Source organism: Pseudoduganella rivuli, from assembly GCF_009674485.1.
GTDB lineage: Bacteria > Pseudomonadota > Gammaproteobacteria > Burkholderiales > Burkholderiaceae_D > Rugamonas > Rugamonas rivuli_B.
In genome coordinates, this window is record NZ_WKJJ01000004.1 from 56,442 (window position 1) to 443,566 (window position 387,125).

The window sequence follows — 387,125 nt, forward strand, 5'->3', positions numbered from 1 at the left end:
ACTTGCGCGAAGTGGGCGGTGAATTCGCCCGTGAATACCCGAAGATCGCCGGCCGCCTGGGCCTGGAAGGCTTCGAATGCGCGGACCCGTACGTCGAGCGCCTGCTGGAAGGCTTCAGCTTCCTGGCCGCCCGCGTGCAAATGAAGCTCGATGCGGAATTTCCCCGGTTTACCCAGCATTTGTCGGAACTGGTGTACCCGCATTTCCTCGCGCCGACGCCATCGATGGCGGTGGTGCAGTTGCAGCCGGATTTGTCGAATCCGTCGCTGAAGCAGGGTTACCTGGTGCCGCGCGGCACCGCCATGCGCAGCGTGCTGGGCAAGGGCGACAGCACGCCGTGCGAGTACCGCACTGCGCACGATCTGACCATGTGGCCGGTGGAATTGCTTGAGGCCCGCTTCTTTACGCAGGCGGGACTGGACATGCAATTGCCGCCCGCCGTGAAAGCGGGCATCCGCCTGAAGCTGCGCACCACGGGCGGCGTGAACTTCAGCGCACTGCCGCTGGATCACCTGGACTTGCACGTGCGGGGCAGCGATGAACTGCCCGTGAAAATCGTCGAGAAAATCCTCGGCAATATCGAAGGCGTGCTGGTGACGTGTCCCGACGGCACGCAAACACTGCTGCCGAAAAGCGCGGTATCGCAACGCGGCTACGCCGAAGAGGAAGCGCTGCTGCCCAGCGGGCGCCGCACGTTCCAGGGTTACCGCCTGCTGCAGGAATACTTTGCATTCCCGGCGCGCTTCCTGTTCGTGCGCGTGGCGGGCTTGCAGCAGGCGCTGGCGCGCTGCAACGGCGGCGAAATCGACATCGTGCTGTTGCTGAACAAGGGCGACAGCCAGCTGGAGCAGGTACTCGATGCATCGAACTTCGCGCTGAACTGCACGCCCGCCATCAACCTGTTCCAGCGCCGCGCCGACCGTATCAACGTCAGCGGCGAACAGTTCGAATACCACGTGCTGGTGGATCGCACCCGGCCCATGGATTTCGAAGTGTTCCAGGTCGATGAAGTGACGGGCTATGGTTCCGGACCGAATGCGGAACAGGTATTCCGGCCGTTTTACACGGCGCGCGATATCGGCAGCCTGCACCAGGAAAAAGCGTTTTACCATTTGCGGCGCGAGCCGCGCCTGGTGTCGCAGCGCCAGCGCAGGGTGGGGCCGCGCTCCAGCTACATCGGCAGCGAAGCGTTCATTTCCATCGTCGACGCCAACGAAGCGCCGTACAGCGAGGACTTGCGCCAGCTGGGCTTGACGGTGTGGTGCACCAACCGCGATTTGCCGCTGTCGATGCCGCTGGGCGTGGGCAAGACGGATTTCATCCTGGATTCCGGCGCACCCGTCACCGCGGTGCGCTGCGTGGCCGGCCCCAGCCAGCCGCACGCATCGTTCGCCGAAGGTTCCGTGGCGTGGCGGCTGCTGAACCACTTGTCGCTGAATTACCTGTCGCTGACCGACAGCGATCCGCGCCAGGGCGCCGTGGCCCTGCGTGAAATGCTGTCGCTGTATTGCCACGCGGGCGACATGAATGGCCAGCGCCAGGTCGAAGGCGTGCAGTCGATCGCCACCTCGCCCGTGACGCGGCGCATGCCGTCGCCGGGGCCGATTGCCTTTGCGCGGGGCCTGCAACTGACCGTCACGCTGGACGACGCGGCCTTCGAAGGCACCGGCGCCTTCCTGCTGGGCGGCGTGCTGGCGCACTTCTTCGCGCAATACGTGTCGATCAATTCGTTCACGGAAACCGTGGTGCGCACGGTGTCCCGGGGCGACATCATGCGCTGGCCGGCCAGGGGAGGCGTATGCGCGATCCTGTAGAAGTCGAATTGGCGCTGGAGCGCGATGCGGCGCGCATGGATTTCACGCAGGTGTTGCGCATGATTGAAAATGCACACCCGCAGTTACCCCGTATCGGCGCATCGCTGCGACCGCGCGACGACGCCGTGCGCTTCGGCCAGGATGCGTCGCTGACGTTTCACCCCACCATGCTGGGGCAATTCAGGCGCGCCAGTGGCGACGCGAAAGCGCGGCTGGCGGTGAATTTCTTCGGCCTGCTGGGCGCCAACGGCCCCATGCCCACGCACATCACGGAATACGTGCGCGACCGCCTGCGCAATGGCGGCGACGGCACCATGCTGGCCTTTCTCGACGTGTTCCACCACCGGCTGCTGTCGCTGTTTTACCGCGCCCGCGCGCAAAACGAGCCGGCCATCAGCCTGGACCGGCCGGATGCGGACCGCTTCGGCGAATTCGTCGGTTCGCTGTTCGGCATCGGTTCGCCCGCCATGCGCCAGCGCGACGCCATCGGCGACTTCGCCAAGCTGCACTTCGCGGGACTGCTGGCCAACAATGCGCGGCCCGCGAGCGGGCTGGAAGTGATCCTGTCCGCGTATTTCAACCTGCCCGTGAAAATCGAGCAATTCGTCGGGCACTGGATGCGCCTGCCCACGGAAATCCAGTCGCGCCTGGGCCGCCACGAAGAGGGCGCGCGGTTGGGCATGACGACGGTGCTGGGCAAGAGCGTGTGGGATTGCCAGAACAAATTCCGCATCGTCATCGGTCCCATGGGGTTTGCCGATTACGAGCGGCTGCTGCCCGGCGGCGACAGCATGCGGCGCCTGGTTGCGTGGGTGCGCAGCTATGCCGGGATGGCGCTGGAGTGGGATGTCAAGCTGGTTTTAAAGAAGGAAGAAACGCCCGCCTTGCGGCTGGGCGGGCGGGGCGGACAAGGGCCCCGTCTCGGCTGGACCACGTGGCCGGCCGGCAGGCCGCCCGGACGCAATCCGGATCAACTGATCGTCAACCCTTGCGTACTTAACTCAGTCTCATCAACCAAGATCAACTAAGCGCCCTCGCGGGCTAAGGAAAACATCATGGCAGAAATCAGCCGCGTCGCCCTGTTTGGCAAACTGAATTCCCTTTGCTACCGCGCCATTGAAAGCAGCACCGTGTTTTGCAAATTGCGCGGCAATCCGTACGTGGAACTGGCGCACTGGATGCACCAGATCCTGCAATTGCAGGATTCCGACCTGCTGCGCCTGATCAAGCACTATGAAATCGATGCGGCCGCGCTGGCGCGCGACCTGACCGCCGCGCTGGACCGCCTGCCGCGCGGCTCCACGTCGTCGATCGACCTTTCGTCGCAGCTGGAAGAAACCGTCGAGCGCGCGTGGGTGTATGGCACGCTGATGTTCGGCGAATCGCAAGTGCGTTCCGGCCACCTGCTGGTGGGCATGCTGAAGACGTCCGGCCTGCGCAATGCGCTGTACGGCATGTCGCAGCAATTCCAGAAAATCAAGGCCGACGACTTGAGCGAAAAATTCGCGGCCCTGCTGAAGGATTCGCCGGAGTCCAGCATGGCGGCAACGGACGGCTTCCAGGCCACGGGCGGCGGCGCCGCGCCGGGCGAAGCGTCCGGCGCCATCGCACCGGCCGCCATGGGCAAGCAGGAAGCGCTGAAGAAATTCACGGTGGACCTGACGGAACAGGCGCGCAGCGGCAAGATGGACCCGATCGTGGGCCGCGACGATGAAATCCGCCAGGTGGTGGACATCCTGATGCGCCGCCGCCAGAACAACCCGATCCTCGTCGGCGAAGCCGGCGTCGGCAAGACCGCCGTGGTGGAAGGCTTTGCGCAGCGTATCGCGCGGGGCGACGTGCCGCCGACCCTGAAGGACGTGCAATTGCTGGTGCTGGACGTGGGCTTGCTGCAGGCCGGCGCCAGCATGAAAGGCGAATTCGAACAGCGCCTGCGCTCCGTCATCGATGAAGTGCAGGGCAGCGCCAAGCCCATCATCCTGTTCATCGATGAAACCCATACGCTGGTGGGCGCGGGCGGCGCGGCCGGTACCGGCGACGCCGCCAACCTGCTGAAACCGGCGCTGGCCCGTGGCCAGTTGCGCACCATCGGCGCCACCACGTTTGCCGAGTACAAGAAGCACATTGAAAAAGACCCGGCGCTGACCCGCCGTTTCCAGACCGTGCAGGTGGACGAGCCGAGCGAAGAGCGGGCCATCCTGATGATGCGCGGCGTGGCGTCGACCATGGAAAAACACCACAAGGTGCAAATCCTCGACGAAGCGCTGGAAGCGGCCGTCAAGCTGTCGCACCGCTACATTCCCGCCCGCCAGTTGCCGGACAAATCCGTCAGCCTGCTCGATACCGCTTGCGCGCGCGTGGCCGTCAGCCTGCATGCCACGCCTGCCGAGGTGGACGACAGCCGCAAGCGCATCGAAGCGCTGAAGACGGAACTGGGCATCATTGCCCGCGAAAACGCCATCGGCGTCGATACGCTCAAGCGCGAAGCCGATGCCACCAGCTTGCTGGCGGCCGAGGAAGAGCGCCTGGCGGGCCTGGAGTCGCGCTGGAATGCCGAGCGCGGGCTGGTCGACGAGTTGCTGGCGCTGCGCGCAAAACTGCGCGACGGCGCGCAACCGGTCGAAGGCACGGGCAGCACGCTGGAAGCGGCGGCGCAGCAGGAAGGTGGCGAGGTCGGCAACGGCAATGCCGTGCAGGATCCGGCCGAACGCGCCGCGCTGATGGACCAGTTGAAGGACGTGCAGACCAGACTGGCGGAATTGCAGGGCGAATCGCCGCTGATCTTGCCGACCGTGGATTACCAGGCAGTGGCTTCCGTGGTGGGCGACTGGACCGGCATCCCGGTCGGCCGCATGGCCCGCAATGAAATGGAAACCATCATGAAGGTCGCGTCCATCCTGGGCCAGCGCGTGATCGGCCAGGACCATGCGATGGAAATGATCGCCAAGCGCATCCAGACGTCCCGCGCGGGGCTGGACAACCCGAGCAAGCCGATCGGCGTGTTCATGCTCGCCGGCACCTCCGGCGTCGGCAAGACAGAAACCGCGCTGGCGCTGGCCGAAGCGCTGTATGGCGGCGAGCAAAACCTCATCACCATCAACATGAGCGAATACCAGGAAGCGCACACGGTATCGACGTTGAAAGGCGCGCCACCGGGCTACGTGGGTTATGGCGAAGGCGGCGTGCTGACGGAAGCCGTGCGCCGCCGCCCGTACTCCGTCGTGTTGCTGGATGAAGTGGAAAAAGCCCACCCGGACGTGCATGAAATGTTCTTCCAGGTGTTCGACAAGGGCTTCATGGAAGATGGCGAAGGCCGCTTCATCGACTTCAAGAACACGCTGATCATCCTCACCACCAATGCGGGTACGGACCTGATCGCGGGCCTGTGCAAGGATCCGGACTTGATGCCCGATCCGGAAGGCATGGCCAAGGCGCTGCGCGCGCCGATGCTGAAAGTGTTTCCGCCGGCGCTGCTGGGCCGTATCGTGACGATCCCGTACTACCCGCTGTCCGACCAGATGCTGGGCCAGATCGTGCGCCTGCAACTGAACCGCATCAAGAAACGCGTGGAAGCGCGCTACAAGATCCCGTTCGAATATGGCGACGACGTGGTGAAGCTGGTGGTGTCGCGCTGCACGGAAGGCGAATCGGGCGGCCGCATGATCGATGCGATCCTCACCAACACCATGCTGCCCGATATCAGCCGCGAATTCCTGAACCGCATGATCGAGGGACGGGAAATCAACGGGGTGAACGTGACGGTGGAGGGGGGCGAGTTCGCTTACGGATTCGCCTGATACGGCAGGCACGCCGCGCGGGATTTTTGCCGCAGGCGAAGCCGCCGTGCGTGCGTCAACGTGGCGCATGCATGGCGGCTTGATGAAACCAAGCCGCCCTACGGAATTTGTGTTCCGTTGCTAACGCTTGCGTGCCCCTGCCAGCAGTCCTGCAACCGGCTTGCCCGCCTCCTGCCGCAACGTGATGTGCTGCAACTCGCGCACCTCGAATCCCGCCTGTTCCAGCGCCGCGCGCACATAATGCTCCGCATGGCTGTAGCGCCCATGCGGGTGCAGCAGCGACATGGCGTCCGGCGCCGCATCGACCGTCTGCTCCACGGTAAAGACCAGGTGTCCGTCGCCGCGCAAGGCCCCCGCGGCGGCGGCAAACACGGCGTCCAGCGAACCGAAATAGCACAGCGTATCGGCTGACACGATCATGTCCCACGCCTGCCGCTGTTGCTGCAGCCAGGCCGTCAGTTCGCCTTCATGCAGCGCATCGTAGCCGCCCCGTTCCCTGGCTTTGGCCAGCATGCCGGCCGACAGGTCGACGCCGTCCAGCCGGCGGGCAAAGGGGCGCAGCAGCGGGCCGCACAGGCCGGTGCCGCAACCGGCGTCGAGGATGTCGAGCGCGGCCTGCGGCGCGCCCAGCAACTGGGCCGCCATGTCGCCGCACAGCGACGGCGCCCGGTAGCCCAGCTTTTCCAGCACGCCGTCAAACGAGCCGGCAAAGCGGTCGAACACGGTTTGCACATAGGCGTCCGAGGCGCGCTCCGGCGCGGCCGCGCCAGCGCCTTCGCAAGCCGCGATATGGTGCCGCACCACGGGATTGTCCGGTTCGAACTTTTCCCACTGGCGGTAAATTTCCAGCGCTTCCTCGCGGCGTCCCTGCGATACCAGCGCGCGGGCCAGGTTACGGTACGCTTCCGGGTTTTCCGGCGAGTGCAGGATCGCGTTGCGGTAGGCGGACAGCGCTTCCTTTTCCTCGCCGTTTTTCTTCAGCACGTGGCCCAGGTTGATCCAGCCCTGCGCGAACGTGGGGGCAATCGCCAGCGCGGCGCGGTAGCATTCCGCCGCTTCCGGCAAGCGGTCCTGCGCGCGCAGCACCACGCCCAGGTTGTTGTGGGCCAGTGCGAAGTCGGGGCGGGCCGCCAGCACTTGGCGGTATGACTGTTCCGCTTCCGCAAACAGCCCCATTTCCTTCTGGACGTTGCCCAGGTTGTTGCGGGCGTCGACGTAATCGGGCGCGATTTCCAGCGCGTTGCCGATCAGGCGCAGCGCCGCGTCGTGGTGGCCCAGCTGGTGCTGCGCCACGCCCATGTAGTGCAGCGCGTCCGGGTGGCGCGGCGCCACCTCGAGGATGGCGGCATAGTGCTGCGACGCGAGGCGGGGCTGGCCCTGGCGGTGCGTGTCGATGGCCAGTTGCAGCGCGTCGTTCAGTGAAATCTTTTGGCGTTCGGTCTTGCGCGCCATTTTTGTGTTGGATTTTCTCATCGGGTCATTGTCAAAAAATCAGGTATTCCAAGGCCCGGACAGTTCCGCGGCGGGATCGGCGATGGACTGGCTGCGCGCCAGGCGCACGGCCGCGCGCTGTTTATGGCTGAGCAGCGGCATCACGCCCTGCCGCAACAGCGCATCGCGCGCGGATTCGTCCAGCAGCATTTCCGCACATGGCTGCAAATGCGACTCGCCGTCGCGGCGCACCACGTGGGCCGGCAAGTCGTCCAGGTCCAGCACGTCGCTGGCCGTCATGTCCCAGCCGTTTTCCTGGAACGCGCGGCCCAGCATGGCGGTGCAGGCCAGCGAACCGGCGCCCCACAGGTAGTGTTCATGTTCGAACCCGCCATCGGTTTCTTCAAAGGCAAACGCGGTGACGGGATCGGTGGCTTTGCCATAGGGCAGCCGCAGCAGGATGCGCGGGCAAGCCAGGGCAATCCATTTTGCCTGCTGGCTGGCGCGCAGCGCGTTCCAATCCGCCGCGGTTTCGGCGTCGCCGCCGCCGGGCGTGCCGGCGGCCAGCAGCGGGGCTTGCGCCTGCGCGGCCAGTGCGCCCAGTACCGACAGCGTATGGATATCGGTGGCGCCGGTATCGAACCCATGCAGGCAGCACAGCAGCGACCACGGCTCGCTGTCCGCGCCGGCACGCTCGGTCAGTACGCGGTGCAGCGCCTGCGGGTCGGCGCGCAACTCGTCCGCGCCGACGTCGAGCACATGCAATTGCAATTCGTCGCCCAGTTCCAGGCTGGTGGTCAGCAAATGCGCGCCGCGCCATGTCGCTTCCATCCGCTGGAACGCCGGATCGTGCAACAGGGCGCGCATGCGCGACGCGATCACGGCATCGGCGGCCGCCACGTAATCGGCCTGGCGCGGGTCAGGGCCGGAAGGCAACTGGCCCACCAGTTGCCGCACCAGCCGGTCCAGCGGGGTGTGCGCCGCCGCTTGCGGCGCCGGGGCGGCAGGCGCATGCGCCTGTCCCGTCAAGTCCTGCGCCGCCTGCGCGAACGTGGCGGGATTGCGCAGGCGCTCGCGCTGGGCGCGCAAGTCCGTGAAGGCGTGGGATTTTTGATACAGCTGGTCGGGATGGAAATCGTCCAGTTCCCGTACCTCCACCGCGATGGCGTCGCCGTCCACGGTGGCGCCGATGGCGGGCGCCAGCCGCGCCAGTTCGCGGTCGAAGTTGTCAATGTCGAGGCGGCGCGCGGCGCGTTGCGCCAGCGCCTGCGGCTTGTTCGTCCCGCTGAAGTCGCCCAGCAGCAGGATGCGGAACGGCTGGCCCGGCGCGGCAGGTTGCGCGTCCGGCAAGGCGAAGCCCAATTCGAATATCAGCGAAGCGGCCATGGCAGTCTCCCCGTATGGTTGTGGCGCTATAGGTCGTGCGCGCAGCTTACTCTAAAACCTTACCTTTAAGACAGCTTTATCAGTCATAATAGGTTATTCGGCAAGATTGCCGTTGTAGTGTGGGGGAACTATGCCGAACCAGGTATCGATGGGCGCCATGATGACGTGCACGTTTGGCGCCGCACCGTCATCGCTGGTGGTGCTGCCAAAGAATAAAGTGCTGGCCGAAGGCCCGCCGGCGGCCAATATCATGGACCATGTGCCGATGCTGAACATTATGCCGTTCGGCATGTGCAATTCGCCGGCCAATCCCACGGTGGCTGCCGCCACCGCCGCCGCCATGGGCGTGCTGACGCCGATGCCGTGCATCCCGATGACGTCCGCGCCTTGGGTGCCGGGCGCGCCCACTGTATTGATCGCCAATATGCCGGCGCTCGACAACGTCGCCAAGTGCATGTGCAACTGGGGCGGCGTGATCGGCTTCACCAATGCCGGCACCGTCAAGACCATGATTCCGTAAGTTTCCATAAGCGCGTTCGTCCCATGCCAGTTACGCAAGCCAACCGTCAAGTATCCGTTACCACCAAGGCCGGCGCCGATGTGCTGCTGTTCGACCGCATGACGGGCAGCGAACAGCTGGGCCGCCTGTCCGAATTCCGCGTGCAACTGTTGTCCGCCAAGCCGGACGTGAAAATCGCCGACGTGCTGGGCAAGCCGCTGGGCGTGCACGTGCGGCTGGCCGATGGCTCCAAGCGCCATTTCCACGGCATCGTGACCCGGTTTGCCAGCCAGGGTTGGCGCGACGGCTTTTCCCGTTATGAAGCGACCGTGCATCCGTGGCTGTGGCTGCTGACGCGGGCGTCGAATTGCCGGATTTTCCAGGAAAAGTCCGTGGTCGATATCGTCAAGGCCGTGTGCCAGGACGCGTCGTACGGTGGCGTGGTCAACCTCGATGTCAATTCACTGTCCGGCACCTACGAGGCGCTGCCATATTGCGTGCAATACCGCGAGACGGACTTTCATTTCGTGTGCCGCCTGCTGGAAGAAGCGGGCATTTATTACTACTTCACGCACGACGAGGATAAGCACACCATGGTGCTGGCCGATTCGTATGGCGCTCATGCGACGATTCCCGGCTATGGCACGGTGGAGTTCTCCGGGGAGGAAGGGCGCCGTATCGTCGACCAGGAAGCGGTCTATGGCTGGGAAGCGAATGGCGAAATCCAGTCCAGCGCCTACGTGCTGAACGACTTCGACTTTGAAAAAGCCGCCTCCAGCACCAGCGGCGGCCTTGTGGTGAAATCCACGATTGCCGCGGCCTTCGGCCAGCAATCGTTCGAGCAGTACGATTATCCCGGCAACTACACGGTGGCCGGCACCGGCACCAGCCTGGCGCGGGGGCGCATGGAAAGCCTGCATGGCCAGTGCGAGGAAATCGCCGGCAACGGCAATGTGCGGGGCCTGACGCCGGGCGGCCTGTTCAAGCTGGCCAATCATCCGCGCGACGACCAGAACCGCGAATTCCTCGTCACGGCCGCGCAATATGAGGTCACAGGAGACGAATATGCCAGCGGCGGCGCGGAACCGCTGGATTTCCAGTGCCAATTCAAGGCCGTGGGCAAGGAACATAATTACCGGCCGCCGCGCATTCACAACAAGCCGTTCGTGCAGGGGCCGCAGACCGCCATGGTGGTCGGCAAATCCGGCGAGGAAATCTGGACCGACAAATATGGCCGTATCAAGGTGCAGTTCCACTGGGACCGCGATGGCAAGGACGATGAAAAAAGTTCGTGCTGGGTGCGCGTGCAGCAAACGTGGGCCGGCAAGGGTTGGGGCAGCATCTTCATTCCCCGCATCGGCATGGAAGTGGTGGTCAGTTTCCTCGAGGGCGACCCGGACCGGCCGCTGGTGACAGGCTGCGTCTATAACGGCGATGCGATGCCGCCCTATGCGCTGCCGGGCGAGCAGACCAAATCCACCGTCAAGACCAATACGTCCAAGGGCGGCGGCGGGTTCAATGAACTGCGCTTCGAAGACAAGAAGGACAGCGAGGAAATCTTCATCCAGGCGGAAAAGGATTTCAACCGCGTGGTCAAGAACAACGACACCCTGAAAGTCGGTTTCGAAAAGAAGGACAAGGGTGACCAGACCATCCAGATCAAGAACGACCGCAGCCTCGATGTCGGCCACGACCACAAGGAACATGTGGTCAACGACCATACGGTGGCGATCGACCATGACCAGAAAACCACGGTGAAGAACGACCAGACGGTCACCGTCAATAACAACCAGACGGTAGGCGTGGACAAGGACCGCAAGCTGACGGTGGGTGGTGACCAGACCACCACCATTACCGGTGCACATACGGTGAAGGTGGACGGCGACGAGAAGATCACCGTGGCCGGCGCGCAGAAAACCGCCGTCACGGGCGATATCAAGACCACCGGCAGCAAGACCATCGTGATCGAAGCCACGACGTCGATAGAATTGAAAGTGGGCGGCAGCAGCATCAAGATCGAGCCGGCCAAGATCACGGTCAAGTCGCCGGAACTGCTGTTGCAGGCCGATGCCAATGCGACCGTGAAGTCCGGGGCGATGATGTCCGTGAAGTCCGGCGCCATCATGACGATTGAAGGCGCACTGGTGAAGATTAACTGACGTAGCCTTTGAGAGCGGCAAGGGCGCCTTTATAATTGCCGCTGCGACTAACAGAATAGAACCAATGTCTTTAACCCTGCGAGTGCAGACCTACCGAAAACAGGCGCCCGCCGCGCCGGTCGAGCGCCGTTTCGACCAGCTGGGCGGGACCATCGGCCGTGCGGCCGGCAATGACCTGGAATTGCCCGATCCGGGCAAATACATTTCGCGCAACCACAGCAAGATCGATTTTGCCGACGGCCGCTATACGCTGATGGACCTGGGCGCGAATCCCAGCTGGATCAACGACCGTCCAGTCGGCGCCGGCAAGGTGGCCAGCCTGGAACACGGCGACCGCCTGATGATCGGCGATTACGTGCTGGAAGTGCTGGTGGAACAGCCGTCCGGCCTCGCGCCGCCCGTGTTCAGTACGGAAACGTCCGAAGCATTGCCATTCCAGGCGCAACCGGTTGCGCCGGGCGGGTCCGCGCCACCCCAGTTCGAGCCGGTGGCCGATACCCTGGCCGGCATGAAAGTGCTGGACGTGGCGGGCCATTTCGATGGCCTGGCCGCGCCGTCGGCCAACGACCCGCTGGGCCTGGGCCGGCAGGGCGAGGCGCAGGTGCCGACGCCGCAGCAGATCGCCGCTTATCGAGGTTCGGAAGCGGACCACGCGGCGCCGCAATTCATGCCGATGCACGGTGGATTGCTGCCGGGGCAGCAGCCCGCGATCGCCACGCCGGAGGGAGTGCCGGCGCAGCCTTATGTCCCGCCGCCGCAACCACCGCAGCAAGCGCAAGGCTGGCCGGCGCCATTCCAGGCAACGGGCCAGGCGCCCGCCGCACAGGCATGGCCTGCGGCATTCCCGGCGGCCGGTTCGCCGCAACCGTCGCCGCTGGCGCCTTCGCCCTACGCGCCGGAACCGACGGTCCTGGTGATGCGCACGCCAACCGCCGCGCCGACCGCGCCGCCGCCACCGGCGGTCTTCATTCCCGACGATTACGATCCGCTGGCGGATTTGATGGCGCCGCGCGCCCCGTCCGCCGTGCAGGCCGCCGGCGCTGCGCCGGTTGCGGTGCAAGCCGGCTGGCCGGCGCCGCAGGCGGCCATGCACACCATGCCGGGTATTCCCGGTATGTCGGCGCAGCCGGTGCCGCCGCAGGCCCACGTGCAGCATCACATACAGCAACCACAGTCCATGCCGGGCTGGCCTGCCGCGTCCGGTGCGGGTCCGCACGGCGCATGGCCGGAATCCGCGCCGCAGCAACCGGCGGCCCAGCCGGGCTGGCCTCAGCCGGGACACGGCATTGCGCCACCGCCGTATCCGGGCGGCGCGGCTTACCCGTATCCGCCGCAGCCGGCAATGCAGGGAGGGCAGGGTGATGCCGTGCTGCAGGCGCTGTTGCGCGGCATGGGCTTGTCGGCGTTGCAACTGAACCGCAGTCCCGTGGAAACAGCGGAACTGGCGGGCGCCATGCTGCGCGAAGCCGTTTCCGGCACCATGGCGGTGCTGATGGCGCGCGCCATGACCAAGCGCGAAAGCCGGCTGGACATGACGGTGCTGGGGGCGCAGGCGAACAACCCGCTGAAATTCTTCCCGGACGCGGAAAGCGCGCTGGCGCAAATGCTGACCAACGCCATGAGCGGCTACATGCCGCCCGTGAAAGCCATCGGCAGCGCCTACGACGACTTGAAGGCGCACGAACTGGCCGTGATTGCCGGCATGCGCGCCGCGCTGAAAGGCGTGATGGTGCGCTTCGACCCGGCGCAGATCGAGGCGCAGGAGCCGGAAGGCGTGATGGACAAGATGATGACCACGGCGCGCAAGGCCCGTATGTGGGACAGCATGTGCGCGCTGTACGACGATATCGTGCGCGAAGCGGACGACGATTTCCAGCACCTGTTCGGCGAAAAATTCTCGGCGGCCTACGAAGACCAGATCGGCCGCCTGCACCGTAATCCGTGAACAGAGATGAATTGAGAAAACCCTATGTCGTGGAACCGTAAAGTAATCTGGTCTGAAGGCATGCTGCTGCAGCCGCAGCACTTGCAGCAGCACGACCGCTACCTGCAAACCCAGCTGGAAAGCCGTGTCGGCCGCCTGCGCCCCTATGCGTGGGGTTTTTCATCGCTGAAGATCGACGAACAGCAACTGGCGCTGGGCCGCCTGGCGATCCTGTCGTGCAGCGGCGTGCTGCCGGACGGCACGCCGTTCTCGCTGCCGCAGGACGATGATTTGCCGCTGCCGTTCGACATCCCGGAAGATGCGCGCAATGCGCTGGTGGTGCTGGCGCTGCCGCTGCGCCGCCCCGGGGTTCCGGAAACCAATGACAGCCCGGCCGCCGACAATTATGCGCGGCACGGCGCGGTCGACCATGAAGCGTGGGACAGCAACGGCCTCGATAACAGTGCGCTGATGCAGGTCGGGCGCATGCGCGTAAAACTGGCGCTGGAAACCGACGTGGCCAACGCCTATGCCTGCATCGGCGTGGCGCGTGTGATCGAGCGCCGCCCGGACAACCGCGTGGTGCTCGACACCGAATACTGCCCGCCATGCCTGGATTTCCGCGTCGCGCACCGGCTGGGCAGCTTTGCCGACGAAGTGGTGGGATTGCTGCACCAGCGCGGCGACGCGCTGGGTAACCGGCTGTCGCAACCCGGTTCGGCCGGCGCGGCGGAAATCGCCGACTTCCTGCTGCTGCAAGTGATCAACCGCGCGGAACCGCTGTTCGGCCACCTGGCCACGATGACGGGCCTGCATCCCGAAGAGTATTACCGCGCCGCCGTGCAATTGGCGGGGGAACTGGCCACGTTTTCGCCCGGGACCAAGCGCGCCGTCCAGTATCCGGTGTACCGGCATGAACAGTTGCGCGAAACCTTCCTGCCCGTGATGGAAGACTTGCGCCAGGCGCTGTCGATGGTGATGGATACGCACGCCGTGCCGATCCCGCTGGAAGAACGCCAGTTCGGCATCCGCGTGGCGGTCATGCGCGACCCGGAACTGGTGAAATCCGCGTCCTTCATCCTGATGGTCAATGCGCACATGCCGCCGGAAGCCGTGCGCACCAGCTTCCCGCGCCAGGTCAAGATCGGGTCAGTGGAAAAGATCCGCGACCTCGTCAACCTGCAATTGCCGGGTATCGCGCTGCGTCCATTGCCGGTGGCGCCGCGCCAGTTGCCGTTCCACGCGGGCTTTGTCTACTTTGAACTGGACCGCAACAGCGAATACTGGCAACAGCTGACGAGTTCCGCTGGCTTTGCCATGCACGTGGCGGGCGAATTCCCCGGGCTGCAAATGGAGTTCTGGGCCATCCGGAAATAAGCAATGAGCCAGGAAGACTTGCCCGCGCCGCAGCCCGACACGGAGCGGACCATCCTCGTGCCCCGTCCCGGCGGCGGGCGCCGCGCCGCGCCGGGCGCCGTGCCCGGCGTTCCGGGCAATGCCGCGCCGGCGCCGGCATGGGGCGCCGGCCCGCAAGGCGATTCCGCACCGGCTGCCATGGCAGGGGAAGGCGCCGGCGGAGCGCCATTCGCTGCAACACCGGCCGCCAAGCCCGCGCCCTATGCCGCCCCTGCGGGACAGGATGGTGTCGCGGCAGCCAATTACGACGCCGTGCTGGCGCCGCTGGCGGCCGGCCCGCGCGCCCACATGAATGGCGTCAATCCGCTGGTGGGCGCCGCCAATCCGCTGCTGGACCTGGTGGTGCCGCTGCGCGTGATGGCCACGCATCCGAACATCGAAGGCTTACGCAGCCAGCTGGTGTCCGCCATCAAGAAATTCGAAACCGACGCGAAGGCGGCCGGTTGTGCGCAGGAAGCCATTGCCGTGGCCCGCTATTCGCTGTGCACCTTCCTTGACGAAACGATTTCCAGCACGCCCTGGGGCGGCAGTGGCGCGTGGGCCAGCCGCTCGTTGCTGGTGGCCTTCCACAATGAAGCCTTCGGCGGCGAAAAATTCTTTGTCATCCTGCAGCGCCTGTGCCAGCAACCGTCCGTCAACCTGCATGTGCTGGAGCTGATGTACATCTGCCTGGCGCTGGGACTGGAGGGACGCTACCGTGTGTTGGACGGCGGCCGTGGCCAGCTGGATTTGCTGCGCGAACGCTTGCAGCAACTGATCCAGAAGGAGCGGGGGCAGACCGAGCCCGCGCTGTCGCTGCGCTGGCGCGGTACCAATGAAAAGCGCCCGGGCTTGCTGCGGCTGGTGCCGCTGTGGGTGATCGCCGCCGTGGCGGGCATCGTGCTGCTGGCCATTCACCTGGGCTTTTCCTTTTTGCTGAACCGCCAGTCCGACCCCGTCTATGCGGCGCTGCAGCGCATCCGGCTGGTGGCGCCCAATCCTGACTTGCCGGCGCCGGTCGCCAATCCGCCCGTGCGGGTGGCGAAATTCCTGGCGCCGGAAATCGAACGGGGCCTGGTCAGCGTGACGGAAACGCCGGATCGCTCCACCATCGTGCTGCATGGCGACGGCGTGTTCCGTTCCGGCAGCGCCGAGGTGGAAACCGCCTACGAAGGGCTGCTGAACCGCATCGGCGAAGCGCTGCGTCCCGTGCCGGGCAAGGTCATCGTGATCGGCCACACGGATGACGTGCCGAGCACGTCGGCCCGCTATCCGTCCAATTGGGCCCTGTCGAAAGGCCGCGCCGCCCAGGTGGTGCGCATGCTGGAGCGTCAGGCGGGACCGCCATCGCGCTACAGCGTCGAAGGGCGGGGCGAGACGGAGCCGCTGGTGCCGAATGACAGTCCGGCCAACCGCGCGCGCAACCGGCGCGTGGTCATCATTGTCTTAACTCCCGCACCCGGTCCGGCGTCCAAATGATCAAGCGTTTCTTTACCTGGCTGTTCAAACCGCCCGTGCTGGCGTTCATCGGCGTGTTCCTGCTGTCGCTGATCGTCTGGTTCGAAGCGCCGCTGCTGGCCTTCGACGGCGCCGAACCGTTCGCCTCCAGCACGGTGCGCTGGTGGATCATCGGCCTGCTGTTTGCCGCCTGGGCCCTGTGGTTCGGCTGGAAGATGGTGGCCGTGCGCCTGAAGGAGCGCCGCCTCGTGAAAAGCGTGGCCGGTCCCGAGCAGCCCGCGCCCGTGCCCGGCCAACGCGAATCGGCCGCCGAAGTGGCGTTGCTGGCCAAGCGCCTGCACGACGCGCTGGCCGTGCTGCGCAAGGCCGGCAAGGGCGGCCTGTGGGGTTCGGGCAATCTGTACCAGCTGCCGTGGTACATGTTCGTCGGCGCGCCGGGCAGCGGCAAGACCACGGCGCTGGTGCACTCCGGCCTGAAATTCCCGCTGGCCGAGACGCACGGCAAGGGCGCCATCGGCGGCGTGGGCGGCACCCGCAATTGCGACTGGTGGTTTACCGACGAAGCAGTGCTGATCGATACGGCCGGCCGCTACACCACGCAAGACAGTTATTCGGAAGTGGACAAGGCGGCATGGGCCGGCTTCCTGCAATTGCTGCGCAAGCACCGCTCGCGCCGGCCCATCAACGGCGTCATCGTGGCGCTGTCGGTGGCGGACCTGTTGCAGCAGGGCGAAGCGGCGCGCCGCGCGCAGGCGCTGGCGATCCGGGGCCGCATCCAGGAATTGCACGAACAGCTGGGCATCCGTTTCCCCGTGTACGTGATCGTCACCAAGTGTGACTTGCTGGCCGGTTTCGTCGAATTCTTCGACAACCTGGGCCGCGACGAACGCACGCAGGTGTGGGGCGTGACGTTCCCGCTGGGGACGATGGAACAGCCGGACGCCGTGCTGAAAGCGTTCCCGGCCGAATTCGACGCGCTGCACGCGCAACTGGAAGCGCGGCTGTTCGACCGCATGCAGCAGGAACGCGATATCCAGCGCCGCGCGCTGATGTACAACTTCCCCCAGCAATTTGCCGCCATCGGCGATTTGCTGGAAACGTTCATCACCGACGTGTTCGAATCGACCACGTATGAACAGCCGGCGCTGGTACGGGGTGTGTATTTCACCAGCGGCACGCAGGAAGGCAGTCCGATCGACCGCGTGATGGCCACGCTGGCCGCCAGTTTCGGTCTGGACCGCCGCGTGCTGCCGGCCAACGCGTTTGGCGGGCGCAGTTACTTCATCACGCGCCTGTTGCGTGAAGTGATCTTCCAGGAAAAAGAACTGGCGGGCGCCAACCTGAAGCTGGAACGCAACCGCCGCCTGCTGCAATGGGGCGCGATGGTGGCGACGGCCGTGGTGGTGGTAGTGGTGACGGGCGCGCTGGTGGGCAGCTATGCGGGCAACCGCATCTACGTCGATGACGTGGCGGCGCGCACGCGCGAAGCGGACAGGCTGGCGCGCGCCTTGCCGAAAGACCCGTCGCCGCTGGCGGCGCTGCCGCTGCTGAATAGCTTGCGCGACATCCCGGCCGGCTGGATCGAGCGCGATGCGGACGTGCCATGGTCGATGGGGCTGGGCCTGTACCAGGGCGGCAAGCTGGGCGAAGGCGCCATCGGCGCCTACCAGCGTGTGCTGCGCGAAGCGCTGATGCCGCGCATCCTGGACCAGATGGAAACCCAGCTGCGGCGCGGTACAGCCAACAATGCCGAATACCTGTATGAATTGCTGCGCGTGTACCTGATGCTGGGCGACCGCAGCCACCTGGACCCGGAAGCGGTGCGGGCCTGGCTCGATTACGACTGGGCGCGCAACCTGCCCGACGCCGACGAGGGGCAGCGGCGCGACTTGTCCGGCCACGTGGCCGCCATGCTGGACCCGTCGTACGACGGCGGCCCGCCGCCGCAGCTGGACGTGGCGCTGGTGTCGAAAGTGCGGCTGGCGCTGGCGTCCATGCCGATGGGGGAACGGGTCTACACCCGCCTGCGGCGCGACCTGACACGTTCCGGGCTGGCCGATTTCGACGTCGCGGCCAGCGCGGGGCGCGACGCTGCCGTGGTGCTGACGCGCCAGAGCGGCCAGCCGCTGACGCGCGGCATCCCGGGCGCCTTCACCCTGGCGGGTTTCCAGGCGTTCAATGACCGCATCGACGCGGCCATCGCGGACGTCGTCAAGGATAATTGGGTGCTGGACAAGCGCGAAGCCGTGACGGGACCGTCCGATGCCGCGCAAGTGAAAGCCTCCGTGCAGCAAATGTATTACGAGGAATACATCCGCCAGTGGGACGCGCTGCTGGCCGACGTTACCCTGGTGCCGTTCACCACGCTGGACCAGGCCGCCCGCATTTTGAACAGCGTGGCAAGCCAGGATTCGCCATTGCGCAAGTTCCTGCAGGCCGCGGCGAAGCAGACCCGCCTCGACAAGGTGAAGACCGGCATTTCCGCCGTTGACGCGGCGGCCGGCAAGGTCAAGCAACTGGGCGACGCGGCCCGCAAGCGGCTGGAATCCGCGCTGGGGTCGGGCACGGAAGAAGTGCTGCCGGCCGAAGCGCCGCCATCGAACCCGGTCGACCTGCATTTCGCGCCGCTGCACCGTATGGTGGAAGCGGGCGGCGGCAGCCCCGGCGCGCCGGCCACGGGACCGTCGGGGCTGGACGGCTTGCTGCTGAAATTGAAGGACGTCGCGCTCTACCTGGATGCCGCCAATGCGGCCCGCGCGGCGGGCCAGCCGGCGCCGCCGTCCGATGCGCTGGCGCGCCTGAAACGGGAAGCGGACGGCTTGCCGGTGCCGCTGGCCAACCTGGTGCGCGCCGTCGATACGGCCGGCGCCGGCCTGACCCTGGGCACGGAGCGCGACCGCCTCGACGCGTTGTGGAAGACGGGGCCGGCGCTGTTCTGCCGCGCCGCCATTGCCGGCCGCTATCCGCTGGTGCGCAAGGCCGCGCTGGAATCCACGCCGGACGATTTCGGCCGTTTCTTCGGGCCCGGCGGCCTGGCCGACGAATTTTTCCAGAAGCACCTGGCCAATTACGTCGACACCAGCGGTGCGCAATGGCGCTGGCGCACCGTCAACAACGTGGCGCTGGGCATGAGCCAGGAAACCCTCAACGAATTCCAGCGCGCCGCGCTGGTGCGCGATAAATTCTTCGGCAGCGGTGGCAAGCAGGCTTCCGTGCGCTTCGACCTGAAGCCGGTGGCGGCCGATCCCGCGCTGACCAAAGTGGTGCTCGATATCGAAGGCCAGCAGGTGGTGTATGCGCCCAAGGCGCCGTTGCTGGCTTCGCCCGTGCAAGTCCCGGGCGGCAAGGGCGCCAGCGTGGTGCGCTTCGACGTGTCGCCCGCCACGCCGGCCGAGTTGCGCACGGAAGGGCCGTGGGCGTGGTTCCGCATGCTGGACAAGGGCATGCTGGAAGGAACCGCGCAGGGGGAACGCTACCGTTTGACGTTCGACCTCGATGGCCGCCGCATGGTGTACGAATTGACGGCGTCCAGCGTCAACAATCCGTTCCGCCGCGACGGTCTGGACCAGTTCCGCTGCCTGGAGTCGCTGTAATGGAAGAACCGGAACTGGCGCCGGGCTTTTTCGGCAAATTCCCCAGCCATGGCGACTTCGTGTCGCGCCGCCTGCCGCAAGGCATGCTGGCGGTATGGGATGGCTGGCTGCAGGCTTCAATGCAGGCCAGCCGTGGCGTGCTGGGCCCGCGCTGGCTCGATACCTACCTGACCAGCCCGATCTGGCGTTTCGCGCTGGCGCCCGGCGTCTGCGACAGCAATGCGTGGGCCGGCGTGCTGATGCCCAGTGTCGACCGCGTCGGGCGGCATTTCCCGCTGACGTTGGCCGCCGGCGCACCCGGCGGGGCGGCCGTGCTGGACTGGGTCGCCAATGGCGGCGCGTGGTTTGCGCAGCTGGAGGCGCTGGCGCTGTCGTCGCTGGAACACCATTTCGCCATCGACAGCTTCGACCAGCAATTGCAGGCGATGGCGCCGCTCAGCGATGCGCCGCTGGCGGGGATATCGGGGCCGGCCGGCGCCCGCCTGCCGCTGGACAATGTGGATGGCGCGGCCGCCATGGCGCCGCATATCGCGGCGGCCGCGCTGCGGGGCCAGAGTGTGTGGTGGACCGACGGCTCCGCCCACGTCGAGCCGGGCATGCTGATGTGCCGGGGCTTGCCGGCGCCAGCCGCCTTTGGGGCGATGTTGGCGGGGAACTGGAAAGAAGCGGGCTGGGGCTGAGCCCCGGCGATATTCAATCGTTGCAGCGCACCAGCACGGCCGTGATGTTATCCCGGCTGCCGTCCCGTTTTGCCATTGCCACCAGTTCGGCGCAGCATTGCGGCAAATTGTCCCTGCTGGCGAGCGACAGGATGTTGGCGATGGATTCCGGCGTGGAATTGCCATACAAGCCGTCGCTGCACAGCAAATACACGTCGCCGGGCGCCATGGCCTGCGTCTGCAAATCCGGTTTGACGCCCGGCGCCGGGCCCAGCGCCTGCAGCAGCAGGTTACGGGCCGGCAGCGGTTCGCGCATGCCCGCTTCCAGCGCCTGCTGGTACAAGGTCTGGTCGCGCGTCAGCTGGGTCAGGCGGCCGTGGCGGAAACAATACAGGCGGCTGTCGCCCACGTGGAAAATAAACACGGGGCCGTGCGGCGCCACCTGCCACATGCCGGTCAAGGTCGTGCCCATGCCGGCGCCATCGGCCTGGTTGTTGGCGCGGTTGGTCTGGTACATGCGGTCGTTGGCGAATTCCACCGCGTCGTGCAAGGTGATCATGGCGCGCATGGTGGCGTCGGTCCACGTGGCGTCCGGGTCGGCCTGGACGGGATCGAAGGCGCTGGCATGGAATGCGGGGACGGTGGCGTCCGACGGTGCCGGCGGCGCTTCCGATTGCGCCGCCTGGATAAAGCTGTGCAGCAGCGTGATGGCGTCGGCGCTGGCGATTTCGCCCGCTTCGTGACCGCCCATGCCGTCGGCGACGACGACAAGACCCATGTCGGGCGCAATGAAGAAATTATCCTGGTTGGCGTCGCGTACCGTGCCCACATCCGTCAGGCCATAGGCGACGCCCATGTCAAGGTAGTGCAGCGTCGACGGGGATAATTGCTTCCAGTTGCCCAAGGTGTCTCCTGTCATTGAAAATATCACAAAGCCCAGAACCGCATGCTAGCATGCGCAGTGACGCAATGGGAGAACTGGCTGCATGGAAGAGAAGCAACAACAGACTGGCACGGACGGCGCTGCGGAAGCGCAGGGTGCGGGCGAATCGGGTGACATGGCCGGGCGCAATGCGGCGGCCGAGGCCCGCGCCGCCATCCTGGCGCGCCGCGTGGCCGCGCTGGAAGCCGTGGTGGCGGTCGAGCGGCGCATGCGCGACGTGCAGGAAATGACGGCGCGCGCCGCGACGGACCAGTTGGCGGCGCGCGACGGCCAGGCTGACATCACCGTGCCGCGCCACCATGTGCGTCCTGTTGACGACGATGCGACGATTCCCGTTCCCCATTACCGCCCGGATGGCGCGGCGCCGCGCGCGCCAGAACCGCAGGAGCAGCCGACGCAGGCGCTGACCCAGCCACTAAGCCAGCCCGTTCACCGCGAAGCAACGTCGTATACGCAGCCATCCGGCCCGTTGACGGGCCACAGCCGCCCGCAGCCGATGCCCGGCGCGTTGCCGGGCCGGATGGCGGTGCCGCCGCTGCCGGCCATCCACAACCGCTCGTTCCAGCCCGGCACGCCCAGCCCGCTGGCGCTGGCGCCCGGCTTCGAACTGTTTGAATACCGCATCGACGCGGTGCTGGGGCAGGGCGGATTCGGCATCACGTACCTGGCCACCGACATCAACCTGAACGTCAAGGTCGCGATCAAGGAATACCTGCCGGCGGAATTCGCCACCCGCGCCAGCGACAAATCCGTGTCGCCCCGCTGGCCGGAAGATAACGACTTCTACATGAACGGCCTGGAATGCTTCCTGGTCGAAGCGCGCACCCTGGCCACGTTCCGTCATTCGAACATCGTGCGCGTGGCGCGCTTTTTCGAAGCGCACCGCACCGCATACATGGTGCTGGAATATGAACGGGGCGAGGCGCTGAAACAGTGGTGGGACGGCCACAAGAACATGCCGGAGCAGCAATTGCTGTCGCTGGTCCAGCCGCTGATGGATGGCCTGTCGCTGATCCATGACGCGGGCTTCCTGCACCGCGACATCAAGCCGGACAATATTTACGTGCGCAAGGAAGACGGCAGCTGGGTGCTGCTGGATTTCGGCGCGGCGCGCCAGACGGTGGGCGGCATGCAAGCCATGGCCGACGTCGTGACGCCGGGCTATGCGCCGCTGGAACAATACCAGGGCGGCGCGCAAGGGCCGTGGACCGATATTTACGCGCTGGGCGCCACGCTGTACTGGATGATCACGGGCGCCAAGCCGGCGCCCGCGCCGGAACGCGACAATGGCATGGCGGAGTACGTGCCGGCGCTGACGGCGGGCAAGGGCCGCTACAGCGATGAATTCCTGGGCGCCGTGGACTGGGCGCTGGCAGTGCGGCCGGAAGAGCGGCCGCAAAGCATCGCGGAATTTTCGCAGCGGCTGTTCGCGTCGCACGCCGGATCGCTGGGCTTGCAGGAAGCCCTGCGCGCCAGCGAGCAGGAAGGCAAGCGCAAGGTCAAGCAGGGCGTGCGCCGGCTGGGCAAGGCGCTTTGGCGTCCCGCGTCGTGGCCGCTGGCGGTCAAGATGACGATCGCGATGGTGCTGGCGGCGCTGCTGCCGATGACGATCACCGCGTATTACAACTTGAACGGCAGCGTGTCGGCGGTCTCCTCCAGCGAATTGCGCAACCTGGAAAGCCTGGCGCAAGCCACGGCGGGACGGATTTCGCAGCTGATTTCCGACAGCCGCTACCTGGCCAATTACCTGGCCACGGACCGCGATTTCATCGATTACCTGCGGGCGCCGACGGAAGCGAAAAAGGCCGTTGTCAGCGACAAGCTGGCCAACCTGATCAAGACCAATCCCGATGCGCACCTGATGTTCCTGATGGATAAGGAAGGGACGGCGCTGGTATCGAGCGAACCGGGCGTGGCGGGCGTGAATTTCAAGTTCCGGCAGTACTTCCAGGAAGCCATGAAGGGGCAGCCTTTCATGACGGGGGTGATCATCGGTTCCACGGCCGGCAAGCCGGGCGTGTATTACGCCAATCCGGTGTTCGACGACCTGGGCAAGGTGATCGGCGTGGTGGTGTTGCGCATCAAGGGCGCGACGATTTCCTCGATCCTGACCGACGTCAGCGCCGGCAGTACGCGCGTGCCGTTCATGATCGATGGCGACGGCATCATCGTCCACCATCCGGACCAGAACCAGCTCTATCGCAGCCTGGCGCCGCTGCCGAAGGCCACGTTGCAGAAAATCGTCGCGGACCAGCGATTCCGCCGCCACCGCATCGAAAGCGTGGACATGCCGGACCTGGCGCAGGTGCTGATCGGGGCGAAAAAGACCGGCAATATCAGCTATCACTCGACGCTGTCCGGCGTCGACGAACACGCCGGCTACGCGCCGGTGCAGGGCCACAACTGGGTGGTGGGCGTGACGGAATCGCGCACGCGCTTCGAGGAACCGTTGAAGCGCCTGTTCAGCCACGTGCTGTACAGCGTGGCGCTGGTCGGGCTGGTGTTCCTGATCCTGGCCGCCATGTTCGCCCGCAGCATCACGCGCCCCGTGGTGCGCCTGACGGAAGCGGCCAATGCGCTGAAGGACGGTGACTTCGACCGCGCCAATATCCAGGTCACCAGCACCGATGAAATCGGCCGCCTGGCGCGCACGTTCAACGTGATGATCGACGTGTTGCGCCAGCGCGAACGGGAGCGGCAGCGGGGCAAGCTGGGACACCAGCGCGATGAGGGGTGATGAGCGGGTGTGAGTTTTGGTGAGATTGTTGCATTTGAGGAAATGATAAGATTGCGGGTTTTGGTTTTATTTCTTTTCATGTCCCATGCCTGTTACCACCCCGAATGATGACTTTGCCGCTAATTCCACCACGACGGGCGCCCTGATCGCCGGCACGCTGCAAGGCGGTGAATTGGACTGGGATGACCACGATTGGTTCAAGTTGGACCTGGTTGCCGGCGTACCGTACCGCTTCAAACTCAATCCGGTGGCATTGCAAGGCTATAGCCAGTGGCAGGTGTTCCCGAAGCTGACGTTGCGCGACGCCGATGGCGCCGTTCTGGCCGAAACTGTCACGGCTGGAAAATATTCCTGGGCGTACGTGCAATACACGCCGGTTGCCGGTGGAACATATTACCTCGATGTCAGCGCTTCCGGTGGTGTCGGCAATTACGGCGTGACGATGGAGCAGATGGAACCGGATGCGGTACCGTCGCAGCCGGCCGGTGCGCCGCTGCTGTCGCTGGGAACCAGGCTGGAAGGCGTATTCGAATACGGGGGCGACAGCGACTGGTATCGCTTCCATGCGGAAGCGGGACAGCACCTGCAATTCAGCACGCCGAAAGGGCCTGCCGCCGACGCGGTGTACGCGGCGGGAATGGCTGTATATGACGCGTCGGGCAAGCTGGTCACGTCGAATTTCCCATTTGAGCCGAGCATGTCCGGCGACTATTACGTTGCCGTGCTGGGCAACGGAAAAGGCAGCTACAGCTTGCAGATGACTGCATTGGCCGACGATTTTTCCGCCAATGCCAGTACCACCGGCAGGTTTGCGCCCGGCAGCGCGGCGGTTTCCGGCAAGCTTGACTACGCCGGCGACCGGGACGCGTTCCGCATGGCTGTGGAGGCCGGCAAAATATACACGGTCAAGATTGCCGGTATCTCTGGCGATTTGGGCTATGCCCAGGGCAGCGTCAGCAATGGTGACGGCGCCTACGTGGCATCCGGCTACCAGCGTTCGGACGGCCAGTACGCCTACAGTTTCAAGGCGGTCAACAGCGGCGACTATTTCATCACGGTCAATTCGACGGCACAGACGCAAGCGACGGCGGAGCTTTCTTATTCCGTACAAGCCGATGGCGGCGTGGTGGACGATCACGGCGACGACGCCGCCCATGCCACTACCGCCGCGCCCGGCCAGGCGATGCAGGGGACGCTGCAGGGCTTGCAGGATACCGATGTTTTCGGTGTTCAATTGCAGGCCGGCGTCACCTATGAACTGGAGGCGGCGGCCGTGCAGGATGGCGCCAGTCCGGCGGGGCAGAAAGCCGTGCTGAACCTGCTGGATGGCGGCGGCAATCAAATTGCCGGTGGCGACTACTTTACCGCGCTGTCAAAGTTTGTCGTCACCCCCACCGTATCGGGTACCTATTTCGCGCAAGTCAAGGGCGCCGGACTTGCCTACACGTTCAAAGCCGTGGCTGCGCAAGACGATTATGCCGCCAATACCAGCAAGCCAGGCAGCCTGTCTGTCGGCGGAAGCGCCAGGGGCACGCTGGAAAGCCGGGCCGACGTCGACTGGTTTGCCGTGGATCTGGTTGCCGGCGTGACGTACTGGTTTGGCAGCGAGTCCACCAACACCACGGCGTTCACGAAATATCCCGGCCCGGACATCGCCCTGGTCGACGGCCTGGGCCAGACGCTGGCAGCCATGCCGACCGGGCTGTCGTCCAGCGTGATGCCGCGCATTCCCTACGTGCCGCAGACGTCGGGCACATACTATGTCAGCACCGTCAGGACCCTGTCGGATTATCCGGCGCCCTATGTGGTGACGGCGCAAATCGGCGAGCGCGACGACTATGGCGTGACCCGTTCCACTGCGGGGACGCTGGCCGCGAATGTCGCGGCCGGCGGCAAGCTGGAGCTGGCGCAGGACAAGGACATGTTCCACTTCGTCGCGACTGCGGGAACGGCCTACGTGGTGGAGCTGACTGCCGGCAAGGGAATGGAGTGGAATGCCGGTTTGTCGGTGTCGGTCGAAAGCGATCTTGCCGCATCCGGCATGATGCGGGAATTTAAACGCTTCACTCCATCGGTAAAGGTGTTCGAACCGCAGGCCAGCGGCGACTATTATTTCACGGTGAATGGCGACGGGAGCAACTCCGGCGAATATGGGCTGCGCCTGCGGCCGGTCGCGGGCGACAGCATTGCCGCGAACACGAACACCACTGCCGTTTTGCCATCCGGGCAGGCGGTGTCCAGCGTGCTGGAATCCAAATATGACGGCGACTGGTACAAGGTGGCGGTGCAAAAGGACCATTCCTACGTGGTCGAATTGTTGGGCGCCGTGAGTGGCAACGGCACGCTTGTTGCGTCGTCGGCCACGCTGAGCCTGACGAACGAGCGGGGTTATACCGACAGCGTGCGGGCCTATACTTACGCGCCATATTCCGAACCGCTGACGACGTTCAAGCCGGAACAGGACGGCAATTATTACGTGGGCGTGGATGGCGATACCGCCGCCGAGGGCAGCTACGTGTTGCAGGTCACGGACATCACCAATGACAGGAAAGGCCCTGCGCTGGCCGGCACGTCACTGAGTCCGAATGTCCCTGTCGACTTGTATGGCACGGTGGTGCTGACGTTCGACGAGCGCATCAAGGCCAGCGGCGGCGTTTCGCTGACGGGACCGCATGGCGCCGTCAGCGTCGACAGTGTCACCGGGAAGTACGACGGGCCGCTGGTCGCCGGCAACCAGCTGATACTCAACCCGTCCAGGCACCTGGAACCTGGCGCCACCTACACGGTGGAATTGAAGCCGGGCAGTATCACCGATGTGGCGGGCAATCCGTACAGCGGCACGACATCGTTCACGTTTACCACGTCGCCGCTTCTGGAAACAGGAACCGCGGGCAACGATTACCTGAAGGTGGGAGCCAATGCCACGGAAGTGCATGGCGGCGCCGGCACGGATACGCTGGTATATGGCAACCGCGAGTATTATCACTTCACCATCACCGCGGCCGGCGCCGGGCAATTCACGATCCTGTCCCGCTATGACGCACCGGCAACGCCTGTAAAACTCGATGGCGTGGAACGCTTGCTGTTTGAAGGCGGTGGCGGCATCGCGCTGGACGTGGATGGCATCGCCGGCCAGGCGTACCGCCTGTACCAGGCCGCGTTCAACCGTACACCGGATCCGAGCGGTGTCGGTTACTGGATCGCGCAGATGGACAAGGGGATGGCGCTGACGGATGTGGCGCGCTCGTTTGTCGCCAGCGCGGAATTCCAGCAGCGGTATGGCGCCAATCCGACCGACGCGGCGTTTGTCGACATGTTGTACAGCAACGTGCTGCATCGCGCGCCGGATGCCGCTGGCGCGGCGTACTGGAATGGGGCGCTGCGCGATGGACTGGCGCGCGAACAGGCGCTGGCTTACTTCAGCGAGGGCAAGGAAAATCATGATGCGGTGGCCACGCTGATCGCCAATGGCTTCGGCTATAACCCGTACGGCTGACCGATCACGTGTAATCGATAAACCACTGCTGCGCGGCATCCTGCCAGCAGTGCATTCCCTGCAGTCCTTCTTCCAGCGCGCGCTGGTGGCCGATATGGTCACTGGCCGCGACCTGGATCCTGGCTGGCGCTGGCGGCGCCGGCGGCAGCAGCAAGTCGCGCTGCACCACCAGCCGCGCCAGGCCCCCATAGACGATGGCATAGCGCCGCACCACAAATCCTTCTTTCAGCAGGCCGCGCAGGCTGCGCATGTTTTCCGGCGCCACCGTGGCCGACACCAGGGTGCGCCCCAGTTCCCGCCCCAGCGCCATGCGCTCCTCGATGCCGGCGCAATGCAGGCGGCGTCCGCGCCATTCCGGCAGCGACGCGGCGCCGTCCAGCACGCACAGGCGGGCGCGGTCTGCCGCGCCGAGGCCCAGCAAATCCGCCAGATGGTCGACCGTGGGGGAGTCCAGCCCCAGGACGCCGTAGGCGACCAGGTCGCCGTCGGCAAAGCAGCCCAGGATGCGGCCGCATTGCGCCACATGCCGCTCGAAATGGTCGAGGCGGTCGGGCCGCACCATGCCGGCCGGCGTCAGCGCGGCCACCTGGGTGTGCAGCGCATGGATCGCCTGCGCCTCGTCGGCGCGCATCATGCGCCACGTGAATACCACGTCGTCTTCACAGCAGTTCATTTGAGGAGCTCCGCGTAATTGATGACTTTTAATGGCGGATAGAGATCCAGTTCGGCGGCCACCGACATGTTGACCAGGTAGGAAAAGCGCGCCAGCGTTTCCACCGGGATCGATGCCGGAAGGCGGCCCTGGGCAAGGATTTGCGCGGCCTTGTGCGCCGTCAGCCGGCCCACGTTCTCATAGCCGGACACCAGCCCGAACAGGGCTTTGCCATCGCGCAGAGCGACTTCCGTGGCGGAGAAAGTGGGCAATCGGTGCGCCAGCGCCGCTTCCGTCAGCACCTTGCGGTTGGCCGCCAGGAAGCTGTCGGGACCGATGTACAGCAGTTGCACGCCCGCCGAAGGCAATTGTTCCACCATGCCGGGCAGGGCGGATGCCACAGGCTGGCCTTTGGCATCGAGAGGAACGGGACGCTCGATCAGCTGGAAGTGTTCCTGCGCCGCCACGGCGCGCAATTCCTTCACGTTTTGCACGGAATTCGGTTCGGCCGGGTTATAGATGATGGCCAGCCGGTCGAAGCGGCGGTAGGCGCGCACCGCGCTCAATTGCTGCACGGCGGGCACCACGTGACAGGCGCCGGTCAGGTTGCGGCCGGACGAGGCCAGCGATTTCACGAGGCCGGAGCCGACGGGCGACGCCACCATGGTGAAGACGATGGGAATGTCCGTCACATGTTTGGCTGGATCGACGTCCCCCTGCTTACCGGCCACCGCCAGCGTGATAGGCGTGCCCCACGTATAAATCAGGTCGGCCTTCAGCGCGCGCGCTTCCGCCACCAGGCCTGGTACCTTGGCCACATCCAGCGCCACGTCGCGCACGATCAGTTCGACCGGGATGCGGTTGACGTCGAAGTAGTTGCGGAATCCTTTTTCCACGGCGGTCTCGCCGCGGAACAGGATCATGTAAATGCGGAACGGCCTGGCCGGCGCCGGGGTAACGGCCCACGCACGGGGTGCGATGCACCCGGCAAGCGCCGCCGTCTCAATGAACGCACGCCGTTTCATGCCGCCGCTCCTTCGGGGCCTGCCGGCGTGGCGCGGTTGGCCGCCATGAACACCAGTGCGAACGCCAGCGATGACATCAGCGCAAACGCGCCAAGGGTCAGCATGGCTTGCGGCGCGCCGTTGCGGGCGACCAGCATGCCGGTCACCAGCGGCCCGGCCGCCGCACCTAGCCGCTCCAGCAGGCGGAACATGCCGACGATCGGCCCGGTCCCCGCGTCGCGCGCCTCGTTGCGCGTGACGCGCGCCACCAGCACCAGTTGCGCGGAAATGCTCATCGACTGGCCGATGCCCAGCGCGCCGATGCCCAGCATGACCATGTCGCCGCTGGCGCCGAAATACACGGGCAGCATGCCCAGCCCCGTCAGGATGCCGCCGGCGGCCACCAGCCTCGCGTAGGCGTTATAGCGGTCCGCGACATGCGCGAACAGCGGCGCCAGCGCCAGCGATGCAAAGCCGTACAGCATCGTGTAACGGCCGATTTCCGATTTCGAATGGCCCAGCGACGACAGCAGCACCGGCACCAGGAAGATCAGAAAGCCCGAGTACAGGAATTTCGCGGGGATGCCGGACAAGATGGACAGCGCGACGAAACGGCGGTTGCGCACCAGCCGGCCCAGCAGGGTCAGGCTGGCGCCGGGCGGCGGCGCGGCCGTGGGACGTGCGCTGGCGGTGGCAGGCTCCGCGTCGAGCGCGTGGCGCTGGGCGCCGCGCAGCACCACGGCCGCCAGCAGCGCCGCGCCCAGGGCCACCAGGGCGCCCAGCAGGAACACCAGGCGGTAACCCAGCCGGTCGGCCAGGATGCCGCCGACGGCGGGCGCGCAGATTTCCGCCACCATGATGGCGCCCACGAACAGCGCCATGCCCTTGGCGCGGTTGCCGGAATCGGTATGGTCGAACACGTAGCCCTGGCACGCCATGAACATCACGGCATAGCCGGCGCCCGTGACGGCGCGCGCCACCACCAGCGCCAGGTAATCCGGCACCAGGCCCGTCACGGCCAGTCCCGCCATCACCGTCAAGGCGCCGGCGATATAGCTGCTGCGCCGCCCCAGCCGGTCCGACCAGCCGCCCGCGAACGGCATGGTCAGCGCCACGCCCAGCAGGAAAGCGGTGATCGGCAGGCTCGCGTGCAGGCCGCTGTCCAGCCCCGGCGCCGGCAGCGACGCCGCGTACACGGGCAGGAAGGGCCGCGACAGCATTTCCGCGAACATGAACAGGAAGCTCAGTACCCGCACCAGCACGATGCGGTGCGTCACCAGGTCGCCCTCGGTGGTGGCGCCGAACGTATACAGTGACTTCAGCCGGCGCAACAGCGGTTCGGCCCGCGCCACTTGCAGCGGCGCCTGGCGCCGCCGGCTTTCCGCATCGCGCAACAGCGCGTCGTATTCGCGGTTGGCGTTTTCCGCCAGGCCGTGCAAGTGCGCGGCAATCGGCGCATCGGATGGCGGGGGCGGGCGCTGGCGGAAGTCGCCGCCGGCGATGCGCGCCATCATGGTGACGATGTGGCGCATCGGCGCCGTGAAATTCAGCGTGACGACGAACCACAGGATTTCAAAGGCGATCAGCAGGCTGGTGACCAGCACGATGCCGATGTCGTAGCGCAGTTCGCGGATGCGGGCCGCCACGTAGCGCTGGTCGACGCCCACGTGCAAATGCCCCACGGTTTTCCCGTCCAACACCAGCGGCAGCGCCGTGTCGAGGAAGCGTTCCGGCGCGCTGGTGTCGGCCGTCGTGCTGCCATACAGGACGGTGCCGGAACGGTCCGTCACGCGCAGGTAAGCCAGGTCCCGGTTATCTTTCAGCACATCGGAAAAATACTCGGGCACGCCTTCCAGCCGCTGCAGCGGGATGCCGTAACCCAGCGCCCGCACCATCTGCGCCGACAGTTCCACGCCCGTGGTATGGGCCTTGCGCCCCAGTTCCGGCAGCAGCCTTTGTTCAGACAGCGACCACGCGTACAGCGACAGGGCGGTTTGCACCACCACCAGCAGCGCCAGCACGAACGCGAACAATTGCCGCACCGGGCGCCCGTACAGGCGCTCGGTGCGATGGGAAGTCTGGCTCATAACCGTGCTCCGGCGGCGTCGGGGCCGGACAGCGCGGCGCGCGCTTCCTGCAAGTCGCGCCCGGCCTGGCCGGCGGTGCGGTTGACTTCCAGGGCCAGTTCGGCGGCCTGGCGGTCGGGCTTTTCCACGGCGGGCGCACGCGGGTCGAACGCTTGTTCGATCGTGCCCAGCGTGCGGTGGATGCGGCGCACCCAAAGGCGGATGCCCAGCGCGGCCAGCACGCCCGTCAACAGCGTGGCAAGGGCGGCGGCTTCCAGCAACTGGCCCGTGATGCCGGACATGAAGGCGTCGTGCGCACGGCGCGAATAATGCAGTTCGACGGATCCGGCCGTCACGCCCAGGTCGTTGGACAGCGGCGACGCGACGCGGATATCCTGCTTGTCCGGCGTACGGCCGGTGGCGTAGACGGGTACGCCCGCCGGGTCGCGCACGATGATGGCGACGATGCCGGCATCCTGCGCCGCTTCGAAATCAATGGCCGCTTGCGCGTTGCCCAGGCCGTTGACGGGCAAGCCCAGGTCCAGCCCGGTTTCCAGGTTGTCGCGCAGCGCGTTGACGGTAAAGCGCAGGCGCGAATCCTCCAGTTCGGTCAGCGTGCGGTCCAGCTTGCCGATGTTGAGGAAAACCGTCAGCGCGACCGCCAGCACCGATATCAAAATGATCGGGGCGGTAATTGTTACGCTGAGCCGGGACATCGCCATTGCCAATACACCAGTACCACTTGAGAGATTGCAAAAATTGTAGCACTGTTGAGTTTGCTCAATATTGCTTATCTACTACTGTGCATGTCTGGTGTGGCAATAGCGCAATAATTTACTCGTAGGCCCCCAATCGGCGTTGTTCTTCCGGCGAAAAATGTGCATTGCGCAGCGATTGTTCCGCGTCGGCGCCGCCCGCGTGCGCCAATAGTTGCTTGCGTTCTGCAAGGTACGATTGCATGCGGCGCTGCCATGCGGCTTCTTCGCGGTCGACATCAGCCATGCGGGCGGCGGCATTGCTGTCCAGCGCGGCGGCGCGCAAGCGGTAAATGTCATTGTCATCCGCGCCCTGGGCGCGGCGTTGCGCCACCTGTTCTTCCAGGCGCACGATGCGCAGCGGCGCATCGCGCTGTTCGCGCAGCGTGTCCGGCAGGCGTGCATCGAGTTCTGCCACCTTGCGCGCCCGCTCGGCGGCGGACAGGCGCAAGTCGCTGTCGATTTCCAGGCGGGCGATGGTGTCTTGCGCGTAGGCGTCGGCGTCGCCGAACAGGCCGGCGCTTTCCTGCGGCGAGAAATACTGACGGCGCAGCGCCAGCATGCCTTCATGCCGCGCACGCGCGTCCTTTGCCAGGTTGCCGCTGGGGCGCAGGGCTTTTTCCACCGAGGCCAGCGCGCGCTTGTAGTCGATATAACTGGCCAGCAGGCGGCGCGCCTGCGCGGCGGCGGCCGGGCGCAAGCGCCGCGCCAGTTCCCGTTCGGCCTCGGCCCGCACGGATTCCAGGCTGGTCTCGCCCAGGCCCGCCAGGTAGTAGTCGAACAGGTGGCCCAGCTCCGCGTCGACCACCAGTGCATCGGCCGCATCCTGTTTCACGTTGCCATCGGGCGCCGTGCCTTCCATCGAGCGCACGAACGCGAAATAGCGTTCACCGGTGGCGTTCGGGGCCGCCGGTGGCGCGGCATCGGACGGCGCATACAGCCAGCCGCCCAGCATGGCCGCGCCGATAATGCCGGCCAGCACCGCGGCCCGGTTCACACGGGGTTCGTTGTGGTTCGCGTTCATGCGCCGCACTCCTTACAGGCCCAGACCTTGCAGGCGGTTGGCCTGCTGGCGGTAAATCGTCACCGGGTCCGTCTCGAACAGGTTGCCGATGCCGACCAGCTGGTTGATTTCATCGGCGTGGTTCAGCGCATAGTCGTCGCGGATCACGCGGCCCAGATGGCTGGAGCAGCTGGCCACCAGGCCGTCGTTTTTCTCGCCGCCGAAAGCCAGCGACGTCACGGCGAGGAAGGGATCGAGCGCATCGAACACGTTGGTGTAGGCGCGCGCGCCGCTCCACGAGAAGTACTGCACGCCATTGACCTGGTAGGCGCCTTCGCCGCACGCGGTGGTGGGCACGCCTTGCGGGTGTTTCGCGTTGAACGCCAGCGAACCGGCGGTGGACAGCGATTCGGCCGCGCCGCGCGAACTTTGCGGCAAGGTCGGGCTGCCGGAAATCAGGCTGATCAGACCGCTCAGCGCGTTGGCGATCTCGTACGACACGCCCGGCGCCGCGCCGATCAGGATGTCGGCCACCTTGGAGCCCTTGTTGACGCCGCCCACGCTGGTGACGGACGCCACCAGGTCGGGACGCACCGAGGCGACATAGCGGGCGGTCGGGCCGCCGTGGCTGTGGCCCACCAGGTTGACCTTGGCGGCGCCGGTGGCGGCCAGGATTTGCTTCACTTGCAGCAGCAATTGTTCGCCGCGCACTTCGGTTTTATTGGCGGCCGAGACCGACGTCACGTACACGGTGGCGCCGCCGCTGCGCAGGCCGGAGGCAATGCCGTAGAAGTAATCGACCGGGCCCAGGCTGTCGAAGCCGAACAGGCCGTGCACCAGCACGATCGGGTATTTGGTCTGCGTGTAGCCGGCAGCCCACGACGGGGCGGGCAGGGCGGTGATGGCGATCAGGAACAGCGCCAGGGTCTTCCAGAAGCGGTTTTTCATGCGGTCTCCATTCGTTGATGTTGTATGCCCGGCTTGGCGCAGGGCTGAAACGAATGTAGCACCGCAAGAAAACCGCACGATCGTGCTGGCTTGCCGCGCCATGCGGTTGGCTCGCCAGGCAAGCCAACCGTTGTATCCGGCGCGGAACGGTGGATTTATTGATGCGGCGGGTTGACTTCACCCTGCGGCGGCGACGTGCCCGCCGTTGCTGCCTCGCCGGCCGGCGCGGCTTGCAAGTCGAGATCGATGGCGCGCACGGTCGGGTCTTCCAGGTATTCGCTGTACAGCCATTCGCCGTCGCGCTGCGCCAGGCCTTGCGGCGCGGGCAACTCTTGCGGCGGACGTTTTTGCAGAGCGACTTTCATGTAATCGACCCAGATCGGCAGCGCCAGGGTCGCGCCGAATTCGCGGCCGCCCAGCGATTTCGGATCGTCATAGCCCATCCACGCGACGCCGACCACGCCGCCGCCATACCCGGCGAACCAGCCGTCGACGGCGTCGCTGGTGGTGCCGGTCTTACCGGCCAGGTCGAGCCGGCCGATGCGCTGGTATGCCTGTGCGCCGGTGCCGCTGCGCACCACTTCGCGCATCATCTGGTCGGCCAGGAACACGTTGCGCGGGTCCAGCACGCGGTTGCTTTCCTGCGCCACCACGGGCGGCTTGGTCTCGGAAATGATCTTGCCGTCGCCATCGACGATCTTCGCGATCAAATATGGCTGCACCTGGTAGCCGCCGTTGGCGAAGACGGCATAGGCGCCCGCCATCTGCTGCGGCGTGACGGCGCCGGTGCCGAGCGCCATGGTCAGGTTTTTCGGGTGCTTGGCCAGGTCGAAGCCGAATTTTTCCAGGTAGTTGTGCGCGTACGGCACGGAGACGGCGCGCAGCAGGCGCACCGTGGTGACGTTTTTCGACTTGGCCAGCGACGTGCGCATGGAAATCGGGCCGTCATAGACGCCGTCGTCGTTTTGCGGGTTCCACGCGCTGTCGCCGCCATCGAGCGACAGCGGGCTGTCGTTGATCAGGGTGGCGGGGAAGTACCCTTTTTCCAGCGCCGCGGAATAAATGAACGGCTTGATGGACGAACCGGGCTGGCGCCACGCCTGCGTCACGTGGTTGAACTTTTGCAGGTTGAAGTCGAAACCGCCCACCATTGCGTGCAGGCCGCCCGTGTTGGCGTCGATCGAGACAAACGCGGCGGCCACCTGCGGCACCTGGGTAATGGCCCAGCGGGTTTTCTCTGGTTTTCCCTCGGATTTGATGACACGGATGACGGCGCCCGGGCGGATCTTGAATTCCGGCTTGGCGCTGGCCGACAGCGCCGGCGCGGCCAGTTTCAGGCCATCGCCCGTGATCTCGATGTCTTCGCCATCGATGGTTTCCGCCTGCACGGATTTCGCGTTCACGGCCGTCACCACGGCAGGGATCAGGCGGTCGCTGCTGCGGCGCTTTTGCAGCACCTGGTCGATCGCGTCTTCACGGTCTTCCTCGTCATCCGGCAAATCGATGAACGCTTCCGGGCCCCGGTAGCCGTGGCGCTGGTCATAGGCCAGCACGTTGCGGCGCACGGATTCATAGGCGGCGTCCTGGTCGGCTTTCAGGATGGTCGTATACACGCTGATGCCGCGCGTGTACGACTCTTCCTTGAATTGCGCATACACCTGCTGGCGCGCCAGTTCGGCCACGTATTCCGCGTGGGTGTCGAATTCCTGGCCCTTGGTCGACACGTGCAGCACTTCCTTCAGCGCGTCCTGGTACTGTTTTTCCGTGATGATGTCCTGCTCGCGCATGGCTTTTAATATCAAGTGCTGGCGCTTGCGGGCCGCCTTGGGATTGACGGCCGGATTGTTGCGCGCGGGGTTTTGCGGCAAGCCGGCCAGCATGGCGAATTCGGCCACCGACAATTCCTTCAGCGGCTTGCTGAAATAGGCCTGCGACGCGCTGGCGAAGCCGAACGAGCGCTGGCCCAGGTAAATCTGGTTCAGGTACAGTTCCAGGATCTGGTCCTTGGTCAGGGCCGCCTCGATGCGGTAGGCCAGCAACACTTCGGCCAGCTTGCGGCCCGGTTTCTTGTCGCGGCTGAGGAAGAAGTTCTTCGCCACCTGCATGGTGATGGTGGAGCCGCCCTGGCGCAGGCTCATATGGCGCAAATCGGCCTTGACGGCGCCCAATGCGCGGATCCAGTCGATCCCGCCATGGTCATAAAAGCGCTTGTCTTCGATCGCCAGGATGGCTTTCTTCATCATGTCCGGCACGTCCTTGACCGGCACGAAATTGCGGTGCTCCTCGCCGAATTCGCCGATCAGCGCATTGTCCGCCGTATAGATGCGCAGCGGGATCTTGGGGCGGTAATCGGACACGGCATCGATGGCAGGCAAATCCGGCGCAATCACGAACAGCATGTAGCCGGCCACCAAAGCGGCGCCGGCGCCGGCGGCGATGCCGCCGATGGTCAAAGCACGTTTCAGCAAGGAGGAATTCAAGTCAGACACCTGTATTTGCAAAGAGCGGCCATTATAGACTACGCGCCGAGCGGAAAAACTGCGTTACAAAGCCGCCCTTTTAGGCCGGATACGCCCGTGCTATTCTTTATTTCTTTGCAAAGGAGAAACAATGCGTGCGATGTCCGCCCTGGGCTTGTTGTTGATGTTGGGAAGTGCCCATGCCGCTGTACAAACGGTCGATTGCGGCCGCCTGCTGGATGTGAAAGCCGGCGTGTGGCGCGATAAAGTCACGGTCAGCGTGGAAAACGGGACCATCAAGTCCGTGGCGCCGACGGGGGCGGGCAAGGGCGATATCGACTTGTCGTCGCAAGCCTGCCTGCCGGGACTGATCGACATGCACGTGCACCTGACGTCGGAAACCCAGCGCCAGGTCGATGCGCTGCGCGGCGCGTTGTCGCTGGACGTGGCCGATGAAGCCTACCGTTCGGTGCCGTTCGCAGAGCGCACCTTGAAGGCCGGTTTCACCACCGTGCGCGACCTGGGCGCGTCCGATGGCGTCAACATTGCGCTCAAGCGCGCCATTGCGGCCGGCCACATTCCCGGTCCCCGCGTGTTCACGGCCGGCACCATGATCGCCACCACGGGCGGGCATGGCGACCATTCGAACGGCTTGTCGCGCGAACTGGGCAAGGCCAAAGGGCACCCGACGCCGTACGACGGCATCATCAACGGCCCGGACGAGGCGCGCGAAGCGGTGCGGGCCCGTTACAAGGAAGGCGCTGACCTGATCAAGATCACCGCCACCGGCGGCGTGCTGAGCCAGGCCAACAGCGGCCAGAATTCCCAGTTCACGGACGAGGAACTGAAGGCCATCGCGGCCACCGCGAAGGATTATGGTTTCCGTGTCGCCGTGCACGCGCACGGACTGGAAGGCATCAAGCGCGCGCTGCGCGCGGGCCTCGATTCCATCGAACACGGCACCTACATGGATGACGAAGCCATCGCGCTGTTCAGGAAGTCGGGCGCGTACTACGTGCCGACCATCAGCGCGGGCCGCTACGTGGCGGACAAGGCGAAGGAAGCGGATTACTACACGCCGCAAGTGCGCCCGAAAGCCGCGGCGATCGGACCATTGATCCAGTCCACCTTTGCCAGGGCGTATAAAGCGGGCGTGAAAATCGCGTTCGGCACGGATGCGGGCGTGTTCCCCCATGGCGACAATGCCAGGGAATTCGCGTACATGGTGGAAGGGGGCATGCCGGCGCTGGAAGCGATCCGCGCCGCGACGCTGAACGCGGCGGCGCTGCTGGACCAGGGCAGCCGCCTCGGTTCCGTGGAAGCAGGCTATGCCGCCGACCTGATCGCGGTCGGCGGCGACCCGTTAAAGGACGTCAGCGTATTGCAACAAGTGTCATTCGTGATGAAGGACGGCGTGGTGTACAAGCGCTGAGCAACGCCACTGGCACCTGTGCCGCCACCTGTTCCGCGGCGGCTTCCGGTTCCGGCACGTTGCCCGGAGCGCTGACCAGGTCCGGCTGGTACTGGTGGATCAGCATGTCGAGCCAGCCGTCGAGCCGGTTGAAACGGTAGCCCAGTTGCGCGGCGCGCCCGGTATCGAGCACCAGCGGGTGCGGCAAGTCGAACGGACTCAGGTTGCCCTGCGTGGACAGCGGCAGCGCACGCGCTGTCACGCCCAGCACGTCGCCGACGCGGCGCTGCAAGCCCAGCGCCGACAACTGGCCGCCACTGGCCGCGTTGACCGGTCCCGTGAATTCCTGCATCGCGCTCCAGTGCAGGAAGGCCGCGGCGCCCGCCAGGTCGATGAACGACGTGGTGGCTTTGCCATTGGTGTACAACAGCGCCTGGTCCGTTTGCACCAGGCCCACGTAGTACGCCAGCGGGTCCTGCGGCGATGCCGTATCGCTTAGCACGTGGGCCAGCCGCACGGAGACCGCCGGCAGGGCGCCATCCTGGTGGATCACCGCTTCGGCCTGGCGCAGGCCCGGCCCGAAGTTTTCACGGGCGTCGACGGGATCGCGCCAGTCGCGCTGCATATCGACGGGTTCGCGGGCCAGGTCCAGCGCCTGTTCGTCAAACGGGCCGGTGTGGCCGGCGATCAGCTCGCGGTACACGGCAAGCGACGACGCCATCACGTAGCGTGGCGTTTTACCCTTGAAGACGTCCAGCGCAATTTGCGCATCGAGCGGCGAGCGGTTCAGCAAATCAATCACCACGTCGAAGGCTGAATGGGCAAAGGCGGCGCGCATGGCGGCGCGGTCCTGGCGGTCGACGCGGACGCGGCGCACAGCGCTGCCGAAGCCATCCGGGGTGCGGCCGCGGCTGGCGATGGCCACGGCATGGCCTGCGTTCACCAGTTGCTGCACCAGGATGGCGCCGAGCGTGCCCGTACCGCCGATAACCAAGATATTCTTGCCCATGTTAATCTCCTTGTTGAGTGCGACGAATGACGGAACCATTCTGCTCTTGCGTGGCGCACTGCACAAACGAGAAAATTGCCAGTCTTAGCATAAGAAAATCTAAATCACCATGGCCAAACCCTTGCGCAGCCTGTCCGGGCTGATCGACCTCGAAGCCGCTGCCCGGCTGGGCAGTTTCAAACTGGCGGCGGATGAATTGCACAAGACGCCCGCCGCCGTCAGCCAGCAAATCCGCCACCTGGAGGAAGAACTGGGATTCCTGCTGTTCCTGCGCCATCCCCGTAACGTGGAACTGACGGAAAAGGGCCGCGATTTCGCCGCCACCGTGACGCGCGTGCTGGCCGACTTGCGGCTGAAGGCCGCCGCGCTGCAGAACTCGTGCGAAGAAAAAGTGCTGCGCATCTCCAGCACCCATTCATTCGCGCTGAAATGGCTGGCGCCCCGGCTGACGCACTTTACGCGGCTGCACCCGGAACTCGATATCCGCCTCGACGCCAGCGACCGCGTGGTCAGCCTGGAAGACGATTCGGTCGACGTGGCGATCCGCTATGGCGGTTACGAGGCGGGCGATCCGGGCGTGCTGTTTCCCGAGCGGCTGGTGGCCGTGTACAGCCCGGACATGCTGCCGCCGGACCGCACGGAATTCACGCTGGACGATTTACGTACGCTGCCGCTGCTGGACGAAGGCAGCAACCTGTACTGGCACCGCTACATGGCGGCCAACGGCTTGCCGGCCGGCTGCTACGACATTTCCAAGGGCTACAGCCACTGGGGCGTGCTGACGCAGGCGGCGGTGGCCGGGCAGGGCGTGGCGCTGGCCGCCTGGAGCATCGTCTACGAAGACGTGCGCAAGGGCGCCCTGCGGCTGATCCACGGCCGGCCGATCCCCTACAAATCCGGCTACCGGCTGCTGACCAACATTAACAAACAGGGCTTGTCGAAGATCGACGCGTTCAAGTGCTGGCTGGTGGACGAGGTGGCGCAGATGTCGCGGGCGCTGGAAGCGTTCGAAGCGGAGTTCGCCGAGCTGTAGCTTCCTTGTCACGTCAATCCGGACAGCTGGAGGCACAGCGGCAGCCGTGGTCTCAGCGTCACATTCATCACGGGCTGCGGCGCCGCCATGCCCGGTTGCGGCGCCAGCGCAAACCGCTGCAAGACCATGGCGGCCACCACCGTCATTTCCGCCATCACCAGATGCTGCCCCAGGCAGATACGCGGTCCCGTCCCGAACGGCATGAACGCGCCGCGCGGCGCCTGTTGCGCATCGTTCGCAAAACGTTCGGGGCGGAAGGCTTGCGGTTCGGGGAACCACCGTTCGTCATGTTGCATCAACTGCACCGGTACCGTAAAAATGGTGCGGGCCGGAAGTTGCCAGCCGCCCAGCGTGATGGGCGCGGTGGAGCGGCGGCTCAGCAGCACCGGCGCGGCGGGATACAGCCGCATGGTCTCCTGCAACGTGGCCGTCAGGTACGGCAGCGCGGCGATATCCTGCGCCGTGGGGGCGCGGCCCGCCAGTTGCGCCCCTACTTCGTCGCGGGCGCGCTGCTGCGCCGCCGGGTTGGCCGCCATGCACCAGGCCCACCACGTCAAAGTCGCGGCGGCCGTTTCATGGCCGGCCAGGAAGGTCGTCATGCACTCGTCCCGCACGGCCGACAGCGGCCATGCGGCGGGATCGGCGTCGTGCAAGACCAGCAGGCGGGCCAGCAGGTCGTCCGGCCATGCGGAGCGGGGCGCCTGCATGCGGGCGTCGATATGGCGGGCGATCAAGCCATCGAGGACTGCCAGCTCCCTGCGCTTGGCGCGCTGCGATGGCAGCCAGCGCGGCAAGTTGAAAGGCCAGAAGAATTCGCTGTTGGCGGCCACCGACAGGTTGTGCAACGCCTGCGCCGCCGCCGGCGCGTCGGCGGCGATATCGCCTGAAAACGCCATGCCCGCGATGACTTCCATGGTCAGCGCCGTCAGCGCCTGCTCCACCGGCCATGGACCGTCCCGCCAGGCGGACAATGCGCGCGCGGTGCGATCGGCAATCGCCGGGACCAGCGCGGCGGACGGCCTGGGCGCAAAATTCGGCTGCAGCGCATGGCGTTTCATGCGCCACGGCTCCCCTTCGGCGATCAGTACGCTATGCCCGTGCAACTCTGAAAACACGGCGATACCCCGTTCCCAGCGGATCAGCGCATGGTGGTGGTGCACCAGCAGCTCGCGCGCCAGCGCCGGGTCGGTGACGACGACCTGGTGTTCGGGCCAGATACGCAGATGCACGAGGTCGCCATGATCGCGTTGCCAGCGGCGCAGCGTGCCCAGCATGTCGCGCGACATCTGGCGCAGCAAATCCCATCCCGTGATACCGGGTTGGGGGCCGGGCGGCCACGCGCCGGGCGGGTTCAGGGGAACGGCAGGCGCAGCGCCTGGCTGGTGATAGGGGCATCCGGTCTCGGTTTTCATGGGCTTATTTTCGACCCGGGAGTGAACCGGGTATTGAACGGAAACGACATGGCGGCGGCGCCGGCGCTTGCTATACTTCACACTCATGATGCCTGTGACCTGTCCCGCCCCGGGGGAGCGCGCGCCGCGCGCCGCGCATACGAGCGGCGGTGCGCCGCACGAACGCCTGTATCCCGCGCCGCCGGCGCTGCAAGGCGTGCTGGCCGCGCTGGTCAGCCGCGACACCAGCCGGCTGGCGCTGTCCAGCGCGCAGCGGCTATCGCACTTTCCCGCTTCGCCACTGATTACGCTGTCCTGGTACCACGGCCTGGAGGCCGGGCTGGTCACGGACGGCGAACAGGGAGCGCAATGGCAGCCGTTCGGCGCGCGGGTGGTGATGTCGGGCAGCCAGTCGCGCCCCCTCGTCAGCTGGGCGCCCACCACCGGGCGCGGTTACATCGCCTGCTTTCCCGCCGATGTGGCGCAGGCGCTGTTTGGCGTCGATTTGCCGGCGCTGCATGACCGCTTCGTGCCGGCGCGGGACGTGCTCGATGCCGGCTGGACGCCGCTGTTCGACGCCTTGCTGGGAGCGCCCGACGATGCCGCCACCATGGCGGCGCTGGAACAGCACCTGCTGCCGCGCTGGCGCGCCGTCAATGGTGACGTATCGCCGCTGGCGTCGGTGCGCCAGCTGGGCCGCCACTGGGTCGAGCGGCTGGCGCTCAAGGCGCACGGCTGGCAGCGCGATGTCAGCCCGCGCCACGTGGAACGGCGCATCAAGTCATACAGCGGCCGGTCGCTGCGCGAGTGGCAGGCGCTGGTGCGCACGGAAAGCCTGTTCTTTGCCGCCCGCGACCGCTATGAAACGGGCGCCGCCTTCGACTGGGCCGACCTGGCGCAGCAGGAAGGCTTTTCCGACCAGGCGCACATGAGCCGCGTGGCCCGCCAGATCACGGGTTTCCCGCCGGGGGAATTCGCGCAGCGTTTTATCGGAGATGAATCGTTCTGGATGTACCGCCTCTGGGTCTGACGATGGCGCCTTGTTCGCGACATATCGCAATATTTGCCAGCCATCGCCACATCGCGTATCTTTAATCCAGAGCAACACATCTATGGATGGCAGCATGGCGGCGGGGCACGACATCGAATGCGATTTACTGGTGGTGGGAGGCGGCATCAATGGCGTGGGCATCGCGCGCGATGCGGCGGGGCGGGGCCTGTGCGTGGTGCTGTGCGAGAAGGATGACCTGGCGTCGCACACGTCGTCCGCCTCCAGCAAATTGATCCACGGCGGCTTGCGCTACCTCGAATATTACGAATTCGCGCTGGTGCGCAAGGCGCTGATCGAGCGGGAAGTGCTGCTGCGCAGCGCACCGCACATCATGCGTCCGCTGCGTTTCGTCATGCCGCACCGTGAAGGGTTGCGTCCCGCGTGGATGATCCGTGCCGGCCTGTACCTGTATGACTTGCTGGCGCGCCGCGAAATCCTGCCCGGCTCGAAGGGCGTGAATTTGCGCTGCCACCCGGCCGGACGGCCGCTGAAGCCGGAATTCAAGCGGGGCTTCGTGTATTCCGATGGCTGGGTCGACGATGCGCGGCTGGTGGTATTGAATGCGATGGATGCGTGCCGCAAAGGCGCGGCGATCCGTACGCGTACGGCGTGTACCGCCTTGCGGCGCGAATCAGGCAGCTGGCTCGCCACCCTGCGCGACAGCGACGGTGGCGAGCAGGTCGTCAAGGCCCGCTGCGTGGTTAACGCGGCGGGGCCATGGACCATGGACTTGCTGGGCATGGCGCTGCCGGAGCGGGAATCGCGGCCGCTGCGGCTGGTCAAGGGCAGCCATATCGTCGTACCCCGCCTGTTCGAACATGACCACGCGTACATCTTCCAGCATCCGGATGGCCGCATCGTGTTTTCCATCCCGTACGAACACGATTACACGCTGATCGGCACCACCGATCTCGATTACAAGGGCGACCCGGACCAGGTGGCCATCGATGCCGGCGAAGTCGATTACCTGTGCCGCCTGGCTGGCGAATATTTTGCGCAGCCGATCGCGCCGTCCGACGTGGTGTGGACCTATTCCGGCGTGCGCCCGTTGCTGGAAGATCCGTCCCGCTCCGCCAAGGCGCTGACGCGCGATTACCGCTTTTCCGTGGACGACAATGGTGCGCCGCTGGTGAATATTTTCGGCGGCAAGATCACGACGTTCCGCAAGCTGTCGGAGGAAGCGGTGGACCTGGTGTGCAAGGCGCTGGGCAGTCCGCTGCCGCGGTGGACGGAAAAGGCTTGCCTGCCGGGCGGCGACCTGTATGGCGACACGCCGCAAAATTGCGCGGTGAAGCGTTACGGCGAGTGGGAGCAGAAGATCAGGGAGATGTACCCGTGGCTGCCGCCGATGCTGGCGGCGCGCTATTGCCGCGCTTATGGCACGCGCATCCATACCCTGCTGGATGGCCGCGCGTCGCTGCCGGAGCTGGGCGGGGAATTCGCTCCCGGCCTGTACATGGCGGAAATCGCCTACCTGCGGCGCTACGAGTGGGCCGTGACGGCTGAAGACATCCTGTGGCGGCGCACCAAGCTGGGCTTGCACACGCCGCCCGACACGGCGGCGCGCCTGGACGCCTGGCTGGCCGCCAATGCACTCAGCGCGCCCGCATCCGTGTAATCAGCGACCGGGTGGCGAACTGCACGGCCAGTGCGCAGGCAAAGGCCGTGCCGAACGCCTGCAACTCCGTGCCTGCCTGCAACTGCAGCGACAGCACCAGGCAAAATACGGCAAACGAATAATAGCCGGGCACCATGCCGCGCAACAGCGCGATGGCGAACGCGTTGCCCTGGCGTGCATGGGAAAAGCCCACCAATACGGTGCTCATGGTCGGGAACATGGCGAAGATGCCGGACAGGCGCGGGCCCATGGCGGCGGCGCCGTAACTCACTGTCAGCACCAGCGCGGCGGCGGCCGCCATGCGCCACGGCAGGTCGCCGCCGTTGGCGGGCTTGCCGGCCGGGGCGGGCGCCGCGGTTTTTGGAAACAGCGCGGGTGTGATCCCCAGCGCCGCCAGGACCAGCGCAAAACATACCGGCACCGGCAGCCGCAGCGTGTTCAGTCCGGCGACGGCCAGCCCATACACGGCCAGCGCCGCCAGCATGGAGGCCGCGATGCCGGCCCGCATGGCAACGTGCGCATAGGCGACGCTGAACGCCAGCACGGCCAGCACGGCGCTCAGCGTGCCTTGCGCGGCGCTGGCGGCAAACGCCGGCCCCTGTTCGACCGTCATGGTCAACAGCACGGGACCGGCCACGATGGGGAAGGCCGACAGCCAGCCCGCCACCGTGGGCCCCCAGCGGCGCCCGGCCAGCGTGACGCCGCCGATCAGCGCCGGCGCAAGGAAGAGTTTCAACAGCAGTGCAGGCGCCATCGCGTATCCCGGAAAAAGGCGCCAGTGTATGCCTGTCTATACAGGATCGCAATGAAAAACGGCGGCGGGGTATTCACCCGGCCGCCGTTAGCTATGCAATGACTGAATTACTTCACGCCGTGCATCAACTTGTTGATCAGCGGTGCGATCAGGAACAGCAGGCCGCCGCCGATCATCAGGATCCAGAAGCCCGACGTGTACGCATTCAGCGCGGTGGCCACCGACATGCCGCTTTCGCCGGAAGCGTGCGACGCGAAGATGCCGGACAGGTTGTTGCCGATACCGGTCGACAAGAACCAGCCGCCCATGCCCAGGCCCACCAGGCGGGTCGGGGCCAGCTTGGTCACCATCGACAGGCCGATCGGCGACAGGCACAGTTCACCGATCGATTGCAGCGTATACACCATGACCAGGGTCCAGAACGGGATCTTGCTGTCGGCGCCAACCAGCGCGGACAGCGCGAACCACAGCAGCGCGAAGGCGCTGCCGTTGAGCAGGATGCCCAGGCCGAATTTACGGGGGATCGACGGATTGGCGTTGCGCTTGGCCAGCATCACCCAGACGGCGGCAACCAGCGGCGCGCAGAAGATGATGGCCAGCGAGTTGAAGATCTGGAACCACGCGGTCGGGAAGGTCCAGCCGTCGAAGTCGCGCCGCACGATATATTCCGCCAGGAAGGTGAACGACGAGCCTGCCTGTTCGAAGAACATCCAGAACATGATGTTGAAGGTGAAGATCACCATCATGGCGATGACCTTGTCGCGCGCGACTTTGCCGTTGCGGAAGCCTTCCAGCAGCAGCATGCCGGCCAGGATCAGGAACAGCACGGTCAGCACCATTTGCAGCTTCTGGCCGCCCAGCGACAGCAGCAAATAGACCAGCGGGATCACGGCAAAGCAGCCCAGCACCACGTAGATCACGCGGGCCATGCCCTGTGCCTGCGGATCAGGTGCGCCGATGCCTTTCAGGCCGCCACGGCCGATCTGGAACCAGATCAGGCTGATGATCATGCCGACGCCGGCGGCCAGGAACACCACCTTGTACGACGGCATTCCGTCCACGCCGAACACTTTTTCAGCCAGCACCTGGGTCAGCACGGGGGCGATCAGCGCGCCCGTGTTGATGCCCATGTAGAAGATGGTGAAGCCCGAATCGCGGCGTGTGTCGGACACGCTGTACAGCTTGCCAACCATGGTCGAGATATTCGGTTTGAACAGGCCGTTACCCGCGATGATGGTGGCCAGGCCCAGTTTGAAGATGGTCGGGTCGGGAATCGCGATCATGAACAGGCCGGCGGCCATGAATACGGCGCCCACCAGGATGGAGCGCTGGTACCCGATCACGCGGTCGGCCACGTAACCGCCAAACAGCGCGGCCGCATACACGAGTGCAAGGTAGGAACCATAGGTCAGATTGGCGTCTGCCTGGCCGGCGGCACTGCCGCCGTGGAATTGGGCGACGATATACAGCACCAGCGCCCAGCGAATACCATAGAACGCGAAGCGTTCCCAGAATTCGGTCATGAAAAGCATCCACAGTGGGGCGGGGTGGCCCAGCACCTGTTTATACTCAGGCGGCTGGATCTCCGCCGCCTTCTGCATCGTTGCACCGCTCATATGCGGCTCTCCTAATTTTCTGTTTGATAATAAAAAAATATGGGACCAGGCCCAGAAAACGCGCTTGTAGCACGCCTCCAAAAGTCCCGTATCCCAACAGGTGCGCCATTGTAATCTACCTTACGCCCATGTCCAGAAAATCGCTCGCTGCAATGCAACATTGTGGATATGCTTGCAACAGAATAGCCAACGCTGATAGGCGCACGCTATCAATCTGCGGCCCCAAACAACGTTACTTGGCGTATATTGGTGTCGCAGGGTCAACAGTTGCAAAAGGGCACATTCGTCCTGCGATCGGACACGCCCTTTACAGTGAATTTGAATAAAGGATGCTCGTATCATGGAACATGACGTTGTCGATACCCTGATTTCCCCGGAAGGCATGCTGGAGGTGCTGACCAAGGCGGAAGTCTCCAAGTTGCTCGATTCCGGCAAGGGCGGGCTTTATAACATCTTCCGTAATTGCGCCCTCGCGGTGCTCAATTGCGGCAGCACTATCGACGATGGAAAGGAATTACTGGACCGTTATAAATCGTTTGAAATCGACATCAAGCAGCGTGAGCGCGGCATCAAGCTGGAAATCCGCGGCGCGCCGTCGATTGCCTTTGTCGATGGCAAAATGATTAAAGGCATCCACGAACATTTGTTTTCCGTGCTGCGCGATATCGTGTTTGTTTCCAATGAAGTCACGGACAACACGAAATTCGATTTGACGCGCACCGACGGCATTACCGACGCGGTATTCCACATCTTGCGCAACGCGGGCGTGCTGAGACCCCATTTGAATCCGAATCTCGTGGTGTGCTGGGGCGGCCACTCGATCAACCGCACGGAATATAACTATTCGAAGGAAGTGGGTTACCAGCTGGGCCTGCGCGCGCTGGACATCTGCACCGGCTGCGGCCCGGGCGCCATGAAGGGGCCGATGAAGGGCGCCACCATCGGCCACGCCAAGCAGCGCACGCACCAGGGGCGCTACCTGGGCATTTCCGAGCCGGGCATCATCGCGGCGGAATCGCCGAACCCGATCGTCAATAGCCTGGTCATCATGCCGGACATCGAAAAGCGCCTGGAAGCGTTTGTCCGCACCGGCCACGGCATCATCGTGTTCCCCGGCGGCGCCGGCACGGCGGAGGAAATCCTGTATATCCTGGGCATCCTGCTGCACCCGGACAACGCGGGCACGCCATTCCCGCTGATCTTCACGGGGCCCGAATCGTCGCGCGACTACTTTGCGCAGATCAACCGCTTCATCGGCACCACCTTGGGCGAGGAAGCGCAGCAGCGCTACAAGATCATCGTTGACGATCCGGAACTGGTGGCGCGTGAAATGCAGGCGGGGATCAAGGAAGTGCGCGAATTCCGCAAGGCGCGCAGCGATGCGTATTACTTCAACTGGGCGTTGCGCATCGACGAGGAATTCCAGCGTCCGTTCGCGCCGACGCACGAAAACATGCGCAACCTGAACCTGCACAAGAACCAGCCGGTGCATTTGCTGGCGGCGAACCTGCGGCGCGCGTTTTCCGGCGTGGTGGCGGGCAACGTGAAGGAAGACGGCATCCGCGCGATCGAGCAGTATGGCCACTTCGAGCTGCACGGCGAGACGGAAATCATGGGGCCGATGGATGCGCTGCTGGCGTCGTTCGTGGCGCAGAGCCGCATGAAGCTGGCGGGCAAGGCGTATACGCCTTGCTACAAGGTGATCCAATAAGGCGCTGGCCTGCATGGCGGCTTTGTAAAAGCCGCCCTACGAAAAACGCCGCCAGGCTTCGCAGCCGGCGGCGTTTTTTTTCGTGGCCAACCTTGCGGCTTAGTCTTCCTTGCGCAAGTGCGGGAACAGCAGTACGTCGCGGATGTTCGGCGAGTCCGTGATGATCATCATCAGGCGGTCGATGCCGATGCCGCAGCCGCCGGCCGGCGGCATGCCGTATTCCAGCGCGCGGATGTAGTCGGCGTCGTAGTACATCGCTTCCTCATCGCCGGCATCCTTGGCTTCGACTTGCGCCAGGAAGCGGGCCGACTGGTCTTCCGCGTCGTTCAGCTCCGAGAAGCCGTTGGCGATTTCGCGGCCCACCATGAACAGCTCGAAACGCTCGGTGATGCCCGGACGGGTGTCCGATGCGCGCGCCAGCGGCGATACTTCGACCGGGTAGTCGATGATGTACGTCGGTTCCCACAGCTGGGCTTCGGCGGTTTCCTCGAACAGCGCCAGTTGCAGCGCGCCCAGGCCCGAGTGCGCGTGCGGCTTGACGCCGAACTTCAGCAATTCGGCCTTGATGAATTCCGCATCGTTCAGTTGCGCGTCGGTATAGCCGGGCGCGTACTTGTTGATGGCCTGGACGATGGTCAGGCGGTGGAACGGTTTAGCGAGATCCAGTTCGCGGCCGCCATAGGTCAGCGTTGCGGTGCCGTGGGCGTCGATGGCGGCCTGGCGGATCACGGCTTCCGTGAAGTCCATCAGCCACTGGTAGTCGGTGTAGGCCGCATAGAACTCCATCATCGTGAATTCCGGATTGTGGCGGATCGACACGCCCTCATTGCGGAAGTTACGGTTGATTTCAAACACGCGGTCAAAGCCGCCCACCACCAGGCGCTTCAGGTACAGCTCGGGCGCGATACGCAGGAACATTTGCATGTCCAGCGCGTTGTGGTGGGTAATGAATGGTTTCGCAGCAGCGCCGCCCGGGATCGGGTGCAGCATCGGCGTTTCCACTTCCATGAAGTCGTTCTTTTCCATGAAGCGGCGGATCGACGACATGGCGGCGGTACGGGCCTTGAACGTGCGGCGCGTTTCCTCGCTGGTGATCAGGTCCACGTAGCGCTGGCGGTACTTGGTTTCCTGGTCGGCCAGGCCGTGGAACTTGTCCGGCAGCGGGCGCAGCGACTTGGTGATCAGGCGCAGTTCCGTGACCTTGATGGTCAGTTCGTCGGTCTTGGTCTTGAACAGCGTGCCCTTGACGCCCAGGATGTCGCCCAGGTCGTAGGTGCGCAGGGCGGCCATGGCTTCTTCGCCGGTGCTGTCCAGCGTGGCGTAGATCTGGATGCGGCCGTCGCAGCGCGGGCCGGAAGCGTCCTGCAAGGTGGCGAAGGCGGCTTTCTTGCCGGCTTCGCGTTTGAGCATCATGCGGCCGGCCAGCACCACTTCCACGGGAGTGGCTTCCAGTTCTTCGCGGGTCTTGTCGCCGTATTGTGCGGCCAGGTCGGCAGCCTTGTGTTCAGGCCTGAAGTCGTTCGGGAATGCCACGCCTTTTTCGCGGATCGCGGCCAGCTTGGCGCGGCGCTCGGCGATGATCTTGTTTTCTTCCTGCGGGATCGCAGGCGCGTCGTTCTGTTCCAGGTTTTCCGTAGTCATTGTGGGTCCAAATAGTTTTAATTCGTTTGCAGTTCGGCGGCAAACAGTGCAGCGATGTCAAGTTCGCTGAAATCGCGGGCAATCGCGATCACGTTGTCGAATTCGGCAAAGGCGCTGGCGGGCAGCGTGGTGGTCAGCACCACCGCGCGCATGCCGGCGCGGCGCGCCGCTTCCACGCCCAGCGGCGCGTCTTCGAACACGATGGCGTTGGCCGGCGCCACGCCGCAGCGCTCGGCCGCCAGCAGGAACACGTCCGGATTCGGCTTGCCGCGCGCCACGTCGGCCGCGCCGACCACGGCGTTGAAATGCTTGCGCAAATCCAGGCCGTCCAGCGTGAACGTGATGTTGTCGTTCGGCGCGGCGGTGGCCACGGCCAGCGCGACACCTTGCTGCTTTGCCTTGGCGATCAGTTCCATGAAACCTTCGACGGTCTTCAGGTGCGGCGCGTACAGTTCGCGGTACAGCGATTCTTTTTCCTCGTCGAGGTGCTTCGCTTCTTCCTTCGTGTACGGCTTGCCGAAGTACGTGCTCATGATTTCATGGCTCTGGCGGCCGGCCGTATCACGGAAGAACGCGTCCGCGTCCAGCACCATGTCGCGGCGGGCAAAGAATTCCAGCCAGGACTTCATGTGGAAGTCCATGTTGTCGACAATGGTGCCGTCCATGTCGAAGATAAAGGCGCGGCGGCCGTTCTGTTCGCTCATTGCTTATACGCCCTGTTTCAGCGAAGCGGAAATGAAGTCGTCCAGGTCGCCGTCCAGCACGTTTTTCGTGTTGCCCGTCTCGAAGCCGGTACGCAAGTCCTTGATGCGGGACTGGTCCAGCACGTACGAGCGGATCTGGTGGCCCCAGCCCACGTCGGTCTTCGAATCTTCCAGCTTTTGCTGCTCGCTCATGCGCTTGCGCAGTTCCAGTTCGTACAGCTTGGCCTTCAGCATTTCCATCGCTTCGGCCTTGTTGCGGTGCTGCGAGCGGTCGTTCTGGCACTGCACGACAATCCCGGACGGGCCGTGCGTCAGGCGCACCGCGGAGTCGGTCTTGTTAATGTGCTGGCCGCCGGCGCCCGATGCGCGGTACGTGTCGATGCGCAGGTCGGCCGGGTTGATTTCGATATCGATCGAATCGTCGACTTCCGGATACACGAACAGCGACGTGAACGACGTGTGGCGGCCGTTGGCCGAGTCGAACGGCGATTTGCGGACCAGGCGGTGCACGCCGGTCTCGGTGCGCAGGAAACCGTACGCGTGGTCGCCCTCGACCTTGATGGTGGCGGTCTTGATGCCGGCCACCTCGCCGTCGGACTGTTCCAGCACTTCGGCCTTGAAGCCCTTGCGCTCGCAATAGCGCAGGTATTGGCGCAACAGCATCGACGCCCAGTCCTGCGCCTCGGTACCGCCGGCGCCGGCCTGGATATCGATGAAGCAGTTGTTCGGGTCCATCGGATTGTTGAACATCCGGCGGAATTCCATGCCTTCGATGACTTTTTTGGTTTCTTCCGCGTCCAGGACCAGCGCTTCCAGCGTATCGTGGTCGCCTTCTTCCTTGGCCATGGCGAACAGGTCGCTCATGTCGCGCAAGTCCTGGTCGGCCTTCTCCAGGGTCAGCACGATGGCTTCCAGCGCTTTCTTTTCGCGGCCCAGGTCCTGGGCGCGTTTGGGGTCATTCCAGACGTTGGGGTCTTCCAGTTCCCCGTTTACCTGCTCGAGTTTCTCCGACTTGACAGTGAAGTCAAAGATACCTCCGAAGTTCGGCTTCGCGGGTCGTCAGATCGGCGAGCAGGGCGGAGAGGGCATTGATGCGTTCGGCTTCCATCTTATGGTCTTCTTCGTTGTGAAATCAAACCTTGGATTATACCTCACGCGGGGCGTATCCCGGGAGCGAACCGGCATCTTCCTGGCATGTTTTCGCTTGAACGGCGGTTAACTTGGCCGTATCATCGCGCTCAACCTTTTGCCAAGTGGACAAACCCATGCGCCTAGCCTGCCTTCCCGTCTCTGTTGCCACGCTGTTGCTGGGCGGTTGCGCCGGGATGCCCATGCAAAATACTGTGCCGGAGGGGGCCCGCGCCACGCTGGCGCTGCTGGAAACGTCGGACTTGCACGCGGCCGTGCTGGGTTACGATTATTACAAGCTGGCGGCCGACCCGACGTCGGGGCTGGAGCGCACGGCCACGTTGATTGCGCAGGCCCGCGCCGAATTTCCCGATAATTTACTGATCGATAACGGCGATACCATCCAGGGCAATGCGCTGGCCGATTACCAGGCCGGGGCAGGTGTCCTGCCGTGCACGCAGTCGCTGGCCATCCACAAGGCCATGAATGCGCTGCGCTACGATGCGGGCACGGTGGGCAACCATGATTTCGACTATGGCTTGCCGTTCCTGGCGCGCGCCACGGGAAAGGGATGCGCCGGCGCCGCCTTCCCCATCGTGCTGGCCAATGTGTATGACAGCGCAAGCGGCAAGCCGTTATTTAAACCCTACATCCTCATCGACAAGCGGATCATGGCGGCAGGCCCGGATGGCAAGCTTGTCGCCGCCACCGTCAGGGTTGGCATCGTGGGCTTGACCACGCCCGTCGTCAACAGCTGGAACCGCAAGGCGCTGGCGGGGCGCGCGGTGGCGGAGGGCATCGTGGAAACCGCCCGCAAGGTGATTCCGCGGATGCGGGCGGACGGCGCCGATATCATCGTCGCCGTATCGCACGGCGGACTCGATGACGCGCCCTATGCGCCGGACATGGAACATGGCAGTTGGCATTTGGCGCAAGTGCCGGGTATCGACGCCATGCTGACGGGGCACGCGCACCAGGTCTTTCCGAACGCCACCGGCACCGCGCCGCAATACCGTTTGCCCGGTGTCGACAAGGTCAACGGCACCGTGCATGGCGTGCCCACCGTGATGGCGGGCCAGTGGGGCAAGCAGCTCGGGGTGATCGGCCTGGCGCTGAAGCGCGAGCAGGGGCGCTGGGTGGTGGAGCGCGGCCGCACGGTGGCGCAGGTGCGTAGTGTCACGGCGCAGACCGCGCCGGATCCCGCCATTGCCGCGCTGGTGCGGGACGAACATTCAGCCGCCGTGCGCTACGTGCAGGCGCCGTTGGGTCGCACGGATTTCCGCATGACGACGTACTTCGCCGACCTGGGCGACGCCAGCGCCATCCAGCCCGTCAACCAGGCGCAGGCCGCCTACCTGTCGGCCTATGTGCAGGCCAATTTGCCGCAGTATGCCGGCTTGCCCGTGCTGTCGATGTCGGCCCCGTTCAAGAGCGGCATGGCGGGACCTGGCGACTATACGGACGTGCGGGCCGGCAGCCTGGCGCTCAATAATGCGGCGGACTTGTACCTGTATCCGAATGCGCTGCATGGCGTGAAGATCACGGGCGCCGGGCTCAAAGCGTGGCTGGAAAAAGCCGCGGAGCGCTTCAATACCATCGACCCCGCGAAGGAAACGGAGCAGGAATTGATCAATGAAGCTTTCGCCGGCTACAACTTCGACATGGTGACCGACAGCGACCTGCAATACCGCATCGATGTCACGCAACCGCCCGGACGCCGCATCAAGGGGCTGGCGTACCGGGGCAAGCCGGTGGCCGATGACGCGCCGTTCCTGGTTGCCACCAACAGCTATCGGGCCAGCGGCGGCGGCAATTTCCCTGGCCTCGATGGCAGCAAGACGATCTTTGCCTCGCCGGACGCCAGCCGCGACGTGCTGATCGGCTATATCCGCCAGGCGCATACTCTGACCCGCGCCACCCATGGCGCTGCCCGCAGCTGGCGCTTCGAGCCGGTGCGCACCAAAGGCGCGGTGGTGCTGCATTCCGCGCCTGGCATGCTGCAGGCGGCGCGCGACGCGGGGCTCGGCATGGTGCGGGAAGTGCGGGCCGACGACGGCAAGGGGTATGCCGTGTATGCCGTGGATCTCGCGGCCCATTAGACTGGTCTATATTTGGTATCAATTTTCTTGATGCAACAGGTGTTGTGCCGGTGTTAAAATCCGCTTTCCCTGAACGGACCGCCGCCATGACCTTACGCCACCTCGCCATTGCCCTGCTGGGCGCCGCCTGCGCCACGCGAGCGCCAGCCGCCGTACTGAACAGTATCGATTTCGGCGTGGCGTCCGGTTACAGCGCTTTTATTTACGGCAATGTCAGCAAGGTGACGGACATCGAAGGCCGCGTCGCCGTGGGCGGCAACCTGCAGGCCGACGCGTATTCGTTCGGCTACCGTACGCCGTATGGCAATAACGGTCCCAGCGTGGTGGTGGGTGGCAATATTCAACTGGGCAATGGCGGGATCTATAACGGCCCGACCACCAACGTGAACACCAACGCCAGCATCGGCCCCGTTACGGAATACACGAAGAAGGAAGGCTACGCGGTGTATGCCGGCGCCAACAATTCGACGGTGAATTACCTGGACTTGCGCAAGGGCCCCACGGGCATCGATTTCAACGCCGCGAAAACCCGGTTGCTGGATTTGAGTTCGTCGTTGGCGGCCATGGCCGCCAACGGCACCGTCACGCAGCAGGGCGACAATACCTTGCTGAAGGGTGACGGCCAATCCGACCTGCAAATCTTCAACCTGAATTCGGCGCAGGTGCGTAATCTGCAATTAACGAACGTCAAAGCCGGTGCGCACGTCGTCGTCAATGTGCTCAGCGGCGGCACGGTCGAGTTTTCGGGCGGGCAGAGCGGCCTGGAAGCGTTGCGCGACCGCGTGCTGTTCAATGTCATGAACGCCACGTCCGTCAACGTCAACACGTTCAGCTGGGGTTCGCTGCTGGCCAACAAGGCTGACATCAAGGGCACCGGCCACCTGGAAGGCAATGTCATCGCGAACTCGCTGTCATCGGCGCTGGAAATCGGCTATGAAAGCTTTGCGTCGTATGACTTGACTGGCCAGAATCCGGGCGGCAAGACGCCGGAACCGTCGTCGGTCGTGCTGCTGGCGGCGGGGGGCGCCGCCATGGGATTGCTGGCGCGCCGCCGGCGCCGGGCGCGGGCAATAACCGCATAAGGCGCCGAAACCGGAAACCGCGGACGGTACCGCTTTTTTTGATACATTAAATTTGCAATTAACGAACAGTGTGTTTCCAGCCACCTGAAAGGCGCCGCCAGCGGCGCGGCGACAGCCGCCAGGGTGGGGCAGGCAGCGCCCCGGCGTCCGGCAGGTATCGGTGGTGCGTTTCACACAGGGTTTGCGCGGGGCGGGCTAGCATGGTACTGGTGTCGTTGTCCGGGAGGTTGTCATGCCACCGCTTGTATTGCCCCGTGTCCGTGCGCTGGCGTTGCTGCTGGCTGCCGTGCCGGTGGCAGTGGCTGCACCGCCGTTCAAGATGCTGTCGCGCGCCGCCACACTGGCGGTACCTGGCGGCCAGTTACAGGGCGCCCTCACATTCCCGGCCCAGCCGGATTGCCCGCCTCTCGTGCTGATGCTGGCCGGTTCCGGCCCCACGGACCGTGACGGCAACAGCGCCTTGCTGCCTGGGCGCAGCGACAGCCTGAAACAGTTGGCGCAGGCGCTGGCGGCACTGGGTATTGCCACGCTGCGCTACGATAAACGGGGCGTTGCTGCCAGCCGCCAGGCTGCGCCGGATGAAAGCGTGCTGCGTCCGGCCACCCATGCGGCCGATGCGGCTGCATGGGTGCGGCAATTGCGGGGGCAGCGGCGTTACGCGTCGGTGACGATATTGGGGCACAGCGAAGGTTCGCTGATCGGCATGCTGGCCGCCCGCGATGCGGGCGCGGATGCGTTCATTTCCGTGGCGGGACCCGCGCAAACGGCGTCCATGCTGCTGCGCCGCCAGTGGCTGCCGAAGCTGGCGCCGGACCTGGCGCGGGCGACCGGCAGCATGCTGGCGTCGCTGGAACAGGGCAAGCCCCGCGCGCCGGGGCGCCCCGAATTACAGGCGGTGTTCAGGCCATCGATTCAGCCGTACATGATGTCGTGGTTCCGCTATGTTCCGGCCGATGAATTCGCGAAGTTGCGCATACCAATGCTGATTGTGCAGGGCACGGCCGATATGCAGGTCGGCGTGGATCAGGCCTGGCGCCTGAAGCGCGCGCAGCCGGATGCGCAAATGGCGCTGGTGTCGGGCATGGATCACGTGCTAAAAATCGCGCCGGCGGACAGGGCCCAAAGCATGGCGTCCTACACCAACCCGTCGTGGCCGCTGGCGCCATCGCTGGTGCAGGCTGTGGCGGGGTTCGTGCACCAGGCGCCAACGCGCCATGCGTGCAAGGTCAGTGGCGCTGGCCTTTTTGCTGCTGCACCAGGATAAACGGGCTGACCACGCTGGCCCACAATTGCGCGTTGGTTTCGGTCCAGCGCTGCGCCTGTTCGTCGGACACTTTGGCCAGCTGGCCCGCCGTCATCCAGGCGCCGACGCTGACTTTGTCGTCATGCGCAATCCGTACCGCCACGTCGATCAGGTCGAGTTCATCCGCGACCCAGATCACGGTGCCGGCCGCGAAGTGTTTGATCAGTTCAGACCAGGCCACGCGTGCGGTTTCACGGTTGACCTTGGTGTGAAGTTCGATGTCTTTTTCAGGTTTCGTTTGCATGGGCGACATGATAACCGATCCCGCCGCAACGCTGCCGCTTGCGGCCGATATGCGGCACGGCGTAGTATCGGATTTCCATCCATAGCCGACGGGAGAATCGATGCGTCACACCCACTTAGTTTCAGTCGTTGCCGCGCTGGCGTTCGCCTTGCCGGGCGTGCAGGCCGCGCCCTCCAACGCCGAGTTGAAACAGCAGGTGGCCGATACGGAGCGCGCCTTCGCCGCCACCATGAAAGCGCGCGACCTGGCCGCCTTTACCGGTTTCCTGTCGGAAGAGACCGTGTTTTACTCAGGGCCCGTGCCGTTGCGGGGGCCGGCGCAGGTGACGCAATTCTGGAAGAAGTTCTATGACGGCAAGGATGCGCCGTTTTCGTGGGAACCCGACCAGGTTGACGTCATCGATTCAGGCGCGCTGGCGCATTCGTCCGGTCCTGTCTATGACCCGAAAGGCAAGTTGATTGGCCGCTTTAATTCCGTGTGGCGACAGGAAGCCCCGGGGAAATGGCGCATTGTGTTCGATAAGGGACAGGATATCTGCGACTGTAAAAAGTAAAGCGTGCGGGCGCGCACAGATGCCAGGCGGGGTCAGCTGCACCATGGAGCTATCAGCAAGAGGAGGCAGCCATGGACCGCTATACAGCCACCCGAATCGCGCTACGTATTTGCCTGTTGGCCATCTCGGTGGCCCCCGCGCGGGGCCAGGAACAGCAACAGGAACAGGAGCCGGTGCAAGTCGGCGAATTGATGGTGACACCCGCCCCGGATGGGGTGACCGTCACCCTGGCGCGGGACGGGGACACGTCGGCCATGCCGGACCGCCCCGCCCAATTGCCGAAATCCACGATTACCCGCATCACGCTGGTATCGGACGAATTGCCGCCGGTACACCAGCCTTCTGCGCAGCAATCGCCCCAGCCTTACATGCAGCCCGCAGCGCGCTGGCGTCCATTGCCGCCGCTGCCGGCGCCGCGCACGCACGATATGGAGCGCGACGTGCAGACATTGAAAGCGGCGCGGGCCGCCATGCAACTCGACGACCAGATGCACGGGCGCAGGATCGCCGCATTGCGTTGATGCGGCATGGCCCACTGACTTTAGCTTTTCTTCAGGTCGGCATGCTTTAATAGCGCCGATGAAGATATTGCTGATTGAAGACGACCTGGACCTCGGCAACGGTGTGCGCATTGCGCTGGCCAACCAGGGCATGGAGGCGGTCTGGGTGCGCACGCTCGACGATGCGCGCCGCCAGCTGGAGACGGCCGGTTGCGACCTCGTGTTGCTGGACCTGGGGCTGCCCGATGGCGACGGCCTGACCTTGCTGTCCCATATCCGCCGCGCGCGGCAGGCCATGCCGGTATTGATCCTGTCGGCGCGCGATGCGCTGAGCGACCGCTTGCGCGGCCTCGATAGCGGCGCCGACGATTACCTTGTGAAACCGTTCGAACTGGCGGAGCTGTTGTCGCGCGTGCGCGCGCTGGCGCGCCGCAGTTTCGGCTTCGACGGCGAAGCGCTGGCGATCCGGGGCTTGTCGCTGCATGCCCCCACGCGGCGCGTGACGGTGCACGGCAATCCGGTCGAACTGACCGCCAGTGAGTATGAACTGCTGAAAATGCTGATGATGCGCGCGGACCGCGTGGTGACGCGGCGCAGCCTGGAAGAGCAGGCGCTGCCCGGTTCGCAATCGGGCAGCAATACGCTGGACGTGCACATGGCGAATTTGCGCCGCAAGATTGGAGAAGGTTACGTGCGCACCGTGCGCGGCGTCGGTTATGTCATCGACCAGCAGGGGAGCGCCTGATGCAGGCGGCGGCCGGCACACGCCGGCAGGGCGCTTCCTGGTTGTCGATGGCATGGCGGGCCGTCACGGAGCCCAGCCTGGTGCGGCGCCTGCTGGTGGCGCAAATGGGCTTGCTGGCGCTGCTATGGACCGTCGTATTCATTTACGCGGCCACGGAAAACGGTACCGATTCCCCGGTATTGAAGGAAACCAGCGTATATCACGCGGTGGCGGCGGTGGCCGATGACCTGGCCGATGCGCCTGCGCGCCAGTACCACAGCCTGGCCGCGCTCGATGCCGCCATCCACCAGCGCTATGCCGATGCGGAAGGCGTGGCGGAACTGGCGCCGGGACTGCTGGTGTTGCAGCGCAGCGCCGTGGTATACCGTTCACCGCATTTGCCGCGCGGCGCCGATGCGGAAAGCTTTGTCGCATCGGCCGTCAGCGACGCCAGGCGCACTTTTGACGATGGCCGCCAGAAGTGGCGCGTGCGCGTCGTCACCGGCACCAGCGGCGCCCGTGTCGCCATCTTCGTGCCGCGCGGCGGCTGGCACGTCCTCATTACACTGGCGTCGCACGGCTATTACCTGGCGCCGATGGTGATTTCGCTGCCATTTTTGCTGTTGCCGGCATGGCTGTCGATCCGCCTCGCATTGCGGCCCTGGCGGCGGGTGGCGCAGGAAGTGGCGTCGCGGGGACCGCAGGACCTGGCGCCGCTGTCGTACCGGGGCCAGCACCAGGAACTGGCCGCGATGGTTGACAGTGTCGATGCGCTGATGGCGAGGGTGTCGGAAGCCAGCGCCCGCGAGCGCAGCTTTATCGCCGACGCGGCGCACGAATTGCGTACGCCGCTGGCCGCCATGCGCATCAACGTCGAAGCGCTGCACGGGCAGACGGCGGACTGGCGCCAGCGCGAACTGCTGGAAGGAATTTTATCGAGCGGTAACCGGGCGGCGCGTCTGGTGTCGCAATTGCTGGTGCTGATGCGCAGCGATGCGGCGGCCAGCCTGGGCGATGCGGGGGCGCTGCTGTCGCTGGACGAATTGCTGCAAGACCGCATGGCGGTGATGTCCGGACTGGCCGGTGCGCGCGGCGTGGAACTGGAATTGCAGAGCGTGGCCGGCGTGGCCATCGTCGGCTGGCGCGAAAGCCTGGTATCGCTGGCCGATAACCTGGTCGACAATGCCATCAAATACAGCCCGCGCGGCGGCGTGGTGCGCGTCGGCCTGTGGCACGTGGAAGGCTGGGCCGTGCTGTCGGTGGAAGACCAGGGGCCGGGCATCGCGCCGGAATTGCGGTCGCGCGTATTCGACCGTTTTTTCCGGGCGCCGAAACAGGAGCAGGGAGGCAGTGGCCTGGGACTGGCGATTGCGCTGGGCGCCGCGCGGCGGCACGGCGGACGGATTGAATTGACGGACGGGGAGCAGGGCGGGCTGAAAGTCGAAGTATGGCTGCCGGCCGCGTGAGCCGGCGCCTTTCAGCGCTTCATGCGCGAATTGAGCTTGTCGATCTGCCGCGCCAGTTCTTCCTGCATCATCGGCGACAGGTTGAGGAACTGGCAGCCGATCTGCACCTGTTCGCCCAGCAGGAAGGAACGGTAAGTCCGGGACAGCCTGATTTCCAGGTCGGCGATGATGACGGTGTCTTCGCCCAGTTCGATCCGCACGCGCTGCAGCTTGCGGCCCACGTGCAAGCCCTGCGCGTCGCGCGGTGCGCAGCGCATGCCGACGCCGCCCAGTGAAAAGTCATACAACTGCAATTCGTGCGGCTTGCCGTTCATGACGAACGATGCCGTGAAATACACGCCGAGCGGCGTTTCCAGGCGGGCCGACGAGCGGCGGTTCAACACCAGGCATTTATCCGGGAAAATCAGCGGGATCAAATGCGGCTGTTCCGGCTGCGCGGTCCACGCTTCCTGCGACAGTTTGAATTGCAGTTTCGCGCTGCGCAGCCACGTGACGAACGTGGCTTCCCCTGGCGGGATTTGCATGCCTTCGTTCAGTTCCAGCACGAAGTGCGGCAATTCCGGGTCGACCGACAGGATGCGGCCCAGCAGCACCTCGGTACTGGCGGCCGGATAAATCGTAATGGCGTCGCCGTTTTCCGCGAGGATCGTCAACGAGTCGCCGATATCGTCCGGGTCCGTCATTTCGTGCGGCTTGGCGCCTGCGGCGATGGGCTCCACGGAATCCTGCAGCCGTGGCGGCCCTTTGCGCATTTCATTAGGAATGGGATCGTTCACAAGCCTGTTTCTCGCTGTCGCTGGTATCTCTTTGATAAGGAACGGATTTTCACCTTAGTTTACAGTTTAGTCCAGCGCTTGGCTTGCTAAACAGAAAGTTACAGCCGATGCCCTGGACAAAGTGTGGTTAAAAGGTTTCTTCGGGCAGCAGATAGCGCCACTGGCCTTCCGGTAAGTTGCCTAAGCGGACTTTGCCGATACGAACCCGTTTCAATCCGATCACTTTCAAACCCACCATTTCGCACATGCGGCGGATTTGCCGCTTTTTCCCTTCGCGCAACGTAAAGCTTAATTGATCGTCATTTTGCCAGTAAACCTTGGCCGGGCGCAGTGGTTTGCCATCCATCCACAAACCATGGTTGAGCTTGCGCAAATCCGCTTCCGGTAATTTATCGCCTTTCGTGTACTGTACGCGCACCAGATATTCCTTGTCGATGTCCGTGTGCTCGCCGATCAATTGTTTCGCCACGCGGCCATCCTGCGTCAGCACCAGCAATCCCACTGAATCGATGTCGAGGCGGCCGGCCGGAACCAGGCTGCGCAGTTGGGTCGGATGGAAGCGTTCGGTGGAACGGTCTTCATCCCAGCGGTTTTCCGGCTTGATCAGCGTGACAGCGGGCTTGTAGCCATCCTCGGCCTGGCCACTGACGAAACCGACGGGTTTGTTGATGAGGATGGTGACGCGCTTCGACTGCTCGGCGGCGGCTTGCCGTTCCACGGTGACGCGCTGGCTCGGATAGACCTTGGTGCCCAGTTCGCTGACGACTTTGCCGTCCACGCGGACCCAGCCCTTGGCGATCCATTCATCGGCTTCGCGGCGCGAGCACAGGCCCAGTTCGGACATGCGTTTGGATAGGCGTAATAGTTCTTCTGACATCTTTAAATCTTCAATGCTTCTAATAAATCGGTTTCCAGCTGCAATTGCGTGCGCTGGTTGGACAAGGCGTTGCCGTCGACGAGGAACACGTCTTCGACCCGCTCGCCCAGGGTCATGACTTTCGCCGTGTGCAGGTTGATGCGGTATTTCGTCAATACATTGGCAATCGCGTACAGCAGGCCGGTACGGTCGTTGGCGGCAATCGACAGCAGGTAATACTGGCCTTTTTCGTCGGGCCGCAAATCCACGGTCGGCTGGATCGGGAACGTGCGCGACTGGCGCGACAGGCGGCCTTTCACGGGCGCCGGCAGCGGCGACTGGTTGGTCAGCAGTTCGCACAGTTCATGTTCGATCAGGCTGATGATGTCGCGGTAACTGTTGGCAAAGCTTTGCTCCGTCACGAGGAAAGTGTCGAGCGCGTAGCCGTGCCGGGTCGTGTGGATCTTGGCGTCCAGAATGGAGAAATTCTTGCGGTCGAAGTACGAGCAGATGCGGGCAAACAAGTCCGGCTGGTCTTTGACGTAGACGGCGATCTGCAAGCCTTCGCCGATGGGCGCCAGCCGGCACTTGACCACCGGCGTGTCGCTGTTGAATTTCTCGTACAGCGCGCGCGTCTGCCACGCGATATCGGATGAATCGTGGCGCAGGAAGTAAGCCATGTCGAGCTGCTTCCACAGCGCCTCGTGCGCTTGCGGATGCAGGCCGTACAGGCGCAACGTGGCCAGCGCCTCCTGCTGGCGGTTCTTCAGTTCGCGGTCGGCCGAATGGGGTTCGCCGCCCAGCACGCGCAGCGTGACTTTGTATAAATCTTCCAGCAGCTTGGCTTTCCACGCATTCCACACTTTCGGGCTGGTGCCGCGGATGTCGGCCACCGTCAACAGGTACAGGGCCGTCAGGTGGCGTTCGTCGCGCACGGTCTTCGCGAACGCTTCGATCACGTCGGGATCGGACATGTCCTGCTTTTGCGCGACATGCGACATGGTCAGGTGCTGCTCGACCAGGAAGGCCACCAGTTCCGTGTCTTCCTGCGAAATGCCGTGGTCCTGGCAGAATTGCACCACGTCCGCCACGCCCAGCTTCGAATGGTCGCCGCCACGGCCCTTGGCGATGTCGTGGAACAGCGCCGCCACGTACAGCAGCCAGTGGTTCGGGAAGTTCGCCATCAACTGGCTGCAGAACGGGTATTCGTGCGCGTGTTCCGTCATCGTGAAGCGGCGCATGTTACGCACCACCATCAGGATGTGCTGGTCGACCGTGTAGACGTGGAACAGGTCGTGCTGCATCTGGCCGACGATCTTGCGGAAGTTCGGCAAGTAGCGGCCCAGGATCGACATTTCATTCATGCGGCGCAACGCATGCAGCATGCCGACCGGCGCCTGCAGGATGCGCAGGAAGTAGGCGCGGTTGACCGGGTCGCGCCGGAACGCGGAATCGATCTTGAAGCGCTCGTGCCACAGCGCGCGCTGCGTGCGCGCCGTCATGCCCTTGATTTCCGGGTGCTCCGTCATGCGCAGGAAGACTTCCAGCATGGCCGACGGCGTTTTTTCAAACGTATCGTCGGCCACGATGTCGATGAAGCCGTTGACTTCATTGAAGCGCTCATTGATCGGGATGGGCGCACCTTCCTGCGGGAACAGTTGCGCTTCGATGTTTTGCAGCAGGATGGTGTTCAGTTGCGTGACGGTTTTCGCGGCCCAGTAATAGCGCTGCATCAAGTGCTCGCTGGCGCGGCGGATGTGATTGCCGCTGCCGGTCGCATGCAGGCCGATGGATTCGGCAATCGCGGTCTGCACGTCGAACACGAGGCGGTCTTCGCGCCGTCCCGCGTGCAAGTGCAGGCGCACGCGGATATCCTTGAACGCGCGCTCCTTTTCCATCAATTGCTTGGCTTCGGTCGGCGTGATCAAGCCGTGGGTCGACAGGGTGCGCCACGAACTGGCCAGGCCCGCCGCCTTCACCATCCACAGGATCACGTGCAGGTCGCGCAAACCGCCCGGGCTTTCCTTGCAATTCGGTTCCAGCGAAAACGGCGTGTCTTCGTATTTCGCATGGCGCTGCTTCATTTCCAGCATTTTCGCGTGGAAGAACGCTTGCGGATCCATGGCCGCGTCATAGCGTTCGCGCATCTCGTCGAACAGCGCCTGGTTGCCGCAGATGAGGCGCGATTCCAGCAGGCTGGTCTGGACGGTAATATCGGCCCGCGACTCTTCCATGCACTCGTCGACCGTGCGGATCGACGAGCCGATTTCCAGTCCCAGGTCCCACAGCAGTTGCACCAGCTCTTCCAGGCGGCCACGGGTGGCTTCGTCCGGCGCCTGGTGCAGCAGGATCAGCAAATCGACGTCGGAGTAGGGGAACAGTTCGCCCCGGCCGAAACCGCCCACCGCCACCAGCGCGGATTCGGGCGGCAGCGCCGCCTCGTTCCACGCGGTGACGAGGACTTCGTCGACCACCTGGCGCAGGCGGCGCAGCAGCTTTTCAGGCATGCCATCCTGGCGGAATCCTTCGATAACCATCTGGCGGCCAGTTTTCAGCTGGCCCTTGAGTTGCTCGCGCAACTCCTTCTTCATGGCGGCGTGCGGCATCGGTCTAAAGGGAAAAGATTAAGCGGCGCGGGCGGATTGCGTGATGAAGGCGGGCGGCTGCGGCGAACCGGCCGACAGGGTCAGCACTTCATAACCGGTGTCCGTCACCAGTACCGTGTGTTCCCATTGGGCCGACAGGCTGCGGTCCTTGGTTTTGATGGTCCAGCCATCGCTCATTTCGCGGATTTCGCGGCGGCCCGCATTGATCATCGGCTCGATGGTGAAGATCATGCCCGGCTTCAGCTCATCCAGCGTGCCGGGGCGGCCGTAATGCAGCACTTGCGGCTCTTCGTGGAACACCTTGCCGATGCCGTGGCCGCAGAATTCGCGCACCACGCTGTAGCCGGCTTTTTCCGCGTGCTGCTGGATCGCGTGGCCGATATCGCCCAGGTGCGCGCCCGGACGTACCTGGGCGATGCCCAGCCACATGCATTCATAGGTGATGTCCGACAGGCGTTTCGCCAGGATCGACGGTTCGCCGATAAAGAACATGCGGCTATTGTCACCGTGATAACCATCCTTGATCACCGTGATGTCGAGATTGACCACGTCGCCATTCTTCAGCACCTTGTCGCCGGGAATGCCGTGGCAAATCACGTCGTTGACCGACGTGCAGATGGCTTTCGGATAGGGCGTGTAGCCGGGCGGGCAATAATTCAGCGGAGCAGGGATCGTGCCTTGCACATTGGTCATGTATTCGTGGCACAGGCGGTCCAGTTCGCCGGTGGTAACGCCAGCCTTGACGAAAGGCGTGATGTAATCCAGGACTTCGGAGCCGAGGCGGCCGGCCAGGCGCATGCCGTCGATGTCGGCCTGGGAATGGATGGTGATGGGCATGTTTTGCTTAGTTAAAAGGGAATGTTTATGAATGAGATTATAGCCGACGGCCCATAGTAGAGCGGACTTGGCGTCGGTGGAGAATGGACTGAGCGTGGATGTTGCCGTGAACGTCACTCTGACGTATAATCTCGGGTTGCTTGAATTCGGTTTTAAGCAATGTTGTAAAAATCATTTTTCTTTAAACGCGAATCCGTTCAAAAAGGGTGCCCAATCGGTCAATCTCATGGCTGATGCAAGGGTGGCTGAGCGGATTCCAGACATAACCCTGGAGTATAAAATGTCCGTAACTATGCGTGAAATGCTGGAAGCCGGTGTCCACTTCGGTCACCAGACCCGTTTCTGGAACCCAAAGATGGCTCCGTTCATCTTCGGTCACCGCAACAAGATCCACATCATCAACCTGGAAAAAACCATGGGCATGTACCAGGAGGCGATGAAGCACGTTCGCCAACTGTCGTCCAACCGTGGCACCATCCTGATGGTGGGCACCAAGCGTCAAGCCCGCGACATCATCGCTGCTGAAGCGCAACGTGCTGGCGTTCCTTACGTTGACCAGCGCTGGCTGGGCGGCATGCTGACCAACTTCAAAACGATCAAGACCTCGATCAAGCGCCTGAAAGACATGGAAGCTGCCATCGAAGACGGTTCCGTTGAGAAGCTGTCGAAAAAAGAAGCGCTGATGTTCACCCGCGAAATGGCCAAGCTGCAGAAATCCATCGGCGGCATCAAGGACATGGGCGGCGTACCTGACGCGATCTTCGTGGTCGACGTTGGCTACCACAAAGGCGCGATCACCGAAGCCGCTAAACTGGGCATCCCAGTGATCGGCGTGGTCGACACCAACCACTCCCCAGAAGGCGTTACCTACGTCATTCCAGGCAACGATGACTCCTCGAAAGCGATCACGCTGTACGCTCGTGGTGTTGCCGATGCAATCCTCGAAGGCCGTGCAAACTCGACCGCCGAAGTCCTGGAAACGATCAAGTCCGCTTCGGGCGACGAGTTCGTCGAAGTCAGCGAACAGGCTTAATTGCTTAGTTTCCAATACATCTAGTCGTCAGACTGACATATTGGCTAAGTAAAATCAGCAGTTTAAAAGGGGTGGCTTCAGCTCCCCCTTTTTTTTAACGACAGCGTATGGCGTGGCCTGGACAAATCCGTGGCCCCATACCCCCTCACAGAATGACAGGAGAAATACATGGCAGCGATTACTGCAGCGATGGTAGGCGAACTGCGTGCGAAAACCGACGCACCAATGATGGAATGCAAAAAAGCTCTGACCGAAGCTGAAGGCGACATGAACAAAGCAGAAGAAATTCTGCGTGTAAAACTGGGCGGCAAAGCTGCCAAGGCATCGGCACGTATCACCGCCGAAGGCGTGGTATCGGCTTACATCGCCGGCGGCGTTGGCGCCCTGGTGGAAGTGAACTCGGAAACCGACTTCGTTGCGAAAAACGACGAATTCCTGGCCCTGGCTCAAACCGCCGCCAAACTGGCAGCGGAAAAGAACCCGGCCGACGTGGCTGCCCTGTTGGCCCTGCCAACCGAATCCGGCCAGACCCTGGACGAAGTGCGTTCGGCACTGGTCGGTAAAATCGGCGAAAACATGTCGATCCGCCGCTTCCAGCGTTTCGAAACCACCGCCAAGCTGGCTTCGTACCTGCACGGCACGAAGATCGGCGTGGTCGTTGAATTCGACGCCGCTGACGAACAAGTGGGTAAAGACGTGGCAATGCACATTGCTGCAATGAAACCAGTTTCGCTGTCGGCCGACCAGGTTCCAGCTGAACTGATCGAAAAAGAGCGTTCGGTTGCCCAGGCTAAAGCCGACGAAGATGCGGCCAAAGCTGCTGCCGAAGGCAAGCCAGCCCAGTCGCCGGAAATCGTCGCCAAGCGTCTGGAAGGTTCGGTACAGAAGTACCTGAAAGAAGTGTCGCTGCTGAACCAGGCTTTCGTGAAAAACGACAAGCAATCCGTTGAGCAAATGCTGAAAGCCGCCAACGCATCCGTGAAATCGTTCACGATGTACGTGGTTGGTGAAGGCATTGAAAAGAAAGTCGACGACTTCGCTGCTGAAGTGGCAGCGCAAATGGCCGCTAACAAGGGCTGATGCGTTGAAAAGAAAGCGGGCCGCAAGGCCCGTTTTTTTAAGCAGGACCCATCCGCCGTCGCCCGCGACATGTGCGCGAATGGCGGCGGATGTTGCAGTATAGTCTCACCCGAATAAAAACCAACTTAGGAGCCCAGCTCATGTCAAAACCAGCCTACAAGCGCGTCCTCCTCAAATTGTCCGGCGAAGCCCTGATGGGTGATGATCCTTACGGCATCAACCGCGGCACGATCGAACGCATGGTCGCCGACGTGGCCGAGGTCGCGAAAATGGGCGTGGAACTGGCAGTGGTGATCGGCGGCGGCAATATTTTCCGTGGCGTGGCCCCTGGCGCCCAGGGTATGGACCGCGCCACCGCGGACTACATGGGTATGCTGGCCACCGTGATGAATGCGCTGGCGCTGGCCGACGCCATGCGCCACGTGGGCGTGACCGCCCGCGTGATGTCCGCGATTTCCATTGAACAGGTGGTTGAGCCGTATGTGCGCCCGAAAGCGCTGCAATACCTGGAAGAGGGCAAGGTCGTGATTTTCGCCGCAGGCACCGGCAACCCCTTCTTCACCACCGATACCGCCGCAGCCCTGCGCGGTTCCGAAGTCAGCGCGGAAATCGTGCTGAAAGCCACCAAGGTGGACGGTATTTACACCGCCGACCCGAAAAAAGATCCAAACGCGACGCTGTTCTCCACGATCAGCTTCGATGAAGCCATCGCCAAACACCTGCAAGTGATGGATGCGACCGCCTTTGCGCTGTGCCGCGACCAGAAACTGCCAATTAAAGTGTTTTCCATCACCAAACCCGGCGCGCTGATGCGCGTGATCATGGGCGAGGATGAGGGTACACTGGTTCACGTTTAATTTATTACAATTGCTAGATCACAGGAGCAAGCAATGTCCGTAGCTGACGTTAAGAAGAACGCCCAGGACCGTATGGCCAAGTCCATCGAGACCCTGAAGGCCGACCTGGCCAAGGTCCGTACCGGCCGCGCCCACACCGGCCTGCTGGACCACGTCATGGTCGAGTATTACGGCAACCCGACCCCGATCAACCAGGTGGCCAACCTGACGCTGATCGACGCGCGCACCATCGGCGTGGCCCCGTTTGAAAAGAAAATGGGCGCCACCATCGAGAAAGCCATCCGCGACTCCGACCTGGGCCTGAATCCGTCGACCCAGGGCGACATGATCCGCGTGCCGACCCCGGCCCTGACGGAAGAGCGCCGCAAGGAAATGGTCAAGCTGGTCAAGAGCGAAGGCGAAGATGCGAAAATCGCCGTGCGCAACATCCGCCGCGACAGCAACGAATCGCTGAAAAAGCTGGTGAAAGACAAGGCCATCTCGGAAGACGACGAACGCCGCGGCGGCGACGACATCCAGAAGCTGACCGACAAGGCCATCGTCGACATCGACAAGCTGCTGGTGGAAAAAGAGAAGGAAATCATGACGGTTTGACCCGTCGGGTTCCGTAGGGCGGTTTCTGCAAAACCGCCATGCATGCTGGACGGCGGCGCAAAACGCGGGCTGGTAAATCCCGCCCAACGTGGCCGCCGTTTTCATTGAGTGTCACCCTTTTTGGCTGTATTTGAGTTCATGAAATATACGAGTTCGACGACTGCGGTGCCGGAAGCGAACAAGGTGCCCCGCCACGTTGCCATCATCATGGATGGCAACGGGCGTTGGGCCACCAAGCGTTTCCTGCCGCGCGTCGCCGGCCACGTCAAAGGCGTGGAAACGGTGCGTACCGTGGTGGAGGCTTGCGTTACGCGCGGCGTGGAATACGTCACGCTGTTTGCCTTCAGTTCGGAAAACTGGCGCCGTCCCGAAGAAGAAGTCTCGCTGCTGATGCGCCTGTTCGTGACCGCGCTGGAGCGCGAAGTCGCGAAAATGCACGCCAATAACATCCGCCTGAAAGTCGTGGGCGACCTGACGCGCTTCAATGACAAGCTGCGCCAGATGATTGCCCAGGCCGAACGCAAGACCGCCAACAACACGGGCCTGACGGTGACCGTGTGCGCCAACTATGGCGGCCGCTGGGACATCATGCAAGCCATCGGCAAAATGGTGGCGGCCCATCCGGGCGCGACCGACTTTTCCGAAGAACAGCTGGCGCCGCACCTGGCCATGGCCTATGCCCCCGAGCCGGACCTGTTCATCCGCACCGGCGGCGAAGAGCGCATTTCCAATTTCCTGCTGTGGCAGCTCGCCTATACGGAGCTGTACTTCACCGATACTTTCTGGCCCGATTTCTCTGACGAACAGTTCGACAAGGCGATCGCGTCGTACCAACACCGTGAACGCCGCTTCGGCCGCACCGGCGATCAATTGGCGGAAAAGACCAACTAAATGCTGAAAACCCGGATCATCACCGCTGTCATCTTGCTGGCGGTATTGCTGCCCGTACTGTTTTTCAATTATGCGCCGGCGTTTATCGCCGTCGTGCTGGCCTTCCTCGGCGCCGCCGTATGGGAAGCCTCGCGCCTGTTCAACTCCCCCCGTCCGTGGCTCAACGCCATCGCGCTGACGGCGGCATTCGGCTATACCTTTTTCGGCCGCGAATTGAACGCCTCCGCCAACTTCTGGATGGCGCTGGGCGTCATGTTCTGGGTGATGCGCTTTGCGCCGGCACTGAAACTGGGCTTGCCGCCGATCGACAGCAAGGGCAGCCACATGCTGGGCTTCCTGTACTGCATCTCGCTGATTTCGTGCTTTGCCGCCATCGTCGTGCTGTTCCGCCATTCCGCCATGTATCTGCTGTCGGCCATGGCGATCGTCTGGGTGGCTGACATTGGCGCGTATTTCTCCGGCAAGGCCTTTGGCAAGCGCAAGCTGGCGCCATCGATTTCGCCCGGTAAATCGTGGGAAGGCGCCATTGGCGGCGGCATTGCCGTGCTGGTGCTGTCGGTGCTGTCGATCGTCTTCAGCGCCGGCGCCCCGTGGCTGCAGGATACGTTCGCCGTACAGCTGCAAGCCCATAAAGGCTGGTTCGTCACGGTATTAATGCTGGTGCTGATCACGGCCGCCAGCATTATCGGCGACCTGTTTGAATCGATGTTGAAGCGCCGCGCCGGCATGAAGGACAGCAGCAACCTGCTGCCTGGCCACGGCGGCGTGCTGGACCGCATCGATGCGCTGGTGCCGGTGCTGCCAATGGCGGCGCTGATCACCGCGTGGATGTCTTGAAGGAATACCCCATGCAACGCATTACCATACTTGGCGCCACCGGCTCGATAGGCGTTTCCACCCTGGACGTGCTGGCGCGCCATCCGGACCGCTATTCTGTTTACGCGCTGTCCGCGCACAGCCGCGTGGAAGAACTGGCCGCGCAGTGCGCGCAATTCAAGCCGGCGCGCGCCGTGGTCGGCACGGCGGAAGCGGCGGCCAGATTGCAGGAATTGCTGCGCGCCCAGGGCTTGCGCACGGAAGTCGAATATGGCGAAGCTGCGCTGTGCGCGATTGCCGGCGCGGCGGAAACCGATACCGTGATGGCCGCCATTGTCGGGGCGGCCGGGCTGGCGCCAACCCTGGCCGCCGCCCGCGCGGGTAAAAAGGTGCTGCTGGCGAACAAGGAAGCGCTGGTCATGTCGGGCCAGCTGTTCATGGACGCCGTGCGCGACCATGGCGCGACCTTGCTGCCGATCGATTCAGAACACAATGCGATCTTCCAGTGCCTGCCGCACGGTTACGGACGTGTGCCGGCGGCGGCCGGCGTCACCAAGATCCTGCTGACCGCATCCGGCGGCCCGTTCCTCAAGCGCGATGTCGCATCGCTGGAGCAGGTAACGCCGGACGAGGCGTGCAAGCATCCGAAATGGGTGATGGGCCGCAAGATCTCGGTGGATTCCGCCACCATGATGAACAAGGGCCTGGAAGTCATCGAGGCGCACTGGCTGTTCGGCACGCCCGCGGAGCAGATCGAAGTGGTGATCCACCCGCAATCGGTGATCCACTCGATGGTGTCGTACAACGACGGCTCGGTGCTGGCCGAACTGGGCAACCCGGACATGCGCACACCGATCGCGCACGCGCTGGCATACCCGGAGCGCATCGCGTCCGGCGTGGCGCAACTCGATATCGCGCAAATCGGCACGTTGCAATTCGAGCGTCCCGATTTCAACCGTTTCCCGTGCCTGGCGCTGGCGTTCGATGCGCTGCGCGCGGGCGGCACCGCGCCGGCGCTGCTCAATGCCGCCAACGAAGCGGCGGTGGCGGCCTTCCTTGACTTGCGCATTGGCTTCCGCCAGATCGACCGCGTGATTGCGCACGTGATGGACACCTTGCCGCATGGCGCGGCCGACAGCATCGCGCAAGTGATGGCGCAGGATGCGGCGGCCCGTGCCGCGGCGGAGCGCGTCATTGCCGGCCTGACGAAACCTTAACTTTCGGGGCGGCCGCGGCACCGCGGCCGTTCGATATCATGAACCTGCTGCAAACCATCGTCGCCTTCGCCGTTGCCCTGGGCACCCTGATCATCTTCCATGAACTGGGCCATTACCTGGTGGCGCGCTGGTGCGGCGTGAAGGTGCTGCGCTTTTCCGTCGGCATGGGCAAGGTGGTGTGGTCGCGCAGGGTAGGGGCGGACCAGACCGAATGGGCCGTGTCGGCCCTGCCGCTGGGCGGCTACGTGAAAATGCTCGATGGCCGCGACTGCGACCTGAAAGGGCTGTCTGAAAAGGACCTGGCCCGCGAATTCACGCGCCAGAGCGTATGGAAACGCATCGCCATCGTGGCGGCGGGCCCGATCGCCAACTTCCTGCTGGCCATTGCCCTGTTTGCGGGCCTGTACATGGTGGGCGTGGCCGAACCCGCCGCCAAGGTGGCGCCGCCGGCCGTGACTTCACCGGCCGGCGTCGCGGGCCTGCGCGGCGGCGACCTGATTACCGCCATCAATGGCGAAAAAGTCCGCGTCTGGTCGGAAGTGCGCTGGCACCTGATCCAGGCCGTGATCGACAAGCGCGGCGCCACCATGGAAGTCGAGAGCCCTGGCAGCGGCCGCCATACGGTGACGCTGCACGCCGATGCGTTGACGGGCCTGGACATGGAATCGGACGTGGCGGCCAAGCTGGGCGTCGCGCTGGCGCGTCCTCCTGCGCGGCTGGGCGACATCATGCCTGGTAGCGCCGCCGCCAAGGCGGGATTGCGCAGCGGCGACCTGGTGGTGGCCATCGATGGCCAGCCGGTGACGGACTGGGTGGCGTTCACCACGGCGGTGCGCGCCTCGGGCGGCAAGCTGCTGCTGTTCTCCGTGGAGCGCGACGGGCGCGTCATCGACGTGCCTGTGACGCCCGATGTGGAAAGCAAAGGATCTGTAACAGTCGGTAAGATCGGCGCTTATGTCGCCGCGCCGACGGATATGATCGAAGTCCAGGCCGGCCCGATCGAGGCGGTGGTCAAGGGCGCGGTGAAGGTGTGGGAAACCAGCGTCATGACGGTGAAAATGATCGGCAAGATGCTGGTGGGCGAAGTTTCGTGGAAAAACGTGACGGGCCCGATCACCATTGCCGATTATGCGGGACAGACCGCCCGCATCGGCATGGCCAGCTATATTGGCTTTATCGCGTTCATCAGTATCAGCCTGGGTGTTATGAATTTGCTGCCGATTCCCGTTCTGGACGGGGGACTTTTACTGTATTATTCGCTGGAAGTTTTGACCGGACGCCCATTGCCGGAACGCGTAGGCGATATAGCGCAGCGCATAGGCGTGGGATTATTGGTCACACTAATGGCGCTGGCGGTATTTAACGACGTCGTGCGGCTGCTCTAAATACGAGGTATTTAGCGCGGCGCGTACGGCGTTATTACTTTTTGCGACGTCAACCGAAGAATTTGAATCACTGATTTTTGCCGATGAAATTACATTCCGAACGTTTTGCTTTGCCATCCTTTCGCCGCAGCTTGATCGGCGCCGCTGTTCTGGCGGCATGCTCCGGCAGTGCCTTTGCCATCAACCCGTTTACCGTCAAGGACATCCGTGTCGAAGGCATCCAGCGTACGGAAGCGGGCACCGTGTTCAGCTACCTGCCGGTGCGCGTGGGCGAAACCTTCGATGACAGCAAGAGCGTTTCCACCATCAAGGCCCTGTACGCGACGGGCATCTTCAAGGACGTGCGCCTGGAAAAAGATGGCGACGTGCTGGTGGTGATCGTGGAAGAACGTCCGGCCATCGCCAAGGTGGACTTCACGGGCACCAAGGAATTCGAAAAAGACACGCTGATCAAGGCGCTGAAAGACATCGGCGTGGGCGAAGCCAAAACCTTCGACAAGGCGTCGGTCGACCGCGCCGAGCAGGAATTGAAGCGCCAGTACCTGTCGCGCGGCCTGTATGGCGTCAAGGTCACCACCACGGTCACGCCGATCGAGCGTAACCGCGTCAACATCGTGTTCGCGGTGGACGAGGGCGACGTCGCCAAGATCAAGCAGATCAACTTCGTCGGCAACAAGGTGTTCTCCGACAGCGAATTGCGCGAACAGATCGCGCTCAATACCGGCGGCTGGTTCAGCTGGTACACCAAGGCCAACCAGTATTCCAAGACCAAATTGACGGGTGACCTGGAATCGCTGAAATCGTATTACCTGAACCGCGGCTACATTGAAATGCAGGTCGATTCGACCCAGGTTTCCATCACGCCGGACAAGAAAGACATCTACATCACCATCAATATCACCGAGGGTGAGAAGTACAAGGTCTCGGACATCAAGTTCGAAGGCGAAATGTTCGGCCGCGAAGACGAACTGCGCCAGCTGGTATTGCTGCGCAAGGGCGAAACCTATTCGGGCGAGCGCCTGACGGCCACGAATAAACTGATTTCGGACCGCCTCGGCACGTTCGGCTACGCTTTTGCCAACGTCAATGCGAATCCGGAAATCGACCGCGACAAGCGCGAAGTCGCGTTCACGTTCTTTATCGATCCGGGCAAGCGCGTCTACGTGCGCCACATGAATATCGCCGGTAATACCACCACCCGCGATGAAGTGATCCGCCGCGAATTCCGCCAGTTCGAATCGTCGTGGTACGACGCCAACAAGATCAAATTGACGCGCGACCGCGTCGACCGTACGGGCTTCTTCAAGGAAGTGACGATCGATACGCCGGAAGCGCAGGGCACGTCCGACCAGGTCGACGTGCAGCTGACCGTGACGGAAAAACCGACCGGTAACTTCCAGATCGGCGGCGCGTTCTCGCAGGCGGAGAAATTCACGTTCAACGCGTCGATCCAGCAAGCCAACTTTGCCGGTTCCGGCAATACGGTCGGCATCAACCTGAATACCAGCAAGTACAGCCGCACCATCGAGTTCTCGAACACCAATCCGTATTACACGGATGATGGCGTGAGCCGTTCGTTCGACCTGTACCTGCGCACGATGAACCCGCCGGCGCTGAACCAGGGCTTCTACTCGATCAAGCAGCAGGGCGGCCGTATCAGCTGGGGTGTGCCGTTCTCGGAACTGGATACCGTGTACTTCGGCGCCGGCCTGGAACGCTCGCGCATCACCACCGATTATTCGTCGCCGGTGCTGTACAAGACCTACGTGACCAACGTCACGGGCAATGTCGACGGCGTCGGCACCGCCACCACCACCGCCGTGCCCCTGACGGCGGCGTGGGCGCGCGATTCGCGTGACTCGGCCATCACGCCGACCATCGGTATGTACCAGCGTATCAACCTGGAAACCGACTTTGTCGGCCGTTCCAAGTACTACCGCGCCGTGTACGAGCACCAGTGGTACAAGCCGCTGCATCCGAAAGTCACGCTGGCGCTGCGCGGTGAAATCGACTACGGCCACGGCCTGGGCAACAGCGCCTATCCGGTCTTCAAGAACTTCTACGCCGGCGGTATCGGTTCCGTGCGTGGCTACCTGAGCTCGTCGCTGGGTATTGTCGACCCGCGCTTCGGCGACGCCCAGGGCGGCGCGTCGCGCCTGATCGGTAACGCGGAATTGCAGATGCCGTTCCCGGGTTCCGGCCAGGACCGCAGCCTGCGCTGGTTCGGCTTCCTCGATGGCGGCCAGGTGTTCCAGGAAGGCCAGAAGATGCGCGCGTCCGAGCTGCGCTTCTCGACCGGCCTGGGCTTGTCCTGGATTTCCCCGGTCGGTCCGCTGAAGTTGAGTTATGCTAAGCCTTTGAACGCCAAGCCGGGCGACCGCCTGGAACGCTTCCAGTTCCAGATGGGCACGGGCTTCTAATATTTACTCGGAGAAATACGTTGAAGACTGCATCCGTACCCGCTCTGGCTGCCAATGCCATGCGCGCAGTGTCCGTCACTGCCGCCGCTGCACTGGCGATCGGCATGTGTGTGCTGTCGCCGGCGCACGCGCAGTCCAAGATCGCCTGGCTCAGCACGGAGCGAATCTATAACGAATCGCGCCTGGCCCGGCTGGCCGGCGACAAGCTGGCCGAGGAATTCAAGTCGCGCGAGCGCGCCGTGCAAGACCTGGCCATCCGCCTGAAAGGCGCGTCGGAAAAGCTGGAAAAGGAATTGCCGACATTGCCGGAAGCGGAGCGCATCAAGCGCCAGCGCGAGTATTTCGAACTGGACAAGGAATTCCAGCGCCGCCAGCGCGAATTCCGCGAAGACCTGAACCAGCGCACCAACGAGGAGCGCGCCGTCATTTCCGACAAGGCCACGCAAATCATCAAGCAGCTGGCGGCCGCCGAAGGCTATGACATTGTGCTGCAGGACGCGGTGTGGGCCAGCCCCCGCATCGACATCACGGACAAGGTGTTGTCGGCGCTGGATAAGGGCAAATGATCGGCAGCGGCATTTAATAAGCTGCAAATATAACAACTAAGGATTACCCGATGGGCACTCGACTAGGAGAATTGGTCGAACGCCTGGGCGGACAGCTGGTAGGCGATGCGAACCTGGAAGTTTCCGGGATCGCGCCGTTGGCTGACGCCGGCGTTTCGCACATCAGCTTTCTCAGCAATAGCAAATTCCGCACGCAGGCGGGCCAATCGCAGGCTGCCGCACTGATCGTGTCGGAAAAGGACGATGAATTCATCGCCGCCCATTACCAGGGCGCGCGCATCGTCTGTAAAAACCCCTATGCCTACTTTGCCCGTGCGGCGCAGTATTTCGAATCGCTGACGGCCATCGTCAAGCCGGCCGGCATTCATCCGTCCGCGTTCATCGATCCCACGGCGACAATCGACCCGACCGCCCATATCGGCCCGTTCGTGTCGGTGGAGGCGGGCGCCGTGATCGGCGCCAACGTGGTGATTGAACATGGCTGCTTCATCGGCCGCGACGCGGAAATCGGCGCCGGCACGCATTTCTTTGCCAACGTGACGTTCCAGGCCCGCTGCAGGATCGGCCAGCGCGGCATCATCCATTCCGGCGCCATCATCGGCACCGACGGTTTCGGCTTTGCCAATGAAGGCGGCGTCTACATCCGTATCCCGCAAACGGGCCGCGTGATCATCGGCGACGACGTCGATATCGGCGCCTCGACCACGATCGACCGCGGCGCGCTGGCGGACACGGTGATCGAGGACGGCGTCAAACTGGACAACCAGATCCAGATCGGCCACAACTGCCGCATTGGCGCCCATACCGCAATGGCGGGCTGCGTCGGCGTGGCCGGGTCCGCGATTATCGGCAAGCATTGCACGTTCGGCGGCGCCGCCATGGTGCTGGGCCATTTGACCATTGTCGACGGCGTGCACGTGTCGTCCGGCTCGATGGTGTCCCGTTCCATCATGGAGCCGGGCCAGTACACCGGCTTTTACCCGCTGGCGAAGAATGCGGACTGGGAGAAATCCGCCGCGATTGTTCGCAATTTGCCGGGGATGCGCGATAAAATCCGCGCGCTGGAAAAAAATAGTAAATCAAAAGCAGACGACTAATACAGTAAAACGAGTAAATACGATGACCACTACCGAAAACAAGACGATGGACATTTGCGAGATCAAAGCTTACCTGCCGCACCGCTATCCGCTGCTGCTGGTCGACCGCGTGATCAGCTACGAGGAAAACAAGTCCATCACGGCCATCAAGAACGTCACCGTCAACGAAGAATTCTTCAACGGCCACTTCCCGCACAAGCCAGTCATGCCGGGCGTGCTGATGATCGAAGCGATGGCGCAAACCGCCGCGCTGCTGTCGTTCAAGACCATGGGCATCAAGCCTGATGAAAACTCGGTGGTGTATTTCGTCGGTATCGACAACACCCGCTTCAAGCGCCCGGTCGGTCCTGGCGACCAGTTGCGCATGGACGTGGAAATCCTGCGCGTGGCGCGCGGCATCTGGAAATACAAGGCCGTGGCCACCGTGGATGGCCAGGTTGCCGTCGAAACGGAACTGATGTGCACCATCCGTAACGCAGCCGACGCGAGCAAACCAGCGGGGCAGTAATGACGAATATCCATCCCACCGCGATCGTCGACCCGAAAGCGCAGCTTGACAGCAGCGTGACGGTCGGCCCGTATTCCGTTATCGGCCCGAACGTGTCGATTGCGGCCGGCACCAAAGTCGGTCCGCATGTGGTGATCGATGGCTACACGACCATCGGCCGCGACAATGAACTGTTCCAGTTCTCGTCGATCGGCGCGCAGCCGCAGGACAAGAAGTGGAAGGGCGAGCCGACCCGCCTGGAAATCGGCGACCGCAACACGATCCGTGAATTCTGCACGTTCAACACCGGCACGGTGCAGGACAAGGGCGTCACGAAACTGGGCAACGACAACTGGATTTCCGCCTACGTGCACCTGGCGCATGACTGCGTCGTGGGCAACAACACGATCTTCTCGAACAATGCGCAGATCGCGGGCCACGTGGAAATCGGCGATTACGTGATCATGAGCGGCTTTGCCAATGTGCACCAGTTCTGCAAGATCGGCGCCCACGCATTTGTCGGCATGAGCACCAGCCTGACGCAGGACGTGCCGCCGTTCGTGCTGTTGAACGGCAATCCGGCCGCCGCCCACGGCGTCAATATCGAAGGCCTGAAGCGCCGGGGATTCAGCCGCGAGCAGATCAACGCGATCCGCTCCGCCTACAAAACCCTGTACCGTTCCGGCCTGACGCTGGAAGAAGCAAAAGCCGCGATGCTGGCGCAGGAACAGGCGCTGCCCGACGAGGTGGCGCTGCACGCGCGCGCCATGCGTGAATTCCTCGATACGTCGACCCGTGGCATCGTCCGATAATTCCGCCCAACTCGCGATTGCGCTGGCAGCAGGCGAGCCGTCCGGTGACGTGCTGGCCGCGCGCCTGCTGTCCGGCCTGCGCCCGCATTTGCCGGAAGCGCGCTTCCACGGCATCGGCGGACCCGCGATGGCGCAATATGGCTTCGAGTCGCACTGGCCGATGGACAAGCTGACCGTGCGCGGTCTGCTGGCCGTGATTCCCCGCTACCGTGAAATCAAGGGTATCCAGAATGCGCTGCGCGACCAGTTGCTGGCCGAGCGGCCCGCCTGCTTTATCGGCGCCGATTACCCGGGGTTCAATCTCGGGCTGGAAATGCAGTTGAAGGCGGCGGGCATCCCCACCGTCCATTACATTGGCCCGCAAATCTGGGCATGGCGCGGCGGGCGCATCAAGAAAATCATCAAGGCCGTGTCCCACATGCTGGTGGTGTTTCCGTTTGAAGAGGAAATCTACCGCAAGGCCGGCGTGCCGGTCAGCTATGTCGGCCACCCGATGGCGGAACTGGTGCCGCTGACCATCGACGAGGGCGCCGCGCGCCGCCAGTTGGGGTTGCCGGAAGACGCCAACGTCGTCACGCTGATGCCGGGCAGCCGCCTGTCGGAATTGAAGTACAACACGGCAGCCTTTGTCGGCGCCGCGAAACTGCTGCAAAAACGCGACCGCTCGCTGCGTTTCATTGCGCCGATGGCGGGCGAGCGCCAGCGCCAGGCATTCCTGCAAATGGTCGAGCAGGCCGGCTTGCAGGACGTGGAAATCACGCTGCTGGACGGCCAGTCGCATACCGCGATTGCCGCGGCCGACGCGGTGCTGGTGGCCTCCGGCACGGCGACCCTGGAAGTGGCGCTGCACAAGAAGCCGATGGTGATCGCATACAAGATGATGGCGTTGGAATGGCAGATTTTGCGCCATTTCGGCTACCAGCCATGGATCGGCCTGCCGAATATCCTGGAGCGCGCGTTTGTCGTGCCGGAATTGCTGCAAGACGACGCCAGTCCGGAAAACCTGGCCGAGGCCATGTGGAAGCAACTGTCCGACGCGCCGCACCGCCTGCAATTGGCGGAGCGTTTCACGGCCATGCACCACAGCCTGTTGCGCAACAGCGCGCAGGAAAGCGCCGCCGCTGTACTGAAAGTGATTTCAAAATGAAAACCCCGCAGCCGGGCTTGTTCGACGACTTGCCGTATTCGCCCGATGAAATCATTTGCGGCGTCGACGAGGCCGGGCGCGGGCCGCTGGCCGGTCCCGTGTTCGCGGCCGCCGTGATCCTCGATCCGGGCAAGCCGATCCCGGGTTTGCGCGACTCGAAGAAACTCACGGAAGCCAAGCGCGACGAACTGGCGCCGCTGATCCGCGCCCATGCGCTGGCGTGGGCCGTGTCGCAGGCGTCGGAAGCGGAAATCGACAAGATCAATATCCTGCAAGCGTCGATGCTGGCCATGCGCCGCGCGGTCGAAGCGTTGGCGGTGGCGCCAACCCTGGCGCTGATCGATGGCAACCGCTGCCCGGTCATGAAAATACAAACCATTGCCATCATCGGCGGCGACGACAAGGAAGAAGCGATTTCCGCCGCGTCGATCCTGGCGAAAACCGCGCGTGACGCGGCGCTGGTGGAATTGCATACGCTGTACCCGGAATATGCGTTCGACCAGCACAAGGGCTATGGCACCGCGCTGCACCTGGAACGATTGAAATTGCACGGCCCGTCGCCGGTCCACCGCCGCTCGTTCGCACCGGTGCGGGAAGCGCTGCTGATGCGCGACTTATTATCATGAAAACAATCACATCGCGCGATAACGCGCAGTACAAAGACTTAAAGCACCTTGCCACGAGTTCGCAGGCCCGCAAGAAAGCGGGGCGCACCTTGCTGGACGGCGTGCACCTGGCGCAGGCATGGCTGGATTTGCGGGGCTTGCCGGAACAGTGCATCGTTGCCGAATCCGCATTGAACAACGCGGAAGTGGCCGATATCGTCGCCAAAGTGCAGCACGCGCAAGGCCATATCCTGTGCCTGCCGGATGCGCTGTACCACGCGCTGTCGCAGGTGGAGCACGGTGTCGGCATCATGTTTTTGGTCGATACGCCGCACAAGTCGCTGCCGTCGCAGCTGGCCGTCAACGCGGTCTTGCTCGACAACGTGCAAGACCCGGGCAACGTGGGGTCGATCCTGCGCAGCGCCGCGGCGGCGGGCATCAAACAAGTGTTTTGCAGCGCCGGGACGGCGTTTTGCTGGTCGCCGAAAGTGCTGCGGGCCGCCATGGGGGCGCACTTTGTGCTGGACATCTTTGAAAATGTGGACTTGCCGGCACTGGTTGCCGCGTCGAAGATTCCCGTGCTGGCCACCAGCGGTTATGCTGAAAAGCAACTGTATGAAGTGGACTTGAAGCGTCCCGTCGCGTGGGTATTCGGGCACGAAGGGCAGGGCGTATCCGATGCGCTGCTGTCGGCCGCCACGCAGACCGTGGTGATCCCGCACCTGGGCAAGGTCGAATCGCTGAATGTGGCGGCGTGTGCGGCAGTATGCTTTTTCGAGCAAGTCAGGCAGAATCAAGCCTGATTGATATTTTCTCTTCGGAAATATTCCGGCTGCGGAGCGCGTATGGAACTATCGGAATTGCATTTCCTGGTCGCGGAAGGCGATGCCGCACAACGCGAAGCCTTAGTTGCAATGTTGCAACGGTTAGGCGCCGCCCACGTGGCGGACGCGCCGGACGGCCACGCGGTACTGCGCCACCTGTCGTCCGGTATGGCGCCGCCGATCGACATCGCCGTGCTGGACCTCGCATTGCCCGGCATCGACGCGCTGGAATTGATCCGCCGCCTGGCGGAAATGGGATCGCAAGCGGGCGTCATTGTTGCAGGTGCGCAAAAGGCGGATGTGCTGTTTTCCATCGAAACCATGGCGCAAGCGTATGGCGTGAACTTGCTTGGCGCCATTGCGAAGCCTGCCGGCGAGCAGCGCATCCACGCCTTGATCGACAATTATGCGCCGCCCGAACTGCGGGCGCAGGTGCCGCCGGCACAGCAATTTTCCTTTGCGGAAGTGGGACGCGGATTACAGGCACGCGAATTCGATCCATTCTTCCAGCCTAAAATCGAACTGGAAACCGGCCAGGTAAAAGGCTTGGAAATGTTTGCCCGCTGGCGCCATCCACAGCATGGAATTTTAGGCCCCGCCGCATTTATGGGGGCGCTGGAAGAAAATAACCGGATCGATTTTCTCGACTGGTCCATGATTGAAAAAACCGTGGCCGCGTGCCGAACGCTGCATGACCAGGGTATTCCCATTTCATTTTCCATTAATGTCGACCAGGCGACGTTGGCGCACCCGCAATTCATTGCGCAAATGAATGCATGTCTGCAGCGGCACCGTATTCTCGCCGATTACATTACATTTGAAATGACGGAATCGGCCGTCTTGTCGGCGGAGCCGCATTTCCTCGAACGGCTATTAAGATTGCGGATGCAGGGATTTGGATTAGCCATTGACGATTACGGTACGGGCCGCTCCAACCTGCAATTGCTGGCCGCTGTGCCATTTACGGAATTAAAAATCGACCGCAGTTTTGTCGATGGCGCGTCGAGAAAACGCGCCATCAGCACGGTATTAAAATCCTGCCTCGGTCTGGCGCGTAGCCTGGACCGTAAATCCGTCGCCGTTGGCGTGGAAACCAAACAAGACTGGGATTTCCTGCAAGGCCTGGGTTGCACGTATGCGCAAGGCTATTACATCGCCAAACCCATGCCTGTTGACGAGTTTCCCGCCTGGCTGAACGACTGGCGCCAATTCTTCTGACAAATTCCTCCTCACCCGAAACGCCGGCCGCCAAAAACCGCCGGCGTTTTTCTTTCCCCGTTTCAAAAAGGTCCCTGGCACTTTTTTGAATTACGGAAAAAAAGTCCCTGGCACCTTTTTTCTAAACGTTAATCCTGTCTATACATATAATGCGGCAGAGCGGGTTTTTGGTGACTTTTATGCCAATATTTGGCTTGAACATGCCAGTTTCTACTATAAGTTGTCCCCATTCCTATGGGCAATCCGATGCGCAGGCGTAAAAAAGCCCGCCTGCTTGCGCAAGGCGGGCTGTTACTGTCTTGAAGACTGATCAGTATTCGCGGCGGTTGGGTTTGATCTCTTGCAAGATCGTGGTCGAGATTTCCTCGATGGATTTCGTGGTCGACGACAACCAGCGGATGCCTTCGCGCTTCATCATGATTTCCGCTTCATTGACCTCATAGCGGCAATTCTCAATCGACGCATATTTGCTGCCGGCGCGGCGCTCATGGCGGATTTCCGACAAGCGTTCCGGCGAAATGCTCAAGCCGAAAATCTTGTTTTTAAATGCATACAGTGCCGACGGCAATTTACCCCGTTCAAAATCATCCGGAATCAACGGGTAATTGGCCGCCTTGATTCCATATTGCATGGCCAGATACAAACTGGTCGGTGTTTTGCCGGAGCGCGATACGCCGACCAGAATCACATCGGCTGACGACAGGTTTTTATGCGATTGCCCGTCATCGTGCGCCAGCGAAAAGTTAATCGCTTCGATCCTATTCTTGTATTCTTCGCTGTCGACGATATTATGCGAGCGGCCAATCGTGTGAGTGGATTTAACGCCTAATTCCTGTTCCAGTGGCGCCACGAAAGTTTGAATCAAATCCATGTGCATGGCGTGCGCACGCTGAATCACTTCCGATAATTCGGTTTTCACCAGCGTGGAAAAAACAATAGGGCGCTGGCCATCGGCAATGGCCGCCTCGTTGATTTTCCGGACCGCGTCATACGCTTTATCGAGGGTATCGATAAAAGGCAAGCGGACCTGGCGGAAGCGTAAATCGAACTGGGTCAGCACGGAATGGCCAAAGGTTTCGGCCGTGATGCCGGTACCGTCCGAAACAAAGAAAACCGTGCGGGCAGCTTCTGGAAGGGGAGCGGGGCGTTGCTCTGGCGTCATAGTAGTATTACTCAATTTAATAATTGTGAATCGTCAATTTGCGCAACAGGCTGTAGAATGGCACGCAACGGTACGATTGTGCTGCACAGCGTCAAGAATAACAAGGAACAAGCTTCGTGCGGCCGCCAACAAGTTTCTATCATCAGTAAGGGTGTCTCCATGACCAACTTGTCTAACGTAGCAACTTTGAAGGAGCAGCAGGATGGACAGGCCACATACGTGGCCTCGTTCGAACACTTGCGCATGACGGACGTCGAATCCGTCGGTGGCAAGAATGCATCGCTGGGTGAAATGATTTCCCAGCTGGCTGGCGCCGGGGTGCGCGTGCCTGGCGGTTTCGCCACCACGGCACAGGCATTCCGCGATTTCCTGTCGCATGCGGTGGACGGCGGTAAATCGCTGGCCGACCGTATCGCCGACCGCCTGGCAGGCCTGGACATCGATGATGTCCGTTCGCTGGCCCAGGCCGGCGCGGAAATCCGCCAGTGGATCGTCGACACGCCATTCCAGCCACGCCTGGAAGCGGAAATCAAATCCTTCTATGAAAAGCTGGTGGCCGACTCGTCGACCGAAGTGTCGTTCGCCGTGCGTTCGTCCGCCACCGCGGAAGACTTGCCGGACGCGTCGTTCGCGGGCCAGCAGGAAACCTTCCTGAACGTGGTCGGCATTGAAAATGTCCTGGACGCGATGAAACACGTGTTCGCGTCGCTGTACAACGACCGCGCCATCTCGTACCGCGTCCACAAAGGCTTCACCCACGCGGAAGTGGCCCTGTCGGCCGGCGTGCAGCGCATGGTGCGTTCCGACGTCGGCGCGGCCGGCGTGATGTTCACCATCGATACCGAATCGGGCTTCAAGGACGTCGTGTTCGTCACGTCGTCGTACGGCCTGGGCGAAACCGTGGTGCAGGGCGCCGTCAACCCGGACGAATTCTATGTGCACAAGCCGATGCTGGAGCAGGGCAAGTCGCCTGTGATCCGCCGTAACATCGGCTCCAAGCTGATCAAGATGGAATTCACCAACGAAGCCAAGGCTGGCCGTTCCGTGAAAACCGTCGACGTTCCGGTCGAACTGCGCAACCGTTATTCGCTGACCGACGCCGAAGTCGTCGAACTGGCGAAATACGCTGTCATCATCGAACGCCACTATGGCCGTCCGATGGACATCGAATGGGGCAAGGATGGCCGCGACGGCAAGTTGTACATCCTGCAAGCGCGTCCGGAAACCGTCAAATCGCAGCAAAAATCCAATGAAGCACAACAGCGCTTCAAGCTGAAGTCGACCGGCACCGTGCTGACATCCGGCCGTGCGATCGGCCAGAAGATCGGCGCCGGTCCCGTGCGCGTGATTTCCGACCCGTCGGAAATGGAACGCGTGCAGCCGGGCGACGTGCTGGTGGCCGACATGACGGACCCGAACTGGGAACCCGTGATGAAGCGCGCATCGGCCATCGTCACCAACCGTGGCGGCCGCACCTGCCACGCGGCGATTATCGCCCGTGAACTGGGCGTGCCGGCGGTGGTTGGCTGCGGCGACGCGACCGACGTGCTGAAAGATGGCACGTTCGTTACCGTGTCGTGCGCGGAAGGCGACGAAGGCAAGATCTATGACGGCCTGCTGGAAACGGAAGTCACGGAAGTGTCGCGCGGCGCGCTGCCGGAACTGAAGACCAAGATCATGCTGAACGTGGGTAATCCGCAGCTGGCCTTCGACTTCCAGTCGGTGCCGAACGCCGGTGTGGGCCTGGCCCGCCTGGAGTTCATCATCAACAACAACATCGGCGTGCACCCGAAAGCCATCCTGGAATACCCGCACATCGATGCCGACCTGAAAAAGGCAGTGGAATCGGTGGCCCGTGGCCACGCGTCGCCGAAAGCGTTCTACGTCGACAAGCTGGCCGAAGGCATTGCGACGATTGCCGCCGCGTTCTGGCCTAAGAAAGTCATTGTGCGCATGTCCGACTTCAAGTCGAACGAGTACAAGAAGCTGATCGGCGGTTCCCGCTACGAGCCGGACGAGGAAAACCCGATGCTGGGCTTCCGCGGCGCGGCGCGCTACCTGTCGGCCGACTTCGCCGGCGCGTTCGAAATGGAATGTGCGGCCATGAAGCGCGTGCGCAACGACATGGGCCTGACCAACGTGGAAATCATGGTGCCGTTCGTCCGCACCCTGGGCCAGGCTGAAAAGGTCATCAACCTGCTGGCGGCCAATGGCCTCAAACGCGGCGAAAACGGCCTGCGCGTCATCATGATGTGCGAAGTACCGTCCAACGCCGTGCTGGCCGACCGCTTCCTCGAGCATTTCGACGGCTTCTCGATCGGTTCCAACGACCTGACCCAGCTGACCCTGGGCCTGGACCGCGATTCCGGCATGGAATTGCTGGCGGCCGACTTCGACGAGCGCGATCCTGCCGTGCAGGAATTGCTGAAAATGGCGATCCAGGCTTGCCGCAAGCAGGGCAAGTACATCGGCATCTGCGGCCAGGGCCCATCGGACCACCCGGAACTGGCGGTGTGGCTGATGCAGCAAGGGATCGAATCGATGTCGCTGAACCCGGACTCGGTGATCGACACGTGGCAAAAACTGGCGTCGATGCAATAAGCACTGACGCAGAGTTAACCCCGAACCCCGCTGCCGTCAAGGTGGCGGGGTTTTTTTTTATGGTGCGCGCCGCATGGCCCCCATCCTGGAAAAAAACACTCCATGCCGACCGGCATGGAGTGTGAAAGTGCTCAGAATCGAGCAAGGGAGACTAGATCGGGATAGATATCGATAACATCTCGACTGTATGCATCACGAGCAGGCATGTCAATCGTGCATCAGTGTTTCTTATCGTAGGTCGGCCGCCGATATTGCCGCGTTTCTGATCCCTTCGCGAATGCCGCTGGGTGGACCAGCTTCCCGCGTTGCGGCATATGAGGCCATTTTCAAGGGCGATTGCCATGCGGCGGCGTCTTTTCGGCTCCAAATCAACTCTGGTTCCCATCCTATAAAACTTACTTATGCGACGTTGACAGGCATAAATGCGAATCCTATAGTCCGAGAATTGTTATCGATAACCATCCGTGCCGCGCGTATTCGCCCCCGACAGCTGGATGAACCAAAAAGGCGTGAAAAGTAGATGAAACCGAAGCTGACGATGTTCCTGAACGTATGGCGTATTGTGGGGCCAATTTGCGCAGGTTGCGCCATGAGCGCGCTCGTTCTCAGCGCCCTGGCCGCAACTTCTCCGGCTGCTCCGACCCAGGGGGCGCAGGCCACCGCGCCTGAGTGGGAGCAGCCGGAAGTGGTGGCGGTCAACCGCGAGCCCATGAAGACGACGTTCTTCAACTTCGAGACGCGCGACAAAGCTGTTGCCGGTGATAAGACTGCATCAGCGCGTTACCGTTCGCTCGACGGTGATTGGCGATTTGCTTATGCGCCCACGCCGGAGGCCCGCCAGCATGACTTTTACCGGCAGGATTACGACATTCGCGATTGGGCCACAGTCACCGTGCCGGGCATACTGCAGGCGCAGGGTTATGGCAAGCCGATTTTCTCCGCGTGGCGCTATCCATTTCCCGCCAACCAACCGTGGATCGAGCATGCGATGAACGAAGTCGGCTCATACCGGCGCGATTTCGATATCCCTGCCGAATGGGCCGGTAATGACGTCCTGTTACACGTCGGCGCCGCTGGCGCGGCTTATTACATATGGGTCAACGGCCATTATGTCGGCTACTCGGAGGACTCCAAACTGCCGTCTGAATTCAACCTAAGCCCTTATATCAAGCCCGGGCGCAATATGATTGCGATGGAAGTTTACCGCTGGGCGGACGGTTCGTACCTTGAAGACCAGGATTTCTGGCGGGTCAACGGGATTGAGCGCAGCGTTTACGTGTACGCGGAGCCCAAGGCGCGGCTGCGCGACTATGTGGTCACCAGTTTGCTCGACAAGGCCACTTACCGCGACGGCGAATTTGGTTTGACCGCCGAATTTGCGGGCCAGCCCGCGCAGGGCAGCGTGGTGGCGGCGATTTACGATGGCGACAAGGAAGTCTTTAAGGAACAGGCGTCCATCCGGGATGGCAAGACGGCGGCGATCAATGGCAAGATTTGGCAGGTCAAGGGCTGGAGCGCAGAGACGCCAAACCTGTACCGCCTGGTGATCGAATACCGTGATGCGAATGGCGTGCTGGTGTCAGCCACGTCGCGCAAAATCGGATTCCGGACAGTCGAACTGATCGACGGCGAGGTGCGTGTCAATGGTAAGCGGGTCATGTTCAAAGGCGTCAATCGCCATGAGCACGACCCCGACACTTACCGTGTGTTGTCGCTCGAAACCATGCGCAAGGACATCGAGCTGATGAAGCGAGCCAATGTCAATGCCGTGCGTACATCGCATTATCCGAACGATCCACGCTGGTATGACCTGGCCGACGAGTACGGCCTGTATGTCTGGGACGAGGCTAACATCGAATCCCATGAGTACTGGGCCAAGGGCGACGCGGCGTTCAACAGGACGGGAGACCCCAAACAGCGCGAAGCCTTGCAGCTGGGTTATCTGCCGATATGGAAAAACGCGCATATGGACCGGGTGACGCGCATGGTTGGGCGTGACCGCAACCATCCATCCGTGGTCTTTTGGTCGCTTGGAAACGAAACCGGCCTGGGGCCGACTTTTGAGGGCGCGGCCCAGTGGATCAGGCTGAACGATCCCACCCGCCTGATCAGTTTCCTGGGACATAGCCTGCTGGGTGAGCAACATCTGCCCAACGACTTCGTTGATGTGTATGCACCCATGTACGACAGCGCGGCAAAAATGGCCGACTATGCCGAAGATCCGCGCTACAAGCAGCCGATGATCCAGTGTGAATATTCACATGCCCAAGGCAATTCGCTGGGTGACCTGGAGGATTATTGGAAGGTCATCCGCAAGTACAAGAAATTGCAGGGCGGCTTCATCTGGGACTGGGTTGACCAGAGTGTCCACGCGACGGACGAGAAAGGCCGCTCGTATTGGGCTTCCGGCTACGATCTCAATCCCGGGCACTGGGACAAGAGTTTTGTCGGCAAGGGAGTCGTGGGAGCTGACCGCGTGCCTGATCCGGAATATTACGAGCTGCAAAAGGTTTATTCGCCGGTCGTGTTCGAGGGGCAGCCCGCAGCGGGGCGGATCGCCGTGGTCAACCGCTACGATTTCCGCGACTTGTCGGGGATGGACTTCGATTGGCTGCTGACGCGCGATGGTGTCGAGGTGGAACGCGGGAAGCTGTCCGGCGTGAACGCCGCCGCCGGTACGACGCAATACCTCCCGTTCAAGCTACCGCCAGTCGCGAAGTACAGGGGGAGCGAACTGATCTTGACTGTGCGGGCGAAAGCGAAAGACGGCAGCATGCCCGGCGTGTCTGCCGGCAGCGTGGTGGGGTGGTCCCAGTTCGTGTTGGCGAAGGCGGCGCCGCATGCCGTGGCTCAGCAGACTTTTGTGAAGCCGGTGCGCGATGGCGACGAGATCGTGCTGTTGTCGGGGGCTTCCTCGCTGCGTGTTAATGCCACGACCGGCCTGGTCAAGTACGTGATCGACGGAAAAGTGCTGCTGCAGGGGGGCGCTCCCAATTTTTGGCGCGCCCTGACCGACAACGATCTCGGAATCGGCCTCGATAAGAGCCATTTGGTGTGGCGACGTTTGACCGAACAGCGCGCTGTTCGCGCCATCCATGTGGACTCCGATACTGTCGCCGTGCTTTACAGTGTTGGCACGGGCGCGGCCCATTGGGAAAACCGATACCGGATGGCGCGGGATGGTGTGGTCCAGGTCGATGCGCGCTTTATTCCGCTCGTCTATACGCTTCCCGATCCCTTACGGCTGGGTCTTCGCTTTGACAGCAATCCTGGACTGGACAACATGAGCTGGTACGGCCGCGGTCCGCACGAGTCTTATGCGGACCGCCAGACTGGCGCGGCCATCGGTGTCTACCACGGCCAACTCGCAGACCAGTATCACGACTACATCCGGCCGCAAGAAAGCGGCAACAAGACCGACGTGCGCTGGATCGCGCTGACCAACAGCGATGGCCACGGATTGAAAGTGACGGGCAACAAGCCGCTGTCGGTGAATGCCCTGGCATTTCCGTATGAAGACCTGTACCCGCGTGCCAAAGGTGAATGGAAGAGCTCGGAGATCCATCCGCATGGTGATGGAACGCTGCTGGTGGACCTGGTCCAAAGCGGCGTTGGCGGCGATACCAGCTGGAAGCCGGCGGAAGGCAGCTGGAATCAGGACGGTCGCCCGCTAATGCCGTACCGCGTCAAGCTGGAGCCGGCTTCCTACAGTTTCACGATTGCGCCTGTGACGGTAAAAGATTAATGGGTCGCCAGGCATACGGCATGGCGCCTGTTGCCAAGTACCCGCTCAAGCGTGGCGCACGTCCGACGCCGGCGTTGCCGGGTGGGGCGGCAGTAGCGTCTGCGGGTGGTTGCAAACGGCGTTATTTTTTTCAGGATACATCGGATGAACCGGCGTGATTTTTTAATGCTCAGTGCCAGCGCCGTCGGTGCGCCTGAACTGGTCCTTCCAGCCGGCGCCGTGCAGCCGGATTGGTCCCATCTGGAGGCGCGCCTGGCGCAGCGTGTACGGCTCGGCTATTTCGATGGCATGGGACTGATCATTGGCTCCGGCGATACCGTGTTGCACGAGTCTTACTTCGGCAACGCGGGGCCGGCCACTGTCATGCATGTGGCCTCCGCAGGTAAATGGACCGCTGCCGCCGCCATTGCCGCCGTGGTGGACAGCGGCGCTCTGAGCTGGGAAGATCGGGCCGCCCGGTTTTTGCCGCGGTTGGGCGGGGATAAAGGGCAGGCGACGTTAAGGCAATTGCTGTCCCACACGGCGGGCTATCCGGACTACCAGCCGGCCGGAGCGCCGCGTGACAGTTACCAGACGCTGGAAGAAGCGGTCAGCCATATCGCTGCACTGCCTGCGGTAGCTGCACCAGGCGCCATCTTTCAGTATGGCGGCCTTGCCATGCAGGTGGCGGGACGCATCGCCGAAATCGCCGATGGCCGGAACTTTCCCGCCATCTTCGAGTCCCGCCTGGCGGCGCCGCTGGGTATGGAGCGCAGCGGCTACGCGCCGGTGTCGCAGGAACCAGGCTTCAGTCCCATGCTGGGTGGCGGTCTTTACACCAGCACGGCTGACTTTGCGCGGTTCCTGGCCATGCTTGCGCTGAACGGGGCATATCGCGGCAAACGGATACTCAGTGCCCATGCCGTGTCGGTGTTGCATGCGGACCAGGTGCGTGGCGCCATGGTCAAACCCATGGAATATGTCGAGCAGGCGCGTGCCACGCTGCACAAGGACATCTATGGCCTCGGAAACTGGCGCGAAGAAGTAGCGCCGAATGGCGCGGCGAACCTGCTGTCGTCACCGGGCTGGGCTGGCGCCTATCCATGGATTGACCGGGTTTATGGGATCTGGGGCTTTGTGCTGGCCAAGGCCAACGTGGATATTGCGGTTGCCGACGGCTACAGCACATTCATGGGTTCCAGCATTTATGCCCCGATGGCGCGGGCTGCACTGGACGACGCCGCGGAAATCGGGGTGCATCGAGGCCGGGCAGGGCAGCTGTACTACGAGGAAAGTGGCAAAGGGCAGGCGGTGATCTTGCTTCATGGCCACAGTTTTGACCGCCGGCAATGGGGGCCACAGGTCGCTGTCCTGGAAAAACAATACCGCGTCATCCGCTACGATTTGCGCGGCTATGGCCGCTCCCCAATGCCTCAGGAGGACACGGCGTTCCTGCACGCGGAGGACTTGCGCGCCCTGATGGACGCACTGGACGTGCATCAGGCGCATCTTGTTGGCCTGTCGCTCGGCGGGTTTGTCGTAACGGACTTCCTGGCGTTGTATCCAGAGCGGGTCAGCAGCGCCGTACTGGCGGGAGGCGACCTGTTCGACGCGCCGGGACCGCATGATCCGTGGACTGCAAGGGAGATCGCGGCGCGCCGGGCTGAAATTGGCGCCCTGAAGCGCCATGGCGTATCGCGTTTCAAGCGCAAGTGGTTTGATGATCTGATCGCCAATTCCGGCAGCGGCAGCGATGGTTTGCGGGCCATACTTTGGCAAATGATCGACGAATGGCCCTGCTGGCAGCCGTTGCATCTCGAGCCGCGATGCCTGCTGGGGCGCACCGCGCCGGGCTTGCTGAAAAAGGTACGGCCGGCCGTGCCGGTCCACATCATTCGGGGCGACAAGGAGAAGATGGGATTCCGTATAACCGAATGGTTGCCGCAGGCAAACGTCACGATTATTCCTGACTGCGGGCACGTTTCGAATCTGGAGCAAGTCGCATTGTTCAACGACGCATTGGAAAAATTCCTGCGGGACGCGCGCCGTCCCACGAGCAGCCGTGCCAGATTCCCTGCCGGTGAAATTGCGAACTGAAGAGGAAGTCGATGTCCGAAAAACAAAATGAGCAGCGCGTGGAGCACGGCTTTTCCACAGCGACCATCCACGATGTCGCGCGCGCTGCCAATGTGTCGCCCATGACGGTGTCGCGGGTGGTCAATGGCCGGGTGCGGGTTGGCGAGGAGACGCGGGTCAAAGTGATGGCCGCAGTGGAAGCCTTGGGATATAAGGTCAACGTTGCGGCGCGCGCGGCGCGGATCGGCACCTTGCGGATCGGGTTGCTGTTCAGTAACCCTAGTGCGGCATTCATGAGCGAGTTCCTGGTGGGCGCGCTGGATCAAAGCAGTCAGCGCGGCGCGCAGCTGATCCTCGAGAACTGCAAGACGGCCGATGGCCAGCGGGCGGCGATCGACAAACTGATCGCCGACGGCGCTGACGGCATTCTGGTGCCGCCGCCATTATGCGACTGTACTTCCACGCTCAGTCATCTGGACGATATCAGCATGCCCATGGTTGCCATTGCCACAGCATGTCCAGCCCGCCACACGTCGGCCGTGCGTATCGATGACTATGAAGGCGCTGGTGCCATGACACGCCATCTGTTGGCGCTTGGCCATCGCGACATTGCCTTCATCAAGGGCGATCCCGCGCATACGCCGACGCAGTTGCGGTTTCAGGCCTTTATGGACGTATGCATCGCGGCCGGGGTGCCGGTGCCGCCGGGACGAATTGCCGAAGGCATGTTCACCTACCGGTCCGGCTTGATGGCGGCCAGGAAGCTGCTCGCCAGACGGCCCTGGCCGACCGCCATCTTTGCCAGCAACGATGACATGGCCGCCGCCGTTATTGCTGTAGCACATGGGCTGCGGTTGCGCGTGCCGGAAGATTTGGCCGTGTGCGGTTTTGACGATACGCCCATCGCCACCGCAGTATGGCCCGAACTCACTACGGTCCGCCAACCGATTGGCGACATGGCGCGGACCGCCATCGATCTGGTAATCGAGCAAATCCGGTATCGCGCCGACGGCACGCGCCTGGTGCAACACCGGTTGTTGCCTTATAAGCTGATCAAGCGGGACTCGACCGGAACGCTTGCCTGATGTCGAACCGGCTGTGCACCCGCTGGCGAGGGTGCCGGTACGATGCCTTATACTGGAAGTGGTATTGGACGTACATGTTGGCAGCCTTGCCAGAATTGTGGAGATATCAACATGCGCCTTGATGACCCGTTGGGTTGGCAAGCGGACCGATTGCCATCGCGCTATCAGACGTTCCTCGACACGCCGCATGTCCATCAGGCGACCGGGTTTCTGGAAAGCTCGCTGTTGCGACGGCAGACCATGGAAATTCAGGAAGCGGCCGCGGCGCGGGTTTTGCTGGGTGGTTTTACCGTCGGCAGGCTGACCATATGCAGCGTACAGTTCGGTGTCCCGGCAATCGCCTGGATGGAGTCCTCCTCGCCCTCCTGGATATTCTCGAGTCTGTTGCAAGGCCACGCCGCGCTTGGTGCAGACGCCCCCTATGAGCCGGGGCGCGTTGCCGTGGCATATGGACCCGGAAATATGCAAGAGGTGCGCATGGACGCCGACGCGCGCGTGTTGAATTTCGGTGTTGATGAAACAGACCTGAACAATAGCTGCCGATCCCTGCTTGGGTCGGATCTCCTGCACCCGCTCCATTTCCCTGCCGTGAGTACCGGTCCCAGTCCTCAGCTGGCGGCATTTGAAAGGGTGGTTTCCCGGCTCGCCACGACGCCCAGATATGAGCATCCGGCGAACCAGCGCCTCGAAGCGGCCCTGCAGGAAGCGGCCCTGTTCGAATTGCTGCTGGCCTGGCCGAACTCATACCGGTCTTATTTTGATTGCGGCGCCGCGTTGCCGCGGTCGACATTACGCGCCAGGGATTACATTCGCGCCCATGCGGCCGAGCTGCCGACGCTGGGGCAAATTGCCAACGCGGCCGGGGTTGGTGCGCGGGCGTTGACAATGAGTTTCAATAAACATTTGAAAGTATCTCCCATGCGCTACTTGTTGCAGTGCCGGCTGGATGGCGCGCGCGCCGATCTGTTGCTGCACCGGGAGCAGGGCATGGTGGGCAATACGGCCTGCAAGTGGGGCTTCTTCAACCTTGGACATTTCGCCGGGCGCTATCGGGAACGGTTTGGCGAGCTTCCTCATCAAACTTTACGCCGTGTGACACGTTGAACGGCAAACGGCTTCTTTTCCATGTTCAAGAACTTCCTTTTTCGAATAGCGCCCTGCCATGCCTTCCAAGAAAATAGGGGCGTCGGGCGGAGCAGCCCTTGGTACTTTTTGCGTTAACGGCCAGGCAGTATGAAGAACTTGACTTTGCGTGCCCTCCAGGTTTTCGAAGCAACCGCCACCGTCGGGAGTTTTTCGAAGGCGGCGTTGATGCTCAATCTGACGCAACCGGCCGTATCGATGCAGATCAAGCAGCTGGAGGGGGAGATCGGGGCTCACCTCTTCGTCAAGCAGTCGCGCAGCGCGACGCTGACTGACTCCGGGCGTGTTCTGCTGACGCATGCGCGCGATATCCTGGGGCGGGTTCAGGTGGCCGAGGCCGCATTGGCTACACTGTCCGGCAAGGTGGGCAAGACCTTGCATATCGGCGCCATCTCGTCGGCCCACTATTTTGCTCCATGGCTGATGCAGGCGTTCCAGCACCAGTACCCACAGGTCCGCATGAAACTCAGCGTCGGCGAGCGCAGCGATATGTTGAACGCATTGAGCGAGTCGCGGCTCGACCTTGTGATTGCCGGTTTCCCGCCGGCGCATACGGCCGTTGACGCGGAACCGTTTGCAGCGCATCCGCATTGCATGATTGCCGCGCCAGGCCATCGGCTGGTCGCGTTGCGCAACATCGACTGGGCGGATTTGAAAGGCGAGCCGTTCGTGAATCGCGAGGCCGGTTCGATGACGCGTCATTTTTTTGACTACCTGGTGCAGATGCATAAATTGGAAGTCGACGCGCGGGTCGAATTCCAGGGTAACGAGGCAGTGAAACAGGCGGTGATGGCGGGCATGGGGATCAGCTTCATGTCGGCGCATGCGTTTCAGATTGAACTGGAGGCCGGGCGTCTGGTGGTTCTCAAGATTAGAAACATTCCGAAGATGCTCGACTGGTGTATCCTGCGCCGCCGCAGCGGGGCACCGTCCGGCGCCGCCGCCTTATTCCGCTCCTTTGTGCTTGAGCGGGGCGCCGAACTGGCTACGTGCCGCACCGCCTGAGCGGCGCGGCGGAGGGAGCAGGACCGAAGCCGGCCCAGCTCCTAAAGGAAACCGTGTTACGCCGACGGATTAGAAGTCGTGCCTCACGGTGAGCCAGAACGAACGCGAGGTATTTACCTTGATCCAGGTGCTGATTTCGGCAACTGGTTATAGATATCGGCTTAGGTGACGCCCGTCACGGTAGGGGCGAAGGTGTCTGAGGCCGAGACGTACATTTTGTTCCTCAGTATCCGCATTATGCCGCTCAAGTCGGAATCCGGCGGCGCCGGACGCAAACCCGAACTGCCAATGAGCGCGTGGTATCGCGGCAAGGGCTGAGCGCTCATGCGGACCTCGTGGAAAGACAATCCGACGCTGCTGACGGTACGCTCAGGCTATACAAACTACCCCCGGCCAGAGTACGACGCCTTTTACCGGTAAAGCATCGCGCACAATATTGTCACGTTCGATGGACACGCCGAGCCTGCGGAAGACACCTATCTTGGGTCGCATACGCCTGGCCAAATTCCGAACATGATGGATGGGGCCGGTATTCGCTACGTGTTTGCCGAGGCGACGGGGCCGACCTCCTCCACTTATTTCGCCCGCAATTTCGGGCATTTCCTGTGGTCAGTCTGTCGGGCCCGGACATGATCGGTGTCCGCAATCGTCAGGTCGGCCGGGTGACGGACGTCTACTTCAACCTCAAGGCGGACGGCAGCATTAGCCATCGGAACGCCAATGCGAACCTGATGATGGGCTGGGAAACCGACGCCTAGATGATCGCGTTGACCAACTTGGCTGGAAGCGCGCAGTCGTCGGCCCGGCAACTGTCGAGTGCATGTTTGTCGGTGACGGCAGCTATCTGCGGCGCAATGGAATGCTGCTGCTCGATAGTCTGTCGCAGCGTTTCCTGGTTGCCGACTATGGCCATACTCCGCGCTTCTGGACGCAAGGACAGGCCGGCAGCCAGGTCACCCTGTGGCTGCTTCGATGTTGACATCGCGGCAGGCCGGGAAACGGCGAACGACGCATTCCGTTGGCCTGCCGCCGCTGGCATTACTTGCCGAACTTGTAGCGCAGCGCCAGACCGAAAGTGCGGCCGTTGAGATAGTGCTGGCGCTCGATGCCGGTCTGGAGCCCGGCGCCCGATTCGCCGATAAAGCGGTCCAGCCCCTTGTTGGTGAGGTTGGAAGCGGAGAACGACAAGGTCAGCTTGTCATCCAGATTGTAATTGACCGAGCCATCCAGGATACCGTAGGCGCCGATGTAGCGGCCGTCGATTGGATTGGTCGACACGCCGAACAGGATCGACTCCGAACGCCAGGTGTAGACCAGGCGTGCCGACAGCTTGTTGTCCTCATACATGCCGGACACGCTGAAGTTGTTCTTCGATTGCATCGGTTGCGGCGTGTCGACCAGCCGCGGCGCGGCCGGGGTGCCGAAGTTGACCGGATTGGACGTGTCGACATAGCTATATGAAGCGCCGACGCCGAAGTTCTTCAGCAGGCTTTGGCTACCGTCGAAGAACCACTGGCCAGCCAGCTCCACGCCGCGGGCGTAGCCGTCTTCCGTGTTGATCGACCTGGTGACCAGATACTGGCCGTTGCCGCAGCCATTGGGTAAGCTACCCGTGTAAGGCTGCGCCGTTTCCACTGTCCGGCATTCTGCAATGCCGTTGACGAAGCCCTTGATCTGCTTATTGAACACCGCTGCGGAGACGTAGTTGGTCTTGCTAAAGTATTTTTCGAGAGAGAGATCGATGCTGTTAGCGGTCAACGGTCTCAGGTCGGCATTGCCCTGGGAGGCCGTACCGTTGCCGAAATTAACCGACACGCTCGGGTTGAGCGCGTCCAGAGGCGCGCGTGTCATGCCCCGGCCATATGCAAAACGCACCAGCGTGTCGGCAGTGATGTCAGCGCTCACGTTCAACGAAGGCAAGGCATTGGTATAGCTGGTCCTCTTCTCGTTAGCCACGTAGCCACCGGCCGCCGTCAGCGTGTTGGCGACCTGGGCGATCGCGCGGCTGTTGGTGCGGACCACGCGCAGGCCGAGATTACCTTTGATACGGTCGTCCAGGGCGGAAAAATCACCCATCAGGTAAGCCGCGGAAGTCTTTTCCTCGATAAAGCGGCGGGCAGGGACGTTTTCGATATAAGCGCCTTGCAGCGGAATGCCGGCCTTAGGGAAGGTATTGGCATACGTATTACCCGTCAACTGGTCGGCGGAAACCACCGCGAAGCCGCCGGCATAGCCCCCTTGGCCACCGAGGAAATTGGGCGGTGACTGCATCAACATATTCGCTACCGTGGTGGCGGGGACGCCGTTTGATTTTGTCGCGTTGAGCGGCAGATTATCGGTGGTCAGGAATTTTTCCGGGAAGGTGAAATTCGAAAATGCGCTCTGTTGCTGGGCGAACCGAGTCCCGAATTTCAAGCGGGTGAACATGCTGTCGTCAAGCACGTATGCGCCGCTCAGGGCGCTTGCATAACCGCTGTCGTCCGTGGTGCTTTTGGCGCTGGCGAAGGAGCGCAGTACAAAATTCTTCGGATCGCCCAGGCTAGGTCCCGTGAACGTCATCTGATGCGGCGCGCCGTCGGCAACCCGGTTGACCGACCACGTCAGCCCTGGCGCGGAATCGATGGTGGCGGCCGGTCCCTCATCGGTCAAGTCCGACTTGATGTAATTGAAGTCGGCCTTCAGGCTCAGTTGCGGCGTCGGGCTCCATTCGACGCCGCCGGCGCCGATCCAGGTGGTGTAGGGGCGGCGCGCATTGTTGCCGGTGGTGTTGATGGCGGAATCCAGGAATGAACCGCTGACCAGGCGCTTACCGGCCAACACGTCATTGCTGCCGCCGTTGCTGTTTCGGTTGGCCAGCGCTTCAGTGAAGGAGAAGGGCGCCGTTTGCAAGTTCTGAATGTTGGCGCCATCGACGGTGTTGAGGAAGCGCCCTTGCTGGTTATATTGATAATACGTGTAGTTGAATTCGCTGTAGGCGCGCAAGGTGTTGTTGACGCGATAGTCGGCGGCCAGGTTCAGGCCCTTGCGCGTGCGCAGGATCGTTTCTTCCTGAATATTGTGCGAGGTGCCGGTCGACGTCATCACGTTGCCGATCTGCTCCGCACTCAGTCCAGCCAGATTGGGCGTGTTGGCGCCGACCGTGGCCGACACTGGCAGCAGTGGTACGCTGGCGAGGTAATTGATATCCGAGCGGCCGACATAAGCGGCCATCGGCTGCGCCGGACTGTTGGACTTGTTGGCCGCCGCCAGGGCCGCATACTCGGCGCTGTCGGCGCGGACGGCGCGCTTGAGGCTGGCGCCGCCATTGGCTGGCGTGGCGTCCGAACGGCCGGTGCTGGTCTGGTATGTGGCGGCCGCCATCACGCCGAAGCGGCTGCCGCCGCCCAGATCCCATTTGTTGGCAATCAGGCCGAATAGTTCAGGATTGGCTTTTTTTGCCAGGGTGTTTTCGCGCCCGCCCACACCCAGCGAGACCGTCAGACCCTTGAAATCGCTTGGGTTGCGGGTACGGACATTGACCAGCCCACCGATGCCGCCCTCGATATGTTCGGCCGTTGGATTCTTGTAGACGTCGATACCGGCGATCATGCTTGGAATCGCGTCCTCGATATTGAATTCACGGTTGCCTGCGGTGAAGTAGGACCGACCGTTGACCTGCGAGCCGGTTTGCCCGGACAGGCCGCGAATAGTGATGCCGGAGCCCATACCGACTGGCGAGGCGCCTTCGCCTCCGTATCGGTAGCCCTGCACACCCGGAATCCGGGTTAGCGTCTCGGACACGTTTGGATCGGGCAGCTTGCCGATATCTTCGGCGGTGATGGAATCGACGACTTCCATGGCGTCGCGCTTGATCGCGACTGCCGAACGCGCGCTGGCGCGGATACCGCTGACGACGACGGTGTTGTCCTTAGCTTCCTGTGCCACGGCGGTCCCGGCGAAAGCGTGGCTGACCGCCAGTGCAATGGTTGAAATACGCAAGGACATGATGGTTTTATTCTTCATTTCACTCTCTTCCTTCATTTGATTCCATAAGGTCGCTGGACAGTCCGGCAAGGACACCTTGTGCGTTGTTTGCTTGCCTGCCATGCCGCCAACGACGGGCAACAATCTGATTTTTTATGCGTCTCTTCCTGAGTCTTCTCCCTTTCTCTTGTCATCCTCTTACGCTTTGGCGGTGCATGGCCGATGGCGGCCAGAGGCAGCGCCGCGAGGCCATCGCAAAACGTGGAATGCAAATGTCCGAATAGCGCGACAATCAGCGTTTGCCTTGCACGCGCTACCGGCAATTGGCTTGTGAGCCCGGCGACGAGTTATCGATAACAGTCGGGAAAACTATATGGTTCCCCGTTTGTCGGTGTCAAACGCATATAAGTTTTGCTGATGAGTAAATCGGCGGGCAGGATGGGCGGGATCCGAGCGCACGGTGGGCCGTGTGTATTTGTCAGGGTATAAGTATCGATTATGAGGATTTGACGTAAACCACACATTAATCCAGTATCTCAGCGCTGACTGGTATCGATAACACCTCTCATTAAATGGCGGTGGTGGTATCGGCATCAAGCATGGCACACCGGACCACCACGACGTGGTTCCCCTGACTAATTAAGAAAAACTGAGGATTGGAGAAAATTGATGAAGACCAGGAAACGCTTTCGCGCGACGGTTTCTGCCCCTGCCTGGCTGTTTGTGTTGGGCAACGTGAGCCTTTCTCATGCGCAGGTGGTCGGCAACAGTGCAGCGGCGGCGCTCACCGGCCAGGATGGCGATGCCGCCGTCGTGGTTGTGGCTGGCCTGCGGGCCAGCCTGGAAGGTGCGCGCAATATGAAACGGAACAACGACGCCATTTCCGATTCCATTGTTGCGCAAGACATTGGTAAATTGCCGGACCAAAACATTGCGGAAGCCGCCCAGCGCATTCCCGGCGTCCAGTTATCGCGCTACAAGGAGGAGGGGGGCAGCATCGCCATCCGTGGCCTGTCGCAGAACAAGGTGGTACTCAACGGCCTGGAAGTGTTTGGTGCCAGTGCGCATGCGGGAGAATACAACGGGCGCAACTTTGACCTGGAAGATCTGCCGGCGGAAGTCCTGGCTGGGGTGGATATTTACAAGAGTTCATCGGCCCATGAAATCGAAGGTGGTTTGGGCGGCTACGTCAATATCCGTACCCGTCAGCCGTTTGACTTCAAGGAACCGACCGCAACCGTGTCGGTCAAGGCGACCAATTTTCAGATGGCGCCAGGCTTCGGGAACAAGACCCGTGCGCAGGCGTCGGCCCTGTTGACCAAACGGTGGCAAACGGGCGTAGGCGAAATGGGGCTACTGGCCAACATCGCGCACACCGACAGCGTGTTTGGGGCGGGCGAAGACGAAGTCACCCCGCCGCAAAGAATTGCCAATTACGCAGGTTCCGGCAAAGACGTCATCCTTCCTACCGGTATGTTCACAGGAAATGGACATCACGGCGATCGCCACCGCACGACCACCATTGTTTCGTACCAGTGGCGGCCGGGTGACCAATTGAACCTGTACGCCAACTATATCGGCATCGATTATCTGGTACGCGACAATTTCCAGACAGCCCGTTTTTATCCTGGCAAGCCGGTATCGCCTTTTACGCTCTGGGGCGATAAGAATGCTGATGGCAGCGATAATTTGAAATCAGGGACCTTTGCCGACAACGCGATGACCGACACCTCCGTCTACGGCGACGAGGGGCGCAAAGGAAAACTGTTTGACGTGGGTGGCAAATGGGGCAATGGCGGCCCCCTTACCGTCAAGGCCAGAGTAGCCCATAACGAAACCGCTGTGGTCAATACATTGTACGAATGGGGCCTCAACGCTGGCATTCCCGGGATGACCCTGACGATGAACGACGGCTCGGCGTCGCATGTCTCCGTGTCCGGCGCCGACCTGAATAATCCAGCGATTTATCATCCGAACTATCTGCTTGCGATTCATTTGGACGGCAAGCAGAGGAACACCGCGGCGACCGCGGATGCGACTTACAAGTTCGATAACGACGTCGTGCGTTCGGTGGACCTCGGCCTGCGAATCAATGACTACACACGCCACTCGTATGGCTTCGTTAAATACTATTGCATCGACAGCTGCAACAGCAGTAAGACCCTGGCAAGCGTGGATCCGTCGCTGTTGCGGCACGTCCCGGCCGCCGAAGCGCGGGACGTCGGTTCGTACTGGACCTATTCAAGCGAAGCGATCCGGCAGCAGCGGGCGTTGCGGTCCTTGTATGGCCTTCCGGCTACGGAAGCCAATATGCCGGAACAGGACCAGTTCAATAACGAGAAAACGCGCGCGCTGTACGCCAAGCTGAATTATGACTTCGAGCTTGCCGGTATTCCCATCAGTGGCAATGCAGGGACCCGCTATGTTCAGACCCGGCTGTACGGAGAGTCGTACGGCGCGGACGCTTCAGGCAATCTGGTAAAGCAGTCGCGAGATTCGGCGCGTACCGACGTGCTGCCGTCGTTTAACGCCAATATTGGTTTACGCGACGACCTTGCGCTGCGGCTTGCAGCGTCCAAAACGCTGGGCCAGGTGAACTTTGGCTACCTTGGCGCCGCAGTCAATATTACCAACCAGGTGCAACACGCGGCGCAGGCGGGCAACCCGGATCTGAAACCGTACAAATCGAAAAATTATGATTTGTCGCTGGAGCACTATTTCGGCAACCATGGGATGGCCAGCCTTGGCGTATTCGATAAGACGGTGAATGGTTTCATCCAGACCGTTACCGAACAACGGCAGATCAATGGCGAGACGTACAACGTCTCAACCTATCTTTCCCGCGGGACGTCCACCGTGAAAGGCATCGAGGCCGCCTATCAGCAATTCTTCGACAAATTGCCGGCACCGTTCGACGGCCTGGGCATGCAGGCGAACTACACATACGTACAATCGCACGCCCCATCGGTGGTGGCCGGCCAGACTGTGTCGTTGGAAGGTTTATCCAAGAACAGCTACAACGTCATCGGCATGTATGAGAAGGGCAAAATCAAGGCGCGCCTGGCTTACAACTGGCGCAGCGGTTATGTCGTGGCGACCAGTTCGGGATCGTTGGGAATACCTGCATATGCCAAGGCACTGGGCACGCTGGACTTCTCGATTGGCTATGACTTCAGCAAACAGTTATCCGTGGTCCTGGATGGCGTGAATATCAATGGCGCACACAGTGAAAATTATTATGGCAATCCACACGTCCAAAATAACTATCTGCCGCTGAACAAGCGCTTTGGTTTGCAAGCGCGGTACACGTTCTGATCTGTTCTTTGCCTCTTTATGCCGGCTTGTCCGGCACGGCCAGCATTACCGCCCAGGCGGTTATACTGGCCACTCTGCGCTGTTTGACGAGAGAGGCATGACAGACTTACTGAAAAAACTGAACCGAAACCCGCTGACCGGCTGGCTGGTGCGCGCGCTGGGCTTGCCGGACCCGGTGGATCTGGCGCGCCATACCGGCGGCTATCAGGCGCAGCCGCTGTCTGGCAAGCGCGCCTTGCTGTGCCGCTCGCCGGAAGGCTACGCGGCAGGTCAGTTGGCTTGCGCGCTGGCAGCCGATGGCGCCACCGTACTCCATGCATTGCATGCGGCCGAACAGGAGCGGATCGATATCGTCGTCATGGACGCGACCGGCTGCTCCACGCCGGCCCAGTTGCGCGCGCTGTACGATGCGTTCCACCCGGCGATACGCCGGATTGCGCGCAATGGCCGGGTCTTGATCGCCGCCGCCGATCCTGCCGAGGCGGCCGGCGCCGGCGCGGTGGCCGCCGCCACGGCCCGTGGCGTGGAAGGCTTTTGCCGTTCGCTCGGCAAGGAACTGGGCCGCAAGGGGATCACGGCCAACCTGGCTTACGTGCAGCGCGAAGCGGCGGACCGGCTCGACGGCCTGGTGCACTTCTTTTGCGGCAAACAGGCGACCTATGTATCCGGCCAGACCGTGACGGTGACGATGCAGGTGAAGGCGCCGAACGCCGCGCCATTCGCGCCCACGCTGCCAGGCAAGGTGGCGCTGGTGACGGGGGCGGCGCGCGGTATCGGGGCGGCCACGGCCGAACGGCTCGCGCAGGATGGCGCCACGGTGATCTGTGTTGATGTGCCGGCCGCGTCGGCCGACCTGGATGCGCTGTGCATGCGCATCGGCGGCATGCCGCTGGAACTCGATATCGCGGCGCCGGACGCCGCGCCGCAGCTGGCGGCATTGCTGGTGGAGCGCTTCGGCGGCGTCGATATCGTCGTGCACAACGCGGGGATCACGCGCGATAAAACCCTGGGCAAGATGGATGGCGCCACATGGGACACGGTGTTGAACGTGAACTTCGCGGCGATTGCCGCCATCGACGAAGCGCTGCTGTCGGGACGGGTGCTGCGCGATGATGGGCGCATTGTCTGCCTGTCGTCGATCAGCGGCGTGGCGGGCAATTTCGGCCAGACCAATTACGCCACCACCAAGGCCGCTTTGATCGGTTACGTGGCGGCGCTGGCGCCCGTGGTGGCGTCGCGCGGCATCTGCGTCAATGCGGTGGCGCCCGGCTTTATTGAAACCGCCATGGTCGCGAAAATGCCGTTCATGACGCGCGAGCTGGGCCGGCGCCTGAATTCCGTGCAGCAGGGCGGTTTGCCGCGCGACGTGGCGGAGTTGATCACGTTCCTGTGTACGCCCGGTGCGCACGGCATCACGGGCAATACGATCCGCGTTTGCGGGCAAGGGCTCATCGGGGCCTGACATTGGTGCTTGAATAAGAAATTAGCTACAATGCAAGTAAGGCGGGCGGCACGGCTGGCAGCCTGAAAATTGAAACCTGCCGCCTGACCGGGCCGCAGGTTTTATTTTTTCGGGAGGCGTGTATGTCTGACTGGTCGTTCTGGTTGTGGGCAGCAGGCGTGACAGTGGTGCTGGAACTGCTGACGGGAACCTTTTATTTGCTGATGATCGCCATCGGATTGGCCGCCGGTGCGCTGGCTGCGGTGGCGGGCGGCGGACTGCCCGCGCAAACGCTGGTGGCCGCCGTCGTTGGCGTGCTGGCGACGGGACTGCTGTGGCGCAGCAAGGCGGGCCGGCCGCAGACGGTCGACGCGTCCATCGATCCCAATGTGAACATGGATATCGGCCAGACCGTCACGGTGCCGGGCTGGCAAAACGGCACGGCGCGCGTGATGTACCGTGGCGCGCTGTGGGATGTCGAACTGGCGGCGGGCAGCGCGTCCGCTGCGGGCGTGTACACGATACGCGAAGTGCGCGGCAGCCGGCTGATCGTGGCGGCTTAATTTAACTACCGGAGAGTTATATGGAAATTGGAATCGGCAACGTCACCTTCGTGCTGTTCATCCTGGCGCTGGTCTTTGTCTTCAAGACCATCAACGTGGTGCCGCAGCAGCATGCGTGGGTGGTGGAACGGCTGGGCAAATACCATGCGACGCTGGGCCCCGGCCTGAATATCGTGGTGCCGTTCGTCGACCGTATCGCCTACAAGCACGTGCTGAAGGAAATCCCCCTCGATGTGCCGCCGCAGGTGTGCATCACCAAGGACAATACGCAATTGCAGGTGGACGGCATCCTGTATTTCCAGGTCACGGACGCCATGCGCGCATCGTACGGTTCATCGAATTACATCGCCGCCATTACGCAGCTGGCGCAAACCACCTTGCGCTCCGTGATCGGCCGCATGGAACTGGACAAGACGTTTGAAGAGCGCGACCACATCAACACCACGGTGGTCAATGCCATTGACGAGTCGGCGTCGAACTGGGGCGTGAAGGTGCTGCGCTACGAAATCAAGGATTTGACGCCGCCGGCGGAAATCCTGCACGCGATGCAGGCGCAAATCACGGCCGAGCGCAGCAAGCGCGCACTGATCGCCGCATCGGAAGGCCGCAAGCAGGAACAGATCAATATCGCCAACGGCGAACGGGAAGCGGCGATTGCCCGTTCCGAGGGCGACAAGCAATCGGCCATCAACCGCGCCCAGGGTGATGCGGCAGCGATCATTGCGATTGCCGATGCGACGGCGGCCGCGCTGCGCGAAGTGGGCGGCGCCATACAGTCACCCGGCGGCGAAGCGGCGATGCAGCTGAAGGTAGCGGAGCAATACGTGGGCGCGTTTGAAAAACTGGCCAAGACCAACAACTCGCTGATCGTCCCGGCCAACGTGGGCGACATGAGCAGCCTGATCGCCACGGCGCTGCAAGTGGTCAAGACACAGCAAAAGACTTCATGAGGGGAATGCAATGAGCGTATGGGATATCGGTCCGTTCGACAACGACCTGGCGCTGGACTGGGTGCAGGATTTGCAGGAATCGAATGACCTGTACTACATCGAGGACACGCTGAACAACGTGCTGGAAGAGGGTGACACCTTCATCCCGATGCCGTTCGCGTGCGAAGCGCTGGCCGCCATCGATGTGCTGGCGCGCCTGCAGGGACAGCCGGGCGCGGAAGCAGTGGAGGATGTCGACGCGTGGGTGGAAGCATCACGCAAGAAATTCAAGCGCCGCGCGGACCTGGTGGAGAAATCGCTGAAGGCGCTGGAGTTGATCGTGTCGGACAAGTCGGAGCTGGCCAACGAGTGGGCGCAGACGGATGAACACGTGGCGTGGCGCGGCATGGTCGAACAATTGCGCGCCCGCGTGGCGGCATAGGGGGGAGTCATGACCGAGGAAAAGAAATACTGGTTCCCCGCGAAGAAATACGGCTGGGGTTGGGGCACGCCGGTGACGTGGCAGGGCTGGCTGGTGTTGCTGGTGTTCCTGGCGGCGTTGACGGGCGGGGCGCTGTACATCGATCCCAAGGTGTCGCCGGTGGGGTATTTTGTTTATGTGACGGTGCTGGGGGCGGCGTTTATCTGCGTTTGCTACAAGACGGGGGAGCCGCCTCGGTGGCGTTGGGGTGACAAGAAGAAATAACGTGTGGTGATTCAGACTTGGCTTGGCTGTCGGATGGAGTCGTGTTCTCCGTGACTGCCTCCGGTCAAGAGCGGACCGCCAGATCCGGTGGACGCGGAAGTGTTTCCAAGAACAATTCGGAGTGATTCGATGGCAGCAGATGTTGAGACGATGCTGTTCCCATGCCAGGGAGCATTTGCGCAGTGGCTGGCAGCCCACCACGATGGCTCTGACGGGGTGTGGCTGCAGCACGCGAAGAAAGGGGCTCCAATTCCTAGCGTGAGCTATCAGGAGGCATTGGAAGTCGCTTTGTGCTTCGGCTGGATCGACGGCCAGAAGCGTTCGCTCGACCAGCATCACTATTTGCAGCGCTGGACACCGCGTCGCCCACGCAGTCTATGGTCCAAGGTCAATCGTGAGAAGGCGCTTAAGTATATTGAAGAAGGTAAGATGCAGCCGAGTGGCCTGGCTGAAATCGAGCGAGCGAAAAAGGATGGTCGGTGGGATGCTGCGTACGATTCGTCCAGCATGGCGAGCGTGCCGCAGGAACTTCAGGCCGCGTTCGCCGAGCACCCCGGGGCAGCCGAATTTTTCGCCACACTTAATTCACAAAACCGCTATGCAGTGTTGTTCCGGATACAGACAGCAATAAAGCCTGAGACCAAGGTACGTAAGGCACAGGAATATGCAGCCATGCTGGCTCGGCAAGAGACGCTTCATCCGATCATGGCGAAGAAGCTGAGCAAGTCGGTCGAGGACGCTAAATAAGTGGAAAGAGGCGACTCGTCGCGGTGACGAAAGCAAACGGCCAATAGCTGACAGTCGTTTAAAGGGAGCGGCTCGTGGTGATACGGTATGGCAAATGATGGAAGCGTGATTAGCGTCAGCATGAAAGCGATCGCTCTCGGCCAGAGGTGTTCCTACAACGGCAAAGGTCCAAAGGCGCAAATGAAGAATCTCATCTTGGAAAAGACTGATCAGGTTCGCTGGTATACCAACATGCGCGACGTATTTGACGCCGCCAACATTGCGCCGCAAGACTACGACTGGTACGTCAGCGACATCGAAACGAACTGGAGGCCACCGGAGTTCTCGCCGGATGATCAATGGTTCACCGGAGACGAACTCGCGGCCTTCCTGCGTGCCCATGAGGTTCAGTTTATCTGGGCGGTATTCAGCGCAGTACCCAAGGGGCTTCGTCCGAAACCTGATCCGGCGCCATACGTTGAGGACAATCCGCGGTATTGGGACGGTACCGAACCGGAGCCGCAGCTAGAAGGCGCTTTGTTCGAAATCGCATGTTGGGACAGCAGTGGAACGATTCTGATCAACCTGCCTGAACAGGCCATCCATTCGTTCTTGATGCGATATCCAGACGCCAAGCCATTGGCGACCGCGCGTTCCTGAGGACCGCTGAGAGGTCCGCTATGGGGCGCAAGCCGTCCAGCCTACGACCGCGAATACGTCCCCGCCACCTTCGCAGCCGCCGCCATCGCCGCCATCGCCTTGCGCTACCCAACACTCGGGGGGCGTGTTCCTTACCTCAATCTCCGACCGGCTGGGCCGCAAGATATGCACGGGCCGCCGCAATTGACTCGACCGCCGCCAGGCGATCGTCTAGGGTGACGGCTTTCGTACCTCTGGACGTTCCATGCGTGTATTGGTTTCTATTCGTTGTGTGACTGAAACGCTAGAATTGCAGAATTGTACTTCTGGAAACTTCGCGTGAAAGTCGAAACCCCTTTGCTCGTTCCCGTGCTGGCCGCACTGCCGGTGTCAGCCTGCATGGTCATTCTGGGCCTGCCCGCCGTCAGTGATCACTATATTGTCGCCTTTCGTACGCTGTTCCTGGTCGCCTGCCTGCTTTGGCTTATTCCGCTGACGCTGCTTCAGCGGGCCATGTGGCGTCGCGATTGGTCCTTGCTGCGCATGGGATTGGTACTGCTGGTCATCACCTATGCCATGGCCATCACGAACGCCCTGCTGGGGCAGCGGTTCGGAATCGCGCTCGGCATGGAAACAGGCTATCAATGGGACAAGCTGGCACGTGGACTGGATAGCTGCTGGCTGGCGCTGATCGCCTTTTGTGCGGTCCATGCGGTCGCGGCCTATTACCTGTCGCTGCAACAGGTGCGATTGCATCTGGCCCAGGCGCAAGGCGCCGCGCGCGATGCCGAGTTGCGCGCGCTGCGCCTGCAGGTCAATCCACACTTCCTGTTCAACTCCCTTAACGCCGTGTCCGCGCTGGTGTCGGCCCAGTCCAACCGGGAGGCCAACCGCATGCTGGCGTCGCTGTCCGACTTTCTGCGCGCCACCCTGGCGCACGACGGCCGCCACGAGCATTCGCTGGCGGATGAACTGGCCCTGCTTGACGCCTACCTCGCCATCGAAAAAGCGCGGCTTGGCGAGCGCCTGCGCTTGACGATGAAGGCCGGCCCCGACCTGCTGGACAGTGTCGTGCCCTACCTCATGCTGCAGCCACTGGTCGAGAATGCGATCCGGCACGGCATTGCACCGCTGTCCACGCCGGGGCGGCTCGACATTCTGGTCGAGCGTGAGGGCGAGCGCCTGCTGATCGACGTGCGGAACGACGGCCAGAAGCATCCGCACTCGGGCACTGGCATCGGCCTGGCCAACGTCAGGGAGCGCTTGCGCCACCTGTATGGGACCGAGCAGCAGGTGGATGCCGGCTGGGGTATGGGAGGCCGCTTCCAGGTTCGCATCGCCATGCCACTGCGCGCCATGGAGGTGGGGGCATGAAGATCCGCGTCATGATTATCGATGACGAGCCGCTGGCCAGGCTGGCAGTCAAGGTCAGGCTGGCGCGGCGCGACGCCTTCGAGCTGGTGGGCGAATTCGGTGACGGCGCCAGCGCTGTTGAAGGTATTGTGGCGCTGCAGCCCGACCTGGTGTTCGTCGACGTTGAAATGCCAGGCAAGTCCGGCCTCGAGGTGCTGGCCGCGCTGCCGCCGGCGCAGCGGCCGATGGCGATCCTGCTCACTGCCTACGACAGCTTTGCTCTGTAAGCCTTCGAACTGGCCGCCCTCGATTATCTGCTGAAGCCGGTCGATGACGAACGCTTCGACGAATCGCTTGACCGCGCACAGCAGGCTTTTCCCTACCGCAGCCAGGGCCGTGCCGCCGCAGCGGCCGCAGAACCGGCGCTGAAAAGTTTCAGCGTGCGTGTCGGAGCGCGCACGGTGCTGGTGCCGGTTGCGGAGGTTGAGCGCATCGAGGCCGACGGCGACTATGCTTCCCTGCATGCGAATGGGACCACCTGGCTGGTGCGCGAACGCCTGCACTGCCTGGCCAGGCAGCTCGATCCGCGCCAGTTCCACCGCGTACACCGCTCGACGATCGTGCGGCTGGACATGATCGCCGAGCTGCGCTCGCTCACCAACCGGGATGCGTTGCTGCGCATGCGCGACGGCAGTGTCCTGCGCGCCAGCCGCACCTACATGCCCGCCCTGGCGGCAGCGCTGCAACAGCGCAGACCCGATTCGCAGTCCAACTTGGAGAATGTATGTTAGGTAAAAAGAAGCTTGTCGCTGGCGCCGTGTTGAGCATGCTGTTGTCGTTGCCCGCGCTCGCGGCGGATGACGCCCCGATGAATGCGTCCGATCGCACTGCGATCGTACAGACGCTGGTCGTGAAAATGAACGCAAATTACATCGAGCCTGCCGTTGCCGAACGGGTTGGCCGTGCGATTGCAAGCAAGAATGCCAAGGGAGGCTATGCGTCCGCCGCCAGCGCGAAAGCGTTGAGTGAGGCGCTGGCCAAGGACTTGCGCGAATTCAGTGGTGACAAGCACTTCGGCGCCAGGGTGTACGAAGGATTCAGTGAGTCCAGCGGTGTTGCCGACCTGCCCAGCCGTGCCCAGATCGAGGAATGGCGCGAGCAGGCCGCGCGGCGCGGGTATGGCATCGAGAAGATCGAACGCCTTCCCGGTAACGTTGGCTACATCGAGCTGCGCAATTTCGGCGGCCCGGAATTCGTGGGCCAGGCCTACACCGCGGCAATGACGCTCATGGCGGGAACGGATGCGCTGATCCTCGACCTGCGCCGCAACGGTGGCGGCAGCCCGGACAGTGTGGCTTACCTGATGAGCCACTTTTTCCCGGTCGGCGATCATCGGCACCTGATCGACATGTACAATCGCCCGGACAATACGACGCAGCAGTTCTGGACTGTGCCGACCGTCGCACAGCGTTACGACAAGCCGGTGTACGTGTTGACCTCCGCACGGACCTTTTCCGGTGGGGAGGATTTCTCCTACGGCATCCAGGCGCATAAGCGCGGGACTCTGGTAGGGGAGGTTACCGGCGGCGGCTCCAATCCCGTGGGGTGGTACAGCGTGGGACATGACATTGCTGTTGCGATCCCGACCTCGCGCACGACCAATTTCGTCACTAAAACCAACTGGGAGCATGTCGGCGTGAAACCGGACATCGCGGCGCCTGCGGCACAGGCGCTGCAAACGGCGCATGCCGCCATCCTGCGTAATCTGGTCGCTTCCGCAAAGGAAGACAAAGGGCGCACCGAGCTGCAACGCCTGCTCACCATGGTCGAGAAGGGAGAAACCGACAAGCCAATCTATACCCTCAGGGGTGAGCGTTAATCGATCAACCTTGCTCTCTTCGAAGCCGTCACGAATGACGGCTTCCGACACCACTTTTCTTTTCGCTGTCAGCATCGACCAAGGTCCACCATGGGCTCATCAACATAGCGCCCGGTCTCCTTCCTGCAGCCAGAAGCCCCAGCGCGGAAAACCGCCGTCTTCCTGAGACAGCATCAGCCACGTGACGCCGCTGTTTTTCACGCCGGCCACTTCGGACGCCAGTTCGTCCAGCGCCAGCGCGGAAGCCGTGAAACCGGCTGTGTCTTCCTTTTTGATAGCCTCAAACAGGGCGCCGGACGTCACCCGGCGGAGGACCGGCGCCTTGCCGGGACCCATAGGCGCGCCAGCATTTGTGCTTCGTGGTTGATAATCACCGGGGACAAAACCCCCAGTTCTGCTGCATTTGCAGCGCTTGCCGCGCCCAGCGCGCAGGCCAACATCAGGTATTGCGGGAACTGCATGCCGTCTCCAGTGCGGCATGAAGAAAACGCCATACCAGGCCGGTTGCCAATGCACGGTCAAAGTGGCATTGTGTAGCTTGGCATCAACAATTCGGGACTATCGTGAGTACTACGCTGTATTCGGCCTTTGTGCCCGTATTTATTCATTATCTGCAACAACTGCACTCAACGTTGGGTGTTGCAGAAAACCACGAGCGCCGCACGGGCAGGGCGCTGGTCGGCGCCGCGCTGGCGGAGGGCATGTTCCCGTTTGCGCAGCAAGTGACCACCGCGTGCGGCTTCACCGTGCGTGCCGTTTGCCCGTTGCTGGGCGCCGATTTGCCGGTGCTGGCTGGCGGCGACCAGGACTGGAACGCGCTGCGCTTGCGCATCCAGTCGACCGTCAGCTTCCTCGAACAAGTGCCTGCCGATAAGATCAATGCGGCGGAGGATCGCCAGATCGTGACGACGGCCGGGTTGGTCTCGCCCGTGTTTTCCGGCAGCGACTATGCGCTGTCCTATGCGTTGCCCAACTTCTTCTTCCACCTGGTTACCGCGCATTCGATCTTGCGCAGCCACGGCGTCCCGGTGGGCAAGGAAGACTTCGACGGTTACCACCAATATCAGGCGGGTTTCAACTTCCCGCAATCGAAATAAGGAATCCCATGCTGCAAATGCGACCCGGCTGCGAATGCTGCGACAAGAACTTGCCCCCGGATGCGGCAGGCGCCCGCATCTGTACCTTTGAGTGTACGTTCTGCGCCGACTGTGCCGACACGGTATTGAAGGGTATCTGCCCGAACTGTGGCGGCGAACTGGTGGCCCGTCCGCGCCGTCCCGCCGAAAAACTGGCAAAATATCCCGCTTCCACCGAACGTATTGTCAAACCCGCCGGGTGCGGCAAGACCCCCTGAATTTAACGCTATGAGCCTGCAATCCGTCCGCGAATTTTTCGCAGCACGTCAACTCGACATCCCCATCATTGAACTGGAAACCAGCACCGCCACGGTGGCGCTGGCCGCCGAAGCGCACGGCGTGGAGCCGGGCCGCATCGCCAAGACGCTGGCCTTCCGCCTGGCCGAAGGCCGCGTGATCCTGCTGGTGGCGGCGGGCGACGCCCGCATCGACAACCGCAAATTCAAGGAAGTCTTTGGCAAGGGCAAGATGTTGCCGGCCGAAGATGTGGTGGCGTTGACCGGCCACCCGGTCGGCGGCGTGTGCCCGTTCGGCCTGGCGCATCCGCTGCCCGTGTACCTGGACCAGTCGCTGCAAGCCTATGACGTGGTGTTGCCGGCGGCGGGCGACGTGCATACGGCCGTGCGCATCGCGGTCGCGCAACTGGCGGACATCACTGCCGGCACGTGGACCGACGTCTGCCAGGTGCCCGTCGCCGAAGCGGCTTGACGGCGAGGCCGGCCGCTTGCCATGCGTTATTACCCGGAAGATGACACGGAAGGCGGCACGGCCGCGCTGGCGGAATTTCTCGCCGCGCACGGCAATGTGCTGGTGCTGACCGGCGCCGGCCTCTCGACCGCGTCCGGCATTCCCGACTACCGCGACAAGGATGGCGTGCGGCGCGGCAGGGCGCCGATCCAGGGCCCGGATTTCCGGCGCTCGGACGCCGTGCGCCGCCGCTACTGGGCGCGCAGCCTGCTGGGCTGGCCGACCCTGTCTGGCGCGGCGCCGAACCCCGGCCATCTGGCGCTGGCGGCAATGGAGCAGAGCGGCAATATCGGACACGTCATCACGCAAAACGTCGACGGTCTGCACCAGCGCGCCGGCAGCCAGCGATTAATCGAATTGCACGGCAACATCCACCACGTGGTGTGCCTGGCGTGCCAGGCGCGCTATGCCCGCGCCGACATCCAGCAACGGCTGCTGGACGACAATCCCCACTTGCACCGCGCGGAGCAAGAGGTCAAGGCGCTGCCGGATGGCGATGCGCAGGTCGAGCCGGAAGCGCTGGAGCAGTTCAATATTCCCCACTGCGACCGGTGCGCCGGCGTGCTGCAACCGGACGTGGTGTTCTTTGGCGATAACATTCCCGCCGAACGCACGCAAGCCGCGCTGCAGGCCATGGAACAGGCCGATGCGCTGCTGGTCGTGGGGTCGTCGCTGATGGTGTTTTCAGGGTTCCGCTTTTGCCGCCTGGCGGCGCAGGCGGGCAAGCCGATTGCCGCAATCAATGCGGGCGTGACGCGGGCCGATGAACTGATCGGATTGAAAGTCGCGGCGGCGGCGCAGGTGGTGCTGCCGCGCCTCGCCGAAAATTACTGCATCAGCATCGAACGCACGATGCCTTCCTTGGCCAGCGCGTAGTCGTGGGCGGCCAGCACGAAATTCGTGTTCGGCTGGATGACTTTCACGTTGACGAACACCATGTCGCTGGTCTCCGCATAGGAACCGACGACCACCGCTTGCGCCTTGTGTGCCTGCGCCATGTCGTTGACTTCGCGCGTCAGCATCATTTCACCCTGGTTGCGCTTCATGTAGACGCTGTTGCGCAGCTTCATTTCCAGCATGTTCATCTTGCCCTGCGCCAGGCGGGTGGAAATCTGTTCGGAAATCAAGCGGCCCAGGGTCGTGGTCTGCTCCAGCGCGTCGATATTGACGACGGTTGCCATGATCAGTGGCTTGTCCGCGACAAGCTTGCCGTTCAGCTGCGCCATCAGCGCATCGGCAGCCTTGTAATTCGATGCGATGAACTGGTTCGACGACACCGTCGCATAATTGGTTTCTTCTTTCGGCTGCGGCAGGATCGAAGAGCACGCGGCCAGCAACAGCGGCACGGAAAGCAAGGTTGCGGTTGCCAGCTTGCGCATTATTTGTCACCCCGGATCGTGAAAGTTTTAAAGGCTTTGTCGTCTTCTTCCGGCAAACCGTACAGCGAGCGGTCGCTGTCCGCCACATAGTACGCCGAGCTGTTGCGGGCGTAAAAACGGTACTGGTCGGAAACGGAAACGGTGACGATCAATTCGGTTTTCGGAATCGGACCGGTGCCGAACTGCCCATAGTTGTAGTTATAGACTTCGTGCGCCGCCACGCCGCCCGCTGTTGCCAGGATGGGATCGGACGTGGCTGCCAGCATCCAGACGCCGACGGCGATCGCGGTCGGCATCGCGCCCGGCAGTTTTTGCGCGCGTTGCGGTGAGAACGTCAGCGCCTGCACGTCGACATCGACTTTCAGCGAACCGGCCGGCACGCGCGACACGACATAGCCGGATTTCACCAGCGCCGACGTGATGTGTTCCGTCAGCGCGCGCTGGAATTGCGATGCTTCCGGCGGTGGTTCCGATACGTAATACGGACGCTGCGGCGCCTTGCGCAAGTCTTCCGTCAAGCGCTGTTCGATGGTGCCGGCAATCGCGCCCCAGTGCGCCGCCGCTTGCAGCTTGGGCTGCGCCGACGTGGGGAAATTGGTGGGCGTGGGCGCCGGTGCATAGCGGTTGGCGCATCCGGCCAGCAGCGCGGTGGCCGCCAGTGCGGCCACGACGGCCATGGTGGCAGGCACGCCTGCAGTTGATTTCGCCTGATTCACTTTTGCCATGTCGTCCTCGCCTGGGTTGATGCGCATACTTGCCACCCCAGTTTATCACGTATGTTTCTAGGGAGAAAATCGACGCTAACAAAAAGCCCGGCGCGAGGCCGGGCTTCATGCCAATTCGTGGCGCATTAACGACGATGCTGTTTCATCGCGGACGCGACTTCGCGCGACGCGTCGCGATCTTTCTCCGAAGCACGCTTGTCATGCTGCTTCTTGCCCTTGGCCAGGCCGATTTCGCATTTGATGCGGCCGCCCTTGTAGTGCAGGTTCAGCGGCACCAGCGTGTAGCCGGAGCGGGTGGCTTTGCCAATCAGTTTATCCAGTTCGTGACGGTGCAGCAGCAGCTTGCGGGTGCGCACGGCATCGGGGCGGATGTGCGTGGAGGCGGTCGGCAGTGCGCTGATGTGGGCGCCAAACAGGTAAAGTTCGTCACCTTTGATGGTGACGTAGGCTTCCTTGATCTGGACCTTGTTGTCGCGGATTGCCTTCACTTCCCAGCCTTCGAGCATGATTCCCGCTTCGAAGCGGTCCTCAATGAAGTAATCGTGAAAGGCTTTTTTGTTATCGGCAATAGTCATGGGTGGGTAAATACAAGCTTGTTTGTTAAACTACGGTCTCTGCAGACCAACATCATAACAACGGTAACACAATGGCAGTAGTGCATAAGTCGGTTATTCTTGGCTTTTCAGCCGAACAAATGTTCGAACTGGTGGCCAAGGTCGAAGATTATCCCAAATTTCTGCCATGGTGTGGCGGCGTCGAGGTGCGGGACCGTAGCGAACACGGTGTCGTGGCCAGTGTCGCTATCCATTACCACGGCATTCACCAGAGCTTTACCACGTCCAACGTGAACACGCGGCCGACCAGCATCCGCATGATCCTGGTCGATGGTCCCTTTAAAACCCTCGATGGCACGTGGACGTTCAAGCCGCTGCGGGAAGATGCGTGCAAGGTGGAACTGGACTTGCACTATGAATTTTCGAGCCGTATCCTGGAACAGGTGATCGGGCCGGTGTTCAGCATGATCGCCAACAGCTTTGTCGATTCCTTCTGCAAACGGGCGGAGACCGTGTATGGCAGCTGAGCAAATTAATGTGTCCGTTTGCTATGCCACGGACACCATTGAATTCCTGCGCGAACTACGGCTGGAGGCCGGCGCCACCATTGCCGATGCGCTGAAGGTCAGCGGCCTCGCATATGAAGTGCCGGGTATCGATTTACCGTCGATGACGGTGGGGATTTACGGCAAGAAGAAAACGCTGAAGACGGTGTTGCGCGAGCATGACCGCGTCGAAGTGTACCGATCCCTGATTGCCGATCCAAAGAACGCGCGCCGCCGCAAGCCCGCAAAAAAACAGGATTGATACGCCTCCCCGTAGGGCGGTTTGCGCGCAGCGCAAGCCGCCGTGCGTGCGCCAACGCGGCGCCAGCAGGCGGCATTGTAAATGCCGCCCTACGGGGACATAGCACCTCAACTGCAGACCGAGTGGCCTGGCAAATGTTCAGAACCGGTGGCGCAATCCAATCGCCAGTTGCCGGTTCCCCGTCCCCGGTTCCTCGCTGTTCCCCGCCGTATGTCCCGCGCCATTGCGGTTATGAATCAGCACATGCGCCGCATACACATCGGTACGCCTGGAAAACGCATACGCCGCATAGAGCGCCGTTTGCAGCGCATCCTGGTCGAACCGCGTGCGGTCATCCTTGTGCACCACGGTGGCGATATATGTCCACGCGCCGCGCGGCACCGACACACCGACCAAGACATCATTGCTGGATGAAGAAGCGACCGGCGCCACCCCGCCAAACGGCGCGCCCGCACTATTCAATGGCGACGAATTCGGCCCCCGGTTGACGCCGTAACCCGCGTACAGCTTCACCACCTGCCAGTCAACATTCGCGCCCAGCAGCCAGTTGCGCGCCGACGGTGCGTCCGGCGCCGTGGCTGTCACGTTGCTGCGGTTGTGCAGCGCCAGCCGCACATTCAGCGGGCCGTTGCTGTAGCCAAACGAGCCGCCGAACTGGCGCCCGATGCTGCTGTTGCCGGCAGCTTCGCCGGCCACCACCATGGCGTCGCCGCTGAAACCGTTCCAGCTATTGCTGCGATAGAGGATGGAATTGCCGGCGCGGAAGCCGCCCGGCGGCATCAGGTTGTTCGAGCGGCCGATGCCGTTGCGCAGCGGGTCGATCACCGTGTTCAATGTGGTGAACAGCGGCGTATCCTGCAAGCCGACGCTGACCGCGCCAGCCTTGCCGCGCAAGCCGACGATGCTGGTGCGGCCGAACAAGGTGCCGTTCTGGGTGGGAACGCCGGTATCGGCATGGATGCCGCCTTCGATGACGAAGAATGCGGACAAGCCGTCGCCCAGGTCTTCGCTGCCTTTGAAACCCCAGCGGCTTTGCGTGGCCATGCCGCTGGTGACGCGGGTCGATACACCGTTGATGCCGCCACGGTCCTGGGAAATGCCGACGTCCATCACGCCATAAAAGGCGATATCGGACGCGGCGCTGCTGCCGGCCGCGCACAGGGCGGCCAGCGCGATGATGCGCTTCATATTGTTGTCTCCGGAATGCGGGAAGCGGCGGGCCAGGGTGCCCAGCCGTGAAGGAAGAGTTACTGGGCAGTGGCAGGCACGGCGCTGGCAGGTTCGGGATCGGGAATCGGCTCGATCTTGCCCAACACGAACACGAACGATACGATGCCGACAATCAGGATCACACCGGCCACCAGGAAGGCATTGGCGAACGAGTTGGTGGCGCCGACGATCATGCCGGTGACGATCGGGGCGGCCGCGCCCATCAGGTTGTTGGCGAAATTCATGATGCCGCCAATGGTGCCCGCGCCGCCTTTCGGGGCGATCAGCGAAGGCAGCGACCAGCCCACCGGCGCCGCGGCAGCCAGGCCGCCCAGTGCGATGGAAATCCAGAAGATGGCCCAGGCCGGGTTGGTGGTTTGCGTGGCGCCGAACACGGCCAGGCCAAACAGCATGCCCGTCACCAGCACGCCCTTGCGCACCACGGATTCATTCTTGCCCTTGGCGATCAGGTGGTCGATCAGCCAGCCGCCCACGATCAAGTCCGTCACCGTGGCCACCATCCATGGAATCGCGGCATAGCCGGCCGACTTCAGGATGCTCATGTGCATGGTCTGCACCAGGTAGCCGGGCAGCCACGTGAGGAACAGGTAAAACGTGTAGCCATAGGCGGCAAAGCCAATGGTCAGGCCCCAGATCTTGGTTTTCGTCAGCAGGTAGCCCAGCATGTTCAGCGCGCCCGTGTCGGACGGGCCTTCAGGTGCGGCGCCGCCCTGGCGGATGTAGTGCAGTTCTTCCTTGCTGAGGTTTTTGTCCGCGCTCGGATCACGGTAAAACACGTAGAACGCGATGAAGTACGCGAAGCTGAGGAAGGCGGACAGCGCGAAGCCGTAGCGCCAGCCATAGGCCACGATGGTGACCGCCACCAGCGGCACGCCGATCACGTTGGAAAACTTGGCGGCCGCGTCGAAGATCGCCGTGGCCATGCCCCGTTCCTTGCGGGGGAACCAGTAGCCGGTGGCTTTCGAGCTGACCGGAAAGGCCGGCGCTTCGGCGATGCCCAGCAGGATGCGGGCAATGAAGATGCCGGCGAAGCCGCTGGACAGGGCCGTGATGGTGGAAGCCAGGCCCCACAGGAACGCGCCCCAGCGGCCGACAGTGGTGGGGCCGAAGCGGTCCAGCACCATGCCGACGGGGATTTGCAGCAGCGAGTAGGACCAGGCGAAGGCGGAAAACAGGATGCCCATGTCGACCGGCGACAGGTTGAAGGCGGCCTGGATCTGCGGCGCCGCGACGGACAGGCCGATGCGGTCGATGTAGTTGATCAGCACACCGATGCCGAGCAGGGCGCCGATGCCCCAGCGCCGCTTGGGAATGTTCTTGGTGATGGCGGTATTCATTGTGTCTCCTTGGGAATGTGGGGTGCTAGCGCTGCGCTATCTCGAGGATGGCTTCGGCCAGTTGTTGCGGTGCGGCAGTGATGTCCAGCGTGACGCCGGTCTCGTCGGCTTGCAGGGGTTGCAGCGCCTGTAACTGGCTGTCGAGCAGGGCCGGAGGCATGTAGTGGTCCTTGCGGGCGGCCAGGCGCTGTGCGATCACGTTGCGTTCGCCCTTCAGGTGGGCAAAGCGCAGCGCGGGATCGCCTTCGCGCAGCAGGTCGCGGTAACGCCGTTTCAGCGCCGAGCACGAGACGACCAGGCTGGCGCCGGTTCCCCGCGCGGTGGCGATTTCCTGGCGCAGGCATTGCAGCCACGCGGCGCGGTCGGCGTCATCGAGGGGGATGCCGGATGCCATCTTCGCGACATTGGCGGGCGAATGGTAATCGTCGCCTTCGATGAAACGGGCGCCGAGGGCTTGCGCCACCCGCCGTCCCACTTCGCTTTTGCCGCTGCCGCAGACACCCATCACGACCCATCGGCTTGCTTGTTTTATGTGGTTCATTTCCGTTGAATTATGAGTTTGACATCAAAATGATAGCGCTATCAGTGATGCGAAGTGTCGGCCATCGTGAACGCTTGGTCAAGAAATTTGTATGCTGCGGCGCAGCATGCATGCGGATTTCGCATGGCATGCCGGCGTGGGGGAGGGTGTTTGACTGGGTGGCTGGCGCTTACGCGCTTTCCCGCGCCATCACCGTGAAACCGAGGTCGATATGCTGCTGTTCAGGCGCTTCGCCCCTGATCAGCGTTTGCAGCAGGGTGGCGGCTTCGAAGCCGACTTTATAGCGCGGCGTGGCGATCGTGGTGCATGACGGATGCATCAGCGCCGATGCGGGTAAATCATTGAAGCCGCAAATTGCCAGTTGCTGTGGCACGACAATGCCGCGCCGCTGGCACTGGAATATCGCGCCGTGCGCCAGGTCGTCGTTGCAGCAAAAGATCGCGTCGAGGCCCGGCATGGTGGCGTGCATGCGCTCGACCAGTTCCGCGCCCAGTGCAATGGTGGACGGATCGGGCACCATCATTTCCAGCGTCGGATCGAGCTTGCCCGCTTCCGCCATGGCCATCCGATAACCTTCCTGGCGCTTGATGGTGCGCTCGTCCAGTTGGGCACCCATGAAGCCGATGCGCTGATACCCCTTGTCGAGCAGGTAGCGCGTCATCTGGTAGCCGGCCTGGATTTGCGAAAAGCCGACGGAGACGCGGTCCGGATCGGTGGAAATGTCCATCATCGACACCACCGGCACGCGCGACGTCGCCAGTGTCTTTTCCACGCCCTTGCTGTGCGACAGGCCGGACAGCAGGATGCCGTCCGGGTTCGATTGCATGTAGACGTTCAGCAGCTTTTCCTCTTCGGCGTCGGAATAGCGCGTGTTACCGATCAGGATCTGGTAGCCATACGGATCCAGCGCATCCTGGATGCCCGCCAGCACGGCGGTAAACACGGCGTTCGACAGCGACGGCACCAGCACCACGATCACGTTGGATTTCGACGACGCCAAGGCGCGCGCGGCGCGGTTGGGCACATAGCCGAGTTCTTCGACCGCCTTTTCCACCCGTTCGCGCAGCAGCGACGACACGAGTTCCGGCTGGCTGATGGCACGCGACGCGGTCATCGTCGCCACGCCGGCATGGGCGGCCACCGCCGCCAGGGTTACACGGCCGCTGGCGCGGCTCTTGCCATTCGAAGTTCTGCTCATTGGTTCTTGTTCTTGTCTGCTAAAAAACTGAGTGTACGGTCAGCGCGCGCATCCCGCCAGTACTGCTTTGTTTTGCTTGCTGCGTTCGGCCCGCTGCGCATCGGTCAGGTAGCCGCGCTGGCCATCCTTGTCGAATGTGCTCATGCGGACGCCGGATTCGAGCGCCAACTGGTTGCTGCGCGCATTCTCGCAGTTGGCCGACTCCGACGATTTCTGCGCCGCTTCCTGCGCCGCCTTCTGGCTGGCGGCGGCTGCTTCGGCCTGCCGCTTGGCGAAGTCCGCATTGCGTTCGGCCAGCGTGGGCGGGCGTTTTGCCTTGTCCTCCGCACTTGCCTTGCCGCTGTCGGCCGTGGGCGCGGCTGCGTTGGCGGCAGGATTGTCGGCCGCTGCCGGTGCGGGCGCGATTTGCGCATTGCGCGGCTGGCGCAGGATGCGGTTCAGCGGCACCGAGGGCGGCGGCGGCTGGTCCGACAACTGCTTCATGCCCTTGTCGTCGATCCAGATGTACGGCGCCTGGGCGTGCGCCACCGGCGCGGTGCAGGCAACGGCCAGCAGGGCGCCTGCCAGCAGTCGGAGTTGTGAGAGTTTCATCATGGCAACCTTTTTCATGTCGGCCTGATTCTCCATGAAATACCTTTGAAGTCAACCGTAAGCACCGAATTTCCACCGGGTAAAGACTAAATGGCTGATTTTCTGTATAATCTACTTTTGCGCCAATAGGAAATGTACTATGCGTTTACTCCAAAAAGCACTCACCTTCGATGACGTGCTGCTCGTTCCAGCGTATTCGAATATCCTCCCTGCGGATACGTCCCTCAAGACTCGCCTGACCCGCAATATCTCGCTGAACATCCCGCTGCTGTCCGCCGCGATGGACACCGTGACGGAAGCCCGCCTGGCGATCGCCATGGCACAGGAAGGCGGCATCGGCATCATCCACAAGAACCTGAAACCGAAAGACCAGGCCCGCGAAGTGGCCCGCGTCAAGCGTTTCGAGGCGGGTGTGCTGCGCGATCCGATCACGATTCCGCCGGATATGAAAATCCGCGAAGTCATCAAGCTGACGGAGCAGTATGGCATTTCCGGCTTCCCGGTGATAGAGGGTAAACAAGTAGTTGGTATTATCACCAACCGCGATTTGCGCTTCGAGCAGGAACTGGACGCGGAAGTGCGCGCCAAGATGACGCCGCGCGACAAGCTGGTGTACGTGAAGGAAGGTGCGGACACCAACGAAGCCAAGCGCCTGATGAACAAGCACCGCCTGGAGCGCGTGCTGGTGGTCGATGACCAGTTCGAACTGCGCGGCCTGATCACGGTAAAAGACATTCAAAAGTCGACCGAACACCCGAACGCATCGAAAGACAAGCACGGCAAGCTGCTGGTTGGCGCGGCAGTGGGCGTGGGCGCGAAAGATGAAGAGCGGATCGAACTGCTGGTTGCCGCCGGCGTGGACGTGCTGGTGGTCGACACCGCCCACGGCCACTCGCAAGGCATCCTGGACCGCGTGAAATGGATCAAGGAACGCTTCCCGCAAGTGGACGTCATCGGCGGCAACATCGCCACGGCAGCCGCCGCCAAAGCGCTGGTCGAATACGGCGCCGATGCGGTGAAAGTGGGTATCGGTCCTGGCTCGATCTGCACCACCCGTATCGTGGCCGGTGTCGGCGTGCCGCAGATCACCGCGATCTCGAACGTGGCGCAGGCACTGGAAGGCACGGGCGTGCCATGTATCGCTGACGGCGGCATCCGCTTCTCGGGCGATATCTCGAAAGCGCTGGCAGCCGGCGCCTCGACCGTCATGATGGGTTCGATGTTTGCCGGTACCGAAGAAGCGCCGGGCGAAGTGATCCTGTACCAGGGCCGTTCGTACAAATCGTACCGTGGCATGGGTTCGCTGGGCGCGATGTCCGATGGTTCGGCCGACCGCTACTTCCAGGACGCCGCCATGAAGCAGGACAAGTTCGTGCCGGAAGGTATCGAAGGCCGCGTCGCCTACAAGGGCTCCGTGCTGGCCATCATCTTCCAGCTGGTGGGCGGCGTGCGCCAGTCCATGGGCTACTGCGGCTGCGCCACCATCGACGAACTGCGCGAAAAAGCGGAATTCGTTGAAATCACGTCGGCCGGCATGCGCGAATCGCACGTGCACGACGTGCAAATCACCAAGGAAGCGCCGAACTACCGTTCGGAATAAGCTCCACGAACGCTGGCACCTGCGCAACGCGGTGCCGGCGTTGTTTCACCAGAATTACCCTTGGTTGTACCCATTTCCCAAAGCTTTTACCCACATCCATGCACTCTAAAATCCTCATCCTCGATTTCGGTTCCCAGGTCACCCAGCTGATCGCCCGCCGCGTGCGCGATTCCGGCGTGTTCTCCGAAGTTTATCCATACGATATCGGCGACGACTTCGTGCGCAACTATGGCGCGTCCGGCGTGATCCTGTCCGGCAGCCATAACTCGACGCTGGAAGGCGATTCGCCGCGCGCGCCGCAAGCCGTGTTCGAGCTGGGCGTGCCGGTGCTGGGCATTTGCTACGGCATGCAAACCATGGCCGCGCAACTGGGCGGCAAAGTGGAAAACGGCCTGGTGCGCGAATTCGGCTACGCCGAAGTGCGCGCCCGCAGCCATACCAAACTGCTGGACGGCATCAACGACTTCGTGACGCCGGAAGGCCACGGCATGCTGAAAGTGTGGATGAGCCACGGCGACAAAGTGCTGGAAATGCCGCCAGGGTTCAAGCTGATGGGCGACACCCCGAGCTGCCCGATCGCCGCCATGGCCGACGAAGACCGCCGCTTCTACGCCGTGCAATTCCACCCGGAAGTCACGCACACCGAGCAGGGCAAGGCCATCCTGGGCCGCTTCGTGCACGAGATCTGCGGCATCAAGGCCGACTGGAACATGCCGGACTACATCTCCGAAGCCGTGGAAAAAATCCGCGCGCAAGTGGGTACCGATGAAGTGATCCTGGGCCTGTCGGGCGGCGTGGATTCGTCCGTGGCCGCCGCGCTGATCCATCGCGCCATCGGCGACCAGCTGACCTGCGTGTTCGTCGACCACGGTTTGCTGCGCCTGAACGAAGGCCAGATGGTGATGGATATGTTCGCCAAGAACCTGGGCGTGAAAGTCATCCGCATCGATGCGGAAGACCAGTTCATGGGCCACCTGGCCGGCGTCACCGACCCGGAACAGAAGCGCAAGATCATCGGCCGCGAATTCGTTGAAGTGTTCCAGGCTGAATCGGCCAAGCTGGTCAACGCGAAATGGCTGGCGCAAGGCACGATCTATCCGGACGTCATCGAGTCGGCCGGCAAGGGCAAGAAAGGCCAGACCATCAAGTCGCACCACAACGTGGGCGGCCTGCCGGACACCATGAAGCTGCAATTGCTGGAACCGCTGCGCGAACTGTTCAAGGACGAAGTGCGCAAGCTGGGCGTGGCGCTGGGCCTGCCGCATGACATGGTCTACCGCCATCCGTTCCCGGGCCCGGGCCTGGGCGTGCGCATCCTGGGTGAAGTGAAAAAGGAATACGCCGATCTGCTGCGCCAGGCTGACGCGATCTTCATCGAAGAGCTGCGCAACACGCCATACGAAGCCACGGTGGTGCCGGGCTTCGACCAGGACAGCGTGCCGAAGAACTGGTATGAAGCGACGTCGCAAGCGTTTGCCGTGTTCCTGCCGGTGAAATCGGTCGGCGTGATGGGCGATGGCCGCACCTATGAATACGTGGTGGCGTTGCGTGCGGTGCAGACGCAGGACTTCATGACGGCGCATTGGGCGCATTTGCCGCACTCGTTGCTGGGTAAGGTGTCGAATCGCATCATCAATGAGGTACGCGGGCTCAACCGGGTGGTTTATGACATTAGCGGTAAGCCACCTGCGACCATTGAGTGGGAGTGACAGCGTATTAACTGTCGTTGCGGTTTGTAATTAAATAATGGCTCCGCTCGGGGCCATTATTTTTTCTGAACGCGGCCGGCGCCAACACCGCCCACGAGAGCATCGCGGAACCAAATAAGCGCTGCGGCGATGCAGGGACCGCGTCATTGCCCGCGGCGCCGGAACTGCGTCGGCGTCAAGCCACTCCAGCGATAAAACGCGCGGCCAAATGCCTGTGGTTCGCTATAGGCAAGCTGATTGCTGATTTTCTTCACCGAATCTGTCGAATGGACTAACAGGTAGGCGGCGCGGTCAAACCTGACCTTGTCGATCAGTTCGGAATACTGGACCCCTTCGTTATTGAAATGCCGGCGCAGGCTGCGTTCCGAGCAATTCAACTTGGCCGCCATGGCTTCGGCGCTCGGATAGTAGTCGAGGCTGGCCAGGATATTGAGCGTCCTTTCGCGCCACGACGTGGGGCCGAAGCGGAATGCGGAGGCGCGGCACTGTTGGTGAAAAACCTGATAGCTGAAGTTGCTGTGCCCGGTGTTGGGCATCTTGCCGATCTCGTTGTCGAAGCTGACCAGCGTATACTCGTTGCCGAAATTGACCGGACAGCCAAGCTCAGCCGCATAACGCTGCGCATCGCCGGGGGCGGCATAACCGAACGTGACTTCACTGACATAGGCCCCGGCCGCCGGCCCGAAAATTTCGACCAGCAATTGTTGCGTCCCGCGGATGCTGAGGTCGATCAGCAAGCGATAGAGTCTCCCCAAATCGGTGACCGGACGATAGCGCACGACGGTTTTTCCAGGTGACACGGCGCCGATCAGCTCCGACGTAAACCAGCGGTTGGTCAATGGATGGAAGCGTCTTAGCAAATAGCCGGCATGCCCCACATTGCGCGAATTTCTCAGCAATCCTCCCATCATGCCGATCGCATTGACGTTGATACGGGAGCCGAGTTCAAGTCCGGCCGCGCCCGGCTGTAACAGACGCTCGATATTCGCGTAGATGGCCAGTTCCTGCGCTGCGCTTAACACGCTCTCGGGCCGGTCCCAGGTCTTGCTGTCCAGGTGCGTTCCCGCCAACACGTCGCCCAAATCATACCCCTGCGCAATCATGTCTTGAATGCAAAAGGGCAGCAGTACATGGATGGGTAAGGCGGGGCCGGAAGAATTCATTATTGGGCAGATTTTCAGGTGATGGCCGGAATTGTTACGAAAGTGGCCGTTTCGAGCCTCGGAACAGCCGCGTGGCCCCGGTATATTTTGCTGACCCGACGCTTGAGCGTCCAGCATTAAAGCAGTTTTTATATGTTGGCAGCGCGATATTTTTTCTAAAGAAGCGGGAAATAATTCTTATTAACAGGAGACGACATCATGACCAAAGTAGCCAGCAGCAAGACATCCGGCAAGTCCACAGACGCGGTATGCACGGACGTGTCCGCCGCCCCGTTTGAAGCGGGCGGGGCGCACCGGCAGGCATTCCCGACGGTCGGCGGGCGCGTCCAGGAACGCCTGACGCAACCGGGCAAGCCGGCATGAGAACGGGCAATTCCCGCGCAGCCGTGCAGGAGGACCTGACACAGGCTGGCCCGGCTGGACCGGGTTGTTCCATCGATAGCGGAACGGTCGGCAAGGCCCCGGTCCCGGCAGTCGCCTCCGGCGCGAAGGCCGCCCTGTTCACGCTGTTTCTGATTAACTTCCTGAACTTCTTTGACCGCACGATTCCCGCCGTCGTGCTCGAACCGATCCGCAGGGAGTTCGCGCTCGACGACATGATGCTGGGCCTGATGGGCACCACATTTACGCTCATCTATGCGCTCGCCGGCTTGCCGCTGGGGCGCCTGTCGGACCGGGTCAGGCGCACCCGCGTGCTGGCCGGCGGCGTCTTCGTGTGGAGCCTGATGACCGCAGCTTCCGGCCTGGCGTGGAATTTCGCCTCTTTCCTGCTGATACGCCTTGGTGTGGGAATAGGCGAGGCAAGCTGCGCGCCGGCGTCCAATTCGATGATCGGCGATCTGTATCCATCGAAGCAGCGGGCGCGGGCGCTCGGCCTGTTCATGCTCGTTCTGCCCCTGGGCAGCCTGGCCTGCTTCATGCTCGTCGGATATCTGGCGCAAAACTATGGCTGGCGCGCGCCGTTTTACCTCGCGGCCGTGCCCGGCTTCGTCGTGGCCTTGCTGGTGCTCCGAGTGCGCGAGCCGGTGCGCGGCTCCCAGGAGGGCCATATGGCGGGCAAACTCGCGCCGGTAGCCCGGCCATACCGCAGCGTGCTGGCGATTCCGACGCTGTGGTGGATCATCGCGTCGGGGGCCGCGGTCAATTTCGCCTCGTACGCCTTGAGCACGTTCCTGCCGTCCCTGATGGTGCGTTACCACCACGTCAACGTGGCGCAGGCGGGCATGGTGGCGGCCATCGTGTTAGGCGTGACGGGCCTGGTCGGCTTGACGGCTGGCGGATGGATTGCCGACCGGGTGCACCAGGCTTTCGTGCGCGGGCGCCTGATGCTCGGCGCGATCTGCCTGCTGGCCTCGGCGCCTTTGCTTTGGCTCGGCCTGACGCGCGCCGCCGGCGACGTGGTCGCGGTGACGGCGCTGCTGTCACTTGGCTGGCTGTTGTACTTCATGTATTTCGTGACCGTGTATGCGTCGATCCAGGACGTGGTGGAGGCGCGTTTGCGCGCGACGGCGATGTCCGTGTATTTCTTCTTCCAGTACATACTCGGTGCGGGCTTCGGCACCATCGTCACCGGGGCGTTGTCGGACTGGCTTGCCGCACGGGCCATGCAGGCAGTACATGCGCCGGCCATGACCGACGGGTTCCGCGCCATCGGCCTGCAAGGTGCGCTGAGCCTGGCCGTGCCGGGTGCGATTTTCATCACCGGCCTCGCATTGTGTTTCGCGGCGCGCAGCTTCGCCGCCGACGCGGCGCGGGTCGCCCCGCTTAACCGCCCCTCGTCGTCAGTATCGGGGCTTTGAAAACTATTCTGGAGAATTGAAATGCGAAATGTATTACGGGCAATGTTATTCAGCGTTGCGCTGGCCGTGACCGGGACCGCCGGCGCGACCGAGCATGCCACCAAGGATGACGCGGTAGCGATGGTGCACAAGGTCGTCGCCTATATCAAGGCCAACGGCAAGGATAAGGCGATTGCGGAAGTCAATATACCGAAAGGCCGGTTCGTGGACCGCGACCTCTATGTGACCATTGGCGACGGAGTCGGAACGGTATTGGCGCACGGCGGCAATCCGAGGTTGGTTGGCAAGAATCTGACCGAAGTGAAGGATGTCGATGGCAAGGCATTCGTCAAGGAAGGCGGTGAAATCCTCAAGACGAAAAACAGTGGTTGGGTTGACTATAAGTGGCCAAATCCCGTGTCCGGCAAGATCGAATCGAAGTCCTTGTATTCTGAAAAGTTCAACGACCTTGTCATCAGTGTCGGTGTTTATCAGGATTGACGCGATAAAGCCCTGTTTTTACGGGGCTTTATCTTTTGAGATGTCGCATTGACAGGTCAACGCGGCGCGCTGGCAGTCCCGTCGGCCCGCCAGTCCATCAGGAAGGAGGCCTTCGGTCATTTTTGACACGCGTGGCAAAATCTCGCACGGATTTTGAAGTTTTAAGACATTGCCGGCAAGCCGCGCGCTCCTTATATTTGGGAATCCCCTCTCATTTCCCCAGGAAGCGCCATGACCGACTTGTCCGATGCCAGCAAACTGAACGGGTACAGCGTCACCAACAAGGTGCGCTTTGTCACCGCGGCCTCGCTGTTCGACGGGCACGATGCATCGATTAATATCATGCGCCGCATCCTGATGGCCAACGGCGTCGAGGTGATCCACCTAGGCCACAACCGCTCGGTGGACGACATCGTCACCGCGGCATTGCAGGAAGATGTGCAAGGTATCGCCATTTCCAGTTACCAGGGCGGGCACGTCGAGTATTTCAAATACATGATCGACCTGCTGAAACAGCGCGGCGGCGCACATATCAAGGTGTACGGCGGCGGTGGCGGGGTGATCGTCCCAAGCGAAATCGCGGACTTGCACGCGTATGGCGTGGCGCGCATCTTCAGCCCCGAGGATGGCCAGCGCCTGGGCCTGGTCGGCATGATCCTGTCGATGATCCAGTCCTGCGACATCGACCTGTGCGGCCACGCGCCCACCGCGCTCGATGCGCTGGCGACGGGCACCATGGAACAGCGCCAGCGGCCGCTGGCGCAACTGATCACGGCGCTGGAAAACGGCCAGGCCGCGCCGGAACTGGTGCAGGCGGTGCGCCAACGCAGCAAGGAAACGGCGACTCCCGTGCTCGGCATCACCGGCACCGGCGGGGCCGGCAAGTCGTCGCTGACCGATGAACTGGTGCGGCGCCTGCGGCTGGACCAGGGCGACGCGCTGCAACTGGCCATCATTTCGATCGACCCTTCGCGCCGGAAATCCGGCGGCGCCTTGCTGGGCGACAGGATCCGGATGAACGCCATCGGGCCGTGGGGAGGCCGGTCGCGGGTCTTCATGCGCTCGCTGGCAACGCGCGAGGCCGGCTCGGAAATCTCGGCGGCCTTGCCCGATGTGATTGCCGCCTGCAAGGTGGCGGGATTCGACCTGGTCATCGTCGAGACATCGGGTATCGGCCAGGGCGACGCGGCGATCGTGCCCCATGTCGACCTGTCGATGTATGTCATGACGCCGGAGTTCGGCGCCGCCTCTCAGCTCGAGAAAATCGACATGCTCGATTTTGCCGACGTCGTCGCCATCAACAAGTTCGACCGCAAGGGCGCGCTGGACGCCCTGCGCGACGTGGCCAAGCAATACCAGCGCAACCGCGAACTGTGGAGCCAGCCCACCGATACCATGCCGGTGTTCGGCACCCAGGCTTCGCGCTTCAACGATGACGGCGTCACCGCGCTGTACCAGGCCTTGCTGCCGAAACTGGGCGCGCTGGGTTTGAAGACGTCGCCCGGCACGCTGGCGCCGGTGGCGCGCCGCTTTTCATCGGGCAAGAACGCGATCGTGCCGCCGGCCCGCACCCGCTACCTGGCCGAGATCGCCGACACCGTGCGCGGTTATCACGCCTTCGTGCGCAAGCAGGTGGCGCTGGCGCGGGAACGCCAGCATTTGCTGGAAACCCGGCGCATGCTGGCCGAGGCCGGGCAGGCCGCCGATCTCGATGGCTTGATCGACGAGCGCGAATCCCGGCTAGATCCGCAAGCCCGCAAACTGATCGCCGGCTGGCCGGCGCTGCAGGAAGCCTATGCCGGCGACGACTATGTCGTCACCGTGCGTGGCAAGGAGAGCCGCACCCGCCTGGTGGCGACGACGCTGTCCGGCACCCGGATCCGCAAGGTGGCGCTGCCGCGCTACCAGGACCACGGCGAGATCCTGCGTTTCCTGATGCTGGAAAACGTACCCGGCGCCTTCCCATATAGCGCAGGCGTGTTCCCATTCAAGCGGGAGAACGAGGACCCGACCCGCATGTTCGCCGGCGAGGGCGACGCCTTCCGCACCAACCGGCGCTTCAAGCTGGTCTCGACCGGGATGGACGCCAAGCGCCTGTCGACCGCGTTTGATTCCGTGACCTTGTATGGCGCCGATCCCGCGCTGCGGCCGGACATTTATGGCAAGGTCGGCAACTCGGGCGTGTCGATCGCCACGCTCGACGACATGAAGGTGCTGTATGACGGCTTCGCGCTGTGCGATCCGACCACGTCGGTCTCGATGACCATCAACGGCCCGGCGCCGACCATCCTGGCCATGTTCATGAACACCGCGATCGACCAGCAGATCGACAAGTTTATCGAAGAAAACAAGCGCCAGCCGGGCGCCGACGAAGCGGAGAAGATCCGCGCCTGGGTGCTCAGCAATGTGCGCGGCACCGTGCAGGCCGATATCCTGAAGGAAGACCAGGGGCAAAACACCTGCATCTTCTCGACCGAGTTTTCGCTGAAAGTCATGGGCGACATCCAGCAGTATTTCGTCGATCACGAGGTGCGCAATTTTTATTCGGTATCGATCTCCGGCTACCACATCGCCGAAGCGGGCGCGAACCCGATTTCCCAGCTGGCTTTCACGCTGTCGAACGGTTTTACCTTTGTCGAAGCGTACCTGGCGCGCGGCATGCGCATCGACGATTTCGCGCCCAACCTGTCGTTCTTCTTCTCGAACGGCATGGACCCGGAATACACGGTGCTGGGCCGCGTGGCGCGCCGCATCTGGGCGGTCGCCATGCGCGACAAATACGGCGCCAACGAACGGGCGCAAAAGCTCAAGTACCACATCCAGACCTCAGGGCGCTCGCTGCACGCGCAGGAAATCGACTTCAACGACATCCGCACCACGTTGCAGGCGCTGATCGCGATCTACGACAACTGCAACAGCCTGCACACCAATGCCTACGACGAGGCGATCACCACGCCCACCGACGAATCGGTGCGGCGCGCACTGGCGATTCAACTGATCATCAACCGCGAGTGGGGCCTGGCGAAAAATGAAAACCCGAACCAGGGCAGCTTTATCATGGACGAACTGACCGACCTGGTCGAGGAAGCCGTGCTGCAGGAATTCGAACGGATTGCCGAACGCGGCGGCGTGCTGGGCGCGATGGAAACGGGCTACCAGCGCGGCAAGATCCAGGAAGAGTCGATGTTGTACGAACAGCAGAAACACGACGGCACGCTGCCCATCATCGGCGTCAATACTTTCCGCAACCCGAACGCCGGCGGAGCGCCGGCCACGATAGAACTGGCCCGTTCCAGCGAGCAGGAAAAACAATCGCAATTGCAGCGCCTGGCGCAGTTCCAGGAACGCAACGCGGCGCTGGCGCCCGCCATGCTGTCCCGGCTGCAACAAGTGGTGATTGACGATGGCAATGTGTTTGCCGTCCTGATGGATGCAGTGCGGGTCTGCTCGCTGGGGCAGATCACCGAAGCCCTGTTTGCCGTGGGCGGGCAGTACCGGAGAAGCATGTGATGGCGGCCGCGCCGCAGGCCGGGCGCGGGCCGATGGCAGACAGGGGAGGGACAGACGATGCGGACTAAACGAGACCAAGTGCGGCGCATACGCCTGGTCACCGAATGTGAACTGGACGGTAATTGCAAGGGCTGGGACGGCAGCACCACGTTCCGGTTGTGCAATGGCGAAGTGTGGCAGCAATCGGCGGTCCGGGTCCGGCGCCTGCATCTTGCCAGCCCCGCGGTGCGGATATGGCGCATCGGTGACGCCACGCTGCTGGAATTCGAAGGCGCGCGCGAACTGTTGCCTGTCAAACGGCGGTTCGATCCGGCGGCGGAATGACATGCGCCAAGAAAAAAGCGATCATGGATGTTTTTATTGACCGGTCGTTGCCCTTGGTCCAAGATGCGGGAATGTGTGACTCATGGACCAGGCGACGATGAAAGACGCTGAAACAGTAAAACCGGCCGGGGCGGCCAAATCCGTGGCCAAATCCGTGGCCAAATCCGCAGCCGGGACCAGGAGCAGGGCCAGGGCGGAGTCCTGGCAAGCCGAGAAAAGCCAGATGACGCGCGACGCGATACTCGAGGCCACGGTGCAATGCCTGGTCGAGATCGGCTATGCGCAAACTACGACAGAAAAGATCGCCAGGCAGGCCGGCCTGTCGCGCGGCGCGATGACCCATCATTTCAAGTCGCGCGCGATGGTGTTCAATGCGGCGGCCAAATACATCATCGAAAAACGCGCGGAAGAGTACGAGCGATTGATCGGGGGCATCGTCGTGGCGCCTGGAACCTTGCCTACCGAAAAGCATATGCGCGAGACGATGACAGTTTGCCATCAGTACTATGCTTCCCCAACGTTTGTCGCCCTGCATGAACTGCTGCGCGGCGCCCGCACCGATAAAGGCCTCAAACGCGCGATGACGGCGCTGGAAAAGTCGCTCGACCAGAAAATCTCGGACGCCATGCTCAGGCGCTTTCCCTACCTCGCGGCGGTCGAAGAGACGCGCGAGATGCTGATGGACCTGATCATGTCGTCGATGCAGGGCGTGGCGGTGGACATGGCGCCGCACCTGAAAAAGGGCAAGCGGCTCGAACGCCTGCTCGACTTGCTCGCCGCCATCGCGATGCGCGAGTTTTCCGCAGCCTACGCGGCATCCGATACCGCATCCCTTACCCTCGCGTAGGCAAACGCCTGCCCGTCCCACAGCGCCGGCCTGGCCGGCGTTCGTGTCTCCAATTACAAACAATTCAGAATGTTTGTATTTCAATGCTCCCGCTGCAAGGCCCGCCGGACCGCCGTTGCGAACCGCGCGCCGTGAATAGAATTATCTTGCCGCGCCATTTTGCTTGTGGCATATTCATTTGAAAATTGACACGCGTTGCAAAATTAGCGGCGCGGCCAAGCAAGGTTCCCGCCAGAGGAACCTCCCGCCCAGCCCAACAATGGAGACCAGCATGTTGAACGAAAAAGACGTCCTGACCGACGTGGTCAAGCGCGCCCTGAAGCACGTGGACGCCGGCACCACCGACAGCGCTGACGCGCCGTACCGCCACCCCACGTGGACCTATACCGACCCCGACCTGTTCGAAGAGGAAAAAGTCAAAATTTTCAGGGCAAGTCCGCAAATGGTGGGTTTCAGCTGCGACTTGCCGGGGCCCGGAACGTACGCCACCTTTGACGACCTGGGCGTGCCGGTGTTGCTGGTGCGTGATAACGACGGCAAGGTCAACGCCTACCTGAATGCCTGCTCGCACCGCGGCGCGCGCCTGAAGGAAGGTTGCGGCAAGGCCAATTCCATCAGTTGCCCGTACCATGCGTGGGGCTTCGATTTGAAGGGCAAGCTGCGCACGATTTTCAAGGAAGACAGCTTCGGCTGTGTCGAGAAATCCTATTACGACCTGGTGCGCCTGCCGGTCGAGGAAAAGTATGGCGTGATTTACGTGGGCCTGGACCCCGATATGAAGTTCAGTATCGACGACCACCTGGGCGACCTCGCGCCATACTTTGCCATGTGGAACCTGGGCGACATGAGCTTCGTCAACATGCACGAATTCCACATGGATACCAACTGGAAGCTGGCGCTCGATACCTTCTGTGAAGGCTACCATTTCGGGCCCCTGCACAAGGACAGCGTTGGCGACTACACCATGGGCAACCTGTCGCTGTACGACCGCTTCGGGCCGGAACAGCGCCATCACCGGATGACGTTCGTCCATGTCTCGATTGCCAGCCTGAAGGAAATCCCGCCGGAGCAGTGGACCACGGGGATTTTCGACCACTTCGCCTTTGTCCACTTCATCTATCCGAACATCTCGCTGCTGGTGTCGCCCACCGCGGTGGAATTCTTCCAGCTGTATCCCGGCGCCACGGTCGGTGAACACCTGACACGCTACCGCTGCTACTGGCGCGGCGACCTGAACCGCCCGAACGAGGGGCTCGACCCGCAGTCGCACTTCCAGTTCATCCGCGACGTCGTCGCCAAGGAAGATTACTGGGTCAGCGCCAACGTGCAAAAAAGCCTGAACGCCAACATCAAGCCGTTCAACACGTTCGGCAAGAACGAACCGTCCTTGATCAACATGCACAAGACCTTCCTGCGCGCGGTCGGCAGGACGCCGGCCGAGGCGCCGCTGGAAAAAGTCGGCGCGGACTGAAGCGCCGACACATAGACCCGGCGCCGGGCGCCAACCAATACCACGAGGGAGGGCAGGGTATGAGCATTTTTCTGCAGGCGACACTTGAAATCGACGGCGCCGGTTACCAGCGTTTCATCCAGACCATGGCGGAGTGGGTGCCGATCATCGAATCATCGGGGTGGAAACTGAGCGCCGCTTACATGCATCGCACCGGGCGTCTCAATACCGTGATCGACATCTGGGAACTCGACGACCTGGCCCATATGGACCGCGGCTTCCAGCACCTGATGGCGCATCCGCGTTTCGGGGAATTCAAGCAGGTGCTGGACGCCACCGTCAAAAGCGAGACGTTGGTTATCCTGCAAAAGTTTTCTTACGCGTCCTGACACATGGGCGCCGTGAACATGGGCCTCAGAATGCCCGCAGGACAGGCGCTGTGGCAGGCCAAACTCAATCCACCGTCAGTCAGCGCATCGCAGGTCGAGCGCGCGGCGATCCATGCCCGTGTCGGTGGTGCGCCGGCGGCCCGGCTGGTGCTGGTGCGGGGCCCGGCCGGATTCGGCAAGACCACGGCGATGATCCAGATGCGCCGGAAAATGGAAGACAAGGGCGTCGCCACCGCGTGGCTGACGCTGGACCAGGCCGACAACGACGCTTCCCGCTTCCTGTCCTGCCTTGATACCGCTGTCGCGCACCTGGTGGCAGGCGAGCCGCCGGGCGCGGCGGCGGCCCGCCCGCCAGCGTCGCCGCGCGACGTGGTGCTGCGCCTGGCCGACGCGCTGGCGGATTTCGAGTCGCCGTTTGCGCTGTTTTTCGACGATTTCGAACACGTGCTGGACCGTGTCGTGCTGGGACTGGTGCGTGAAATCCTGCTCCAGCTGCCGCGCAACGGACACATGGTGATTGGCTCGCGCACGCTGCCGGCGCTTGGCCTGGGCCAGTTGCGGGCACGCGGCCAGGTACTCGATATCGATGCGTCGCACCTGCGCTTTTCACTGCCCGAGACCGGGGAATTCCTGCAGCAGCGGCGGCATTTGCCATTGCAGCCCGAGCAGCTGTCGACCTTGCACCAGAAAACCGAGGGCTGGGTTGCCGCGTTGTGGCTGGCGTCGGTCGCGCTGGAGCGGCGCAGCAGTTATGGCGATTTCATCGGGCATTTCTCCGGCTCCAACCAGGCGGTGACCCAGTACCTGGCGGACGACGTGCTGGCCCAGCAACCGCCGGCGCTGCGCGACTTCCTGCTGCGCACCAGCATCCTGCGCTACCTCGACGCACCGTTGTGCGACGCGTTGACCGGCCGCACCGACAGTGCCGCGTTGTTGCGCGAGCTCGACAGCGCCAACCTGTTCCTGACGCCGATCGACGGCGAACAGGCGGCGTACCGCTACCACGGCTTGTTCGCCGATTTCCTGCAAGGCCAGCTGGCCAGCGAACGTCCGGGCCAGGCCGCGCAGCTGCACCTGGCCGCGTCGCGCTGGTTCGCCTCGCAGGGGCGGCCGGTGCCGGCCATCGACCATGCTGTCGCCGCCGGAGATGCGGCGCAGGCGGTATGCCTGCTGGCCCGCCACGCGCAGGCGCTGCTGGCGCAAGGGCGGATCCGCCTGCTGACGCGCTGGTTCGATGCGCTGCCCGAAGCGGCGCTGCATCCCCATCCCGACCTGCAGGCCGTGCGGGCCTGGGCCTTGTGCATGATGCGCGGGCCGGGAGAGGCGCTGGCGCTGCTGGAACGCTACGCATGCGGCCGGCCCGACGGTCCTGGTCCTGCGGTGTCGTTTGTCGCCCTGCGGCCGGTATTGCTGGCGATGATGGACGACTACGAGCAGGCCAGCGCCATCGGCGGCGACGCGCTTGCCGCCGTGCCGGCCGGCGACACCTTCGCCCACACGGTGCTGACCAACGCAATGGCCGATGTCTATTCCGTGCTTGGCCAGTACCAGCAGGCGCGCAAGCTGCTGGGCGCGGCGCGCCTGCGCCAGGGCGAGTCCGGCGCGTTCAACGCGATGTACTCGGAAGCGGTGGAAGGCATTATCGACCTGCATGAAGGACGCATCAGGCAGGCCGGTGCGCGCTTTCGCATGGCCTTGCGGGCCTCGCACCAGGGCAGCTACAGCCAAGCGCATGGCAATGCCTGGGCCGGCGTGCTGCACGCGAATGCCCTGTACGAGGCGGACGATTGCGCGCAGGCCGAACACTTGCTGAACATTTACCTGCCGCTGGCCATCAGTGCCGGCATCCAGGACCACATGATCAGCGCCCACGTGACGCTGTCGCGCATCGCGTTCCAGCGCGGCGACGTGGACCTCGCGTTCCAGACCCTGACGGAACTTGAATACCTCGGGCATTGCCGCAGCCTGCCCCGGCTGGTCGCCGGCGCCCGGCTGGAGCGGGCCCGCGTGTATGTGCTGCAAGGCCATTTCGATGCGGCAGGGGCCGAACTGGAACGGGCCGACGACCGTGCCCTGTGGTTGCGTCTGAAGGGTCTGCGCCTGCTGGCCCACGATATTGAATACCTTGAGTTGGGACGCTTGCGCTGGGAAGTCGCGGCCGGGCGGTACGCGGCGGCGCTGCCACTGCTGGAGCGCGAAATCGCGGCGGCGCAGGACGGCGCGCGCCACCGGCGTGCGCTGGCGTTGTCCCTGTTGCGGGCGGTGGCCCTGTTCCGCAATGGCGACCAGCGCGCCGCCCACGCGGCATTCGGCACGTTGCTGCGCGCGACGTGCAATGAGGGTGCGGTCCACCTGATCCTCGACGAGGGGCCGCAAGCCGGCGCGCTGCTGCGCAGCTACGTCGCGGCCCAGTGCCAGGGCCGGCCGGAGCAGGGCGATCCGCTGTTCGCCGAATATCTACAACGGCTGCTGCAGGGCTTTGGTCCCGCCGCCGAACCCGACGGAGCGGAAGGGGCGGGCGCGCCGGCGGTCAAGCTGGCCGAACCGTTGACGCGCCAGGAATTGCGCGTGCTGGCGCTGCTTGCAGAAGGCTATTCGAACATTGCGATCGGCGAAAAAATGTTCGTGTCGGCCAATACCGTGCGCACCCACCTGCGCGGCATCAACGCCAAGCTGGGCGCCACCAGCCGCACCCAGGCCGTCGCCGTCGCGCGGCGGCTCGGCGTGATCGGCTGAACCTCCGATTCAGCGCCCGGTGCGCCGGCGGCGCATCGGCCTGCGGATTGAAGCGCTTATCGGTCAAACGCCGCCGCGCCCGCTGCCAGCCGCTGGCGGCATTCCGCGACCATGCGCTGGATCAGTTCGTCGCACGTGGGAATGTCGTCGATCAATCCCACCACCTGGCCGGCCCACACCAGGCCGGCCTCCGGTTCGCCCGATTCCAGCGCGGCGCGCCCGCGCTGCCCGGACACCAGCGGCTGCACATCCTGGAATTCACATCCGCCCGGGCGCCGTTCGAGGGCCACGACCTGGTCGGAAATGCTGTTCTTCAACACGCGCCCGGTGTTGTGCAAGGTGCGGAAGATCAGGTTGGTGTCGCGCTCGCCGGCACGCACCAGGGCCTGCTTGATGCCATCGTGGATCGGCGCCTCGCGCGTGGCGCAAAAGCGCGTGCCCATGTTGACGCCCTCGGCTCCCAGCACCAGCGCCGCGGCCAGGCCGCGGCCGTCGGCAATGCCGCCCGAAGCCAGCAGCGGCACTTTGACCTGGCGCGCGGCCGCCGGAAAGAGCACCAGGCCACCGACATCGTCTTCACCGGGATGGCCCGCGCACTCCAGACCGTCGATGGAGATGATATCCACGCCGTGCCGCTCGGCCGACAAGGCGTGCCGTACCGCCGTGCACTTGTGGATCGACATCAGGCCGGCAGCCTTGGCCATGGTAATGAATTCCTTCGGGCTGCTGCCGGCGGTCTCCAGTATTTTCACGCCGCTGTCGATGATGGCCTGCAGATAGGCCTTGTAGGGCGGCGGGTTGGAGGTGGGCAGGATCGTCAGGTTGACGCCGAACGGTGCGCTGGTCAGCGAACGGCAGCGCTCGATTTCGTCGCGCAGCGCCTGTGGCGTGGGCTGGGTCAGCGCGGTCAGGATGCCCAGGCCGCCGGCATTGGACACGGCGGCGGCCAGTTCCGCGCGGCCGATCCACATCATGCCGCCCTGCACGATCGGGTAGTCGATGCCCAGCATGCGGGTCACCCTGGTCCGCATGGCGGGTTGGCGTAACGGTGCGCGGGGCGCTTGGTGATCTGCGGAAGGGTGGTCCATGGCGTTTCCTTGTGGCGTTGAGAGTAAAGGCAAGCGTAGCGGCATGCAGTTCGCGCATCAATCGTCTGAACAGACGAAGTCGCGCCGGCCGTATCTGGATATCATCGGCTTCGATCCTGACCCATTACGTACCCATCAAGCAAACACCATGGCCATTGATTTCCAACCCTGCTGGACCGACACCGAGCTTGAACTGTACCGGGATATGGTGGTGCGCTTCATTGAACAGGAAATGCAGCCCGACGACGGCGCGGCGCGCCATCGCGGCCACGTCGGCCATGCGATCTGGCGCCGCGCGGGAGAAGTCGGCCTGCTTTGTTCCGACATCCCCGAGGCCTGGGGCGGCGGCGGTGGCGATTTCCGCCACGAAGCGGTGCTGTATGAGGAAATGGCGCGCCGCAGCCTGACCGGCATGAGCGTCTCGGTGCACAGCATCGTCGCCCATTACATCCTGAACCACGGCACCGAGGCGCAAAAGGCGCGTTACCTGCCACGCATGGCGCGCGGCGAACTGGTCGGCGCAATCGCCATGACCGAGCCCGGCGCCGGTTCGGACTTGCAGGGCATCCGCACCCGCGCCATCCGCAGCGGCGACGACTACGTCATCAACGGCGCCAAGACATTCATCACCAATGGCTTGCTGGCCGGCCTGGTGCTGGTGGTGGCGCGCACCGCGCCGGAACAGGGTTCGCGCGGCATCTCGATCCTGATCGTTGAAACCGCGGATTGCCGGGGCTACCGGGTTGGCCAGCCGCTGGACAAGATCGGCCTGAAGGCGCAGGACACGTCGGAGCTGTTTTTCGACGACGTGCGGGTGCCGGCCGACAGGCTGCTGGGCGGCGAGGAAGGCAGGGGATTCGCGCAGCTGATGGCGGACTTGCCTTACGAACGCCTGATCATCGCCGTGATGGCGGTCGCGATGATGGAGGGCGCGTACCACGAGACACTTGCCTATGTGCGCGAACGCACGGCATTCGGCAAGCCGGTCGCGGAATTCCAGAACACGCGCTTCAAGCTGGCCGGCATCGCGACCCATGTCAAAGCCGCGCGTACCTTCATCGACCGCTGCGTGCAGGACATGGTGGCCGGAAAGCTCGATACCGTCACCGCGTCGATGGCCAAGGCCTGGGCCACGGACTTGCAGGGCAAGGTGATCGACGAATGCCTGCAACTGTTCGGCGGCTATGGCTATACCAACGATTATGTGATCGGCCGCATGTACGTCGATGCGCGCGTCCAGCGCATCTATGGCGGCACCAATGAAATCATGATGGAAGTGATTGCGCGGGCGCTGTAGGTTTCCCGTGCGTTCCAGAGGAGAAGCAAACCATGTCAGAAGATCCATATGTCATGTTCGAGGTGGACGGTGCGGTGGCCATCGTCACGTTGAACCAGCCGGCCAGGCGCAATCCGCTGTCGCCGAAACAGGCGGCGGAACTGCTCGCGATCCTGGCGCGCGTGCGGGACGACCGCTCGCTGCGTGCGCTGGTGCTGACCGGCGCCGGCAAGTCCTTTTGCGCCGGCGCCAACCTGGACGACATGGCGGCGCACGCGCTGCCGGGCAAGTCGCTGGGAGAGGCGACGTTCGGCACCATGGAGGCCTTGTCGAATCCCGTGATCCTGGCCTTGCAGGAATTGCCGGTGCCGGTGCTGACGGCCTTGAACGGCGGCGCGGTCGGCGGCGGCGCCGGCCTGGCGCTGGCGGCCGACGTGGTGATCGCGGCGCGCTCGGCCTACTTTTACCTGCCGTCGATGCCGCGCCTGGGCCTGGTGCCCGACCTGGGCGCCAGCTGGTTCCTGCGCCAGCAGGTCGGCCGGGCGCGGGCGATGGGCCTGACCTTGCTGGGCGACCGCCTGGACGCCGAACAGGCGGCGCAATGGGGCCTGATCTGGAAGTGCGTCGACGATGCCGACCTGCATGCCGAGGCGCTGGCGCTGGCGCGGCGGCTGGCCGCGCTGCCGGCCCATGCGGCGCTGGAAACGCGGCGCGCCGACCGGGCGGCGGGCAGCGCGTCCCTGGCGCAGCAGCTGGCCTACGAAGCGGCGCGCCAGCGCGAACTGATCGACAGTGAATGCTTCGCCGAAGGTGTGCGCGCGTTTGGCGGCCGGCGCGATCCGGTGTTCCCGGGCCGTTGATGCAACGCCAACCGGACATCGCATGAATACGCCGACGGAGATGGGCGGGAGTCCAGGATTCGCGCCGCAACGGATCGAAGCACACTTGCGTGACATGCTGCCTGGCCTGCGCGGACCGATGCGCATCGCGCCGCTGGGAGGGGATGACGCGTGCTACCGCATCGGTTTCGACGGCCGCTCGCTGCTGCTGCGTATGGCGCCGCTGCCGGTATTGCGGCGCGAATACCGGATCCTTGCGGCGCTGGCGGCCAACGGTGTGCCCGCGCCGAAGACGTTGCTGGTGTGCGACGATCCGCTGGTGGCTGGCGCGCCGTTCCATGTCGCCGCGCTGCCCGGGGGACGGGTGTTTTCCAGCGATGGCTTGCCCGAGCTGGCGCCGGCACAGCGGCGCGGCCTGTATTTCGCGCTGGCCGAAACGCTGGCGCGCCTGCACCGGGTCGACTGGGCCGCGGCCGGCCTGGCCGACTACGCGCGGCCGGGACATTTTTTTGCGCGCGAAGTGGCGTATTGGCGCGACCAGCCCGGTGTGCGGCGACGGCCCGACCTGGCGCGCGTGGCGGACTGGCTGGCGGCGCATGTGCCCGATGATGATGAAAGCGCCATCCTGCATGGCGATGTCCGGCTGGGCAACTTCGTTTTCGATCCGGGCGGCACGCAAGTGCTGGCGCTGTGCGGCTGGCAGCGCGCCGCGCTTGGCCACCCGCTGGCCGATGCCGCACACAGTTGCCTGCCGTGGCAGCTGACCCGGGCAGCGTCGGGCATCCGCGATCTCGACCTGGCGCGGCACGGCATACCGACGCAGGCGGAATACCTGACGCATTACCGGCGTTGCGGCGGCCACGCCGAGGGCGTGACCAACTTCCACCTGGTGTTCGCGCTGTTCCGCGCGGTGCAGGAGCCGCCCGGTGGCGATGCGCGGCATGGCGTTGCGCTGGTGCGCCGCGCGCTCGAACTGATCGACGGCGCCAGCCCTTGACGACGATCACCGGCAAAGCCGCCACATGGCGTTTTTTAAGACTATCGAACAGGAGTGGAACAATGACACACAACATGGTGGCGCCGGGACTGGTCGCCGGCGCGGGCGCGGATGCCAGGCTACTTGGCGGCAAAGGCCGGAGCGACGGCAGGATCGTGTTTCCCATGCCGACCGGGCCGGAAGCGGAACGCTACGAGCAGGTGGAACTCGCCGCCGAGGGCGCCTTGTGGTCGTTCACGGTGCAGCGCTTCGCACCGAAGCGGCCCTATGACGGCCCGTCCGGCGAGGCCGAATTCAAACCCTATGCGGTCGGCTACGTCGAGCTGGCGGGCCAGTTGATCGTCGAAGCCCGCCTCGACACGGAGGACTTCGCAGGCCTGCGCATCGGCATGCCGATGCGCCTGACCCTGCTGCCATACCGGCGCGGCGCGGACGGCGCCGAGGTCCTGACCTATGCTTTCCGCCCTGTTGGCCCCATCCCTGAGGAGAAACCATGAGTAACCATGTACGTGTGATCGGGACCGGCATTCATCCGTTCGGCCGCCACGACGGCAAGACGGGCCTGGACCTGGGCGTGTTTGCCATCCGCGAAGCGCTGGCCGACGCCGGCATCGGCTGGAACGATGTGCAATTCGCCTTTGGCGGCTCGGCCGCCTCCGGCGACGCCGACGCGGTGCTGCCGCGCATGGGGCTGACCGGGGTGCAATTCATTAACGTGGCCAACGGTTGCGCCACTGGCGGTTCGGCGCTGCTGGCCGGCTACTGGGCCATCAAATCGGGCGAATTCGACCTCGGCGTGATCGTCGGCTTCGATAAGCACCCGCGCGGCGCATTCAATGCCGACCCGGCGGCGGCGGGGTTGCCGATGTGGTACGGACAAACCGGCATGATGCTGACCACGCAGTTCTTTGCCATGAAAATCCAGCGCTACATGGCCCTGCATGGCATTTCCGCCGATGCGCTCGGGCTGGTGGCCGAGAAAGCCTATCAGAACGGCGCGCTGGCCCCGCATGCGTGGCGCCGCGAGCCGGTCAGCTTTGACGCCATCATGGGCAGCCAGATGGTGTCGGATCCGTTGACGAAATTCATGTTCTGCTCGCCCGCGGAAGGGGGCGCCGCACTGATCCTGGCGTCGGAACGCAAGGCGCGCGAACTGGGCCTGGACGGCCCGCTATTGCGCGGCGCGGCGGTGCGGACCCGCCTGGCCGGCTCGTTCGAAGTATTCGCGCCCTCGCTGGAAATCGAACGGGCGCCATCTCCGACGCAAATCGCCTCCAAAGCAGCCTACGACATGGCCGGCGTCGATCCGGCGGACATCGATGTCGCGCAAATCCAGGACACGGAATCCGGCGCGGAAATCATGCACATGGCGGAAAACGGCTTCTGCGCCGACGGCGAACAGGAAAAGCTGCTGCGGGAAGGCGCGACCAGACTGGGCGGGCGCTTGCCGGTCAATACCGATGGCGGTTGCCTCGCGTGCGGCGAGCCGATCGGCGCCTCCGGCCTGCGGCAAGTGGTCGAGAACGTGCAGCAACTGCGCGGGCGCGCGGGCAAGCGCCAGGTCGAAGGGGCCCGGCTGGCCTATACGCAGGTGTATGGCGCACCGGGCATGTCGGCCGTCACGATCCTGGAAGCCTGACATGGCTGGCGGCCCTTACTCCACGCCCGCCATATCAGCCATCCCGGCCGCTTCAACCGCCGTGGCCGGCCCGGCGGCGCGGCGCTTGCGCAGCGCCAGTGTGCGCAGGGCGCGCGCCTGCGCTTCGCCGGTGGTCGCGCCGGCCGCCAGCACGAGGAAACCGCGCACCGCTTCATCCGCCATGCGCGCCACGCCGATGTCGCCGATGGCCCATTTGCGCATCACGGAAAATGCCAAGTCGGTCATGTCCCCCTCGATCTGTTCGCGCGACAGGAAGGGGCTGATTTCCCGGCGCTGCTCGAGTTGCAGCAGCCACGGCCGGGAGTTCCCATATGACAATTCCCGCATCATGGTGATGGTGTCCCGGTGTACCGTCGGTGCGAAATACAGGTCCATCACCGCCTTCAGGTAATTGCGCTTGCGCCCGAAATGCATGCACACGCGCGCCAGCCGTTCAATCACACCTTCCATGGTATCGGGCGCGGTCGCGAACTTCATGCGGGAAAGCTGCGTCAGGTAGGTTTCCTGGATTACCAGTCCGACCAAGCGGTCCTTGCTGCCGAACGCGTTGTACAGCGTGCGCTGCGCAACATTGGCGCGCTTGCTCAGCTCGCGCATGCTCAGGCTCTCGATGCCGTTCTCTTCAATGACGCGCCTGGTTTCATCGAGGATGCGCTGGCGCCGCTCCTGCATCAGGGCGCTGTCGTAGACCGGTATCACGCCGGTGGGAGCGGCGACAGCTGGTTTATTGCCGGACTTGCTGCGCGGATTGCGCGGGGTAGTTGCCATGGTTATTGACCTTTTGTGGTACAGGCTGCGCGGTCGGCACGGCACAATTCGTCGCTTCGGACGAAGCCGGAAATCCGCTGCAACCGTAGACTGGTTGTCATGTTGCAGCGGTTCCCATCGGCGTCCATCCATTTTTGAAAAATATAACATGAATCAATATTTGCACCAAGGGCAAACCGTGCAGGCCATGCGGCTGGATAACGGTATTGCCGAGCTGTGTTTCGACCGCGACAGCGAGGCGATCAATAAGCTCGACCGGCTGGCGCTGGCCGAGCTGCGTGCGGCGCTCGCGGCCATCGCCGCGGCGCCCGGCCTGCGTGGCGTGCTGGTCACCAGCGCCAAGGAAGTGTTCATCGCTGGCGCCGACATCACCGAATTCGGCGCGCTGTTCAAGCGCCCGGAAGCCGATATGCTGGCGCACTTCCGCAATGGCAATGACGTGCTGTGCGGCCTGGAACAGTTGGCGGTTCCCGTGGTGGCCGCGATCAACGGCTTCGCGCTGGGCGGCGGGCTGGAACTGGCGCTGTGCTGCGATTACCGCGTGATGGCGGCAAGCGCCCAGGTTGGTTTGCCAGAGGTGGGGCTGGGCCTGTTCCCCGGCCTGGGCGGCACCGTGCGGCTGCCCCGTATCGCCGGCCTGGACGTCGCCATCGAATGGATTGCCGGCGGCAAGCCGAGCCGGGCCGATGCGGCATTGCGTGCCGGCGTGGTCGACCAGGTGGCGGCGCCGGACCAGTTGCGCGCCGCCGCACTGGCACTGCTGGAACATGCGGCCACGCATGCACCGGAGTGGCAGGCAAAACGTGCCGCCCGCCAGGCGCCGATGGCGCTGAGCGCCGCCGCCGCGCGCGAAGTGTTTCAGCAGGCCCGGGCGCGCATAGCCAAAGCCAGCCCGAAACACCAGCCGGCCGCGATGATGGCGCTGGCAGCGATGGAAGACAACTGGCCGCTGGCGCGCGATGCGGCGCTCGACGTGGAAGTGCGCCAGTTCACCCGCGTCGCCAAGACCCAGGCCGCGGCCAGCCTGGTGCAGGCGTTTCTCAGCGAACAGGCGGTCAAGAAACTGTGCCGGGCCCATGCCCGTGCCGACGGCGCGCGCACGGTCAAAGCGGCGGCCGTGCTGGGCGCCGGGATCATGGGCGGCGGCATCGCGTTCGCCAGCGCGCTCAAAGGCGTGCCGGCGCGCATGAAAGATATCGCGCAAGGCCAGCTCGACCTGGGCTGCGGCGAAGCCGACAAGCTGCTGGCGCGCCAGGTCAGGCTGGGCCGGCTGGCCCAGGACAAGGCGGACGCCGTGCGGCGCGGCATCGTGGCGCAGCTCGACTATGCCGGCTTCGGCCAGGTCGACCTGGTAGTCGAGGCGGTGGTGGAAAACATCAAGGTCAAGCATGCCGTGCTGGCCGAGCTGGAGAGCAGGATCGCCGACGACGCCATCATCGCCACCAATACATCGTCACTGCGCATCGACGACCTGGCGGTCCCGTTGGCCCGGCCGCACAACTTCGTCGGCATGCATTTCTTTAATCCGGTGCCGGTGATGCCATTGGTGGAAATCGTCAAAGGTGAAAAGACCAGCATGGCGGCGGTGTCCACCGCGGTCGGCTATGCGGTGGCGATGGGCAAGACGCCGATCGTCGTCAAGGATTGCCCGGGCTTCCTCGTCAACCGCATCCTGATTGCCAACAACCGCGCGTTCAGCCAGCTGGTGGCCGATGGCGCCGACTTTGAACAGGTCGACCGCGCGATGGAGGATTTCGGCTGGCCGATGGGGCCGGCCTACCTGATGGACGTGGTGGGCATGGATACCGGCAGCCATGTCAGCAACGTGATCGCGGCCGGCTATCCGGAGCGCATGACCCGTAGCTGGGACGACGTGCTGGAACTGATGGTCGAACAGAAGCGCTTTGGCCAGAAGACCGGGATCGGCTTTTACCGCTACGAAGCCGATCCTGCCGGCAAGCCAGTCAAGCACCACGCCGCCGACAGCCATGCGCTGATCGCCCGCGTGCAGCCGAACGGCCGGCGCGCATTCACCGACCAGGAAATCGTCGAGCGCCTGATGCTGCCGATGGTGATCGAGGCCGCGATTGCGCTGGAAGAGGGCGTGGTTGCCACCCCGGCGGAACTGGACATGGCGCTGCTGCTCGGTATCGGCTTCCCGCGCCATGCGGGCGGGATATTGAAATATGCCGACTGGCTCGGCATGGAACACGTGCTGGCGCTGAGCGACAAATACGCCCACCTCGGTCCACCGTATGTCGCCACGGCGGGCATGCGCCGGATGGCCGCGCAAGGCACCGGTTTTTACGCAGATTGAAAAGGGGAATCAATATGGCAGAAGCATACATCGTCGCCGCCGCGCGCACCGCCGGCGGCCGGCGCAACGGCAGGCTGTCCGGCTGGCACCCGGTCGACCTGGCGGCGCAAGTCATCAATGCGCTGGTCGACCGCAGCGGCATCGATCCGGCCCGGATCGACGACGTGCTGATGGGCTGCGTGAGCCAGGTCGGCGAACAGTCGACCAACGTGGCGCGCAACGCGGTGCTGGCGTCGAAGCTGCCCGAGAGCGTGCCGGGCACGTCGATCGACCGCCAGTGCGGTTCGTCGCAGCAGGCGCTGCATTTCGCGGCGCAGGCGGTGATGTCGGGCACCATGGATTTCGTGATCGCGTCCGGCGTCGAGAGCATGAGCCGGGTGCCGATGTTTACGCCATCGGATTTGCCGCGCAGCAATGGCATGGGCTATTACATGGGGCCCGAGATCAGCCGGCGCTATCCGCAGGGCGATTTCAGCCAGTTTGTCGGCGTCGAGATGATCGTGCAAAAGTATGGCTATACGCGCGCCGAACTCGATGCTTATGCGTTGCTGAGCCACCAGCGCGCCGAGGCTGCGATCGCGGCCGACGCGTTCAAGGATGAAATCGTGCCGGTCGAGGTGACGCTGGCCGATGGCGCCCGCACGCTGCACACCGTCGACGAAGGGGTGCGCTTTGGCGCCACGCTGGAGGGCATTGGTGGCGTCAAGCTGTTGCGGGAGGCCGGCACGATTTCGGCCGCGAACGCCAGCCAGGTGTGCGACGGCGCCTCCGGCGTGCTGGTGGTGAGCGAACGCGGCCTGAAGGAACTGGGCGTTGCGCCGCTGGCGCGCATCCACCATATGAGCGTGCTGGGGCACGATCCGGTGATCATGCTGGAAGCGCCGATACCGGCCACCCGGCACGCGCTGAAAAAAGCCGGCATGGCGATCGGCCAGATCGACCTGTATGAAGTCAACGAGGCGTTCGCGCCCATCCCGCTGGCGTGGTGCCGCGAGCTGGACGCCGACCCGGCCCGCGTGAATGTCCACGGCGGCGCGATCTCGCTGGGCCATCCGCTGGGCGCATCGGGCACCAAGCTGATGACGACCCTGATCCACGCGTTGCGGCGCCACAACAAGCGCTACGGCCTGCAAACCATGTGCGAAGGCGGCGGCATGGCCAACGTCACGATTATCGAACGCCTGTGAGGCGGGGACTGCGATGAAACTCGATTCCACCATTGCCGCCGTGGTCACCGGCGGCGCCTCCGGCCTGGGCGAAGCCACCGCGCGCGCGCTGGCGGCGCACGGCGCCAGGGTCGCCATCTTCGACCTGGACGCGGTGCGCGGCGAGGCGCTGGCGGGCGAACTGGGCGGCGTGTTTTGCCAGGCCGACGTGCGCTGCGACGAGCAAGTCGATGCGGCTTTCGCGAAAGCGCGCGCGGTCCACGGCCAGGAACGCATCCTGGTCAACTGCGCCGGCACCAGCAGCGTGGCCAAGACCGCCGGCCGGGATAAGGCCAGCGGTGAAGCAAAACACTTTCCGCTGGACGCTTTTGACCGCGTGATCCAGGTCAACCTTGTCGGGACCTTCCGCTGCATCGCCAAGGCCGCGGCCGGGATGCTGTCGCTGGCGCCGATGGCGGACGGCGAACGCGGCGTGGTGGTCAACACCGCGTCGGTGGCGGCCCAGGATGGCCAGGCCGGGCAGGCGGCGTACGCGGCTTCCAAGGCTGCCATCGTGGGCATGACCTTGCCGATCGCGCGCGACCTGATGAACGAGGGTATCCGCGTCAACACCATCATGCCGGGGCTGTTCGATACGCCGCTGCTGAACGGGTTGCCGCAGCACGTGCATGCCGCGCTGAGCGCGTCGGTGCCGTTCCCGAAACGCCTGGGGGCGCCGCCGGAGTACGCCGAACTGGTCGCGCTGATGGTTACCAACGGCTATTTCAACGGCGAGAGCGTGCGGCTGGACGGCGCGATTCGCATGGCGGCGCGCTAGAAATTGATGCGCGTATCAAAATTGATTGACACACTGCCGCCGTTCAAGCGAGGATGAGGCATGTTGATAACAGGCGGAAAATAGCCTGGCGCCTGTGTTGCGGCGCAATATTGGCGGTCTTTTCCGGTTGCCGGCTGCTTTTCTCGGGGAGATGAAATACGTACGCGATTAAATAAAAACATGTGTGTTTGTATTTTTGACGAAAAACAGAAAACAAGAAAAATGTGGCGACGCCGCCAATCGCAGAGAGGCGGCCGCTACCAACCTGGAGGAGACAAGAATGAAATATGGGCGCGAAAAGGCATTGGGTCGCAGGGCAACGGGCCGCGGTTCAATGCGTCATAAAGTGGCGGCGGGTTTTGCCGTGGCGTTGGCGGCGGTTTCCGGCCAGGCAACCGCCGGCAAGATCGATACCGGCAATCCCGACGGCGAACTGCGCTGGGATAACACGGTCAAGTACAACGCCGGCTGGCGCATGCAGCAACGCGACAACGCGATCGGCGACGCCTGGGGCTACCAGGCCGGCGATTATAAATTCGACAAAGGTGACATGGTGACCAACCGCGTCGACCTGTTCACCGAGATCGATTACGTCTACAAGAGCCACTACGGTTTCCGCGTATCCGGCGCGGCCTGGTACGACGCCGCTTACGACAGCGACGTACGGGGCAACCCGGCCTTTGCCGGCCCGCTGGCCGGCACCGCCTACCCGAACAACAAGTTCACCCCGTTCGCGCGGCGCTACAACACGCATTCGGGCGAATTGCTGGACGCTTTCGTGTTCGGCCGCGTCGACCTGGGCGACATGCCGCTCAGTGTGAAGGCCGGGCGCCACACCGTGTACTGGGGCGAATCGCTGTTTACGCCGATCCACGGCGTGTCGTTTGCACAAAGCCCGGCCGACTTCCGCAAGGCCCTGAATACGCCCGGCATCGAAGTCAAGGAATTGTTCCTGCCGCTGAGCCAGGTCTCGGCGCACCTGCAAGTGAGCGACAGCGTCTCGGTCGCGGCCCAGTACATGCTGGAGTGGAAACCGTTCCGCTTGCCGGACGGGGGGACTTACCTGTCGCAGGGCGACATCATCGGCAACGGCGGCACCAGCTTCCTGGGTATTCCCGTGAGCGGCAACCTGCGCACCGGCCGCGACGCGGTGCCGAAAAACAGCGGCAACTGGGGCGTCATGATGAAGGCGGCGCCCGACTGGCTGGAAGGCACGGTGGGCCTGTACTACCGTCAGTTCGACGACAAGGTGCCGGCCGTGCTGTCGCCGGGCGGCACCTTCAGCGAACTGCATAACGCGTACGCCAAGGACGTCAAGCTGGTCGGCGTGAGCCTGGCCAAATCGGTGGCCGGTGTCTCGATCGGCGCCGAACTGGTGCACCGCCGGAACACCGCGCTGGCCACCTATTTCGGCGCCGCCGACATCGCGCGCGGCGATACCTGGCACGCGCTGGTGAACGCCCTGGCCTATGTCGGTCAGACGCCCGTCTTCGATTCCGCCACCGTGCTGGCCGAATTGACCTATAGCCGGCTGGACAAGCTCTACAGCGGCAGCGCGGCCAACTACAACGGCGTCGACTACGCGCACTGCAAGCTGGGCGAGGCCGGCTACGGCGCCTACAAGCGCATCGACGGCTGCTCGACCAAGGATGCGCTGGGCCTGTCGCTGGCCTTCACGCCGACCTGGTTCCAGGCCTTGCCGAGCGTCGACCTGAGCTTGCCGATGAGCTACAGCGTCGGCCTGGCGGGCAATTCCCCGGTGCCGGCAGGCGGCAACAAGGGCAGCGGTTCGTGGAGTATCGGGCTGGGCGCCGATTACCAGGCCAAGTACCGCATCAACCTCGCCTATAACGCGTACTTCGGCGATTTCGGCACCAACACCAGCTTCCTGGGCACCCGGGCAATCAATGGCGCCACCAACGCCGGCAACGGCACGCTCAAGGACCGCGGCTGGCTGTCCTTGACGCTCAAGACCTCATTCTAAGAATCCAAGAATCGACAGGAGACATCAACATGTTCGACAAGATCAAAATCATGACCGCTCTCGCCGGGATCGCCGGACTTGCCGGGTTGGCCATGTCCGGTGCGGCCCTGGCCAGCGCCGAGGAAGACGCCGCCAAACTGGGCACCACGCTCACGCCATGGGGCGCGGAAAAGGAAGGCAACAAGGACGGCACCATCCCCGCGTACACGGGGCCGATCAAGCCGCCCGCCAGCTATGACCCGAAAAAGCCGGGCGTGCGGCCCGACCCGTTCGCCGGTGAAAAACCCCTGTTCTCCATCGACGCGAGAAACGTCGACAAGTACGCGGACAAGGTCAGCGAAGGCAACAAGGCCATGATGAAGAAATATCCGACCTACCGCATGGATATCTACCCGAGCCACCGCACGGTGAACTATCCGAAGTACGTGCTGGACAACACGAAGAAAAATGTCGGCCAGTGCAAGACCGTGGCCGACGGCCTGCAAGTGGAAAACTGCTATGCCGGCTTCCCGTTCCCGTTTCCGAAGACCGGCAGTGAAGTGATGTGGAACCGGCTGTGGAAGTTCGACGCCTACATGATGGAATCGGCGGGCATGACGGGCACCGTCGTCGATACCCAGGGCAACCGTACCGTCACCGGCGTTGGCAAGATGTGGATCGATTATCCGATCTACAACCCGGCCAAGACCACTCCAGTCGCCCTCAACGAGACTTATGGACGGATCCGCATCGATTACACCGACCCTGCGCGCAAGGCCGGCGAGAAGCTGATCGTGCTCGACGGCGTCGACATGGTCGGCGTGGGCCGCAAGGCGTTTTCGTATTTACCCGGCCAGCGCCGCGTCAAGCTGGCGCCGGACATCGCCTACGATACGCCCAGCCCGACCGGCGGTGGCGCCGGCACGGTCGACGAGGCCGCGGTCTGGTACGGTTCGCTGGACCGCTACAACTTCAAGCTGATCGGCAAGAAGGAAATGTACATTCCGTACAACGCCTACAAGATCCGCGATCCGCAGCAATGCCCGAGTTCGGTGGCGATGAAGACCAAGAACCACCTGAATCCGGATTGCATGCGCTGGGAACTGCACCGCGTCTGGGTGGTCGAGGCCACGCTCAAGCCCGGCAAGCGCAATGTGTACGCCAAGCGCACGCTGTACTGGGACGAAGACATGCCGGGCATCGGCATCTCCGACAACTACGATTCCACCGGCCAGATCTACCGCACCACGCACTCGCTGCCGATCTCGCTGTATGAAACGCAGGGCCATTCCACCGACGAATGGGTGACCTACGACCTGGCGACCGGCAACTACGCGCGCCAGGAAGATGTCACCGACACCGGCGGCTGGATCGTCACTCCGCCCAAGCCATCGTCCTTCTTCACGCCGGAGGCGCTGGCCGGCGAAGGCGTGCGCTGACGCCCGGAGCGCGAACCCCGGCCGGGGCCACCCGTTCCCGGCCGGTATCGAGTCAATCTTGCAGGAGTCGCCATGCGCTTTGTTCAGTCATTTATTTTTCGCGGCCTGGCCTGTGCGCTTCAGGCCATCGTGCTGGCCGTTGCGCCGGCTGCGCCATCCGCCGCCGCGCCGGCCTTCCAGCCGCCGCAAGACCAGGGCGCGATGCCCAGCCGCCTGGCCGCCACCAGTCCCATCCTGGCGCTGGCCAGGGCCGGCAGCCGCATCGTCGGGGTCGGCCTGCGTGGCCATATCGTGATCTCGGACGACGGCGGCCGCCAGTGGACGCAGGCCGCGTCGCCGGTCAGCAGCGACTTGCTGGCGGTGTCCTTCCCCACGGCCAGGCTGGGCTGGGCGGTTGGCCACGGCGGCGTCGTGCTGCACAGCGCCGATGGCGGCGCCACCTGGACCTGCCAGCTCGATGGCCGCGAGGCCTCGGCCCTGGCGATACGCCACTACCAGGCGCAACTGGACGCAGGCAACAACGTCGGGCAGTTCCTCAAGCGCGAGCAAAGCCTGGCCGTCGACGGCACGCAACCCTTCCTCGACGTGTACTTCGACAGCGCCACCAGCGGCTACGTGGTCGGCACCTTCAACCGGTTGTTCCGCACGCAGGATGGCGGCAAGACCTGGACGCCATGGATGGAACGCAGCGACAACCCCGATGAATTGCATTTCTATGCGATACGCGGCGGCGCCCATGGCCTCTACCTGGCGGGCGAGCAGGGCATGGTGTGGCGGCTCGATGCCGCGTCCCAGCGCTTCGTCGCCATGCGCACGCCGTACAAGGGCACGCTGTTCGGCGTGGTCAGCACCGGGCCGGGCGGCCTGCTGGTATTCGGCATGCGCGGCAGCCTGCTGCGCACGGAAGACGAGGGCAAGACCTGGCAAACGCTTTCCACCGGCACCCCGGCCGGCATCACGTCGGGCGCGGTGTTGCAGGATGGCGCCATCGTGCTGGTCAACCAGGCCGGCGGCATCGATCTCAGCCGCGATAACGGCAAATCGTTCACCACGTACAAGAGTGCGCGGCCGATGTCGTATTTTGGCGTCGCCGCGCTGGGCGGCAACCAGATCGCCCTGGCGGGTTCCGAAGGCGTGCGCCTGGAATCCGTCAAGTAATTGAAAAAGTCACGGGAAGACAACATGACAGACTTAGATAAGCTGCAAGGCAAGCTGCAAGCCATGGAAGTGGTTTCAGATCCGGCGGCGTTCAACAATGCGTCGGGCAATCTGCTCGAGCGCCTGATCTTCAACCATCGCCGCCTGCTGATCGCCGCCTGCCTGGTCCTCACGGCACTGTTCGCGTTCCAGCTGCGCGGCCTGGTGGTAAGCGCCAGTTTCGACAAGATGCTGCCGCACGGCCATGCCTACATCAAGAACTACGTGGAAAACCGCGACCAGCTGCGCGGCCTCGGCGACGCGGTGCGGGTGGTGATTGAAAATCCACGGGGCGACATCTTCGACCCGGAATACCTCGCCACGCTGGCAAAAATCAACGATGAGATTTTCATCCTGCCGGGTGTCGACCGCTCGTGGATGAAATCGATTTTTACGCCGGTGGTGCGCTGGGTCGAGGTGACGGAGGAGGGCTTTACGGGCGGCCCGGTGTTGCCCAACGATTATGACGGCAGTGCGAAGTCCATCAATGACTTGCGCATCAACATCGCACGCGCCGGTGTGGTCGGCAGCCTGGTCGCCAACGACTACAAGTCCAGCATGATCGTGATCCCGCTGCTGGCCGCCGATGCGCAGGGCAAGCCGGTCGACTACCACCAATTGTCGATGGCGCTGGAAAAAATCCGCGCGCAATATGGCAGCGGGCCGCAGCCCCGGGTCAAGGTCTATGTCATCGGCTTCGCCAAGCTGGCCGGCGACCTGATCGAAGGCTTGCGCAAGGTGATGTTTTTCTTCCTTGCCGCCGCCGCCATCGCCACCCTGATCATCTATTTATTCACGCGCTGCCTGCGCAGCACCACGCTGGTGGTGGCCTGCTCGATTGTCGCTGTGATCTGGCAACTCGGCATCGTCGTCATGCTGGGCTACGGGCTCGATCCGTTTTCGATGCTGGTGCCGTTCCTGGTGTTCGCCATTGGCGTCAGCCACGGCGCGCAAAAAATGAACGGCATCATGCAGGACATCGGGCGCGGCACGCACAAATGGGTGGCGGCGCGGTATACCTTCCGCCGCCTGTTTTTGGCCGGTATCACGGCGCTGCTGGCCGATGCCGTCGGTTTCGCGGTACTGATGGTGATCGACATCCCCGTGATCCGCGAGCTGGCGCTGACCGCCAGCCTCGGTGTGGCGGTGCTGATCGGCACCAACCTGATCCTGCTGCCGGTGCTGCTGTCGTATGTCGGCGTCAGCCCGCGGGCCGCGCAACGCAGCCTGCGCGAAGAGCAGGACGGCGCCCGGGGCTTCGGCCAGGCGTGGGCGCTGCTGGTGCGGTTCACCGAACGGCGTTGGGCCGCCGGCGCGATCGGCCTGGCGGTGTTGCTGGGCGGCGTCGGCTACCTGCACAGTGAAAAGTTGCAGGTCGGCGACCTCGATAGCGGCGCATCGGAATTGCGGCCCGATTCGCGCTACAACCTCGATAACGCCTTCATTACCGCCCACTACGGCATTTCCAGCGACGTCTTCGCCGTGATGGTGAAAACCCCGCCGGACCAGTGCCGCTCCTTTGAAACGCTGACCGAAGCCGACCGGCTGAGCTGGACCCTGGCGCAGGTGCCCGGCGTGCAGCGCACCGTGTCGCTGGCCGATACCGTGCGCGCCTACACGTCGGGCGGCATGGAAGGCAACCCGAAATGGATGACGGTCAGCGACAACCAGGCCCTGATCGATCCGCAGATTAACAATGCGCTGAACTGGAATTCGGAATTCATCAATGCGCAGTGCTCGCTGCTGCCGGTATTGGCGTTCCTGTCCGACCACAAGGCGGAAACCCTGGACCGGGTGGTGCAGGCGGCGCGCACCTTTGCCGCCGGCCACGATACCAAGGACCGCCAGTTCCTGCTGGCGGCCGGCAGCGCCGGCGTCGACGCGGCCACCAACATCGTGGTCAGGGAGGCCAACCGCACCATGCTGTTCTACGTGTATGGCGCGGTGATCCTGCTGTGCGCGGTGACCTTTCGCAACTGGCGCGCGGTGGTCGTCGCCGTGCTGCCGCTGGTGCTGACGTCGATCCTGGCTGAAGCGTTGATGGTGCAGCTGGGGATCGGCGTCAAGGTGGCGACCCTGCCGGTGGTGGCGCTGGGCGTCGGCATTGGCGTCGACTACGCGCTCTACCTGCTGAGCGTACAACTGACCTTGCAGCGCCAGGGGTTGCCGCTGGCGCTGGCCTACCAGCGCGCGGTGGCGTTTACCGGCAAGGTGGTGGGGCTGGTCGGCGTGACCCTGGCGGCCGGTGTGGTTACCTGGGCCTGGTCGCCAATCAAGTTCCAGGCCGACATGGGCATCCTGCTGACCTTCATGTTCGTCTGGAACATGCTGGGCGCGCTGATCCTGATTCCCGCGCTGTCGCATTTCCTGCTGCGCGGGGTTCGGCCGCAGACCGAACCGGCGGCCGAACCTGGCGCGGCATCGATTTCCGCACCGGCTACAGATTCGGCTACGGATTCGCCCGCCCAGGCGATGGCGCACGGACGATGATGTCATGCCCGGTTCCGCCGGGCCAACCTTTCAATTAAAAACAAACATGTTTTTATCTTTAAACCATCACGAGGTAAGCTGCCATGAGTGAGAACATACAACCGGATGCATCGGTGCTGCGCGAGATCTACCGCCTGGCGACGCTGATCAAGCAGACCGATGACCGTTTCATCGAACTGATCAAGGCCGGCCAGATCGCCTCGCCGTACTACTCGACGCGCGGGCAGGAAATCATCCCGGCGGCGGTGTCGGTGAACCTGCGTCCCAGCGATATCGTGGTGACCACCTACCGCGGCATCCACGACCAGCTGGCCAAGGGCATTCCCTTGAAACCGTTCATGGCCGAGTTCATGGGTCGCGCCACTGGTACCTGCAAGGGCAAGGGCGGGCCGATGCACATCACCCACCTCGACTCGGGCTTGCCCGTGACCACCGGCATCGTCGGCGCCGGGCTGCCGATCGCCAACGGCCTGGCGTGGGCGGCGCAACTGAAAAAGAGCGGGCAGGTGGTGGTCTGCAATTTCGGCGATGGCGCCTCCAACATCGGCGCCTTCCACGAGGCATTGAATCTGGCCTCGGTGTGGAAGCTGCCCGTGGTGTTTGTGTGCCAGAACAATGGCTATGCCGAACACACGAAGTATGAAGACGGCACGTCGTCCCGCACCATCGCCGACCGTGGCATTGCCTACGGCATGCCCGGCATCGCGGTCGACGGCAACGATGCGCTGGCCATGTGGGACGCGGCAAGGACCGCAATCGAGCGCGCCCGCGCCGGGCAGGGGCCGACCTTGCTGGATGCGAAAACCTTCCGCTTCCGTGGCCACCTGCTGGGCGACGACAGCCATTACATCCCGAAGGAAGAGATGGCGGCCGCCATCGCGGCCGATCCGGTGCCGCGCCTGCGCAGCTGGCTGATCGACAACGGCCACGCGTCCGACGCTGAGCTGGCGTCCATCGAAGCCGCCAACGCGCAAGCCATAGCCGAAGCGGCCCAGTACGGGCTGGCCAGCCCCTATCCCGATGTGTCCGAATTGCAGAAAGATGTCTACGCGATGGAGAACGCAGCATGAACACGAACGCCAACCAACAAAAAGTCACGATGGCGCAAGCCATCAATATGGCACTGGACGATGCGCTGGCGCTCGACCCTTCCGTGCTGGTGCTGGGCGAAGACGTGGCGGACCCGCAGGGCGGCGGCGTCTTCAAGTGCACCAGTGGCTTGTCGACCCGGCACGGCAATGAACGGGTGCGCTCGACGCCGATCGCCGAGCAAGCCATCATCGGCGCGGCGGTCGGCGCGGCACTGGCCGGCATGCGGCCGGTGGCCGAGATCATGCTGATGAACTTCATGACGGTGGCCATGGACCAGATCGTCAACCACGCCGCCAAGCTGCGCTTCATGACCGGCGGCCAGACCCATGTGCCCTTGACCATCCGCACCGCCACCGGGGCCGGCTTCGGCACCGGCGGCCAGCATGGCGATTACCTGGAAGCGTGGTTCGCGCACACCGCCGGCCTGAAGGTGGTGGCGCCATCGAGCCCGGCCGACGCGTATGGCTTGCTGCTGTCGTGCATTTTTGACGATGATCCGTGCATCTTCATTGAAAACATGCCGATGTATTTCGCGCCCGGCATCGCGCCGGTCAGGGGCGAACGGATCCCGCTCGGCAAAGCCAGCGTGGTGCGCGAAGGCACCGATGCGACGGTGATCAGCTATAGCCGCACCGTGAACGACGCCGTCGCCGTGGCCAATAAACTCGCCAAGGACAATATTTCCATCGAAGTGGTCGACCTTCGCACCATTGCACCGCTCGACTTCGACTCGGTTTGCAGGTCGGTGGCAAAAACCGGGCGCGCGCTGGTGGTGCACGAGGCGCAGAGCGAATTCGGCGTCGGCGCCGAGATCGCGGCGCGCCTGCACCAGGACCTGTTTGGCCGCCTCAAGGCGCCGGTCGCGCGGCTGGGGGCGGTGCGTTCGCCGGTGCCATTCTCGAAGCCGCTCGAGATGGCGTACATGCCTGGCCAGGACCGCATTCTTGACGCAATCCTGCACGTACTCAAATAAAAGGAGAAACACATCATGGCTACCGAAATCCTGTTGCCCAAGCTGGGCTTTTCTATGAACGAAGCGTTGCTGGTGGAATGGATGGTGCCGGACGGCGCCGCGGTGAAGAAAGGGCAGGCGATCTACGGCCTGGAAAGCGAAAAGGCGGTGCAGGAAATCGAAGCGATCGAGGACGGCATCTTAAAAATCATCAAGCCCGCCGGCGAGACCTATGAAGTCGGCACCGTGATCGGCGAGATCGCGTAATGGACGCCGCCGTCCTCCCTACCGCGCCGGCGCCGGCCGCCTGGCCCGCCACGCTGCCGCCGATGCCGGTGATGGACTTCGCCCAGTTCGGCGAGGTGGAAACCGTGGCGCTGCCGCGCAACCAGAAGCTGGTGGCGTCCTTCCTGTCGCGCAACTGGGCCCAGATTCCCCATGTGACGCACAACGACGAAGCCTGTGTCGACGCCCTGGAAGCGTTCCGCAGGAAACTCGCGGCGGGCGGCATCAGGCTGACGCCGGTGCCGTTCCTGGTCAAGGCCGCAGCCAGGGCGCTGGCGGCATTCCCGCGCTTTAACGCCTCGCTGTCGCCCGACGGCAATGCGCTGGTCATGAAACGCTACGTCCACATCGGCGTCGCGGTGGAAACGCCGAACGGGCTGATGGTGCCGGTGATCCGCGACTGCGACAAAAAGTCGGTGGTCGAGATTGCCGCCGAACTGGCGGACAAGACCACCCGGGCGCGCAGCAAGGGCTTGCCGATGGCGGACATGTCGGGCGGCTGTTTTTCCGTCAGTTCGCTGGGCGCCATCGGTGGCACGTCCTTTACACCCATCATCAATGCGCCGGAAGTGGCGATCCTGGGCGTGACACGCACCGTCGAAAGGCTGGCGCTGGCCGACGGCAAGGTGGTGGCCACGCTGGCCATGCCGCTGTCGCTCAGCTACGACCACCGCGTCATCAACGGCGCCGACGCGGCGCGTTTTGTCCGCTTCATTGCAGGTCAGCTGGCCGCTCCCGCTGAACTTGCCAACTGAACTTGCGAGGTAAGAAAATGAAAACCATCGAACAGCGATTTTCACTGGAGGGCCGGGTCGCGCTGGTGACCGGCGCCAGCAGCGGCTTTGGCGCGCATTTTGCGGCGGTGCTGGCGCAGGCCGGCGCCAAGGTGGCGGTGGTGGCGCGCCGTATCGACCGGCTTGGCGAGGTGGTGCAAGGCATCGCCGACCGGGGCGGTGTGGCGTACGCCTGCGAAATCGACGTGGCCAGCCGCGCGTCGATCAACCGCGCTTTCGACCAGGTCCAGGAAAAACTTGGCGTGGTCGATATCGTCATCAATAACGCGGGCCTGTCGGCGCCGGCGCCGTTCCCCGAGATGAGCGAGGCGCAGTGGAGCTCGGTCCTGGACGTGAACCTGTCCGGCCCCTATCACGTGTCGCAGGAAATGGCGCGCCGGCTGATCGCGCGCGGGCAGCCCGGCGCCATCGTCAATATCGCTTCCATCCTCGGCAAGCAGGCCAAGGAGAATTTCATCAACTACGGCGTGACCAAGGGTGCGCTGATTAACCTGACCGAATACATGGCGCTCGACCTGCTGCCGCACGGCATCCGGGTCAATGCGATCGCGCCCGGCTATTTCCCGTCGGAGATGACCAATCCCTTTTTCGAATCCGACGCGGGCAAGAAGGAGATCGCGAACCTGCCGCCCAAACGGCTGGGACGCCTGGAGGAGCTCGATGGCGCGCTGTTGCTGCTGGCGAGCGAAGCCTCGTCCTACATCAACGGCAGCACGCTGACGGTGGACTACGCGCATTCGGTGCGCCTGTCCTAGAACGGGGTATGCGATGAGAAGCCTTGCGCTCGAACCTGCCGACCTGCCGCGCACGCGCCGGACGCGTCGCGGCGCCATGGCCGGGGGCAGCCCGTGGCAATCTGAAAAGAGCGGCCAGACCCGCATCGCGATCCTCGAGGCGACGCTGGACTGCCTGGTCGACGTCGGCTATGCGCAAACCACGGCGGAAAAGATCGCCAGGCGGGCCGGCGTGTCGCGCGGCGCGATGACCCATCACTTCAAGGCGCGTGCCGACGTGTTCGAGGCGGCGGCGCAGTTCGTGATCGAACGCCGCGCCGACGAATACGACCGGATGATCGGCCGTATCCGCGTGCATCCGGCGGGCATGCCGGGCCTGGACGACATGCGCGACACGATGGCGGTGCTGCAGCGTTACTTCGCCTTGCCCTCGTTCCTGGCGCTGAACGAACTGCAGCGCGGCGCCCGTACCGACGTGGCATTCCGGCGCGCCATGTACCCGCTGGAAAAGGCGCTCGACAAGAAGCTGTCGGACAGCATGGTCAAGCACTTCCCGTTCCTGTCCGGCGTGGAAGCAACCCGCCAGGTCTTGATGGACCTGATCCTGTCGTCGATGCGGCCGGTCGCCATCGGCATGGCGCCGGCCCTGACAGGCGCGCGGCTGCAGCGCCTGCTCGACCAGCTGGCCGCGGTGGCCCTGCGGGAAATCAACGATGCAAGAAACAACAACATTCAATCAACAGGAGACGCGACATGAACAAACCCGTGGACATCAAATTCACCGTCAATCCGCCGGAAACCGCGGGCGATCCGCTGGTGTTCCAGCGTCTTCTCAAGGAAGAGACGGTGCCGGTGCCCGAGTACCTGAAATCGGTGCCGCCCAACTTCGGCAACGAAGACCTCGATGCGTCGCGCTATACGTCGCGTGATTTCCACCGCCTCGAAGCGCAGCGCCTGTGGCCGAAAACCTGGCAATTCGTGGTGCGCGAAGAGGAAATTCCCAAGCCCGGCGACCATGTCCTGTACGACATCATCGACAAGTCGATCATCGTCATGCGCGGCGACGATGGCGTGATCCGCGGCTTCTATAACTCGTGCCTGCACCGCGGACGCGCGCTGCGCACCCAGAACGGCTGCGCCGGGCAACTGAAGTGTCCGTTCCACGGTTTCACGTGGGATCTGCAAGGCCGCTTCAAGAGCAAACCCTGTGAATGGGACTTCCAGCATGTCGACAACGCCAAGATGGAATTGCCGCAGGTGCGCTGCGAGAGCTGGGGCGGTTTTGTCTTCATTCACTTCGACTTGGATGCGCCGCCGCTGATCGAGTTCCTGGGCGTGCTGCCCGACCATTTTAAAAATTACATGATGGACCGTTCGTGCTCGATCGCCCACGTGCAGCGGCGCCTGGCCTGCAACTGGAAAGTCGGGCAGGAAGCCTTTTTTGAAGCGATGCACACCAAGGCCACCCATCCCGGCATCATGACGTTCACGTCCGACGTCGACAGCCAGTACGACGTGTTTGACGACCATATCGCACGCGCCATCACGCCGATGGGGGTGCCGAGCGCGAACCTGTCCGGCGTCGACCAGGCCACGGTGATGCGCGACATGCTGATCCTGTCGGGCCGCATGTCCAGTACCGACGGCGACGGCCACGTGCTGCCCGAAGGCGTCACCGCGCGCCAGTATGTCGGTGAACTCAACCGGCAAATGTTTTCCGCGATTTCCGGCCAGGACCTGTCGCAAGCCACGCTGGCCGAACTGGAAGACGCGATCCTGTATTCGGTATTCCCGAATTTCCAGGTCTGGTCCGGCTACTTCGGCAACATTGTCTACCGCTTCATCCCCGACGGCGACGACCACGAGCACTGCCTGTTCGACGTGTATCTGCTGGGACGCTATCCGGAAGGCGCCGCCTGCCCGCCGGCCGCGCCGCTGCGCCGCCTGGGCGACGACGAGACCTTTGACAAGGCGCCCGAGATCGGCGCGCTGGGCGACGTGTTCGAAGAAGACATGCGCAACCTGCCGCACATGATGAAGGGGCTCAAGGCGTCCAGGAGCGGCAAGCTGAAACTGGCCAGCTACCAGGAGAGCCGCATCCGCCACCACCACCTGACGCTCGACAAGTATCTCGGCCTTGGTAACCAGAACGCCGGTAAGGAGGCCAAGTGAGCGGCAATATCGAATGGCGTTTGCGCGCGCGGCCCCAGGGCGAAGTCACGCGCGAAGACTTCGACGTCCGCAGCGCCGCGCGCCCAATGCCCGGCCCGGGGCAGGCGCTGGTGCGCAACATCTATTTGTTCGTGCCGCCGTCGATGCGCCTGTGGATGGATGAAAAGGAGAGCTACCTGCCGCCGCAGCCGCTGGGCGAGGTGATGACCGGCATCACGCTGGGCGTGGTGGAAGCGTCGAACCATCCGGCGCTGGCGGTTGGGACCTATGTGAACGGCATGGGCGGCTGCCAGCAATGGTACGTGGCGCCGGCCGAACGGCTGCAGTCGGTGACGGCGCACCCCGGCCTGCCGCTGGCCGCCTACCGCACGGTGCTCGATGTGCAGGGTCTGACCGCCTATTGCGGGCTGACGGAAATCTGCCGGCCGCAGGCCGGCGAGACGCTGGTGGTGACGGCGGCCGCCGGCAGTGTCGGCTCGCTGGTGTGCCAGATCGGCAAGAAGCTGGGATTGCGCGTGGTCGGCGTGGCCGGCGGGCCGGATAAATGCGGCTGGCTGCTCGATCAGTGCGGGGTCGACGCGGCCATCGATTACAAGGCTGATGATGTCGGCCGGCGCCTTGATGAAGCCTGTCCGGACGGCGTGGACATACTGTTCGAGAACGTCGGCGGCCCGGTGCTGGACCAGGTGCTCGACCGTATCAACCGGCGTGCCCGGATCGCGCTGTGCGGCCTGGTGTCGAGCTACAACGGCGGCGGGACGCAGCGCAGCAGTGCCCTGATGCAATTGGTCAACAAGAGCGCCCGCATGGAAGGCTTCCTGCTCACCGACCATTACAGCCGCTATGCCGAAGTGGTCCAGATGCTGGAACAGTGGATCCTGGACGGCAGCATCCGCTACCAGATCGACATACTCGACGGCCTGGAACGATTGCCTGAAGCGATGGGCAGGGTGTTCCACGGCCGCAACCGCGGCGCACAGTTGCTGCGCCTGTCACCCGAGGAAAAAGCATGACTGAAGACATACAAGCCCGGGCCGAGCGCCTGCGCCAGGACATCCGCCGGTTTTGCCGCGATTTGCCGGCGGACCTGCGCAGCAAGTCGCAGCGGCACCAGGTGCTGGACAAGGACGATTATTTACAGTGGATGCGCCTGCTGCAGGCGCAGGGCTGGGCGGTGGGCCACTGGCCGCGCGAACATGGCGGCCTGGCCTGGTCGCCGCTGGAGCGCTTTGTCTTCGAAGACGAACTGGCGCGCCATGGCTGCCCGTGGGTGATTCCGTTCGGCGTGAAATACGTCGGGCCGGTGATCTATGCCTTCGGGTCGGCGGCGCAACAGCAGCGCTTCCTGCCGAAAATCGTCAACAATGAAGAGTTTTGGGCGCAGGGTTATTCGGAACCGGAAGCCGGTTCCGACCTGGCCGCGCTGCGCACCACCGCCGTGCGCGATGGCGACCATTACATCGTCAACGGCCAGAAGGTCTGGACCACGTACGCGCACTGGGCCGACTGGCTGTTCTGCCTGGTCCGCACCGGCCGCGAGGCACGCCCGCAAGACAGCATTTCCTTCCTGCTGATCGACATGAAGAGCCCGGGCGTGACGGTCAAGGAAATCCGCACCATGGACGGCTACCACCATGTCAACGAAGTGTGGCTGGAAGACGTGCGGGTACCCGTCGCGAACCTGGTGGGCGAGGAGGGCGGCGGCTGGACCTACGCCAAGTACCTGCTGAAAAATGAACGCACGGCCGGCGCCAGCATCGGCATGGCGTGGCACGCGCTGCACCGCCTGCGCGAGCTGGCGCAGGAACAGGGGCCCGACGGCGGGCGGCCGATCGACAGTCCGCTGCTGAGCAACCGCATCGGCTCGCTGGAATTGCGCTATCTGGCGCTGGAAAAGGCCGCTTACCGCGCGGTCGGCGCCATGATGGACGGTACCGAGAACGGCGGCGAAGCGTCGCTGATCAAGCTGCGCGGCACCGAGCTGTACCAGGATATCGCCGAGAGCCTGGTCGACCTGCTGGGCGCGGCGGGCATCGCCTACGACCCGGCCGCGCTGCACAGCGCCGGGCTGCCGCCGCTTGGGCCGGACGATGCCGGCGGCATCATCAAAGACCACTTCTACAATCGCGCGGCGACGGTTTTCGGCGGCTCGTCGGAAATCCAGCGCAACATCATCGCGAAGGCTGTGCTGGGACTATGAGTACCGACCACGACACCATTTCCATGCTGCGCGACGCCGTGCAGCGCTATACCAATGACCATTACGGCTTTCTCGACCGCGCCGGCGTGCTTGGGCGCGCGCCCGGTTTCAGTCCCCGGGCCTGGCGCGATTACGCCGATTTCGGCTGGCTGGCATTGCGCCTGCCGGAAGACGACGGCGGCATCGACGCCGATGCCGCCGCGATCGGCGTGCTGATGGAAGCGGCCGGCAGGCGTTTGCTGCTCGAGCCGCTGCTGGCCAGCGCGGTGCTGGGCACCGGCCTGCTGCTGCGGACGGGCAGCGCCGCGCAGCGCCAGGCGTGGCTGCCGCAACTGGCCGACGGTTCGGTTAAACTCGCGTTCGCCCATCAGGACGATGCCAACGCTCCCTGCGTGTGGCGCGACGGGTTGCTGGACGGCGTCAAGACCGGCGTGCTGCACGGCGATGTCGCCGACCGCGTGATCGTCGCGGCGCGCAACCCGGCAGGCGACGCGGTGCTGTGCATGGTGGCCGCCGGCGACCTGGCGGCCAGCAGCTACCGCCTGGTCGATGGCCGTGGCGCCGCCAACCTGCGTTTCGACGGCGCCCGGGCTGAAATGCTGGGCCAGCCCGGCCAGCCGGCGCAAGACGCGATAGCCCTGGCGCTCGACGAGGCGGCGGTGGCGCTGTGCGCGGAAGCGTATGGGGTGATTGCCAGCCTGGTGGCCATCAGCGGCGCCTACCTGAAAATGCGCAAGCAGTTCGGCAAGCCGATCGGGACCAACCAAGCCTTGCAGCACCGCATGGTCGACATGTATTTGCTTCAGGAGGAAAGCCGCGCGCTGGTCAATGCCGCGCAACAGGTGCTGGCGCTGCCGCGGGCCGAACGCGAACGCGTCGTCAGCGGCGCGCGCGCCTATGTTGGCGCGGCCGTGCGGCGGGTGGCCAACGAGGCCGTGCAGATGCACGGCGGGCTCGGTATCACCGAGGAACTCGATGTCAGCCATTATTTCAGACGTGCGATGACGATCGACAGCCTGTTTGGCGGCCGCGACCTGCACATGGCGCGCTTTACCGCACATAGCCTGACGGCGGATCAACCGGGAGAACAGCCATGCGTACCGATGTAAGCGGCTGGCAAGTGCGCCTCGACGACGCGCTGATCGCCGGCCACGTGAACAGCGGCGCATGGCGCAACCGGACCATCGGCGAGATGGCGCGCGAGATGGCGGAACGCGATCCAGAGCGCGTCACGCACGTGTTCGAAGGGCGCGCCTGGACCATCGCCGAACTGGTGCGCGACGCCGATGCGCTGGCGGGCAGCCTGCGCGCGAAGGGCTTGCGGCCCGGCGACGTGGTCAGCTTCCAGTTGCCGAACTGGGTGGAGGCGCTTGTGATCGATATCGCCGCCGCCATGCTGGGCCTGGTGGTGGCGCCGATCGTGCCGATCTACCGCGACGCGGAACTGGCTTACATGCTGGCCGATGCCGGCGTCAAGGCCGCGTTCGTGCCGGGGGAATACCGGGGCGTCGACTACATGGCGATGATGCGCCGCCTGGCGCCGCAATTGCCAGCGCTGCAAATGATCTGTCCGGTGCGCATGGCGCCGGACCAACGCGATGCCTGCAGTTACGAAGTCCTGACCGCCGCGGGCAACCGGCTGGGCAGCGCGCCGGCGGTCGATCCGAACGCCGTCAAACTGATTTTATATACGTCGGGCACCACCGGGCGGCCCAAGGGCGTGCTGCATTCGCATAACAGCATGGAATACGCGGTGCGCCGCGCGATCGAACACTGGGGGCAGGACGAGGGCGACACCATGCTGATGGCGTCCCCGGTGACGCACATCACCGGTTACGGGTCCGGGCTGGAGTTGCCGATCCAGTCGGGCATGCGCGCCGTGTTCATGGAACGGTGGAATGCCGCCGAAGGCGTGGCGCTGATCGAGCGCGAACAGGTCACCATGAGCATGGGGGCGACGCCATTCCTGCAAGAGCTGCTGGCCGAAGCGGCGCTACAGGGCAAACGCCTGCCGTCGCTGCGCAGCTATGCCTGCGGCGGCGCCGCCGTGCCGCCCGCGCTGATCCGCAAGGCGCGTGAAGTGTTCGAGAACTGCAAGGCGTTCCGGGTATTCGGGGCCAGCGAAGTGCCGCTGACGACGCTGGGCTTCGTCGGCGACGGCCAGGTCGATCTGGCCGCCGAGACCGACGGCGAAATCGTCCATTACGCCGTGCGCGTGGTGGACGACGATGGCCGCGAGGTGCCCGACGGCGTCGAAGGCGAAATCTGCGCGCGTGGACCGGCCATGATGCTGGGCTATGCCGATCCGCAGCAAACCCTGGACAGTTTCGACGACGACGGCTTCTTCCACACCGGCGACCTGGGGCACGTGACGCCGCAGCGGGCCATCGTCATCACCGGCCGCAAGAAGGACTTGATCAACCGCGGCGGCGAAAAGATCAGCGCCAAGGAAGTCGAAGACATCCTGCACCGGCATCCCGCCATCGACGAGGCGGCGGTCGTCGCCATGCCGCACGAACGGCTGGGCGAGACGGTGTGCGCCTTCGTCACGCTTAAGGCGGGCAAGATGCTCGACTTTGCGCAACTGGTCGCCCATGTCGGCGCGTGCGGCGTGGCAAGGCAAAAATATCCCGAGCGCCTGGTCGTGCTGGAAGCGCTGCCGCGCACGCCGACCGGCAAGATCCGCAAGGACCGCTTGCGCGAAATTATCCGTGAACGGCTGCTGGCCGAAAGGAGCGCGGCATGAATGCGATGTTGAACCCGCCATTGATCGATACCGCGCCGCAGTTGCGCACGCCGGCTGACAGCGTGCCGCAGGACTGGCCGCGGCTGGCCGCGCACCTGGCGCAACACGGCATGGCATTGTCGCTGGCCGAGCCGCCGCGCCAGTTTTCAGGCGGCCTGGCCAACCTGAATTACCTGGTGCTGGTCGACGGCCGCGAGGCGGTGCTGCGCCGGCCGCCTCCCGGGGAATTGCCGCCCGGCGCCTTCGACATGGCGCGCGAATTCGGCATCCTGGCGCGTGTGTCGAAGGGCCTGGACCTGGCGCCCCGGCCTTTGTACCTGGGTGCCGATCCGGCCGTGCTGGGGGCGCCGTTCCAGATCATCGAATTCCGGCGCGGCTTTGCCGTGCGCGGCGCCATGCCGGACGCGCTGTCGGCGCTGCCGGACATCGGCGCCCGCCTGGGCGCGACCATGATCGACGTGCTGGCGAGGCTGCACGCGCTCGATACCGGGGCGCTTGGCCTGGGCGACCTGGGCCGGCCGCAGGGATTCCTGGAGCGGGCGGTGGAGGGCTGGAGCAAGCGCGCGTTGCTTGCCACCGAAGGGACCACATCGCCGCTGATCCCGGCGCTGAGCGCCTGGTTGCGCGCCAACCGGGTGCCGGACGGTCCGTTCGCGCTGCTGCATAACGACCTCAAACTCGACAATATCCTGCTCGATGGCGGCACGCTGGCGCCGGTCGCCGTGCTGGACTGGGACCAGTGCACACGCGGCGACGCGTTGTTCGACCTGGCCACCACGCTCAGTTACTGGACCGAGGCAGGCGACCCGCCCGCCATGCAGGCGCTGCGCCAGATGCCGACCGCGCACCCCGGTTTTCCGACCCGCGAACAGGCGGCGCTGGCCTATGCGCGGGCGACCGGCCGTGACCTGTCGGACTTCCGTTTTTACCGCGTGCTGGCCATGTTCAAGCTGGCCGTGATTTTTCACCAACTTCATGCGCGCTACCGGCAAGGCGGGACCCAGGACCCGCGTTACGCGGCCTTCGGCACGCTGGCCGACGGCATCCTCGAATTCACCCAAACCGTCGCCCAGGGCGACATTTTTTAAACCATGGACTTTTCCCTCTCTCCCGCACTCCTGGCGCTACAGGAACGCACCCGCAGCTTTATCGCGCGGGAAGTCATGCCATACGAGCATGACGAACGCAACACCCGGCACGGCCCGACCGAGGCGTTGCGGATCGAACTGACCGCGAAAGCCCGCGCCGCCGGCCTGTTGACACCGCATGCATCGGCCGACATGGGAGGACTCGGCCTGTCCCACGTGGCCAAGGCGATCGTCTTCGAAGAGGCCGGCTATTCGCCGCTGGGCCCGGTTGCCATGAATATCCATGCGCCGGACGAGGGCAACATCCACTTGATGGAAGCGGTTGCCACCGAGGCGCAGAAGGAACGCTGGCTGCGGCCGCTGGCGGCCGGCCACATCCGCTCCTGCTTTGCCATGACCGAACCGGCTCCCGGCGCCGGGGCCGACCCGTCGATGATGACCACCACCGCGGTGCGCGACGGCGACCATTACGTCATCAACGGCACCAAGTGGTTCATTACCGGCGCGCAGGGCGCATCGTTCGCCATCGTCATGGCGAAAATGGAGGATGGCTCGGCAACCATGTTCCTGACCGACATGGACCGGCCCGGTATCCGCCTGGAACGCCTGATGGATTCGCTCGATTCCTGTTTTGCCGGCGGCCATGGCGTGCTGGTGTTCGAGAACCTGCGGGTGCCGGCCACCGACGTGCTGGGAGAAATAGGCAAGGGTTTCCGCTACGCGCAAGTACGGCTCGCGCCCGCCAGGCTGACTCACTGCATGCGCTGGCTGGGGCAGGCGCGCCGTGCGCACGACGTGGCGCTGGCCTATGCGCGCGAGCGGCACGCCTTTGGCAAGGCGCTGGGCGAACACGAAGGCGTCGGCTTCATGCTGGCGGACAACGAGATCGACTTGCTGGGCGCCCGGCTGGCGATCTGGCATACCGCCTGGCAGCTCGACCAGGGCAGCCCGGGCAATATCGAATCGAGCATGACGAAGGTGGCGTGCTCGGAAGCGCAATGGCGCGTCGTCGACCGCTGCGTGCAGATACTGGGCGGGCGCGGCGTGACCGGCGAAAGCATCGTCATGCGCATCTTCCAGGACTTGCGCGCATTCCGCATCTACGACGGCCCCAGCGAGGTGCACCGCTGGAGCATCGCGAAAAAACTGATGGCGCCGCAACAGCGGCAGGGGAACGCATCATGACTGGACTGTCTGTCAAGGTTGCCAGGAGAACCGAGGAAGCGCTCGATATCGCCAGCTTCGAACTGGTCTCGCTGGACGGCGCGCCGCTGCCGCCATTTTCCGCCGGCGCCCATATCGACGTGCAGGTAAAAGAGGGCCTGGTGCGCCAGTATTCGCTGTGTAATGACGCCCGGGAAACGCAGCGCTACGTGATCGGGGTGCTGCGCGATCCCAAGTCGCGCGGCGGCTCCGTCGCCATGCATGACGGCGTGCGTGAAGGCGATGTCCTGCGCATCAGCGCGCCGAAAAACCATTTTCCGCTGGCGCCGTCACGGCGCACACTGCTGTTCGCCGGCGGCATCGGTATCACGCCCATCCTGTGCATGGCCGAACAGCTGGCGCACAGCGGCGCGGATTTCGAACTGCATTACTGTACCCGTGAGCCAGCGCGCGCGGCGTTTCACGGGCGCCTCCTGGCGCCGCGGTTTGGCGCCAGCGTGCACCTTCACTTCGATTGCGGCGCGCCGGCGCAAAAGCTCGACTTGCCCACGCTGTTGGCAACGCCGGACCCGGACACGCACATCTATGTCTGCGGTCCGGGCGGCTTTATTGACCACGTGGTCAATAGCGGCAGGGCGCAGGGCTGGAACAGTGCGCAAGTCCACCTCGAGCATTTTTCCGCCAAGGCGCAGGACAAATCCGCCGACACGGCTTTCAATGTCAAAATCGCCAGCAGCGGCAAGACGTATTGCGTACCGGCCGGCAGGACGGTCGCCTCGGTGCTGGCCGACAACGGCGTCACAGTCCCGACCTCGTGCGAGGAAGGGGTGTGCGGCACCTGTATCACGCGCGTGCTCGATGGCGTGCCGGCCCACCGCGACGCGTATTTCACCGACGACGAGCGGGCCAGGAACGACCAGTTCACACCCTGCGTGTCACGCGCGCTGAGCAACTGCCTGGTGCTGGATTTGTAGCAAGCGTTGGTGTTACATTACCAGTACGGCACGCAGATGCCGGGGGAGGGGATATGGGAAACACGTGGGATGAACGCTTTCGCGAAAAGCTGTCGGCACAGACCAGCCTGAACTCGGCGGCGCTGCTGCTGGCGGAAACCGCCTCCGAACTTGGCTGGAACCTGGCCGCGTTCCAACTCGACCGTGAACAATTGGCGCTGCCGCGCTGCAGCGACGGCCAGTTCATCGGCACTGCCATGGGCTGGCCGTCCGACTGCGTGCACGCGTGGGTCGAGCGGGAACTTGGCCGCGATTGCCCGGTGACGCAGCAGTGCGGCCGCACGGCCGACGCCATCGTGTGGGAGTGCGATCCGGCCGGCGTGGCCTGGCGCGGCCGCAAGCTCGGCCCCGGGCAAACCGAGGTGTTGCGGTACTACCGCAATTACTTTGAAGGCGCGGTGACGGTGCCGGTGCACCGCCCGGGCGGAAAATCCGGCTACGTGACGTGGTGCATCAGCGACCGCGACCAGCTGCTGCAGCGGGCCCGCGAAACGTATGGCGCCACCTACCTGATTTCCCATGCCTTCATCCGCCATATCGACAGCCTCGACGCCCTGCGCCGCGAAGCGTTCAATACCGCCAACCCGAATGCGCTGACGGCGCGTGAAATCGAATGCCTGCACTGGGCGGCCTGTGGCAAGACCGAGGATGAAATCGCGCAGATCATCCAGCGCTCGCACGATACGGCGCGCTTCCACCTGCGCAATGCCGTGGCCAAGCTCAATGCGAGCAACCGCACGCATGCGGTGGCGATCGCCTGTTCGCGCGGCCTGATCACGGTGCGCTAGGCGCAGTGGCAATCAGGCGGACGGCTTTCAGCTGTCCATGCCGCCCACCGAACTGACGCGGTATTTCTTGACGTCGAACCCCAGCATGGTCATCGATTGCGTTTTTCGCAGGAAGTCCGTGATATGGGGCGACTTCAAATGGTCGAGCAGCGCCTGCTCGCTGGCCCATTCCTCGCTGATCAGGATCACGTTGGACTCTTCGAGGTCGCGTCCGAACGCATAGTAATTGCAGCCGGCCTCCTTGCGGGTCGGCGCGATGATGGCCGCCGCGGCATCGCTGAAGGCGTCGGTGAACTCGGGGGCGAGGGTAATGCGGGCGGAAATGGCGATCATCGTTGTCTCTCTTTCTCAATGGTTCTTGATGTTATCTCGGGTGATGTTGGCCGGTGATGCGGCGAAATCATCTTAGCAAAACACCCCCCTGGCCGAGACCTCCCTAAAAGGGTAGTTGTGGCCAATCCGTGCTTGGTCGACACTCATCGACATACAACGAGATCAATCACGGAGACACCATGCTCGATGAAAAAGCAGTCTTGCACGCCATCGTCAAACGCGTGCTCAAGCACCTTGACGCCGGCACCACGGACAGCGCGGAAGCGCCTTACCGCCATCCCACCTGGACTTACACCGATCCGGCGCTGTTCGAGGTGGAACGGCTTAAAATCTTCAAGGAAAACCCGCAACTGGTGGGTTTTTCGCCGGACTTGCCGCATCCCGGTTCGTTTTTCACCTTCGACGATCTCGGCGTGCCGGTACTGGTGGTGCGCGACAACGACGGCAAGGTCAACGCTTTCCTGAACGCCTGCTCGCACCGCGGCGCGCGCTTGAAAGAAGGCTGCGGCAAGGCCGCTTCGCTCAGCTGCCCGTATCACGCCTGGGGCTTTGATTTGAAAGGCAAGCTGCGCACGATCTACAAGGAAGAGAGCTTCGGCTGCGTCGACAAGGCCTATTACAACCTGGTCAAGCTGCCGGCCGAAGAGAAGTACGGCATGATTTACGTCGGCCTCGACCCTGACATGAAATTTTCCATCGACGACCACCTGGGCGACCTGGCGCAGTACTTCGCCATGTGGGATTTCTCGAAGATGGCGCTGGTCAACACGCATGAATGGCGCATGCAGACCAACTGGAAGCTGGCGCTCGACACGTTTTGCGAGGGTTATCATTTCGGCCCGCTGCACAAGGACAGCGTGGGCGATTACGCGATCGGCAATTTGTCGCTGTTCGACCGCTTCGGCCCCGGCCAGCGCCATCACCGGATCGCCTTCCCGAACACGTCGATCGGCACGCTCAGGGACGTGCCGGAAGAACAGTGGACCGATGTGTTCAGCCACTTCCAGCTGGTGCATTTCATTTATCCGAACATATCGCTGCTGGTGTCGCCCACCGCGGTGGAATTCTTCCAGCTGTATCCCGGCGCCACCGTCGACAGCCATCTGACGCGCTACCGCTGCTACTGGCGCTCCGACCTGGACCGGCCCGACCAGGGACGGGATCCTCAGGCCCACTTTGAATTCATCCGCGAGGTGGTCGACAAGGAAGACTACTGGGTCAGCGCCAACGTGCAAAAGTCGCTGAGCGCCAACATCAAGCCGTTCTCGACCTTTGGACGCAACGAACCGGCGCTGATCAATATGCACCAGGCCTTCCTGCGTGGCGCCGGCATGACGCCCGAACAGGCGCAACTCGAAAAAGTGGGCGCCTGACATGAAGCGCGTCGACGGCAAAGTCGTGCTGGTCACGGGCGCGGCTTCCGGGCTGGGCCGGGCCGATGCCCTGCTGCTGGCCCGCGAAGGGGCGCACATCGTGGTGAGCGACATCAACGAAGAAGCGGGACGCCAGGTGGCGCTGGAATGCGGCGGCGTGTTCGTGCGCCACGACGTGACCAGCGAAGCCGACTGGCGGCGTGTGGTCGCTGTGGCGGTGGAACGGTACGGCCGGCTCGACGTGCTGGTCAACAATGCCGGCATCGTGATTCCCGCCAATATCGAGACCACGACGCTGGAGCAATACCGGCTGCTCAACGCGATCCACGCCGAAGGCACGTTTCTCGGCTGCCAGGCCGCACTCGGGGCCATGAAGGAACGCGGCGGCGCGATCATCAATATCGCTTCGATCACGGCGTTGCGCGGCTCGCCCCAGGTGCTGGCCTATGCGGCGGCCAAGGGCGCGATCCGGTCGCTGAGCCAGTCGGTGGCGGCGCACTGTATCGATAAAGGCTACCCGGTCCGTTGCAACGCGATCTTTCCCGGCGTGATGGCGACCCCGCTGGTGATCGCGGTGGTGGGCGAGAACTACCCCGGTGCGGGGCAGCCGGACGACGTGGCGAACATGGTGCTGTTCCTGGCGTCGGATGAGTCGCGCTTCGTCAATGGCGCTGAATTCGTGGTCGACAACGGCGCCTCGATGCGGCTGTAAAACTATACCGGCGGGCCGCCACGCGCAGGCCACGTCGAACCAGGAGACAGAGATGACTGAAGCACCGCAGCACAAGGGCGCCATCGACGGCGTGTTGATCGCCTCCGGCAAGTACCACGATATCGATTTCGCACGGCTTGAACTGCTTAAATTGTTCGCCGAGGATGAACACGTTCGCATCCGCGTGTTTGAAGACTACGCCAACCTCGATGCGATCCGCAACGCCAGTTTCCTCGTCACGTACACGTGCGACGTCGTGCCCAGCCTGGAACAGCAGGAAGCCTTGCGCAACTGGGTCGAAGCGGGCGGGCGCTGGTATGCGCTGCACGGCACCAGTTCCATCCTGCGCTTTCTCTCCAACGGCCTGGTCGATTCGCCGGACTGGGCGCCGCACCTGATGGAGACGCTGGGTTCGCAATTCATAGCGCACCCGCCGATTGCGCCATACCGGGTCGAGGTGGCCGACGCGGATCACCCGCTGGTGCGCGGCATTGAACCGTTCGAAGTGACGGACGAACTGTACTTGTCCGACATCCACGCCGACTTGCACGTGCTGCTCGATGCGCGATTCGAGGGCGAGGCGACGGGCTTTGCGCGCGCCGACTGGCCCAAGGCCCGCCATCCTGTGTTTTACCTGCGCACCATCGGCCGGGGCGCGGTGCTGTACCTGACGCTCGGCCATTGCCGCGGCCACCACGACATGCGCCCGCTGATGGCGCACTGGCCCGAAGTCCAGCGCTGCGCATGGGAATTGCCTGTGTTTTATGAGCTGTTGCGGCGCGGTATTTCATGGTCGAAAGCAGCCGAACCATCCCCGAAGTAAGCACCCAATCATAACGATAGCAATCAATTACAAAAGGAGAATGAAATGGAACTGGGACTGCGTGGCAAGAAAGTCATCATCAACGGCGGCAGCCGCGGCATCGGCCGGGCGGCGCTCGAGCTGTTCGCGCAGGAAGGCTGCGACGTCGCCTTCTTTTCACGCGACGCCAAGCGCGTCGACGAGACCGTGACGCAATTGACGGCGGCGGGCGGCAAGGTGTTCGGCGAAGCCTTCGACATGAACGACATCGCGGCCTACCAGGCCTGGCTGGCCAAGGCCGCGGAAAAGCTCGGCGGCTGCGACATCTTCATCCACAACGCCAGCTCGTCCGGCGCGCAGGGCACCACCGACTGGGATTTGACTTATAAACTCGACATGCTGGGCGCGGTGCGCGGCTGCGAAACGCTGGAACCATTCCTGGAAGCGTCCGGCGCCGGATCGGTGATCCTGATGTCGAGCACGGCCGCGTTGGAAACGTTCATCTATCCGCAGGCGTTCAATGCCATCAAGTCCGCCATCATCACGTATGGCAAGCAACTGTCGCAATTGTGGGCGGCCAAGAACATCCGCGTCAACATGCTGTCGCCGGGACCGGTCGCGTATCCGGGCGGCAACTGGTCGATGATCAAGGAGGCGGTGCCGGAGCTGTACAACAAGACGCTGTCGGAAATGCCGCTGGGCCGTTTCGGCGCGGTGGAGGATGTGGCGAACGCCATGGTATTCCTGTCGAGTTCGGCGGCTTCCTACATCACCGGCGCCAACCTGGTGATCGACGGCGGCTATACCAAGCGCGTGCAGTTCTAAGCGGGAGCGCGCCATGAAGCTGCATACCTCGATCGGGCCCAATCCGCGCCTGGTCAACTTGTTCATCGCGGAAAAGGGCTTGTCGCTGCCGACCGTCATGGTCGACATCATCGCCGGCGAGAACCGGCGCCTGCCATTCCTGGCCATGAATCCGGCCGGCGGCACGCCGGTGCTGGAACTCGATGACGGCACCGCGCTGGCCGAGACCGTCGCGATCTGCGAATGGCTCGAGGAAGCGCATCCGGCGCCGGCGCTGATTGGCGCGACGGCGCGGGAAAGGGCCATTACGCGCATGTGGACGCGGCGGGTCGATTTGCTGGTGGTGCAGCCCATGACCGCCGGTTTTCGCGGCGCCGAGGGCTTGCCGCTGTTCAAGGACAGGCTGCGCTGCCTGCCGCAGGCGGCGGACGACCTGAAACTGGCGGCGCGCGAAGGGCTGGCGTGGCTGGACCGGCAACTGGGCGAGCGGCGCTACATTGCGGGCGATACCGTGTCGCTGGCCGACCTGCTGCTGTTCAGTTTTGTCGAGTTTGGCGCGCAAGTCGGGCAGCCGCTCGATGCCGGTAACCGGCGCCTGGCCGCCTGGCACGACCGGATGGCGTCGCGTCCCAGCGCAGTGGCGACCGCCTGAGCGCGACCGGGAGGAAGCCCATGCCATCGCTCTCGATTGCCAACAAGTTGCTGGCCGCGTTCGCCGCCATGCTTGCCATTGCGACCATATTGGGGATGTTTTCCATCAGCCAGCTGGGCACGGTCAACGGTACCGCCAAAGAACTGGGGCTGCTGTGGATGCCCAAGGTGCGTGCACTGCTCGAAGTCAAGGCCGACCTGGGAGACCTTCATGCAACGGAACTGAACTATCTGTTGTCGCAGCAGCCGGCGTCGAAGGCTGCCTACAAGACCCGCATCGGCGTCATCCTTGCCCGGCTCGGCGGCACCGCCAAGCAGTACCGCGACTTGATGTCGACCCCCGACGAAATCACCATCTTCAAGGCGTCGGCCGTGACGTTCCAGGCATTCATGGCGGAGCATGAGAAGTTGATGGCGCTGGTGGAAAAGGACCAGGGCGAGACGGCATTGACGCTGATCCGGGGCGACTATGCGCGCCTGCTGGAGGAATTGAATGGGCAGATCGATACCGTGGTCCGGCTCGATGTCGATGGCGCGGCCCAGGCCAGCCGCGATGGCGAAGCCCGCTTTGAGGCGGCACGGCTGTCGATAGGCTTGATGCTGGCAGGCGCGCTGGCGCTCGGGCTGCTGCTGGCGCTGTTGATTTCGCGCGCCATCGGCCGGCCGCTGCGCGCGGCCGCCAGTGTGGCCCGGCGTGTCGCCGATGGCGACCTGGGCGCCCATATCGAAGCGAAATCGGCTGACGAGACGGGCCAGATGCTGGACGCCCTGCGCGACATGAATGGCAGTCTGGTGCGGCTGGTGCGGCGGGTCCGTGCCGGCACCGAGACCATTGCGGGCGGCTCGGAGAGAATTGCCGCAGGCAACCTCGACTTGTCGCAGCGCACGCGGGCCCAGGCCGGCACGCTGGAGCAGACCGCCACGGCGATGGAGGCGCTGACGGCCGCGGTGAAAACCAATGCGGCCAGCGCGCTGCAGGCCAATCAACTGGCGGTCGCCGCCGCCGACGTGGCGAACCAGGGCGGCGCGGCCATGGCGCGCGTGATCGGCACGATGGGCGAGATCGATGCGTCGGCGCGGCGCGTGATCGACATCATTGCGGTCATCGACGGGATTGCATTCCAGACCAACATCCTGGCGTTGAACGCCGCGGTCGAAGCGGCGCGCGCCGGCGAGCAGGGCCGGGGATTCGCGGTGGTGGCCAGCGAGGTGCGCCACCTGGCGCAGCGCGCGGCCAGCGCCGCCAAAGAGATCAAGACGCTGACCGGCGATTCGGTGCAGCGGATCGACGACGGCAGCAGGATGGTGGGCGAGGCGGCGTCCACCATGCAGGAAGTGGTCGACAGCATCAGCCGTGTGACCGACTGCATGCGCAGCATCACATTGGCCAGCCAGGAACAGTCCACCGGCATCGAGCGGGTCAACCGCGCCATCGGCGACATGGACCACGCCACGCAGCAGAACGCCGCGCTGGTACAGGAAACCGCGGCGGCCGCCCAGTCGCTGCAGGAGCAGGCCGGCGAACTGGTGACATTGGTGCGCGTGTTCCGGCTCGGGGCCGGCGACGCGCCGCCGGCAACGGCCGACTCGGCGCCAGCCGCCGATCCGGTGCGGCGGGGACTGCCGGCGGACCGCAGGATAGCCGCCGGCCACGTCTGAGATAACATTTCACGGAGAATACGATGGAAGTCAACGCGGTCGGCGTCATTGGCGCCGGCATCATGGGTAGTGGCATCGCGCAGATTTGCGCAGTCTCCGGCAGGCAGGTGGTGCTGGTCGATACGTCCGACGCCGCGGTGGCGCGCGGCATGGCCGGCATCAGCGGCACGCTGGACCGCGCGGTCGGCAAGGGCTTGCTCGATGCGCCGGGCAAGGCCGCGGCGCTGGCGCGGATCAGCGGGACCACGGATTACCAGCGCCTGGCGCAATGCGACCTGGTGATCGAGGCGGCCACCGAGAACGAAGCCATCAAGTTGCAGGTACTTAAGCAGGTGGACGAAGTGTTGCGGCCCGAGGCGATCATCGCCACCAACACCTCGTCGATTTCCATCACCAGGCTGGCGGCAGCCACGTCCCGGCCCGAGCGTGTGATCGGCATGCATTTCTTTAATCCGGTGCCGTTGATGGCGCTGGTGGAACTGATCCGCGGCCTGCAAACGTCGGACCGGACCCATGAGACAGCCGAAATCCTCGCGCTGGCCATCGGCAAGACCCCGGTCGCGGTCGGCAACAGCCCTGGCTTCGCGGTGAACCGGATTCTTTGCCCGATGATCAATGAAGCGATCTTCGTGCTGCAGGAAGGCCTGGCCAAGGCGAAAGACATCGACGACGGCATGAAGCTCGGCTGCAGCCACCCGATCGGCCCGTTGGCGCTGGCTGACCTGATCGGCCTCGACACGCTGCTGGCGGTGATGGACACCCTGCACCAGGGTTTCAATGACCCCAAGTACCGGCCCGCGCCGCTGCTCCGGGAAATGGTCGACGCCGGGCGGCTGGGGCGCAAGAGCGGCCGCGGATTTTACGAGTACTGACCATGGACAGCACGAACAACCCGATTTTGTACTCCTGCCGCGATGGCATCGCGCGCATCCGCTTCAATCGTCCGGCGGCGCTGAATGCGATCGACGAGACGATGGCGAAGGCCCTGTGCGGCATCGCCTTCGAACTGGAACACAGCCGCGATGTGCGCGTGGTGGTGATGAGCGGCGAGGGCGCGGCCTTCATGGCGGGCGGCGACCTGGTGAGTTTTCACCAGGACAAGGCGCGCATGGCGTGCACCGCCGATGCGATCATCAAGCCGGTCAATGTGGCGTTGGCGCGCCTGGCGGCGCTGCCGCAACCGCTCGTCGCCAGCGTCCACGGCGCGGTGGCCGGCGCCGGCGTGAGCATGGCGCTGGCCTGCGACCTGTGCATCGCCGCAGACGATACCCAGTTCAATCTGGCGTATGCCCGTATCGCCACCAGTCCCGACGCCGGCAGCACCTGGGCGCTGCCGCGCGTGGTCGGCACCCGCAAGGCGCTGGAACTGATGTTGTTGTCCGAATCGTTCGGCGCCGAGGAAGCGCTGCGGCTGGGCATCGTCAACCGGGTGGTCACGCGCGAAGGGCTGGCGGACGCCACGGAAACCCTGGCGCGCCGCCTGGCCGCAGGGCCGACCCATGCCTATGGCCAGATCAAACGCCTGGTCCAGGCCTCGTTCGACACCCGCTTTGAAGAACAGCTCGACGCCGAGCGCAAGGCCTTCTGTGCCTGTACCGCCACGGCGGATTTTGCCGAGGGACTCGATGCGTTCTTCGAAAAGCGGCGTCCGGTTTTCAGTGGTGGTTGATGTCATTGGCGCAGGTGCGCGACAGGAGCCGTTATGGATACGTTCAGGAAGAAAAGCTGGAAATGGCTGTTGATATTGGCGGGCGGACTGGCTGCTGCCGCGGCGGGCGGTGTTTTCGATGACCCGGCGCCGGCAGGGCAAATCCAGGCCGTGATGCCGGACGGCTATCCGGGCATACCGCCGGCGTTCAGCTGGGACGATATCTTCAGGGCGCCGCATTAGTATTGCGTTCCAACCGGCCGTCAATCTCGTCACGACTGCCTGCTGGAATCCATGGGGGCGAGGTATATGCGAATGCGTTCAATTGAAATCTCGATGCCGTCAGGAAGCTCGTGATGAGGGTGTATGGAGACCTGAAACTGAGCATCCGGCGGCAGCGCCTGCCCGAAGAGTTGATTGGCTTGGGACGTGAAGTCGAGGTAGCTTGTCAATCCGGCATTCGTTCCACCTGGATGAGACACACTGGCCTTCCTGAGGCCGAAAAGGGCGATACTTCCAAGATAAACCTCGCCGGCAGTGCCGCCCCCGTTCGGGCTGCGGGCCCGTATCTGCACGCGAAGCACCGTAGCGTCGAAAGTGCCACGCATGTTTTCGAGCGCAATGTAGACGCGGGAGGTTGAACCGATGCTGCTCATGGTCGCGGCATCGGAGAGGACCGCGCCCTGTAAGCGCACTGTCACTTCGACGCCAGCGGATCGGACGGATGTGACGTTGTCACACGAGGCGATTACCAGAGGCGCCGAGGTTGTCCTCGATTTGTCACTCTTTTGTATCATATAGGTGCCTGTGCAACGTCTGATTTGCTATTGGGACCGTTTGAGTAAAGGCGCGAGCCAGCCAGGAGCATTTAAGCAAGCGGTGCGGCGAAGGCGTAAAGCGGCAGTGCGACCCCCCCTCAGTTTCCAGCCGGGTGTCGTCGGCGGATCCATACGCTCGCAGTACATGAGCAATGCCACCAGGGCCATGCCTTCAATATGCCACTGTGAGAGCGAATCGGCAAACAGCATCAGCGCCCAGCAAGAACCCATGCACCAGAATCCATGGTCCAAGCCGAAGCGAAGCGCGTCCATGTCGGCCGCCAGCCCAAATGCGGATAGCGGACGGTGAAAATGGCATTGATTCAGGCATCGCTGTTTCAGGGGGGAGACCTGCCAAAGACCGGCCGTCAGCGCCGTTACGCCAACGAGGAAAGACTCATCCTGGACACCCCGGCTGATCACCAGTTCAAGCAGCTTCGTGGCCCAGCCTGCGACCAGCCAAATCGCAATGTACCCCACCCAGAAAAGCGCATTGCTGCGCCGTCGCCGGTCGCTAAACGAACTGATCCGAATGTGCAATAACGGCTGGATGTTCAGGGGCGTCATCATTGCGGCAACCATCAACAGCCATCCGGCGCTTGCCGACAGCATCCAGTCAGCCGTTGATCCAGGAATCCAGCCTGAGCCACAAATGGATGTTATCTGCACAGGCCCTGACCAAAGAGCCTGTGCAATGATGGGAGCCCACGCGGCACAGCTGATGAAAAAAAGGCAGCGCTGGATACGGTGGGCTTCGCTTCTGCTATAGAACATCGTCGCGACGGATCAAATCGGCTGGCGATAAATGCTTACCCGGCCGACTTCGATCGGGCTGGCTTGCGGCGCGCTGCCGGCGCTTTCGACATCGACTTTGATCTGGTTGGCGGACAGCTTGTCTTTGACAAACAAGGTATCCACGAAGCGCGAAATATCAAGTATGAATGTCAGGCCTGAACCGCCGTGTGCACCATCCTTGATGCTTGCGCGCCGCAGCCCGAAAAGGCCGACACTGCCAACGAACTGCTTGCGCTGGGTGGCCTGGTCTGGCTGCGGCGGCAGATCGATGTAGACGCGGAGGACAGCTGCATCCTGCGTGCCCCGTACGTTTTCCAGTTTCAGGTACAGCTGGTCGGGAAGCTGGGTGACGGATGCAAATCCCAAGCTCTTCACCACATTCTTTTGAACCGCCTGGTGCAGCCCCACGTTGACAGAGGTGAAGCCCGCTTTCGAGATCTGAAGTGGACCTGTGTTCGCGCCGAGAAGCTCGGCAGGCTGCGCCGGACTCGCTTTGTGGGTCAACGGTACAAACTCATTCGCAGCGCCGATAGCCCCCAACTTGACCAGCCGCTGCGCCAAAAGGTTTGCTGCCGGCTTTTGAGGCATTGCAGCGTCTTGATAGGCATAGTTCAAGGTCGAAAGGCTTTGTACTTCACCTGGCGTATAGACCCATGGCTCGCTGTCAGGCATCGGCATCACAAATTGCTGTGCCGGCCCGTCGAGCCAGGCGCTCTCGGTAGGGTTGGCATTTCCGGCATCGTTCCAGGAGGCCCACATCCGGTCGATATTGCAATGATGAAGGTAGAAGACCGGGTCCAGTGCGGCCGTGCCTGGATCGGCCATGATGCCGTAGTCAGGACTGCTGAGGTTTCCGCCGACGTAGACGTGAACCAGGTCATGCGGATTACTTTCCATATTCCCGTGCGGGCTGCCGTTGTGGGCGAATCCGGACTCTGGTCCGCCGAATCCTGGTGCCGGCGTGGCTGGATCCGATCCGGTATAGAGATCATTGTGCATGCAAATATCGGTCACATCACCATATTGCGGTTTGGGCGCTTGACCGTGTCCTTCTACCCAGGCGGGGGTCGGAATGTAGATATTGCCGTCATCTTGCGGGCCGAAGCGCATGGTGACAAACAAGGGGTTGGGGGTGCCGTCCGGGAGTTTCTCGGTGGTGAATGCCGGCGGAATTGCCGCATCGGCTCCTTGTGCGCCACCAAAGTAATTCCAGTACGGAAGCGCCCAGGTATCCGGTCCGCCGAGACTGACGATGTCAGCGCGCAGCTGCGCCTCCAGCGCCAGAAGGTAGCCGCGATGCCATGGCAGGAAGTACCAGGTGCCGTGTTGGCATTGATTCCAGAATTTGTCTTGTGTCGTCTGGCTTGGAAGCGGCGAGGTCGGCACGGCAGGCTGGCCGCTCACGTATCCCCAGGCGGGGAATGCGGGTGGATTGGGGTACCAGGCTGTGTCGGGATTCACATATTCGCCATGGATCGCAGCGAAGAACCACCAGCTGGCCGGATCATTGAGCTCGCGCTGCATCATCTTGCCAACGCCCTTCGCATACCAGAGAAGGTCGGGATTACTGAGGGTACCGCCTTGGTTCCATGCATTCTGGCGCGTAAAAGTAGTCATCTTCGTCTCACTTTCTTGATATTGGTTGCGAATGGGGGCAAGTCAACTGGCTTGCTCTACCAGGAGAACATGCATTTCTCAGGCTCTACGATGTCGCTTTCAAATGGAGGTTGCGGGTAATACTGAAGGTTGCGTTGCACTTTCCGCGCTGTCTCATCGCCAAATAGCTGACGGACCAGGTGCAGCGATTCATCCAGGCAGGACGAAATGCCGCCGCCGGTGAGCCGATTTCGGTCGTGGACGAAGCGCGGGAAGCCGTCTGCGACGTCGATGAGGGGGAACTGTCGCAAGCAGGGCAGAAATGCCCAGTGCGTGGTCGCCTTGTAGCCGTCCAGCAGGCCCGCCCTGGCTATAAGGAGCGCACCTTCGCATACTGAACAAACCCAGGTGGCCTGCTCGCCGATACGGCGCAGATAATCAAGAAAGACGCCACCGTCCTGGCGATCCATCAGCATTGCCAACGCCTTGGGATCGCCGCCAGGCACCCACAGAATGTCCAATTTGTCGACGTCCGATAATCGTTTCGACGCGAGAAATCGGAAACCATCCCGGGTGACGACAGGTTGGTCAATCGAGGTGGCCAACAGCTGCACTTCCACCTTGTCGCCAAGCCAACTGAAGACCTCGTGGGGGCCGGTGACGTCAAGCAGGTCGACGCCCTGGTAGACTGGAATGCCGATAATCATGAGCCCCTCTTATTGGCCGCCAGTGTGCGAAGTGTCCGCCAACATGATGAAGCTCGCCGTAACGCCTGCCGGCGCACCGTTGTGCGGAACGGCTCTTAGGACGGTCCCGACGAATGCCGGCACTTGATTGACGCTTGTCGGCCATACCGGGCAGAGAAATGCCTGATAGTCGTATTCCCAGCCTTCAGTTGGCGTACCTGGGCGGCCTTTGCCCACGAACGCCAATTTGGTCGCAGATTCCGTGTCCGTCAGTTGGCCGCGTACGTCAAGAATGTAGTCGCTCGACATCACGAATTCGCCGGAGATCGTTTGTTCGTCTTGCGTCAGGGTGAACACGCCTTCGCCGAAGATTAAGGCCAGCGCTTTGGTTGGATCGCCGTCCACAAGCCCAATATTGTTGCGATAACTTCGATAGACCCAGGTGGAAGATTGAAGGGTTTGGTGCGCATTCAGCGCCTCTGGCGTGACGTTTGAATTCATGATGACGACCTCGCTTCGATAGCAAAAGTTGGGTACGGATACCGGCCGATTTCAGGAAACGTTCGTGTGGATTGCGCTACTCCGTTTGGGGCAGAGATTTCTGAGTCGCGTAGGAGGAATCTTACTGAGTATAAAAACGGCAATACTATCCAATTGTTGCAATTTGTTTTTTTGCAACAGCTAACAACATGTGGGAGAGGGTACGGAGATGCGACGTTACGTTCCGGCTGCGGATGGTCGATATCCCGCCTCGATCACCTGCGCCCCGCACGCCGGGCCATCGAAACGACGTACATCGCGTTGCATGGCCGCCAGCGCGGCGTGCACGTCCCGGTCGCCCAGCAGGCGGTCGGCATGGGCGCGCAACATCGCCGGCGTGTGGCGCACGCGCGATACGCGCACGCCCACGCCGAGTTGTTCGAGGCGCTGCGCGACCCAGGTCTGGTCGAACACAAAAGGAAAGGCAATCACCGGTACGCCGTGATACAGGCACTCGGCAGCCGTGTTGTAGCCGCCATGTGCAAAGACCAGGTCGAACTGCTCGATCAGGTAAAACTGGTTGACGAAGGGCCTGCCGAGGATGGTGGCCACGAGCGGCAAGTCCGCGAGCGCTTCGCTGAGCAGATCGGGCGGCGCCGAAAACAGGAACAGGCAATCTGCCTCATTGTGGGATAACACGATATGGCGGAATATGCGCAATGCCGCCGCACGGTTGTGTTCCATGCCGGCCAACACCGAGCCCAGCGAAACGAAGAACTTCCTGCCCTTGAATCGGGCTATCCGGACCGCCAGGTCCAGGTCGTCGGCGCTCGGCTCGCGCCGCACGAAGGCCGGGCCGACAAAGGACACCGGCACCGCGCCGGTGGTGCCGATGGCGCTGGCCGCGCGCTGGTCACCCGGCGCCGCCGCGCAAAAGGTGGGTGTGGCAAAGCAGAGGTAATGCGCTGGCAAGGCCAGTGCGTTTGCGCCGTGTGGCAAGCTGCGCTCCAGACTCGCACACAGTTCGCTGAACAGCGTATTGAACGCGGTCGCCATGCCTTTGCCGACGCAGGACGGCAGCTCGTCTTTCGGCAGGAACTCCAGCGGCGAGCTGATCGTGTAGGCAAAGCGGCAGTCCAGTTCACCGGCCAGCAGTGGCGCCAGCGGCAGCAACTGGTCGAACAACAGCAGGTCCGGCGCAAACTCGCGGCAATGCCGCAAGGTGTCGGCATGGACCGCCAGGCAGAATTGTTGCAAGGCCTGCAGCGCTTCCGTCACCAGGCCGCCATCGGCCACGTGACCGATCGCCTGCTCGATGTTAAACGAGGGAACCACCACACGCCGCAGGCCCGAGGGCAGCCAGAACGGCCGGCTGAAATAGTCGATCACCAGCACGTCGTGGCCACGCGCGCGCAAGCCCTCCGCCAGCGCCACCAGGGGCGTCATGTGGCCGAACAGCGGCGGCGCCGCGCAGACGATCCGCGCCATCGCTAGCTCTCCACCGGCGCTGGAGCGGCCGTATGACGCCAGGCCGTGTCGGGCAGTCCCGCCAGGAACGCTTGCAGGGCCGCGGCAACGGCATCGGCGCGCTGGATGACGAAATCGTGCTCGCCTTCCAGGATGGCCAGGCCGCAGTCCCTGATCAGCGCCTGCTGCCGCCGCGCATAGGCATGGTGCCCGGCGCGGCTCGAGTAGATCAGGGTGGTCTTGCAGGCGATGCTCTGGAATGCCGCGTCGCTGTATGGCTGGTCGCTCAACACCTCTTGCCGGAAGCGCGTCTGCTTCAACACGTCAAGGCGCGCCTTGACGTTCATGAGCGCGCGCCGGCGCCGTTGTATGTCGCCGCGCAAGCTGTCCTTGAGCGGATCAAGGAAGCCGCCGCTCGGCGAGAAATCGCCGCCCAGCACCGCGCTCACGCCATCGAGCATGGCATCGATATCGGGCGCCGCCACCGGTAGCGGCGGCGTGTCGACGATCACCAGTCCCGCTGCCGACTGTGGATAGCGCATCGCCCACTGCGTGGCAATGTGGCCGCCGTAGCTATAGCCGACCACCACCACCGGGCCGTCGGTGTGGCGGCGCCGCATCCGTTCCAGGTCGTCGGCGTGGTCGGCCAGGCGGTAGCCGCACGGCGGCGCCGGCGACAAGCCGTGGCCGCGCTGGTCGTAGGCCACGACGTGATAATTCTTCACCAGCCCGAAGGCATAGCCAAGCACCCACAGACCGGCCGTGCCGGCCATGCCGTGCACGAACAGGACGGTGCGCCGATTGGCGCCGCCCAGCGAAACCGCATTGAGCTCGGGCACTGCACCGGCCGTCACGCCGCCAGCTCCGGGTGGGAGGATGCAATGAATCCGGCGATATCGCCCACCGTCAGGCCGGCGATCCGCTCCATCGTCATTTGCGCGAACCAGGACTCGAAATCGACTGCGGGAAAGCGTTTGAGCATGATTTCGATCACCCTGGCGATTTCGATGCTGTCGAGCTCAAGTCCCCCGCTCAAGCTGGTGTCGTCGTCGACCACCATTTCCTGCGCCCATTCCTCGCCCACGACCTGGTGGACCGCGTCGCGGATCGCCTGCATGGCCAGTACTTTTGTCATTACCATCGTTGTTCCCTTGTTAGTGTTGTATTTGCTGCTGTTCGCGCACCCAGCTGATCACGTGGCCGTCCTTGTGGCGGCGCGCGTTGAACGCGGTCCCTTCGACCCGTCCGCTCCATCCGGTGCCGGTGCGGCACACCTCGCGCACCCTGATCCGGCGTGGCGCGCCGGCCAGGCCGCGGCCGTTGTATTTGCCCCAGGCTTCCTTCGCGGTCCAGAACATCGTCTGCCAGAAGGCCCGCTCGGCGTCGGGCTGCGCCGCGAAAAAGGCGATCTCGTCGGCGTCATAATTGAGCCGCTCGAAGGCTTCGCCGCGCGTCTCGATGGACTCGACGTCGATGCCGACACGCTGCGCGCCACCGACGATGACGGCCGCGATGTCGGGCTTGTGGCTGATCGACAGCGCGAGCGGCGCGTCTTGCCCGGCCACGATGCCAATCGGCGCGCCATGCTCGTCGTGGCCGATCTCGATCTCGGACGGGAACAGCGTGTCGACGCCGCGATGCCGCGCCAGCCACTGCTTGAGGCCGTCCTTCGCCGCCACCACGCCGCGCAATATCGCGTTGCGGTGGCCCATCGTCTTGCTGCCGTCGACCCGGGCGATTTCCCGCCCGGTCAGATAGCTATTGGTCAGCATCACCCGGGTCCAGTTGGAGCGGAACGGCAGGTCGAACACGAACAGGCCGTCCTCCAGTTGTTCGCTGATCGCATTCAGGCGCTCCGGCGTGCGGAAGATGGCGAACAGCGACGGATCACCGCTGAAGCGGCGGCCGGTGAACTCGCTGACCCGCACCTGCAAGCGTCCGGCGCGGCTCAGTTCGAGGTCATAGACGAACTCGGTCTCGCTGATACGGCGGGTGAAGACATGGCAGTCGTAACGGTCCGACGGATCGCGCAGCGCCGCCAGCGGTGCGAAAAATTCGAGCTTGCCTACCTTCAGCGGCAATACCACATTGTCTTCATCATAGTGCGAGCAGAACCACACGCCGGCGACCTGGAAAGCGCTGTCGACCAGCGCGCCCAACCCGCCGGCGGCCGCCACCACGCCGGCCATGCCGCTGGCATCCATCGCTCCCAACTGCTTGATGCCCTGGTACTGCGGGCCGTGGAACAGCCAGCGGTCGCGGTAAATGCACTCGAGCTGCAGGGGGAAGGGCGGCACATGGCCGGGATCCAGCCGGCGCCCGGCGCCTGCCGGCGGGGGCGCCACCGGCAGGCTGTCGGCCACCTCCACCTGGCAGGAAAAGTGGTCTTCGACCACGACCGCATACAGGTTGCGCCCCTTGCGATAGAGGCGCGCCTCCAGCGCGAGCGGGCCACGCACTTCCAGGAAACGGAATGAAAATACCTTGTGGACGGCGCTGATGCCGCAGCCCGGCAGATAGCCCGACACCAGCGCGCACGCCAGTTCGATCATCATCGTCATCGGCACCACGGCGGAGCGTTCGGCGATGGGCCTGCCCGCGTGGGACTGGTAGATCTCGTGATCGTACAGTTCCGGGTAGCGCGCATGGTCGATCTCGATGGTCTGCCGGTGGATGACCACGTGCGGGTCGATCGCCGCCCCGGCCTGGTGCAGCGGCGCGGACGCCGGAGCCAGGGCCAGTGCTGGCGCCAATGGCCGGCTGGCAGCCGCGCCAAAGGCGACCATGACGTCGTGCTGCGCGCGCTGGAACGTGCCCATGCTGAGCGCGTGCAGGTCTGCGCAGCCCTCGGCACCTGCCGGCAGCAATCCGGCCGTCGCCAGTGGCGCCAGCCCTGCCGACGTTCCCGCCACGAACGGCAGTGCGGGCATGGCATGCAGCTCATCGAGGTTGGCGTCAAGTGACATCGGCGTGGTGCGTAGCGCCGGCGCTGGCGCGGCTGCTTCGGCCTGCTGCCGGCAAAGCCCGAACCGCTCAAAATCGATCGCTTTGCCTTCGGCGTACAGGCCGGCCGCCGCGCGCCGCAACATCTGTTCGCTGCTCTTGTCGGCGCTGCTGGCGTCGAGCGTCATGCATTCGCTGCCCTTGAGGGTGTCGGCGACGAAGCCGCTCAAGCCGGCATTACCGACCTGCAGGAAGACACGGAAGCCGTCCTGGTAGAGCCGTGTGACCAGTTCGCGGAAGCGCACCGGCGTTGCCATGTTGTCGACAATGACTTCCTTGATCCCGTCGGCGTCGCACGGATAAGGCCCGGCCAGGCTCGAGGACCAGATCGGCACGGCCGGTTCCGACAGCACGATCTGTTCCACCAGCGGACGGATGCTCTGCAAGCCGGCGCGGATGAACGGTGTATGCGACGCCGCCTCGATCCCCATGTTGACCGACAACAGCCCTTGCGCGCGCAGGCGCTGCCGGGCAATTTCCAGCGCGGCGGCGCTGCCGCAGATGACGCAATGACCGGGACAATTGTCGACCGCGACCGCGACGCCATCGATGTCAGCCAGCAGTGCGCGCACGCTTTCCGCGCCGCCCCAGACCGCCATCAGGAAATAACCCTTGCCCATCACACCATCCTGCAGGGCGAGCAGGCGCTCGACCAGGATTTCCAACTGCGCCGCGCCAATCATGCCGCTTGATACGCAGGCGATCCATTCGCCCAGCGAGTGGCCGGCGATGGCATCGGGCGAGACGCCGAGCGCGCCGAACACGTGGTACAGGGTATCGGCGGAAAACACCGTCTGCAGGCTGCTGCTCACCAGGACGTCATCGCCCCTGGCCGACAGTTGCGTGAGGTCGAGGCCGAAGCGCAGCGCCAGTTCGCGGAAATCGGGATTGACCTGGTTGCCCAGCCCGGGAAACAGGAACGCCAGTTTTCCGCCCGCCCCGAGCAGGCCCCCGGGCGTGAAGAAGATGTCCTGCTTGCCGCGCCAGGGCAGTCCGCGCGCGACGATGCGCCTTGCCTTGGCCAGGCGTTCCTGCGTGGGATCGAACAGCACCAGCCGGCACGGCCCGGCGCCCGCATGCAGCGCGCCGCTATCGAGGTCCGCCAACAGGCTGCCCGGATCGGGCCGCGCCAGCGCCAGCACGTTTTCCTGCGTGGCCAGCCGGCGAGGTTCCTGCCCCAGCGCCAGCGCCACCGGCGCGCTCACCTTGGTCGGCGCCGGCGGCGCGCTCATGACCAGGTGGGCGTTGATGCCGCCAAAACCGAAGGCGCTCACGCCGGCCACCCGGTCCGTGCCCTCCGCCCACGGCGCGCTGTGGCTCGGCACGTGAAAACCCTGTGCGGCCAGGTCGCCTCGCAGTTCGCGGCAGTGCAGCGAAGGGGGCAGCACGCCATCCCGCAGTGCGCAGGCGGTCTTGATGACGCTGGCGATGCCGGCCGCGCCCAGCGTATGGCCGATCATCGACTTGACCGAGCCCAGCGCCACCTGCCGCCCCTGCATATGCGGCCCGAAGAAACGCAGCAGCGAGCCGCTTTCCACCTCGTCGCCGCGCGGCATGCCGGTGCCGTGGCATTCGATGTAGCCGGCGCGGCCGGGGTCGATGCCGGCGTTGCGCCAGGCGGTGTCGAAAGCCTGGACCTGGCCGTCCGAGGACGGCGCCAGCAGGCTTTCCGCGCGCCCGTCGCTGCAACTGCCGACGCCTTCGATCACGGCATGGATGCGGTCGCCCGCCGCCAGCGCCTTTGCGAGCGGCTTGAGCACCACCAGGCCCGCGCCTTCGCCCAGCAACAGGCCGTCGGCGCCGCGATCGAAGGGCCGGATCTGTTCCTGCCGCGACAGTGCGCCGATATTGGTAAACATCGACCAGTAACCCTGGGTCAGCGGCACATGCACGCCCCCCGCCAGCATCACATCGCAGCGTCCCAGTTGCAGCTGCATGATGGCGTTTTCGATCGCCACCAGAGACGACGCGCAGGCGGCATCGAGGATGTAGCTCGGTCCGCACAGGTTGAGGCGGTTGGCCAGGCGGGAAGCGGCAAAACCCGGCACCAGGTTGCGCGTCAGGCTGTTGTCGAAGCCGGCCTTGCGTTCGGCCACGAAACGCTCGGCGAAGGCGTCGAGCCGGGCCTGGTCCAGCCCGGGAAAACTGTCGCGCAAGCCCTGGCGCAACTGCGGCAGCAGCTTGATGCGGTCGAGGAAGCGTATCGTCACCGGTCCGATCGGCATGGTACGCCCCAGGATCACGCCCACCGGCAGCGCCGGCTGTTCGCGCCCGCTGCGCACGATGCCGGCGTCGGCCAGCGCGCTGCGGGCCAGGTCGAGCATGAGGAACTGGTCGGCCTCGGCCTCCTCGACTTCGCGCGGCACGATGCCATATGCGAGCGGATCGAAACTCAGGTCGTCCACCACGCCGGCGCGGTGGCAATAGGTTTGCTCCAGGCCGGGCGCGCTGCCCGGCGTGTAATAGCCGTCCTGCCGGCCCCAGCGCTGCGCCATCGGATAGGCGCTGATGGCGTCGACGCCGCCCTGTATGTTGCTCCAGAACGTGGCGAGATCCGGCGCCCGGGGAAAGCGGCATGACATGCCGATGATGGCGACTTTAAATCCCATGCTCATGCGATTTCCCCGCTCCAGAACAGCGCCTCATCCTTGACGCAGGTGGCGATCAGGCGGCTGGCCCGCTTGCCGGCGCCCAGTTCGTCGAACAGGAAATCGACGCCCTGGCGGCGGCTGATGGCGTGGATGCCCATGCCTTCCAGGTGTTTCTGCAGCGTCTCGTCGATCATGCCGGCGCCTTCCCACGGCCCCCAGTTGACCGACAGGTAGTGGCCGTTGCGGCTGGCGTTCAACGCCATGGCGCGCTTGTCGAGGTAGGCGTTGGCGGCCGAATAGTCGGTCTGGCCGCGGTTGCCCAGCGTGGCCGAAATGCTCGAGAAGAACACCACGAAGCTCGGCTCGGTCAGGCGGTCCAGGCTGTCGAGCACGTTTTCCACGCCGCTGGCCTTGGTGTGGTAGACCCGCGCCAGCGAGGCTTCCTGCTTGTCCTTGAGGAAGCGGTCGTCCAGGATGCCGGCGCCGAACAGCACGCCATCGATGCGGTCGTACCGCGCCATTACCTCGCGCAACGCGCCATCGACCTGGCCAGGCTCGGTGACGTCGGCCTGCAAATACAGGATTTCACTGCCGAAGCCATCGAGTTCCTCCATCGTGCGGCGCATCTGCTTGTCGGCCAGGATGGCGTTCACCGTCGCCTCGATGTCCCTGGCGCGCGCGGCGCCGTCCTGCCGCGCCAGCAATGCCTGGCGCAGCGCGGGCGCCGTGTCGACGCCGGGGAAGGGTTCGGCGCCGGCCGGCAGCGGCGAGCGCCCCAGCAGCACCAGGCGGCAGCGGTATCGCTCGGCAAAGGCCGAGGCAAACCAGCTGGTGATGCCCCTGGCGCCGCCGACGATCACCACCACCGCCTCCGGTTCCAGCCGCAGCGCCTCGGTCGAAGCCACGTACGAAGGGCGCGGCAACGCCTTGCGCACATGGCGGACGCCGTCGCAGTAGGCGACCGGCTGGGCCAGTATCTCGGGCTGGCTGAGGATTTCGCCGAGAATGCGCGCGGCCAGCGCTTCGCAATCGAGCCGCGCCGCGTCGTGCAGGATCAGCGGACGGATCATCGGCACCTTGGGCCATTCCCAGCGCAGGCTCACCAGCATGCCGCTGGCGCCGCTGCCGCACGAGGGCGCGTGGTAGCTGCCGTCCGGATGACGCAATGGTGCCGGATCGTCCTGGATCGTCATTACGGTGTCCATGTCGCGCGCATCGCAGGCGCGTAACGCATGGAACAGGCCCAGCACGTCCTGATAAGCATCGTCATCGCGGTTGAAGTACAGGATGCCATTGGTGTCGAGCTGCAGCCCGGTCTGCAGCGCGCCGCGTTGCAGCGGCTCCAGCCTGGCGCCGAGCGCGTCCAATTGCCGGCGCAGCGCGTCGTACAGGGCCGCAGACGCGCCGACGCAATGCAGTGTCTTGCCGGCCAGCCGCGCTGGCGCCGAAGGCTGTAATGGCTGCGCCGAGTACAGCACATCGAGCACCCTGAGCGGCACCGCCGGGGAAGGCGAGGGCGCCCCGGATTCGGGTTCCGGCGCCACTGCCGGCCCTTGCTCGGGCTTGCTGTAATCGGCCAGCCAGGCGCTGATGCCGCGCAGCGTCTTAATCTTCGATACCTGTTCCAGGAATTGCGCGGCGTCGTCGCCCAGTTCATCGCCTGCGCCAGTGCCGGCCAGGCCCAGTTCCTTGCCGATCTCGGACAGCAATTCGACCCGCTTGATCGAATCGATACCCAGGTCTGCCTCGAGATCGAGATCGGCATCGATCATTTCGTCCGGATAGCCGGTGCGGGCGCAAATCAGCGCCTTGAGCCGGGCTTCGATGGCGCTGCGGTCATACGTCACGGGCGCGGCCGGTTCCGGCGCTACCGATTCCGCGTTCCGGCCCACGTAGTCGGCCAGCCAGGCGCTGATGCCGCGCAGCGTCTTGATCCTGGAGACTTCTTCGAGGAACTGCGCCGCGTCGTCGCCCAATTGATCGGGCGTGCCGGCATCGGCCACGCCCAGGTCCTTGCCGATCTCCGACAGCAACTCGACGCGCTTGATCGAGTCGATGCCGAGATCCGCTTCCAGGTCGAGATCGAGCTCGATCATTTCCTCGGGATAGCCGGTGCGTTGGCAAATCAACACCCTGAGCTTGCGCTCGATCGCCGCGCGGTCCGCCAACGGTACAGCTGGGATGGCAGGTATGGCAGGTACTGCCGCGACCGGCAGGGCCGCAGGCAGTGGCGTCGCCACTGTCAGCGGCATGGCCAGCGGCGCCGGCGCCGCGCCCAGGTAGCCCAGCATGACATCGCGCTGCTGCTGGACGAAATGATTGACGCTGTCGAAATAACTGCGCATCACCGCCGCACGCGGGCCGTCGTCGAGCGGCGCCGGCCGGGCCGTCACCGGCGCCAGCGCGAGCTTTTTGCCCGGCGCGGGATCGTAGGCATGTGCAGGCAGCTTGCCATGCAGCGGCCGCGCGTGGTGGCCGTTGACGCTCCACATCGTCGGCGCCAGCGCCTTGGGATGGGCCAGGTCGAGCCGGCGCAGGCGGCGGTTGGCGTACAGCGCGCCCGGCGCCATAGGCGCGCCCAGGGTGGCCAGCCGGGCCAGCGTGTTCATCAGGCCTTTCAGCGGCGGCGCGTCGCGCAACAGCAGCGGCAGCGCCTGGACCTCCTCGCCATCGAGGATATTGTTCACCAACGAGCACAGCGCGCCGCCCGCGCCGACTTCGACAAACGTGCGCACGCCATGCGCGTGCATGGCGCGTATCATGGCTTCGAAACGCACGGGCGCGGCGATCTGGCGGCCCAGGCAATCGGCCAGCGCGTCGGCGGACATGCCGTCCGGGTAGGGCGCGGCGTGCTGGTTCGACCAGACCGTCGTGGCCGTTGGCGTTGGGGCCAGCGGCACCTGGCGCAGGAAGGCGCCGAAATGCGCGGCCGCGGGGGCCAGGGCCCGGCTGTGGAAGGCGCAGGCGACCGGCAGGATGCGCGCACGCACGCCGCCCTGCTTGCATTTCTGCAGGGCCGCCGCGATGGCCCCGCCGGGGCCGGCCAGCACGGTCTGGCGCGGCGCGTTCATGTTGGAGATGTCGAGCTCACCCAACTCACCCAGCACGGCATGCACCAGCGCCGCGTCGCCCTCGACTGCCAGCATGGCGCCGCGCTCCTCGCCGTCGAAACTGCCCAGGATGCAGTCTGCGCGCTGGCGGCTGACCGGCACCAGCGAGCCGGCCGGGATACTGCCCGCGTGGCACAAGGCGCTCAGTTCGCCGAAACTGTGGCCGGCCAGGTGGCTGGCTTCGATGCCGAGCTCACGCAGCACCTGCGCCGCCGCCTGGCTGACCACGGCCAGCGCGGGCTGCGCCATACGGGTGTCGGTCAGCGCGGCTTGCTGCGCGGCGTGCTGCTGGTCCGAGAAGGCGCCGGACGGGAACATCGCCGCGCACAGCGCCGGCTCGCCCGCCAGGTGCGCCCGGGTGGCCGGGAAGTAGGTGAACAAGTCGGCGCCCATGCCGGGGAACTGGCTGCCCTGGCCAGGGAACAGGAAGGCCACCTGGCCCTCCAGTGGCTGGCCGTCGCCGACGTGGACGCCGAGCGGATCGGCCTGGCCCTGGGCCGCGCGCGCCAGCCTGGCGCCGAGTTCTTCCACGCTGGCGGCGACCACCGCGAGCCGCACCGGGCCTTCGCCCTCATTGCCCAGATGGTGGCTGTAGGCGATGTCGCACAGGCGGTCCTGGTGACCGGCGGCCAGCCATGCTTGCAGGCGTTCGACCTGCTGGCGGGCCTGATCAAAGCTGTGGCCACGGAACAGCAGCAATTCGCACGGCCAGACCTGGGGCGCGGACGGGATGGCTGCGACTTTGTCGGCGTCGCCGCGGTCGAGCACCAGATGGTAATTGGTGCCGCCGAAGCCGAATGCGCTGACGCCGGCCTTGCGCTCCTGCTCCAGCCACGGCATGGTGCGGGCGGGGAAATAGAAGGCGCTGCGTTCCTGCCGGTAGTAGGCGTTGGGCTGCTCCAAGTGCAGGGTCGGGGGCAGCAGGCCCTGTTCGACGGCGTAGGCTGATTTGATCAGGCTGGCGATACCGGCGGCGCACTTGGTGTGGCCGATCTGGGTCTTGACCGAACCCAGCGCGCAGGCGGCGCGGGCGCTGCCGGCGTTGGAAAACACGGTTTCCATGGTCGCCAGTTCGGTACGGTCGCCCACCACGGTGCCGGTGCCATGCGCCTCCAGCAGGCCGATTTCGGCCGGCGAGATACCGGCGCGCCGGTAGGCCCGGTTGAGCGCGCGCTGCTGCCCTTGCCGGCGCGGCGCGGTCAGCCCCAGCGACTTGCCGTCGCTGGCGCCGCCGATGCCGCGGATCACCGCGTAGACATGGTCGCCGTCGCACAACGCGTCTTCGTAGCGCTTGAGCACCACGGCGCCGGCGCCTTCGCCCAGCGCGATGCCGTCGGCCGTCTCGGAAAAACTGCGGCACCTGCCGCTCCCCGACAGGGCGTGGGTACTGGAAAACATCAGGTAGTCATGGATGCCGTTGTGGAAATCGACGCCGCCGGCAATGGTCACGTCGCTTTCGCCATAGCGCAATTCCTTGATCGCCGCGTCGATCGCCGCCAGCGACGAGGCGCAGGCGGCATCGACAGTGAAGTTCTGGCCGCCGAGATCGAGCCGGTTGCTGATCCGGCCCGAGACGACGTTGCCCAGCACGCCGGAAAAGCTGTCTTCCGTCAGGCGCGGCAAGCCGTCCAGCGCCTGGCCCAGCGCCGGTTCATCGAGCAATTGCGGCAGCATGATGCGCAGGCCATAGGCGCCGGAAATGTCGGCGCCCGGCTCGATGCCGAAGATGACGGAAGTGCGTTCGCGGTTGAAGCCGCGCTCGAGGTAGCCGGCATCCTGCAAGGCCTGGTAGGCCACCAGCAGGCCGGCGATCTGGGCCGGGTCGATCGAGCCCAGGCTTTGCGGCGGGATGCCGAACAGGCCGGGATCGAAATGGAAATCGGGCACGAAGCCGCCCCACTTGGAATTGGTTTTTTCGCCGCGCGCGCCGGCCGCCTTTGGATCGTAATACAGCGCCTTGCTCCAGCGCGTGTCGGGCACCTCCGTGACGCTGTCCTTGCCTTCGATGATATTGGCCCAGAATTGCTGCGCCGTCAGCGCGCCGGGGAAGATGCCGGCCATGCCGACGATGGCGATGTCGCATGGCGCGCCCCTTTGCTGTGCGCGCGCTGCGCGATCGTCCCGATACTGGCGCAGCAGCTGCGCGCTGGCAGCCAGTTCCTCGTGCAGGCCGGCGATGCTGAGTACCTGCTGGCGCAGGCAGGCGACGTCGCCGATCATGTACATGCCTTCGCTCAGCTGCGTGCCGGCGTCGACCTGGGTGGCGACCCCGTCGATTCGCTTGCTGCCCTTGGAGGCGATGCGCAAATGGCCGGCGTTCATCTGTTCGAGCGCGAGGAAGATCTCATCGCGGCTCTTGCCTTCGTTGCGCAGCCGCAGCCGTTCCTGCTCCAGGAAATCGACATACGGGGTGCGCAGGCAGCGCGTGACGTGGCCCGGCCGGGTCTGCACCAGCGCGGTCTCGTTGCTGGCCACGGCCAGTTCCTGGTAGGCCGCGACGATCGCGCCCTCGCGCACGGCTTCCCCGGTAAACAAATAGGCCGTTCCCATCGAGATGCCGATTTTCGCGCCCAGCGCTGCCAGCGGCGCACACATGGCGGCCAGCAGCGCGCCGGACAAGCGGTCGTGCAAGCCGCCGGCAAACAGCAGCGACAACTCGGCGCACGCCTCGGATTCGAGCGCGCGCGCGATCTGGCCTTCCCACAGCGTCATCGACGACAGGGGACCGACGTGGCCGCCGCACTCGCGCCCTTCAAACACGAAGCGGCGCGCGCCGTCGGCCAGGAAACGCTCGAACAAACCGGTGGTGGGGCAGTGCAGGAAGGCTTTGACGCCGTGCTGCTCGAAAATCCTGGCCTGGTCGGGCCGGCCGCCGGCCAGGATCACGTGCGACGGCGCCATGGCCAGCACCAGTTCGGCCTGCGCCTTGTACAGCTCGGGCGGCAGGAATCCCAGCAAGCCGACGCACCAGGGTTTGCCGCCGACATGCTCGCGGGTCTGTTCCAGGATCGGCCGGGCCCGCTCAGGCGGGAGCAGGGCCAGCGCGATCGACGGCATGGCGCCGGCGTCGGCCACTGCGGCCGCGAAGCCGGGCCGGTCCGACACCTGCGCCATCGGTCCCTGTACCAGCGGATAGCGCAAGCCATACTCCTTGGCGAACGCGGTATCGGCGCCGAACAGTGGCGCGCGCGCGGCCTGGCGCAGGTGACCGGCGATGGCTTCCTCGGTCGCGTGCACCAGTCCGGCAACGTCGCCGTAGAGGGCGTGGAACAGCTGCGCCAGCGCCAGGTCCTCGCCGGCCAGCAGCGGTGCGTCGGCGCCTTTCATCCGCGCCAGCAATTGTTCGCGGCCGGTCTCGTCGTCCACGTCGGGCAACAGCTTGTGGCGCAGGAAGCGGTAGCCACCTGCGACGGCCGTCTCGGAACCATTGATCGCCCTGAACACGGGGTGCAGGCTGGACCGGTTTTGCGCGGCCGGCATCAGCGCCAGTTGCGAGTCGTACAGCACGCCCTGGGCGCCGGCCAGCACCGCCGCCGCCGCCCCGTGGGGCCCCATGCCGCCCTGGGCCCAGTACGGCAGGGTCAGGCGGCCATGGGTCTGCTGCAGCAAGATGAAACTGTTGAAGGCGCCGACCCGGCCGCCGCTCTCGGCGCCCTTGAGGATCAGGCCGTCGGCCCCCAGGCGCTGCGCTTCCAGCGCTTCTTCCAGCGACACCACCTGCACCAGGTGGAAGAAGCCGGGCAACGCCTGGAACCCGGCCGGCGCGGCGTGCATCAGCACGTTGACGCGTCCGCGCAGCGGCGCCAGCGCTGACTCGTCCAGGTGCACACCTTCTGGAAGCCGCAGGCCAAAGCCGCCCGGCGCCGCCGCCTGGACCCGCTCGATCGCGGCGCGCGCCTGCGGCCAGTCGCGCCCGACGTCGAGGAAGGCGAAAGCGCCCGCGCGCATGGCGTCGGCCACCAGGCGGTGGTCGGGTGTCTCGAAGGGCGACACGATCAGGACACGGTTCAGGGTGTCGGGCAAACCAGCCTCAGTTTTCATACGTTTTATCCGAACTACATAATTTTTAATCGGAAAAGTATGGAGGGCGGACTGGGGCCAGTCTTGATTGTTTTACATGGTAAACGTTGCTAAATCGGCACAATTGCCTGTCGTCCCGCCGATTCTTGTTGATCGGGGCGGGTACTTTTCAGTGGAATAAACCTGATTTCACATGATGGGATTCGGGCTGCGGTTCCCCACGCCGAAATTTCTCAATCTACAGAAATTCATTCCGCATTGCGGAATCGCGCTGTAAGTCCTTCTTTTTATGGGAAATATCCCTGTCCGTTTTGCTTTCGTGTCGCCGGGTTCAGGTCAGGATGAGCCTTATGATGAAGTGAATGATTTGCGATCCACCGCAAGCGGGTGCTGGCAAACGCAACATGTTTCTATTCAATTTCTATTCACTTACTATCCAAGGAGTCTCACATGGAACTGCATTCTGGCGATAACCGATCAATCCCTGGCATGGCTGTTTTTTCCCGATATGGAACGGCCGGCATGGAAGCTTTCAGCCGTGTTGGCATCATGGGTGCGGGCGCGACGGGCATGGGCATTGCCGACAGCCTGCTGGAGTCCGATATTCCGGTCACCATCTATGAACTTGATCGGGAACCGCTCGATCTGGCCACCGCGGCTATGCGGTCGACGTATCAGAACGCGGTGTGCGACGGCGAGCTGACAGTGGCCCAGCGCGACCGGCGCGTGGCGTTGCTGGCAGCCACCATCAACCTGCATCACTTGAAGGATTGCGATGTGATCGTCGACGCTCTGCACACGAGCGCCGCTGTCAGGGACGGTGTGCTGCGACGGCTCAATGAACTGGCCAAGCCCGGCGCGGTCCTGATTGCTTGCGTCAGTGACGCCGACGAAGACGCCGATGCCGAGGTCAACCGGATTGCCGCACTGATGCGGTTTCCCGAGAACGTGCTGGGTATGCGTCGTACGAACGGCGCGGGCTCGGAGCAGTGGGAGCTCGTGCCTGCCAAGGCGACGTCGGAACGCGCCCTGGCGACGGCAACCAGGGTAGTGCAGAATTTCGGCATGTCGCCGGTCGTTGAGTTGCCACCTGTCTTGTTGTAAGTCTGAACGTTGCCGTTTGCAGCGAGCCCGCCACCAGAGCGGGTCTATGCATATCGGCGCTGCGCCCGCCGCCGGGCACTGAAGTGAGATCCATCAACTGCGCGTATCAGTCGTCGCGGAACCCCCAAGCCAGTGCCGCCTAGACGGACCGCAGCCTCCCGGCGAATATCCGTTCGTCCGCCGTCATCTGGCAGTCATGCATACGACTGCCAGATGACGGCGCGCTGTTTAGCCGGCTCGTCAAGCAAGCCAGTCGTCACCAAGTACAAGCTGGCGGCGACGCCCATCTAGGCATGCACATGCTCGTGTTCGGCTTCAGCTCCACTACCTGTCGTCCCTTACAACTACGTGTAACAGTTCCAGAGTGCGAACATTGGCTCGTAATGTGACCGCGGGATGGCTTGTCCGATATACAATTGTGGCAACGAAAACGCCGCGTCCAGAATACTTTGGATGCATTCGAACCTGCCTACGGTCTATTTCAAGGCCTATTAGCTTCAGAAACCGCGCTGACCGGACGTTAGCTTGTTGAGACAAGGTAATGGAAATGAAAAAAATGCTAATCGAGGCATCTGTTCTTGTTAAAGCAGTTATTTTTTTCAGTATTATGATTTTTTCCGGAACTTATGGAGTTAGATCAGCAAGTGCTTCAACCGCAGGAAGTGACGTTGCTTGGCAACAGTTGAACGGGGAGATCAACGTCTGTTGGGAAAATTTTGACGATAGATACAGCACTGAAGCTGGCTGGGTTAAAAATTCTATTTTTGAAACGTGGCAGAAGTATGGAAACGTGAAATTCGTAGGTTGGGGCCCATGCAGGTCCGAGTCGCGGGGTGTTCGCATTAAAATAGATGATTCCAACCCGCTTGTTCGCGAACTCGGCCGAAAGCTGGATGGTATGAAAAATGGCATGGTACTGAACTTTGACTTTGTCAAATGGGGAAATAGCTCGTGCACTAGCAGACGCGAGGACTGTGTCAGAAATCATGCGGTGCATGAGTTTGGTCATGCATTGGGTTTGGCCCATGAGCACAATACAGCCGGACCGGAGGTTTGCCGGTCGGAAAACCAAGGCTCCAGCGGTGACTGGCCTCTAACTATTTATGATCCTGACTCCATAATGAATTATTGCCGCTCCGGTTCTACCCTTGGTGGGTGGAATCTTAGTCGGGGCGACGTTGATGGAATAAAAACAATCTATCCAAAATATATTCCGGCAGACATTCCCGACGGGCGAAACGGTCAATTAATTACCCAACAATCTGCGCAATGCCTTCACGTGCAGGGAGCTGATGGGCAGAGACGTAGGTTGCTTATGCAATGGCCTTGCCAGAGGACTGCAGAATTCTACTTTTCGTTTCATAAACTTGGTCCGGGCGAATATCAATTACGTTCACCCTACAGCGGCAATTGCTTCCATTACAGTACCAATGGCAACGAACTACGCGCGCCGTTAATGCAATGGGAATGTGCTGAAACTGAAGAATTTAGGTTTAAGATCGACAGTGCTGGCACGGACAGTTGGGGCCAAGAATGGTTTCGTATCCGGGGGAGCAGAAAAGGTAGCGAAGCCTGTTTTCATGTACTGGAAGGGCCCACAAAGGAGCCACGTAAGCCCATGGCCGCTTGGACCTGCCTGAATGGCCCTGAATACTTATTTACGATCAAGTAATTTTCTGCGTTGGCGGCGCCCGTCAATTCAGCATGCGCAACTAACTGGTGCACAGCGTAGCGCGCAACTACGAATTGCGCGCTACGCGCCTTGGCCACTTGCGCGCGTTCCAGTCTCAATCGAGAGTAATACGATTGTTTGAAAAGGCGACACGACCAGCCGCGCCCGGGACCTACCTTCCCTCGCACGGCTGTCACATTGCCTACTTCAACCGGTCCCAAAGAAAGCTGTACACCATCCCATAAAGCCGGGCCTGCTGTTCCCCGTTCACCGCACCGCCGTGCCCGCCATCCATGTTTTCCCAATACAGGACCGGATGGCCCTGTTCCTGCATGCGGGCCACCATCTTGCGCGCATGGGCCGGGTGCACCCGATCGTCCCGGGTCGAACTGGTGAAGAACACCGGCGGGTACGTCCGCGTCTTGTCGAGCAGGTGGTAGGGCGAATAGCGCGAGATGTAGGCCCATTCGTCGGGACGGTCCGGGTCGCCATATTCGTCGATCCACGACGCGCCGGCCAGCATGCGGTGGTAGCGCTTCATGTCGGCAAGCGGGACCTGGCTGACGACCGCGTTGAACAGCTCGGGGCGCTGCAGCGCGGCGACGGAAACCAGCATGCCGCCCAGGCTTCCGCCCATGATGCCGAGATGCGGCGGCGACGTGATCTTCCTCGTGATCAGGTCTTCGGCGACCGCGATAAAGTCGTCGTACGAAACCTGGCGCTTTTCCTTTAGCGCCGCTTCGTGCCAGCGTGGACCGAACTCGCCGCCGCCGCGTATGTTCGACAGCACGTAGACGCCGCCTTTTTCCAGCCAGGCACGGCCAAGGATGCCGCTGTACGACGGTTTCATCGACAGCTCGAATCCGCCATACCCGTACAGCAGCGTCGGATTGTTGCCGTCGAATTTGACGTCCTTGCGCATCACGGCGAAATACGGAATCCGCGTGCCGTCGCTGGCAATGGCAAAGTGCTGCTCCACCTTGAGGCCCGCTGCGTCGAAGAAGGATGGCTGCGATTTCAGTTGCCGCCGCTGATCGCTGCCGACCTGGCCCAGATGCAGCGAGGCCGGGGTCAGGAAGTCGTTCTGGATCAGGAAATAGTCATCCGATTCCAGGTAGTCGAGCGGCGAGATGGACACATTGGCATAGGCCGGCGTGGATACCGTCCGGCGCTCCCATTTCCCTTTCGGCATGCGCCACTCTTGCACCTGGCTGCGAACGTTGACCAGCTCGGTCAGCAGCACGGCGTTCTTCGTGGTGGACACCGATTGCAGCGAGCGGGTGGCATCGGGCTCGTACAGCACGGTGAAATCGCGCTTGCCCGCCATGAAGCCGGAAAAGGCAATCGACAGGAGCGAGCCCTGCAGGTACCGGCGGTTCCCGGCCTGCCAGTCCGCGCGCAGGCGGATCAACAGCTGGTCCTTGAACGTGAAGGCCGTCGCGCTGTTCGGCTTGTCCAGCTTGACCAGCTTACCCCCATGGCGGTAGTACATGTCGTTCGTGAAGAACGATGTCGACCGCACGATAAATTCGCGGTTAAAGCCCGGATACTGGTCGGCGTAGCCGGAGGCGCTGATATCGGCCGGCTGTCCCTCGAACACCAGCTTCGCGGCCTGCAATGGCGTTCCCCGCTGCCATTCCTTGACGATGCGGGGATAGCCCGAACTGGTCAGCGAGCCGGGTCCGAAGTCGGTGGCCACCAGCAAGCGGTCCCGGCTCACCCAGTTCACGTCGCTCTTCGCTTCGGGAAGGGAAAAGCCTCCCGCGACAAAGTGCAGGCCCCGGGTGTCGAACTCGCGCACGACGTGCGCGTCGCCGCCGCCCCGGGTGAGCGAGAACAGGCACCGCTCGGCTTGCGGCTTGAGGCAGTCCATGCCGTGCCATACCCAGTTCTCGTTTTCATCGCGCGCCAGGCGGTCGACGTCCAGCACCACTTCCCAATGCGCCCCCTGCGGGGCGTCGGTCATGTAGCGTTCCGGTGTCGTGCGCCGCAGGACGCCGCGGGGGTGGTCGGCGTCTTTCCAGAAGTTATAGAAGTACTTCCCTTGCTTCTCGACGTAAGGAATCCGCTCGCGCGAGTCGACCACTTCGCGGATCGCGTCCGTGGTTTGCCGGAAGCCGGGCAGCGCGCCCAGCTGGCTGGTCGTGCGGCTGTTCCACTGCCTGACCCAGTCCAGCGCCCGCTCCGAGCTCACGTCCTCGAGCCACAAATAGGGATCGCTTTCCGATACCGGTGCGGGCGCCGGCGGCTGGGCATGCGCAGCCGCGCCGAACAACAGCGCGGCCGCCATTCCAAGGCCCATAGTCCTGATTGGAATCATGTGTCGCATTTCCTTCAGAACTTGTGCTCGACGGTCAGCATTACGGTACGCGCACGCAGCGGCAGCGAACCGCCCGGATACAGTTTGACGGGGTCCTTGCGGTCGAACAGGTTGAACACATTCGCCGACACCGTGGTGCCAGGGCGGAACGCGTAGCGGGTCCACAGGTCGACCGTCGTGTCCGAGGCAATACGGCACTCGTCCTTGCTCACGCCACGGCTGGCGCAGCCTTCAATGCTGCTGGTCGAATCGAGGTCACCCCAGGCGAGTTTGGTGCCGTTCGTATAGTTCGCGCGCAGGCCGGCGACGAGCGAGCCCAGTTCCCACGACATCTTGGCGACGGCGCGCGTGCGCGGGACACCGCGGTAGCCGACATAGTTCACCGTGTAGGCGTTGGCGAAGCTGTCCCATTGCTGGTATTCGAACTGGTGGTTGAGTTCCAGGCCCACGTTGAGCGTGCCCGAATCGCCCAGGTTCCAGCGTCCCTTGGCGTCGAGATCGAGGCCGGAGACGCGCGACTTGCCGTAGTTCTCGTACTGCGCCGCGATGGTCCGGATCGGACCGATCGGGTAAGCCACGGTCTTGCCCGACAGTTCGGCGGCCCGGCGGGCAATGTCCAGGTCGTGCGCGGTCAGCGGATCGCGCTGCACCAGTCCGCCCAACCGGTCTTCGTTGGCGAGGGTCTGGTCGATGCTCTTGACGGCAATTTCGTCACGGCGCTTGATGTTGTAATAGTCGATGGTAAAACTGAACGCGCGCATCGGCTGGATCACCAGGCCCGCCGTGAAGCTGTTGGTGTATTCGGGCTTCAGGTCGGGATTCGGGGTGACCGCCGACGGGAAACTGACCGAGCATCCCAGCGCGTAGGCGGTCAGGGCCATGTTCTTGTCCGCCGCGTTGCCGGTATTGAGGATATTCCTGAGTTCCGTGGCGGCCGCGCAGCGTTTCGGGTCGGTGTAGCCGTTGTTGAACCAGGAGGCGCCGCCATTGCCGGTTTCCGGCAGGCTCGGGGCCCGGAAGCCCTTGGAGGCGGTGCCGCGCACCATCAGCATGTCGTTGGCTTTATAGCGCAGCCCGACTTTCGGTACGACAGCGCCGGCTTGTCCGATCACCTTGTCGCCACGGACCGCGAAGCTGCCTTCCAGTTGATTGGTGAACGGCGCGGCAAGTTCGGCGAAGGCCGCTGCGACCGTGCGCGAGCCGTCGATCTTCACGCCGCTGAACTGGACGATGCGCGCCGCCAGCACGTTATCGCTGCTCATGTGTTCAAACGATTCGCGCCGCAGGTCGACGCCGGTTGCCACTTGCAGTGGGCCTCCCGGCAGCATGTACAGCTCGCGGTTGGCCTTGAAATCCACGAAGGTTTGGCGGTATTCACCATGCGAACCCATTTCCGGGAACATCTTTTCCAGCAGCGCGCGGTCATTGGTCTGGCCGAACTTGTAGGCGCCGCTGACGATGGCGTCGTAGTACGCGTAGCGGTCCCGGTACAGGTGCTGTTGCTGGCGGGCCTTGGAGCCCATGTGCCCGATCGCGCCATCCCACTCCCAGCCCAGGCCCGCGCCCTGGAGCCCGGCCATCGCACGGAACTGTTCCGACGAGCCGACGTTCTTGAACATGTCGCGATCGTCGGCGAAGCGGTAATTCAGGCCGATCGGGAAGTCATACGGATTTTTCGGATGGCCTACCGGCAATTGAGGATCGGTAAAGTACTGCATCTTGCCGCTGATCGAGTCATACCACGACAGGGGAACGCCGTTGACGTTGCTGCGCGGCGGCGCCGTGTTGTAGTTGTTGCGCGTTTTTGCCAGCTGCAGCTCGCCGTAGGCGGTCATCTCGCCGGACAGCTTGAGCCGGCCCGAGCCAAGGAAGGTGGCCCGCTCGGCAGGCGCGCGGGCCAGGCTGTCCTGCCAATAATCGTAGAAGCATAAGCCGCCTTTCAGGTTCTCCGGCGCGCAGCCGGGCGCCGCGACATTGATGGATTTGCCAGCCAGTGCAGGGTCGCGGTAGTTGGCCGGATAGCGGCCCACGTAGTTGCCGGGCACCGAGCCGGTGGACATGGCGTCGCGGTCCGGGTTCATGCGGATAAACCAGTCGGGCAGCAGCGGCCGGGCCTGGCGATCCGTAAATTTCCCGCGCGAATAGACTTCCAGGTGGGCAAAGGCGTTATAGCCATCCGCATCGAAGTCGCCGGCGCCCCCGACGATCGACGCCTTGCGCTCATGGTCGAGGAATGCATGCTTCAGCGATTGCTGGGCCGACGCTTTCACGCCGACGCCGCGGAAATTCTTGCGCGTGATGATGTTGACGACACCGGCCACCGCGTCGGAACCATAGACCGCGGAAGCGCCGTCCTTGAGGATCTCGACGCGTTCGATGACGTCGCTTGGGATGGAGTCGATGTTGACGAAGTTGGCTTGCAGCCCGTCCGCGAAGCCGTAGGACGACAGGCGCCGGCCATTGAGCAGCACCAGCGTCGCGCCCGTGCCGAGGTTGCGCAGCGAGACGCCGGTGGCGCCGCTGGCCCAGGAATTCGTGCCGCCCAGGTCGCTGATCGCACCCCGGTCATTGCTGGTCAGGTTATCCAGGATTTGCGCCACGGTCTGTGCGCCGCTTTGCTCGATTTCCTGGCGCGACAGGACCTGGACCGGGGAGGCGGTTTCCGAGTCAACGCGCTTGAGGTTGGAACCCGTTACCACGACGCGCTGGGGAGTCTTGTCGTCCGCATTCTGCGCCAGGGCGATTCCCGGAAAGGCTGCGACGATCGATGCGACCAGGACGGTGTACTGCAACTTACTGCTGTGCTTCACGTGTGTCTCCTTGTTATTCATGGACGATTTGCTCGTTCTACATGTTGTCGCAAGGATAATTTTGGAAGGCGGGCACTGTCTTGAGGGTTTTCCAGCACTTTCACGATGAAATCGGCACAAGAAAAAAACCCGCCAAATCAGGTCATGCTACGATCCAGGTGCATTGTTTTAAATGCAAACTTACATATTTGTTCATTTCACTTCACTTGATATTGAGGACGCTATGCTGAAAACATGGATGGCAGGGGCAATGATGGTTGCGAGCGTGGGTGCGCACGCGGAACAGAAGGCGTTTGATATCGTCTACAAGGGCTTTTATGCGTTGCATGCGGATGAATTTCAGCCGGACGCATCGTTGACTGTTTCGATCGTCGTCGATGACCTTGATGGAAATGGCGCATATTCCAAGGATGAACTCTGGGAACTGACGGCCAGCAATATCCATTACACGAATGGGGCGTGCAACTACCTCAGCTGCATCGATTACTTCAACTGGACGCCAGGCCAGTTGCCCAACTACAGTGCGCGTTTCCAGCGGCAAGACTTGTTCAACTACACGTTGACGGGGATCGTCACCGGTGTCGCCTACAGGGAATTCTATTCGGACGGCGGCGGGTTCAGCTCCAGCCAGACCTGGGAGTGGACTCCCGCGACGCAGACCTCGATCATACCCACCAGCCCGGTTCCGGAACCGTCGGGTTATGCCATGCTGGGCGTCGGGCTGGCCGCGCTGGCTGCGCTGGGGCGCCGCCGGCACGGTGTCAGCGCATAGAAGGCTGGGGACGTGGCCTAGGATGCAATCTGTCGCAGGGGCGATTGTGGCGGGGGTTCTCTCAGCCCGCTGCCCCGAACCAGATTGGGCGCACCGGGCCCAAGACTGCCGCCCGGCGTTAAGCGTGATATTGCCGACCGCCGCGCGCCGTTAGCGAGGTCGCTGGGCCGGTTCAATCCGGTGGCGACCACGGTCACGCGCATGGCGTCACCCAGCGCATCGTCAAAGACCGCGCCGAATTTGATGATGGCGTCATCGCTGACCTGCGCGCAAATCACGTTCATCACCTGCTTGGTTTCGCGCAGTTTCAGTGTTTCCTCGGAAGCGGTGATGTTGACCAGCAACCCGCGCGCCGCGTGCAGGTTGGAGCCATCGAGCAGCGGGCAGGAGATGGCCTCTTCGGCCGCCTTGACGGCGCGGTCGTCGCCGGAATGCTGGGCCGAACCCATCATCGCGATGCCGGTCTGGCGCATGACGGTGCGGACGTCTTCGAAGTCGACGTTGATCATGCCGGGCACGGTGATGATTTCCGCGATGCCGGAAACCGCCTTGCTCAACACTTCATCGGCGGCGGCAAACGCCTGCTTTTGCGTGATGTCGTCGCCCAATACTTCCTCGAGGCGGCTGTTGAGAACGATGACGAGCGAATCGACACATTTCGCCAGCAAGGCAATCCCTTCCTCGGCGACCCGCATGCGCCGCGGTCCCTCGAATTCGAACGGTTTCGATACGACGCCCACCGTCAGGATGCCCATCTCGCGGGCCACCTCGGCGACCACGGGCGCCGCGCCGGTGCCGGTGCCGCCCCCCATGCCGGCCGTCAGGAACACCATGTTGGCGCCCTTGAGCGCGTCGGCAATGATGGTGCGTTCGCGCAGCGCGTTTTCCCGGCCGACAACCGGGTCGCTGCCGGCGCCAAGGCCGCTCTCGCCAAGCTGGATGCGCCGTTCCACGCGCGTAAACGACAGTGCCTGCGCGTCCGTATTGGCGCAGATAAATTCGAAGCCGGACAGTCCGGAGGCGGCCATGTGGTTGACAGCGTTGCCGCCGGCGCCGCCAATGCCGATGATCTTGATGACTGTCTCATGTTGGGAATGTTTAAGGTCTAACAAAGGAGGCTCCTTCTGATGGAATTGCGCCCGGCCACCCGTGCCGTAAGACGATGCATCAAGTTGCTTCCATGCATCTGCCGACCGTCCAGGGCGACCGTCAGCGGTACTGGCCAGTGCCGAGTCCAATAGCCTACTTGCTGAAGCGCGCACGATACAGCCCATAAACGATTCTTTCGCAAGCATTTGTAATACTGCGTGCAAATGCGGGGAAACACTGGCTATCAGGATTCACCCAGCTGTCTTTCCATATACAAACAGTTGTGCCAGCCGATTGTTTCACCGAGGCGCATGTATTCGCTTTTTTATAGCGGCCGTACGCCGGCTTTCGGCAATTTCTTCTTCAGGCGGACTGTTACATTTTGAGTCTTGTGGCGCGCCCGTTGTGGGCGCGCATTTTTTCTGAAGAGACTCACATGATCAAAGTTGGCATCGTCGGCGGGACAGGGTATACCGGCGTGGAATTGTTGCGGTTGCTGTCTGGCCATCCGCATGTGCAATTAACCGCGATTACGTCGCGCAAGGAAGATGGATTACCGGTGGCCGACCTGTTCCCGTCGCTGCGGGGCAAAGTCAACCTGGCGTTTTCCGCGCCCGACAAGGCTGACTTGACGCGGTGCGACGTGCTGTTCTTTGCCACGCCGCACGGCGTTGCGATGGAACAGGCGCCCGCGCTGCTGGCGGCCGGCGTCATGGTGATCGACCTGGCGGCCGATTTCCGCCTGAAAAACCCGGCCACCTTCGAGCAGTGGTACAAGATGCCGCACGCCTGTCCGGAATTGCTGCCGGAGGCGGTGTATGGTTTGCCGGAGCTGAACCGGGAAGCGATCCGCTCGGCGCGCCTGATCGCCAATCCGGGCTGTTATCCGACCACCATGTTGTTGGGGTTTTATCCGCTGCTGAACGCCAACCTGATTGACGCCGGAACATTGATCGCCGACGCCAAGACGGGCGTGTCCGGCGCCGGCCGCAAGACCGAGATTGCCACGCTGTTTGCCGAGGCAAGCGACAACTTCAAGGCCTACGGCGTTTCAGGCCACCGCCATGCGCCGGAAACCGTGGCGCAGTTGCAGCGCTTCAGCAGCCAGCCGGTGTCGCTGATTTTTACGCCACACCTGGTGCCGATGATCCGGGGCATGCACGCGACGCTGTATGCGCGCCTGACTTCCGACGTGACCAACGAGCAGTTGCAGGCACTGTTTGAAGAACAGTACAAGGATGCGCCGTTTATCGATGTGATGCCGTTCGGCGCGCATCCGGAAACCCGTTCCACCCGGGGTTCCAATATGCTGCGCCTGGCGCTGCACCGTCCCGGCAATGGCGATACGGTGGTGATCCTGGTGGTGCAGGACAATCTGATGAAAGGCGCTGCCGGCCAGGCGGTGCAATGCATGAACCTGATGTTCGGCTGCCCGGAAACGGAGGGGCTGCAGCATACCGCGTTGCTGCCATAACGGTTCGCGCTGAAGCGCGGCCTGGTGTTCCGGCCGCGCTTCATGCGCCATCACGCGAGCAATTGCCCCAGCCGCACCACCGTCACCCCTGGCCGCAGTTGCCGCAGCGACGGCATCACCAGCACGCAGTTCGGGTAGGGCGTCGTCACCGGTTCGCCATCGCGCCACGCAATGGTGGTGCCCTGCTCAGGGAAGATTTCCAGCCCCGTGAAATTGCCGGCGAACCGGAAATCCATGCTGGTGGCCACGACCGGTTCCGTCACGCGCACCACGTGCGTGGCGGCTGGAATACGGCGGCGCCAATCCGGCGGGACATCTTCCAGGCCGATGGTCCCGTGCATGGCAAGGAAGCGCGCCGTGACATCGCGCGCCACCACCGCTGCCGACGCTTCCCAGTGCTGCCCGCATTCGACCAGTAATGCATTTTTCGGGCTGGCAGGGTCACCAAAGCCGCCGTAATCGCGCATGCGGCAGCCTTCCGGATGGCCCTCGTCGCTGACGATGCACGATGGCGTCTGCAACTGGCGCGCCATGGCGATGCCTTTGTCCAGCGGACCGGACACCGCCAGCGGTTCGCTGCGCTCATGCATGGAATGCAGGTCCAGCAAGTAGTCGACGCTGTCGACCAACGGCCGCAATTGCCGCGCGCGGCGCAGTTCGGAGGAGTCGCGCGACAGGTCGTCCAGGATGGCCGCGGTCCATACGCGGTTCATGTCCTGGTCGACAAAGCGGGCGGCGTCCGGCTGCGCCGGATCGAACGCCAGGTAGGCGTCGACATTGGCAAACGCCAGCGTCAGCCTGCCCTGGCGCGGGCGTACGCCCAGGTCGAGCAAGTTTTTCAGGGCAATGGCGCCGCATACTTCATTGCCATGGGTGAGGGCGCAGACCATCACGTGCGGGCCCGGCACACCGCTGTCAAACGTGTAGACATACGGTATGCCGCAGTTGCCGGCGGCATACGGCCGGATATCCGGGAAATCGATTTCGATCGGATACACGTCGGGGAGTTCGTTGATCGGATACATGGCTGGATTCACGCGGCGCCGCCCTGGCACATGTACTTGGTCTGCATGTAATCGTCCAGGCCGTGGCGCGAACCTTCGCGGCCATAACCGGACTCCTTGACGCCGCCGAATGGCGCCGCTTCCGACGCCAGCACGCCTTCATTGATGCCGACCAGGCCCGATTGCAGCTGGTCCGCCACGCGCCAGGCACGCGCTATGTCGCGGGTGTAGAAATACGTGGCCAGGCCATACGGCGTATCGTTAGCCAGGCGCACCACTTCACTTTCGTCGCGGAAGCGGAACAGTGGCGCCACCGGGCCGAAGGTTTCCTCGCCGGCCAGTTCCATCTCGGGACTGGCGTCGCCCAGCACCGTCGGGGCGTAATAGTTGGGGCCATCGGCGATGTCGTTGCGTACGCGGTGACCACCGGCCAGCGGATGGGCGCCGCGCGCAATCGCGTCCTGTACGTGGCTTTCGATCTTCTCCACCGCGCGGGAATTGATCATTGGGCCGATCTGCGAATCTTCCTGCGTCGCCGGTCCCACGCGCAGCGCTTGCACGCGCGCCACCAGTTTTTCCGCGAACTCGTAATACACGCCATCCTGCACGTAAATACGGTTGGGCGAAACACAGGTCTGGCCGCCGTTGCGGAATTTTGCCGCCATCAAGCCATTCACGGCGGCATCGATGTCGGCATCGTCGAACACGATGAATGGCGCATTGCCGCCCAATTCGAGTGACAAGCGCTTCAAGGTGGCGGCCGATTCCCGCGCCAGGTGCTTGCCGACCGCGGTCGAGCCTGTGAACGTGATTTTGCGTACGCGCGGATCGACCAGCCAGGCGTCGACCACTTCCTTGACGGCTTCGCGCGACGATGTGACGATATTCAGCACGCCGGGTGGCACACCCGCTTCTTCGGCCAGCTTGACCAGCGCCAGCGCCGTCAGCGGCGTATCTTCGGCCGGCTTGGCCACTACCGTGCAGCCGGCTGCCAGGGCCGGGGCGATCTTGCGGGCAATCATCGCCAGCGGGAAGTTCCACGGTGTGATGGCTGCCACCACGCCCACCGGTTCCTTTACCACCATCAGCTTGCGGCCGCGCACCTGCTCTGGAATGATGTCGCCATACGTGCGTACGGCTTCTTCGGCAAACCATTCCACGTAGGTCGCGCCATAGCCGACTTCGCCGCGTGCTTCGGCCAGCGGCTTGCCCTGTTCGCGAGAAATGATCTTCGCCAGGTCATCGGTATTGGCGAGGATCAGCGCGTGCCAGCGTTTGATGATGCGGGCGCGGTCGCGCGCCGGCGTGGTGCGCCAGCCTTCGAACGCCTTATGGGCGGCGACGGCGGCCATGCGGGCATCGACAGCGCTGCTGTCGGGCACCGTGGCAAAGGTGGCGCCGGTGGCGGGATCGGTCACGTCGTAGCGGCGTTCGCCGATGCTGTCGCACCATTTGCCATCGATGAAATTACGCTGCAGCAGCAGGTCGGTACGGGTCAGTGTCAGAGGCATGATATGGGTTCCTTAAGGGATTCCTGTCGGGGTCAATAAAAGTCAGGCGGCGCGTTCGACGGCGGCGGCAATGGCTTTGCCCAGCTCCGTGGTCGAGGCCTTGCCGCCCAGGTCCGCCGTGTGCGGACCGTCATGCAATACTTGCTGGATCGCGGCCAGGATCGCATCGTGGGCCTGGCGGCCCGCCGTGCCGCTCTGGTCGAGGAAGTCCAGCATCAGCGCGCCGGACCAGATCATGCCGATCGGGTTGGCGATGTTCCTGCCATAGATGTCGGGCGCGGAACCGTGCACCGGCTCGAACAGCGACGGGAACTTGCGCTCGGGGTTCAGGTTGGCCGATGGCGCCAGACCCAGCGTGCCGGTGCAGGCCGGACCCAGGTCGGACAGGATGTCGCCGAACAAATTGGACGCCACCACCACGTCGAAGCGTTGCGGCTGCAGCACGAAGCGCGCCGTCAGCGCGTCGATATGCTGCTTGTCCCAGGTGACGTCCTTGAAGCCCGCCGCGATCTCCGCGGCGCGGCCGTCCCACCATGGCATGCTGACGGCAATGCCATTGCTCTTGGTGGCCACCGTCACATGCTTGCGCTCGCGCTGCCGCGCCAGGTCGAACGCGAATTTCAGCACGCGGTCGGTACCATGGCGGGAAAACACGGCCTGCTGCAACACCACTTCGCGCTCCGTGCCTTCGTACATCACGCCGCCCACGGCCGTGTATTCGCCTTCCGTGTTTTCGCGCACGATCATGAAGTCGATGTCGCCCGCCTTGCGGTTGGCCAGAGGGCATGGCACGCCTTCAAACAGGCGGGCCGGGCGCAGGTTGATGTACTGGTCGAATTCGCGGCGGAATTTCAGCAGCGAACCCCACAGCGAGATGTGGTCCGGCACCTTGTCCGGCCAGCCGATGGCACCGAAATAAATCGCGTCCATGCGGGACAGTTGCGCCTTCCAGTCGTCCGGCATCATCTTGCCGTGGGCCGCGTAATAGTCGCAGCTGGCCCATTCGATGTGGGTGTATTGGAGCGCGATGCCAAAGCGTTTCGCTGCGGCGTCCAGCACGCGCAAGCCTTCCGGCATGACTTCCTTGCCGATGCCGTCGCCTGCGATGACGGCGATATTGAATGTTTTCTTCGTCATGAAGATGGGTCCTTGACTATGAATTGCGGACATGGTGTCCGTCGGATGGATGTACCCCATGGTAGTTGCTGAGCGCTGGCGGGAAGATGCGTTCCACTGGGGTGATACGGTAGAAATGGTGTTTTTTTCCAGCTCTTTTGCGATTTTCTGCGGCAGGCCCGGTGCCATACTGCCTGCACGCCAGCCGGGCTGTTACTACGTGGGAGATGCAATATATATGACCATTAAATTCCGCCTGATCATCGTGATCACGTCACTGTCGGTCCTGGCTGCAGGCTTGGGCGTGCTGGGGCTGCAAGGCATGAAATACGCCAACGAAGGGTTAAAGACCGTCTATGAAGACCGCGCGCTGGTGCTGGAACGTATTTCGCGCATCGATGCGCTGATGCTGCAAAGCCGGCTGTCGCTGTCGCTGGCGATCACCGATCCGATGGTGGACATTAAGGCCGAGTCGGGGCAAGTCGAAAAAAACATTGCTGAAATCAACCAGGCATGGAGCGCGTATCTGGCTGTGGTGGGCGCGGCGGCAGAACGGCAACTCGCGGATAAGTTCGGCGCCGCCTGGTCGAAAATGCACACCGATGGCTTGCAGCCGGCGGTCGCCGCCCTGCGCAATGGCGATATCGAGGGGGCCAAGGCGGCGCAAGACCGCATGCGCGGCATGGCGGCCGACGTGGTCAACGGCATCGCTGCCGTGCGCAAGTTGCAGGTGGCGGGGGCCAAGAGCGAATACGATAATGCGGTGGTGCGCTATACGTGGCTGCGCAACAGCGCTGCCGTGGCCATTTTGCTGGGCACGTTTGCCGCCGCGCTGTTTGGCTACTACCTGATCCGAAATATTTACCGCGACCTGGGTGGAGAGCCGGGTTATGCCGCCGATATCGTGCGGCGGATTGCGGCCGGCGACCTGAGTACGGGTGTGACCGTGCGGCCGGGCAGCGAAGGCAGCCTGCTGGCTGCGATGGACGCCATGCAGCGCAACTTGACACAGACCATCGGCGAGATCAACCAGGCGACACATACCATCAGCAGTGCTTCCACCCAGGTGGCCAGCGGCAGCCAGGACTTGCACGCGCAAACCGGGCAGCAAGTGGTGTCGCTGAAGCAGACCGCCAGGGCGATGGAAGACATGGCGTCGACCGTCAAGCAAAACGCGGACAATGCGCGTGACGCGAACCAGCTGGTCGCGTCGGCGTCGGAAACCGCCCAGCAAGGCGGCGCCGTGGTGGCCGAGGTGGTCAACAAGATGGAATCGATCAACGCGTCGGCGAAGAAAATCGTCGACATCATAGGCGTGATCGATGGCATTGCATTCCAGACCAATATCCTTGCGCTGAATGCGGCGGTGGAGGCGGCGCGCGCCGGTGAACAGGGGCGCGGCTTTGCCGTGGTGGCGGGCGAAGTGCGCAACCTGGCGCAGCGCGCGGCCGGCGCGGCGCGGGAAATCAAAGCATTGATTGACGATTCCGTCGGCAAGATCGGCGCCGGTGCGCAGCTGGTCAACCAGGCGGGCAACACCATGCACGAGATCATGGCCAGCGTTAACCGCGTCACGCATATTGTCAGCGGCATCGCCGCCGCCAGCGAGCGGCAAGCGCTCGACATCGGCCAGATCAGCCTTGCCATCAGCCGTATCGACCAGGTCACGCAAAGCAATGCGGAACTGGTCGACGATGTGGCCGGCGCTTCCGAATCACTGCGCGACCAGGCTTTGAGGCTGGACCAACTGGTGACCATATTCAAACTGGAGCCGGAACCGTCTACCGCTGTTGCACTGTTGCCGTCGCCCTGAAAGGCTTGAACGATTACCTATTTTGAAAGGAAACCCATGGCTGAATCTGACGCGTTGAAGCATGAACATCGCCTTATCCCTCCAACGCTGCAATTCGCGCAGCATGCGCGTGTCTCGGGGATGGAGGCCTACCAGGCACTGTGCGCCGAAGCCGAGCAGGATTTCGAAGGCTTCTGGGCCCGCCTGGCCCGGGAAAACGTGGACTGGAAAGTGCCGTTCACGAAAACGCTGAACGAAGACAACGCGCCATTCTTCAAATGGTTCGAAGACGGCAAGCTGAATGTGTCGTACAACTGCCTGGACCGCAATCTGGCCAACGGCAACGCCGACAAGACCGCCATCATCTTCGAAGCGGATGACGGCGCCGTGACCAACGTCACCTATAAGGAATTGCACGCCAAGGTCTGCCAGTTCGCCAACGGCCTGAAATCGCGCGGCATCAGGAAGGGCGACCGCGTGATTATTTACATGTCGATGTCGGTGGAAGGGGTGGCCGCGATGCAGGCGTGCGCCCGTATCGGCGCGACGCACTCGGTGGTGTTCGGCGGCTTCTCCGCCAAATCGCTGCAAGAGCGCATCATTGACGCGGGCGCCGTGGCGGTCATCACAGCCGACGAGCAGCGGCGGGGTGGCAAGTGTCTGCCGCTGAAATCCATCGTCGATGACGCGCTGGCGCTGGGCGGCTGCGATTCTGTGCGGGACGTGATTGTTTACCAGCGCACCGGCAACCCGATCGCCTTCAAGGAAGGCCGCGATATCTGGTTGCAGGACCTGGTCGACAAGCAGCCGCTTGACTGCGAACCGGAATGGGTGGAAGCGGAACATCCGCTGTTCATCCTGTACACGTCCGGTTCCACCGGCACCCCGAAAGGCGTGCAGCACGCGACGGGCGGCTACCTGCTGTGGGCCAACCTGACGATGCAGTGGACTTTCGACATCAAGCCGACCGACGTGTTCTGGTGCACCGCCGATATCGGCTGGGTCACGGGTCACACGTATATCGCGTACGGCCCGACGTCGGTGGGCGCGACCCAGATCGTGTTCGAAGGCATTCCGACCTTCCCGCACGCGGGCCGCTTCTGGGAAACTATCGGCAAACACAAGGTCAGTATTTTCTACACGGCGCCAACCGCGATCCGTTCGCTGATCAAGGCATCCGACCTTGACGCCAACGTGCATCCGAAGAGCTTCGACCTGTCGTCGCTGCGCCTGCTGGGTTCCGTCGGCGAGCCGATCAATCCGGAAGCATGGATGTGGTACTACAAGAACGTGGGCAAAGAACAGTGCCCGATCGTCGACACCTTCTGGCAAACCGAAACGGGCGGCCACATGATCACGCCGCTGCCGGGCGCCACGCCGATGACGCCGGGTTCGTGCACGTTGCCGCTGCCGGGCATCATGACCGCCATCGTCGACGAAGCGGGTCACGACGTGCCGAACGGCCAGGGCGGCATCCTGGTGGTGAAACGCCCATGGCCATCGATGATCCGCACCATCTGGGGCAATCCGGAACGCTTCAAGACCAGCTACTTCCCGGAAGAATTCGGCGGCAAATACTACCTGGCCGGCGACGGCGCGATCCGCCACAAGGACACCGGTTACTTCACCATCACCGGCCGGATCGACGACGTGCTGAACGTGTCGGGCCACCGCATGGGCACGATGGAAATCGAATCGGCGCTGGTGGCCAATCCGCTGGTGGCGGAAGCTGCCGTGGTCGGCAAGCCGGATGAAACCACGGGTGAGTCGATCTGCGCGTTCGTCGTGTTGAAACAAGCCCGTCCGACCGGCGACGATGCGAAAAAGCTGGCGCTGGAACTGCGCAACTGGGTCGCCAGGGAAATCGGTCCGATCGCGAAACCGAAGGAAATCCGCTTCGGCGACAACTTGCCGAAGACCCGCTCCGGCAAGATCATGCGCCGACTATTACGTGTGCTGGCCAGGGGCGAGGCGATCACGCAGGATGTGTCGACGCTGGAAAATCCGGCGATTCTGGAACAGCTGAAGCAGGCACAATAAGCTGCTGGTGCAAGTCGCCTGCTACAGGCCAGGGGCGCGACGCCCCTGGCCTGTACCGGTTTTACATCATCAGCACAGCGCCTGGTTAATGATGGCGAATTGGCGCAGCGCGGGATCGGCTTCCGGCGCGCCGTTGCGGCTCATGGCCACGCCGCTGTCGACCTGCGCCAGTCCGGCCTGGGCCAGCCAGTCGCCCAGGCCGCTATCGCCGCTGACATCGAGCCGGACAAAGGCGCCGGCGCAGGCGTCCGACCAGTGTGCAATCAGTGCCTTGGCGCTGTCCGTGTCCGGCGCCACCAGCGGACCAATGACCTGGCCACGCCCGAAGCGGCGCAGCAAGGCAAAGCCGGCAAGTTGGCCGTCCCGTTCCAGTACCGCGCCTTCGGCCACGGTAACGAGCTGCTTCAGCACATCGCCGCGCGACATCCCGGCGCCACGGTCCGCCAGTGCGATGATGGCGGCGAGGTCGCCTGGCTCGGCCAGGCGCACGCTGGCGCCGGCGGGAAGCTGCGTGGCCGGAAACCCTGTCAGCGTCCCCTGGTGCTGGCAGATCGTACCGGTGGGTTGGAAGCCCAGGCGTTCATACAACGGCTGGCCGGCTTGAGTGGCGATCAAATGCGTGCAACGCTCCCCCAATTGGTCCAGGACCCGCTGCATCAATTCACGGCCGATGCCTTTACCCTGGTGCTGCGCTGAAACAATGATCATTCCCACCGTTCCGTGGCGTTCCCGCTGCTGCCAGCACAGGGCGGTGCCGATCACGGTCCCATCGGCCTCCGCAACAAAACCGGCGCCCAGGCGCAGCACGAATTGCCAGTCTTCCAGGCGGTGCGGCCAGCGCAAGGCTTGCGACAGTGCATGCGCCGCCGGCAAATCGTTTTCTGTGATGGGACGGTAAATAATGGTGGTATTGCTTGGTTCGATGAGCATGATGTTTTCCTTCGGCTTCTCCCTGAATGAGGACTATCTTGCCACACGCATTTGCCGCTGGCGACAGGGGGAATGCAATTCAATATGATCGCCCGAATGCGGCGCCAGAACGGCAGCTTGTGCCTGCCAGGTCGTTCGCAACCGCACAATATGCTTGCAGGGCAAACCTAAAATACAACCATACTCTTGCGGGCCGGACGCATCGCCGAACCGGTCCAGTTGACGTTCACGAAAGGACGAATGATGGAAGGTTTTAACCCGGATCACATTGAAGTGCGCAGCGCACATTTTATTGGCGGACGTTATGTGGAAGGCGGCGCCAGCGCGCTCGACGTCAGCCGGCCATCGGATGGCAAAATTTATGCAGGCGTGCCGGTGGCCGATGCAGGCCTGGTGGACCAGGCCGTGCAAGGCTCCTGGCATGCCTTTAAGACCAGTGACTGGGCCGGCTGCGCACCGCGCGAACGTGCCCGCATCCTGCGCCGCTGGGCTGACTTGATCGATGCCGATGTGACCACGCTGGCGCGGCTGGAAGCGGTGGGTTCGACCCGTCCCGTCAAGGATGCGGCCAGCTGGGACGTGCCATTCACAGCCGACGGCATCCGCTTCTTTGCCGAGTGGGCAGACAAGATCGGCGGCGACGTGGCGCCGACCCGCGGCGACCACCTGGGCATGACGCTTGCGGAACCCTATGGCGTCATCGGCGCCATCGCGCCGTGGAACCTGCCGCTGGTGATGGCGTCGTGGAAGGTGGCGCCTGCGCTGGCGGCCGGCAACGCCGTCGTGCTGAAGCCGTCGGAGATGACGCCGTTCAGCGTGCTGCGCATGGCGGAACTGGCGATTGCCGCCGGCATGCCGGAAGGGATCTTCAATATCGTGCAGGGCGATGGCCGTGTCACCGGCGATGCGCTGTGCCGCCATCCGCGCGTGTCGAAAGTCAGCTTTACGGGCTCGACCCGGACCGGCGCCGCCATCATGGCGGCCTGCGCGGAAAGCGGCACCAAGCCGGTGACCCTGGAGTTGGGCGGCAAGAGCCCGCAAGTGGTGTTTGCCGACGTGCCCGACCTGGAGAAGACGGTACGCACCATTGCCCGGGCCATCACCATCAATGCCGGCCAGGTGTGCGTGGCCGGCTCGCGCCTGGTGGTGCAGCGCGCCATCGCCGGCCGCTTTATTGAACGCCTGGCCGCCGTGTTTGCCGAGCTGAAGGCGGGGAATACGTGGGATGCCGGCACGTCCCTCAGTCCGATCATTTCAATGCGGGAAATGGAGCGCATCGATGGCATCGTGCAGCGCACGGTGGCGGGCGGCGCTCGGGTTGCCGCCGGCGGCCAGCGCATCGCGATGGGTAACGACGGCGCGTTTTACCAGCCGACCATCCTTACCGATGTCAGTGGCGACATGGAAGCGGTGAAAAATGAAATTTTCGGCCCGGTCATCACGGTGCAGGTGTTTGATGACGAAGACGAAGCGCTGGCGTTGGCGGACCATGCGGATTATGGCCTGGCGGCCGGCATCCACACGGCCGATATCGGCCGCGCACTGCGCGTGGCGCGCGGCATCGAGGCGGGCACGGTGTGGATCAACCGCTACGGCCGCAGCGCCGATTATGTGATACCAACCGGTGGCTACAAGCGTTCGGGCATCGGCAAGGACCTGGGGCGCCAGGCTTATGAAGCCAACCTGCACTTCAAGAGCGTGCTGGTGGACTTTGCGCGTTAAGCGCTGAAGGCAAGGCGCGTCCGGGGCGGAGTGCCGCCGGGCGCGCCGGAGAGGATGCCAGGCTAGTCCTGGCCGCTGAACAGCTTTTCGATCGGATAGTGGCTCTTGATGCAAGGCGACTTGATGACGATGTAACTGAAGTACTTCTCGATATTCACGCTCTCCCTGAGCACGTCCTCCGCGATGCTGTGGTAGTGGGCCACGCTGCGGGTGACGAACTTGAGCAGGTAATCGAAGCCGCCACTGACGAGGTGGCATTCGACGATTTCATCGATGTCGCGGATGGTGGCTTCGAATTTCGCGAAATCTTCGCGCCGGTGATCCGACAAGGTCACCTGGGTGAATACCACTTGCATGTCCCCCAGCTTTTCCATTTGCACATGGGCGCCATAGCCGGTGATGTAGCCGGCCTTTTCCAGGCGCTTTACCCGGATCAGGCAAGGGCTGGGCGACAGGCCGACCGCATCGGCCAGGTCCACGTTGGTGACCCGGCCGTTGCGCTGCAAATGGCTCAATATGCGAATGTCGATCCGATCCAGCTTGAGGGCGTCAGGAATCATTGTTGTCTGCCATGTCGAATTGAACCTTGGTTACCTGCTTTTATCATACTATGGTAGCAGGCAAATTCTGATATGACCCATCAGAATTTCCTGATATTGGGTCAAGATTTGCCGGCGGCACGGTAGACGTCGGGCTGGTCCAGCACCTCATCCAGGGTTTTCTTCAGGCGCGCGAACAGCAATTCAAAATCGGCCTGCGTGTAGCACAGCGCCGGCGCGAAGCCCAGGACGTTGTCGCCAAACGCGCGGAAGATCACTTGATTGCGGTAGGCTGCATCGGCAATCCGTTCGTGCAGCTTGAGCGCCGGATCGAAGCGCGCTTTGGTTGATTTATCGGCAACCAGTTCCAGTGCGCCCAGCAAGCCGCGGCTGCGCGCATCGCCCACCAGCGGATGTTCCAGCAAATCGCGCAAGCCCTGTTCGAAGAGCGGCGCCTGGGCGATGCCGTTGGCCAGTAATCCGCCTTCCGTATACAGGCGCAGCACTTCCAGGCCGATGGCGGCGCTGACCGGGTGCGCGGAATAGGTGTAGCCGTGGCCGACCGGAACGCCGGGTGCCACGCCGTCGGCGATGCCCTGGTAGACGCGGTCCGACATCAATACCGCGCCCATCGGCGCATAGCCGGCCGTCAAGCCTTTGGCCAGCATCATCAAGTCGGGCTCGGCGCCCTCCGCTTCACAGGCAAACATCGGGCCGGTGCGGCCAAAGCCGGTAATGACTTCATCCACCACGAACAGGATATCGAGTTCACGGCAGGCGTCACCCATGGCCTTGAGCCAGCCTTTCGGCGGCACGATCACGCCGCCGGAACCCTGGATCGGTTCGCAGAAGAAGGCCGCCACGTTATCGCGGCCGAGTTCCTGTACTTTGGCGCGCAGCGCGGCCACCGAGGCGCGGATGATGGCATCCGCATCGGAACCGGCTGGATTACGGTAGGGATATGGCGATGGAATCTTGTGCTGGCTGGGCAGCGGCAAGTCGAAATTTTGATGGAACACGGCCAGCGCCGTCAGGCCGGCACTCTGGCTGGACGAGCCGTGGTAGCCGCGCTCGATGGAAATGAAGTGTTTCTTTTGCGGGCGGCCCGTCGAGTTGTAATAGTGCGTGATGAAGCGGATCGCGGAATCGTTGGCGTCGGAGCCGCCCAGCGTGAAGTACACGTGGCGCAGCGAGGCCGGCGCCAGTTCCACCAGGCGCGCGGCCAGGCGGATCGCCGGCTCCGAACCGTAATGGAAGTAGCCGGTGGCGTACGGCAGTTTGGCCATTTGTTCGGCAGCGGCTTGCACCACACTTTGCTGGCCATAGCCGACATTGACGCACCACAGGCCGGAAAATGCGTCCAGCAATTCCGTGCCCTGCGTATCGCGCAGGTAGGCGCCATGCCCGGACTCGAGGATGGTGACGCCGCGCTGTTCGTGGGCGCGGTAGTTGACGACAGGGTGGATCAGGTGGTCGCGGTCGAGCGCGACGAGCGGATTGGTAGGCATAGTGGTTCCGTATCGGTTGATCAGTGATTAACAGGCTACATGCACCGGGGAGACAGAACAGCGATGTGATGACCCGCGGCGCGCCAGTGTAGGCAGGGTCATTCTAGTCAGGAGCGGGCAACGTTAGCTGTTGCCCGCTGCCGTTGAAAGTGGGTGGAAATTGCGTATTTGCCGCCGTTTCGGCATATTCTGCGGAGCGCCTGGCGGCCGGCGGCGGACAGGGCGGCGAAGGGAGGGGAGATCAGCCGAGCGATTGGCTGAGCAATGCGTAGCGCGTAACGGATGCTTCCGGCCGCGGCGGTTCGCCGCGCACCATTACCGTGACCGTTTCATCGACCTGCACCAGTCCCATTTCCGTGAGCCAGGGTCCGAGGCCGCTGCTGCCTGGAACGTCGATGCGCACGAAGTTCCCTGCGCGTACCCCAGCCCAGTGGGCGATCAGTGCCTTGGCGCGATCGATATCCGGCGCCACCACCGGACCGATGACATAGCCCAGGCCGAATTTACGCAACGCCGCGAAGGCAATCAGTTCGCCATAGTGGTCGATGGCGACCGCCTGGGCCACGGTCATCAACTGCTTGATCACGGTGGAGCGCGGCATGCCGGTGGAACGGGCCGCCAGTTCAGCCAGCGCGCCTTCGTCGCGGGGGCTGACCGGGCGGATCCGTTCGCCCTCCGCCAGCGCCACAAACGGCGTACGGAACACGGTGCCCTGGTGCCGGTGTATCGTGCCGAATGGCGCGAAGCCAAATTGTTCATACATGGCGATGGCATTGCTGTTGGTGTGCAGCAAGGTGGTGCGGCTGCCGACTTCCCTGAGGATGCGGGTCATCAGTTCCGATGCGATGCCGAGATGGCGGTGATCCGGCGCGACGATGTTCATGCCGATCGATGCGTAGCGCGCGCCATGCAGCCAGCACATGATGGTGCCGACGATGCCCGACTTGTTTTCCGCGACGATCCCCTCGCCCAATTCGTGGATGAATTTCCAGTCTTCCAGGCGGTGTGGCCACAACGCCGCCTGCGAAAGTTGATGTGCAGCGGGCAGGTCGTCTACCGTCATCCTGCGGTAGCGGACTGCCCCTTGCGGCTTCTGCGCATTCATTTTGTGCTCCCGGTGGCTAGTCTTGATTGGCCTTTATCTTGCCACAGGCGGCGGCCCGTGACGACAGGGTGGATGCAATCCGAAATGAAGCGCTGTTTGCGGGGACAAAACAGCAGATTGTATCGTCACAGCCAGATGCGCCGGCATGAAATGCTGTTATGCGAAAGCCGTGAAAGCGCTTGCGCGGTCCGCAGTAATTTATGCTGGCTGGCGCCATCAATTCCAAGGATTCCGCTCATTTGGTCCGGTCAAAACAAGATATTCGTGCGGGGCAGGGGTGATGTAATGCTGATCAGGAAACGACGTGGACAGTGCATGGATCTGCAGCGCGAACGTATTACCTGATGTACCACCTAAGGCATGAACATTCTCAATAAAGGAACCCACTATATGACTACCAACCTGAGGCCGAAATACATTTCTTTCGATTGCTACGGCACATTGATCAATTTCCAGATGGCGGACGTGGCGCGTGAATTGTTTGCCGACCGCATCAAGCCGGAAGACATGGAGCAGTTCACCACCGACTTCGCGCGCTACCGCCTGGATGAAGTGATGGGCGACTGGCGTCCATATGACCAGATCCTGTGCAATTCCGTGCGCCGCACTTGCCAGCGCTGGGGTATCGAATACCGCGACAACGAAGGCATGAAATTTTATCATGCCGTGCCGACCTGGCAGCCGCACGCGGACGTGCCGAACGCGCTGGCGCGCCTGGCCAAGGAATACAAGCTGGTGATTTTCTCGAACGCGATGAACGACCAGATTCCGTACAGCGTGGAAAAGCTCGGCGCGCCGTTCCACCGCGTGTACACGGCCGAGCAGGCGCAAGCCTACAAGCCGCGCCTGCGCGCCTTTGAATACATGATCGAACAGCTTGGCTGCAGCGCGGATGACATCCTGCACGTGTCGTCCAGCATGCGTTACGACCACCTGTCGGCCGATGATATGGGCATCAAGAACAAGGTGTTCGTCAATCGTGGCCACGAACCGGCATGGCCGGTGTGGGGCAGCCATGAAATCAAGGACTTGAGCGGCTTGCCGGCGCTGGTCGGCCTGTAATACCGGTGTCCCAGCTTCCCCGCTTCCGGGGATGCGGTCTTTTGCCGCGGGCCGTGTGCCTGCGGTTTTTTTTGGGTGCAAGAATGAGTAACAATTTGCTGCAACACGGCGCGGTGCTGCGGGTCGACCTGGCCGCGGTGCGCGCCAATTACCGGCTGCTCAAGGGCATGCTCAAGGAAGGGGGCGGCGGCACGGAATGCGCCGCCGTGGTCAAGGCCGACGCCTACGGGCTGGGAGCGGCGCAGGTCGCCAGCGCTTTGCTGAAAGAGGGATGCCGCCACTACTTTGTCGCCCACCTGGATGAGGGTGTCCGGCTGCGCTCGGTATTGCCCGGCAGTGCGCAGATCTATGTGCTGCACGGCCCGCCGCCGGGGACCGAATCCATGTTCCACGTCCATCGCCTGGTCCCGGTGCTGAGCACCATGGAACAGATTGCGGGCTGGCGCCGCCTGGCGCGGCAATTGAATGCCGCGTTGCCTGCCGTGATCCAGTTCGACACCGGCAAGTCCGGGCTGGGCCTGTCCAGTGCGGATCTGGCCTGCCTGCACCAGGAGAGCCACCTGGTGTGCGGAATCGATGTGCGCTATGCGATGAGCCAGTTGGCGTGCGCCGATGACCCGGAACATCCGGCCAACCAGGCGCAGCTGGACGAGTTCCAGCGCTTACGCGCGATGTTTCCGAAGTGGAAGGCCAGCCTTGCCAACTCGTCCGGGATCTTCCTGGGCGCGCGTTTCCATGGCGACCTGGCGCGGCCCGGCGCGGCGTTGTACGGCCTGGCGCCGGTCCATGGCGCCGCCAACCCGCTGCGTCAGCCGGTCCAGCTCAAGGCCCGCATCATCCAGGTCCGCCAGCTCGCTGCCGGCGCCGGCGTGGGCAATGGACTGACGTACAAGGCCACTGGTCCGCGCCGCATCGCGACCCTGTCGATCGGCTATGCCGACGGCTGGGGGCGCGGCATGGGCAACCGTGGCGTGGTCTGGTTCGATGGGGTGCCGGCGCCGATGGCCGGCATGGTATCGATGGATACCTGCTCGGTCGACGTGACCGGTATTGCCGAGGATAAGTCGGGCCCGGGCCAGTTCGCCGACCTGGTGACGGCACATTACACCATTGACGATATCGCCCGGGCGACCGGCACCGTCGGCGATGAGATTTTGACGGGGCTGGGACCGCGGATTTACCGCGACTATGTGGATGAAAACTGAGCCCGTGGCCGGGGCTGGGGGCGGGGCGGCAGATTATGCTGCGCAGCACTGATAATTCCGCCATTTCAGCCGTCCCGCCCCCGTCAGAACAGGACATTCCTCCATTCCACGCATGGTGTAATGCTTACTGTGAGATAACCTTGCGGCGCCTGCCCGCAACGAACGAGGAACCTGAGACATGACTACCTACTTGAAGCCGAAATACATTTCTTTCGATTGCTACGGCACCCTGATCAACTTCCAGATGGCGGACGTGGCGCGCGAATTGTTTGCCGACCGCATCAAGCCGGAAGACATGGCGCAATTCACCACCGACTTCGCGCAATACCGCCTGGACGAAGTGATGGGCGACTGGCGTCCGTATGACCAGATCCTGTGCAATTCCGTGCGCCGCACCTGCCAGCGCTGGGGTATCGAGTACCGCGACAACGAAGGCATGAAGTTTTACCAGGCCGTGCCGACCTGGCAGCCGCATGCGGACGTGCCGGACGCGCTGGCGCGCCTGGCCACGGAATACAAGCTGGTGATTTTCTCGAACGCGATGAACGACCAGATTCCGTACAGCGTGGAAAAGCTGGGCGCGCCGTTCCACCGCGTGTATACGGCGCAGCAGGCGCAAGCGTACAAGCCGCGCCTGCGCGCCTTTGAATACATGATCGAACAGCTCGGCTGCAACCCGGAAGACATCTTGCACGTGTCGTCCAGCATGCGTTACGACCACCTGTCGGCCGATGATATGGGCATCAAGAACAAGGTATTCGTCAACCGTGGCCATGAGCCGGCCTGGCCGGTCTGGGGCTGCCATGAAATCAAAGACTTGAGTGGCTTGCCGGCCCTCGTTGGCTTGTAATTCCAGGACGACGCGATGAAGCTCGAATCGTATTGGCTCGATACCGCACCCGCCTTTACGGCCGGGGCACAGGGACCGGTGGCCGGACGCGCCGACGTGGTGGTGGTCGGCGGCGGCTTTACCGGCTTGTCGGCGGCGCTGGCGCTGGCCAGGCGCGGCGCTTCCGTGGTGGTGCTGGAAGCCGGCCGGGTGGTGGGGGAGGCATCCGGGCGCAATGGCGGGCATTGCAACAGCGGCCTGGCGCATGATTTTGGCACGCTGGCCGCGCGCCTGGGCGTGGACCAGGCGCGTGCGTTTTACCAGGCGTATGACGCGGCGGTCGACACGGTGGCGTCCATCGTGCGGCAGGAAGAGATCGCCTGCGATTTTGCCCGCGTGGGCAAGTTGAAACTGGCCGCCAAGCCGGAACACTACGGGAAGCTGGAGCGCGCCTGCGAATTGCTGCGGCGCGAAGTCGACCCCCACGTGGAGATGGTGCCGGCGGAGCGGATTGGCACGGAAGTGGGCTCCGGGCAATTCTATGGCGGCTTGCTGCAAACAACCAGCGCACAAATGCATATGGGCAAGTTTGGTGTGGGACTGGCGCACGCCGCCGCCCGTGCCGGCGCACAGGTGTATGAACAGGCGCCCGTGACCAAGCTGGAGCGCCGTTCCGATGGCGGATTCCGTGTGACCTGCGGGCGCGGCGCCGTCGATGCGGGACAGGTGTTGTTGGCGACGGGTAATTCCCGTACCGGCCCGTTTTTCCACTTCCGCCGCCGCATGCTGTCGGTGGGCAGCTTTATTATTGCCACGGAGCAACTGGATACGGCGCTGCTGAACAAGCTGGTGCCGCAGCGCCGCAATTATGTGACATCGAAAAACATCGGTAACTATTTCCGCGTGTCGCCGGATAACCGCCTGCTGTTTGGCGGCCGCGCACGCTTTGCCATGTCGAATCCCCGCTCCGATCAGAAAAGCGGAGACATTCTGCGCGCGACGATGGAAGACCTATTCCCTGAACTGAGCGGGGTGGACATCGATTACTGCTGGGGCGGTCTGGTGGATATGACGGCGGACCGCCTGCCCCGTGCCGGCGAGCACCGCGGCATGTATTTCGCGACCGGCTACAGCGGCCACGGCGTACAGATGTCGGTACACATGGGCCAGGTGATGGCCGATGTGATGGCCGGCAAGCCGGAACGCAATCCGTGGCGTGGCCTGGCGTGGCCCGCCATCCCCGGACACTTTGGCAAACCATGGTTCTTGCCCATCGTCGGGGCGTATTACCGGTTACAGGACTGGCTGCACTGAACGGGTGCGCAGCGCGAAAAAATTCATTGAAGACTATGGAGGAGGGAACCCATGAACGGAACTAACACTGACATCCTGCTGCGGGAGGCCGGACCCGGCGTGACCCGCCGTGATGCCATGCGCACACTGCTCGCTGGCGGCATGCTGACTGCCACGGCCGGCGGTTTGCTGACGTTTGCCAGCCCCGCCCAGGCCGAAGTCCCGCGGAAAGGCGGGCGCATCCGCGTCGCCATGGCGGCCGGGTCGACTGCTGACACGCTCGATCCCGCCAAGGGCGGCAATATTGCCGACTATGTACGGCATTTCATGTTTTATAACTGCCTGACGACGATCGACACCAAACTGGCGCCGCAAATGGAATTGGCCGAGTCCTTCAACAGCAAGGATAACGTGACGTGGACCGTCAAGCTGCGCAAGGACGTGCGCTTCCACGATGGCAAGTCTCTGACGCCGGCCGACGTCGTGTATTCGCTGATGCGCCACAAGAATCCCGCGACGGCGTCCAAGGTCAAGGCCGTGGCGGAGGAAATTGTCGAAGTGAAAGCCACCGGCCCGAACGAAGTGCAAATCAAGCTGGATTCCGCCAATGCCGATTTGCCTGCGCTGCTGGGCACGTCGAACTTTGCCATCGTCCGCGACGGCGCCACGGATTTCACCACGGCCAATGGCACCGGCCCCTACAAATGCAAGGAATTCCGTCCCGGTGTGCGTTCCATCAGCGTGCGCAACGACAATTACTGGAAACCTGGCAAGCCTTACCTCGACGAGATTGAATATTTCGCCATTCCCGACGAAGCGGCGCGCGTCAATGCGCTGCTGTCGGGCGACGTGCACCTGATCAACGCCATCAATCCCCGCTCGGTGCCGACCGTGACGGCCGCCGCCGGTTACACGGTGTTTGAATCGAAGACCGGTCATTACACCGACATCATCATGCGCGACAACCTGGGCCCGGTGAAGAATCCGGATTTCGTGCTGGCGATGAAGTACATGATGGACCGCGAACAAATCCGCAAGGTGTCGATGCGCGGTTTTGCCACGGTCGGCAACGACCAGCCGATTCAGCCCAACAACAAGTATTACTTTGCAGGCTTGCCGCAGCGCGGCATGGACCTGGACAAGGCGAAATTCCATCTGAAGAAGTCCGGCATGGCGGGCAGCACGTTGCCGCTGGTGGCGTCCACGGCCGCCAACGGTTCCGTCGACACGGCGCAAATTCTGCAATTGTCGGCACAAAAAATCGGCTTGAACCTCGAACTCAAACGCATGCCGGCGGACGGCTACTGGACCAACCACTGGGCCAGGCACCCTATGTCCTTTGGCAACATCAGTCCGCGCCCGACCACGGATTTGATGTTCACGGTGTTTTACAAATCCAATGCTGCGTGGAATGTATCAGGCTGGAAGAATGAAAAATTCGACCAGTTGCTGGAACTGGCGCGTGGCGAAACCAACGAAGCCAAGCGCAAGCAAATGTATGCTGACATGCAGGTGATCGTGCACGACAATTGCGGTGTCGGCATCCCTATCTTTAACCACTCGCTCGACGGTTTCACGAAAAAGCTGAAGGGATATGGGGCGCATCCGCTGGCAGGCCTGATGGGCTATATGTTTGCCGAAAACGTTTGGCTGGAGAGCTGACGCATCATGAACAGCCAATCCTTGCGACTCATCCTGAACCGCCTCGGCGCTGGCCTGCTGACGCTGGCGGCGGTGTCCGTGGTGATTTTCACGATCACCAACCTGCTGCCGGGCGACGCTGCCCAGGCAATGCTGGGCCAGGAATCCACGCCGGAACTGCTGGCGGCCCTGCGTGAAAAATTCGGGCTGGACAAGCCCGCTTACATCCGTTATTTCCACTGGCTGGGCGGCCTGCTGCAGGGCGATCCCGGCGTTGCGCTGGCCAATGGCTTGCCGGTGGCGGAACTGATCGGCTCGCGCCTGCCCAATTCCCTGACCCTGGCGGCCGCCACCGCCGCCGTGTCGGTACCGCTGGCGCTGGCGATCGGCATCGGCACCGCCATGGTGCGCGGTTCGCTGTTTGACCGCGTGGTCAACGTGGCCACCGTGTGGGTGGTGTCGGTACCGGAATTTCTGATCGCCACGGTCGCCGTGCTGATCTTTGCCGTCAAGCTGCGCTGGCTGTCGGCATTGTCGCGCGCCGATGACATCGCGACCTTTGGCGAGTTCCTGCGCGTGTATGCGATGCCGGTGATGACTCTGTGCTGCGTGATCGTGGCGCAAATGGCGCGCATGACGCGCGCCGCCGTGATCGACCAGCTCAATTCATCGTACGTGGAAATGGCGCGCCTGAAAGGTGTGCGGCCGGTGCGCATGGTGCTGATCCATGCGCTGCCCAATGCCGTCGGCCCGATCGCCAACGCCGTGGCGCTGTCGCTGTCGTATCTGATCGGCGGCGTCATCATCGTCGAATCGATTTTCAATTACCCCGGTATCGCCAGCCTGATGGTCGATTCCGTCACCATGCGCGATATGCCGGTGGTGCAGGCGTGCGCCATGCTGTTCTGCGCCGGCTACCTGGTGCTGCTGACCATTGCCGACTTGGCCGCCATTGTTTCCAATCCGAGGTTGCGTAAATGAAGCCCACTATGATTTCTTCCACTGTCCGGCGCAAGCCACGCGCGCGCCTGCCGCTGGCCGGCGTAATCGGCGGCGTCATCGTCACCTTCTGGCTCGTGATGGCCGTCATCGGCCCCTACATCGCGCCGCACGATGTCGGCGGCGTGGCCGGGGACGCCGTGTTTGCGCCGATCAGCGCGCAATACCCGCTGGGCACCGATTACCTGGGCCGCGACATGCTGTCGCGCGTGCTGCACGGCGCGCCGTACACCATCGGCGTGGCGCTGGCGGCCGTGATCATTGCCAGCTTTGGCGGCACCGCGCTGGCCCTGTTCGCGGCGGCGTCCGGCGGCTGGTTCGACACCATCGTCAGCCGCATCGTCGACGTCAAGCTCAGCATCCCGAGCAAGTTGCTGGCGCTGATCATGATTGCCGCGTTCGGCTCGTCCGTCCCGGTGCTGATCCTGACGGCCGGCGTCGGCTATATGCCGGGCGCCTACCGTATTTCGCGCGCGCTGGCCGTCAATGTGCAGGCCATGGATTATGTGCAGGCGGCCCGCTCGCGCGGCGAGGGCCTCGCTTACATCATGTTTTATGAAATGCTGCCCAACATGCTGCGGCCGGTGCTGGCCGACCTGGGCTTGCGCTTCCTGTTCATCGTGCTGCTGCTGAGCGGGATGAGTTTCCTGGGCCTGGGCGTGCAGCCGCCGGAAGCGGACTGGGGCTCGCTGGTGCGGGAAAACATTATCGGGCTGAGCGAAGGCGCCCCGGCCGTGATCGTGCCGGCCCTGGCGATCGCCACGCTCACCATCGCCGTCAATATGGTCATCGATGGTTTTGCCGGCCGCAAGCGCCGTGGAGGCTGAGAATTCTATGAATGAAATTGTTAACGTATCCGGCCTGCGGGTCACGGCGCGCAACGACCTGGATGAAGAAATCACCATTGTCCACGGTGCGGAGTTTTCCATTAACAAAGGCGAAGTGCTGGCGCTGATCGGTGAGTCCGGTTCCGGCAAGAGCACCATCGCGCTGGCCCTGATGGGTTATGCGCGCGCCGGCTGCAAGCTGGCCGGCGGTTCGGTCACGGTGGCCGGCAACGCCATGCTGTCGCTCAGCGAGCGGCAACTGGCCGGCCTGCGCGGGCGCACGGTGGCGTATATCGCGCAAAGCGCGGCCGCGTCCTTTAACCCGTCCAAGCGCATCATGGACCAGGTCATCGAAAGCGCGCTGATCCACCAGCTGATGCCGCGCGCGGCGGCCGAAGCCAAGGCCGTGCAACTGTTCCGTGAACTGGCGCTGCCGGATCCGGAGAACATCGGCAAGCGCTACCCGCACCAGGTGTCGGGCGGCCAGCTGCAGCGCCTGATGGCGGCCATGGCGTTGATCACGGACCCGGACCTGGTGATCCTCGATGAACCGACCACGGCGCTGGATGTGACGACGCAGATCGAGGTGCTGCGCGCCTTCAAGAAAGTCGTGCAGGAGCGGGGCAGCACCGCCGTCTACGTATCGCACGACCTGGCCGTGGTGGCGCAGATGGCGGACCGCATCGTGGTGTTGCGCGACGGACAGATCCAGGAAAACGGCGCCACGGCGCAAATCCTGTCGGCGCCTGGCCACCCGTACACGAAAAGCCTGCTGGCAGCCATCGCGCCGAAAGGACGTCCGGCCGTGGCGGCCGAGCCCAAGCTGGCGCAGGAACACCCGCTGCTGGAAGTGCGGGGCCTGTTTGCGTCGTATGGCACGGCGAAAGGCGGCGCGCCCGTTAAATGCGTGCTGGATGATATCAACCTGGTGATTCCGCGCGGCGCCACCATCGGCGTGATCGGCGAATCGGGTTGCGGCAAGACCACGCTGGCGCGCACCATCGCCGGCATGGTGGCGCCGTCCGATGGCGAAATCCTGCTCGACGGCAAACGCCTGGCGCCCACGCTGGACGGCCGCACGCGCGAACAGTTCCGCCGCATCCAGTTCGTGTTCCAGAACGCCGACACGGCATTGAATCCGCAGCACAGCATTGCCCGCATCCTGGGCCGCCCGCTGGCGTTTTATCACGACATCCAGGGCCAGGCGCAGCGCAAGCGCGTGCTGCAATTGCTGGACCTGGTGAAATTGCCGGCCACGGTGGCGGACCGCCTGCCGGGCGAATTGTCGGGCGGCCAGAAGCAGCGCATCAACCTGGCGCGCGCACTGGCGGCGCAGCCGGATTTGATCCTGTGCGACGAAGTCACGTCGGCGCTCGATACCGTGGTGGGCGCGGCGATCCTGGAATTGATGGCGGAATTGCGCAAGGAATTGAACGTGTCGTACATGTTCATCAGCCACGACATCAATACCGTGCGTACCATCTGCGATGAAATCGTCGTGCTGTACGCGGGCCGCAAAGTGGAGGCGCGCAAACGCGAAGCGCATTCGATGCCGCCGTTCCACCCATATTCGCACTTGCTGATTTCGTCGGTGCCGGCGTTGCGCCGGGGTTGGCTGGAAGAAGTCGAGGGCCGCACGCCGTCATCGCTGCCGCCGCTGGCGGCGCCGGGTCAGACCGGGGGCGTGTGCGCATTCCTGGACCGCTGCGCATTGCGTATTGACGGTGTTTGCAACCGGCTGCCGCCGCCGCGTCAACAGCTCGACAACGGCGGCAGCATCCTGTGCCATCACAGCGACTCCGCACTGCGCGACATACAGACGCCGCTGCGCCTGGTGGAAGGAGACGTCGCATGAACCACCGTTTTGTGCGCCTTGCGGAAACCAACCGCCAACGTGTGCGGATTGTCATCGATGGCCATGAGGCCGATGCGCTGGCCGGCGATACGCTGATGGTGGCGGTACTCAACAATGCCCGCCAATTGCGCGAATCCGAATTCGGCGACGGCAAGCGCGCCGGCTTTTGCCTGATGGGGGCATGCCAGGATTGCTGGGTATGGACGGCGGACGGCGCACGGCTGCGCGCCTGCACCACCGTGGTGGAAGAGGGCATGCACATCATCACCAAACAACCGGAGGCGACATGGCCCAACCTCGCGTAATCATCATTGGCGCCGGACCTTCCGGCGTGCGCTGTGCGGAAGCGCTGGTGGCGGCCGGTTTGCGACCCACTGTGATCGATGAAAACCGCCGCGACGGCGGCCAAATCTACCGCCGCCAGCCGGACAATTTCACGCGTCCGTATGCCAAGCTGTATGGCACCGAAGCGGCCAGCGCGCAGGCGCTGCACGAGAGCTTTGATGCACTGCGGGACAAGATCGACTACCTGCCTGAGACGCTGGCCTGGAATATCTTCGACGGCCACGTGCATGTCGTGTGCAACCAGCGCGCGCGCAGCCTGCCGTACGATGCGCTGGTCATCTGTTCCGGCGCCACCGACCGCCTGATGCCCGTCAAGGGCTGGCATTACGCCGGCACCTACAGCCTGGGCGCGTCGCAGATCGCGTTGAAGGCGCAGGCTTGCGCGATCGGCCGCCAGATCGTGTTCATGGGCACGGGGCCGCTGCTGTACCTGGTGGCGTCGCAATACGTGAAGGCCGGCGCGCAAGTGGCGGCGGTGCTCGACACATCGCCTTTCATGCGCCGCGTGGCGGCATTGCCGAAACTGCTGGCGCGCCCCAAGGTGCTGCGCAACGGCCTGACACTGGTAATGGGCCTGAAGCGGGCCGGCGTGTCCGTGCTGACGGGGATTACCCCGCTGGAAATCAAGGGGTCGCCGGAAACCGGCGTGCAGGGCGTGGTGTTCCACGATGCGCGGGGCCGCACGCAAACACTGGAATGCGATGCGGTGGGGATGGGTTACCACTTGCGTCCAGAAACGCAACTGGCCGACCTGGCGCGCTGCGCGTTCCGCTTTGACCAGGAGACGCGCCAGTGGCTGCCGGAAGTCGGCGAAGATGGCCGCACCTCGGTGCCGGGCGTCTACCTGGCCGGCGACGGTATGCGCGTGCTGGGCGCGGACGCGGCGGAAATCGGCGGCAGGCTGGCCGCCATGGCCGTGCTGAAGGACTTCAAATTCGACGTGCCGGAAGACCAGTTGCAGCGCTTGCGCGCGGAACAGGCCAGTATGGAGCGCTTCCGCCAGGGGCTGGTGCAGGCCTTTCCATGGCCGGCGGAGCAGGCCGCGCAATTGCCGGACGACGCCATTGTGTGCCGCTGCGAAGCGATTACCGCCGGCGAACTGCGCCACGTGGTGTGCGACATGGGAGCGCGCGAAGCGAACCGCGCCAAGGCCTTCAGCCGGGTCGGTATGGGCCGCTGCCAGGGCCGCTATTGTGGCAATGCGGGGGCGGAAGTGATTGCCCATGCCGCTGGCGTACCCGTCGAGATGGTCGGGCGCCTGCGCGGCCAGGCGCCGGTGAAACCGCTGGCGATTGCGGTGTTGGAGGAGAAACAATGAGTGTACAAAGAGCGGATGTGGTGATCGTTGGCGGCGGCATCATGGGGGCCTCCTCGGCCTTCTTCTTGCGCAAGCGCGGGATGTCGGTGATCTTGCTCGAACGCGGACTGATCGGCCAGCAGGCCAGCGGCGTCAACTTCGGCAATACGCGCCGCATGGGCCGTTCTGTCGAAGAGCTGCCGTTGTCCAACCGTTCGCGGGAAATCTGGCTGAAGTTCCGGGAATTGTTCGGCGACGATGCTGAACTGCTGTTGAACGGCCACCTGCGCCTCGGCTTCAAGCCTGAACACGAGGAACGGATGGTGCGCTATGCGCGGGATGCGGATGGCTTTGGCCTGGACATGCAAATGATGAGCGGGAAAGCACTGCGCGAACGTTTTCCCTACCTGGGACGGGACGTCACGTCGGGTTGCTACGCGCCGCATGACGGCCACGCCAATCCGCGCCTGGCGGCCCCGGCAATCGGCCGCGCGGCTGTGCGCGAAGGGGCGCAAGTGTTTGAAAACACGGACATCGTCAGTGTGGAAAAGGAAGGGGAAGAATTCCGCGTCACGGCCGCCGATGGCCGCGTCTTCCGCGCACCGGTGGCGCTGATCACCGCCGGCGCCTGGGGTGACCGCATCAGCGCCAGCTTTGGCGAGCCGGTGCCGATGATCGTCAAGGGGCCGCAAATGGCGGTCACCGAACCGGTGCCTTATGCGATCGGGCCGACCATCGGTGCGATTGCCGACTCGTTCGAGCAATCCGTGTATTTCCGCCAGGTCGCACGCGGCAATATCGTGATTGGCGGCGGCGGCCATGAACCGGTGGACATGGTGAACCGGCGCGCTTACGTGAACCCGCTGCGGACGCTGATGAAGCTGGCGGCGGCGCCACGCGTGGTGCCGGCGCTGGCCAACCTGAGCATCATCCGCGTCTGGAGCGGCATCGAGGGTTACATGAAGGACAGCCATGCCGCCATGGGACCGAGCGGGCGCGTACGCGGTTTGTATTACGCGTTCGGCTTTTCTGGCGAAGGCTTCCAGCTGGGCCCGGGCGTGGGCGACGTCATGGCGGAATTGATCGCCACGGGCGCCACCAGTACGCCGATCGGGCATATGGACATCCGGCGTTTTGCCAAGGCCGAAGTGGCGGCGTGAGATGTTGAACATGCAGTCAGCGGCGAAGCGTCACGCGCCGCGCAGTTTTATCGATTTACGCACGTTTGCGCGCGACGCCAGCCAGGGCGTCGCCTTCGGCAACTGGGCGATGGAAGATGCATTCCTGTCCAGCCGCCGGGTACTGGAGTTCCCATGCGGTCCGGCGACCGCCGGCGTCATCGTGCTGGCGGCCGGCAGCGGCGCCGTGGCTTCCATGCCGGCCGATGAATTCATTATTGCCTGCGACGGATTCATCACGCTGGCGCAGGACGGCCGCAAGTTGACACTGGAAGAGGGCGGGTGTGCCGTGATCCGGCATGGTGCGGCGGTGACGTGGTCGGCCCACGGGCCGGTAACGCTGATCTTTATGCGTTACAACCACAGTTGGCCGGGCGATGGCGGGATCGTGCCGATGGCGGAAAACCCCGACATGGGGCCGTCGGGCGGCCCGCTGGCCGAGCTGTTGCTGACGCCTGCGCCGGTATGCCGCAACCACGTCGATTATCAGTCCGCCGACCGTGCATTCGCGTGCGGCACCTGGGACGCCACGCCTTACCGCCGCCGTTCCATGGTGTACCAGATGGTTGAACTGATGTACCTGCTGAAAGGCAGCGTGACGTTGGCCGATGAAACCGGCCGCACCCGCACCTTTGCAAGGGGCGATATAGTCATTGTTGAACAGGATGCGCAGTGCAGCTGGGAGAGCCGCGAACACGTCGTGAAAGTGTATGCGACCTGCCGCGCGGCATAGCGGGCATCCCAGTCCGGCACGCAAATAGTTTGTGTCTCCCGGTCCGTTATCCGGACCATTTATCCGCAGGCAGCGATGCCTGCGGATTTTTTTTTGCTGTCCACGGCGGACGTTGCGATAGGCGTAGCATATTCATCTTTCGCCTGCTATTAATTCGCTTGATTGTGCTGTGCACACCCTGTGTTACGAGGGCATGTGCCAGCGGGCTGCCCTTAAAGTTGCTGTGTGGTGCAGATAAAAGCAGTTGCATGTTAAGGACCAATTTTCTGATCCGCATAAGAGCTATCCATACAACCTAGGGGGAGTCCTGAATGAATAAATCCTTATTAAAGCAGGCGGTAACGGGCGCGGTATTGGCCATGGCGGCCGGCGCCGCCTGCGCGCAGTCGAATGTCACTGTCTACGGCATCGTCAATATCGGCGCAACGTACACGAAATCGGATGTGGCGCCAACCCGCTGGGGCATCGATCCGGGCGGCTGGTGGGCGTCGCGCCTGGGCTTCCGCGGCACGGAAGACTTGGGCAATGGCGTGTCCGCCGTGTTCCAGCTTGAAAACGGCTTCAGTCCCGATACCGGCACGCTGGGCCAGGGCGGTCGCCTGTTCGGCCGCCACTCGTGGGTCGGCCTGAGGGGCGATTTCGGCACGGTGCGCATGGGCCGCGCGTGGACGCCGACTTATTGCCTGCTGACCGACGTCATCGACCCGTTTGAAGATGCGCTGTCCGGCGCCGCCGGTGCATTCCTGGGTCGCAATATCTTTAGCGCGATCGATATCCGCATGCAAAATGCATTGTTCTACACGCAGTCGTTCGGCGGGCTGAAGGCGGACCTGGCGTATTCGCTGGGCGAGACCGCCGGCAATGCGTCGGCCAACCGCCAGATCAGCACGGCGTTCACGTACGGCACCGGCCCGTTGAAGGCGGTGCTTGGCTACCAGGATATCAACGACGCCAACGGTACGGGATCGTCGAAGCTGACGATGGCGGGCGGCACCTACGACCTGGGCGTGGCCAAGGTGCACTTCGGCATCGACCGGCAGAAAACCAACGCCGCCGGCCTGGCGCGCGTGGACGCCAACGACGTCCTGCTCGGCCTCACGGTGCCGGCCGGTGGCGGCCGCGTCCTGATGTCGTTCAACCGCCTGAACGACCACACGTCCGTCAATGCCGACATGAAGCAGTTCGCGATCGGCTATACGTACAACCTGTCCAAGCGGACCACGCTGTTCACGTCGTACGGCCATATCGACCGCAACGACGCCGACCGCATGGACCTTGGCATCCGCCACATGTTCTGACGCCGCGTCCCGCGCTGCAGGCAACAGGCCCTTCCTTCGGGAAGGGTCTTTTTTTTGCCTGGCCAGACCTAAATACGCTCAGCATTTTCCGCTGCTGGCCCCCGTGGATTTACCTTTTTATGCTGGACGCGGAGTCGCTTTCAAAGATTAATTCCATATGGTTCGTCCTATAGTTAAGCATACGGTCGCAAGGCCGCAGGATGACGAGGAGGACCGAAGCAAAACTGACTTGTGGAAGCAGCTGGATCTGTGCAAATGCAGGGCGAATGATCGACAAGGCTGCTTGATATGTGGGCAACGTACCCAATACCCGTACCGTTGACGATCAGGAGTACTGAAATGAAACAGCAGAATCAGCCGACCAAAGAGCAAGTTCGGCACTATATGGCATCGCGGCAGAACCAGCAGTGCCCGCCGCCATCGATCACCGAGATACGCCGCCAGCTGGGCTGGGGCTTGATGTCGGCGCCGCCCGGCGGCGCGCGGCGGGGCAGGCTGTAATGAATGACTGGGCGCGCTGACAGGGGCGGCGCCCATCTTGCAGGGTAATAAAATACAAAGACCACAAGGAGTTTTGTTATGTACCGACGCAGTCGCTGCACACTGGCCGTTTTTCTGGCCGCAACCTATCCACTGGCAGCGCAGTCTGCCGACCCAGTGACCGAAGCGGAGGCGCCTGCGGTCAGCGCTTCCGACAATGCCGCCCCGGCCGGCGAGACCAACAAGGTCATCGTCAAAGGCTCGCGCCAGAATTACCGCGCACTGTCGGCCACCGGCGCCACCAAGACCGACACGCTGCTGAAAGACACGCCGCAAAGCGTGCGTGTGCTGACCGCCGACCTGTTGAAGGATGTCGGCGTGACCAGCCTGGCCAGCGCGCTGGACTTGTCCAGCGGCGTCACGCGCCAGAGCAACCTGGGCGGCCTGTGGGACAGTTATTCCATGCGCGGCTTCACCGGCGACCCCAACTTCGGTTCGGACTACCTGGTGAATGGCTTCAGTTCCAGCCGCGGCTATAACGGCTTGCGCGACTCGGCCAGCACCACCAGTGTGGAAGTATTGAAAGGTCCCGCATCCGCCCTGTATGGCCGGGGCGAGCCGGGCGGCACGGTCAACATCACCACCAAGAAGCCGCGCTTCGAACCGGCCTATGCGATCGACCTGACGATGGGCAGCTTCCACACGTACCGCGGCGCCGTCGACCTCACCGGGCCGATCAGTGAAAATGTCGCTTACCGCCTGAACGCCGCGCTGGACAAGGCCGACAGTTTCCGCGACAAAGTGGAAGCCCGGCGCAGCTTCGTGTCGCCATCGTTCATGTGGCTGATCGGCGATAGCACCAAGCTGTCGTATGAACTGGAACGCACCGTGCAGCGCACGCCGTTTGACCGTGGCGTGGTGGCCGTCAAGGGGGTGCTGGGCCTGGTGCCGAATTCGCGCTACTTTGGCGAGCCCAATGACGGTCCGACCGAAGTCAAATCGCTGGGCCACCAGGTGTTTGTCGAGCATGAATTCAATGACCAGTGGAAGTTGCAGGCCGGCCTGTCGTACCGCACCAGTTCATTGGAAGGGACAGCCAGCGAAGCGACCGCGCTGCAGGCCGATGGCCGCACCTTGTGGCGTTTGCGCCGCCATCGCGATTTTTCCGCCACCGACAAATCCGGCCGCATCGAACTGTTGGGTAAATTCGATACGGGTTCCATCACGCACAATGTGCTGGCGGGCGCGGACTTTTACCGTTTCGAAGACAACCGCAAGCAGCAGCGCCGTTCGCCCAGCGCCGCCAATCCTTACGCCATCGATATCTATAACCCGGTGTATGGCGCGCAGGCCGATCCGCTGTTGCCGATCGTCGATACGCAGGAAGACCAGAAATCGCATGCCTTTTATGCGCAAGACCAGATTGATTTGACGAAGCAGTGGAAAATGCTGGTGGGTGCGCGCATGGACAGTTATGACCAGACCGTGCAAAATTTCCGCACCAGGGCTATCAATCACCAGTCGCTGAGCGCCGTCAGCCCGCGCGCCGGCCTGGTCTACCAGCCATACCCGTGGCTGTCGCTGTACGCCAGCGCCGCCAGGGGCTTCCGCCCCAACAGTGGTGTCAGCGTCGACAATAAAGGCTTCCCGGCGGAGAAAAGCAAGTCGTACGAAGTGGGCGCCAAGTTCGATACGCCGGACGGCAAGATCACGGGCACGGTGGCGCTGTACCACATCGCCAAGCAAAATGTCTTGACCACCAATCCGCTCAATATCGACTTCTCGATCCCGGCCGGCGAGCTGTCCAGCAAGGGGCTGGAACTCGACGTTTCCGGTGAAATCGCCAAGGACTTGCGCATGGCTGCCGCCTATGCGTACACGGATGCCAGGGTCACCAAAGGCGATACCACCATTACCACCGGCAGCCGTTTCCCCAACGTGCCGCGCCAGAGCGGCAGCGTGGTGCTGACGCAGGCCTTCAAGATCAACGGCCAGGCGGCCACCTTGGGCGGCGGCTTGACTTACGTGGGCGAGCGCATGGGCGATGTCGCCTTCAGCAGCGGCTTCAAGCTGCCGGCCTACACCACCTTCAAGGTGATCTCCTCATGGTCGCCCAGCAAAAACCTGCGCCTGTCGCTGAACATCGACAACCTGTTCAACAAGCGCTATTACGCCAGTTCGTTCAACCAGGTCTGGGTCGCCCCGGGTCCGGCACGCACCATTACCCTCAATTTGAATTACAAGTTCTGAAAGGATCAACAATGAAGAAGTTCGTCAAGGCTGCCGCTGTAACCGTTGCCGCCGCAGCCGCCCTGGTCTCAGGCAATGCGCAGGCGCACGGCATCTGGTTCGCCCAGCGCGCCACGCAACTGGCCCTGGTCTACGGCGTGGGCGCGGATGACCTCGATGCGTTGAAGCGCTGGCCGCTGGTGACCCACATGGCCGGCTACGATGCGGCAGGCAAAGCGGTGTCGGCCACGCTGGAGCCGGAAGGCAAGTTGCTGGTGGTTGACCTGCAAAGCCAGCCGGCCATCGTCACCGCCGTGCTGGACAACGGTACCTGGAGCCGCACGCCGGACGGGAAATGGCACAAGAAAGGCCGCAATGAAGTGCCGGATTCGCAAATGAGCGAAAAAACCTTCAAATATGCGGTGCACCTGCGCGCACCGCTGGCGGCGCCGCTGCAGCCGTTGCCCGAGCAAACCCTGCAAGTGCTGCCGGTGGAAGCAAAGCTGCCCGAACAGTTGGGTCAGGCGATCAAGCTGCGTGTGCTGTACCAGGGCAAGCCGGTGGCCGGCGCGAAGGTCCTGCAAGACTATGTCAACGACCCGGATGCGACGCCCGTGCTGAGCGGCGCCGATGGCACGGTCACCCTCAAGGTCCGCAACCAGGGCTTGAATGTGATTGTCGCGATGTATGAGGTGCCATCGGAAGAGTCGGCGAAGTATGACCACGTCGAACACCTGGCGTCGTTGTCGTTCGTGCTCGCGCACAAGCCAGAGTAAGCCGGAATAGCCACACCAGCGGCGCGGCGCTTGATAGCCCGCGCCGCTTTTTTTTTGACGTCGGCGCAGCTGCATTTGGGCGCCATAGAAAATGCTGGGCGGGCTCCGGATTAAAAAGGAAACTGCGCCGAACAGACTGTATTACAGCATCTCCTCGGCACGCGAATCCCTAAACTAGTCTTCATCGACCTGTCGTCAACCCCGCCAACTAAAGGAGATCCATCAAATGGCACACCAACCTAAATTCATCAGCTTTGACTGCTATGGCACCCTCATCAACTTTGAAATGGGCCCCACTGCGAAACGGCTGTATGAAGACCGTGTTCCAGCCGCCCGCATGCCGGCTTTCCTGGACAGTTTCAAGTTTTACCGCCTTGACGAAGTGTTGGGCGATTGGAAGCCCTTCTTTGACGTCGTGGAAAACTCGCTGCAACGCACGTGCAAGGCGCATGGCATCGAATACCGCGCATCCGATGCACTGGCCATGTATGCCGCCGTGCCAACCTGGCAGCCGCATCCGAACGTGGTGGAAACGCTGCAGGCGATCGCGCCGCACATTCCGCTGGTGATCCTGTCGAACTCGATGGTGGATTTGATCCCGCACAGCGTCGCCCACCTGAAGGCGCCGTTCCATGCCGTCTATACCGCCGAGGAAGCGCGCGCCTACAAGCCACGCGCGCAAGCGTTCGAATACATGTTCGATCAACTGGGTTGCGGACCGGAAGACATGATGCACGTGTCGTCGAGCTTCCGCTACGACCAGATGACGGCAAACGACCTGGGCTTCAAGTACAAGGCATTCATCGACCGCGGCCACGAACCGATGTGCGATGGTTATGGCGTCGACCGCCTGACGGATTTCCGCCAGCTGGCGGGCCTGGTGGGTATCGATTTGCCGTCGAAGGCCGCCGGCGCCCAACGGGGTGCGTGATGGGGGATCATCACCTGAAGGCCGCCACGGCGCTCAGCACCGTGGCTCCCAACTTGACGCTGGACGAGGTGACGGCCCTGGCAATCCACCTCTATGGCATCAATGGTAGCGCTACACCGCTGCCCGGGGAACGCGATCAGAATTGCCGCATCGAGACGGCGGATGGGCGCCGCTACGTCATCAAGATCAGCAATCCGTCCGAGCCGGTCGGCGTGGTCGATTTCCAGATCGCCGCGCTCGATCACATCGCCCGCGTATCGCCCGGCCTGCCGGTGCCGCGCATGGTGCGTACGCTCGATGGCCAAACGCGGGGTACGGTCACACTGGCCGGCGGGCTGACCGCCACGGTACGCATGCTGACGTATCTCGACGGCGTGCAAATCCTTGAAACGCCACGGACGGCGTCCCAGCGGCGGTCCATGGGCACGCTGCTGGGCGGGCTCGATCTCGCGCTGCGCGATTTCAGCCACCCGGAGGCGACCCACGACTTGCTGTGGAACGTCTCGGCCGCGCACCGCCTGGCCGACAAGATCGACAGCGTGCTGGATCCGTCGCATCGTGCACTGGCCCAGGCGTTCATGCAGCGTTTCAACGACCACGTGTTGCCGCACCTGGCTTCGCTCAGGTCGCAAGTGATCCACAACGATATCCACTTCTACAACGTGCTGGTGGCTCCCACCGACCATGAGCGTATCGTTGGCGTGATTGACTTTGGCGATATGCTGCATGCGCCGCTGGTGGGCGAGGTGGCGACAGCCGCCGCCTTCCACATGAAGGGTTGCGCCGATCCGTTCGAAGGGCCGGCGCAATTCGTCGGCGCTTATCACGCGACCTTGCCGCTGACCGGGGCCGAGCAGGAAATCGTGGCCGACCTGATGGCGACACGCCACCTGATCACGGCATTGATTACCAACTGGCGCGCCGCGCGCTACCCGGAAAACCGCACTTACATCTTGCGCCACAATCCTGCCGCATGGGAAGGGCTGGCACAGATCGCCGATCTCTCCCGCAACGAAGCGCGCGACAGGTTACTGAAGGAAATTAAATGAAAAGCACAAGCACAATCGACCTCAATATGGTGAACGCCTACATCCCCGGGCGCGCCAACGTGGGACCGGCCACTGCGGCCATGATCGAACGGCGCGATGCGCTGCTGGGCCCCGCGTACCGGCTGATGTATGAACACCCGCTGCACATCGTGCGCGGCGAAGGCGCCTGGCTGATCGATGCGGATGGCCGCCGCCACCTTGACGTGTACAACAATGTGGCGTCCCTCGGGCATTGCCATCCTGCGATCACGGAAGCCATTTGCACGCAAGTGCGCAAGTTGGCGACCAATACCCGCTACCTGCACGACACCATCCTGGAACTGGCCGAGCGCTTGCTGGCGACCGTGCCGGGCACGGAGTTGGCGCACCTGATGCTGACGTGCTCCGGCAGCGAAGCCAACGACCTGGCGTACCGCATTGCCCAGACCCGCACCGGCGGCGTCGGCATGATCGTGACGGACACCGCGTACCACGGCTTTACCGACGCCGTGTCGAAATTTTCGCCATCGCTGGGTGAAAACGTCGACCTGGGCGCACATGTACGCGTGGTTCCAGCGCCGCGCCAGTATCACGCCGAAGGCGCCGACGTTGCCGACACGTTTACACGCGATGTCGAAGCGGCCATCGCGGATTTGAAGCGCCATGGCATCCAGCCGGCGGCGCTGATTGTCGATACCATGTTTACCAGCGATGGTATCTTGCCGGGGCCGGTTGGGCTGTTGAAAGGCGCCGTTGAAGCCATCAAGCGGGCCGGGGGCCTGTTCATTGCCGATGAAGTGCAGCCCGGCTTTGGCCGGACCGGCGAGCACATGTGGGGTTTCCAGCGCCATGGCGTGCAGCCGGACATCGTCACCATGGGCAAGCCAATGGGCAATGGCCAGCCGGTGGCGGGACTGCTGGCCACGGCGGATGTGCTGGGACGGTTCGGGGAAAACTCGCGCTACTTCAACACGTTTGCCGGCAATACCGTGTCGTGCGCGGCGGCGCTGGCGGTGATCGATACGATTGAACGTGATCAGCTGATCCAGCACGCGGCCGGCGTCGGCAAGGTTTTGCGCGACGGCATTGCCGCCCTGGCCAGCCGCCATGAAGCCATCGGCGATGTGCGCGGCGTGGGCATGTTTGTCGGCGTTGAACTGGTATCGGACCGCGCATTGCGCACGCCCGACCGCGCACTGACCACCCGTGTCGTCAACCACATGCGTGACCAGGGTATTTTGCTCAGCGCCTGCGCAAAGGGCCATAATGTGCTGAAAGTACGGCCGCCGCTGGTGCTGACGGCCGAGGAAGCGCAACTGGTGATCTCGGCGCTGGATGACGCCCTGAGCGCGGCGCAGCGGACGTAAGCAAGCTACATTGGGGCCGATGGCGGCGTGAACTATGCGATCTTCAATTTCCCTGGACCCGTTCGACATTAAAATCCTTGCGCATCTGCAGCGCGAAGGACGCTGTTCGAATGTGGATCTGGCGAACGCCATCGGCCTCAGTGAAAGCCCGTGCCTGGCCCGCACCAAACGGCTGGAGGAAGGCGGCATCATCCGCGGCTACGGCGCGCAGGTCGCGCTGGAAAAACTGGGCAGCCACGTCATCGTGTTTTGCGAAGTGACCCTCGGCAGCCACCGGACCGACGATTTACGCCGCTTTGAATGCCACGCCGCCAGGTATGGGGAAATCGTCGAGTGCTACAACATTTGCGGCGGCTACGATTACCTGCTGAAAATCGTGGCGCCCGGTGTCACACATTTCCAGGCGCTGATGGAGCAGCTGCTGGACGACGCGATCGGCATCGTGAAATACTCCAGCCGCATCGTCTTGCGCCAGACGCTCGCCGGGCGCGGCGAGCCGCTGCGGGTGCTCATCACCGGCAAGCCGAGCTGGGAGTAATGCGGCCGGCCGGCGCCAGGTGTGCCCGCTCCGCGTCATCCATGGCCAAGCCGGTCCTCATGGCGGGCGCGATCAAGTCCGGGAACGAATTGCCATCGTAGAAGGCCGGTTTTTATGGGGATTCCTGTTCGCAGAACAGCTTGTCGATCGGATAGTGGCTCTTGACGAACGGCGACTTCATAACGATGTAGCTGAAATACTTTTCGATGTGGGCGTTCTGCCCCAGCACATCTTCCACCAGGCTTTGGTAGTGGATCACGTTGCGGGTCACAAATTTCAGCAGGTAGTCGAAACCGCCGCTGACCAGGTGGCATTCCACCACTTCATCGATGTCGCGGATGATGGCTTCGAACTTCATGATGTCTTCACGGCGGTGGTCCTGCAAGGTCACCTGGGTGAATACGGTCTGCATGCCGCCCAGTTTATCGAGCATCAGGCGGGCGCCGTAGCCGGTGATGTAGCCGGCCTTTTCCAGCCGCTTGACGCGCAGCAGGCAAGGGCTGGGCGACAGGCCGACCGCGTCGGCCAGGTCCACGTTGGTGGTGCGGCCGTTACGCTGCAATTGGGCGAGGATGCGCAGGTCGATACGATCCAGTTTAGGTACGTCCAGCATGATTTTTCCCTTCCGGCGGGCAGGGCGCCTGGCCGGTATATTGTTATGGTTATCCGAACGCCTGGTTCAGCAGCGCGTATTGCGTGATGGCCGGATCCGGCCGTGACGGTTCGCCACGCACCATGACCGGTACGGTTTTATCGACCTGCAGCATGCCCATGTCCGTCAGCCACGGGCTGAGCTGATGCTCGCCCGGGACATCCACGCGCACGAACGATCCTGCGTAGCTGCCCGCCCAATGCGCAATCAGCGCCTTGGCGCGGTGAATGTCCGGCGCCACCACGGGCCCGATCACATAGCCGAGTCCGTACCGGCGCAGGGCGGCGAATCCGATCAAGCCATCGTACAGGTCGATGGCCACGCAATTGGCGACGTTCAGCAAGTGCTTGAGCACTGTACCCCGTGGAAAACCCGATGCGCGGCTGGCCAGGTCGGCCAGCGCGGCATCGTCAAGTGAGCTGACGGGACGGATGCGCTCACCTTCGCCCAGCGGAATGAACGGCGCCTGGTAAACGGTCCCCTGATGCTGGTGCACCGTGCCGGTCTGGACAAAGCCCAGCCTTTTACAAATGGGCACGCCCTCCAGTGTGGCATGCAGCAGCAGGGTGCGATGGCCATGCTCGCGCAGCATGCGGTCAACCAGTTCGCGGCCGATGCCCTGGCCTTGGCGGGCGGGGGCAACGATGATCATGCCCAGCGACGCATAATCGCTGCCGTGGACCCAGCACATGGCCGTCCCCACCAGGCCTGACTCGTCTTCCGCGACGATGCCGGCGCCCAGTTCCAGCACGAATTGCCAGTCCTGCAGCCGGTGCGGCCACAGTACCGAGGTCGACAGCTTTTGCGCCGCCGGCAGATCGTCTGCCGTCATCTCCCGGTACCTGATACCTCTGTGTTGAGTATTCATGTGCTGTTCCTGTTCCGTGGTCTGGCAGTCAGGCCACCGGTTCCAGACTATCTTGCCGCGATCCTTTGAGCAGGAAAAGGGGGGAGAGTCAATTCGACAGGAAGTGCTGCCGGCGGCACTGCAAATAAGTGCATATGCCGTTTGTGGCGCCGGATGGCGCAGAAAATTCTTCATCACCTGGTGCGCAATAACCATTCGCGCCGCGATCCGCGCGGTTGAATGCCATGGTGTGCGGGAGCCTTGTCGACGAGGCGAAAATGCGTTGCTGGAAGCGTGGCAGATTATGCCAGTCCAGTCTTGAAAAATACATTTTTCTGCGAACTTTCGGCCTGAAAATGGGACGGCCGTGCAGGCCGTGCATGGTGTAATGAGTAGCCCCAAGCCGTGTCTTGAACTGCTGGCAGCGCGGCGAAACTCTCTGAAGATGGATACTGAAACATGATCAACATATCAAGACCAAAACCGGGTTTCAGCAGCAGCCGGTTTGCCCGCCTGGCTGAAACGGGACGCCCGGCCGTGCGCATCGTCATCGATGGCCGCCCGGCGGAAGCGCTGGCCGGCGACACGCTGATGGTGGCGATCCTCAACAATGCCCGCCAATTACGTGCATCCGAATTTGGCGACGGCAAGCGCTCCGGCTTTTGCCTGATGGGCGCGTGCCAGGATTGCTGGGTCTGGACCGTGGATGGCGGACGGCTGCGCGCCTGCACCACCGTGGTGGAAGAGGACATGCATATCATCACCCAACAACCGGAGGCGACATGGCCCAACCCCGCGTAATCATCATCGGCGCCGGCCCTGCGGGCGTGCGCTGTGCGCAAACCCTGGTGGCGGCCGGCTTGCGGCCGACCGTGGTCGACGAGAACCGCCGTGACGGCGGCCAGATCTACCGCCGCCAGCCGGACAATTTTACGCGTCCGTACGCGAAGCTGTACGGCACGGAAGCGGCCAGCGCACAGTCGCTGCACGAGAGCTTCGACGCCTTGCGCGCCAGGGTCGATTACCTGCCCGAAACGCTGGCGTGGAACATCGCCGATGGCCATCTGCACGTGATGCATGAGCAGCGCACGCGCAGCCTGCCTTACGATGCGCTGGTGATCTGCTCCGGCGCGACAGATCGACTGATGCCCGTCAAGGGCTGGCATTACCCCGGCACCTACAGCCTGGGCGCGTCGCAGATCGCGCTGAAGGCGCAAGCGTGCGCCATCGGCCGCCAGATCGTGTTCATGGGCACGGGGCCGCTGCTGTACCTGGTGGCGGCGCAATACGTGAAAGCCGGTGCGCAGATCGCGGCGGTGCTCGACACGTCGCCCTTCATGCGCCGCGTGGCGGCGTTGCCGAAATTGCTGGCGAGGCCAAACGTGCTGCGCAACGGCTTTGCGCTGGTGGCGAGCTTGAAGAGGGCCGGCGTGCAGGTGTTGACGGGTATTATGCCGCTGGAAATCAAGGGCTCGCCGGAAACCGGCGTGCAGGGCGTGGTGATCCGCGACAACCGCGGCGATGAGCGCTCCTTCGAATGCGACGCGGTGGCGATGGGCTATCACCTGCGTCCGGAAACGCAGTTGGCCGACCTGGCGCGTTGCGCGTTCCGCTTCGACCACGAATCGCGCCAATGGCTGCCGGAAGTGGGCGAAGACGGCCGCACATCGGTGCCGGGCGTGTACCTGGCCGGTGACGGCATGAAAGTGCTGGGCGCGGACGGGGCGGAAATCGGCGGCAGGCTGGCGGCGCTGGCGGTGCTGAAGGATAGCAACTACCCCGTGGCGGAAGACGAATTATTTGCGCTGCGGGCGCGGCAGGCCGGCATGGAGCGCTTCCGCCGGGGCCTGGTGCAAGCGTTCCCGTGGCCGGCCCAGCAAGCCGCGCAATTGCCCGATGAAGCCATTGTGTGCCGTTGCGAAGCCATCACGGCGGGCGAACTGCGGCGCACCGTGTGCGACAAGGGCGCGCGGGAAGCCAACCGCGCCAAGGCGCTGTGCAGGGTCGGCATGGGGCGTTGCCAGGGACGGTATTGTGGCCATGCGGGGGCGGAAGTGATTGCGCACGCCGCCGGCATGCCGCTGGAACAGGTAGGGCGCTTGCGCGGGCAGGCGCCGGTCAAGCCGCTGCCGATCGCGGTACGGGAGGAACAGCAATGAGTACCCAGCGGGCGGATGTCATCATCATCGGCGGCGGCATCATGGGCGCCGCCACGGCCTTCTTTTTGCGCAAGCGCGGCGTGTCCGTCATCCTGCTGGAGCGGGGCCTGATCGGGCAGCAAGCCAGCGGCGTGAACTTCGGCAATGTGCGCCGCCAGGGCCGCCACCTGGATCAAATGCCGCTCGCCAACCGGTCGCGCGAAATTTGGGGCAAGCTCAAGGAATTGATCGGCGATGATGCCGAATTCCTGTTAAGCGGCCACCTGCGTGTCGGCTACCGGCCGGAACACGTGGGGCGCATGGAGCAGCACGTGCTGGACACTAATCCTTACGGCCTCGGCTTGCAGATGCTGAATGCGCAGGCCGTCCACAAGCGCTTCCCTTACCTTGGAAAGGATGTCATTGCGGGCAGCTATGCCCCCAACGATGGCCACGCCAATCCGCGCCTGGCCGCGCCCGCGTTTGGCCGTGCCGCCGTGCGGGAAGGTGCGCAAGTGTATGAAAACACCGACATCGTGCACGTCGAAAAGGAGTCCGAAGGCTTTCGCGTGACTGCGGCCGATGGCCGCATTTTCCGTGCGCCGGTGGCGCTGGTAACGGCCGGCGCCTGGGCCAACCGCATCAGCACCAGCTTTGGCGAACCGGTGCCGGTCTTGCCGAAAGGGCCGCAGATGGCGGTGACCGAGCCGGTACCGTACGCGATCGCGCCGGTGATCGGCGTGGCGACCGACCAGATGGCGGAAGGGATTTATTTCCGCCAGGTGACCCGAGGCAATATCGTGTTTGGCGGCTGTGCCCGCGAAGAGGTCGACCTGGACCGGCGGCGCGCCTGCGTCAATCCGCGCAACACGCTGCATCAGTTCAGGGAGCTGCAGCGCGTGGTGCCGGCACTGAAAAACCTGAGCATTATCCGGGTCTGGAGCGGGATCGAGGGTTATACCGAGGATGACCGGCCCGTCATCGGGCCAAGTACGCGCGTGCCCGGCCTGTACTATGCGTTCGGCTTCAATGGCGAGGGCTTCCAGCTGGGGCCGGGCGTGGGCGACGTGATGGCGGAGCTGATTCATACCGGCGCCACCAGCACGCCGATTGGCCAATACCACATCGGACGTTTCACCAGGCCGGCGAAAAGCGCAGCCTGAGCCCATGAACGTCTTATCGAATAAGGAAGCAGTGATGTCGAATATGCAGCAAGCGGCGGCCACGCAGTCCACACCGGCCCGTATTCCCACGTTCATCGACTTGCGGGCATTTGCACGGGATTCGGCCCCGGGGCACCCATTGCCCGAGGTGGCCCGGGATGACGTTTTCCTGTCCAGCCGCCGGCTGCTGGACCTGGCGCTGGGTCCTGTCACGGTGGGTGTTATGTCGCTGCCCGCCGGCGGTGGTTTGGTGCCATGCCAGCCGGCCGATGAATTCATTATCGTCTGCGCGGGCAAGCTGACGCTGACCGTGGCGGAACAGGGCCGCACGCTGGTGCTGGGGCCGAACAACAGCGCGGTGATCCAGCATGGCGCCGCCTTTTCGTGGTCGGCACAGGAGCCGGTATCGGTGATCTTCATGCGCCATGGCGGCAGCCAGCCGGACGGGCGCGGCATCGTACCGGTGCGGGAGCATGCGCCGATGGCGCCATCGAATCCACCACTGGCCGAGTTGCTGCTGACGCCGGCGCCAGCTTGCCGCAATCACACGGACCACCGTTCCACCGACGGCACATTCAGCTGTGGGATATGGGATTCGACGCCTTACCACCGGCGCGCCATGCTTTACCGCCACCACGAGTTGATGTACCTGCTGGAAGGCAGCGTCACCTTCGTCGATGAGAGCGGCCGCAGCGGCACGTTCTCGAAAGGCGACATCTTCCTGGTCGAGCAAAATGCCCGGTGCAGCTGGGAAAGCCGAGACCGCGTGGCCAAGGTGTTCGCACTGTATCGTCCGGCCTGATCCGGCCGTCCCGTAACCCACTTTCGTACACACCATGGCAGTCTTTACCCCGGTCACCCTCGATGACCTTTCCGGCTGGATCACGCAGTTCGACCTTGGCAAGCCCCTGTCGGTCAGGGGTATTTCCGCCGGCATTGAAAACAGCAATGCCTTCCTGACGACGGACACAGGGGAATATGTGCTGACGGTCTTTGAAAAGCTGACGTTCGAACAGTTGCCGTTTTACCTGGAACTGATGCGCCACCTGGCCGGCCACGGCGTGCCGGCGCCCGCGCCGGTCGCCAACCGGCGCGGCGATATCCTGCATACGCTGAAGGGCAAGCCGTGCGCCATTGTGGCCAGGCTGGACGGCGCTTCGCAACTGGCGCCAACCGCCGTGCATTGCGCGGCGGTCGGCGCGATGCTGGCAAGGATGCATGTGGCCGGCATGGACTTCGCGTCATACCAGTCCAACCCGCGTGGCCTGGACTGGTGGCGGGCCACCGCGCCGGAGGTGCTGCCTTATCTTCCGGCCGAAGCCCGGCAACTGTTGCGCGCGGAAATCGATACGCAGAAAGCGTTTGCCGCATCCGCCATTTGCCGCCAGTTGCCGCGCGGACCGGTGCACGCGGACCTGTTCCGCGACAACGTGATGTTTACCGGTGAACGCCTGACCGGCATCCTGGATTTTTATTTTGCTGGATGCGACGCCTGGCTGTTCGATGTCGCGGTGACGGTCAACGACTGGTGCATCGCCCACGATACCGGGGTGCTGGACACGACCCGCGTGCGCGCGCTGCTCGATGCCTACCATGCGGTGCGGCGCTTCACCCCGGCTGAAGCTGCGGCATGGCGGACGATGCTGCGGGCCGCCGCGCTGCGCTTCTGGCTGTCGCGGCTGTATGACTATCATTTGCCGCGCGCGGCGGCCATGCTGACACCGCATGACCCGGCGCATTTCGAACGCATCCTGCGCCAGCGCATTGCGCAGCCGGTGCCGGACCTGGTCCGCGGCGCCGCGGGGTGTCCACGGTTTGAAACAAAGCATCCATCCATTGCCGAAGAACGAAACCTTCTGCCACCCGAGGGGAGGCAGACGGCAGAAAATACTTCGGGGGCAAGCCTACAATGAAGCTGCACGCCGCCGGGGTGGTGCCGCCTTTCCCGCATGCGCGGCAAGGCAGGCGGGGGAGCGCCGCGCCGGAAAACCATTGCAGTCAGCTTGCAACCATAAAATCCATTCAGACTCTTGAGGAAACACCCATGAGCAACAAAGAAACCAATATCATCCTGCCCCAGCATGCCGCCGTCAGTGATCTGATCGTCGATGATTTGAAGCGTGGCACGTCGCGCCGTGACGTCATGCGCACCTTGCTGGCCGGCGGTATGATGGCCGCCACTGCCGGTGGCTTGCTGACGCACGCCGGCGAAGCATTTGCCCAGACGCCGAAGAAGGGCGGCCGCATCCGTGTGGCGGTGGGCGCCAGTTCGACCGCCGATACGCTCGATCCTGCCAAGGGCGGCACCATTGCCGACTACGTGCGCCACTACATGTTCTACAACGGCCTGACCACGATCGATACCAAGCTGGGGGCGCAAATGGAATTGGCCGAGTCCATGACCACCAAGGATGCGGTGACGTGGACCGTGAAACTGCGCAAGGATATCCGCTTCCACGACGGCAAGCCGCTGACGCCGGCCGACGTGGTGTATACGCTGATGCGCCACAAAAATCCCGCCACAGCATCCAAGGTCAAGCCTGTGGCCGACGAAATTGTGGAAGTCAAAGCCACCGGCCCGAACGAGGTGCAGATCAAGCTGGCGTCGGCCAATGCCGACTTGCCGCAACTGCTGGGGACGTCGAATTTCCTGATCGTCCGCGACGGCACGACGGATTTCACGACGGCCAACGGTACCGGCCCATACAAGTGCAAGGAATTCCGTCCGGGTGTGCGTTCCATCAGCGTGCGCAACGAGAATTACTGGAAGCCGGGCAAACCTTATCTCGACGAAATCGAATACTTCGCCATTCCAGACGAAGCCGCGCGCGTCAATGCGCTGCTGTCGGGCGACGTTCACCTGATCAACGCCATCAATCCCCGCTCGGCGCCGACCGTGACGGCCGCCGGCGGCTATACGGTGTTCGAATCGAAGACCGGCCATTATACGGACTTGATCATGCGCGACAGCGTGGGCCCGGTGAAAAACCCGGACTTCGTCCTGGCGATGAAATACATGATGGACCGCGAACAAATCCGCAAGGTGTCGATGCGCGGCTTCGCCAGCCTCGGCAACGACCAGCCGGTCCAGGCGCACCACAAGTATTATTTCTCCGGCTTGCCGCAGCGCGGCATGGACCTCGACAAGGCCAAATTCCACTTGCAGAAATCCGGCATGGCCGGCAGCACCTTGCCGCTGGTGGCGTCCACTGCGGCCACCGGTTCGGTCGATACCGCGCAAATCCTGCAATTGTCGGCGCAGAAGATCGGCCTGAACCTGGATATCAAGCGCATGCCGGCCGACGGCTACTGGTCGAACCACTGGGCCAAGCACCCTATGTCGTTTGGCAATATCAATCCCCGCCCCACGACGGATTTGATGTTCACGCTGTTCTACAAGTCCAGCGCACCGCAGAACGTGTCGGGCTGGAAGAACGAGAAATTCGACCAGTTGCTGGAGCAGGCGCGCGGCGAAACCAATGACGCGAAACGCAAGCAAATGTACGCCGATATGCAAGTGATGGTGCACGAGGGATGCGGCGTCGGCATCCCGATTTTCAACCACTCGCTGGATGGTTTTACGAACAAGCTGAAAGGCATCAGCTCGCATCCGGTAGGCGGCCTGATGGGTTACATGTTCGCTGAGAACATTTGGCTGGACGCCTGATGGCATTGGGCCGGTACGGTGCAACACTTGCACGGTATCGGCCCTGCGCAATGAACTTCCATCCACGGACGACATTAGATAAAACCATGCAATATGTTTCCACCCGCGGCCATTCGGCCGCGCAATCATTTTCCGAGATCCTGCTGGGCGGCCTCGCGCCCGATGGAGGCCTGTACCTGCCGGCCGAATATCCCAGGGTCAGCGGCGCCGAACTCGATGCGTGGCGCGCGCTCTCCTACGCGGACCTGGCGTTTGAAGTATTGAAGAAATTCGCGACCGACATCCCGGAAGCGGACTTGAAAGCGCTGGCGCGCAAGACCTACAGCGCCGGGGTGTACCGCAATGCGCGTGCAGGCGACGACACGGCGCGCATCACGCCTTTGCATGCACTGGAATTTGCCAATGGCGGCGAACTCATCTTGCAGGCGCTGTCGAACGGTCCCACGCTGGCGTTCAAGGACATTGCCATGCAATTGCTGGGCAACCTGTTCGAATATGCGCTGGCCAAACAGGATGCGGAACTGAATATCTTTGGCGCCACCTCCGGCGACACGGGCAGCGCGGCGGAATATGCGATGCGCGGCAAGAAGGGGATCCGTGTCTTCATGCTGTCGCCGCACAGGAAGATGAGCGCGTTCCAGGCCGCGCAGATGTTCAGCTTGCAGGACCAGAATATTTACAACATTGCCGTCGAAGGCGTGTTCGATGATTGCCAGGATCTGGTGAAGGCGGTGTCGAATGACCTGGAATTCAAGGCGCGCCAGAAAATCGGCACGGTCAACTCGATCAACTGGGCGCGCGTGGTGGCGCAAGTGGTGTACTACTTCCGTGGCTACCTGGGAGCCACCACGGACAACCATCAAAAAGTATCCTTCACTGTCCCATCGGGCAATTTCGGCAATATCTGCGCCGGCCATGTCGCGCGCATGATGGGACTGCCGATCGACAAGCTGGTGGTGGCCACCAATGAAAACGACGTGCTGGACGAATTTTTCCGCACCGGGGTCTACCGCGTCCGGCAATCCGCTGAAACCCACCACACGACCAGCCCCAGCATGGACATCAGCAAGGCGTCCAACTTCGAGCGTTTCATCTATGACTTGCTGGACCGCGACGCGGCGCGCGTGCGCGCGCTGTTCGAGAAAGTCCAGACGCATGGCGGTTTCGACTTGTCGGGCGGGCCGGGCAGCGATGGCGACGAATTCCGCAGGGTGGCGCACTATGGCTTTGTTTCCGGAAAATCCGTGCATGCGGACCGTGTGGCCACCATTCGTGACATCCATGCGAAATATGGCGTCACCATCGATCCCCATACCGCCGATGGCGTGAAGGTGGCGCGTGAATACGTGGCGCCGGGCGTACCGATGATCGTGCTGGAGACGGCGTTGCCGGCGAAATTCAATGAAACCATCCGCGAAGCGCTGGGCCGCGACGCCGAACGCCCGGCGGGTTTCGAAAACATCGAGGCGCTGCCGCAGCGCTTCGACGTGATGCCGGCCGATGTTGGCCGGATGAAGGCGTACATCGCCGGACATACGGGCCTGTAACGCCTCCTGCCCCCAGAAGCTGGCGGGCCACCAGTCCCTGCCCACATGTGGCGGGGACTATCCTGAACACTGCAGCAGGCTGTGCTGCGCAACGCCCTGAATTCCGCGCTTTCTGTGCGGCGGCACGGCGAAAACAGTGATTCTTCACTGGGGCTTCATGGTCTACTAAATGGCGAGGGGCGCTGTTGCTGTGCATGCACTGCGCGGCGTCATTGATTGTTCCAACCATGAAAGCATCACCATGTCGAATGTACGTGTTCCATCTTTTGTCGACCTGCGCCAATTCGCGCAAGACCGTAGCCAGGGTATTCCCGTCACCGCCGAGGCCGGAGCAGACTGTTTCCTGTCCAGCCGCCGTGTGCTGGACTGGGCGCCCGGTCCGGTGACGGCGGGCGTGATCACGCTCGACGGTGGCAGTGGCGAGGTGTCGTCGCTGCCTGCCGATGAATTCATTATCGTCAACGAGGGCAGCGTGACCCTGTCGCAGCGTGGCGTCAGCCTGACCCTGGAAGCAAACCAGAGCGCGGTGATCCAGCAGGGCGCCGCGTTTTCGTGGTCGGCGCAAGGGCCGGTCTGCCTGATCTTCACGCGCTATAACCGCAGCCAGCCCGGCAACCGCGCCATCGTGCCGATCAAGGCCAACCCGCCACTGGAACCGACCGGCACGCCGCCTGCCGACCTGTTGCTGACGCCGGCGCCGGTATGCCGCAACTTTACGGATTACCGCTCGGCCGACGGCGAATTTGTCTGCGGCACCTGGGACTCGACGCCGTACCACCGCCGCGCCATGTTTTACCGCCACTATGAATTGATGTACCTGCTCGCCGGCAGCGTGACATTTGTCGACGAAGCGGGCCGTAGCGGCACGTTCACCAAGGACGATATCTTCCTGGTGGAGCAGACCGCGCAGTGCAGCTGGGAAAGCCGCGTCGACGTGGCGAAGGTCTACGTGATTTACCGCCCTGCGTAAGCAACCATGACCTTCGTCTACAAATCCGACCCGGTGCGCGGCGCCGTCTGGGCGGAACTGTTTGCACGCCGGATGCCGGAACTGCCGTTCCGCATCTGGCCCGACATTGGCGACCCGCGTGACGTGCGCTACCTGGCCGCATGGCAGCCGCCGGACGATCTGGCGGACCGCTTCCCGAACCTGGAAGTGCTGTTCTCGACCGGAGCCGGCACCGACCACTTCGACCTCGCCGCCATCCCGCCATCGCTGCCGGTGGTGCGGATGGTGGAGTCCGGGATCATCGGGGGCATGGTCGAGTACGTGAGCATGGCCGTGCTGTCCCTTCACCGTGACTGGCAAACCTACCGCAACCAGCAGCGCGAGGGTCACTGGCAAACGCACCGTGTCTATCCGGCGTCGTCGCGCCGTATCGGCGTGCTGGGCCTGGGCGTGCTGGGACGCGCGGTGCTGGAACAGCTGTCCCGTTTCGGTTTTTCGTGCGCGGGCTGGAGCCGGTCGCCGCAACAGATCGACGGTGTCGAATGTTATGCCGGCGCGGACGATTTGCGCCCGTTTTTGGCCCGCACCGACATCCTGATCTGCCTGCTGCCGTTGACGGACAGTACCCGTGGCATCCTGTCGACACCGCTGTTCGACCAGCTGCCGCGCGGCGCCACCGTGATCAACGTGGGCCGGGGCGGGCACCTGGTCCAGCAAGACTTGCTGCAGGCGCTCGATGCGGGGCAAATCGGCGGCGCCATCCTCGACGTATGCGAACCGGAACCGCTGCCGCCGGACCACCCGTTCTGGTCCCACCCAAAGGTGGTGTTGACGCCACATATCGCCAGCATGACGCAGCCGGAAACGGCGGTGGAGGCGATTGTCGACAATATTCGCCGCCACCAGGCGGGCTTATCCATGAACGGGTTGGTCGACCGGACCCGTGGCTATTAGGAGATCGTATGAAAACACTGCTGCTGAAAAAAGAAGAAATCAGCCAACTGATTAGTATGATGGACGTCATTGGCGCCGTCGAAGAGGCGTATAAAGCCTTTAACAGCGGCCAGGTGGCGCAGCCTGATTACATGAGCATCCACTTGCCGCCGCCGCGCGGTGAGATCGATTTCAAGGCCGGCTATTGCCAGTCCAATGAAATGATTTCCCTGAAAGCGTCGTCCGGCGCCTTCCCCCGGAACCCGGAATTCGGCTTGCCCAGCGGGATGGGCACGATCCTGCTGTTTGACGCCACGACCTGCGCCTTGGCCTGCGTGATGGATGGCAGCCTGATCACGGGCCTGCGGACCGGCGCCAGCGGTGCGGTTTCCGTCAAGGCGCTGGCCAGGAAAAACGCGAAAGTCATCGCGTCCATTGGCACGGGCAACCAGGCGCGCATGCAAATCCGCGCCATCCGCGAAGTGATGGCGATCGAAGCGATCCACGCGTGGGACCATCACCCCGCGTCGCTGTTGAAGTTCAAGGCCGATATCGAGCGCGAGTTCGGTATCCCCGTCGTACCGGCGCCGACCGCCAGGGAAGCGGTGGAGCGGGCCGATATCCTGATTACCACCACCCGAGGCAAGGGATCGCTGGTGGAGGCGGCCTGGGTCAAGCCGGGCACGCACATTGTCGCGATTGGCACGGACGTGCAAGGCAAGCAAGAGTTCGAACCCGGGATTTTCAGGAACGCGAAAATCGTCAACGATTCCATTGCCCAGTGCACGGTCAAAGGGGAAACCTGGCATCCGCTGAACAGCGGCATCATTACCCTGGAAGACATTCACGGGGAAATCGGCGAGATCTTGCTGGGCAAGAAACCGGGCCGGGAAAACGACGAGGAAATCACGATCTTCGATTCGACCGGCATGGCCATCCAGGACAACACGACGTCGGCAAAAATCTACCGCAATGCCCTGGAAAACAATATCGGTACGTTCTTTGCATTCTTTGAAAAGTAATCACCACCATGCGTAACTATCCAACCATTGAAGATATCCGCGAAGCCCGGGTCCGCCTGAAGCCGCATATCCGCCGTACGCCGATCCTGCGCGCGGACAAAATTGAAGCTGCCGCCGGTTGCCAGGTCTATCTGAAACCGGAAACCCTGCAAGTGACGGGCGCCTTTAAAATCCGCGGGGCCCTGAACAAAACACTGTCGCTGCCCAGGGAAGCCATTGCCAACGGCATCATCGGCACGTCGTCGGGCAACCATGCGCAGGGCCTGGCGTATGCCGCGAAAATGCTGGGCGTTAAAGCGACCATCGTGATATTGGCGTCGACGCCGGAAATCAAGGTCGCCAACACCAGAGCACTCGGGGCGGAAGTGATCCCGTTTGACGGTGATACGGCGGCGCGCTGGAAACACGTGTGTGAACTCGCCGAGAAAAACGGCTATGTGGCCATCCACGGATTTGAAGACCCGATGGTGATGGCCGGGCAGGGCACCATCGGCTGTGAAATCCTGGAAGACCTGGAAGATGTCGATACCGTCATCGTTCCACTGGGCGGCGGCGGTCTGATTTCCGGCATTGCCACCGCGATCAAGGAAACCAGGCCCTCGGTGCGCGTGATCGCCGCCGAGCCGGCGTTGACGCCGAAGTATTACCAAAGCCGGATCAACAAGGAGCGCACGTCGCTGCCCCTGCTGGACACCATCGCAGACGGATTGCGGATCAGTGTTCCGGGTCAAAATCCGTTTCCGATCATTGAAAAGTATGTCGACGAGATTGTGCTGGTCGATGATGAACACATCGTCGCGGGGATGCGCAGCCTGGCCGAGGACGCGAAGCTGATCGCCGAACCCGCCGCCGCGATCGGCATTGGCGCGTTGCTGGCTGGCGCCGTCAAGGTCCGGCCGGATGAAAAAGTCTGTGTGGTGCTGTCCGGCGGGAACTGGAACCTGGGCGACCTTGCCGACATCTACAAACCCGCCGAGTAACGTTTCCTGATAGCGCCGGGCGTTGCCGTATTCCGTCCGGCGCACAACGCATGCAATACAATGTGGCCTCGCTGCTCCGCCCTCCACGATCGTTAAGGAAGCAATATGCCACTGTCGAATTACCTTGACGCCGCTCCCCTGCTGGGCGAGCGGGTCTATCTCCACGCATCGGCCCAGGTGATCGGCGACGTCCGCATCGGCGCCGATTCGTCCGTGTGGTGCAACGCCGTGCTGCGCGGCGACGTCAATCACATCATCATCGGGCGCTGTACCAATATCCAGGATCTCACCATGGGCCACGTGTCCCACAAGACGGAACGGAAGCCACAGGGCTCGCCGCTGGTGATCGGGGATTACGTCACCATCGGGCATTCGGTGATCCTGCACGGCTGCCGGATCGGCGATGAATGCCTGATCGGCATGGGCAGTATCGTCATGGATGACGTGGTGATCCCGGACCGCGTCATGCTGGGCGCGGGCAGCCTGGTCGCGCCGGGCAAGACGCTGGAGCCCGGTTTCCTTTACATGGGACGGCCGGCGGAGAAAGTCCGGCCGTTGACCGAGGCGGAGATGGCGTACTTGCGCTACTCGGCCGAGCATTATGTCCGTCTGAAAAACAACTACCTGCAGGCCCAGGACAACGCCTGACCTGCAGGCGACCTACAGGTCCAGCACCAGCTGCGGCCCGCGCGCCCGCGAGCAGCAGGGCGTGAAGGAGACCGCCCGCGCCTCGTCGGTCAGGCAGTGGTCGCGGTGATCCGGCTCGCCCTCCAGCACGCCGGTGACGCAGGTGCCGCACAGCCCCTGGCCGCACGACGTGGGGATGGCGACGCCGGCCCCGTGCAACGCCGCCAGCGCGCTCTGGCCGGCCGCCACCGGCACCACGCGGCCGGTACTGGCGATCACGACATCGAAGGCGGCCTGCGCGCTGTCGGCCTGCGGGCCGGGCGGCGCGCTGAAGCGCTCCGTGTGCACGTGGGCGGCGGGCCAGCCCTGGCGTTCCGCCGCAGCCAGGGCGGCGTCCGTGAAGCCGGCCGCGCCGCAGATATACAGGTGGGCGCCGCGCTGCGGCGCCGCCAGCAGGCTGTCGAAGGCGGCGCGTCCCACGGTGTTGCTGAAGTGGAACAGGACCCGGCCGCAAAAGCGGCGCTCGTGCAAGCGCTCGCTGAAGGCGGCATGCAAGGGTGAACGGGTGCAGTAGTGCAATTCGAAGCTGGCGCCGCTGGCGGACAGGGTTTCCGCCATCGCCAGCAGGGGCGTGAGGCCAATGCCGCCTGCCAGCAAGACTGTATGCGGGCTGTCCGGCGCCAGCGCGAAGCGGTTGCGCGGCATGCCGATGGTGATGCGGTCGCCGGCATGGACGGCGTCATGCATGGCGTCCGAGCCGCCGCGCGATGGCGTGCAACGGTGGACGGCAATCTGGTAGCGGCTGCGGTCGCGCGGATCGCCACACAGCGAATACTGGCGCACCAGGCCCGGCGCCGTGTGCACATCGATATGCGCGCCGGCAGTCCAGGCGGGGAGCCTGCGTCCGCGCGGATGGACCAGTTCAAATGCGTAGACGTCGCGTGCGACATGGTGCTTGTCGCGCACGACGAGGCGTTGCAAGCCGTTGCTGCGGGCAGCGATATGGCGGCGCAGCCAGCCGCCCATGCCGGTCCAGGCCAGGAACGGCATGGCCAGCGCGGCGGCAAACTGCGCCAGCTGCCACGGCGCGCCAACCGCGCCATAGTGCAATGCCAGGCCCCACAGGTAGGCTTTGCGCGCCGACTGCGACTGTGCGTAGGATGTGTGCTGCAGGAGTGCGCCGCTGGCGGGGTCGTAATAAGCGATACCGGTGGCGTATTCATGCGGCGCGCCGTGTTCGACGATTTCCAGTTTAAGCGATGTGCCGGCGGCGCCCACGCGCCATTGCAGCTGGCGCCAGCCGGCGTAATCGCGTTCCAGCCGGGACCCTGCCGCGTCGAGCGCCGCCGCGATATCGGTGCGGGCGGACAGCGGCAACGGCGGCGGGGCCGGCACTGCCATGGCGGCGATGGGAAAGGCTTGCGGCACACCGCTCAGCGCGAGGACCAGCAGCACCGGCGCACACCACAGCGCGACCATGCGGTGGCGCCGCAGGCCGCGCGCGGCGGGATTGAGGCCCGCAGCCTTGCCGGCCCGCTTGGTTGCTGCCGGCGCGGCGGAACGGGTCAGCGCCCACAGCGCAAAGCCTGCCACAACCAGCGCAATGGCCGCCAGCGCAACACTGCCGGCCACGACGCCGCCGCCCGGCAGGTAGCTGAAAGTATGCAGCCACGCCATCGTGCCGAAGACCTCGCCGTAGGCGTCACGGATGCCGAGCACGCGCGCCGTACAGGGATCGACGTACACCCAGCGCCAGTCGCCAAAGCGGATACGCACCGGGGCCACGCTGTCGCCCTGTACCGCTTTCATGCGAATGGCCGACAACGCGCCGGCGTCCGGGTAGGCGGCATGCGCCGCTTCAATCAGGCGGGAAGTGGACAGCGGAGCACTGCACGCCGGGACGTGCTGCAGGGCGGGCTGCAGCAGCGGATCGAGCTGCGGCCGGAACACCATGCCGGCGCCGGTCAAGGCCACCATGACCAGCAACATGCCGACGGTTAATCCGCACCACCGGTGCAGCGTGCGTGCGGCGCGTGTCTCGTGTTTCATTTGCGGCCTCAAATGTGTGATTGAACGATTCATTACAGCACGCCTGGCGCGCTGTTTTATGGCATTTTCCCCGTGCCGTAGCGCAGAAATGGTGGTTTTTGCCACCCTGATTGGCATGGACTGCTGCACGGCAGAATGTGCTGAATCGGCGCGAAAATCAGCCGGACGGCATCGTGGAACAGGGGCAACACGGCAAAAAAGACCAGGGAGCGTAGCCGACAATGGCGTTGTTCCTTCATTCTTCCACGAAAAGTTCACGCTCATGAAGCTCCACTCCATGATCAGGCTGGCCCGGTTCGGGCTGGCGCTGCCGGCTCTTGCCATGGCCACCGAGGATACCGGCACGCCCGGTCCGGGCGGCTGGGAAAATAACCTGGGTATCAGCGCCGAGCGCCAGCATGGCAGCTGGCGCTATGGCGTGCCGGAGATGGAATTGAATTACGGCGCGGGCGAACACATGCAACTGGTGCTGGGAATGCCGTATGTCCGCGTGACAGAGGCCGATGGCGCCCGCAACAGCGGGTTCGGCAACATCACCACCGGTGTCAAATGGCGTTTCTGGGAAGATGGAGAGACGGGCGCCGCGCTGGCGCTGTTTCCCCGGCTGGCATGGAATTCCTCCGGGGCGACCGCCTCACGGGGGCTGGATTCGCGCGGCTACAGCCTGCTGTTGCCCGTGATTGCCGGGTTCAGCCGTGGTGACACCGGCTGGTATGCGGAGTTTGGCCGCAACATCGTGCAGCGGGGGCCGCACGAGTGGCAAGCCGGCGTGAAAGTGCTGCATCAGTGCCTGCCGCAACTGGAATGCCGCGCGGAACTGGAATATACCCGCGTGCCGCGCGATGGCGGGCAGACCACGGCCAGGCTGGGTGGCAAGTGGCGGCTGTCGGAAAACCTGATTTTCAATTTCAGCGCCGGGCGGGATATTGCCGGCGGCCGGGAAGGGCGCCGCGGCCTGGTCACTTATGCCGGAGTGCAATGGTTGCGCTGACACGACGCGGGCCAATCACGCATGCATTGTCGACAATCTTTACATTTTTGCCCGGCTTGACTTGATGACTATCCATAAGCTATTGATTCTTCTGTAGTTTGCTTGGCAGGCCTGTTTGATGCTAGTGACTCCATGCGCATATAAACAATGCGAAGGAGATGAACATGCCTGCCAAAACGTATTCACGGTTCGCGGCCCTGGTCCTGGCTGCAAGTGTTGTTTGCCCTGCCATGGCCACGGTGACCTTCAGTCCATTTGTCGCTTCAACCGGCGGCTCGCCGATCGGCTTTGCCTATGCCGGCAACAAATTCGTCGGTTCGAATTACTTCAACAACCAGCTTTACCAGACCGACCTGAGCGGCGCCAGCGTGGCGGCGTTCGGCGCGCCACTGCCCATCGGTTCCGGCAGCATCGGTGAAGTGTACGTGTCCAGTTCGCTTGGTTTGGGCGGATTCGGCGCGCGCGACGTGTTTGCCGGTTCCGAGGCTGCCGGGACAGTTTATAAATTCAACAATGATGGTACCGGACAGGTGGCGTTCGCCACCGGGCTGATCGGCGGTGTGCGCAGTATCGCCTTCGATCCGTATGGCTTGTATGGTAACGACATGATCGTGGCCACCAGCGCCGGCCGGATTTACCGTATCACCAGCCTGGGCGTCGTTACGCAACTGGCTTCGACCGGCGAAGATACGGAGGGCTTGAGTTTCGCGCCGCAGGCCTTTGGCCCGGTGCCCTCCGGCACCCTGGTGGTGGCTTCCGAAGGCAGCGGCAGCTTGCGGGCCGTCGCGCCCGACGGTTCGCTGACGCCGATCACCACGATCGCGTCGGCCGAGATGGTGAGCTTTGTGCCGCTGAACCTGGGCGTCAGCGGCAATCCGCTGGAAGGATTTTACGCCGCGAACTATTCCGTGAACGTCATCAAGTCTCCCTATACGGACTTTACCAGTTACCTCGGCGATATGATCGTCACCGGCGAAGTCACGCACCAGGTGTGGGACGTCAGCTGGAACGGTTCCAGCTTCGTGTCGTCGCTGATCGGCACGTTCCCGAACCAGCCGGAAGACGGCATCTTCGTCACGGCCGCAATCCTCAATCCCGGCTGCGAACGGACCAATACCTGCGGCGGCGGCAGCGTACCGGAACCAGGCTCGTTGACGCTGCTGGGCCTGGGACTGCTTGGACTGGCCGGTACGCGGCGCGCACTGCATCGGTCTTGACGGGGGCTGCCGGAACACCGCTTGCAACTCCACGCTCACCACCTTGCCCGAAGCGCTCAACAAGTTGAGCGCTGGCGGAGATCTTCCAATCGTTCCAGGAATTAGAATTGCCATGCGTCGGACGAGGCATGGCAATTCACGATTATTTGAACGATTGAAGGAGATGTACTTGAAGAATACCTATAAGCTGCGGCACGGGTTGACCGCGGCACTGGTCGCTGGACTGTTCCCGGTGACGCTCACCGTCTCGGCGCAGGACGCGCCGCCCGCCCAGGAAAAGGGGCCGGCCGCCGCCGACGCCATGCTGCATGCGCTGCAGGTCGACTATCCGACGCCATACCGCGCCATGGAAGAGGCCGAAGTGAAGGCCGTGCTGGACCGCGTGTTCGCTTACCTGGACCGGACCACACCGGCCGAACTGATCAACAAGACCACCGGCGCGCCCGTCACCGACTTGTCCCGCCCGGACCCGGACGCGGTATTCAAGCCGGGCGACTTCCGCCTGACCAGCTACGAGTGGGGGATTACCTACACGGGCATGCTGGCGGTTGGCGCGGTCACCCGCGACCAGCGCTATACCGATTACACGCTGACGCGGCACAAGTTGCTGTCGCAGCTGACGAAAACCTACTACCCGGCGGTACAGGCTGACCTGAAGAATTCGCACGCGCCGATCAAGAGCTTCCTGAATCCACATGCGCTGGACGACGCGGGCGCGCTGTGCCACAGCTTCATGAAAGCCAAGCTGGCCGGATCGGCCGTCGATTACACGCAGATGATAGGTATTTGCGGGGATTTCGTGACCAGGAAGGAATACCGCCTGAAAGACGGCACGCTGGCGCGCGGCGGCCCGGACGGCCAAGGCGGTGTCAAGATGCGGCCGCTGCCCGATACCTTGTGGCTGGACGACATGTTCATGGGCGTTCCGACCATCGCCTACCTCGGCGCGGTCACGGGCGATCGCAAATATTTCGATGACGCCGCAAAACAGGTGTTGCAGTTCTCCAAGCGCATGTTCAATCCCCGCCTGGGCATTTACATGCACGGTTACGTGGAAGGCATGCGCGACCATCCTGAACTGCACTGGGCCCGCGCCAATGGCTGGGCCGTGATGGCGATGGCCGAGATCCTCGACGTGCTGCCGAAGAACCACAAGCTGTATGGCGCCGTGCTGGAACAGTTGCGCGCCCATATCAAGGGACTGGCGTCGTACCAGACCCGCGACGGCTTCTGGCATCAGTTGATCGACCGTCCCGACACGTACCAGGAAACGTCCGCCACCGCGATCTACACGTACGCGATCGCGCGCGCCGTCAACCGCGGCTATGTGGAGGCACAAATGTATGGCCCGATGGTCAACCTGGCATGGAATGCGGTGGCAGGCAAGGTCACCGCCAACGGCCAGATCGAAGGCATCTGCGTCGGCACCGGCATGGCGTTCGATCCCGCGTTCTATGCCTACCGCCCCACGAGCGTGAAGGCGGCGCACGGCTACGGCCCGACACTGATGGCCGGCGCGGAAATCATCGCGATGAACCGGAAATTCAAGTTCGGCTTGAACGATAGCGGGCTGATGTACCAGGGAGTGCGGCAGTAAGCCGGGACGGGGCGGCCTGTCTTGCAGGATCCGCCCCGCGTCGCGGCGCGATGCCCGCCAGCTGTTCCCGCTTAACGGTAGCTGACGGTCATTGTCACGCCGGCATAAGCGGCCTGGCCAAATACGCCAATATAGAACGTGCCGGCCGGCGGCGTGTTGATGGAGAGTCCTTCGGAATTGCCGACGGCGGTCGTCCGCGTATCCCACATAGTGGACGACGGCATGCCGCCAAATCGCAGGTACAGATCGGCATTGCCGCTCGCCGGCTGAGTTTGCGATGCCAGGGTGATCAACATGTTTGTCGTATTGGCCGGGACTTCCACCTTGTAGTACTTCCAGCCGCCGGTCTGGTCGGAAAGGCTGGTCACTTGCTGATTGTTTGCCAGGGGCGTTACCGGCGGCACTGAATCGGCCACGTAGTCATGCGCATACACATCCGAATGAGAGGTCGGGGTGGCCCGGTAATCGTGCCACTTCACGGAAATATTGCCGCTCGTGTCGCCGCACATTGCCCACTGATTATTGACGGGCAATGGCTGGGAAACCGCCGTTTCCGCGCCGACAAAGCCGCTGAACGGACCGCCAACCTGGCGCAACTTGAACGTATTGGCCTGACCGATGTTTTCATTCCACGCCACGGCATAGCTGTTGTTGTCGAACAGGACCACGTTAGGATTGGTATCGTTCGCCGACAATGCGGAGGAAATCTGCATCGTGCCGTTCTGGCGGCTGCCATCGGCCGCGAAAAACTGGGCATGCGTACTGTACCCGGCGCCGTTCTGGCCGTACGTGCTCCACGTGACGACATAGTTGCCCAGCGAGTTCATCGACAGGGTGCCGCCGATCTGGTTCGGACCCAGGTAAGTGTTGACACGGGTGGGACCGCTGAACCAGCCGGCAGGCGACGAATACCGCATCGTATAGGTGTCGGTCCGGCCAGCGCTGTCCCGCGCCGAATAGGCGACGACCACGATACCGTTGGGATCGGTGTCGACGCCTGTAACCATGGCGTAGGACGTATTGCTTGCCATCAGCTTTTCGTTGGTGATCGGCGTGCCGGTACCGCTCATCCGCCTTGCGTAAACGCGGAAAGGCTGCAAATTGCTCCAACCGGTCCAGGCAACGGTGAAGCTGCCGTCCGACGCTGCCGTCACCTTGCCGGCGACCCCGGTTTGCAGGCTGTCATTGACGCGAACCGGTCCAGCGATCAGCGCGCCATTACGGGTATAGACAGATCCGTACAAGTCGATGTTTTCGCTGCCAGAGGCTTTCTTCGTGTGCAGCACAAAATAACTGCCCACTTTGTTGGCCGCGATGGCGACGGTATCCGCCGGCAAAATCACATTCTCGACGCCGCCGATGATGGCGCCGCGCGCATCGAGCCGTTTCAGGTAGCGGGTCCGGTTATAGTCGTTCCACACTGACAGCGTATCGCCGTTGGCGGCTCGGCTGCAGGCAACGAAGCCCTGTGTGCCGGCCAAATAGGACGTGACGGGATAAACAGGTCCCAGCTCAACGGCCTGGGCTGCGCTGGCGGACAGCATGGAGACGGCAAGACTTAACACGGTAGAACGCATGGGCACCTCAAAGTTATCAAAAATAATAATATATATGATAATTTCCGCATGGCTATATGTTGAACTTTTACCATGGAAAGCATGATTCCCGCTTCGGCGTCTTTAGATTGACCGCTCGACAACTTTGCCGGGAGAATACCTTTTTCCCCCGCATTCAATGGATACCCCGATGAGCGCCGAATCACCTGTATTTGAAACCGTCACCGTTACCGTGACGGACCACATCGCCACCGTGCGCCTGAACCGGCCGGAAAAGATGAACGCGATGAATCTCGCCATGTGGCACGACATCCGCCGCGCTTTCGACTATATCGATGCGTTGCCGGAAGCGCGCGTGGCGGTGCTCGAGGGGGAAGGCCGCGCCTTCACGGCGGGCATCGACCTGCAAATGATGATGGGCCTGGGCGGCCAGATCCAGAATGATTGCGACGGCCGCACGCGCGAGTCGCTGCGCCGCGTGATCCTGGATTTGCAGGATACGCTGACCAGCCTGGAGCGCTGCCGCAAGCCCGTGCTGGCGGCGGTGCACGGCGCCTGCGTCGGCGGCGGGATCGACCTGATCACGTGCGCCGACATGCGTTACTGCTCGGCCGACGCGTGGTTCAGTATCAAGGAAATCGATATCGGCATGACGGCCGACGTGGGCACGTTGCAGCGCTTGCCGAGACTGATCGGCGAAGGCATGGCGCGCGAACTGGCTTACACGGCGCGCAAGGTCGACGCGGCCGAGGCCAAAGAAATCCGCCTGGTCAACCGCGTATTCGACTCGCCCGAAGCGCTGCGCGACGGCGTGCGCGCCATCGCGGCGGAGATTGCCGCCAAGGCCCCGCTGGCGATCCGCGGCGTCAAGGAAATGATCACGTATGCGCGCGACCATTCGGTGGCCGATAGCCTCAACTATAACGCCACATGGAACGCGGCCATGCTGATGTCGGCCGATTTGCAGGAAGCCATGATGGCCGGCATGGCCAAGCGCGCCCCGGAATTCAAGGATTAAGCGGGGCGGCAGGGGCCGCAGGAACGGCGGGTAAGCTTACTCGTCGTCGAATTCGGAAGTCAGGTCTTTAAAACCCTTGCGCACGGCGAACGGCAGGAATTCGTCGGGCGTATCGAGCACGATCAGCCGCTTTTCCTGGATCACCGGATCGCCCGCCGTCAGGTCCGGGCCGCTGTAGCCCAGCGTGCGCAGGCGCGCGCTGATCTCGGCAATGAGTTTCTTATCCTTGTGCAAGCCGTCGCTGGCCGGGGCGGCAAGGTCCACGTACAGGTCGATGACGCCATAGCCTTCATCGAAAATGCGGATGGATTTGATGTCGACGGCGCGGCCGCTGCCGTCGGTGGCCTTGAACGGGCCGCTGAGCTGGATGTCGGTGTCTTGGTTCATTCCGGCAGCATACACCAAATGGGGCGGCGGACGGGCAACCGTCCGTGTGTTGATCGTCCCGGGGGATCGGGGTATACTGCGCGCTGGATTTTAATACTCGCTTCAACGCATTCCACGGCCCATGCATTCGAGCTCATGGGCCGTTTCATTTTTGCCTCACGGGTTCAGTTCATCCAGCAATGGGTGGCGGCCGCTCACTATTTTGGAATTCCCCCCATGGAAATTAAAGTCAACTTTCTCGATAAGCTTCGCCTGGAAGCCAAGTTCGATGATTTCACGGTGATCGCCGACCAGCCCATCCGTTACAAGGGTGATGGTTCCGCGCCGGGCCCGTTCGATTACTTCCTGGCCTCGTCGGCCCTGTGCGCCGCATATTTCGTGAAGTTGTATTGCAATACCCGCAATATTCCCACTGAAAATATCCGCCTGTCGCAGAACAATATTGTCGATCCGGAAAACCGCTACCAGCAGATTTTCAAGATCCAGGTGGAATTGCCGGCCGATATTTCGGAAAAAGACCGCCAGGGGATCCTGCGCTCCATCGACCGCTGCACCGTGAAAAAGGTGGTGCAGGCCGGGCCGGAATTCGTTATTGAAGAAGTCGACAACCTGGATGCCGATGCGCAAGCCTTGCTGACCGTGAACCCGGATTCGGATACCAGCACGTATATTCCGGGCAAGGATTTGCCGCTGGAGCAAACCATCGCCAACATGTCCAGTTTGCTGGCGGGCCTGGGCATCAAGATTGAAATCGCGTCGTGGCGCAACATCGTGCCCAATGTGTGGTCGCTGCACATCCGAGACGCGCACTCGCCGATGTGCTTCACCAATGGCAAGGGTGCGACCAAGGAAAGCGCGCTGGCCTCGGCGCTGGGCGAATATATCGAGCGCATCAATTGCAACCACTTTTATGCCGGCGCTTATTGGGGCGAAGAGATCGCCAACGCGCCGTTCGTCCACTACCCGAACGAGCGCTGGTTCAAGCCTGGCCGCAAGGATGCGCTGCCGAAGGAAATCCTCGACGCGTACTGCCTGGACATTTACAACCCCGACGACGAACTGCTGGGTTCGCACCTGATCGACACCAATTCCGGCAACGTGGAACGCGGCATCTGCTCGCTGCCGTTCGTGCGCCAGTCGGACGGCGAAGTCGTGTATTTCCCGTCCAACCTGATTGAAAACTTGTACGGCAGCAATGGCATGAGCGCGGGCAATACGCTGCCCGAAGCGCAGGTGCAATGCCTGTCCGAGATTTTCGAACGCGCCGTCAAGCGCGAAATCCTGGAAGGCGAAATCGCGTTGCCGGACGTGCCGGCCGACGTGCTGGCGAAATATCCCGGCATCGTGGCCGGCATCCAGGGGCTGGAAGAACAGGGTTTCCCCGTGCTGGTCAAGGATGCGTCGCTGGGTGGTACGTACCCGGTCATGTGTGTCACCTTGATGAACCCGCGCACGGGCGGCGTGTTCGCGTCGTTCGGCGCGCACCCGAGTTTCGAAGTCGCGCTGGAACGCAGCCTGACGGAATTGCTGCAGGGGCGCAGTTTTGAAGGCTTGAACGATTTGCCGCGGCCGACGTTCGTCAGCAACGCCGTGACGGAGCCGAACAACTTCGTCGAACACTTCATCGATTCCAGCGGCGTCGTGTCGTGGCGCTTCTTCAGCGCCAAGGCGGATTTCGAGTTCGTCGAATGGGACTTCTCCGGCCACGGCGAAAACTCGAATGCCGAGGAAGCGGCGACCCTGTTCGGCATCCTCGAAGAAATGGGCAAGGAAGTCTACGTGGCGGAATACGACCACCTGGGCGCGTCGGCCTGCCGCATCCTGGTGCCGGGCTACTCGGAAGTCTATCCGATCGAAGACCTGGTCTGGGATAACACCAACAAGGCGCTGCTGTTCCGCGCCGATATCCTGAACCTGCACCGCCTGGACGACGACAGCCTGGAAGCGCTGCTGGAACGCCTGGAAAACAATGAGCTGGATGAATACGGCGACATCGCCACCCTGATCGGTATCGAGTTTGACGAAAATACCGTGTGGGGCCAGTTGACGGTGCTGGAATTGAAATTGCTGATCCGGCTCGCGCTGCAGCAATTCGACGAGGCGCAAGAGCTGGTGGAAACCTTCCTGCAATACAACGACAACACGGTGGAACGCGGCCTGTTCTACCAGGCATTGAACGTGGTGCTGGAAGTGGTGCTGGATGACGAGATGGAACTGGACGATTACGTCGTCAATTTCCGCCGCATGTTCGGCAACGAGCGGATGGATGCGGTGCTGGGATCGGTGGACGGCAGCGTGCGCTTCTATGGCTTGACGCCGACCAGCATGAAGCTGGAAGGGCTGGACCGCCACCAGCGCCTGATGGACAGCTATCGCAAGCTGCATGCGGCACGCGCCAAGGCTGCCCCAAAGCTGGCATGACCCATGCCTCACTGACGATTTCGCGCATCCTGCACGCCGGCTACGTGTTCGCGTGCCAGGATGCGCGCATCGCTTTCGACACGATTTTCGAAAACCCGTTCAGCCGCAATTGCCACGCTTTCCCGGACGTGCGCTTCGACCACGGGGAAATCCGGCGCCAGCGGTTTGACGCCGTGTTCATTTCCCACTTCCACGACGACCATTGTTCGCTGGAAAGCCTGGATTTGCTGGACCGCGCCACGCCGCTGTACCTCTACTGCATCTTTGACGAGTTGTTCGACATGGTGCGCCAGCTGGGATTCATCCACGTGCACCCGCTGCGCCTGAATGAGCCTGTTACTATCGGCCCGTTCCGCGTGACGCCGCGCGAAGCCATGGATGCCGACGTCGACACCATGTTCCAGGTGCAGGCGGCGGGCCTGAACGTATTGAATGTCGTCGACTCGTGGATCGACGACACCACGCTGGGCCAGCTGGTGGGCGAAGGGCCGTGGGACATGGTGCTATGGCCGTTCCAGACCATGCGTGAAATCGAAGTGTTGGCGCCATCGCGCGCCGAGGCGGCGCCGCCGGCGCTGCCCGACGAGTGGATCGAACAGTTGCAGGCACTGGCGCCACGGTACGTCGTCCCCAGTTCGTGCCAGTTTTTGCAGGAACCATGGTCGTGGTACAACCGCGCCTTTTTCCCGATCTCGTATGCGCAGTTCGCGCGCGAAGTGACGGCCGCGCTGCCGCAGTCGCGCGTGGTGCGCCTCGATCCGTCGGTGTCGGTGCGGCTCGACCAGGCATCGCTGAACCCGGCGCCACCGTTAGCCTGGGTGATTCCAGTCGGCGACCAGGATGTCGATTACGCCTATGCAGGAAATGCTGCGCCGCCGCACACGGCGGAGATCGCGCGGCACTTCGCGCCGCTGTCGGCGGCGCAGCAGGCGCGCGTGCTGGACTATTGCCGTACCGGCATCCCAGCTAAATACGGCGCGGTGGAAGCCGCTTCCGAATACTTTGACGAGCCCCGTGCCTGGCAACTGTCGGTGTATGACCATGCGGGCGAGGCCACGCATTTCCGCTACCGGCTGGAACCGGACAGCGGCGCCGTGGCCGACGACGGGGCTTTGCCGCTTGGCTGGACCACGGAAATCCCCGCGGCAAAGCTGTATGCGGCGCTGGAGCAGGGCGAATCGCTGACGTCGATGTACATGCGCATCAATGACATGGTGTTCGATGCGGAGACCGAACAGGCGCTGGCGCTGGCCGACGTGGTCGACGATCCGCTGATCCGTTGCCTGTTCAGCGATACGTTCGGGGCGTACCAGAAGGCGCAGTTGCGCCGGCTGCTGGCGGCCGGTTCACTTACCCAATAAGCGCAGCGACTCTTCCCAGTCCGCTTCCCAGCGGGCCAGGAAGTCGTGCGACTTGAACGCGCGCTTCAACGGGCCAAGCGGAACGCGGTAAACGTCATGCAATCCCAGCGCCAATGTGACGGGATGCCACAGCGCGTTGCGTTTGGATTTGCGCACGCTGGCCTTGATGCGGGCCCCATCGTCGCCGAAGATGCCCACGGCGTCATCCAGCGCCCGCGCCAGGTCCATCCGCACGAAGGACCCGAACGCGGCCAGCACTTCGGCCTTGTTGATGCCCGCCTGCGATTCGCTGGCTGGCGGCTTTTTCCCGGCCCCTTGTGCTTCGTGCTTCAACTTGCCCGCCAGCCGCTCCACGTCCTTCTTCTGGAAGCGCAACTGGTCAAGCCGACGGCGGAAGCCCGGCTCGGGCAGCCGTACCGGCAGTTTATAAGCGTCCTTCGTGAAGGTGATCAGCACATCGTCGCCGCCCGCGGCCAGCCGCGCCACGTCGTCTTCGAAAAAAATCGGCGCTGCGTAACCGCCGTTGGCGTCGCCGAACAGTTCGGGATACGCGGCATCGTAGTCCAGCCACACGAAAGGCGTCAGCCCGTGTTCAAGCAGGCGCGCCAGCGTCCACTGCGAATTGGTTTGTTGCGCCAGCCAGGCGCAGGCTTCGGCGGTGGTGGCCCGGAAGGGCAGGTCGGTATCGCTCATCATTCTTTCATTCTTGGGATGCATGGACACTATCCATGGTACAGCGCTGCCGCCGCCGGCGGTATAGTAAAATCGACCGCACCATGAAACCATCGCGCGTCACCCGTCTCGTCGCCACTGTCATTGCCGTGATCAGCCTGCTGTTCGCGCAATTGGCGGTGGCCGCCTATGCCTGCCCGGGCATGGTGACGCCCGAGCGCTTGGCGATCAGTGCGATGGAAGGCATGGAACATTGCACGGCCATGGACAACGCACAGCCGAATCTGTGCCACGCGCACAACCACGCCAGCCAGCAATCGCTGGACCGGCCGGACGTGCCGCCGGTACCGCCATTTCTCGCGTCAGGGCTGGTGCAGATGGTGGTCATGCCCGAACTGATCGTGCCGCCGTCACAGGCCGCGCCCGCTATACCCTCGATGGCGCGCGCCACCTCGCCGCCGCTGGCGATACGCCTCTGCTGTTTCCGCATTTGACCACTCCCGTTGTGTGATCGGTTACCGCGCACGCCATCGCCTGCGCGGCTTGGTTCAACAACTGTGGAGTAGTCATGTTCCATTACATTCCAACCGGGAGGCTGGCCGCCGGCGCCGCGCTCCTGGCGCTGGCCGCCGTTGCGCACGGGGCCGACCGCTTGTCCCTGGATGAGGCGCAGCGCCTCGCCGTGCAGCGCTCCTATCAGATACCCGCATACGACGCGGCCATCACCGCATCCACGGAAATGGGCGCTGCCGCCGCGCGCCTGCCCGATCCCGTGCTGAAAGTCGGCATCGACAACCTGCCGCTCAGTGGCCCCGACCGCGCCAGCCTTGGCGCCGATGCGATGACGATGCGCCGCGTCGGCGTCATGCAGGAGCTGACGCGCGCCGATAAACGCGCCTTGCGCAGCACGCGCTATGCGCAGGAAGCGGCCAGAACGCAGGCGGAAAAAGACAAGGCGATTGCCGCCGTCGAACGCAATACGGCGCTGGCGTGGCTGGACCGCCATTACGCGGACGCCACGGTGACCATCCTTGCCGAACAACGTACCCTGGCGGTGCAGGAGCGCGAAGCCGCCGACGCAGCCTATCGTGGAGGCCGTGGCAGCCAGTCCGACGTCCTGGCGGCGCAAAGCGCCGTGCTGCAACTGGACGACCGCGTGCTGGAAGCGCAAGGCAGGGCCCGAGCCGCCGGGGCCGGGCTGGCGCGCTGGCTCGGTGATGCCGCCGCGCGGCCGCTGGCGGACCCGCCCGCGATGGATGCGATCCGTTTTGACGCCACTACCCTGGAAACCCAACTGGCCCACCACCCGGATATCGCCGTGCTGGCCCGGCAGGTGGACATCGCCGAGACGCAGGCCGGCCTGGCCGAGGCGGACCGCCGCCCCGACTGGTCGGTGGAAGTCACATACCAGCAGCGCGGCGCCGCTTACCCGAACATGGTGTCGGTCGGCTTGTCCGTGCCGCTGCAGTGGGACCGCAACAACCGGCAAGACCGCGAACTGGCGGCCAGGCTGGCCATGGCGTCGCAAGCCAGGGGGGAACAGGATGAAGCATTGCGCGCGCATGCCGCGGAAATCCGTGCGCAGATCGCCGCGTGGCAAACCGGCCGCGCGCGGCAGGCGCGCTATTCGGCGGACCTGGTTCCACTGGCGCAAGCGCGCAGCGCGGCTTTACTGGCCGCCTACCGGGGCGGCAAGGCGTCGCTGGCCGACGTGCTGGCGGCGCGCCGCAATGTGCTGGACACCAGGGTGGCGGCGCTGCAGCTGGAGGCGGACACGGCCCGGATATGGGCGCAACTGAATTTCCTGTTCCCCATGGCGCAGGCGGGAGGCCATCCATGAAGCGCAAGACCATCGCGATCGCGGCCCTGGCCACAGCCGGCATCGTGGCCGGCGGCGCGGCATTGTACCGGGCAGGGGTGGCGCAAGGAGGGCAGAACGCTGCCACACCGGCAAGCGACAGCCGGTCCGACCCCGCCGGCGGCCGCAAAGTGCTGTACTGGCACGACCCCATGGTGCCAGGCCCGAAATTCGACAAACCCGGAAAATCGCCGTTCATGGACATGGCGCTGGTGCCCGTCTACGCGGACCAGTCAGGTGACGACGGCAAGGTCGCCATCAGTCCCCGCATCCAGCAAAACCTGGGCATACGCACGGCGCCGGTGGAACAAGGCGCTCTGGCCGCTTCCCTGACCGTGGTGGGCAATATATCCTTCAACGAGCGCGATACCGCCATGGTGCAGGCACGGGCGGGCGGTTACGTCGAGCGGCTGCTGGTGCGCGCGCCGCTCGATGCCGTGCGGCGCGGCCAGCCGTTGGTGGAACTGTACGTGCCGGACTGGGTGGCGGCGCAGGAAGAATACCTGGCGGCGCGCCGCATGTCGGCGGAGCTGGGTGACGCCGCGCGCCAGCGCATGCGCCTGGCGGGTATGGACGATCTGCAGATCCGCGCCGTGGAAACGACGGGCAAGGTGCACGCGCGGCTGGCGGTCGCGTCGCCGATGGCCGGCGTGGTGACGGAACTGGCCGTGCGCGAAGGGATGACGGTGGCGGCGGGCGCGCCGCTGTACCGCATCAACGGAACGTCGGCGGTCTGGCTGATCGCCGAGGTGCCCGAAACGGCCGCCGCGCAGGTGCGGCCGGGCCAGAACGTCGCGGCCCGCGTGGCGGCGCTGCCCGGCATGGCGTTCAGCGGCAAGGTCGAAGCCCTGCTGCCGGAAGTCAATCCGTCGACGCGGACCCTGAAGGCGCGGATCGTGCTGGCCAATCCGGACGGGCGGCTGGTACAGGGCATGTTCGCCACCGCCGACCTGGCCGGCCAGACTGGCGCGCCGGCGCTGCTGGTCCCCACCGAAGCGGTGATACGGACCGGCACGCGCAGCGTGGTGTTTGTCGCCGCCGGCGCGGGCGGCTTTGCGCCGGTCGACGTGGAAACCGGGGCGGAAGCGGGTGGCCGGACGGAAATCCGCAAGGGCCTGGTGGCGGGCCAGCAGGTGGTGGTGTCCGGCCAGTTCCTGGTCGATTCCGAAGCCAGCCTGAAAGGCGTGGCGGCGCGCATGGCAGCCGATACGCCGGTGGGCGGCCCCGTCCACCACGCCACGGGCCGCGTGGAAAAGATCGACGCCGGCAATGTGACGTTGTCGCACGGCCCCGTCGCCACCCTGCAATGGGGGCCGATGACGATGCCGTTCAAGCTGCCGCAGGCCGGACTGCCGCCCGGGATGACAGTGGGCGCCATGGTGTCGTTCGACTTCGTGCAGTTACCGGACGGCGGGTTCCAGGTCACGGCGATGACGCCGGCCACGGCGGGAGGCGGCAAATGATCGCCCGAGTGATCCGCTGGGCCATCGTCAACCGGCTGCTGGTGCTGCTGGCCACCGTGGGCCTGTCCGCCTGGGGCGTGTGGGCCTTGGCGAACACGCCGCTGGACGCCATCCCCGACCTGTCCGATACGCAAGTCATCATCCGCACCGCGTATCCGGGCCAGGCGCCGCAAATTGTGGAAAACCAGGTGACGTACCCGCTTACCACGACCATGCTGTCGGTGCCGGGGGCGAAAACCGTGCGTGGTTATTCGTTCTTTGGCGATTCCTTTGTCTACGTGCTGTTCGATGACGGCACCGATCCCTATTGGGCCCGTTCGCGCGTGCTGGAATACCTGAACCAGGTGCAGGCGCGCTTGCCGGCGCAAGCCCGTCCGGCGCTGGGACCCGACGCGACCGGGGTGGGCTGGGTGTACGAATATGCGCTGGTCGACCGAAGCGGCAAACACGACTTGTCGCAATTGCGCGCGCTGCAGGACTGGTTCCTCAAGTACGAACTGAAAGCCGTGCCGAACGTGGCGGAGGTGGCCAGCGTTGGCGGCATGGTGCGGCAGTACCAGATCCAGCTGGATCCGGACAAGCTGCGCGCCTATAACATGCCACACGCGAAGGTGGTGGACGCGGTGCGCAAGGCCAACCAGGAAAGCGGTGGTTCCGTGCTGGAATTGGGGGAGGCGGAATACATGGTGCGCGCCACGGGCTACCTGCAATCGCTGGACGACTTCCGCAAGATTCCGCTGGCGGCCGACAATGGCGTGCCGGTGCGCCTGGGCGACGTCGCGCATATCGTGACGGGGCCGGAAATGCGGCGCGGCGTGGCGGAGCTGAATGGCGAAGGCGAGGTGGCCGGCGGCATCATCGTCATGCGCTCGGGGAAAAACGCGCTGGAGACCATCGCGGCCGTCAAGGCCCGCCTCGAAACGCTGAAAGCCAGCCTGCCGGCCGGCGTGGAAATCGTGCCCGTGTACGACCGCTCGCACCTGATCCGGCGCGCCGTCACGAACCTCGAACAAAAAGTCGCCGAAGAATTCATTGTCGTGGCCGTGGTGTGCGCACTGTTCCTGTTCCACCTGCGTTCCGCACTGGTTGCCATCGCGTCGCTGCCGCTGGGCATCCTGGCGTCGTACGTCGTCATGCATTACCAGCACGTCAATGCCAACATCATGTCGCTGGGCGGCATCGCGATCGCCATTGGCGCCATGGTCGATGCCGCCGTCGTCATGATTGAAAACGCCCATAAGCACATGGAAGTGTGGCGCCACGCGCATCCGGGCGAGGAATTGAAGGGCGACGAGCACTGGCGCGTGACGGGCGAAGCGGCGGCCGAAGTGGGGCCGGCCCTGTTCTTCTCGCTGCTGATCATCGTGCTGTCGTTCATTCCCGTGTTTACGCTGGAGGCGCAGGAGGGACGGCTGTTCGCGCCGCTGGCGCTGACCAAGACGTACGCCATGGCGGCCGCCGCAGGGCTGGCGGTCACGTTGATCCCAGTATTGATGGGTTATCTGATCCGTGGCCGCATCCCGGACGAGCAAAGCAATCCGCTGAACCGGGCGTTGATCCGGATGTACCGTCCATTGCTCGAACATGTGCTGCGCGCGCCGAAAACCACGCTGGTGGTGGCCGCCGTCATTGCCTTACTCACCCTGTGGCCGCTGGGCCGGCTGGGCGGCGAATTCATGCCGCCGCTGGACGAGGGCGACTTGCTGTACATGCCGTCGGCGCTGCCCGGGATCGGGATCGGCAAGGCGGCGGAATTGCTGCAGCAAACGGACCGCCTGATCAAGACCGTGCCGGAAGTCCAGAGCGTATTCGGCAAAGCGGGGCGGGCGGAAACGGCGACCGATCCGGCGCCGCTGGAAATGTTCGAGACCACGATCCAGTTCAAGCCCCGCGACCAGTGGCGACCCGGCATGACGCCGGACAAGCTGGTGGAAGAACTGGACCGCGTGGTGCGCGTGCCGGGTCTGTCGAATATCTGGGTGCCGCCGATCCGCAACCGCATCGACATGCTGGCCACCGGCGTCAAGAGTCCCGTCGGCATCAAGGTGGCCGGCGCCGACTGGCGGGAAATCGACCGCATCACCGGCCAGGTCGAACGGGCCGTGAAACAGGTGCCGGGCGTGTCGTCGGCGCTGGCCGAGCGCCTCAGCGGCGGGCGCTATATCGATGCCGACATCGACCGCGACGCGGCGGCCCGCTATGGATTGAATATCGCCGATGTCCACGGCGTGATTGCCGCCGCGATTGGCGGCGACAATATCGGCGAAACCGTGGAAGGCTTGCAGCGCTTTCCCATCAATGTCCGTTATCCGCGCGAATGGCGGGATTCGCTGGAAAAACTGCGCAATTTGCCGCTGTTGACGGAACGGGGCGCGCAAATCCGCCTCGGCGACGTGGCGGCCATCCGGCTCGGCGACGGTCCGCCGATGCTGAAAAGCGAGAATGCGCGGCTGTCCGGCTGGGTCTATGTCGACATCCGGGGCCGCGACCTGCGCTCGGCCGTGCGCGACATGCAGCAGGCGGTGGCGCGCGACATCCGGCTGCCGCCCGGGTATGCGGTGTCGTGGTCGGGCCAGTTCGAATACCTGGAGCGCGCAACCGGCCGGCTGCAGGTGGTGGCGCCGGCCACGCTGGCCATTATTTTCGTGCTGCTGTTCGTGACGTTCGGCAGCGTGGCCGAAGCGGCGCTGATCATGGCCACGTTGCCGTTCGCCGTGGCGGGCGGGGTCTGGCTGCTGTGGGGACTGGGACATAACGTCTCGGTGGCGTCCGGCATTGGCTTTATCGCGCTGGCCGGCGTGGCAGCGGAATTCGGCGTCATCATGCTGCTGTACCTGAAGCACGCGTGGGAAGCGCGGCAGCGGCGCGGGCAGGACAGCGAAGCGGATTTGCTGGAAGCGATCCGGGAAGGCGCGGTGCAGCGGGTCCGTCCCAAGGCCATGACGGTGGCGGTGATCCTGGCCGGCCTGGCGCCCATCATGGCGGGTGGCGGGGCCGGCTCGGAAGTCATGCAGCGGATCGCGGCGCCGATGGTGGGCGGCATGCTGTCGGCGCCGCTGCTGTCGATGTTCGTGGTGCCGGCCGCCTACCTGCTGCTGCGGCGGCGCGCGTGCCGCCGCAGCCTCCCATAGCGGCAGGGGGGCCGGCCTCATTCGTACTGCAAGGCCCGGACCACGGGCATGCGCATCGCCTGCCGCGCCGGCCAGGCGCAAGCCACGACGGACACGACGATGACGGCGGCCAGCCACCGCAGTGCGCTGGCCGGCTCCGGCATCAGCGACGTCGGCACCGTGAACATCACGCGGCTAAACGCTTCGCCCAATGCGACGCTGACCGGCACCGACAGCGGCAGCGCCAGCAGCCAGCCCAGCAGCGCCATCACCAAACCTTCCAGTTGCACCATGCCCAGGATGGAGCGGGCGCTGGCGCCGATGGCGCGCAGCACGCCGATTTCACGCTGGCGCTCCAGTACCGCCACGCTCATGGTCGACGCCAGCCCCATGCCGCCCACCACCATCATCACCCAGCCCATCAGGCCCAGGAAGCTCACCACCATTTGCAGGTGGTCTTCGATGCTCTGGCGGGCGTCGCTCAGCAGCTTGCCGCCGCTGACGACCATGCCCCGGCTTTCCAGCGACGTGCGCACACTGCGCAACAGCGCCTGCTGGCCGGCGTCGCCGCGTTCGCGCGCCCGCACCAGCAGCAGATTGGCCTGGTCCACGCCGCGCCATGCGGCAAACGCCGCCTGCGACATGTAGACCACGGATTCCGGCCCGCTGTCGACGATACCGGCGATACGCAGCGGCAGCGGCTTGCCGTCGACCGTCAGCGGCAGCGCTTGCCCCACCTGTAAATCCGGGTTGTCCTTCAACATGCCGCTGCCGACCACGGCGCCGTCCGGCGCGTCGTCGCGCAGCCATGCCCCGCTGCGCATGGCCGGGGCCAGCATGCGGCTGTTGACCGGCACCGCCAGCAAATCAAAGGCCTTGCCGAGCGTGCCATCGGACAGCGCCAGACCGGCGCTGGCGCGCGCCCACGCTTCGGCGGCGGCGGCACCCGTTTCGCCGGCAACGCGCGCTTCCAGCGTGCGCGCCGGCAGCGGCGCCGCCACCCGCAGCATCATGTCATAGCGCTGGCCGGCAAACAGCAAGTCCACCGATTGCGCGACGGCCAGGCGCAGGTTGCCCGCGCCGACCAGTACGGCGCCCGCCACGGCCAGCGCCAGCAGGCTCAGCCAGCAGCGCATGCGCTGGCGGAACGCGTTATGCAGCGACAGCAACTGGGGCCGCGCCAGCGGCAAGCGTTGCAGCCAATGCCGCATGCGGTTGCCGGCCGTGCCGGCGGGCAGTCCGGTGTCGTGCAGCGCTTCGGCCACCGGCTGGCGGCACGCCTTGACGACAGGCCACGCGGCGGCCAGCACAGGCAAGCCGATACCCACCGCCGCCTGAAGCAGCAGCGTCCAGCCGGGGATGGCGTAAGGCTCCACGGGGAAATTCAGCATGTCGCCCTGGAAGCTGCCATAGCGCCGCCCCAGCCAGGCAGCCGCCGGCACCGCCACCGAGGCGGCCAGCACGCCGAGTCCGGCCGCCAGCGCCAGCACCTGGACCGCGATTTGCCGTTCGCTGGCGCCGATGGCTTTCATGATCCCCAGTTCGCGCCGCTGGCTGGCCAGCATGGCGGAAATCAGGTTGACGATCAGGCAGCCGCACACCAGCAACGTCAGCACGCCGAACGCCCCCTGCACCAGCATCAGCGATTCCATTTGCGCGGCGTGCAGGTGCCGGCCGGGCACGGGCACGTCGATGCGGCCGACCTGCCTGCCGTCCGCCTCGGCCAGCGCCTTGACCTGCCACGCCAGTTGCCGCACCGCCTGCTGCGTGGGTTGCGGATCGGTGACGGTGAATTGCAGTTCGTCGAACGCGGGCGAAACGCCCAGCCGGGAAAATGCCGACGGGCTGACATAGCCATACACAAGGTGGTCCATCCAGCCGGGGGCGACCGATACGTCGCGCACCAGGCCGCCCACTTTCAGCGCGGCGGGCGGGTTGCCGGCCACCGTGAACTTCGCGTCCTGGCCCACCTTGGCGCCGGCATAGCCGAGCGACGAGCGTTCGATGGTAATCTCGCCATCTGCCGGCGGCCATGGTCCCTCGGTATCCCGCAGGCGCCCGATATCGGGCCGGTTGACGTCGTCGACGGCGTGCAGGATGGCGGTCTTGCGTTCGCCGCCGGCCAGCAGGGTCGCCACCACGGTGCGCCGTGCGCGCACGGCGGCAATGCCGGGCAGCTGCTTGACGCGCGCCAGCAGGGCATCGTCGAGCGGCGTGATTTTCAACGTGGCCGCCACCGGGCGGCTGGCCGCGTAGCTTTCCTGCGTGGCGGTGCGGACCAGCGCCCACGCGTCGAGCACGGCGCCGGCGCCCGTCAGTCCCAGCGCCACCGCCAGCACCACCAGCAAGGTACGGGCGCGGTGGCCCCAGGCATCGCGCATCGTCTTACTCCAACGGGTATCAACCATGGCGCACCTCGCGCTCGTCGACCATGCGGCCATCGACCAGGGTCACGGTGCGGTGCGCGCGGCGCAGCACGGCGGGATCGTGCGTCACCATCACCAGCGTCTGTCCGTCGGCCACCAGTTCGTCGAGCAAATCCAGCAGGGCCGCCGCGTTGCGGGTATCGAGGTTGCCGGTCGGCTCATCGGCCAGCAGCAGGGCGGGCGCATTGGCCAGCGCGCGCGCCACCGCCACGCGCTGCTGCTGGCCGCCGGACATGGCGCCGGGCAGCCTGTCCGCCTGCTCCGGGATGTCCAGGCGTTCCAGCAACGCCAGTGCGCGGCCGCGGCGTTCGCGCGCCGGCCAGCAGCCCGCCAGGTCCATCGGCAGCATGACATTTTCCACCGCCGTCAGCGACGGCATCAGCTGGAAGAACTGGAACACGATGCCCACGGCGCGGCCGCGCCAGCGGGCCAGGTCCCGCTCCGGCAAGGCGTGCACGGCCTGGCCGTCGACCCACACCTCGCCGGTGCTGGGACGGTCCAGCCCACCCAAGAGGTTCAGCACCGTGGATTTGCCGCTGCCGGACTGGCCGGTGACGGCGACGAATTCGCCGCGCGCCACTTGCAGGCTGAAGCCGGACAGCGCGGTGCAGGTCGCGCCATTGCCCGCATAGGTTTTGCCGGCGCCGGCCAGGCGGATCAGCGGTCCTGGCGACGGCGAGCCGGCGGGAGGAAAGGATAAGGTGGATGGCTGGGCTGACAGGTTCATGGGTATGTTCCCCGGTTGATGGACAATGTGGAACAGCATAAGCCCGCGCGTTGCCGCCGCGCTGACCGTTCAACCCCCTGTTTGGGCGATTGGGCGAATGCCGTTGCCGGTGCCCGGGACCCCATGCTAATCTCGGGCCTTCTCATCCAGGCGCCGGCATGACTGCGCTGGTCCGGCAACGATCCTTTATCTGACAAACATGGCCCATTCGGAAGCTTCCCGCCGCGGCTGGTTCTGGCTGCAAATGGCCATTGGCTGGGCGCCCATGTGGGTGTTGTTCACGCTGATGATCATGAACGTGCACGATTACGCGCTCGGCCGCAGCGCATGGATGGCGCTGCGCATGATTGCCAGCGCCGCCGTGCTGGGCATCGGCGTGCACGCGCTGACGCGGCGCTTTCCGTGGCCCGCGCCATTCCGCTGGCAATTCCCGCTGGTGCACATGCTGGCCGCATCGCTGTATGCGGGATCGTGGATCGCGGCCTACAGCCTGATCGAAAGCGTGCTGCGCTGGCGCCTCGCCTATTTGCCAGGCCCGGGCTTCAGCCGCTTCGCGCTGACCGGCATCTGGCTGTACGTGACCATCACGGCGGTAGCCTACGCGCAGCAGGCCGCGCAGCGTTCCGCGCTGGCGCAGGCCGCTGCCGCGCGCGCGCAACTGGCGGCGCTGCAGTCGCAACTGCACCCGCATTTCCTGTTCAATGCCTTGCACACGGTGGTGCAATTGATCCCGCTGGACCCGGCCACGGCCGCCAGGGCGGCGGAACAGCTGGCGCAATTGCTGCGCACCGCGCTGGACGAGCGGCGCGACCTGGTCACCCTGGCCGAGGAGTGGCGCTTCGTGCAGCGCTACCTGGCAATCGAGCAGTTGCGCTTTGGCGACCGGCTGCGCGTGGAAGCCACGTTGCCGGACGAGGCGCTGGACATGCTGGCGCCATCGTTCGCCTTGCAGACACTGGTGGAAAATGCCGTGCGCCACGGCGCCGCCCCGAAGGTCGGGCCAACCGTGCTCGATATCCGCGCCGGCATCGTCGATGGCCGCTTGCAGCTGGTGGTGCGCGACGATGGCGTGGGCGCCGACACGGGCGCCATGGCGCAAAGCGGCGGCACGGGCTTGCGTCGCTTGCGCGAGCGGCTCGCCTGCCTGTACGGCGCCGGCGCCACGCTCGAAATCGATGCGGGCAAGGGCGGCGTGACGGCGACGTTGTCGCTGCCGGTGACGCATGGAGAGGATGAGCATGACTGAGAACGCGTTGGTACGCGTGCTGATTGCCGACGACGAGCCGGTGGCCCGCGCGGGACTGCGCCATTTGCTGGCGGCGTTCGACTGGCTGGCGTGCGTGGGCGAAGCGGCCGACGGGCCTGCCGTGATCGAAGCGGTGGGGCGTTTGCAGCCCGACGTGGTGCTGCTCGATATCCAGATGCCCGGCTGTTTCGGCATCGACGTGCTGCGGCAATTGCCGCCACCGCTGCCGCGCATCGTGTTCACCACCGCGTACGCGGAACACGCGGTCACGGCATTTGAACTGGGCGCGCTGGATTACCTGCTCAAGCCGTTCGGCGCCGACCGCCTGGCCGGCGCGCTGGCCAGGGTGCGGGCGGCGCTGGGCGAACCGTTGCCGCCCGCGCTGGACCGCTATGGCGAAATGCTGGCGCAGGGCCCGATGCGGCGCCTGTTTGTGCGCAGCGGGCGCAGCATCCAGCCCATCGCGGTGGCCGACGTGCATCGCTTCGAAGCGGTGGGCGATTACGTTACCGCTTATACGGCCGGCGGCGAACATTTGCTGCACGTGGCGCTGAACCGGCTGGAATCGCGCCTCGATCCCCAGCAATTCGCCCGCATCCACCGCACGCACCTGGTCAACCTCGACCACCTGGCGCGCTTCCGCCGCGAGCTGGACGGCCGGCTGACCGCCATGCTGCGCAGCGGCGTGGAACTGCCGGTCAGCAAGAGCCGCGCGCAAGTGTTCCGCGAACTGGCGCGCTGACGGATCAGACTGCCATGAACACGGACTTCGATTCCAGGTATGCGTCCAGCGACGCGCGTCCCATTTCGCGGCCGAAACCGGATTGCTTGAAGCCGCCGAACGGGACCGACGAGTCCAGCATGCTGTGGCAATTGACCCACACGGTGCCGGCCTTGATCTTCGGGATCAGGCGCTGTACCTTGGACAAGTTGTTGGACCAGATGCTGGCGCCCAGGCCGTACGGCGTGTCGTTGACCCAGGCCGCCACGTCGTCCAGGTCGTCGTACGGCATCGCCACCAGCACGGGGCCGAAAATCTCCTCCTGCACGATGCGCAGCGACTGGCGGCTGCCTGCGAACACGGTCGGCTTGACGAAGTATCCGGTGTTGCCGGCCCGGCCACCGCCCGCCACCAGGTGCGCACCCTCGGTGCGGCCGATATCGATGTAGCCGCACACGCGGTCCATTTGCTCGCGCGACACCAGCGGCCCCATTTGCGCGTTGGGATCGAGGCCGTGGCCCAGTTGCATGGCGTCGGCAATGCGGCCCACTTCCGACACCACGCGGTCGAACATCTTGCGGTGCACGTACAGCCGTGAGCCGGCGCAGCATACCTGCCCATGGTTGAAGAAGATGGCATTGGCGGCGCCGGCCGCCGCCGCGTCGGGATCGCAGTCGTCCAGCACCACGACGGGCGACTTGCCGCCCAGTTCCAAGGTCACCCGCGTCATGTTGTCCATCGCGGTCTTGCCGATCAACTTGCCCACCTCCGTCGAACCCGTGAAACTGATCTTGTTGACCAGTGGGTGTTGCGTCAGCGGGGCGCCCGCGTCGGGGCCGTCGCCCGTGACGATGTTGACGACGCCGGGCGGGAAGCCCGCCTGCTGGATCAGTTCACCGAGGAACAGCGCGGACAACGGCGTTTGTTCGGCGGGTTTCAACACCACGGTGCATCCGGCGGCCAGCGCGGGCCCCAGCTTCCACGCCGCCACCAGCAGCGGGAAATTCCACGGTACGATGGCGGCCACCACGCCGGCCGGTTCGCGGCGCGTATAGGCAAAGAATTCGCCCTTCATCGCATAGGGCACGGACACCTCGATCGTCGTGCCTTCGATCTTGGTCGCCCAGCCGGCCATGTAGCGCAGGAAATCGATGGTCAGCGCCACGTCCACCGCCAGCGCGATGTGCACCGACTTGCCGTTGTCCAGCGATTCGATTTCCGCCATGGTTTGCGCATTGTCTTCGATCAGGTCGGCCAGTTTCAGCAACAGGCGCTGGCGCTCGGACGGGCGCAATCTGCTCCACGGTCCCTGTTCGAACGCGCGCGCGGCCGCTTCCACCGCCATGTCGATATCGGCCGGGCCGCCGGACGGCACTTCGGCAATACGCTGTTCATTTGCGGGGTTGATCACGTCGAGCCACAGGTCGTCGCGGCCCGTTACCCATTCGCCGTTGATCAGCATCTTGTGGCGCTGTGTATCGAGGAATTGCCGTGTTTTTTGCGCCAGCAGGGCGCGCAATCCAGTGTTGTCCATTGATGTCTCCATGGGGCTCAGTTGCCCCGGTTGTGCATGATGTAAGCCCATAGCGCGGGCAGGTCGCCGTCCTTCAGCGTGGCCTTCCATGGCGGCATGTTGCCCTTGCCATTCGAGACCGATGTGCTGAAGCGCGTGTATTCGTCGGGCTGCAGGCGGCGCAGGTCGAACGACACGGTGCCGGGATTGACGAGGTTGGGGCCGTGGCAGTGCTGGCAGAATTGCCGGTACACGCGGGCGCCGCGCACGGCGTCGCCGGCATCGGGCTGGCTGGGCTGCACGGATGGTTCGCCCGCCATGGCGGACAGCGCCGCCAGCAGGCTGGCGCACAGCGCTGGCGCCGCACGGGTACGCAAGAAGAGTCGGTCCATGGCGTCAGTTCTCCATCAGGGCAAAGGTCCACACGGAGCCGCCGGCGGGAATGTTTTTCAGGCGGTCGTCGCCGCTGAACAGCGTGTAGACGCCGCCGATGCCGCTGGTGACGGTGACGTACTGGCGGCCGTTGCGCTCCCACGTGATGGGCATGCCGACGATGCCGGAACCGGTCTGGAATTGCCATAGCTTGTTGCCGGTCTTGCTGTCGTACGCCAGGAATTCGCCCGTCATGGCGCCCGTGAACAGCAAGCCGCTCGCCGTCGTCAGCACGCCGGCAAAGTTCGGGATCGCGGATGGCACTTGCCAGCGCGTCTTGCCGCTGACCGGGTCGATGGCTTTCAGGTAGCCCCGGTGGCCGTTCTCCGGCCATGACAGCGCCGTGAATTCCATGCCGAGATAAAACGCGCCCTTGTTGTATTCCGGTTCGACGGTTTTATAAGGGAAACCGATATTGAGCGTGTTGGCAAACACGAGGCGGCTGGACGGGTCGTACGACATTGGCGACCAGTTCTTGCCGCCCAGTGCCGAAGGCCAGACGTCGATGGCCTTGTCCATCACCAGCGATGCGCGGATGGTTTTGGTGTCGTCGCTGTCGATAGGGCGCCCCGTTTGTTTGTCGATGCCCTTGGCCCACGTGATCTTGTCGACAAACGGATTGGCTTGCAGCAGCTTGCCGCTGCTGCGGTCCAGCACATAGAAAAAGCCGTTGCGGTTGGCCTGCATGATGACTTTGCGCCGCGCGCCATCGATGGGCAGGTCGGCAATCACCAGTTCGTTGGTGCCGTCATAGTCGAACGGGTCGTTCGGGGAAAACTGGTAATGCCACACGACTTCGCCGGTTTTCGGGCGCACCGCGATGACGGAACCGATGTACAGGTTGTCGCCCTTGCGGTACGCGGCGTTCCACGGCCCCGCGTTGCCGACGCCCCAGTACACCAGGTCCAGTTCGGGGTCGTAGGTGCCCGTCAGCCACGTGGGACCGCCGCCTTTCTTGTGCGTGTCGCCCGGCCACGTGTCGCCGCCCGGTTCGCCCGGCGCGGCCGTGGTGTGGCGGCGCCACAGTTCCTTGCCGGTTTCCGGGTCGAAGCCGGCAAGGAAGCCGCGCGTGCCATATTCGCCGCCGGAAATCCCGCTGATCAAGACGCCGTTGGCCACCAGCGGCGCGCCGGTGGCGGCATAGCCGTCCTTGTAGTCCTGCAGTTTGGCGCGCCACAGTTCCTTGCCGGATTTCATGTCCATCGCCACCAGGTGCGCATCCAGCGTGCCCCGGTACAGCTTGCCGCCGTGGACCGCCAGGCCCCGGTTCAGGATGCCGCAGCACACGACGCCGAACACGTCCGGCGCATAGCTGAGCGAGGATTTCCACAACTGGCGGCCGCTGACGGCGTCGACCGCCACCGTGGCGTCCGCCGTGGGCAGGTACATGACGCCGTCGATGACGAGCGGTTGCTGCGATTGCGTATGGTTGCTGGCCAGGCTCAGGTTCCACACCGGCACCAGCTTTTTCACGTTGCCGGGCTGGATTTGCTTGAGCGCGCTATGGCGCTGCTGGCCCAGGTCGAGGCCATACACGGCCACGTCGCTATTGGCGCCATGGGTGGCACTGGCGCCTTGCGCGTGCAGCGCGGTCAGGGCCGTCAACGACACGGCGATGGCCGCCGCGAGCATAGTCTGTTTCATGATTTTTCCTTGAGATGGGCTCAGAACACTTCCAGCAGGCGCAGGTTCACGCGGCTGTTTTCCTTGAAGCCGTCGCGCACCGACGTATCGCGTCCCCAGGTGGCCAGCAATTGCGTGGTGGGGCGAACGAAATACGTGGCGCCCAGGTTGAATTTCACCGTGTCGCCCCGGTCGCCGCGGCCAACGCCGTTGACGCGGGTTTCGCCCGTGATGGTCTTGAAGACGCCGGCGCGCACGTCCATCGTGGGCGACACGTGGTAGCGCAGGTGGGCCTGGGCGCCGTAGCTGGCCTTTTGCGCCAGTGTGGCGCTGGCTGCGCCGAAATCGCGGTTGTCGCCATACACGGTGACGTCGGCGATCAGGTCCAGCGACAGCGATGGCGCCACCGGCGTGATGTAGCCGGCCTGCAATGTGAATTTGGTCCGGTGCTCGCCGAGGTTGAGCGCCTTGTTGCGGTCGTACCGGCCGGTGGGCAGCGTCAGGAACGGCGTGATGCCGAAATACGTGTTGGCATCCTTGCGGTTGACCAGCCAGGCGGTGGCCGCCAGGATCACGTCACCGGCGCCGCTGCCGTCGCCCAGGAAGGCCGTGCCATCCTTGCCTTTCAACCGGCCGAACGGCAGCAGGAATTGCGGGTCCACCGTGATGCCGCCGATGTCCATGAAGTGCACGCCGCGCAGGATGCCGACATCGGAATCAAGGCCCGCAACGATAGGCACGGGCGCTCCTTTGCCGTACAGCCGGTCCCGCTGCGCATGCTGGTAATACACCAGCGCGAGGTTGGTCCCCGGCGGCAGCGCCGTGTAGTCGCCCGCGTCGACGTCGAGCGCCATTGCAGGGGTACTGGCCAGCGCCGCCAGCAATGTCGCCACCATGGATTGAAATACTGTCCTCCTCATACAACTCTCCTGTCTTCGTTATTGTGTGGATGGCGCCCGTGGACGCCGCTTCCTGTATCGCAAACGGCATGCCACATCCGGGCGATGCCGTGCCAGTGACGAAATGTGCTTTGAAATGAAGGACTTGCGGTGGGCGTGCCGGCGGCATTGCGGGAGGCGCTGGTGCGCCCTGCACCAGTGGCGGCAGCGCCATTGGCAATAAATGCGCCAATGCCTGGTACTGCCGGATCGATAGTTTGTCACCGGGACGACAGTTACGAACTGCCGTGTCTGGTACAACGGGGATATAACAATGACAGGGGGAGACCATCATGCTGCACCAGGAACATCCGCGCGCCGACTTGCGCCAACGCTTGCCCGACACCGTGCGCGCCTCGTGGGACCGGTCGCGCCGCTATGGCATTTCGCCTTCCGACGCGCTGCTGCTCAATGAAGTCACGTTGGCGCACCAGAAGCGCGTGCGCGAGCGCAACCAGCGGCTGGCCGGCTACGCCGCGCCGGAACTGGCGGCCTTGCACCGCGCACTGGGCGGCGCGGGCTGGATGCTGGCCTGCCTCGATGAAGAGGGAACGATTGCCGCCACCTACGGCAAGGCGCCGTCGCCGGCGGCGCGGCTGGACATGGTGCTCCGCACCGGCGTGTCGCTCAGCGAACTCACGATCGGCACCAACGGCCCGGGTTGCGCCATCGCGGAACGCAAACCCGTGGTGGTCAGCGGCTGCGAACATTACCTGCAAGAGGCGAAGGATTTTATTTGCGTCGCCGTGCCGGTATTCGACCCCTCCGGCGAACTGGTGGGCGCCATCGACGCCAGCAGCACCAACCGTTCCGATGGCGGCATCGCGCTGGGTGGCCTGACGTTGGCCGCGCACGCGATTGAAAAGCGCATGATGGCCGACCTGCGGGACGCCATCTTTATCCGCATGCATGCGCGGCCGGACATGCTGGGCACCCCGCTGGAAGCGCTGCTGGCGGTATCGCCCGATGGCTGCCTGCTGGGCTTGAACCAGGCCGCGCGCCACATGCTCGCGCTGCCGGCTGGCGCCGGTGGTGACCTGGCATTCGCAACGCTGTTCGATACGCCGTTTCACCTGGCCATGGACCGGTTGGGTGGGGCGTGCAATGGCCCGGTGCAGCTGCAAAGCGCGGGCGGCTTGCTGCTGCATGCCCGTATCGGCATGGATGCCGCGGCCACGCCGCCGGCGCCGCGTGCCGGCGCGCGTCCGGCGGCCGTCCAGGATACCAATGATATGAAAGATACCCGGGTCGAGCAGCAATTGCACTATGGCCGGCGCGCCTATGCCCGCAATATCCCCGTGCTGCTGACCGGCGAGACCGGTACGGGCAAGGAAGTGGCGGCCCGCCTGCTGCACGACACCGGCCCGCGGGCCGGCGGACCGTTCATTGCCGTCAATTGTTCGGCCATCCCGGCCAGCCTGATCGAATCGGAATTCTTTGGCTATGTGGAAGGGGCGTTTACCGGCGGGCGCAGCGGCGGCGCGCCGGGCAAGATGGAACAGGCCCATGGCGGCACCTTGTTCCTCGATGAAATCGGCGACATGCCGGTCGAATTGCAGGGCCGCCTGTTGCGCGTGCTGCAGGAACGTAGTATCACGCGGCTGGGCGGCGGCAAGCCGGTCGCCATCGATATCGCCGTGGTGTGCGCCACGCACCGCGATTTGCCCCGGCTGGTGGCGGACGGGGCGTTCCGCGAAGATTTGCTGTACCGGATCAATGGCTTCCAGGTCCGGTTGCCGGCGCTGCGCGAACGCGACGATTTTGCCGCGCTGGCGCAGCGGGTGTTGCGCGACGCGTGCGCGGCGATCGACGTGCTGCGCATTTCCGGTCCGGCCATGGCGGCCTTGCAAGCCTATGCCTGGCCCGGCAATATCCGCCAGTTGCAGCACGTGTTGCGCGTGGCCGCGCTGTACGCGGAAGAGACGGGCCGCATCGAGCCGGCGCATTTGCCGCCGGAAGTTACGGCCGGCGGCCAGTGTCCGGGCGCGCCCGGCGGCGAACCCGTGGCCGCCCTGACGCATTTCAAGCAAAACGAATCAGCCTTCATCCGGGGCGCGCTGCACGACACCGGGGGCAATATCTCCGCGACGGCCCAGCGCATCGGGATCTCCCGTCACACGCTGTACCGCAAGATGCGGCAGTACGGCATCGCCCGCCCGGGCGGTGAGTGATTGGAATGGCAATTACTTGGCGCGCGTGTTCAATGATATAGTTGCCAGCGCCACTTACTCGTATTTCGCATGCTGCTCAAGAAACTCCACCGCGCCTGTTTATTGCTGGCCGCACTAGCCGGCCCGCCATGCGCGGCCGAAGAAATCCACATCGCCACCGGTCACGGTCCGATTTCCCAGGCTGCGCTGTCCGTGCTGCGCGAAGCCTATCGCCGTATCGGCATCACCGTGCATGACGCGGCGACGCAGGCCGACCTGGCGCTGCGCGAAGCCAACCGGGGCGAAATTGATGGCGTGCCGGCCCGCGTCGCCGGGATGGAGCTGCGTTATCCCAACCTGATCCGGGTGCCGGTGCCGGTCGTGACCGTGGACGCCATGGCATTCGGCAACAAAATTCCGCTGACGCTGAACGGCTGGGACAGCCTGCGTCCCTACCGCGTCGGTATCCTGAAAGGCGTGCAGTATGCGGCTGACGGGACGCAAGGGATGCAGGTCGACGCGTTTGCCGACAACACCCAGCTGTTCACGAAACTCGAGGCGGAAGGCATCGACTTTGCCATCGCCACCCGCATCGAAGGCGTGCTGACGATGCGCGAATTGCGGACCCGGAAAGTCACGATGCTGGAGCCGCCGCTGGGCAAAGTCGTGCTGTACCACTACCTGCACGTCAGCCGGCGCGACCTGGCGCCGAAAGTGACGGCCAGCCTGGAAGCGATGGAAAAGGAAGGGCGCATGCGCCACATCCTGCAGCAAACGCTGGCGCGCATGCTGGCCGAAGCGCCGGGCAAGAAGGCGAAATCAGGCGACCGTTGACAGCCGGGTGGGCGTTTTTTAGCGCGGCTGCGTAAAATGTGCATCAGGGACCAAAAAAACTGATTTTATGTGCGTATATTGCTGCGAATAACGGCCGCATTGCGCGCAAATTGCACAGCTGGCGCAATACACTTTCATGCATACCTACACCACACAAGGAGCATGAAATGTCCGATCTGTTCGAGAACCCGATGGGCCTGATGGGTTTTGAATTCGTTGAGTTCGCGTCGCCGAAGCCCGGCGTGCTCGAACCCGTGTTTGAAGCCATGGGGTTCACCAAGGTCGCACACCACCGCTCCAAGCAGGTGACGCTGTACCGCCAGGGCGGCATCAACTTCATCATCAACAACGAACCGGGCAGCGCCGCCGCCTACTTCGCCGCCGAACACGGCCCGTCCGCCTGCGGCATGGCGTTCCGCGTGAAAAATTCGCAGCAGGCGTACCGCCGCGCGCTGGAACTGGGCGCCCAGGCCGTCGACATGCCGGTCGGCCCGATGGAACTGCGTTTGCCCGCCATTAAAGGGATTGGCGGCGCGCCGCTGTACCTGATCGACCGTTTCGAAGAAGGCAAGTCCATCTACGACATCGACTTCGAATACATCGATGGCGTGGACCACAACCCGGTGGGTTTCGGCCTGACGGAAATCGACCACCTGACCCACAATGTGTACCGTGGCCGTATGGCGTACTGGGCCGGCTTCTATGAAAAGCTGTTCAACTTCCGCGAACTGCGCTATTTCGACATCAAGGGTGAATACACGGGCCTGACGTCGAAAGCCATGAGCGCGCCGGACGGCAAGATCCGCATCCCGCTGAACGAGGAATCGTCCAAGGGGGCCGGCCAGATCGAAGAATACCTGATGCAATTCAATGGCGAAGGCATCCAGCACATCGCGCTGTTCACCCCGAACCTGATCGATACGCTGGACCGCCTGAAGGAAGCTGGCGTGCCACTGATGGATGCGCCGCCCGCCACGTACTACGAGATGCTGGAAGGCCGCCTGCCGAACCACGGCGAACCGGTCGACGCGCTGAAGACGCGCGGCATCCTGCTGGATGGCGACACGTCCGGCGGCAAGCGCCGCCTGCTGCTGCAAATTTTCTCGAAAACCCAGCTGGGTCCTGTATTCTTCGAATTCATCCAGCGCAAGGGCGACGAAGGCTTCGGCGAAGGCAACTTCAAGGCGCTGTTTGAATCCATCGAACGCGACCAGATCCAGCGCGGCGTACTCAAAGCAGAATAAGGAAGAACGATGTTCAAGCATGTGGAACCATTCCCGGGCGATCCGATCCTGACGCTCAACGAACAATTCGGCGCCGATCCGCGTCCGAACAAGGTCAACCTGAGTATCGGTGTGTACCTGAACGATGCGGGCAAGATGCCAGCGATGCGCGCCGTGCTGGCGGCGGAAACCGCGCTGGCGGCCGACCTGGGCACGCGTCCCTACCTGCCGATGGAAGGCAATGCCGCGTACCGCAAGGCCGTGGGCGCGCTGACTTTCGGCGACGCCGTGCCGGCCGAACGCATTGCCGTGGCGCAGACGCTGGGCGGCTCCGGCGCGCTGAAAGTGGGCGGCGACTTCATCGCCCGCTACTTCCCGCAGGCGACCGTCTGGGTCAGCGACCCGACGTGGGACAACCACCACAGCATCTTCATGGGGTGCGGCCTGAAGGTGAAGAAATACCGCTACTTCGATGCGGCCACCGGCCTGGTGGATTTCATGGGCATGCTGTCCGCGCTGGAAGCCATGCCGGCCGGCGACGTGGTGCTGCTGCACGCGTGCTGCCACAACCCGACCGGCGCCGACCTCGATGCGCAGCAGTGGCGCGAGGTGGCGGCCCTGGTCAAGCGCCGCGGCCTGCTGCCATTCTTCGACATGGCGTACCAGGGTTTCGGCAAGGGCGTCGATGAAGATGCCTTCCCGATCCGCCACTTTGCCGCGGAAGGCATCCCGCTGTTCACCGCCACGTCGTTCTCGAAGAACTTTTCGCTGTACGGCGAGCGTTGCGGTTCGCTGTCCGTCGTCTGCGCCGATGCGCAGCAGGCCGACAATGTGCTGGGCCAGCTGAAAGCCACCATCCGCCGCAACTATTCGAACCCGCCGACGCATGGCGCCCGCATCATTGCCCGCGTGCTGGGCGACGACGCGCTGTGCGCCGACTGGCGCGCGGAACTGGAAGGCATGCGCCTGCGCGTCGCCACCATGCGCCAGAACCTGTATGCGGCGCTGCGCGATCGCATGCCGGACGGGAACTTTGAATACCTGGTGCGGCAGACGGGCATGTTCAGCTATACGGGATTGACGCCGGAAGAAGTGGCATCCATGCGCGCGGAGTCCGCCGTCTACCTGGTGGGCTCCGGCCGCCTGTGCATTGCCGCGCTGACCGACGCCACCATCGCGCCAACCGCCGATGCGATGGCGCGCGTATTGAAACTGCGCGCCTAAGCCGGGCCGGTGGCCCCGGTGCAAGGCCGGGGCCGCCGTGAACGTCAGGACAACTTGCTTGCAAGATTTGAATATCAAGTTGAAATCTAAGTTGACCTAACGTTATTCGAAATGATTTAAATTTAACGAAATTTAATTTCGTAACGTTGGTCTGTGGCAACATATCTTTGCCAACTGCATGCTATTGTGCCTCCCATTCGCATCTGCAAGTTGGGAGAACCACATGAAATCATTCAAGCAAGCCTGCCTGTTCACTGGCCTGTTGAGCGGCTTGTCGCTGTGCGGCGCCGCCAGCGCCCAGATCGATCCGCTGATCGGCGGGGTCACCGCGCCGTCCGCGTTTTACGACCGCTATGCACTGAACGCCGCCGGCAGCGGCAACATCGCCTTCATCAGTGACCCTGCCGGCAGCGGCCGTTCCGTGGTCAGCAGCGTGGTGCGCAGTACCGATGCTGCCGTGGGCGGCTTGATGCGCACGGATTATTACCCGCTGAACGAAGCGCAGGCGACGGGTGTGCGCTGGTACGGCATCAGCGTGTACCTGCCGTCCGGCTGGGCCGTGCATCCGAATCCCGCCGTGATCGCGCAGATCGACAGCAGCAGCGCCAGCACGGCGGCGCTGGCCGCACCCTTGTCGTTGCTGGTGCGGGGCAGTGCGCTGGAACTGAACGTCAACGCGAATTACCTCGACGCCGCCAGCGCGACGGCGGCCAATTCCGTGCGCCAGGTGATCAAACTGGGGCCGGCAACCACGGGCCGCTGGTTTTGCCTGGTGGTGCGCTCGGATTGGCAACCCACGCTGGGCAGCGGCTCCACCACCATGTGGATGAATGGCGAAAAAGTCTATTACGCCAGCAATTCCACCAATTCGTATTACGGCGCGCTGCAGCGTCCCCGCGCCGGCCTGCTGTTCCCCGGCCTGATGGGCGTGACGGAGCGCACGCTGGTCTCGGACTTCATCCGCGTCGGCGGCCCCACCACGACGGCGCTGCAGATGTACCAGAACAGCCCGTGCTCGTCGTTCGTCAACGGTTCCAACATCCAGTGGTAAGGCGGGAATTCATCATGCAAGCATTCGCAAAATTGTCCGCGGCCGCCATCCTGGCGATCGGCTGCAACAGCGCTTTCGCCCAGCTCGACCTGGCCCGCAGCGGTTCCGTCGACACGGTCAGTTCCAATCCGAACCCGCTGATGTACGTGAGCCAGAACCTGGCCCGCAACGCAACGGCGACCTACCGCTACCTGGACGACTTGTACAGCCTGGGTTCGTCGTCGCCAACGCGCCTGGCGCTGGTGCCGGACCCGCTGGGCAGCAGCCGCAAAGTGTTTTCCCACACGGTCTACAGCACCGACCCGCTGGTCTCGGGCGGCTCGCGCACCGAAGTGTCGCTCAAGTATGACTATGTGATCGAAGGCGTGCGCTGGTACGCGTTTTCCATGCTGTTCCCGTCGGACTGGCAATTCCACGCCAGCCCCACGGTGGTGGCGCAAATGAATACCAGCCAGAAGACAACGTCGGTGCCGCCACCGGTCGCGGTGGTCGCCAGCGGCCAGGATTTGAATATCGAGCTGCATTCGAACTACCGCAACATGAGCGGCACGGGCACCGACCCCGCCACGCGCGCGAATACCGCCGATTTGCTGGTGCGGGCGGGGAAGATCGAGACCAATAAGTGGTATTGCTTTGTCGTGCGCGCCGACTGGTCGTTCAAGCCCGGCATCGGTTCGCTGCAAATCTGGATGAATGGCAACCTGGCCTACGAATCCGTCAACGCCTACAACGCGTACGACACGTGGCTGGGCAATTACCCCAAAGTGGGCCTGTATTTGCCGGGCGTGATGCAAGTGCCGTCGCGCCGCCTGTACACGGATTTCATTTATACGGGTGGCGCGTCCAGCACCTATGACACCATGGCGGCGCTGACGCCGTGCGGCACGGCGGCGGCGCCGACGGCCAACGTGATCCGGTGACCACAGGCGGATGGGGGCGGCGTACAATCGCAACTTCCCATCCACCGGAACCGGAGCAACCCAATGCTGGTAAGGCGCTGTGCAGTGCTGTTGATCGAACCCAGGGAAGAACTGGGACTGGACTTGCAATCGATGTTTTCCGGCGGCAGTGCGCTGACCGCGACCATGCACTGGGTGGCGCTGGCGCCGCACCTGGACCGCGAAGTCACGCTGGCGGCCGACGACGTGGCGCTGCTGGGCAGTGTCGGGCAAACCGTGTGGCAGCAACGCGCCGCGCTGGAGCAGCAATACGGCGCCGATATCGTGGCGCGCTTGCTGGATCACGGCCTGCTGGTGGGCGATGCGCGGCTGGGCGCACAGGAATCGGAGCTGTCGCCCGAACTGGCGCACTGGCGCGAACGTGACGATACCTTGCGCGCCCAGCACTGGCGGCCTTTATCAGCCGTCGCGCACATCTACAGCCGCTGGCGCGGCATGCAAAGCGAATCGGGGATGCAATTCCCCACCTTCGACGACCTGGTGAAGGAATATGGCCAGCCGCCGTCGCCGGCGGTGGAGCGGGGTGGTGCAAGCGATGCCATTGCGCTGCCCGCGCCGGCAGCCGATGCGCTGGACGACCTGCTGCTGCGGCGCTATACGGGCCGCAATTTCGATACCACGGCGCAGGTCCCGCTGGCGCTGGCCGCGCGCCTGTTGCAGCGGACCTTTGGCGCGCAAGACCAGCGCATGATGGCGCCCGATGCGTATGTGCTGAAGAAAACCAGCCCGTCGGCCGGAGGACTGCATCCGTGCGAAGCGTACGTGCTGGCGCAGCGCATCGATGGCGTGGCGCCGGGGCTGTACCACTACCACGCGGTCAACCACGTGCTGGAACCGGTACAGGCGCTGACGGTTGACGAGGCGCGGCAACTGGCGCTGGTGGCGGTGGCGGACCAGCAATGGTTCGCCGATGCGCCGATCATGGTGATCGTGGCGGCCCGCGTATTCCGCAATTTCTGGAAGTACCGCAACCATGCGAAGGCGCACCGCGCCTTGCTGCTGGACGCGGGGCACTTGTCGCAAACCTTGTATTTGCTGGCCACGGAAGCGGGGCTGGCCGGATTCGTCACCGCCGCCATCAATGAAGTCGAGCTGGAACAGGCATTGGGCCTGGATCCGCTCACCGATGCGGTGATTGCCGTCTGCGGTTGTGGCCCGGCGGGGCCGGGCGACTACGTGGAGCTGCGGAACGCTACCTGATCGTTACAGCGTGCCGCTGAGGAAGAACGGCAGGGCGCCGGCCGCGCTGTCCAGCTTGGCCTTGATGGCGGCGCGGTCGGCCGCCAGCGCGTCTTTCGACGGCAGGCTGCGTACATCCGGGATTTGCGCCGGATCGATCGACAGGCCGATGCTGCCCAGGGCGCCCGCCGGGTCGCCCAGCATTTGTTCGCGGAATGCGTCGTCGGTGGACAGTTTGTCGAGCAGGGTATCCAGGTCGCTGGAAGAGAAATTCGCCATTGTGTCGTCCTTCATGTCAACGTTAATAAGGAAACTACGAGGGAAACTGCGGGGTAAACCTAAGAGGCGCCATTCAGCTCCTCCAGGAATTTTTTACTGGCGCTTCGATGCGCCGCGCGGCACACCGCGCGGTTGCGGCCTTCGGCTTTGGCGCGGTACAGGTGCTGGTCGGCCGCTTCCAGCAATTCGCCGCGCGTTTCGCCGTGCAGCAGGGCCGACGTGGCGCCCCCCACGCTCACCGTGATCGTGGGGGCGCACACCGAGTGTTCATGGGGGATCGCCAGCGCCTCCACGTCGGCGCGGATGCGCTGGGCAACGTCGAACGCGGCCGCCGCATCGGTTTCCGGCAGCACCAGCACGAACTCCTCGCCGCCATAGCGCGCCGCCAGGTCGGCCGGGCGGCGCGCACTGGCGCGCAGGATGCGGCCCAGCTCGCGCAGCACCTGGTCGCCCATGGCGTGGCCATAGTGGTCGTTGTATTGCTTGAAGCAGTCGACGTCGAGCAGCAGCACGGACAACGGCGCGCCATTGCGCTGGGAACGCTGCCACTCCGCCGCATAGTGTTCGTCGAAGCGGCGCCGGTTCGGCAAGCCCGTCAAGCCGTCGATATGGGCCAGCGCTTCGAGCTGGCGGCGCTGGTGCGCCAGTTGCAGGTGCAGCGCGACGCGGGCCCGTACCACGGCGGGACTGAACGGCTTGGAGATATAGTCGGATGCGCCGAGTTCCAGGCCGTGCGCTTCATCTTCCCTGCTGTCGAGCCCTGTAATGAAAATCACGGGAATGTGCGAGGTGGACGCGTCTTCCTTCAGCCGGCGCAGCACTTCGTGCCCGTCGAGTTCCTCCATCATGACATCGAGCAGGACAAGGTCCGGCTGGTGGCCGGAAGCCCACTGCAAGACACCCGCGCCATCGTCGGACGTGGAAACCGTGTAATCGTCTTCCAGCAGCATGGTCAGCACTTCCCGGTTCAGCTCCTGGTCGTCGACGATCAGGATGTGCTGCCGGCGTGCGGTGTCGGCCGCGGTTTCCTGCGGCGGTTGCGGCGCGCGGTCCAGGCCAGGCGCCGGCGGGAATCCGGCACCGGCACTGGCGGCGCCACCACCAAACGCGGCCTCCATCGATGCGGCCAGCGACGCCATCGCCGCCGCCAGCGGGGCGCGCAGCGCCTCGGCGTCGGCCCGCCGGTCCTGGCGCAGCGCGTTTTCCAGCGCGGCCGACATTTGCACCACGGCGTGGGCGCCCACCGTGGCGGCGGCCGATTTCAGGCCATGCGCATAGCGTTCCAGCGCGTCCGGTGTGGTGGCGTCGTCGAGCAGCAGCGCCTGTCCCGCCGCGCCATAGTTCTTGCGGAAACCGGCCAGCACTTTATGCAGCAAGTCGCGCCGGTTATCGACGCATTGCAGCGCCGCCTGCCAGTCGATGCCGGCCACGGCGGGCAGCGGCGCAGTGGTGTTGCCCGCGGCCGGGGATGCGTTGGCGTCGCCGTCGCGCGCCGGACCGGCAAGTTCGGCGGCATCGGCCATGTTGCTTGCATGGGCCGGGGCGCGCGGCGCAATCCAGCGCAGCAAGGTCGCATACAGCGCGGAAGGGTCGATCGGCTTGGTCAGGTGCTCGTTCATCCCGGCGGCAATGCTGGCTTCATGGTCGCTGGTCAGCGCGTGGGCCGTCATGGCGACGATCGGCAAGTCCGCGTGAGGTCCGAGCGCGCGGATGGTCCGGGCGGCAGTCAAGCCGTCCATGACGGGCATTTGCACGTCCATCAGCACCAGGTCGTAGTATCCGCCCGGGTGGCCTTGCACCATTTCCACCGCCTGCATGCCGTCGAAGGCGACATCGACGGTGATGGGCGCATCGGCAAGGAAGTCCAGCGCGACGTCGCGGTTGATGGCATTGTCTTCCGCCAGCAGCACGCGGGCGCCGGCCAGGCGCGACATGTCAGGCCGGCTTCCATGCTTGGTGCGCGGCGCTTCAGCGGCGCCGGCCGAGTGCATCGGCTGCAGGATGTCGAGGATGCTGTTGTAGAGCAGCGAAGGCACGACAGGCTTGATCAGGAAGCCATCGAGTCCGGCATGGTCGATCTGGTGCAGCACGTCTTCGCGCGCATAGGCGCTGACCATCAGGATGGCCGGCGTGATGGTAATGCGGGCATCGCCGCGGATGCGGCGCGCGGTCTCCACGCCATCCCAGACCGGCATGCGCCAGTCCATCAGCACCAGGTCGAATGGCGTACCGGCGATTTCGGCCGCCAGCAGCAAGTCCAGTGCGGCGGGACCGGATTCGGCGCCGATGCAATCGACGATGCCGAACGATTCCAGCATGTCGCACAGCACGTCGCGCGCGGCCAGGCTGTCGTCCACCACCAGTACACGGTGGTGTCCCAGCGCCGGGCGCGGGCCGCTTTCCGCCGTGCCGGCCGGCGCGATACCCAGTTCGATGTCGAACGCGAAGCAACTGCCGATGCCGGGTTGGCTTTCCACCGTGATGGCGCCGCCCATCAGTTCGACCAGCTGGCGCGAGATGGCCAGGCCCAGGCCGGTGCCGCCATATTTGCGGGTGATCGAGCTGTCCGCCTGCGAAAACGACTGGAACAGGGCGGCGACCTGCTGTTCCGTCATGCCGATGCCCGTGTCGCGCACGGCAAAGCGCAGCATCATGGACGCGGGGCGGCGTTCCAGCACATCGACCGACAGCACGATTTCGCCCCGTTCCGTGAATTTGGCGGCATTGCCGGCCAAATTCAGCAGCACCTGGCCCAGCCGCAGCGGATCGCCCAGCAACTGGCGCGGCACGTCCGGCGCCACGCGGAACACCACTTCGATACCTTTTTCCTCGGTCTTATGCACCACCACGTCGGCCAGGTTGCCCAGCAAATCGTCCAGCGGGAAGGCCACGTGTTCCAGTTCAAGGCGGCGCGCTTCGATCTTGGAAAAGTCGAGGATATCGTTGATGATGCCCAGCAGGTTTTCACCGGACCACAGGATCTTGCCCAGGTAATCGCGCTGCTTGGGATTGAGCTCCGTGCGCAAGGTCAGCCGTGACAGGCCGATCAGCGCGTTCATCGGCGTGCGGATTTCGTGGCTCATGTTGGCGAGAAATTCACTCTTGGCGCGCGACGCGGATTCCGCATCGGCGCGGGCGCGGTCGATGACGCGCAGCGCGTGGGCCTTCTGGAACGCGGAAACAAAATGTTCCTTCAAGCCTTTCAGCAAATCCTGGTCGCTCTGGTCGAAAGCCATGCTGTGATGGCCGTTGGCGAACACCAGGTAGCCTTGCACGGCGCCCTCGACGCGGATGCGCAGCGCCAGCTGGGCGGCCGGGCTGCCGGCCCCGATGCTGGAAACCTGTCCGCGCACGACAAAGATATCGTCAGAGATGGCGCTGCCGGACGGTGCGAAGCGTTCCGCCGCCGCATCCGGCCCGAGGGCCGGCAGTTCCGGCGCCGCGCCGCTGCGCGCCCAGGCGGCCCGTACGGCAAAGGTCTCGCTGGCGGCGTCGTACACCAGCGCGTACGCGGTTTCCACGCCTTCAATGACGGTCGCTTCGCGCAGCATGGTCACCAGCAGCGCATCGAAATCGACCTGTTCGTTGATGGAGCGGACAATGGCATTGAGTTTTTCCAGGTGCTGGGTGCGGGCATAAATGCGCGCTTCCAGCCGCGCCTTGGCGCGCAGCAGGTAGCCCATGCGCCAGCGGTACAGTCCCCACGCGGCGCCGGCGCCGGCCAGCGCGTACAGTACTTTGGCCCACCATGACTGGTACCAGTGCGGTTGCACGATCACGGTCAGCGACAGCGCTTGCGGATTCCATTCGCCGGCGCGGTTGCTGCCCCGCAGGTGCAGCCGGTACGTGCCGGGCGCCAGATTGCGGTAAATGGCCGTGCGTCCGGTGGCGTTGGTCGACACCCAGTCGCGGTCGACGCCATCCATGCGCGCGGCAAAGCGGTTCAGCTGCGGCGCCGAGTAATCCAGCGCCGACAGTTGTACTTCGAGGTTTTTCCTGCCTGGCTCCAGGACCAGCGTGGCGTTGCCGCCTGCCAGGCGCGCCATGACTTCACCGGCGGACACGGGCTGGCCGTCGATGCGCACGGCAGTGATCATCAGCGGCGGCGCATAGCGCCAGGACGCAAGGTCCTGTGGCCGTACCACGGTCAGGCCGCCGGTGGCGCCGAATGCGACATCGCTGTCCGGCGTCAGCCCCGCCGCGCCGCCAAAGAACGTGCTGAACGCCATGCCATCCTGGCGGCCCAGCGCCCGCACCTTGAAGCTGGCGGGATCGATGGAGGCCAGGCCGTCCGCGGTGGAGGCCCAGACAACGCCCGTGTCATCGAGCAGCATCCCGGTGATGGCGCCATAAGGCAGGCCGTCCGCCGTGCCGATCTGGCGGAACACGGGCGCGCCCCTGCCGTCGCGCTTTTCCAGCACGTGGATGCCGCCGCCATTGGTGCCTGCCCACAGGCGGCCCAGGCGGTCCATTACCAGCGAGGTCACCAGCGGATAGCGCAGCGCGCCGGCGACGGCCGGTTGCGCGTGGATTTGTTCGACCGCGTTGCCATCGGGCGATAAGCGGTTCAGGCCATTGCGCGTGCCGATCCATAGTCCGCCATGGCCGTCTTCGGCGATGGCGTGAATGCGGTTATCGGTCAGGCCGCCGGGAGCCGTCCCCTGCACATAGGAGCGCAGTGCGCCGGTTTCCGGTTCGTAGCGCAACAGGCCGTCGAAGGTGCCGAGCCACAGGACTTTATCCTGCTGCAGCATGGCGCTGATGCGGGGATAGGGATTTTCCTGCGGCAGTTTGACCCGTTTGACCTTGCGTCCCTGCGCGCTGCTGCGGTACAGGCCCAATTGCGTGCCGATCCACGCTTCATTGCCGGGCGCGGGAGCCATGGCCAGCACGAAGCGCTTCGGCAGCGCGTCGTCCGGCTTCGACGGGTCCGGGCGCAGCGCCGCGACGCGGCGGCCGTCCGGCAATACCTGGTCGACGCCCTGGTCGGCCAGCGCAATCCACATCTTGCCGTCCGCATCGCCCATCAGTGCCGACACGCCCGTTTCCGCCAGGCCTTCCGCGCCGTGGATATTGCGGATCGCCTCGGCCTGGGGATTATAGGTATCGACGCTGCGCTCATTGGCGACCCATACCAGGCCGCTGCGGTCGCGCAGCACCGCGGCCACCCGGTCCGCGCCCAGGCTGGCGCCGACCGTCGGCTGGTGCTGGATACGCCGGCTGCGATGGCTTGCGGCGTCATATTCCAGCACACCGCCGCCATAGGTGGCGGCCCACCAGCGGCCCGGACTGACTTCCGCCAGGCTCAGCACCATGTGGGCGCCGGCGTCGCCGACGTCCGGTTGCGCCAGCAATTGCGCGCCGCCGTTGCCGCTTGCCATGCCGAGGCCACTTTTCATGGTGCCGAACAGGATGCGGCCATCGCGTTGTTCGGCCAGCGCCAGCACCGCATCGGCCCATGGCGCGCCGCCCGGTGTGGCGGCCTTTTCGGCCACCTTGACGGCGCGCACGGCGCCATCGCGCGCCTCGCGCACCTCCAGCCCCGTGACGGAGCCGATCCACAGGTTGCCGGCCCGGTCGCGCAACAGCGACCGCACCTGGCTGTCCGGCCGGCCCGGCGCGCGCCCGATGTGGCGCACGGCGCTCCGGTCCGGCGGCAGGTAATCGAGGCCGCCGGCGGTGCCGACCCAGATGCCGCCATCCGGGTCGCTGGCGATCGCATTGACAGCGGGGTGGCGCAGGCCGCCCGGTCCGGCGCCGTAGCGCTGGAAGCGTTCGTGCACCTTGTCATAGACAGCCATGCCACCGTTAGCGGTGCCGACCCACAGGCGGCCCTGCTGGTCCACGTGCAGCGCCTGGATCAGGTCCCCCGGCAGCGACGTTGGATCGGCGGCATCGAACAGGAAATTACGCATGCGGTAGCCGTCCCAGCGGGCCAGGCCTTGCTGGGTGCCGATCCAGAGATACCCGTCGCTGTCCTGCGCCATCACCACGCTGACGGGGTGGGGCAAGCCCTGGTCCATGCCGAGATGGGAAAACAGCGGAGTGGCCAACGCGTCCCAGCGGGTCGCGCCGGATGCCGCCAGGCCCAGGGCAGGGAGGGCCAGCGCCAATGCCAGTGTGGCCGCCAGACGGCGCAGCCGGCGCGATATGGCGGCTGGGCGGGGCGTCTGGCGGACGCGGGAATGCGGAAAACCAGCGGGACGGATCAAGCCGAAAGCGCTCCTGCCTAACGTTGACAAACACACAAATTGCGACAGGGATAGGGTCGCACTGTGTCAGATCATTCCTACAAAAACACATGCTAGCATGCAAGTGAATGTCAAGGAGGTAAAGTTGTATGCGCTGCATGGGTATTGGCCGCCATGCTATGCTGCGCGCCTTGTCGCCACTGCCTGAAGCAACCATGCCGCAACCTGCCGTTCCCGATTTTCCTGTGCTGTCCCCCGCAGACGATGCGCGCCTGCGGCGCCATGCCGGCGCCGCCGATGGCGCCGGCTTCCTGCATCCCGTGCAACAGGCGCTGATCCACCGGCGCGGCTGGCTGCGGATGCTGGCGCCGCTGGCTGCCGGCGGCATGGAATGGCCGCTACCCAAGGTGGTGCGGCTGGAGGAAGCGGTGGCGCGCGCCGACGGTAGTGCGGGCTGGGTGGTGACGCTGTGCGCGGGTGCCGGCTGGTTTGCAGGCTTCCTGCCGCCGGACATTGCCCGCGAAGTCATGGCCACGCGCCGCGTGTGCCCGGCCGGCAGCGGCGCGCCGACCGGCTATGCGGACGTCGAAGGCGATGGCTACCGCTTGACGGGCCGCTGGGATTACGCCAGCGGCGCGCCGATGGCCACGCATTTCACGCTGAACGCCGTACTGCGCGACGGCGGCAAGCCGCTGCTCGACGAGCAGGGCGCGCCCCGCATCCGCGCCTTCCTGGTCCCGGCGCGGCATGTTCGGGTGGAACCCACGTGGAACATGACGGGCTTGCGGGGCACGGCGTCCCACAGTTACCGCATCGATGGACAATTGGTGTCGGCTGGTTACAGCTTCGCCATCGCTCCGGAGGCGGCCACCGCGCCGGGACCGCTGTACCGCTTTCCGTTTTATTCGCTGGCTTATGTGACGCTGGCGGCCAATGTGGCGGGGATGGCGGCGCATTTCATGGCGCTGGCTGGCGATTGCTTGGCGCACCGGCGCCTGCCGGGAACGCAGGCCTCCCTGGCGGAGACGCCTGCCGTCCAGCGGCTGTCGGCAACGCTGCATGTTGCGTTTGATGATGCGCATGCCATGTTTTATGCCGCGCTGGATGACGCTTGGGCGCGCGTCGTCGAGGATGGCGCGCTCGGGGTGGATGGCATGGTCACGCTGAAAACCGTTTCACTGGCGCTGGTGCGGGCCGCGCGCGATGCGGTGGACGGGCTGTACCCGTATTGCGGCTTGCATGCGGCGCGCGAGGACAGCGACATCAACCGCGTGTGGCGGGATTTTCATACGGCGTCGCAGCATACGCTGTTGCTGGACCTCGATTAAAGGTAGTCCTTAACGACCTGGGCCAACCTTGCAAACGTCGGCTGAATCATCTCGTCGGGCACACATGCATACCCCAGCAGCAACCCGCGCCCATCCTGCCGGCCCTGGCTGTAATACCCGGATAACGGGCGCGCAATCACCCCCGCCAGCGCCGCTTCCCGGCTGATGGCCTGGTCATCGCAGCCGTCCGGCAGCACCAACGTCAGGTGCAACCCCGCATCGCCGCCCGTGGTGGCCAGCCTGCCGCCAAAACTGTCGTCGATCGCCTGTTGCAGCAACTGGCGCCGCTGCGCGTAGAGCTGGCGCATGCGGCGGATGTGGGAGGCAAAGTATCCCTGCGCCATGAAGTCCGCCAGCACCGCCTGCGTAAAGATCTGGCCACCCCGGTACAGTTCCGACACGCCGGTGGCAAACGCGTCGGCCACGGGTTCGGGCACCACCATGAAGCCGATGCGCAGGCCGGGAAACAGGGTCTTGCTGAACGAACCCAGGTATACCACGCGCTGGAACGTATCCATCCCCTGCAGCGACGCCAGCGGGCGGCCCGTGTAGCGGAATTCGCTGTCGTAATCGTCTTCCATGATCCACACCTGGTGCTTGGCCGCGTATTCCAGCAGCGCGCGGCGGCGCGCCAGCGACATCACGGGGCCCAGCGGATACTGGTGCGATGGCGTGACGAAGATGAAGCGGGGCGGTGTGCGCAGCGCATCGGGCGGCAACGTCATGCCTTCGTCGTCGACCGGCACCGGCACCGGCGCCAGGTCCAGCGAATTCAAGACGCTGTGCGTGCCCCAGTAGCACGGGTCTTCCACCCACGCGCGGTCGCCCGATTCGCCCAGCAGCTTGGCGGCCAGGTCGATCGACTGGTGGATGCCGGCCGTGATGATGACTTGTCCCGCGTGGCAATTGACGGAGCGCGCCACGCGCAGGTAATCGGCAATGGCTTCGCGCAGCGGCAGGTAGCCGGCGCCGGAGGCATACGACAGCAATTCCGGCTTGCCCCGCTGCCAGTGCACGTTTTGCAGCCGGCTCCACACCTTGACGGGAAAACGCGTGATATCGGGCACGCCCGGCATGAACGCACCCCATTGGGTCTTCGATGCCCCGGCGCGCCTCACCAGGCGCGCGCCGCGCGCCGACAAGCCAACGTGCTGTCCTGCTCCGGCCAGCGCCGGTTCCGCGCGGTTCGCGTCCGACAACTGGTCCGGCACCGTGTCGGTGATAAACGTGCCGGCGCCGGTGCGGGTGGCGAGGTAACCCTCCGACGACAGGTGGTCGTAGGCGCTGATGACAGTATTGCGTGAAATGCCCAGTTCCCGCGCCAGGTCGCGCGATGAAGGCAGTTGCAGTCCGGCGGGCAGCACTTCGGCCAGGATCGCGGCGCGGATCACCTGGTACAACTGGCGGTTCAGCGGCTGGCCGCCAGCGCGGTCGATCCGTTGCAGCAAAAAGTCGGTCAGGGTGGCGATTTTCAAAAGTGGACCCATCATTTATTGGGGATTGGATCTGTATTATAGATCCATTGTTCCCTTACCATGGAATCTCACTGAATTCCTGGAGGGACACGAACATGAAGAACGCCGATCTGCAACTGCGCAAGGAACAAGCCACCCCACGCGGCGTGGGCGTGATGTGCCAGTTTTACGCCGCCCGCGCCAAGAATGCGGAGTTGTGGGACGTGGAAGGCAAGCGCTATATCGATTTCGCAGCCGGCATCGCGGTGCTGAACACGGGCCACTGCCATCCAAAGCTGGTGGCGGCCGTACAGGGGCAAATGGAAAAGTTTTCCCATACCGCTTACCAGATCGTGCCGTATGAAAGCTATGTGCAACTGGCCGAGCGCATCAACCGCCTGACGCCGGGCAGCCACGCCAAGAAGACCGCGTTCTTCACGACCGGCGCGGAAGCCGTGGAAAACGCCATCAAGATCGCGCGCGCCGCCACCAGGCGCTCCGCCGTGATCGCCTTTAACGGCGGCTTCCATGGCCGCACCATGATGGGCATGGCGCTGACGGGCAAGGTGGTGCCCTATAAAGTGGGCTTCGGCCCGTTCCCGGCCGACGTGTACCACGCGCCATTCCCCAATGCGCTGCATGGTATCTCGGTCGAGCACTCGCTGCAGGCGCTGCAAAACCTGTTCAAGGCGGACGTCGACCCGCAGCGCGTGGCCGCCATCATCCTGGAGCCGGTGCAGGGCGAAGGCGGTTTCTACATGGCGCCGCCCGCGTTCATGCGCTCGCTGCGCGCGCTGTGCGACCAGCACGGCATCCTGCTGATCGCCGATGAAGTGCAGACCGGCTTTGCCCGCACCGGCAAGATGTTCGCGATGGAACACTACGACGTATTGCCGGACTTGATGACGATGGCGAAAAGCCTGGCGGGCGGCATGCCGCTGTCAGCCGTGTGCGGCCGCGCGGAAATCATGGATGCGCCGCTGCCGGGTGGCCTGGGTGGCACCTATGGCGGCAATCCGGTGGCGATCGCGTCCGCACTGGCCGTGCTGGACGTGATCGAGGACGAACGCTTGCTGGACCGCGCCGTGGCGCTGGGCGGCAAGCTGCGCCAGCGCCTGCACAATGTGCGCGAAGCGGGCGTGGCGCAGATTGCCGAAGTGCGCGGCGCCGGTTCGATGGTGGCGGCGGAATTCCTGCGCCCGGGCACGCAGCAGCCGGACGTGGATTTTACGAAGCTGGTACAGGCCCGCGCGCTGGAGAAAGGGTTGCTGCTGCTGACGTGCGGCACTTACGGCAATGCGATCCGGTTCCTGTTCCCGCTGACCATCGAGGATGCGCTGATGGACGAGGCGCTGGATATCCTGGAGGGGGCGTTGCGCAGCGCGGCGGGGTTGTGACACGCGGCGGCATCGCTGTGCCTTAACGCACACATGGCGGCTTTGTAAAAGCCGCCCTACGCCTGGCCACACTACCTGAATTTGCCAACGCGCGCTGAACCCGCCTGCATGCGTCTCGTCATCGCATGCATGTACGCCAGCGCCAATGTACTGAATATGCAAGGACACTCTATGCTCCACCTGAACGACCCAACCCTCCTGCGCCAGCAAGCCTACCTGAACGGCGCCTGGTGCGACGCCGACAGCGGCGACCTGTGCTCCGTCACCAACCCCGCCACCGGCGAGACCATCGGCAGCGTCCCGAACATGGGCGCGCTGGAAACCCGCCGCGCGATTGCCGCCGCCAATGCCGCGTGGCCAGCATGGCGCGCGAAAACCGCCAAGGAACGCAGCGCCATCCTGCGCCGCTGGAACGATCTGATCCTCGCCAACGCCGACGACCTGGCGGTCCTGATGACGACGGAGCAGGGCAAGCCGCTGGCCGAAGCCAAAGGCGAAGTGGCCTACGCCGCATCGTTCATCGAATGGTTCGCCGAGGAAGCCAAGCGCGTGGCGGGTGACACGCTGCAATCGCCGTGGGCCGACAAGCGCCTGCTGGTGACCAAGGAACCGATCGGCGTCTGCGCCGCCATCACGCCGTGGAATTTCCCCGCCGCGATGATCACCCGCAAAGCGGGCCCCGCGCTGGCGGCCGGTTGCCCCATCGTCGTCAAACCTGCCGAAGCGACCCCATATTCCGCGCTGGCGCTGGCCGTGCTGGCGGAACGGGCCGGCGTGCCGCCCGGCGTGTTTTCCGTGCTGACGGGCGACGCCCGCGCCATCGGCGGTGAAATGACGTCGAATCCGGCCGTGCGCAAGCTGAGTTTCACGGGGTCGACGGAAGTGGGGCGCCTGCTGATGCGCCAGTCGGCCGACACCGTGAAAAAGCTGTCGCTGGAACTGGGCGGCAACGCGCCGTTCATCGTGTTCGACGACGCGGACCTGGATGCGGCCGTGGAAGGCGCGATGATTTCCAAGTTCCGCAACGCGGGCCAGACTTGCGTGTGCGCCAACCGCATTTACGTGCAGGACGGCGTGTACGACGCCTTCGCCGCCAAGCTGACGGCGGCGGTGGAAAAACTCAAGGTGGGACATGGCCTGGAGCCGGGCACCACGCAAGGGCCGCTGATCGACAGCGGCGCCGTGGCCAAGGTGGAGCAGCACGTGGCGGACGCCGTCGGCAAGGGGGGCCGCGTGCTGACGGGCGGCAAGCGCCATTCTCTTGGCTACAGCTTCTTCGAACCGACAGTAATTGCCGACGCCACGCCGGACATGCTGGTGGCGAAGGAGGAAACCTTCGGCCCGCTGGCAGCGCTGTTCCGCTTCAAGGATGACGCCGACGCGGTGGCGATGGCGAACGACACGGAATTCGGCCTGGCCGCGTATTTCTATGCGCGCGACGTGAAACGCATCTGGCGCACGGCTGAAGCACTGGAAGTGGGCATGGTGGGCGTCAATACCGGCCTGATCTCCAATGAAATCGGCCCGTTCGGCGGCGTCAAGCAGTCCGGCCTGGGCCGCGAAGGCTCGCATTACGGCATGGACGATTACCTCGTCATCAAATACATGTGCCTGGGCGGCGTCTGACTCCGGGTTAGCTTCCCGCCGCCTTTTACACCCGCGAGCCTGCCGGTTTGCGGGTTTTTTGTTGCATTGCGGCACAAACCATACCGTAGAAATACGAACGATCGTGCTTTAAATTCCGGTTCTGTGTATAGTGTGTTTACACTAAAGCCACCCGTGCAGCTAGCACACAGACCAGGAAGACATCATGACCCAATCCAAAGACGTCGTCATCGTTGGCGCAGCCCGTACCGCCATTGGCACTTTCGGCGGCGCACTGAAAGACTTTTCCGCATCCGACCTGGCCGCCATCGCGGTCAAGGAAGCATTCGCGCGTGCCAAGGTGGAAGCCAGCGCAGCGCAGCAAATCGTGCTGGGCAACGTGATCCAGTGCGAACCGCGCGACATGTACGTCTCGCGCGTGGCCGGCATCAATGCCGGCATGGTCAAGGAATCGGCCGCGATGAACGTCAACCGCCTGTGCGGCTCCGGCCTGCAAGCCATCGTGACCGCTGCCAACGCCATCCAGCTGGGCGACGCGGAAATCGCGGTCGGCGGCGGTGTGGAAACCATGAGCCGCGCCCCTTACGTGGTACAGGCGGCGCGCTGGGGCGCCCGCATGGGCGACACCAAGATGCTGGACATGATGGTGGGCGCGCTGCAGGATCCGTTCGGCGCCGGCCATATGGGCATCACGGCGGAAAACGTGGCGGAACTGTACAAGATTTCCCGCGAAGAGCAGGATGCGTTCGCCGCCGACAGCCAGCGTAAGGCGCTGGCCGCCATCGAAGCGGGCTACTTCAAGTCGCAAATCGTGCCGGTGGAAGTCAAGGGCCGCAAGGGCGTGACCCTGTTCGACACCGATGAACACCCGAAGGCCGGCACCACGGTGGAATCGCTGGGCGCGCTGAAGCCGGCGTTCAAGAAGGAAAACGGCACCGTCACGGCGGGCAACGCGTCCGGCCTGAACGACGGCGCGGCAGCCTGCGTGCTGATGGACGCCGCCGCCGCGTCGCGTGCCGGCTTGTCGCCGCTGGCCCGCATCGTGTCGTACGCGGTGGCCGGCGTGGAACCGTCGCTGATGGGCACCGGCCCGATCCCGGCCGTGAAACTGGCGCTGAAGCGCGCCGGCCTGACCTTGAACGACATCGACGTGATCGAATCGAACGAAGCGTTTGCCGCGCAATCGCTGGGCGTCTGCCGTGGCCTGGACCTGGACGTGGCCCGCACCAACCCGAACGGCGGCGCCATCGCCCTGGGCCACCCGCTGGGCGCGTCCGGCGCGATCATCACCGTCAAGTGCCTGTATGAATTGCAGCGCACGCAGAAGCGCTACGGCCTGGCCACCATGTGCATCGGTGGCGGACAGGGTATCGCGGTGGTGTTCGAGCGCCTGTAATCAGCACAAAGCCCGGATATAGCGCTCGTCATGCTGGGCGCAATATCCGGCGCACGCCACGCGCGCGGCGGTCGCCGCCGCGTGCACCATCATTTCCGCATTCGCGTGGAAACACATCGACACGATGATGGGTGGCGGTTCCGGCTGCACCGGCACTTCGATGAATTCGCCGCTGTCGAGGTAGCTGGTGACGAACAGGCTTGGGATGGCCGCAACGCCATAGCCGTCCCGCACCAGCTGCACGATGGCCGCCACCGACGGTGAACACGTGATGCGGGTGTCTTCCAGCGGCACGGCCGCCAGGTTGGCCATCTTGCTGACGATTTCCTCCAGCATGCGGTGCGGCGCCGTGCCCCGGCCGAAGGTGAGAATGGGGCGCTGCAATAGCCTCTGATTCAATCCTTCCTTGCGCGTATCGAGCAAACCGCGCTTCGCGATCCAGTGCAGCGGGTAAATCGCCAGCGCTTCGGACACGATATCGCTGCTGTCCACGCCTTCCACCTGCACGACAAGATCCAGTTCGCGCGCCCGCAGGCGCCGCTCCAGCACGTTGCTCATGTCGACCGCCAGGTCGATTTCCAGTTCCGGGTAATCCGCATTGAGTTCGCGGATGTATTGCGCCAGCCAGCTGTGCACCACGGATTCGATCACCCCCAGCCGCAGCCGGCCCCGCACGGCATTGTCGCGCCGCGCCGCGCTTTGCAGGCGGCGCGTCGCATCCACCACGGCTTTCGCGTGGCTGAGCAGGAATTCCGCGTGCGCCGTCAGCCGGAAATCCTTCGACGTGCGGTCGATCAACTCGGTTTCCAGTTCATCTTCCAGGGTCTTGATGCGCAGTGAAATCGCCGCCGGCGTGGCGTGCAATGCCTGCGCTGTGGCGCGGAAGCTACGCAATTGCGCGAGGATGACGAAGGTTTCAAGGAAGCGGGTATTCATCGTGTAGCAAGAATACCTTAACCGTACACGGGTACAAAGCACCTGCCGTTAAGAAAATCTAATCAACAACAGCAAAAATTACTAGATGGATTGCCGCTTTGTTCACGCATATGCTGGTTGCATTGAAGAACACATTGCCAACCGAGGGAATCCAAGCATGAACACACCAGCACAATTCCGCCAGGCCGTCCGCAACGGCGCTTTCCGCCAGCCTACGTCCGGCTATTGCGGCGATTACGCCCAGGCCAACCTGGTCATCCTGCCGCAACAGCATGCCGCCGACTTTTTGCTGTTTTGCCAGCGCAATCCCCGCGCCTGCCCGTTGCTGGCCGTGGGGGAACCGGGCCACTGGAACCTGCCGAAACTCGGCGCCGACCTTGACATCCGCACCGATATCCCTGGCTACAACGTCTACCGCAACGGCGACCTGGCGGCGCAGCCGGGCACCTTGCATGACTTGTGGCGCGACGACCTCGTGGTGTTCGCCATCGGCTGTTCGTTCTCGTTCGAACAAATGCTGATCGACGCCGGCATCCCGCTGCGCCACGTGCAGCAGGGCCGCAACGTCGCCATGTACCGCACCGATATCGTCAACCAGCCGGCCGGCCCGTTCGGCGGCAACCTGGTGGTGTCGATGCGGCCCATGAAAGCGTCCGATGCGATCCGCGCGATCCAGATCACCAGCCGCTATCCGGCCGTGCATGGCGCGCCCGTGCACCTGGGCGACCCGGAACTGATCGGCATTACGAACCTTGCGCAGCCGGATTACGGCGATCCGGTCGAGATCCTGCCTGGCGAGGTGCCGGTGTTCTGGGCGTGCGGCGTGACGCCGCAGGAAGCCATCCGCCACGCGCGCCTGCCGCTCGTCATCACGCACCAGCCGGGCTTCATGCTGGTGACCGATATCCGCAACGCCGACCTGGCGGCGTTCTGACAGCAACCAGTAATTTATAACCACAACAACGGAGAGATCATGAATACAAGAGTACTCAGCACCACGGAACCGGCCGGCTACTTTGCCTGGTTCCATGCCCTGACGGCGAAGGAGCGCCGCACCTTCTGGAGCTGTAAGGTCGGCTATGCGCTGGACGCGATGGACACGCAATTCCTCAGCTTTGTCATTCCCACCTTGATCGCGACCTGGGGCTTGTCGAAAGGGGATGCGGGCCTGATCGGCACCGTGACCCTGCTGACGTCGGCGCTGGGTGGCTGGATCGCCGGCATCATGTCGGACCGCATCGGCCGCGTGCGCACGCTGCAAATCACGATTCTATGGTTTGCGTTCTTCACCGTGCTGTGCGGCCTGGCACAAAACTTCACGCAATTGCTGGTGGCGCGCGGCCTGATGGGCTTCGGCATGGGGGGCGAATGGACGGCGGGCGCGATCCTGATCGGTGAAGTGATCCGCGCCAAGGACCGGGGCAAGGCGGTCGGCATGGTGCAGGCCGGGTGGGCGCTGGGCTGGGGCACGTCGGCCTTGCTGTATGCGTTGATGTTCTCGCTGCTGCCGGCCGAATGGGCGTGGCGCTCGCTGTTCCTCCTGGGTATCCTGCCGGCGCTGTTCGTGATCTTCATCCGCCGCTTTGTCGACGAGCCGGAACTGTACGTGGCGCAAAAGCAAAAAGAGGAAGACACCGCGCAACAATCCTCGTTCTGGGAAATCTTTTCGCCTTCGATGCTGAGCACCACCTTGCGTGCCGTGCTGCTGACCACCGGCGCCCAGGGCGGCTACTACGCCATCACCACATGGCTGCCGACCTTCCTGAAGACCGAGCGCCACCTGACGGTGCTGGGCACCGGCGGTTATCTCGCCATGGTGATCGTGGGGTCGTACGTCGGCTACATCGTCAGCGCCTTCCTGACCGACCTGCTGGGCCGGAAGAAGAACTTCATCCTGTTCGCGGCCGGTTCGATGTGCATCGCTGTCGCCTATACCCGCCTGCCGGTCAACGACAACGTCATGCTGTTCCTGGGCTTCCCGCTGGGCTTCTTCGTGTCCGGCGTGTTCAGCGGCATGGGCGCCTTCCTCACTGAATTGTTCCCGACCCGTATCCGTGGTTCCGGCCAGGGCTTCAGCTACAACATGGGCCGCGCAGTCGGTTCGCTGTTCCCGCTGATGATCGGCCTGGCCAGCAAGGATATGGCGCTGGGCGAAACCATCGGCATCTTCGCCGGCATAGCCTACGGCGTGATGATGCTGGCGGCGCTGACGTTGCCGGAAACCGCCGGTAAAAAGCTGGAAAACTAAGTAAGAAACGAGAGACTCATCATGAAAAACGACATCCCCGTACAACAACTGCGCTGGCAATTCTGGGTCGACCGCGGCGGCACCTTCACCGATATCGTGGCGCGCCGCCCGGACGGCAAGCTGGTGACCCATAAACTGCTGTCGGAATGCCCGGAACGCTACAGCGACGCCGTCACCCAGGGCATGCGCGACTTGCTGGGATTGCAGCCTGGCGACGCGCTGCCGGCCGACCAGATCGACGTCATCAAGATGGGTACGACGGTCGCCACCAACGCGCTGCTGGAACGCAAGGGCGCCCGCACTGCGCTGGCGATCACGCGGGGCTTTGCCGACCAGCTGCGCATCGGCTACCAGGACCGCCCGGACATCTTCGCCATGAAGATCGCGCTGCCGGACCTGATTTACGACGATGTCATCGAGATCGACGAACGCATCGGCGCCCACGGCGAAGTGCTGGCAGCACCGGATGAGGCGGTGCTGCGGCGCCAGTTCCAGAGCTTGCGCGAACAGGGCGTCGACGCGATTGCGATCGTGCTGATGCATGCTTACCGCTATCCGCAACATGAACGCCGCCTGCAGGCGCTGGCACAGGAAGCGGGTTTTACGCAGATTTCCGTCAGCCACCAGGTCAGCCCGCTGATGAAAATCGTGGGCCGGGGCGACACCACGGTGGTCGATGCCTACCTGTCGCCCGTGCTGCGCGATTACGTGTCCCGCGTGCAGTCGGAAACGGGTGACGTGCGCCTGATGTTCATGCAGTCGAATGGCGGCCTGACGGAAGCGTCGCGCTTCCAGGGCAAGGATGCGATCCTGTCCGGCCCGGCGGGCGGCATTGTCGGCGCCGTGAAAAGCTGTGAAGCCATCGGCCTGAACCAGGTTATCGGCTTCGACATGGGCGGCACGTCGACCGACGTGGCGCATTACGACGGCGCTTATGAACGCGTGTTTGAAACCGTGGTGGCCGGCGTGCGGGTGCGCGCCCCGATGATGCACATCCACACGGTGGCGGCGGGCGGCGGTTCCGTGTGCAGCTTCGAACACGGGCGCTTCAAGGTGGGACCGGAATCGGCCGGCGCCAATCCAGGCCCGGCCAGCTACCGCAAGGGCGGCCCGCTGACGGTCACCGATTGCAACGTCATGCTGGGCCGCATCCAGCCGGCGCATTTCCCCCGCGTGTTCGGCCCGAACGGCGACCAGCCGCTGGATGTGGACGTGGTGCGCCAGCGCTTTACCGAACTGGCGGACAAAATTGCCCGCGAAACCGGCACGGTATTGACGCCGTCCGCCGTGGCCGACGGCTTCCTGTCGGTGGCGGTCGACAACATGGCGCAAGCCATCAAGTCGATTTCCGTCGAGCGTGGCTACGACGTCAGCAACTACGCGATGTGCTGCTTCGGCGGCGCCGGTGGCCAGCATGCGTGCCGCGTGGCCGACGTGCTGGGCATGACGCGCATCGTGATCCATCCGTTTGCCGGCGTGCTGTCCGCGTTCGGCATGGGCCTGGCCGATATCCGCACCATGCGCGAAGCGGCGGTGGAACAGGTGCTGTCCGACGCCACCCTGGCGCTGCTGGCACCCACCATGGCCGGCCTGGCCCGTACCGCCACGGCGGAACTGGCGGCGCAGCAGGTGCCGCTCGACCAGATCAAGGTCGAACTGTGCGCCCGTGTGAAATACGAAGACAGCGATTCCGCCTTCGTGATTCCGTTCGGCCACGATGCCGACATGCGGGCCGCGTTTGCCCGCCAATATAAAGCCCGTTTCGGTTTCGTCATGGAAGACCAGCCATTGGTGATCGAATCCGTGTCGGCCGAAGCGATCGGCGCGGGCGACGGCGCCGGCTTTGCCATCGACGTGCCGTCGGCCGACGTGACCAGTACCGGCAGCGATGCGTCGGACATGGTGCAAAGCTATGTCAATGGCGAGACCATGGCGATTCCGCTGCACGTGCGCTCCGCGCTGGCGGTCGGCGATGAAGTGGTGGGCCCGGCCCTGATCCGCGAACAAATCGCCACCACCGTGGTTGACGCGGGATGGACCGCCACCGTGCTGCCGGATTACACACTGTCGCTGCAGCGCACCGGCATGGCCGGCAGCGCGCACCGCATCACGACGGCGGTGCACCCGATTCACCTGGAAATCTTCAACAACCTGTTCATGGCGATCGCGCGCCAGATGGGCACGACCCTGGAAAACACGGCGTATTCCGTCAACATGAAGGAGCGGCTGGACTTTTCCTGCGCCGTGTTCGACCGCCACGGCAACCTGATCGCCAACGCGCCGCACATTCCCGTGCACCTGGGCTCGATGAGCGACAGCGTGCAGTGCGTGATCCGCCAGCATGCGGGCAAGATGGCGCCGGGCGACGCCTACGCATTGAACGTGCCGTACAACGGCGGCACCCATTTGCCGGACATTACGGTCGTCAGCCCCGTGTTTGGCGCCGACCGCGGCCCGGGCGCGCAACCCGTGTTTTATGTGGCGGCGCGCGGCCACCATGGCGACGTGGGCGGCATCACGCCCGGTTCCATGCCGCCCAACAGCACCACCATCGACGAGGAAGGCGTGCTGCTCGATAACGTCAAGATCGTCGAAGGCGGCGTGTTCCTGGAGCCGCTGGTGCGCAGCCTGTTCGGCGCGGGTCCGTGGCCGGCCCGCAATATCGACCAGAATATCGCGGACCTGATCGCCCAGCTGGGCGCGTGCGAAACCGGCGCCAACGAGTTGCTGAAGGCCGTCGGCCGCTATGGCGAAGACGTGGTGCTGGCCTACATGCAGCACGTGCAGGACAACGCGGAAGCGGCCGTGCGCAAGGCCATCTCGAACCTGCGCGACGCCAGCTTTGCCTATGAAATGGATGACGGCGCCGTGCTGAAAGTCCGTCTGGCCATCGACCACGCCAGCCGCAGCGCCACGGTGGACTTCACGGGCACCAGCACGCAGCGTCCGACCAATTTCAACGCGCCGCTGTCGGTCTGCAAGGCCGCCGTGCTGTACGTGTTCCGCACGCTGCTCGATACGGATATCCCGATGAACGAAGGGGTGTTGAAGCCACTGAACCTGATCGTGCCGGAAGGCTCGATGCTCAATCCCCGCTATCCGGCCGCCGTGGTGGCGGGCAACGTGGAAGTGTCGCAATACGTGACCGATGCGCTGTACGGCGCGCTGGGCGTGATGGCGGCGTCGCAGGGCACGATGAACAATTTCACGTTCGGCAACAGCGAGCACCAGTATTACGAAACCATTGCCGGCGGTTCCGGCGCGGGACCGGGTTTTGACGGCACGTCCGCCGTGCAGACGCACATGACGAATTCGCGCATGACGGACCCGGAAGTGCTGGAGTGGCGTTTCCCGGTGCTGGTGGAAACCCATGCGATCCGGCGCGGCAGCGGCGGCGCGGGCAAGCACACGGGCGGCGATGGCGCGCTGCGCCGCATCCGCTTCCTGGAAAAGATGACTGCCAATATCCTGGCGGGCCACCGCCGCATCGCCCCGTTCGGGCTCGATGGCGCACAACCCGGCGCGCTGGGACGCAACTGGGTGGAACGCGGCAATGGCGCGGTCGAGCACTTCGGCGCCACCCACACGGCCGACATGGAAGCGGGCGACGTGTTTGCCATCGAAACGCCGGGCGGCGGCGGCTACGGCAAGATTTGACATAGCAATGCAGTAAAGCAGTAAATCAGTAAATCAGGCGGGGTTGTGCCAACCCCGCCATTCCCTCACTTTCCGATACTTATAAAAAATGAAAAAAACTATGCTTGCGCTCGTGCTGGGCGCATCGGCGGGAGTCGTTGCATCTTCGGCAACTGCACAAACCAATGTCACGGTCTATGGCGTGGTCGATATGGCCATCGTCCGCGAATCCGGCGGCGCGGCTGGCGCCGTCACCAAGCTCACCAGCGGCGTGGCGTCCGGTTCCCGCCTGGGTTTCAAGGGCAGCGAAGAATTGGGCAATGGCCTGTCCGCCATCTTCCTGCTGGAAAACGGCTTCCAGGCCGATACCGGCGCCATGGGGCAGGGCGGTTTGCTGTTCGGCCGCCAGGCCTATGTCGGCCTGCGCAGCGATGCGGGCACGCTGACGCTGGGGCGCCAATACACGCCGCAATACCTGGCGGTGGCGGTAGCCGATCCATTCGGCTCCGGCATGGCTGGCGACACGAAAAACCTGATGACGGCGACCGGTAACAGCGCCAGCCGCATGGACAATTCCGTCAAATACCAGTCGCCTGCCGTCGCCGGCTTCAGCGCGGAAGCCGTCTATGGCGCGGGCGAGGTGGCGGGCGATTCGGCCGCCGGCCGCCAGTTGGGCGCAGGGCTGTCGTACGTGCGGGGGCCGCTCACCATGAAACTGGCGCACCACCACCGCGACAACAATACCGCCACCGTGAAAAACCTGGGCAGCGCGCGCAATACCGTGGCCACCGCTGTTTATGACGCGGGTTTCATGAAGGCGCACCTGGCCTATGGCGTCGACGAAGGCGTCAACAGCGCACTGCCGCGCAACAGCGCCAGTCCGTATGGCGTCGCGGTCACCCCGTCGACCGACAGCCGTGTGCTGCTGCTGGGCGCCACCGTGCCGTGCGGGCAGCACGTGTTGCTGGCGTCGTGGATCCACAAGGACGACCGGACCAGCCGTGACCAGGATGCCACACAACTGGCGCTGGGTTACCGTTATCTGTTGTCAAAACGCACGGATTTGTACTTGGCGGCAGCCCATATCCGCAACCGCAACGGCGCCGCATATACTGTGGGCAGCGCGATCGAAGCCGGTACAGGCAATCGCGCCGTCAACCTGGGGATGCGTCACAACTTCTGAGGACAACGTCGAATAAAAGGGGAGCGACATGGTACAACGCAGGCAAATTCTTGCGGCCGGTGTATTGGGCACTTTATTGGTGACTGCCGGGAGCAACGTGGCATGGGCCGCGGAAAAGGGCACGGCCGATGAAGCGGTGGCGATGGTCAAGCGGGCGGCCGAATTCCTGAAAAAGAATGGCAAGGACAAGGCGCTGGCCGAGTTCAACAACCCGAAGGGCGCCTTTATTGAAAAAGACTTGTACATCTTTGCCTTCGGCGCCAACGGCGACGGTGTCGAACTGGCCAACGGCGTCAATCCCAAGCTGGTGGGCAAGAACGTGCTGGAAATGAAGGATGCCGACGGCAAGTACCTGATCAAGGATATCCTGAAAATCGGCATGAGCAAGGAGGGGAAAGGCTGGATTGATTACAAATGGCCTAACCCCGCCAGCGGCACGCTGGACGCCAAGCGCACCTACATCGAACGGGTCGAGGATGTGATCCTCGGGTGCGGTATTTACCGCTGAGCCCGTGCCTGGCGCCTGGCTGCAATTAGGGCGCCAGACTCAGTGACGGCGCGCCTGCTTCTTGCCGCCGCCCGCGCCTTCGCCTTTCTTGGCTTTGGTGTGGCTGGCGGCGTCCTTGCCTGATTTCTTGGGCTCCTGTTCCGCCGACGCCCGGTTACCCGTGGCGTCGGACTGGCGGTTTTGCGTGTTTTGCTTAGGCATGGTGATTCTCCGATTGAGGTGGAAGATGCCTTGTATCTTAGGCCGATGGCGGCCCAGGCCTGTCAGTGCATAACGCTTGCTGCTGTAGGACGGCTCCCTGCGGGCCCTGGCTAGGCTGTTGGCGCGATCCGGAAACCATTGCCTGGCAATGCCGCGTCCACCTGTGTCACCTGCACGTCGTCGACCCGCGCCGCCGACGGTCCCTTGCGGGCCCACGCGACGATCTGGTCAATGGCGGGCGCCGCGCCTTGCACGCACGCTTCCACCGTGCCGTCGCGCCGGTTGCGCACCCAGCCCGCCAGTCCCAGTTCGGTGGCATGGTTGGCGAAGGCATAGCGGTAGCCTACGCCCTGGACCCGTCCCGCCACCACAATCCGCATCGCCATGGCAGCCTCCTATTTCACGAGTACATACTGGCCCGGCGCGTCGTCCAGCGCCGGATACACAGGCGAGCCCATGGCGGGCGGCGTCACGGGGCCGCCGGAAAGCCCTTGCAGCCACGCCAGCCATGCCGGCCACCATGAGCCTTGCTGTTCCGGCACCGCGCCGGCCCAGGAGTCGGGATCCGTATACGGCATGCCCTGCATCCGCGTGCCCAGCCGGTAGTGGCGGTGCGGGTGGCCCGGTTCGCTGATGATGCCGGCATTATGGCCGCCGCTCGTCAGGACGAACGTCAGTTCCCCGCTGGTCAGGTTATGCAGTTTATAGACGGAGCGCCACGGCGACACGTGGTCCGTTTCCGTGCCCACGCAAAACAACGGCGCGCCGATATCGCTGAGGGAGACCGGCCGGCCGTCGACCGGATAGCGTCCTTCGCTGAGCCGGTCTTCCAGGAACAGCCAGCGCAAATACTGGCTGTGCATGCGGGCCGGCATGCGCGTGGTATCCATGTTCCACGCCATCAAGTCGTTGATGTCCGTGGTTTCACCGAGCAGGTACTGGTTGATCATGCGCGACCACAGCAAATCGTAGGAGCGCAGCATCTGGAACGCGCCCGCCATTTGCTCGGCTTTCAGGTAACCGGTTTCCGCCAGTTGCGCTTCGATCAGGCTGACCTGGCTTTCATCGATAAACAGGCCCAGTTCGCCCGGCTCGCTGAAGTCCGTCTGCGCGGCAAACAAGGTCAGCGATTTCAGGCGCTGGTCGCCGCCGCGCGCCAGCGCCGCCGCGCCGATGGCGGCCAGGGTGCCGCCCAGGCAATAGCCGGCCACGTGCACGCGCGCGTCCGGCACGATGTTGCACACGGCATCGAGCGCGTCGAACATGCCGCGCTTCAGGTAATCGTCCATGCCGAGGTCGCGGTCGGCCGCATCGGGGTTTTTCCACGAAATGCAGAACACCGTGTGGCCCTCGCCAACCAGGTAGCGGATCAGCGAATTGCGGGGCGACAGGTCGAGGATGTAGTACTTCATGATCCAGGCCGGCACCATCAGCACCGGTTCCGGATGCACCTGTCCCGTGGCGGGGCTGTACTGGATCAGCTCCATCAACTCGTTGCGCAACACCACCTTGCCCGGCGTGATGGCCACCTGCCGGCCCGGCACATAGTCTTCCAGGCCCGGTTGCGGGCTGTCGCCGAGTTTGCGCAGGGTATCGGCGGCCAGCGCCTGCGCGCCCCGCCCGACATTCGCGCCCCATTCGCCGGCCGTGCGTTGCAACACCGTGGGGTTGCTGAACCACAGGTTGCCGGGCGACGTCACATCCAGCCACTGGCGGGCCAGGAAAGACAGCACATCTTCATGGTGCTGGCTGACGCCCCACACGCCCCGCACCGCCTGTTCCCACCAGTGCTGGCGCAGCAGGAAGGTCTTGCGCCACACGTGGAAGGGCCAGTTGCGCCATTCCGGCGCGGCAAAACGGCGATCGCGCGACGCCGGCGTTTCCTCACCCACGGGTTGCAGCATCGCCGCGGCCAGCTCGACCGTCTCCTGCCAGGCCAGCCACGCCAAGTCCATTTGCCGGCCGGGTGACAGCGCCAGATGGCTGGCCCAGTCCAGCGCCGCCAGCCGTATGGATTCCGGCGACAGCGCATGGCACTGCCGTGCCCACGCCGCGTGCACGTGCGGATCGAGCGCCTGCGCCATGGTGCGCGACGCGGCGGGTGGAGTCGTTGTGAGCATCGATGTTCCCCTTTGCGCGGAAATCACATATGATTCACAAATTAACTTAAATACGTAAAAACTGTATCAATAATTCCAGGCCAACCCTAACGGAACCGACATAATGAACGAATATCAGGATATCGTGGTAGAACCCGCCACCTCCGGTGTGCAAGTGATCCGCTTCAACCGTCCCCAATCGAAAAACGCGTTGCGCAATGCGACCTTGCGCGAAGTGGTGGCGGCGCTGGCCGTGGCCAATGACGACGCTGGCGTCCGCGCGGTGGTGATCACCGGGGGCGACGAGATTTTCGCCGCCGGAGCGGACATCCATGAAATGGCGGCGCTCGACGCGATTTCCGCCGCGCGCGACGTGCGTCCCCAGTACTGGCGCGCCATCGCCGGCTTTTCCAAACCCCTGGTTGCCGCCGTCAATGGCTATGCGCTGGGCGCCGGCTGTGAAATGCTGATGCATGCCGATATCGTGGTGGCAGGCGAATCGGCCCGCATCGGCCAGCCGGAAATCAATCTCGGCGTGATCCCTGGCGCGGGCGGCACGCAGCGCCTGGTGCGCACAGTGGGCAAGCCGCTGGCCATGAAAATGGTGCTGGGCGGAGAAATGATTTCCGCCGAACGCGCGCTGGCGGCGGGACTGGTCAGCGACGTGGTGCCGGATGGCGACGTGATGGCGACGGCCATGGCGCAGGCGCAGCGCATCGCGCAAAAGTCGCCGCTGGCGGTGGCGCTGGCCAAGGAAGCGGTATTGCGCTCATTTGAAATGCACCTGGAAGCGGGCTTGCAGTTCGAGCGCAAATCGTTCTCGCTGCTGGCGGCCAGCGATGACCGCAAGGAGGGGATTGCGGCGTTCCTGGAAAAGCGTACGCCGAATTTCCACGGCAAATAAGCCGCCCCACGGATTTCAAGGCAACGACAAGTTTAGCTGCGCGGCCTGACGCCGGCCAGCAATGCCCCCGCGCTCAATACCAACAGGCCCGCCAGCAAATACAGCGCCACATCCATGCTCCCGGTGGCTGTCTTGATCTGCCCGATGGCCCACGGCCCGGCAATGCCGCTGGTAATGCCCACGCTGGAAATGAGGGCAATGCCGCCGGCGCGGACCGGCGCGGGCAGGTACGCGGTGGGAATCGCCCAGAAGATCGGCAACGCGGAAAAGATCAGCGCGGTGGCCAGCGACAGCAAGGCCAGCGCGGCGGCCAGGCTGCCCGGATGTGTCGTCAACAGGCCCAGCGCCATCGCGCCTCCCAGTGCGCACACCGCGAAGCATTCGCGGTGGCGCGCCTTGCGGTCGGCCATGCGGGCGATCACCAGCACGCCTATGGCGCCGATCGCATTGGGAATCACTGAATACAGGCTCACCTGCACCACGTCGCGCACGCCGAAATCGCGGATCATCAGCGGCATCCAGAAACTCAACGTCAGCGACGCGCAGGTCAGCGCGAAATAGACGAATGCAAACAGGTAAATGCGGGGATTGGACAGCGCGCCGGACAGGCCGTGGTTGCCGCCGCCGGCCGGCCCGGTGGATAATTCATCCGACAGGTTGGCCGCCAGCCGCGCTTTTTCCGGCGGCGACAGCCATGCCGCTTGCGCCGGGCGGTCATCCAGCCAGACGTGGGCAATCACGGCCAGCAGCAGCGCGGGCGCGCCTTCGATGGCGAACATCCACTGCCAGCCTTTCATGCCCAGCACGCCGGCCATGTCGCGCATGATCCAGCCGGAAACCAGCCCGCCCAGCACGCCCGCGACGGCAACGCCGGCAAAGAAATACGACAGCACGGAGGCGCGGCGCAATGCCGGATACCAGTATGTCAGGTACAGCACGATGCCGGGAAAAAAGCCCGCTTCAAACACGCCCAGCATGAAGCGCAGCGCATAGAACTGTGCAGGCGTGTTCACCATCGACATGCAGACCGACGCCGCGCCCCACAGCAGCATAATGCGCACGAAGGTCTTGCGGGCGCCGAATCTTTCCAGCAGCAGGTTGCTGGGCACTTCGAACAGCACGTAGCCCATGTAAAACACTGCCGCGCCCAGGCCGTACATGGCGTCGGAAAAGCCCAGGTCCTGCTTCATTTGCAACTGTGCGAAGCCGATATTGATGCGGTCCAGGAACGAGATGACGTAGCAGACGAACAGGAACGGGATAATGCGCAGCGATACCTTGCGGTAGAGCGCGTGGTCCTGGGCGGAAGGTTCGGCGGCGGCCAGCGGCTGCGCGCCGTGGCGGGGATTGACGGTGGTGTGCATGGCTTGTCTCTTATCGTTTGAATGGAACGGCGCGGTGGCCGGCGATAAGATGGTAGGAGCACCCCGGTTATGTGCAAATAGCGTGCATCTCATAGCCAATATGAACCGCGTTCATATCGGCTATTCCGGCAGCGTGTCGAACACGTCTTTTACCAGCTTGCGCAGCCAGGAATTGGCGGCATCGTGGTGGAAGCGCGGATGCCAGTGCTGCCGGATCGCGAACGGGGGCACGCTGACGGGCGTTTCCACCATGCGCACGCTCTTGTAGCCGGCGAACTTGGTGGCCAGTTCGCGCGGCACCGTGGCGATCAGGTCGGGATTCTGCTCGATGATCATGGGCACGGTCAGGAAATGCGGTGTGGTCAGGTAGACGCGCCGCTGGCCCGCCAACTGGTCGATAATCGCGTCATAGCCATCTTCCCGGCGCCCCGACAAGGACACGACGATGTGTTCCATTTCCAGGAATTGGTCCAAAGGAATCTGTTCGCCGATGCGGCGGTTGCGCCGGTTGACGATGGTGACGAACGAGCGGGTAAACAACTGTTGCTGGAATAATCCTTCCGGTACCGCGTGCAGGGAACCCAGCGCCAGGTCGGCTTCGCCCGATTCCAGCACGCCGGGAATTTGCCGCATCGGCACCTGCAAGGTGCGCAGCGTGCAACCGGGCGCGGTTTCCCGCAGCCGCGTTATCAGGCGGGGCAGGAAAATCAATTCGCCCATATCGGTCAGGCACAGTGAAAAAGTGCGGTGCGCCACGGCGGCGTCAAAACCCTCGCGCACCAGCAATTCGCCCCGCACCGTGCCCATGACGGCCAGCACGGGCGCGCGCAACTCCAGCGCTTTCGGTGTCGGCTGCATGCCGCCGCCGGTTTTCATGAACAGCGGATCGCCGAAAAACAGGCGCAGGCGCTTCAGCGCATGGCTGACGGCGCTCTGCGACATGGCCAGTTCCTCGGCCGCGCGGCTGACGTTGCCGACGCGGATCAGGGCGTCGAATACCGGCAGCAGGTTCAGGTCCAGTTCCGTATTATGAAGAGGATTCATAGTTTTAATGAATGACTAGCGATTTACACATAATACGCCAGGCCGTATCGTTTTGCTTGCCGACACAATGGATCGGAAACACATCAGGAGATAGCATCGTGGCAGAAAAAAAATTCGCATCGCAGGCCGACCTGGAAGAAAAAAAGACCAGCTTCATCAAGTTATCCGACAATGCATATGCCTATACGGCGGAGGGCGACCCGAATTCCGGCGTCATCATTGGCGACGACAGCGTGATGGTGATCGACACCACGGCCACCCCGGTGATGGCGCAGGCGCTGATCAGGCATATCCGCAGCGTGACGGACTTGCCGATCAAATACGTGGTGCTGTCGCATTACCACGCGGTGCGCGTGCTGGGCGCTTCGGCCTATTTCAATGAAGGCGCCGAGCAGATCATCGCGTCGCGCGGCACCTATGAACTGATCGTCGAACGGGGCGAACAGGACATGCAGTCGGAAATCGAACGCTTCCCCCGCCTGTTCGCCGGCGTGGAATCGGTGCCGGGCCTGAGCTGGCCGACCATGGTGTTCGAGAAGGAAATGACGATCTTCATGGGCAAGCTGGAAGTGCGGCTGGCGCATATCGGCATGGGGCACACCAAGGGCGACACCATCGCGTGGATTCCATCGCAAAAAATCTGCTTTTCGGGCGACCTGGTGGAATTCGACGCGGCGGCCTACACGGGCGACGCCCAGCTCGAAGAATGGCCGGCCACGCTGGAAGCGCTGCGCGCGCTGGAACCGCAAAAGCTGGTGCCGGGACGGGGACCGGCGCTGGTGACGCCGGAACAAGTCAATGCCGGTATCGATTACACGAAGGATTTTGTCACGACCCTGCTGGGCAGCGCGAAAGAAGCCGTGAAGGAAGGGCTGGACTTGAAAGGCGCCATGCGCCACGTGCGCTCGAAGATGGATCCGAAATTCGGCCACGTGTTCATTTATGAGCATTGCCTGCCGTTCGACGTGACCCGCGCCGTCGATGAAGCACAGGGCATCAAGCACCCGCGCATCTGGACCGCGCAGCGCGACCAGGAAATGTGGCATGCGCTGCAAGACTGAGGCCGGGACTGAAGGGGAGGATGACATGGATTATCAACACCAGACATTCGATTACACCGCCGCGGCCGGCTCGGGCAAGGGCGGCCACCATCCGGTCGTGGTGGTGGGCGCCGGCCCGGTCGGCCTGGCCACGGCCATCGACCTGGCGCAGCAGGGCATGCCGGTATTGCTGCTCGACGACGACAACAAACTGTCGGTGGGTTCGCGCGCCATCTGTTTTTCCAAGCGCACGCTGGAAATCTTCGACCGCCTGCACTGCGGCCGGCGCATGCTGGACAAGGGCGTCAGCTGGAACGTGGGCCGCGTGTTCATGCAGGACCAGCCGGTCTACAGTTTCGACCTGTTGCCGGAGCAGGGGCACCAGTATCCGGCTTTCATCAACCTGCAGCAGTATTACGTGGAAGGGTACCTGTACGAGCGGGCGGCCCAGCTGGATAACCTGGAAATCCGCTGGTCCAGCAAGGTCACGGGGCTGACGCAGTACGACGGCCATGTGGAACTGGCCGTGGCGGCGCCGGACGGCGATTACGCGGTGCGGGCATCCTACGTGGTGGCGGCCGATGGCGGGCGCAGCACCATGCGCGGTTTGCTGGGGCTGGAAAGCCATGGCCGAACGTTCCGCGACCGCTTCCTGATCGCCGACGTGAAAATGACGGCGGACTTCCCGTCGGAACGGTGGTTCTGGTTCGACCCGCCATTCCACCGGGGCCAGTCGGTGCTGCTGCACCGCCAGCCCGACAACGTGTGGCGCATCGACTTCCAGCTGGGCTGGGATGCGGACCCGGTGGCGGAAAAAGAACCGGAGCGGGTGATCCCCCGCATCCGCGCGCTGCTGGGCAAGGACGTGGACTTCGAGCTGGAATGGGTATCGATCTATACGTTCTGCTGCCTGCGCATGGATGCGTTCCGCCATGGCCGCGTGCTGTTCGCCGGCGATTCCGCGCATGGCGTGTCGCCGTTCGGCGCGCGAGGCGCCAACAGCGGCGTCCAGGACGCGGAAAACCTCGCGTGGAAACTCAGGCTGGTGCTGGAAGGCCGTGCGCCGGACAGCCTGCTGGACACCTATGCGCGGGAACGGGAATATGCGGCCGATGAAAACATCCTGAACTCCACGCGGGCCACGGATTTCATCACGCCCAAGAGCGATGTGAGCCGCCTGTTCCGCGACGCGGTGCTGCGGTTGGCCAGGGACCATGACTTTGCGCGCAAGCTGGTCAACAGCGGGCGCCTGTCGCTGCCGTCGACTTACGTGGATTCCGCGCTGAATACGGCGGATACCGATGCATTTGCCGGCGGGCTGCGTCCCGGTGCGCCGGCGGCCGATGCCCCGGTCACCATGGGTGGCGAGGCGGACTGGTTGTTGCGCAACACGGGCGGCGTGTTCACCGGGATTTACTTTGCCGGTGCGGCGGACGATGCGGAGGCGATGCGGGGCTTTGCCGCGCTGGCCGACAGCGGCGTGCCGGTGCGCACGGTGATGGTCGCGCCGCGGGGGCAGGGCGGTAACGGCGTGTTCGAAGACTGCGAAGGGCTGGCAACGGCCCGCTATGACGCCCGGCCCGGGACATATTACCTGCTGCGACCCGACCAGCACGTCTGCGCCCGCTGGCGCACGTTCAGCGCCGGCCAGGTACGCGCCGCGCTGGCCCGCGCCACCTGCAACGAACAATCCAAGGAGCTAACATGAGCCCGAGCGACAACCAGAAACTGAACCTGGCGCCCAACCTGTCCGATCCGGACGCCTTCTACGAAGCGCTGATCGACGCGCACCAGGACCTCAGCGCAGACCAAAGCAACATGTTGAATGCGCAACTGATCCTGCTGCTGTCCAATCACATCGGCTCCTTGCCCGTGCTGCGCGAAGCGTTCGCCATCGCCCGCGCAGACGCCACCCCGGTGGGGTCAGGCGTGAATTCGTGACGGGAATCCGTGGGGTCAGGCGTGCAATCGTGCATTCACAGCCTTCCCCACGGACGGGTAGCCTATAGGAGCCGTGCGGTACAAGGCGCCATGGCTTCAGATAGCGGATTGTGTCACCACTGTTTCCGCGCTGAGCCGGCCCGGGAGGCATGTAGGCATTCTGTCTCGACCGGTGGCCTCGCGGGGGCAGAATGGCGGTGCATCCCTGCGGTACAAGGGGCGGTGCGGGAATTGCCGGGGCTGCCGGGGCGTGCCGAATGCACAATTGCACGCCTGACCCCACGCCGGGAGCGCACGATTGCACGCCTGACCCCAAGGGGGGGCGTCAAGGGATTGCGACACCAGCCTGCGCCGCCTGCCGCAACGTTTCGGACGGCAGCACGCCGAACTGGCGCTTGTAGTCGCCGGCGAAGCGGCTTGGGTGGTCGTAGCCGCATTGGGCGGCGACTTCCGCGATGCTGGGCGGGTACTTGGTGCGGCTGGCGCCTTGATTGCGCAGCAGGCTGCGCGCCGCGTTCAGGCGCATCGCCTTCAGGTATTGCTGCGGCGACATATCCAGGCAATGCTCGAAATGGTATTGCAAGGTGCGCTGGCTCACGTGCGTGGCGGCGCACACGTCGGCAATCGTGAAATTCCTGTCCAGGTTCCTGCTCATGTAGCGGATCGCTTGCCGCACCACGCGCGCCTGGCGGTCGGCCGACTGCGGCAGCGGTACCGCTTCCTGCATGGTGCTCATGTTCAGCGCCAGCAGGATGTTGTTCAGCGCCGTATCGGCCAGCAGCGACATCGGCATGCTGGCCGGCCACGTGTCGTCGTTTTGCAGGATTTGCGACATCATCAGCCAGAAGTGGCGCAGCATCATGGTCGCCGCCGGCGCCAGCGGCACCACGTTTTGTGTCAGCGCCCGCTGCACCACGCCGTTGTAGCCGCCGTCCTGGCCGGTGAACATACTGCTTTCCATCGCTACGCCCAGTAATTGCGTGCTGCCTTCGGTACGGAAGTCGTATTCCCTGCCGCCTTCCATCACGATCAGCGACGATGTGCTGACGGTGCGGCGGTCCACCTGCAGCGCATTGTCGCGGTTCAGCACCAGGCCGAATACCAGGCTGTCCTCGGGCGGCACCACGCTCTCGTGCAGCGACTGGTTGGTCTGTTCGCCGACGATGGTGATGCGCGGGCCCTGCACGGTGGAGACGGTGCCGAGGAATTTACCGCAACTGAGCTGGCGGTATTCCTGTTCCCAGCCACGCAACATGTCCGATTGTTCGTCGATGTCCTGGCTGTGCCAGCGTTGGATGGTGGTGCGATCGGGTTGCATGGCGAAGTCTCGATATAGGTATGCGTGTGTATCGCCCGATGCTACCGCCATGCAAGCGACGGCAATATCCGGAATTCGCAATTCCTTATCCGTTTGTGGTGGCGCGGCCACGCAAAAAACCTGGATTATTTTTGCATTTTAGGCCAGTTGGCCTTGTTTTGACGCGGGACAGGCCGCTATTTCCTCGCTGCCCCGTCGTTCTCACCCCGTTTTCACCGCGCTTTCACCGCGCTTTTACCGTTTGCATCCGCGTTTCCGTTCCCACGATCTGCCGATTCCGGATAACGCCCATTTTCCCTGGCCCATACAGTTCGGTCATCGCAACAAACGATGGGAAATGAGCATGATGCCGAAATTACAAAATTGCGCGGGGCTGTTGCTGGCGGTACTGGCCAGTGGCGTGCACGCCGCGGAGTTCGAACCTGAGCGCCTGAAGGATGGCGTCTCGCTGCCGGCCGACATGCCGCGCCTCTACGTGTCGGACTTTTCGATCGGCCACTTGTCTGACGCCCGCGTCCACGTGCTCGATGGCCGCAACGGCAAATTCGCCGGCGTGGTCGACGCCGGCTATGCTGGCGCGTTCACGACGTCGCCGGATGGCAAGCGCCTGTACGTGGCCGCCACCTACATGACGCGCCACACGCACGGCGAGCGCCAGGACATGGTGGAGATCTACGACGCGGACACGCTGCGCATGGTGGGTGACGTGGCGATCCCCAACAAGAAGGCCCAGGCGGCCTTCATGCACAACCTGCTGCGCACGTCGTTTGACGGCCGCTACCTGTACGTGCAAAACGCGACGCCGGCAACGTCGGTGACGGTGGTTGACTTGCAGGAAAAGAAAGTGCTGGCCGAAGTGGCCAGCCCCGGCTGCTACGGCATTTACCCGTCGCAGACCGAAGCGCTGCGCATTTCCATGCTGTGCGGCGACGGCAAGCTGGCCACCGTGACGCTCGATGCGGCCGGCAAGGTGGCGCAACGGGCCGTGTCGCCCAAGTTCTTCGATGCGGGCGACGACCCGGTCTATGTGCCATCGCCGGCCCATGATGGCCGCAACTATTTCGTCACGTTCCAGGGCCGCCTGCACAGGGCGGATTTGCGCGGCGCCGAACCCGTGGTGGAACAGACCGTGTCGTTCGTCACGGAGGCGGACCGCAAGCAGGGCTGGCGCCCGGGCGGCTACCAGGCTTTCACGCTGGACCAGGCGCGCAACCGCCTGCTGGTCGGCATGCATCCGAAAGGGCAGGAAGGCACGCACAAGTTTCCCGCCCGGGAAATCTGGACCGTGGACCTGGCCACCGGCAAGCGCGTGGCGCGCACGCCATCGAAAAACGCCATTGCGCTGTCGGTGGCCGGCAGCGGCAAGACCCTGTATGCACTGAATGGCGCGACCAACCAGGTGGTGGCGTATGCGCTGCCGGCCATGCGTGAAAGCTACGTGTCCGAGCCCGTCGGCGAAGCGCCGCTGCAGGTGGATGCGCCATGAACGCCGATCCCGTAGTGGTCCTGCTGCCAGGCGCGTTCTTTGCACTGCTGTTCGGTATCGCCGCCACCCACAAGCTGCTGGCCTGGCGCGTTTTCCAGCAACAGGTGACCGATTACCGCGTGCTGCCGCGCGCATTGGGCACGCCGGCGGCCGCCGCGATTCCCGCGTTCGAGGCGCTGGTTGCCGCCGGCTGGCTCGACGGCGCAACGCGCGCCGCCGCCGCACTGGCGTCTGCGGCGCTGCTGTGCGCCTATGCGTGGGGCATGGCGTGGAACCTGCGCCGGGGCCGCGACACCATCGACTGCGGTTGCGGCGGCGCCGACGGCACGCAAGTGATCCGCTGGGCGCTGGTGGTGCGCAACGTCTTGCTGGCGCTGGCCGCCCTGGCTGCGCTCCCGCTGGCGGCGCCGGGCGGACTGGCGCGGCAACCGGGCTGGGTGGACTGGCTCAGCATCGACGCGGGTGCGCTGGTGTTGATGGGCACGTATATCGCGCTGAACCAGGTGCTGGCGAACTTGCCGCCGCAGCGCGTGCTGGATTAACGAATCAAGAATCGAAGGAGAGAAGACATGGAAACCGCATTGCTGGTATCGAATGGTTTGGTGTGGTGCGTGCTGCTGGCACTGGTGGCGATGGTGATCGCGCTGGCGCGCCAGGTGGGCGTGCTGTTTGAACGGGTGGCGCCGATGGGCGCGCTGGTGACGGACTCCGGTCCGAAAGTTGGCGAGGCTGCGCCGGCCATGGCGCTGCGCACGCTCGACAACGGCAGCCTGCAATTGCCGGGACCAGCGGGGGCGAGCACCTTGCTGTTCTTCCTGTCGCCCACGTGCCCCGTCTGCAAGAAACTGTTGCCGGTCCTGAAATCCATGCAGCGCGCGGAAAGCGGCTGGCTGCGCATGGTGCTGGCCAGCGACGGCGACACGGTGGAGCACCAGGCGTTCCGGCGCGAATACGGACTAACGGGCTTCCCGTACGTGCTGTCCGCGCCGCTGGGCATGGCTTACCGCGTATCGCGCCTGCCGTATGCGGTGCTGATCGATGCACAGGGCAACGTCAGCGCCAAGGGCCTGATCAATTCACGCGAACAACTGGAAAGCCTGCTGACGGCGCAGGAACTTGGCGTGGCGTCGGTGCAGGAATTCCTGGCGCCCGAACACACCCACGCGCATCACCACGGCCATCAACACTAAGGAGCAGCAACAATGTTTAACTGGTTCGACAAGCTGGCCGAGCGCCAGAGCCGCAAACTGGCGCAAACGGTGTCGCGCCGCCATGCGCTGAACCGCATCAGCCGCGCACTGGTGGGCGCCGCGTTCATCCTGCCGGTCTTGCCGTTCGACCGCAGCACGGCCCATGCCGCGCATGGCGGCGGCAAGGCCGATCCCAAGGCCGCCGCCGGCGATCCGACCGCCTGCGAATACTGGCGCTACTGCGCCATCGACGGCTTCCTGTGCTCATGCTGCGGCGGTTCGCTGACGCAGTGCCCGCCCGGCACCAATGCGTCCAAGGTCAGCTGGGTTGGCACTTGCCACAACCCGAACGACGGCAAGGATTACCTGGTCAGCTACAACGATTGCTGCGGCAAGACGTCGTGCGGCAAGTGCATGTGCAATACCAACCTGCGCGAACGCCCCGGTTATTCGATGGGCCTGCACAACGATATCAACTGGTGCATGAGCAACGACAACTCGATGTTCCACTGCACCACGGCGTCCGTGGTCGGACTGGCGGAGGCCTGACCATGCGCGACGTCATTCTCATGGCGGCCATGCTGGCCGCCGCAGGCGGGGCCGGGGCGCAGCAGGTCAGGGGCGCGGATATCTACAAATCCAGCTGCGCCATGTGCCACCAGGACCAGGGACAGGGAGCGGCCGGCGTGGCGCCGCCGCTGAAGGGCAGCCAGTGGGCCAAGTTGGCGCGGGTGCGCAATTATGCGCCCGGCGTGCTGCTGGCCGGCATGCATGGGCCGTTGAGCACCGATGAAGGCACGTTCAATGGCGTGATGCCGACGCAAAACCGTCTCAACGACGAGGAAATCGCCGCCGTTACCGCCTACCTCGTCAGCGATATCGCGGGCCAGAACGGGGCGCCGGTGGTTGTCGCCGCCGACGTGGCGGCGCTGCGCGCCAGGCCGCAGTCGGTGGCGGAATTGCGCGCGGTCCGCAAGCAGGCGCTCGCAAAATGATGCCCGCGCCCGCACGCTCCGTATCGGCCGCATTGGCCGCACTGTGCCTACTGACGTCCAGTCCGGGCGTGCTGGCGCAGCAAGCCCCGATGCAGGGCCGCTACGCCATGGCGTTGCCCTTGCATCCGCCCGGCGCCATGCTGGAATCGCACGGCGGCGCGGACGGGCAAGCCATCACGCCGCAGCGCGCCCGCACGCTGTACCGGCTGTATTGCGCCGGTTGCCACCAATTGGACGGCAGCGGTTCGCCGGCGTTCGGCATTCCCACCATGCGCGGCACCCTGGGCCAGTTCCAGCGCACGCCGGCGGGACGCGCGTTCCTCGTGCAGGCGCCCGGCGCGCGCAATGCCCGTATCACGGACGCGGAACTGGCCGCGCTGACCAACTGGGCGCTACGGGAATTTTCGGCCGCCACCTTGCCGGACGACTTCAAGCCCTACACGACAGAAGAAGTCGCCCGCTGGCGCGCCAATCCCCCGCTCGACGTGGCGGGGACCCGCGCCGCCATCGCGGCGGGCTTTCCCAAATAAACCGATCAACCAGGAGACCGACATGACCACCCTCGCAGAACACTTCAACTTGCAGCAACAGTACCGCCATTTCATTGGCGGCGAATGGACCGATGGCGGCAACGGCCATATCGACGTGGTCAATCCCGCCCGGGAAGAAGTCATTGCCCGCGTGCCCAACGGCGGCGTGGAAGAAATCGACGCGGCCGTGTGCGCGGCGCGGGCGCAGTTCGACGGCGGCGCCTGGTCCAGGCTGTCCGGCCCGGAGCGCGGCGCGCTGATGCTGAAGCTGGCCGACCTGGTCGAACGCGATGCGGAGCTGATTGCGCGCTACGACGCGCTGTGCATCGGCCGCCCTTTCGCGGAACCGCAAATCCTCGATTTGCCGAACGCCTTGCAGACGCTGCGCCACTTCGCCGGGTGGGCCGACAAGATCGAAGGGCGAACCATCCCGACTCCCGGCTATTTCGGCCGTCCCACGCTGTCGTACACGATCCGCGAAGCGGTCGGCGTGATCGGCGCCATCGTGCCGTGGAATACGCCGTTCATGATCACGTGCTGGAAACTGGCGCCGGCGCTGGCCACCGGTTGCACCATCGTCATCAAGCCCGCAGAGGAAACCCCGCTGTCCGCACTGCACCTGGCGAAGCTGGCGCAGGAAGCCGGTTTTCCTCCTGGCGTCATCAACGTGGTGACGGGCCGTGGCGCCGTGGCCGGCGCGGCGCTGGCCGTGCATCCGGGAGTCGACAAGGTGACGTTCACCGGCAGTCCCGTGGTGGGCGCTGAAATCATGCGCAACGCCGGTCCGCTGTTCAAGCGCGTTGCGATGGAACTGGGCGGCAAGTCGCCGCAAATCGTGTTCGACGACGCCAACCTCGATGCCGCGATCCAGGGCTGCGCCATGGGCCTGTTTTTCAACCAGGGCCAGGTCTGCGCGGCAGGCACCAGGGTGCTGGTGCAGCGCGGCGTTTACAACCAGGTGCTGCAAGGCTTGCGCGGCGCGGCCGAAAGCATCCGCGTGGGCGATCCGATGGAAGAGGGCGTCAACATGGGAGCGGTGGCCAAGCGGTCGCAATACGACAGCGTGGCGCGCTACATCCGCGCCGGCATCGAAGACGGCGCCACGCTGGTGACGGGCGGCGCGGTGGAAGGCGGCAAGGGCTGCTTCATCCGTCCGACGCTGTTCTCCGACGCCACCAACGACATGCGCATCGCCCGCGAGGAAATCTTCGGGCCGGTCGGCACCCTGATCCCGTTCGACACCGAAGAACAGGCGCTGGCCATGGCCAACGACAGCAAATATGGGCTGGGCGCGACCATCTGGACACAAGACATCGGCCGCGCCCACCGCATGGCGGGGAAGGTGCAGGCAGGCGCCGTCGGCATCAATGGCTGGGCGCCGATCGATGCGCGCCTGCCATGGGGCGGCGTCAAGACCAGTGGCCTGGGCCGTGAACTTGGCTACAGCGGCATCGAAGCCTGCACGGAAGAGAAAGTCATCACTGTCGTTTTGTAATCCTTGTCATATACATAACCATTCGAATTCGGGAGAGCATCATGTTGAAGCGAGCAAATTGGGCCGGTGTGGCGTGCGCCATGCTGGCGGGGACGGCTTCGGCCGCATCCGTGCAAGACCTGGGCACTACGCTGACGCCATTGGGCGGTGAAAAAGCCGGCAACGCGCCGAAGACCATCCCCGCCTGGAGTGCGGATACGGTGCAAACGCCGGGCTGGAGCAACGGCAAATACCGCAAGGATTACTTCAAGTACAAGGATGACAAGCCGCTGGAAGTCATCGACGCCGCCAACGTGGACAAGCATGCGGAACACCTGACGCCGGGCCAGGTCGCACTGTTCAAGCAAATCAAGGGCTACAAGATGGAAGTCTATGCGAGCCACCGCTATTGCAGCGCGCCGGACTTCGTTGTCGACAATACGAAAAAGAACGCGGGTTTCGCCAAACTGGGGGCGGACGGCTGGAGCCTGGGCGAAGCCAACGTGCCGGGCGTGCCATTCCCCTTCCCGCAAACGGGCACGGAAGCCATGTACAACGCGAAGATGCGCTACCGTGGCGTGGGCATTGAATACAAGCAGGTCACCACGGCGGTGTCGCCGCGCAAGGGCAGCACGGAATGGATCCGGGCGGGATCGGAGCAGACCATGTTCTTCCCCTGGGGAGCGAAGGGCAGCAACAAGCTGAGCGCCTTGCCAGGCGTCGAGTATTACACGTACTTCGCCTATTCCACGCCGGCCGCGCTGGCGGGACAGGCGCTGGCCGTGACATTCTTCCTGAACCAGCCGTCGTCGGAAACGTTCTATTACTTCCCGGGCCAGCGTCGCGTGCGTCGCATGCCGGCCTATGCCTACGACGCGCCGCAAATCGGCATGGAAAACCAGTACACGCTCGATGAGCCGTTCGTCTTCAACGGGACGCTGGACCGCTTCGACTGGAAACTGGTGGGCAAGAAGGAAATCTACGTGCCGTACGCGTCGTTTGGCGCCTACAACGCGCAGGCGAAATTCGAGGACGTGGCCAAGGACGACAGCATCGCCCCCGGAGCGCGCCGCTATGAGCTGCACCGCGTGTGGGTGGTGCAGGCGTCCGTCAAGGCGGGAACGCGCCACTCCGCGCCGCAACGCACGTTCTATATCGATGAAGACAGCTGGAACCTGCTGCTGGCGGACGATTACGACGCCCAGGGCAAGCTGTGGAAGCACCGCGAGGGCTACCTGATTCCCGTCTATGAAACCGGCACCTGCGATGTTTCGGCGTTTGCGCAATACAACCTGGCCGAAGGGCGCTATGTGTTCGACCTGCACGCCGTCGGCGCCGGCAAGGACATGACGTGGGTCACCGATGCGAAAGCCGGCCCCCGGTTCAAGTCCAGTTTCTACAGCGCGGACAGCCTGCGCTCCATCAGCGAACGATAAGCGGAGAGGCAAGCGATGATGATGACTATTCGAAAAACCGCCATGGCGGCGGCCCTGCTGTGCGCCGCTTCCGCCCAGGCGATCGAGATCAAGGGCGAGACGGTCAGCGGCAATTTCGATTCCACGGTGTCCGCCGGCATCGGCGTGCGCGCCGGCAACCCGGCCTGTTCCGCCGTGATCGGCAGCTTTGCCGGCAGCTCGTCGCCGATGCAGCCCACCGGACCGGGCGCGCCGGCCGGTTGCGCCGACGTGTTCAGTTCCTACAATGACCAGGGCAACCTGAATTACGGGAAGCACGACCGTTTTACGACGTACCTGAAAGGGACGCACGAGTTGCTGCTGAACTTCCCGGAAGACGTGAAATTCATGGGCCGTGTCAGCTGGCTGCGCGATTTTTCGGCCACCCGCACCACCGGCATCGCCAGCGGCGCGGGGACGCCGGCGCCGTTCGGCGACGATGCGCGCGACGACCTGCGCCAGAAAGTGCGCCTGCTGGACCTGTGGGTGTCCAAGTCATTCACGGCCGGCGACGAGCGCGTGCGGGTCCGCTTGGGCAACCAGGTGGTGAACTGGGGCGAAAGCCTGTTCCTGCCGGGCGGCATGAACCAGACCAACGCCGTGGACCTGATGCGCCTGGCCCAGCCGGGTACGCAATTGAAGGAAGCCGTACTGCCGGCGCCGATGCTCAATGTCGCGTCGGGGCTGGGCCATGGCCTGTCGCTGGAAGCCTACGTGCAGCAGGGATGGAACGGCAATTACTTCCCGCCGGTTGGCAGTTACTGGTCGACCGCGGCGGTGGGCAAGAGTTCTGCCGATTACGGTGTGCCGGTCAACGGCAATCCCCGCAACAGCGGCCAGTATGGCGCCGCGCTGCGCTACCAGCCGGAAGGCACGTCGCTGAACCTCGGCCTGTATGCGATCAACTACCACGACAAGTCGCCCGTGCTGGTGACGTCGGGCACGTCCGGCAGCGGATTTGCCTACCGGTACCTGGAAGACCGTAAATTGCTGGGCGTATCCGCCAATTTCCCGCTGGGGAACTGGGCGATCGGCTCCGAAGTGAGCTACCGTCCGCGCGACGCGGTGGCGCTGAACACATCGGCGCCGGGACTGGCCGACAATGCATTGACGCCGGCCTTTGGCGTGCGCGCCTGCCTGGCCAACGGCAATTGCTACGTGGAGCAAAAGAAGGTGCAGGCGCATTTGACGGGCTTGCTGAGCCTGACGCCGGGCGACCATGGCGCGTTGCTCGATTTGCTGGGCGCCAGCACGGGCACGCTGCTGGCCGAAGCGGTATTGATCCGCTATCCGGACTTGCGCCGGACTTACCAGGGCGTGCCGGTGGCGGCGGGCGGCTGGGGCTGGGGCTATGACACGACGGCCAATGCCGACGCCACCGGCCCCGGCGTGCCTGCCGCCGTGGGCAGCCGCACGTCGTACGGCTACAACTTCGACTTCAGCTGGGTCTATGACGGTACCGTGATCCCGGGCTGGCAAGTGGTGCCGGAAGTGTACTTCTTCCATGCGGTCAAAGGCCGCACGCCCAACATGATGGCAACGTTCATGCAGGGCGCGAAGTCCGCCAACTTCGTGGTGGGCTTCATCAAGAACCCGGCCACGTGGCAGGTCAGCATCAACTATGCGCGGTTCTGGGGCGGCTCGTCCGTGTTTGACCAGCCGCTGCGCGACCGCAGTTTCATTGGCGCCACGGTGTCGCGCAACTTCTGAAGGGTGGCGGTATGAAGCGATTCTTTTCCTTGCGCACCATCGAAGAGCTGGTGTTTCGCTGGCGGTTGCCGATCCTGGCGGCGCTGCTGCTGTTGACGGCGGCCATGGGGTGGTTCGCATGGCAATTGCGGATGGATGCCGGCTTTGAAAAACAAATGCCGGCCAGCCACGAGTATGTGCAAACGTTCCAGCAATACCGCAACGACGTGCTGGGAGCCAACCGCCTGAACGTGGTGCTGAAGGCGCGCAAGGGTTCGATCTGGACCAAAGCGGGCCTGGCGCGGCTGAACGACGTCACGCAAGCCGTGATGTTCCTGCCGAACATTAACCGGCTTGGGGTGCAGTCGCTGTGGACGCCGAACACTTACGTCAACGAAATCACCGAGGAAGGCTTCCGCGCCGACCCGGTGATTCCGGGGACGGTGACGCCGGCCAGCCTGGATGCGGCCACTATCGCGCAGGTGAAACAAGCCGCGCTCAATGGCGGCTTTGTCGGCACGCTGGTGTCGAAAGGCCAGGACAGCGCCATGGTGGTGGCGGAAATCAGCGAATTCGACGCGCAGGGTAACAAGGTCGATTACGTCGCGTATAACCGCTTGCTGGAGCAGCAAGTCCGCATGAAGTTCGAAGATGCGGACTTCGAGGTGCAGATCATCGGCTTTGCCAAGCAGATCGGCGACGTGGCCGACGGGGCGGCCGGCGTCGTGCAATTCTGCATCGTCGCGCTGATCCTCACAACGCTGGCCGTGTACTGGTATTGCCGTTCGGTTCCGTTCACGCTGTTGCCCGTATGCTGTTCGCTGGTGTCGCTGGTCTGGCAATTCGGTACGCTGCGCCTGATGGGTTATGGACTCGACCCGCTGGCCGTGCTGGTGCCGTTCCTCGTGTTTGCCATCGGCGTGTCCCATGGCGTGCAGCAGATTAACTACATCATACGGGGCATCGCGGCCGGCCATGACTGCGAACACGCGGCCAAGGCCAGTTTCAGGGGCTTGCTGGTGCCGGGCGTGCTGGCGCTGCTGACGGCGTTCGTCTCATTCGTGACCCTGGTGCTGATCCCGATCCCCATGGTGAAGGAACTGGCCATCACGGCGTCGATCGGCGTCGCGTACAAGATCGTCACGAACCTGGTGATGCTGCCGCTGGCCGCGTCGTTGCTGAAGGTCGGCCCCCGGTATGCGCGCCACGCCATGCATTTGCAGCAGGAGCGGGGCCACTGGCTGCGGCCATTGTCGCGCGCCGCGCAGCCCCGCGCGGCGGCCGGGATTGCCGTGGCGACGCTGGCGCTGCTGGCGTGGGCGGCCTGGTTCAGCCACGACCGGCTGGTCGGGACCTTGCAGCCGGGCGCGCCGGAATTGCGCGCCGACGCCCGCTACAACCTGGACGCGAAGTCGATCGCCGACAATTACGCCACGGGCCTGGACTGGCTGACGGTGGTATTGGAAACACCCGCCAATTCCTGCGAACAGGTGCAGTTCGGGCGCTACCAGGATGGTTTCGATACGGCCATGCGCAGCGTACCGGGCGTGATGTCGGTCAGTTCCTTCGCGGGACAGCTGAAGGTGTACAACGAGGGTTATAACGAAGGCAACCCCAGGATGTTCACGGTGCCGCTCGATCCCGCCAACTATGCGGCGCTAGGGGTCGAAGTAGGGCGCGTGCGCGGCTATGTCGGCAAGGATTGCGCCATGCTGGCCAGCCACCTGTACCTGTCGGACCACAAGGCCGCCACCATCAACGGCGTGATTGCGGCAGTGCGGGCCTACCGCGACGCGCACAAGCTGCCCGGCCTGAAGATCCGCCTGGCGGCAGGCAATGCCGGTGTGCTGGCGGCGGTCAACGATGAAGTCGAGAAGTCCGAGTTGCCGATGATGTTGTATGTCTATGGCGCGATTGTCGTTCTCGTGTTTGCCGTGTACCGCGATTTGCGCGCCGTGGTGGCGTGCTGCCTGCCGCTGACGGTGGCGACCTTCATCGGCTACGCCTTCATGAAGGAGTTGCAGATCGGCCTGACGGTGGCGACCCTGCCCGTGATGGTGCTGGCGGTCGGCATCGGCGTCGATTATGCGTTTTACATCTATAGCCGGCTGCAAATGCACCTGGCCCACGGCGAACCGATTGCCGTGGCGCTGGAAAAATCCATTCAGGAAGTCGGCATCGCCACCATCTTCACGGCCATTACGCTGGCCATCGGCGTGGCGACCTGGTCGTTCTCCGCGCTGAAGTTCCAGGCCGATATGGGCAAGCTGCTGGCCTTCATGTTTATCGTCAACCTGGTGATGGCGATGACGGCGTTGCCCGCTTTTGCCGTGCTGCTGGAACGCATGTTCCCGCGCAAGGCGCCCGTGAAACTCAGCGCCGCGCTGCAACACTGAAAGGAATATGACGATGAAAACCTTGAAACTGGCGGCGCTGGCGCCCCTGTTGGTGACGATGCTGGCGTCGTCCAACGCGGCCGCGCTCCAGCCGGCGCGCGCCGACGCCCATGCGGCGCAGGCCATGATGCTCGACGCCACGCGGGCGGGCCGGCGCATCGTGGCCGTGGGCGAACATGGCTATGTGCTGATGTCGGACGATGACGGCGCGACGCAGCGCCAGGCGCGTGCCGTCCCGGCCGACATGACGCTGACGGCGGTCTCGTTTGCCGATGCGCGCCATGGCTGGGCCGTCGGCCATGGCGGCGTCATCGTGCACACGGCCGATGGCGGCGAAACGTGGTCGCTGCAGCGCCAGGACGCGGCGGCGGACCAGCCGCTGCTGACGGTGTATTTCCGTGACGCGCAGCATGGCTGGGCGGCGGGACTGTGGTCGCTGCTGCTGGCCACCAGCGATGGCGGCAAGACGTGGCGGCAGGTGGCGCTGCCGCCGCAGGACGGCGGCAAGCGCGCCGACTTGAACTTGCTGAAAATCTTTCCGTCGCAGGGCGGCCAGCTGTTCATCGCGGCCGAACGGGGCATGGTGTTGCGCAGCCGGGATGATGGCGCGTCGTGGCAATACCTGGCGACCGGCAGCAAGGCGTCGCTGTGGAGCGGTACGGCGGCCGGCGGCCACACGTTGCTGGTGGCGGGACTGGGCGGACGCATGCTGCGCAGCACCGACGATGGCGCCAGCTGGGCCGTGGTGGATGCGGGCACCGCCGGCTCCATCACACAATTGCAAGCCGACGCCGGCAGCGTCTGGGCCAGTTCGCTCGACGGCAGGTTGCTGCGCAGCGCCGATGACGGCCGCACATGGGAAACCGTCGGCGCCGCCGGCGAACCACTGACGGCCATCGCCGCGCGCACGGGTGGCGCCTACCTGCGGTACACGCGGCGCGGGCTGGCGAAATGACGCGGACCGGTCTGGCAAGCTGGCGTGACGCCGGCATACGCACGCGGTTGCTGGTGTTTTCCTGCATCTTCACGCTGTGCCTGGCGGTGCTGGGCGGACTGGGCATGGCTGGGGGGCGCCAGGCGTTGCGCAGCATGGAGGCGATCTACCGCAGCGATGCGCGCGCCATCGAACTGCTGGCCGATATCCGCGGCAACATGCTCGACGCCGTGGTCACGTCGCGCATGATGCTGGGGGCGCCGGAGCGCCGCACGGTGCTGCTGCAGACGGCCAACGGCTTCATTGGCCAGGCGGAACGCAGCCTGGCCGGCTACCGCGCGATACCCCGTACGGCGGAGCTGGCGGCGCTGGCGGACCGGTATGACACGGCGCTGGCCGCCGCGTTGCAGGAGACAAAACGCCATGCGCTGGCCGGCAGCACGGGTGACGAAGCCACCGTGGTGGATATTGAAGCCCGTATCGATCCGGTGTGGGATGCTTACATGGCGGCGACGGAAAAGCTGGTGGCGGCGCACAAGCTGCTGGCGGAAGGGCGTTACCAGGACAGCGTGCGCTTCTTCGACTGGCTGACGGCGCTGACCGCCGCCTGCATTGCGGCAGGGGTGGCGCTGGCGGCTTGGCTGCACCGCAACTTTGTCCGGTCGCTGCTGGTACCGCTGGAGGCGGCGGTCGGCAATTGCGAACGTATCGCCGCGGGCGACTTGCGGGCCCGGCTTCCTGCGGCTACCGGGCGGCATGAAGTGGGGCGGCTGGTGTCGGCATTCAGCATCATGCAGCGCGACTTGTCGCATACGGTATCGGCCGTCAAGGACGGCGCGCGGGAGGTCAGCGACGCCACCCGCGGCATTGCCGGCAGCGCACTGGAACTGTCGTCGCGCTCCGAGCGGCAGGCCGCCGCGCTGCACGGCGCGGCCGAACACGTGCAAGCCATCGCGGAAAGCGCGTTGCGCAATGCGGCCAGCGCCGCCGAAGTGCAGGCGCTGGCGCGCCAGGCGGGCGCGGTGGCGGAAGAGGGCAGCCACGCGGTGGCGCGGGTGGTGTCCACCATGGCGCAAATACAGGGAACGGCGCGCCAGGTGGGAGAAATCGTCACGGTGATCGAGTCCATTGCTTTCCAGACCAATATCCTGGCGCTCAACGCGGCCGTGGAAGCGGCGCGGGCCGGCGAGCATGGACGGGGCTTCGCCGTGGTGGCCGGCGAAGTGCGGGAACTGGCGCAGCGCTCGGCGTCCGCCGCGCGCGATATCGGCCAGTTGCTGGGGCGCTCGGCGCGCGAAGTCTCGGCCGGTTCCGCCATTGCCAACGACGCGGGCGCCACGATGGCGCGCATGCTGGCGTCGGTCAGGCAGGTGGCCGGCATCGTTGGCGCCATAGCCGGCGCGTCGCAAAGCCAGTCAGCCGGCATTGCCAGCCTCAGTCTCGCGGTGGCCGACATGGAAGACGCCACGCACTGCAACGCGGCGCTGGCGGAACAGGTGGGCGCGGCTGCCGGCGTGCTGGCCGAACAGGCCGATGGCCTGGCGGCGGCCGTGTCGGTGTTCCAGCCGATGACCTCGCAGCCGCGCGATGCGTTGCGGCTCGGCTGAATTTGGTACACTCCGTCCTTTTTGCTGCTGGAACTACCATGGCGAACCCGCCCGACCTGCCCGAACTCCGCGCCGTGGCGCTGGAATGCCTGTTGATCAACGACCCCATGGCCAAGGGCGCCGCTGTCGCCGCCATGAACGATACGGTGCAAGCGGGCGCTTATACGCTCGATACCTGCGCCGCCCTGCAAACGGACGCGGCGATCCCGGGCCGTCCGGCGCGTCCCGAACTGGTGGCGCCACGCCTGGTGGGGCACCGCTCGATGGCGACCGTCGAAGGGCGCGCCATGCTGGTGCATGCGCTGGCGCATATTGAATTCAACGCCGTCAACCTGGCGCTCGATGCGCTGTGGCGTTTCCCGGACATGCCGCAGCAGTATTACCACGACTGGCTGCGCGTGGCGCGGGAAGAGGCGTATCACTATTCGTTGTTGTCCGCCCACCTGGAAACGCTGGGTTTCCGCTATGGCGATTTTCCGGCCCACGGCAGCCTGTGGGAAATGGTGGAACGCACCAAAGGGGATGTCCTGGCCCGCATGGCGCTGGTGCCCCGTACGCTGGAAGCCCGGGGGCTGGACGCGATCCCGTCGCTGCGCGCAAAGCTGGCGCAGGCCGGCGACCAGGCGGCTGCCGCCATCCTCGACATTATCTTGCGCGACGAAATCGGCCACGTGGAAATCGGCAACCGCTGGTATTTCCACATGTGCCGCCTGCGCGGCGTGGCGCCGGCGCCGACGTATGCGGAACTGGTGGAGCAGTACAAGGTGAACCTCAAGGGGCCGTTCAACGTCGATGCGCGCATCGAGGCCGGCTTTACGGAAGAGGAATTGCGCAGCTTTGTCTAGGCGGGGAATCCGGTTATCATCGTGTTTTTGATAGCAACTTTGCAAGGCGGAGGTGCAACATGGTCGATAAGCGGGTCGTAGAACCAGCCAAAACAGTGGTCAAGCATGTCAGCGGCGCCGTCAATGAGACGGCGGTGTTACTCAAGCAAAGCGGCCCGCTCGCGCCGGGCAGCGGCCTGGCCAGCGGCGTGCTGGCGTTTTCGCTGGCGTTTCTCAGCTTGCTGGGTGTGGCGGCGTTTCACTTTCCCCAATACCTGACGACGCCGGAATTGCGGCGCGAATACGATCCGGACGTCATCCGCCACATCATGTTTGCCGCGCTGGTGATTGCCGGTTCGATCAGCCTGCTCAACGTGCTGTTCAAACGCGAGCGGGCGCTGAACGCCATCGCAGGGCTGATGGTGATCGGCGCCGTGGCGGCCGGCGGTTCCCACGTGCCGGTCAACGATTTCCCCGACCATACGCCGTACATCGGGCTGGACTGGTTCATCCTGGATTTACTGGGTTCCACCGTGATTTTCGCGGCAATCGAAAAGCTCTTCCCGCTGTATAAGGGGCAGTTGCTGTTCCGGCGCGAATGGCAGACCGACATGGTGCATTTCGCCGTCAACCATTTCATCGTGGGACTGGCGCTGCTGACGGTGAACTTCGCGATCCACCGGCTGTTCGGCTGGATGGTCAACGATACCGTGCACGGATTCGTGAAAGCCATCCCGTTCATCCCGCAACTGTTGCTGTGTATTTTGGTGGCGGACCTGGTGCAGTACTGGACGCACCGCAGCTACCACGAAATCCCGTTCCTGTGGCGGTTCCACGCCGTCCACCATTCGGCCAAGACCATGGACTGGCTGGCCGGATCGCGCCAGCACATCCTGGAATTGCTGTGCACCCGCGTCGGCGTGCTGGGCGCACTGTACGTGCTTGGCTTCGACAAGGAAGTCATGGACGTCTACATCATCGTGGTCGGTTTCCAGGCCGTGTTCAACCACGCCAACGTGCACCTGCCATGGGGGCCGCTGAAGTACATCATCGTCACGCCGGACTTCCACCATTGGCACCATTCGTCCGACGACGTGGCGATCGACCGCAATTACGCCGCCCATTACGCCTTCCTGGACCACCTGTTCGGCACCGCCATCAAGGGCCAGAAAGGCTTCCCGGAAAAGTACGGTGTGCAGGGCGACTACATGCCGGACGGCTTCATCAACCAACTGCTGTTCCCGTTCCGTTCGCAAAAGTAAGCGCCGGCTGGCGGCGGTCCGCCAGCCGGTACAGGCCGCGCCACAGCGTGTGGTTCAGCGCCACCACATAGATGCACATGACGGCAATTCCCAGCGCCAGCCGGGGCATGTCGCCGGCGTCCGTCATCTGGCGGATATAGCTGCCCAGGCCGTGCGCCGTCACCGTGGTATCGCCCCAGTTGATGTATTCCGCCACCACGCTGGCGTTCCATGAACCGCCGCAGGCCGTCAGCATGCCTGTCACGCAGTGCGGCGCCACGGCGGGCAGGTAGACGCCGCGCCAGGTTTGCCAGCGCGTCAGTCCCGCCACCTGTTTTTCCGGCAAGGTCGCCGCGCCCGCCATCACATTGAACAGGATGTACCACTGGGTACCGGCCACCAGCAGCACGCTGAGCCAGATGTCCGGGTTCAGGCGGAACGTGGCCAGCGCCACGGCGGCCAGCGGGAACAGCAGGTTCAACGGCAATGCCGCCAGCCACTGCGCCGCCCCCTGCACGATTTTCGTGCGGCGCGGCCGCAGTCCGGCCCAGATCGAGAACGGCACCCAGAACAGCGACACCAGCGCCACCGGCACCAGCACCCGCAGCAGGGTCAGCAATCCCAGCCACGCGACGTGGGCGGTTTCGCGCCAGCCGCATTCCGCTTCGATCAGGGTGGCGCAGGCGGACAACGCCCATGCCGCCGCCACGGCGCAGGCGAATCCGGCGGCCAGCGGCGCGAACTTGCGCAGGTGGCGCATGGCGGCGCGCGGCGTATTCCGTTGCGTGCCTTCAGCATGGGCTGCATGCTTGCCGGCCCAGCGGGCCGCCGCTTCCCCGGCAGTGGCAGGCGGCTGGCTGTACCAGCCCGGCATGCCGGCCAGTCCCCGATACAGGCTGCCGGCCAGCACGCGCGTCCAGGCGCCGCGCCGCACCCAGTTCATCAGCCACGTGCGCCGTTGCGTGGTGTTGCCCTGCATGCGCGACGTCCATGCCAGCAGGGGACGGAACAGCAACTGGTCGTACAGGACGATTCCCGCCAGCATCGCCAGCATGGCCCAGGCAATGGCGATCATGTCGCGCTGTTCGATGGCGGCGGCAATCCAGGCCCCGATACCCGGCAGGCGGATGTCGCGGCCCGCGACGGTGATGACTTCCGACGCGACAAGGAAAAACCAGCCGCCCGACATCGACATCATCATGTTCCACAGCAGCGGCTGCGCGCCATGGGGCAATTCGATGCGCCAGAACCGCTGCCAGCCGTTCATGCGCTGGCGCCGCGCCGCGCGCTGCAAGGCCGGCGGCACGGTGCGGATCGAGTGATACAGGCTGAACGCCATGTTCCACGCCTGGGAGCTGAAGATCGCAAAGATCGCCGCGCATTCGGCGCCCAACACGCTGCCCGGGAACAGCGCGATGAACGGCGCCACGGCAATCGCCTGGAAGCCCAGCACAGGCACCGATTGCAGCACGTCCAGCAGGGGCAGCAGCGCCTTGCCCACGCGCGGATAACGGTTGGCCGCGACGGCAAACGCAAACGTGAACAGCAGCGAACAGCCCAGCGCGGCAAACATCCGCAGCAAGGTGCGCAGCAGGTAGTACGGCAAATGGTGCGGCGCCAGCGCCACGGGGGCGCTGGAAGCCAGCGGCGCCGCCATTTGCACGGCGCCATACATCGCGGCAGCCAGCAACGCCGCCAGCAATGGCAGCAACGCCAGGTCGTAGCGGTTGGGCCGTACGGCCGCCGCCTGAACAGCAGGATTGAACAGCATGAGACCTCCGTCGGTAAAGACGGGCGTCCCTTTGATGCACGCTCGCATGCAGGCCAGCCAGGGTGCTTCTGGCTAGCCGGTGTGATGTGTCTGGAAAGCGCGCCCCGGCAATGCCGGCGGCGTGGATGCCATCTTCCGCTCAGGGCGGTCGACAGCAGGGGAAAGGAATTCCTGCGGCGTTACGCCCGGGCGGGGCCGGAGTTCATCCGGCGACAACTGTCACTTGAACAAGTGCCCATGAAAGGAATTCCCAAAAATGAAAGTGCCCGAATTGTAGGCAGGCAATTGAGGAAGGTCAAGCTTAAGTTACAACTGGTTACGGGATGGGCTGCCTGGCAATCTGTAGAGCTGCATTAATCCGTTTAAGGGACGCAGTTTTGCTGAACTATCCAGTGTCGCCATGGGTGGTTGCCGGCAAGGATTTTCAGTCCCTGGTGGCTTGGTGCCGTGTCACTCTGGCGGCAACACCAGCAACGCCCGAAAATCATTGACATTGGTCCGCGTCGGCCCCGTCACCACACTGTCGCCCAGCCGCTGGAAAAAACTGTGCGCATCGTTGAAATCCAGCGCATCGCGTGGCCGCATCCCGGCGGCCCAGGCCCGTTCCAGCGTATCCGGCGTGATCACGGCGCCGGCGATTTCCTCCTGCCCATCGACACCATCGGTATCCCCGGCCAACCCGTATATCCCCGGCGTCCCCTGCAGCGCGATGGCGCACGACAGCAGGAATTCCACGTTCCTGCCGCCCCGGCCCTTGCCGCGGACGGTGACGGTGGTCTCGCCGCCGGACAGCAGCACACAGGGCGCCGCGAATGGCTGACCGTGCGCTGCCGTGTGCAGCGCCATGCCCGCCAGTACCTTGCCCACGTCGCGCGCTTCGCCTTCCAGGCTGTCGCCCAGGATGTACGGCGTGACGCCGGCATCCCGCGCCACGCGGGCCGCCGCTTCCAGCGCCATTTGCGGCGTGGCGATCATGTGCACTTCAGCCCGGGCCAGGCGGGGATCGCCGGGTTGGACGGATTCACCGGCGCCGCTGGCCAGCGCATCGAGGACGGCCGGCGGCGCGGCGATGCCGTAGCGGCGCAGGATCGCCAGCGCGTCGGCGCAGGTGGAATCGTCCGGCACCGTGGGGCCCGAAGCGACGTCGCGGGGATCGTCGCCGGGCACGTCGGAAATCAGCAACGTGACGACGCGGGCCGGATGGCAGGCGGCGGCCAGCCTGCCGCCCTTGATGGCCGACAGGTGGCGCCGCACGCAATTCATTTCCGAGATGGTGGCGCCGGATGTCAGCAGTGCACGGTTCAGTTGCTGCTTGTCTTCCAGGGTGATGCCGGGCAAAGGCAGCGGCAGCAACGACGAACCGCCGCCCGAGATCAGGCACAGCACCGTGTCGTCCGCCGACAGGCCGCGCACCAGCTCCAGCATGCGTTGCGCGGCATCCAGTCCCGCCGCATCGGGCACCGGATGGGCAGCTTCGACGATTTCGATGCGTTCGCACGGCGCGCCGTAGCCGTAGCGGGTGACCACCAGCCCCTTCAGCGGGCCGCGCCAGTGTTGTTCCACGGCCAGCGCCATTTCCGCCGATGCCTTGCCGGCGCCGATCACCAGCAGACGGCCTTTTGGCCGTTGCGGCAAGGCGGGCGGCACGCACAGCGCGGGCTGGGCGGCCGCCACGGCGGCGTCGAACATGCGGCGCAGCAGGACGCGTGGTTCCGTGTGCAGAGTGTTTGGCATGTTGCGCTCCATGATTCAGGCCGTCGCCTTGTGCAGCGCGACCGTTGCTGTCGCGGGCGCGGTTTCCACGGCGGGTTCGGCAGGGGTGTCGCCCGAATACAGCGCCTGCAATTCCTCGGCGGACGAACCGCCGTCAAGCACGCGGTGCATGCGTTCCCGATCAATGGCGCCGACCCAGCGGGCAATGGCCATCGTCGCCACGGCGTTGCCGATGGTGTTGGTGATGGCGCGGGCTTCCGACATGAAGCGGTCCACACCCAGCAACAGCACCATGCCGGCGACAGGGATCTTGCCCATCGACGCCAGTGTCGCGGCCAGGGTGATGAAACCGGAACCGGTGACGCCGGCCGAACCTTTGGAGGTCACCATCAGCACGCCCAACACCACCAGCTGGTCAGTCAAGGTCAGCGGGGTATTCGTGGCCTGGGCAATGAAGATGGCCGCCATCGTGTAATAAATGCACTGGCCGTCCGGGTTGAAGGTCACGCCGGACGGGATCACGAGGCCCACCACCGGCTTCGAGATGCCGACGTGTTCGAGTTTGCGCATCAGCTGCGGCACCACGGATTCGGAGGAACTCGTGCCCAGCACGGTGAAGATTTCTTCGCGGATGTAGCGCAGGAATTTGAACAGTGAGAAGCCGCACACGCGCGCCACCAGTCCCAGCACGACCACCACGAAGACGATGCAGGTGACGTACATGCATGCCATCAGCTGGCCCAATGACATCAGCGACGCCAGGCCGTATTTGCCGACCGTGAAGGCGATGGCGCCGAACGCGGCCAGCGGGGCGACGCGCATGATCATGCCCACCATCAGGAACATGCTGTTGCTGAACGATTCCAGGAAGTCGACCACGGGCTTGGCGCGCTTGCCCATGCGGGACAGCGCAATGCCCAGCATGGTGGCAAACACGAGGATTTGCAGGATATCGTTTTTCGCCAGCGACTCGACCACGCTGGTGGGAATCATGTTCATCAGGAAGTCGATGAAGGTGCCGCCCTTGGCCGCGGCCGCCGTGTAATTGCCGATGCTGCTGGTATCGAGCGTGCGCGGATCGATGTTCATGCCGGCGCCGGGCTGCGCGAAATTCACCACGACCAGGCCCAACAGCAGGGCAAAGGTGGACATCACTTCAAAATAGATCAGCGCGCGCACGCCGACCCGGCCCAGCTCCTTCATGCTTTCCATTTTCGCGATGCCCAGCACCACCATGGCAAAGATCACGGGGGCGAACACCATCTTGATGAGGCGGATGAACGCGTCGCCCAGGGGCTTCAGGTCGGCGCCGAGTTTGGGATAAAGCAGGCCGAGCAGGCCGCCGGCGAGGACGCCGATCAGCACTTGCACGTACAGTTTTCCGAAGAATTTCCTGGACATGATGTCTCCTTGTTTATTGATTGCGTTGATTGAGCCCCGCCGGGCTCTGTGGCCGGTCGGGGCATCGGCGTTGCTGGTGCTTATGCGGCCTGGCGCTGCGCGCCGTCCGCCAGCCATGCGCACACGGCGTCGGTCACGTCGGCCGTGGTGGCCGCGCCGCCCAGGTCGCGCGTGTGCAGCGCCGGATTGGCGGTCACCGCTTCAATCGCCTGCATCACGCGCTGCGCGGCGCCCTGTTCGCCCAGGTGTTCCAGCAGCATGACGACGGACCAGAACGTGCCGACCGGGTTGGCCAGTCCTTTACCCATGATGTCGAACGCGGAACCGTGGATCGGTTCGAACATCGACGGATAGCGGCGTTCCGGGTCGATGTTGCCGGTCGGGGCGATGCCCAGGCTGCCCGCCAGCGCGGCGGCCAGGTCGGACAGGATGTCGGCGTGCAGGTTGGTGGCGACGATGGTGTCCAGGGTGGCGGGACGGTTGACCATGCGCGCGGTGGCGGCGTCGACCAGTTCCTTGTCCCATGTCACATCGGGAAAGTCGCGTGACACTTCCAGTGCGATTTCATCCCACATCACCATCGCGTGGCGCTGTGCATTGCTCTTCGTGATGACGGTGAGCAGCTTGCGGGAACGCGATTGCGCCAGCTCGAAGGCAAAGCGCAGGATGCGTTCGACCCCGACGCGCGTCATCATCGATACGTCGGTCGCCGCTTCGATCGGGTGGCCCTGGTGCACGCGGCCGCCCACGCCAGAATATTCGCCTTCCGAGTTTTCCCGGACAATTACCCAGTTCAAGTCTTCCTGCTTGCAGCGTTTCAGCGGGCCATCGATGCCGGGCAGGATGCGGGTGGGGCGCACGTTCGCGTACTGGTCGAAGCCCTGGCAGATTTTCAGGCGCAAGCCCCACAGCGTGATGTGGTCGGCGATGTCCGGGTCGCCGGCGGAGCCGAACAGGATGGCGTCCTTGCCGCGCAACGCATCGAGACCGTCGGCCGGCATCATGACGCCATGCCGGCGGTAGTAATCGCCGCCCCAGTCGAAGTTTTCGAATTCAAAGCGGAAACCGGCGCCGGCGGCGGCCAGCGCTTCCAGCACGGCGCGGCCGGCCGGGACGACTTCCTTGCCGATGCCGTCGCCAGGGATGGTTGCGATGTGGTAGGTCTTCATGGTGCGTCTCCTTCAGTGTTTGGGTGGGAAGTGAGTGCACTGTATCGGGTGGACGGCATTATAAATGGCCGCTAAACTCAATCCATTGTTAACCTGTACTTCCACAATCTTTCAACAATTGACGATGAGCAGCGGATTCCAGCCGGCCGAACTGGGCTTTTTTGTCACCTTGTCCACTTGCGGCAGCCTCAGCGGCACCGCGCGGGAACTGGGCATCACCACGTCGGCTGTCAGCAAGCGGCTGGCGCAAATCGAGGCGCGCATCGGCGTGCCGCTGGTGAACCGCACCACGCGCCGCATGGGTTTGACGCCGGAAGGGGAAGTGCTGTTGCAGCACGGACGGCGCATCCTCGACGAAATCGCGGACCTGGACCAGTTGCTGACGGCGTCGAAGGGCACGCCCAAGGGGCAGTTGCGCGTCAATGCGACGCTGGGCTTTGGCCGCCTGCATGTGGCGCCCGCGATTTCCCGCTACGTGCTGCAATACCCGGAAGTGGACGTGCAATTACAGCTGTCGGTGGACCCGCCCGCGCTGACCGACGACCAGTTCGATGTGTGCATCCGTTTCGGTGTGCCGGCTGATACGCGGGTACTGGCGCGCCGCCTGGCGCCGAACCGCCGCCTGCTGTGCGCGGCGCCGAAATATCTGGCGGCGCGGGGCGAACCGAAAACTCCGGACGATTTGCGCAAGCACAATTGCATCAGTATCCGCCAGGGCGACGAGGCGTATGGTTTGTGGCGCCTGTATTCCGGCCGCGAGCCCGACAAACATGCGGACGCGGTCAAGGTTCGGGGTAATTTGACCACCAACGACGGGGAAATCGCCGTCAACTGGGCGCTGGACGGGCATGGGATTTTAATGCGGGCTGAATGGGATATCGCGCGCTACCTGCAAACAGGGCGCCTGGTGCAGGTACTGCCCGGGTACCGCACGCCGGATGCGGACATTTATGCCGTGTTTCCGCAGCGGCACCAGTTGTCGGCGCGGGTACGCACCTTCGTGGATTTCATGACGGAGGCGCTGGCCCAAAAAATTCCGTAATCCGGTGCTTGACCTTCCAATTATGGTAAGGATTAACCTGATTTTGCTGGCTGCTGACAGCCCGCTTAACCTCAAGGAGATCACCATGAATTTCGTCAACCGCTACACCGCCCGTCCTTCGACCGCCACCGCCTGCACTTGCCGCGTCTGCCCCGGCGCGGGCTGCAACTGCGGCTGCGCCGCGCAAGCCCCGGCACACCGCTGCAGCTGCGGTCCGAACTGCGCCTGCGGCGAGAACTGCCAATGCAATGCCGGCACGTCCAGCCGGACCTGACGCCGGCGCGGCGCCACGGTATATGGCGGCGTAAGCTGCTATATACCGTGGGCACGGGCTGCGGCAAAACACCATTCCGCTATAATCGTCAGCCCGTCTTACCTCCCACGAAAAGTTAGCCATGAGTCAAGTCCAGCCTGAAATTTCCCGCGCCTTGCAAGCCGCCGCCCGTGTCCAGGCCATCGAGCCGTTCCGCGTCATGGAAATCATGAAGGCGGCCAGCGACGTGGCGAAGTCCGGTGTGGACGTGATCAGCATGAGCGTGGGCGAACCGGATTTCACGGCGCCGGAACTGGTGGCCGAAGCGGCAGTGCGGGCGATCCGAAGCGGCGCCACGCAATACACGGATGCATTGGGCTTGCCCGCGCTGCGCGAAGCGATCGCCGGCCATTACCGCGATGCGTTCGGACTCGATATCCCCGCGCGCCGCATTATCGTGACGGCCGGCGCCTCGGCCGGCCTGCTGCTGGCCTGCGCCGCGCTGGTATGCGACGGCGACGAAGTGCTGATGCCGGACCCCAGTTATCCGTGCAACCGCCATTTTGTCTCGGCGTTTGGCGGCAAGGCGGTGCTGCTCCCATCCGGCCCGGAACAGCGCTACCAGCTGACGGCGGAACACGCGGCGCAGCATTGGGGCCAGCGTACGCGCGGCGTGATCGTCGCGTCGCCGTCGAATCCGACCGGTACGTCGCTGACGGTGGAACAGATGACGGGATTACTGGCGGCCGTGAAGGCGCGCCACGGCTTTGCCATTGTCGACGAGATTTACCAGGGCTTGTCGTATGGCCAGCAACCGCACAGCGCGCTGGGGCTGGATCCCGATGTCATCACCGTCAACAGTTTTTCCAAGTATTTCAATATGACGGGGTGGCGCCTGGGCTGGCTGGTGGTGCCAGAGGCGCTGGTGGGCGTGATCGAGAAACTCGCGCAAAACCTGTTCATTTGCCCGTCGACCGTGGCGCAGCATGCGGCGCTGGCGTGCTTCCACCCGGATTCCATCGCCGTCTATGAACAGCGCCGCCTTGAGTTCCAGCACCGCCGCGACTTCTTCGTGCCGGCGCTGCGTGAACTGGGTTTCGGCGTGCCCGTAATGCCGGACGGCGCATTCTATGTGTATGCCGATTGCAGCCAAGTGCCGCACCTGGCGGCCGGCGACAGCACGCAATTCGTGATGGCCGTGCTGCGGGAAGCGGGCGTGGCTTTCGTGCCGGGCGACGATTTCGGCGTGGCCGCTCCCCGGCGCCACGTGCGGTTCTCGTACGCGACCGCCTATGACCGGATCGAGCAGGCGGTGGCGCGGATGGGCAAGCTGTTCGGCCGCTGACCGCGGCGGGTTTCAGGCGGTGTCTTTTACGCGCGTTCGCGGCGCGGCGGGGGCGCCGAACAGTGCCGCCACCATCGGATCGCGCCGGATCACGCAGGTCTTCACGCGTCCATAATTGGGCCGGTCGTCGGCAAGACGATGGATGCGATGGCCGTCGGTGGTGACGGTCACGCTCATGGACGGGCCGCGGTAGGCGGGAAAAATGCTCATCATTCATCTCCATTGAAAAGTGTCAGGCGGAGCGCAGGATGGCCACCGCGTCATCGCGCCGGCGCAGCCGCGCGTGGACGCGCAGGGCATGCGCAAGGTTGATGCACAATAGGCAGGCCGACAGGCAAAACATGGCCGCCGCCGGCCGCGCCAGCATTTCCGGGCGCACGCAAGCGCCCAGCAGCAGTACCAGGGCCGCCGCGTGAGTGTGGAACTGGCGCTGCACCCACGGAGCGGGAATCATGCTGGTCACGCTCGGCACGCTGCGGCAGCCTCCCTCAACTGTGTTTTGCAGGTGATACCAGACCAGGAACGGCACGATCTTGTACAGCATGCCGTTGATGGCGGAGAAGGCAAAGCCCGCCACCAGCAGCACGCCCAGCAACAGCGGCGTGCCGGTGGCCGATGGCGCGGCGGGCAGCACGCCCAGCACGCAGGCTGCCAGCAGGCTGGCGATGGCGGCATACCAGAACAGGGTGGTGGCTTCGGCTTTGGGCCGCTTGCGGCGCACCAGCAGCATGCACGTTGCCAGCCCGAACGCGGTGAAGCCGGCGGCGGCGGCCAGTGTGCCGCTGTGCGTGAAGGCGCGCGCGGCGCGGCCGGGCAGTCCGCTGGCCACCGACAGCACGACCAGCAAAATGAACAGCCAGGGCGTGAGGCTGCGCGTCATCCAGCCCGGATACAGCGCCGTCACCTGGAACATCGGCACTACCTGGTAGGCGACGCCGACGATCAGCAGGCCGGTCCATCCCAGCAAACCCCATGCCGCATGGACATCCGTCACATGCAGCAAGGGCAGCGGCAGCGTGCCCGGCCAGGCAAACTGGCTGGCCAGCAAGGCGCCCAACACGGTGGTCACGGCCAGCGCGGCCAGCGCCGTGCGGGTCGCCGCGACCATGGACGTCGCGCCTTCCGCATGGCGTTGCCACAGTGCGGCGGCGCACAGGCCCACCAGGCCGAACAAAGCCGGCGCAAGCAGGACCAGCGCAGCGGCAAACAGCAGCGGACGTTCCAGCAGGAAGGCGGCGGCCAGCGTCACGGCGCCCGCGCACAGCGCCGCGTGGGCGGCCGCGCCGGCACGGTGCCGCCCGATCGGGACGCCCGCCACGGAAGGCAGAATTTGCAGCAGGGATCCCAGCATGGCCATGCACAGGCAGCCCAGCGTCAGCAAGTGCGTGGCGGCCAGCATGGCGGATGTCCAGCGGCTGGCGAAGGCCGCCGGACCGGCCCATAGCAGCAATGCGCCGGCCAGCAGCGCAAACACCGGAGCGCACAGCAGGAAGCGCAGCGGCAGCGACAGCGGGGGATTATGGGAGAAAGTCAGGGAACGCTGCATGGGGATACCGCCTGGTGTCAGGCGGCGTCGCGCCAGATCAGCAACTGGTAGGTGCGGTCTTCCTGCCAGCCGCCGCTGCGGCGGAAATTGTTTTGCTCCAGCACGCGGAACAGCGGGTGAGGTTCGCGGTCCAGTTTGACCAGCAATGCGCCCTGCGGAGGCATCTCGTCGAGCGCTTCCAGGATGAACATCATGGGCTCGGGCGGCTCCAGGCCGGTAACGTCGATTTCGCGGGTCGCGCTGGGAAAGGTATTGGTGTGCATGGTGTGTTCTCATCCGTATTGACCTGAATTCATTGTCACATTCAGTCAAGTGTTGCTTCCTTGATCGAAGTCAAGGAAAGGCGTGATCGGCGCGGGGTACAGTGCGCCGTGCCAATTTGATGAACCCCACTCATGACCCATGTACCTGAATCCAACGCGCCGATCGAACTGGTTTGCCCGGCGGGCAGCCTGCCGGCGCTGAAAGCCGCCGTCGATCACGGCGCCGACTGCGTCTATCTTGGCTTCCGCGACGCCACCAACGCGCGCAATTTCGCCGGCCTTAATTTCGACAACGCCGCCATTGCGCAAGGCGTGGCCTATGCGCACCAGCGCGGGCGCAAAGTGCTGCTGGCGCTGAACACCTATCCGCAACCGGGCGCCGTGCAAGTATGGCGCGACGCCGTCGGCCGCGCGGCGCAGGCAGGCATCGACGCCGTGATCCTGGCCGATCCCGGCCTGATGCGCTACGCGTCCGAGCGCTACCCTGATTTGCGCCTGCACTTGTCGGTGCAGGGCTCGGCCACCAGCGCCGACGCCATCAATTTTTACCAGCGCCACTTCAACGTGGCGCGCGCCGTGCTGCCGCGCGTGCTGTCGCTGGCGCAGGTCGGGCAAGTGCTGGAGAACACCACGGTGGACATCGAAGTGTTTGGGTTCGGCAGCCTGTGCGTGATGGCCGAGGGGCGCTGCCAGCTGTCGTCGTACGCCACCGGCGAATCGCCCAACACCCATGGCGTCTGCTCGCCCGCGAAGGCGGTGCGCTGGCAGCCATCGCCGCAGGGGCTGGAGGCGCGCCTGAACGGCGTGCTGATTGATCGTTACGCCGATGGCGAAAACGCCAGCTACCCGACCCTGTGCAAGGGCCGCTTCGACGTGGCCGGCGAAACCTATTACGCGGTGGAGGAACCGGCCAGCCTGAACACGCTGGAACTGTTGCCGCGCCTGATGGCGATGGGCGTGCGCGCCGTCAAGATCGAAGGTCGCCAGCGCAGCCCGGCCTACGTGGCGCAGGTGACGCGTGTGTGGCGCGAGGCGATCGACCAGTGCCACGCCAATGCGGCCCGCTACAGCGTGCGCCCGGCGTGGATGGCGGAAATGAACAAGGTGGCGGAGGGCCAGCAGCACACGCTGGGCGCTTACCACCGCGCGTGGAAATGAGAGGAGCCATATGTTGAAACTGGCGCTGGGACCTTTGCTGTATTACTGGCCGCGCGACACCGTGCTGGCGTTTTATGAGGAAGCCGCCGCCAGCGCGGCCGATATCGTGTACCTGGGCGAGACCGTCTGCTCGCGCCGCCACGAGATGCGCCTGGCCGACTGGATGGGCGTGGCGGAACGGTTGCAGGCGGCGGGCAAGCGGGTGGTGCTGTCCACGCTGGTACTGCAGGAGTCCAGTTCGGACGCCGCCGCCCTGCGCCGCATCGTGCGCAACGGCCACTACCAGGTGGAGGCGGGCGACATGGGCGCCGTGCACCTGCTGTCCGGTGACGATGCGCCGCCGGGCGGTTTCATCGCGGGGCCGCACTTGAACATCTACAATCCGTGCACGCTGCACCTGATGCACGATCTTGGCGCGCGGCGCTGGGTGATGCCGCTGGAAATGGGGCGCGAGGGGCTGGCCGCCATCCTGCGCAAGCGCCCGGCCGGGATGGAAACCGAGGTGTTTGCGTATGGCCGCATGCCGCTGGCGTTTTCCGCCCGCTGCTTTACTGCCCGCAACCGCAATTTGCCGAAAGACGACTGCCGCTTCAGTTGCCTCGACTATCCGGACGGCCTGTTGCTGGAAACCCGCGAACACCAGCCTTTCCTTGTGCTGAACGGGATCCAGACCCAGTCGGCGCAGATCTATAACCTGGCCGCTGACGTGGACGACATGGCGGCGCTGGGCGTCGACGTGCTGCGTATCAGTCCCCAGGCCACCGGCACCATCGGCGTGCTGGCCGCGTTCGACGCGCTGCGGCGCGGCGGCCAGCCGGCCCCAGGCAGCCTGGCTGCGCTGGCGCCGGGCGTGGCGTGCAACGGTTACTGGCACGGCAAGGCCGGCCTGGAACAGGAGGCGGCATGAACCGCATTCCGTCCCAAGGCACGATGGCGCATCCCGGCTTTCCGCCGCCGCTGGCCGCGGTGCTGGGCCGCCTGCCACCGTATCCCGGCTCGATGCTGTTCGCCGCCGCCCTGAACCTGGTAGTGCGCCCCCACTTGCCGGACGACGTCAAGGCCAGCCTGCAGGGGCGGACGCTGCGCATCGCGGTCACGGACGCCCGCGTGGCGTTCGACTTTACGTGGCGGCAGGGCGGCTTTTGCGCGCTGCCGCGCGGCGCCGGAACCGACCTGGAAATCGCCGCCGGCGCGGGCGATTTCGTCGCGCTGGCGCGGCGCGAGGAAGACCCGGACACGCTGTTCTTCAGCCGGCGCCTGGTCATGTCCGGCGATACCGAGCTGGGATTGCTGGTTAAAAACACCCTCGACGCGATGGACACCCCGCTGCCGCAGTCGCTGCGCGCCGCGCTGTCGCACTGGCTGCGCCGGACCACTCGCTAAGGAGCCGCCCATGGCCAGCCCATTTCCGCTACCGCTGGTGTATTCGTGCTCGGGCTGCTCCAGCGCGGCGCAAACCGCCAACGCGGCAGCGCTGCAACTGGACCGCTATGGTGTGGCCGAGATGTCCTGCATCGCGGGCGTCGGTGGCGGTGTGCCGCCACTGGTCAGGCTGGCCCGTTCCGGGCGCACCATCGTCGCCATCGATGGCTGTGCGCTGGCGTGCGCCCGTGCCTGCCTGGCGCGGCAGGGCGTCGAACCCACCCATCACGTGCTGTTGCCCGACCTGGGCATCAGGAAAAAGTTCCACACGGATCCCGATCCACAACATGTTCCCGCCATCGTGCACGTGGTGGCGGGGCTGCTGGCGCAACCCGCCGTCAATGAACAGGAACCCTCATGAAGAATTTATCCATCGCGCTGCTGGACGCGCTGAAACAGCATGGCGCCCGCGCGCTGTTCGGCTTGCCGGGCGATTTCGTGCTGCCGTTTTTCCGCCACGCGGAGCAATCGGGCATCCTGCCCCTGCATACGCTGAGCCATGAACCGGGCGTTGGCTTCGCGGCCGACGGCGCGGCGCGCTACCTGGGCGGCCCCGGCGTGGCCGTGGTCACTTATGGGGCCGGCGCGCTGAACCTGGTGAACGCGGTGGCCGGGGCGTATGCGGAAAAAGTGCCGCTGGTGGTGATTTCCGGCGCCCCCGGCGCGCTGGAACGGGGCAATGGCCTGCTGTTGCACCACCAGTCGCGCACGCTCGATTCGCAACTGGCGATCTTCCGTGAAATCACGTGCGACCAGGTGGTGCTGGACGACGCGCGGCAGGCCCCCGCGCTGATTGCGCGCGCACTGCGCAACTGCCTGTCGCAGTCGCGGCCGGTGTATATCGAATTGCCGCGCGATATGGTCGATGCGCCCTGCGCGCCGGTGACTCCCCTGCCGCCACCAGCGTGGGATGCGGAGGCGGTGCAGGCATGCGCCCGCGAAGTGCTGCGGCGGCTGGCGGCCGCGGCCAATCCGCTGCTGCTGGTCGGCATTGAGATCCGCCGCTGCGGCGTCGAGCACAAGGTGGCGGAACTGGCGCGCCTCTTGCGGATACCGGTGGCGACGACCCTGATGGGACGCGGGCTGCTGGTCAACCAGGACGCGCCGCTGCTGGGCACTTATCTGGGCGTGGCGGGCGATGCGGAAGTGACGCGCGCGGTGGAAGAGTCGGATGCCTTGCTGATGCTGGGCGTGCTGCTGTCTGACACCAACTTCGGCGTATCGGCCCGTAAAATCGACTTACGGGGCAGCATCCTCGCGCTCGACGGGCAGGTCACGCTGGGCCACCACGTGTACCCGGCCATCCCGATCGAAGCCTTGCTCGATGCGATGCTGGACGAAGGCGCGCCGCTCGACCGCACGGCACCGCAGGGTCTGGCGCAGCCGGCGCCGTACGGCATGCCGGAAGACGGCGCGGCCATCGCGCCCGGCGATATCGCGCGCGCCGTCAACGATGCCTTGCGGCTGGCCGGGCCGATGCCGCTGGTGTCCGATATCGGCGACTGTTTCTTTACCGCGCTGGACATGCAGGGCGAAGGCTTGCTGGCGCCCGGCTATTACGCCACCATGGGCTATGGCGTCCCGGCCGGCCTTGGCCTGCAGGCGGCCAGCGGCCGGCGGCCGCTGATCCTGGTGGGGGACGGTGCGTTCCAGATGACGGGTTGGGAACTGGGCAATTGCGCACGCTCCGGGTGGGACCCGGTTGTCATCGTGTTTAACAACCAGGGATGGGAAATGCTGCGGGCCTTCCAGCCGGAGGCGCGCTATACGGATCTGGGCGACTGGCGGTTTGCCGCGATGGCGCCGATGCTGGGCGGCGACGGCTATCGCGTGCAGACGCGGGGTGAACTGGCGCGGACGTTGCGCCATGCGCTGGACAAGCGGGGGCGTTTCCAGTTGATCGAAGTGATGCTGCCGCGCGGCGCGCAATCGGCGACACTGGAACGATTCGTCGCCGGCGTGCGGCGTGGGCAGGCGCGGCCTTGAGATGAAGCTAGATGGCGTGCCGCGCCCCCCGCCGTGCGGTCACGCTTGCACGCCGTCGTCCCGCACGGAAAAACGCTTGAACAGGGTCGCGATGTCCACCACCAGTTGCGCATTGGGATAGCCCGGCATCGCCGCGGCGGCCAGTGCCTGGTCGCCGCAGCCGGTGGCGCGGAAGGTTTGCAGCACATAGTGTTCCACGCCCATCGCGGCCAGGCTGGCCGCCATCGACCGCAACGCGCGCGGCGGCAACAGGGTGGGATGCACCGTGGTGCGGCATTCGTAGTCGACGCCGCTGTCCAGGATCGCCCGCACGCAGGCTTCGGCCTGCGTGCCGCTGCCCGCCACCCCGGTCACGCCGGAATACGCGGCAAACGGCGCCTTGACGTCGAATCCCACCCAGTCCACCAGCGGCAGCACGGCTTTCAATCGATCGGGATAAATGCAGGCCGTGTGCAGGCCGATGCGGAAACCCAGCGCGCGCGCATCGGCGATCGCGCCGGGCAAGGCCGCGTCGGTGGTCGGTTCGCCGCCGGAAAAGACGACGGCGTCGAGCAGGCCGACGCGGCGCGCCAGGCGTTCCAGCAGCAGCGCCCACGGCAGCGGGCTGTGGCGTGGCCGCTGCTGCAGGTGCGGATTGTGGCAATAGCCGCAGCGCCACGCGCAGCCCTGCACGAACACCACGGCCGACAACTGGCCGGGATAATCGGTTGCGGAGAACGGAGTGTAGCCGCCGACGATGAGGGCGCCGCCTTCCATGTCAGCGCCGGCCCGAAGGCTGTTCGCGGAAGGCCACGCGTTCGTGGAATTCCCCCTTCTTGCCGGTGTTGAAGGAGGAAACGGGGCGATGGTAGCCCATCACGCGAGTCCAGATTTCACAGGGCTGGCGCTCGGAGTCGTCCAGTTTCACGGCGGCGGATAGCGGGGCGGGGCGTGCGGTCATCATATTCTCCTTCAGGTTTTTAAGGCTGGCGGCGCTCATGCCGCCGCCAGCTTGCGGGCGATCAGCTCTTCGTCACAGCGCGGGCAGAATGCGTGTTTTCCGCTCAGGTAGCCGTGCTTGGGGCAGATCGAAAAAGTGGGCGTGACCGTGATGTACGGCAGGCCGAACAGGGACAGCGCGCGGCGCACCAGCGTACGGCAGGCGTCGGCCGACGACAGTGCCTCTGTCATGTACAGGTGCAGCACGGTGCCGCCCGTGTATTTGCGTTGCAGCGCGTCCTGCTGTTCCAGCGCTTCGAACGGGTCGTCCGTGTACGCCACGGGTAATTGCGTGGAGTTGGTGTAGTAAGGCATGTCGGGCGTCCCCGCCTGCAGGATGGCGGGCCAGCGTTTGCGGTCCTCGCGCGCGAAACGGTAAGTCGTGCCTTCGGCCGGCGTGGCTTCCAGGTTGTACATGTGGCCCGTCTCGTCCTGGAACACCAGCAGGCGCGCCCGCACGTGGTCCAGCAGGCGCAGCGCGAACGCGTGGCCGTAGGCGCCGGCGATATCGGCCCCGCCGCCCGTGAAATTGCGGATCATTTCATTGACGCCGTTCACACCCAGCGTCGAGAAATGGTTGCGCAGGGTGCCCAGGTAGCGCCGCGTGTACGGGAACAAGCCATTGTCCACGTGGCGCTGGATCACCTTGCGCTTGATTTCCAGGCTTTGTTTGCCCAGTTCGAGCAAGCGGTCGAGCGCGGCCAGCAAGCCCGCTTCGTCGCCCTGGTGCAGGTAGCCCAGGCGCGCGCAATTGATGGTCACCACGCCCAGCGAGCCGGTTTGTTCGGCCGAACCGAACAGGCCGTTGCCGCGCTTGAGCAATTCGCGCAAGTCCAGCTGCAGGCGGCAGCACATGGAGCGGATCATGTTGGGCTTGAGTTCCGAATTGATAAAATTCTGGAAATACGGCAAGCCATAACGGGCCGTCATGTCGAACAGGCGCTGCGCGTTCGGGCTGTCCCAGTCGAAATCCGGTGTGATGTTGTAGGTCGGGATCGGGAACGTGAACGCGCGCCCCTTGGCGTCGCCCGCCATCATGACGTCGATGTAGGCGCGGTTGATCATGTCCATTTCCACCTGCAGGTCGCCATATGTGAAGGGCATGGCCTGTCCGGCGATGTGCGGGATTTCTCCGCGCAAGTCTTCCGGGCATACCCAGTCGAACGTCAGGTTGGTGAATGGCGTTTGCGTGCCCCAGCGCGATGGCACGTTGAGGTTGTAGATCAATTCCTGCATGCACTGGCGCACGGCCGCGTCGTCCAACCCGTCGTTGCGCACGTACGGCGCCAGATACGTGTCGAAGGAACTGAACGCCTGCGCGCCGGCCCATTCGTTTTGCAGCGTGCCGAGGAAGTTCACGATCTGTCCCACCGCGCTCGACAGGTGGCGCGGCGGGCCCGATTCGACCTTGCCGGGCACGCCGTTCAGTCCTTCGTTGAGCAGGGTGCGCAGCGACCAGCCGGTGCAATAGCCGGACAGCATGTCCAGGTCGTGGATGTGCAGGTCGGCGTTGCGGTGCGCCTGGCCGACTTCCGGCGGATACACGTGGTCCAGCCAGTAATTGGCGATCACCTTGCCGGATACGTTGAGGATCAGGCCCCCCAGCGAATAGCCCTGGTTGGCGTTGGCGTTGACCCGCCAGTCTTCGCGCCGCAGGTATTCGTTGATGGACGCTTCCACGTCGACCAGCGTGCGGGCATCCTGGCGCAAGTGGCGGTGCTGTTCGCGGTAGACGATATAGGCGCGCAGCGTGGCGCGGTGGCCCGCTTCGTACAGCGCCCGCTCGACCTGGTCCTGTACCTGCTCGACGTGCAAATCTTCAGGGTGGCGCAAGGTGGCCAGGTACATCAGCACCAGTTCCGTCAGCCGCTGCGCCAAGTCGGCGCCGAACTCGCCGGTAGCCAGGCCGGCGCGCAGCAGGGCGGAGTGGATTTTCGCCGCGTCAAAGGGTTGGATGGCGCCGTCGCGCTTGGCGATGCGGCATGGTGGGGATACGGCGAACATGCAGGCTCCTGCTAAATGTAGTGGTGTGATCGGTGTTTCATGCTAGGTACGGACCTGCCGTGCCGCCATCTGCGCATGCAAATCCTTGATGCGGATTAAGTCCGGGTTTTAATCCCAGTAGGCCGGCGGCCACGGCTGCCTGGTGACGGCCACCAGCACGATGTACAGCAGGGTGGCCAGCGCGGCCAGCAGCGCGGCGCGCCGCACGGCCGGCGCGCGGCCCCGTTTCAGGGCCACGGATCCGAGTACGATATACGCCACCAAGGCGCTCAATTTGGCCGCCAGCCACGGTTGCGTGAGCGGCGACTGGCCGCTCCACGCGGCCAGCGCCAATGCGCTGCCCAGCAGCACGGTGTCGACCAGGTGCGGCACCGCGCGCAAGGCGCGCGGCCAGGCCGCGCCGCGCCACATGAAGCCGCCGCGCAGCAGGAACAGCGTACCGCTGGCCGCCGCACAGCTCATGTGCAGCACCTTGAGCGCGTGGTAATCCAAGCTTCAGCTCTCGCCGATGACGTGGAAATCGATCAGCACTTCGCCCGGCTGGCGCGATACATAGGCCACCCGTACCCCGGCGCCAAAGTACTGGTCGATTTGCCGCAGCAGCGGAACCGGATCGTGGTCATTGCAGAAGCGCATGGTTTCACCGGGTTGCAGCGCCTGCAGCGCGCCGAAAATGGCGGCGTGGCGGAAGCGCTTGGCGATGCCGCGCGCGTCAAACGCGTACAGGCCGGAAGCGGTGGGGGTGGAACAATCGTGTGGCATGGTCAATCTCCTTGGTGGTTGAGGTGAAACGGTTATGCGCGCTGCCCGGTGGCGCCCGGGACCGTGGCGGTGGCCGGCCCGGGACGCTGGCCGCCGGCCCGCAGCAGGCGCCATGCGAACAGGGCCAGGAACAGCGTGCCGGCGGCAAACACGATGTCGCCGGGAACACGCAGCCAGACCAGTGTTTCCATGGTGGACGAGTGCACCACGTCGGCCGAGCGGGCGTACCACATGCCGCTGCTCACGCTGGCCCACGCCTGGTAGATCCCGGCCGGAACCAGCGACATGAAGACCATCATGGCCAGGCCGCCGTTCAGGCACCAGAACATCGGCGCCAGCAAGCGTTCCGGCCAGCTGTGCCGCGCGGACAGGCCGCGCAGGCAGAACAGCATCAGGCCGATGCCCAGCATGCCGTACACGCCGAACAGCGCCGCGTGGCCGTGGGCCGCCGTCATGTTCAAGCCCTGCATGTAGTACAGCGCCAGCGGGGTGTTGATGGAAAAGCCCAGCAGGCCCGCGCCGACGGTGTTCCAGAACGCCACCGCGACGAAGCACAGGATGGGCCAGCGGTAAGCCGCCACCCAGGGCGCCGCGCTGGTGCGCTTGTAGGTATGCCACGCTTCGATGCCCAGCATGGTCAGCGGCACCACTTCCAGCGCGGAGAACAGCGCGCCGATGGCGATGACGAACGTCGGGGTGCCCGTGAAGTACAGGTGGTGCAAGGTGCCAAGGATGCCGCCGAACAGGAACACGATGGTTTCCAGCACGATGGCGCTGTTGGCGCTGGCCGCGTGGATCAGGCCCAGGCGGGTGAACAGCAGCGCGATGACGGCGGTGGCGAACACTTCGAAGAAGCCTTCCACCCACAGGTGCACCAGCCACCAGCGCCAGTACTCGATCATCGAATAGTGGGTGCCTCGGTCCCAGGTCAGCGACGTCGCATAGAAGCCGCCGATGCACAGGGCCGACAGGAAGACCATGACGATCAGGCCGCGGGTTTCGTGCGGACGGCGCAGTGCGGGCCACAGCGCGCGGCCCAGCAGGGTGACCCAGAACAGCAGGCCGACGAACAGCAGCATTTGCCAGACGCGGCCCATGCTGGTGAATTCCAGGCCCTGGTTGCCCAGCCAGAAGGCAAACGCGCTGCCTTTGCCCTGCAGGGTGCCGAGCCAGCCGCAGGCAGTGGATCCGGCGACGATGAACAGCAGCGCGTAGAACAGCAGATTGACGCCCAGTTTCTGGTATTTCGGCTCATGGCCCGAAATGGCCGGCGCGATGTACAGGCCGGTGGCCAGCCACGCGGTGGCGATCCACAGCACGGCGAACTGGGTGTGGATGGTGCGGCTGACCACGAATGGCAGCACGTCCGCCAGCGGAATGCCGAAGAAGCTCTGGCCTTCCACCGCGTAGTGCGCGGTGACCACGCCCATCCCGACCTGGGCCAGGATCAGCGCCACCACCACGAAGAAGTATTTGCGGGTGGCGCGCATCGACGGCGTCACCTTCAGGTTCAGCAGCGGATCGGCCTTGGCCGGGGCCGGATCGGCGCTTTCCCTGATGCGGCCATGGGCAAACACCATGGCCGCGATCGCGCCCAGCAGCAAGATTACGCTGGCGATCGACCAGATGCCGATGTTCGCGCCGGGTGTGTTGCCGGCCAGCGGTTCGTGCGGCCAGTTACTGGTGTAGGACAGGCCTTCGTGGCCGGGACGGTCGGCCGCGGCCGACCACGCGGACCAGAAGAAGAATGCCGGCAGCGCGGAGCGTTCGGCCACGTCCGGCAGCGCGTTGGCGCGCATGGCGTACTGGCTGCGCAGCGCGTCGTAGCCGGGTTCCGTACTGAACAGCCCCATATAGTGGCGCGCCACCTGGTCGATGGCCTCGGCGCGTTCGGGCGTCACGACGATGGCGCCGCTGGCCGGGTCATAGGTATTGCCGCGCAATTCCTGGCGCAGGCGGGCGTCGAGCGCGGCTTGCTGTTCCCGGTTCAGCGTGGCATAAGGACGGCCATGGTCGCGCCGGGCCCAGATCTCGCGCAGCGCTTCGGCTTCGCGGTGCAGCCAGTCGGCCGACCAGTCGGGGGCGAGGTAGGAGCCGTGGCCCCAAACCGTGCCCAGTTGCTGGCCGCCGGCGCCCAGCCATGCCTGCTGTCCGCGCAGCACCTGGCCGGGGCCGAACAGGACGCGGCCGTCGGTACTGATGATCTGTTGGGGGATGGGCGGGGCGGCCAGGTAAATCTCCGAGCCGACCCAGCCCAGCACTGCGAACGACATGGCGCAGATGATTGCGAGCCAGGTCCATAGTTTGCGTGTGGCGTGCATGGCGTGGTTCCTGTTGTTGGTAATGAAAGGCATTGTAGGGCGGGGAAATAAAACATGCAGCACAAATATATGTTTAATTGATCCAGGTTATCCGGGCTAGCCGCCCTAGTCACTTTGGGGGAGTGGGCTAGCCAGTTTGCCTCGCGCGGCTACACGTCAGGCGTATGGTTGACGGGCCCGCCGCCGCGTACCCTGACCTCATCTGATAACACGCCAGGAGAAGCCAGGTGTCTACGAATAACAAAGCAGGAATGGTGCTGGCCAGCAGCACCTTTGCCTTCACGATCTGTTTCGCCATTTGGATGATGTTCGCCGTGCTGGGCATCCCCATCAAGAAGATGCTGGACCTGAATGAAACCCAGTTTGGCTTGCTGGCGGCGACGCCGGTGCTGAGCGGCGCGCTGGTGCGGGTGCCGCTGGGGATCTGGTGCGACCGCTTCGGCGGACGCATCGTGTTTTTCCTGCTGATGCTGGCCACCGTGCCGGCCATCTACCTGATCGGGCGCGCCACTGAATTCTGGCAATTCCTCGCACTGGGCCTGATGATCGGCCTGGCCGGCGGCTCGTTCTCGGTCGGCACGCCGTACGTGGCGCGCTGGTTCCCGAAAGAGCGGCGCGGCCTGGCGATGGGTATTTTCGGCGCCGGCAATTCCGGCTCGGCGCTGACCAAGTTCGTGGCGCCGGCCATCATCGCGGCGTGGGGCTGGCAGGCGCTGCCGACCGTGTACGCGGTGGCCATGCTGGCGACGGCGCTGCTGTTCTGGGCGTTCAGCGCCACCGATCCGTCGCACGTGAGCGCCGATACCACGTCGTTTTCCGAACAGCTGGCGGTGCTGAAAGATCGCCGCGTATGGCGCTATTGCCAGTACTACTCCGTGGTATTCGGCGGCTACGTCGGCCTGGCGCTGTGGATGACCAAGTACTACGTGGCCGAATACGGCTTCGACCTGAAGCTGGCGGCGCTGCTGGCGGCCTGCTTTTCGCTGCCGGGCGGCGTGCTGCGTGCGCTGGGCGGCTGGATTTCCGACCGCTACGGCGCCTACAAGGTGACGTGGTGGGTGATGTGGGTGTGCTGGGTGTGCTTCTTCCTGCTGTCGTATCCGCCCACGTCGATGATCGTCAAGACCGTCCATGGCCCGGTGCAGGTGGAACTGGCTGTCACGCCATGGATGTTCACCGGCCTGCTGTTCGTGGTCGGCATCGCGATGGCCATCGGCAAGGCGTCGGTCTTCAAGTTCATCGGCGACGAATTCGCCGGCAACATCGGCGCCGTATCGGGTGTGGTGGGCCTGGCGGGCGGCCTGGGCGGCTTCGTGCTGCCCATCATGTTCGGCGCGCTGCTGGACCTGACCGGCGTGCGCTCCAGCGCCTTCATGCTGTTGTACGGCACGGTCTGCGTTTCGCTGGTGTGCATGCATTACTCGTTCCGCCCGGGGGAAAAACCTGCGCAGGCCAACCCTCTCAAGTCCGTCCCCAGGGCCGCATGACCGTGAATCAGGCGGGAATCGACCGTGAATCAACCGTGAATCAACCGTGAATTAACCATGGAGCCATCATGAGCAAGTATTTGATCAATACGTGGGAACCCGAGGTTCCCGCATTCTGGCGCGCCAGCGGGCGCGATACCGCCAACCGCAACCTGTGGATTTCCATCCCGGCGCTGGCGCTGGCCTTTGCGGTCTGGATGGTGTGGAGCGTGGTGGTGGTGAACTTGCCGAATATCGGCTTCCAGTACAGCACCAACCAGCTGTTCTGGCTGACGGCGCTGCCGGGCCTGTCCGGGGCGACGCTGCGCATCTTTTATTCGTTCATGGTGCCTGTCTTTGGCGGGCGCAAATGGACGACGATTTCCACCGCGTCGCTGCTGATACCCGCCATCGGGATCGGCTATGCGGTGCAGGACGTGTCGACCAGTTATCCGACCATGCTGGTGCTGGCGTTGCTGTGCGGCTTTGGCGGCGGCAATTTCGCCTCATCGATGGCCAACATCAGCTTTTTCTTCCCGAAGGCGCAAAAGGGTTATGCGCTGGGGATGAATGCGGGGCTGGGCAACCTGGGCGTGTCGGCGGTGCAGTTCATCGTGCCGCTGGTGATCACGGCCGGCGTGTTCGGCGCCGTGGGCGGCGAACCGCAGACGGCCGTCAAGGCTGGCAAGACCAGCGCCATGTGGCTGCAAAACGCCGGCTTTATCTGGGTGCCGTTCATCGTGGCCAGCAGCCTGCTGGCCTGGTTCGGCATGAATGACCTGGCGTCGGCCAGGGCGTCGTTCGCCGAACAGGCGGTCATCTTCAAGCGCAAGCACAACTGGCTGATGTGCTGGCTGTATACCGGCTGCTTCGGTTCGTTCATTGGCTATTCGGCGGCGTTCCCGCTGCTGATCAAGACCCAGTTCCCCCAGATCGATCCGCTGCAGTATGCCTTCCTCGGCCCGCTGGTCGGCGCGCTGGCCCGCGTGGCCGGCGGCATGATCGCCGACCGTATGGGCGGCGCCCGGGTCACGGTGTGGACCTTTGCCGGCATGATCGGCGCCGTGCTGGGCGTGCTGCAATTCTCGCCCCATGGCGGCGACGGCGGCAATTTCACGGGCTTCTTCTGGATGTTCATGCTGCTGTTCGCGGGCGCCGGCATCGGCAACGCGTCGACTTTCCGCATGATTCCCGTGATCTTCATGACCGAACGCCAGCGCGCGGCCGCCGGCAAGCCGAAAGCCGTGCAAGACCAGGCCATCGTCGACGCCAACAAGGAAGGCGCCGCCGTGCTGGGCTTCACGTCCGCGGTGGCGGCCTATGGCGCCTTCTTCATCCCGAAAAGCTATGGCACCTCGATCGCGCTCACCGGCAGCCCGGATGCCGCGCTGTGGGCCTTCATCTGCTTTTACATGAGCTGCATCGCGCTGACGTGGTGGTGCTATGCAAGAAAGAACGCGGCGATGCCATGCTGAAGCACACGATGGACCGCAAGCCGATCAGGGTGCAGGCATTCCTGGCGCAGGTGCCGCTGTTCAATTCCCTGAAGGACGAGGAACTGGACCAGATCGCGCTGGGCACGACGGAAGTGCGGGCGCAGAAGGGCGACGTCATTTTCCAGCGGGGCGACCCGTGCGAAGGGTTCCACGTGGTGCTGTACGGCCAGGTCAAGCTGGCCTTCACGTCGGCGGGCGGCTCGGAGAAGGTCATCGAACTGATCGGCCCGGGCCACAGTTTCGGCGAAGCGCTGATGTTCATGGGCAAGCCGTACATCGTGACGGCGCAGGCCACGGAAGACACGCTGCTGCTGCACGTGGCCAAGCCGGCCATCTTCCGGGAAATCGAAGCCGATCCGGCATTTGCCCGCAAGATGCTGGCGGGCCTGAGCCAGCGCATGCACAGCCTGATGTGCGACCTGGAATCGTACACCCTGCGCACCGGAACCGAGCGGGTGGCGGGCTACCTGCTGCGGGGCGGGGCGGAAGAAGTCACGCTGCCGGTCGCGAAGTCCGTGCTGGCGTCGCGCCTGAACCTGACGCCGGAACATTTTTCACGGATCATGGCCGAGCTGGCGTCACGCCGCGTGATTGCCGTCAAGGGCCGCAAGGTGGCCATCCTGGACGCGGACGCGCTGGGCGCGTGCGCCGGCTAGGCGGCGGGAGGAAAGATGGAAGATATCGAAAAATTCGTGCAGGGTTTCAACCGTTTCCAGCAACAGTATTTCGCGGAACCGCATGGCTTGTACGACAGCCTGCGCGAGGGACAGCATCCGGGCACCCTGCTGATCGGCTGTTGCGATTCGCGGGTCGACCCGATGCTGTTGACGGGCAGCGATCCCGGCGACCTGTTCGTGGTGCGCAATATCGCCAACCTGGTGCCGCCGTGCACGCCGAACGCGCCGCCCGGCGTCAGTTCCGCGATTGAATTTGCCGTGTGCAACCTGGAAGTGGCGCGGATCATCGTGCTGGGCCATGCCCGCTGCGGCGGCATCCGCGCGCTGATGGCGCCGCGCCGGCGCGTCACGGAAACCGATTTCGTGGGGCGCTGGATGCACATCGCCGAACCGGTGGCCGAGCGGGTGCGCAAGACCCTGCCGCACCATACGGAGGAACAGCAGCACCGCGCCTGCGAAATGGCCAGTATCCTGCATTCGCTGGACAATCTGCTGACCTATCCGTGGCTGCGCGAGCGGGCCGAGCAGGGCAAGCTCAAGCTGCATGGCTGGTACTTCGACATCAGCACGGGCGCCCTGATGGCGTATTCGCCGCGCCAGCAACAATTCCTGCCGCTGGTGTGCCCGGTGTCCGGGCCCGCCATCACCGACCACCATGCGCACCCGCACCACCTGGAAACCACATGAATATTGCCAATTTCGACAATTTGCTGGCGGCCGCGCTGCTGCAGCCGAATCCGCAGCAATTGCTGTTTGTGTTTTGCACCGCCGATCCGGCGCCGGACGGCGGCGCCGGCCTGTCGCTGTCGCCGGTGATGTGCGTCGACAAGGCCGACCGCGACGTGCAGGGCTTTGCGCAATTGTGCGCGGAAGCGGCCGTGATGGACGCGCACTGGGATGTGGTTCTGGCCAGTACGCTGTCCGGCAGCGGCGGCCAGCCGCCCCGTCCGGAACAGTGCGACAGCGCGCTGCGGCGCATGCTGGCCTCGGTGCGGGGTGGTAATTTCAACAGCATGCTGGCGTTCGACCGGGCGGGCCGGCCCCTGGCGGCGGAAAACGCCTGACCGGAGCCGGTGGGGTGGCGGTGATATCAAAAGTGGTATCAATTGCAATAAAAAAGTAATTGGTAGTGCGGGGACTGGGCTGTCAATATTGCAACAGTTCAACTTTCTTCCCTGCCATGCGATCCCACCTTTTCCGCTTTGCGCTGCTGGCCCTGGTGCCGGCCGGCGGCGCGTATGCCGCCGACATCAACCTGGTGGAGCAGGCCAGCGAAGGGGGACTGGCGCTGCTGGCCATCCTGGCGCTGTCGGTCCTGATGCTGGCGGTATCGCTGGAACGGTTGCTGCATTTGCGCGTGCGCCATATCGTGCCGGCCGGACTGGCCGACGCCGTGCTGCCGTTGTGGCGGGCCGGCGACTTTGCCCTCGCCGAGCTGGAGCTGACGGGCCAGGACAATACGCTGGCCCGCGTCATCGCCTACATGGCGGCGCACCGCCACCTGGACTATGACCGCGTCAGCGCCGGCGCGGGCGATATCGCGTCGCTGGAATTGCGCCGGCACCAGCAAAAATTCTATGCGCTGTCCATCGTCGCCACGGTGGCGCCCATTGTCGGCTTGCTGGGCACCGTGGTGGGCATGATCGAAGCCTTCCACGTGATCGCCTTTGCCGATGGCATGGGCAACCCGGCGCTGCTGGCGGGCGGCATTTCCAAGGCGCTGGTCAATACCGCCGCGGGCCTGTGCGTGGCGCTGCCGGCGCTGGGCATGCACCACTTCTTCAAGCACCGCACCGCCTTGCTGGCGCTGACGCTGGAACAGGACGTCAACCGCCTGTTGCAGGCGTGCTTCCCGCCGCGTCCCGCCGGCCAGCCAGGTTTGCAAGTGGTGCCCCATGCGCATTGACCTTGGCCACGAGGAAGCGCCGGAAATCGGCCTGATCGCGCTGATCGACTGCATCTTCTTCCTGCTGATGTTTTTCATGGTGGCGACATCGTTCCGGCAGGACGAAGCGCCGAAGCCGGAAAAGGAATTGCCGGTGCTGCTGCCGGCCGCCCAGGCCAGCCTGGAGGCGCCGGGCGCCGCTGCGCCGCTGGTGCTGGCCATCGACCGCCAGGGCCGCGTCTATGTCGACGGCAGCCGGGTGACGGTGCAGGGCCTGCACGACGTGCTGAAACGCGAAGCGGCGCGCAATGCGCAGCGCCCGGTCCGCATCGATGGCGATGAACAGACGCCTTACCAGCACATCGTGCACGTACTGGACCTGTGCCAGTTCGAGGGTTTCACGCGCATCTCGCTGCATACACGGCAATGAGACTGCTGCAATTCATCCGGCGCTACCCGTATTGGGTGTTGTCGCTGGCCGTGCACGCGGCGCTGCTGGCGCAGCTCTATTACACCGGCTGGTACCTGCCCGAGCAGGACGTGCAGCAGCGCCGCGTGGCGGCCAGCAGCCGGGCCGACAGCCATGCCGCCATGCGCGCGCGGGTGTCGGACATGGAGCGTATCAAGGACTTGATGCGCGAAAGCCTGGGCGACGCGGCGGACGGCGCGGGGAACGTGCGTTTCGACGCCACCACGGCGCCGCCGGCGCCGGCCGACATGCTGGCCCAGGCCGAGGCGCTGGCGCGCGACATCGATGCGCTGGGCGCGCGCGCCCGCATCGATGCCAAGCCGGTTGCGCCCGGACCGGATGCCGGCCCCGTGGCGGACGCGGGCCGGGCGCAGCCGGCATTGCCGCCGCAGCAGGACCCCGCCGAAGCCCTGGCCGGACCGGGGCCTGCCCCGCAGGGTGACGCCGCTGCGGGTGCGCCGGACCGTGCGCCGGCGGGGACGGCATCGGCAGAGGCATCGGCGGCCTTAGCCGGCAAACCGGCGGGTAATGCTGCCGGCGAGCAGGCCGGCGCCCCTTCAGGCACGGCATCGGCCGCATCGGCCGCATCGGCTTCCCTGGCCGGCAATCCCGGCTCGCCGGCGGATGCGTCATCCGGCGCGGGCGGCGGAGCCGGAATCTCGGCGGCCGGCGCCGCGGCGCGGATCGCTTCGCTTGAACAGCGCGCCAGGGACGTGCTGGCGCAACGCCAGCGGCAACTGGAACAGGCCGGGCAGGGCAAACCGGGTAATGCGTCCACTGCCGGCCCCGGCGCGGCGCCGTCGGGCGTGGCGGCCCGCATCGCGACCTTTTTCAAGCGCAACGTCAGCGACGAAGGCTGGGCCAGCGGCAGTTACCGCACCACGGGCATGGAGCTGTTCCACCAGGGCAGCGGGCGCATGGCCCACGTCGACACGGCCGCCATGCGCAAGGGCGCCGGGCGCCTGCTGGGCGCCGGTGGCGGCCTGGCCAACCGCGTGTACGTGAACAGCTGGTACCTGATCGGGCCCTTCGCCGGCAAGCATGGCACGGGCATGTTCGAGAACGACAGCTTCCCGCCCGAGCAGGCCGTGGTGCTCGACGCGGCGTACCGTGGCAAGGACGGGCGCTTCCTGACATGGCGCTACGTCAAGGCGGCGGCCTATCCGCTGATCCCGCCCGATGCGCAGGAAGACAGTGTGTATTACGGCTACACGGAAGTGATGATGGACACGGAGCGGGAACTCGCGGTGTGGATCGGGGCCGACGATGACGCCCAGGTGTGGATCAACGACCAGCTGGTCTGGAAGGGCGGCAATGTCAACAAGCGCTGGTTTTTCCAGGAAATCTACGATACCGGCGTCGATTACAGCTCGGCCTACAACCTCAATGAAGGCAAGGTGCTGGTGCGCTTCCGGCGCGGACGCAACAAGCTGTTCTTCAAGTTGTCCAACGGCCCCACCCGTACCTTCTTTTCCATGGTGCTGGCGCCGGCATAGGCATTGGCTATGTCCCCGCAAATCGTGGAAAGTGTCCAATTGCCGCTTTAAGCAGACATTCCGGAGTATCGATGCGATGTGCATCAAGGATGCAGCGCCAGCCCAGGTAGTTCGGCAGGTAGCGCGTGGCGACGCCGTGGAAACGGTGCAGCCAGGCCCGGAAACGGCTGTGGTAGGCGTTGACGTTTTGCACATGCAGCGCGCCGCGCGTGCGCACACCGGCGCGCAGGCTGACCGCTTCATGGGTGATCCCGCTCTCGCGGGCAAAGGCGCGGTAAGCCGCGTTGGCATCGGTCACCAGCAGGATGTCGGGATCGAGCGCGGGCCGCAGGCACTGGTGCAGGGCGGTGCGGGTGAGCGCGCCGCGTCCTGTGACGAAGTCGAGCGTACGGCCATTGCGGTCGCGCGCCACCAGAATGCACACCTGCTCATGTGAAATGCCGCGCCGGCGAGCGTGTCCGCCCCGGCGGCGCGGCGGCCGGTCCAGGTGGCGTGATCCCTTCTGCGATTCCAGCAAGAACATCTCGTCGGCCTCGGCAATGCCATGCAGCAGCGGTGCGCGGTCGGTGCGCGGCAGCGTCAGGAAGCGATGGCGCCAGCGGAACGTGGTATTGCGGTGCACGCCGAGGCGGCTGGCGGCATGGCGCAGCGAGTGCGACGCCAGCATGCCGTCGAGGTAGGCCAGCCAGCGCTCCTTATAGTGGAGCCGGGCCAGCGGCGTGCCGGTCAGCGTATTGAAGGTTTTACCGCACGTGCGGCAGCGGTAGCGCTGCAGGCCGCTTTCGCGGCCGTGCCGGTACCAGCGGGTGCCGGCGCAGCGCGGACAGCACAGTTTTTCCTGCGCCGCCTGGTCCAGCAGCCGGCCCACGTGCTGCCTGGCGTCGGCCTGCCCCAGCCGGACCTGCAGCTGGGTGCATTGCCGTGAAGTCAGTAACGCCAGTTGCGCCAACAGCGATGTGAATGCCTGCGTTTCCATGATCTGTCTCCAGTCCCGGGATGATATTGCTTGGACCCGAAGCGGAAAACAAAGTTCCACGAAAGTTGCAGACAGCGCCTAGACATTTGGCATGATGCCGCGCGCCATCCGGCCGCGCTTGATCCAGGTTATGGCGGGACCCGCGCGGCTGGCGCCACACTGGAGCGCGGGCCATGGTGGCCCGGGAGTTTGCCATGCGATTCAGGATGGAGCGCCGCGCGCCGTACGCGCTGGCCGTGCAGCTGGTCTCGGCGGGAGCCGGGCTGGCGCTGTTGTTCGTACAACAATTTTCCCCCTTACCGCCCCCGGGCCCATGCGATGGGGCGGCCCAGATCGTCTATGACACCGGGCGCACCTGCCACGCGGGACTGGACGCCATGTTCCGCGCGCTGGCGGCGCCGGCGCAGCCGGGTTTCGTGCGCGCCGTCTACGTGCGCCCGGCCGACGGCCCCGTGCACGGCCCGTGGGTCGGCGCGCACCAGGCCACTTACGTCTGGCAACCCGGCACGCTGGCCGCCTACGCCGCGCCGCAGCAGGCGCAAGCCGCGCGGCGCAGCGGCGGCGGAAGGCTGCTGCCTTACGGCGATGTCGTGGAAATCACGGTGCACCTAGTCACAAAGGAGTAGCCGGCCTAGTCCTTCCTTTGCGCCCGGCCCCACGTTTTACCGATACCCAGCGCCCGCCCGGCTCCGTAGACTGAACTCATCGGCTGCTCCTGTGCATCGTGTACGGAGCGGCGTTCATTTCCAGACGCAGGCACTGCGTCGCCGAGGAGCCAGCATGAGCCATTTTTTGGATCGCCTGAATTTTTTCAGCAAGACCAGATCGACCTTTTCCGACGGCCACGGGGCGGTCGTCCATGAAGACCGCACGTGGGAAAACGCCTATCGCCAGCGCTGGCAGCACGACAAGATCGTGCGCTCCACGCACGGCGTCAACTGCACCGGCTCGTGCAGCTGGAAGGTCTATGTCAAGAACGGCCTGATCACGTGGGAAACCCAGCAGACCGACTATCCCCGCACCCGTCCCGACTTGCCCAACCACGAACCGCGCGGCTGCCCACGGGGCGCCAGCTATTCGTGGTACGTGTATTCGGCGCAGCGCGTCAAGTACCCGATGGTGCGCGGCGTGCTGATGGACATGTGGCGCGAAGCGCGCAAGACCATGGACCCGGTCGCGGCGTGGGAATACATCAGCCAGGACCAGGACCGCGCGGCGCGCTACAAGAAGGTGCGCGGCCTGGGCGGCTTCGTGCGCGCCAGCTGGGATGAAAGCTATGAAATGATCGCGGCCGCCAATGCGTACACGATCGGCAAGTATGGCCCGGACCGCGTGGTCGGCTTCTCGCCGATCCCCGCCATGTCGATGGTCAGCTACGCGGCCGGCACCCGCTACCTGTCGCTGATCGGCGGCGTGGCGCTGAGCTTTTACGACTGGTATTGCGACTTGCCGCCGGCCAGCCCGCAAATCTGGGGCGAACAGACCGACGTGCCGGAATCGGCCGACTGGTACAACTCGACGTACCTGATGGTGTGGGGATCGAACATCCCGATGACCCGCACGCCGGACGCCCACTTCTACACGGAAGTGCGCTACAAGGGCACCAAGACCGTGGCCGTGTCGTCCGATTTCGGCGAAATGGCGAAGTTCGGCGATATCTGGCTGGCGCCCAAGCAGGGCACCGACGCCGCGCTGGCGATGGCGATGGGCCACGTGATCCTGAAGGAGTACCACACGGCGGGCCAGTCGGCATACTTCCGCGACTACGCGCGCCAGTATACGGATTTCCCCATGCTGGTGCTGCTGCGCGACCACAAGGGCACGCTGGCGCCGGAATACTTCCTGCGCGCGTCGCACCTGGATGGCGCGCTCGACGAAACCAACAATCCGGACTGGAAAACCCTGGTGATCGATGAACCGAGCGGGCGCATCGTGGCGCCGGCCGGCTCGATCGGCTTCCGCTGGGGCGAAGAGGGCAAGTGGAACCTGGAACAGAAGGAGGGCGGCAACGGCGCCGCCGTCACGCCGCTGCTGTCGCTGAAGGACAACTGCGACGACGTGGTTCCGGTCGGGTTCCCTTACTTCGGCGGCAAGGACGCCGCCGACCTGTTGCTGCGCAACGTGCCGGTCAGGCGCCTGACCCTGGCCGATGGCAGCACCGCGCTGGTGGCCACCGTGTTCGACCTGACGATGGCCAATTACGGCGTGGACCGTGGGCTGGGTGGCGGCAACGTGGCCGCCAGCTATGACGACGACGTGCCTTACACCCCCGCTTGGCAGCAAAAGCATACCGGCGTCAAGGCCGCCGACGTGGTGGCCGTGGCGCGCCAGTTCGCGGAAAACGCGGATAAGACCCGCGGCAAGAGCATGGTGATCGTCGGCGCGGCGCTGAACCACTGGTATCACATGGACATGACGTACCGGGGCATCATCAACATGCTGATGATGTGCGGCTGCATCGGCCAGTCCGGCGGCGGCTGGTGCCATTACGTGGGCCAGGAAAAGCTGCGCCCGCAAACGGGCTGGACGCCGCTGGCCTTCGCCCAGGACTGGAACCGGCCGATGCGCCAGATGAACGGCACGTCGTTCTTCTATGCGCACACCAGCCAGTGGCGCCATGAAAAACTGCACACGGCAGAGATCGCGTCTCCGCTGGCCGGCAACGACGTCGCGCCGATGAGCCTGCTGGACTACAACGCCAAGGCTGAACGCCTGGGCTGGCTGCCGTCCGCGCCCCAGTTGCAGACCAACCCGCTGGCCGTCACGCGCGCCGCCGCCGCCGTCGAAATGGACCCGGCGGCCTACGCGGTCAAGCAATTGAAGGACGGCAAGCTGCAGATGTCGTGCGACGATCCGGACAATCCTGCCAACTTCCCGCGCAACATGTTCGTCTGGCGTTCCAACATCCTGGGCAGTTCCGGCAAGGGCCACGAATACTTCCTGAAATACCTGCTGGGCACGCAGAACGCCCTGATGAGCGATGAATCGGAATGCATCAAGCCGCGCGACGTCAAGGTGCGCCCGGCCGCCGAAGGCAAGCTGGACTTGCTGGTGGTGCTGGACTTCCGCATGTCGACCACCTGCCTGTACGGCGACATCGTGCTGCCGACCGCCACGTGGTATGAAAAGGATGACTTGAACACGTCCGACATGCACCCGTTCATCCACCCGCTGTCGGAAGCCGTGCAGCCGCTGTGGCAATCGCGCTCGGACTGGGAAATCTACAAGGGCCTGGCGAAGAAATTCTCGGAAATCGGCGGCGCCCACCTGGGTGTGCAGAAAGACCTGGTGCTGACGCCGCTGATGCACGACACCCCCGGCGAACTGGGCCAGCCGTTCGACCCGAAAGACTGGCGCAAGGGCGAGTGCGAGCCGGTTCCCGGCAAGACCATGCCGGCCATGACGGTGGTGGAGCGCGATTACCGCCAGATTTACCGCAAGTTCACGTCGGTGGGCCCGCTGCTGGAATCGCTGGGCAATGGCGGCAAGGGCATCGGCTGGAAGACCGGCCACGAAGTGGAGGTGTTGCGCGGCATTAACCGTACGGTGCGGGAAGAAGGCATCGCCCATGGCCAGCCGCGGCTGGAAACGGCCATCGACGCGGCGGAAATGATCCTGTCGCTGGCGCCGGAAACCAATGGCCACGTGGCGGTCAAGGCGTGGGAAGCGCTGTCGAAGATCACGGGCCGCGACCATACGCACCTGGCACTGCCGCGCGAGCACGACAGCATCCGTTTCCGCGACGTGCAGGCGCAGCCCCGCAAGATCATTTCGTCGCCGACCTGGTCCGGACTGGAGTCGGAAGAAGTCAGCTACACGGCTTGCTACACCAACGTCCATGAACTGATCCCATGGCGCACGCTGACGGGCCGCCAGCAGTTTTACCAGGACCACCGCTGGATGCGCGATTTCGGCGAGGGACTGTGCGTGTACAAGCCGGCCATCGATACCCGCACCACCGCCGCCATGCTGGGCGCGAAACCGAACGGCAACAAGGAAATTGCGCTGAACTTCATCACACCGCACCAGAAGTGGGGCATCCACTCCACGTATTCGGACAACCTGCGCATGCTGACCCTGTCGCGCGGCGGTCCCCATGTGTGGCTGTCGGAAACCGACGCGAAGGCGGCCGGCATCGTCGACAACGACTGGATCGAAGTGTTCAACGTCAACGGCACGCTGACGGCGCGGGCGGTGGTCAGCCAGCGCGTGCCGGCCGGCATGACGTTGATGTACCACGCCCAGGAAAAAATCATCAACGTGCCGGGCGCGGAAATGTCGGGCAAGCGGGGCGGCATCCACAACTCGGTGACGCGCGCCGTCACCAAGCCGACCCACATGATCGGCGGCTATGCGCAACTGTCGTGGGGCTTCAACTATTACGGCACGGTGGGTTCGAACCGCGATGAATTCGTGCTGGTGCGCAAAATGAACAACGTCGAGTGGCTGGAAGGCCGTTTGCCCGCAACCCATGGGAGCAATGTATGAAAATCAGAGCGCAGATCGGTATGGTGCTGAACCTGGACAAGTGTATCGGCTGCCACACCTGTTCGGTCACCTGCAAGAACGTGTGGACCAGCCGCGACGGCGTCGAATACGCGTGGTTCAACAATGTCGAGACCAAGCCCGGCATCGGCTATCCGAAGCAGTGGGAAAACCAGGAAAAATGGAATGGCGGCTGGCGCCGCAACAGCGCCGGCAAGATCGAGCCGCGCCAGGGCAGCCGCCTGAAAATCCTGGCCAATATCTTCGCCAACCCGAATTTGCCGCAGATCGACGAGTACTACGAACCGTTCACCTACGACTACGAGCGCCTGCAGCATGCGCCCCTGTCGGAAACGCCGCCGACCGCCCGGCCGATTTCGGTGTTGACCGGCAAGAAGATGGACAAGATCGAGTGGGGCCCGAACTGGGAAGACGACCTGGGTGGCGAATTCGCCCAGCGCAGCCAGGACGCGCTGTTCGACAACATGCAGAAAGAGATGTACGGCACGTTTGAAAACACGTTCATGATGTATTTGCCGCGCCTGTGCGAGCATTGCCTGAACCCGGCCTGTGTCGCCTCGTGCCCGTCCGGCTCCGTGTACAAGCGCGAAGACGACGGCATCGTGCTGGTCGACCAGGACAAGTGCCGCGGCTGGCGCATGTGCATCTCCGGTTGCCCGTACAAGAAGATTTACTACAACTGGAGCACGGGCAAGGCGGAAAAGTGCACGTTCTGCTACCCCCGCATCGAAGCGGGCCAGCCGACCGTGTGTTCGGAAACCTGCGTGGGCCGCATCCGCTACCTGGGCGTGCTGCTGTATGACGCCGACCGCATCGAGGAAGCGGCGTCGGTGGCCGACGAGCGCGACCTGTATCCGTCGCAGCTGGGGCTGTTCCTCAATCCGCATGATCCGGAAGTCATCGCCGAAGCGCGCCGCCAGGGTATTCCCGAAGCGTGGCTGGACGCCGCCGTGAAGTCGCCCGTGTACAAGATGGCGATGGAATGGAAAGTGGCGTTCCCGCTGCACCCGGAATACCGCACGCTGCCGATGGTGTGGTACATCCCGCCGCTGTCGCCGATCCAGGCCGCCGCCGAAGCGGGCAAGCTGGGCAAAAACGGCATCCTGCCGGATACGGCCAGCCTGCGCATTCCCGTGCAATACCTGGCCAACCTGCTGACGGCCGGCGACACGGCCCCCGTGCTCAAGGCGCTGGACCGCATGCTGGCCATGCGCGCCTACATGCGGGGCAAGAGCGTGGACAAGACGGAAAACCTGGAAGTGCTGAAGCAGGTGGGACTGGACAAGGCCATGGTGGAAGACATGTACCACATCATGGCGATCGCGAACTACGAAGACCGTTTCGTGATCCCCAGCAGCCACAAGGAAATGGCGGAAGACAGTTTCAATGACAAGGGCAGTTGCGGCTTCAGCTTCGGCAACGGCTGTTCGGACGGCATCAGCGACGCGAGCCTGTTTGGCAAGAAAAAACAGGGTTCGGTGATCTTCGTGCAGATGCCGAAATCGCGCCGGAAAAAACAAATGGAGGAGGTATGAAAGCCTTTCGCATCCTGTCGGCGCTGCTGCAATACCCGGAACAGGAACTGGTGGACGCACTGCCGGAGCTGCGGGACGTTCTGGCGCGGCAAAACGCCGCGTGGAACGAACGGCTGGCAGGCCTGTTTGCCCACCTGGCCGGCACCCCGCTGATCACGCTGCAGCAGGAGTATGTGGCCACGTTCGACCGCAATCCGGCCCATTCGCTGCACCTGTTCGAGCATATCCACGGCGAATCGCGCGACCGTGGCCAGGCCATGGTGGACTTGCTGGCGGAATACCGCAAGCACGGCCTGGACATGGTGGGCAACGATTTGCCGGATTACGTTCCGCTGTTCCTGGAATTCCTCGCGCAGCTCGACGAGGCCCACGCCTTGCCGCTGCTGGCGGACGCGGTGCACGTGCTGGCCCACGTGGGCCGCAAGCTGCGCTCGGACGGCAGCGTGTATGCGCCGGTGTTCGAATTGCTGGAACAGGCCAGCCCGGTGGCGGCGGAAACCCTGTCGGAACCGCCGGTGCGCGACATGGACGAAGCACTGGAAACCTTCGGCCCCGGCGCCGATGGCGCGGAACCGCTGCTCAATACCAGTACGGGCCAGCAAACCATCAAGTTTTACCCGCGTCCCTCGCCAGCCGTGGCGGGCGCGGAATTTGAGTCTATGGGCGCCGGGCCTTCAGGGCGGACATCCACGGTTGAATCAATGGGTGCCGCGCCTTCAGGCCGGACATCCACGGTTGAGTCAATGGGTGCCGGGCCTTCAGGCCGGACATCCACGGTTGAAAAAATGGGTGCCGGGCCTTCAGGCCGGGCATCCACACTTTAGGAGGGAGATCATGAGCTACCTGCATCAATTCATATTCGGCATTTATCCCTACATCGCGCTGGCGATATTCCTGCTGGGCAGCCTGGTGCGGTTCGACCGGGAACAATACAGCTGGAAGTCCGAGTCCAGCCAGTTCCTGCACCGGGGCGTGCTGCGCCTGGGCAGTCCGCTGTTCCACATTGGCGTGCTGGGCCTGTTCTTTGGCCACATGGTGGGCTTGCTGACCCCGGTGGCGGTATGGGACGCGCTGGGCGTCACGCACGGCGCCAAACAAGTCTTCGCCATGGCCGCGGGCGGCGTCATGGGCACGCTGTGCCTGGCAGGCATCCTGCTGCTGCTGGCACGCCGCTTTGCCAGCGACCGGCTGCGCGGCGTCACCACGCTGAAAGACAAGGTCGTGCTGCTGTGGTTGCTCGCCACGCTGGTGCTGGGCCTGTCGTCGATCTTCGTGTCGGCTTCGCACACGGATGGTCACATGATGGTGCTGTTGATGACGTGGGCGCAGCACGTGCTGACGTTCCGGGGCGACGCCGCGACCTTCATCGTGGAGGCGCCGCTGGTGTTCAAGCTGCACCTGTTCATGGGCATGTCCCTGTTCGTGCTGTTCCCGTTCACCCGCCTGGTGCACGTGTGGAGCGGTTTCGGCGCGGTGGGCTACCTGGGCCGCGCCTTCCAGCTGGTACGTACGCGTTAAGTTAAATCCCGGGTGCCGGGCCTTCAGGCCGGGCATCCGCATCTTGCAGGGTGCCGGGCTTTCAGGCCGGGCATCCGCATCTTTACAGGGTGCCGGGCTTTCCGGCCGGGCATCCGCATCCTGGAGATTAGCCATGGGACTGTCCGTCAACGGCGTCGATATCACGGACGCCGCCATCGAAGCCGAATTGCCGCACCATGCGCAGTCCGGCAACCCGCTGAAACAGGCCGTGCACGAACTGGTGCTGCGCCAGCTGCTGTTGCAGGAAGCACAACGCCTGGACGTGCCCGGCGCGGATGCCGAAGCGCGCATCGAGGCGCTGCTGGCGGCGGAAATATCGGTGCCGGCGCCCGACGAAGCGGCTTGCCGCCGCTATTACCAGCAACAGATCGCCCGCTTCACCAGCGGCGAGCTGGCGGAAGTGCGGCACATCCTGTTCCAGGTGACGCCGTCCGTGCCGCTGGCGCTGCTGCGGGGGACCGGTGAAGCCATCCTCGCCGAGCTGCGCCAGCATCCGGATCGCTTTGCCGAGCTGGCGCGCACGTATTCGAATTGCCCGTCAGGCGCCGTCGGCGGCAGCCTGGGCCAGATAGCGCGCGGCCAGTGCGTGCCGGAATTCGAGCAGACAGTGTTCCGCATGCGGGCCGGCGAACTGGGTACGCGCTTGCTGGAAACCCGCTTTGGCTTGCATATCGTACAAGTGGTGCGTCGCCTGGAAGGCCAGGCCGTGCCATTTGAAGCAGTGCAGGCGCAGGTGGCCGCCGCGTTGCAGCGCCAGTCCTGGCAGCGTGCGCTGCACCAGTACCTGCGCATCCTGGCCGGCCGCGCCAGGATTGAAGGCGTGGAACTGGAAGGGGCGGCCACGCCGCTGGTGCAGTAAGACGTGGGGTTTCCCCGGCCCCGCCTAGTCATTTCGGCTTAGTCCGCCTACACCGTCGGATGCAGTGGCAACCGGCGCCTGCGCCGCTACAATCGGCGTTAACCAAGCACAATGCAGAAAACAAGGAGCACCCCATGCTGAGCGACCGTTACGGACGCACCATCGATTACCTGCGGGTATCGGTGACGGATCGCTGCGACTTGCGCTGCACCTATTGCATGCCGAAGGATTTCCGCGGCTTCGAAGATCCGCCCGACTGGCTGACGTTCGATGAAATCACGCGCGTGGTGGCGGCGTTCGCGCGGTTGGGCACGCGACGCATCCGCCTGACGGGTGGCGAACCATTGACGCGGGGGCGCTTGCCGGAACTGGCGGCCGGCCTGTCGGCGTTGCCCGGCATCGCCGATTTGTCGCTGTCGACCAACGGCACGCGTCTGGCGCGCCATGCGCGCGCGCTGCGCGAAGCGGGGGTGACCCGCCTGAATGTCAGCCTGGATTCGCTGGACCGCGACGCCATGGCGTGCATCACGGGGCGCGACTGCCTGCCCGCCATCCTGTCCGGGCTGGAAGCGGCCGCCGACGCGGGCTTCGATCCCATCAAGATCAACATGGTGGCCATGCGGGGCGTGAACGACAGCCAGATCGATGCGATGGCGGCATTCTGCATCGAACGGGGCTACATGCTGCGGCTGATCGAAGTCATGCCAATGGGCGCGACCGGCCAGGATGCGTCGTACCTGGACCTGGGACCGGTACAGCGCCGCCTGCAGGTGAAATACGGGTTGCGGCCGCAGGCGGCGGAACTGGGCGGCGGCCCGGCGCGCTATTGGTCGACGGCGGACGGCGGCGCCAGCATCGGCTTCATTACACCGCTGTCGCAGCATTTTTGCGCCACCTGCAACCGCGTGCGGCTGTCGGTCGATGGCACGCTGTACATGTGCCTGGGCCAGGAACAGACTTATCCGCTGCGTCCGCTGCTCAGGGCTGGCGCCACGGACGCCGAACTGGAGCAGGCGATCCGCGCGGCGATCGAATTGAAGCCGCGCGAACACGATTTCAACCGGCGGCCGGACAAGATCATCCGTTTTATGTCGCAGACAGGGGGCTGACCCCTAGTATACTGGCCGGGTAACCGCCACAGGAGAAAATCATGGCACATTACCCGCTACCCCACGTCCCGCGCGCGGTCCCCTCGCTGCATCGGCTGCCATCGTGAGCGGCCCGCTGTTCCCAGCCTGGCAAAAACTGTCGACCCGCATCGTCGGCGTGCTGGCCGGCTTCCTGTGCATTGCCATGTCGGCCATTGGCTGCACGCTGCTGTTGTCCTGGCAACTCGAAGGGAGCGCTGCCGCCATCAACGTGGCGGGCAGCCTGCGCATGAACAGCTACCGCCTGGGCATGCAGCTGGCGGCGGACGGTCCCGGCCTGCCGGCGGCGGCCGCGTCGCAGTTGCGCGCGCAACTGGTGCAGATGGACGCCATCCTGACCCAATTGAGCAGGGGCGATCCGCGCCGGCCCGTGTTCCTGCCGCCATCGGCGGACATCCGCGCGGAATTCGACCGCGTGGCGCTGACGTGGCGCCAGAAGGTCGCGCCCCGGGTCCTGGGTTTGCTGGACGCGCAGGCGCCGGCAGGCGCCGTGCGGGTGCGCGCGCTGCAGGGCGATATCGAAGCCTTTGTGCGCGAGGCGGACCAGCTGGTCAACCTGATCGAGCGGGACAGCGAACAACGGACTTTCTGGCTGCGCAGTTCGCAGCTGATGCTGCTGGCGCTGGCGCTGGTGGGCACGGTCAGCGTGATTTACCTGTTCTTCAACATGATCGTGGCGCCCGTTGAACGGCTGCGGGCCGGCATGGGCAGGATGCGCGAACGCGACTTCGAAGTGCGGCTGCCGGTCGAGAGCAAGGATGAGTTCGGCCAGCTGGCGCACGGCTTCAACCAGATGGCGGACCGCCTGCAAGGCTTGTATGCCGGGCTGAAACAGCTGGTCAGCAACAAGACCGCCGCGCTGGAAGAACAAAACCGGGAACTGGCGCTGCTGTACGACAGCGCCGCGTTTGTCCAGCAGCAGCAATCGGCGGAAAGCCTGTGCGACGGCTTCCTGCAGCGCCTGTGCGACTATTTCAAGGCCGATGGCGGCTCGGTGCGGGTGCTCGACCCGGTGCGCGGCAATTTGCACATGCTGGTGCACCGTGGCCTGTCGGAAGACATGGTGGACGGCGAGCACTGCATCAAGGTGGGCGAATGCCTGTGCGGCGAAGCGGTGCAAAAGAAAGTATCGGTGGTGCACGACATGCGCCACATGGCGCAGCGCGACCAGTTGCGCTGCCACCGGGAAGGCTATGCCACCGTGTCCGTGTTCCACATCCATGCGCAGGGCCAGCACCTGGGGTTTTTCAACCTGCATTTCCGTACGCCGGTCACGTTCAACGCCGCGCAGCGGGCCCTGCTCGATACGCTGGGGCAGTTGCTGGGCACCGCGATTGAAAACCAGCGGCTTGCGGCCCGCGAGCGTGAAATGGCCGTTTCCGAAGAGCGCAACCTGGTGGCGCAGGGGCTGCATGACAGCATTGCGCAGGGCTTGAATTTCCTGAACCTGCAAGTGCAGATGCTGGAACAGTCGGTGCGCGGCGGGCAGGCGGCCGAAGTGGAAGCCATCGTGCCGGCGCTGCGGGCGGGCGTGGCGGAAAGTTACCAGGACGTGCGTGAACTGTTGAATAACTTCCGTACCCGCCTGCCGGACGGTAATATGGCGGCCTCGCTGAAGGAGACGGTGGAGAAATTCCAGCGCCAGTCCGGCATCCCGGTGCGGCTGGAAGCCGATACGGACGGCGCGCCTTTCCCCCGCGAGCAACAGTTGCAATTGCTGTTTATCGCGCAGGAGGCGCTGTCCAACATCCGCAAGCACGCACATGCCACCCAGGTGACGGTGCGCCTGCATGACCGCCAGGATTTCGAACTCAGTATCGAAGACGATGGCGTTGGTTTCGATCCCGCCGCGCTGCAGTCCCAGGGCGACGGCCACGTCGGCCTGCACATCATGCGGGAGCGGGCGCAGCGCATCGATGCGCAACTGAGCGTGGATTCGCGGCCTGGCGGCGGCACCCGGGTGGCCCTGCGCGTCCCGCGCGCCGTACGGCGCGCGGCGTAATTAACTGGAAAGGATGGCAATGGAACAGGAACCGATCAGCGTGCTGCTGGTGGATGACCACACGCTGTTTCGCAGCGGCGTGCGTTCGCTGCTGCAGCGGCACCCGGAATTTTCCGTGGTGGGCGAAGCGGCCGACGGCGTCGAAGGCATCAAGCGCGCGCAGCAGTTGCAGCCACAAGTGGTGCTGCTGGACTTGAACATGCCGGGCATGTCCGGCCTGGAAACCCTGCAACTGATGCTGCAGGATTGCCCTGACAGCGCGATCGTCATGCTGACGGTGTCGGAAGATGCGCAAGACCTGGCGGCGGCGCTGCGCGCGGGCGCGTCAGGCTACCTGTTGAAAAATATCGACACCGATGCGCTGGTGCGGTCGATCCGGCGCGCGGCGGAAGGCCAGACCGTGGTGGCGGAAGCCATGACGGCCAAGCTGGTGGCGCAATTGCAGGGCGGGGCGCAGGGCGCGGCCAGCGTGTCCGACCTCGACAAGCTGACGCCGCGCGAGCGCGACGTGATCGGCGCCCTGGCCCGGGGCGAAAGCAACAAGATCATTGCGCGCAACCTGGACCTGTCGGAAAGCACGGTGAAAATCCACGTGCAGAATGTGCTGAAAAAACTCAAGCTCAACAGCCGCGTCCAGGCGGCCGTGTTTGCCGTCGAACACGGCATTTCCGGCAGCGAGCGCTGAGCGCCGCGCTGCCGCGTTTCCCCCGTCAACCGCAGCAACCGCCGCAGCAGCCGCCCGATGTGCCGGCCTGCTGCGCGGGATACCCCGCGCGCGCCAGGCTGCCCGCCAGCAATTGCGGTGTCGTGTGCCGTTCGTCGTATTGCACGGTGGCCAGGCAATTCAGCAGCGATACCCGCACGTCGCCCACACCGCTGATGCCGCCCAGCACGGTGGCCACCAGGTCGGCACAGCCTTCGCTCGTCATGCCATCAATTTTCAGGATTGCGTTTTGCATTTTCTGACTCCGTCGTGTGTGAAAGTAGGAATGCTTGCCAGCGTATGCGAACCCGGGCGTGGTCGCCATGGGTTTCCCAGGTGCGACGGGAGAATTTTTGATTTTCTTGACTAAGATCATCTAATCGAGGAACTGAACTTTGCATGGTTTGTGCAGGCGCAGAGAATGGGATTTTTAAGGACCGTTCACATGAACCTCTTGCACATCGATGAACCGCTGGGGCGGCCCGCGGCGGCCACGTTCTGGCAGCACCCGCTCTGGCGCCTGGGCTTCCGTCCCTTTTACCTGGCGACGGCGCTGTTTGCGGCGCTGGCCATTCCCCTGTGGATCGCCAGCCTCCATGGCTGGCCCGGCGTGGCGCAGGCTTCCCTGCATATCGGGCCGTTATGGCACATGCATGAAATGGTGTTCGGCATGGCCAGCGCCGTCATTATTGGTTTCCTGTACACGGCAGGCCGCAACTGGACCGGCTTGTGGACGCCGGTGCGGGCGCACCTGGCGGCGCTGGTGGCGCTATGGGCGGCGGGCCGCATCGCCATGCTGTGCGCGCCGCCCGTGATCGCGGCGGCGGCGGACTGGCTGTTCCTGCCACTGGCCGCATGGCCGCTGGCGGGCGTGCTGCGCAAGTCCGGCAACCGCCGCAACTATTTCCTGGTGGGCTTGCTGGCGCTGATGGCGCTGGCCAATGGCGCATTCCATGCCGGCGCCGCCGGCTGGCTGGCGCTGGACCCGGTGCACGCGATCCAGTCCGCCATCCTGGTGGTGGCGCTGATGATGGCGGCCATCGGCACCCGCATCATTCCCATGTTTACCCGCAACGGCGTGCCCGGCTGCCAGCCCGTCGTGTCGGTGCGGCTGGACCGCGCGTCGCTGGCGCTGCTGGCGCTCAGCGCTGCGGCGTGGGCGCTGCGTGCGCCGGGTGCGCTGTTCGGGCCGCTGGCCATCGGCGCCGGCGTGCTGGTGCTGCTGCGGGTGCTGCTGTGGAAGCCGTACAAGACGCTGCGCCATCCGCTGGTGTGGATACTGCACCTGTCGTATGCGTGGATCGGCGCGGGCATGGTGCTGCTGGCGGCTGCCAGCGCGGGATTGCTGCCATCCAGCGCCGGGTTCCACGCGCTCGCTGTCGGCGCCATGGCGGGGCTGGTGGTTGGCATGATGACACGCACGGCGCTGGGCCATACGGGCCGGATGTTGCGGGCGGGGCGCGCGGAAACGGCGATGTTCGTCCTGATCCAGCTGGGCGCGTTCAGCCGCGTGGCGGCCGCGCTATGGCCCGGCCCCGGCGCGGTGTTGCTGGTGGCCAGCGCGGCCTGCTGGAGCGTGGCGTTTGCCCTGTATGTGCTGGTGTACCTGCCATACCTGGCTGGCGCGAGGATCGATGGCAAGGAGGGGTAATCATGGAACATGCGGAACTGGAAGCGCCGGTGGCGGATGCCGGCAGCATCGCGTTGTTTGCCGAGGTGCACGATGCGGTCCTGGACCAGGTGGCCGGGCTGCTGCAACTGTCGGGCGAGCCGCTGCGGGCCGCGATGGCGGATTTGCTGGACGACCTGGAGCAGGATTTTATTGCGGAAGAACGCATGCTGGCAGCGCTGCACTGCGCGTCCGCTCCGGGACACATCGCGGAACACGGCAATTTGCTGGCGCGGCTGGCCATGGCTGCCGATGCGGGCACGGAAGTTTGCCACCACGCGCTGCGCGCGTTGCCGGCGTGGTTCCGAAACCATCTCGACCACTGGGATGCGTTACTGGCCCATGACCTGGGACACGCTGGCAGGTGACTGCAAGCCAGGCGCAGCTGGCGGGAATCGCTGCGCCACAGCGTTTCCCCCCCAGGAAAAAGCCCGCGGCTGGCGCGGGCGGAATCCATCGCGTGGATGACAGGAAGAAAACGTCGTCGGGACGGGGGCTTGCCGCTTAACCGCGCCAGATGCGCAATCCGTAGCTGCCGTCAGGCTGCCACCCGCCATCGCGGCGGTAATCGAACTCCTGCAATATGCGCGCCAGCGGCGGCAAGTCCTCGTCCATGCGAACCTGGATTACGCCGCCGTCCGGCATCAACTCCAGCGCTTCCAGGATCGACAGCAGCGGTTCCGGCGCCGGCAGGCCGGTCACGTCGACGACGGTGGTGTTGGGGGAGATTGCGGCTTGCATGGTTGGCTCCAGTTGTTGCGGTTGGCATTGATCTGGAGTAATTGTCCCATTGGCGCGAGTTCCACTTCTTTGATGCAAGTCAAAAGTTCCAAATGTGGCCATGCTGCGCTTGCAAAAAAAAAGGTTCTTCACGGATTGCCGGGAAACGCTGCTTTGATCTTCAGGAAGAAGAATTCCGAGTCGCGATAGCCATAGGCCATCCGTTTCATTACCTTTATCTTGTTGTTGATGCCCTCGAGCTGGCCGGTATGCATCGGCCAGCGCATTCGGGCAAGGATACCTTTCCAGTACAACGCAAGTTTTCGGGCAAACCGGATCAGTGGCTCTATAGCGCTGCTCATTGCCATGGCTTGCCAGTTACGCCAAGCTGCCCGCCAATGCCAAGGATTGGTTGGCTGCCAGAGTTCCTTCAAGCTCGCCTTCATGACGTAGACCGTCATGAGTGCCTGGTTTGCCTCCAGTAGTTCAGCCAATTTCGGTGCTTGATCTGATGGCACATTAGCTGGGTTGCGCAGCAACATCCAACGAGCCCGCTTTACATACTGGC

At 64.0% G+C, this 387,125-nt stretch carries 321 protein-coding genes and 1 pseudogene (1 of these 322 only partly in view); 226 read left to right on the forward strand and 96 right to left on the reverse strand.

Annotated features, from left to right (window positions below; genetic code table 11):
• The 3 genes in view from tssF to tssH are tightly spaced (at most 27 nt apart) and all read left to right on the forward strand, a layout consistent with a single transcriptional unit that may run on beyond the window.
• Positions 1-1,814, forward strand: partial view of a type VI secretion system baseplate subunit TssF gene (gene tssF / locus GJ700_RS07290; protein WP_154372138.1) — the 3' portion only. It extends 43 nt beyond the left edge of the window; 1,814 of the gene's 1,857 nt are visible here — the last part of the coding sequence; the start codon falls outside the window, past its left edge; it ends in the stop codon at positions 1,812-1,814.
• Positions 1,799-2,842: a type VI secretion system baseplate subunit TssG gene (gene tssG, locus GJ700_RS07295; RefSeq protein ID WP_154372140.1), complete on the forward strand. Its 1,044-nt coding sequence runs from the start codon at positions 1,799-1,801 to the stop codon at positions 2,840-2,842. Before tssF ends, tssG begins: the two co-directional genes overlap by 16 nt.
• Positions 2,843-2,869: 27 nt before the next feature.
• Entirely contained in the window at positions 2,870-5,611 is a 2,742-nt protein-coding gene (gene tssH, locus GJ700_RS07300; protein ID WP_154372142.1) for a type VI secretion system ATPase TssH, read from the forward strand.
• A 120-nt stretch (positions 5,612-5,731) separates the two neighbouring features.
• Here tssH and GJ700_RS07305 read toward each other — a convergent pair whose 3' ends face one another.
• Entirely contained in the window at positions 5,732-7,084 is a 1,353-nt protein-coding gene (locus GJ700_RS07305; protein ID WP_229506859.1) for a tetratricopeptide repeat protein, read from the reverse strand.
• A gap of 18 nt (positions 7,085-7,102) precedes the next feature.
• The gene (locus tag GJ700_RS07310; protein WP_154372144.1) at positions 7,103-8,428 is read right to left on the reverse strand and encodes a type VI secretion system contractile sheath domain-containing protein; all 1,326 of its coding nucleotides are present in this window, start codon (positions 8,426-8,428) and stop codon (positions 7,103-7,105) included.
• Between the two features lie 130 nt (positions 8,429-8,558).
• Between GJ700_RS07310 and GJ700_RS07315 the strand changes: the two genes are divergently transcribed.
• The 7 genes from GJ700_RS07315 to tagF all read left to right on the forward strand — a co-directional run bounded on the left by GJ700_RS07315 (position 8,559) and on the right by tagF (position 20,136).
• Positions 8,559-8,948, forward strand: a complete 390-nt coding sequence (locus GJ700_RS07315; protein WP_154372146.1) for a DUF4280 domain-containing protein — start codon at positions 8,559-8,561, stop codon at positions 8,946-8,948.
• Between the two features lie 23 nt (positions 8,949-8,971).
• Positions 8,972-11,086 (forward strand): type VI secretion system Vgr family protein, encoded by a 2,115-nt coding sequence (locus GJ700_RS07320; protein WP_154372148.1) that lies wholly within the window; start codon positions 8,972-8,974, stop codon positions 11,084-11,086.
• A gap of 64 nt (positions 11,087-11,150) precedes the next feature.
• Positions 11,151-13,031 (forward strand): type VI secretion system-associated FHA domain protein TagH, encoded by a 1,881-nt coding sequence (tagH, locus tag GJ700_RS07325; RefSeq protein ID WP_154372150.1) that lies wholly within the window; start codon positions 11,151-11,153, stop codon positions 13,029-13,031.
• A 24-nt stretch (positions 13,032-13,055) separates the two neighbouring features.
• Positions 13,056-14,387, forward strand: coding sequence for a type VI secretion system baseplate subunit TssK (tssK, locus tag GJ700_RS07330; protein WP_154372152.1), 1,332 nt, complete (start codon positions 13,056-13,058; stop codon positions 14,385-14,387).
• A gap of 177 nt (positions 14,388-14,564) precedes the next feature.
• Positions 14,565-15,884 carry a type IVB secretion system protein IcmH/DotU gene (gene icmH / locus GJ700_RS07335; protein WP_371867886.1) on the forward strand — a complete coding sequence of 440 codons (1,320 nt, stop codon included), beginning with the start codon at positions 14,565-14,567 and terminating at the stop codon, positions 15,882-15,884.
• Positions 15,881-19,456, forward strand: a complete 3,576-nt coding sequence (gene tssM, locus GJ700_RS07340; RefSeq protein ID WP_154372154.1) for a type VI secretion system membrane subunit TssM — start codon at positions 15,881-15,883, stop codon at positions 19,454-19,456. Before icmH ends, tssM begins: the two co-directional genes overlap by 4 nt.
• Entirely contained in the window at positions 19,456-20,136 is a 681-nt protein-coding gene (tagF, locus tag GJ700_RS07345) for a type VI secretion system-associated protein TagF (RefSeq protein ID WP_154372156.1), read from the forward strand. The genes tssM and tagF overlap by 1 nt, the downstream gene beginning before the upstream one ends.
• 13 nt (positions 20,137-20,149) lie before the next feature.
• On the opposite strand, the gene GJ700_RS07350 is transcribed toward tagF, so the two are convergent.
• Positions 20,150-21,019 (reverse strand): PP2C family protein-serine/threonine phosphatase, encoded by an 870-nt coding sequence (locus tag GJ700_RS07350; RefSeq protein ID WP_229506861.1) that lies wholly within the window; start codon positions 21,017-21,019, stop codon positions 20,150-20,152.
• An 82-nt stretch (positions 21,020-21,101) separates the two neighbouring features.
• Between GJ700_RS07350 and GJ700_RS07355 the strand changes: the two genes are divergently transcribed.
• Positions 21,102-23,795, forward strand: a complete 2,694-nt coding sequence (locus tag GJ700_RS07355) for a protein kinase domain-containing protein (RefSeq protein WP_154372158.1) — start codon at positions 21,102-21,104, stop codon at positions 23,793-23,795.
• A gap of 85 nt (positions 23,796-23,880) precedes the next feature.
• Positions 23,881-27,291, forward strand: coding sequence for a DUF4214 domain-containing protein (locus GJ700_RS07360; protein ID WP_154372161.1), 3,411 nt, complete (start codon positions 23,881-23,883; stop codon positions 27,289-27,291).
• Between the two features lie 4 nt (positions 27,292-27,295).
• Here the strand turns inward: GJ700_RS07360 and GJ700_RS07365 are convergent, their stop codons facing one another.
• The 7 genes from GJ700_RS07365 to GJ700_RS07395 form a co-directional block, all read right to left on the reverse strand.
• The gene (locus GJ700_RS07365; protein WP_154372163.1) at positions 27,296-27,964 is read right to left on the reverse strand and encodes a hypothetical protein; all 669 of its coding nucleotides are present in this window, start codon (positions 27,962-27,964) and stop codon (positions 27,296-27,298) included.
• On the reverse strand, positions 27,961-28,968 hold the full coding sequence (locus GJ700_RS07370) for an ABC transporter substrate-binding protein (protein WP_154372165.1): 1,008 nt from the start codon (positions 28,966-28,968) through the stop codon (positions 27,961-27,963). Before GJ700_RS07370 ends, GJ700_RS07365 begins: the two co-directional genes overlap by 4 nt.
• Entirely contained in the window at positions 28,965-31,034 is a 2,070-nt protein-coding gene (locus GJ700_RS07375) for an MFS transporter (RefSeq protein WP_154372167.1), read from the reverse strand. The genes GJ700_RS07370 and GJ700_RS07375 overlap by 4 nt, the downstream gene beginning before the upstream one ends.
• Positions 31,031-31,729, reverse strand: a complete 699-nt coding sequence (locus GJ700_RS07380; RefSeq protein WP_154372170.1) for a hypothetical protein — start codon at positions 31,727-31,729, stop codon at positions 31,031-31,033. The genes GJ700_RS07375 and GJ700_RS07380 overlap by 4 nt, the downstream gene beginning before the upstream one ends.
• Before the next feature lie 118 nt (positions 31,730-31,847).
• On the reverse strand, positions 31,848-32,792 hold the full coding sequence (locus GJ700_RS07385; RefSeq protein WP_154372172.1) for a lipase secretion chaperone: 945 nt from the start codon (positions 32,790-32,792) through the stop codon (positions 31,848-31,850).
• Between the two features lie 12 nt (positions 32,793-32,804).
• Entirely contained in the window at positions 32,805-33,719 is a 915-nt protein-coding gene (locus GJ700_RS07390) for a lipase family alpha/beta hydrolase (RefSeq protein WP_154372174.1), read from the reverse strand.
• A 155-nt stretch (positions 33,720-33,874) separates the two neighbouring features.
• The gene (locus tag GJ700_RS07395) at positions 33,875-36,187 is read right to left on the reverse strand and encodes a penicillin-binding protein 1A (RefSeq protein ID WP_229506862.1); all 2,313 of its coding nucleotides are present in this window, start codon (positions 36,185-36,187) and stop codon (positions 33,875-33,877) included.
• A 142-nt stretch (positions 36,188-36,329) separates the two neighbouring features.
• Here GJ700_RS07395 and GJ700_RS07400 point away from each other — a divergent pair, with 142 nt between their 5' ends.
• Positions 36,330-37,610: a metal-dependent hydrolase family protein gene (locus tag GJ700_RS07400; RefSeq protein ID WP_154372176.1), complete on the forward strand. Its 1,281-nt coding sequence runs from the start codon at positions 36,330-36,332 to the stop codon at positions 37,608-37,610.
• Here GJ700_RS07400 and GJ700_RS07405 read toward each other — a convergent pair.
• Positions 37,552-38,598: an NAD-dependent epimerase/dehydratase family protein gene (locus tag GJ700_RS07405; protein ID WP_154372179.1), complete on the reverse strand. Its 1,047-nt coding sequence runs from the start codon at positions 38,596-38,598 to the stop codon at positions 37,552-37,554. The genes GJ700_RS07400 and GJ700_RS07405 overlap by 59 nt on opposite strands.
• A gap of 109 nt (positions 38,599-38,707) precedes the next feature.
• Between GJ700_RS07405 and GJ700_RS07410 the strand changes: the two genes are divergently transcribed.
• On the forward strand, positions 38,708-39,631 hold the full coding sequence (locus GJ700_RS07410) for a LysR substrate-binding domain-containing protein (protein ID WP_154372181.1): 924 nt from the start codon (positions 38,708-38,710) through the stop codon (positions 39,629-39,631).
• A gap of 8 nt (positions 39,632-39,639) precedes the next feature.
• On the opposite strand, the gene GJ700_RS07415 is transcribed toward GJ700_RS07410, so the two are convergent.
• Positions 39,640-41,043 (reverse strand): cytochrome P450, encoded by a 1,404-nt coding sequence (locus GJ700_RS07415; protein WP_154372183.1) that lies wholly within the window; start codon positions 41,041-41,043, stop codon positions 39,640-39,642.
• Positions 41,044-41,131: 88 nt separating this feature from the next.
• Between GJ700_RS07415 and GJ700_RS07420 the strand changes: the two genes are divergently transcribed.
• Positions 41,132-42,052, forward strand: coding sequence for a helix-turn-helix domain-containing protein (locus GJ700_RS07420; protein ID WP_229506889.1), 921 nt, complete (start codon positions 41,132-41,134; stop codon positions 42,050-42,052).
• A gap of 82 nt (positions 42,053-42,134) precedes the next feature.
• Entirely contained in the window at positions 42,135-43,691 is a 1,557-nt protein-coding gene (gene glpD, locus GJ700_RS07425) for a glycerol-3-phosphate dehydrogenase (protein WP_229506863.1), read from the forward strand.
• On the opposite strand, the gene GJ700_RS07430 is transcribed toward glpD, so the two are convergent.
• Together GJ700_RS07430 and GJ700_RS07435 are read right to left on the reverse strand one after the other, a co-directional pair.
• Positions 43,669-44,445 (reverse strand): hypothetical protein, encoded by a 777-nt coding sequence (locus GJ700_RS07430; RefSeq protein ID WP_154372187.1) that lies wholly within the window; start codon positions 44,443-44,445, stop codon positions 43,669-43,671. The genes glpD and GJ700_RS07430 overlap by 23 nt on opposite strands.
• A gap of 107 nt (positions 44,446-44,552) precedes the next feature.
• On the reverse strand, positions 44,553-46,061 hold the full coding sequence (locus GJ700_RS07435; protein ID WP_195763810.1) for a peptide MFS transporter: 1,509 nt from the start codon (positions 46,059-46,061) through the stop codon (positions 44,553-44,555).
• Positions 46,062-46,401: 340 nt separating this feature from the next.
• On the opposite strand from GJ700_RS07435, the gene ppnN reads away from it, so the two are divergent.
• Positions 46,402-47,772, forward strand: a complete 1,371-nt coding sequence (gene ppnN / locus GJ700_RS07440) for a nucleotide 5'-monophosphate nucleosidase PpnN (RefSeq protein ID WP_154372190.1) — start codon at positions 46,402-46,404, stop codon at positions 47,770-47,772.
• Positions 47,773-47,871: 99 nt separating this feature from the next.
• Here the strand turns inward: ppnN and lysS are convergent, their stop codons facing one another.
• From lysS to prfB, 3 genes are all read right to left on the reverse strand, one after another.
• Entirely contained in the window at positions 47,872-49,413 is a 1,542-nt protein-coding gene (lysS, locus tag GJ700_RS07445) for a lysine--tRNA ligase (protein ID WP_154372192.1), read from the reverse strand.
• Positions 49,414-49,430: 17 nt separating this feature from the next.
• Entirely contained in the window at positions 49,431-50,117 is a 687-nt protein-coding gene (locus tag GJ700_RS07450) for an HAD family hydrolase (protein ID WP_154372194.1), read from the reverse strand.
• Between the two features lie 3 nt (positions 50,118-50,120).
• Positions 50,121-51,225, reverse strand: a protein-coding gene (gene prfB / locus GJ700_RS07455) for a peptide chain release factor 2 (RefSeq protein WP_154372196.1) whose coding sequence is annotated in 2 segments (ribosomal slippage) — positions 50,121-51,143 and positions 51,145-51,225 — 1,104 coding nt in all. Because the reading frame shifts where the segments join, the coding sequence is not laid out codon by codon here.
• Positions 51,226-51,382: 157 nt separating this feature from the next.
• Between prfB and GJ700_RS07460 the strand changes: the two genes are divergently transcribed.
• The 3 genes from GJ700_RS07460 to GJ700_RS07470 all read left to right on the forward strand — a co-directional run bounded on the left by GJ700_RS07460 (position 51,383) and on the right by GJ700_RS07470 (position 55,690).
• Entirely contained in the window at positions 51,383-53,344 is a 1,962-nt protein-coding gene (locus tag GJ700_RS07460) for a bifunctional 2',3'-cyclic-nucleotide 2'-phosphodiesterase/3'-nucleotidase (RefSeq protein WP_154372198.1), read from the forward strand.
• A gap of 86 nt (positions 53,345-53,430) precedes the next feature.
• A complete protein-coding gene (locus tag GJ700_RS07465; protein ID WP_154372200.1) occupies positions 53,431-54,426 on the forward strand; it encodes a choice-of-anchor A family protein in 996 nt (331 codons plus the stop codon).
• Between the two features lie 232 nt (positions 54,427-54,658).
• Complete coding sequence (locus GJ700_RS07470; protein ID WP_154372202.1) at positions 54,659-55,690, forward strand: alpha/beta hydrolase; 1,032 nt, start codon at positions 54,659-54,661, stop codon at positions 55,688-55,690.
• Here GJ700_RS07470 and GJ700_RS07475 read toward each other — a convergent pair.
• Entirely contained in the window at positions 55,653-55,973 is a 321-nt protein-coding gene (locus tag GJ700_RS07475) for a DUF2288 domain-containing protein (protein ID WP_154372204.1), read from the reverse strand. The genes GJ700_RS07470 and GJ700_RS07475 overlap by 38 nt on opposite strands.
• A 100-nt stretch (positions 55,974-56,073) precedes the next feature.
• Here GJ700_RS07475 and GJ700_RS07480 point away from each other — a divergent pair, with 100 nt between their 5' ends.
• The 4 genes from GJ700_RS07480 (at position 56,074) to GJ700_RS07495 (ending at position 59,216) form a co-directional block, all read left to right on the forward strand.
• The gene (locus tag GJ700_RS07480; protein WP_154372206.1) at positions 56,074-56,526 is read left to right on the forward strand and encodes a YybH family protein; all 453 of its coding nucleotides are present in this window, start codon (positions 56,074-56,076) and stop codon (positions 56,524-56,526) included.
• 71 nt (positions 56,527-56,597) lie between these two features.
• A complete protein-coding gene (locus GJ700_RS07485) occupies positions 56,598-57,047 on the forward strand; it encodes a hypothetical protein (RefSeq protein WP_154372209.1) in 450 nt (149 codons plus the stop codon).
• Positions 57,048-57,105: 58 nt separating this feature from the next.
• Complete coding sequence (locus tag GJ700_RS07490; protein WP_154372211.1) at positions 57,106-57,771, forward strand: response regulator; 666 nt, start codon at positions 57,106-57,108, stop codon at positions 57,769-57,771.
• A complete protein-coding gene (locus tag GJ700_RS07495) occupies positions 57,771-59,216 on the forward strand; it encodes a sensor histidine kinase (RefSeq protein ID WP_229506864.1) in 1,446 nt (481 codons plus the stop codon). Before GJ700_RS07490 ends, GJ700_RS07495 begins: the two co-directional genes overlap by 1 nt.
• A gap of 11 nt (positions 59,217-59,227) precedes the next feature.
• Here GJ700_RS07495 and GJ700_RS07500 read toward each other — a convergent pair whose 3' ends face one another.
• The 4 genes from GJ700_RS07500 to map form a co-directional block, all read right to left on the reverse strand.
• Complete coding sequence (locus GJ700_RS07500; RefSeq protein WP_371867868.1) at positions 59,228-59,992, reverse strand: flagellar brake protein; 765 nt, start codon at positions 59,990-59,992, stop codon at positions 59,228-59,230.
• A gap of 127 nt (positions 59,993-60,119) precedes the next feature.
• Positions 60,120-60,869 carry a pseudouridine synthase gene (locus GJ700_RS07505; RefSeq protein WP_195763811.1) on the reverse strand — a complete coding sequence of 250 codons (750 nt, stop codon included), beginning with the start codon at positions 60,867-60,869 and terminating at the stop codon, positions 60,120-60,122.
• A gap of 2 nt (positions 60,870-60,871) precedes the next feature.
• Positions 60,872-63,439 carry a [protein-PII] uridylyltransferase gene (locus GJ700_RS07510; protein WP_154372215.1) on the reverse strand — a complete coding sequence of 856 codons (2,568 nt, stop codon included), beginning with the start codon at positions 63,437-63,439 and terminating at the stop codon, positions 60,872-60,874.
• A 33-nt stretch (positions 63,440-63,472) separates the two neighbouring features.
• Complete coding sequence (gene map / locus GJ700_RS07515) at positions 63,473-64,291, reverse strand: type I methionyl aminopeptidase (protein WP_154372217.1); 819 nt, start codon at positions 64,289-64,291, stop codon at positions 63,473-63,475.
• A gap of 280 nt (positions 64,292-64,571) precedes the next feature.
• Between map and rpsB the strand changes: the two genes are divergently transcribed.
• The 17 genes from rpsB to GJ700_RS07600 all read left to right on the forward strand — a co-directional run bounded on the left by rpsB (position 64,572) and on the right by GJ700_RS07600 (position 81,340).
• Entirely contained in the window at positions 64,572-65,324 is a 753-nt protein-coding gene (rpsB, locus tag GJ700_RS07520) for a 30S ribosomal protein S2 (RefSeq protein ID WP_154372757.1), read from the forward strand.
• 168 nt (positions 65,325-65,492) lie between these two features.
• Positions 65,493-66,404, forward strand: coding sequence for a translation elongation factor Ts (tsf, locus tag GJ700_RS07525; protein ID WP_154372220.1), 912 nt, complete (start codon positions 65,493-65,495; stop codon positions 66,402-66,404).
• A gap of 140 nt (positions 66,405-66,544) precedes the next feature.
• Positions 66,545-67,261 (forward strand): UMP kinase, encoded by a 717-nt coding sequence (gene pyrH, locus GJ700_RS07530; protein ID WP_154372222.1) that lies wholly within the window; start codon positions 66,545-66,547, stop codon positions 67,259-67,261.
• Positions 67,262-67,294: 33 nt separating this feature from the next.
• Positions 67,295-67,855: a ribosome recycling factor gene (frr, locus tag GJ700_RS07535; RefSeq protein WP_154372224.1), complete on the forward strand. Its 561-nt coding sequence runs from the start codon at positions 67,295-67,297 to the stop codon at positions 67,853-67,855.
• Between the two features lie 138 nt (positions 67,856-67,993).
• Positions 67,994-68,746 (forward strand): polyprenyl diphosphate synthase, encoded by a 753-nt coding sequence (gene uppS / locus GJ700_RS07540; RefSeq protein WP_154372226.1) that lies wholly within the window; start codon positions 67,994-67,996, stop codon positions 68,744-68,746.
• The gene (locus GJ700_RS07545) at positions 68,747-69,583 is read left to right on the forward strand and encodes a phosphatidate cytidylyltransferase (RefSeq protein WP_154372228.1); all 837 of its coding nucleotides are present in this window, start codon (positions 68,747-68,749) and stop codon (positions 69,581-69,583) included.
• A gap of 11 nt (positions 69,584-69,594) precedes the next feature.
• Entirely contained in the window at positions 69,595-70,779 is a 1,185-nt protein-coding gene (gene ispC, locus GJ700_RS07550) for a 1-deoxy-D-xylulose-5-phosphate reductoisomerase (RefSeq protein ID WP_154372230.1), read from the forward strand.
• 38 nt (positions 70,780-70,817) lie between these two features.
• Positions 70,818-72,164 (forward strand): RIP metalloprotease RseP, encoded by a 1,347-nt coding sequence (rseP, locus tag GJ700_RS07555; protein ID WP_154372233.1) that lies wholly within the window; start codon positions 70,818-70,820, stop codon positions 72,162-72,164.
• A gap of 83 nt (positions 72,165-72,247) precedes the next feature.
• On the forward strand, positions 72,248-74,584 hold the full coding sequence (bamA, locus tag GJ700_RS07560) for an outer membrane protein assembly factor BamA (RefSeq protein WP_154372235.1): 2,337 nt from the start codon (positions 72,248-72,250) through the stop codon (positions 74,582-74,584).
• A gap of 59 nt (positions 74,585-74,643) precedes the next feature.
• Positions 74,644-75,150: an OmpH/Skp family outer membrane protein gene (locus tag GJ700_RS07565; RefSeq protein ID WP_154372759.1), complete on the forward strand. Its 507-nt coding sequence runs from the start codon at positions 74,644-74,646 to the stop codon at positions 75,148-75,150.
• A gap of 50 nt (positions 75,151-75,200) precedes the next feature.
• Complete coding sequence (lpxD, locus tag GJ700_RS07570; protein ID WP_154372237.1) at positions 75,201-76,247, forward strand: UDP-3-O-(3-hydroxymyristoyl)glucosamine N-acyltransferase; 1,047 nt, start codon at positions 75,201-75,203, stop codon at positions 76,245-76,247.
• Positions 76,248-76,269: 22 nt separating this feature from the next.
• Complete coding sequence (gene fabZ, locus GJ700_RS07575) at positions 76,270-76,755, forward strand: 3-hydroxyacyl-ACP dehydratase FabZ (RefSeq protein WP_154372239.1); 486 nt, start codon at positions 76,270-76,272, stop codon at positions 76,753-76,755.
• Positions 76,755-77,546 carry an acyl-ACP--UDP-N-acetylglucosamine O-acyltransferase gene (gene lpxA / locus GJ700_RS07580; protein ID WP_154372241.1) on the forward strand — a complete coding sequence of 264 codons (792 nt, stop codon included), beginning with the start codon at positions 76,755-76,757 and terminating at the stop codon, positions 77,544-77,546. The genes fabZ and lpxA overlap by 1 nt, the downstream gene beginning before the upstream one ends.
• On the forward strand, positions 77,530-78,693 hold the full coding sequence (lpxB, locus tag GJ700_RS07585; RefSeq protein ID WP_371867869.1) for a lipid-A-disaccharide synthase: 1,164 nt from the start codon (positions 77,530-77,532) through the stop codon (positions 78,691-78,693). The genes lpxA and lpxB overlap by 17 nt, the downstream gene beginning before the upstream one ends.
• The gene (gene rnhB / locus GJ700_RS07590) at positions 78,690-79,319 is read left to right on the forward strand and encodes a ribonuclease HII (RefSeq protein ID WP_154372243.1); all 630 of its coding nucleotides are present in this window, start codon (positions 78,690-78,692) and stop codon (positions 79,317-79,319) included. The genes lpxB and rnhB overlap by 4 nt, the downstream gene beginning before the upstream one ends.
• Positions 79,316-80,101 (forward strand): TrmH family RNA methyltransferase, encoded by a 786-nt coding sequence (locus GJ700_RS07595; RefSeq protein WP_154372245.1) that lies wholly within the window; start codon positions 79,316-79,318, stop codon positions 80,099-80,101. The genes rnhB and GJ700_RS07595 overlap by 4 nt, the downstream gene beginning before the upstream one ends.
• A gap of 42 nt (positions 80,102-80,143) precedes the next feature.
• On the forward strand, positions 80,144-81,340 hold the full coding sequence (locus GJ700_RS07600; protein ID WP_154372247.1) for an EAL domain-containing response regulator: 1,197 nt from the start codon (positions 80,144-80,146) through the stop codon (positions 81,338-81,340).
• 310 nt (positions 81,341-81,650) lie between these two features.
• On the opposite strand, the gene ppsR is transcribed toward GJ700_RS07600, so the two are convergent.
• On the reverse strand, positions 81,651-82,502 hold the full coding sequence (gene ppsR, locus GJ700_RS07605; protein ID WP_154372250.1) for a posphoenolpyruvate synthetase regulatory kinase/phosphorylase PpsR: 852 nt from the start codon (positions 82,500-82,502) through the stop codon (positions 81,651-81,653).
• 159 nt (positions 82,503-82,661) lie between these two features.
• On the opposite strand from ppsR, the gene ppsA reads away from it, so the two are divergent.
• The 8 genes from ppsA to GJ700_RS07640 all read left to right on the forward strand — a co-directional run bounded on the left by ppsA (position 82,662) and on the right by GJ700_RS07640 (position 95,115).
• Positions 82,662-85,103, forward strand: a complete 2,442-nt coding sequence (ppsA, locus tag GJ700_RS07610; protein WP_154372252.1) for a phosphoenolpyruvate synthase — start codon at positions 82,662-82,664, stop codon at positions 85,101-85,103.
• A 520-nt stretch (positions 85,104-85,623) separates the two neighbouring features.
• Positions 85,624-88,848, forward strand: a complete 3,225-nt coding sequence (locus tag GJ700_RS07615) for a glycoside hydrolase family 2 TIM barrel-domain containing protein (RefSeq protein WP_229506865.1) — start codon at positions 85,624-85,626, stop codon at positions 88,846-88,848.
• 144 nt (positions 88,849-88,992) lie between these two features.
• On the forward strand, positions 88,993-90,924 hold the full coding sequence (locus GJ700_RS07620) for an alpha/beta fold hydrolase (protein ID WP_154372254.1): 1,932 nt from the start codon (positions 88,993-88,995) through the stop codon (positions 90,922-90,924).
• 11 nt (positions 90,925-90,935) lie between these two features.
• On the forward strand, positions 90,936-91,988 hold the full coding sequence (locus GJ700_RS07625) for a LacI family DNA-binding transcriptional regulator (protein ID WP_154372256.1): 1,053 nt from the start codon (positions 90,936-90,938) through the stop codon (positions 91,986-91,988).
• A gap of 111 nt (positions 91,989-92,099) precedes the next feature.
• Complete coding sequence (locus tag GJ700_RS07630; protein WP_195763812.1) at positions 92,100-93,092, forward strand: helix-turn-helix transcriptional regulator; 993 nt, start codon at positions 92,100-92,102, stop codon at positions 93,090-93,092.
• 129 nt (positions 93,093-93,221) lie between these two features.
• On the forward strand, positions 93,222-94,136 hold the full coding sequence (locus tag GJ700_RS07635; RefSeq protein WP_154372260.1) for a LysR substrate-binding domain-containing protein: 915 nt from the start codon (positions 93,222-93,224) through the stop codon (positions 94,134-94,136).
• Positions 94,137-94,765: 629 nt separating this feature from the next.
• Positions 94,766-94,894 (forward strand): hypothetical protein, encoded by a 129-nt coding sequence (locus GJ700_RS35870; protein ID WP_260117358.1) that lies wholly within the window; start codon positions 94,766-94,768, stop codon positions 94,892-94,894.
• A gap of 62 nt (positions 94,895-94,956) precedes the next feature.
• Positions 94,957-95,115, forward strand: coding sequence for a hypothetical protein (locus tag GJ700_RS07640; RefSeq protein WP_154372262.1), 159 nt, complete (start codon positions 94,957-94,959; stop codon positions 95,113-95,115).
• 59 nt (positions 95,116-95,174) lie between these two features.
• Here the strand turns inward: GJ700_RS07640 and GJ700_RS07645 are convergent, their stop codons facing one another.
• On the reverse strand, positions 95,175-98,138 hold the full coding sequence (locus GJ700_RS07645) for a TonB-dependent receptor (RefSeq protein WP_195763813.1): 2,964 nt from the start codon (positions 98,136-98,138) through the stop codon (positions 95,175-95,177).
• A gap of 630 nt (positions 98,139-98,768) precedes the next feature.
• Here GJ700_RS07645 and GJ700_RS07650 point away from each other — a divergent pair.
• From GJ700_RS07650 to GJ700_RS07700, 12 genes are all read left to right on the forward strand, one after another.
• The gene (locus tag GJ700_RS07650) at positions 98,769-101,414 is read left to right on the forward strand and encodes a TonB-dependent receptor (protein ID WP_154372266.1); all 2,646 of its coding nucleotides are present in this window, start codon (positions 98,769-98,771) and stop codon (positions 101,412-101,414) included.
• A 97-nt stretch (positions 101,415-101,511) separates the two neighbouring features.
• Positions 101,512-102,876, forward strand: coding sequence for a 3-oxoacyl-ACP reductase (locus GJ700_RS07655; RefSeq protein WP_154372268.1), 1,365 nt, complete (start codon positions 101,512-101,514; stop codon positions 102,874-102,876).
• A gap of 122 nt (positions 102,877-102,998) precedes the next feature.
• Positions 102,999-103,418, forward strand: coding sequence for an NfeD family protein (locus GJ700_RS07660; RefSeq protein WP_154372270.1), 420 nt, complete (start codon positions 102,999-103,001; stop codon positions 103,416-103,418).
• A 20-nt stretch (positions 103,419-103,438) separates the two neighbouring features.
• Positions 103,439-104,368: an SPFH domain-containing protein gene (locus tag GJ700_RS07665; protein WP_154372273.1), complete on the forward strand. Its 930-nt coding sequence runs from the start codon at positions 103,439-103,441 to the stop codon at positions 104,366-104,368.
• Positions 104,369-104,378: 10 nt separating this feature from the next.
• The gene (locus GJ700_RS07670; protein WP_154372275.1) at positions 104,379-104,789 is read left to right on the forward strand and encodes a DUF4259 domain-containing protein; all 411 of its coding nucleotides are present in this window, start codon (positions 104,379-104,381) and stop codon (positions 104,787-104,789) included.
• 9 nt (positions 104,790-104,798) lie between these two features.
• On the forward strand, positions 104,799-105,053 hold the full coding sequence (locus tag GJ700_RS07675; RefSeq protein ID WP_154372277.1) for a hypothetical protein: 255 nt from the start codon (positions 104,799-104,801) through the stop codon (positions 105,051-105,053).
• Between the two features lie 129 nt (positions 105,054-105,182).
• Entirely contained in the window at positions 105,183-105,800 is a 618-nt protein-coding gene (locus GJ700_RS07680) for a YdeI/OmpD-associated family protein (protein ID WP_154372279.1), read from the forward strand.
• Positions 105,801-105,920: 120 nt separating this feature from the next.
• Entirely contained in the window at positions 105,921-106,439 is a 519-nt protein-coding gene (locus GJ700_RS07685; RefSeq protein WP_229506866.1) for a hypothetical protein, read from the forward strand.
• Between the two features lie 318 nt (positions 106,440-106,757).
• Positions 106,758-107,792 carry a sensor histidine kinase gene (locus GJ700_RS07690; RefSeq protein WP_371867870.1) on the forward strand — a complete coding sequence of 345 codons (1,035 nt, stop codon included), beginning with the start codon at positions 106,758-106,760 and terminating at the stop codon, positions 107,790-107,792.
• Positions 107,789-108,058 (forward strand): LytR/AlgR family response regulator transcription factor, encoded by a 270-nt coding sequence (locus GJ700_RS35280; RefSeq protein ID WP_229506867.1) that lies wholly within the window; start codon positions 107,789-107,791, stop codon positions 108,056-108,058. The genes GJ700_RS07690 and GJ700_RS35280 overlap by 4 nt, the downstream gene beginning before the upstream one ends.
• A gap of 174 nt (positions 108,059-108,232) precedes the next feature.
• Entirely contained in the window at positions 108,233-108,562 is a 330-nt protein-coding gene (locus GJ700_RS35285) for a LytTR family DNA-binding domain-containing protein (protein ID WP_371867871.1), read from the forward strand.
• Positions 108,556-109,650: a S41 family peptidase gene (locus tag GJ700_RS07700; RefSeq protein ID WP_154372281.1), complete on the forward strand. Its 1,095-nt coding sequence runs from the start codon at positions 108,556-108,558 to the stop codon at positions 109,648-109,650. Before GJ700_RS35285 ends, GJ700_RS07700 begins: the two co-directional genes overlap by 7 nt.
• 99 nt (positions 109,651-109,749) lie before the next feature.
• On the opposite strand, the gene GJ700_RS07705 is transcribed toward GJ700_RS07700, so the two are convergent.
• Complete coding sequence (locus GJ700_RS07705) at positions 109,750-109,986, reverse strand: hypothetical protein (protein WP_154372283.1); 237 nt, start codon at positions 109,984-109,986, stop codon at positions 109,750-109,752.
• A 227-nt stretch (positions 109,987-110,213) separates the two neighbouring features.
• On the opposite strand from GJ700_RS07705, the gene GJ700_RS07710 reads away from it, so the two are divergent.
• The 4 genes from GJ700_RS07710 to GJ700_RS07725 are packed head-to-tail and all read left to right on the forward strand — an operon-like array spanning position 110,214 to position 112,409.
• Positions 110,214-110,747, forward strand: coding sequence for a DUF1993 domain-containing protein (locus GJ700_RS07710; protein WP_154372285.1), 534 nt, complete (start codon positions 110,214-110,216; stop codon positions 110,745-110,747).
• Between the two features lie 8 nt (positions 110,748-110,755).
• On the forward strand, positions 110,756-111,004 hold the full coding sequence (locus tag GJ700_RS07715) for a DUF1272 domain-containing protein (protein ID WP_154372287.1): 249 nt from the start codon (positions 110,756-110,758) through the stop codon (positions 111,002-111,004).
• Positions 111,005-111,014: 10 nt separating this feature from the next.
• Positions 111,015-111,494 carry a YbaK/EbsC family protein gene (locus tag GJ700_RS07720; protein ID WP_154372289.1) on the forward strand — a complete coding sequence of 160 codons (480 nt, stop codon included), beginning with the start codon at positions 111,015-111,017 and terminating at the stop codon, positions 111,492-111,494.
• A gap of 21 nt (positions 111,495-111,515) precedes the next feature.
• Positions 111,516-112,409: an NAD-dependent protein deacetylase gene (locus GJ700_RS07725; protein ID WP_154372291.1), complete on the forward strand. Its 894-nt coding sequence runs from the start codon at positions 111,516-111,518 to the stop codon at positions 112,407-112,409.
• Here the strand turns inward: GJ700_RS07725 and GJ700_RS07730 are convergent.
• The 3 genes from GJ700_RS07730 to smpB form a co-directional block, all read right to left on the reverse strand.
• Positions 112,361-112,912 (reverse strand): FlgO family outer membrane protein, encoded by a 552-nt coding sequence (locus GJ700_RS07730; RefSeq protein ID WP_154372294.1) that lies wholly within the window; start codon positions 112,910-112,912, stop codon positions 112,361-112,363. The genes GJ700_RS07725 and GJ700_RS07730 overlap by 49 nt on opposite strands.
• Entirely contained in the window at positions 112,912-113,637 is a 726-nt protein-coding gene (locus tag GJ700_RS07735; protein WP_229506869.1) for a hypothetical protein, read from the reverse strand. The genes GJ700_RS07730 and GJ700_RS07735 overlap by 1 nt, the downstream gene beginning before the upstream one ends.
• Positions 113,638-113,762: 125 nt before the next feature.
• A complete protein-coding gene (smpB, locus tag GJ700_RS07740) occupies positions 113,763-114,212 on the reverse strand; it encodes an SsrA-binding protein SmpB (RefSeq protein WP_154372296.1) in 450 nt (149 codons plus the stop codon).
• A gap of 71 nt (positions 114,213-114,283) precedes the next feature.
• Between smpB and GJ700_RS07745 the strand changes: the two genes are divergently transcribed.
• On the forward strand, positions 114,284-114,718 hold the full coding sequence (locus GJ700_RS07745) for a type II toxin-antitoxin system RatA family toxin (protein WP_154372298.1): 435 nt from the start codon (positions 114,284-114,286) through the stop codon (positions 114,716-114,718).
• Positions 114,708-114,998 (forward strand): RnfH family protein, encoded by a 291-nt coding sequence (locus GJ700_RS07750; RefSeq protein ID WP_154372300.1) that lies wholly within the window; start codon positions 114,708-114,710, stop codon positions 114,996-114,998. The genes GJ700_RS07745 and GJ700_RS07750 overlap by 11 nt, the downstream gene beginning before the upstream one ends.
• Positions 114,999-115,136: 138 nt before the next feature.
• Here GJ700_RS07750 and GJ700_RS07755 read toward each other — a convergent pair whose 3' ends face one another.
• The 5 genes from GJ700_RS07755 to GJ700_RS07775 all read right to left on the reverse strand — a co-directional run bounded on the left by GJ700_RS07755 (position 115,137) and on the right by GJ700_RS07775 (position 119,898).
• Positions 115,137-116,186 carry a porin gene (locus GJ700_RS07755; protein ID WP_154372302.1) on the reverse strand — a complete coding sequence of 350 codons (1,050 nt, stop codon included), beginning with the start codon at positions 116,184-116,186 and terminating at the stop codon, positions 115,137-115,139.
• A 59-nt stretch (positions 116,187-116,245) separates the two neighbouring features.
• On the reverse strand, positions 116,246-117,565 hold the full coding sequence (locus tag GJ700_RS07760; protein ID WP_154372304.1) for an MFS transporter: 1,320 nt from the start codon (positions 117,563-117,565) through the stop codon (positions 116,246-116,248).
• Positions 117,566-117,590: 25 nt separating this feature from the next.
• Positions 117,591-118,106 carry a gluconokinase gene (locus GJ700_RS07765; RefSeq protein ID WP_229506870.1) on the reverse strand — a complete coding sequence of 172 codons (516 nt, stop codon included), beginning with the start codon at positions 118,104-118,106 and terminating at the stop codon, positions 117,591-117,593.
• Positions 118,107-118,275: 169 nt separating this feature from the next.
• Complete coding sequence (gene gntR, locus GJ700_RS07770; RefSeq protein ID WP_154372306.1) at positions 118,276-119,304, reverse strand: HTH-type transcriptional regulator GntR; 1,029 nt, start codon at positions 119,302-119,304, stop codon at positions 118,276-118,278.
• Positions 119,305-119,343: 39 nt separating this feature from the next.
• The gene (locus GJ700_RS07775) at positions 119,344-119,898 is read right to left on the reverse strand and encodes a DUF4124 domain-containing protein (protein WP_229506871.1); all 555 of its coding nucleotides are present in this window, start codon (positions 119,896-119,898) and stop codon (positions 119,344-119,346) included.
• Positions 119,899-120,034: 136 nt separating this feature from the next.
• Between GJ700_RS07775 and guaB the strand changes: the two genes are divergently transcribed.
• Both guaB and guaA read left to right on the forward strand, forming a co-directional pair.
• A complete protein-coding gene (gene guaB, locus GJ700_RS07780; protein ID WP_154372308.1) occupies positions 120,035-121,495 on the forward strand; it encodes an IMP dehydrogenase in 1,461 nt (486 codons plus the stop codon).
• A gap of 98 nt (positions 121,496-121,593) precedes the next feature.
• Positions 121,594-123,204, forward strand: a complete 1,611-nt coding sequence (gene guaA / locus GJ700_RS07785) for a glutamine-hydrolyzing GMP synthase (protein ID WP_154372310.1) — start codon at positions 121,594-121,596, stop codon at positions 123,202-123,204.
• Positions 123,205-123,347: 143 nt separating this feature from the next.
• On the opposite strand, the gene GJ700_RS07790 is transcribed toward guaA, so the two are convergent.
• Complete coding sequence (locus GJ700_RS07790) at positions 123,348-124,307, reverse strand: AraC family transcriptional regulator (RefSeq protein ID WP_195763814.1); 960 nt, start codon at positions 124,305-124,307, stop codon at positions 123,348-123,350.
• 258 nt (positions 124,308-124,565) lie between these two features.
• Between GJ700_RS07790 and GJ700_RS07795 the strand changes: the two genes are divergently transcribed.
• The 9 genes from GJ700_RS07795 to GJ700_RS07835 all read left to right on the forward strand — a co-directional run bounded on the left by GJ700_RS07795 (position 124,566) and on the right by GJ700_RS07835 (position 135,902).
• Positions 124,566-124,730 carry a hypothetical protein gene (locus GJ700_RS07795; RefSeq protein WP_154372314.1) on the forward strand — a complete coding sequence of 55 codons (165 nt, stop codon included), beginning with the start codon at positions 124,566-124,568 and terminating at the stop codon, positions 124,728-124,730.
• Entirely contained in the window at positions 124,727-126,166 is a 1,440-nt protein-coding gene (locus GJ700_RS07800) for a spinster family MFS transporter (RefSeq protein WP_154372316.1), read from the forward strand. Before GJ700_RS07795 ends, GJ700_RS07800 begins: the two co-directional genes overlap by 4 nt.
• Before the next feature lie 21 nt (positions 126,167-126,187).
• The gene (locus GJ700_RS07805; protein ID WP_154372318.1) at positions 126,188-126,646 is read left to right on the forward strand and encodes a cache domain-containing protein; all 459 of its coding nucleotides are present in this window, start codon (positions 126,188-126,190) and stop codon (positions 126,644-126,646) included.
• Between the two features lie 231 nt (positions 126,647-126,877).
• Positions 126,878-130,156: a fused isobutyryl-CoA mutase/GTPase IcmF gene (icmF, locus tag GJ700_RS07810; protein ID WP_154372320.1), complete on the forward strand. Its 3,279-nt coding sequence runs from the start codon at positions 126,878-126,880 to the stop codon at positions 130,154-130,156.
• A gap of 78 nt (positions 130,157-130,234) precedes the next feature.
• The gene (locus GJ700_RS07815) at positions 130,235-130,480 is read left to right on the forward strand and encodes a hypothetical protein (RefSeq protein WP_195763815.1); all 246 of its coding nucleotides are present in this window, start codon (positions 130,235-130,237) and stop codon (positions 130,478-130,480) included.
• 82 nt (positions 130,481-130,562) lie between these two features.
• On the forward strand, positions 130,563-131,327 hold the full coding sequence (locus GJ700_RS07820) for a TetR/AcrR family transcriptional regulator (RefSeq protein ID WP_229506872.1): 765 nt from the start codon (positions 130,563-130,565) through the stop codon (positions 131,325-131,327).
• Positions 131,328-131,598: 271 nt separating this feature from the next.
• Positions 131,599-132,798 (forward strand): aromatic ring-hydroxylating oxygenase subunit alpha, encoded by a 1,200-nt coding sequence (locus tag GJ700_RS07825; protein ID WP_229506873.1) that lies wholly within the window; start codon positions 131,599-131,601, stop codon positions 132,796-132,798.
• 59 nt (positions 132,799-132,857) lie between these two features.
• Complete coding sequence (locus GJ700_RS07830) at positions 132,858-133,166, forward strand: NIPSNAP family protein (protein ID WP_154372324.1); 309 nt, start codon at positions 132,858-132,860, stop codon at positions 133,164-133,166.
• Between the two features lie 18 nt (positions 133,167-133,184).
• Positions 133,185-135,902 (forward strand): winged helix-turn-helix domain-containing protein, encoded by a 2,718-nt coding sequence (locus GJ700_RS07835; protein WP_154372327.1) that lies wholly within the window; start codon positions 133,185-133,187, stop codon positions 135,900-135,902.
• A gap of 56 nt (positions 135,903-135,958) precedes the next feature.
• Here the strand turns inward: GJ700_RS07835 and GJ700_RS07840 are convergent, their stop codons facing one another.
• Positions 135,959-136,933, reverse strand: a complete 975-nt coding sequence (locus GJ700_RS07840; RefSeq protein WP_154372782.1) for an NAD(P)H-dependent flavin oxidoreductase — start codon at positions 136,931-136,933, stop codon at positions 135,959-135,961.
• Between the two features lie 205 nt (positions 136,934-137,138).
• Between GJ700_RS07840 and GJ700_RS07845 the strand changes: the two genes are divergently transcribed.
• The 5 genes from GJ700_RS07845 to GJ700_RS07865 all read left to right on the forward strand — a co-directional run bounded on the left by GJ700_RS07845 (position 137,139) and on the right by GJ700_RS07865 (position 141,741).
• Positions 137,139-138,287 (forward strand): acyl-CoA dehydrogenase family protein, encoded by a 1,149-nt coding sequence (locus GJ700_RS07845; RefSeq protein ID WP_154372329.1) that lies wholly within the window; start codon positions 137,139-137,141, stop codon positions 138,285-138,287.
• Positions 138,288-138,319: 32 nt separating this feature from the next.
• Positions 138,320-139,126: an enoyl-CoA hydratase-related protein gene (locus GJ700_RS07850; protein ID WP_154372331.1), complete on the forward strand. Its 807-nt coding sequence runs from the start codon at positions 138,320-138,322 to the stop codon at positions 139,124-139,126.
• A 22-nt stretch (positions 139,127-139,148) separates the two neighbouring features.
• The gene (locus GJ700_RS07855; RefSeq protein ID WP_154372333.1) at positions 139,149-140,102 is read left to right on the forward strand and encodes a phosphotransferase family protein; all 954 of its coding nucleotides are present in this window, start codon (positions 139,149-139,151) and stop codon (positions 140,100-140,102) included.
• 62 nt (positions 140,103-140,164) lie between these two features.
• On the forward strand, positions 140,165-140,599 hold the full coding sequence (locus tag GJ700_RS07860) for a Zn-ribbon domain-containing OB-fold protein (protein ID WP_229506874.1): 435 nt from the start codon (positions 140,165-140,167) through the stop codon (positions 140,597-140,599).
• Positions 140,596-141,741 (forward strand): thiolase family protein, encoded by a 1,146-nt coding sequence (locus GJ700_RS07865; RefSeq protein ID WP_154372335.1) that lies wholly within the window; start codon positions 140,596-140,598, stop codon positions 141,739-141,741. The genes GJ700_RS07860 and GJ700_RS07865 overlap by 4 nt, the downstream gene beginning before the upstream one ends.
• Positions 141,742-141,756: 15 nt before the next feature.
• On the opposite strand, the gene GJ700_RS07870 is transcribed toward GJ700_RS07865, so the two are convergent.
• Positions 141,757-142,530 carry a TetR/AcrR family transcriptional regulator gene (locus GJ700_RS07870; protein ID WP_195763816.1) on the reverse strand — a complete coding sequence of 258 codons (774 nt, stop codon included), beginning with the start codon at positions 142,528-142,530 and terminating at the stop codon, positions 141,757-141,759.
• Between the two features lie 148 nt (positions 142,531-142,678).
• On the opposite strand from GJ700_RS07870, the gene fadB reads away from it, so the two are divergent.
• The 22 genes from fadB (at position 142,679) to GJ700_RS07980 (ending at position 168,947) form a co-directional block, all read left to right on the forward strand.
• Positions 142,679-144,847, forward strand: a complete 2,169-nt coding sequence (gene fadB, locus GJ700_RS07875) for a fatty acid oxidation complex subunit alpha FadB (protein ID WP_154372339.1) — start codon at positions 142,679-142,681, stop codon at positions 144,845-144,847.
• Positions 144,848-144,861: 14 nt separating this feature from the next.
• Positions 144,862-146,034 (forward strand): acetyl-CoA C-acetyltransferase, encoded by a 1,173-nt coding sequence (locus tag GJ700_RS07880; RefSeq protein WP_154372341.1) that lies wholly within the window; start codon positions 144,862-144,864, stop codon positions 146,032-146,034.
• A gap of 13 nt (positions 146,035-146,047) precedes the next feature.
• Entirely contained in the window at positions 146,048-146,830 is a 783-nt protein-coding gene (locus tag GJ700_RS07885) for an SDR family NAD(P)-dependent oxidoreductase (protein WP_154372343.1), read from the forward strand.
• 334 nt (positions 146,831-147,164) lie between these two features.
• A complete protein-coding gene (locus GJ700_RS07890) occupies positions 147,165-148,814 on the forward strand; it encodes a DUF1302 domain-containing protein (protein WP_154372345.1) in 1,650 nt (549 codons plus the stop codon).
• A 29-nt stretch (positions 148,815-148,843) separates the two neighbouring features.
• Positions 148,844-150,232: a DUF1329 domain-containing protein gene (locus GJ700_RS07895; RefSeq protein WP_154372347.1), complete on the forward strand. Its 1,389-nt coding sequence runs from the start codon at positions 148,844-148,846 to the stop codon at positions 150,230-150,232.
• Between the two features lie 72 nt (positions 150,233-150,304).
• Complete coding sequence (locus GJ700_RS07900) at positions 150,305-151,390, forward strand: WD40/YVTN/BNR-like repeat-containing protein (protein WP_154372349.1); 1,086 nt, start codon at positions 150,305-150,307, stop codon at positions 151,388-151,390.
• Between the two features lie 24 nt (positions 151,391-151,414).
• Positions 151,415-153,919, forward strand: a complete 2,505-nt coding sequence (locus GJ700_RS07905) for an efflux RND transporter permease subunit (protein WP_371867874.1) — start codon at positions 151,415-151,417, stop codon at positions 153,917-153,919.
• A gap of 83 nt (positions 153,920-154,002) precedes the next feature.
• Positions 154,003-154,989 carry a thiamine pyrophosphate-dependent dehydrogenase E1 component subunit alpha gene (locus GJ700_RS07910; RefSeq protein WP_154372351.1) on the forward strand — a complete coding sequence of 329 codons (987 nt, stop codon included), beginning with the start codon at positions 154,003-154,005 and terminating at the stop codon, positions 154,987-154,989.
• The gene (locus GJ700_RS07915) at positions 154,986-155,984 is read left to right on the forward strand and encodes an alpha-ketoacid dehydrogenase subunit beta (RefSeq protein WP_154372353.1); all 999 of its coding nucleotides are present in this window, start codon (positions 154,986-154,988) and stop codon (positions 155,982-155,984) included. The genes GJ700_RS07910 and GJ700_RS07915 overlap by 4 nt, the downstream gene beginning before the upstream one ends.
• 15 nt (positions 155,985-155,999) lie before the next feature.
• Entirely contained in the window at positions 156,000-156,230 is a 231-nt protein-coding gene (locus GJ700_RS07920; protein ID WP_154372355.1) for a biotin/lipoyl-containing protein, read from the forward strand.
• Complete coding sequence (locus GJ700_RS07925; RefSeq protein WP_154372357.1) at positions 156,230-157,003, forward strand: 2-oxo acid dehydrogenase subunit E2; 774 nt, start codon at positions 156,230-156,232, stop codon at positions 157,001-157,003. The genes GJ700_RS07920 and GJ700_RS07925 overlap by 1 nt, the downstream gene beginning before the upstream one ends.
• A 17-nt stretch (positions 157,004-157,020) precedes the next feature.
• Positions 157,021-157,797 carry an SDR family NAD(P)-dependent oxidoreductase gene (locus GJ700_RS07930; RefSeq protein ID WP_154372359.1) on the forward strand — a complete coding sequence of 259 codons (777 nt, stop codon included), beginning with the start codon at positions 157,021-157,023 and terminating at the stop codon, positions 157,795-157,797.
• Between the two features lie 13 nt (positions 157,798-157,810).
• Positions 157,811-158,533, forward strand: coding sequence for a TetR/AcrR family transcriptional regulator (locus GJ700_RS07935; protein WP_154372361.1), 723 nt, complete (start codon positions 157,811-157,813; stop codon positions 158,531-158,533).
• Positions 158,530-159,948, forward strand: coding sequence for an aromatic ring-hydroxylating oxygenase subunit alpha (locus GJ700_RS07940; RefSeq protein WP_154372364.1), 1,419 nt, complete (start codon positions 158,530-158,532; stop codon positions 159,946-159,948). The genes GJ700_RS07935 and GJ700_RS07940 overlap by 4 nt, the downstream gene beginning before the upstream one ends.
• Positions 159,945-160,961 (forward strand): NADP-dependent oxidoreductase, encoded by a 1,017-nt coding sequence (locus GJ700_RS07945; protein WP_371867877.1) that lies wholly within the window; start codon positions 159,945-159,947, stop codon positions 160,959-160,961. The genes GJ700_RS07940 and GJ700_RS07945 overlap by 4 nt, the downstream gene beginning before the upstream one ends.
• Entirely contained in the window at positions 160,958-162,148 is a 1,191-nt protein-coding gene (locus tag GJ700_RS07950) for an acyl-CoA dehydrogenase family protein (RefSeq protein WP_154372366.1), read from the forward strand. Before GJ700_RS07945 ends, GJ700_RS07950 begins: the two co-directional genes overlap by 4 nt.
• The gene (locus GJ700_RS07955) at positions 162,145-163,257 is read left to right on the forward strand and encodes an acyl-CoA dehydrogenase family protein (RefSeq protein ID WP_154372368.1); all 1,113 of its coding nucleotides are present in this window, start codon (positions 162,145-162,147) and stop codon (positions 163,255-163,257) included. The genes GJ700_RS07950 and GJ700_RS07955 overlap by 4 nt, the downstream gene beginning before the upstream one ends.
• Positions 163,242-164,894, forward strand: a complete 1,653-nt coding sequence (locus GJ700_RS07960; protein ID WP_154372370.1) for an AMP-binding protein — start codon at positions 163,242-163,244, stop codon at positions 164,892-164,894. The genes GJ700_RS07955 and GJ700_RS07960 overlap by 16 nt, the downstream gene beginning before the upstream one ends.
• On the forward strand, positions 164,891-165,982 hold the full coding sequence (locus GJ700_RS07965; RefSeq protein WP_229506875.1) for a phosphotransferase family protein: 1,092 nt from the start codon (positions 164,891-164,893) through the stop codon (positions 165,980-165,982). The genes GJ700_RS07960 and GJ700_RS07965 overlap by 4 nt, the downstream gene beginning before the upstream one ends.
• Before the next feature lie 3 nt (positions 165,983-165,985).
• Positions 165,986-167,167, forward strand: coding sequence for an acyl-CoA dehydrogenase family protein (locus GJ700_RS07970; protein ID WP_154372372.1), 1,182 nt, complete (start codon positions 165,986-165,988; stop codon positions 167,165-167,167).
• Positions 167,164-168,120 carry a PDR/VanB family oxidoreductase gene (locus GJ700_RS07975; RefSeq protein WP_154372374.1) on the forward strand — a complete coding sequence of 319 codons (957 nt, stop codon included), beginning with the start codon at positions 167,164-167,166 and terminating at the stop codon, positions 168,118-168,120. Before GJ700_RS07970 ends, GJ700_RS07975 begins: the two co-directional genes overlap by 4 nt.
• Before the next feature lie 53 nt (positions 168,121-168,173).
• Positions 168,174-168,947, forward strand: coding sequence for a helix-turn-helix transcriptional regulator (locus tag GJ700_RS07980; RefSeq protein WP_154372376.1), 774 nt, complete (start codon positions 168,174-168,176; stop codon positions 168,945-168,947).
• A 27-nt stretch (positions 168,948-168,974) separates the two neighbouring features.
• Here the strand turns inward: GJ700_RS07980 and GJ700_RS07985 are convergent, their stop codons facing one another.
• The gene (locus tag GJ700_RS07985) at positions 168,975-169,280 is read right to left on the reverse strand and encodes a putative quinol monooxygenase (protein ID WP_154372378.1); all 306 of its coding nucleotides are present in this window, start codon (positions 169,278-169,280) and stop codon (positions 168,975-168,977) included.
• Between the two features lie 179 nt (positions 169,281-169,459).
• Between GJ700_RS07985 and GJ700_RS07990 the strand changes: the two genes are divergently transcribed.
• Genes GJ700_RS07990 through GJ700_RS08030 form a run of 9 tightly spaced genes read left to right on the forward strand, consistent with a single transcriptional unit; the run spans position 169,460 to position 177,172 of the window.
• A complete protein-coding gene (locus tag GJ700_RS07990) occupies positions 169,460-170,653 on the forward strand; it encodes an aromatic ring-hydroxylating oxygenase subunit alpha (protein ID WP_154372380.1) in 1,194 nt (397 codons plus the stop codon).
• Between the two features lies 1 nt (position 170,654).
• Positions 170,655-171,365, forward strand: a complete 711-nt coding sequence (locus GJ700_RS07995) for an SDR family oxidoreductase (protein WP_154372382.1) — start codon at positions 170,655-170,657, stop codon at positions 171,363-171,365.
• Between the two features lie 52 nt (positions 171,366-171,417).
• Positions 171,418-172,188, forward strand: a complete 771-nt coding sequence (locus GJ700_RS08000; protein WP_154372384.1) for a ThuA domain-containing protein — start codon at positions 171,418-171,420, stop codon at positions 172,186-172,188.
• A 45-nt stretch (positions 172,189-172,233) separates the two neighbouring features.
• Positions 172,234-172,992, forward strand: a complete 759-nt coding sequence (locus tag GJ700_RS08005; protein ID WP_154372386.1) for an SDR family NAD(P)-dependent oxidoreductase — start codon at positions 172,234-172,236, stop codon at positions 172,990-172,992.
• Positions 172,993-173,005: 13 nt separating this feature from the next.
• Positions 173,006-173,623, forward strand: coding sequence for a glutathione S-transferase family protein (locus GJ700_RS08010; RefSeq protein WP_154372388.1), 618 nt, complete (start codon positions 173,006-173,008; stop codon positions 173,621-173,623).
• 20 nt (positions 173,624-173,643) lie between these two features.
• A complete protein-coding gene (locus GJ700_RS36050; protein ID WP_154372390.1) occupies positions 173,644-175,281 on the forward strand; it encodes a methyl-accepting chemotaxis protein in 1,638 nt (545 codons plus the stop codon).
• A gap of 23 nt (positions 175,282-175,304) precedes the next feature.
• Positions 175,305-176,153 carry a 3-hydroxybutyryl-CoA dehydrogenase gene (locus GJ700_RS08020; RefSeq protein WP_154372392.1) on the forward strand — a complete coding sequence of 283 codons (849 nt, stop codon included), beginning with the start codon at positions 175,305-175,307 and terminating at the stop codon, positions 176,151-176,153.
• Between the two features lie 2 nt (positions 176,154-176,155).
• Positions 176,156-176,950, forward strand: coding sequence for an enoyl-CoA hydratase/isomerase family protein (locus tag GJ700_RS08025; RefSeq protein ID WP_154372394.1), 795 nt, complete (start codon positions 176,156-176,158; stop codon positions 176,948-176,950).
• A gap of 33 nt (positions 176,951-176,983) precedes the next feature.
• Positions 176,984-177,172: a hypothetical protein gene (locus GJ700_RS08030; protein WP_154372396.1), complete on the forward strand. Its 189-nt coding sequence runs from the start codon at positions 176,984-176,986 to the stop codon at positions 177,170-177,172.
• Between the two features lie 29 nt (positions 177,173-177,201).
• On the opposite strand, the gene GJ700_RS08035 is transcribed toward GJ700_RS08030, so the two are convergent.
• From GJ700_RS08035 to GJ700_RS08080, 10 genes and pseudogenes are all read right to left on the reverse strand, one after another.
• Positions 177,202-177,726 (reverse strand): DUF7868 domain-containing protein, encoded by a 525-nt coding sequence (locus GJ700_RS08035; protein WP_443094164.1) that lies wholly within the window; start codon positions 177,724-177,726, stop codon positions 177,202-177,204.
• A gap of 27 nt (positions 177,727-177,753) precedes the next feature.
• Positions 177,754-178,359, reverse strand: coding sequence for a copper chaperone (locus GJ700_RS08040; protein ID WP_195763817.1), 606 nt, complete (start codon positions 178,357-178,359; stop codon positions 177,754-177,756).
• 174 nt (positions 178,360-178,533) lie between these two features.
• Positions 178,534-180,159, reverse strand: a complete 1,626-nt coding sequence (locus GJ700_RS08045) for a tyrosinase family protein (protein WP_154372402.1) — start codon at positions 180,157-180,159, stop codon at positions 178,534-178,536.
• A gap of 56 nt (positions 180,160-180,215) precedes the next feature.
• Positions 180,216-180,845 (reverse strand): DJ-1/PfpI family protein, encoded by a 630-nt coding sequence (locus GJ700_RS08050; protein WP_154372404.1) that lies wholly within the window; start codon positions 180,843-180,845, stop codon positions 180,216-180,218.
• A gap of 9 nt (positions 180,846-180,854) precedes the next feature.
• Positions 180,855-181,325: a hypothetical protein gene (locus GJ700_RS08055; protein WP_154372406.1), complete on the reverse strand. Its 471-nt coding sequence runs from the start codon at positions 181,323-181,325 to the stop codon at positions 180,855-180,857.
• A gap of 216 nt (positions 181,326-181,541) precedes the next feature.
• A complete protein-coding gene (locus GJ700_RS08060) occupies positions 181,542-182,792 on the reverse strand; it encodes a nucleotide disphospho-sugar-binding domain-containing protein (RefSeq protein WP_154372408.1) in 1,251 nt (416 codons plus the stop codon).
• A gap of 2 nt (positions 182,793-182,794) precedes the next feature.
• A complete protein-coding gene (locus tag GJ700_RS08065) occupies positions 182,795-183,625 on the reverse strand; it encodes an alpha/beta fold hydrolase (protein ID WP_154372410.1) in 831 nt (276 codons plus the stop codon).
• Entirely contained in the window at positions 183,622-183,906 is a 285-nt protein-coding gene (locus tag GJ700_RS08070) for a hypothetical protein (protein WP_154372412.1), read from the reverse strand. The genes GJ700_RS08065 and GJ700_RS08070 overlap by 4 nt, the downstream gene beginning before the upstream one ends.
• 19 nt (positions 183,907-183,925) lie before the next feature.
• Positions 183,926-188,389 carry a type I polyketide synthase gene (locus GJ700_RS08075; RefSeq protein ID WP_154372414.1) on the reverse strand — a complete coding sequence of 1,488 codons (4,464 nt, stop codon included), beginning with the start codon at positions 188,387-188,389 and terminating at the stop codon, positions 183,926-183,928.
• A gap of 191 nt (positions 188,390-188,580) precedes the next feature.
• Positions 188,581-195,201, reverse strand: a pseudogene (locus GJ700_RS08080) (SDR family NAD(P)-dependent oxidoreductase); the annotation flags it as partial.
• 744 nt (positions 195,202-195,945) lie between these two features.
• Here GJ700_RS08080 and GJ700_RS08085 point away from each other — a divergent pair.
• Together GJ700_RS08085 and GJ700_RS08090 are read left to right on the forward strand one after the other, a co-directional pair.
• Entirely contained in the window at positions 195,946-196,599 is a 654-nt protein-coding gene (locus tag GJ700_RS08085; protein WP_154372418.1) for a 3-hydroxyacyl-CoA dehydrogenase NAD-binding domain-containing protein, read from the forward strand.
• Positions 196,600-197,140: 541 nt separating this feature from the next.
• The gene (locus tag GJ700_RS08090) at positions 197,141-198,271 is read left to right on the forward strand and encodes an RICIN domain-containing protein (RefSeq protein ID WP_154372421.1); all 1,131 of its coding nucleotides are present in this window, start codon (positions 197,141-197,143) and stop codon (positions 198,269-198,271) included.
• Positions 198,272-198,473: 202 nt separating this feature from the next.
• On the opposite strand, the gene GJ700_RS08095 is transcribed toward GJ700_RS08090, so the two are convergent.
• Both GJ700_RS08095 and GJ700_RS08100 read right to left on the reverse strand, forming a co-directional pair.
• Complete coding sequence (locus GJ700_RS08095) at positions 198,474-200,591, reverse strand: prolyl oligopeptidase family serine peptidase (protein WP_154372423.1); 2,118 nt, start codon at positions 200,589-200,591, stop codon at positions 198,474-198,476.
• 14 nt (positions 200,592-200,605) lie between these two features.
• On the reverse strand, positions 200,606-203,401 hold the full coding sequence (locus tag GJ700_RS08100) for a TonB-dependent receptor domain-containing protein (protein ID WP_195763818.1): 2,796 nt from the start codon (positions 203,399-203,401) through the stop codon (positions 200,606-200,608).
• Positions 203,402-203,651: 250 nt separating this feature from the next.
• Here GJ700_RS08100 and GJ700_RS08105 point away from each other — a divergent pair, with 250 nt between their 5' ends.
• A complete protein-coding gene (locus GJ700_RS08105; protein WP_229506876.1) occupies positions 203,652-204,173 on the forward strand; it encodes a PEP-CTERM sorting domain-containing protein in 522 nt (173 codons plus the stop codon).
• A gap of 17 nt (positions 204,174-204,190) precedes the next feature.
• Here GJ700_RS08105 and ftsZ read toward each other — a convergent pair whose 3' ends face one another.
• Complete coding sequence (ftsZ, locus tag GJ700_RS08110) at positions 204,191-205,285, reverse strand: cell division protein FtsZ (protein ID WP_229506877.1); 1,095 nt, start codon at positions 205,283-205,285, stop codon at positions 204,191-204,193.
• 413 nt (positions 205,286-205,698) lie between these two features.
• Between ftsZ and argC the strand changes: the two genes are divergently transcribed.
• The gene (gene argC, locus GJ700_RS08115; RefSeq protein ID WP_154372430.1) at positions 205,699-206,736 is read left to right on the forward strand and encodes an N-acetyl-gamma-glutamyl-phosphate reductase; all 1,038 of its coding nucleotides are present in this window, start codon (positions 205,699-205,701) and stop codon (positions 206,734-206,736) included.
• 50 nt (positions 206,737-206,786) lie between these two features.
• Here argC and GJ700_RS08120 read toward each other — a convergent pair whose 3' ends face one another.
• From GJ700_RS08120 to GJ700_RS08130, 3 genes are read right to left on the reverse strand one after another with little or no spacing between them, the layout of a single operon-like run.
• Positions 206,787-207,761 carry a M14 family metallopeptidase gene (locus GJ700_RS08120; protein ID WP_154372432.1) on the reverse strand — a complete coding sequence of 325 codons (975 nt, stop codon included), beginning with the start codon at positions 207,759-207,761 and terminating at the stop codon, positions 206,787-206,789.
• Between the two features lie 8 nt (positions 207,762-207,769).
• Positions 207,770-209,251, reverse strand: coding sequence for an NAD-dependent succinate-semialdehyde dehydrogenase (locus GJ700_RS08125; RefSeq protein ID WP_154372435.1), 1,482 nt, complete (start codon positions 209,249-209,251; stop codon positions 207,770-207,772).
• 42 nt (positions 209,252-209,293) lie between these two features.
• A complete protein-coding gene (locus tag GJ700_RS08130; protein ID WP_154372437.1) occupies positions 209,294-210,388 on the reverse strand; it encodes a tartrate dehydrogenase in 1,095 nt (364 codons plus the stop codon).
• 217 nt (positions 210,389-210,605) lie between these two features.
• Here GJ700_RS08130 and GJ700_RS08135 point away from each other — a divergent pair, with 217 nt between their 5' ends.
• Both GJ700_RS08135 and acs read left to right on the forward strand, forming a co-directional pair.
• Entirely contained in the window at positions 210,606-212,180 is a 1,575-nt protein-coding gene (locus tag GJ700_RS08135) for a methyl-accepting chemotaxis protein (RefSeq protein WP_195763819.1), read from the forward strand.
• Between the two features lie 36 nt (positions 212,181-212,216).
• Positions 212,217-214,199 carry an acetate--CoA ligase gene (gene acs, locus GJ700_RS08140; RefSeq protein ID WP_154372441.1) on the forward strand — a complete coding sequence of 661 codons (1,983 nt, stop codon included), beginning with the start codon at positions 212,217-212,219 and terminating at the stop codon, positions 214,197-214,199.
• Positions 214,200-214,268: 69 nt separating this feature from the next.
• Here the strand turns inward: acs and GJ700_RS08145 are convergent, their stop codons facing one another.
• A complete protein-coding gene (locus tag GJ700_RS08145; protein ID WP_154372443.1) occupies positions 214,269-215,129 on the reverse strand; it encodes a GNAT family N-acetyltransferase in 861 nt (286 codons plus the stop codon).
• A gap of 243 nt (positions 215,130-215,372) precedes the next feature.
• On the opposite strand from GJ700_RS08145, the gene GJ700_RS08150 reads away from it, so the two are divergent.
• A complete protein-coding gene (locus tag GJ700_RS08150; protein WP_154372796.1) occupies positions 215,373-216,851 on the forward strand; it encodes an aldehyde dehydrogenase family protein in 1,479 nt (492 codons plus the stop codon).
• A gap of 62 nt (positions 216,852-216,913) precedes the next feature.
• Here GJ700_RS08150 and GJ700_RS08155 read toward each other — a convergent pair whose 3' ends face one another.
• The 3 genes from GJ700_RS08155 to GJ700_RS08165 all read right to left on the reverse strand — a co-directional run bounded on the left by GJ700_RS08155 (position 216,914) and on the right by GJ700_RS08165 (position 220,003).
• Positions 216,914-217,411, reverse strand: a complete 498-nt coding sequence (locus GJ700_RS08155; protein ID WP_154372445.1) for an Lrp/AsnC family transcriptional regulator — start codon at positions 217,409-217,411, stop codon at positions 216,914-216,916.
• 101 nt (positions 217,412-217,512) lie between these two features.
• Positions 217,513-218,898, reverse strand: coding sequence for an aspartate aminotransferase family protein (locus GJ700_RS08160; RefSeq protein WP_154372447.1), 1,386 nt, complete (start codon positions 218,896-218,898; stop codon positions 217,513-217,515).
• A gap of 241 nt (positions 218,899-219,139) precedes the next feature.
• Complete coding sequence (locus GJ700_RS08165; RefSeq protein ID WP_229506878.1) at positions 219,140-220,003, reverse strand: GNAT family N-acetyltransferase; 864 nt, start codon at positions 220,001-220,003, stop codon at positions 219,140-219,142.
• Between the two features lie 390 nt (positions 220,004-220,393).
• Between GJ700_RS08165 and GJ700_RS08170 the strand changes: the two genes are divergently transcribed.
• From GJ700_RS08170 to GJ700_RS08260, 20 genes are all read left to right on the forward strand, one after another.
• Positions 220,394-221,065: a haloacid dehalogenase type II gene (locus tag GJ700_RS08170; RefSeq protein WP_154372449.1), complete on the forward strand. Its 672-nt coding sequence runs from the start codon at positions 220,394-220,396 to the stop codon at positions 221,063-221,065.
• 83 nt (positions 221,066-221,148) lie between these two features.
• Positions 221,149-222,270, forward strand: coding sequence for an alanine racemase (gene alr, locus GJ700_RS08175; protein WP_154372451.1), 1,122 nt, complete (start codon positions 221,149-221,151; stop codon positions 222,268-222,270).
• A gap of 178 nt (positions 222,271-222,448) precedes the next feature.
• Complete coding sequence (locus GJ700_RS08180; RefSeq protein WP_154372453.1) at positions 222,449-223,120, forward strand: haloacid dehalogenase type II; 672 nt, start codon at positions 222,449-222,451, stop codon at positions 223,118-223,120.
• A 15-nt stretch (positions 223,121-223,135) separates the two neighbouring features.
• Positions 223,136-224,413, forward strand: coding sequence for an NAD(P)/FAD-dependent oxidoreductase (locus GJ700_RS08185; protein WP_154372455.1), 1,278 nt, complete (start codon positions 223,136-223,138; stop codon positions 224,411-224,413).
• Positions 224,414-224,464: 51 nt separating this feature from the next.
• Positions 224,465-226,054, forward strand: coding sequence for an ABC transporter substrate-binding protein (locus GJ700_RS08190; protein ID WP_154372457.1), 1,590 nt, complete (start codon positions 224,465-224,467; stop codon positions 226,052-226,054).
• A 6-nt stretch (positions 226,055-226,060) separates the two neighbouring features.
• Positions 226,061-227,014, forward strand: coding sequence for an ABC transporter permease (locus GJ700_RS08195; protein ID WP_154372459.1), 954 nt, complete (start codon positions 226,061-226,063; stop codon positions 227,012-227,014).
• The gene (locus GJ700_RS08200; RefSeq protein ID WP_154372461.1) at positions 227,011-227,859 is read left to right on the forward strand and encodes an ABC transporter permease; all 849 of its coding nucleotides are present in this window, start codon (positions 227,011-227,013) and stop codon (positions 227,857-227,859) included. The genes GJ700_RS08195 and GJ700_RS08200 overlap by 4 nt, the downstream gene beginning before the upstream one ends.
• A 7-nt stretch (positions 227,860-227,866) precedes the next feature.
• Positions 227,867-229,714 (forward strand): ABC transporter ATP-binding protein, encoded by a 1,848-nt coding sequence (locus GJ700_RS08205; protein ID WP_154372463.1) that lies wholly within the window; start codon positions 227,867-227,869, stop codon positions 229,712-229,714.
• On the forward strand, positions 229,711-230,019 hold the full coding sequence (locus GJ700_RS08210) for a (2Fe-2S)-binding protein (protein ID WP_154372465.1): 309 nt from the start codon (positions 229,711-229,713) through the stop codon (positions 230,017-230,019). The genes GJ700_RS08205 and GJ700_RS08210 overlap by 4 nt, the downstream gene beginning before the upstream one ends.
• Positions 230,001-231,377 carry an FAD/NAD(P)-dependent oxidoreductase gene (locus tag GJ700_RS08215; RefSeq protein WP_154372467.1) on the forward strand — a complete coding sequence of 459 codons (1,377 nt, stop codon included), beginning with the start codon at positions 230,001-230,003 and terminating at the stop codon, positions 231,375-231,377. The genes GJ700_RS08210 and GJ700_RS08215 overlap by 19 nt, the downstream gene beginning before the upstream one ends.
• On the forward strand, positions 231,374-232,516 hold the full coding sequence (locus GJ700_RS08220; RefSeq protein ID WP_154372469.1) for an NAD(P)/FAD-dependent oxidoreductase: 1,143 nt from the start codon (positions 231,374-231,376) through the stop codon (positions 232,514-232,516). The genes GJ700_RS08215 and GJ700_RS08220 overlap by 4 nt, the downstream gene beginning before the upstream one ends.
• A gap of 10 nt (positions 232,517-232,526) precedes the next feature.
• Positions 232,527-233,267: a cupin domain-containing protein gene (locus GJ700_RS08225; RefSeq protein WP_229506880.1), complete on the forward strand. Its 741-nt coding sequence runs from the start codon at positions 232,527-232,529 to the stop codon at positions 233,265-233,267.
• 311 nt (positions 233,268-233,578) lie between these two features.
• Positions 233,579-234,565 (forward strand): porin, encoded by a 987-nt coding sequence (locus GJ700_RS08230; protein WP_154372473.1) that lies wholly within the window; start codon positions 233,579-233,581, stop codon positions 234,563-234,565.
• Between the two features lie 339 nt (positions 234,566-234,904).
• Entirely contained in the window at positions 234,905-235,066 is a 162-nt protein-coding gene (locus GJ700_RS34940) for a hypothetical protein (protein WP_195763820.1), read from the forward strand.
• Positions 235,067-235,144: 78 nt separating this feature from the next.
• Entirely contained in the window at positions 235,145-237,295 is a 2,151-nt protein-coding gene (locus GJ700_RS08235) for a TonB-dependent siderophore receptor (protein ID WP_154372475.1), read from the forward strand.
• Positions 237,296-237,306: 11 nt separating this feature from the next.
• Positions 237,307-238,050, forward strand: a complete 744-nt coding sequence (locus tag GJ700_RS08240; RefSeq protein ID WP_154372477.1) for a DUF4198 domain-containing protein — start codon at positions 237,307-237,309, stop codon at positions 238,048-238,050.
• A 226-nt stretch (positions 238,051-238,276) separates the two neighbouring features.
• Entirely contained in the window at positions 238,277-238,981 is a 705-nt protein-coding gene (locus GJ700_RS08245) for a haloacid dehalogenase type II (protein WP_154372479.1), read from the forward strand.
• Positions 238,981-240,030 (forward strand): phosphotransferase, encoded by a 1,050-nt coding sequence (locus GJ700_RS08250; RefSeq protein ID WP_154372481.1) that lies wholly within the window; start codon positions 238,981-238,983, stop codon positions 240,028-240,030. The genes GJ700_RS08245 and GJ700_RS08250 overlap by 1 nt, the downstream gene beginning before the upstream one ends.
• Positions 240,027-241,376 (forward strand): aspartate aminotransferase family protein, encoded by a 1,350-nt coding sequence (locus GJ700_RS08255; RefSeq protein ID WP_154372483.1) that lies wholly within the window; start codon positions 240,027-240,029, stop codon positions 241,374-241,376. The genes GJ700_RS08250 and GJ700_RS08255 overlap by 4 nt, the downstream gene beginning before the upstream one ends.
• 34 nt (positions 241,377-241,410) lie before the next feature.
• Positions 241,411-241,914, forward strand: coding sequence for an Lrp/AsnC family transcriptional regulator (locus tag GJ700_RS08260; RefSeq protein WP_154372486.1), 504 nt, complete (start codon positions 241,411-241,413; stop codon positions 241,912-241,914).
• A gap of 112 nt (positions 241,915-242,026) precedes the next feature.
• Here the strand turns inward: GJ700_RS08260 and GJ700_RS08265 are convergent, their stop codons facing one another.
• Both GJ700_RS08265 and GJ700_RS08270 read right to left on the reverse strand, forming a co-directional pair.
• Positions 242,027-242,527, reverse strand: a complete 501-nt coding sequence (locus tag GJ700_RS08265) for an Lrp/AsnC family transcriptional regulator (RefSeq protein ID WP_154372488.1) — start codon at positions 242,525-242,527, stop codon at positions 242,027-242,029.
• A 49-nt stretch (positions 242,528-242,576) separates the two neighbouring features.
• Positions 242,577-243,398: a GNAT family N-acetyltransferase gene (locus GJ700_RS08270; protein WP_154372490.1), complete on the reverse strand. Its 822-nt coding sequence runs from the start codon at positions 243,396-243,398 to the stop codon at positions 242,577-242,579.
• A 474-nt stretch (positions 243,399-243,872) separates the two neighbouring features.
• Here GJ700_RS08270 and GJ700_RS08275 point away from each other — a divergent pair, with 474 nt between their 5' ends.
• The 12 genes from GJ700_RS08275 to GJ700_RS08330 all read left to right on the forward strand — a co-directional run bounded on the left by GJ700_RS08275 (position 243,873) and on the right by GJ700_RS08330 (position 256,460).
• Positions 243,873-244,214 carry a (2Fe-2S)-binding protein gene (locus tag GJ700_RS08275; RefSeq protein WP_154372492.1) on the forward strand — a complete coding sequence of 114 codons (342 nt, stop codon included), beginning with the start codon at positions 243,873-243,875 and terminating at the stop codon, positions 244,212-244,214.
• Entirely contained in the window at positions 244,196-245,572 is a 1,377-nt protein-coding gene (locus GJ700_RS08280) for an FAD/NAD(P)-dependent oxidoreductase (RefSeq protein WP_154372494.1), read from the forward strand. The genes GJ700_RS08275 and GJ700_RS08280 overlap by 19 nt, the downstream gene beginning before the upstream one ends.
• Positions 245,569-246,714, forward strand: coding sequence for an NAD(P)/FAD-dependent oxidoreductase (locus GJ700_RS08285; RefSeq protein WP_154372496.1), 1,146 nt, complete (start codon positions 245,569-245,571; stop codon positions 246,712-246,714). Before GJ700_RS08280 ends, GJ700_RS08285 begins: the two co-directional genes overlap by 4 nt.
• A gap of 4 nt (positions 246,715-246,718) precedes the next feature.
• Positions 246,719-247,516: a cupin domain-containing protein gene (locus GJ700_RS08290; RefSeq protein WP_229506881.1), complete on the forward strand. Its 798-nt coding sequence runs from the start codon at positions 246,719-246,721 to the stop codon at positions 247,514-247,516.
• A 34-nt stretch (positions 247,517-247,550) separates the two neighbouring features.
• Entirely contained in the window at positions 247,551-248,627 is a 1,077-nt protein-coding gene (locus GJ700_RS08295; RefSeq protein ID WP_154372498.1) for a homoserine kinase, read from the forward strand.
• A 131-nt stretch (positions 248,628-248,758) separates the two neighbouring features.
• Positions 248,759-250,381, forward strand: coding sequence for an ABC transporter substrate-binding protein (locus GJ700_RS08300; RefSeq protein WP_154372500.1), 1,623 nt, complete (start codon positions 248,759-248,761; stop codon positions 250,379-250,381).
• 86 nt (positions 250,382-250,467) lie between these two features.
• Positions 250,468-251,928 carry a threonine synthase gene (gene thrC, locus GJ700_RS08305; RefSeq protein ID WP_154372502.1) on the forward strand — a complete coding sequence of 487 codons (1,461 nt, stop codon included), beginning with the start codon at positions 250,468-250,470 and terminating at the stop codon, positions 251,926-251,928.
• Between the two features lie 241 nt (positions 251,929-252,169).
• Positions 252,170-252,898, forward strand: coding sequence for a cupin domain-containing protein (locus GJ700_RS08310; protein WP_154372504.1), 729 nt, complete (start codon positions 252,170-252,172; stop codon positions 252,896-252,898).
• A gap of 6 nt (positions 252,899-252,904) precedes the next feature.
• The gene (locus GJ700_RS08315) at positions 252,905-253,831 is read left to right on the forward strand and encodes a 2-hydroxyacid dehydrogenase (RefSeq protein WP_154372506.1); all 927 of its coding nucleotides are present in this window, start codon (positions 252,905-252,907) and stop codon (positions 253,829-253,831) included.
• Positions 253,832-253,839: 8 nt separating this feature from the next.
• The gene (locus tag GJ700_RS08320) at positions 253,840-254,832 is read left to right on the forward strand and encodes an ornithine cyclodeaminase family protein (RefSeq protein ID WP_154372508.1); all 993 of its coding nucleotides are present in this window, start codon (positions 253,840-253,842) and stop codon (positions 254,830-254,832) included.
• An 8-nt stretch (positions 254,833-254,840) separates the two neighbouring features.
• Complete coding sequence (locus tag GJ700_RS08325; RefSeq protein ID WP_154372510.1) at positions 254,841-255,812, forward strand: threonine/serine dehydratase family protein; 972 nt, start codon at positions 254,841-254,843, stop codon at positions 255,810-255,812.
• A 105-nt stretch (positions 255,813-255,917) separates the two neighbouring features.
• Complete coding sequence (locus GJ700_RS08330) at positions 255,918-256,460, forward strand: gamma carbonic anhydrase family protein (RefSeq protein WP_154372512.1); 543 nt, start codon at positions 255,918-255,920, stop codon at positions 256,458-256,460.
• Positions 256,461-256,472: 12 nt separating this feature from the next.
• Here GJ700_RS08330 and GJ700_RS34945 read toward each other — a convergent pair whose 3' ends face one another.
• The gene (locus GJ700_RS34945; protein ID WP_195763821.1) at positions 256,473-258,488 is read right to left on the reverse strand and encodes a PepSY domain-containing protein; all 2,016 of its coding nucleotides are present in this window, start codon (positions 258,486-258,488) and stop codon (positions 256,473-256,475) included.
• A 262-nt stretch (positions 258,489-258,750) separates the two neighbouring features.
• Between GJ700_RS34945 and GJ700_RS08340 the strand changes: the two genes are divergently transcribed.
• The 3 genes from GJ700_RS08340 (at position 258,751) to GJ700_RS08350 (ending at position 262,293) form a co-directional block, all read left to right on the forward strand.
• On the forward strand, positions 258,751-259,479 hold the full coding sequence (locus GJ700_RS08340) for a hypothetical protein (RefSeq protein ID WP_195763822.1): 729 nt from the start codon (positions 258,751-258,753) through the stop codon (positions 259,477-259,479).
• A 164-nt stretch (positions 259,480-259,643) separates the two neighbouring features.
• Positions 259,644-260,696 carry a PEP-CTERM sorting domain-containing protein gene (locus GJ700_RS08345; protein ID WP_195763823.1) on the forward strand — a complete coding sequence of 351 codons (1,053 nt, stop codon included), beginning with the start codon at positions 259,644-259,646 and terminating at the stop codon, positions 260,694-260,696.
• 163 nt (positions 260,697-260,859) lie between these two features.
• A complete protein-coding gene (locus tag GJ700_RS08350; protein WP_154372518.1) occupies positions 260,860-262,293 on the forward strand; it encodes a glycoside hydrolase family 88/105 protein in 1,434 nt (477 codons plus the stop codon).
• A gap of 71 nt (positions 262,294-262,364) precedes the next feature.
• Here the strand turns inward: GJ700_RS08350 and GJ700_RS08355 are convergent, their stop codons facing one another.
• On the reverse strand, positions 262,365-263,870 hold the full coding sequence (locus GJ700_RS08355) for a PPC domain-containing protein (RefSeq protein ID WP_154372521.1): 1,506 nt from the start codon (positions 263,868-263,870) through the stop codon (positions 262,365-262,367).
• A 169-nt stretch (positions 263,871-264,039) separates the two neighbouring features.
• Between GJ700_RS08355 and GJ700_RS08360 the strand changes: the two genes are divergently transcribed.
• On the forward strand, positions 264,040-264,867 hold the full coding sequence (locus GJ700_RS08360) for a crotonase/enoyl-CoA hydratase family protein (protein WP_154372523.1): 828 nt from the start codon (positions 264,040-264,042) through the stop codon (positions 264,865-264,867).
• 36 nt (positions 264,868-264,903) lie between these two features.
• Here the strand turns inward: GJ700_RS08360 and GJ700_RS08365 are convergent, their stop codons facing one another.
• Positions 264,904-265,254 carry a hypothetical protein gene (locus GJ700_RS08365; protein WP_154372525.1) on the reverse strand — a complete coding sequence of 117 codons (351 nt, stop codon included), beginning with the start codon at positions 265,252-265,254 and terminating at the stop codon, positions 264,904-264,906.
• Between the two features lie 216 nt (positions 265,255-265,470).
• On the opposite strand from GJ700_RS08365, the gene GJ700_RS08370 reads away from it, so the two are divergent.
• Positions 265,471-267,675 (forward strand): OsmC domain/YcaO domain-containing protein, encoded by a 2,205-nt coding sequence (locus GJ700_RS08370; protein ID WP_154372527.1) that lies wholly within the window; start codon positions 265,471-265,473, stop codon positions 267,673-267,675.
• Positions 267,672-269,036, forward strand: coding sequence for an MBL fold metallo-hydrolase (locus tag GJ700_RS08375; protein WP_154372529.1), 1,365 nt, complete (start codon positions 267,672-267,674; stop codon positions 269,034-269,036). The genes GJ700_RS08370 and GJ700_RS08375 overlap by 4 nt, the downstream gene beginning before the upstream one ends.
• Here GJ700_RS08375 and GJ700_RS08380 read toward each other — a convergent pair.
• On the reverse strand, positions 269,022-269,753 hold the full coding sequence (locus GJ700_RS08380) for a hypothetical protein (RefSeq protein ID WP_308700659.1): 732 nt from the start codon (positions 269,751-269,753) through the stop codon (positions 269,022-269,024). The genes GJ700_RS08375 and GJ700_RS08380 overlap by 15 nt on opposite strands.
• A 59-nt stretch (positions 269,754-269,812) precedes the next feature.
• Between GJ700_RS08380 and GJ700_RS08385 the strand changes: the two genes are divergently transcribed.
• From GJ700_RS08385 to GJ700_RS08400, 4 genes are all read left to right on the forward strand, one after another.
• Entirely contained in the window at positions 269,813-270,202 is a 390-nt protein-coding gene (locus GJ700_RS08385) for a hypothetical protein (RefSeq protein ID WP_154372531.1), read from the forward strand.
• Positions 270,203-270,276: 74 nt separating this feature from the next.
• Positions 270,277-271,548, forward strand: coding sequence for a TolC family protein (locus GJ700_RS08390; RefSeq protein WP_154372533.1), 1,272 nt, complete (start codon positions 270,277-270,279; stop codon positions 271,546-271,548).
• On the forward strand, positions 271,545-273,029 hold the full coding sequence (locus tag GJ700_RS08395; protein WP_154372535.1) for an efflux RND transporter periplasmic adaptor subunit: 1,485 nt from the start codon (positions 271,545-271,547) through the stop codon (positions 273,027-273,029). The genes GJ700_RS08390 and GJ700_RS08395 overlap by 4 nt, the downstream gene beginning before the upstream one ends.
• Complete coding sequence (locus GJ700_RS08400) at positions 273,026-276,160, forward strand: efflux RND transporter permease subunit (protein WP_154372537.1); 3,135 nt, start codon at positions 273,026-273,028, stop codon at positions 276,158-276,160. Before GJ700_RS08395 ends, GJ700_RS08400 begins: the two co-directional genes overlap by 4 nt.
• A 17-nt stretch (positions 276,161-276,177) precedes the next feature.
• On the opposite strand, the gene GJ700_RS08405 is transcribed toward GJ700_RS08400, so the two are convergent.
• A complete protein-coding gene (locus tag GJ700_RS08405; RefSeq protein ID WP_195763824.1) occupies positions 276,178-278,547 on the reverse strand; it encodes an FtsX-like permease family protein in 2,370 nt (789 codons plus the stop codon).
• Positions 278,540-279,292: an ABC transporter ATP-binding protein gene (locus tag GJ700_RS08410; RefSeq protein WP_195763825.1), complete on the reverse strand. Its 753-nt coding sequence runs from the start codon at positions 279,290-279,292 to the stop codon at positions 278,540-278,542. The genes GJ700_RS08405 and GJ700_RS08410 overlap by 8 nt, the downstream gene beginning before the upstream one ends.
• A gap of 199 nt (positions 279,293-279,491) precedes the next feature.
• On the opposite strand from GJ700_RS08410, the gene GJ700_RS08415 reads away from it, so the two are divergent.
• On the forward strand, positions 279,492-280,538 hold the full coding sequence (locus GJ700_RS08415; RefSeq protein ID WP_154372541.1) for a sensor histidine kinase: 1,047 nt from the start codon (positions 279,492-279,494) through the stop codon (positions 280,536-280,538).
• Complete coding sequence (locus GJ700_RS08420) at positions 280,531-281,280, forward strand: LytR/AlgR family response regulator transcription factor (protein ID WP_195763826.1); 750 nt, start codon at positions 280,531-280,533, stop codon at positions 281,278-281,280. The genes GJ700_RS08415 and GJ700_RS08420 overlap by 8 nt, the downstream gene beginning before the upstream one ends.
• 4 nt (positions 281,281-281,284) lie before the next feature.
• Here the strand turns inward: GJ700_RS08420 and GJ700_RS08425 are convergent, their stop codons facing one another.
• Genes GJ700_RS08425 through GJ700_RS08440 form a run of 4 tightly spaced genes read right to left on the reverse strand, consistent with a single transcriptional unit; the run spans position 281,285 to position 285,747 of the window.
• The gene (locus GJ700_RS08425; protein WP_154372545.1) at positions 281,285-282,793 is read right to left on the reverse strand and encodes an aldehyde dehydrogenase family protein; all 1,509 of its coding nucleotides are present in this window, start codon (positions 282,791-282,793) and stop codon (positions 281,285-281,287) included.
• A gap of 17 nt (positions 282,794-282,810) precedes the next feature.
• Positions 282,811-283,164, reverse strand: a complete 354-nt coding sequence (locus GJ700_RS08430; RefSeq protein WP_154372547.1) for a c-type cytochrome — start codon at positions 283,162-283,164, stop codon at positions 282,811-282,813.
• 4 nt (positions 283,165-283,168) lie between these two features.
• The gene (locus GJ700_RS08435; RefSeq protein WP_154372549.1) at positions 283,169-284,848 is read right to left on the reverse strand and encodes a PQQ-dependent dehydrogenase, methanol/ethanol family; all 1,680 of its coding nucleotides are present in this window, start codon (positions 284,846-284,848) and stop codon (positions 283,169-283,171) included.
• A 20-nt stretch (positions 284,849-284,868) separates the two neighbouring features.
• A complete protein-coding gene (locus GJ700_RS08440) occupies positions 284,869-285,747 on the reverse strand; it encodes a transporter (protein WP_154372552.1) in 879 nt (292 codons plus the stop codon).
• Positions 285,748-286,058: 311 nt separating this feature from the next.
• Between GJ700_RS08440 and GJ700_RS08445 the strand changes: the two genes are divergently transcribed.
• From GJ700_RS08445 to GJ700_RS08475, 7 genes are all read left to right on the forward strand, one after another.
• Positions 286,059-287,936: a sigma-54-dependent Fis family transcriptional regulator gene (locus GJ700_RS08445; protein ID WP_154372554.1), complete on the forward strand. Its 1,878-nt coding sequence runs from the start codon at positions 286,059-286,061 to the stop codon at positions 287,934-287,936.
• A gap of 69 nt (positions 287,937-288,005) precedes the next feature.
• Complete coding sequence (locus tag GJ700_RS08450; protein ID WP_154372556.1) at positions 288,006-288,749, forward strand: substrate-binding periplasmic protein; 744 nt, start codon at positions 288,006-288,008, stop codon at positions 288,747-288,749.
• 167 nt (positions 288,750-288,916) lie between these two features.
• Positions 288,917-289,993, forward strand: coding sequence for a 4-hydroxyphenylpyruvate dioxygenase (gene hppD, locus GJ700_RS08455; protein ID WP_154372559.1), 1,077 nt, complete (start codon positions 288,917-288,919; stop codon positions 289,991-289,993).
• 9 nt (positions 289,994-290,002) lie between these two features.
• Positions 290,003-291,196, forward strand: coding sequence for an amino acid aminotransferase (locus tag GJ700_RS08460; RefSeq protein WP_154372561.1), 1,194 nt, complete (start codon positions 290,003-290,005; stop codon positions 291,194-291,196).
• A gap of 223 nt (positions 291,197-291,419) precedes the next feature.
• On the forward strand, positions 291,420-292,247 hold the full coding sequence (locus GJ700_RS08465; protein ID WP_195763827.1) for a heparin lyase I family protein: 828 nt from the start codon (positions 291,420-291,422) through the stop codon (positions 292,245-292,247).
• Between the two features lie 14 nt (positions 292,248-292,261).
• Positions 292,262-293,167: a polysaccharide lyase family 20 protein gene (locus GJ700_RS08470; protein ID WP_154372565.1), complete on the forward strand. Its 906-nt coding sequence runs from the start codon at positions 292,262-292,264 to the stop codon at positions 293,165-293,167.
• 63 nt (positions 293,168-293,230) lie between these two features.
• Complete coding sequence (locus tag GJ700_RS08475; protein WP_154372567.1) at positions 293,231-294,406, forward strand: putative peptide maturation dehydrogenase; 1,176 nt, start codon at positions 293,231-293,233, stop codon at positions 294,404-294,406.
• 3 nt (positions 294,407-294,409) lie between these two features.
• Here GJ700_RS08475 and GJ700_RS08480 read toward each other — a convergent pair whose 3' ends face one another.
• Positions 294,410-294,664, reverse strand: coding sequence for an NHLP-related RiPP peptide (locus tag GJ700_RS08480; protein ID WP_154372569.1), 255 nt, complete (start codon positions 294,662-294,664; stop codon positions 294,410-294,412).
• 59 nt (positions 294,665-294,723) lie between these two features.
• Positions 294,724-300,876, reverse strand: a complete 6,153-nt coding sequence (locus GJ700_RS08485) for a response regulator (protein WP_154372571.1) — start codon at positions 300,874-300,876, stop codon at positions 294,724-294,726.
• 194 nt (positions 300,877-301,070) lie between these two features.
• On the opposite strand from GJ700_RS08485, the gene GJ700_RS08490 reads away from it, so the two are divergent.
• Positions 301,071-302,183, forward strand: coding sequence for an acyl-CoA dehydrogenase family protein (locus GJ700_RS08490; RefSeq protein WP_154372573.1), 1,113 nt, complete (start codon positions 301,071-301,073; stop codon positions 302,181-302,183).
• Here GJ700_RS08490 and pdxR read toward each other — a convergent pair.
• Entirely contained in the window at positions 302,180-303,658 is a 1,479-nt protein-coding gene (pdxR, locus tag GJ700_RS08495; RefSeq protein ID WP_154372576.1) for a MocR-like pyridoxine biosynthesis transcription factor PdxR, read from the reverse strand. The genes GJ700_RS08490 and pdxR overlap by 4 nt on opposite strands.
• 95 nt (positions 303,659-303,753) lie before the next feature.
• Here pdxR and GJ700_RS08500 point away from each other — a divergent pair, with 95 nt between their 5' ends.
• The 3 genes from GJ700_RS08500 (at position 303,754) to GJ700_RS08510 (ending at position 308,035) form a co-directional block, all read left to right on the forward strand.
• Positions 303,754-305,034, forward strand: coding sequence for a 4-aminobutyrate--2-oxoglutarate transaminase (locus GJ700_RS08500; RefSeq protein WP_154372577.1), 1,281 nt, complete (start codon positions 303,754-303,756; stop codon positions 305,032-305,034).
• 171 nt (positions 305,035-305,205) lie between these two features.
• Positions 305,206-306,660, forward strand: coding sequence for an NADP-dependent succinate-semialdehyde dehydrogenase (gene gabD / locus GJ700_RS08505; protein ID WP_154372579.1), 1,455 nt, complete (start codon positions 305,206-305,208; stop codon positions 306,658-306,660).
• 184 nt (positions 306,661-306,844) lie between these two features.
• Complete coding sequence (locus tag GJ700_RS08510; protein ID WP_154372581.1) at positions 306,845-308,035, forward strand: acetyl-CoA C-acyltransferase family protein; 1,191 nt, start codon at positions 306,845-306,847, stop codon at positions 308,033-308,035.
• Here the strand turns inward: GJ700_RS08510 and GJ700_RS08515 are convergent, their stop codons facing one another.
• Complete coding sequence (locus GJ700_RS08515; RefSeq protein WP_154372583.1) at positions 308,036-308,971, reverse strand: LysR family transcriptional regulator; 936 nt, start codon at positions 308,969-308,971, stop codon at positions 308,036-308,038. It abuts the gene before it with no gap.
• Between the two features lie 157 nt (positions 308,972-309,128).
• Here GJ700_RS08515 and GJ700_RS08520 point away from each other — a divergent pair, with 157 nt between their 5' ends.
• The 5 genes from GJ700_RS08520 (at position 309,129) to GJ700_RS08540 (ending at position 316,546) form a co-directional block, all read left to right on the forward strand.
• Positions 309,129-309,905 carry a putative hydro-lyase gene (locus GJ700_RS08520; protein WP_154372586.1) on the forward strand — a complete coding sequence of 259 codons (777 nt, stop codon included), beginning with the start codon at positions 309,129-309,131 and terminating at the stop codon, positions 309,903-309,905.
• A 39-nt stretch (positions 309,906-309,944) separates the two neighbouring features.
• Positions 309,945-311,219, forward strand: coding sequence for an MFS transporter (locus tag GJ700_RS08525; protein ID WP_154372588.1), 1,275 nt, complete (start codon positions 309,945-309,947; stop codon positions 311,217-311,219).
• A 21-nt stretch (positions 311,220-311,240) separates the two neighbouring features.
• Positions 311,241-314,876, forward strand: coding sequence for a hydantoinase B/oxoprolinase family protein (locus GJ700_RS08530; RefSeq protein WP_154372590.1), 3,636 nt, complete (start codon positions 311,241-311,243; stop codon positions 314,874-314,876).
• Positions 314,877-314,964: 88 nt separating this feature from the next.
• Entirely contained in the window at positions 314,965-316,038 is a 1,074-nt protein-coding gene (locus GJ700_RS08535; RefSeq protein WP_154372592.1) for a porin, read from the forward strand.
• A 28-nt stretch (positions 316,039-316,066) separates the two neighbouring features.
• The gene (locus tag GJ700_RS08540; RefSeq protein WP_154372594.1) at positions 316,067-316,546 is read left to right on the forward strand and encodes a cache domain-containing protein; all 480 of its coding nucleotides are present in this window, start codon (positions 316,067-316,069) and stop codon (positions 316,544-316,546) included.
• Positions 316,547-316,585: 39 nt separating this feature from the next.
• Here the strand turns inward: GJ700_RS08540 and GJ700_RS08545 are convergent, their stop codons facing one another.
• The 3 genes from GJ700_RS08545 to GJ700_RS08555 form a co-directional block, all read right to left on the reverse strand.
• The gene (locus GJ700_RS08545; protein WP_154372596.1) at positions 316,586-316,747 is read right to left on the reverse strand and encodes a hypothetical protein; all 162 of its coding nucleotides are present in this window, start codon (positions 316,745-316,747) and stop codon (positions 316,586-316,588) included.
• A 110-nt stretch (positions 316,748-316,857) separates the two neighbouring features.
• Complete coding sequence (locus GJ700_RS08550) at positions 316,858-317,133, reverse strand: acylphosphatase (RefSeq protein ID WP_154372598.1); 276 nt, start codon at positions 317,131-317,133, stop codon at positions 316,858-316,860.
• Positions 317,134-317,142: 9 nt separating this feature from the next.
• Positions 317,143-318,867 carry a PHA/PHB synthase family protein gene (locus GJ700_RS08555; protein ID WP_371867880.1) on the reverse strand — a complete coding sequence of 575 codons (1,725 nt, stop codon included), beginning with the start codon at positions 318,865-318,867 and terminating at the stop codon, positions 317,143-317,145.
• Positions 318,868-318,970: 103 nt separating this feature from the next.
• On the opposite strand from GJ700_RS08555, the gene GJ700_RS08560 reads away from it, so the two are divergent.
• Complete coding sequence (locus GJ700_RS08560) at positions 318,971-319,750, forward strand: enoyl-CoA hydratase-related protein (RefSeq protein WP_154372600.1); 780 nt, start codon at positions 318,971-318,973, stop codon at positions 319,748-319,750.
• Positions 319,751-319,782: 32 nt separating this feature from the next.
• Here the strand turns inward: GJ700_RS08560 and GJ700_RS08565 are convergent, their stop codons facing one another.
• A complete protein-coding gene (locus GJ700_RS08565) occupies positions 319,783-321,114 on the reverse strand; it encodes an MFS transporter (protein WP_154372602.1) in 1,332 nt (443 codons plus the stop codon).
• A 120-nt stretch (positions 321,115-321,234) separates the two neighbouring features.
• Positions 321,235-322,158 (reverse strand): LysR family transcriptional regulator, encoded by a 924-nt coding sequence (locus tag GJ700_RS08570; RefSeq protein ID WP_154372604.1) that lies wholly within the window; start codon positions 322,156-322,158, stop codon positions 321,235-321,237.
• Between the two features lie 98 nt (positions 322,159-322,256).
• Between GJ700_RS08570 and GJ700_RS08575 the strand changes: the two genes are divergently transcribed.
• Genes GJ700_RS08575 through GJ700_RS08585 form a run of 3 tightly spaced genes read left to right on the forward strand, consistent with a single transcriptional unit; the run spans position 322,257 to position 325,139 of the window.
• A complete protein-coding gene (locus GJ700_RS08575) occupies positions 322,257-323,219 on the forward strand; it encodes an MBL fold metallo-hydrolase (protein ID WP_371867882.1) in 963 nt (320 codons plus the stop codon).
• Between the two features lie 25 nt (positions 323,220-323,244).
• Positions 323,245-324,906, forward strand: a complete 1,662-nt coding sequence (locus GJ700_RS08580) for an FAD-dependent oxidoreductase (protein ID WP_154372608.1) — start codon at positions 323,245-323,247, stop codon at positions 324,904-324,906.
• Entirely contained in the window at positions 324,903-325,139 is a 237-nt protein-coding gene (locus tag GJ700_RS08585) for a DUF2783 domain-containing protein (RefSeq protein ID WP_154372610.1), read from the forward strand. Before GJ700_RS08580 ends, GJ700_RS08585 begins: the two co-directional genes overlap by 4 nt.
• Positions 325,140-325,464: 325 nt before the next feature.
• Here the strand turns inward: GJ700_RS08585 and GJ700_RS08590 are convergent, their stop codons facing one another.
• Positions 325,465-326,457 carry a helix-turn-helix domain-containing protein gene (locus GJ700_RS08590; RefSeq protein ID WP_195763828.1) on the reverse strand — a complete coding sequence of 331 codons (993 nt, stop codon included), beginning with the start codon at positions 326,455-326,457 and terminating at the stop codon, positions 325,465-325,467.
• A 343-nt stretch (positions 326,458-326,800) separates the two neighbouring features.
• Here GJ700_RS08590 and GJ700_RS08595 point away from each other — a divergent pair, with 343 nt between their 5' ends.
• From GJ700_RS08595 to GJ700_RS08660, 14 genes are read left to right on the forward strand one after another with little or no spacing between them, the layout of a single operon-like run.
• Positions 326,801-327,943, forward strand: coding sequence for an amine dehydrogenase large subunit (locus GJ700_RS08595; protein ID WP_195763829.1), 1,143 nt, complete (start codon positions 326,801-326,803; stop codon positions 327,941-327,943).
• Positions 327,940-328,485 (forward strand): MauE/DoxX family redox-associated membrane protein, encoded by a 546-nt coding sequence (locus GJ700_RS08600; RefSeq protein WP_154372616.1) that lies wholly within the window; start codon positions 327,940-327,942, stop codon positions 328,483-328,485. The genes GJ700_RS08595 and GJ700_RS08600 overlap by 4 nt, the downstream gene beginning before the upstream one ends.
• A 27-nt stretch (positions 328,486-328,512) precedes the next feature.
• Positions 328,513-329,133 carry a methylamine dehydrogenase accessory protein MauD gene (mauD, locus tag GJ700_RS08605; protein ID WP_154372630.1) on the forward strand — a complete coding sequence of 207 codons (621 nt, stop codon included), beginning with the start codon at positions 328,513-328,515 and terminating at the stop codon, positions 329,131-329,133.
• A gap of 12 nt (positions 329,134-329,145) precedes the next feature.
• A complete protein-coding gene (locus tag GJ700_RS08610) occupies positions 329,146-329,682 on the forward strand; it encodes a methylamine dehydrogenase light chain (protein ID WP_154372632.1) in 537 nt (178 codons plus the stop codon).
• Between the two features lie 2 nt (positions 329,683-329,684).
• Complete coding sequence (locus GJ700_RS08615) at positions 329,685-330,128, forward strand: c-type cytochrome (RefSeq protein WP_154372634.1); 444 nt, start codon at positions 329,685-329,687, stop codon at positions 330,126-330,128.
• Positions 330,125-330,658: a cytochrome c family protein gene (locus GJ700_RS08620; protein ID WP_154372636.1), complete on the forward strand. Its 534-nt coding sequence runs from the start codon at positions 330,125-330,127 to the stop codon at positions 330,656-330,658. The genes GJ700_RS08615 and GJ700_RS08620 overlap by 4 nt, the downstream gene beginning before the upstream one ends.
• A 22-nt stretch (positions 330,659-330,680) precedes the next feature.
• Positions 330,681-332,153, forward strand: coding sequence for an aldehyde dehydrogenase family protein (locus tag GJ700_RS08625; RefSeq protein WP_154372638.1), 1,473 nt, complete (start codon positions 330,681-330,683; stop codon positions 332,151-332,153).
• 41 nt (positions 332,154-332,194) lie between these two features.
• Complete coding sequence (locus GJ700_RS08630; RefSeq protein ID WP_154372640.1) at positions 332,195-333,568, forward strand: DUF1329 domain-containing protein; 1,374 nt, start codon at positions 332,195-332,197, stop codon at positions 333,566-333,568.
• 15 nt (positions 333,569-333,583) lie between these two features.
• Positions 333,584-335,296, forward strand: coding sequence for a DUF1302 domain-containing protein (locus GJ700_RS08635; RefSeq protein ID WP_154372642.1), 1,713 nt, complete (start codon positions 333,584-333,586; stop codon positions 335,294-335,296).
• Positions 335,297-335,307: 11 nt separating this feature from the next.
• Positions 335,308-337,671 (forward strand): efflux RND transporter permease subunit, encoded by a 2,364-nt coding sequence (locus GJ700_RS08640; RefSeq protein WP_229506884.1) that lies wholly within the window; start codon positions 335,308-335,310, stop codon positions 337,669-337,671.
• Between the two features lie 13 nt (positions 337,672-337,684).
• On the forward strand, positions 337,685-338,626 hold the full coding sequence (locus GJ700_RS08645) for a WD40/YVTN/BNR-like repeat-containing protein (RefSeq protein WP_229506885.1): 942 nt from the start codon (positions 337,685-337,687) through the stop codon (positions 338,624-338,626).
• Entirely contained in the window at positions 338,623-340,212 is a 1,590-nt protein-coding gene (locus GJ700_RS08650; RefSeq protein ID WP_195763830.1) for a methyl-accepting chemotaxis protein, read from the forward strand. The genes GJ700_RS08645 and GJ700_RS08650 overlap by 4 nt, the downstream gene beginning before the upstream one ends.
• Before the next feature lie 38 nt (positions 340,213-340,250).
• Entirely contained in the window at positions 340,251-341,057 is an 807-nt protein-coding gene (locus GJ700_RS08655) for a ferritin-like domain-containing protein (protein WP_154372648.1), read from the forward strand.
• Positions 341,058-341,116: 59 nt separating this feature from the next.
• Positions 341,117-342,298 carry a sterol desaturase family protein gene (locus tag GJ700_RS08660; RefSeq protein ID WP_154372650.1) on the forward strand — a complete coding sequence of 394 codons (1,182 nt, stop codon included), beginning with the start codon at positions 341,117-341,119 and terminating at the stop codon, positions 342,296-342,298.
• Here GJ700_RS08660 and GJ700_RS08665 read toward each other — a convergent pair.
• The 4 genes from GJ700_RS08665 to GJ700_RS08680 form a co-directional block, all read right to left on the reverse strand.
• Positions 342,261-344,048, reverse strand: a complete 1,788-nt coding sequence (locus tag GJ700_RS08665; RefSeq protein ID WP_154372653.1) for an ABC transporter permease — start codon at positions 344,046-344,048, stop codon at positions 342,261-342,263. The two genes, GJ700_RS08660 and GJ700_RS08665, sit on opposite strands and share 38 nt — an antisense overlap.
• Positions 344,049-344,498: 450 nt before the next feature.
• On the reverse strand, positions 344,499-345,782 hold the full coding sequence (locus GJ700_RS08670) for a glycerate kinase type-2 family protein (protein WP_154372655.1): 1,284 nt from the start codon (positions 345,780-345,782) through the stop codon (positions 344,499-344,501).
• A 15-nt stretch (positions 345,783-345,797) separates the two neighbouring features.
• Positions 345,798-347,162 carry a C4-dicarboxylate transporter DctA gene (gene dctA, locus GJ700_RS08675; protein ID WP_154372657.1) on the reverse strand — a complete coding sequence of 455 codons (1,365 nt, stop codon included), beginning with the start codon at positions 347,160-347,162 and terminating at the stop codon, positions 345,798-345,800.
• A gap of 80 nt (positions 347,163-347,242) precedes the next feature.
• Positions 347,243-348,331 (reverse strand): tartrate dehydrogenase, encoded by a 1,089-nt coding sequence (locus tag GJ700_RS08680; protein ID WP_154372659.1) that lies wholly within the window; start codon positions 348,329-348,331, stop codon positions 347,243-347,245.
• A 124-nt stretch (positions 348,332-348,455) separates the two neighbouring features.
• Here GJ700_RS08680 and GJ700_RS08685 point away from each other — a divergent pair, with 124 nt between their 5' ends.
• The 3 genes from GJ700_RS08685 to GJ700_RS08695 all read left to right on the forward strand — a co-directional run bounded on the left by GJ700_RS08685 (position 348,456) and on the right by GJ700_RS08695 (position 350,971).
• Positions 348,456-349,373 (forward strand): LysR family transcriptional regulator, encoded by a 918-nt coding sequence (locus GJ700_RS08685; protein WP_195763831.1) that lies wholly within the window; start codon positions 348,456-348,458, stop codon positions 349,371-349,373.
• Positions 349,374-349,458: 85 nt separating this feature from the next.
• Positions 349,459-349,647 (forward strand): hypothetical protein, encoded by a 189-nt coding sequence (locus tag GJ700_RS08690; RefSeq protein ID WP_154372663.1) that lies wholly within the window; start codon positions 349,459-349,461, stop codon positions 349,645-349,647.
• Between the two features lie 121 nt (positions 349,648-349,768).
• Positions 349,769-350,971: a pyridoxal phosphate-dependent aminotransferase gene (locus GJ700_RS08695; RefSeq protein ID WP_154372665.1), complete on the forward strand. Its 1,203-nt coding sequence runs from the start codon at positions 349,769-349,771 to the stop codon at positions 350,969-350,971.
• Positions 350,972-350,983: 12 nt separating this feature from the next.
• Here the strand turns inward: GJ700_RS08695 and GJ700_RS08700 are convergent, their stop codons facing one another.
• From GJ700_RS08700 to GJ700_RS08710, 3 genes are read right to left on the reverse strand one after another with little or no spacing between them, the layout of a single operon-like run.
• On the reverse strand, positions 350,984-351,184 hold the full coding sequence (locus tag GJ700_RS08700; RefSeq protein ID WP_229506886.1) for a hypothetical protein: 201 nt from the start codon (positions 351,182-351,184) through the stop codon (positions 350,984-350,986).
• Between the two features lie 19 nt (positions 351,185-351,203).
• A complete protein-coding gene (locus GJ700_RS08705) occupies positions 351,204-352,517 on the reverse strand; it encodes a permease (protein WP_154372667.1) in 1,314 nt (437 codons plus the stop codon).
• Positions 352,518-352,534: 17 nt separating this feature from the next.
• Complete coding sequence (locus GJ700_RS08710; protein WP_154372669.1) at positions 352,535-352,780, reverse strand: DUF2249 domain-containing protein; 246 nt, start codon at positions 352,778-352,780, stop codon at positions 352,535-352,537.
• Between the two features lie 132 nt (positions 352,781-352,912).
• Between GJ700_RS08710 and ubiU the strand changes: the two genes are divergently transcribed.
• The 5 genes from ubiU to ipdC are packed head-to-tail and all read left to right on the forward strand — an operon-like array spanning position 352,913 to position 357,346.
• Entirely contained in the window at positions 352,913-353,938 is a 1,026-nt protein-coding gene (gene ubiU / locus GJ700_RS08715; RefSeq protein WP_154372671.1) for a ubiquinone anaerobic biosynthesis protein UbiU, read from the forward strand.
• A gap of 10 nt (positions 353,939-353,948) precedes the next feature.
• A complete protein-coding gene (locus GJ700_RS08720) occupies positions 353,949-354,845 on the forward strand; it encodes a U32 family peptidase (RefSeq protein WP_154372673.1) in 897 nt (298 codons plus the stop codon).
• On the forward strand, positions 354,842-355,321 hold the full coding sequence (ubiT, locus tag GJ700_RS08725; RefSeq protein WP_308700660.1) for a ubiquinone anaerobic biosynthesis accessory factor UbiT: 480 nt from the start codon (positions 354,842-354,844) through the stop codon (positions 355,319-355,321). The genes GJ700_RS08720 and ubiT overlap by 4 nt, the downstream gene beginning before the upstream one ends.
• A 10-nt stretch (positions 355,322-355,331) precedes the next feature.
• A complete protein-coding gene (locus GJ700_RS08730; RefSeq protein WP_154372675.1) occupies positions 355,332-355,721 on the forward strand; it encodes a putative zinc-binding protein in 390 nt (129 codons plus the stop codon).
• Positions 355,718-357,346 carry an indolepyruvate/phenylpyruvate decarboxylase gene (gene ipdC, locus GJ700_RS08735; RefSeq protein ID WP_154372677.1) on the forward strand — a complete coding sequence of 543 codons (1,629 nt, stop codon included), beginning with the start codon at positions 355,718-355,720 and terminating at the stop codon, positions 357,344-357,346. The genes GJ700_RS08730 and ipdC overlap by 4 nt, the downstream gene beginning before the upstream one ends.
• A gap of 39 nt (positions 357,347-357,385) precedes the next feature.
• Here the strand turns inward: ipdC and GJ700_RS08740 are convergent, their stop codons facing one another.
• The 6 genes from GJ700_RS08740 to GJ700_RS08765 all read right to left on the reverse strand — a co-directional run bounded on the left by GJ700_RS08740 (position 357,386) and on the right by GJ700_RS08765 (position 363,411).
• Positions 357,386-358,102, reverse strand: coding sequence for an anaerobic ribonucleoside-triphosphate reductase activating protein (locus GJ700_RS08740; RefSeq protein ID WP_154372679.1), 717 nt, complete (start codon positions 358,100-358,102; stop codon positions 357,386-357,388).
• Position 358,103: 1 nt separating this feature from the next.
• On the reverse strand, positions 358,104-358,289 hold the full coding sequence (nrdD, locus tag GJ700_RS35875; protein WP_154372818.1) for an anaerobic ribonucleoside-triphosphate reductase: 186 nt from the start codon (positions 358,287-358,289) through the stop codon (positions 358,104-358,106).
• 32 nt (positions 358,290-358,321) lie between these two features.
• A complete protein-coding gene (locus GJ700_RS08750; protein WP_154372681.1) occupies positions 358,322-360,328 on the reverse strand; it encodes a ribonucleoside triphosphate reductase in 2,007 nt (668 codons plus the stop codon).
• A gap of 108 nt (positions 360,329-360,436) precedes the next feature.
• Positions 360,437-360,820 (reverse strand): SirB2 family protein, encoded by a 384-nt coding sequence (locus GJ700_RS08755; RefSeq protein WP_154372683.1) that lies wholly within the window; start codon positions 360,818-360,820, stop codon positions 360,437-360,439.
• Positions 360,821-360,823: 3 nt separating this feature from the next.
• Positions 360,824-361,090 (reverse strand): DUF2249 domain-containing protein, encoded by a 267-nt coding sequence (locus GJ700_RS08760; protein WP_154372685.1) that lies wholly within the window; start codon positions 361,088-361,090, stop codon positions 360,824-360,826.
• 32 nt (positions 361,091-361,122) lie between these two features.
• Complete coding sequence (locus tag GJ700_RS08765) at positions 361,123-363,411, reverse strand: nitric-oxide reductase large subunit (RefSeq protein ID WP_154372687.1); 2,289 nt, start codon at positions 363,409-363,411, stop codon at positions 361,123-361,125.
• A 251-nt stretch (positions 363,412-363,662) separates the two neighbouring features.
• Here GJ700_RS08765 and GJ700_RS08770 point away from each other — a divergent pair, with 251 nt between their 5' ends.
• The 8 genes from GJ700_RS08770 (at position 363,663) to GJ700_RS08805 (ending at position 370,900) form a co-directional block, all read left to right on the forward strand.
• Entirely contained in the window at positions 363,663-364,898 is a 1,236-nt protein-coding gene (locus tag GJ700_RS08770; protein ID WP_154372820.1) for an MFS transporter, read from the forward strand.
• A 68-nt stretch (positions 364,899-364,966) separates the two neighbouring features.
• Positions 364,967-366,352, forward strand: coding sequence for a NarK family nitrate/nitrite MFS transporter (locus tag GJ700_RS08775; protein ID WP_154372690.1), 1,386 nt, complete (start codon positions 364,967-364,969; stop codon positions 366,350-366,352).
• 8 nt (positions 366,353-366,360) lie between these two features.
• On the forward strand, positions 366,361-367,029 hold the full coding sequence (locus GJ700_RS08780) for a Crp/Fnr family transcriptional regulator (protein WP_154372823.1): 669 nt from the start codon (positions 366,361-366,363) through the stop codon (positions 367,027-367,029).
• 15 nt (positions 367,030-367,044) lie between these two features.
• A complete protein-coding gene (locus GJ700_RS08785) occupies positions 367,045-367,737 on the forward strand; it encodes a carbonic anhydrase (RefSeq protein ID WP_154372692.1) in 693 nt (230 codons plus the stop codon).
• Complete coding sequence (locus GJ700_RS08790; RefSeq protein ID WP_154372694.1) at positions 367,734-368,114, forward strand: hypothetical protein; 381 nt, start codon at positions 367,734-367,736, stop codon at positions 368,112-368,114. The genes GJ700_RS08785 and GJ700_RS08790 overlap by 4 nt, the downstream gene beginning before the upstream one ends.
• A 116-nt stretch (positions 368,115-368,230) precedes the next feature.
• Complete coding sequence (locus GJ700_RS08795; RefSeq protein WP_154372696.1) at positions 368,231-368,956, forward strand: MotA/TolQ/ExbB proton channel family protein; 726 nt, start codon at positions 368,231-368,233, stop codon at positions 368,954-368,956.
• Positions 368,946-369,365: an ExbD/TolR family protein gene (locus tag GJ700_RS08800; protein WP_154372698.1), complete on the forward strand. Its 420-nt coding sequence runs from the start codon at positions 368,946-368,948 to the stop codon at positions 369,363-369,365. Before GJ700_RS08795 ends, GJ700_RS08800 begins: the two co-directional genes overlap by 11 nt.
• Positions 369,362-370,900: a hypothetical protein gene (locus tag GJ700_RS08805; protein WP_154372700.1), complete on the forward strand. Its 1,539-nt coding sequence runs from the start codon at positions 369,362-369,364 to the stop codon at positions 370,898-370,900. The genes GJ700_RS08800 and GJ700_RS08805 overlap by 4 nt, the downstream gene beginning before the upstream one ends.
• Before the next feature lie 7 nt (positions 370,901-370,907).
• Here the strand turns inward: GJ700_RS08805 and GJ700_RS08810 are convergent, their stop codons facing one another.
• The gene (locus GJ700_RS08810; protein ID WP_154372702.1) at positions 370,908-371,876 is read right to left on the reverse strand and encodes an IS1595 family transposase; all 969 of its coding nucleotides are present in this window, start codon (positions 371,874-371,876) and stop codon (positions 370,908-370,910) included.
• Positions 371,877-372,070: 194 nt separating this feature from the next.
• On the opposite strand from GJ700_RS08810, the gene GJ700_RS08815 reads away from it, so the two are divergent.
• The 9 genes from GJ700_RS08815 to GJ700_RS08855 all read left to right on the forward strand — a co-directional run bounded on the left by GJ700_RS08815 (position 372,071) and on the right by GJ700_RS08855 (position 384,150).
• The gene (locus tag GJ700_RS08815) at positions 372,071-372,502 is read left to right on the forward strand and encodes a hypothetical protein (protein WP_154372704.1); all 432 of its coding nucleotides are present in this window, start codon (positions 372,071-372,073) and stop codon (positions 372,500-372,502) included.
• Positions 372,503-372,656: 154 nt separating this feature from the next.
• A complete protein-coding gene (locus tag GJ700_RS08820) occupies positions 372,657-376,364 on the forward strand; it encodes a nitrate reductase subunit alpha (RefSeq protein WP_154372706.1) in 3,708 nt (1,235 codons plus the stop codon).
• Positions 376,361-377,917: a nitrate reductase subunit beta gene (gene narH, locus GJ700_RS08825; RefSeq protein ID WP_154372708.1), complete on the forward strand. Its 1,557-nt coding sequence runs from the start codon at positions 376,361-376,363 to the stop codon at positions 377,915-377,917. The genes GJ700_RS08820 and narH overlap by 4 nt, the downstream gene beginning before the upstream one ends.
• Positions 377,914-378,741 carry a nitrate reductase molybdenum cofactor assembly chaperone gene (gene narJ / locus GJ700_RS08830; protein WP_154372710.1) on the forward strand — a complete coding sequence of 276 codons (828 nt, stop codon included), beginning with the start codon at positions 377,914-377,916 and terminating at the stop codon, positions 378,739-378,741. The genes narH and narJ overlap by 4 nt, the downstream gene beginning before the upstream one ends.
• Before the next feature lie 10 nt (positions 378,742-378,751).
• Complete coding sequence (narI, locus tag GJ700_RS08835) at positions 378,752-379,435, forward strand: respiratory nitrate reductase subunit gamma (RefSeq protein ID WP_154372712.1); 684 nt, start codon at positions 378,752-378,754, stop codon at positions 379,433-379,435.
• 133 nt (positions 379,436-379,568) lie between these two features.
• Positions 379,569-380,315, forward strand: a complete 747-nt coding sequence (locus GJ700_RS08840; protein WP_154372714.1) for a peptidylprolyl isomerase — start codon at positions 379,569-379,571, stop codon at positions 380,313-380,315.
• Positions 380,316-380,449: 134 nt separating this feature from the next.
• On the forward strand, positions 380,450-381,424 hold the full coding sequence (gene moaA, locus GJ700_RS08845) for a GTP 3',8-cyclase MoaA (protein ID WP_154372716.1): 975 nt from the start codon (positions 380,450-380,452) through the stop codon (positions 381,422-381,424).
• Between the two features lie 103 nt (positions 381,425-381,527).
• Positions 381,528-383,465: a type IV pili methyl-accepting chemotaxis transducer N-terminal domain-containing protein gene (locus GJ700_RS08850; RefSeq protein WP_371867885.1), complete on the forward strand. Its 1,938-nt coding sequence runs from the start codon at positions 381,528-381,530 to the stop codon at positions 383,463-383,465.
• A gap of 13 nt (positions 383,466-383,478) precedes the next feature.
• Complete coding sequence (locus tag GJ700_RS08855) at positions 383,479-384,150, forward strand: response regulator (protein WP_195763833.1); 672 nt, start codon at positions 383,479-383,481, stop codon at positions 384,148-384,150.
• 25 nt (positions 384,151-384,175) lie between these two features.
• On the opposite strand, the gene GJ700_RS08860 is transcribed toward GJ700_RS08855, so the two are convergent.
• Positions 384,176-384,424 carry a heavy-metal-associated domain-containing protein gene (locus GJ700_RS08860; protein ID WP_195763834.1) on the reverse strand — a complete coding sequence of 83 codons (249 nt, stop codon included), beginning with the start codon at positions 384,422-384,424 and terminating at the stop codon, positions 384,176-384,178.
• Positions 384,425-384,613: 189 nt separating this feature from the next.
• On the opposite strand from GJ700_RS08860, the gene GJ700_RS08865 reads away from it, so the two are divergent.
• Positions 384,614-385,819, forward strand: a complete 1,206-nt coding sequence (locus GJ700_RS08865; RefSeq protein WP_154372722.1) for an NnrS family protein — start codon at positions 384,614-384,616, stop codon at positions 385,817-385,819.
• Between the two features lie 2 nt (positions 385,820-385,821).
• Positions 385,822-386,205: a hemerythrin domain-containing protein gene (locus GJ700_RS08870; RefSeq protein ID WP_154372724.1), complete on the forward strand. Its 384-nt coding sequence runs from the start codon at positions 385,822-385,824 to the stop codon at positions 386,203-386,205.
• Between the two features lie 136 nt (positions 386,206-386,341).
• On the opposite strand, the gene GJ700_RS08875 is transcribed toward GJ700_RS08870, so the two are convergent.
• Both GJ700_RS08875 and GJ700_RS08880 read right to left on the reverse strand, forming a co-directional pair.
• A complete protein-coding gene (locus tag GJ700_RS08875; RefSeq protein WP_195763835.1) occupies positions 386,342-386,578 on the reverse strand; it encodes a sulfurtransferase TusA family protein in 237 nt (78 codons plus the stop codon).
• A gap of 128 nt (positions 386,579-386,706) precedes the next feature.
• A partial coding sequence (locus tag GJ700_RS08880; RefSeq protein ID WP_195763836.1) for a transposase occupies positions 386,707-387,125 on the reverse strand: 419 nt, incomplete at its 5' end.

Excerpts from the sequence above, each read along its gene's own strand:
- tssG (WP_154372140.1), top strand. The coding sequence starts at position 1,799 with ATGCGCGATCCTGTAGAAGTCGAATTGGCGCTGGAGCGCGATGCGGCG.
- tssH (WP_154372142.1), top strand. The coding sequence starts at position 2,870 with ATGGCAGAAATCAGCCGCGTCGCCCTGTTTGGCAAACTGAATTCCCTT.
- GJ700_RS07305 (WP_229506859.1), bottom strand. The coding sequence starts at position 7,084 with ATGAGAAAATCCAACACAAAAATGGCGCGCAAGACCGAACGCCAAAAG.
- GJ700_RS07310 (WP_154372144.1), bottom strand. The coding sequence starts at position 8,428 with ATGGCCGCTTCGCTGATATTCGAATTGGGCTTCGCCTTGCCGGACGCG.
- GJ700_RS07315 (WP_154372146.1), top strand. The coding sequence starts at position 8,559 with ATGCCGAACCAGGTATCGATGGGCGCCATGATGACGTGCACGTTTGGC.
- GJ700_RS07320 (WP_154372148.1), top strand. The coding sequence starts at position 8,972 with ATGCCAGTTACGCAAGCCAACCGTCAAGTATCCGTTACCACCAAGGCC.
- tagH (WP_154372150.1), top strand. The coding sequence starts at position 11,151 with ATGTCTTTAACCCTGCGAGTGCAGACCTACCGAAAACAGGCGCCCGCC.
- tssK (WP_154372152.1), top strand. The coding sequence starts at position 13,056 with ATGTCGTGGAACCGTAAAGTAATCTGGTCTGAAGGCATGCTGCTGCAG.
- icmH (WP_371867886.1), top strand. The coding sequence starts at position 14,565 with ATGGCAGGGGAAGGCGCCGGCGGAGCGCCATTCGCTGCAACACCGGCC.
- tssM (WP_154372154.1), top strand. The coding sequence starts at position 15,881 with ATGATCAAGCGTTTCTTTACCTGGCTGTTCAAACCGCCCGTGCTGGCG.
- tagF (WP_154372156.1), top strand. The coding sequence starts at position 19,456 with ATGGAAGAACCGGAACTGGCGCCGGGCTTTTTCGGCAAATTCCCCAGC.
- GJ700_RS07355 (WP_154372158.1), top strand. The coding sequence starts at position 21,102 with ATGGAAGAGAAGCAACAACAGACTGGCACGGACGGCGCTGCGGAAGCG.
- GJ700_RS07360 (WP_154372161.1), top strand. The coding sequence starts at position 23,881 with ATGCCTGTTACCACCCCGAATGATGACTTTGCCGCTAATTCCACCACG.
- GJ700_RS07365 (WP_154372163.1), bottom strand. The coding sequence starts at position 27,964 with ATGAACTGCTGTGAAGACGACGTGGTATTCACGTGGCGCATGATGCGC.
- GJ700_RS07370 (WP_154372165.1), bottom strand. The coding sequence starts at position 28,968 with ATGAAACGGCGTGCGTTCATTGAGACGGCGGCGCTTGCCGGGTGCATC.
- GJ700_RS07375 (WP_154372167.1), bottom strand. The coding sequence starts at position 31,034 with ATGAGCCAGACTTCCCATCGCACCGAGCGCCTGTACGGGCGCCCGGTG.
- GJ700_RS07380 (WP_154372170.1), bottom strand. The coding sequence starts at position 31,729 with ATGTCCCGGCTCAGCGTAACAATTACCGCCCCGATCATTTTGATATCG.
- GJ700_RS07385 (WP_154372172.1), bottom strand. The coding sequence starts at position 32,792 with ATGAACGCGAACCACAACGAACCCCGTGTGAACCGGGCCGCGGTGCTG.
- GJ700_RS07390 (WP_154372174.1), bottom strand. The coding sequence starts at position 33,719 with ATGAAAAACCGCTTCTGGAAGACCCTGGCGCTGTTCCTGATCGCCATC.
- GJ700_RS07400 (WP_154372176.1), top strand. The coding sequence starts at position 36,330 with ATGCGTGCGATGTCCGCCCTGGGCTTGTTGTTGATGTTGGGAAGTGCC.
- GJ700_RS07405 (WP_154372179.1), bottom strand. The coding sequence starts at position 38,598 with ATGGGCAAGAATATCTTGGTTATCGGCGGTACGGGCACGCTCGGCGCC.
- GJ700_RS07410 (WP_154372181.1), top strand. The coding sequence starts at position 38,708 with ATGGCCAAACCCTTGCGCAGCCTGTCCGGGCTGATCGACCTCGAAGCC.
- GJ700_RS07415 (WP_154372183.1), bottom strand. The coding sequence starts at position 41,043 with ATGAAAACCGAGACCGGATGCCCCTATCACCAGCCAGGCGCTGCGCCT.
- GJ700_RS07420 (WP_229506889.1), top strand. The coding sequence starts at position 41,132 with ATGCCTGTGACCTGTCCCGCCCCGGGGGAGCGCGCGCCGCGCGCCGCG.
- glpD (WP_229506863.1), top strand. The coding sequence starts at position 42,135 with ATGGATGGCAGCATGGCGGCGGGGCACGACATCGAATGCGATTTACTG.
- GJ700_RS07430 (WP_154372187.1), bottom strand. The coding sequence starts at position 44,445 with ATGGCGCCTGCACTGCTGTTGAAACTCTTCCTTGCGCCGGCGCTGATC.
- GJ700_RS07435 (WP_195763810.1), bottom strand. The coding sequence starts at position 46,061 with ATGAGCGGTGCAACGATGCAGAAGGCGGCGGAGATCCAGCCGCCTGAG.
- ppnN (WP_154372190.1), top strand. The coding sequence starts at position 46,402 with ATGGAACATGACGTTGTCGATACCCTGATTTCCCCGGAAGGCATGCTG.
- lysS (WP_154372192.1), bottom strand. The coding sequence starts at position 49,413 with ATGACTACGGAAAACCTGGAACAGAACGACGCGCCTGCGATCCCGCAG.
- GJ700_RS07450 (WP_154372194.1), bottom strand. The coding sequence starts at position 50,117 with ATGAGCGAACAGAACGGCCGCCGCGCCTTTATCTTCGACATGGACGGC.
- GJ700_RS07460 (WP_154372198.1), top strand. The coding sequence starts at position 51,383 with ATGCGCCTAGCCTGCCTTCCCGTCTCTGTTGCCACGCTGTTGCTGGGC.
- GJ700_RS07465 (WP_154372200.1), top strand. The coding sequence starts at position 53,431 with ATGACCTTACGCCACCTCGCCATTGCCCTGCTGGGCGCCGCCTGCGCC.
- GJ700_RS07470 (WP_154372202.1), top strand. The coding sequence starts at position 54,659 with ATGCCACCGCTTGTATTGCCCCGTGTCCGTGCGCTGGCGTTGCTGCTG.
- GJ700_RS07475 (WP_154372204.1), bottom strand. The coding sequence starts at position 55,973 with ATGCAAACGAAACCTGAAAAAGACATCGAACTTCACACCAAGGTCAAC.
- GJ700_RS07480 (WP_154372206.1), top strand. The coding sequence starts at position 56,074 with ATGCGTCACACCCACTTAGTTTCAGTCGTTGCCGCGCTGGCGTTCGCC.
- GJ700_RS07485 (WP_154372209.1), top strand. The coding sequence starts at position 56,598 with ATGGACCGCTATACAGCCACCCGAATCGCGCTACGTATTTGCCTGTTG.
- GJ700_RS07490 (WP_154372211.1), top strand. The coding sequence starts at position 57,106 with ATGAAGATATTGCTGATTGAAGACGACCTGGACCTCGGCAACGGTGTG.
- GJ700_RS07495 (WP_229506864.1), top strand. The coding sequence starts at position 57,771 with ATGCAGGCGGCGGCCGGCACACGCCGGCAGGGCGCTTCCTGGTTGTCG.
- GJ700_RS07505 (WP_195763811.1), bottom strand. The coding sequence starts at position 60,869 with ATGTCAGAAGAACTATTACGCCTATCCAAACGCATGTCCGAACTGGGC.
- GJ700_RS07510 (WP_154372215.1), bottom strand. The coding sequence starts at position 63,439 with ATGAAGAAGGAGTTGCGCGAGCAACTCAAGGGCCAGCTGAAAACTGGC.
- map (WP_154372217.1), bottom strand. The coding sequence starts at position 64,291 with ATGCCCATCACCATCCATTCCCAGGCCGACATCGACGGCATGCGCCTG.
- rpsB (WP_154372757.1), top strand. The coding sequence starts at position 64,572 with ATGTCCGTAACTATGCGTGAAATGCTGGAAGCCGGTGTCCACTTCGGT.
- tsf (WP_154372220.1), top strand. The coding sequence starts at position 65,493 with ATGGCAGCGATTACTGCAGCGATGGTAGGCGAACTGCGTGCGAAAACC.
- pyrH (WP_154372222.1), top strand. The coding sequence starts at position 66,545 with ATGTCAAAACCAGCCTACAAGCGCGTCCTCCTCAAATTGTCCGGCGAA.
- frr (WP_154372224.1), top strand. The coding sequence starts at position 67,295 with ATGTCCGTAGCTGACGTTAAGAAGAACGCCCAGGACCGTATGGCCAAG.
- uppS (WP_154372226.1), top strand. The coding sequence starts at position 67,994 with ATGAAATATACGAGTTCGACGACTGCGGTGCCGGAAGCGAACAAGGTG.
- GJ700_RS07545 (WP_154372228.1), top strand. The coding sequence starts at position 68,747 with ATGCTGAAAACCCGGATCATCACCGCTGTCATCTTGCTGGCGGTATTG.
- ispC (WP_154372230.1), top strand. The coding sequence starts at position 69,595 with ATGCAACGCATTACCATACTTGGCGCCACCGGCTCGATAGGCGTTTCC.
- rseP (WP_154372233.1), top strand. The coding sequence starts at position 70,818 with ATGAACCTGCTGCAAACCATCGTCGCCTTCGCCGTTGCCCTGGGCACC.
- bamA (WP_154372235.1), top strand. The coding sequence starts at position 72,248 with ATGAAATTACATTCCGAACGTTTTGCTTTGCCATCCTTTCGCCGCAGC.
- GJ700_RS07565 (WP_154372759.1), top strand. The coding sequence starts at position 74,644 with ATGCGCGCAGTGTCCGTCACTGCCGCCGCTGCACTGGCGATCGGCATG.
- lpxD (WP_154372237.1), top strand. The coding sequence starts at position 75,201 with ATGGGCACTCGACTAGGAGAATTGGTCGAACGCCTGGGCGGACAGCTG.
- fabZ (WP_154372239.1), top strand. The coding sequence starts at position 76,270 with ATGACCACTACCGAAAACAAGACGATGGACATTTGCGAGATCAAAGCT.
- lpxA (WP_154372241.1), top strand. The coding sequence starts at position 76,755 with ATGACGAATATCCATCCCACCGCGATCGTCGACCCGAAAGCGCAGCTT.
- rnhB (WP_154372243.1), top strand. The coding sequence starts at position 78,690 with ATGAAAACCCCGCAGCCGGGCTTGTTCGACGACTTGCCGTATTCGCCC.
- GJ700_RS07595 (WP_154372245.1), top strand. The coding sequence starts at position 79,316 with ATGAAAACAATCACATCGCGCGATAACGCGCAGTACAAAGACTTAAAG.
- GJ700_RS07600 (WP_154372247.1), top strand. The coding sequence starts at position 80,144 with ATGGAACTATCGGAATTGCATTTCCTGGTCGCGGAAGGCGATGCCGCA.
- ppsR (WP_154372250.1), bottom strand. The coding sequence starts at position 82,502 with ATGACGCCAGAGCAACGCCCCGCTCCCCTTCCAGAAGCTGCCCGCACG.
- ppsA (WP_154372252.1), top strand. The coding sequence starts at position 82,662 with ATGACCAACTTGTCTAACGTAGCAACTTTGAAGGAGCAGCAGGATGGA.
- GJ700_RS07615 (WP_229506865.1), top strand. The coding sequence starts at position 85,624 with ATGAAACCGAAGCTGACGATGTTCCTGAACGTATGGCGTATTGTGGGG.
- GJ700_RS07620 (WP_154372254.1), top strand. The coding sequence starts at position 88,993 with ATGAACCGGCGTGATTTTTTAATGCTCAGTGCCAGCGCCGTCGGTGCG.
- GJ700_RS07625 (WP_154372256.1), top strand. The coding sequence starts at position 90,936 with ATGTCCGAAAAACAAAATGAGCAGCGCGTGGAGCACGGCTTTTCCACA.
- GJ700_RS07630 (WP_195763812.1), top strand. The coding sequence starts at position 92,100 with ATGCGCCTTGATGACCCGTTGGGTTGGCAAGCGGACCGATTGCCATCG.
- GJ700_RS07635 (WP_154372260.1), top strand. The coding sequence starts at position 93,222 with ATGAAGAACTTGACTTTGCGTGCCCTCCAGGTTTTCGAAGCAACCGCC.
- GJ700_RS35870 (WP_260117358.1), top strand. The coding sequence starts at position 94,766 with ATGATCGGTGTCCGCAATCGTCAGGTCGGCCGGGTGACGGACGTCTAC.
- GJ700_RS07640 (WP_154372262.1), top strand. The coding sequence starts at position 94,957 with ATGTTTGTCGGTGACGGCAGCTATCTGCGGCGCAATGGAATGCTGCTG.
- GJ700_RS07645 (WP_195763813.1), bottom strand. The coding sequence starts at position 98,138 with ATGAAGAATAAAACCATCATGTCCTTGCGTATTTCAACCATTGCACTG.
- GJ700_RS07650 (WP_154372266.1), top strand. The coding sequence starts at position 98,769 with ATGAAGACCAGGAAACGCTTTCGCGCGACGGTTTCTGCCCCTGCCTGG.
- GJ700_RS07655 (WP_154372268.1), top strand. The coding sequence starts at position 101,512 with ATGACAGACTTACTGAAAAAACTGAACCGAAACCCGCTGACCGGCTGG.
- GJ700_RS07660 (WP_154372270.1), top strand. The coding sequence starts at position 102,999 with ATGTCTGACTGGTCGTTCTGGTTGTGGGCAGCAGGCGTGACAGTGGTG.
- GJ700_RS07665 (WP_154372273.1), top strand. The coding sequence starts at position 103,439 with ATGGAAATTGGAATCGGCAACGTCACCTTCGTGCTGTTCATCCTGGCG.
- GJ700_RS07670 (WP_154372275.1), top strand. The coding sequence starts at position 104,379 with ATGAGCGTATGGGATATCGGTCCGTTCGACAACGACCTGGCGCTGGAC.
- GJ700_RS07675 (WP_154372277.1), top strand. The coding sequence starts at position 104,799 with ATGACCGAGGAAAAGAAATACTGGTTCCCCGCGAAGAAATACGGCTGG.
- GJ700_RS07680 (WP_154372279.1), top strand. The coding sequence starts at position 105,183 with ATGGCAGCAGATGTTGAGACGATGCTGTTCCCATGCCAGGGAGCATTT.
- GJ700_RS07685 (WP_229506866.1), top strand. The coding sequence starts at position 105,921 with ATGAAAGCGATCGCTCTCGGCCAGAGGTGTTCCTACAACGGCAAAGGT.
- GJ700_RS35280 (WP_229506867.1), top strand. The coding sequence starts at position 107,789 with ATGAAGATCCGCGTCATGATTATCGATGACGAGCCGCTGGCCAGGCTG.
- GJ700_RS07700 (WP_154372281.1), top strand. The coding sequence starts at position 108,556 with ATGTTAGGTAAAAAGAAGCTTGTCGCTGGCGCCGTGTTGAGCATGCTG.
- GJ700_RS07705 (WP_154372283.1), bottom strand. The coding sequence starts at position 109,986 with ATGGGTCCCGGCAAGGCGCCGGTCCTCCGCCGGGTGACGTCCGGCGCC.
- GJ700_RS07715 (WP_154372287.1), top strand. The coding sequence starts at position 110,756 with ATGCTGCAAATGCGACCCGGCTGCGAATGCTGCGACAAGAACTTGCCC.
- GJ700_RS07720 (WP_154372289.1), top strand. The coding sequence starts at position 111,015 with ATGAGCCTGCAATCCGTCCGCGAATTTTTCGCAGCACGTCAACTCGAC.
- GJ700_RS07725 (WP_154372291.1), top strand. The coding sequence starts at position 111,516 with ATGCGTTATTACCCGGAAGATGACACGGAAGGCGGCACGGCCGCGCTG.
- GJ700_RS07730 (WP_154372294.1), bottom strand. The coding sequence starts at position 112,912 with ATGCGCAAGCTGGCAACCGCAACCTTGCTTTCCGTGCCGCTGTTGCTG.
- GJ700_RS07735 (WP_229506869.1), bottom strand. The coding sequence starts at position 113,637 with ATGGCAAAAGTGAATCAGGCGAAATCAACTGCAGGCGTGCCTGCCACC.
- smpB (WP_154372296.1), bottom strand. The coding sequence starts at position 114,212 with ATGACTATTGCCGATAACAAAAAAGCCTTTCACGATTACTTCATTGAG.
- GJ700_RS07745 (WP_154372298.1), top strand. The coding sequence starts at position 114,284 with ATGGCAGTAGTGCATAAGTCGGTTATTCTTGGCTTTTCAGCCGAACAA.
- GJ700_RS07750 (WP_154372300.1), top strand. The coding sequence starts at position 114,708 with ATGGCAGCTGAGCAAATTAATGTGTCCGTTTGCTATGCCACGGACACC.
- GJ700_RS07755 (WP_154372302.1), bottom strand. The coding sequence starts at position 116,186 with ATGAAGCGCATCATCGCGCTGGCCGCCCTGTGCGCGGCCGGCAGCAGC.
- GJ700_RS07760 (WP_154372304.1), bottom strand. The coding sequence starts at position 117,565 with ATGAATACCGCCATCACCAAGAACATTCCCAAGCGGCGCTGGGGCATC.
- GJ700_RS07765 (WP_229506870.1), bottom strand. The coding sequence starts at position 118,106 with ATGAACCACATAAAACAAGCAAGCCGATGGGTCGTGATGGGTGTCTGC.
- gntR (WP_154372306.1), bottom strand. The coding sequence starts at position 119,304 with ATGAGCAGAACTTCGAATGGCAAGAGCCGCGCCAGCGGCCGTGTAACC.
- GJ700_RS07775 (WP_229506871.1), bottom strand. The coding sequence starts at position 119,898 with ATGATGAAACTCTCACAACTCCGACTGCTGGCAGGCGCCCTGCTGGCC.
- guaB (WP_154372308.1), top strand. The coding sequence starts at position 120,035 with ATGCGTTTACTCCAAAAAGCACTCACCTTCGATGACGTGCTGCTCGTT.
- guaA (WP_154372310.1), top strand. The coding sequence starts at position 121,594 with ATGCACTCTAAAATCCTCATCCTCGATTTCGGTTCCCAGGTCACCCAG.
- GJ700_RS07790 (WP_195763814.1), bottom strand. The coding sequence starts at position 124,307 with ATGATTGCGCAGGGGTATGATTTGGGCGACGTGTTGGCGGGAACGCAC.
- GJ700_RS07795 (WP_154372314.1), top strand. The coding sequence starts at position 124,566 with ATGACCAAAGTAGCCAGCAGCAAGACATCCGGCAAGTCCACAGACGCG.
- GJ700_RS07800 (WP_154372316.1), top strand. The coding sequence starts at position 124,727 with ATGAGAACGGGCAATTCCCGCGCAGCCGTGCAGGAGGACCTGACACAG.
- GJ700_RS07805 (WP_154372318.1), top strand. The coding sequence starts at position 126,188 with ATGCGAAATGTATTACGGGCAATGTTATTCAGCGTTGCGCTGGCCGTG.
- icmF (WP_154372320.1), top strand. The coding sequence starts at position 126,878 with ATGACCGACTTGTCCGATGCCAGCAAACTGAACGGGTACAGCGTCACC.
- GJ700_RS07820 (WP_229506872.1), top strand. The coding sequence starts at position 130,563 with ATGGACCAGGCGACGATGAAAGACGCTGAAACAGTAAAACCGGCCGGG.
- GJ700_RS07825 (WP_229506873.1), top strand. The coding sequence starts at position 131,599 with ATGTTGAACGAAAAAGACGTCCTGACCGACGTGGTCAAGCGCGCCCTG.
- GJ700_RS07830 (WP_154372324.1), top strand. The coding sequence starts at position 132,858 with ATGAGCATTTTTCTGCAGGCGACACTTGAAATCGACGGCGCCGGTTAC.
- GJ700_RS07835 (WP_154372327.1), top strand. The coding sequence starts at position 133,185 with ATGGGCCTCAGAATGCCCGCAGGACAGGCGCTGTGGCAGGCCAAACTC.
- GJ700_RS07840 (WP_154372782.1), bottom strand. The coding sequence starts at position 136,933 with ATGCGGACCAGGGTGACCCGCATGCTGGGCATCGACTACCCGATCGTG.
- GJ700_RS07845 (WP_154372329.1), top strand. The coding sequence starts at position 137,139 with ATGGCCATTGATTTCCAACCCTGCTGGACCGACACCGAGCTTGAACTG.
- GJ700_RS07850 (WP_154372331.1), top strand. The coding sequence starts at position 138,320 with ATGTCAGAAGATCCATATGTCATGTTCGAGGTGGACGGTGCGGTGGCC.
- GJ700_RS07855 (WP_154372333.1), top strand. The coding sequence starts at position 139,149 with ATGAATACGCCGACGGAGATGGGCGGGAGTCCAGGATTCGCGCCGCAA.
- GJ700_RS07860 (WP_229506874.1), top strand. The coding sequence starts at position 140,165 with ATGACACACAACATGGTGGCGCCGGGACTGGTCGCCGGCGCGGGCGCG.
- GJ700_RS07865 (WP_154372335.1), top strand. The coding sequence starts at position 140,596 with ATGAGTAACCATGTACGTGTGATCGGGACCGGCATTCATCCGTTCGGC.
- GJ700_RS07870 (WP_195763816.1), bottom strand. The coding sequence starts at position 142,530 with ATGGCAACTACCCCGCGCAATCCGCGCAGCAAGTCCGGCAATAAACCA.
- fadB (WP_154372339.1), top strand. The coding sequence starts at position 142,679 with ATGAATCAATATTTGCACCAAGGGCAAACCGTGCAGGCCATGCGGCTG.
- GJ700_RS07880 (WP_154372341.1), top strand. The coding sequence starts at position 144,862 with ATGGCAGAAGCATACATCGTCGCCGCCGCGCGCACCGCCGGCGGCCGG.
- GJ700_RS07885 (WP_154372343.1), top strand. The coding sequence starts at position 146,048 with ATGAAACTCGATTCCACCATTGCCGCCGTGGTCACCGGCGGCGCCTCC.
- GJ700_RS07890 (WP_154372345.1), top strand. The coding sequence starts at position 147,165 with ATGCGTCATAAAGTGGCGGCGGGTTTTGCCGTGGCGTTGGCGGCGGTT.
- GJ700_RS07895 (WP_154372347.1), top strand. The coding sequence starts at position 148,844 with ATGTTCGACAAGATCAAAATCATGACCGCTCTCGCCGGGATCGCCGGA.
- GJ700_RS07900 (WP_154372349.1), top strand. The coding sequence starts at position 150,305 with ATGCGCTTTGTTCAGTCATTTATTTTTCGCGGCCTGGCCTGTGCGCTT.
- GJ700_RS07905 (WP_371867874.1), top strand. The coding sequence starts at position 151,415 with ATGACAGACTTAGATAAGCTGCAAGGCAAGCTGCAAGCCATGGAAGTG.
- GJ700_RS07910 (WP_154372351.1), top strand. The coding sequence starts at position 154,003 with ATGAGTGAGAACATACAACCGGATGCATCGGTGCTGCGCGAGATCTAC.
- GJ700_RS07915 (WP_154372353.1), top strand. The coding sequence starts at position 154,986 with ATGAACACGAACGCCAACCAACAAAAAGTCACGATGGCGCAAGCCATC.
- GJ700_RS07920 (WP_154372355.1), top strand. The coding sequence starts at position 156,000 with ATGGCTACCGAAATCCTGTTGCCCAAGCTGGGCTTTTCTATGAACGAA.
- GJ700_RS07925 (WP_154372357.1), top strand. The coding sequence starts at position 156,230 with ATGGACGCCGCCGTCCTCCCTACCGCGCCGGCGCCGGCCGCCTGGCCC.
- GJ700_RS07930 (WP_154372359.1), top strand. The coding sequence starts at position 157,021 with ATGAAAACCATCGAACAGCGATTTTCACTGGAGGGCCGGGTCGCGCTG.
- GJ700_RS07935 (WP_154372361.1), top strand. The coding sequence starts at position 157,811 with ATGAGAAGCCTTGCGCTCGAACCTGCCGACCTGCCGCGCACGCGCCGG.
- GJ700_RS07940 (WP_154372364.1), top strand. The coding sequence starts at position 158,530 with ATGAACAAACCCGTGGACATCAAATTCACCGTCAATCCGCCGGAAACC.
- GJ700_RS07950 (WP_154372366.1), top strand. The coding sequence starts at position 160,958 with ATGACTGAAGACATACAAGCCCGGGCCGAGCGCCTGCGCCAGGACATC.
- GJ700_RS07955 (WP_154372368.1), top strand. The coding sequence starts at position 162,145 with ATGAGTACCGACCACGACACCATTTCCATGCTGCGCGACGCCGTGCAG.
- GJ700_RS07960 (WP_154372370.1), top strand. The coding sequence starts at position 163,242 with ATGCGTACCGATGTAAGCGGCTGGCAAGTGCGCCTCGACGACGCGCTG.
- GJ700_RS07965 (WP_229506875.1), top strand. The coding sequence starts at position 164,891 with ATGAATGCGATGTTGAACCCGCCATTGATCGATACCGCGCCGCAGTTG.
- GJ700_RS07970 (WP_154372372.1), top strand. The coding sequence starts at position 165,986 with ATGGACTTTTCCCTCTCTCCCGCACTCCTGGCGCTACAGGAACGCACC.
- GJ700_RS07975 (WP_154372374.1), top strand. The coding sequence starts at position 167,164 with ATGACTGGACTGTCTGTCAAGGTTGCCAGGAGAACCGAGGAAGCGCTC.
- GJ700_RS07980 (WP_154372376.1), top strand. The coding sequence starts at position 168,174 with ATGGGAAACACGTGGGATGAACGCTTTCGCGAAAAGCTGTCGGCACAG.
- GJ700_RS07985 (WP_154372378.1), bottom strand. The coding sequence starts at position 169,280 with ATGATCGCCATTTCCGCCCGCATTACCCTCGCCCCCGAGTTCACCGAC.
- GJ700_RS07990 (WP_154372380.1), top strand. The coding sequence starts at position 169,460 with ATGCTCGATGAAAAAGCAGTCTTGCACGCCATCGTCAAACGCGTGCTC.
- GJ700_RS07995 (WP_154372382.1), top strand. The coding sequence starts at position 170,655 with ATGAAGCGCGTCGACGGCAAAGTCGTGCTGGTCACGGGCGCGGCTTCC.
- GJ700_RS08000 (WP_154372384.1), top strand. The coding sequence starts at position 171,418 with ATGACTGAAGCACCGCAGCACAAGGGCGCCATCGACGGCGTGTTGATC.
- GJ700_RS08005 (WP_154372386.1), top strand. The coding sequence starts at position 172,234 with ATGGAACTGGGACTGCGTGGCAAGAAAGTCATCATCAACGGCGGCAGC.
- GJ700_RS08010 (WP_154372388.1), top strand. The coding sequence starts at position 173,006 with ATGAAGCTGCATACCTCGATCGGGCCCAATCCGCGCCTGGTCAACTTG.
- GJ700_RS36050 (WP_154372390.1), top strand. The coding sequence starts at position 173,644 with ATGCCATCGCTCTCGATTGCCAACAAGTTGCTGGCCGCGTTCGCCGCC.
- GJ700_RS08020 (WP_154372392.1), top strand. The coding sequence starts at position 175,305 with ATGGAAGTCAACGCGGTCGGCGTCATTGGCGCCGGCATCATGGGTAGT.
- GJ700_RS08025 (WP_154372394.1), top strand. The coding sequence starts at position 176,156 with ATGGACAGCACGAACAACCCGATTTTGTACTCCTGCCGCGATGGCATC.
- GJ700_RS08030 (WP_154372396.1), top strand. The coding sequence starts at position 176,984 with ATGGATACGTTCAGGAAGAAAAGCTGGAAATGGCTGTTGATATTGGCG.
- GJ700_RS08035 (WP_443094164.1), bottom strand. The coding sequence starts at position 177,726 with ATGATACAAAAGAGTGACAAATCGAGGACAACCTCGGCGCCTCTGGTA.
- GJ700_RS08040 (WP_195763817.1), bottom strand. The coding sequence starts at position 178,359 with ATGCTGTCGGCAAGCGCCGGATGGCTGTTGATGGTTGCCGCAATGATG.
- GJ700_RS08045 (WP_154372402.1), bottom strand. The coding sequence starts at position 180,159 with ATGACTACTTTTACGCGCCAGAATGCATGGAACCAAGGCGGTACCCTC.
- GJ700_RS08050 (WP_154372404.1), bottom strand. The coding sequence starts at position 180,845 with ATGATTATCGGCATTCCAGTCTACCAGGGCGTCGACCTGCTTGACGTC.
- GJ700_RS08055 (WP_154372406.1), bottom strand. The coding sequence starts at position 181,325 with ATGAATTCAAACGTCACGCCAGAGGCGCTGAATGCGCACCAAACCCTT.
- GJ700_RS08060 (WP_154372408.1), bottom strand. The coding sequence starts at position 182,792 with ATGGCGCGGATCGTCTGCGCGGCGCCGCCGCTGTTCGGCCACATGACG.
- GJ700_RS08070 (WP_154372412.1), bottom strand. The coding sequence starts at position 183,906 with ATGACAAAAGTACTGGCCATGCAGGCGATCCGCGACGCGGTCCACCAG.
- GJ700_RS08075 (WP_154372414.1), bottom strand. The coding sequence starts at position 188,389 with ATGAGCATGGGATTTAAAGTCGCCATCATCGGCATGTCATGCCGCTTT.
- GJ700_RS08085 (WP_154372418.1), top strand. The coding sequence starts at position 195,946 with ATGGAACTGCATTCTGGCGATAACCGATCAATCCCTGGCATGGCTGTT.
- GJ700_RS08090 (WP_154372421.1), top strand. The coding sequence starts at position 197,141 with ATGGAAATGAAAAAAATGCTAATCGAGGCATCTGTTCTTGTTAAAGCA.
- GJ700_RS08095 (WP_154372423.1), bottom strand. The coding sequence starts at position 200,591 with ATGATTCCAATCAGGACTATGGGCCTTGGAATGGCGGCCGCGCTGTTG.
- GJ700_RS08105 (WP_229506876.1), top strand. The coding sequence starts at position 203,652 with ATGATGGTTGCGAGCGTGGGTGCGCACGCGGAACAGAAGGCGTTTGAT.
- argC (WP_154372430.1), top strand. The coding sequence starts at position 205,699 with ATGATCAAAGTTGGCATCGTCGGCGGGACAGGGTATACCGGCGTGGAA.
- GJ700_RS08120 (WP_154372432.1), bottom strand. The coding sequence starts at position 207,761 with ATGTATCCGATCAACGAACTCCCCGACGTGTATCCGATCGAAATCGAT.
- GJ700_RS08125 (WP_154372435.1), bottom strand. The coding sequence starts at position 209,251 with ATGCCTCTGACACTGACCCGTACCGACCTGCTGCTGCAGCGTAATTTC.
- GJ700_RS08130 (WP_154372437.1), bottom strand. The coding sequence starts at position 210,388 with ATGACGAAGAAAACATTCAATATCGCCGTCATCGCAGGCGACGGCATC.
- GJ700_RS08135 (WP_195763819.1), top strand. The coding sequence starts at position 210,606 with ATGACCATTAAATTCCGCCTGATCATCGTGATCACGTCACTGTCGGTC.
- acs (WP_154372441.1), top strand. The coding sequence starts at position 212,217 with ATGGCTGAATCTGACGCGTTGAAGCATGAACATCGCCTTATCCCTCCA.
- GJ700_RS08145 (WP_154372443.1), bottom strand. The coding sequence starts at position 215,129 with ATGCTCATCGAACCAAGCAATACCACCATTATTTACCGTCCCATCACA.
- GJ700_RS08150 (WP_154372796.1), top strand. The coding sequence starts at position 215,373 with ATGGAAGGTTTTAACCCGGATCACATTGAAGTGCGCAGCGCACATTTT.
- GJ700_RS08155 (WP_154372445.1), bottom strand. The coding sequence starts at position 217,411 with ATGATTCCTGACGCCCTCAAGCTGGATCGGATCGACATTCGCATATTG.
- GJ700_RS08160 (WP_154372447.1), bottom strand. The coding sequence starts at position 218,898 with ATGCCTACCAATCCGCTCGTCGCGCTCGACCGCGACCACCTGATCCAC.
- GJ700_RS08165 (WP_229506878.1), bottom strand. The coding sequence starts at position 220,003 with ATGAATGCGCAGAAGCCGCAAGGGGCAGTCCGCTACCGCAGGATGACG.
- GJ700_RS08170 (WP_154372449.1), top strand. The coding sequence starts at position 220,394 with ATGACTACCAACCTGAGGCCGAAATACATTTCTTTCGATTGCTACGGC.
- alr (WP_154372451.1), top strand. The coding sequence starts at position 221,149 with ATGAGTAACAATTTGCTGCAACACGGCGCGGTGCTGCGGGTCGACCTG.
- GJ700_RS08180 (WP_154372453.1), top strand. The coding sequence starts at position 222,449 with ATGACTACCTACTTGAAGCCGAAATACATTTCTTTCGATTGCTACGGC.
- GJ700_RS08185 (WP_154372455.1), top strand. The coding sequence starts at position 223,136 with ATGAAGCTCGAATCGTATTGGCTCGATACCGCACCCGCCTTTACGGCC.
- GJ700_RS08190 (WP_154372457.1), top strand. The coding sequence starts at position 224,465 with ATGAACGGAACTAACACTGACATCCTGCTGCGGGAGGCCGGACCCGGC.
- GJ700_RS08195 (WP_154372459.1), top strand. The coding sequence starts at position 226,061 with ATGAACAGCCAATCCTTGCGACTCATCCTGAACCGCCTCGGCGCTGGC.
- GJ700_RS08200 (WP_154372461.1), top strand. The coding sequence starts at position 227,011 with ATGAAGCCCACTATGATTTCTTCCACTGTCCGGCGCAAGCCACGCGCG.
- GJ700_RS08205 (WP_154372463.1), top strand. The coding sequence starts at position 227,867 with ATGAATGAAATTGTTAACGTATCCGGCCTGCGGGTCACGGCGCGCAAC.
- GJ700_RS08210 (WP_154372465.1), top strand. The coding sequence starts at position 229,711 with ATGAACCACCGTTTTGTGCGCCTTGCGGAAACCAACCGCCAACGTGTG.
- GJ700_RS08215 (WP_154372467.1), top strand. The coding sequence starts at position 230,001 with ATGGCCCAACCTCGCGTAATCATCATTGGCGCCGGACCTTCCGGCGTG.
- GJ700_RS08220 (WP_154372469.1), top strand. The coding sequence starts at position 231,374 with ATGAGTGTACAAAGAGCGGATGTGGTGATCGTTGGCGGCGGCATCATG.
- GJ700_RS08225 (WP_229506880.1), top strand. The coding sequence starts at position 232,527 with ATGCAGTCAGCGGCGAAGCGTCACGCGCCGCGCAGTTTTATCGATTTA.
- GJ700_RS08230 (WP_154372473.1), top strand. The coding sequence starts at position 233,579 with ATGAATAAATCCTTATTAAAGCAGGCGGTAACGGGCGCGGTATTGGCC.
- GJ700_RS34940 (WP_195763820.1), top strand. The coding sequence starts at position 234,905 with ATGAAACAGCAGAATCAGCCGACCAAAGAGCAAGTTCGGCACTATATG.
- GJ700_RS08235 (WP_154372475.1), top strand. The coding sequence starts at position 235,145 with ATGTACCGACGCAGTCGCTGCACACTGGCCGTTTTTCTGGCCGCAACC.
- GJ700_RS08240 (WP_154372477.1), top strand. The coding sequence starts at position 237,307 with ATGAAGAAGTTCGTCAAGGCTGCCGCTGTAACCGTTGCCGCCGCAGCC.
- GJ700_RS08245 (WP_154372479.1), top strand. The coding sequence starts at position 238,277 with ATGGCACACCAACCTAAATTCATCAGCTTTGACTGCTATGGCACCCTC.
- GJ700_RS08250 (WP_154372481.1), top strand. The coding sequence starts at position 238,981 with ATGGGGGATCATCACCTGAAGGCCGCCACGGCGCTCAGCACCGTGGCT.
- GJ700_RS08255 (WP_154372483.1), top strand. The coding sequence starts at position 240,027 with ATGAAAAGCACAAGCACAATCGACCTCAATATGGTGAACGCCTACATC.
- GJ700_RS08260 (WP_154372486.1), top strand. The coding sequence starts at position 241,411 with ATGCGATCTTCAATTTCCCTGGACCCGTTCGACATTAAAATCCTTGCG.
- GJ700_RS08265 (WP_154372488.1), bottom strand. The coding sequence starts at position 242,527 with ATGCTGGACGTACCTAAACTGGATCGTATCGACCTGCGCATCCTCGCC.
- GJ700_RS08270 (WP_154372490.1), bottom strand. The coding sequence starts at position 243,398 with ATGACGGCAGACGATCTGCCGGCGGCGCAAAAGCTGTCGACCTCGGTA.
- GJ700_RS08275 (WP_154372492.1), top strand. The coding sequence starts at position 243,873 with ATGATCAACATATCAAGACCAAAACCGGGTTTCAGCAGCAGCCGGTTT.
- GJ700_RS08280 (WP_154372494.1), top strand. The coding sequence starts at position 244,196 with ATGGCCCAACCCCGCGTAATCATCATCGGCGCCGGCCCTGCGGGCGTG.
- GJ700_RS08285 (WP_154372496.1), top strand. The coding sequence starts at position 245,569 with ATGAGTACCCAGCGGGCGGATGTCATCATCATCGGCGGCGGCATCATG.
- GJ700_RS08290 (WP_229506881.1), top strand. The coding sequence starts at position 246,719 with ATGAACGTCTTATCGAATAAGGAAGCAGTGATGTCGAATATGCAGCAA.
- GJ700_RS08295 (WP_154372498.1), top strand. The coding sequence starts at position 247,551 with ATGGCAGTCTTTACCCCGGTCACCCTCGATGACCTTTCCGGCTGGATC.
- GJ700_RS08300 (WP_154372500.1), top strand. The coding sequence starts at position 248,759 with ATGAGCAACAAAGAAACCAATATCATCCTGCCCCAGCATGCCGCCGTC.
- thrC (WP_154372502.1), top strand. The coding sequence starts at position 250,468 with ATGCAATATGTTTCCACCCGCGGCCATTCGGCCGCGCAATCATTTTCC.
- GJ700_RS08310 (WP_154372504.1), top strand. The coding sequence starts at position 252,170 with ATGTCGAATGTACGTGTTCCATCTTTTGTCGACCTGCGCCAATTCGCG.
- GJ700_RS08315 (WP_154372506.1), top strand. The coding sequence starts at position 252,905 with ATGACCTTCGTCTACAAATCCGACCCGGTGCGCGGCGCCGTCTGGGCG.
- GJ700_RS08320 (WP_154372508.1), top strand. The coding sequence starts at position 253,840 with ATGAAAACACTGCTGCTGAAAAAAGAAGAAATCAGCCAACTGATTAGT.
- GJ700_RS08325 (WP_154372510.1), top strand. The coding sequence starts at position 254,841 with ATGCGTAACTATCCAACCATTGAAGATATCCGCGAAGCCCGGGTCCGC.
- GJ700_RS08330 (WP_154372512.1), top strand. The coding sequence starts at position 255,918 with ATGCCACTGTCGAATTACCTTGACGCCGCTCCCCTGCTGGGCGAGCGG.
- GJ700_RS34945 (WP_195763821.1), bottom strand. The coding sequence starts at position 258,488 with ATGAAACACGAGACACGCGCCGCACGCACGCTGCACCGGTGGTGCGGA.
- GJ700_RS08340 (WP_195763822.1), top strand. The coding sequence starts at position 258,751 with ATGAAGCTCCACTCCATGATCAGGCTGGCCCGGTTCGGGCTGGCGCTG.
- GJ700_RS08345 (WP_195763823.1), top strand. The coding sequence starts at position 259,644 with ATGCCTGCCAAAACGTATTCACGGTTCGCGGCCCTGGTCCTGGCTGCA.
- GJ700_RS08350 (WP_154372518.1), top strand. The coding sequence starts at position 260,860 with ATGTACTTGAAGAATACCTATAAGCTGCGGCACGGGTTGACCGCGGCA.
- GJ700_RS08355 (WP_154372521.1), bottom strand. The coding sequence starts at position 263,870 with ATGCGTTCTACCGTGTTAAGTCTTGCCGTCTCCATGCTGTCCGCCAGC.
- GJ700_RS08360 (WP_154372523.1), top strand. The coding sequence starts at position 264,040 with ATGAGCGCCGAATCACCTGTATTTGAAACCGTCACCGTTACCGTGACG.
- GJ700_RS08365 (WP_154372525.1), bottom strand. The coding sequence starts at position 265,254 with ATGAACCAAGACACCGACATCCAGCTCAGCGGCCCGTTCAAGGCCACC.
- GJ700_RS08370 (WP_154372527.1), top strand. The coding sequence starts at position 265,471 with ATGGAAATTAAAGTCAACTTTCTCGATAAGCTTCGCCTGGAAGCCAAG.
- GJ700_RS08375 (WP_154372529.1), top strand. The coding sequence starts at position 267,672 with ATGACCCATGCCTCACTGACGATTTCGCGCATCCTGCACGCCGGCTAC.
- GJ700_RS08380 (WP_308700659.1), bottom strand. The coding sequence starts at position 269,753 with ATGCATCCCAAGAATGAAAGAATGATGAGCGATACCGACCTGCCCTTC.
- GJ700_RS08385 (WP_154372531.1), top strand. The coding sequence starts at position 269,813 with ATGAAACCATCGCGCGTCACCCGTCTCGTCGCCACTGTCATTGCCGTG.
- GJ700_RS08390 (WP_154372533.1), top strand. The coding sequence starts at position 270,277 with ATGTTCCATTACATTCCAACCGGGAGGCTGGCCGCCGGCGCCGCGCTC.
- GJ700_RS08395 (WP_154372535.1), top strand. The coding sequence starts at position 271,545 with ATGAAGCGCAAGACCATCGCGATCGCGGCCCTGGCCACAGCCGGCATC.
- GJ700_RS08400 (WP_154372537.1), top strand. The coding sequence starts at position 273,026 with ATGATCGCCCGAGTGATCCGCTGGGCCATCGTCAACCGGCTGCTGGTG.
- GJ700_RS08405 (WP_195763824.1), bottom strand. The coding sequence starts at position 278,547 with ATGGTTGATACCCGTTGGAGTAAGACGATGCGCGATGCCTGGGGCCAC.
- GJ700_RS08410 (WP_195763825.1), bottom strand. The coding sequence starts at position 279,292 with ATGAACCTGTCAGCCCAGCCATCCACCTTATCCTTTCCTCCCGCCGGC.
- GJ700_RS08415 (WP_154372541.1), top strand. The coding sequence starts at position 279,492 with ATGGCCCATTCGGAAGCTTCCCGCCGCGGCTGGTTCTGGCTGCAAATG.
- GJ700_RS08420 (WP_195763826.1), top strand. The coding sequence starts at position 280,531 with ATGACTGAGAACGCGTTGGTACGCGTGCTGATTGCCGACGACGAGCCG.
- GJ700_RS08425 (WP_154372545.1), bottom strand. The coding sequence starts at position 282,793 with ATGGACAACACTGGATTGCGCGCCCTGCTGGCGCAAAAAACACGGCAA.
- GJ700_RS08430 (WP_154372547.1), bottom strand. The coding sequence starts at position 283,164 with ATGGACCGACTCTTCTTGCGTACCCGTGCGGCGCCAGCGCTGTGCGCC.
- GJ700_RS08435 (WP_154372549.1), bottom strand. The coding sequence starts at position 284,848 with ATGAAACAGACTATGCTCGCGGCGGCCATCGCCGTGTCGTTGACGGCC.
- GJ700_RS08440 (WP_154372552.1), bottom strand. The coding sequence starts at position 285,747 with ATGAGGAGGACAGTATTTCAATCCATGGTGGCGACATTGCTGGCGGCG.
- GJ700_RS08445 (WP_154372554.1), top strand. The coding sequence starts at position 286,059 with ATGCTGCACCAGGAACATCCGCGCGCCGACTTGCGCCAACGCTTGCCC.
- GJ700_RS08450 (WP_154372556.1), top strand. The coding sequence starts at position 288,006 with ATGCTGCTCAAGAAACTCCACCGCGCCTGTTTATTGCTGGCCGCACTA.
- hppD (WP_154372559.1), top strand. The coding sequence starts at position 288,917 with ATGTCCGATCTGTTCGAGAACCCGATGGGCCTGATGGGTTTTGAATTC.
- GJ700_RS08460 (WP_154372561.1), top strand. The coding sequence starts at position 290,003 with ATGTTCAAGCATGTGGAACCATTCCCGGGCGATCCGATCCTGACGCTC.
- GJ700_RS08465 (WP_195763827.1), top strand. The coding sequence starts at position 291,420 with ATGAAATCATTCAAGCAAGCCTGCCTGTTCACTGGCCTGTTGAGCGGC.
- GJ700_RS08470 (WP_154372565.1), top strand. The coding sequence starts at position 292,262 with ATGCAAGCATTCGCAAAATTGTCCGCGGCCGCCATCCTGGCGATCGGC.
- GJ700_RS08475 (WP_154372567.1), top strand. The coding sequence starts at position 293,231 with ATGCTGGTAAGGCGCTGTGCAGTGCTGTTGATCGAACCCAGGGAAGAA.
- GJ700_RS08480 (WP_154372569.1), bottom strand. The coding sequence starts at position 294,664 with ATGGCGAATTTCTCTTCCAGCGACCTGGATACCCTGCTCGACAAACTG.
- GJ700_RS08490 (WP_154372573.1), top strand. The coding sequence starts at position 301,071 with ATGCCGCAACCTGCCGTTCCCGATTTTCCTGTGCTGTCCCCCGCAGAC.
- GJ700_RS08500 (WP_154372577.1), top strand. The coding sequence starts at position 303,754 with ATGAAGAACGCCGATCTGCAACTGCGCAAGGAACAAGCCACCCCACGC.
- gabD (WP_154372579.1), top strand. The coding sequence starts at position 305,206 with ATGCTCCACCTGAACGACCCAACCCTCCTGCGCCAGCAAGCCTACCTG.
- GJ700_RS08510 (WP_154372581.1), top strand. The coding sequence starts at position 306,845 with ATGACCCAATCCAAAGACGTCGTCATCGTTGGCGCAGCCCGTACCGCC.
- GJ700_RS08515 (WP_154372583.1), bottom strand. The coding sequence starts at position 308,971 with ATGAATACCCGCTTCCTTGAAACCTTCGTCATCCTCGCGCAATTGCGT.
- GJ700_RS08520 (WP_154372586.1), top strand. The coding sequence starts at position 309,129 with ATGAACACACCAGCACAATTCCGCCAGGCCGTCCGCAACGGCGCTTTC.
- GJ700_RS08525 (WP_154372588.1), top strand. The coding sequence starts at position 309,945 with ATGAATACAAGAGTACTCAGCACCACGGAACCGGCCGGCTACTTTGCC.
- GJ700_RS08530 (WP_154372590.1), top strand. The coding sequence starts at position 311,241 with ATGAAAAACGACATCCCCGTACAACAACTGCGCTGGCAATTCTGGGTC.
- GJ700_RS08535 (WP_154372592.1), top strand. The coding sequence starts at position 314,965 with ATGAAAAAAACTATGCTTGCGCTCGTGCTGGGCGCATCGGCGGGAGTC.
- GJ700_RS08540 (WP_154372594.1), top strand. The coding sequence starts at position 316,067 with ATGGTACAACGCAGGCAAATTCTTGCGGCCGGTGTATTGGGCACTTTA.
- GJ700_RS08545 (WP_154372596.1), bottom strand. The coding sequence starts at position 316,747 with ATGCCTAAGCAAAACACGCAAAACCGCCAGTCCGACGCCACGGGTAAC.
- GJ700_RS08550 (WP_154372598.1), bottom strand. The coding sequence starts at position 317,133 with ATGGCGATGCGGATTGTGGTGGCGGGACGGGTCCAGGGCGTAGGCTAC.
- GJ700_RS08555 (WP_371867880.1), bottom strand. The coding sequence starts at position 318,867 with ATGCTCACAACGACTCCACCCGCCGCGTCGCGCACCATGGCGCAGGCG.
- GJ700_RS08560 (WP_154372600.1), top strand. The coding sequence starts at position 318,971 with ATGAACGAATATCAGGATATCGTGGTAGAACCCGCCACCTCCGGTGTG.
- GJ700_RS08565 (WP_154372602.1), bottom strand. The coding sequence starts at position 321,114 with ATGCACACCACCGTCAATCCCCGCCACGGCGCGCAGCCGCTGGCCGCC.
- GJ700_RS08570 (WP_154372604.1), bottom strand. The coding sequence starts at position 322,158 with ATGAATCCTCTTCATAATACGGAACTGGACCTGAACCTGCTGCCGGTA.
- GJ700_RS08580 (WP_154372608.1), top strand. The coding sequence starts at position 323,245 with ATGGATTATCAACACCAGACATTCGATTACACCGCCGCGGCCGGCTCG.
- GJ700_RS08585 (WP_154372610.1), top strand. The coding sequence starts at position 324,903 with ATGAGCCCGAGCGACAACCAGAAACTGAACCTGGCGCCCAACCTGTCC.
- GJ700_RS08590 (WP_195763828.1), bottom strand. The coding sequence starts at position 326,457 with ATGCAACCCGATCGCACCACCATCCAACGCTGGCACAGCCAGGACATC.
- GJ700_RS08595 (WP_195763829.1), top strand. The coding sequence starts at position 326,801 with ATGATGCCGAAATTACAAAATTGCGCGGGGCTGTTGCTGGCGGTACTG.
- GJ700_RS08600 (WP_154372616.1), top strand. The coding sequence starts at position 327,940 with ATGAACGCCGATCCCGTAGTGGTCCTGCTGCCAGGCGCGTTCTTTGCA.
- mauD (WP_154372630.1), top strand. The coding sequence starts at position 328,513 with ATGGAAACCGCATTGCTGGTATCGAATGGTTTGGTGTGGTGCGTGCTG.
- GJ700_RS08610 (WP_154372632.1), top strand. The coding sequence starts at position 329,146 with ATGTTTAACTGGTTCGACAAGCTGGCCGAGCGCCAGAGCCGCAAACTG.
- GJ700_RS08615 (WP_154372634.1), top strand. The coding sequence starts at position 329,685 with ATGCGCGACGTCATTCTCATGGCGGCCATGCTGGCCGCCGCAGGCGGG.
- GJ700_RS08620 (WP_154372636.1), top strand. The coding sequence starts at position 330,125 with ATGATGCCCGCGCCCGCACGCTCCGTATCGGCCGCATTGGCCGCACTG.
- GJ700_RS08625 (WP_154372638.1), top strand. The coding sequence starts at position 330,681 with ATGACCACCCTCGCAGAACACTTCAACTTGCAGCAACAGTACCGCCAT.
- GJ700_RS08630 (WP_154372640.1), top strand. The coding sequence starts at position 332,195 with ATGTTGAAGCGAGCAAATTGGGCCGGTGTGGCGTGCGCCATGCTGGCG.
- GJ700_RS08635 (WP_154372642.1), top strand. The coding sequence starts at position 333,584 with ATGATGATGACTATTCGAAAAACCGCCATGGCGGCGGCCCTGCTGTGC.
- GJ700_RS08640 (WP_229506884.1), top strand. The coding sequence starts at position 335,308 with ATGAAGCGATTCTTTTCCTTGCGCACCATCGAAGAGCTGGTGTTTCGC.
- GJ700_RS08645 (WP_229506885.1), top strand. The coding sequence starts at position 337,685 with ATGAAAACCTTGAAACTGGCGGCGCTGGCGCCCCTGTTGGTGACGATG.
- GJ700_RS08650 (WP_195763830.1), top strand. The coding sequence starts at position 338,623 with ATGACGCGGACCGGTCTGGCAAGCTGGCGTGACGCCGGCATACGCACG.
- GJ700_RS08655 (WP_154372648.1), top strand. The coding sequence starts at position 340,251 with ATGGCGAACCCGCCCGACCTGCCCGAACTCCGCGCCGTGGCGCTGGAA.
- GJ700_RS08660 (WP_154372650.1), top strand. The coding sequence starts at position 341,117 with ATGGTCGATAAGCGGGTCGTAGAACCAGCCAAAACAGTGGTCAAGCAT.
- GJ700_RS08665 (WP_154372653.1), bottom strand. The coding sequence starts at position 344,048 with ATGCTGTTCAATCCTGCTGTTCAGGCGGCGGCCGTACGGCCCAACCGC.
- GJ700_RS08670 (WP_154372655.1), bottom strand. The coding sequence starts at position 345,782 with ATGCCAAACACTCTGCACACGGAACCACGCGTCCTGCTGCGCCGCATG.
- dctA (WP_154372657.1), bottom strand. The coding sequence starts at position 347,162 with ATGTCCAGGAAATTCTTCGGAAAACTGTACGTGCAAGTGCTGATCGGC.
- GJ700_RS08680 (WP_154372659.1), bottom strand. The coding sequence starts at position 348,331 with ATGAAGACCTACCACATCGCAACCATCCCTGGCGACGGCATCGGCAAG.
- GJ700_RS08685 (WP_195763831.1), top strand. The coding sequence starts at position 348,456 with ATGAGCAGCGGATTCCAGCCGGCCGAACTGGGCTTTTTTGTCACCTTG.
- GJ700_RS08690 (WP_154372663.1), top strand. The coding sequence starts at position 349,459 with ATGAATTTCGTCAACCGCTACACCGCCCGTCCTTCGACCGCCACCGCC.
- GJ700_RS08695 (WP_154372665.1), top strand. The coding sequence starts at position 349,769 with ATGAGTCAAGTCCAGCCTGAAATTTCCCGCGCCTTGCAAGCCGCCGCC.
- GJ700_RS08700 (WP_229506886.1), bottom strand. The coding sequence starts at position 351,184 with ATGATGAGCATTTTTCCCGCCTACCGCGGCCCGTCCATGAGCGTGACC.
- GJ700_RS08705 (WP_154372667.1), bottom strand. The coding sequence starts at position 352,517 with ATGCAGCGTTCCCTGACTTTCTCCCATAATCCCCCGCTGTCGCTGCCG.
- GJ700_RS08710 (WP_154372669.1), bottom strand. The coding sequence starts at position 352,780 with ATGCACACCAATACCTTTCCCAGCGCGACCCGCGAAATCGACGTTACC.
- ubiU (WP_154372671.1), top strand. The coding sequence starts at position 352,913 with ATGACCCATGTACCTGAATCCAACGCGCCGATCGAACTGGTTTGCCCG.
- GJ700_RS08720 (WP_154372673.1), top strand. The coding sequence starts at position 353,949 with ATGTTGAAACTGGCGCTGGGACCTTTGCTGTATTACTGGCCGCGCGAC.
- ubiT (WP_308700660.1), top strand. The coding sequence starts at position 354,842 with ATGAACCGCATTCCGTCCCAAGGCACGATGGCGCATCCCGGCTTTCCG.
- GJ700_RS08730 (WP_154372675.1), top strand. The coding sequence starts at position 355,332 with ATGGCCAGCCCATTTCCGCTACCGCTGGTGTATTCGTGCTCGGGCTGC.
- ipdC (WP_154372677.1), top strand. The coding sequence starts at position 355,718 with ATGAAGAATTTATCCATCGCGCTGCTGGACGCGCTGAAACAGCATGGC.
- GJ700_RS08740 (WP_154372679.1), bottom strand. The coding sequence starts at position 358,102 with ATGGAAGGCGGCGCCCTCATCGTCGGCGGCTACACTCCGTTCTCCGCA.
- nrdD (WP_154372818.1), bottom strand. The coding sequence starts at position 358,289 with ATGATGACCGCACGCCCCGCCCCGCTATCCGCCGCCGTGAAACTGGAC.
- GJ700_RS08750 (WP_154372681.1), bottom strand. The coding sequence starts at position 360,328 with ATGTTCGCCGTATCCCCACCATGCCGCATCGCCAAGCGCGACGGCGCC.
- GJ700_RS08760 (WP_154372685.1), bottom strand. The coding sequence starts at position 361,090 with ATGCCACACGATTGTTCCACCCCCACCGCTTCCGGCCTGTACGCGTTT.
- GJ700_RS08765 (WP_154372687.1), bottom strand. The coding sequence starts at position 363,411 with ATGCACGCCACACGCAAACTATGGACCTGGCTCGCAATCATCTGCGCC.
- GJ700_RS08770 (WP_154372820.1), top strand. The coding sequence starts at position 363,663 with ATGGTGCTGGCCAGCAGCACCTTTGCCTTCACGATCTGTTTCGCCATT.
- GJ700_RS08775 (WP_154372690.1), top strand. The coding sequence starts at position 364,967 with ATGAGCAAGTATTTGATCAATACGTGGGAACCCGAGGTTCCCGCATTC.
- GJ700_RS08780 (WP_154372823.1), top strand. The coding sequence starts at position 366,361 with ATGGACCGCAAGCCGATCAGGGTGCAGGCATTCCTGGCGCAGGTGCCG.
- GJ700_RS08785 (WP_154372692.1), top strand. The coding sequence starts at position 367,045 with ATGGAAGATATCGAAAAATTCGTGCAGGGTTTCAACCGTTTCCAGCAA.
- GJ700_RS08790 (WP_154372694.1), top strand. The coding sequence starts at position 367,734 with ATGAATATTGCCAATTTCGACAATTTGCTGGCGGCCGCGCTGCTGCAG.
- GJ700_RS08795 (WP_154372696.1), top strand. The coding sequence starts at position 368,231 with ATGCGATCCCACCTTTTCCGCTTTGCGCTGCTGGCCCTGGTGCCGGCC.
- GJ700_RS08800 (WP_154372698.1), top strand. The coding sequence starts at position 368,946 with ATGCGCATTGACCTTGGCCACGAGGAAGCGCCGGAAATCGGCCTGATC.
- GJ700_RS08805 (WP_154372700.1), top strand. The coding sequence starts at position 369,362 with ATGAGACTGCTGCAATTCATCCGGCGCTACCCGTATTGGGTGTTGTCG.
- GJ700_RS08810 (WP_154372702.1), bottom strand. The coding sequence starts at position 371,876 with ATGGAAACGCAGGCATTCACATCGCTGTTGGCGCAACTGGCGTTACTG.
- GJ700_RS08815 (WP_154372704.1), top strand. The coding sequence starts at position 372,071 with ATGCGATTCAGGATGGAGCGCCGCGCGCCGTACGCGCTGGCCGTGCAG.
- GJ700_RS08820 (WP_154372706.1), top strand. The coding sequence starts at position 372,657 with ATGAGCCATTTTTTGGATCGCCTGAATTTTTTCAGCAAGACCAGATCG.
- narH (WP_154372708.1), top strand. The coding sequence starts at position 376,361 with ATGAAAATCAGAGCGCAGATCGGTATGGTGCTGAACCTGGACAAGTGT.
- narJ (WP_154372710.1), top strand. The coding sequence starts at position 377,914 with ATGAAAGCCTTTCGCATCCTGTCGGCGCTGCTGCAATACCCGGAACAG.
- narI (WP_154372712.1), top strand. The coding sequence starts at position 378,752 with ATGAGCTACCTGCATCAATTCATATTCGGCATTTATCCCTACATCGCG.
- GJ700_RS08840 (WP_154372714.1), top strand. The coding sequence starts at position 379,569 with ATGGGACTGTCCGTCAACGGCGTCGATATCACGGACGCCGCCATCGAA.
- moaA (WP_154372716.1), top strand. The coding sequence starts at position 380,450 with ATGCTGAGCGACCGTTACGGACGCACCATCGATTACCTGCGGGTATCG.
- GJ700_RS08855 (WP_195763833.1), top strand. The coding sequence starts at position 383,479 with ATGGCAATGGAACAGGAACCGATCAGCGTGCTGCTGGTGGATGACCAC.
- GJ700_RS08860 (WP_195763834.1), bottom strand. The coding sequence starts at position 384,424 with ATGCAAAACGCAATCCTGAAAATTGATGGCATGACGAGCGAAGGCTGT.
- GJ700_RS08865 (WP_154372722.1), top strand. The coding sequence starts at position 384,614 with ATGAACCTCTTGCACATCGATGAACCGCTGGGGCGGCCCGCGGCGGCC.
- GJ700_RS08870 (WP_154372724.1), top strand. The coding sequence starts at position 385,822 with ATGGAACATGCGGAACTGGAAGCGCCGGTGGCGGATGCCGGCAGCATC.
- GJ700_RS08875 (WP_195763835.1), bottom strand. The coding sequence starts at position 386,578 with ATGCAAGCCGCAATCTCCCCCAACACCACCGTCGTCGACGTGACCGGC.